The sequence below is a fragment of the Streptomyces sp. NPDC093795 genome, from assembly GCF_044764665.1.
Classification (GTDB): domain Bacteria; phylum Actinomycetota; class Actinomycetes; order Streptomycetales; family Streptomycetaceae; genus Streptomyces.
In genome coordinates, this window is record NZ_JBIWIO010000002.1 from 397,193 (window position 1) to 831,109 (window position 433,917).

Annotated in this window: 380 protein-coding genes, 6 tRNA genes, 1 other RNA gene, 9 pseudogenes and 1 riboswitch (1 of these 397 running past the window's edge); of the genes and pseudogenes, 212 read left to right on the top strand and 184 right to left on the bottom strand. The window is 72.1% G+C overall.

The annotated features are described in order from the left end of the window. The 16 genes from ndk to galE all read left to right on the top strand — a co-directional run. On the top strand, nt 1-379 hold the 3' portion of the coding sequence (ndk, locus tag ACIRB7_RS06815) for a nucleoside-diphosphate kinase (protein WP_351209965.1). It extends 35 nt beyond the left edge of the window; 379 of the gene's 414 nt are visible here — the last part of the coding sequence; the start codon falls outside the window, past its left edge; its stop codon occupies nt 377-379. 222 nt (nt 380-601) lie between these two features. Next, the gene (locus ACIRB7_RS06820) at nt 602-1,621 is read left to right on the top strand and encodes a rod shape-determining protein (RefSeq protein ID WP_403593366.1); all 1,020 of its coding nucleotides are present in this window, start codon (nt 602-604) and stop codon (nt 1,619-1,621) included. A 54-nt stretch (nt 1,622-1,675) separates the two neighbouring features. Then, nucleotides 1,676-2,746, top strand: a complete 1,071-nt coding sequence (gene mreC, locus ACIRB7_RS06825; RefSeq protein ID WP_403593370.1) for a rod shape-determining protein MreC — start codon at nt 1,676-1,678, stop codon at nt 2,744-2,746. Then, complete coding sequence (mreD, locus tag ACIRB7_RS06830) at nt 2,743-3,411, top strand: rod shape-determining protein MreD (protein WP_403593373.1); 669 nt, start codon at nt 2,743-2,745, stop codon at nt 3,409-3,411. Before mreC ends, mreD begins: the two co-directional genes overlap by 4 nt. Before the next feature lie 19 nt (nt 3,412-3,430). After that, nucleotides 3,431-5,620, top strand: a complete 2,190-nt coding sequence (gene mrdA, locus ACIRB7_RS06835) for a penicillin-binding protein 2 (protein ID WP_403593376.1) — start codon at nt 3,431-3,433, stop codon at nt 5,618-5,620. Nucleotides 5,621-5,623: 3 nt separating this feature from the next. Then, the gene (gene rodA, locus ACIRB7_RS06840) at nt 5,624-6,823 is read left to right on the top strand and encodes a rod shape-determining protein RodA (protein ID WP_403593379.1); all 1,200 of its coding nucleotides are present in this window, start codon (nt 5,624-5,626) and stop codon (nt 6,821-6,823) included. Between the two features lie 19 nt (nt 6,824-6,842). Further along, nucleotides 6,843-8,357 (top strand): CHAD domain-containing protein, encoded by a 1,515-nt coding sequence (locus ACIRB7_RS06845; protein ID WP_403593382.1) that lies wholly within the window; start codon nt 6,843-6,845, stop codon nt 8,355-8,357. Nucleotides 8,358-8,409: 52 nt separating this feature from the next. After that, entirely contained in the window at nt 8,410-10,338 is a 1,929-nt protein-coding gene (locus ACIRB7_RS06850) for a TIGR03960 family B12-binding radical SAM protein (protein ID WP_403593385.1), read from the top strand. Nucleotides 10,339-10,414: 76 nt separating this feature from the next. Continuing rightward, nucleotides 10,415-11,848: a hypothetical protein gene (locus tag ACIRB7_RS06855; protein ID WP_403593388.1), complete on the top strand. Its 1,434-nt coding sequence runs from the start codon at nt 10,415-10,417 to the stop codon at nt 11,846-11,848. A gap of 122 nt (nt 11,849-11,970) precedes the next feature. Further along, nucleotides 11,971-12,762, top strand: coding sequence for a TIGR03936 family radical SAM-associated protein (locus tag ACIRB7_RS06860; RefSeq protein ID WP_403594376.1), 792 nt, complete (start codon nt 11,971-11,973; stop codon nt 12,760-12,762). A gap of 233 nt (nt 12,763-12,995) precedes the next feature. After that, complete coding sequence (locus ACIRB7_RS06865; protein ID WP_403593390.1) at nt 12,996-16,883, top strand: ribonuclease E/G; 3,888 nt, start codon at nt 12,996-12,998, stop codon at nt 16,881-16,883. Between the two features lie 245 nt (nt 16,884-17,128). After that, nucleotides 17,129-17,449 carry a 50S ribosomal protein L21 gene (gene rplU / locus ACIRB7_RS06870; protein ID WP_015033583.1) on the top strand — a complete coding sequence of 107 codons (321 nt, stop codon included), beginning with the start codon at nt 17,129-17,131 and terminating at the stop codon, nt 17,447-17,449. Nucleotides 17,450-17,462: 13 nt separating this feature from the next. Next, nucleotides 17,463-17,717: a 50S ribosomal protein L27 gene (gene rpmA / locus ACIRB7_RS06875; protein WP_030317577.1), complete on the top strand. Its 255-nt coding sequence runs from the start codon at nt 17,463-17,465 to the stop codon at nt 17,715-17,717. A gap of 107 nt (nt 17,718-17,824) precedes the next feature. After that, on the top strand, nt 17,825-19,264 hold the full coding sequence (obgE, locus tag ACIRB7_RS06880; RefSeq protein WP_403593393.1) for a GTPase ObgE: 1,440 nt from the start codon (nt 17,825-17,827) through the stop codon (nt 19,262-19,264). A gap of 276 nt (nt 19,265-19,540) precedes the next feature. Continuing rightward, on the top strand, nt 19,541-21,193 hold the full coding sequence (locus ACIRB7_RS06885; protein ID WP_403593396.1) for a glycosyltransferase family 2 protein: 1,653 nt from the start codon (nt 19,541-19,543) through the stop codon (nt 21,191-21,193). Nucleotides 21,194-21,209: 16 nt separating this feature from the next. Continuing rightward, nucleotides 21,210-22,196 (top strand): UDP-glucose 4-epimerase GalE, encoded by a 987-nt coding sequence (gene galE / locus ACIRB7_RS06890; protein WP_351209990.1) that lies wholly within the window; start codon nt 21,210-21,212, stop codon nt 22,194-22,196. Nucleotides 22,197-22,299: 103 nt separating this feature from the next. Here galE and ACIRB7_RS06895 read toward each other — a convergent pair whose 3' ends face one another. The 3 genes from ACIRB7_RS06895 to ACIRB7_RS06905 form a co-directional block, all read right to left on the bottom strand. Next, on the bottom strand, nt 22,300-23,406 hold the full coding sequence (locus tag ACIRB7_RS06895; protein WP_403594379.1) for a glycosyltransferase: 1,107 nt from the start codon (nt 23,404-23,406) through the stop codon (nt 22,300-22,302). A gap of 62 nt (nt 23,407-23,468) precedes the next feature. Next, on the bottom strand, nt 23,469-26,339 hold the full coding sequence (locus ACIRB7_RS06900) for a CDP-glycerol glycerophosphotransferase family protein (protein WP_403593399.1): 2,871 nt from the start codon (nt 26,337-26,339) through the stop codon (nt 23,469-23,471). A gap of 454 nt (nt 26,340-26,793) precedes the next feature. Further along, entirely contained in the window at nt 26,794-28,332 is a 1,539-nt protein-coding gene (locus ACIRB7_RS06905; protein WP_403593403.1) for a DUF6056 family protein, read from the bottom strand. A gap of 237 nt (nt 28,333-28,569) precedes the next feature. On the opposite strand from ACIRB7_RS06905, the gene ACIRB7_RS06910 reads away from it, so the two are divergent. From ACIRB7_RS06910 to ACIRB7_RS06940, 7 genes are all read left to right on the top strand, one after another. Beyond that, complete coding sequence (locus tag ACIRB7_RS06910) at nt 28,570-29,565, top strand: glycosyltransferase family 2 protein (protein WP_403593406.1); 996 nt, start codon at nt 28,570-28,572, stop codon at nt 29,563-29,565. After that, on the top strand, nt 29,565-30,047 hold the full coding sequence (locus ACIRB7_RS06915; RefSeq protein WP_403593409.1) for a GtrA family protein: 483 nt from the start codon (nt 29,565-29,567) through the stop codon (nt 30,045-30,047). The genes ACIRB7_RS06910 and ACIRB7_RS06915 overlap by 1 nt, the downstream gene beginning before the upstream one ends. Nucleotides 30,048-30,155: 108 nt before the next feature. Then, nucleotides 30,156-31,259 (top strand): glutamate 5-kinase, encoded by a 1,104-nt coding sequence (proB, locus tag ACIRB7_RS06920; RefSeq protein ID WP_403594382.1) that lies wholly within the window; start codon nt 30,156-30,158, stop codon nt 31,257-31,259. Between the two features lie 155 nt (nt 31,260-31,414). Next, nucleotides 31,415-31,936: a hypothetical protein gene (locus tag ACIRB7_RS06925; protein WP_403593412.1), complete on the top strand. Its 522-nt coding sequence runs from the start codon at nt 31,415-31,417 to the stop codon at nt 31,934-31,936. Between the two features lie 151 nt (nt 31,937-32,087). After that, complete coding sequence (locus ACIRB7_RS06930; RefSeq protein ID WP_403593415.1) at nt 32,088-33,371, top strand: glutamate-5-semialdehyde dehydrogenase; 1,284 nt, start codon at nt 32,088-32,090, stop codon at nt 33,369-33,371. Nucleotides 33,372-33,447: 76 nt separating this feature from the next. Continuing rightward, complete coding sequence (locus tag ACIRB7_RS06935; protein ID WP_403593417.1) at nt 33,448-34,008, top strand: hypothetical protein; 561 nt, start codon at nt 33,448-33,450, stop codon at nt 34,006-34,008. Nucleotides 34,009-34,163: 155 nt separating this feature from the next. Next, entirely contained in the window at nt 34,164-35,249 is a 1,086-nt protein-coding gene (locus ACIRB7_RS06940) for a hypothetical protein (RefSeq protein ID WP_403593420.1), read from the top strand. On the opposite strand, the gene ACIRB7_RS06945 is transcribed toward ACIRB7_RS06940, so the two are convergent. Then, entirely contained in the window at nt 35,234-36,370 is a 1,137-nt protein-coding gene (locus tag ACIRB7_RS06945) for a M48 family metallopeptidase (protein ID WP_403593423.1), read from the bottom strand. The genes ACIRB7_RS06940 and ACIRB7_RS06945 overlap by 16 nt on opposite strands. A gap of 231 nt (nt 36,371-36,601) precedes the next feature. On the opposite strand from ACIRB7_RS06945, the gene ACIRB7_RS06950 reads away from it, so the two are divergent. The 7 genes from ACIRB7_RS06950 to ACIRB7_RS06980 all read left to right on the top strand — a co-directional run bounded on the left by ACIRB7_RS06950 (nt 36,602) and on the right by ACIRB7_RS06980 (nt 41,081). Beyond that, the gene (locus tag ACIRB7_RS06950) at nt 36,602-36,763 is read left to right on the top strand and encodes a hypothetical protein (RefSeq protein WP_351210009.1); all 162 of its coding nucleotides are present in this window, start codon (nt 36,602-36,604) and stop codon (nt 36,761-36,763) included. A 51-nt stretch (nt 36,764-36,814) separates the two neighbouring features. Further along, on the top strand, nt 36,815-37,435 hold the full coding sequence (nadD, locus tag ACIRB7_RS06955; protein ID WP_403593426.1) for a nicotinate-nucleotide adenylyltransferase: 621 nt from the start codon (nt 36,815-36,817) through the stop codon (nt 37,433-37,435). Between the two features lie 19 nt (nt 37,436-37,454). Further along, on the top strand, nt 37,455-39,194 hold the full coding sequence (locus ACIRB7_RS06960; protein ID WP_403593429.1) for an LCP family protein: 1,740 nt from the start codon (nt 37,455-37,457) through the stop codon (nt 39,192-39,194). A gap of 83 nt (nt 39,195-39,277) precedes the next feature. Then, on the top strand, nt 39,278-39,745 hold the full coding sequence (rsfS, locus tag ACIRB7_RS06965; RefSeq protein WP_351210015.1) for a ribosome silencing factor: 468 nt from the start codon (nt 39,278-39,280) through the stop codon (nt 39,743-39,745). Then, entirely contained in the window at nt 39,742-40,395 is a 654-nt protein-coding gene (locus ACIRB7_RS06970) for a histidine phosphatase family protein (protein WP_351210422.1), read from the top strand. The genes rsfS and ACIRB7_RS06970 overlap by 4 nt, the downstream gene beginning before the upstream one ends. Before the next feature lie 104 nt (nt 40,396-40,499). Then, nucleotides 40,500-40,572: transfer RNA gene (locus ACIRB7_RS06975), tRNA-Ala, on the top strand. A gap of 275 nt (nt 40,573-40,847) precedes the next feature. Beyond that, the gene (locus ACIRB7_RS06980; protein WP_015033559.1) at nt 40,848-41,081 is read left to right on the top strand and encodes a hypothetical protein; all 234 of its coding nucleotides are present in this window, start codon (nt 40,848-40,850) and stop codon (nt 41,079-41,081) included. Here the strand turns inward: ACIRB7_RS06980 and ACIRB7_RS06985 are convergent. After that, a complete protein-coding gene (locus ACIRB7_RS06985) occupies nt 41,060-42,298 on the bottom strand; it encodes a glycosyltransferase 87 family protein (protein ID WP_403593433.1) in 1,239 nt (412 codons plus the stop codon). The genes ACIRB7_RS06980 and ACIRB7_RS06985 overlap by 22 nt on opposite strands. Nucleotides 42,299-42,422: 124 nt before the next feature. On the opposite strand from ACIRB7_RS06985, the gene ACIRB7_RS06990 reads away from it, so the two are divergent. The 7 genes and pseudogenes from ACIRB7_RS06990 to ACIRB7_RS07020 all read left to right on the top strand — a co-directional run. Then, nucleotides 42,423-42,495: transfer RNA gene (locus tag ACIRB7_RS06990), tRNA-Ala, on the top strand. Between the two features lie 253 nt (nt 42,496-42,748). Next, nucleotides 42,749-45,625 carry a leucine--tRNA ligase gene (gene leuS, locus ACIRB7_RS06995; protein ID WP_403593436.1) on the top strand — a complete coding sequence of 959 codons (2,877 nt, stop codon included), beginning with the start codon at nt 42,749-42,751 and terminating at the stop codon, nt 45,623-45,625. Nucleotides 45,626-45,763: 138 nt separating this feature from the next. Beyond that, nucleotides 45,764-46,519: a hypothetical protein gene (locus ACIRB7_RS07000; RefSeq protein ID WP_403593439.1), complete on the top strand. Its 756-nt coding sequence runs from the start codon at nt 45,764-45,766 to the stop codon at nt 46,517-46,519. Between the two features lie 49 nt (nt 46,520-46,568). After that, complete coding sequence (locus tag ACIRB7_RS07005; RefSeq protein WP_403593442.1) at nt 46,569-47,414, top strand: DegV family protein; 846 nt, start codon at nt 46,569-46,571, stop codon at nt 47,412-47,414. A gap of 108 nt (nt 47,415-47,522) precedes the next feature. Then, nucleotides 47,523-48,548, top strand: coding sequence for a helix-hairpin-helix domain-containing protein (locus tag ACIRB7_RS07010; protein ID WP_403593445.1), 1,026 nt, complete (start codon nt 47,523-47,525; stop codon nt 48,546-48,548). Further along, on the top strand, nt 48,545-51,040 hold the full coding sequence (locus ACIRB7_RS07015) for a ComEC/Rec2 family competence protein (protein ID WP_403593448.1): 2,496 nt from the start codon (nt 48,545-48,547) through the stop codon (nt 51,038-51,040). Before ACIRB7_RS07010 ends, ACIRB7_RS07015 begins: the two co-directional genes overlap by 4 nt. Before the next feature lie 12 nt (nt 51,041-51,052). After that, nucleotides 51,053-51,172 (top strand): annotated as a pseudogene (locus ACIRB7_RS07020) (helix-turn-helix domain-containing protein); the annotation flags it as partial. 129 nt (nt 51,173-51,301) lie between these two features. Here ACIRB7_RS07020 and ACIRB7_RS07025 read toward each other — a convergent pair. After that, the gene (locus ACIRB7_RS07025; protein ID WP_403594385.1) at nt 51,302-51,562 is read right to left on the bottom strand and encodes a hypothetical protein; all 261 of its coding nucleotides are present in this window, start codon (nt 51,560-51,562) and stop codon (nt 51,302-51,304) included. A gap of 33 nt (nt 51,563-51,595) precedes the next feature. Between ACIRB7_RS07025 and holA the strand changes: the two genes are divergently transcribed. Next, entirely contained in the window at nt 51,596-52,582 is a 987-nt protein-coding gene (gene holA / locus ACIRB7_RS07030) for a DNA polymerase III subunit delta (RefSeq protein ID WP_403594387.1), read from the top strand. Nucleotides 52,583-52,878: 296 nt separating this feature from the next. Here the strand turns inward: holA and rpsT are convergent, their stop codons facing one another. Continuing rightward, nucleotides 52,879-53,145, bottom strand: a complete 267-nt coding sequence (gene rpsT / locus ACIRB7_RS07035; protein WP_403593451.1) for a 30S ribosomal protein S20 — start codon at nt 53,143-53,145, stop codon at nt 52,879-52,881. 184 nt (nt 53,146-53,329) lie between these two features. On the opposite strand from rpsT, the gene lepA reads away from it, so the two are divergent. The 3 genes from lepA (at nt 53,330) to hemW (ending at nt 58,592) form a co-directional block, all read left to right on the top strand. Continuing rightward, on the top strand, nt 53,330-55,195 hold the full coding sequence (lepA, locus tag ACIRB7_RS07040) for a translation elongation factor 4 (RefSeq protein ID WP_351210038.1): 1,866 nt from the start codon (nt 53,330-53,332) through the stop codon (nt 55,193-55,195). A 216-nt stretch (nt 55,196-55,411) separates the two neighbouring features. Continuing rightward, on the top strand, nt 55,412-57,289 hold the full coding sequence (locus ACIRB7_RS07045) for an AMP-dependent synthetase/ligase (protein ID WP_403593455.1): 1,878 nt from the start codon (nt 55,412-55,414) through the stop codon (nt 57,287-57,289). A 61-nt stretch (nt 57,290-57,350) separates the two neighbouring features. After that, nucleotides 57,351-58,592: a radical SAM family heme chaperone HemW gene (hemW, locus tag ACIRB7_RS07050; protein WP_403593458.1), complete on the top strand. Its 1,242-nt coding sequence runs from the start codon at nt 57,351-57,353 to the stop codon at nt 58,590-58,592. 239 nt (nt 58,593-58,831) lie between these two features. On the opposite strand, the gene ACIRB7_RS07055 is transcribed toward hemW, so the two are convergent. Together ACIRB7_RS07055 and ACIRB7_RS07060 are read right to left on the bottom strand one after the other, a co-directional pair. Continuing rightward, nucleotides 58,832-59,632, bottom strand: coding sequence for a DUF3097 domain-containing protein (locus ACIRB7_RS07055; protein WP_403593461.1), 801 nt, complete (start codon nt 59,630-59,632; stop codon nt 58,832-58,834). Between the two features lie 10 nt (nt 59,633-59,642). Continuing rightward, nucleotides 59,643-60,371: an MBL fold metallo-hydrolase gene (locus ACIRB7_RS07060; RefSeq protein ID WP_403593464.1), complete on the bottom strand. Its 729-nt coding sequence runs from the start codon at nt 60,369-60,371 to the stop codon at nt 59,643-59,645. A 148-nt stretch (nt 60,372-60,519) separates the two neighbouring features. Here ACIRB7_RS07060 and hrcA point away from each other — a divergent pair, with 148 nt between their 5' ends. The 10 genes from hrcA (at nt 60,520) to ACIRB7_RS07110 (ending at nt 69,883) form a co-directional block, all read left to right on the top strand. Beyond that, the gene (hrcA, locus tag ACIRB7_RS07065; protein ID WP_351210048.1) at nt 60,520-61,539 is read left to right on the top strand and encodes a heat-inducible transcriptional repressor HrcA; all 1,020 of its coding nucleotides are present in this window, start codon (nt 60,520-60,522) and stop codon (nt 61,537-61,539) included. Then, nucleotides 61,540-62,679 (top strand): molecular chaperone DnaJ, encoded by a 1,140-nt coding sequence (gene dnaJ, locus ACIRB7_RS07070; RefSeq protein WP_351210050.1) that lies wholly within the window; start codon nt 61,540-61,542, stop codon nt 62,677-62,679. It begins immediately after the preceding gene. A 132-nt stretch (nt 62,680-62,811) separates the two neighbouring features. Continuing rightward, nucleotides 62,812-63,903, top strand: coding sequence for a nitronate monooxygenase (locus ACIRB7_RS07075; protein WP_403593467.1), 1,092 nt, complete (start codon nt 62,812-62,814; stop codon nt 63,901-63,903). Continuing rightward, nucleotides 63,900-64,643: a 16S rRNA (uracil(1498)-N(3))-methyltransferase gene (locus ACIRB7_RS07080; protein WP_403593470.1), complete on the top strand. Its 744-nt coding sequence runs from the start codon at nt 63,900-63,902 to the stop codon at nt 64,641-64,643. Before ACIRB7_RS07075 ends, ACIRB7_RS07080 begins: the two co-directional genes overlap by 4 nt. Before the next feature lie 77 nt (nt 64,644-64,720). After that, nucleotides 64,721-66,118 carry a tetratricopeptide repeat protein gene (locus ACIRB7_RS07085; protein WP_403593472.1) on the top strand — a complete coding sequence of 466 codons (1,398 nt, stop codon included), beginning with the start codon at nt 64,721-64,723 and terminating at the stop codon, nt 66,116-66,118. Next, entirely contained in the window at nt 66,115-67,236 is a 1,122-nt protein-coding gene (locus ACIRB7_RS07090; RefSeq protein WP_403593475.1) for a tetratricopeptide repeat protein, read from the top strand. Before ACIRB7_RS07085 ends, ACIRB7_RS07090 begins: the two co-directional genes overlap by 4 nt. Before the next feature lie 79 nt (nt 67,237-67,315). Then, nucleotides 67,316-67,675, top strand: a complete 360-nt coding sequence (locus ACIRB7_RS07095; protein WP_403593478.1) for a histidine triad nucleotide-binding protein — start codon at nt 67,316-67,318, stop codon at nt 67,673-67,675. 3 nt (nt 67,676-67,678) lie between these two features. Further along, complete coding sequence (locus ACIRB7_RS07100) at nt 67,679-68,584, top strand: ribonuclease Z (RefSeq protein ID WP_403593481.1); 906 nt, start codon at nt 67,679-67,681, stop codon at nt 68,582-68,584. Between the two features lie 2 nt (nt 68,585-68,586). Continuing rightward, the gene (locus ACIRB7_RS07105) at nt 68,587-69,594 is read left to right on the top strand and encodes an adenosine deaminase (RefSeq protein WP_403594389.1); all 1,008 of its coding nucleotides are present in this window, start codon (nt 68,587-68,589) and stop codon (nt 69,592-69,594) included. A 52-nt stretch (nt 69,595-69,646) separates the two neighbouring features. Next, a complete protein-coding gene (locus tag ACIRB7_RS07110) occupies nt 69,647-69,883 on the top strand; it encodes a hypothetical protein (protein ID WP_403593484.1) in 237 nt (78 codons plus the stop codon). A gap of 214 nt (nt 69,884-70,097) precedes the next feature. On the opposite strand, the gene ACIRB7_RS07115 is transcribed toward ACIRB7_RS07110, so the two are convergent. Next, on the bottom strand, nt 70,098-71,435 hold the full coding sequence (locus ACIRB7_RS07115; protein ID WP_403593487.1) for an MFS transporter: 1,338 nt from the start codon (nt 71,433-71,435) through the stop codon (nt 70,098-70,100). A 270-nt stretch (nt 71,436-71,705) separates the two neighbouring features. Between ACIRB7_RS07115 and ACIRB7_RS07120 the strand changes: the two genes are divergently transcribed. The 5 genes from ACIRB7_RS07120 (at nt 71,706) to ACIRB7_RS07140 (ending at nt 76,156) form a co-directional block, all read left to right on the top strand. Continuing rightward, a complete protein-coding gene (locus tag ACIRB7_RS07120; RefSeq protein ID WP_403593489.1) occupies nt 71,706-72,851 on the top strand; it encodes a carbohydrate kinase family protein in 1,146 nt (381 codons plus the stop codon). 106 nt (nt 72,852-72,957) lie between these two features. After that, nucleotides 72,958-73,986, top strand: a complete 1,029-nt coding sequence (locus tag ACIRB7_RS07125) for a PhoH family protein (RefSeq protein WP_403593492.1) — start codon at nt 72,958-72,960, stop codon at nt 73,984-73,986. A gap of 22 nt (nt 73,987-74,008) precedes the next feature. Next, nucleotides 74,009-74,506 carry an rRNA maturation RNase YbeY gene (gene ybeY / locus ACIRB7_RS07130; protein ID WP_351210070.1) on the top strand — a complete coding sequence of 166 codons (498 nt, stop codon included), beginning with the start codon at nt 74,009-74,011 and terminating at the stop codon, nt 74,504-74,506. A gap of 10 nt (nt 74,507-74,516) precedes the next feature. Continuing rightward, nucleotides 74,517-75,806: a hemolysin family protein gene (locus ACIRB7_RS07135; RefSeq protein ID WP_403594392.1), complete on the top strand. Its 1,290-nt coding sequence runs from the start codon at nt 74,517-74,519 to the stop codon at nt 75,804-75,806. Then, nucleotides 75,803-76,156, top strand: coding sequence for an MmcQ/YjbR family DNA-binding protein (locus ACIRB7_RS07140; RefSeq protein WP_403593495.1), 354 nt, complete (start codon nt 75,803-75,805; stop codon nt 76,154-76,156). Before ACIRB7_RS07135 ends, ACIRB7_RS07140 begins: the two co-directional genes overlap by 4 nt. 43 nt (nt 76,157-76,199) lie before the next feature. Here the strand turns inward: ACIRB7_RS07140 and ACIRB7_RS07145 are convergent, their stop codons facing one another. After that, complete coding sequence (locus ACIRB7_RS07145; RefSeq protein WP_403593498.1) at nt 76,200-77,603, bottom strand: MFS transporter; 1,404 nt, start codon at nt 77,601-77,603, stop codon at nt 76,200-76,202. A gap of 179 nt (nt 77,604-77,782) precedes the next feature. Between ACIRB7_RS07145 and ACIRB7_RS07150 the strand changes: the two genes are divergently transcribed. The 8 genes from ACIRB7_RS07150 (at nt 77,783) to ACIRB7_RS07185 (ending at nt 85,579) form a co-directional block, all read left to right on the top strand. Then, complete coding sequence (locus ACIRB7_RS07150) at nt 77,783-78,604, top strand: helix-turn-helix transcriptional regulator (protein WP_403594395.1); 822 nt, start codon at nt 77,783-77,785, stop codon at nt 78,602-78,604. A gap of 227 nt (nt 78,605-78,831) precedes the next feature. Beyond that, complete coding sequence (locus ACIRB7_RS07155) at nt 78,832-79,551, top strand: hypothetical protein (protein WP_403593501.1); 720 nt, start codon at nt 78,832-78,834, stop codon at nt 79,549-79,551. Nucleotides 79,552-79,579: 28 nt separating this feature from the next. Next, nucleotides 79,580-79,942 (top strand): cytidine deaminase, encoded by a 363-nt coding sequence (locus ACIRB7_RS07160; protein WP_403593504.1) that lies wholly within the window; start codon nt 79,580-79,582, stop codon nt 79,940-79,942. Between the two features lie 199 nt (nt 79,943-80,141). Beyond that, nucleotides 80,142-80,621 (top strand): hypothetical protein, encoded by a 480-nt coding sequence (locus ACIRB7_RS07165; RefSeq protein ID WP_403593507.1) that lies wholly within the window; start codon nt 80,142-80,144, stop codon nt 80,619-80,621. A gap of 190 nt (nt 80,622-80,811) precedes the next feature. Then, complete coding sequence (locus ACIRB7_RS07170) at nt 80,812-82,152, top strand: beta-xylosidase (protein WP_403593510.1); 1,341 nt, start codon at nt 80,812-80,814, stop codon at nt 82,150-82,152. 62 nt (nt 82,153-82,214) lie between these two features. Beyond that, nucleotides 82,215-83,174, top strand: a complete 960-nt coding sequence (locus tag ACIRB7_RS07175) for a WxL protein peptidoglycan domain-containing protein (protein WP_403593512.1) — start codon at nt 82,215-82,217, stop codon at nt 83,172-83,174. A 30-nt stretch (nt 83,175-83,204) separates the two neighbouring features. After that, nucleotides 83,205-84,155: a GTPase Era gene (gene era, locus ACIRB7_RS07180; protein WP_403593515.1), complete on the top strand. Its 951-nt coding sequence runs from the start codon at nt 83,205-83,207 to the stop codon at nt 84,153-84,155. A gap of 50 nt (nt 84,156-84,205) precedes the next feature. After that, a complete protein-coding gene (locus ACIRB7_RS07185) occupies nt 84,206-85,579 on the top strand; it encodes a TerD family protein (protein WP_403593518.1) in 1,374 nt (457 codons plus the stop codon). Nucleotides 85,580-85,589: 10 nt separating this feature from the next. On the opposite strand, the gene ACIRB7_RS07190 is transcribed toward ACIRB7_RS07185, so the two are convergent. Both ACIRB7_RS07190 and ACIRB7_RS07195 read right to left on the bottom strand, forming a co-directional pair. After that, nucleotides 85,590-85,883 (bottom strand): protealysin inhibitor emfourin, encoded by a 294-nt coding sequence (locus ACIRB7_RS07190; RefSeq protein WP_403593521.1) that lies wholly within the window; start codon nt 85,881-85,883, stop codon nt 85,590-85,592. A gap of 21 nt (nt 85,884-85,904) precedes the next feature. Next, entirely contained in the window at nt 85,905-86,957 is a 1,053-nt protein-coding gene (locus ACIRB7_RS07195; protein ID WP_403593524.1) for a M4 family metallopeptidase, read from the bottom strand. A 298-nt stretch (nt 86,958-87,255) separates the two neighbouring features. Between ACIRB7_RS07195 and leuA the strand changes: the two genes are divergently transcribed. The 3 genes from leuA (at nt 87,256) to ACIRB7_RS07210 (ending at nt 91,439) form a co-directional block, all read left to right on the top strand. Next, nucleotides 87,256-89,019, top strand: a complete 1,764-nt coding sequence (gene leuA / locus ACIRB7_RS07200; RefSeq protein ID WP_403593527.1) for a 2-isopropylmalate synthase — start codon at nt 87,256-87,258, stop codon at nt 89,017-89,019. Nucleotides 89,020-89,256: 237 nt separating this feature from the next. Continuing rightward, entirely contained in the window at nt 89,257-90,624 is a 1,368-nt protein-coding gene (locus ACIRB7_RS07205; RefSeq protein WP_403593530.1) for a choice-of-anchor A family protein, read from the top strand. 122 nt (nt 90,625-90,746) lie between these two features. Further along, nucleotides 90,747-91,439 (top strand): TerB family tellurite resistance protein, encoded by a 693-nt coding sequence (locus ACIRB7_RS07210; RefSeq protein ID WP_403593533.1) that lies wholly within the window; start codon nt 90,747-90,749, stop codon nt 91,437-91,439. Between the two features lie 10 nt (nt 91,440-91,449). Here the strand turns inward: ACIRB7_RS07210 and ACIRB7_RS07215 are convergent, their stop codons facing one another. From ACIRB7_RS07215 to ACIRB7_RS07240, 6 genes are all read right to left on the bottom strand, one after another. Then, nucleotides 91,450-92,820: an FAD-binding oxidoreductase gene (locus tag ACIRB7_RS07215; protein WP_403593536.1), complete on the bottom strand. Its 1,371-nt coding sequence runs from the start codon at nt 92,818-92,820 to the stop codon at nt 91,450-91,452. A 153-nt stretch (nt 92,821-92,973) separates the two neighbouring features. After that, nucleotides 92,974-94,746, bottom strand: a complete 1,773-nt coding sequence (locus tag ACIRB7_RS07220; protein WP_403593539.1) for a LuxR C-terminal-related transcriptional regulator — start codon at nt 94,744-94,746, stop codon at nt 92,974-92,976. A 94-nt stretch (nt 94,747-94,840) separates the two neighbouring features. Continuing rightward, the gene (locus ACIRB7_RS07225; RefSeq protein ID WP_403593542.1) at nt 94,841-96,211 is read right to left on the bottom strand and encodes an FAD-dependent oxidoreductase; all 1,371 of its coding nucleotides are present in this window, start codon (nt 96,209-96,211) and stop codon (nt 94,841-94,843) included. Nucleotides 96,212-96,348: 137 nt separating this feature from the next. After that, nucleotides 96,349-97,182, bottom strand: a complete 834-nt coding sequence (locus tag ACIRB7_RS07230) for a hypothetical protein (RefSeq protein WP_403593544.1) — start codon at nt 97,180-97,182, stop codon at nt 96,349-96,351. Between the two features lie 51 nt (nt 97,183-97,233). Beyond that, nucleotides 97,234-97,503 (bottom strand): DUF397 domain-containing protein, encoded by a 270-nt coding sequence (locus ACIRB7_RS07235; RefSeq protein ID WP_403593547.1) that lies wholly within the window; start codon nt 97,501-97,503, stop codon nt 97,234-97,236. Beyond that, entirely contained in the window at nt 97,485-98,318 is an 834-nt protein-coding gene (locus ACIRB7_RS07240) for a Scr1 family TA system antitoxin-like transcriptional regulator (protein ID WP_403593550.1), read from the bottom strand. The genes ACIRB7_RS07235 and ACIRB7_RS07240 overlap by 19 nt, the downstream gene beginning before the upstream one ends. 132 nt (nt 98,319-98,450) lie before the next feature. Between ACIRB7_RS07240 and ACIRB7_RS07245 the strand changes: the two genes are divergently transcribed. Together ACIRB7_RS07245 and ACIRB7_RS07250 are read left to right on the top strand one after the other, a co-directional pair. Further along, nucleotides 98,451-98,672, top strand: a complete 222-nt coding sequence (locus ACIRB7_RS07245) for a hypothetical protein (RefSeq protein ID WP_351210108.1) — start codon at nt 98,451-98,453, stop codon at nt 98,670-98,672. Then, nucleotides 98,669-98,884, top strand: coding sequence for a hypothetical protein (locus ACIRB7_RS07250; RefSeq protein WP_403593554.1), 216 nt, complete (start codon nt 98,669-98,671; stop codon nt 98,882-98,884). Before ACIRB7_RS07245 ends, ACIRB7_RS07250 begins: the two co-directional genes overlap by 4 nt. Before the next feature lie 15 nt (nt 98,885-98,899). On the opposite strand, the gene ACIRB7_RS07255 is transcribed toward ACIRB7_RS07250, so the two are convergent. Then, nucleotides 98,900-99,160 (bottom strand): hypothetical protein, encoded by a 261-nt coding sequence (locus ACIRB7_RS07255; RefSeq protein ID WP_403593557.1) that lies wholly within the window; start codon nt 99,158-99,160, stop codon nt 98,900-98,902. Continuing rightward, entirely contained in the window at nt 99,157-99,504 is a 348-nt protein-coding gene (locus tag ACIRB7_RS07260; protein ID WP_403593560.1) for a DUF6247 family protein, read from the bottom strand. Before ACIRB7_RS07260 ends, ACIRB7_RS07255 begins: the two co-directional genes overlap by 4 nt. 114 nt (nt 99,505-99,618) lie before the next feature. Between ACIRB7_RS07260 and recO the strand changes: the two genes are divergently transcribed. Genes recO through ACIRB7_RS07275 form a run of 3 tightly spaced genes read left to right on the top strand, consistent with a single transcriptional unit; the run spans nt 99,619 to nt 101,738 of the window. Beyond that, nucleotides 99,619-100,368, top strand: a complete 750-nt coding sequence (gene recO / locus ACIRB7_RS07265; RefSeq protein WP_351210112.1) for a DNA repair protein RecO — start codon at nt 99,619-99,621, stop codon at nt 100,366-100,368. A 13-nt stretch (nt 100,369-100,381) separates the two neighbouring features. Continuing rightward, a complete protein-coding gene (locus tag ACIRB7_RS07270) occupies nt 100,382-101,206 on the top strand; it encodes an isoprenyl transferase (RefSeq protein WP_403593563.1) in 825 nt (274 codons plus the stop codon). A 4-nt stretch (nt 101,207-101,210) separates the two neighbouring features. After that, entirely contained in the window at nt 101,211-101,738 is a 528-nt protein-coding gene (locus tag ACIRB7_RS07275) for a YcxB family protein (protein ID WP_403593566.1), read from the top strand. A 93-nt stretch (nt 101,739-101,831) separates the two neighbouring features. On the opposite strand, the gene ACIRB7_RS07280 is transcribed toward ACIRB7_RS07275, so the two are convergent. The 4 genes from ACIRB7_RS07280 to ACIRB7_RS07295 form a co-directional block, all read right to left on the bottom strand. Continuing rightward, nucleotides 101,832-102,242, bottom strand: coding sequence for a transcriptional repressor (locus tag ACIRB7_RS07280; RefSeq protein WP_351210118.1), 411 nt, complete (start codon nt 102,240-102,242; stop codon nt 101,832-101,834). An 81-nt stretch (nt 102,243-102,323) separates the two neighbouring features. After that, a complete protein-coding gene (locus ACIRB7_RS07285) occupies nt 102,324-103,217 on the bottom strand; it encodes a metal ABC transporter permease (protein ID WP_403593570.1) in 894 nt (297 codons plus the stop codon). 2 nt (nt 103,218-103,219) lie between these two features. Next, nucleotides 103,220-103,993 carry a metal ABC transporter ATP-binding protein gene (locus tag ACIRB7_RS07290; RefSeq protein WP_403593573.1) on the bottom strand — a complete coding sequence of 258 codons (774 nt, stop codon included), beginning with the start codon at nt 103,991-103,993 and terminating at the stop codon, nt 103,220-103,222. A gap of 26 nt (nt 103,994-104,019) precedes the next feature. After that, complete coding sequence (locus ACIRB7_RS07295; protein ID WP_403593576.1) at nt 104,020-105,039, bottom strand: metal ABC transporter substrate-binding protein; 1,020 nt, start codon at nt 105,037-105,039, stop codon at nt 104,020-104,022. Between the two features lie 200 nt (nt 105,040-105,239). On the opposite strand from ACIRB7_RS07295, the gene ACIRB7_RS07300 reads away from it, so the two are divergent. From ACIRB7_RS07300 to ACIRB7_RS07310, 3 genes are all read left to right on the top strand, one after another. Beyond that, nucleotides 105,240-106,622, top strand: coding sequence for a glycine--tRNA ligase (locus ACIRB7_RS07300; RefSeq protein ID WP_403593579.1), 1,383 nt, complete (start codon nt 105,240-105,242; stop codon nt 106,620-106,622). Between the two features lie 219 nt (nt 106,623-106,841). After that, the gene (locus ACIRB7_RS07305; RefSeq protein ID WP_403593582.1) at nt 106,842-107,066 is read left to right on the top strand and encodes a DUF6243 family protein; all 225 of its coding nucleotides are present in this window, start codon (nt 106,842-106,844) and stop codon (nt 107,064-107,066) included. 104 nt (nt 107,067-107,170) lie between these two features. Continuing rightward, on the top strand, nt 107,171-109,771 hold the full coding sequence (locus ACIRB7_RS07310) for an FG-GAP-like repeat-containing protein (RefSeq protein ID WP_403593585.1): 2,601 nt from the start codon (nt 107,171-107,173) through the stop codon (nt 109,769-109,771). 87 nt (nt 109,772-109,858) lie between these two features. On the opposite strand, the gene ACIRB7_RS07315 is transcribed toward ACIRB7_RS07310, so the two are convergent. Beyond that, the gene (locus ACIRB7_RS07315) at nt 109,859-111,271 is read right to left on the bottom strand and encodes an MFS transporter (RefSeq protein WP_403594398.1); all 1,413 of its coding nucleotides are present in this window, start codon (nt 111,269-111,271) and stop codon (nt 109,859-109,861) included. A 398-nt stretch (nt 111,272-111,669) separates the two neighbouring features. On the opposite strand from ACIRB7_RS07315, the gene ACIRB7_RS07320 reads away from it, so the two are divergent. From ACIRB7_RS07320 to ACIRB7_RS07335, 4 genes are all read left to right on the top strand, one after another. Next, nucleotides 111,670-112,605, top strand: coding sequence for a helix-turn-helix transcriptional regulator (locus tag ACIRB7_RS07320; protein WP_403594401.1), 936 nt, complete (start codon nt 111,670-111,672; stop codon nt 112,603-112,605). 42 nt (nt 112,606-112,647) lie between these two features. Further along, nucleotides 112,648-113,784: a tRNA dihydrouridine synthase DusB gene (gene dusB, locus ACIRB7_RS07325; RefSeq protein ID WP_403593588.1), complete on the top strand. Its 1,137-nt coding sequence runs from the start codon at nt 112,648-112,650 to the stop codon at nt 113,782-113,784. A 356-nt stretch (nt 113,785-114,140) separates the two neighbouring features. Continuing rightward, nucleotides 114,141-116,852 carry a pyruvate, phosphate dikinase gene (ppdK, locus tag ACIRB7_RS07330; protein WP_403593591.1) on the top strand — a complete coding sequence of 904 codons (2,712 nt, stop codon included), beginning with the start codon at nt 114,141-114,143 and terminating at the stop codon, nt 116,850-116,852. 566 nt (nt 116,853-117,418) lie between these two features. After that, nucleotides 117,419-118,441 (top strand): helix-turn-helix domain-containing protein, encoded by a 1,023-nt coding sequence (locus ACIRB7_RS07335; protein ID WP_403593594.1) that lies wholly within the window; start codon nt 117,419-117,421, stop codon nt 118,439-118,441. On the opposite strand, the gene ACIRB7_RS07340 is transcribed toward ACIRB7_RS07335, so the two are convergent. After that, complete coding sequence (locus tag ACIRB7_RS07340) at nt 118,411-119,568, bottom strand: alkaline phosphatase PhoX (protein WP_403593597.1); 1,158 nt, start codon at nt 119,566-119,568, stop codon at nt 118,411-118,413. The genes ACIRB7_RS07335 and ACIRB7_RS07340 overlap by 31 nt on opposite strands. Nucleotides 119,569-119,774: 206 nt before the next feature. Between ACIRB7_RS07340 and ACIRB7_RS07345 the strand changes: the two genes are divergently transcribed. Both ACIRB7_RS07345 and ACIRB7_RS07350 read left to right on the top strand, forming a co-directional pair. Continuing rightward, the gene (locus ACIRB7_RS07345) at nt 119,775-120,224 is read left to right on the top strand and encodes a group III truncated hemoglobin (protein WP_403593600.1); all 450 of its coding nucleotides are present in this window, start codon (nt 119,775-119,777) and stop codon (nt 120,222-120,224) included. Between the two features lie 118 nt (nt 120,225-120,342). Beyond that, the gene (locus ACIRB7_RS07350; protein WP_403593603.1) at nt 120,343-120,756 is read left to right on the top strand and encodes a VOC family protein; all 414 of its coding nucleotides are present in this window, start codon (nt 120,343-120,345) and stop codon (nt 120,754-120,756) included. Between the two features lie 69 nt (nt 120,757-120,825). Here ACIRB7_RS07350 and ACIRB7_RS07355 read toward each other — a convergent pair whose 3' ends face one another. From ACIRB7_RS07355 to ACIRB7_RS07380, 6 genes are all read right to left on the bottom strand, one after another. After that, nucleotides 120,826-121,587 carry an SDR family NAD(P)-dependent oxidoreductase gene (locus ACIRB7_RS07355; protein WP_403593606.1) on the bottom strand — a complete coding sequence of 254 codons (762 nt, stop codon included), beginning with the start codon at nt 121,585-121,587 and terminating at the stop codon, nt 120,826-120,828. Between the two features lie 38 nt (nt 121,588-121,625). Further along, nucleotides 121,626-123,041 (bottom strand): MFS transporter, encoded by a 1,416-nt coding sequence (locus ACIRB7_RS07360; protein ID WP_403593609.1) that lies wholly within the window; start codon nt 123,039-123,041, stop codon nt 121,626-121,628. Between the two features lie 90 nt (nt 123,042-123,131). Further along, nucleotides 123,132-123,719, bottom strand: a complete 588-nt coding sequence (locus tag ACIRB7_RS07365) for a TetR/AcrR family transcriptional regulator (RefSeq protein ID WP_403593611.1) — start codon at nt 123,717-123,719, stop codon at nt 123,132-123,134. A 51-nt stretch (nt 123,720-123,770) separates the two neighbouring features. Next, complete coding sequence (nirD, locus tag ACIRB7_RS07370) at nt 123,771-124,127, bottom strand: nitrite reductase small subunit NirD (RefSeq protein ID WP_403593614.1); 357 nt, start codon at nt 124,125-124,127, stop codon at nt 123,771-123,773. After that, nucleotides 124,124-126,688, bottom strand: coding sequence for a nitrite reductase large subunit NirB (gene nirB / locus ACIRB7_RS07375; protein WP_403593617.1), 2,565 nt, complete (start codon nt 126,686-126,688; stop codon nt 124,124-124,126). Before nirB ends, nirD begins: the two co-directional genes overlap by 4 nt. 1 nt (nt 126,689) lies before the next feature. Beyond that, nucleotides 126,690-127,913 (bottom strand): NAD(P)/FAD-dependent oxidoreductase, encoded by a 1,224-nt coding sequence (locus tag ACIRB7_RS07380; RefSeq protein ID WP_403593620.1) that lies wholly within the window; start codon nt 127,911-127,913, stop codon nt 126,690-126,692. A gap of 258 nt (nt 127,914-128,171) precedes the next feature. On the opposite strand from ACIRB7_RS07380, the gene ACIRB7_RS07385 reads away from it, so the two are divergent. Next, nucleotides 128,172-128,957 carry a sulfite exporter TauE/SafE family protein gene (locus tag ACIRB7_RS07385; RefSeq protein ID WP_403593623.1) on the top strand — a complete coding sequence of 262 codons (786 nt, stop codon included), beginning with the start codon at nt 128,172-128,174 and terminating at the stop codon, nt 128,955-128,957. 9 nt (nt 128,958-128,966) lie between these two features. Here the strand turns inward: ACIRB7_RS07385 and ACIRB7_RS07390 are convergent, their stop codons facing one another. The 5 genes from ACIRB7_RS07390 to ACIRB7_RS07410 all read right to left on the bottom strand — a co-directional run bounded on the left by ACIRB7_RS07390 (nt 128,967) and on the right by ACIRB7_RS07410 (nt 133,413). Further along, nucleotides 128,967-129,584: a class F sortase gene (locus ACIRB7_RS07390; RefSeq protein WP_403593625.1), complete on the bottom strand. Its 618-nt coding sequence runs from the start codon at nt 129,582-129,584 to the stop codon at nt 128,967-128,969. A gap of 167 nt (nt 129,585-129,751) precedes the next feature. Further along, nucleotides 129,752-130,258, bottom strand: coding sequence for a hypothetical protein (locus ACIRB7_RS07395; protein WP_403593628.1), 507 nt, complete (start codon nt 130,256-130,258; stop codon nt 129,752-129,754). Between the two features lie 226 nt (nt 130,259-130,484). Continuing rightward, nucleotides 130,485-130,895, bottom strand: a complete 411-nt coding sequence (locus ACIRB7_RS07400; protein ID WP_403593631.1) for a hypothetical protein — start codon at nt 130,893-130,895, stop codon at nt 130,485-130,487. Continuing rightward, nucleotides 130,888-132,588, bottom strand: a complete 1,701-nt coding sequence (locus ACIRB7_RS07405) for a right-handed parallel beta-helix repeat-containing protein (protein ID WP_403593633.1) — start codon at nt 132,586-132,588, stop codon at nt 130,888-130,890. Before ACIRB7_RS07405 ends, ACIRB7_RS07400 begins: the two co-directional genes overlap by 8 nt. 63 nt (nt 132,589-132,651) lie before the next feature. Then, on the bottom strand, nt 132,652-133,413 hold the full coding sequence (locus ACIRB7_RS07410; protein ID WP_403593636.1) for an aminotransferase class IV: 762 nt from the start codon (nt 133,411-133,413) through the stop codon (nt 132,652-132,654). A 91-nt stretch (nt 133,414-133,504) separates the two neighbouring features. Here ACIRB7_RS07410 and ACIRB7_RS07415 point away from each other — a divergent pair, with 91 nt between their 5' ends. From ACIRB7_RS07415 to ACIRB7_RS07435, 5 genes and pseudogenes are all read left to right on the top strand, one after another. Then, entirely contained in the window at nt 133,505-134,107 is a 603-nt protein-coding gene (locus ACIRB7_RS07415) for an NADPH-dependent FMN reductase (RefSeq protein ID WP_403593639.1), read from the top strand. A 12-nt stretch (nt 134,108-134,119) separates the two neighbouring features. Continuing rightward, nucleotides 134,120-135,853 carry an ABC transporter ATP-binding protein gene (locus ACIRB7_RS07420; RefSeq protein ID WP_403593641.1) on the top strand — a complete coding sequence of 578 codons (1,734 nt, stop codon included), beginning with the start codon at nt 134,120-134,122 and terminating at the stop codon, nt 135,851-135,853. Beyond that, complete coding sequence (locus ACIRB7_RS07425; RefSeq protein WP_403593643.1) at nt 135,850-137,775, top strand: ABC transporter ATP-binding protein; 1,926 nt, start codon at nt 135,850-135,852, stop codon at nt 137,773-137,775. The genes ACIRB7_RS07420 and ACIRB7_RS07425 overlap by 4 nt, the downstream gene beginning before the upstream one ends. Then, nucleotides 137,772-138,089 (top strand): annotated as a pseudogene (gene cutA / locus ACIRB7_RS07430) (divalent-cation tolerance protein CutA); the annotation flags it as partial. The gene ACIRB7_RS07425 and the pseudogene cutA, both read left to right, overlap by 4 nt. A gap of 45 nt (nt 138,090-138,134) precedes the next feature. Continuing rightward, nucleotides 138,135-138,491: pseudogene (locus ACIRB7_RS07435) on the top strand (gamma-glutamylcyclotransferase family protein); the annotation flags it as partial. On the opposite strand, the gene ACIRB7_RS07440 reads toward ACIRB7_RS07435, so the two are convergent. The 3 genes from ACIRB7_RS07440 to ACIRB7_RS07450 all read right to left on the bottom strand — a co-directional run bounded on the left by ACIRB7_RS07440 (nt 138,478) and on the right by ACIRB7_RS07450 (nt 142,248). Continuing rightward, a complete protein-coding gene (locus ACIRB7_RS07440) occupies nt 138,478-140,634 on the bottom strand; it encodes a molybdopterin oxidoreductase family protein (RefSeq protein WP_403593647.1) in 2,157 nt (718 codons plus the stop codon). The pseudogene ACIRB7_RS07435 and the gene ACIRB7_RS07440 overlap by 14 nt on opposite strands. Nucleotides 140,635-140,774: 140 nt before the next feature. Beyond that, entirely contained in the window at nt 140,775-141,464 is a 690-nt protein-coding gene (locus ACIRB7_RS07445) for a vancomycin high temperature exclusion protein (RefSeq protein WP_403593649.1), read from the bottom strand. A gap of 55 nt (nt 141,465-141,519) precedes the next feature. After that, a complete protein-coding gene (locus ACIRB7_RS07450) occupies nt 141,520-142,248 on the bottom strand; it encodes an aquaporin (protein ID WP_403593652.1) in 729 nt (242 codons plus the stop codon). Between the two features lie 75 nt (nt 142,249-142,323). Here ACIRB7_RS07450 and ACIRB7_RS07455 point away from each other — a divergent pair, with 75 nt between their 5' ends. The 6 genes and pseudogenes from ACIRB7_RS07455 to ACIRB7_RS07480 form a co-directional block, all read left to right on the top strand. Beyond that, a complete protein-coding gene (locus tag ACIRB7_RS07455; protein ID WP_403593655.1) occupies nt 142,324-143,025 on the top strand; it encodes a hypothetical protein in 702 nt (233 codons plus the stop codon). Between the two features lie 89 nt (nt 143,026-143,114). Next, nucleotides 143,115-144,059 carry a sirohydrochlorin chelatase gene (locus ACIRB7_RS07460; RefSeq protein WP_403593658.1) on the top strand — a complete coding sequence of 315 codons (945 nt, stop codon included), beginning with the start codon at nt 143,115-143,117 and terminating at the stop codon, nt 144,057-144,059. 35 nt (nt 144,060-144,094) lie between these two features. Next, nucleotides 144,095-145,426, top strand: a complete 1,332-nt coding sequence (locus ACIRB7_RS07465; protein WP_403593661.1) for a deoxyguanosinetriphosphate triphosphohydrolase — start codon at nt 144,095-144,097, stop codon at nt 145,424-145,426. A 119-nt stretch (nt 145,427-145,545) separates the two neighbouring features. Next, complete coding sequence (locus ACIRB7_RS07470) at nt 145,546-146,808, top strand: NAD(P)/FAD-dependent oxidoreductase (RefSeq protein ID WP_403593663.1); 1,263 nt, start codon at nt 145,546-145,548, stop codon at nt 146,806-146,808. Between the two features lie 47 nt (nt 146,809-146,855). Then, nucleotides 146,856-148,745 carry a DNA primase gene (dnaG, locus tag ACIRB7_RS07475; RefSeq protein ID WP_403593666.1) on the top strand — a complete coding sequence of 630 codons (1,890 nt, stop codon included), beginning with the start codon at nt 146,856-146,858 and terminating at the stop codon, nt 148,743-148,745. 150 nt (nt 148,746-148,895) lie between these two features. Then, nucleotides 148,896-149,879 (top strand): annotated as a pseudogene (locus tag ACIRB7_RS07480) (RNA polymerase sigma factor); the annotation flags it as partial. Here the strand turns inward: ACIRB7_RS07480 and ACIRB7_RS07485 are convergent. The 5 genes from ACIRB7_RS07485 to ACIRB7_RS07505 all read right to left on the bottom strand — a co-directional run bounded on the left by ACIRB7_RS07485 (nt 149,876) and on the right by ACIRB7_RS07505 (nt 156,750). After that, nucleotides 149,876-151,177, bottom strand: coding sequence for a TerD family protein (locus ACIRB7_RS07485; RefSeq protein WP_403593669.1), 1,302 nt, complete (start codon nt 151,175-151,177; stop codon nt 149,876-149,878). The pseudogene ACIRB7_RS07480 and the gene ACIRB7_RS07485 overlap by 4 nt on opposite strands. Before the next feature lie 34 nt (nt 151,178-151,211). Continuing rightward, entirely contained in the window at nt 151,212-153,143 is a 1,932-nt protein-coding gene (locus ACIRB7_RS07490) for an ABC transporter ATP-binding protein (RefSeq protein ID WP_403593672.1), read from the bottom strand. Continuing rightward, nucleotides 153,143-154,876 carry an ABC transporter ATP-binding protein gene (locus ACIRB7_RS07495; RefSeq protein WP_403593675.1) on the bottom strand — a complete coding sequence of 578 codons (1,734 nt, stop codon included), beginning with the start codon at nt 154,874-154,876 and terminating at the stop codon, nt 153,143-153,145. Before ACIRB7_RS07495 ends, ACIRB7_RS07490 begins: the two co-directional genes overlap by 1 nt. Before the next feature lie 92 nt (nt 154,877-154,968). Continuing rightward, nucleotides 154,969-156,408, bottom strand: a complete 1,440-nt coding sequence (locus tag ACIRB7_RS07500; RefSeq protein ID WP_403593678.1) for an FGGY family carbohydrate kinase — start codon at nt 156,406-156,408, stop codon at nt 154,969-154,971. Between the two features lie 30 nt (nt 156,409-156,438). Next, the gene (locus ACIRB7_RS07505; RefSeq protein ID WP_403593681.1) at nt 156,439-156,750 is read right to left on the bottom strand and encodes a YtxH domain-containing protein; all 312 of its coding nucleotides are present in this window, start codon (nt 156,748-156,750) and stop codon (nt 156,439-156,441) included. A 159-nt stretch (nt 156,751-156,909) separates the two neighbouring features. Here ACIRB7_RS07505 and ACIRB7_RS07510 point away from each other — a divergent pair. The 6 genes from ACIRB7_RS07510 to ACIRB7_RS07535 all read left to right on the top strand — a co-directional run bounded on the left by ACIRB7_RS07510 (nt 156,910) and on the right by ACIRB7_RS07535 (nt 159,933). Then, a tRNA-Asn gene (locus ACIRB7_RS07510) sits at nt 156,910-156,982 on the top strand. A gap of 5 nt (nt 156,983-156,987) precedes the next feature. Continuing rightward, nucleotides 156,988-157,060 (top strand) — tRNA-Asn (locus ACIRB7_RS07515). A 165-nt stretch (nt 157,061-157,225) separates the two neighbouring features. Continuing rightward, nucleotides 157,226-157,299, top strand: a tRNA-Ile gene (locus tag ACIRB7_RS07520). A gap of 112 nt (nt 157,300-157,411) precedes the next feature. After that, a complete protein-coding gene (locus tag ACIRB7_RS07525; protein ID WP_403593684.1) occupies nt 157,412-157,621 on the top strand; it encodes a type II toxin-antitoxin system VapB family antitoxin in 210 nt (69 codons plus the stop codon). Beyond that, nucleotides 157,618-157,968 (top strand): VapC toxin family PIN domain ribonuclease, encoded by a 351-nt coding sequence (locus ACIRB7_RS07530; protein ID WP_403593687.1) that lies wholly within the window; start codon nt 157,618-157,620, stop codon nt 157,966-157,968. Before ACIRB7_RS07525 ends, ACIRB7_RS07530 begins: the two co-directional genes overlap by 4 nt. Before the next feature lie 330 nt (nt 157,969-158,298). Beyond that, on the top strand, nt 158,299-159,933 hold the full coding sequence (locus ACIRB7_RS07535; RefSeq protein ID WP_403593690.1) for a phytoene desaturase family protein: 1,635 nt from the start codon (nt 158,299-158,301) through the stop codon (nt 159,931-159,933). Nucleotides 159,934-159,964: 31 nt separating this feature from the next. Here the strand turns inward: ACIRB7_RS07535 and ACIRB7_RS07540 are convergent, their stop codons facing one another. Genes ACIRB7_RS07540 through ACIRB7_RS07565 form a run of 6 tightly spaced genes read right to left on the bottom strand, consistent with a single transcriptional unit; the run spans nt 159,965 to nt 167,227 of the window. Then, nucleotides 159,965-160,951 carry a UbiA family prenyltransferase gene (locus ACIRB7_RS07540; RefSeq protein ID WP_403593693.1) on the bottom strand — a complete coding sequence of 329 codons (987 nt, stop codon included), beginning with the start codon at nt 160,949-160,951 and terminating at the stop codon, nt 159,965-159,967. Further along, nucleotides 160,948-161,829 carry a class I SAM-dependent methyltransferase gene (locus ACIRB7_RS07545; RefSeq protein WP_403593696.1) on the bottom strand — a complete coding sequence of 294 codons (882 nt, stop codon included), beginning with the start codon at nt 161,827-161,829 and terminating at the stop codon, nt 160,948-160,950. Before ACIRB7_RS07545 ends, ACIRB7_RS07540 begins: the two co-directional genes overlap by 4 nt. A 14-nt stretch (nt 161,830-161,843) precedes the next feature. Then, nucleotides 161,844-163,475, bottom strand: a complete 1,632-nt coding sequence (locus tag ACIRB7_RS07550) for an AMP-binding protein (protein ID WP_403593699.1) — start codon at nt 163,473-163,475, stop codon at nt 161,844-161,846. Continuing rightward, nucleotides 163,472-164,824, bottom strand: coding sequence for a protoporphyrinogen/coproporphyrinogen oxidase (locus tag ACIRB7_RS07555; protein ID WP_403593702.1), 1,353 nt, complete (start codon nt 164,822-164,824; stop codon nt 163,472-163,474). Before ACIRB7_RS07555 ends, ACIRB7_RS07550 begins: the two co-directional genes overlap by 4 nt. A 58-nt stretch (nt 164,825-164,882) precedes the next feature. Further along, complete coding sequence (locus ACIRB7_RS07560) at nt 164,883-166,148, bottom strand: DegT/DnrJ/EryC1/StrS family aminotransferase (RefSeq protein WP_403593709.1); 1,266 nt, start codon at nt 166,146-166,148, stop codon at nt 164,883-164,885. Next, nucleotides 166,145-167,227, bottom strand: a complete 1,083-nt coding sequence (locus ACIRB7_RS07565) for a DegT/DnrJ/EryC1/StrS family aminotransferase (protein WP_403593712.1) — start codon at nt 167,225-167,227, stop codon at nt 166,145-166,147. The genes ACIRB7_RS07560 and ACIRB7_RS07565 overlap by 4 nt, the downstream gene beginning before the upstream one ends. A 336-nt stretch (nt 167,228-167,563) precedes the next feature. On the opposite strand from ACIRB7_RS07565, the gene ACIRB7_RS07570 reads away from it, so the two are divergent. From ACIRB7_RS07570 to ACIRB7_RS07590, 5 genes are read left to right on the top strand one after another with little or no spacing between them, the layout of a single operon-like run. After that, entirely contained in the window at nt 167,564-168,595 is a 1,032-nt protein-coding gene (locus tag ACIRB7_RS07570) for a Gfo/Idh/MocA family protein (RefSeq protein WP_403593715.1), read from the top strand. Then, the gene (locus tag ACIRB7_RS07575) at nt 168,579-170,861 is read left to right on the top strand and encodes a M20/M25/M40 family metallo-hydrolase (RefSeq protein ID WP_403593718.1); all 2,283 of its coding nucleotides are present in this window, start codon (nt 168,579-168,581) and stop codon (nt 170,859-170,861) included. The genes ACIRB7_RS07570 and ACIRB7_RS07575 overlap by 17 nt, the downstream gene beginning before the upstream one ends. Beyond that, a complete protein-coding gene (locus ACIRB7_RS07580) occupies nt 170,858-172,006 on the top strand; it encodes an Ldh family oxidoreductase (RefSeq protein WP_403593721.1) in 1,149 nt (382 codons plus the stop codon). The genes ACIRB7_RS07575 and ACIRB7_RS07580 overlap by 4 nt, the downstream gene beginning before the upstream one ends. Nucleotides 172,007-172,056: 50 nt before the next feature. Further along, nucleotides 172,057-173,052, top strand: a complete 996-nt coding sequence (locus ACIRB7_RS07585) for a Gfo/Idh/MocA family protein (RefSeq protein ID WP_403593724.1) — start codon at nt 172,057-172,059, stop codon at nt 173,050-173,052. Next, the gene (locus ACIRB7_RS07590) at nt 173,049-173,501 is read left to right on the top strand and encodes a DUF6917 domain-containing protein (RefSeq protein ID WP_403593727.1); all 453 of its coding nucleotides are present in this window, start codon (nt 173,049-173,051) and stop codon (nt 173,499-173,501) included. The genes ACIRB7_RS07585 and ACIRB7_RS07590 overlap by 4 nt, the downstream gene beginning before the upstream one ends. A 76-nt stretch (nt 173,502-173,577) precedes the next feature. On the opposite strand, the gene ACIRB7_RS07595 is transcribed toward ACIRB7_RS07590, so the two are convergent. The 5 genes from ACIRB7_RS07595 to ACIRB7_RS07615 all read right to left on the bottom strand — a co-directional run bounded on the left by ACIRB7_RS07595 (nt 173,578) and on the right by ACIRB7_RS07615 (nt 179,502). Continuing rightward, on the bottom strand, nt 173,578-174,117 hold the full coding sequence (locus ACIRB7_RS07595; RefSeq protein ID WP_403593729.1) for an EF-hand domain-containing protein: 540 nt from the start codon (nt 174,115-174,117) through the stop codon (nt 173,578-173,580). A 114-nt stretch (nt 174,118-174,231) separates the two neighbouring features. Then, complete coding sequence (locus ACIRB7_RS07600; protein WP_403593732.1) at nt 174,232-175,488, bottom strand: nucleotide sugar dehydrogenase; 1,257 nt, start codon at nt 175,486-175,488, stop codon at nt 174,232-174,234. A gap of 42 nt (nt 175,489-175,530) precedes the next feature. After that, nucleotides 175,531-175,833 carry a hypothetical protein gene (locus ACIRB7_RS07605; RefSeq protein ID WP_403593735.1) on the bottom strand — a complete coding sequence of 101 codons (303 nt, stop codon included), beginning with the start codon at nt 175,831-175,833 and terminating at the stop codon, nt 175,531-175,533. Nucleotides 175,834-175,992: 159 nt separating this feature from the next. Next, the gene (locus ACIRB7_RS07610; RefSeq protein WP_403593738.1) at nt 175,993-177,663 is read right to left on the bottom strand and encodes a class I adenylate-forming enzyme family protein; all 1,671 of its coding nucleotides are present in this window, start codon (nt 177,661-177,663) and stop codon (nt 175,993-175,995) included. 75 nt (nt 177,664-177,738) lie between these two features. After that, nucleotides 177,739-179,502, bottom strand: a complete 1,764-nt coding sequence (locus ACIRB7_RS07615) for a CoA transferase (protein WP_403593741.1) — start codon at nt 179,500-179,502, stop codon at nt 177,739-177,741. A gap of 344 nt (nt 179,503-179,846) precedes the next feature. Between ACIRB7_RS07615 and ACIRB7_RS07620 the strand changes: the two genes are divergently transcribed. Further along, a complete protein-coding gene (locus ACIRB7_RS07620) occupies nt 179,847-180,638 on the top strand; it encodes a DUF4239 domain-containing protein (protein ID WP_403593744.1) in 792 nt (263 codons plus the stop codon). Between the two features lie 254 nt (nt 180,639-180,892). On the opposite strand, the gene ACIRB7_RS07625 is transcribed toward ACIRB7_RS07620, so the two are convergent. Beyond that, nucleotides 180,893-181,072 (bottom strand): hypothetical protein, encoded by a 180-nt coding sequence (locus tag ACIRB7_RS07625; RefSeq protein ID WP_403593747.1) that lies wholly within the window; start codon nt 181,070-181,072, stop codon nt 180,893-180,895. Between the two features lie 92 nt (nt 181,073-181,164). On the opposite strand from ACIRB7_RS07625, the pseudogene ACIRB7_RS07630 reads away from it, so the two are divergent. From ACIRB7_RS07630 to ACIRB7_RS07645, 4 genes and pseudogenes are all read left to right on the top strand, one after another. Beyond that, nucleotides 181,165-181,832, top strand: a pseudogene (locus tag ACIRB7_RS07630) (RHS repeat-associated core domain-containing protein); the annotation flags it as partial. Between the two features lie 14 nt (nt 181,833-181,846). Beyond that, the gene (locus tag ACIRB7_RS07635; RefSeq protein ID WP_403593750.1) at nt 181,847-182,602 is read left to right on the top strand and encodes a DNA/RNA non-specific endonuclease; all 756 of its coding nucleotides are present in this window, start codon (nt 181,847-181,849) and stop codon (nt 182,600-182,602) included. Nucleotides 182,603-182,693: 91 nt separating this feature from the next. Further along, entirely contained in the window at nt 182,694-183,200 is a 507-nt protein-coding gene (locus tag ACIRB7_RS07640) for a hypothetical protein (RefSeq protein WP_403593753.1), read from the top strand. A 309-nt stretch (nt 183,201-183,509) separates the two neighbouring features. Then, nucleotides 183,510-184,064: a Uma2 family endonuclease gene (locus ACIRB7_RS07645; protein ID WP_403593756.1), complete on the top strand. Its 555-nt coding sequence runs from the start codon at nt 183,510-183,512 to the stop codon at nt 184,062-184,064. Between the two features lie 412 nt (nt 184,065-184,476). On the opposite strand, the gene ACIRB7_RS07650 is transcribed toward ACIRB7_RS07645, so the two are convergent. The 5 genes from ACIRB7_RS07650 to ACIRB7_RS07670 all read right to left on the bottom strand — a co-directional run bounded on the left by ACIRB7_RS07650 (nt 184,477) and on the right by ACIRB7_RS07670 (nt 191,092). Further along, nucleotides 184,477-185,403 carry a hypothetical protein gene (locus ACIRB7_RS07650; protein WP_403593759.1) on the bottom strand — a complete coding sequence of 309 codons (927 nt, stop codon included), beginning with the start codon at nt 185,401-185,403 and terminating at the stop codon, nt 184,477-184,479. Between the two features lie 23 nt (nt 185,404-185,426). Continuing rightward, the gene (locus tag ACIRB7_RS07655) at nt 185,427-186,266 is read right to left on the bottom strand and encodes a hypothetical protein (RefSeq protein ID WP_403593762.1); all 840 of its coding nucleotides are present in this window, start codon (nt 186,264-186,266) and stop codon (nt 185,427-185,429) included. Nucleotides 186,267-186,403: 137 nt separating this feature from the next. After that, a complete protein-coding gene (gene xdhC / locus ACIRB7_RS07660) occupies nt 186,404-187,213 on the bottom strand; it encodes a xanthine dehydrogenase accessory protein XdhC (protein WP_403593765.1) in 810 nt (269 codons plus the stop codon). Nucleotide 187,214: 1 nt separating this feature from the next. Continuing rightward, nucleotides 187,215-189,632, bottom strand: coding sequence for a xanthine dehydrogenase molybdopterin binding subunit (gene xdhB / locus ACIRB7_RS07665; protein ID WP_403593768.1), 2,418 nt, complete (start codon nt 189,630-189,632; stop codon nt 187,215-187,217). After that, nucleotides 189,632-191,092 carry a xanthine dehydrogenase small subunit gene (locus tag ACIRB7_RS07670; protein WP_403593771.1) on the bottom strand — a complete coding sequence of 487 codons (1,461 nt, stop codon included), beginning with the start codon at nt 191,090-191,092 and terminating at the stop codon, nt 189,632-189,634. Before ACIRB7_RS07670 ends, xdhB begins: the two co-directional genes overlap by 1 nt. A 671-nt stretch (nt 191,093-191,763) precedes the next feature. On the opposite strand from ACIRB7_RS07670, the gene ACIRB7_RS07675 reads away from it, so the two are divergent. From ACIRB7_RS07675 to ACIRB7_RS07685, 3 genes are read left to right on the top strand one after another with little or no spacing between them, the layout of a single operon-like run. Further along, on the top strand, nt 191,764-193,056 hold the full coding sequence (locus ACIRB7_RS07675; protein WP_403594404.1) for a uracil-xanthine permease family protein: 1,293 nt from the start codon (nt 191,764-191,766) through the stop codon (nt 193,054-193,056). Further along, on the top strand, nt 193,053-194,471 hold the full coding sequence (locus ACIRB7_RS07680) for an amidohydrolase family protein (protein WP_403593774.1): 1,419 nt from the start codon (nt 193,053-193,055) through the stop codon (nt 194,469-194,471). The genes ACIRB7_RS07675 and ACIRB7_RS07680 overlap by 4 nt, the downstream gene beginning before the upstream one ends. Next, nucleotides 194,468-195,178: a sulfite exporter TauE/SafE family protein gene (locus ACIRB7_RS07685; RefSeq protein ID WP_403593776.1), complete on the top strand. Its 711-nt coding sequence runs from the start codon at nt 194,468-194,470 to the stop codon at nt 195,176-195,178. Before ACIRB7_RS07680 ends, ACIRB7_RS07685 begins: the two co-directional genes overlap by 4 nt. Here ACIRB7_RS07685 and ACIRB7_RS07690 read toward each other — a convergent pair. The 3 genes from ACIRB7_RS07690 to ACIRB7_RS07700 form a co-directional block, all read right to left on the bottom strand. Beyond that, nucleotides 195,162-196,205, bottom strand: coding sequence for a substrate-binding domain-containing protein (locus tag ACIRB7_RS07690; RefSeq protein ID WP_403593779.1), 1,044 nt, complete (start codon nt 196,203-196,205; stop codon nt 195,162-195,164). The genes ACIRB7_RS07685 and ACIRB7_RS07690 overlap by 17 nt on opposite strands. A gap of 161 nt (nt 196,206-196,366) precedes the next feature. After that, complete coding sequence (locus ACIRB7_RS07695) at nt 196,367-198,424, bottom strand: phosphocholine-specific phospholipase C (RefSeq protein WP_403593781.1); 2,058 nt, start codon at nt 198,422-198,424, stop codon at nt 196,367-196,369. Nucleotides 198,425-198,711: 287 nt separating this feature from the next. Further along, nucleotides 198,712-199,128 (bottom strand): organic hydroperoxide resistance protein, encoded by a 417-nt coding sequence (locus ACIRB7_RS07700; protein ID WP_403593784.1) that lies wholly within the window; start codon nt 199,126-199,128, stop codon nt 198,712-198,714. Between the two features lie 126 nt (nt 199,129-199,254). Here ACIRB7_RS07700 and ACIRB7_RS07705 point away from each other — a divergent pair, with 126 nt between their 5' ends. Continuing rightward, a complete protein-coding gene (locus ACIRB7_RS07705) occupies nt 199,255-199,737 on the top strand; it encodes a MarR family winged helix-turn-helix transcriptional regulator (protein ID WP_403593787.1) in 483 nt (160 codons plus the stop codon). Nucleotides 199,738-199,858: 121 nt separating this feature from the next. On the opposite strand, the gene ACIRB7_RS07710 is transcribed toward ACIRB7_RS07705, so the two are convergent. From ACIRB7_RS07710 to ACIRB7_RS07720, 3 genes are all read right to left on the bottom strand, one after another. After that, entirely contained in the window at nt 199,859-201,370 is a 1,512-nt protein-coding gene (locus ACIRB7_RS07710; RefSeq protein ID WP_403593790.1) for an MFS transporter, read from the bottom strand. Next, on the bottom strand, nt 201,367-202,071 hold the full coding sequence (locus ACIRB7_RS07715; RefSeq protein ID WP_403593793.1) for an NAD(P)H oxidoreductase: 705 nt from the start codon (nt 202,069-202,071) through the stop codon (nt 201,367-201,369). The genes ACIRB7_RS07710 and ACIRB7_RS07715 overlap by 4 nt, the downstream gene beginning before the upstream one ends. Nucleotides 202,072-202,178: 107 nt before the next feature. Beyond that, nucleotides 202,179-202,946, bottom strand: coding sequence for an SDR family oxidoreductase (locus tag ACIRB7_RS07720; protein WP_403593795.1), 768 nt, complete (start codon nt 202,944-202,946; stop codon nt 202,179-202,181). 288 nt (nt 202,947-203,234) lie between these two features. Between ACIRB7_RS07720 and ACIRB7_RS07725 the strand changes: the two genes are divergently transcribed. The 4 genes from ACIRB7_RS07725 (at nt 203,235) to ACIRB7_RS07740 (ending at nt 212,634) form a co-directional block, all read left to right on the top strand. Continuing rightward, nucleotides 203,235-206,708 (top strand): BTAD domain-containing putative transcriptional regulator, encoded by a 3,474-nt coding sequence (locus tag ACIRB7_RS07725; protein ID WP_403593798.1) that lies wholly within the window; start codon nt 203,235-203,237, stop codon nt 206,706-206,708. A gap of 336 nt (nt 206,709-207,044) precedes the next feature. Then, nucleotides 207,045-207,497, top strand: a complete 453-nt coding sequence (locus ACIRB7_RS07730) for a GNAT family N-acetyltransferase (protein ID WP_403593801.1) — start codon at nt 207,045-207,047, stop codon at nt 207,495-207,497. A gap of 92 nt (nt 207,498-207,589) precedes the next feature. Continuing rightward, a complete protein-coding gene (locus tag ACIRB7_RS07735) occupies nt 207,590-208,786 on the top strand; it encodes an MFS transporter (protein WP_403594407.1) in 1,197 nt (398 codons plus the stop codon). A 155-nt stretch (nt 208,787-208,941) separates the two neighbouring features. Continuing rightward, nucleotides 208,942-212,634, top strand: a complete 3,693-nt coding sequence (locus ACIRB7_RS07740) for a S8 family serine peptidase (protein ID WP_403593804.1) — start codon at nt 208,942-208,944, stop codon at nt 212,632-212,634. 108 nt (nt 212,635-212,742) lie between these two features. On the opposite strand, the gene ACIRB7_RS07745 is transcribed toward ACIRB7_RS07740, so the two are convergent. The 4 genes from ACIRB7_RS07745 to ACIRB7_RS07760 all read right to left on the bottom strand — a co-directional run bounded on the left by ACIRB7_RS07745 (nt 212,743) and on the right by ACIRB7_RS07760 (nt 218,300). Next, nucleotides 212,743-214,191, bottom strand: coding sequence for an acyl-CoA synthetase (locus tag ACIRB7_RS07745; protein ID WP_403593807.1), 1,449 nt, complete (start codon nt 214,189-214,191; stop codon nt 212,743-212,745). Nucleotides 214,192-214,246: 55 nt separating this feature from the next. Further along, entirely contained in the window at nt 214,247-215,431 is a 1,185-nt protein-coding gene (locus tag ACIRB7_RS07750; protein WP_403594410.1) for an MFS transporter, read from the bottom strand. Between the two features lie 180 nt (nt 215,432-215,611). Further along, nucleotides 215,612-217,168 carry a GAF domain-containing protein gene (locus ACIRB7_RS07755; RefSeq protein ID WP_403593810.1) on the bottom strand — a complete coding sequence of 519 codons (1,557 nt, stop codon included), beginning with the start codon at nt 217,166-217,168 and terminating at the stop codon, nt 215,612-215,614. Between the two features lie 67 nt (nt 217,169-217,235). Beyond that, nucleotides 217,236-218,300 carry a rod shape-determining protein gene (locus ACIRB7_RS07760; protein WP_403593813.1) on the bottom strand — a complete coding sequence of 355 codons (1,065 nt, stop codon included), beginning with the start codon at nt 218,298-218,300 and terminating at the stop codon, nt 217,236-217,238. Between the two features lie 246 nt (nt 218,301-218,546). Here ACIRB7_RS07760 and ACIRB7_RS07765 point away from each other — a divergent pair, with 246 nt between their 5' ends. Further along, nucleotides 218,547-219,590: a hypothetical protein gene (locus ACIRB7_RS07765; protein WP_403593816.1), complete on the top strand. Its 1,044-nt coding sequence runs from the start codon at nt 218,547-218,549 to the stop codon at nt 219,588-219,590. Nucleotides 219,591-219,636: 46 nt separating this feature from the next. Here the strand turns inward: ACIRB7_RS07765 and ACIRB7_RS07770 are convergent, their stop codons facing one another. Then, a complete protein-coding gene (locus ACIRB7_RS07770; RefSeq protein ID WP_403593819.1) occupies nt 219,637-220,071 on the bottom strand; it encodes a MarR family winged helix-turn-helix transcriptional regulator in 435 nt (144 codons plus the stop codon). A 105-nt stretch (nt 220,072-220,176) separates the two neighbouring features. Here ACIRB7_RS07770 and ACIRB7_RS07775 point away from each other — a divergent pair, with 105 nt between their 5' ends. The 4 genes from ACIRB7_RS07775 to ACIRB7_RS07790 all read left to right on the top strand — a co-directional run bounded on the left by ACIRB7_RS07775 (nt 220,177) and on the right by ACIRB7_RS07790 (nt 223,502). After that, nucleotides 220,177-221,196, top strand: a complete 1,020-nt coding sequence (locus ACIRB7_RS07775) for an NADP-dependent oxidoreductase (RefSeq protein WP_403593822.1) — start codon at nt 220,177-220,179, stop codon at nt 221,194-221,196. Between the two features lie 64 nt (nt 221,197-221,260). Continuing rightward, nucleotides 221,261-221,683, top strand: a complete 423-nt coding sequence (locus tag ACIRB7_RS07780) for an organic hydroperoxide resistance protein (protein WP_403593824.1) — start codon at nt 221,261-221,263, stop codon at nt 221,681-221,683. A 146-nt stretch (nt 221,684-221,829) separates the two neighbouring features. Next, complete coding sequence (locus ACIRB7_RS07785; RefSeq protein ID WP_403593827.1) at nt 221,830-222,669, top strand: EI24 domain-containing protein; 840 nt, start codon at nt 221,830-221,832, stop codon at nt 222,667-222,669. A 14-nt stretch (nt 222,670-222,683) separates the two neighbouring features. Then, nucleotides 222,684-223,502: a pectate lyase gene (locus ACIRB7_RS07790; protein WP_403593830.1), complete on the top strand. Its 819-nt coding sequence runs from the start codon at nt 222,684-222,686 to the stop codon at nt 223,500-223,502. Here the strand turns inward: ACIRB7_RS07790 and ACIRB7_RS07795 are convergent. Further along, on the bottom strand, nt 223,493-224,218 hold the full coding sequence (locus ACIRB7_RS07795; RefSeq protein ID WP_403593833.1) for a carbon-nitrogen hydrolase family protein: 726 nt from the start codon (nt 224,216-224,218) through the stop codon (nt 223,493-223,495). The genes ACIRB7_RS07790 and ACIRB7_RS07795 overlap by 10 nt on opposite strands. Nucleotides 224,219-224,250: 32 nt before the next feature. Continuing rightward, the gene (locus ACIRB7_RS07800; protein ID WP_403593836.1) at nt 224,251-224,826 is read right to left on the bottom strand and encodes a TetR/AcrR family transcriptional regulator; all 576 of its coding nucleotides are present in this window, start codon (nt 224,824-224,826) and stop codon (nt 224,251-224,253) included. A gap of 146 nt (nt 224,827-224,972) precedes the next feature. Here ACIRB7_RS07800 and ACIRB7_RS07805 point away from each other — a divergent pair, with 146 nt between their 5' ends. Next, nucleotides 224,973-227,423: a glycoside hydrolase family 3 protein gene (locus tag ACIRB7_RS07805; RefSeq protein ID WP_403593838.1), complete on the top strand. Its 2,451-nt coding sequence runs from the start codon at nt 224,973-224,975 to the stop codon at nt 227,421-227,423. 60 nt (nt 227,424-227,483) lie between these two features. Here the strand turns inward: ACIRB7_RS07805 and ACIRB7_RS07810 are convergent, their stop codons facing one another. After that, on the bottom strand, nt 227,484-228,407 hold the full coding sequence (locus ACIRB7_RS07810; RefSeq protein WP_403593841.1) for an SGNH/GDSL hydrolase family protein: 924 nt from the start codon (nt 228,405-228,407) through the stop codon (nt 227,484-227,486). Between the two features lie 259 nt (nt 228,408-228,666). Between ACIRB7_RS07810 and ACIRB7_RS07815 the strand changes: the two genes are divergently transcribed. Both ACIRB7_RS07815 and ACIRB7_RS07820 read left to right on the top strand, forming a co-directional pair. After that, on the top strand, nt 228,667-229,161 hold the full coding sequence (locus tag ACIRB7_RS07815) for a DUF3145 domain-containing protein (RefSeq protein WP_015033415.1): 495 nt from the start codon (nt 228,667-228,669) through the stop codon (nt 229,159-229,161). Between the two features lie 67 nt (nt 229,162-229,228). Continuing rightward, nucleotides 229,229-231,040 carry a PQQ-binding-like beta-propeller repeat protein gene (locus ACIRB7_RS07820; RefSeq protein WP_403593844.1) on the top strand — a complete coding sequence of 604 codons (1,812 nt, stop codon included), beginning with the start codon at nt 229,229-229,231 and terminating at the stop codon, nt 231,038-231,040. A 79-nt stretch (nt 231,041-231,119) separates the two neighbouring features. Here the strand turns inward: ACIRB7_RS07820 and fabF are convergent, their stop codons facing one another. The 5 genes from fabF to ACIRB7_RS07845 all read right to left on the bottom strand — a co-directional run bounded on the left by fabF (nt 231,120) and on the right by ACIRB7_RS07845 (nt 236,044). Beyond that, on the bottom strand, nt 231,120-232,382 hold the full coding sequence (gene fabF / locus ACIRB7_RS07825; protein WP_351210269.1) for a beta-ketoacyl-ACP synthase II: 1,263 nt from the start codon (nt 232,380-232,382) through the stop codon (nt 231,120-231,122). Between the two features lie 79 nt (nt 232,383-232,461). Next, nucleotides 232,462-232,728, bottom strand: coding sequence for an acyl carrier protein (locus ACIRB7_RS07830; RefSeq protein ID WP_351210271.1), 267 nt, complete (start codon nt 232,726-232,728; stop codon nt 232,462-232,464). Nucleotides 232,729-232,805: 77 nt separating this feature from the next. Next, entirely contained in the window at nt 232,806-233,837 is a 1,032-nt protein-coding gene (locus ACIRB7_RS07835) for a ketoacyl-ACP synthase III (protein ID WP_403593848.1), read from the bottom strand. Between the two features lie 18 nt (nt 233,838-233,855). Then, on the bottom strand, nt 233,856-234,773 hold the full coding sequence (locus ACIRB7_RS07840) for an ACP S-malonyltransferase (RefSeq protein ID WP_403593850.1): 918 nt from the start codon (nt 234,771-234,773) through the stop codon (nt 233,856-233,858). Between the two features lie 89 nt (nt 234,774-234,862). Beyond that, nucleotides 234,863-236,044: a PucR family transcriptional regulator gene (locus ACIRB7_RS07845; protein WP_403593853.1), complete on the bottom strand. Its 1,182-nt coding sequence runs from the start codon at nt 236,042-236,044 to the stop codon at nt 234,863-234,865. A gap of 82 nt (nt 236,045-236,126) precedes the next feature. Between ACIRB7_RS07845 and ACIRB7_RS07850 the strand changes: the two genes are divergently transcribed. Further along, nucleotides 236,127-236,786, top strand: coding sequence for a pirin family protein (locus ACIRB7_RS07850; RefSeq protein WP_403593855.1), 660 nt, complete (start codon nt 236,127-236,129; stop codon nt 236,784-236,786). Nucleotides 236,787-236,886: 100 nt separating this feature from the next. On the opposite strand, the gene ACIRB7_RS07855 is transcribed toward ACIRB7_RS07850, so the two are convergent. Continuing rightward, entirely contained in the window at nt 236,887-238,071 is a 1,185-nt protein-coding gene (locus ACIRB7_RS07855) for an Ig-like domain-containing protein (protein ID WP_403593857.1), read from the bottom strand. A 210-nt stretch (nt 238,072-238,281) separates the two neighbouring features. Here ACIRB7_RS07855 and ACIRB7_RS07860 point away from each other — a divergent pair, with 210 nt between their 5' ends. The 5 genes from ACIRB7_RS07860 (at nt 238,282) to ACIRB7_RS07880 (ending at nt 243,999) form a co-directional block, all read left to right on the top strand. After that, a complete protein-coding gene (locus ACIRB7_RS07860) occupies nt 238,282-239,457 on the top strand; it encodes a lipid II:glycine glycyltransferase FemX (protein ID WP_403593860.1) in 1,176 nt (391 codons plus the stop codon). Next, the gene (gene murJ, locus ACIRB7_RS07865) at nt 239,454-241,085 is read left to right on the top strand and encodes a murein biosynthesis integral membrane protein MurJ (protein ID WP_403593862.1); all 1,632 of its coding nucleotides are present in this window, start codon (nt 239,454-239,456) and stop codon (nt 241,083-241,085) included. Before ACIRB7_RS07860 ends, murJ begins: the two co-directional genes overlap by 4 nt. A 78-nt stretch (nt 241,086-241,163) precedes the next feature. Then, a complete protein-coding gene (locus ACIRB7_RS07870) occupies nt 241,164-241,850 on the top strand; it encodes a response regulator transcription factor (protein ID WP_351210287.1) in 687 nt (228 codons plus the stop codon). Between the two features lie 8 nt (nt 241,851-241,858). After that, a complete protein-coding gene (locus ACIRB7_RS07875; RefSeq protein ID WP_403593865.1) occupies nt 241,859-243,391 on the top strand; it encodes an ATP-binding protein in 1,533 nt (510 codons plus the stop codon). Further along, nucleotides 243,388-243,999, top strand: a complete 612-nt coding sequence (locus ACIRB7_RS07880; RefSeq protein ID WP_403593868.1) for a hypothetical protein — start codon at nt 243,388-243,390, stop codon at nt 243,997-243,999. Before ACIRB7_RS07875 ends, ACIRB7_RS07880 begins: the two co-directional genes overlap by 4 nt. A 70-nt stretch (nt 244,000-244,069) precedes the next feature. On the opposite strand, the gene ACIRB7_RS07885 is transcribed toward ACIRB7_RS07880, so the two are convergent. Continuing rightward, nucleotides 244,070-244,900, bottom strand: coding sequence for a serine hydrolase domain-containing protein (locus ACIRB7_RS07885; RefSeq protein ID WP_403593870.1), 831 nt, complete (start codon nt 244,898-244,900; stop codon nt 244,070-244,072). A 61-nt stretch (nt 244,901-244,961) separates the two neighbouring features. Here ACIRB7_RS07885 and ACIRB7_RS07890 point away from each other — a divergent pair, with 61 nt between their 5' ends. Together ACIRB7_RS07890 and ACIRB7_RS07895 are read left to right on the top strand one after the other, a co-directional pair. Then, on the top strand, nt 244,962-245,369 hold the full coding sequence (locus ACIRB7_RS07890; protein ID WP_403594413.1) for a MerR family transcriptional regulator: 408 nt from the start codon (nt 244,962-244,964) through the stop codon (nt 245,367-245,369). Next, nucleotides 245,366-246,391 (top strand): aldo/keto reductase, encoded by a 1,026-nt coding sequence (locus ACIRB7_RS07895; RefSeq protein WP_403593872.1) that lies wholly within the window; start codon nt 245,366-245,368, stop codon nt 246,389-246,391. The genes ACIRB7_RS07890 and ACIRB7_RS07895 overlap by 4 nt, the downstream gene beginning before the upstream one ends. A 74-nt stretch (nt 246,392-246,465) precedes the next feature. Here ACIRB7_RS07895 and ACIRB7_RS07900 read toward each other — a convergent pair whose 3' ends face one another. The 7 genes from ACIRB7_RS07900 to ACIRB7_RS07930 form a co-directional block, all read right to left on the bottom strand. Continuing rightward, nucleotides 246,466-247,665 carry an acyltransferase gene (locus ACIRB7_RS07900; protein ID WP_403593875.1) on the bottom strand — a complete coding sequence of 400 codons (1,200 nt, stop codon included), beginning with the start codon at nt 247,663-247,665 and terminating at the stop codon, nt 246,466-246,468. Then, the gene (locus ACIRB7_RS07905; RefSeq protein WP_403593877.1) at nt 247,662-248,642 is read right to left on the bottom strand and encodes an alpha/beta hydrolase; all 981 of its coding nucleotides are present in this window, start codon (nt 248,640-248,642) and stop codon (nt 247,662-247,664) included. The genes ACIRB7_RS07900 and ACIRB7_RS07905 overlap by 4 nt, the downstream gene beginning before the upstream one ends. Nucleotides 248,643-248,920: 278 nt before the next feature. Continuing rightward, nucleotides 248,921-249,601 (bottom strand): response regulator, encoded by a 681-nt coding sequence (locus tag ACIRB7_RS07910; protein WP_403593878.1) that lies wholly within the window; start codon nt 249,599-249,601, stop codon nt 248,921-248,923. Then, on the bottom strand, nt 249,598-250,962 hold the full coding sequence (locus tag ACIRB7_RS07915; RefSeq protein WP_403593880.1) for a sensor histidine kinase: 1,365 nt from the start codon (nt 250,960-250,962) through the stop codon (nt 249,598-249,600). The genes ACIRB7_RS07910 and ACIRB7_RS07915 overlap by 4 nt, the downstream gene beginning before the upstream one ends. A gap of 99 nt (nt 250,963-251,061) precedes the next feature. Then, nucleotides 251,062-251,979, bottom strand: coding sequence for a DUF4429 domain-containing protein (locus tag ACIRB7_RS07920; protein ID WP_403593883.1), 918 nt, complete (start codon nt 251,977-251,979; stop codon nt 251,062-251,064). 74 nt (nt 251,980-252,053) lie between these two features. Beyond that, the gene (locus ACIRB7_RS07925) at nt 252,054-253,268 is read right to left on the bottom strand and encodes an alpha/beta hydrolase (RefSeq protein ID WP_403593885.1); all 1,215 of its coding nucleotides are present in this window, start codon (nt 253,266-253,268) and stop codon (nt 252,054-252,056) included. A gap of 46 nt (nt 253,269-253,314) precedes the next feature. After that, nucleotides 253,315-253,974: a TetR/AcrR family transcriptional regulator gene (locus ACIRB7_RS07930; RefSeq protein WP_403593887.1), complete on the bottom strand. Its 660-nt coding sequence runs from the start codon at nt 253,972-253,974 to the stop codon at nt 253,315-253,317. A 117-nt stretch (nt 253,975-254,091) separates the two neighbouring features. Here ACIRB7_RS07930 and ACIRB7_RS07935 point away from each other — a divergent pair, with 117 nt between their 5' ends. Continuing rightward, a complete protein-coding gene (locus tag ACIRB7_RS07935) occupies nt 254,092-255,714 on the top strand; it encodes an MFS transporter (protein ID WP_403593890.1) in 1,623 nt (540 codons plus the stop codon). A gap of 173 nt (nt 255,715-255,887) precedes the next feature. Beyond that, nucleotides 255,888-256,274 carry a peptidase inhibitor family I36 protein gene (locus tag ACIRB7_RS07940; RefSeq protein WP_403593893.1) on the top strand — a complete coding sequence of 129 codons (387 nt, stop codon included), beginning with the start codon at nt 255,888-255,890 and terminating at the stop codon, nt 256,272-256,274. On the opposite strand, the gene ACIRB7_RS07945 is transcribed toward ACIRB7_RS07940, so the two are convergent. Both ACIRB7_RS07945 and aceE read right to left on the bottom strand, forming a co-directional pair. Continuing rightward, complete coding sequence (locus ACIRB7_RS07945; RefSeq protein WP_403593896.1) at nt 256,255-257,124, bottom strand: potassium channel family protein; 870 nt, start codon at nt 257,122-257,124, stop codon at nt 256,255-256,257. The genes ACIRB7_RS07940 and ACIRB7_RS07945 overlap by 20 nt on opposite strands. 89 nt (nt 257,125-257,213) lie before the next feature. Beyond that, the gene (gene aceE, locus ACIRB7_RS07950) at nt 257,214-259,946 is read right to left on the bottom strand and encodes a pyruvate dehydrogenase (acetyl-transferring), homodimeric type (protein WP_403593899.1); all 2,733 of its coding nucleotides are present in this window, start codon (nt 259,944-259,946) and stop codon (nt 257,214-257,216) included. A 428-nt stretch (nt 259,947-260,374) separates the two neighbouring features. On the opposite strand from aceE, the gene ACIRB7_RS07955 reads away from it, so the two are divergent. The 6 genes from ACIRB7_RS07955 (at nt 260,375) to ACIRB7_RS07980 (ending at nt 264,805) form a co-directional block, all read left to right on the top strand. Further along, nucleotides 260,375-260,797 (top strand): DUF3052 domain-containing protein, encoded by a 423-nt coding sequence (locus ACIRB7_RS07955; protein WP_403593902.1) that lies wholly within the window; start codon nt 260,375-260,377, stop codon nt 260,795-260,797. A gap of 117 nt (nt 260,798-260,914) precedes the next feature. Beyond that, a complete protein-coding gene (locus tag ACIRB7_RS07960; RefSeq protein WP_351210320.1) occupies nt 260,915-261,373 on the top strand; it encodes a peroxiredoxin in 459 nt (152 codons plus the stop codon). Between the two features lie 182 nt (nt 261,374-261,555). Continuing rightward, on the top strand, nt 261,556-262,131 hold the full coding sequence (locus tag ACIRB7_RS07965) for a TerD family protein (protein ID WP_351210322.1): 576 nt from the start codon (nt 261,556-261,558) through the stop codon (nt 262,129-262,131). 82 nt (nt 262,132-262,213) lie between these two features. Next, nucleotides 262,214-262,789 carry a TerD family protein gene (locus ACIRB7_RS07970; protein WP_403593906.1) on the top strand — a complete coding sequence of 192 codons (576 nt, stop codon included), beginning with the start codon at nt 262,214-262,216 and terminating at the stop codon, nt 262,787-262,789. A gap of 29 nt (nt 262,790-262,818) precedes the next feature. Then, on the top strand, nt 262,819-263,964 hold the full coding sequence (locus ACIRB7_RS07975; protein ID WP_403593909.1) for a DUF475 domain-containing protein: 1,146 nt from the start codon (nt 262,819-262,821) through the stop codon (nt 263,962-263,964). Nucleotides 263,965-264,067: 103 nt separating this feature from the next. Further along, nucleotides 264,068-264,805 carry a Tellurium resistance gene (locus ACIRB7_RS07980; RefSeq protein ID WP_403593912.1) on the top strand — a complete coding sequence of 246 codons (738 nt, stop codon included), beginning with the start codon at nt 264,068-264,070 and terminating at the stop codon, nt 264,803-264,805. 15 nt (nt 264,806-264,820) lie between these two features. Here ACIRB7_RS07980 and ACIRB7_RS07985 read toward each other — a convergent pair whose 3' ends face one another. Beyond that, on the bottom strand, nt 264,821-265,732 hold the full coding sequence (locus ACIRB7_RS07985) for a TerD family protein (RefSeq protein ID WP_403593914.1): 912 nt from the start codon (nt 265,730-265,732) through the stop codon (nt 264,821-264,823). 185 nt (nt 265,733-265,917) lie between these two features. On the opposite strand from ACIRB7_RS07985, the gene ACIRB7_RS07990 reads away from it, so the two are divergent. Genes ACIRB7_RS07990 through ACIRB7_RS08000 form a run of 3 tightly spaced genes read left to right on the top strand, consistent with a single transcriptional unit; the run spans nt 265,918 to nt 270,608 of the window. After that, nucleotides 265,918-267,102: an HpcH/HpaI aldolase/citrate lyase family protein gene (locus ACIRB7_RS07990; protein ID WP_403593918.1), complete on the top strand. Its 1,185-nt coding sequence runs from the start codon at nt 265,918-265,920 to the stop codon at nt 267,100-267,102. Nucleotides 267,103-267,120: 18 nt separating this feature from the next. After that, entirely contained in the window at nt 267,121-269,802 is a 2,682-nt protein-coding gene (locus tag ACIRB7_RS07995) for a phosphoribosyltransferase (RefSeq protein ID WP_403593920.1), read from the top strand. Then, nucleotides 269,799-270,608: an HAD family hydrolase gene (locus tag ACIRB7_RS08000; RefSeq protein WP_403593923.1), complete on the top strand. Its 810-nt coding sequence runs from the start codon at nt 269,799-269,801 to the stop codon at nt 270,606-270,608. Before ACIRB7_RS07995 ends, ACIRB7_RS08000 begins: the two co-directional genes overlap by 4 nt. Nucleotides 270,609-270,625: 17 nt before the next feature. Here the strand turns inward: ACIRB7_RS08000 and ACIRB7_RS08005 are convergent, their stop codons facing one another. Together ACIRB7_RS08005 and ACIRB7_RS08010 are read right to left on the bottom strand one after the other, a co-directional pair. Further along, nucleotides 270,626-270,841, bottom strand: a complete 216-nt coding sequence (locus ACIRB7_RS08005) for a zinc ribbon domain-containing protein (RefSeq protein WP_403593926.1) — start codon at nt 270,839-270,841, stop codon at nt 270,626-270,628. Nucleotides 270,842-270,918: 77 nt separating this feature from the next. Beyond that, on the bottom strand, nt 270,919-272,256 hold the full coding sequence (locus ACIRB7_RS08010; protein WP_403593929.1) for a hypothetical protein: 1,338 nt from the start codon (nt 272,254-272,256) through the stop codon (nt 270,919-270,921). Nucleotides 272,257-272,615: 359 nt separating this feature from the next. Between ACIRB7_RS08010 and ACIRB7_RS08015 the strand changes: the two genes are divergently transcribed. The 5 genes and pseudogenes from ACIRB7_RS08015 (at nt 272,616) to ACIRB7_RS08035 (ending at nt 277,530) form a co-directional block, all read left to right on the top strand. Next, nucleotides 272,616-272,690: transfer RNA gene (locus tag ACIRB7_RS08015), tRNA-Val, on the top strand. Between the two features lie 773 nt (nt 272,691-273,463). Further along, nucleotides 273,464-274,885 carry an RNA-binding domain-containing protein gene (locus ACIRB7_RS08020; RefSeq protein ID WP_403593932.1) on the top strand — a complete coding sequence of 474 codons (1,422 nt, stop codon included), beginning with the start codon at nt 273,464-273,466 and terminating at the stop codon, nt 274,883-274,885. 20 nt (nt 274,886-274,905) lie between these two features. After that, nucleotides 274,906-275,523: pseudogene (locus ACIRB7_RS08025) on the top strand (UTRA domain-containing protein). A 147-nt stretch (nt 275,524-275,670) separates the two neighbouring features. Continuing rightward, nucleotides 275,671-276,480, top strand: a complete 810-nt coding sequence (locus ACIRB7_RS08030; protein WP_403593935.1) for a restriction endonuclease — start codon at nt 275,671-275,673, stop codon at nt 276,478-276,480. A gap of 450 nt (nt 276,481-276,930) precedes the next feature. Further along, the gene (locus ACIRB7_RS08035) at nt 276,931-277,530 is read left to right on the top strand and encodes a DUF4231 domain-containing protein (protein ID WP_403593937.1); all 600 of its coding nucleotides are present in this window, start codon (nt 276,931-276,933) and stop codon (nt 277,528-277,530) included. A 57-nt stretch (nt 277,531-277,587) separates the two neighbouring features. Here ACIRB7_RS08035 and ACIRB7_RS08040 read toward each other — a convergent pair whose 3' ends face one another. After that, nucleotides 277,588-278,037, bottom strand: coding sequence for a lamin tail domain-containing protein (locus ACIRB7_RS08040; RefSeq protein WP_403593940.1), 450 nt, complete (start codon nt 278,035-278,037; stop codon nt 277,588-277,590). A 125-nt stretch (nt 278,038-278,162) separates the two neighbouring features. Between ACIRB7_RS08040 and ACIRB7_RS08045 the strand changes: the two genes are divergently transcribed. Further along, on the top strand, nt 278,163-278,969 hold the full coding sequence (locus ACIRB7_RS08045) for an MBL fold metallo-hydrolase (RefSeq protein ID WP_403593943.1): 807 nt from the start codon (nt 278,163-278,165) through the stop codon (nt 278,967-278,969). Here ACIRB7_RS08045 and ACIRB7_RS08050 read toward each other — a convergent pair. Continuing rightward, a complete protein-coding gene (locus ACIRB7_RS08050; protein WP_403593946.1) occupies nt 278,911-279,669 on the bottom strand; it encodes a GntR family transcriptional regulator in 759 nt (252 codons plus the stop codon). The two genes, ACIRB7_RS08045 and ACIRB7_RS08050, sit on opposite strands and share 59 nt — an antisense overlap. Nucleotides 279,670-279,858: 189 nt before the next feature. Between ACIRB7_RS08050 and ACIRB7_RS08055 the strand changes: the two genes are divergently transcribed. Further along, nucleotides 279,859-280,083, top strand: coding sequence for a hypothetical protein (locus ACIRB7_RS08055; protein WP_403593949.1), 225 nt, complete (start codon nt 279,859-279,861; stop codon nt 280,081-280,083). Between the two features lie 144 nt (nt 280,084-280,227). Continuing rightward, on the top strand, nt 280,228-280,488 hold the full coding sequence (locus tag ACIRB7_RS08060; protein ID WP_403593952.1) for a DUF2277 domain-containing protein: 261 nt from the start codon (nt 280,228-280,230) through the stop codon (nt 280,486-280,488). On the opposite strand, the gene ACIRB7_RS08065 is transcribed toward ACIRB7_RS08060, so the two are convergent. The 5 genes from ACIRB7_RS08065 to ACIRB7_RS08085 form a co-directional block, all read right to left on the bottom strand. Continuing rightward, complete coding sequence (locus ACIRB7_RS08065) at nt 280,448-281,077, bottom strand: DedA family protein (protein ID WP_403593955.1); 630 nt, start codon at nt 281,075-281,077, stop codon at nt 280,448-280,450. The two genes, ACIRB7_RS08060 and ACIRB7_RS08065, sit on opposite strands and share 41 nt — an antisense overlap. Nucleotides 281,078-281,187: 110 nt before the next feature. After that, the gene (locus ACIRB7_RS08070) at nt 281,188-281,688 is read right to left on the bottom strand and encodes a DoxX family protein (protein ID WP_403593957.1); all 501 of its coding nucleotides are present in this window, start codon (nt 281,686-281,688) and stop codon (nt 281,188-281,190) included. Between the two features lie 156 nt (nt 281,689-281,844). Then, nucleotides 281,845-282,489 carry an HNH endonuclease family protein gene (locus ACIRB7_RS08075; protein WP_403594415.1) on the bottom strand — a complete coding sequence of 215 codons (645 nt, stop codon included), beginning with the start codon at nt 282,487-282,489 and terminating at the stop codon, nt 281,845-281,847. A gap of 306 nt (nt 282,490-282,795) precedes the next feature. Further along, a complete protein-coding gene (locus tag ACIRB7_RS08080) occupies nt 282,796-283,464 on the bottom strand; it encodes an HAD-IA family hydrolase (protein ID WP_403593960.1) in 669 nt (222 codons plus the stop codon). 255 nt (nt 283,465-283,719) lie between these two features. Beyond that, nucleotides 283,720-284,694 (bottom strand): peptidoglycan-binding protein, encoded by a 975-nt coding sequence (locus tag ACIRB7_RS08085; RefSeq protein WP_403593962.1) that lies wholly within the window; start codon nt 284,692-284,694, stop codon nt 283,720-283,722. A 294-nt stretch (nt 284,695-284,988) separates the two neighbouring features. Here ACIRB7_RS08085 and ACIRB7_RS08090 point away from each other — a divergent pair, with 294 nt between their 5' ends. Next, on the top strand, nt 284,989-287,058 hold the full coding sequence (locus ACIRB7_RS08090; protein WP_403593966.1) for a DHA2 family efflux MFS transporter permease subunit: 2,070 nt from the start codon (nt 284,989-284,991) through the stop codon (nt 287,056-287,058). A gap of 61 nt (nt 287,059-287,119) precedes the next feature. Here ACIRB7_RS08090 and ACIRB7_RS08095 read toward each other — a convergent pair whose 3' ends face one another. The 3 genes from ACIRB7_RS08095 to ACIRB7_RS08105 form a co-directional block, all read right to left on the bottom strand. Next, on the bottom strand, nt 287,120-287,605 hold the full coding sequence (locus tag ACIRB7_RS08095) for a GNAT family N-acetyltransferase (protein WP_403593969.1): 486 nt from the start codon (nt 287,603-287,605) through the stop codon (nt 287,120-287,122). Between the two features lie 29 nt (nt 287,606-287,634). Then, a complete protein-coding gene (locus ACIRB7_RS08100) occupies nt 287,635-287,964 on the bottom strand; it encodes an antibiotic biosynthesis monooxygenase family protein (RefSeq protein WP_403593972.1) in 330 nt (109 codons plus the stop codon). A 133-nt stretch (nt 287,965-288,097) separates the two neighbouring features. Further along, nucleotides 288,098-288,838, bottom strand: a complete 741-nt coding sequence (locus ACIRB7_RS08105; protein ID WP_403593975.1) for a class I SAM-dependent DNA methyltransferase — start codon at nt 288,836-288,838, stop codon at nt 288,098-288,100. Between the two features lie 152 nt (nt 288,839-288,990). Between ACIRB7_RS08105 and ACIRB7_RS08110 the strand changes: the two genes are divergently transcribed. After that, nucleotides 288,991-290,154: a serpin family protein gene (locus ACIRB7_RS08110; protein WP_403593978.1), complete on the top strand. Its 1,164-nt coding sequence runs from the start codon at nt 288,991-288,993 to the stop codon at nt 290,152-290,154. Nucleotides 290,155-290,198: 44 nt separating this feature from the next. Here the strand turns inward: ACIRB7_RS08110 and ACIRB7_RS08115 are convergent, their stop codons facing one another. The 3 genes from ACIRB7_RS08115 to ACIRB7_RS08125 all read right to left on the bottom strand — a co-directional run bounded on the left by ACIRB7_RS08115 (nt 290,199) and on the right by ACIRB7_RS08125 (nt 293,343). Continuing rightward, nucleotides 290,199-290,867, bottom strand: a complete 669-nt coding sequence (locus ACIRB7_RS08115; RefSeq protein WP_403593981.1) for an O-methyltransferase — start codon at nt 290,865-290,867, stop codon at nt 290,199-290,201. Then, the gene (locus tag ACIRB7_RS08120; RefSeq protein WP_403593983.1) at nt 290,864-291,964 is read right to left on the bottom strand and encodes a DUF2330 domain-containing protein; all 1,101 of its coding nucleotides are present in this window, start codon (nt 291,962-291,964) and stop codon (nt 290,864-290,866) included. The genes ACIRB7_RS08115 and ACIRB7_RS08120 overlap by 4 nt, the downstream gene beginning before the upstream one ends. A 119-nt stretch (nt 291,965-292,083) precedes the next feature. Continuing rightward, nucleotides 292,084-293,343 (bottom strand): cytochrome P450, encoded by a 1,260-nt coding sequence (locus ACIRB7_RS08125; RefSeq protein WP_403593986.1) that lies wholly within the window; start codon nt 293,341-293,343, stop codon nt 292,084-292,086. 227 nt (nt 293,344-293,570) lie between these two features. Between ACIRB7_RS08125 and ACIRB7_RS08130 the strand changes: the two genes are divergently transcribed. After that, nucleotides 293,571-294,749 carry a steroid 3-ketoacyl-CoA thiolase gene (locus tag ACIRB7_RS08130; RefSeq protein WP_403593989.1) on the top strand — a complete coding sequence of 393 codons (1,179 nt, stop codon included), beginning with the start codon at nt 293,571-293,573 and terminating at the stop codon, nt 294,747-294,749. 152 nt (nt 294,750-294,901) lie between these two features. Here the strand turns inward: ACIRB7_RS08130 and ACIRB7_RS08135 are convergent, their stop codons facing one another. From ACIRB7_RS08135 to ACIRB7_RS08165, 7 genes are all read right to left on the bottom strand, one after another. Continuing rightward, on the bottom strand, nt 294,902-295,303 hold the full coding sequence (locus ACIRB7_RS08135; RefSeq protein ID WP_403593992.1) for a transglycosylase SLT domain-containing protein: 402 nt from the start codon (nt 295,301-295,303) through the stop codon (nt 294,902-294,904). A gap of 287 nt (nt 295,304-295,590) precedes the next feature. After that, the gene (locus ACIRB7_RS08140) at nt 295,591-296,454 is read right to left on the bottom strand and encodes an ECF transporter S component (RefSeq protein WP_403593994.1); all 864 of its coding nucleotides are present in this window, start codon (nt 296,452-296,454) and stop codon (nt 295,591-295,593) included. Next, nucleotides 296,451-298,256, bottom strand: coding sequence for an ABC transporter ATP-binding protein (locus tag ACIRB7_RS08145; protein WP_403593997.1), 1,806 nt, complete (start codon nt 298,254-298,256; stop codon nt 296,451-296,453). Before ACIRB7_RS08145 ends, ACIRB7_RS08140 begins: the two co-directional genes overlap by 4 nt. Then, entirely contained in the window at nt 298,253-299,464 is a 1,212-nt protein-coding gene (locus ACIRB7_RS08150) for an energy-coupling factor transporter transmembrane component T (protein ID WP_403594000.1), read from the bottom strand. The genes ACIRB7_RS08145 and ACIRB7_RS08150 overlap by 4 nt, the downstream gene beginning before the upstream one ends. Before the next feature lie 101 nt (nt 299,465-299,565). Then, entirely contained in the window at nt 299,566-300,252 is a 687-nt protein-coding gene (locus tag ACIRB7_RS08155) for an SCO2322 family protein (protein ID WP_403594003.1), read from the bottom strand. Next, nucleotides 300,249-301,517 (bottom strand): prenyltransferase/squalene oxidase repeat-containing protein, encoded by a 1,269-nt coding sequence (locus ACIRB7_RS08160; RefSeq protein WP_403594006.1) that lies wholly within the window; start codon nt 301,515-301,517, stop codon nt 300,249-300,251. The genes ACIRB7_RS08155 and ACIRB7_RS08160 overlap by 4 nt, the downstream gene beginning before the upstream one ends. A gap of 76 nt (nt 301,518-301,593) precedes the next feature. Further along, a riboswitch (cobalamin riboswitch) is annotated at nt 301,594-301,724 on the bottom strand. Nucleotides 301,725-301,814: 90 nt separating this feature from the next. After that, nucleotides 301,815-302,864 (bottom strand): MBL fold metallo-hydrolase, encoded by a 1,050-nt coding sequence (locus ACIRB7_RS08165; RefSeq protein WP_403594009.1) that lies wholly within the window; start codon nt 302,862-302,864, stop codon nt 301,815-301,817. A gap of 117 nt (nt 302,865-302,981) precedes the next feature. Here ACIRB7_RS08165 and ACIRB7_RS08170 point away from each other — a divergent pair, with 117 nt between their 5' ends. The 4 genes from ACIRB7_RS08170 to ACIRB7_RS08185 all read left to right on the top strand — a co-directional run bounded on the left by ACIRB7_RS08170 (nt 302,982) and on the right by ACIRB7_RS08185 (nt 305,992). Further along, nucleotides 302,982-304,442, top strand: a complete 1,461-nt coding sequence (locus ACIRB7_RS08170) for an aldehyde dehydrogenase (protein ID WP_403594012.1) — start codon at nt 302,982-302,984, stop codon at nt 304,440-304,442. Further along, the gene (locus ACIRB7_RS08175) at nt 304,442-304,675 is read left to right on the top strand and encodes a ferredoxin (RefSeq protein WP_403594015.1); all 234 of its coding nucleotides are present in this window, start codon (nt 304,442-304,444) and stop codon (nt 304,673-304,675) included. The genes ACIRB7_RS08170 and ACIRB7_RS08175 overlap by 1 nt, the downstream gene beginning before the upstream one ends. A 144-nt stretch (nt 304,676-304,819) precedes the next feature. Then, the gene (locus ACIRB7_RS08180) at nt 304,820-305,329 is read left to right on the top strand and encodes a hypothetical protein (protein WP_403594018.1); all 510 of its coding nucleotides are present in this window, start codon (nt 304,820-304,822) and stop codon (nt 305,327-305,329) included. Between the two features lie 117 nt (nt 305,330-305,446). Further along, nucleotides 305,447-305,992, top strand: a complete 546-nt coding sequence (locus ACIRB7_RS08185; RefSeq protein ID WP_403594020.1) for a hypothetical protein — start codon at nt 305,447-305,449, stop codon at nt 305,990-305,992. Nucleotides 305,993-306,058: 66 nt separating this feature from the next. On the opposite strand, the gene ACIRB7_RS08190 is transcribed toward ACIRB7_RS08185, so the two are convergent. Next, a complete protein-coding gene (locus ACIRB7_RS08190) occupies nt 306,059-306,688 on the bottom strand; it encodes a TetR family transcriptional regulator (protein WP_403594023.1) in 630 nt (209 codons plus the stop codon). Between the two features lie 273 nt (nt 306,689-306,961). On the opposite strand from ACIRB7_RS08190, the gene ACIRB7_RS08195 reads away from it, so the two are divergent. From ACIRB7_RS08195 to ACIRB7_RS08205, 3 genes are all read left to right on the top strand, one after another. Next, the gene (locus ACIRB7_RS08195; protein ID WP_403594026.1) at nt 306,962-308,281 is read left to right on the top strand and encodes a glycosyltransferase family 4 protein; all 1,320 of its coding nucleotides are present in this window, start codon (nt 306,962-306,964) and stop codon (nt 308,279-308,281) included. Nucleotides 308,282-308,438: 157 nt separating this feature from the next. After that, the gene (locus ACIRB7_RS08200) at nt 308,439-309,173 is read left to right on the top strand and encodes a class I SAM-dependent methyltransferase (protein ID WP_403594029.1); all 735 of its coding nucleotides are present in this window, start codon (nt 308,439-308,441) and stop codon (nt 309,171-309,173) included. Then, nucleotides 309,170-310,246 carry a prenyltransferase gene (locus ACIRB7_RS08205; RefSeq protein WP_403594032.1) on the top strand — a complete coding sequence of 359 codons (1,077 nt, stop codon included), beginning with the start codon at nt 309,170-309,172 and terminating at the stop codon, nt 310,244-310,246. The genes ACIRB7_RS08200 and ACIRB7_RS08205 overlap by 4 nt, the downstream gene beginning before the upstream one ends. A 21-nt stretch (nt 310,247-310,267) precedes the next feature. Here the strand turns inward: ACIRB7_RS08205 and ACIRB7_RS08210 are convergent, their stop codons facing one another. After that, the gene (locus ACIRB7_RS08210) at nt 310,268-310,561 is read right to left on the bottom strand and encodes a hypothetical protein (protein ID WP_403594035.1); all 294 of its coding nucleotides are present in this window, start codon (nt 310,559-310,561) and stop codon (nt 310,268-310,270) included. Between the two features lie 129 nt (nt 310,562-310,690). Here ACIRB7_RS08210 and ACIRB7_RS08215 point away from each other — a divergent pair, with 129 nt between their 5' ends. Beyond that, entirely contained in the window at nt 310,691-311,257 is a 567-nt protein-coding gene (locus ACIRB7_RS08215; protein ID WP_403594418.1) for a hypothetical protein, read from the top strand. A 2-nt stretch (nt 311,258-311,259) separates the two neighbouring features. Here the strand turns inward: ACIRB7_RS08215 and ACIRB7_RS08220 are convergent, their stop codons facing one another. The 3 genes from ACIRB7_RS08220 to ACIRB7_RS08230 all read right to left on the bottom strand — a co-directional run bounded on the left by ACIRB7_RS08220 (nt 311,260) and on the right by ACIRB7_RS08230 (nt 314,232). Further along, nucleotides 311,260-312,270, bottom strand: a complete 1,011-nt coding sequence (locus tag ACIRB7_RS08220; RefSeq protein WP_403594038.1) for an LLM class F420-dependent oxidoreductase — start codon at nt 312,268-312,270, stop codon at nt 311,260-311,262. A 113-nt stretch (nt 312,271-312,383) separates the two neighbouring features. After that, complete coding sequence (locus ACIRB7_RS08225) at nt 312,384-313,247, bottom strand: hypothetical protein (protein ID WP_403594041.1); 864 nt, start codon at nt 313,245-313,247, stop codon at nt 312,384-312,386. A gap of 115 nt (nt 313,248-313,362) precedes the next feature. Beyond that, entirely contained in the window at nt 313,363-314,232 is an 870-nt protein-coding gene (locus ACIRB7_RS08230; protein ID WP_403594044.1) for an N-acetylmuramoyl-L-alanine amidase, read from the bottom strand. A gap of 488 nt (nt 314,233-314,720) precedes the next feature. On the opposite strand from ACIRB7_RS08230, the gene ACIRB7_RS08235 reads away from it, so the two are divergent. Continuing rightward, on the top strand, nt 314,721-316,784 hold the full coding sequence (locus ACIRB7_RS08235) for a hypothetical protein (protein WP_403594046.1): 2,064 nt from the start codon (nt 314,721-314,723) through the stop codon (nt 316,782-316,784). A gap of 39 nt (nt 316,785-316,823) precedes the next feature. On the opposite strand, the gene ACIRB7_RS08240 is transcribed toward ACIRB7_RS08235, so the two are convergent. Next, complete coding sequence (locus tag ACIRB7_RS08240; protein ID WP_403594049.1) at nt 316,824-317,453, bottom strand: class I SAM-dependent methyltransferase; 630 nt, start codon at nt 317,451-317,453, stop codon at nt 316,824-316,826. Nucleotides 317,454-317,499: 46 nt separating this feature from the next. Next, nucleotides 317,500-317,907 (bottom strand): ATP-binding protein, encoded by a 408-nt coding sequence (locus tag ACIRB7_RS08245; RefSeq protein WP_403594051.1) that lies wholly within the window; start codon nt 317,905-317,907, stop codon nt 317,500-317,502. 84 nt (nt 317,908-317,991) lie between these two features. Here ACIRB7_RS08245 and ACIRB7_RS08250 point away from each other — a divergent pair, with 84 nt between their 5' ends. Further along, nucleotides 317,992-318,831: a Scr1 family TA system antitoxin-like transcriptional regulator gene (locus ACIRB7_RS08250; RefSeq protein WP_403594055.1), complete on the top strand. Its 840-nt coding sequence runs from the start codon at nt 317,992-317,994 to the stop codon at nt 318,829-318,831. Continuing rightward, entirely contained in the window at nt 318,800-319,072 is a 273-nt protein-coding gene (locus tag ACIRB7_RS08255; RefSeq protein WP_403594058.1) for a DUF397 domain-containing protein, read from the top strand. Before ACIRB7_RS08250 ends, ACIRB7_RS08255 begins: the two co-directional genes overlap by 32 nt. Before the next feature lie 21 nt (nt 319,073-319,093). On the opposite strand, the gene ACIRB7_RS08260 is transcribed toward ACIRB7_RS08255, so the two are convergent. Both ACIRB7_RS08260 and ACIRB7_RS08265 read right to left on the bottom strand, forming a co-directional pair. Next, complete coding sequence (locus ACIRB7_RS08260) at nt 319,094-319,876, bottom strand: hypothetical protein (RefSeq protein ID WP_403594060.1); 783 nt, start codon at nt 319,874-319,876, stop codon at nt 319,094-319,096. 76 nt (nt 319,877-319,952) lie between these two features. Beyond that, nucleotides 319,953-320,354 (bottom strand): DUF4259 domain-containing protein, encoded by a 402-nt coding sequence (locus ACIRB7_RS08265; RefSeq protein WP_403594421.1) that lies wholly within the window; start codon nt 320,352-320,354, stop codon nt 319,953-319,955. 115 nt (nt 320,355-320,469) lie between these two features. Here ACIRB7_RS08265 and ACIRB7_RS08270 point away from each other — a divergent pair, with 115 nt between their 5' ends. The 5 genes from ACIRB7_RS08270 to ACIRB7_RS08290 all read left to right on the top strand — a co-directional run bounded on the left by ACIRB7_RS08270 (nt 320,470) and on the right by ACIRB7_RS08290 (nt 327,234). Next, nucleotides 320,470-320,775: a hypothetical protein gene (locus ACIRB7_RS08270; protein WP_403594063.1), complete on the top strand. Its 306-nt coding sequence runs from the start codon at nt 320,470-320,472 to the stop codon at nt 320,773-320,775. Nucleotides 320,776-320,929: 154 nt separating this feature from the next. Beyond that, the gene (locus tag ACIRB7_RS08275; RefSeq protein ID WP_403594065.1) at nt 320,930-323,092 is read left to right on the top strand and encodes an acyl-CoA dehydrogenase; all 2,163 of its coding nucleotides are present in this window, start codon (nt 320,930-320,932) and stop codon (nt 323,090-323,092) included. Nucleotides 323,093-323,103: 11 nt separating this feature from the next. After that, nucleotides 323,104-324,297 (top strand): lipid-transfer protein, encoded by a 1,194-nt coding sequence (locus ACIRB7_RS08280; RefSeq protein ID WP_403594424.1) that lies wholly within the window; start codon nt 323,104-323,106, stop codon nt 324,295-324,297. 148 nt (nt 324,298-324,445) lie between these two features. Further along, on the top strand, nt 324,446-325,930 hold the full coding sequence (locus ACIRB7_RS08285; protein WP_403594068.1) for an MFS transporter: 1,485 nt from the start codon (nt 324,446-324,448) through the stop codon (nt 325,928-325,930). A 14-nt stretch (nt 325,931-325,944) separates the two neighbouring features. After that, complete coding sequence (locus tag ACIRB7_RS08290) at nt 325,945-327,234, top strand: phosphatidylserine/phosphatidylglycerophosphate/cardiolipin synthase family protein (RefSeq protein WP_403594071.1); 1,290 nt, start codon at nt 325,945-325,947, stop codon at nt 327,232-327,234. Nucleotides 327,235-327,326: 92 nt separating this feature from the next. Here ACIRB7_RS08290 and ACIRB7_RS08295 read toward each other — a convergent pair. Both ACIRB7_RS08295 and ACIRB7_RS08300 read right to left on the bottom strand, forming a co-directional pair. Continuing rightward, nucleotides 327,327-327,722: pseudogene (locus ACIRB7_RS08295) on the bottom strand (response regulator); the annotation flags it as partial. A gap of 212 nt (nt 327,723-327,934) precedes the next feature. Next, complete coding sequence (locus ACIRB7_RS08300) at nt 327,935-328,129, bottom strand: hypothetical protein (protein WP_403594074.1); 195 nt, start codon at nt 328,127-328,129, stop codon at nt 327,935-327,937. Here ACIRB7_RS08300 and ACIRB7_RS08305 point away from each other — a divergent pair. From ACIRB7_RS08305 to ACIRB7_RS08315, 3 genes are read left to right on the top strand one after another with little or no spacing between them, the layout of a single operon-like run. Then, nucleotides 328,122-328,994, top strand: a complete 873-nt coding sequence (locus ACIRB7_RS08305; protein ID WP_403594076.1) for a MaoC/PaaZ C-terminal domain-containing protein — start codon at nt 328,122-328,124, stop codon at nt 328,992-328,994. The two genes, ACIRB7_RS08300 and ACIRB7_RS08305, sit on opposite strands and share 8 nt — an antisense overlap. 38 nt (nt 328,995-329,032) lie before the next feature. Then, entirely contained in the window at nt 329,033-330,109 is a 1,077-nt protein-coding gene (locus ACIRB7_RS08310) for a Zn-dependent alcohol dehydrogenase (RefSeq protein ID WP_403594079.1), read from the top strand. A gap of 50 nt (nt 330,110-330,159) precedes the next feature. Beyond that, on the top strand, nt 330,160-331,101 hold the full coding sequence (locus tag ACIRB7_RS08315; RefSeq protein WP_403594082.1) for a 3-oxoacyl-ACP reductase: 942 nt from the start codon (nt 330,160-330,162) through the stop codon (nt 331,099-331,101). 121 nt (nt 331,102-331,222) lie between these two features. Here the strand turns inward: ACIRB7_RS08315 and ACIRB7_RS08320 are convergent, their stop codons facing one another. After that, nucleotides 331,223-331,351 carry a hypothetical protein gene (locus ACIRB7_RS08320; RefSeq protein WP_351220124.1) on the bottom strand — a complete coding sequence of 43 codons (129 nt, stop codon included), beginning with the start codon at nt 331,349-331,351 and terminating at the stop codon, nt 331,223-331,225. Nucleotides 331,352-331,399: 48 nt separating this feature from the next. Then, nucleotides 331,400-332,554: a hypothetical protein gene (locus tag ACIRB7_RS08325; RefSeq protein WP_403594085.1), complete on the bottom strand. Its 1,155-nt coding sequence runs from the start codon at nt 332,552-332,554 to the stop codon at nt 331,400-331,402. Between the two features lie 227 nt (nt 332,555-332,781). Between ACIRB7_RS08325 and ACIRB7_RS08330 the strand changes: the two genes are divergently transcribed. The 5 genes from ACIRB7_RS08330 (at nt 332,782) to ACIRB7_RS08350 (ending at nt 338,001) form a co-directional block, all read left to right on the top strand. Then, entirely contained in the window at nt 332,782-333,831 is a 1,050-nt protein-coding gene (locus ACIRB7_RS08330; protein ID WP_403594087.1) for an ABC transporter substrate-binding protein, read from the top strand. Nucleotides 333,832-334,061: 230 nt separating this feature from the next. Then, nucleotides 334,062-334,880 carry a Nif3-like dinuclear metal center hexameric protein gene (locus ACIRB7_RS08335; protein ID WP_403594090.1) on the top strand — a complete coding sequence of 273 codons (819 nt, stop codon included), beginning with the start codon at nt 334,062-334,064 and terminating at the stop codon, nt 334,878-334,880. After that, nucleotides 334,877-335,620 carry a zinc ribbon domain-containing protein gene (locus ACIRB7_RS08340; protein WP_403594427.1) on the top strand — a complete coding sequence of 248 codons (744 nt, stop codon included), beginning with the start codon at nt 334,877-334,879 and terminating at the stop codon, nt 335,618-335,620. Before ACIRB7_RS08335 ends, ACIRB7_RS08340 begins: the two co-directional genes overlap by 4 nt. Continuing rightward, nucleotides 335,620-337,098 carry a bifunctional RNase H/acid phosphatase gene (locus ACIRB7_RS08345; protein WP_403594093.1) on the top strand — a complete coding sequence of 493 codons (1,479 nt, stop codon included), beginning with the start codon at nt 335,620-335,622 and terminating at the stop codon, nt 337,096-337,098. Before ACIRB7_RS08340 ends, ACIRB7_RS08345 begins: the two co-directional genes overlap by 1 nt. An 87-nt stretch (nt 337,099-337,185) precedes the next feature. Further along, nucleotides 337,186-338,001: a GNAT family N-acetyltransferase gene (locus ACIRB7_RS08350; protein ID WP_403594096.1), complete on the top strand. Its 816-nt coding sequence runs from the start codon at nt 337,186-337,188 to the stop codon at nt 337,999-338,001. On the opposite strand, the gene eda is transcribed toward ACIRB7_RS08350, so the two are convergent. Both eda and yaaA read right to left on the bottom strand, forming a co-directional pair. Next, nucleotides 337,973-338,659, bottom strand: coding sequence for a bifunctional 4-hydroxy-2-oxoglutarate aldolase/2-dehydro-3-deoxy-phosphogluconate aldolase (eda, locus tag ACIRB7_RS08355; protein ID WP_403594430.1), 687 nt, complete (start codon nt 338,657-338,659; stop codon nt 337,973-337,975). The genes ACIRB7_RS08350 and eda overlap by 29 nt on opposite strands. A gap of 65 nt (nt 338,660-338,724) precedes the next feature. Further along, nucleotides 338,725-339,492: a peroxide stress protein YaaA gene (yaaA, locus tag ACIRB7_RS08360; protein ID WP_403594099.1), complete on the bottom strand. Its 768-nt coding sequence runs from the start codon at nt 339,490-339,492 to the stop codon at nt 338,725-338,727. Between the two features lie 396 nt (nt 339,493-339,888). Between yaaA and ACIRB7_RS08365 the strand changes: the two genes are divergently transcribed. Next, complete coding sequence (locus tag ACIRB7_RS08365; RefSeq protein WP_403594102.1) at nt 339,889-341,448, top strand: RNB domain-containing ribonuclease; 1,560 nt, start codon at nt 339,889-339,891, stop codon at nt 341,446-341,448. On the opposite strand, the gene ACIRB7_RS08370 is transcribed toward ACIRB7_RS08365, so the two are convergent. Both ACIRB7_RS08370 and ACIRB7_RS08375 read right to left on the bottom strand, forming a co-directional pair. Then, nucleotides 341,393-342,286 (bottom strand): hypothetical protein, encoded by an 894-nt coding sequence (locus ACIRB7_RS08370; RefSeq protein WP_403594105.1) that lies wholly within the window; start codon nt 342,284-342,286, stop codon nt 341,393-341,395. The two genes, ACIRB7_RS08365 and ACIRB7_RS08370, sit on opposite strands and share 56 nt — an antisense overlap. Then, nucleotides 342,283-343,044 carry a MerR family transcriptional regulator gene (locus ACIRB7_RS08375; protein ID WP_403594108.1) on the bottom strand — a complete coding sequence of 254 codons (762 nt, stop codon included), beginning with the start codon at nt 343,042-343,044 and terminating at the stop codon, nt 342,283-342,285. Before ACIRB7_RS08375 ends, ACIRB7_RS08370 begins: the two co-directional genes overlap by 4 nt. A gap of 129 nt (nt 343,045-343,173) precedes the next feature. On the opposite strand from ACIRB7_RS08375, the gene rnpB reads away from it, so the two are divergent. Beyond that, nucleotides 343,174-343,572: RNase P RNA component class A (rnpB, locus tag ACIRB7_RS08380), an RNA gene on the top strand. A 64-nt stretch (nt 343,573-343,636) separates the two neighbouring features. On the opposite strand, the gene ACIRB7_RS08385 is transcribed toward rnpB, so the two are convergent. Next, nucleotides 343,637-344,152 carry a DUF1203 domain-containing protein gene (locus ACIRB7_RS08385; RefSeq protein WP_403594111.1) on the bottom strand — a complete coding sequence of 172 codons (516 nt, stop codon included), beginning with the start codon at nt 344,150-344,152 and terminating at the stop codon, nt 343,637-343,639. A 289-nt stretch (nt 344,153-344,441) separates the two neighbouring features. On the opposite strand from ACIRB7_RS08385, the gene ACIRB7_RS08390 reads away from it, so the two are divergent. Continuing rightward, complete coding sequence (locus ACIRB7_RS08390; RefSeq protein WP_403594114.1) at nt 344,442-344,903, top strand: VOC family protein; 462 nt, start codon at nt 344,442-344,444, stop codon at nt 344,901-344,903. Between the two features lie 54 nt (nt 344,904-344,957). Here ACIRB7_RS08390 and ACIRB7_RS08395 read toward each other — a convergent pair whose 3' ends face one another. Beyond that, a complete protein-coding gene (locus ACIRB7_RS08395) occupies nt 344,958-346,145 on the bottom strand; it encodes a serine hydrolase domain-containing protein (protein ID WP_403594117.1) in 1,188 nt (395 codons plus the stop codon). A gap of 154 nt (nt 346,146-346,299) precedes the next feature. Here ACIRB7_RS08395 and ACIRB7_RS08400 point away from each other — a divergent pair, with 154 nt between their 5' ends. Both ACIRB7_RS08400 and ACIRB7_RS08405 read left to right on the top strand, forming a co-directional pair. Further along, entirely contained in the window at nt 346,300-347,640 is a 1,341-nt protein-coding gene (locus ACIRB7_RS08400) for a sensor histidine kinase (RefSeq protein WP_403594120.1), read from the top strand. After that, nucleotides 347,637-348,320 carry a response regulator gene (locus ACIRB7_RS08405; RefSeq protein ID WP_403594123.1) on the top strand — a complete coding sequence of 228 codons (684 nt, stop codon included), beginning with the start codon at nt 347,637-347,639 and terminating at the stop codon, nt 348,318-348,320. Before ACIRB7_RS08400 ends, ACIRB7_RS08405 begins: the two co-directional genes overlap by 4 nt. Before the next feature lie 88 nt (nt 348,321-348,408). Here ACIRB7_RS08405 and ACIRB7_RS08410 read toward each other — a convergent pair whose 3' ends face one another. Continuing rightward, nucleotides 348,409-348,849, bottom strand: a complete 441-nt coding sequence (locus tag ACIRB7_RS08410; protein ID WP_403594126.1) for a hypothetical protein — start codon at nt 348,847-348,849, stop codon at nt 348,409-348,411. A 172-nt stretch (nt 348,850-349,021) separates the two neighbouring features. On the opposite strand from ACIRB7_RS08410, the gene ACIRB7_RS08415 reads away from it, so the two are divergent. Further along, nucleotides 349,022-349,345 (top strand): nuclear transport factor 2 family protein, encoded by a 324-nt coding sequence (locus tag ACIRB7_RS08415; RefSeq protein ID WP_403594128.1) that lies wholly within the window; start codon nt 349,022-349,024, stop codon nt 349,343-349,345. A 35-nt stretch (nt 349,346-349,380) separates the two neighbouring features. Here ACIRB7_RS08415 and ACIRB7_RS08420 read toward each other — a convergent pair whose 3' ends face one another. After that, on the bottom strand, nt 349,381-350,157 hold the full coding sequence (locus ACIRB7_RS08420) for an SDR family oxidoreductase (RefSeq protein ID WP_403594131.1): 777 nt from the start codon (nt 350,155-350,157) through the stop codon (nt 349,381-349,383). Between the two features lie 102 nt (nt 350,158-350,259). Here ACIRB7_RS08420 and ACIRB7_RS08425 point away from each other — a divergent pair, with 102 nt between their 5' ends. Beyond that, on the top strand, nt 350,260-351,891 hold the full coding sequence (locus ACIRB7_RS08425; protein WP_403594134.1) for an alkaline phosphatase D family protein: 1,632 nt from the start codon (nt 350,260-350,262) through the stop codon (nt 351,889-351,891). Here the strand turns inward: ACIRB7_RS08425 and ACIRB7_RS08430 are convergent. After that, nucleotides 351,878-352,879: a Gfo/Idh/MocA family protein gene (locus ACIRB7_RS08430; protein WP_403594137.1), complete on the bottom strand. Its 1,002-nt coding sequence runs from the start codon at nt 352,877-352,879 to the stop codon at nt 351,878-351,880. The two genes, ACIRB7_RS08425 and ACIRB7_RS08430, sit on opposite strands and share 14 nt — an antisense overlap. A 122-nt stretch (nt 352,880-353,001) precedes the next feature. Here ACIRB7_RS08430 and ACIRB7_RS08435 point away from each other — a divergent pair, with 122 nt between their 5' ends. Then, a complete protein-coding gene (locus tag ACIRB7_RS08435; RefSeq protein ID WP_403594139.1) occupies nt 353,002-354,255 on the top strand; it encodes a Bcr/CflA family multidrug efflux MFS transporter in 1,254 nt (417 codons plus the stop codon). Between the two features lie 95 nt (nt 354,256-354,350). Further along, entirely contained in the window at nt 354,351-355,334 is a 984-nt protein-coding gene (locus ACIRB7_RS08440) for a small ribosomal subunit Rsm22 family protein (protein WP_403594142.1), read from the top strand. On the opposite strand, the gene ddaH is transcribed toward ACIRB7_RS08440, so the two are convergent. After that, nucleotides 355,331-356,161 (bottom strand): dimethylargininase, encoded by an 831-nt coding sequence (gene ddaH, locus ACIRB7_RS08445; RefSeq protein ID WP_403594145.1) that lies wholly within the window; start codon nt 356,159-356,161, stop codon nt 355,331-355,333. The two genes, ACIRB7_RS08440 and ddaH, sit on opposite strands and share 4 nt — an antisense overlap. 284 nt (nt 356,162-356,445) lie before the next feature. Between ddaH and ACIRB7_RS08450 the strand changes: the two genes are divergently transcribed. Both ACIRB7_RS08450 and ACIRB7_RS08455 read left to right on the top strand, forming a co-directional pair. Then, nucleotides 356,446-357,066, top strand: coding sequence for a TetR/AcrR family transcriptional regulator (locus ACIRB7_RS08450; protein ID WP_403594148.1), 621 nt, complete (start codon nt 356,446-356,448; stop codon nt 357,064-357,066). Nucleotides 357,067-357,169: 103 nt separating this feature from the next. Next, a complete protein-coding gene (locus ACIRB7_RS08455; RefSeq protein ID WP_403594151.1) occupies nt 357,170-357,949 on the top strand; it encodes a bifunctional DNA primase/polymerase in 780 nt (259 codons plus the stop codon). Nucleotides 357,950-358,022: 73 nt separating this feature from the next. Here the strand turns inward: ACIRB7_RS08455 and ACIRB7_RS08460 are convergent, their stop codons facing one another. From ACIRB7_RS08460 to ACIRB7_RS08490, 7 genes and pseudogenes are all read right to left on the bottom strand, one after another. Beyond that, nucleotides 358,023-359,057 (bottom strand): hypothetical protein, encoded by a 1,035-nt coding sequence (locus tag ACIRB7_RS08460; RefSeq protein ID WP_403594154.1) that lies wholly within the window; start codon nt 359,055-359,057, stop codon nt 358,023-358,025. Further along, nucleotides 359,017-359,895, bottom strand: a complete 879-nt coding sequence (gene efeU / locus ACIRB7_RS08465; protein ID WP_403594157.1) for an iron uptake transporter permease EfeU — start codon at nt 359,893-359,895, stop codon at nt 359,017-359,019. Before efeU ends, ACIRB7_RS08460 begins: the two co-directional genes overlap by 41 nt. An 18-nt stretch (nt 359,896-359,913) precedes the next feature. Further along, entirely contained in the window at nt 359,914-361,182 is a 1,269-nt protein-coding gene (gene efeB / locus ACIRB7_RS08470) for an iron uptake transporter deferrochelatase/peroxidase subunit (RefSeq protein ID WP_403594160.1), read from the bottom strand. 24 nt (nt 361,183-361,206) lie between these two features. After that, nucleotides 361,207-362,361: an iron uptake system protein EfeO gene (gene efeO / locus ACIRB7_RS08475; protein WP_403594163.1), complete on the bottom strand. Its 1,155-nt coding sequence runs from the start codon at nt 362,359-362,361 to the stop codon at nt 361,207-361,209. Nucleotides 362,362-362,528: 167 nt separating this feature from the next. Then, nucleotides 362,529-363,434 carry a heme ABC transporter ATP-binding protein gene (locus ACIRB7_RS08480; protein WP_403594165.1) on the bottom strand — a complete coding sequence of 302 codons (906 nt, stop codon included), beginning with the start codon at nt 363,432-363,434 and terminating at the stop codon, nt 362,529-362,531. Then, nucleotides 363,431-364,448, bottom strand: a pseudogene (locus tag ACIRB7_RS08485) (FecCD family ABC transporter permease); the annotation flags it as partial. The gene ACIRB7_RS08480 and the pseudogene ACIRB7_RS08485, both read right to left, overlap by 4 nt. Nucleotides 364,449-364,550: 102 nt before the next feature. Next, nucleotides 364,551-365,582: a hemin ABC transporter substrate-binding protein gene (locus ACIRB7_RS08490; protein ID WP_403594168.1), complete on the bottom strand. Its 1,032-nt coding sequence runs from the start codon at nt 365,580-365,582 to the stop codon at nt 364,551-364,553. Nucleotides 365,583-365,675: 93 nt separating this feature from the next. Here ACIRB7_RS08490 and ACIRB7_RS08495 point away from each other — a divergent pair, with 93 nt between their 5' ends. From ACIRB7_RS08495 to ACIRB7_RS08505, 3 genes are all read left to right on the top strand, one after another. Next, a complete protein-coding gene (locus tag ACIRB7_RS08495; RefSeq protein WP_403594171.1) occupies nt 365,676-367,130 on the top strand; it encodes an HtaA domain-containing protein in 1,455 nt (484 codons plus the stop codon). A gap of 201 nt (nt 367,131-367,331) precedes the next feature. Then, nucleotides 367,332-368,792, top strand: a complete 1,461-nt coding sequence (locus tag ACIRB7_RS08500; protein ID WP_403594433.1) for an HtaA domain-containing protein — start codon at nt 367,332-367,334, stop codon at nt 368,790-368,792. An 83-nt stretch (nt 368,793-368,875) separates the two neighbouring features. Further along, the gene (locus ACIRB7_RS08505) at nt 368,876-369,544 is read left to right on the top strand and encodes a PhzF family phenazine biosynthesis protein (RefSeq protein WP_403594173.1); all 669 of its coding nucleotides are present in this window, start codon (nt 368,876-368,878) and stop codon (nt 369,542-369,544) included. Nucleotides 369,545-369,569: 25 nt separating this feature from the next. Here ACIRB7_RS08505 and ACIRB7_RS08510 read toward each other — a convergent pair whose 3' ends face one another. The 4 genes from ACIRB7_RS08510 to map all read right to left on the bottom strand — a co-directional run bounded on the left by ACIRB7_RS08510 (nt 369,570) and on the right by map (nt 378,659). Beyond that, nucleotides 369,570-370,346: a DUF4253 domain-containing protein gene (locus ACIRB7_RS08510; RefSeq protein ID WP_403594176.1), complete on the bottom strand. Its 777-nt coding sequence runs from the start codon at nt 370,344-370,346 to the stop codon at nt 369,570-369,572. Between the two features lie 28 nt (nt 370,347-370,374). Beyond that, nucleotides 370,375-376,578 (bottom strand): RHS repeat-associated core domain-containing protein, encoded by a 6,204-nt coding sequence (locus ACIRB7_RS08515; protein WP_403594179.1) that lies wholly within the window; start codon nt 376,576-376,578, stop codon nt 370,375-370,377. A gap of 458 nt (nt 376,579-377,036) precedes the next feature. Next, complete coding sequence (locus ACIRB7_RS08520) at nt 377,037-377,687, bottom strand: heme oxygenase (biliverdin-producing) (RefSeq protein WP_403594182.1); 651 nt, start codon at nt 377,685-377,687, stop codon at nt 377,037-377,039. A gap of 114 nt (nt 377,688-377,801) precedes the next feature. Further along, a complete protein-coding gene (gene map, locus ACIRB7_RS08525; protein ID WP_403594185.1) occupies nt 377,802-378,659 on the bottom strand; it encodes a type I methionyl aminopeptidase in 858 nt (285 codons plus the stop codon). A 61-nt stretch (nt 378,660-378,720) separates the two neighbouring features. Between map and ACIRB7_RS08530 the strand changes: the two genes are divergently transcribed. Continuing rightward, on the top strand, nt 378,721-378,951 hold the full coding sequence (locus tag ACIRB7_RS08530) for a hypothetical protein (protein WP_403594188.1): 231 nt from the start codon (nt 378,721-378,723) through the stop codon (nt 378,949-378,951). A 31-nt stretch (nt 378,952-378,982) separates the two neighbouring features. Here the strand turns inward: ACIRB7_RS08530 and ACIRB7_RS08535 are convergent, their stop codons facing one another. Both ACIRB7_RS08535 and ACIRB7_RS08540 read right to left on the bottom strand, forming a co-directional pair. Next, a complete protein-coding gene (locus tag ACIRB7_RS08535) occupies nt 378,983-380,329 on the bottom strand; it encodes an MFS transporter (protein ID WP_403594190.1) in 1,347 nt (448 codons plus the stop codon). Between the two features lie 75 nt (nt 380,330-380,404). Then, nucleotides 380,405-381,007, bottom strand: coding sequence for a hypothetical protein (locus ACIRB7_RS08540; protein WP_403594193.1), 603 nt, complete (start codon nt 381,005-381,007; stop codon nt 380,405-380,407). Between the two features lie 103 nt (nt 381,008-381,110). On the opposite strand from ACIRB7_RS08540, the gene npdG reads away from it, so the two are divergent. Both npdG and ACIRB7_RS08550 read left to right on the top strand, forming a co-directional pair. Continuing rightward, on the top strand, nt 381,111-381,851 hold the full coding sequence (gene npdG, locus ACIRB7_RS08545; RefSeq protein WP_403594196.1) for an NADPH-dependent F420 reductase: 741 nt from the start codon (nt 381,111-381,113) through the stop codon (nt 381,849-381,851). 92 nt (nt 381,852-381,943) lie between these two features. Further along, nucleotides 381,944-382,183 (top strand): hypothetical protein, encoded by a 240-nt coding sequence (locus ACIRB7_RS08550; RefSeq protein ID WP_351220089.1) that lies wholly within the window; start codon nt 381,944-381,946, stop codon nt 382,181-382,183. Here the strand turns inward: ACIRB7_RS08550 and ACIRB7_RS08555 are convergent. Further along, nucleotides 382,180-382,974 (bottom strand): site-2 protease family protein, encoded by a 795-nt coding sequence (locus tag ACIRB7_RS08555; protein ID WP_403594199.1) that lies wholly within the window; start codon nt 382,972-382,974, stop codon nt 382,180-382,182. The two genes, ACIRB7_RS08550 and ACIRB7_RS08555, sit on opposite strands and share 4 nt — an antisense overlap. Before the next feature lie 212 nt (nt 382,975-383,186). Between ACIRB7_RS08555 and ACIRB7_RS08560 the strand changes: the two genes are divergently transcribed. After that, nucleotides 383,187-386,654, top strand: coding sequence for an AfsR/SARP family transcriptional regulator (locus ACIRB7_RS08560; protein ID WP_403594202.1), 3,468 nt, complete (start codon nt 383,187-383,189; stop codon nt 386,652-386,654). Between the two features lie 27 nt (nt 386,655-386,681). Here ACIRB7_RS08560 and ACIRB7_RS08565 read toward each other — a convergent pair whose 3' ends face one another. The 3 genes from ACIRB7_RS08565 to panB all read right to left on the bottom strand — a co-directional run bounded on the left by ACIRB7_RS08565 (nt 386,682) and on the right by panB (nt 389,536). After that, nucleotides 386,682-387,542 (bottom strand): ABC transporter permease, encoded by an 861-nt coding sequence (locus tag ACIRB7_RS08565; RefSeq protein ID WP_403594205.1) that lies wholly within the window; start codon nt 387,540-387,542, stop codon nt 386,682-386,684. After that, entirely contained in the window at nt 387,539-388,540 is a 1,002-nt protein-coding gene (locus ACIRB7_RS08570; RefSeq protein WP_403594208.1) for an ATP-binding cassette domain-containing protein, read from the bottom strand. The genes ACIRB7_RS08565 and ACIRB7_RS08570 overlap by 4 nt, the downstream gene beginning before the upstream one ends. Nucleotides 388,541-388,672: 132 nt before the next feature. Then, nucleotides 388,673-389,536: a 3-methyl-2-oxobutanoate hydroxymethyltransferase gene (gene panB / locus ACIRB7_RS08575; protein ID WP_403594211.1), complete on the bottom strand. Its 864-nt coding sequence runs from the start codon at nt 389,534-389,536 to the stop codon at nt 388,673-388,675. A gap of 283 nt (nt 389,537-389,819) precedes the next feature. On the opposite strand from panB, the gene ACIRB7_RS08580 reads away from it, so the two are divergent. Together ACIRB7_RS08580 and ACIRB7_RS08585 are read left to right on the top strand one after the other, a co-directional pair. After that, nucleotides 389,820-390,857 (top strand): endonuclease/exonuclease/phosphatase family protein, encoded by a 1,038-nt coding sequence (locus tag ACIRB7_RS08580; protein WP_403594214.1) that lies wholly within the window; start codon nt 389,820-389,822, stop codon nt 390,855-390,857. Between the two features lie 142 nt (nt 390,858-390,999). Beyond that, nucleotides 391,000-392,256 carry an MFS transporter gene (locus ACIRB7_RS08585; RefSeq protein ID WP_403594216.1) on the top strand — a complete coding sequence of 419 codons (1,257 nt, stop codon included), beginning with the start codon at nt 391,000-391,002 and terminating at the stop codon, nt 392,254-392,256. Here ACIRB7_RS08585 and ACIRB7_RS08590 read toward each other — a convergent pair. Next, nucleotides 392,219-393,982 carry an NAD+ synthase gene (locus ACIRB7_RS08590; protein WP_403594219.1) on the bottom strand — a complete coding sequence of 588 codons (1,764 nt, stop codon included), beginning with the start codon at nt 393,980-393,982 and terminating at the stop codon, nt 392,219-392,221. The genes ACIRB7_RS08585 and ACIRB7_RS08590 overlap by 38 nt on opposite strands. A gap of 345 nt (nt 393,983-394,327) precedes the next feature. Here ACIRB7_RS08590 and ACIRB7_RS08595 point away from each other — a divergent pair, with 345 nt between their 5' ends. After that, nucleotides 394,328-395,119, top strand: coding sequence for a DUF998 domain-containing protein (locus tag ACIRB7_RS08595; protein ID WP_403594222.1), 792 nt, complete (start codon nt 394,328-394,330; stop codon nt 395,117-395,119). Next, the gene (locus tag ACIRB7_RS08600) at nt 395,116-395,916 is read left to right on the top strand and encodes an alpha/beta fold hydrolase (protein WP_403594225.1); all 801 of its coding nucleotides are present in this window, start codon (nt 395,116-395,118) and stop codon (nt 395,914-395,916) included. Before ACIRB7_RS08595 ends, ACIRB7_RS08600 begins: the two co-directional genes overlap by 4 nt. Nucleotides 395,917-395,955: 39 nt before the next feature. On the opposite strand, the gene ACIRB7_RS08605 is transcribed toward ACIRB7_RS08600, so the two are convergent. From ACIRB7_RS08605 to ACIRB7_RS08620, 4 genes are all read right to left on the bottom strand, one after another. After that, nucleotides 395,956-396,375 (bottom strand): CBS domain-containing protein, encoded by a 420-nt coding sequence (locus ACIRB7_RS08605; protein WP_403594227.1) that lies wholly within the window; start codon nt 396,373-396,375, stop codon nt 395,956-395,958. 126 nt (nt 396,376-396,501) lie between these two features. Then, nucleotides 396,502-397,179, bottom strand: a complete 678-nt coding sequence (locus ACIRB7_RS08610) for a DUF305 domain-containing protein (RefSeq protein ID WP_403594229.1) — start codon at nt 397,177-397,179, stop codon at nt 396,502-396,504. Then, the gene (locus ACIRB7_RS08615; RefSeq protein WP_403594232.1) at nt 397,176-397,823 is read right to left on the bottom strand and encodes a DUF3105 domain-containing protein; all 648 of its coding nucleotides are present in this window, start codon (nt 397,821-397,823) and stop codon (nt 397,176-397,178) included. Before ACIRB7_RS08615 ends, ACIRB7_RS08610 begins: the two co-directional genes overlap by 4 nt. A 73-nt stretch (nt 397,824-397,896) precedes the next feature. Then, entirely contained in the window at nt 397,897-398,295 is a 399-nt protein-coding gene (locus ACIRB7_RS08620) for a hypothetical protein (RefSeq protein ID WP_403594235.1), read from the bottom strand. Between the two features lie 291 nt (nt 398,296-398,586). Here ACIRB7_RS08620 and ACIRB7_RS08625 point away from each other — a divergent pair, with 291 nt between their 5' ends. Next, nucleotides 398,587-399,948 carry a glutamine synthetase family protein gene (locus ACIRB7_RS08625; protein ID WP_093876415.1) on the top strand — a complete coding sequence of 454 codons (1,362 nt, stop codon included), beginning with the start codon at nt 398,587-398,589 and terminating at the stop codon, nt 399,946-399,948. Nucleotides 399,949-400,023: 75 nt separating this feature from the next. Here ACIRB7_RS08625 and ACIRB7_RS08630 read toward each other — a convergent pair whose 3' ends face one another. The 15 genes from ACIRB7_RS08630 to ACIRB7_RS08700 form a co-directional block, all read right to left on the bottom strand. Continuing rightward, nucleotides 400,024-401,289: a tyrosine-type recombinase/integrase gene (locus ACIRB7_RS08630; RefSeq protein ID WP_403594238.1), complete on the bottom strand. Its 1,266-nt coding sequence runs from the start codon at nt 401,287-401,289 to the stop codon at nt 400,024-400,026. Nucleotides 401,290-401,373: 84 nt separating this feature from the next. Beyond that, nucleotides 401,374-401,598 (bottom strand): helix-turn-helix domain-containing protein, encoded by a 225-nt coding sequence (locus ACIRB7_RS08635; RefSeq protein ID WP_403594240.1) that lies wholly within the window; start codon nt 401,596-401,598, stop codon nt 401,374-401,376. A 298-nt stretch (nt 401,599-401,896) separates the two neighbouring features. Next, the gene (locus ACIRB7_RS08640) at nt 401,897-403,438 is read right to left on the bottom strand and encodes a YfjI family protein (protein ID WP_403594243.1); all 1,542 of its coding nucleotides are present in this window, start codon (nt 403,436-403,438) and stop codon (nt 401,897-401,899) included. Next, nucleotides 403,435-403,608, bottom strand: a complete 174-nt coding sequence (locus ACIRB7_RS08645; protein ID WP_403594246.1) for a hypothetical protein — start codon at nt 403,606-403,608, stop codon at nt 403,435-403,437. The genes ACIRB7_RS08640 and ACIRB7_RS08645 overlap by 4 nt, the downstream gene beginning before the upstream one ends. Nucleotides 403,609-403,772: 164 nt before the next feature. After that, the gene (locus ACIRB7_RS08650) at nt 403,773-404,699 is read right to left on the bottom strand and encodes a bifunctional DNA primase/polymerase (RefSeq protein WP_403594249.1); all 927 of its coding nucleotides are present in this window, start codon (nt 404,697-404,699) and stop codon (nt 403,773-403,775) included. Nucleotides 404,700-404,784: 85 nt separating this feature from the next. Further along, nucleotides 404,785-405,252 (bottom strand): hypothetical protein, encoded by a 468-nt coding sequence (locus tag ACIRB7_RS08655; protein ID WP_403594252.1) that lies wholly within the window; start codon nt 405,250-405,252, stop codon nt 404,785-404,787. Between the two features lie 10 nt (nt 405,253-405,262). Beyond that, the gene (locus ACIRB7_RS08660; RefSeq protein ID WP_403594255.1) at nt 405,263-405,451 is read right to left on the bottom strand and encodes a hypothetical protein; all 189 of its coding nucleotides are present in this window, start codon (nt 405,449-405,451) and stop codon (nt 405,263-405,265) included. 35 nt (nt 405,452-405,486) lie between these two features. Continuing rightward, a complete protein-coding gene (locus tag ACIRB7_RS08665) occupies nt 405,487-405,753 on the bottom strand; it encodes an RRQRL motif-containing zinc-binding protein (protein WP_403594435.1) in 267 nt (88 codons plus the stop codon). A gap of 35 nt (nt 405,754-405,788) precedes the next feature. Continuing rightward, nucleotides 405,789-406,382, bottom strand: coding sequence for a hypothetical protein (locus ACIRB7_RS08670; protein WP_403594258.1), 594 nt, complete (start codon nt 406,380-406,382; stop codon nt 405,789-405,791). Between the two features lie 227 nt (nt 406,383-406,609). Further along, nucleotides 406,610-408,937, bottom strand: a complete 2,328-nt coding sequence (locus ACIRB7_RS08675) for an FtsK/SpoIIIE domain-containing protein (protein ID WP_403594261.1) — start codon at nt 408,935-408,937, stop codon at nt 406,610-406,612. An 82-nt stretch (nt 408,938-409,019) separates the two neighbouring features. Continuing rightward, the gene (locus ACIRB7_RS08680) at nt 409,020-409,343 is read right to left on the bottom strand and encodes a hypothetical protein (RefSeq protein WP_403594264.1); all 324 of its coding nucleotides are present in this window, start codon (nt 409,341-409,343) and stop codon (nt 409,020-409,022) included. 31 nt (nt 409,344-409,374) lie between these two features. Then, nucleotides 409,375-410,571, bottom strand: a complete 1,197-nt coding sequence (locus ACIRB7_RS08685) for a hypothetical protein (protein WP_403594267.1) — start codon at nt 410,569-410,571, stop codon at nt 409,375-409,377. After that, nucleotides 410,568-410,807, bottom strand: a complete 240-nt coding sequence (locus ACIRB7_RS08690; protein WP_403594270.1) for a hypothetical protein — start codon at nt 410,805-410,807, stop codon at nt 410,568-410,570. Before ACIRB7_RS08690 ends, ACIRB7_RS08685 begins: the two co-directional genes overlap by 4 nt. After that, nucleotides 410,804-410,992 carry a hypothetical protein gene (locus tag ACIRB7_RS08695; RefSeq protein ID WP_403594273.1) on the bottom strand — a complete coding sequence of 63 codons (189 nt, stop codon included), beginning with the start codon at nt 410,990-410,992 and terminating at the stop codon, nt 410,804-410,806. Before ACIRB7_RS08695 ends, ACIRB7_RS08690 begins: the two co-directional genes overlap by 4 nt. Further along, entirely contained in the window at nt 410,989-411,258 is a 270-nt protein-coding gene (locus ACIRB7_RS08700; RefSeq protein WP_403594276.1) for a hypothetical protein, read from the bottom strand. The genes ACIRB7_RS08695 and ACIRB7_RS08700 overlap by 4 nt, the downstream gene beginning before the upstream one ends. Nucleotides 411,259-411,864: 606 nt before the next feature. On the opposite strand from ACIRB7_RS08700, the gene ACIRB7_RS08705 reads away from it, so the two are divergent. Further along, nucleotides 411,865-412,998, top strand: a complete 1,134-nt coding sequence (locus tag ACIRB7_RS08705) for an XRE family transcriptional regulator (protein ID WP_403594278.1) — start codon at nt 411,865-411,867, stop codon at nt 412,996-412,998. Here the strand turns inward: ACIRB7_RS08705 and ACIRB7_RS08710 are convergent. Together ACIRB7_RS08710 and ACIRB7_RS08715 are read right to left on the bottom strand one after the other, a co-directional pair. Beyond that, nucleotides 412,982-413,758 carry an NUDIX domain-containing protein gene (locus ACIRB7_RS08710; RefSeq protein WP_403594281.1) on the bottom strand — a complete coding sequence of 259 codons (777 nt, stop codon included), beginning with the start codon at nt 413,756-413,758 and terminating at the stop codon, nt 412,982-412,984. The two genes, ACIRB7_RS08705 and ACIRB7_RS08710, sit on opposite strands and share 17 nt — an antisense overlap. Nucleotides 413,759-413,816: 58 nt before the next feature. Continuing rightward, nucleotides 413,817-415,052 carry a DUF5677 domain-containing protein gene (locus tag ACIRB7_RS08715; protein ID WP_403594283.1) on the bottom strand — a complete coding sequence of 412 codons (1,236 nt, stop codon included), beginning with the start codon at nt 415,050-415,052 and terminating at the stop codon, nt 413,817-413,819. Between the two features lie 235 nt (nt 415,053-415,287). On the opposite strand from ACIRB7_RS08715, the pseudogene ACIRB7_RS08720 reads away from it, so the two are divergent. Together ACIRB7_RS08720 and ACIRB7_RS08725 are read left to right on the top strand one after the other, a co-directional pair. Further along, nucleotides 415,288-415,374, top strand: a pseudogene (locus tag ACIRB7_RS08720) (glutamine synthetase); the annotation flags it as partial. Nucleotides 415,375-415,653: 279 nt separating this feature from the next. Continuing rightward, on the top strand, nt 415,654-416,148 hold the full coding sequence (locus ACIRB7_RS08725; RefSeq protein ID WP_403594285.1) for a GNAT family N-acetyltransferase: 495 nt from the start codon (nt 415,654-415,656) through the stop codon (nt 416,146-416,148). A 64-nt stretch (nt 416,149-416,212) separates the two neighbouring features. On the opposite strand, the gene ACIRB7_RS08730 is transcribed toward ACIRB7_RS08725, so the two are convergent. From ACIRB7_RS08730 to ACIRB7_RS08740, 3 genes are read right to left on the bottom strand one after another with little or no spacing between them, the layout of a single operon-like run. Then, on the bottom strand, nt 416,213-416,644 hold the full coding sequence (locus ACIRB7_RS08730) for a VOC family protein (protein WP_403594288.1): 432 nt from the start codon (nt 416,642-416,644) through the stop codon (nt 416,213-416,215). 11 nt (nt 416,645-416,655) lie between these two features. Beyond that, nucleotides 416,656-417,156, bottom strand: coding sequence for a pyridoxamine 5'-phosphate oxidase family protein (locus ACIRB7_RS08735; RefSeq protein WP_403594291.1), 501 nt, complete (start codon nt 417,154-417,156; stop codon nt 416,656-416,658). Nucleotides 417,157-417,216: 60 nt separating this feature from the next. Beyond that, nucleotides 417,217-419,337, bottom strand: coding sequence for a PIG-L family deacetylase (locus ACIRB7_RS08740; protein WP_403594294.1), 2,121 nt, complete (start codon nt 419,335-419,337; stop codon nt 417,217-417,219). A gap of 291 nt (nt 419,338-419,628) precedes the next feature. Between ACIRB7_RS08740 and ACIRB7_RS08745 the strand changes: the two genes are divergently transcribed. Continuing rightward, the gene (locus ACIRB7_RS08745; RefSeq protein ID WP_403594297.1) at nt 419,629-422,616 is read left to right on the top strand and encodes a bifunctional [glutamine synthetase] adenylyltransferase/[glutamine synthetase]-adenylyl-L-tyrosine phosphorylase; all 2,988 of its coding nucleotides are present in this window, start codon (nt 419,629-419,631) and stop codon (nt 422,614-422,616) included. A 37-nt stretch (nt 422,617-422,653) separates the two neighbouring features. On the opposite strand, the gene ACIRB7_RS08750 is transcribed toward ACIRB7_RS08745, so the two are convergent. Then, nucleotides 422,654-423,355 carry a TetR/AcrR family transcriptional regulator gene (locus tag ACIRB7_RS08750; protein WP_403594300.1) on the bottom strand — a complete coding sequence of 234 codons (702 nt, stop codon included), beginning with the start codon at nt 423,353-423,355 and terminating at the stop codon, nt 422,654-422,656. Between the two features lie 99 nt (nt 423,356-423,454). Between ACIRB7_RS08750 and ACIRB7_RS08755 the strand changes: the two genes are divergently transcribed. Continuing rightward, complete coding sequence (locus ACIRB7_RS08755; protein ID WP_403594303.1) at nt 423,455-425,047, top strand: APC family permease; 1,593 nt, start codon at nt 423,455-423,457, stop codon at nt 425,045-425,047. Then, entirely contained in the window at nt 424,954-426,525 is a 1,572-nt protein-coding gene (locus tag ACIRB7_RS08760; RefSeq protein WP_403594306.1) for an amidohydrolase, read from the top strand. Before ACIRB7_RS08755 ends, ACIRB7_RS08760 begins: the two co-directional genes overlap by 94 nt. Here ACIRB7_RS08760 and ACIRB7_RS08765 read toward each other — a convergent pair. Together ACIRB7_RS08765 and ACIRB7_RS08770 are read right to left on the bottom strand one after the other, a co-directional pair. Then, nucleotides 426,509-427,423, bottom strand: coding sequence for a phosphatase PAP2 family protein (locus ACIRB7_RS08765; protein ID WP_403594309.1), 915 nt, complete (start codon nt 427,421-427,423; stop codon nt 426,509-426,511). The genes ACIRB7_RS08760 and ACIRB7_RS08765 overlap by 17 nt on opposite strands. A 74-nt stretch (nt 427,424-427,497) precedes the next feature. Continuing rightward, nucleotides 427,498-428,520, bottom strand: coding sequence for a LacI family DNA-binding transcriptional regulator (locus ACIRB7_RS08770; RefSeq protein ID WP_403594312.1), 1,023 nt, complete (start codon nt 428,518-428,520; stop codon nt 427,498-427,500). 348 nt (nt 428,521-428,868) lie between these two features. On the opposite strand from ACIRB7_RS08770, the gene ACIRB7_RS08775 reads away from it, so the two are divergent. The 4 genes from ACIRB7_RS08775 (at nt 428,869) to ACIRB7_RS08790 (ending at nt 433,773) form a co-directional block, all read left to right on the top strand. Next, a complete protein-coding gene (locus tag ACIRB7_RS08775; RefSeq protein ID WP_403594315.1) occupies nt 428,869-430,143 on the top strand; it encodes an extracellular solute-binding protein in 1,275 nt (424 codons plus the stop codon). A 20-nt stretch (nt 430,144-430,163) separates the two neighbouring features. Further along, nucleotides 430,164-431,177, top strand: a complete 1,014-nt coding sequence (locus ACIRB7_RS08780) for a carbohydrate ABC transporter permease (protein WP_403594318.1) — start codon at nt 430,164-430,166, stop codon at nt 431,175-431,177. Beyond that, nucleotides 431,171-432,043, top strand: a complete 873-nt coding sequence (locus ACIRB7_RS08785) for a sugar ABC transporter permease (RefSeq protein ID WP_403594437.1) — start codon at nt 431,171-431,173, stop codon at nt 432,041-432,043. The genes ACIRB7_RS08780 and ACIRB7_RS08785 overlap by 7 nt, the downstream gene beginning before the upstream one ends. A 62-nt stretch (nt 432,044-432,105) precedes the next feature. After that, the gene (locus ACIRB7_RS08790; RefSeq protein ID WP_403594321.1) at nt 432,106-433,773 is read left to right on the top strand and encodes a glycoside hydrolase family 13 protein; all 1,668 of its coding nucleotides are present in this window, start codon (nt 432,106-432,108) and stop codon (nt 433,771-433,773) included. Nucleotides 433,774-433,917 lie beyond the last annotated feature (144 nt).

Below are 433,917 nucleotides of genomic sequence, written 5' to 3' on the forward strand. Positions count from 1 at the left end.
CGCCGTCCGCCGTGGCCTGGTCGGCGAGATCATCGGCCGTATCGAGCGCAAGGCCGGCTGGACGCTGGCGGCCCTGGAGCTCCGGGAGCTGGACCAGGACACCCTGGAGCAGCACTACGGCGAGCACAAGGGCAAGCCCTTCTACGAGCCGCTGATGGGCTTCATGTCCTCCGGCCCCGTCGTCGCGCTCGTCGTCGAGGGCGAGCGGGTCATCGAGGGTGTCCGCCAGCTGGCCGGCCCGACCGACCCGATCGCCGCCGCTCCTGGCTCCATTCGGGGCGACTTCGGCACGATCGTCCGGGAGAACCTGATCCACGCCTCCGACTCGGAGGAGTCCGCGCTCCGCGAGCTCAAGATCTTCTTCCCGGGTCTCGCCTGAACCGTTTGCTGACCCGGCGTCAGCCGAACGTAGGACCCTGTGGGGCGACCGAAGGAATTTCGGTCGCCCCCAGGCATATGAACGCCGATCGCGGGAACGGATCGCCGCGTCCTGCCGTCACCTGTACAGAGGTGGACCACCGCGCGGTATCCGGGCGGGCGGCACTACGATGGAAAACTCCACGCCGCACCACCCTCAGCCATGGGAATCAAGGGGAACTCTATGTCGTTCATCGGCCGTGACATGGCTGTCGACCTCGGGACCGCCAACACGCTGGTGTACGTGAGGGGTCGAGGCATCGTTCTGAACGAGCCGTCCGTCGTCGCCATCAACACCAACACCGGCGGCATCCTCGCGGTCGGCGCGGAGGCGAAGAAGATGATCGGCCGGACCCCCGGCAACATCGTCGCCGTCCGGCCTCTGAAGGACGGCGTCATCGCCGACTTCGAGATCACCGAGCGGATGCTCCGCTACTTCATTCTCAAGATCCACAAGCGTCGCTACCTGGCCCGCCCGCGCGTCGTCGTCTGCGTCCCCTCCGGCATCACCGGGGTCGAGCGCCGCGCCGTCATCGAGGCCTCCACGCAGGCCGGCGCCCGCCAGGTGCACATCATCGAGGAGCCCATGGCGGCGGCCATCGGCTCGGGCCTCCCCGTCCACGAGGCCACCGGCAACATGGTCGTCGACATCGGCGGCGGCACCACCGAGGTCGCCGTCATCTCCCTCGGAGGAATCGTCACGGCACAGTCCATCCGCGTCGCCGGCGACGAGCTGGACAACGCGATCATCCAGCACATCAAGAAGGAGTACTCGCTCCTCCTCGGTGAGCGCACCGCCGAGCAGATCAAGATCACCATCGGTTCCGCGTACGACCTCGACAAGGACGAGCACACCGAGATCCGCGGCCGCGACCTCGTCTCCGGCCTCCCCAAGACCGTCGTCATCTCCGCCGCCGAGGTCCGCAAGGCCATCGAGGAGCCGGTCAACGCGATCGTCGACGCGGTGAAGACCACCCTCGACAAGTGCCCGCCGGAGCTCTCCGGTGACGTCATGGACCGCGGCATCGTTCTCACGGGTGGCGGCGCCCTGCTGCGCGGCCTCGACGAGCGCCTCCGCCGTGAGACCGGCATGCCGATCCACATCGCGGAGGACCCGCTGGACTCGGTGGCGCTCGGCGCCGGCAAGTGCGTGGAGGAGTTCGAGGCCCTGCAGCAGGTCCTGGACTCCCAGCCGCGCCGCTAGCACCACCCGTACAGCCGAACAACCGAACCACGAGGAAAGGCACGGCCGCCGCACGTGAGGGACACACGAGAGAGCCGGCTGCTCCTGGTGCTGCTGATCGCCATCGCGTTCGCACTGATCACGGTGGACATCCGCGGCGGTCAGGAGTCACCCGTCGACGGTGCCCGGCAGGCCGCAGCGGCGGTCTTCGGGCCGGTCGAGAACGGTGTGGCGGCCGCGGTCGATCCCGTGGGCAACGCCATAGGCGCGGTCCGGGACTCCGGCGAGCGCCACACCCGGATCGCCGCCCTGGAGAAGGAGAACGCCGAGCTCAAGGCCGAGCTCGGCAGCGACGACCGCAACCGCAGCCGGCTGCGCGAGCTCGACTCCATCCTCAAGACCGCCGGCGCCGGACAGTACGGCATCAAGGGCGCCCAGGTCGTCGCCATAGGAGCGGCCCAGGGCTTCTCCTGGACGGTCACCATCGACATCGGCGCGCGGGACGGCGTCAAGCGGGACATGACCGTCCTCAACGGCGCGGGACTCGTCGGCCGCGTGACCACCGTCGGCCCGTCGACCTCCACGGTCCTCCTCGCCAACGACCCCGACTTCACCGTCGGCACCCGGATGGAGAAGACCGACGAACTCGGCTTCGCCACCGGCCAGGGCGACCAGCCGCTGCTCGTCCAGCTCCTCAACGGCAAGGCCAAGGTGAAGCCGGGCGACCGGCTCGTCACCTTCGGCTCCAGCGGCGACAAGCCCTTCGTGCCCGGCGTGCCGGTCGGCGAGATCGTCCGTGTCGACCCGGCGGGCGGCGGCCTGACCCGTAACGTCTACGTCCGCCCGTACGTCGGCTTCACCAAGCTCGACATCGTCGGCGTCGTCGTCCAGGCACCCGCCTCCGACCCGCGCGACATGGTCCTGCCGCAGAAGCCCAAGCCGGCGCCGACCGTCACGGTCACGGCCACGCCGCCGCCCGCGGTCGGGCAGCAGGCCGCCGACGGACAGCAGCCGAACGCCGACCAGCAGAACCAGCAGGACCAGGGTCAGAAACCGGACCAGGGCCAGAACCAGCAGGACCAGGACCAGCAAGGTCAGAACCAGGGTCAGAACCAGGGCCAGGACCAGGGGGACGCGACACCGTGAAGTTCAACCGCATCCTCCTCTCCGCGACGCTGATCGTCGTCGCCCTCGTCGTCCAGGTCTCCGTCCTCGCCCGCCTCCAGCTCCCCGGCGCCGTCCCCGACCTGGTCCTCCTCACCGTCGTCGCCCTCGCCCTCGTCTACGGACACGTCAGCGGCGCCCTCATCGGCTTCAGCGCGGGGCTCCTCGCCGACCTCGCCCCGCCCGCCGACCACGCCGCCGGGCGCTACGCCCTCGTGCTCTGCGTCGTCGGCTACCTCGTCGGCCTGGCCCGCCCGGAGAACGGCCGGCTGACCTCCGCGACCGGCCCCATGGCCGTCGTCGCCGTGGCGGCCGTCGGCTCCACCCTCCTGTACGCGGGCGTCGGCGCCCTCGTCGGAGACACCGCGGCCCGCCATGTCGGCCTGGGCTCCCTGCTCTTCACGGCGGCCGTGTACGACCTGCTCCTCGCGCCGTTCACGGTGCCGCTCATCATGGCGCTGGCCCGACGCGCGGAGAACGACCCGCTCGCCGACGCCGGCGGGGGCAACGGCACCGACGTCGCCACCGGCTGGCTATCCTCCGGCACCGGCCTGAGCATCGGCACCCAGCGCGGCGGCCTGCGCGTCAAGGCCGCGAAGAGCCGTGCCTCACGGGCCGGACGCATCAAGGGAGTCAAGCGACTGTGACCGAGGGGGCACCGGCGGTATGAGCAACATCCCCGAGACTGGGCGGACCCCCCGGGTCCAGATCCGGCTCGTCGTCATCCAGATCCTCGTCTTCTCGCTGCTGCTGACCCTGGGGGGCCGGCTCTGGTACCTCCAGATCCGCCAGGGCAAGGAGTACACGGACGAGGCGAAGAACAACCACGTCCAGCAGGTCGTGCAGCCCGCCGTCCGCGGCGCCATCCTGGACGCCCGCGGCGTGCCGCTCGCCGACAACGAGACCCGGCTCGTGGTCTCCGCGTCCCGCACCGAGATGATGAAGATGAAGGACCGGGGCAAGGCCGTCCTCACCCGGCTCGCCGGCGTCCTCGAGATGAAGCCCGAAGACGTCATCAACAAGATCCGGCTCTGCGACTCCGAGACCCCCAAGCCCTGCTGGAACGGTTCGCCCTACCAGCCGATCCCGGTCACCGACGAGGCCACCACCCAGCAGGCGCTGACGATCCGTGAGAGCTCCGAGGACTTCCCCGGCATCACCGCCGAGCCCACCGCCGTCCGCCGTTACCCCGCGCCCGCCAAGGCCCGCACGTCGCAGGTGCTCGGCTATCTCTCGCCCGTCACCGACGGGGAGATCGAGAAGGCCAAGGACACCGACTCGCCGTTCCTCCGCTCCGACCAGGTCGGCCGCTCCGGCATCGAGCGGACGTACGACAAGGAGCTGCGTGGCAAGGCGGGCGTGACCCGCTACGAGGTCGACAAGCTCGGCCGCGTCATGGGCCAGACGAAGTCCGACCCGGGAGTGGCCGGCTCCACCCTCGTCACCAGCATCGACGCCCGGGTCCAGTCCGTCGCCGAGTACGAGCTCAACGCGGCGATGAAACTCGTCCGCGGCGAGACCGACAAGATCACCGGCCGCAAGTACGAGGCCGACGCCGGCGCCGTCGTCGTCATGGAGACCAAGACCGGCCGCGTCGTCGCGATGGCCTCCCAGCCCGACTACGACCCCAACGCCTGGGTCGGCGGCATCTCCGCCACGGACTACGCCGCGATGACCAGCAAGGGCTCCAACTACCCGCTGCTCAACCGGGCCATCCAGGGCCAGGCCCCCGCCGGCTCCATCTTCAAGGTCGTGTCGGCGAGCGCCGCCGTACGAGCCGGCTACGACTTCAACGACACGTACAACTGCAGCAGCTCGTACAGCCTCGGCAGCCGCAGCTTCGCCAACTTCGAGTCCAAGGGCCACGGCCCCATCACCCTCGGCGAAGCCCTCAAGTTCTCCTGCAACACCGTCTTCTACGCCCTCGGCCACAAGGAGTGGCAGCGCGACGGCGGGATCAAGCCCAACAAGAACGCCCACGACTGGTTCTACACGACCGCCCGCGACTTCGGATTCGGCTCCGAGACCGGCATCGACCTGCCCAACGAGGTCACCGGCCGGATCCCCGACCGCAAGTGGAAGCAGAACTTCTGGGAGGCCAACAAGGACTCCTGGTGCAAGCAGGGCAAGAAGGGCGGCAGCTACGTCGAGCAGATCGCGTACGAGAGCTGCCTCGAAGGCAACCAGCTGAAGGCGTACGACAGCATCAACTTCGCCATCGGTCAGGGTGACGTCCTCGTCACCCCCATCCAGATGGCCACCGCCTACTCCGCCATCAGCAACGGCGGCACCCTCTACGACCCCACCGTCGGCAAGGCCGTGATCAGCCCCGACGGCAAGTCGATCCGGGAGATCAAGCCCACCGCCCACGGCAAGCTGCCCGTCAGCGCCCAGACCGTCCGCGACCTCGACAAGGGCCTGCGCTCCGTCGTCGAACCCGGCGGCACCGCCGCCTGGCGCTTCGGCGCCTGGCCCCAGGACAAGATCCCGATGCGCGCCAAGACCGGAACCGCCCAGGTCTACGGCAAGCAGACCACCTCCTGGCTGGCGACCTACACCGACGACTTCACCATCGTCATGACGATCTCCCAGGGCGGCACCGGCTCCGGAGCCTCGGGACCCGCCGTACGCAACATCTACGACGCCCTCTACGGCCTCGACGACGCGGGCAACCAGGACCTCAAGCGGGCCCTGCTGCCGAAGCCGCAGAAAACCCTGCCCAAGGTCAACGCCGACGGCACCATCGACGCCCCCGACATCAAGCCGTACGACCCCAAGTCGCAGCTGGTCGACCCCGCCGCGAACGGCGGCGCGACGCCCCCGCTCGCGGGCCCGCCGCCCGTCTGGAGGGACTGACCGATGGCGATCCGCAAGCGCTTCTTCGTCTCCCGGTACGCCCCCGACCGCGGCCCCGTCGGGCGCCTCACCGCCCGGGACTCGGTGCTGCGCAGGCTCGACTGGCCGATGCTCCTCTCGGCGCTCACGCTCTCCCTCGTCGGCGCCCTGCTCGTCTGGTCCGCCACCCGGGGCCGCACCGAGCTCAACCAGGGCGACCCGTACTACTTCCTCTTCCGCCACCTGCTCAACACCGGCATCGGTCTCGTCCTGATGATCGGCACGATCTGGCTCGGCCACCGCACCCTGCGCGGCGCGGTCCCCGTCCTCTACGGTCTCTCGGTCCTGCTGATCCTCGCCGTCCTCACCCCGCTCGGCGCCACCATCAACGGCGCCCACGCGTGGATCGTGATCGGCGGCGGCTTCTCGCTCCAGCCCAGCGAGTTCGTCAAGATCACGATCATCCTGATCATGGCGATGCTCCTCGCGTCGAAGGTCGACGCCGGCGACCAGCTCCACCCCGACCACGGCACCGTCGCCAAGGCCCTCGTCCTGGCCGCCCTGCCCATGGGCATCGTCATGCTGATGCCCGACCTCGGCTCCGTCATGGTCATGGCCGTCATCGTGCTCGGAGTGCTGCTCGCCTCCGGCGCCTCGAACCGCTGGGTCCTCGGCCTGATCGGCGCCGGCGTCGGCGGCGCCGTCCTCGTCACCGCCCTCGGCATGCTCGACGAGTACCAGCTCAACCGCTTCGCCGCCTTCGCCAACCCCGAACTCGACCCCGCCGGCGTCGGCTACAACACCAACCAGGCACGCATCGCGATCGGCTCCGGCGGCCTCTACGGCGCCGGCCTCTTCAAGGGCCACCAGACCACCGGCCAGTTCGTGCCCGAGCAGCAGACCGACTTCATCTTCACCGTCGCGGGCGAGGAACTCGGCTTCGTCGGCGCCGGACTCATCCTCGTCCTCCTCGGCGTCGTCCTCTGGCGCGCCTGCCGCATCGCCCGCGAGACCACCGAGCTCTACGGCACGGTCGTCGCCGCCGGCATCATCGCCTGGTTCGCCTTCCAGTCCTTCGAGAACATCGGCATGACCCTCGGCATCATGCCGGTCGCGGGCCTGCCCCTGCCCTTCGTCTCGTACGGCGGCTCGTCGATGTTCGCGGTGTGGGTGGCGATCGGACTCCTCCAGTCGATCAAGGCACAGCGCCCCATGACGGCGTGACGGCCGCTAGATTCGAGGTATGGCCGAGACGAAACGCGAGATCGAGCGGAAGTACGAAGCCACGGGAGAGACTCCGGTACCGGACCTGACACGGGTCTCCGGAGTCTCCGCGGTCGTGGACCGGGGCGTCATGGAACTCGACGCCGTCTACTACGACACCCCCGACCTGCGGCTCGCCGCCGACGCGCTCACCCTCCGCCGCCGCACCGGGGGCGACGACGCCGGGTGGCACATCAAGTTCCCCGTCACCTCAGGCATCCGCGACGAGATCAGGGCCCCGCTGGCCGACACCCTGCCGGGTGAGCTGGCGGGGCTGCTGCGTTCCCGGGTCCGCGGCGACGAGGTGGTCCCCGTCGTCCGGCTCCGCTCCGCGCGGGACGTCCGCCACCTCCTCACCGAGGACGGCACCCTCCTCGCCGAACTGTCCGTGGACACCGTCCACGCCGAACGGCTGTCGGGCGGCGCGGAGACCACCTGGACCGAGATCGAGGTGGAACTCGCCGACCACACCGACCCGGCCGTCCTCGACGCCGTCGAGAAACGCCTCAGGAAAGCCGGCATCCGCCCCTCCACGGCCTCGTCCAAACTGGCCAGGGCCCTGACCGAGACCGGCGCGGAAGCCAAGCCGGCGGCCACCCCCGGGAAACCCGGCACCGCCGGAGCCGCCGTCCTCACCTACGTACGCGAACAGGTCGACGCCATCGTCGCCCACGACCCGGCCGTACGACGCGAGCTGCCCGACGCCGTCCACCAGCTGAGGGTCGCCTGCCGCCGGCTGCGCAGCACCTTCAAGACACACCGGCGCGTCCTCGACCGCAGCGTCACCGACGCCCTCGGCGAGGAACTGAAATGGCTCGCCGGAGAGCTCGGCGTCGCCCGCGACCAGGAAGTCCTCGACAAACGGCTCCGCGCCCACGTCGCAGACCTGCCCGAGGCCCTCGTCCTCGGCCCGGTCAAGGCCCGGCTGCGCCGCCGGGACGCCGCTCGCGGCAGCCACGCCCGGCGCCAGGCCCTCGCCGCCCTCGACTCCCCCCGCTACCTCGCCCTCCTCGAGGGCCTCGACGCGCTCCTCACCGACCCGCCCCTCCGCAAGGCCGCCCGCCGCGACGCCCCGAAGGTCCTCGCCCGCGCCGTCCGCAAGGACCACGACCGCCTCGCAGGCCGCGTCGAGCACGCCCTCTCCCTCGAACCCGGCCACGAGCGCGACCTCGCCCTCCACGAGGCCCGCAAGGCCGCCAAACGCGCCCGGTACGCGTGCGACGCGGCCCGCCCCACCCTCGGAAAACCCGCCAAGCGCCTGGCGAAACGAGTGAAGGCCGTCCAGTCCGTGCTCGGCGAGCACCAGGACGCCGTCGTCGCCCGCACGGCCCTGCGCGAACTCGGACTCCAGGCCCACGGCGTCGGCGAATCGGCCTTCACCTGGGGCCTTCTGTACGGACGCGAGGAAGCCGCCGCGGCGGCGGCCGAGCGGGAACTCCCCGAGGTCTGGGCCGGCGCCTCGGCCCCCGCACTCGGGGCGGCTCTGACCCGCTGAGCACCGGGGTACGCTTGAGAGTCGCCCCCCTGCCAGCTCACGAAGGTTCGAGATGTCTGCTGCCGAGTCTGTCTTCCCGCAGCTCGAAGCTCTGCTCCCGCACGTGCAGAAGCCGATTCAGTACGTCGGTGGAGAGCTGAACTCCACGGTCAAGCCGTGGGAGTCCGCCGACGTCCGCTGGGCGCTGATGTACCCGGACGCGTACGAGGTCGGCCTGCCCAACCAGGGCGTCATGATCCTGTACGAGGTGCTGAACGAGCGGGAGGGCGTCCTCGCCGAGCGCACCTACAGCGTCTGGCCGGACCTCGAAGAGCTGATGCGCGAGCACGACGTGCCCCAGTTCACCGTCGACTCGCACCGCCCCGTCGGCGCCTTCGACGTCTTCGGCCTGAGCTTCTCCACCGAGCTCGGCTACACGAACATGCTCACCGCCCTCGACCTCGCCGGCATCCCGCTGGAGGCGAAGGACCGGACCGTCGACCACCCCATCGTGCTCGCCGGCGGCCACGCGGCCTTCAACCCCGAGCCGATCGCGGACTTCATCGACGCGGCGGTCATCGGCGACGGCGAGCAGGCCGTCCTCGACATGACCGAGATCATCCGGGCCTGGAAGGCCGAGGGCCGACCGGGCGGCCGCGAGGAGGTCCTCTTCCGCCTCGCGAAGACCGGGAACGTCTACATCCCGCGCTTCTACGACGTCGAGTACCTCCCGGACGGCCGCATCGGCCGTGTCGTACCCAACAGGTCCGGCGTGCCGTGGCGCGTCTCGAAGCACACCGTCATGGACCTCGACGAGTGGCCGTACCCCAAGCAGCCCCTCGTGCCGCTCGCGGAGACCGTCCACGAGCGCATGTCCGTCGAGATCTTCCGCGGCTGCACCCGCGGCTGCCGCTTCTGCCAGGCCGGCATGATCACGCGCCCCGTGCGGGAGCGAAGCATCACCGGCATCGGCGAGATGGTCGAGAAGGGTCTCAAGGCGACGGGCTTCGAGGAGGTCGGCCTCCTCTCCCTCTCCTCCGCGGACCACACCGAGATCGGTGAGATCGCGAAGGGCCTCGCCGACCGCTACACGGAGGACAAGGTAGGCCTGTCCCTGCCCTCGACCCGCGTCGACGCGTTCAACGTCGACCTGGCGAACGAGCTCACGCGGAACGGCCGCCGCTCCGGCCTCACCTTCGCCCCCGAGGGCGGCTCCGAGCGCATGCGCAAGGTCATCAACAAGATGGTCTCGGAGGAGGACCTCATCCGGACCGTCTCCACCGCGTACGGCAACGGCTGGCGCCAGGTGAAGCTGTACTTCATGTGCGGCCTGCCGACGGAGACCGACGAGGACGTCCTCCAGATCGCGGACATGGCGATGAACGTGATCGCCGAGGGCCGCAAGGTCTCAGGCCAGAACGACATCCGCTGCACCGTCTCCATCGGCGGCTTCGTCCCCAAGCCGCACACCCCGTTCCAGTGGGCCCCGCAGCTCTCCGCCGAGGAGACCGACGAGCGCCTGCGGAAGCTCCGCGACAAGATCCGCGGCGACAAGAAGTACGGCCGCTCCATCGGCTTCCGCTACCACGACGGCAAGCCCGGCATCGTCGAGGGCCTCCTCTCCCGCGGCGACCGCCGCCTCGGCGCGGTCATCCGCGCGGTGTACGAGGACGGCGGCCGCTTCGACGGCTGGCGCGAGCACTTCTCGTACGACCGCTGGATGGCCTGCGCCGAGAAGACGCTGCCGTCCGTGGGCGTCGACGTCGCCTGGTACACCACCCGCGAGCGCACCTACGAGGAGGTCCTGCCCTGGGACCACCTGGACTCGGGCCTCGACAAGGACTGGCTCTGGGAGGACTGGCAGGACTCGCTCGACGAGACCGAGGTCGAGGACTGCCGCTGGACCCCGTGCTTCGACTGCGGCGTCTGCCCCGCGATGCAGACCGAGATCCAGGTCGGCCCGACGGGCAAGAAGCTGCTCCCGCTCACGGTCGTGAAGTAGGCCCGTTCGGGTAACACTCCGGCGACGGCCCGGCGCGAGGGGAAACCCTCGGCCGGGCCGTCGCGTCATTTCCGGCATGAGCATGGAGAACCCGCCGCCGCCCGCGCTGATCCGCATCCCGGTCCGGATCGTGGTGCTGGTCGTCGTCCTCCCGGTCCGCATGGTCTGGGACGTCCTCACGTCGACGGCCCGCCTCCTCGACCGCACGGTCCTCCGGCCGGCGGGCCGGGGCCTCGCACGGGTGTTCACCGGCGTGGGGTGGGCCGTTGCGTGGCTCTTCCACCACACGGCGGCCCGTCCGGCACGGTGGCTGTACGGGGCGGTGCTCGCCCCGGCCGCCCGGGGGCTCGCGGCCGGGGTCCGCTTCCTGGGGAACGCGCTGTTCGTGTGGCCGTGGGTCGGGCTCTGGCGGTACGTGGTCGTGCCCGGCTGCCGGTACGGGATCGCCGTACCGGCCCGCTGGCTCCACCGCACGGTCCTGCGGCCGGCCGGCCACGGTGTCGTCCGCGCCCTCACGGCGGTGGGGGAGGGGCTCGGGTGGTTCCTGCCCCGGCTCGGGCGGGGCGTGGCGGCGGTCGCGGTGTGGCTCGGCAAGGCCGTGTTCGTGTGGCCGTGGGTGGGGCTCTGGCGGTACGTGGTCGTGCCCGGCTGCCGGTACGGGATCGCCGTACCCGCCGTCTGGCTGTACCGGCGGGTCCTCGACCCGCTCGGTAGCGGGCTGGTGTTCCTGGTGGAGAAGCTGGTTCTCGTACCCGTCGCCGCGCTCTTCCGGTACGTCCTGGTGCCCCTGTTCCGGTACGGCGTGGTCGTGCCCGTCCTCTGGTTCGACCGGTACGTGCTGACGCCGGTCGGCGAGGGTCTCGGGTGGTTCCTCCCCCGGCTCGGGCGGGGCGTGGCGGCGGTCGCGGTGTGGCTCGGCAAGGCCGTTTTCGTGTGGCCGTGGGTGGGGCTCTGGCGGTACGTGCTGGTGCCGGTCGTCGTGTACGGGCTCGTCCGGCCGCTCGGTTGGCTCTGGAACCGGGTCCTCGTCCCCGTCGGGCGGGAGGTCCGGGACGCGTTCGTCCTCTGCTGGCGCGCCGCCGGATTCGTGTCCCGTGCCGTCGGCCGGGCCCTCGCATGGCTCGCCCGGTTCCTCGTGGTCCGGCCTGTCGTGTGGGTCTGGGTCTCCGTCGTCCGGCCGGCCGGGCGGTGGGTCCGCGACACCGTCCGGTCGGCTGCGCGGTTGGTACGCGACAGCGTCCGGTCGGCGGGGCGGTGGGTGCGCGACCGTGTCTGGGCCCCGGCCCGCAGGGTCGCCGTCGAGACCGGGCGGGCGGCCAAGGACGCCCTCGCCGCCGCCCGCGCCGCCGTCCGTCAGGCCCGCCGGGACACCTGGCGCGCCCTGGGCGGTGCGGCACGGACGGACCGGCCCGGGGAACCGAAGGTGGCTCGGGCGCGTACTCTGGGTAGTACAACGAACGTTCCCGGCGCGGCGCCCGCCCCCGAGATCTCCCCGCGAAAGCGGGGGTGAACCGGGCGGGACCCCCAGGGCGACCCGTACATCTCGTGGACGGCGCCACCCGCGTCGCCCCGCACCGAGGAGAAGAACCACTGGGCAAGCGACAGCCCGAAGGCCCGCCGCCCGCACCGGCGGTGCAGCGCATCCGACTGCGCTACACCAAGCGCGGCCGCCTCCGGTTCACCAGCCACCGTGACTTCCAGCGCGCTTTCGAGCGTGCCCTGCGCCGTGCCGAGGTGCCCATGGCGTACTCGGCCGGCTTCACCCCGCACCCCAAGGTGTCGTACGCCAACGCCGCCCCGACGGGAACGGGCTCCGAGGCCGAGTACCTGGAGATCGCCCTCACCGAGACGCGCGACCCGGAGACCCTGCGGGTCCTGCTCGACGACTCCCTCCCGGCCGGCCTCGACATCACCGACGCCGTCGAGGCCCGGACCTCGGGCCTCGCCGACCGGCTCACCGCCTCCGTGTGGGAGCTGCGCCTCGAAGGCGTCACCGTCGAGGACGCCCAGAAGGCCACCGACGCGTTTCTCGCGGCCGAGACCGTGGAAGTACAGCGCAAGACCAAGAACGGCGTCCGCACCTTCGACGCGCGTTCCGCGGTCACCGAGCTGACGGCGACCCGCCCCCCGGGTGATCCCCAGGGTGATAGGCCGCTGGACAGCGCCTGTGCGATACTGCGGCTGGTTGTTCGGCACGTGACACCTGCCGTGCGACCCGACGACGTCCTGTCCGGTCTCCGAGCTGTGGCCGACCTGGCGCCGCCGGTCCCCGCTGCGGTGACCAGGCTGGCGCAGGGGCTCTTCGACGAGGAGTCCGGCACGGTGACCGACCCGCTCGCGCCCGACCGCGAGGCAGTCACGGCCGCATCAACCACGGCCGCCGCGACCGCCTCTGCGACGGCGCCGGGTGCGGGCATCGCGTAGGGAGCGGTCGTCGTAGCGCAGCCCTGGTACTCGGGAGCCACCTGGGTCGGGCCGCGCACTGACCAGAAGACTTTCGCCAGGCCGTCCGCACAGGGCGTACGGAACCGGCGAGCCAGACATAGAGCTCCCGTGCGGCGACCGCGCCCCGGACGACGGCACCGCGCCACAGGCGCGACCGTGCCGCCGGACCGGAACCAGGCGCGGCGCCCGGGAGCGTGACGGGAGAACCCCGCATGCTCGAGTCCAACGAAGACACCACCGCCCCCGGTGACAAGCTGCCGCCGCGCCGCAGGCGCCGCGCCGCTTCCCGCCCCGCCGGTCCGCCGGTGACGGACGTGACCACCGAGACCCCGGCGACCGCCGAGGCGCTGGCCGCCGGGGAGGCCGCCCCGGCCACCGACGCCGAGGCCGCACCCGCGCCGCGGACCCGCCGCCGCGCCACCCGCAAGGCCACCGCGCCCGCCGCGGAGACCCCGGAGCCGGTCGTCGAGACCGCCGCGGCCGAGCCCGCCGCCGAGGTCGCCGAAGAGGCCGCCCCTGCCCGCCCGCGCCGCCGTGCCACACGCAAGGCCACGTCGCCGGTGACCTCCCCGGCCGCCGCCGAGAGCCCCGCGGAGACCGCGGGGACCCCGGAGCCCGCCCAGGCCGAGGCCGAGGCCGTCGCGGAGGAGGCCCCCGAGGCCGCTCCGCCGGCGCGCACCCGCCGTCGGGCCACCCGTAAGGCCACCGCCCCGGCCGGCGCCCCTGCCGCCGAGGAGACCGTGGCCGCCGCCCCCGCGGCCGAGCCTGTCGCGGAGGCCGCCGAGGTCGCGGAGGAGGCCGCCGCGCCCGCCCCGCGTACCCGCCGCCGTGCCACCCGTAAGGTCACCTCGCCCGAGGCCGCCACCGAGACCGCCGGCACCGGCGAGACCGCCGAGATCGCCGCCGGCGAGTCGCTTCCCCCGGCCGCCGTCGCGCAGATCGCCGCCGACGAGGCCGAGGTCACCGCCGCCGAGACCGCCGCCACCCGCGGCCGCGGCCGCCGTCGCGCGTCCTCCCCGCAGTTCACCGCCGAGCCGGCCCCGGCCCGCGAGCCGCGCCGCGCCGCGCGTCCCTCCGTCGCCGTCTTCCAGGCCCCGGTCTTCACCGAGCCGATGTTCCAGACCCCGGAGACCGCCGCCGCGGCCGCCGCCGCCGGCGTGGTGGAGCCGGAGGACGAGGAGCTGATCGAGGCCGACGAGCCGACCGAGGCCGAGGAGACCGTCGAGGCCGAGGTCGTGGAGGCCCCCGAGCCCGCCGAGCGCCCCGAGACCGGCTCCCGCCGTCGCCGTCGCCGCCGTGGCGAGCCCGTCGCCGTCGAGCCCGTCCCCGCCACCGTCGCCGACGAGCCCGAGGTCGAGGCCGTGGCCGACGAGGTCGACGAGGCCGAGGAGGCCGACGACACGGACGAGTACGAGGACCGCCCGTCCCGCCGTCGCCGCCGTGGTGGCCGTCGCCGCCGTCGCGGAGAGCTCACCGAGGTCGAGGAGGCCGAGGAGGGCGAGGAGCCGCGCTCCGACGACTCCGAGGACTCCGAGGAGGAGCAGGACGAGGAGCACGACGAGGCCGACGGCTTCGCCGGCGGTTCCAGCAGCTCCCGTCGTCGCCGTCGTCGCCGCCGTCGCAGCGGTGACGCCTCCGCCGACGTCGAGGGCGCCGACGAGGAAGGCGTCCGTACGGTCGTCAAGGTCCGCGAGCCCCGCCCGGCCCGCGAGAAGGCCGAGCCCGGCACCGGCGTCGACGAGGTCCAGTCCATCAAGGGCTCGACCCGCCTCGAGGCCAAGAAGCAGCGCCGCCGCGAAGGCCGCGAGCAGGGCCGCCGCCGCGTCCCGATCATCACCGAGGCCGAGTTCCTCGCCCGCCGCGAGGCCGTCGAGCGCGTCATGGTCGTCCGCCAGAACGGCGAGCGCACCCAGATCGGCGTCCTGGAAGACAACGTGCTCGTCGAGCACTACGTCAACAAGGAGCAGGCCACCTCGTACGTCGGCAACGTCTACCTGGGCAAGGTCCAGAACGTGCTGCCGTCCATGGAGGCCGCCTTCGTCGACATCGGCAAGGGCCGCAACGCCGTCCTGTACGCCGGTGAGGTCAACTTCGAGGCGCTCGGCATGGGCAACGGCCCGCGCCGCATCGAGACCGCCCTCAAGTCCGGCCAGTCGGTCCTCGTGCAGGTCACGAAGGACCCGATCGGCCACAAGGGCGCCCGTCTGACCAGCCAGGTCTCGCTGCCCGGCCGCTACCTCGTGTACGTGCCCGAGGGCTCGATGACCGGCATCAGCCGCAAGCTCCCGGACACCGAGCGCGCCCGCCTCAAGACCATCCTCAAGAAGATCGTCCCCGAGGACGCGGGCGTCATCGTGCGCACCGCCGCCGAGGGCGCGAGCGAGGACGAGCTGCGCCGTGACGTCGAGCGGCTGCAGGCGCAGTGGGAGGACATCCAGAAGAAGGCGAAGAGCGGCAACGCGCCGACGCTGCTCTACGGCGAGCCGGACATGACCGTCCGGGTCGTCCGCGACATCTTCAACGAGGACTTCTCCAAGGTCATCGTCAGCGGTGACGAGGCGTGGGAGACCATCCACGGGTACGTCCACCACGTCGCCCCCGACCTGACCGACCGCCTGTCCCGGTGGACCAGCGAGGTCGACGTCTTCGCGACGTACCGGATCGACGAGCAGCTCATGAAGGCGCTCGACCGCAAGGTCTGGCTGCCGAGCGGCGGCTCGCTGGTGATCGACAAGACCGAGGCGATGATCGTCGTCGACGTCAACACCGGCAAGTTCACCGGCCAGGGCGGCAACCTCGAAGAGACCGTGACGAGGAACAACCTCGAAGCGGCCGAGGAGATCGTGCGTCAGCTGCGGCTGCGCGACCTCGGCGGCATCGTCGTCATCGACTTCATCGACATGGTCCTGGAGTCCAACCGCGACCTGGTGCTCCGTCGCCTCCTGGAGTGCCTGGGCCGGGACCGGACCAAGCACCAGGTGGCCGAGGTCACCTCGCTGGGCCTGGTCCAGATGACCCGCAAGCGGGTCGGCCAGGGCCTCCTGGAGTCCTTCTCCGAGACCTGCGTCCACTGCAACGGCCGCGGTGTCATCGTGCACATGGAGCAGCCGACCACCGCCGGTGGCGGTGGCGGCGGCAAGCGTTCGAAGAAGCGCGGCCGCGGCGGCGCCGAGCACGTCCACGAGCACGAGCACGCCGAGGTGCCCGAGACCGACGTCGAGACCCTGGTCGAGACCGAGGCCGAGGTCGCTGCCGAGCTGGCCGCTCCCGTGGCCCTGCCCGAGCCGATCGCCCCCGACGAGGAGCTGTACGGCTCCATCGCCGAGGCCGAGGCCGCCGCCACGCGCGGTCGTGGCCGCCGTCGCGCCACCCGCAGGGTGTCCGCGCCGGTCGCCGCCCGGCCGGTCGTGGAGACCGAGACGGTCGAGTACGAGGCGAGGCCGGAGCGGGCAGCGGCGCCGGAACCCGTCGTGGAGCCGGTCGCCGAGGCTGTCGTCGAGCCCGTCGCCGAGCCGGTGGTCGAGGAGACCGCCCCGGCGCCGCGCGGCCGTCGCCGTGCCACGCGCCGGGCGACCTCCCCGGTCGTCTCGACCACGGAGCCGGCCGCCGAGCCGACCGCTGTCGAGCCGGCCGCCGCCGAGCCCGTGGTGGCCGAGCCGGTCGCCGAGGCCGCCCCGGAGCCGGTCGTGGAGCAGGTCAGCGAGCCCGTCGCCGAGCCGGTCGTCGAGCCCGTCGTCGAGGAGGCCCCCGTGGCCGCCCCGCCGCGTGCCCGCCGCCGGGTGGTCCGTAAGGCCACCGCCCCCGCCGGTTCGCCCTCGGGCGCCGAGGAGGCCGCCGTCGTCGTGGTGACCACGACTCCGGCCGAGGCCCCCGAAGCCACCGAGGCCGCCGCTGACGCGTCCGCCGAGGCCGAGGCCGAGCCCGCCCCCGTCAAGAAGACGGCGGCGCGCAAGACCGCGGCGAAGAAGACCACGGCCAAGAAGGTCGCCACCAAGAAGACGGCGGCGACCAAGAAGACCGCGGCGACCAAGAAGACGACCGCCAAGAAGGCCCCGGCGAAGAAGGCGGCGGAGAAGACCGCCGCGCCTTCCCAGGACTGACCGGCGGGTACGGGCCGCCTCCGTGAGACGGGGGCGGCCCGTACCGCCCGGGCGAATTTGACCCTCGAAGGCCGCCGCCCGTAACCTAGACCGTCGGCGTGTCTATAGACGCGCCGCGCCTCTGAGCAACTCCCTCCCGCTCGTCGGGAGAGGCCGCTCGTCCGATTCCGGAACGCCGCGGGCCCTCGGGTCCGTGTGAGCGGCTGGCTTCAGAGGTTTCGATCCCGAGTGAGAGAGAGATCCGCGTGTACGCCATCGTGCGCAGCGGTGGTCGCCAGCACAAGGTTGCTGTCGGCGACATCGTTGAGGTTGACAAGATTTCCACTGCCAAGGTTGGCGACACGGTCGAGCTCTCGACCCTGCTCGTTGTCGACGGCGACGCCGTGACCAGCGACCCGTGGGTCCTGGCCGGCATCAAGGTCACGGCCGAGGTCGTGGACCACCACAAGGGCGCCAAGATCGACATCCTGCGCTACAAGAACAAGACCGGCTACCGCCGTCGCCAGGGTCACCGCCAGCAGTACACGGCGATCAAGGTCACCGGTATCCCCGCGGCTGCGAAGTAAGAGGGACTGAGACATGGCACACAAGAAGGGCGCATCGTCCACCCGGAACGGGCGCGACTCGAATGCCCAGCGGCTCGGCGTGAAGCGCTTCGGCGGTCAGGTCGTCAACGCGGGTGAGATCCTGATCCGCCAGCGTGGCACCCACTTCCACCCGGGCTCCGGCGTCGGCCGTGGCGGCGACGACACGCTGTTCGCCCTGCAGGCCGGTTCGGTGCAGTTCGGCACCCACCGTGGCCGCAAGGTCGTGAACATCGTTCCGGTCGCCTGATCGGATCTTTGCGGAGGCGGACCTCACTTCCCGTACGGGAAGCGGGTCCGCCTTTCGCGTGTTACTAGATAGACATTCCACCCAGAAGTAACTGGAGGCACAGAACCATGACCACCTTCGTGGACCGCGTCGAGCTGCATGTCGCCGCGGGTAACGGGGGCCACGGCTGCGCCTCCGTTCACCGGGAGAAGTTCAAGCCGCTCGGCGGCCCCGACGGCGGCAACGGCGGCCGCGGCGGCGATGTGACCCTGGTCGTCGACCAGGCGGTCACCACGCTCCTCGAGTACCACCACTCGCCCCACCGCAAGGCGACCAACGGTCAGCCCGGCGCCGGTGACAACCGCTCCGGCAAGGACGGCCAGGACCTGGTCCTGACCGTGCCCGACGGCACCGTCGTCCTCGACAAGCAGGGCAACGTGCTCGCCGACCTGGTCGGCCAGGGCACCACCTTCGTCGCGGGCCAGGGCGGCCGCGGCGGCCTCGGCAACGCGGCGCTGTCCTCCGCGCGCCGCAAGGCCCCCGGCTTCGCGCTCCTCGGCGAGCCCGGCGAGGCGCGGGACATCGTCCTCGAGCTGAAGACCGTCGCCGACGTGGCGCTCGTCGGCTACCCGAGCGCCGGCAAGTCCTCGCTCATCTCGGTGCTCTCGGCCGCCAAGCCGAAGATCGCGGACTACCCCTTCACCACGCTCGTCCCGAACCTGGGCGTCGTCACGGCCGGCTCGACCGTCTACACGATCGCCGACGTGCCGGGCCTGATCCCGGGCGCCAGCCAGGGCCGCGGCCTGGGCCTGGAGTTCCTGCGCCACGTGGAGCGCTGCTCGGTCCTCGTGCACGTCCTGGACACGGCGACCCTCGAATCCGACCGTGACCCGGTGACCGACCTCGACATCATCGAGGAGGAGCTCCGGCAGTACGGCGGCCTGGAGGACCGGCCCCGCGTCGTCGTGCTCAACAAGGTCGACATCCCGGACGGCCAGGACCTCGCGGACATGATCCGCCCGGACCTGGAGGAGCGCGGCTACCAGGTGTTCGAGGTCTCCGCCGTGGCCCGTCTCGGCCTCAAGGAGCTCTCCTTCGCGCTCGCCGGCATCGTCGCCGAGGCGCGCGCGGCCAAGCCGCAGGAGGAGGCGACCCGTATCGTCATCCGCCCGAAGGCCGTCGACGACGCGGGCTTCACGGTCACGTACGACGAGGCCGAGGAGGTGTACCGGGTGCGCGGCGAGAAGCCGGAGCGCTGGGTCCGCCAGACCGACTTCAGCAACGACGAGGCCGTGGGCTACCTGGCCGACCGCCTCAACCGCCTCGGCGTCGAGGACCGGCTGATGAAGGCCGGCGCCCGCGCGGGCGACGGCGTCGCGATCGGCGCCCTGGAGAACGCGGTCGTCTTCGACTGGGAGCCGTCGATGATGGCCGGCGCCGAGATGCTCGGCCGCCGCGGTGAGGACCACCGCCTGGAGGCCCCGCGTCCGGCGGCCCAGCGCCGCCGCGACCGCGACGCGGAGCGGGACGACCCGCAGCGCGAGTTCGACGAGTTCGACCCGTTCTAGCGGAGCCGGGGCGGCGCGCCGGTCCGACGGACGGAGTCCGGCGCAGCCGTCCGAAGCCGGTGAGGCCCCTCGGGGCCGAGCCGTGCGAGGGCGGCCGGTAGCGGGTTCTGCCCACCGCCTGGAGGCCCCGCGTCCGGCGGCCCAGCGCCGCCGCGACCGCGACGCGGAGCGGGACGACCCGCAGCGCGAGTTCGACGAGTTCGACCCGTTCTAGCGGAGCCGGGGCGCCTCGGTCCGGCCGGCGGTCGGGGCGGGGCGCTCCCGTAGGATCCTGGTGTGAGTACCGCCCCCACGACCGAGACCGCAGGCAGGCTCAGCGTCGTCGTCATCGCCTACAACGACGAGGCGCTGGTCGGTGAGGCCATCAGGTCGGCGCTCGACCAGGGCCCCGTGGTCGCCGAGGTCGTGGCGGTCGACGACTGTTCCGGTGACGGTACGGCGCGGGTGCTCGACGAGCTGGCCGCCCTGCACCCCCGGCTGCGGGTGGTGCGCCGCACGGAGAACAGCGGGGGCTGCGGTACCCCGCGCAACGACGGCATCCGCGCCGCCACCGCCCCGTACGTCATGTTCCTGGACAGTGACGACGTCCTGCCCGCCGGCGCCGCCGAGGCCCTGGTCGCCGCCGCGGAGCGGCACCGCGCACCGGTGGCCGTCGGCGTGTGCGTACGGCGTGAACTCCCCGAGGGCAGGGACGTCCGCTGGCAGCCCGAGCTCTACCGGGAGCCGACCGTCCTGGAGACGCCCGACGAGCTGCGCCCCCTCGTCCACGACACCCTCTGCGTCAACAAGGTGTACGACCGCGCCTTCCTCGAAGAGCACGGCATCCGCTTTCCCGACGGCCGTTTCGTCTACGAGGACTTCCTCTTCACCGCCCGGGTGTACGCCGCCGCCCCCCGCGTCGCCGTGATCCCCGACACCGTCTACGTCTGGCACGTCCGCCGGGCCGCCGCCCAGTTGTCGATCTCCCTCGACCGACAGGGCGTCTCCAACTGGCAGGACCGGATCGCCGCCCACCGCGCGGCCGTCGCGACCTTCGCCGAGGCGGGCCGCGAGGAACTCGCCGCCGCCTGCCGCACCAAGTTCCTCGAACACGACCTGCGGATGTACGCCAGGGACCTGCGGCTGCGCGACGCCGCCCACCGGGCCGCGTGGTGGGCGGCCACCCGCGAGCACCTGGCCGGCTTCCAGGAGCCGGAGATCGCCGCCGCCGCCGCACCCGCCCGCTGGACGGCCCGTTTCCTGCTGGCCGCGAACGAGCCGCGTGACCTGCTCCGGCTGTCCCGGCTGTGCGCGAACCCGGCCCGGCTGCTCCCGCCGTACGCCGGCACACCCGCCGCGGCCGTCTGGGCCGAGGACCTGCCGGAGGCCCGCCTCGACGGCATGGACCGGTCGCCGCTCGACGAACTGCCGCTCGTCGTGGACGCCGTCTCGCACGCCGCCGGCGGCTTCCTGCACTTCACGGTGCGGGACCTGTACGGACGGCTCGCCGAGGCCGGCCCCCGCACCGCCGAACTCGCGTTCCTGCCGCGCGGCGACGCCGAGCCCGCCCGTACCGAACGGGTCGAGCTGCGCGCCGGGCCAGGAGCGGACGGAGCAGAGGGGGCGGAGGGCCGCTGGACCGCCCGCGTCCCGGTCCGGTTCACCGGACTGGCCGACGAGGGGCGCCGCCGCGGCCGTCAGGGCGTCCAGCTGTGGGACATCACCGTCACGGTGACCTGTGCGAATGGTGAGTCGTACACCACCTCGCTCCGCCCACGGGACGGTTCCCCGCGGCGTTCGGTGCTTCCGAGCACCCGGTACGGTGTACTCCTTGTGCAGGAGTACGACACGGCGAACGGGTCGCTGGCGGTACGGATCGCCCCGGGTGCCCGCGACGGGCTCCGCGCGGTCGGAGCCCGGCTCCGTCGGCTTGTCCGCAGTTCTCAGTGAAAGGCTTTGGGGCGCTATGACTTATCTGATCACCGGCGGTGCCGGATACATCGGCTCACACGTGGTCCGCGCCATGACGCAGGCGGGCGAGCGGGTCGTCGTCCTCGACGACCTGTCCACGGGGTACGAGGAGCGGGTGCCCGAAGGCGTCCCCCTGGTGGTCGGCTCCACCCTCGACCGCGAGGTCCTGGACCGGACGATCGCCGAGCACGGTGTGACGGGCGTCGTCCACCTCGCGGCCAAGAAGCAGGTCGGCGAGTCCGTCGAACTGCCGCTGCACTACTACCGCGAGAACATCATCGGCCTCACCGTCCTCCTCGAGGCGGTCGCCGCCGCGGGCGTGCGCAACTTCCTCTTCTCCTCCTCGGCCGCCGTCTACGGCATGCCGGACGTCGCCCTCGTCACCGAGGAGACCCCCTGCCTGCCGCTGAGCCCGTACGGCGAGACCAAGCTCGCCGGTGAGTGGCTGGTCCGTGCCGCGGGCGCCGCCCACGGCATCTCCACCGCCTGCCTGCGCTACTTCAACGTGGCCGGCGCGGCGACCCCCGAGCTCGCCGACACAGGCGTCTTCAACCTGGTCCCGATGGTCTTCGAGCGCCTCGACGCGGGGGAGTCCCCGCGCGTCTTCGGCGACGACTACGACACCCCCGACGGCACCTGCATCCGCGACTACATCCACGTCGAGGACCTGGCCGACGCCCACCTCGTCGCGGCGCGCAAGCTCGCGGAGTGGGCCGAGGCGGGCGAGCCGCGCGACCTGACCGTCAACATCGGCCGCGGTGAGGGCGTCTCCGTCACCGAGATGGTCGCGCTGATCAACGAGATCACCGGCCACACGGCCGAGCCTCTCGTCACCCCGCGCCGCGCCGGCGACCCCGCCCGGGTCGTCGCCTCCGCCGACCGCATCGCCACCGAGCTGGGCTGGAAGGCCCGCTACGACGTGCGCGACATGATCGGTTCGGCCTGGGCCGGCTGGGTCGCCCGCCGCGGCGCCACCGTCTGACCCGAAACGGGCGTACAGGAACGGGCGTACGAGAACGGGCCGGGGAGATGTCTCCCCGGCCCGTTCTCGTAGGCAGGTGCGGCAGGTGCTGCGGTGCGGACCGTCAGCGCTCCAGGAAGGTGAACAGCGCTTCCCAGCGGTCGGTGATCTCGTCGGCCGAGTACCGCTTCACGTTCTCGAACGCGGCGTCACCCATCCGGTCGCGCAGCTCCTTGTCGGAGATCAGCGTGCTGATGTGCGCCCCGAGTTCCATCGCGTTGCCGAGCCGCGCGAGCAGCCCGTCCTCGCCGTCCCTGATGATCTCCCGGACGCCGGGAGCGCAGTCGAACGCGGCACAGGGCACGCCCGCCGCCATCGCCTCCAGGAGGGTGATGGGGAAGCCCTCGGCGCGGGACGCCTGCGCGAACACGGAGCCCTCGGAGAGCGCCCCGAGCACGTCGTTGGTACGGCCCATCCACTCCACGGACCCGTCGAGGCCCAGAGCGGTGGTCCGCTGCCGAAGGGGCTGCTCCTCGTCGCCGGCGCCGTAGATCCGCAGCTTCCAGTCGGGGTGACGGGAGGCGACCTCGGCCCAGCTGTCGAGCAGCATGTCGACGCCCTTCTCGTGCGAGAGACGGCCGATCGAGACGACGACCTTCTCGCTGCGCGGCGCCGGGGCCGAGGGCATGAACGGCAGGGCGTTCGGCATGTGGCCGACGTTGTCCATGCCGGCGCGGATCCACTGGTCCGCGTCGCCGGGCGTGAGGACGAGGAGCCGGTCGACGTCCTTGTAGAAACGCTTCACACGGGCGAGCCGGGAGGACCCGGCGCTGGCCGCGTACGACTCGTGGCTCATGCCGATCAGCACGTGGCCCTTGGTGTCGGCGAGGGAGACCCACTCCATCGCCCACACCTGGGTCACGATCACGACCGCGCCGGGCCTGGCGGCGGCGAAGAGCGCCGTCATCCGGTCCGCGCGCTCCCGCATCCCGGCGGCACGGGCGGCGTTGCGCCGCCGCTCCGCCGCGTTGAGCTTGCCCTTGAGACCGCGCAGCGGCTTCGCCTGCGGCGGGTGCGCGTCGTACAGCGTGGTGGTGTCGTACGGCAGCGGGTCCGGGAACTCGTGCTGCCGGCCGGCCGGGGCGGGAGTGATGCCGATGACGTGGACCTTGTGGCCACGGTCGGTGAACTCCCGGGCCATCTGGTGCGTCCAGGTGGTCACACCGCCCATCTCGTCCACGCTGTTGGAGACGATGAAGATGTCGCGGCCGCCGGACACGAGGGTCTGGTTGGTCACTTCCCGCTCCTGGTGAAGAACTTGGCGACGATCTGACGGGCCGCGTCGCCCCGGTCGTACTCGCTGAACTCGGCGTTGAACCGCTGACGGGCCGCCGCGTACTTGGTGTCGGCCTCGTCCTTGAAGTTGGCGATCACTCCGAAGAGCTCCTCCTCCGTGGCCACGACCGGGCCCGGCGCGCGCTCCTTCAGGTCGAAGTACGTGCCCCGGTTCTCCTTGGCGTACTCGTCGTAGTCGTACGTGAAGAAGATCATCGGACGGTCGAGCAGCCCGTAGTCGAACATCACGGACGAGTAGTCGGTGATCAGCCCGTCCGCGAGGGCGAGGATCGGGGTGATGTCGTGGTGACGCGAGACGTCGACGACCCGACCCGCGACCGACGGCGGCAGGCTCACGCTGTTCAGGTAGTGCGTCCTGATCAGCAGGGTGTGGGTGTCGCCGAAGCGCTCGGCGAACTCCTCGATGTCGAACGGGGCCTGGAAGGCTCGCACCTTGCCGCCCGGGGCGGCCCGGAAGGTCGGCGCGTACAGCAGCACCTTCTTCTCCGGGTCGATGCCCAGCTCGGCCGCGAGCGGACCGCGCTCCCTGACACCGGTCTCGGTCTCCTGGCGGCGCGCCTCGGCGAGATCGTCGTTGCGCGGGTAGCCGACGGGCAGCAGCACCTCGTCGCGGAGCCGGAAGCCCTTCGCGAGGGTGCGCCGGTCGTGCTCGCCCCGGATCAGGAAGTGGTCGAAGCGGTCCAGGGACTTCTGGAAGGAGGCCTGGGCGGCGAGCCCGCGTGCCTTGGTGTTGGGCTCGTCGAAGCCCATCCGCTTGAGGGCGGTGCCGTGCCAGGTCTGGATGTACGTGGTGCCCGGGCGCTTGGTGAGGCGCAGCGGGAATCCCTGGTTGTCGATCCAGAACTCGGCCTGGGCGAGCGCCCGCAGGTACTGCCAGCTCCAGCGCTGCACGAGCGTGGCGTCCTCGGGGAAGCCGGTCGGCTTCGCGCCCGCGTAGGACCACACGGCGTCGAAGGGAACGCCCTGACGGCGCATCTCCTCGTAGATCGCCTTGGGGCTGTCGCTGTACTGCTTGCCGAGGTGGCTCTCGAAGACCACGAGACCCTTGCGGATCGGCAGCTTGCTGTAGAAGTCGTGGTAGACCCGCAGCTTCGTCTCGCCCGAGTTCAGGTCCTTCTTCGCCTTGAGCAGGCGGCGCAGGCTCGTCTTCGCCAGCTGGGCGGTCCGCCCGTGCATGGCGCCCTCGATCATCGAGGAGGTGTGCACGGCCGCCTTGCCCTCGGCGGAGAGCACGTAGGAGAGGTTCCCCTTCTTCGTGATCTCGGGGACGAAGCGGTCGGAGACCAGCGTCGTCAGCCGCGGGCGGATCTTCAGGGCGCGGGCCTTTTCCAGGGAGGTGGCGCCGACGGAGACCCGGGTGCGCAGCTGCTGGCCGTCGACCATGAGGATCAGGCGGACGTCCCAGACGGCGTCGATGATGCCGAGCGGGCGGACGGTCCGGGCGATGTCCGCCGTGCCCTCCCACTCGATCCACTGGCCGGAGTGTCGGACCGACGTCACCGGGATGTGGGCGGTCTTGCCACCGACGCTGCGGCGGGCCGAGAACTCGAGGACGGCGCTGATGTCGGCGTCCGGGGCGATCCGCCCCAGCGGGTTGACCACGCGGCCGGCGAGCTTGACGACACCGTCGGTGCTCTCGTACGACGTCAGCTTGTTGCCGAGGGCGAGCGACCTGAGCGGGCGGGTGTGGAAGCCGCGCGGGGTGACGTCGAGGATCTGACGGCCCTGCTCGGTGTCCAGGTGCCGGTCGCACCAGTAGATCTGGCCGTCGACCTCGGCGAGCGGGGAGGTGAGGCGGCCCGGGTTGGTGAGCGCCTCGGTGGCCGGGAGCAGGTTGTCCCAGTCCTCCTTGCTCAGCAGGTAGGCGCAGATGGCGTGCAGGGGCTGCACTTCCTCGTACGCCTGCGGGGCGATCTCGTCGAGGTAGCCGTTGGCCAGCTCGGCGAACTCGCGCCGGTAGTCCTCGTCGAGCAGCGCCAGGTCACGGAAGTGGAGGACCAGGTCGTGCTTGAGGAACTTGATGTCCTTGCGGTACTTGAGCTCGTCGTAGCCCTTGCTTTCCAGCAGGGCGTCCACGCGGCGGTGGATCTCCATGCGGTGCACGAAGTTGGCGATCTCGTGGCGCCGGTTGCTGATCGACTTGGCGGCGGCGCTCTCCTGCACGTTCCAGTAGTAGACCGTGTTCGGGATGAGCGTGATCCGGCGCGCGGCGACGTAGGCCTGGGCCGAGAAGAGCAGGTCCTCGTAGTGGATGCCGACCGGGAACTCGAGCCCGGACTCCAGGAGGAACTCGCGGCGGTAGCACTTGTTCGTCGACAAGGTGTCGAAGGTCAGCAGGTCCGGCAGCTCGGTGATCGACTCGATCGTCCGGGTCTTGGAGTACAGCCAGGGGTACCAGGTGGTCTTCTTCTGGTTGCGGCTGTCCAGGTGCACGCGGACGCAGAGGCCGGCGACGATGTCGGAGCCGGTGCTCTCCGCGGCGTCCAGCATGTTGCGGCAGGCGTTGCGCTCGAGCACGTCGTCGCTGTCGAGGAACATGACGTAGTCGCCGGCGCACTGCTGGATGCCGTAGTTGCGGGGCGCACCGCAGCCGCCGCTGTTCTGCGGCAGCTGGAAGGCCCTGACCCGGTCAGGATGTGCGGCGGCGAGCGCCTGGGCGACCTCGAAGGTGCTGTCCTTGCTGCAGTCGTCGACGATCACCACTTCGACGCCGTGCAGAGTCTGATCCAGTACCGACTGAACGGCCGTCGGGAGACGCTCTGCGTCGTTGTAGGCGATGACGACCACGGAGACGTCAGGCACTTGCACCTCGATCCACTTGTCATTCCTCCAGGCACATCCAAGCTACCTGGTGTTTCCCGTCCGGTTCGTCGTGCCTTCCGACGATACGGCGCGTGCCGTGACCCGATCGTGACGCAGCGAACCGTACCCGTGAGGGCAACCATCCGGGCGTGTCGGGAGTCGCCCGTACGGGCGTTTCCAGTTCGACGACTTCCGCGCAGGTCACACGTGCCCGGACGGTGCTCCGAGCTCCTCGCACGGCCGACCGCACGGAGTGATGGGAAACACACCCCTTTCCAGGTTCCGCGGGGCGGAAACAGGGAAGGGGGCGTCGCCGAGGCGGGCGGCGGACGCGACTGCCGGGGGGCGGTCGGGTCCGACCGTATCGCGCGCGGTCGGCCGGGTGGTGAGCCGGGCGGGTCGGCAGGGCGGGACGGCCGGGCAGTCGGCCTGGCGGCCTGCCGGGCGGTCCGCCGGGCGGTCAGGGGCGGCGGATCCGTTCCACTCCGTAGTACCGGGACGCGCACTGCGCCACCCAGTCCCGCGCGTACACCCGCGTGAAGAAGGGTTCCGCGAGCGAGGCGATGGGCAGGGGGCGGTACGTCACCTCCGTGGCGCCCTTCGCGACCTCCGCGCGGATCCGGGCGTTCTGAAGGTCCCAGGCGATGCTGCGGTGGACCGTCTGTCCGGTCAGCGTGTACACCGGCTGCACCAGCGCGGTCACGCTGCCCAGGGCGAGCGCGCCCGCCGCGACCAGCGTGGCGGCGCGGGCGGCGGGGCGGCCCGGGGCCCGGAGCAGCCGCCCGAGCCGGTGGCCGGCCCAGGCGCCGTACGCGCAGAGGAGGAGCAGCAGCGGGACGAGGAAGTTCGTCCAGGTCCGGCCGTACGTCCAGCCGGCCGGTCCGTAACCGCTGCGCAGTCCGTAGGTGACGCCGAGGCTCGCCACGGCGATCAGCGGCACCGGCAGGAGCGCCACGATCCACGACACCCGACGCGGGCGGTCCGCTCCGGCGGCGGTGTCGCGGTCGTCGGACGGCCCGGCGAAGGCGATGCCCAGGCCCAGGAGGACGCCGACGGCGACGACTCCCAGGTACGCCCACTGATCGATGATCGTCTGCCAGATGCGCCACCAGTCGTGGAACGTTTCCCCCAGCTCCGCGAGCGTCAGCGGCTTCTCGGGGTTCCGGGAGCGCCGCCACCGTGCCCCGGGGGAGGTGTAGAGGAGCGCGAGGCCCCCGGCGAGCCCGACACAGGCCGCGGCGCACCAGGTGGTGACGTACCAGTCTTTCGCCCGGCCGAGGCGGGGGAGGCAGACGAGTCCGGCGGCGACCGCGAAGATCCCGGCCACCATGGTGAACGGTTCGCTGAGCATGCCGATCGCCAGCCCGGTCAGGAGCGCCATGGCCACGGCGGCGTTCCGGGCCCACGGGCGCCGGGAGCGGGCCGCGGCGACGGCGCCGAGCACGGCCGCCAGGCCGATCAGGCTCGGCAGGGTGTGGGAGATCGTGGCCGGGGCCCAGAGCAGCACCTGGTACGAGCGTGTGCCCGCGAAGAACAGGAGTGCCTCGAAGAGCGCCACGGCGGCAACGAGGAGCACAGCGGGGGGCCGGGGGCGGCCCAGGGCGCGCAGCGCGGCGCGGGCGAGGAAGAAGAGGACGACGCCGAACGCCACCACCAGGAAGGCGGGCATCAGCTTCGCCCCCCGCATGCCGTCGACGTAGATGAGTCCGGTGAGGAAGGCGTTGGTGACGCGGCCGTTCTGGGTGGTGTAGAAGTCCGCGCTGATCCCCAGGACGCCCATGTCCCGGGCCTTCCAGAGGGCGCACCAGTCGTCGGACGTGGGGCGGACGTAGAGGCCGAGGAACGCGCCGACCGCGAGCAGTGCCCCCGATCCGACCGCGACGACGAGCGAGATCCCGCTCAGCGCCCGGGAGAATCCCTCCCCGTCGGGGGCGTCGCTCTCCGCTTCGTCCTCCGTCACCGGTACCTTGCCGCGCTCTGTAATGGTGGTCCTGCTCACGGGTGGTAACTCCTGCTGGTTCGGGTGCGCCTCGGTAGGTGACAAATAGGTGAAATGCCACACAGATCCAAGATCTTTCCCGCATGCCTTATTGTGTGGACGACATGCCGACAGGCGCGGCCGCGTGGGGCACGCCGAACGGCCGTCACCACCTTTTGCCACCTTGCGCCACTTGGAGAAAAGTCCGGTGGCGGCCCCTCAGAGCGTGCTTACCCATTCCTCTGGAGTGACCGTTCCATGACCAAACTTTCCGTCGTCGTCCCCTGCTTCAACGAGGAAGACGTCGTCGAGTTCTTCGACGCACGGATGCGTCAGGTGCTCGACACCCTCTCGGTCGACTACGAGATCTGTTACGTGGACGACGGCAGCTCCGACGGCACGCTGGGCAAGCTCCGCGAGATCGCCGCCCAGCACCCGAACCGCACGCAGTACGCCTCCTTCAGCCGGAACTTCGGCAAGGAGGCGGCCATGCTCGCGGGCCTGCGCAAGTCCGTGGGCGACGCCGTGGTGATCATGGACGCCGACCTCCAGCACCCGCCGGAGCTGCTCGGACGCATGCTCGACCTCCACCACCAGGGCCACGACCAGGTGATAGCGCGACGCACGCGCGAAGGGGACAAGAAGCTCCGCAGCGCTCTGAGCCGCACCTACTACAAGGCCGTCAACCGCTGGGTGGACGTGGAGCTCACCGACGGCGTCGGAGACTTCCGTCTGCTCTCCCGCCCCGCCGTCGACGCCCTGCTCTCGCTGCCCGAGTACAACCGCTTCTCCAAGGGGCTCTTCTCCTGGATCGGCTTCGACACCGTCACCTTCGACTACCAGAACGCCGCACGCGAAGGCGGTGAGACGAAGTGGAAGTTCAGCTCCCTGGTCAACTACGGCATGGACGGGCTGATCTCCTTCAACAACCGCCCGCTGCGCATCGCCCTCTGGGGCGGCATGATGCTGACCGGCCTCGCCGCCGTGTACGCGATCTGGGTGACCGTCACCGCCTTCACCCAGGGCGTCACCGCTCCCGGTTACGTCACCCTGGTCGCGATCATCGTGGGCCTCGGCGGCGTGCAGATGACGATGCTCGGGCTGATCGGCGAGTACATCGGCCGCATCTACTACGAGACCAAGCGCCGTCCGCACTTCCTCGTGAAGGAGACCCACCGCTCCTTCGACCGCCCGGCCGCCGACCGCGCCACCGCCGAGCGCATCGGCGTGGCCGCCTCCGAGCGGGAGCACTGATGGGCGGGGAGGACGGCCTCGACCAAGGGACGCGCGGGCGGCGGGCGCGACTCGCGCAGATCTTCCGCTTCGCGCTGGTCGGCGGGGTCAACACCGGCACGTTCTTCGGGTGTTACCTGCTCCTCCACCCGTGGATGCCGTACTTCGCCGCGTACTCCCTCGCCTTCCTCCTCAGCATGATCGGCTCCTTCTTCCTCAACACCTACTTCACCTACCGGACCCGGCCGACCTGGAAGAAGTTCGCCCTCTTCCCCCTCACCAACGTCACCAACTACCTGGTGCAGAGCGTCGGTCTGTACGCGCTCGTCACCTGGGCACACATGGACGACAGGATCGCGCCACTCGTCGCGGCCGTCGTCGCCATCCCGTTCACCTACCTGATCTCGCAGCGGATCCTGGTCCCCCGGAACGCCGGGCAGGATACCGCCGCCTCCGGTCCAGGGAGCGAAACGGACGAGCGGCAGCCGTCCAGGCTCGCGTAGATTGCCTCGCAGCCGCGGCGGGGAGCACGCGGCGCGCGGGACAGCCGAGTGAGGACGACACAGGTGACGACGCAGGTGACGGGACGTACGGACGTGGCGAGGCAGTACGTGACGGAGGCCCGCAGGATCGTCGTCAAGGTCGGCTCCTCCTCGCTCACCACAGCCTCCGGGGGCCTCGACGCCGACCGCGTCGACGCCCTCGTCGACGTGCTCGCCAAGGTCCGCAGCGGCGGCGAGAAGGAGATCGTCCTCGTCTCGTCCGGTGCCATCGCCGCCGGCCTCGCCCCGCTCGGCCTCACCCGCCGGCCCAAGGACCTCGCCCGTCAGCAGGCCGCCGCCAGCGTCGGCCAGGGCCTCCTCGTCGCCCGCTACACCGCCTCCTTCGCCCGCTACGGCGTCCGCGTCGGCCAGGTCCTCCTCACTACCGACGACACCAGCCGTCGCGCCCACTACCGCAACGCGTACCGGACCCTCGACCAGCTCCTCGCCATGGGCGCGCTGCCCGTCGTCAACGAGAACGACACCGTCGCCACGGACGAGATCCGCTTCGGCGACAACGACCGGCTCGCCGCCCTCGTCGCCCATCTCGTCCGCGCCGACCTGCTCGTCCTGCTCTCCGACGTCGACGGTCTCTACGACGGGGACCCGGCCAAGCCCGGCACGTCGAGGATCGCCGAGGTCACAGGACCGGAGTCCATCGCCCACGTGGAGATCGGCTCGGCCGGCAAGGCGGGCGTCGGCACCGGCGGCATGGTCACCAAGGTCGAGGCCGCCCGCATCGCCGCCGCCGCGGGCATCCCCGTCGTCCTCACCTCCGCGAGCCGCGCCGCCGACGCCCTCAGCGGCCGTGACACCGGCACGTACTTCCACCGCACCGGCCGCCGCTCCGCCGACCGGCTCCTCTGGCTCGCCCACGCCTCCACCCCGCAGGGCTCCCTGACCCTGGACGACGGGGCCGTACGAGCCGTCGTCGAGGGCAAGAAGTCCCTGCTCGCGGCCGGAGTCGCGGGAATCGAGGGCGACTTCGTGGCCGGTGACCCCGTCGAGCTCCGCGACACCGCGGGCCGGGCCGTCGCCCGTGGACTCGTCAACTTCGACGCCAAGGAGATGCCCCGGATGCTCGGGCGCTCCACCCACGAGCTCGCCAAGGACCTCGGGCCCGAGTACGAGCGCGAGGTCGTCCACCGGGACGACCTGGTCGTCATCCGCTGACCCTCGCGCCCCTCCCGAAACGGCTGAAAGTGCGGCCATCCGGAAGGGACGTTCCCCAAAACCGCCCCACGTGCCGCCTCGGGCTGGTCAACTTTGTCTCGGGGGTAAGAGCAGGGCGGGGTACAGCACCACACGCATCACACAGGAGGCCGCCGGTGAGACGAGCGCGCCCAGGGGCACTGCCCCGAGGGACTGCCGAACGCGCCCTGACCAGTGTCGAGGCCGGAGCCGACTTCGACGAGGCACGGGACAGGTCCACGGACAGGAAGACCGAGACCACCATCGAGGCACGGGAGGTTCGCGAGGCGCGTGAGGTACGCGCCAGGGAACAGCCCGTGTCCAAACTCTGGCACATCACCCTCAGCGTTTCGGGTGTGGAGTCGCCGCTGAAGGAGGTGCGACGCGGGCTCGAACAGCTGGCCCACGACCACCCCTTCCTGCTGACCAGCCGGTACGCCAACGACCACGCGGAGATCCGGTACTGGGAGGAGGCTCGCGACCTGCACGACGCCGCGGCCGTCGCCCTGCGCCTGTGGGGCGAGCACCGGCAGACCGCCAAACTGCCGCCGTGGGAGATCGTCGGCCTGGAGGTCATCGACCGCGAGACCTACCACCAGCGGATCGCGGAGGGCTACGGCCCGCCTCCCGCAGCCCCGGTCGGCGTCCACCCGTACTGAGCGGCGTGGACGCGTCCCCGGCGCGCGTACGTCTCGTGACCGCGGGCGTACGTCCCGGTGGCACCGGGCGGGCGTCTCGTGGGCGGGGACGTACGTCTCGGAGTGCGGGATACGTGAGGGATGTCCGCAGGGGTGCCAGTACCCTGCGGACATGACCTCGCTCACGCCCCTCGACAACCTCTCCCCGGTCACCCGGGCCGCCTACCGGGCCCGTGGCGCCGCCGCCGAAATCGCGCCACTCCCGCGCGCGGCCAAGGACGACGCCCTGCTGGCGATCGCGGACGCCCTCGAAGTCCGCACCGCCGAGATCGTCGAGGCCAACGCCGAGGACATCGCCAAGGCCCGCGAAGCCGGGACCAGCGAGGCGATCATCGACCGGCTCACCCTCACCCCGGAGCGCGTCCGGGCCATCGCCGCCGACGTCCGTGACGTGGCCGCGCTGCCCGACCCCGTCGGCGAGGTCGTCCGCGGCTCCACCCTCCCCAACGGCATCGACCTGCGCCAGGTCCGCGTGCCCCTGGGCGTCGTCGGCATCATCTACGAGGCCCGCCCCAACGTCACCGTCGACGCCGCCGCCCTCTGCCTCAAGTCCGGCAACGCCGTCCTGCTCCGCGGCTCGTCCTCCGCCTACGCCTCCAACACCGCCCTCGTGAAGGTCCTGCGGGACGCCGTCGGCGGCGCCGGACTGCCCGCGGACGCCATCCAGCTCGTCCCCGGCGAGTCCCGCGAATCGGTCCGCGAGCTGATGCGCGCCCGCGGCCTCGTCGACGTCCTCATCCCGCGCGGCGGCGCCTCCCTGATCCGTACGGTCGTCGAGGAGTCCACCGTCCCGGTCATCGAGACCGGCACCGGCAACTGCCACGTCTACGTCGACGCGCAGACCGACCTCGACATGGCCGTCGACATCCTGCTCAACTCCAAGGCCCACCGGGTCAGCGTCTGCAACGCGGCCGAGACCCTCCTCGTCCACCAGGACATCGCCCACGCCTTCCTGCCCAGGGCCCTCGACGCCCTCGCGGAGGCCGGCGTCACCGTCCACGCCGACGAGCGGGTCCTCGCCCTCGCCGAGGGCTCCAAGGCCACCGTCGTACCGGCCACGCCCGAGGACTGGGAGACCGAGTACCTCTCGTACGACATCGCCGCCGCCGTCGTCGACTCCCTCGACAAGGCCGTCGAGCACATCCGCACGTGGTCCTCCGGCCACACCGAGGCGATCGTCACCACCTCGCAGGCCGCGGCCCGCCGCTTCACCCAGCTGGTCGACTCCACCACGGTCGCCGTGAACGCCTCCACCCGGTTCACGGACGGCGGCGAGTTCGGCTTCGGCGCGGAGATCGGCATCTCCACCCAGAAACTGCACGCCCGGGGCCCCATGGGCCTTCCGGAGCTGACCTCGACCAAGTACATCGTCACCGGTGACGGTCACGTGCGGTAACCCCTCCTTCCGGTACGGGCGGGGAGGGTTCGCACTCTCCCTGCCCAAAACCACCTTCCGGGTCTACTCTGAATCCGTGCCGGACGACATGGGGGGCAGGCCGTTCCAGGACGGCGGGGACCCTGAGGACTCTGTCGATCGCGGAGGCGCTGACGAGGTCTACGCCGACGTGGTGTTCGACGAGGACTTCGTACGGGCCGCGACCGTGCACGAGCCGACCGCGGTCGAGCGGCTCCTCGCCGCGGCCCAGGCCCGTGCCGAGGCCGAGGCGGCCCGCGCCCGCGCCGGTGGCGGCCCTGCCGACGACGACCCCTACGACGGCCTCCACGACCCCACCGGCCACACCTACGAGCCCGACGACGTCGGCGACGACGCCAGCCCCTACGGCCGCCACGGCGGCGCCCTGCGTCCCTACCGGGGCAGCGCCCGCTGGCACCGTCCCGTCGCCTGGCTCCTCGCCCTCCTCATGGGGATCGGCATGGTCGCCCTGGCGTTCAGCGCCGTCTACCGGGGCGCGGCCGCCAACCGCCAGGACCAGATCCCTCCGCCGGCCACCACAGGCGTCGACACGCCCAAGCCGAACCCCGCCCCACCCGCGGCCCACGCCCCCGCGGCCCGGTCGGCGTCCCCCGGCTAGCGTCGGCGTCCCCCAGATGGCGCCGACGTCCCCCGAGAGGCCGAACAGGCCGGTTCGGCCCTGCTCGCCCCGCACCCGGGCCCACGGCGGAATTCTTCGGAACTTGTCGTGTACCTGGGCGTTTACCGAAGCCCCCGCCGACCTACCCTGAAGGTATGGCAGGGCGTGGCGACCCGCCTGAGGGGACGCCCCAGGGGTTCCCCGGCGGTGGTGAGGACGAGTACCGATCCGTCGTCTTCGACGAGGCGTTCGTCCGCGCTGCCCACCTCCAGGAGTACTCCGCCCAGGAGCGGATGGGCGAGCACGCCCTGGCCGTCCGCAGCCGCGCCTCCCGAGAGGGCCGGAGCGGCTCCCACCAGGCGATCCTGCTGGTCCTGCTGATCCTCCTCGCCTTCGGTACCGCCATCTATCTGGGCGTCCGCAACCCGTACCTTCCCCCCGTCGACCAGCGGGCAGAGCCACTGCGGACCACCGTGGTCCCGCTCGCCCCCCAGGGCCCCGTCGCGGGCGGCGTCCCCGCCCGGCTCTTCGACCACAGCCCCGCCGCCGAGTTCCGCATCGGTGCCGGAGGCATCAACCTGCCCGTCACCGGACGCACCACCCACTTCGCCGAGAGCCAGGTCGTCACCGCCCTCAGCATCGCCAAGGACTACCTGGTGGCCTCCTCCTTGGAGCCCGACGTCCTGTCCGGGGCGACCGTGCGGCCGGCCCGGCTGCTGCTCGACCCGGACCAGCTGGACCAGTTCGACCGCAGTGTCGAGTCACCGGCCGACGACGGCCGGCACGCCCTCGCCGGCTGGCTCGTCCGCTTCGACCCGCGACAGGTGGCCCTCGCGGACCCCGCCGTCCGCGTCCAGGGCACCCTCCGCTTCGAGGAGACGGGCCCCGACACCCTGGACGTCACCGCGGACCACACGTACACCTACGCCCTGCGCCCGGCCGTCCAGGGCGTGGGGCCGGTCGCCGGGGCGTCCCTCTTCACGGTCCACCGCGAGCTGCACTTCCGCTTCGACCGCGAGGACCTGCGAATGCACCGGGCCGAGCTGGTGACCAGCACCGTCGAGGCGGGCCCGCAGGCCTGCGGCGCGGACACCACCGGCGCCCTGAAGCCGATCCTGGCGGGAGGGCGGGCCCCCGAGGCCGGTGGCGGCCCGGCGGTCACCGACCCGTACGCCACGGGCAGGCCGGCCGCCCCCTCGCTGTGCGGAGCGCTGGCGCCGGACGCTCAGCCCTTGCTCTGACCGTCCCCGGAACCGCTGCCCGGGCCACCCTCGCCGCCCTTGTCGTCCCCGGCCGCCGCTCCGCCGTCGCCCGACTGCTTCGGCCCCTGGCCGCCGCTGAACCGGTTGCGCAGCCGCCCGCCCAGGTCGCCCGCCAGGTCACCGGCGCCTCCGGCTATGTCGCCGACCAGCTTCATCAGCGGATCCGTGCTGGTCCGCACGGTGTCGGCGTAGTGCCCCGCCGACTCGCGGAAGGAGTCCGTGACCGAGGTGTCCTTGTCCTCCGAGCGCTTGGGGTAGTGACCGTCCATGATCCGCTGGAAGTCGCGGCTCTCGGACCACTTCTTCAGCTCCGCCGCCCGGACGGTGGTGAACGGGTGCGTCCGCGGCAGCACGTTGAGGATCTTCAGGACCGAGTCCCGCAGGTCCCCGGCCTTCTCGTACTCGTCGGCCTGGGCGAGGAACGCGTCCACGTTCATCTCGTGGAGGTGGTTGCCGCCGGCGATCTTCATCAGACCCCGCATCGAGGCCTGCACGTCCTGCCCGACGAGGAGCCCGGCCCGGTCGGCGGAGAGCTCCGACTTGCGGAACCACTCGCGCAGCGCCGTCACGATGGCCATGATCGCCACGTTCCCCAGCGGGATCCAGGCGATCTTCAGCGCGAGGCCGGTGAGGAAGAGCAGCACCGTGCGGTACACGGAATGCCCGGAGAGGGCGTGCCCGACCTCATGGCCGACGACGGCCCGCATCTCCTCCTCGTCGAGAAGCTCCACCAGACCGGTGGTGACGACGATGATCGGCTCGTCCAGGCCGATACACATGGCGTTGGGCTTCGGGTCCTGCGTCACGTACATCGGCGGGACCTTCTCCAGGTCCAGGATGTAACAGGCGTCCCGCAGCATGTCGTTGAGATGGCTGAACTGCGCGTCGCTCACCCGGACGGAGTCCGAGAGGAAGAGGAGCCGCAGGCTGCGCTCGGGCAGTAGTCCGCTGAGTGTCTTGAAGACCGTGTCGAAACCGCTGAGCTTGCGCAGTGCCACCAGCGCCGAGCGGTCGGCGGGATGCTCGTAGGCCCGCGAGGAGATGCCGGGGAACCGCTTGCGCTGCCTGCTCGGCACGTTCCCCTGGTCGTTCTCGGTCATGGATGCCCCCTGTTCGTACGAGTCGGTGCTCGTCCCCCTGACGAAGTCCAGCCTAGGTGCTGGTGCCACCGCGCGCCGGGGCCTGTGGATAACTCGGGCACGGGACCTCGACTCGGACCGCGACACGGACCTCGACGCCAACGCCTGAGTCGGCGTGAGCGCGTCGGCACGGCCCGCATACGATGTGCGCGAAGTCTCCGCTCCCATCCCCGATCGATAGGTCTGCCGAAGATGAGCCTCCACAGCACCGCCGCCAACCTCGTCTCTCTCGCCGAGGGCGCCGAGCACGGCGGCAACCACGAAAGCCTCAGCCCCTACCTCACCGGCATCGGCGCCTTCGGGGCCCTGATGCTGCTGCTGTGGATCACCACCCGCTTCAACCGCGACCGCTGAACCGACGACCCTGATCAGGCGTCCGCTGCCGTGCCAGTAGGCTCTGCACGCATGGGAGAGCAGGAAATGCCTACTGGCGGGCGCGGGAAGCGCCGACTCGGCGTGATGGGTGGAACCTTCGACCCGATCCACCACGGACACCTGGTGGCGGCCAGCGAGGTCGCCGCCCTCTTCCACCTGGACGAGGTGGTGTTCGTACCGACCGGGCAGCCGTGGCAGAAGAGCGACCGGGCCGTGTCGGCGCCCGAGGACCGCTATCTGATGACGGTCATCGCGACGGCGTCCAACCCGCAGTTCTCGGTCAGCCGTATCGACATCGACCGCGGCGGCGCGACCTACACCATCGACACCCTGCGGGACCTGAGTTCCCTCAACACCGACTCGGACCTGTTCTTCATCACCGGGGCCGACGCGCTGTCGCAGATCCTCACCTGGCGCGATGCCGAGGAGCTCTTCTCGCTCGCGCACTTCATCGGCGTCACCCGGCCGGGCCACGACCTCACCGACGACGGACTGCCCAAGGGCGGGGTCTCGCTCGTCGAGGTTCCCGCGCTCGCCATCTCCTCCACCGACTGCCGGGCGAGGGTCGCGCAGGGGGATCCCGTCTGGTATCTGGTGCCTGACGGCGTGGTGCGCTACATCGACAAGCGCCAGCTGTACCGCGGCGTGTGAGCTTCGGGGAGGGGCACCGGTGAACGATCAGCAGCATCCGTACGACCCGTACTATCCGCAGCCGCAGATCATCGGCTACGACGAGTACGGGCAGCCGGTGTACCAGCAGCCGCAGGCGCCCCAGCAGTCGCAGGGGCAGCACTACGACCCGTATGGCGGCCAACAGCACCAGGCACAGCAGCAACAGCAGCCTCAGCAGGGGTACGGCTACGACCCCTACGCCCAGCAGCAGGCGCCCCCGCAGCAACAGCAGCAACACCAGCCGCAGGAACCGCAGTACGACCCCTACGGGCAGCAGGGCTACGCCTACCCCTCGTACGACACGGGGCAGCAGTGGGCCGCCCAGGCCGAGCCCGCTCCCGCCCCCAGCCCCGCGACGCAGACCGCACCGGTCGCCCCCGCGGCTCCGGCGCCCGTCGCGGCCCCGGCCGGTGTGCCCGGGCAGCGCCCCGCCTCCGAGCGGTCCACCCCGGCCCGGCCGGCCGGGGACGACGACCGGGAGTACCGCACCGAGCAGTTCTCGTTCATCGAGGAGCCGGACGAGGACTCCGAGGACGTCATCGACTGGCTGAAGTTCACCGAGAGCCGTACGGAGCGCCGCGAGGAGGCCCGACGGCGCGGCCGCAACCGGATCGTCGCGCTCGTCGTCGTGCTCGTTCTCGCGGTCGCGGGAGGCGTCGGCTACCTCTGGTCCGCCGGCCTGCTCCCCGGCTCGTCCGAGGGGGAGCAGAAGGGGAACACGGCGACCGGTCCGCAGAAGCGCGACACGATCGTCCTCCACCTCCACGACCTCAAGAACGGCGGCACCTCCACCGCCCTCCTCGTGAACAACGCGACCACCCGCCAGGGCACCACGGTCCTGCTCCCCAACTCCGTCGTCGTCGCCGACGAGGAGGGCTCCGTGACCACCCTCGGCAAGTCGGTCGAGGACGACGGGGCCGGCGGGACCCGGGAGGCCATCGGCAATCTCCTCGGTACCCGGATCACCGGCACCTGGCGTCTGGACACCCCGTACCTGGAGAACCTCGTCGAGACCGTCAGCGGCATCGAGACGGACACCGACACGGACGTGCCCGACGCCAAGAAGGGCGCCGAGCCGCTGGTCAGGAAGGGCGAGAAGCAGACCCTGAACGGCCGCGCCGCCGTCGCGTACGCCACCTACCGGGCGCCCGGCGAGGCCGAGGCCAAGCAGCTCCAGCGCTTCGGACAGGTCGTGTACGGCGTGCTGCGGAAGATCTCCTCCGATCCCGAGGCCGCCACGGTCACCATCCAGACCCTCCAGCAGATCCTCGACCCCTCGCTCCCGGAGAAGGACCTGGCCGCCTCCCTGGCCAGGCTCGCCGAGCACGCCAAGATCGGCGACCACAAGACGGCCCTGCTGCCGGTCGGCGAGGCCGGCGCGCTGACCGAGGAAGCCGGCGGGAGTGTGGTGAAGGACATCCTCGGCGGCAAGGTCACCGCCCCCGAGGCGGGCGACGTGCCCCGGGTCTCGGTAAGGGACGGTTCCGGGAAGAACGCGACCGAGACCGCCAGGATCGTCCTGATCAACGGCGGCTACGCCTTCGTGGGCGGCGCCGAGGCGCCCGTCCGGGAGACGTCGCAGGTCCTGTACGGCGACGACGCCCAGAAGGCGACGGCGGCCGAGGTGGCCAAGACGCTCGGTCTGCCGGCCGGCGCGGTCACCAAGGGCGAGCCCTCGAACGCCGCCGCGGTCACCGTGGTCCTGGGCCAGGACTACAAGCCTCAGGGGCCCCGGTAACAGCGCTCCGGAAAACGTTGGCGGGGCCGTCGGCGGTCCGTGAGACCCTGGAGGGGTACTGGACCGCCGACGAAAGCTTGCATGTGACCGCCACGGATCGCTCCATCGAACTCGTCAACGCCGCCGCTCAGGCGGCAGCCGACCGGCTCGCGCACGACATCATCGCGTACGACGTCAGTGATGTGCTGTCGATCACCGACGCCTTCCTGCTCGCCTCCGCGCCCAACGACCGCCAGGTCAAGTCGATCGTCGACGAGATCGAAGAGCGCCTGAACAAGGACCTCGGCGCCAAGCCGGTCCGCCGCGAGGGCGACCGCGACGCCCGCTGGATCCTCCTGGACTACGTCGACATCGTCGTCCACGTCCAGCACAGCGAGGAGCGGGTCTTCTACGCCCTGGAGCGGCTCTGGAAGGACTGCCCCGAGCTGCCGCTCCCCGAGGACGCGCAGAAGACGCGCGGCAAGGGCGCCGAGCACGCCGAGCTGACCGGTGTCGACCTCAACGACCACGCCGCCGGGCTCCCCGACGAAGTGGACGGTGAGCTGCGCTGAGCGCCACCAAAGGCGGCAGAGGCCGCCGCATCGTCCTCTGGCGCCACGGCCAGACCTCCTGGAACCTGGAGCGCCGCTTCCAGGGCTCGACCGACATCGAGCTGACGGAGACCGGCGTCGCCCAGGCGCGCCGGGCCGCCCGGCTGCTCGCCGCGCTGAAGCCGGACGCCATCGTCGCCTCCGATCTGAAGCGGGCGGCGGCCACCGCCGCCGAGCTGGCCGTGCTCACCGGGCACGCCGTCGCCCACGACTCCGCGCTGCGCGAGACGTACGCGGGGGAGTGGCAGGGGCTGACCCACGACGAGATCGTGGCGCGGTACGGCGAGCAGTACGCCGCCTGGAAGCGCGGCGAGCCCGTGCGCCGGGGCGGTGGCGAGCTGGAGACCGAGGTGGCCGACCGGGCCGCCCCGGTGGTGCTGGGGCACGCCGACAAGCTCCCCGATGACGGCACCCTCGTCGTCGTGAGCCACGGCGGCACGATCCGCACCACCATCGGCCGCCTCCTGGAGCTGGAGTCCCAGCACTGGGAGAGCCTGGGTGGCCTCTCGAACTGCTGCTGGTCGGTCCTCGGCGAGGGCGCCCGCGGCTGGCGTCTGATGGAGCACAACGCGGGCACGCTGCCCGAGCCGGTCCTCGGCGACGACGACTGAGCCCCACGGCCGGCCTGCCGGGCCCGGATTTCACTTTCCGGCAGGTCACAGGCTAGAGTTCTTCTTGTTCGCAGCGCGGAGCGCGAAGAACACGAAGAACACGAGGGGCTATAGCTCAGTTGGTAGAGCGCCTGCATGGCATGCAGGAGGTCAGGAGTTCAATTCTCCTTAGCTCCACAATCACCGGATCCCGTCCCCAGTAGGGGGCGGGATTTGTCGTTCCGTCACCTCGTACGGGGGTGCGGACCACCCTCACCCCCGCCGTCGCCGCGATCATCGACGCGGCCGCAGGGCCGCCACGCCGAGCACGCCGACCCTCTTGCGGGGCCATGGCAGAATCGGACGGCCGGAGGGGGACGAGGAATCCGGACGGGAGGGTGGCCCTAGTGCTCGGCGACAACTGCGGGGTGTCCTATGGGTGCACGGCCTGCGGCCACAGCTGGAGCTGACTGATGGGTGCACACAGGCGGAAGTGCGACTGGTGCGGCAGCGGTACGCCCATCGTGCGTGACATGGACCCCGTCAACCCAGGGTTCCAGTACTGGTGCGAGGAGTGCGCGCGGGCGCTGATCATAAAAGGCGACCCCATCGAGACGTACCGCGAGCTGGAGGGGGAGCCGATCTACGGCCGGCTCCTCGACGAGCACTGCACCCTCAAGCGGTTCTACTCCTTCGCCACGGCCTGAGGGGCCTGACTGGCCTGACGCCGCAGCACCAGCGCGTACCCCACGAGCAGCGCCGTCGCCGTCAGCGGATAGATCGCGGACAGCACCATCTGACCCGCGTTCTGGTCCAGCTCCGGCCGGCCCGGGTCGTGCGGAACCCACCACAGCGCGAACGAGGCGAAGGCCAGGGCCACCGCCCCCGTCACCGGCCACGCGCGCGTGGCGCGGTCCGCGAGCAGGATCAGCAGGGGAACGCACCAGACCCAGTGGTGGGACCAGGAGATCGGGCTGATCATCAGCGCCGTGAACGCGCAGACGACCACCGCCACCGCCTTGTCACCACGCAGCGCGGCCCGCACCGCGAGCACCATCGCCGCACCGCCGAGGAGCGCCGCGGCCACCGCCCACCACATGCCCGGGTCGTCGGTGTGCATCAGCCGGGCCAGGACCCCGCGGATCGACTGGTTGGCGGTCTCCTCCGCGAAGCCGACCCGGCCCGTCTCGAACAGGGTCTCCGTCCAGAACCGCTTCGAGTCCGCCGGCAGCACCAGCACCACGGCCAGCGTCGTCCCCAGGAAAACGCCCGTCGCCGTCGCCGCCGTGCGCAGCCACGTGTTCCAGGCCCGGTCCCGGCGCCACAGGAGCAGCCCCGCGACGAGCAGCAGTACGACGAAGAGACCCGGTGTGAGTTTTACCGCGGTCGCCAGGCCGATGCCGAGGCCCGCCCAGCGGCTGCCCCGCGCGCGCGTGAGGTCCCAGAGGACCGCCACCGCTATGAGCAGGTTGATCTGCCCGTACCGCAGGGTCGTCCATACCGGCTCGCACCAGACCACGACCGCGGCGACCCACAAGGTCGTACGCCACAGGGCCGTACGGGACAGCGACGGGCGGACCAGCTGGAGCGACAGCTGGACCAGGGCGACCACGAGGAGCAGGTTCCCCGCCGTCGAGAGCGTCCGCATCAGCGGCACGCTCACCAGGGTCAGCGGGACGAACAGCAGGGCCGCGAAGGGCGGGTAGGTCATACCGAGGTTCGCCGAGGTGGCGCGCATCGCGTACAGGTCGCCGCCGGCCCGGACCGTCTCGCCCTCGGCCCGGTAGACCATCACGTCGAGCATGTTCACGTGGGCGAGGCGTTGCGCCACCCAGAAGGCCGCGAACGAGAGCAGGCAGATCGCCGCGGCGGTGGCGAGGGGCCAGGGCCGGGCGCGGGTTTTCGAGAGCACGGAGACGGACACAGTCGGCGACCCTACCGGGCAGGTCAGAAGGCCCCGAAGAATCGATTTGGAGATCTGCCGGGCGGCCGGTTAATGTTCTGTCTGTCGCCGCGAGGGAAACCGAAACGGAGACGGGAACAAGCAAGGGGCTATAGCTCAGTTGGTAGAGCGCCTGCATGGCATGCAGGAGGTCAGGAGTTCAATTCTCCTTAGCTCCACAGAAGAGAAGCGGGTCACCCGGATTGGGTGGCCCGCTTCTTCGTATCCCACTACGGGGCACGCCGTGCCCTGCTGTACCCTGGCGCCATGCGTGCCGTACGCCTTCTGCTTACCGAGCCGCGCTGATCAGTCCCGACGGATGACAGACATCCTGTCGGAGTCGGCGCGGCGTCCCCTCCTGTGCGAGGGGTTTTTTCATTTCACGGCAGTCCGTGGCAGTGGGCAGAGACGATCGATGGAGCTTCAAGGACCATGACCGAGATCAATACGGCCGCCGAGACGGCGGCCCCGCATCGCTACACGGCGGCCATGGCCGCCGACATCGAGGCACGCTGGCAGGACTTCTGGGACGCCGAGGGCACCTACGAGGCCCCGAACCCCAACGGTGACCTGGCGGGCGACCCCGCGGTCGCCGCCCGGCCCAAGAAGTTCATCATGGACATGTTCCCGTACCCCTCGGGTGCGGGCCTGCACGTCGGCCACCCGCTCGGCTACATCGCCACGGACGTCTTCGCCCGCCACGCGCGCATGACCGGCCACAACGTGCTGCACACCCTGGGCTTCGACGCCTTCGGCCTGCCGGCCGAGCAGTACGCCGTGCAGACGGGCACGCACCCGCGTGTGTCCACCGAGGCCAACATGGAGAACATGAAGGTCCAGCTGCGCCGGCTGGGTCTGGGTCACGACAAGCGCCGGTCGTTCGCCACGATCGACCCGGAGTACTACAAGTGGACCCAGTGGATCTTCCTGCAGATCTTCAACTCCTGGTACGACGAACAGGCCCAGAAGGCCCGTCCGATCGCCGAGCTGATCGCGCAGTTCGAGAACGGCACCCGTGAGGTTCCGGGCACCACGCGCGCGTGGAGCGAGCTGAGCGCCGCCGAGCGCTCCGACGTCCTGGGCGAGTACCGCCTGGCGTACGCCTCCGACGCGCCCGTCAACTGGTGCCCCGGCCTGGGCACGGTCCTGGCCAACGAGGAGGTCACCGCCGACGGACGCTCCGAGCGCGGCAACTTCCCCGTCTTCAAGTCCAAGCTGCGCCAGTGGAACATGCGGATCACCGCCTACGCGGACCGTCTGATCGACGACCTGGACGCGCTGGACTGGCCCGAGGCCATCAAGCTGCAGCAGCGGAACTGGATCGGCCGCTCCGAAGGCGCCCGCGTCGACTTCCGGGTCGGCGACACCGGTGCGATCACCGTCTTCACCACCCGCCAGGACACCCTGTTCGGCGCCACCTACATGGTCCTGGCGCCCGAGCACGACCTGGTCGAGCAGATCGTCCCGGCGACCTGGCCCGAGGGCACCCACGACGTGTGGACCGGCGGCCACGCCACCCCGTCCGAGGCCGTCGACGCCTACCGCAAGCAGGCGGCCTCCAAGTCCGACGTCGAGCGGCAGGCCGACGCCAAGGAGAAGACCGGCGTCTTCACCGGCGCGTACGCGACCAACCCGGTCAGCGGCGAGCAGGTCCCCGTCTTCATCGCCGACTACGTCCTCATGGGCTACGGCACCGGCGCCATCATGGCCGTCCCCGCGCACGACAGCCGCGACTTCGCCTTCGCGCGCGCCTTCGAGCTGCCGATGCGCTGCGTCGTGGAACCGAGCGACGACCGCGGTACCGACCCGTCCACGTGGGACGAGGCCTTTTCCTCGTACGAGGCCGCGCTGGTCAACTCCGCGAACGACGAGATCTCCCTGGACGGCCTCGGCGTCGTCGACGCCAAGGCGAAGATCACCGCCTGGCTGGCCGACCGCGGCATCGGCGAGGGCACCGTCAACTTCCGGCTGCGCGACTGGCTGTTCAGCCGCCAGCGGTACTGGGGCGAGCCCTTCCCGATCGTCTACGACGAGGACGGCGTCGCCCACTCGCTGCCCGAGTCCATGCTGCCGCTGGAGCTGCCGGAGGTCGAGGACTACTCGCCGCGCACCTTCGACCCCGAGGACGCGGACACCCAGCCGGAGACCCCGCTGTCCCGCAACGAGGACTGGGTGAACGTCACCCTGGACCTCGGCGACGGCGCCGGCCCGCGCCGCTACCGCCGCGAGACCAACACCATGCCCAACTGGGCCGGTTCCTGCTGGTACGAGCTGCGCTACCTCGACCCGCACAACGCCGAGAAGCTGGTCGACCCGGCCGTCGAGCAGTACTGGATGGGTCCCCGCGAGGGCATGCCGACCGGTGGCGTCGACCTGTACGTCGGCGGCGCCGAGCACGCCGTGCTGCACCTGCTGTACGCGCGCTTCTGGTCCAAGATGCTGTTCGACCTGGGGCACATCTCCTCGGCCGAGCCGTTCCACAAGCTGTACAACCAGGGCATGATCCAGGCCTTCGTCTACCGGGACGCGCGCGGGATCGCCGTGCCGGCGGCCGAGGTCGAGGAGCGCGACGGCGGCTTCTGGTACCAGGGCGAGAAGGTCAGCCGCGTCCTGGGCAAGATGGGCAAGTCCCTCAAGAATGCCGTGACGCCCGACGAGATCTGCGCCGAGTTCGGCGCCGATACCCTGCGCCTCTACGAGATGGCGATGGGCCCGCTGGACGTGTCGCGTCCCTGGGACACGCGCGCGGTGGTCGGCCAGTACCGGCTGCTGCAGCGGCTCTGGCGCAACATCGTCGACGAGTCGACCGGTGAGGTCACCGTGGTCGACACCGCGGCCGACGAGGACACGCTGCGTGCCCTGCACAAGGCGATCGACGGTGTCTCGCAGGACATGGCGGCCATGCGCTTCAACACCGCCATCGCCAAGGTCACCGAGCTGAACAACCACCTGACCAAGTCCGGTGGCGCGCTCTCCCGGTCGGTCGCCGAGCAGCTGGTGCTGCTGGTCGCCCCGCTGGCGCCGCACATCGCCGAGGAGCTGTGGCGCAGGCTGGGCCACACCGACTCGGTCGTCCACCAGGGCTTCCCGGTCGCCGACCCGGCGTACGTCGTCGACGAGACCGTGACCTGCGTCGTGCAGATCAAGGGCAAGGTCAAGGCCCGCCTGGAGGTCTCGCCTTCGATCACGGACGCCGAGCTGGAGACCCTGGCGCTCGGCGACCCGCACGTGGTGGCGGCGCTGGGCGGCGCGGAGATCCGCAAGGTGATCGTGCGGGCACCGAAGCTGGTCAACATCGTCGCCGGCTAGCGGCACATCGGCCGGCGACACATAGGGGTTTCCCCTACGGGCAGGTTGGGGGTTCCGATGGAACCCTCGGCCTGCCCGCTCCGTTTACCTTGGAGGAACCACATCCGTGGGGACTCGACGGACGCCGGAGGGGCGCACATGGAAGCCGCGATTATCACGATCATGGCGCTGCTCTTCTTGTCGTTCGTGGCGTTGGGGGTCTTCGTCACCGTGAAGGCGGTCAAGGCCACCAAGCGGGGGGTCGACCGCACCTTGAACCAGGCCCGGCGCACGGTCGAGGACACCACGCTGCGGGCCAAGAGCTTCGGCCAGGCCGGGGTGGCCGGCGAGCTGGCCAGACTGCGCCTTTCGCTGCGCACCTCGATGCGGGCCACCCAGGAGGCGCTGCAGGCCGGTGTCGGCGAGGACGCCTCCCTGAGGGAGTCGCTCGACCTGTTCCACCGGCTCAGCGGGCACGGGCTCGAACTGGACGAGGATCTCAAGCGCCTTGAGCGGGAGCCCGACCGGGCGTACGTCTCCGGGCAGCTCCCCGATCTCACCGCGCGGACCGAGCGGATCACGAGCTCCGCCGACGCCCTGCGCCGTGCCGCGCGGGACCGGGCCCTGAAGTTCGCCGAGGACGACCTGTCGGCGCTCAGCGCCCAGATCGACGTCGAGGCGGGTGCGCTGCGCCACTGGACCGGCCCGGAGACCCCGCAGGGGCCGGTACGGGAAGACACTCCCGGAGTCGCGCCCGGCGCGGGAGAGGCCTGGGGGCGCCCTGCCGGGGCGTCCGGGCAGTCGGAGCAGGCAAGCCCGGGGGCAGGTGGGGAGACGCCCGCGATCACGCCGCCCGATCCGCGAAGGACCGCCTACCCCTGGGAGAAGTCGGCCCGCCCGGAGACCACCACCTGACGGGGGGCCGGGCTGCCGTGCGGCGGCTTCGGCGGGTAACCTCCCGCTCATGTCCCGGCATGTCGCGATCGTCACCGATTCCACGGCCTACCTGCCACGCCAGGCGAGGGAGCGGCACGCCATCACCACGGTCCCGCTGACCGTCGTCATCGGCGACCGCGCCCTTGAGGAAGGCACCGAGATCTCGGCCAGGGCCCTCGTCGAGGCCCTCCAGAAGAAGCGGTCCGTCACCACCTCACGGCCGAGCCCCGAGATCTTCGCCGAGGCCTACCGCGCGGCCGCCGAGGCCGGGGCGCGGGGTGTCGTCTCGCTCCATCTGTCCGCCGAGGTCTCCGGGACGTACGACGCGGCCGTACTCGCCGCGAAGGACGCCCCTGTGCCCGTGCGGGTCGTGGACACCCGCATGATGGGCATGGCCCTGGGCTTCTGCGTGCTGGCCGCGGCGCAGGTCGCGGAGGCGGGCGGCTCGCTGGACGAGGCGGTCGCGGCTGCCGAGAAACGCGCGGAGGGAACCTCCGCCTACTTCTACGTCGACACCCTGGACCACCTGCGACGCGGGGGGCGTATCGGGGCGGCTCAGGCGCTGCTCGGCTCCGCGTTCGCGGTGAAACCGCTCCTCGAACTCGGCGGCGGGCGCATCGAACTGCGGGAGAAGGTGCGGACGGCCTCGAAGGCCATCGCACGGCTTGAGGAGATCGCCGTGGAGCGCGCCGGTTCCGGCGCTGTCGACATCGCCGTCCACCACCTCTCCGCACCCGAACGGGCCGCGGCTCTCGCCGAGCGGCTGGAGGAGCGGGTACCGGCCATGGTGGATCTCCACGTCAGCGAGGTGGGCGCGGTCATCGGCGCGCACACGGGGCCCGGGCTGCTCGCGGTCGTCGTCTCGCCGCGCTGAGCCGGCCCGTCCCCCGTAAGGGTGACGGAGTTTTCCACAGGGTGCCCGCCATCCACGGAACGTGAGTGAGCTCCGCACGGGACCGCGGTGATCCCTACCGTCAGCCGCATGACTCTTCGTACACGTATCGCATCGACCACCCCCGACGTCCTGGGCGCGGCGGGCGCTCCGTCCAGCGGACCCGGCAGGGCGCGGGGTTCCGACGGGCGGAGCCGCACCGGGGCGCGTGGCGCGCCCTCGGGGCGGGCCAGGAGGCGGACGCGGATCAGGAGGGCCGCCGCGGCCCCCGAGGCCGTCGTACGGCGTCGGGGGGACGCCCTGTTCCCGCGCTCGGCGCCGGAGGTTCTGGGGGCGGGGGAGGTCCCTGAGGCGCCGGAGGTTCCTGGTGCGCGGGAGGTCCCCGAGGCGCCGGAGCGTGGTTCCCCGGGCGGGGTGCGGGAGCGGCTGGCGGCGGCGCTGCGTGAACGGACCCCGGTGTGGGTGCAGACGCGGTGCGGGCTCGAACCGAGGGCGCTGGCCGCGCTGACGGTGATCCTGATCGTGGCGGCGGGGCTCGCGGGCGGCTACTTCTGGGCGGGGCGGCCGGAGCCGGTGCGTGCGCCCGAGCTCGTCCGCGCCGCCCCCGTGGCGGCGGCGCCCGCCACGCGAGCCGGGCCCGGCCCTGGTGCGGGATCGGCGGGCGGCGCGCGGGTGATCGTCGACGTCGGCGGCAAGGTGCGCAGGCCCGGGGTGCTGACCCTGCCCGCCGGTTCGCGGGTGGCGGACGCCCTGCGTGCCGCGGGCGGGGCGAAGCCCGACGCCGATCTCACGGGGATCAACCGGGCCCGTGTCCTGTTCGACGGTGAGCAGGTTCTCGTCGGCCTTCCGGGGGTGCCGGCCGGTGGTTCCGGCTCCGGCTCCGGGCCGGCGGGCGGAGCGGGCGGCGGCGGTGGTGGGCCTGGGGCGCCGTTGAGCCTCAACACGGCCACGGTGGAGCAGCTCGACACCCTTCCGGGTGTCGGCCCGGTCCTCGCCCGGCACATCGTCGACCACCGCGCGGAGCACGGCGGCTTCCGGTCGGTCGGGGAGTTGCGTGAGGTCAACGGCATCGGCGAGCGCAGGTTCGCCGACCTCGAACCGCTGGTCCGGCCATGAGCCGCGGCGAGACGACGGCCGAGGAGCGGGGGACCCCGGAACGCCTGTGGGAGGAGGGGCCCATGGACCTCCGGCTCGTTCCGCTCGCGGTGGCGGCCTGGGTGGCGGCGGCTTGTGCGGTGGGTGTTACCGGTTGGTGGACGGTGGCCGGTGTCACGGTCTGTCTGGTGGGAGCCGCCGTCCTGTTGACGCCGGCTTCGGCCCGGTGGTTCGGCGGCCCAGGTCGCACGCGGGGGGTGTCCGGCTGGCGGTTGCGGGTGACGGCCTGCGCGGGGGTCCTGCTGTGTGCGGCGGCGGGGGCCACCTCTGCGGGGCTGCACGCGGCGGACCTGCGGCGGGGTCCCGTGCCGGCCCTGGCACGGGAGTACGCGCGGGCGCAGTTGGAGGTGACGGTGACGTCCGACCCCCGGCTCACCCGGCCGCGCGTGCGGGGCAGTGAGACGGTTCCGGTCTCCGTCGTCCTGGACGGCGAGGTGACCCTGGCCGAGAGGCGGGACGGCACGGTCCACCGGACGCGGGCGCCGGTCCTGCTGATCGTGCCGCCGGGGGAGGGGCGGGAGGAGTGGCTGCGGCTCCTGCCCTCCACCCGGCTGAGGGTCGGCGCGCGGCTCGCGCCGCCGGCGCGCTCCGGCGAACCCTTCGCGGCGGTGCTCAAGGTCGACAGGGCAGGGCCGCCCCGCGTCATCGGTCCTCCGAGCGCGCTCCAGCGGACTGCGGGGGAGCTCCGTGCCGGGCTGCGGCGGGCGACCGAGGGGCTCGAACCGGACGCGCGGGCCCTGCTGCCCGGCCTGGTGGTCGGGGACACCTCCCGGATCGGGCCCGAGCTGCGGGACGCCTTCGAGGCCACCGATCTCACCCACCTCCTCGCCGTCTCAGGGAGCAACCTGTCGATCGTCCTGCTCCTGCTCGTCGGCCGGCCGGGGAGGGCGCATCAGGTGGAGCGGGGTGGACTCGCGCCCCGGTTGGGGATGTCGCTGCGGGCCACCGCCCTGGCCGGAGGAGCGCTGACGCTCGCCTTCGTGGTCGTCTGCCGGCCCGACCCGAGCGTGCTGCGTGCCGCTGCCTGCGGGCTGATCGTGCTCCTCGCGATCGGTACCGGGCGCCGTAGATCGCTCATCCCCGCCCTGGCCGCCGCCGTCCTCCTCCTGGTGCTCTACGACCCCTGGCTCGCGCGGAGTTACGGGTTCCTGCTGTCGGTCCTCGCCACCGGGGCCCTGCTCACGGTCGCCCCGCGGTGGAGCGAGGCGCTGCGGCGGCGCCGGGTGCCGGGCGGGCTGGCGGAGGCGCTGGCCGCCTCCCTGGCGGCGCAGGCGGTGTGCGCTCCCGTCGTGGTGGTGTTCGCCGCCCGGGTGAGTCTGGTGGCGATTCCGGCGAACCTGTTCGCCGAGCTCGCGGTGGCGCCCGCGACGGTGTTCGGCTTCGCCGCGCTCGCCCTTGCGGCGGTCTGGGCGCCGGCCGCGGAGGGCCTGGCGTGGGTGGCGGGGTGGCCGGCGGGATGGATCGCGTGGGTGGCCCGTACCGGCGCGGCCCTGCCGGGGGCGGAGTTGTCCTGGCCCGGCGGGTGGTGGGGCGGTCTGGCCCTCGCGCTGCTCACCGCTCTGGTGGTGCTCGGGGTGCGCAAGTTGCCGCACCGGGGACCTGTCGGCGTGCTCGTCGCCGTCGTGCTCCTGCTCGTGGTGACGCGACCGGTGCCGCTTGCCCGGTGGGTCACCGGGTGGCCGCCGCCGGGCTGGGTGTTCGCGATGTGCCAGGTGGGGCAGGGCGATGCGACGGTGCTCGCGGCGGGCGGGGACGCGGCCGTCGTGGTGGACGCGGGCCCCGACCCCGTAGCCGTGGACCGGTGCCTGCGTGAACTGGGGGTGCGGCGGGTGCCGTTGCTGGTGTTGACCCATTTCCATGCCGACCATGTGGCGGGACTGCCGGGGGCGTTGCGGGGGCGGTCGGTGGGGGCGATCCAGACGACGGGTCTTGAAGAGCCGCCCGCCCAGGCCCGGTTCGTACGGCGGACGGCGGCGGCCGCGCGGGTGCCGCTGATCCGGGCGGAGCCCGGGGAGGTGCGGAGGGCCGGAGCGCTGGAATGGCGGGTGCTCTGGCCGGAGGCGGAAGGAGGAGAGAGTTCCGCCGGGCCGAACGACGCCAGTGTCACGCTGCTCGTCCGGGCCGACGGAGGGGTGACCGTGCTGCTGCTCGGCGATCTGGAACCGCCGGCCCAGCGGGCCTTGCTGCGGGCCCATCCGGGGCTCGGTCCTGTGGACGTGCTCAAGGTGGCCCACCATGGATCGGCCCACCAGGACCCGGGGCTGATACGGGCCGTGCGGCCGCGGCTCGCGCTGGTGTCCACGGGGAGCGACAACCCTTATGGACACCCCTCGCCCCGGACCGTGGAGTCGTTGCGGGCCGGAGGGGCGCGGGTGCTGCGGACCGATCGGGACGGGGCGATCGCGGTGGCGGGGGCGGGGCGCGGGCTGGTGGCCGTACCGGGAGGAGGGTGAGGGCGAGAGCGGATGTCCCTGGTGGGCCTGCTGCGCAGCAGCGGACCGTTCACCGCCACCCGCGCTGCCGAGCTGACCGGGGAGTCCGTGGCCAGCTGCTCCTACCACCTGCGGATACTTGCCAAGTACGGGCTGGTGGAGGAGGCGCCGGGCGGCCGGGGGCGGGAGAAGCCCTCTGCTGCCCTCGCCGCCGCCGCGCATGCGGGAACTGCCTACGCGGGAAGGGGAGTCGGCGCCCGTCGGGTAGGCCGGTCGGCGGCGTTACTCCGCTTCCAGCCAGCCGTCGTACTCGGCGGCGAGGCCGTCCAGCGCCGCCGGGTCCAGGCGGCCCTCCGGGTCCTCGACGACCACCAGCCACTGGGCGTCCTCGGCGTCGTCCTCGCCGGCCAGGGCGTCCCGTACGAGCTGCGGTTCCTCGGCCACGCCGAAACGGTCGGGGAGCTCTCCGGCGATCTCCTCGGCGGCGTCGCGGTCGGGAAGTACGAGTACGTGTCGTTCGCTCACCCCGCCATTCTCGGGCATCGCTGTCAGTGGCCCGTGGGATGCTGGATCGCGATGGCCACCAGAAAGACTTCCCCCGACGACCTCCTCGGCCCCGTGACGCTCGCCGTGGGGCAGGAGGACCTGCTCCTCGACCGCGTCGTCCAGGAGGTGGTGGCGGCCGCCCGCGCCGCCGACGCCGACACGGACGTGCGCGACCTCACGTCCGACCAGCTCCAGCCCGGCTCGCTGGCGGAGCTCACCAGCCCCTCGCTCTTCGCCGAGCGCAAGGTGCTGGTCGTGCGGAACGCCCAGGACCTCTCCGCCGACACGATCAAGGACGTCAAGGCCTACCTCGACGACCCGATCGAGGACATCTCGCTCGTCCTGCTCCACGCGGGCGGCGCCAAGGGCAAGGGGCTGCTCGACGCCGCGCGCAAGGCGGGGGCGCGGGAGGTGGCCTGTCCGAAGACCACGAAGCCGGCGGAGCGGCTGACGTTCGTACGGCAGGAGTTCCGCGCCCTCGGCCGCGCGGCCACGCCGGAGGCCTGTCAGGCGCTCGTCGACTCGATCGGCAGCGATCTGCGGGAGCTCGCGTCCGCGGTCGCGCAGCTCACGTCCGACGTCGACGGGACGATCGACGAGGCGGTCGTCGGGCGGTACTACACGGGCCGCGCCGAGGCCTCGTCCTTCAACATCGCGGACCGCGCGGTCGAGGGGCGGGCGGCGGAGGCCCTGGAGGCGCTGCGCTGGTCGCTCTCGACCGGGGTCGCGCCGGTACTCGTCACCAGCGCGCTCGCGCAGGGCGTACGGGCGATCGGCAAGCTGTCGTCGGCGCGGGGCGGCCGGCCCGCCGACCTGGCGCGGGAGCTGGGCATGCCGCCCTGGAAGATCGACCGGGTGCGGCAGCAGATGCGGGGCTGGACCCCGGACGGCGTGGCGCTGGCGCTGCGCGCGATCGCGGAGGCGGACGCGGGGGTGAAGGGCGGCGGGGACGACCCGGAGTACGCCCTGGAGAAGGCGGTGGTCGCGGTGGCGCGGGCGGCGCGGTTGCGGCGGTAGGGGGCGGATTGCCGGGGCGGCGGGCGCGGGGCGCGGCGGCTGGTGCCGGTCCGGTGCCGGTTGCGCGTGCGGTGCGGGTGCGGCGTGCGGGGGCGGTGTGATTCCGCGCCGGTGCTTTTTCGGGGGGTATGGCGAAGGCCCCGTAGCTCCTGGGGAAGGAGCTACGGGGCCTTCGTCGTACAAGCTGGGTGGGCTCGCACCCGCGTGGCGAACGCGTCCGCGTGCGAGTCCTGGGTGGCCGGGCGGGAGCGGGAGAGAGGGCCCGCTGGGTCCCGTACGGCCGGTTACATCAGAGCTCAGCCCTGGAGAGCGGCAACCTTGATGGCCAGCGCCGACTTCTTGTTGGCGGCGGCGTTCTTGTGGATGACACCCTTCGAGACAGCCTTGTCGAGCGCGCGGGAGGCGTCGCGAGAAGCCACGGTGGCCTTCTCGACGTCACCCGCGGCGACGGCCTCGCGGGCCTTGCGGATCGCGGTCTTGAGCGAGGACTTGACGGCCTTGTTACGCAGGCGCGCCTTCTCGTTCGTCTTGTTCCGCTTGATCTGGGACTTGATGTTCGCCACGAAAAGAGCCTTTACAGGTTCGATGTTCCTTCTGGATGCGTCTCGCAGGCTGAGAGGGCGCACGAGACACAGCTGTCCACACTATCAGCCACTCTCGTGCCCGCCCAAACCGGGCGCAGGGCGACGGGCATGGGACCATGGAGCCTACGTATCGATCCGACATCGCCCCGAGACGAGACCCTGCGTGCCCGCGACTCCTCCCCACGTGCCCGAGCCGAGCCGTACCGCCCCGGCTCTGATCCGCAACTTCTGCATCATCGCGCACATCGACCACGGCAAGTCCACGCTCGCCGACCGGATGCTCCAGCTGACCGGTGTGGTCGACCAGCGGCAGATGCGCGCCCAGTACCTCGACCGCATGGACATCGAGCGGGAGCGGGGCATCACGATCAAGTCCCAGGCGGTCCGGCTGCCGTGGGCGCCGACCGAGGGGCCGGGTCAGGGCGACACGCACATCCTGAACATGATCGACACCCCCGGGCACGTCGACTTCACCTATGAGGTGTCCCGGTCGCTCGCCGCCTGCGAGGGCACGATCCTGCTGGTCGACGCGGCGCAGGGCATCGAGGCGCAGACGCTGGCCAACCTGTACCTGGCGATGGAGAACGACCTCACCATCGTTCCCGTACTGAACAAGATCGACCTGCCCGCCGCCCAGCCGGAGAAGTTCTCCGAGGAGCTCGCCAACCTCATCGGCTGCCAGCCCGAGGACGTCCTCAAGGTCTCCGCGAAGACCGGCATGGGCGTCGAGGCGCTGCTCGACCGCGTCGTCCGGGACGTTCCGGCGCCGGTCGGTGTCGCCGACGCCCCCGCCCGCGCGATGATCTTCGACTCCGTGTACGACTCGTACCGGGGTGTGGTGACGTACGTACGAGTCATCGACGGCCAGCTCAACAAGCGCGAGCGCATCAAGATGATGTCGACCGGCGCGACCCACGAGCTCCTGGAGATCGGCGTCTCGTCCCCGGAGATGACGCCGTCGGACGGTCTCGGCGTCGGCGAGGTCGGCTACCTCATCACCGGTGTGAAGGACGTCCGCCAGTCCAAGGTCGGTGACACGATCACCTCCCTGCACAAGGGCGCCACCGAGGCGCTCGGCGGCTACAAGGACCCGAAGCCGATGGTGTTCTCGGGCCTCTACCCGCTGGACGGCTCGGAGTACCCGGACCTCCGCGAGGCCCTCGACAAGCTCCAGCTCAACGACGCCGCCCTCGTCTACGAGCCGGAGACCTCCGCCGCGCTCGGCTTCGGCTTCCGCGTCGGATTCCTGGGGCTTCTCCACCTTGACGTGATCCGCGAGCGGCTCGAGCGCGAGTTCGGGCTCGATCTCATCGCCACCGCGCCCAACGTGGTCTACCGCGTGGTCATGGAGGACGGCAGCGAGCACACCGTCACCAACCCGAGCGAGTTCCCCGAGGGCAAGATCGACGACGTGTACGAGCCCGTCGTACGCGCCACGATCCTCGCCCCCAGCGAGTTCATCGGCGCGATCATGGAGCTGTGCCAGACCCGCCGCGGCACGCTGATCGGCATGGACTACCTCTCCGAGGACCGGGTCGAGATCCGCTACACCCTGCCCCTCGCGGAGATCGTCTTCGACTTCTTCGACCAGCTCAAGTCCAAGACGCGCGGTTACGCCTCCCTGGACTACGAGCCCACCGGCGAGCAGGCCTCCAGCCTGGTCAAGGTCGACATCCTGCTGCACGGCGACAAGGTCGACGCGTTCTCCGCCGTCACCCACAAGGACGCCGCGTACGCCTACGGTGTGCGGCTCGTCGCGAAGCTGCGCGAGCTCATCCCGCGGCAGGCCTTCGAGGTGCCGATCCAGGCCGCGATCGGCTCCCGGGTCATCGCCCGCGAGACCATCCGCGCCATCCGCAAGGACGTCCTCGCCAAGTGCTACGGCGGTGACATCTCCCGTAAGCGGAAGCTGCTGGAGAAGCAGAAGGAAGGCAAGAAGCGCATGAAGATGGTCGGTTCGGTGGAGGTGCCGCAGGAGGCCTTCATCGCCGTCCTGTCGAGCGACGAGTCCTCCGGCAAGAAGAAGTAGGGAAGAAGCAGGCGGGCCGGAGTAGCTGCCCTGTGCAATGAAACGGGTCCACGCGTCACGCGCGCGTGGGCCCGTTCGTTATTGAAGCGACGTGAAGCGACGCCCTGTAGCCCCTTACGCGCCGGACCTCGGCGCTTTACTCTGATCCCGGCTCGAAGGTTACTCGCCAGTTAGTTACGAACCACCAGCAGGCACCGCCGCCGCCCGGAGGACGTCGTGAGCGACACACAGACCCAGATCGAGAACCGGCCGCCCTCCGTGGCGACCCTCTTCCTTGACCGCGTCGAGCGGACCCCGGACGCGGAGGCCTACCGCTACCCGGTCCCCGCCGCCTCCGGCGCCGGCCCGGACGACTGGAAGTCGCTCAGCTGGGGCCAGGCCGCCGAGCGCGTCTACGCGATCGCCGCCGGCCTCGTCGACCTCGGCGTGCAGTCCGAGGAGCGGGTCGCCCTCGCCTCCTCCACCCGCGTCGAGTGGGTCCTCGCCGACCTCGGCGTGATGTGCGCCGGCGCCGCGACCACCACGGTCTACCCGCAGACCAACGCCGAGGAGTCGGCGTTCATCCTCTCCGACTCCGAGTCGAAGGTCCTCATCGCCGAGGACGCGGCCCAGCTCGCCAAGGCCGTGGAGCGCCGCGCCGACCTGCCGAACCTCCACCACGTGGTCGTCATCGACGCCACGGGAGTGGAGAGCGACGGCGAGTGGGTCCTCTCCCTCGCCGAGCTCGAGGCGCGCGGCCGGGCCTACCTGGAGAAGCACCCCGAGGCCGTCAAGGAGCGGGTCGCGGCGATCACCCCCACCCAGCTCGCGACCCTCATCTACACCTCCGGCACCACGGGCCGCCCCAAGGGCGTCCGCCTCCCGCACGACAACTGGTCGTACATGGCCAAGGCCATCGCCGCCACCGGCCTCGTCACCCAGGACGACGTCCAGTACCTGTGGCTGCCCCTCGCGCACGTCTTCGGCAAGGTCCTCACCTCCGGCCAGATCGAGGTCGGACACGTCACCGCCCTCGACGGCCGCGTCGACAAGATCATCGAGAACCTGCCGGTGGTCCAGCCGACCTACATGGCCGCAGTGCCCCGCATCTTCGAGAAGGTCTACAACGGCGTCGCCGCCAAGGCCCGCGCCGCCGGCGGAGCCAAGTACAAGATCTTCCAGTGGGCGGCCGGCGTCGCCCGCGAGTACGCCAAGGCCAGCCAGGACAACTTCCGTCGCACGGGCACCGCCTCCGTGCCCTTCGGCCTCACCGCCAAGCACAAGGTCGCCGACGCGCTCGTCTACAGCAAGATCCGCGAAGCCTTCGGCGGCAACCTGCGCGCCTGCGTCTCGGGCTCCGCCGCGCTCGCCCCCGAGATCGGCTACTTCTTCGCCGGCGCCGGCATCCACATCCTGGAGGGCTACGGCCTCACGGAGACCTCCGCCGCCTCCTTCGTCAACCCGGGCGAGGCCTACCGCACCGGCACCGTCGGCAAGCCGCTCCCCGGCACCGAGGTCCGGATCGCCGACGACGGCGAGATCCTGCTGCGCGGCCCCGGCATCATGGAGGGCTACCACGGCCTGCCCGAGAAGACGGTCGAGGTCCTGGAGTCCGACGGCTGGTTCCACACCGGTGACATCGGCGAGCTGTCCGCCGACGGCTACCTCCGGATCACCGACCGCAAGAAGGACCTGATCAAGACGTCCGGCGGCAAGTACATCGCGCCGGCCGAGGTCGAGGGCCAGTTCAAGGCCGTCTGCCCGTTCGTCTCCAACATCCTGGTCCACGGCGCCGACCGGAACTTCTGCACCGCCCTGATCGCCCTCGACGAGCCCGCCCTCATCGGCTGGGCCGCCGAGCACGACCTCGCGGGCAAGTCGTACGCCGAGGTCGTCGCCGCCCCGCAGACCGTGGCGATGATCCAGGGCTACGTCGACCGCCTCAACGAAGGCCTCCAGCGCTGGCAGACGATCAAGAAGTTCCGGCTGCTGCCCCGGGACCTCGACATCGAGCACGGCGAGCTGACGCCGTCGCTGAAGCTGAAGCGACCGGTGGTGGAGCGCGAGTACAAGCACCTCATCGAGGAGATGTACTCGGGGTCGCGGGAGTCCTGACCCCCGACCCTGTGGAGAGGTTGTCCACAGGCCGGACGCGTACCTCGGGCAGTACGGGACAATGGGGCTCATGCCTTCCGTACTGCCCGATGGTGAATCCGTGCCCGAGACCGGGGCGCTGCCCGCGCACGCCCTGGAAGGGGCGGCCGAGCGGCCCCTCGGGTTCTATCTGCACGTGCCGTACTGCGCCACGCGCTGCGGCTACTGCGACTTCAACACCTACACGGCCAGTGAGCTGCGGGGGACCGGGGGCGTGCTCGCCTCCCGGGACAACTACGCCGAGCAGGTCGCCGAGGAGATCCGGCTCGCCCGGAAGGTGCTCGGGGACGACCCCCGGCCCGTGCGGACCGTCTTCGTCGGCGGGGGTACGCCGACGCTGCTCGCCGCCGGTGATCTCGTACGGATGCTGGCGGCCGTACGCGACGAGTTCGGGCTCGCGGACGACGCCGAGGTGACGACCGAGGCGAATCCGGAGTCCGTGAACCCGGCGTACCTGGAGGAGCTGCGGGCCGGGGGCTTCAACCGGATCTCCTTCGGCATGCAGAGCGCCAAGCAGCACGTCCTCAAGATCCTCGACCGCACGCACACGCCCGGGCGCCCCGAGGCGTGCGTCGCCGAGGCGCGGGCCGCCGGGTTCGAGCACGTGAACCTGGACCTGATCTACGGGACGCCCGGGGAGTCCGACGACGACTGGCGGGCCTCGCTCGACGCGGTGATCGGCGCCGGGCCGGACCACGTCAGCGCGTACGCCCTGATCGTCGAGGAGGGGACGCAGCTCGCCCGCCGGATCCGGCGCGGCGAGGTGCCGATGACCGACGACGACGTGCACGCCGACCGGTACCTGATCGCGGACTCCGTGCTCGCCGAGGCCGGGTTCGACTGGTACGAGGTGTCCAACTGGGCCACCTCGGAGGCCGGGCGCTGCCTCCACAACGAGCTGTACTGGCGCGGGGCGGACTGGTGGGGGGCCGGTCCCGGGGCGCACAGCCATGTGGGGGGCGTGCGGTGGTGGAACGTGAAGCATCCCGGTGCGTATGCGGCGGCGCTTGCCGGGGGGCGGTCGCCGGGGGCGGGGCGGGAGCTGTTGTCGGACGAGGATCGGCGGGTGGAGCGGGTGCTGCTGGAGTTGCGGCTTCGGGAGGGTGTCGAGTTGTCGCTGCTGCGGCCGGCTGGGCTTGCTGCGGCTGAGCGGGCGCTGGCGGACGAGCTGCTGGAGGCTGAGCCGTACGCTCGCGGGCGGGCCGTGCTGACGCTGCGGGGGCGGTTGCTCGCCGATGCGGTGGTGCGGGATCTGGTGGACTGAGGTTCGGGCGCGGGGGGCGAGGCGCCGCTCAGGGCGCCGTTCCGTTGTGCCCACCCGTTCCGCCCCAGCGGAACGATTGCCCACAACGGGGTGGGTGGGCGCGGGGCGGTTGCTCACAACGGGGTGGGTGGGGGCAAAGGCGGGGCGGTTGCCCGCAACGGGGTGGGTGGGTGCAAGGTGGGGCGGTTGCCCGCAACGGGGTGGGTGGGTGCAAGGTGGGGCGATGCCCACCGCGGGGCCTACGGGGCTGTTACGAAGTCGATCAGTTCTTCTACTCGGCCCAGGAGTTGCGGTTCCAGGTCCTTGTAGGTCGTGACTCTCGACAGGATGTGCTGCCAGGCCGCCCCCGTGTTCTCCGGCCAGCCCAGGGCGTGGCACACGCCCGTCTTCCAGTCCTGGCCCCTCGGGACCCGTGGCCAGGCCGGGATGCCCAGGGACGACGGCTTCACCGCTTCCCAGACGTCGATGTACGGGTGGCCCACGACCAGCACGTCGGGCGAGGTCACCTGGGCGGCGATCCTCGACTCCTTCGAGCCCGGGACCAGGTGGTCCACCAGGACCCCCAGACGCGCGTCCGGCGCCGGGGCGAACTCCGCCACGATCGCCGGCAGGTCGTCGACACCCTCCAGATACTCCACGACGACCCCCTCGATCCGCAGGTCGTCGCCCCAGACCCGCTCCACGAGCTCGGCGTCGTGGCGGCCCTCCACGTAGATCCGGCCCGCTCGCGCCACCCGCGCGCGTGCGCCCGGGACCGCCACCGAGCCCGACGCCGTGCGGGTCGGGCGGGCGGGGGCCGCGGACGGGCGGACCAGGGTCACCACCCGGCCCTCCAGGAGGAAGCCGCGCGGGTCCAGCGGGAACACCCGGTGCTTGCCGAAGCGGTCCTCCAGGGTCACCGTGCCCGCCTCGCAGCGGATCACCGCCCCGCAGAAACCCGTCGTGACCTCCTCGACGACCAGATCACGGTCGGCCGGGACCTCCGGGACGGGTGCCGAGCGCTTCCAGGCGGGCGTGAGATCGGGGTCGTAGCTGCGCATTCGGGCGACGTTATGCGACGGAGAAGCGCGTTGCCAGTTCCTCCCGTTGGAGTCGTACGAACGTGGCGTCCACCACCGCCCCGTGCCCCGGTACGTACACCGCGTCCTCGCCGCCGAGCCGCAGCAGCCGGTCCAGGGCGTCCGGCCAGCGGGAGGGGATCGCGTCCGGGCCCGCCTGCGGCTCGCCCGACTCCTCGACCAGGTCGCCGCAGAAGACCACCTCAGGACCGCCCGGCACCAGGAGCACCAGGTCGTGGCCCGTGTGGCCGGGGCCGACGTTCGCCAGGAGGACCTGCCGGCCGCCCAGATCGAGCGTCCACTCGCCGGAGACCACGTGCCGCGGCGCCACCAGGACGTCCGCGGCCTCCGCGGCCGCTGCCGCGTCGAGCCCGTGCCGTACCGCGTCCCCGCGCAGCTCCTCCCGAGCCCGCGCCCCGCCGAGCAGCGCGTCCGAGCCGACCGCGCCGAAGACCTCCGCGCCCGCGAAGGCCGCCGTGCCCAGCACATGGTCGAAATGAGGGTGGCTCAGTGCGATGTGCGTCACTCTCCGGCCGCCCGTCAGCCCCGCGATCTGAGTCCGCAGCTCGGCGCCCTCCGCGAGCGAGGAGCCCGTGTCGTACAGCAGCACCGCCCGTTCGCCCAGTACCAGTCCGACCGTGGCGTCCCAGCCGGGCAGCCGTCGCCGGCCCACCCCGTCCGCGAGCCGCTCCCATCCGTACGCTTCCCAATCCACGTCCATACAGCGACGCTAGCCGGTGGGGGCGCCGCCTCCTTGCCAGGAGCGTCGTCGGCCGCCGTACACTGGCCGGGGGATCGCTGGCACTCGGGCAGGGTGAGTGCCAAAAGCGGAGCAACCGGAACGACGTCGACAGCTGGAGGTGCGCACGATGCTCAGCGAACGCAGACTCGAGGTCCTGCGCGCCATCGTCCAGGACTACGTCGGGACGGAGGAGCCCGTCGGCTCCAAGGCGCTCACCGAGCGCCACAAGCTCGGCGTCTCGCCCGCCACCGTGCGCAACGACATGGCCGTGCTCGAGGAGGAGGGCTTCATCGCCCAGCCTCACACCAGCGCCGGCCGCATCCCGACCGACAAGGGCTACCGGCTCTTCGTCGACCGGCTCGCCGGCGTCAAGCCGCTGTCGACGCCCGAGCGCCGGGCCATCCACAACTTCCTCGACGGCGCGGTGGACCTGGACGACGTCGTCGGCCGCACGGTGCGGCTGCTCGCGCAGCTGACCCGCCAGGTCGCCGTCGTCCAGTACCCCTCGCTGACCCGTTCGACCGTCCGGCACGTGGAGCTGCTCGCGCTGGCTCCCGCCCGCCTGATGCTGGTGCTCATCACCGACACCGGCCGCGTCGAGCAGCGGGTCATCGACTGCCCCGCGCCCTTCGGCGAGACCTCCCTCGCCGATCTGCGGGCCCGGCTCAACAGCCGGGTCGTCGGCCGGCGGTTCGCCGACGTGCCGCAGCTGGTGCAGGACCTCCCCGAGTCCTTCGAGGAGACCGAGGACCGCGCCACGGTCACCACCGTGCTCGCGACCCTCCTCGAATCCCTGGTCGAGGAGCACGAGGAGCGGCTGATGATCGGCGGCACCGCCAATCTCACCCGCTTCGGCCCCGACTTCCCCCTGATGATCAGGCCTGTCCTTGAAGCCCTGGAGGAGCAGGTCGTCCTCCTCAAGCTGCTCGGCGAGGCCAAGGAATCGGGCATGACCGTACGCATCGGGCACGAGAACGCCCACGAGGGGCTGAGCTCCACGTCCGTCGTCTCGGTCGGCTACGGTTCGGGCGGCGAGGCAGTCGCCAAACTCGGCGTGGTCGGACCGACCCGCATGGACTACCCCGGAACGATGGGAGCGGTACGCGCAGTGGCACGTTACGTCGGACAGATCCTGGCGGAGTCGTAAGTGGCCACGGACTACTACGCCGTACTCGGCGTGCGCCGCGACGCTTCCCAGGACGAGATCAAGAAGGCATTCCGGAGGCTCGCCCGCGAGCTGCACCCGGACGTCAATCCCGATCCGAAGACGCAGGAACGCTTCAAGGAGATCAACGCCGCCTACGAGGTCCTCTCGGACCCGCAGAAGAAGCAGGTCTACGACCTGGGCGGCGACCCGCTCTCGGCCTCCGGCGGAGGCGGCGCGGGCGGATTCGGGGCCGGTGGCTTCGGCAACTTCTCCGACATCATGGACGCCTTCTTCGGCACGGCCTCGCAGCGCGGCCCGCGCTCGCGGACCCGCCGTGGCCAGGACGCCATGATCCGGCTGGAGATCGACCTCAACGAGGCGGCCTTCGGCACGACCAAGGACATCCAGGTCGACACGGCGGTCGTCTGTACGACCTGCTCGGGCGAGGGTGCCGCGCCCGGCACCTCCGCGCAGACCTGTGACATGTGCCGCGGCCGTGGCGAGGTCTCCCAGGTCACCCGGTCGTTCCTCGGCCAGGTCATGACCTCCCGCCCCTGCCCGCAGTGTCAGGGCTTCGGCACGGTCGTCCCGACGCCGTGCCCGGAGTGCGCCGGCGACGGGCGCGTGCGCTCGCGCCGGACGCTGACGGTCAAGATCCCGGCCGGTGTCGACAACGGCACCCGGATCCAGCTCGCGGGCGAGGGCGAGGTCGGCCCCGGCGGCGGCCCCGCCGGCGATCTGTACGTCGAGATCCACGAGACCCCGCACGACACCTTCCAACGGCGCGGCGACGACCTGCACTGCACGGTCACCCTCCCGATGACGGCGGCCGCGCTCGGTACCAAGGTGCAGCTGCAGACCCTCGACGGACTCGAGGAGATCGATGTCCGTCCGGGCACCCAGTCCGGCCAGTCGATCCCGCTGCACGGCCGTGGCATCACCCACCTGCGCGGCAACGGCCGGGGCGACCTGATCGTGCACGTCGAGGTGCAGACCCCCGGCAAGCTCGACGCCGAGCAGGAACGGCTCCTGCGCGAACTGGCCAAGCTGCGCGGCGAGGAACGGCCCACCGGCCAGTTCCAGCCGGGGCAGCAGGGTCTGTTCTCGCGCTTGAAGGATGCGTTCAACGGGCGGACCTGATCCGACCCGGAAACGGAGAGTAGGGGGCGGGGCGGCGTCGAGCCGTCCCGCCCTTTCCGTACCTGACGTACGAATCTTCCGTACCTGACGTACGAATTCGGCGCGGCAGCAGGGGCATGGCACGATGCCCATATGTCCACCACCGCACTGAACGATCTCTCTCGGCATCCGATCGTGCAGGCCCCCATGGCGGGTGGCGCCTCCTGTCCCGAGCTGGTCGGAGCCGTCTGCGAGGCCGGGGCGCTCGGCTTCCTGGCCGGCGGGTACAAGACGGCCGGAGGGCTGTACCAGGAGATCAAGCAGGTACGCGGGCTCACCGCACGCCCCTTCGGCGTCAACCTCTTCCTGCCCCGGAGCGGACCGTCCGCCGACCCCGCCGCCGTCGAGGTCTACCGTCACCAGCTCGCCGGCGAGGCCACCTGGTACGACACCCCGCTCGGCGAGGCCGACGACTGCCGCGACGACGGCTACGACGCCAAACTGGCCATCCTCCTGGAGGACCCGGTCCGCGTCGTCTCCTTCACCTTCGGCTGCCCCGCGCCCGAGACGCTCGCCGCCTTCGCCCGCGCCGGTACGTTCACGATCGTCACCGTCACCTCCGCCGACGAGGCCCACGCCGCCCAGCGGGCCGGCGCCGACGCCGTCTGCGTCCAGGGCGCCGAGGCCGGCGGGCACCAGGGCACGTACCGCGACGACCCGGCCGACGAGGGCGCCCAGGGCACCGGCCTGCTCGCCCTCCTCACCCGGATCCGCGAGAGCGTCGCCCTGCCGATCGTCGCCACCGGCGGGATCATGCGCGGCGCCCAGATCGCCGCCGTCCTCGCCGCGGGAGCCGACGCCGCCCAGCTCGGCACCGCCTTCCTCTGCTGCCCCGAGTCCGGCGCCCACCCGCTGCACAAGCGGGCCCTGACCGACCCGCTGTTCACCCGCACCGCCTTCACCCGGGCCTTCACCGGGCGCCCGGCCCGCGGCCTCGTCAACCGCTTCATGCGCGAACACGGGCCGTACGCCCCCTCCGCCTACCCGGAGATCCACCACCTCACCGCCCCGATCCGCAAGGCCGCCGCCACCGCGGGCGACGCCCAGGGCATGGCCCTGTGGGCCGGCCAGGGCCACCGGCTCGCCCGCGAACTCCCCGCCGGGCAGCTGGTCGAGGTGCTGGCCGCCGAACTCGACACCGCCCTCTCCGACCTCTCCGGGTCCGCCCACAGGAGCGCCTCATGACCGCACCCGTCTTCGTCGTCGACACCGTGCCCGGTACCGGCACCTTCGTCCTCGAAGGGTCCGAGGGGCGGCACGCCGTCTCCGTGAAGCGGCTCCAGGGCGGGGAGGACGTCGTCCTCACCGACGGCCGGGGCCGCTGGGCCGACTGCGTGGTGCTCACGGCCGAGGGCAAGGACCGGCTGACCGTCCAGGTGTCCACCGACCACGAGGACCCCGAGGAGCAGCCCCGGATCACCGTGGTCCAGGCCCTCCCCAAGGGCGACCGGGGTGAACTCGCCGTCGAGACCATGACGGAGACCGGGGTGGACGCCGTCGTGCCCTGGGCCGCCTCCCGCTGCATCACCCAGTGGAAGGGCGACCGGGGCCTCAAGGCGCTCGCCAAGTGGCGGTCCACCGCGCGCGAGGCCGGCAAGCAGTCGCGCCGCACCCGGTTCCCCGAGGTCGCCGACCTGATGTCGACCAAGCAGGTCGCCGCGCTCCTCGCGGGCGCCGACTTCGCGGCCGTCCTGCACGAGGACCGCGACCATCCGAGCGGCGCGCTCGCCACCGCCGAACTCCCCGAGAAGGGCTCGATCGTGCTGATCGTCGGCCCCGAGGGCGGGGTCTCGCCGCAGGAGCTCGCGGCGTTCGAGGAGGCCGGCGCGAAGCCGTACCGGCTGGGCCGCAGCGTGCTGCGCACATCCACGGCCGGCACGGCGGCGACGGCGCTCGTCCTGGGGCGGACGGGGCGCTGGAGCTAGGGCGCGGTGTCTCGTCCGGGTTGTGTACGGCGGAACCCGGTGGACGGCCGCCGCCGGGCGGTCCTTAGGCTGACCGCATGGCCGACGAGTCCCCCCTGATCCGCAGTCTGCGCGCCGCCGTGGCAGCCGCCCCCGGTGACGTACCCCTGCGTCTTCACTTCGCCGAACTCCTCCTCGCCGAGGGCCGGAACGACGAGGCCGTCACGGAAGCGGCGGTCGCGCTCCAGCACGCGCCGGGGGACGCGGAGGCGCGTGCCCTGATGATGCGGGCGATGGGCGTGCCGCCCGTCGCCGAGCCCGTAGAGCAGCCCGTAGCCGGGCCCGTCGACGAGCCCATCGAGAAGCCGGTCGACCCGCCCGTCGCCAAGCCCATCGAGAAGCCCGTCTACAAGCCCGTCGAGAAGCCTGCCGACAAGCCGGTTGCCGGCACCTCCGACGAGCCGGACGCCGGGGCCTCCGAGGAGCCCGTCGACCGGCCCTCCTTCGACTGGGACGCCGCCGAGCAGCAGGTCCAGGACCTCGTCGGGCCCCGTTTCCTGGAGGCCCCGCTGGCCGCCGAGGGCGACGGTGTCGCCGGGGACGCCGCCGCCTGGGACGTCGACGCCCCCGGTGCCGTACGCCTCGCCGACGTCGGCGGCATGGAAGAGGTCAAGGACCGGCTCGAAGCCGCGTTCCTCGCGCCCATGCGCAACCCCGAACTGCGCCGCCTCTACGGCAAGTCGCTCCGCGGCGGACTGCTCCTCTACGGGCCGCCCGGCTGCGGCAAGACCTTCATCGCGCGGGCCGTCGCGGGCGAACTCGGCGCCAACTTCCTCACCGTCTCGCTCTCCGACGTCCTCGACATGTGGATCGGCGCCTCCGAGAAGAACATCCACGACATCTTCGAGACCGCCCGCCGCCAGGCCCCCTGCGTCGTCTTCCTCGACGAGCTGGACGCCCTCGGGGCCAAGCGCTCCCGCACGGCCCACAGCGGCCTGCGCAACGTCGTCAACCAGCTGCTCACCGAGCTCGACGGCATCGCGAGCGGCGCCGGCAACGAGGGTGTCTTCGTGCTCGCCGCCACCAACGTGCCCTGGGACGTGGACATCGCGCTCCGCCGCCCCGGCCGCCTCGACCGCACCCTCCTCGTGCTGCCGCCGGACGCCACCGCCCGCGACGCGATCCTCCGCTACCACCTGCGCGAGCGCCCCATCGAGGCCGTCGACCTCGGCAAGCTGGTCAAGGCCACCGAGGACTTCTCGGGCGCCGACCTCGCCCATGTCTGCGAGACGGCCGCCGAGGCCGCGCTCCTCGACTCCGCCCGCAGCGGCTCCGTACGCCTGATCTCCACCAAGGACCTGCTCGGCGCGGCCAAGCAGATCAAGCCGTCCACGGAGCCGTGGTTCGCCGCCGCCAGGAACGTCGCCATGTTCGCCAACGAGGGCGGCCTGTACGACGACCTCCTCGCCCACCTCAAGCGGAAGCGCAAGCTGTGACCGCGCCACCCACGCCGCCGACGCCGGCCACCCCGACCGCTCTCCTGCGGGCCGACGCCCTGTACGACGCCGGGCGGTACGCGCAGGCAGGCGAGCTCGTCGCCCAGCATCTGGCGACCGAACCGGAGGACGCGGAGGCGCTCGTCCTGCTCGCCCGCTGCCACGACCGGGCCGGCGACCACCCGGCCGCCCTGGACGCGGTGGACCGGGCCCTGAGCGCCGAACCCGAGCTGCTCATGGCCTGGCTGATGCGCGTACAGATCCTGCTGAGCCTGCGGCGGTTCCAGGACGCCGAGACCGCCGCCCGGTACTCCGTCCGGCTCGGCCCGCAGTTCTGGGGCACCCACTACGCCCTCGGCACCGCCCTCGCCCAGTTCGGGGAGCACGCGCCCACGCCCGCGCGTGCCGTCGAGGCGTACGAGGCGGCGCGGGCCGCCGTCAGCCTCGCCCCCGAGGAGGACGGCGCCCACTTCCTGGTCGGCCTCACCGCCCAGCGCCGGGGTGACCACGCCACCGCGCAGCGGGCGTACGAGACGGCGCTGCGGCTCAACCCCCAGAGCAGCGAGGCCCACAACAACCTGTCGCTGCTGCGGCTGCGCCGCCGCTGGTTCCGGCGCGGGGCCTGGACGCAGGCCGCCGAGGGCTTCGTCGCCTCCGCCGCGCTCGACCTGGAGGACCGCAAGGCCCGCTACAACCTGGAGGCCATGGCCTGGAACACCGTCGCGGGATCCCGCTGGGTGGCCCTCGTCGGCTTCATCGCCTCCACCTTCGGCTCCGCCCCGGTCCGCTCCGGAGCCACCGGCGCCGAGGCCCTCGTCCCCTTCGCGATCGGCGCGGCCGTGCTCCTCGGCGCCTGGGGCGGCTGGGCGCTGTGGATGAGCCGCCGGGTGCCGCCCCGGCTGCGCCGGCCGATGTTCCTCGTGGCGCGCTCCTGCCGGCCGGTGATCGCGATGGCCACGGCCGTGGGGCTGCTCGGTCTCTACTCGCTGGTGACGATGGCCCTGTGGTCGTTCGACGCGGGCGTGGTCGGCGGGCTCGGGACCCCGCTGTTCTGGGCCGTGATCATCACGTACTGGGTGAGCCGCTCCGCCCTGAACCGGCGCGCCCCCAAGGACTGACGGCCTGGGGCGCGGGGATGTCGGAGGCGACGGATAGCATGCGCGTGGAGTGACCGACGAGGCGAGGAGGCCCAGGGCCATGGCCGGAGAGCCGCAGAGCGACTGCCTGTTCTGCAAGATCGTGGCGGGCGAGGTGCCCGCGACGATCGTGCGCGAGACGGAGACGACCGTCGCGTTCCGCGACATCAACCCGCAGGCGCCCACCCACGTCCTCGTGATCCCGCGCCTCCACTACCCGGACGCCGCGTCGCTCGCCGTCGGCGCCCCGACCGTCGCCGCCGACGTGCTGCGAGAGGCCGGAGAGATCGCCGCGCAGGAGAAGACCGCCGACAGCGGCTACCGCATCGTGCTCAACACGGGCGCGGGCGCCGGCCAAACCGTCTTCCACGCCCACGCGCACGTGCTCGGCAACCGCGGCCTCAACTGGCCCCCCGGATAACCCGTGTCCGTACGCGAACTGGTCGTCCTCGGGACCGCGAGCCAGGTCCCGACCCGGCACCGCAACCACAACGGCTATCTGCTCCGCTGGGACGGGCAGGGCATCCTCTTCGACCCCGGTGAGGGCACCCAGCGCCAGATGCTGCGGGCCGGGGTCGCCGCGCACGACCTCCACCGGATCTGCGTGACGCACTTCCACGGCGACCACTCGCTCGGCCTGGCCGGGGTGATCCAGCGGATCAACCTCGACCAGGTCCCGCACCCGGTCACCGCGCACTACCCGGCGAGCGGGCAGCGGTTCTTCGAGCGCCTGCGGTACGCGACGGCCTACCGCGAGACCGTGAAGCTGACCGAGTCGCCCGTCGCCGCCGACGGGCCGCTCGCCGTCACCGAGGCGTACACTCTCGACGCGTACCGGCTCTCCCACCCCGTCGAGTCGTACGGCTACCGGCTCACCGAGCCCGACGGGCGCCGCATACTCCCCGGGAAGCTGGCCGCGCACGGCATCAAGGGCCCCGACGTGGGCCGGATCCAGCGTGACGGCGTCCTGGACGGCGTGACCCTCGACGAGGTCAGCGAGATCCGGCGCGGGCAGCGCTTCGCCTTCGTCATGGACACCCGGCTCTGCGACGGTGTGCACGCCCTCGCCGAGGGCGCCGACATGCTCGTCATCGAGTCGACCTTCCTCGACGAGGACGTCCGTCTCGCCACCGACCACGGCCATCTGACGGCCGGACAGGCCGCGTCGGTCGCCCGTGACGCGGGCGTACGGCACCTCGTCCTCACCCACTTCTCGCAGCGCTACTCCGACCCGGCAGAGTTCGAGCGGCAGGCGCGGGCGGCCGGGTTCGACGGCGAACTGAGCATTGCCCAGGACCTCATGAGGGTCCCCGTACCGAAACGAACGTGAACATGCCCTTCCCCACCGGCCTTCCCAAGGCCGAACTGCACCTCCACATCGAAGGCACCCTCGAACCCGAGCTGGCCTTCGCGCTCGCCGCACGGAACGGCGTCACCCTGCCGTACGCGGACACCGAGGACCTACGCCGGGCGTACCGCTTCGACGACCTCCAGTCCTTCCTCGACCTCTACTACGGCCTGATGGCCGTGCTGCGCACCGCCGAGGACTTCACCGAACTCACCGACGCCTATCTGGAGCGGGCCGCGGCCCAGGGCGTCCGGCACGCCGAGATCTTCTTCGACCCGCAGGCGCACACCGCCCGAGGAGTCCCGATCGGCACCGTCATCGAAGGCCTCGGCGCCTCCCTCGAACGCTCCGAGGAGCGGTACGGGATCTCCACCCGGCTCATCATGTGCTTCCTGCGCGACGAGTCGGCGGAGTCGGCCCTCGCGACCCTGGAGGCCGCGAAGCCGTACCTGGACCGGATCACCGGTGTCGGCCTGGACTCGGCGGAGGTCGGCCACCCGCCGGCGAAGTTCCGCGCGGTGTACGAGGAGGCCGCCCGGCTCGGGCTGCGGCGCGTCGCCCACGCGGGCGAGGAGGGCCCGGCCGCGTACGTCCGCGAGGCCCTGGACGTCCTCGGGGTGGAGCGGATCGACCACGGTCTGCGCTGCATGGAGGACCCGGAGCTCGTCTCCCGGCTGGCCCGCGAGCGGGTGCCGCTCACGCTCTGCCCCCTGTCGAACGTCCGGCTCCGCGTCATCGACACCCTCGCCGACCACCCACTCCGCACGATGATGGAGGCGGGCCTGCTGGTGACGGTGAACTCCGACGACCCGGCGTACTTCGGCGGCTACGCGGGCGACAACTTCGACGGCGTGCGGGAGGCGCTCGGGCTCACGCCGGAGCAGCTCCGCGAGCTTGCCCGCAACTCCTTCGCGGCCTCCTTCCTGGAGGACGACGAGCCGCGCAGGGCGCGGTACCTCGCCGAGGTGGAGGCGTACGAGTTCGGGTCCTGAAGGAGTCGCCGGGAGTCGCCGGGAGTCCACTATCCCGAGCCGGCGGGCCACTGTGGACGAGCGGCTCCGGAAGGCGGGCCAGGACCCGGCCGCGGTCCACGCCGTCGCCGGTGTCGAGCTGGAGCTGTCGCGGAAGGACGCCGGGTGCCAGGCGGGGGCGGGCCTCGCCACCGCCGTCGCCGCGGCGCAGGCCGACGCCGAGAAGACGCTGGGCGCCGGGTACGAGGACGAGCTCGCCGCGCTGCGGACCCTGCGGCGCGACGCGCTCGCGACGGCGGAGCGCGGCTGACGCCGGACCCAGGCCCAGGCCCGCTCGCGACGGCGGAGCGCGGCTGACGCCGGACCCAGGCCCAGGCCCTGGCCCGCTCGCGACGGCCGAGCGGGCTGACGCCGGTCCCAGGCCGTGCCCGGCTCGCGACGGGCGGAACCGGGCTGACGCCGGTCCCAGGCCCTGGCCCGCTCGCGGCGGCGAGGGCTGAGGCGGTGCCGGACCCGCCCCGCCCCTACCCCCGGTCGCTCGGCCTCGCCAGGCGGAAGGCTGATTTCGCGAGGCGGCGGCGGCCCGCCGCGTTCGGGACCGTGATCGGGGTGACCTCCTGTTCCGGCGCGCCCATCTGGGGGACGAGCGCCGGGGTCGCCGACGCCGTGCCCGCCAGGACCGCCGCCGGTGCGCCGCCGCGGCGGCGGACCGAGCCCGGCACCAGGGGGCGGCCCGAGGCGTGGCGGGCCACCGCCGTCATCGGGACCGCGACCACGAGGAGCAGGGCGCACAGGACGACGCCCATGCCCGTGTAGCCGGCGCCCTCCGACAGCAGGCTCCCGGTCACCGGGCCGCAGGCCACGCCCAGGGAGGACGCCGAGCCGACCAGGACGGCCCAGCGGCCGCGCGGGTCGAGCGAGGCGGCCAGGCCCAGGAGGTACGACAGGACCACCGGGTAGAGGGCGTTCCACAGGATCTCGCCGGTCGCGAAGGAGGCCAGGCCGCCGGCCGCCGAGCTGAGCAGGACGCAGCCCGCGATGAGGACCGTGCCCGCGCCGATCGGCACCGCCCGGCCCAGGCGCGAGCCGAGCGCCCCCGCAGCCGTGACCCCGGCGAGCCCCGCGCCCAGCGCCGCCGCGAAGACCGCGCCGACGGTGACCTCGGAGAGACCGGCCTGGGTGAGCCCGATGCGGCCGCTCACGCCCCACAGCGCGTTCTGCGCGAGGGACCAGCACAGGATGCCGGCGGCGAGGACGAGCCCGGCCCGGCGGTGGGGGAGGGGACCCGAGACCGTCGGGGCCTCCCGCACCGCGCGCGTGGCACCCGGCAGGCGGCGCGTCAGGGGCCACACCAGGGCCGCCGCGCAGGCGATCGCGAGCAGCGGCGGCGCGTGTCCGGCGGCCAGGTGCGGAAGGGTCAGGTACAGCGCGCCCGCGGTGGCCGAGACCGTGAGCAGGCCGAGGGTGGAGGCCCGGTGCGGGTCCCGCTGCCCGGCGATCCCGGCGGCGGCCACCGCCGTGGCCGTACCCGAGCCGACGCCGCCCAGGACGCAGCCCGCGACCACCAGGGGCACGGCGCCGGTCGCGGCGGCGGAGCCGTACCCGACCGCCATCGCGAGCAGGCCCGCGCGGGCCGCCAAGCGCGGCCCGATCCGCTCCCCGCGCGCGGCGAGCGTGAAGCCGGCGGACGAGGAGCCGAGCAGCAGCACGGAGCCGACCAGGCCCGCCTGCGCGGGGGTCAGGCCGAGGCCGGCGGAGAGCCGGCCGACGACGGTCGGCAGCAGGTACGGGGCGAGGTAACCGGCCGTGAAGAGGGCGACGAGGGCGACGAGAGCCCCCGGGACGCGCGGGCGCGACGACATGGGCGTTCCAGGAACTGAACAGGGAAATGAGACGCGCGCCCGGTGATCCACGGGTCGCGGCACCATGTGTATCAAGCATCGGAGTGGGCGGAGAAGGCGGTATCCCCCGATTCGGTCTGTGATATGGGTCACGATCGGTTTGGGGTCGGTGCGACGGGGCAACGCGCGATGGGCGTGTCGCGTCACCCCCGTCTCCCCACCCCCATCGGGCACACTGTCCAGATCGGCACCACGGTGCCGATCCGCCGCACCACGACCGGGGAGTCCGCCGTGACCACAGCAAGGGGAGACCAGCCGCAACACGACGCCGGGGTCGACCCGTTGGTGTGTCTGCGCGAGCCCACCGACCCCGCCTGCGACGTCTTCCTGACCGGCACCGTCTTCCTCGACATCATCTTCACCGGCCTCGACAGCGCACCCGTCCGCGGCACCGAGTCCTGGGCCCGCGGCATGGGATCGAGCCCCGGCGGCGTCGCCAACATGGCCACCGCCCTCGCCCGCCTCGGCCTGCGCACCTCGCTCGCCGCCGCCTTCGGCGACGACCACTACGGCGAGTACTGCTGGGACGCCCTGGAGCAGGGCGAGGGCATCGACCTGTCCCTCTCCCGCACCGTCCCCGGCTGGCACTCCCCGGTCACCGTCTCCATGGCCTACGAGGGCGAGCGCACGATGGTCTCCCACGGCCACGAGGCTCCCCCCGACGCCGACGCCGACGCCGACGCCGACGCCGCCGGCACCCTGCCCGCCTACCCGCCCCACGCACGCGCGGCCGTCGCCTCCCTGGTCCCCGGCCGCGGCGAGGAGTGGGTCGCCCGGGCCGCCCGCGACGGCGCCAAGGTCTTCGCGGACGTCGGCTGGGACGACACCGGCCGCTGGGACCTGGCCGGCCTCACCGACCTGGAACACTGCGAGGCCTTCCTGCCCAACGCCACGGAGGCGATGCGCTACACCCGCACCGACTGCCCCCGGGCCGCCGCCCGCGCCCTCGCCGACAAGGTCCGTTACGCCGTCGTCACCCTCGGTTCCGAAGGCGCCTACGCCGTCGACGGCGGCACCGGCGAGACCGCCGAGGTGCCCGCCATCCAGGTCTCCGCCCTCGACCCGACCGGCGCGGGGGACGTCTTCGTCGCCGGCTTCGTCACCGGCACCCTCGCCGACTGGCCCCTCGCCGACCGCCTCGCCTTCGCCGGCCTCACCGCCGCCCTCTCCGTCCAGGAGTTCGGCGGCTCCCTCTCCGCCCCCACCTGGGACGAGATCGCCGCCTGGTGGCAGCGGGCGCAGGGCCACGCCATGCAGGACCCCGAGGCCCTGCGCGCCCGCTACGCCTTCCTGGAGCGGCTCCTGCCGGCCCCCGCCCGCCCCTGGCCGCTGCGCCGCGCGGTGCCCACGATCGGCTTCCGCGCGGTCGCCCCGTAAACCGCTACGGCCTTGTCGGACCGGAGTCGTAGGCTTGGTAGCCCAGAGGCCGTCGAGTGGCGACAGCCCTGCAACGGGAGGTGTGTGCAGGCCACAGTGCCGGCCCATGACTCAGACACCCACATCCCCCAACGGCGCGCCCGGCGAAGCCCGCGCCCACTTCACCGTCCCCGCCAAGCACCCGATGGTGACCATCCTCGGATCCGGTGACTCGCTGCTCCGCGTGATCGAGCGGTCGTTCCCCCGGGCCGACATCCACGTCCGGGGCAATCAGGTCAGCGCGGTCGGCGACGCGGCGGAAGTCGCTCTGATCCAGCGCCTGTTCGACGAGATGATGCTGGTGCTCCGCACCGGACAGCCGATGACGGAGGACGCGGTGGAACGCTCGATCGCCATGCTCAGGGCGAGCGGGAACGGATCGGCGGAGGGCGGCGAGGAGACCCCCGCCGAGGTCCTCACGCAGAACATCCTGTCCAACCGGGGCCGCACGATCCGCCCCAAGACGCTCAACCAGAAGCGGTACGTCGACGCGATCGACAAGCACACGATCGTCTTCGGCATCGGCCCCGCCGGTACGGGCAAGACCTACCTCGCCATGGCCAAGGCGGTCCAGGCCCTGCAGTCCAAGCAGGTCACCCGGATCATCCTGACCCGCCCGGCCGTCGAGGCCGGCGAGCGCCTCGGCTTCCTGCCCGGCACGCTCTACGAGAAGATCGACCCGTACCTGCGCCCGCTCTACGACGCCCTGCACGACATGCTCGACCCGGACTCGATCCCCAAGCTGATGGCCGCGGGCACGATCGAGGTCGCGCCACTGGCGTACATGCGTGGTCGCACGCTCAATGACGCGTTCATCATCCTCGACGAGGCGCAGAACACGAACCCCGAGCAGATGAAGATGTTCCTCACCCGCCTCGGCTTCGACTCGAAGATCGTCATCACCGGTGACGTCACCCAGGTCGACCTGCCGAACGGGACGAAGAGCGGTCTGCGACAGGTCCGCGACATCCTGGACGGGGTCCAGGACGTCCACTTCTCGACGCTCACGTCGCAGGATGTCGTCCGGCACAAGCTCGTCGGCCGTATCGTCGACGCGTACGAGCAGTACGACAGCCGCAACGGGCTGCGACATTAGACGAGAGAAGTACAAGAGCACCATGTCGATCGACGTCAACAACGAGTCCGGTACCGAGGTCGACGAGCAGGCGATCCTCGACATCGCCCGCTACGCGCTCGCGCGCATGCGCATCCACCCGCTCTCCGAGCTCTCGGTGATCGTCGTGGACGCGGAGGCGATGGAGCAGCTCCACATCCAGTGGATGGACCTGCCGGGGCCGACGGACGTCATGTCCTTCCCGATGGACGAGCTGCGTCCGCCGGTCAAGGACGACGACGAGCCCCCGCAGGGGCTCCTCGGTGACATCGTGCTCTGCCCCGAGGTGGCCACCCAGCAGGGCAAGGACGCGCCGACGGAGCACTCCATGGACGAGGAGCTCCAGCTCCTCACCGTCCACGGCGTGCTGCACCTCCTCGGGTACGACCACGAGGAGCCCGACGAGAAGGCCGAGATGTTCGGCCTCCAGGCGGCGATCGTCGACGGCTGGCGCGAGGAGAAAGGCCTGACCGGCCCTTCTCCCGCGCCGACCGTCTCCTGACCCCGTGGACATGTCGCTGATCCTCGGCGCCGTGGCCCTGGTCGTCGTGGCCTGGCTCGCCGCCTGCGCCGAGGCCGGTCTGGCCCGTGTCACCAGCTTCCGCGCCGCCGAGGCCGTACGGTCCGGGCGGCGCGGGGCGGGGAAGCTGGCCCAGATCGCCTCCGACCCGACCCGCTATCTCAACGTGGCGCTGCTCGTGCGCGTCGCGTGCGAGATGGCGGCCGGCGTCCTCGTCACGTACGCCTGCCTCGAAGCCTTCCCTGAGACCTGGGAGGCGCTGCTCATCGCCATCGCCGTCATGGTCCTCGTCTCGTACGTGGCCGTCGGCGTCTCCCCGCGTACGATCGGCCGCCAGCACCCGCTGAACACCGCGACGGCCGCCGCGTACGTCCTGCTTCCGCTGGCCCGGATCATGGGGCCGATCCCGCAGCTGCTCATCCTCATCGGCAACGCGCTGACCCCCGGCAAGGGCTTCCGGAAGGGCCCCTTCGCCTCCGAGGCGGAGCTGCGGGCCATGGTGGACCTCGCCGAGCAGGAGTCGCTGATCGAGGACGACGAGCGCCGGATGGTGCACTCCGTCTTCGAGCTGGGCGACACGCTCGTACGGGAGGTGATGGTGCCCCGTACCGATCTGGTCTCCATCGAGCGGTTCAAGACGATCCGTCAGGCCCTCACGCTCGCGCTGCGCTCCGGCTTCTCCCGGATCCCGGTCACCGGCGAGAACGAGGACGACGTCGTCGGCGTCGTGTACCTGAAGGACCTGGTCCGCAGGACGCACATCAACCGGGACGCCGAGGGTGACCTGGTGGCGACGGCGATGCGGTCCGCCACCTTCGTGCCCGACACCAAGAACGCCGGCGACCTGCTGCGCGAGATGCAGCAGGAGCGCAACCACGTCGCCGTCGTCATCGACGAGTACGGCGGCACGGCCGGGATCGTCACCATCGAGGACATCCTGGAGGAGATCGTCGGCGAGATCACCGACGAGTACGACCGTGAGCTGCCGCCGGTCCAGGACCTCGGCGAGGACCGTCACCGGGTCACCGCCCGCCTCGACATCGGGGACCTGGGCGAGCTGTACGGGTTCGGCCCCGACGAGTTCGACGACGAGGACGTGGAGACCGTCGGCGGGCTGCTCGCGAAGGCGCTCGGCAGGGTGCCGATCGCGGGCGCGAAGGCGGTGGTGAAGCTGCCGGACGGGCGGTCGCTGCGGCTGACGGCCGAGTCCCCGGCCGGCCGGCGGAACAAGATCGTCACCGTCCTCGTGGAGCCGCTGGAACCGGAGGAGAGGACGGGATGACCCCCGACGAGCTGCGCGCCTTCTGCCTCGGCTTCAACGACGCGTCGGAGGAGTTCCCGTTCGGCCCGGAGACCTCCGTCTTCAAGGTCGCCGGGAAGCTGTTCGCGCTGTCGGCGCTCGATTCCGAGCCGCTGCGGGTCAACCTCAAGTGCGACCCGGACGAGGCGGTACGCCTCCGCGAGGAGCACCCGGCGATCGCGCCCGGCTATCACATGAGCAAGCGGCACTGGAACACGGTGACCGTCGCGGAGCTCCCGGACCGGATGGTCCGGGAGCTCGTCGAGGACTCGTACGACCTGGTGGTCGCGGGTCTGCCGAAGGCCGTACGGCTCCGCCTCGACAGGCCCTGATCCAGGAGCGTCGCGGTGGGGGCCGGGGTCGCCGGCGCGGGGCTCAGGAGCGTCGCCGCAGGCCGAGGCCGACGACGAGCGCCGTGCCGAGCACGATCGCCGCGTCCAGGGCAAGGACCGTGCGGACACCGCCGAACAGATCCCCGCCCGTGGTCGCGAGCACCCCGAGCAGCGGGATGCCGACGGTGAGGCCGACCTGCTGGGTGGTGGTCACGAGGCCGGTCGCCAGGCCCTGCTCCCCGTCGGGGACACCCGAGGTGACGGTCAGTCCGTACGAGATGATCGCGCCGAGGTGGCACATGGAGGCCAGCGAGACCAGCACGGTCGCCAGGACCGCGCCCGACTCCGTGCCCACGCCGAGCAGCCCGACCGTGAGCAGGCCCTGTCCGGCGAGCGAGCCGACGAGCGTGCGGCGGGCACCGATCCGGCCGATCACCTTCGGCGCGAACATGCCCGCGAGGACCGACGCCGCACCCTGTACACCGAAGACGAGGCCGGTCGCGGAGGCCGACAGGTCCAGGGTCTCCTGGAGGTACAGGGTGAGGACGAAGACGACCGTCGACATCATCGAGAAGGTGATCAGACCGCCCAGGTTGCCGAAGGCGACCGTGGGGCGCCGCAGCATCGGCAGCGAGACCAGCGGAGCCGCGTGCCGGGACTCGACCCGCACGAACACCGCGAGCAGCAGGACGCCCGCCACCAGGGTGACCAGCACGTCGGTGCCGCCGAAGCCGCGCTCGGCCGCCGTCGACAGGGCGTAGATCAGGGCGAGCAGGCCACCGGTGACGGTCACCGCGCCGGGCACGTCGAGCCGGGGCCGCTCCGGGGTGCGGGACTCGGGGAGCAGGCCCGGGGCGAGCGGCAGCACGATCACGCTGAAGAGGGCGAGCAGGCCCATGGTCGAGCGCCAGCCGAGGGCGTCGGTCATGACGCCGCCGAGGACCATGCCGACGGTGAAGCCGAGCGAGAGCAGCGTGCCGGAGATGCCGAGGGCCCGGTCGCGCAGCGGTCCCTCGGGGAACGTGGTGGTCAGCAGGGACATGCCGGTGGGCACGATCGCGGCGGCGGCGACGCCCTGGAGGGCGCGTGCGGTGAGGAAGGCGGCCGGGTTCCAGGCGAAGGTGGCGAGCAGCGAGGCCGCGCCGAAGAGGGCGAGCCCGGCGAGGAACAGCTTCTTGCGTCCGTAGAGGTCGCCGACGCGTCCGAAGAGGAGCAGGAAGCCGCCGGAGGGCAGCGCGAAGGCGGTGACGGCCCACTGGAGGGCGGACCGGCCGAGGCCGAGGTCGGCGCCGAGGACGGGCAGGGCCACGTTCAGTACGGAGAAGTCGAGCGCGACCATGAACTGGGCGGCGCACAGCACGAAGAGGATGAGCCGGGTGCGGCCGGTGAGGGCCGGGGGAGCGGCCGGGGCGGCGGTGTCGGAGGGATGCGGGGTGAGGGTTGCCATGGCCCCACCCTCGGCGTGCGGGAACAAGGCTGGGGAGCGGGAACTTATCCTGTTGGTCGCACCACCAGTCATCCGCCGGACATCCACCGGGCATCCAGGGGGAGGAAGCACACGTGGTCACCGCTCTCGAGAGCACCACGGCGAAGCAGCACCGACTCGGCGAGCTGCGTGAGTTCCTGATGAGCCGTCGGGCCCGGGTGAGCCCGGCCGAGGTGGGGCTCCCCGACGGGGGCGCGCGGCGCCGCACGCCGGGGCTTCGCCGGGAGGAGGTCGCGGTCCTCGCGGGTGTCGGGGTCTCCTGGTACCAGTGGCTGGAGCAGGGCCGGGACATCACGGTCTCGCCGCAGGTGCTCGACTCGGTGGCGCGGGTGCTGCGGCTGAGCCCGGCGGAGCGGCGCCATCTGTACGTCCTGGCGGCGCTGAACCCGCCGGCCCTCGAGGCGGCTCCGGAGGACCGGGACATGTGCGACGGGCTGCGGCGCCTGATCGACGCGTGGATGCCGTTCCCCGCGCACATCATGGACGTGTACTGGAACACGGTCCTGTACAACGACGCGGCGGCGATCGTGCTCGGGATGCGGCCCGAGATCTCGCAGAACTGCCTGGTGGACTTCTTCACCGACCCGCTGTACCGCTCGCGGATGGGGCACTGGGAGGAGCTGGCGCCGAAGGTCGTCGCGCAGTTCCGTTCGGCGTGCTCGGAGTGCCCGGACGACGAGGGGTTCCGGGTGGTGGTCGAGGAGGCCAAGGAGGCGAGCCCGGAGTTCGCGGAGCTGTGGGAGCGGCGGGACATCCTGCCCGGCGGCCAGAACCGCAAGGAGATGGAGCATCCGCTGGTCGGCACGCTGGTCGTCGAGGCGACGCAGCTGAGGGTCCCGGCCCGCCCGGACCTGGTGATCGTGATGCACACGCCGCTGCCGGAGGCGGACACGGCGGAGAAGCTGGCGTGGCTGGTGTCTCCCGAGGGGCGGCGCGGGGCGATGTACCCGGTCGCGGGCTGATCCGGAGGCCAACGCCGACGGCCAGACCGAAGCGTGGGCTGATCCCGAGACCGAGACCGAGGCCGAGGCCGAGGCCGAGGCGCGGGCTGATCCCCAGGCCGACGCCCGGCGTGGACCGCCCCGCCGGTGTGTCAGAGGTGCCGTATATCCTCCGAGCCGCCGGTCCCGCCCTGTGGGCGGACGTCCGGCTCTCCGCTCACTTCACACCCTCAAGAGGCTTCTTCACCATGCGTACTCGCTTCACCCGCGGCCTGGCCGCCGCCCTCGCCGTCTCCGCGCTCTCGCTGACCGCCGCGTGCGGCGGCGGTTCCGACGACAAGGCCGACGGCGCCGCGAAGGGCGGCAAGGGCACCGAGAAGACCTCCGCCGCGCCGGCCCCCACTCCGCTGACCGCCGCCCAGATGAAGGCCGGCGTGCTCGAGCTCAAGGACCTGCCCGCGGGCTGGAAGGCGAGCAAGGCCGAGCCGGACACCACCACCTACAAGGCCGACACCGCGGCCTGCAAGCCGATCGCGTCCCTCATGGAGGACAAGGTCGCCGGGGCCACCATCGGCGGCACCGTGGACTTCGAGCGCGGCAACTCCGAGTCGCTGCTGAGCCACCAGGTCATGACCTTCCCGGGCACCGGCGCCGCCGACTACGCCACCGCCATCGGCACCGCCCTGGGCACCTGCACCGGCTTCACCGCCGAGATGGAGGGCATGAAGATGAAGATCACGCTGCAGAAGCTCACGGCCCCGCAGGGCACCGAGCAGGCGCACGCCTTCCGGATCAAGATGAACATCGCGGACCTCGGCATGGACGTCGAGTCGAACATGCTCGTCGCCGCCCAGGGCACCGGCCTCACCCGCCTTGCCCACGTCCCGGCCGACGCCACCGGCCACAAGGACTTCGACGGCTTCGCCAAGCTCGCCGTCGAGAAGTTCGCCAAGGGCGCCAAGGCCTGACCCGGTGCCCCGGCCTATGCTCGGGGGCATGACACTCAGCAGCGAGCACGGCGACCTCGGCGCCGAGGACCTCAAGATCATCACCTTGGCGCGGAGCGCCCGCGCCCGTAACGGTGTGCCCGAGGGCGCGGCCGTACGGGACGAGACCGGCCGCACCTACGTGGCCGGGACCGTGGAGCTGGAGTCGCTCAAGCTGAGCGCGCTGCGGACCGCGGTCGCGATGGCGGTGGCCAGCGGCGCCCAGTCCCTGGAGGCGGCGGCCGTCGTGTCGAACGCCGAGGCCGCCACGGACGAGGACCGGGCGGCGGTACGGGACCTCGGCGGGCCGAAGACCCCGGTGCTGCTCGCCGGTCCCGACGGGCAGCTGCGGGCGGCCGTCACCGCGGGCTGAGCCGCGTACGCGTGAGGAGGGCCCGGCGCCACGGCGCCGGGCCCTTGCGCGTTTGTGAAGGATCACCGCAACTTCTCTTGCCTTCCCCAGCGGTCTGCGTCTCAATGAACAGCGGTTCGCCCGACGGACCGTCAGATCTCCGCGTTCACGCAGTGTCCGCACCCCCTGCGTTCGTCATCGGAAGGGGTACGAACTCGCCATGAGAAGCAGAAGCACCTTGGGGACCGTCGCGGTCCTCGCCGGAGGCCTCGCCGCCTCCGGACTCGCCTTCGCGCCGACGGCCGCCGCCGTCTCGCCCGGATCGGCCACGGCGACGTACGACTGCGGCAGTTGGGGTGGCGGTACGGCCACCCTCGCCGCCACGCAGAGCGGCACGGCCGCGACCATCACCGTCACCTCGGCCGTCACGACGCCGATCGCGGTCGGCGCGAACCAGATCAGCGCCACGCTGACGATGGCCAAGGCCGGCGGCGGCACCCGGGTCTTCACCGGCAAGAAGAACCCGGCGCTCGGTGCCGGGCAGTCCGTCGTCATCGGCCCCCTGAGCGGGGCCGTGGCCTCGGGCGACAGCCTCAACTCGTACTTCGCGGGTGTCGCCCTCAAGATGGTGATCTTCGGGGTCACGGTGAACTGCGACGCGGTGACCTCCCAGTCGCCGGGCCCGTTCGTCTTCAGCTGAGCCCTGTCCCACCCCGGACCGGTGTCGCCCTCGGCGGCACCGGTCTCCGTCGTGACCTGCGAAAACGCCATCCGTGCACCGATCTTGACAGTATCTGATGGGTCATCAGTCGATGGCTCTCGTCGGCATTGACTTATCGAAGCCCGGAGCCGTCAATGGCGCCCACCCATCCCTCAGAGGGGGCACATTCATGGCACTCACCCGATCCCGGGCGGCGGCCCGAAGACGGCGCTGGACCGCCGTACTCGGCGCCACCGCCCTCGCGGTCGCCGGCGGCGGCGCGCTCGCCGCCCCGGCCGGCGCGACCAGCACCTCCGTGGAGGTGCAGTTCCCCACGCGCTGCGTCCCGCCGCCGATCGCCGGCATCCCGCCCATCGAGGGCACCACGACCGCCAGGATCGCGGTCGACAAGAGCAGCCCCAAGGTCGGCGACACCGTGACCGTCACCTACACGATCACCAAGCCCGCCGCGTCCAACCCCGTCGACCTCGCGCTCCCGGCCGACATCATGACGCCCAGCGGCAAGGTCGTCCTCGGCGGCGCCCAGACCGGCGCGATCAGCGTCACGGGCCCCAAGAAGAACCCGCCGGTCCCCGGCAAGGGCTCCTTCCCGGCCTTCTCCATGACCGGCACCTTCAAGGTCACCCAGGCCGGATCGATCACCCTCTCGCCCGGCGACTACAACATCCACACCAGCTACCTCATGGAGCTCGACACCCCCTGTACGGTGCTCAACCCGCCCGCCCCGGTCTCCGAGACGGTCGTCGCGAGCCCCGTGACCAGCCCCAACACCCGAGCGCTCCAGCTCGACACCACCTCAGGCGCCCCCGGCGTCCGGGTGACCGTCAACGGCTCGAAGTTCAGCCCGCTCACCGAGGTCACCGTCGCCGGCCGCGCCGGAGCGGCCGAGACCGCCGACCGCATGACCGTCACCACGGACAGCGAGGGCTCGTTCGCCGCGCGCCTCAAGGTCAACGACAAGGCGACCACCGGGATCGTGGCGTACGAGGGGACCGCCTGGAACGCCGACAAGGGCGCCGGGCCCGCCGCGTACACCGTCGTCGACGACACCCCGCAGCCACCGGACAGCCAGAAGATCACCGCGGCCGTCACGGCGGGCGAACTGTCCATGACCCAGGCCGGGGACGCCGTCCAGCTGTCCTCCGTCGACTTCGGCCAGGGCGGCGCCGCCACCGGCGACCTCCACACGGTGACCGTCAAGGACTTCCGCGGCGGCCCCGCGGGCTGGTCCCTCACCGGCAAGGTCACCGACTTCACCGGCCCCGGCGGCTCCATCGGCGCCGGGAACCTCAGCTGGACCCCTGCCTGCACCGCCAAGGAAGGCAGCCCCAGCACCTGCGCGGCCGGTTCGCCAGGACCGGTCGGCAGCGGCGGCGCGACCCTCGCCTCCACCCCGAACGGCACCCTCACGGGCGGCGAGTTCACCGTCGGCGCCGGGCTCTCCCTCGACGTCCCGGCGTTCACCGCGCCCGGCTCGTACGCGGGCGTCCTGACGCTCACCCTGTCCTGACCACCCGGCGGGCCGGGCGCGCACCCGCCCTGCCCGCTCCGCACCCCGGGGGTTTCCGACTCGTGCGCACGCTGTACGTCCTCGTCCTGAGCGCCCTCCTCGTGCTCCTCGGCCTCGCGCCGGGCGCGCGGGCCGCCGAGAACGGCGAGTGGGCCGTCTACCCGGCCGCCGCCCAGTCGGGCGGCCGCCCCTACTTCTTCCTCTCCGCCGACCCCGGCAGCACCCTCACCGACCGGGTCACCGTCACCAACAAGACGGCCGCCCCGCTCACCTTCCGGCTCTACGGCGCCGACGCCTACAACACCGACCGCGACGGCGGTTTCGCCGTCCGCACCCAGGGCGAGAAGCAGACCGGCGCCGGCGCCTGGATCAGGCCCGGGAAGACCCGCGTCACCGTCCCGGCCCGCTCCGCCGTCACCGTCCCGTACACCCTGACCGTCCCCGCCGACGCCGACCCCGGCGACCATCCCGGGGCCCTCGTCGCCCTCGACGAGCGGATCAGCCCCGGCGCGAAGGGTTCCGTGGCCGTCGGCGTCCAGCGCGCCGTCGCCGCCCGCCTCTACCTGCGGGTCAACGGGCCGACCGTGCCCGCCCTCGGCGTCGAGGACGTCACCCTCGACCAGGACCGGCCGGTGGTCCCCGGCACCCGTGCGAGCAGCGCCGTCGTCTCGTACACCCTGCACAACCGGGGCAACGTCACCCTCAACCCCAAGGTCGCCCTCCGCGCCGAAGGCCTCTTCGGCCGCACCCTCCTCGCCCGCGACCTCGCGCAGGTCCCGTCCGAGCTGCTGCCCCGCCAGAAGATCCGGCTCACCGAGCGATGGACCGGCTCCCCACAGTTCGACTGGGGCGACATCACCCTCACCGCCACCGCCGAGGACGTGCGCGAGACCGGCGCGGTGTCCTTCCTCGCGCTGCCCTGGTTCGCCGCCGCGATCCTCCTCGCCGGAGGCGCGGCAGGCCTCTCCGGCCTGTGGATACGGCGGCGCCGGACGGCCCGTACGGCCCCGGATCCGCACTGAGGTACGTGGGACGGGCGCTCATCGGGGACAATGGCCCCCATGAGCGCTCGCAACCAAGAAACCGAAGCCGTCCACCGGGCCGGCTTCGCCTGCTTCGTCGGCCGCCCCAACGCGGGCAAGTCCACCCTCACGAACGCTCTGGTCGGCCAGAAGGTGGCCATCACCTCGAACCGGCCGCAGACCACCCGGCACACCGTCCGTGGCATCGTGCACCGGCCCGAGGCCCAGCTGATCCTGGTGGACACCCCCGGCCTCCACAAGCCGCGCACCCTCCTCGGTGAGCGGCTCAACGACGTCGTGCGTTCCACCTGGGCCGAGGTCGACGTCATCGGCTTCTGCCTGCCCGCCGACCAGAAGCTCGGCCCCGGCGACCGGTTCATCGCCAAGGAACTCGCCGGGATCAAGAAGACCCCCAAGGTCGCGATCATCACCAAGACCGACCTGGTCGACTCCAAGACGCTCGCCGAACAGCTCATCGCGGTCGACCAGCTCGGCAAGGAGCTGGGCTTCGAGTGGGCGCAGATCGTCCCGGTCTCGGCCGTCGGCGACAAGCAGGTCCAGCTCGTCGCCGACCTCCTGATCCCGATGCTGCCGGAGTCCCCGCCGCTCTACCCGGAGGGCGACCTCACGGACGAGCCGGAGCAGGTCATGGTCGCGGAACTGATCCGCGAGGCCGCGCTCGAAGGCGTACGGGACGAGCTGCCGCACTCGATCGCGGTGGTCGTCGAGGAGATGATCCCGCGCGAGAACCGCCCGGCGGACCGGCCGCTGCTCGACATCCACGCCAACGTGTACATCGAGCGCCCCAGCCAGAAGGGCATCATCATCGGCCCCAAGGGCAGCCGCCTCAAGGAGGTCGGCATGAAGTCCCGCAAGCACATCGAGGCCCTGCTCGGCACGCCGGTCTTCCTCGACCTCCACGTAAAGGTCGCGAAGGACTGGCAGCGCGACCCGAAGCAGCTGCGGAAGCTGGGGTTCTAGCGGACGTCGGCGCCGTCGACATCCCCCCGTGGGCGTGCCAGCATGACGCGGTGACGCAGATCATCAAGGGGGGAAACCTGCCGGTCCCCGGGCAGGCGTGGCGGATCGAGGTCGTTCGGCGGGCGGCCGGCGCGGGGGTGCCGGAGGTGACGGCCTCCGCGCTGCTCCTGGACGGCGCCGGTGCGGCCGCCGGGCATCCGGTCCTCGAACGGGCCGCCATCGAGGGAGACCGGGTCGTGGACCGGCTGGACCTCGACACCGCCTTGGTCGCCCCGGACGTCCAGCGGATCGTGCTCGTCGCCGCCGGGCAGGACGGCACGCTCGGGCAGGTGCCCGGACTGTCCGTCCGCACGCTGAGCGCCGCGACGGGCGAACAGCTCGCCCTGTACGAGATCGACGACGCCACCACCGAGACGGCGCTCGTCCTCGGCGAGTACTACCGGCGCGACGGCGGCTGGAAGTTCCGCGCGGTGGGCGAGGGGTACGACTCCGGGCTCGCGGGCCTCGCGGAGGACCTCGGCATCGAGGTGCCGGCCCCGGCCCCGGCCCCTGCGCCGGCCGGGCCCGTCCCGCTGGAGGCTGTGGGCAAGTCCTCGGGACCGGAATCCGGTACGGAGAGCGAAGGCGCGTCGCGGACCTCCGCCCTGGGAAAGAACCCGGATCCGGCGTCGGCGAAGTCCCGGACCTCCCCTTCCACCGGCCCCCGGACCCCGTCCCGCGGCGCCGGCGCGATCCCGGTCACCCCCTCGCCCGCCCCGTCGCCCGAGGTGGCCGCGGCAGCCGGGATCCTCGGCGGGGAGTTCGACGACATCGTGTACAGCGGCAGGGGCGGCGCCAAGTTCGCCATGGACACGACCCCGCCGCCCGGCTACGTCCTGGTCGACGTCGCCCGGACGGGCAAGGGGGGCATCTTCTGGTTGGACTCCATCGACTGGAACGGCAAGGAGGCCGTCCACCTCAGCAGAACTCACCCGCCCCACCGGTTCGAGCGGCGGGTGATGTGGTGCGACAACCTGTACCCCCTGCGCTTCCGCCTCGACTGCGGCAGCGACGAGGAGTGGACGATCGTGATCCGGCCACTGAGCGCGGCGCGCGCGCTCGGCGAGGGGGCCACCGGGCGGGGCGCCGACGTGCTGCTCCACACGGGGCCCGCCGGCGAGCTGGTCTCCCGGATGCGCTCGACGACGTCGAGCGGGTGGCTGCGGGTCGAGGGCCACAAGCCCCGGCGCCCGGGCGCCCCCGCGCCGTACCCGCAGCTGCTCGCGAGCGAGTTGGGCCGGCGGCCGAAGGACGTACGGGAACTGCCCGAGGGGCCGCTCGTCGTGGCGGTCGTCACGGGCGAGGACGACTGGTCGCTCGAGGTCGGGCCCGCCCGGCCTCCGGAGGAGAAGAAGTCCGGGTTCTGGAGCCGGCTGCGGCGCTGACCGCCCCGCCCTACGCGCCCTCCTTGAGGACCCTCTTGATGAGGGTCCTCTGCGCGTCCGTGAGGCGGGGGTCGCCGCAGTGGACCGTCCGGCCGTCGACCGTGATCTCGTACGAGAAGCCGTCCGGCACGCCCCGGCTCTCCTCGCCGCCCTCTTCGCCGCCGCCCGCCGCCTCCTCGTCGCCGTCGAGGACCGCCACCGCCAGGGTGTGCCACTCGCCGGCGTCCGGCCGGCCGGAGGTGTCCACCTCCGCCGACCGCTCGATGCCCGCGAAACCGCCCGTGCGCCGCACTCGAATCCGCATGGGCCCCTGTCTACCAGCCGGTCAGTCGGTGGGCACCCCCACCGCCGCCCAGGCCTTCAGGACGGCCTGGATCTCCTCCCCGTCGCCGTACCGCGCCTTCGCCGCCGCGACCGTCGCCGCCGCGAACTCGGAGAAGCGGGCCTCGGGGGTGAGCGTGCCGCCGGTCATCACGTCGTACCAGATCCGGCCCGCCCGCTCCCAGGCGTTCCCGCCGAGCTCGGTCGCGGCCAGGTAGAAGGCGTGGTTGGGGATGCCGGAGTTGATGTGCACCCCGCCGTTGTCGCGGCCGGTGCGGACGTAGTCGTCCATGTGGGCGGGCTGCGGGTCCTTGCCGAGGACGTCGTCGTCGTACGCGGTCCCCGGGGCCTTCATGGAGCGCAGCGCCGTCCCCTCCACGTTCGGGTGGAAGAGGCCCTCGCCGATGAGCCAGTCGGCCTGCTCGGCGCTCTGCCCGAGCGTGTACTGCTTGACCAGCGAGCCGAAGACGTCGGACACGGACTCGTTGAGCGCGCCGGACTGGCTGAAGTACTCCAGGTTCGCCGAGTGCTGGGTGAAGCCGTGGGCCAGCTCGTGGCCGATGACGTCCACGGGCAGGGTGAAGTCGAGGAAGATCTCGTCGTCGCCGTCGCCGAACACCATCTGCTCGCCGTTCCAGAAGGCGTTGCCGTAGTTCTCGTCGTAGTGGACGGAGGCGTGCAGCGGCAGCCCCGCGCCGTCGATCGAGTCGTGCCCGAAGGCGTTCAGGAAGAGGTCGAAGGTGGCGCCCAGACCCGCGTACGCCCGGTTGACGGTCGCGTCCCCCGTCGCCTCCTCGCCCTCGGCGCGGACCCGCTCGCCCGGCAGGTCCGTCCCGTGCCGGCAGTCGTAGACGGTGCGGTGCGGCCGGCCGGCCTCGGCGGGGGCGAGCGTGGGCGTGGCGCCGGGCAGCGGCAGCACCCGGAACGTACGGGCCGAGGCGTCCGCGATGAGGGTGCGGCGGGCGGCGGCGGCGACGGCCGGGTTCGAGGAGTGGGCGAGGTGCTCCAGGAGGTGCGGGGGGACGATCGAGCAGAAGACAGGCGCATGCGAGGTCATGCCCGCAATGTGGCACTGCGTGAGGCCGCTGTCACGGGATGCGACGAGGATTGGCGAAATGGAGTGATGCGTCACTGATCAGCCTTGACGCGCGACCCGTCCCGCATACTGGAACAGGACGTCCGTCTGTGACGTCCCTGAGCTAGGCTGCGGCACATCATGCGTTTCGGGCTGCTTCTCCTTAGCTGCCGCGGCGAGGGCCTGTAGTCGTAGGCCGACCCCCTCCCCGCGGGACCTGGTGTTGCGTTCGACAGTCGGCCGTCCCTCCCTCTCGCAGGATTTCGAGGAGCCCAACGCAATGAGCCAGTCCCCCTTCGTCGGCCGCCCCACGCCCGTCACCAACGCCACGCAGCTGCAGAAGCCGTCCGGGATGCCGATCCACAAGTACGGCCGCTACGAGGCCGTCGAGATCCCCGACCGCACCTGGCCCGAGCAGCGGATCACCAAGGCCCCCCGCTGGCTGTCCACCGACCTGCGCGACGGCAACCAGGCCCTGATCGACCCGATGTCCCCGGCCCGCAAGCGCGAGATGTTCGACCTGCTGGTCCGCATGGGCTACAAGGAGATCGAGGTCGGCTTCCCGTCCTCCGGCGAGACCGACTTCAACTTCGTGCGCTCCATCATCGAAGAGGGCGCGATCCCGGACGACGTCACCATCTCCGTACTGACCCAGGCCCGCGAGGACCTGATCGAGCGGACCGTGGAGTCCCTGGTCGGCGCCAAGCGCGCCACCGTCCACCTGTACAACGCGACCGCGCCCACCTTCCGCCGGGTCGTCTTCCGCGGCTCGAAGGAGCAGATCAAGCAGATCGCCGTGGACGGCACGCGCCTGGTCATGGAGTACGCGGAGAAGCTGCTGGACGAGCGCACCACCTTCGGCTACCAGTACAGCCCCGAGATCTTCACCGACACCGAGCTGGACTTCGCCCTGGAGGTCTGCGAGGCGGTCTGTGACGTCTGGCAGCCGGGCCCGGGCCGCGAGATCATCCTCAACCTGCCCGCCACCGTGGAGCGTTCGACGCCGTCCACGCACGCGGACCGGTTCGAGTGGATGTCCCGGAACCTGACCCGCCGCGAGCACGTCTGCCTGTCCGTCCACCCGCACAACGACCGCGGCACGGCCGTCGCGGCGGCCGAGCTGGCCATCATGGCCGGCGCCGACCGCATCGAGGGCTGCCTGTTCGGGCAGGGCGAGCGCACCGGCAACGTCGACCTGGTGACCCTGGGCATGAACCTGTTCAGCCAGGGCGTCGACCCGCAGATCGACTTCTCGCAGATCGACGAGATCCGCCGGACGTCCGAGTACTGCAACCAGATGGAGGTCCACCCGCGCCACCCCTACGCGGGCGACCTGGTCTACACCGCCTTCTCCGGCTCCCACCAGGACGCCATCAAGAAGGGCTTCGACGCGATGGAGGCCGACGCGGCCGCCAAGGGCGTCACCGTCGACGACATCGAGTGGGCCGTCCCGTACCTGCCCATCGACCCGAAGGACGTCGGCCGCTCCTACGAGGCCGTCATCCGGGTCAACTCGCAGTCCGGCAAGGGCGGCATCGCGTACGTCCTGAAGAACGACCACAAGCTGGACCTGCCCCGCCGGATGCAGATCGAGTTCTCGAAGATCATCCAGCAGAAGACGGACAACGAGGGCGGCGAGGTCACGCCGGCCGCGATCTGGGCCGTCTTCCAGGACGAGTACCTGCCCAACCCGGACAACGCCTGGGGACGCATCCAGCTGCGCTCCGGCCAGACCACCTCCGACACGGACGGCACGGACACGCTGACCGTCGAGGCGGTCGTGGACGGCGCCGACACCGTCCTGTCCGGCTCCGGCAACGGCCCGATCTCCGCCTTCTTCGCCGCGCTCCAGGGGATCGGCGTGGACGCCCGCCTGTTGGACTACCAGGAGCACACGATGAGCGAGGGCGCCTCCGCGCAGGCCGCCTCGTACATCGAGTGCGCCATCGACGGTCAGGTCCTGTGGGGCATCGGCATCGACGCCAACACGACCCGCGCCTCCCTGAAGGCGGTCATCTCGGCGGTCAACCGCTCCGCCCGCTGACGCGCACGACGACCTCTGCCCCGTACCTCGTCGAGAGGTGCGGGGCAGAGGTGCGTGTGAGCCGCGTCACGGTTTCAGGCTCGCTTAAGGAAGATCGTCACGGCATGTCGGAATCGGCGTCATATCAGGTGAGTTGACGGCACATCGGGGAATGGCGGAAGGTCGGCCCGTCCCTTCGGACACGCCCCCCACGCCCCCCACGCGCCCCCTTCGCACCTCCCTGACCTGGAGTTCCGCATGCGCACGACCGCTGCCGTGGCCACTGTTCTCGCGGTGACCGGCGCCGCCCTCGCCTGGGCCCCCGCCGCGTCCGCCACCACCACGGAGTGCGTGACGCAGCCGCTCGGCACGGCCGGTCTGTACGCCGAGTTCGTCGAGAAGGACTCCACCCGCCACTCGGACTCCGAGGGCGCGGTCGCCGTCGGCGGCGACGCCCGCTTCGGCGACCCGAAGCAGCCCTCCGGTTTCTCCGTCGGCCACAAGCTCACCGGCGCCGACCTCGCGAAGCTGCCCGGCGGCCACAGCCTCGTCGTCGGCGGCACCCTGTACGCGAACCAGGTCGTCCTCGACCACGGCAGCGGCGTCGCCGGCAAGGTCGTCGACCTCTCCACGCCCGGCCAGGGCTTCGGCGTCGACGGCGGCAAGGTGAAGGAGGGCGCCTCCCCGGCCTCGCCGGTCGACTTCGCGAAGGAGTTCACGCGGCTGCGCGCGCTGTCCACGGGCTGGGCGGGCATCGAGCCGAACGGTACGGTCGCCGGCTCCGGCGACGGCCTCTTCCTCACCGGCGGGGACCCGAAGCTCAACGTCTTCGCCGTGAACGCCGCCGACCTGGAGAAGGCCCGCGCGATCACCCTGAAGGTCCCGGTGGGCTCCTCGACCCTGGTGAACGTCCTCGGCGCCTCGTACGACATGAACAAGTCCGCCACCTACGGCGTCTACTACCAGGGCGCGGACGGTACGGCCCCCGTCATCGACGACTACGCCCTGGCGAGCGACGGCTTCCGGCAGATCCGCTCCCAGCTGCTCTGGAACTTCCCGCAGGCCGAGAGCGTGAAGAAGAACTACACCTCCTGGCCCGGCACCATCCTCGCCCCGAACGCCGCCGTCGAGATGGGCGGCAAGAACATCGGCCCCGGCCACGTCAACGGCTCCGTCATCGCCGAGAGCCTGGACACCGTCCCCGGCGCCGAGACCCACCGGATGAACTTCTCCGGCTGCCTCCCGAAGGAGACGAAGCCGGGGCCGGTCGTCACCCCGGAGACCCCGGCGCCGATCGAGACGCCCGTCCCCACCCCGCCGGCGACCCCCTCGGCCACCCCGGAGACCACCCCCGGCGAGGGCGGCTCCACGCCGACGGCCCCGACGACGTCGGCCGCGCCCACGGCGCCGCAGGAGTCCGCGTCCCCCTCCACCCCCGCCGGCCCCGGCGAGACCACCACCGCCCCGGCCGCGACGTCGACCGCGGCCCCGTCCGCCACCCCGGAGGGTGATCTCGCGACGACCGGTTCGGCCATCGGACCCGGCACGATCGGTGCCGCCGTGGCCGCCGTCCTCGTCGGTGGAGGCTTCCTGGCCTTCGCAAAGCGTCGTCGCCGCGCCTCCTGAGCGGTGACGTGTCTCGGCCAAGTCCGCGGCGAAGTCGTGACGGGGTGCTGACGCCACATCAAGGATGTGGCTAACATCACGCCAACGCCGGCAGTGCAGCCGGGCCGGTTGAGGAGGTGCGTATGCGTTCTGCCCGGAATTCACGTGGTGGGAAAGTGGGCATCTGCGGAATCCGCACCTCCTGGAACACGGTCGGAGACGGCGAGTTCTTCTGCGAGGAGTGCGGCGGCGACCGGAACTACCGGCGGCGCACCGGCCGCCGCAGGTTCGCCGTCCTGGGCGTCCCGGTCCTGCCCCGGGGCTGTACGGGCCCCGTCGTCGAGTGCGCGGCCTGTCACACGCACTTCGGTACGGAGGTGCTCGACCACCCGACGACGAGCCGCTTCTCCGCGATGCTGCGGGACGGCGTGCACACCGTCGCCCTGGCCGTGCTCGCGGCCGGCGGCACGGACTCCCGCGAGGTCCTCGACCGGGCCGTGAGCGCCGTCCGGTCCGCCGGCTTCGCCGAGTGCACGGCCGTCCAGCTGGTCGACCTCGTCGAGGCCCTGGAGGCCGACACCGGACGCTTCATGCCCGAGGTGAACCCCGAGGGGACGCTCCTCGCGATCGAGCTCCACGAGGCCCTGGAGCCGCTCACCCCGCACCTGGCGGTCGCCGGGCGGGAGTCGATCCTGGTCCAGGCCGCCCGGATCGCCCTCGCAGACGGGGCCTACAGCCCGGCCGAGCGGGAGGTCCTGGGGACCGTCGGGAACGCGCTCGCGCTGGCTCCCGACGACACCCTCCGGCTGCTCGCCTCGGCGAGGACGGTGCCGTAACTCCTCTCGGTCACGGCGCGATGTTCTGGTTGAGCCGGAACACGTTGTCCGGGTCGTACCGGCGCTTCACGTCCCGCAGCCGGTCCCAGTTCTGCCGGTAGTTGACCCGCACCCGGTCCTGGTCGTCGGTGTCCATGAAGTTGACGTACCCGCCCTCCTGGGTGTGCGGGCGCAGGGCCGTGTCGTAGGCACGGGTCCAGGCGATGTTCCGCTCCGAGCCCGCCGCGTCGGTCCAGCTGCCGCCGAAGGAGTGCGAGAAGCGGGCGTCCCGGTAGGCGAACGCGGTCTCCTCAGGGCCCACCCGGTGGCAGGCGCCGTCGATCGGGAAGATCGCCGTGTCCGTCTCCAGGGACGGCATCGTGGCGCCGTACTCCATGTGCGCCGCGATCGCGCCGTCCGAGAGCTCGCGGCTGAAGTTGCCCTTCCAGTAGTGGAAGAGCCCCGGCGGCAGTTGCTCGTCGAAGAGGGTGTTGATCGCCGGGTACGGCATCCGCTCCATGAACCGGCCGATCACGGGCCCGAGTCCGTCCAGGAGCGTGAGGACCTTCTCGTCCCCCGCCTCCGAGCCGCTGAAGCAGGTGAACGCGGCGCAGATCGGACGGCCGTGCCAGCGCTCCGGCAGGAACGGTTCCTCGGGGCCGAGCGCCACCACCAGGAGCGAGTTCAGCTCCTCGGGCGCCGCCGCGATCATCTCCTGCCAGGCGCGGGCCACGCCCCCGTCCAGCGGGTAGCAGCTCAGGCCGCCGAAGATGTCCGCGACGGGGTGCACCCGGAACGCGAGCGAGGTCGCGATCCCGAAGTTGCCGCCGCCGCCCCGCAGAGCCCAGAACAGGTCCGGATGCCGCTCGGCGTCACAGGACACCAGCGTGCCCTCGGCGGTCACCACGTCGGCCCCGACCAGGTTGTCGCAGCTCAGACCGTAGCGGCGGGAGAGGTGGCCCATGCCGCCGCCGAGCGTGAGGCCGCCGACGCCGGTCGTGGAGACCACGCCGCCGGTGGTGGCGAGCCCGAAGCCATGGGTGGCGTGGTTGAAGTCGCCCCAGGTGGCGCCGCCGTCGGCCCGCGCGATACGGGCCTCCGGGTCGACCCGGACACCCCGCATCCGGGACAGGTCGACGACGAGACCGTCGTCGACGGTGCCGAAACCGGCCACGGAGTGGGAGCCGCCGCGCACGGCGAGCGGCAGGGCGTACTCCCGGGCGTAGAGCACCGCCGCGATCACGTCGGCGGAGTCCACGGCATGGACGACGACGGCGGGGCGGCGGTCGTGCAGGGCGTTGTAGACCCGGCGGGACACGTCGTACGACGGGTCGCCACGGGTCACGACGGTGCCGCGCACGGCACCGCGGAGCGTGTCCAGGGGATCGGTGATGGTGGTCATGGTTCCGGTCTAGCCCCGGGCCCCAGGGCTGGGCATCGCCCAAATCGCCCATGTCCGGCGACGGCCCCGCATGGGCCGTTCACACCAGGTCGAGCACCACGCCGATCGCCAGGCCGATCGCCAGGTCGAGCACCAAGCCGATCGCCAGGCCGTTCACACCAGCCCGTGCGCGTACGCGTAGGCCGTGGCCGCGGCGCGGGAGCCGACGCCCAGTTTGGCGAAGATGTTGTTCAGGTGACGGGCGACCGTGTGCTCGCTGATCACCAGGGCGCGGGCGATGTCCTTGTTCGTCCCGCCCGAGGCGACGAGCCGCAGCACCTCCGCCTCCCGCGCGGTCAGCCCGCCCGGCAGCCGCCGCCGCGCCCCGGCGGAGAGCAGCGCCGCCGCGCGCCGGGCGTCAGGGACCGCCCCGAGGCGCTCGAACACGGCCCGCGCGGTGCCCAGTTCGAGCCGGGCGGTCTCCTCGTCGCCCGCCGCACGCCCGGCGGCCGCGAGCAGCATCCGTACCTGCGCGGCCTCGTACGGCACCCGGAGCTCCAGCCACCCGGCGAGCGCCCGCCGCAGCAGGCGGGGCGCGTCGCCGCTCCTCCGCGCCAGGGCCACCGAGCCGAGCGCCGTGTCGGCCAGGGCCCGAAGCAGCGGTACGTCCCCGGCCAGGGCGTCGAGCTCCGCCGCCGAGTCCGCCGCCCCCGGTACGTCACGGACCGCGAGGGCCACCTCGGCGCGGGCGGCGAGCAGCCGGGCCCGGCCCAGGAGGTCGTGCTGGGGGTCGCTGCGGCAGGCCAGGGCCAGGTCGATGCCCGCGACCGCCGCGGCGGCCCGGCCCTGCGCGAGGCGAAGGAGGGCGAGGCCCGGCTGCGGGATCCGGCCGAGCTCGTGGGCGTGCCCGTACGACACGGCGGCGGCGTCGAGGCGGCCCTGGCGCCGCTGGACGTCACCGGCGGCGTAGTAGGCGGCGGCGGCCGACTCCAGGCAGTCCACCGGTACCTCCCGGCAGGCCTGCCGGGCCTCCGCCTCCGCGAGCGCCCAGACCCCGAGGAGGTCGAGGACCTCGACCCGGTGGGCCCGGCAGACACCCCGGAACGGGTTCTCGCCGGACGGCACGGCCATGGGGAGCCGCCCGGGACCGGAGACCGGAGGGGCGTCCGCCGGTTCCGTACGGGCTTCGGGGCCGTCCGTCGGCGGGTGGACCGGCCAGGGCGGGGCGCACCACTCCATCGCCGCGTTCGTCCACTCCACCGCCCGGCCGAAGTCGGCCGCCTCCATGCACTGGGTCAGGGCCAGGCAGTACAGCCAGCCCGTGAACATGCCGCTCAGCTCGCCCGCCGACACCGCGCACATCGCGTCGTCGAGGAGCGCGACGGCCTCGGCCCTGCGGCCGGCGCCGAGGAGGACGCGGGACTCGGCCTGGCGGCTGAGGGCGAGGAGGTCGGGGCTCCCGGAGCCGAGGGCGAGGCCGGTCATCCGGTGGGCGGCGGCGAGGGCGGCCTCGTGGTCGCCGTGGGCCTGGGCCTCCTCGGCGTCGCTCCAGGCCAGGAAGCACTGCTCGGGGCAGTCCGGCAGGTCCTCCAGGTGGTGCCGGGCCCGGTGGAGCCAGCCGGCGGCCGCCGCGGGCCGCCCGAGGCCCAGGTACTCGTAGTGCAGCCACCACGAGGCGAGCCCGGCGCCCCGGTGGTCGTCGGCCGCGAGATAGGCGGCGTGCGCCCTGAGCCGGGCGGTGACGGACTCGTCGACGTGCCCCGACCACCAGGCGGCGTCGGCGAGGACGGAGAGGTCGTCGGCGGTCAGTCCGCGCGAGGGGTGCAGGTCGTGGGCGTGGAGCAGCGCGTACGCCTCGGCCCAGGACTCACGGGCGGCGGCGTCCCTGGCGCGCTCCAGGACATCGGCCTCTGCGGTGTGACGGGTGTGGATCGTGGGTGCGGACATGGCTCTCGCCTCTTCCCGGTCCTTTCAGGGTAGGACGGGGAAGAGGCGAGGGCCCGCCCGCGAGGCCGGCCCGCGAGGGCCTGCCGCGCAGGTCCTACTCGATCGCGCCGCTCGCGCGCAGCATGTCCTCGCGCTCGACGATCTTCACGCGCTCGCGGCCCTGCGGCTCGCCGAGCGCCTTCTCGGCGGCGTCCAGGGCGTACCAGCCCTCCCACGTCGTGTACGTGAGGCCCTTGCCCTCCAGGAAGGACACGACCGCGTCCTCCTCCGGGGCGTCGGGGGTGAGCAGGCGCCCGTGGGCGAAGTCGTCCAGGAGGTTCTTCACGGTCTCGTTGGCGTCGCCCTTGGTGTGGCCGATGAGGCCGACGGGGCCCCGCCGGATCCAGCCGGTGACGTAGGTGGAGGCCATGTGCTCGCCGGTCTCCTCGACCACCCGGCCGCCCTCGTCCGGCACGGTGCCGCTGGCGGTGTCCCAGGGGAGCTTGGGCAGCTCGTCGGAGAGGTAGCCGACCGCGCGGTAGACGGCCTGGACGTCCCAGTCCGTGGTCGCGCCGGTGCCCTTGACGTTCCCGGTGCCGTCCAGCTCGGTGCGCTCGGTGCGCAGGCCGACGACCCGGCCGTCCTCGCCGAGTATCTCGACGGGCGACTCGAAGAAGTGCAGGAAGAGCTTGTGCGGGCGGTCGCCGACGTCGCGGATCGCCCAGTTCTCCAGGGTCTTGGCGACCATGTCGGTCTGCTTGTTCTTGCGCCGCTCGGCGATCGAGCCCTCGTCGTAGTCGATGTCCTCGGGGTTGACGATGACCTCGATGGTGGGGGAGTGGTCCAGCTCGCGCAGCTCCATCGGGCTGAACTTGGCCTGGGCCGGGCCGCGGCGCCCGAAGACGTGGATCTCCAGGGCCTTGTTGGCCTTGAGGCCCTCGTACACGTTGGCCGGGATCTCGGTCGGCAGCAGCTCGTCGCCGGTCTTGGCGAGGATGCGGGCGATGTCGAGGGCCACGTTGCCGACGCCGAGGACGGCGACCTTCTCCGCTTCGAGCGGCCAGGTGCGCGGGACGTCCGGGTGGCCGTCGTACCAGGAGGCGAAGTCGGCGGCGCCGTACGAACCGTCGAGCTCGACGCCCTGGATGTCCAGCGGGCGGTCGGCCATGGCGCCGGTCGAGAAGACCACCGCGTCGTAGAAGGCGCGCAGGTCGTCGAGGTGCACGTCGGTGCCGTAGTCGATGTTGCCGAAGAGGCGGACCTGCGGCTTGTCGAGGACCTGGTGGAGGGCGGTGATGATGCCCTTGATGCGCGGGTGGTCGGGGGCGACGCCGTAGCGGATGAGGCCGAAGGGGGCGGGCATCCGCTCGAAGAGGTCGATGGACACACCCGGCTCGGCGGCGGCCTCGGACTTCAGCAGCGCATCGGCGGCGTAGATTCCGGCGGGGCCGGCGCCGACGATCGCGACCCGGAGGGGGCGGGGCATGACGGGGTTCCCTTCGCAAGCGACGTGGCGACGAAGCCGCCGACACTTAGGTCACCCTAAATAATCGCGGGAGCGGAGTGGTACCCGCCCCCGGTCTATGAGCTCATAAGGTGGACTTATGAGTTCCATAAGCAGGACTAGGCGGGCTCGGAAAGGCCGAGCGTGCCCTCGAAGGCCGAGACGGTCATCGCGATCATGCCGCCGTAGGACACGAGCCCGCCGAAGGCGAAGAACAGCCCCAGGGCCAGCTCCCCGCGCCGCAGGAGCGCCGCCCTGGGCAGGACCATGTTCCCCGGGTCGCGCGGGTCGTAGCAGACCTTGACGGCCATGCCGCCCGCCCAGGTGGACACCTGCCGGATCAGGCCCGCCGGGTCCACGTACAGGTACATCCCCGGCCTGTCCGGCACCTCCGCGGCGAAGGTCGTGATGCCGTGCCGCATCAGGCGCCACTCGCGGTACCAGTTGGACAGCGCGACGACGCTGACGACGGTGGACCCCGCCGCGGCGAAGCCCATGGGGAGGAAGAGCACGATCCCGACCGCCTCTCCGGCGACGGCGATGAGCACGCACAGGAGCACGACCAGGGCGGTGGTGCCGGCCGACCACCACTTGATCAGCCGCGTCTTCCGCTCCCGCCGGTCGAGGGTCCGGGTCCGCGCCTCGACGAGCGTGGAGCCGTCGGCCGCCGTGTCCCGGCCGGGCGTCCCGTCCAGGGCGGCGTTCACGGTCGCCGCGAACATCGTCGCCCCCGCCTCGCTCGCCCCGTCGATCCGGTGCACCGCCGGTACGTTCCCGGCCGGAGCGGTCAGCTCCACGGAAACGGCCCGCCCCTCGGCGCGGACCTGTCCGATCGCGGCCAGCGGGATCCGTACGTCCTCGTGGGGGCGACGGAGATACAGCGCGTCGCCCTCGAACTCGAGGGAGGTCTTCCTGCTGCCCTGGACGACGGGTGTGGACGGGGTGATCGACATGGGCGTGATCGTAGAGCCGGGGCCGACGCCCCTACCAGCCCTTCAAGGTCGTCATCCAGCGATACCGGCGACGAACGCGGACCAGGCGGCGGCCGGGACGATCAGGGCGGGGCCGGTGGGGTTCTTGCTGTCCCGGACGGGGACGACACCGGGCACGTCGTCGAGGACTTCGACGCAGTCGCCGCCGTCGCCGTTGCTGTAACTGCTCTTGCGCCAGGCGGCGCCCGCGAAGTCGTACGAGACCTCGACGCAGTCGCCGCCCGACGCGTTGCTGTAGGAGCTCTTGAACCAGTGGGCGTTGTTCAGGTCGTACGTGCGCATCGTCTGAAGTCCTCCGCCGCCGACTCGATCAGTGCGAGGGACGCCTCCGGCGACAGCGTGGCGACCCTGAGCAGATCGTAGGCGCGCTGTGCCTGCTTCACCACTGCCGGATCGTCGAGGAGAGTCCCTGAAAACGCCGTCTCCGCATAGGCCGTTGGCGGCTGGTCATCGAACTCCATGAGCTTGAGCGAGCCGGTCATGTACGCGTGCGCGCCGACCGAACGAGGTAGGACAGTCACCAGCACCACTCGCTCTGCGGCCAGCTTGACGATGTGCTCCAGCGTCGCCGCCATCACCGTCGGGCCCCCGACAGGGGTGAGCACCGCGTTCTCGTGGAGAACGACCCAATACTCGGGCCTTGTAGTGCCCCTGAGGATCGCCGCCCTTGCGACCCGTGCGGTGACCTTCTCCTCGATGAACTCCTCCGTGGCGAAGGGATGTGTCGCCATCGTCACCGCCCGCGCGTACTCCGGTGTCTGCATCAGCCCCGGCACCACCGTCGGGGCGAACTCGCAGATCTTCGTCGCCACCGCCTCCAGCTCCGCGACCTCGCTGAAATAGGAGGCGTACGGCGACTTGTCGATGAGCCGGCGCCAGGTGCGTTCGAAAATACCGCCGGTTTGTAAGATTTCGTCGATTCTCTGCGCCACGTCCAGCTGCGGCTTTCGAATTCCCTGCTCGAACAGTCCGATGTATCCGCCGGACACGAACACCCGTGCGCCCAGCTCGCTCTGTGAGAGCCCCGCCGCCTCCCGTTTCTCCTTCAGGAGCTCGCCGAAGAACACCCACGCGTCCTGCTGCCTGCTTTTGGCCATGGATTAACTCCCCAACCCTACGCCGCAGTTGTTGGGCCTGCGCGTCTGCCGATTCTACGGATCTGGGCCCACCCTGGTGAGGCGAAGCAGGAAATGGATTCAGAAAGGCATACGTTGGTGAAGGAAGACACCATGAAGACGACCACGGGGACGATCGAAGCCGCACAAGAGGCAGTGACGGAATTGCGTGAGGCACTCGCGAGGGCGGGAATCAGGCTTCCCTCGCTCGGGATCGACGTCGTCACCCTCGCCGCCGATCCCCCGAGGCCGCTCGTCGAACTGGGATGCTGCACGGCGGAAACGGCACGGCTGATCGCCGCCGCCCTTTCGCCGCGGGAGGAGGGCCGGTCATGACACTGCCCATCGGGTCGTACGTCGTGGAGATCCGCACCGGACGGGTCGGGAGAGTGATGGGGCACGAGGGGCCCTACGTCCAGATCCGCCCGCTCGGTGGCGGGCGGGAGTGGGACGTGGAGCCCGAGGACGTACGGGAGGCGACCTCGTCCGAGCGGCTGAGCGCCGCCACGGCGCACGTCAACGCCCGGAGCCGGGGCGAGGTGCCCTGACTCCCCGGGAGGGGCTCAGCCGTACCAGGTGATGTTGCAGATGTAGACGCACTCGTGGCGCGGGACGGCCAGGAAGCTGATGAAACCGCGACCGGCGAGGATGTCGAACTCTCGTAGGCCGCCCTCGCGGTCGAGTGGACGCCCGACCTTGGTGGCTTCGTGGCCGAGCGCGGCGCGCTCGGTGGCCAATCGCTCCACCTCTGCCACCACACCGACGGGCAGGCCGGAAGTGATGTACTCGGCGCTCGGGTTGTAGTCCCAGGACCAGTCGCTCACAGGCCGGCCTCGGACTCCGCCCGCTGCCGGATGCGACGGATCTCGACGATCGCGTCCGTCGGGTCCACGTCCCCGGCGTCCACGATCTGCTCCAGCTCCCGCAGCCGGGCCGCTCGCTCCGGGTGCCGTTCGATCGCCACGAACACCGCCCACGAGTGGACGAAGGCCCGCAGCGGCGCGAGGCTCTGGGTCTGCTGGGCGTTGGTCGTCGCCTCGAAGAGATGCTGGGTGAGCGCCGGGACCCGGCTGGGTGCGATCTTCGCCACGGCGGCTCGGAGAGCGTCGGGGGTGGCTTCGGGGAGCGGGATCAGTGGGCCGTGGGGGCCGTCGGGCTGCGCGCTCACGGGTGCCTCCGTTGCGCGTGGGCGGATGCTCGTACGGTACCGGTTTTGCCGCGGGCCGGCCGGGTGACCCAAGGGGTCGGCCACGATGCTCTTTCCGTACGGGAGAATGGGCCCATGAGTCTGTTCCGCGACGACGGCATCGTGCTGCGCACCCAGAAGCTGGGTGAAGCGGACCGCATCATCACCCTCCTCACGCGCGGTCACGGACGCGTACGCGCTGTCGCGCGCGGGGTGCGGCGGACGAAGTCGAAGTTCGGCGCGCGGCTCGAACCGTTCTCGCACGTGGACGTGCAGTTCTTCGCCCGGGGGAGCGAGCTGGTCGGGCGCGGCCTGCCGCTCTGCACGCAGAGCGAGACCATCGCCCCGTACGGCGGCGGGATCGTCACCGACTACGCCCGCTACACCGCCGGCACCGCCATGCTGGAGACGGCCGAACGGTTCACCGACCACGAGGGCGAGCCCGCCGTACAGCAGTATCTGCTGCTCGTGGGCGGCCTGCGGACCCTCGCCCGAGGCGAGCACGCCCCCCATCTGATCCTCGACGCCTTCCTCCTCCGCTCCCTCGCGGTGAACGGCTACGCGCCCAGCTTCGACGACTGCGCGAAATGCGGGATCCACGGGCCCAACCGGTTCTTCTCGGTCGGGGCGGGCGGGGTCATCTGCGGCGACTGCCGGGTCCCCGGAAGCGTCGTACCCTCTGCGGAGGCCATCGGCCTGCTCAGCGCGCTGCTCACCGGCGACTGGGCGACGGCGGACGCGTGCGAGCCGCGTCACGTCAGGGAGGGCAGCGGACTCGTGTCCGCCTATCTCCACTGGCACCTGGAGCGCGGCCTGCGCTCGCTGCGGTACGTAGAGAAGAACTAGGAGAGACCACGCCATGGCCATCGCACGACTCCTCGGGCGCCAGCGTCGGGAGTACACGACTCCCGAGCCCCACCCGTCCGGTGCCCGCCCGCCGAAGCTCCAGCCCGAGTTCGTCCCGGAGCACGTCGCGATCGTCATGGACGGCAACGGCCGCTGGGCCAAGGAGCGCGGCCTGCCCCGCACCGAGGGGCACAAGGTCGGCGCCGAGCAGGTGCTCGACGTGCTCCAGGGCGCGATCGAGATGGGCGTGGGGTCGATCTCGCTGTACGCCTTCTCCACCGAGAACTGGAAGCGCTCGCCCGAGGAGGTGCGCTTCCTGATGAACTTCAACCGCGACTTCATCCGCAAGTCCCGCGACCAGCTCGACGCGCTCGGCGTGCGCGTGCGCTGGGTCGGCCGGATGCCCAAGCTGTGGAAGTCGGTGGCCAAGGAGCTCCAGGTCGCGCAGGAGCAGACCAAGGACAACACGAAGCTCACGCTCTACTTCTGCATGAACTACGGCGGTCGGGCCGAGCTCACGGACGCGGCGCAGGCGCTGGCGGAGGACGTGAAGGCGGGCCGGCTCGACCCGGCGAAGATCACCGAGAAGACCATCCAGAAGTACCTCTACTACCCGGACATGCCGGACGTGGACCTCTTCCTGCGGCCCAGCGGCGAGCAGCGCACCTCCAACTACCTGATCTGGCAGAGCGCGTACGCCGAGATGGTCTTCCAGGACGTGCTGTGGCCGGACTTCGACCGGCGTGACCTGTGGCGCGCCTGCGTCGAGTACGCCGAGCGCGACCGGCGCTTCGGCGGCGTCGACCCGGCCGACCTGGCCGTCCTCGACAAGGGCTGAGCCGGTGGCGGCGGGGGAGAAGGTGGAGCTCGTCTACTCGGCCGAGTTCGCCGACGTGAACGAAGCGGTACGGGTACGGATGCGGGCCGTCGTCTGGTGGCGGCTGCTGCGGTGGGCGGCCTGGGCGGCCGGAGCGCTCACCCTTCTGGGCGCGGGAGTCGCGCTGTTCCTGCCGAGGGATCCGGACTGGGCGGCGGCCGTCAAACTGGTCGCCCTCGGTGCGGTGGCCGTGGGCTGCGCGGAGTCGCTGCCCCGGGTGACGGCGTACAGCCTCTTCCGGCTGATCGGCTCCCAGGGGGAGGCGCGGGCGGTCGTGGACGAGGACGGCGGGCGGTGGACGTCACGGGACACCGACACGACGATCCGGTGGGCGCTGCTGTCCCGGTACGCGGAGACGCCCCGGCTCTTCGTCCTCTTCACGGACCGCACGTCCGGCACCGGCCTCGCGTACCTGCCCAAGCGGGGCCTCGCGGAGCCGGGTGACGCGGACCGGCTGCGGGCGATCCTGGACCGGAACACCAGCAAGGTCTGAGGCGTACGAGAGGGCCCGCACCGGAATCGTCCGGTGCGGGCCCTCTCATACGCCAGCTCGTATGTCAGGTCGTACGTCGAGTCGTACGTCGGGTCACTTCTCGGCGCACTCCGCGCACGTGCCGAAGATCTCCACCGTGTGCGCCACGTTCACGAAGCCGTGCTCCGAGGCGACCGCCTCGGCCCACTGCTCCACCATCGGGCCCTCCACCTCGACGGCCTTGCCGCAGAGGCGGCAGACCAGGTGGTGGTGGTGGTCGCCGGTCGAGCAGCGGCGGTACACCGTCTCGCCGTCGCTGGTGCGCAGCGCGTCGACCTCGCCCGCGTCCGCGAGGGACTGGAGCGTGCGGTAGACGGTGGTGAGGCCGACCGAGTCGCCGCGGTGCTTCAGCATGTCGTGCAGCTCCTGGGCGCTGCGGAACTCGTCCACCTCGTTCAGCGCCGCCGACACGGCGGCCCGCTGCTTGGTCGAGCGCCCTCGTACGGGGGGTCCTGCCGTCACCACGGGGGCCTCCTAGAATGCTTGTCTGCCCCCGCCATTCTGCCAGTCCCCCGTGTCACTCCTCGCTGACCGGATCCGAGCGGATCAGATCTTCACGTCGTCCGTCGGCCGCCGGGTCGCCGGAAGCGGTGCGTCGCAGCTCTCCGCGCCGGCCTCGGCCGCCCGCGCCCGCCGCCTCGCGAGCGGTGTGGCCAGGAGGGTCAGGAGGACGAAGACCCCGATCGCGTACAGCACGATCGTCGCGCCGGGCGGCACGTCCTGGTAGTACGAGGTGACCGTGCCGGCCAGGGTGACCGTGACCCCGGTCGCCACCGCGAGGACGAAGGTCGCACGGAAGGACTTCGACAGCTGCTGGGCCGCCGCCACCGGCACCACCATGAGCGCGCTGACCAGCAGCAGGCCGACGACCCGCATGGCGACCGTGACGGTCACCGCGGCCGTGACGGCGATCAGCAGGTTCAGGGCGCGCACCGGGAGGCCGGTGACCCGGGCGAACTCCTCGTCCTGGCTGACGGCGAAGAGCTGGCGGCGCAGGCCGACCGTGACGAGGACCACGAAGGCGGCAAGGACGCCGATCGCGGTGATGTCCTCGGTCGAGACGGTGGAGAGCGAGCCGAAGAGGTACGAGCTGAGGTTGGCGTTGGAGCCGGTCGGCGAGAGGTTGATCAGCAGGACGCCGCCGGCCATGCCGCCGTAGAAGAGCAGCGCGAGCGCCAGGTCGCCGCGGGTCTTCCCGTACGCCCGGATCAGTTCCATCGCGACCGAGCCGACGACGGCGACGAGGGTCGCCATCCAGACGGGGCTGGAGTTCAGCAGGAAGCCGAGGCCGACGCCGGTCATGGCGACATGGCCGATGCCGTCGCCCATCAGCGCCTGGCGGCGCTGGACGAGGTAGATGCCGACGGCGGGGGCGGTGATGCCGACGAGCACGGCCGCGAGGAGCGCGCGCTGCATGAAGGCGAGCTGGAGGATGTCCATGATCAGGTCAGCAATCCGGTGCGGATCGGCTCATCGGCCGCGTGGGGGTGGACGTGGTCGTGGCCGGGCAGCGCGTGCTGGCCGACGGCCTTCGGCGGCGGGCCGTCGTGGACGACACAGCCGTCGCGGAGGACGACCGCGCGGTCGATCAGCGGCTCCAGCGGGCCCAGCTCGTGCAGGACGAGGAGGACCGAGGTGCCGCCGGCGACCTGCTCGCGCAGGGTCGACGCCAGGATCTCCTGGCTCGCGAGGTCGACGCCGGCCATCGGCTCGTCCATGATCAGGAGTTCCGGTTCGGAGGCGAGCGCGCGGGCGATCAGGACCCGCTGGTGCTGGCCGCCGGAGAGGGCGGACACGGAGTCCTTGGCGCGGTCGGCGAGGCCCACGAGGTCGATGGCCCGCTCGACGGCGGCCTTGTCGGCCCTGGTCAGCCAGCCGAACCTGCGGCGGGAGAGCCGGCCGGAGGAGACGACCTCGCGGATGGTGGCGGGGACGCCGCTCGCGGCGGTCGTGCGCTGCGGCACGTAGCCGACCCGGGCCCAGTCGCGGAAGCGCCTGCGCTCCGTGCCGAACAGCTCGATCGTGCCGCCGGTCAGCGGCACCTGGCCGATGACGGCGCGGACCGCGGTGGACTTGCCGGAGCCGTTGGCGCCGAGCAGCGCGACGACCTCACCGCGGCGGACGGTGAGGTCGACGCCGCGGAGGACGGGCCGGGCGCCGAGGGCCGCGGTGGCTCCGCGGACGGAGATGACGGGTTCCGCTTCCGGGGCTGCCATGGCTCGTACCTCCTGTGGTGCGGTGATCACTTGGCGCCGAGGGCCTTCTGCAGCGCGGCGAGGTTGGACCGCATGACCTCGATGTAGTCATCGCCCTTGGAGGCGTCCGTGATTCCCTCGAGGGGGTCGAGCACGTCGGTCTTCAGGCCGGCGTCGGAGGCCAGGGTCTTGGCGGTCTTGTCGCTCGCGAGGGTCTCGAAGAAGACGGTGGAGACCTTGTCCTGCTTCGCGATGTCCTGGAGTTCCTTGATCCGGGCGGGGCTCGGCTCGGACTCGGGGTCGACGCCGGAGATGCCCTCCTGGTCCAGGCCGTACCGCTCGGCGAGGTAGCCGAAGGCGGAGTGGGTGGTGATGAAGGTCTTCGTCGCGGTGTTCTTCAGACCGCTCTCGAAGGCCGTGTCCAGGTCGCCGAGCTTCTTCACCAGGGCGTCGGTGTTCTTCTTGTAGTCGGCGGCGTGGTCCGGGTCCGCCTTCTCCAGGGCGCTGCCGACACCCTTGGCGACCTCGGCGTACTTCACGGGGTCGAGCCAGATGTGCGGGTCGGCGCCGGCCTCGGAGCCGTGGTCGTGGCCCTCTTCCCCGGCGGCGTGGTCCCCGGTGGTGGGCGCCTCGCCCTCGTGTCCCTCGCCCTCGTGCGCGTGGCCCTCGTGGCCGGCTCCGGTGCTGTGGGTCTCGAGCTTCGTGAGGGTGGCGGCGTCGACGGTGTTCTTGACGCCGGCCTGGGAGATCGCCTTGTCGACGGCGGGCTGGATGCCCTTGAGGTAGAGGACGACGTCGGCCTCGCCGAGCTCGCCGATCTGCTTCGGCTTGAGCTCCAGGTCGTGGGGTTCGACGCCGGGCTTGGTGAGCGTGTTGACGGCGACGTGGCCGCCGCCTATCTGCTCGGCCAGGTACTGCATGGGGTAGAAGGACGCCACCACGTCCAGCTTGCCGCCGCTTCCCCCGTCGGCGGCGTCGGAGGTCCCGGCGCAGGCGGAGAGGGAGACGAGGCCGAGCGCGACGGCTCCGGCGAGGGCGGTGCTGGGTATGAGGCGACGTACGTTCATGACACTCATTTTCAACAAAACTGGAAACGATTGTCAATTGTCGTACGTGTGGCCCCGCCCACCCGGCCCTCGCGCGGTCCCCGCGCGCGGTCCCTCGCGGGCCCGGGCGCGATCCCCTCTCCGAACCGATTTGATACGGGGGGTGCGGGCGCCGGTAACCTGTGGCATTCGCACTTCGTCGTCGTAATGAAGAGAGCACCGTGGCCGCCGACAAGATCGACACCATCGTCAGCCTGAGCAAGCGCCGTGGCTTCGTCTACCCGTGCAGTGAGATCTACGGCGGCCAGAAGGCCGCCTGGGACTACGGACCGCTGGGTGTCGAACTCAAGGAGAACATCAAGCGCCAGTGGTGGCGTTACATGGTCACCGCGCGTGAGGACGTCGTCGGCATCGACTCGTCGGTCATCCTGGCCACCGAGGTCTGGGCGGCCTCCGGTCACGTCGCCACCTTCACCGACCCGCTGACCGAGTGCACCTCCTGCCACAAGCGTTACCGCGCGGACCACCTGGAGGAGGCGTACGAGGAGAAGCACAACCGCCTCCCCGAGAACGGCCTCGCCGACCTCAACTGCCCCAACTGCGGCAACAAGGGCACCTTCACCGAGCCCAAGAACTTCTCCGGCCTGCTCTCCACCCACCTCGGCCCGACCCAGGACAGCGGCTCCGTCGCCTACCTGCGTCCCGAGACCGCCCAGGGCATCTTCACCAACTTCGCCCAGGTGAAGACCACCGCGCGCAAGAAGCCGCCGTTCGGCATCGGGCAGATGGGCAAGTCCTTCCGGAACGAGATCACTCCGGGCAACTTCATCTTCCGCACCCGCGAGTTCGAGCAGATGGAGATGGAGTTCTTCGTCAAGCCGGGCGAGGACGAGCAGTGGCAGGAGTACTGGATGGAGCAGCGCTGGAACTGGTACACGGGCCTGGGTCTCCGTGAGGAGAACATGCGCTGGTTCGAGCACCCGAAGGAGAAGCTCTCCCACTACTCGAAGCGCACCGCCGACATCGAGTACCGCTTCTCGTTCGGCGGCAGCGAGTGGGGCGAGCTCGAGGGCGTCGCCAACCGCACGGACTACGACCTGAACGCCCACGCCCAGGCTTCCGGCGCCAACCTGTCCTACCTGGACCAGGAGTCCGGCGAGACGTACACGCCGTACGTCATCGAGCCGGCGGCCGGTGTCGGCCGTGCCATGCTCGCCTTCCTCCTCGACGCGTACACCGAGGACGAGGCCCCCAACGCCAAGGGCGTCATGGAGAAGCGCGTCGTGCTGCGCCTCGACCACCGCCTGGCCCCGGTCAAGGCCGCGGTCCTGCCGCTCTCCCGCAACCCGCAGCTCTCCCCGAAGGCCAAGGGCCTCGCCGCGGACCTGCGCCAGAACTGGAACATCGAGTTCGACGACGCCGGCGCCATCGGCCGCCGCTACCGTCGCCAGGACGAGATCGGCACCCCGTACTGCGTCACCGTCGACTTCGACACCCTCGACGACAACGCGGTGACCGTCCGCGAGCGCGACACCATGAAGCAGGAGCGCGTCTCCCTCGACCAGATCCAGGGCTACCTGGGCAGCCGCCTGCTGGGCTGCTGAGTCTGCTCGTACGTACGGCGAAGCCCCCGGTTCCGGAACGCGGAACCGGGGGCTTTCCCGTACGGGTCGGGCCCGCAGCGCCCCCGGAAAATCACGTGCCGGGGGCGGGGCGCCGGGGTAGCGTGCCCGGCATGTACGCGTTCTCCCAGATCTACGAGTGAGCACCGGCCCCGGCTGATCGAGCTCCACCACCGCCCACCTCACTGACGGGAGAACCCCATGGCCAAACGCAACAACCTCCTCGGCGTCGGCGGACAGCGCAAGAAGCTGTCCCGCGCCGACCAGCACGGCGCCGCCCAGGGCGGCAGCGCCGCCCGCCGCACCGCCGACGAGCAGAAGCAGGAGCTCCTGAGGAAGATGCGCGAACGCGCCCAGGGAGCGGAGAGCACCGAGAGCACTGGGAGTGCCGAGAGCGCCGTGACCGGCGAGGCTGGTCAGCAGTAGCCGTCACCGCACGACGGAGGGCCCGGGGTGTTCGCCACCCCGGGCCCTTCTCGCGATCGAGAGGAAGCACGCTCGTGCCGTACAGGAGACCTGGTTACGGGTGGGTGAGAGCAGGTGCGTCCGCTCTCGTCCTCGCGCTGGCCACCGCAGGACCGGCCGGTGGCGCCGCCCATGCCGAGGCCACCGGGGCCACCGAGGCCACCGGGGAAGTCGTCCTCGGATCCTTCGAGGACGCCTTCAACAACACGGCCGTCACCCGGGGCGACCCGCCGTCCGCGGCCGACTTCGACGGGGCGGGCGGCAGCTACTCCGGCGCCCGGCTCAGCGCCGCCGGCTGGAACCCGGGCGCGCGGATCACCGTCAACGGCACGGTCCACACCTGGCCCGCCGCGACCCCGGACGGGGACAACGCGAAGGCCGAGGGACAGACCTTCCCCCTGTCCGGCAAGGGCGACGCCCTCGGCTTCCTGGCCGCCGCCGAGCACGGGCCCGCGGAGGGGGACGGCACGGTCACCTACACCGACGGCACCACGTCGACGTACCACCTCGGCGTGAAGGACTGGATCTGGAACGCCGCCGACCAGTCGGCGCCCGCGGTGACCGTGACCGACAGGTTCTTCAGCTCGGGCCGACCGGACAGGACGGGGGGCAAGAACGTCTACGCGGTCACCGTCCCCCTCGACCGCGACAGGACCGTCAGGACCGTCACGCTGCCGACGGCCCCGAACCTGCACGTCTTCTCCGTCGCCGTACGGGACACGACCACCGCGTCCCCGGGCACGACCTGGACCGGAAGCTGGGGCGCGGCCCTCGCGCCGCCGGAAGCGCTCACCACGGTGCCCGTCTGGAACAACCAGACCCTGCGCATGGTCGTCCACCCGCACAAGAGCGGTACGAGCACCCGGCTCCGCTTCGCGAACACCTTCGGTTATCAGCCCGTCACCTTCGGCCGCGTCACCATCGCCGCCCGCTCGGCGAAGACGGGCGCGGCGACCGGAGCCGTACACGAGGTGGCGTTCACCGGGAGCCGGACCCTCCCGGCGGGAGGCGAGCTGGTCAGCGACAAGGTCGAACTCCCCGTGACCGCCGGCCATGACCTTCTGGTCAGCGTCCACCTTCCGGGCGAGGTCAGGGGCGCCCCCGTGCACTCCTACGCCCTGGCTCCGACCTACGTGGGAACGGGCGACCTCACGCGTCAGGCCACCGCGGCCGGATTCGCGACCGGCCCTCACCGGTGGACTCTGCTCAACGGGGTCGACGTGGAGACCGCGGGCTCGCCGGGGACCGTCGTCGCCCTCGGTGACTCCCAGACCGACGGCGCCCACACCACCGCGGACATGAACCAGCGCTGGCCCGACGCGTTCGCCAGGATCCTGAACCACGACCCGGCCGCGCCGGGCATCCTGAACATGGGCCTGAACAGCAACCGGGTCCTCACCGACCACGGCAGTCCGGTCACCGTCGAGCCCGGTCAGACACGGAACCTCCTCGACATCGCGGGCCCGAGCGCCCTGAACCGCCTGGACCGCGATGTGTTCGCCCAGCCCGGCGTCCGCCGGGTGGTGCTCTACGAGGGCGTCAACGACATCAGGACCGGGGGCGCGAGCGCACCCGAGCTCATCGCGGGCATCGACAAGCTCGTGGCGAGCGTCCGGGCTCGTGGCATCGAGATCACCGTGGCGACCATCCCCCCGTTCGGATGCCCCGCCGCCACGGAGGACACCGCCCCCTGCGCCGCGAGCCTCCCGCTCGAACAGGTCCGGCGGAGCGTCAACGCCCACATCCGGACCCTGGACGACCACGTCGACTTCGACCGTGCCACCCGGGACGACGTACCGACCCGGCTCGACCCCGCGTACAAGTCGGCCGTGGACGACCTGCACTTCAACGCCGCCGGCACCGAGCGCCTCGCCGAGACGCTCGCCGCGGCCGTCACCGGAACGTCCAGGCACCTCTCGCAGACCGCGGCCGCCGATGTCGACGGCGACGGACTGACCGACTTCCTCGCCCGTGACGCCACCTCGTCGACGCTGAGGCTCTGGTACGGCCGGGGCGACGGCTCGTTCGACCGCTCGCTGCACGTCACCGACGACTGGAACCACACCCAGACCGTCGCGGCCGACTTCGACGGCGACGGCAGGTCCGACATCCTGGCCAGGACGCCACCGATCTCCGAGGGGTCGACCGCGCCCGAGCTGTGGATGTGGCCCGGCGCGGGGAACGGCCACTTCGGACCCCGCGAACGCGTCACGCTGGGCTGGAACTACGACGAGGTGGCGGTCGCCGACTTCGACCGCGACGGCGAAACGGACATCATCGCCGCCGAGGAAGGCACCCGCCGGCTCAGGATCTGGGCGGGCACGGGCCCCACCACCGCCGACTTCGAGCGCCCGCGGGAGGTCATGGGCGGCTGGACGTACTCCCAGACCGTCGCCGGGGACTTCGACGGGGACGGCGGGGCCGACATCATGGCGACGGACGCCGGCAAGGTCCTCACGATGTGGGTCCGTAACCCCGACGGTTCCTTCCAGCCGAAGAAGCCCGTCACCCAGGGCTGGACCCTCACCGAGACCGCCGTCGGGGACTTCACCGAGGACGGCAGGGCCGACATCATCGCCCGGGACGCCAACGGCACCCTGAAGATCTGGACCGGCCGGGGCGGCACCGGCTTCGACGCCCCCAGGCTCGCGCCGGTGCGCTGGTAGCGGGGCCGGACCGACGTACCGGGGGCGCGGGCGGGGCCCGTCGCCACGCTCGCGCCCCCGGTGGCGGTCAGGGGCGGTCAGTGGCGGTCACCCCACCGTCCTCGGCAGGCGCAGCGACAGCGCCGCCGTGAGCAGGATCAGCGCGAGCTGGACCAGGAGCGTCACCGTCAGGGCCGTGCCGGAGCCCGCCGGGGCGGAGGCCGCCAGACTCAGGAAGAGCGAGCCGAGCGTGGCCACGCCCAGGGCCAGGGCCGACTGCTGGGCCGTCACCATGACGCCGCTGCCCACCCCCGCCCGCTCCGGCGGGACCTCCGAGAGCACCACCCGGAAGAGGACCGGCAGCTGAAGGCCCTGCCCCAGGCCCGCGACCGCCATGCCGGGCAGCAGGAGCCAGACCGAGAGATCAGGCCAGGCACGCCAGACCGTGACGGCGAGCAGCCCGATGCCGAGGGCCTGGACCAGGCCGCCCGCCGCCACCACACGCGTGCCCCAGCGCCGTACGAGCCGGGGACCCGCGAGCGAGGCCGCGAAGAACGCCACCGCCATCGGGGCGAGCGCCAGGCCCGAGACCACCGCGCTCAGCCCCAGGCCCTGCTGGAGCGCCACCGCGATCACGAACACGAAACCGCCGAAGCCCATCGCGAGCGGCAGGATCAGGACCAGCCCGCGCCGCAGCGACACCAGATCGAGCAGGCTCGGCGGGACCAGGGGCGTACGCCCCGCGCGGTCCGCCCGCAGCTCCACCCGCCAGAACGCCCACACCGCGAACGGGAACACGGCCAGGGCGAGCCACGTCCACAGCGGCCACCCGGCCGCCCTGCCCTCCGTCAGCGGGACGAGCAGCGCGAGCAGCGCGAGACCGAGCAGCAGGGTGCCCGGCACGTCCACAGGGGCGGGCCGTTCGGACCGGGTCTCCGGGACGGTACGGAGGGCGAGGACCAGGCCCGCCACCGCCACCGGCACGTTCACCAGGAACACCGACCGCCAGCCGGAGCCCGCGAGATCGGCGGTGACCAGCACCCCGCCCAGGATCTGGCCCACCATCATCGAGAGCCCGACGGTCGCCCCGTACAGGCTGAGCGCCTTCGCCCGCCGCGGGCCCGACGTCGAGGAGTGGATGGTGGCGAGGACCTGCGGCAGCATCAGCGCCGCCGCGGCGCCCTGCGCCACCCGGGCCGCGACCAGCGTCCAGGCGTCCGGCGCGAGGCCGCAGGCGAGGGAGGTCAGGCCGAAGGCCGCCATGCCGGCGAGGAAGAGCCGCCGCCGGCCGGCGAGGTCGCCGAGCCGCCCGCCGAGGACGAGCAGCACGGCGTACGACAGGCCGTACCCGGCGACCACGAGTTCGAGCAGGGCCGGGCCCGCGGCGAGGTCGTGGTCGATGGACGGCAGGGCGACGTTGACGACGGAGAAGTCGATCAGGGGCAGCGAGGCGCCGAGCAGGACGGTGAACAGCCCGAGCGGGCCGAGGGCGGGGGCGGCGGCGGGGGAGGCGGGGGAGATGGGGCCAGTGGAACCGGTGGGGGAGGCGGGGTCAGCAGGGTCGGCGGGGCTGGTGGGGAAGGCGGGGCCGGTGGGGAAGGCGGGGCCGGTGGGGGAGGCGGCGCCGGTGGGGCCAGAGGGGGACGCGGGGGCAGAGGGGGACGCGGGGCCGGAGGGGGACGCGGGGCCGGAGGGGGACGCGGGGCCGGAGGGAGAGCCTGGACGGGAGGGAGAGCCGGGAGAGGCGGTGCCGGGTGCTGCGGTGGTCGGGGCGCCGGGCCGGGGCGAAGCGGAGGTCGGAGTCACGGGTCCGACGATCCGCCCCCGCTCAGCCTGGTACCAGAGCCTCTTTATCCTGGTACAACCACTACCTGGCACAGGGCCGCCCGCCCCCGCACCCTGGGAGCGTGACGACAGCGATGACCGCCGAACCCGAGACGCGGCGACACGAGCTCGCCGCCTTCCTGCGCAGCCGCCGCGAGCGCATCACCCCCGAGCAGGTCGGCCTGCCCCGGGGGCGCCGCCGCCGCACCCCCGGCCTGCGCCGCGAGGAGGTCGCCCACCTCTCCGCCGTCGGCGTCACCTGGTACACCTGGCTCGAACAGGCCCGGGACATCCAGGTCTCCCCCCAGGTCCTCGACGCCGTCGCCGACGCGCTGCTCCTCGACCCGACCGAGCGCAGTCACCTCTTCTCCCTCGCCGGGCAGTCCGACCCGCACCCCGGCGCGCCCTGCCCGGCCGTCACCCCCGCGCTGCGGGCGCTCCTGGAGCAGCTGGAGCCCCTCCCCGCCGCCGTCCAGAACAGCCGCTTCGACTTCCTCGCCCACAACCGGACCTTCGGGCGGCTCTTCTGCGACCTGGACGCCCTGCCCCGCGAGGACCGCAACTCCCTCTGGCTGGCCTTCACCAACGAGGACTTCCGGGCCGCCGCCACCGATCTGCCGGAGCTGCTCCCGCTGCTCGCGGGGAAGCTCCGCGCCTCCATGGCCGAGCACCTGGCCGAGCCCGCCTGGAAGGCGCTCGTACGGCGGCTCGAAGAGGCCTCGCCGGAGTTCCGGGATATCTGGGCCAGGCACGACGTGGTCGCCCCGGGCGGCCGCACCAAAATCGTCCGCAACGCGCGCGTGGGTCTGCTCAGGTTCGAGCACACCAACCTCTGGCTCGGCCCGACCGCCGGGCCGCACCTCGTCACCTACGTCCCCGTGGACGAGGAGACCCGGGCCGGCGTCGCCAGGCTCCTCGACCTCGTGGTCCGCGAGGACGCCGTGGACCACGAGGGCGCCGTGGACCGCGAGGACGTCGTGGTCCCCGCACAGGCGGGCCCGACGACTGTGAGCTCCGCCATGCGCGGATAGTACGGCTAACTAAAGACCTCCGGAGTACGCGACAATGGGCCCATGACCGCGTTCACCCCTCTCGCCATCGGCCCGCACATCGTGCAGCCGCCGGTGGTGCTCGCCCCCATGGCCGGCATCACCAACGCCCCCTTCCGTACCCTCTGCCGCGAGTACTCCGGCGGCAAGGGGCTGTTCGTGAGCGAGATGATCACGACGCGCGCCCTGGTCGAGCGCAACGAGAAGACGATGCAGCTCATCCGGTTCGACGAGACCGAGAAGCCGCGCTCGATCCAGCTCTACGGGGTGGACCCCGTGACCGTCGGCAAGGCCGTGCGGATGATCGTCGACGAGGACCTCGCCGACCACATCGACCTGAACTTCGGCTGCCCGGTCCCCAAGGTCACGCGGAAGGGCGGCGGCTCGGCCCTGCCCTACAAGCGGCCGCTGCTGCGGGCGATCCTGAACGAGGCCGTGACCAACGCGGGCGACCTGCCGGTCACGATGAAGATGCGCAAGGGCATCGACGACGACCACATCACGTACCTGGACGCGGGACGGATCGCGGTCGAGGAGGGCGTCACGGCGATCGCCCTGCACGGCAGGACCGCCGCCCAGCACTACGGAGGCACGGCCGACTGGGACGCGATCGCGCGCCTCAAGGAGCACGTGCCCGAGATCCCGGTGCTCGGCAACGGTGACATCTGGTCGGCCGACGACGCCCTGCGGATGATGCGGGAGACGGGCTGCGACGGCGTGGTCGTCGGGCGCGGCTGTCTGGGCCGCCCCTGGCTCTTCGGGGATCTGGTGGCGGGCTTCGAGGGCACCGGTTCCTATGCCCAGCCCGGTCTCCGGGAGGTCGCGGACGCGATGGTGCGGCACGCGCGGCTCCTTGGTGAATGGCTGGGCGACGAGGCCCGTGGTGTCATCGACTTCCGCAAGCATGTGGCCTGGTACCTGAAGGGCTTCGCGGTGGGCTCCGAGATGCGCAAGAAGCTGGCCATCACCTCGTCCCTGGACGAGCTGCGCGCTCAGTTGAGCGAGCTGGACCTGGATCAGTCGTGGCCGGTGGGTGCCGACGGCCCTCGGGGTCGTACGTCCGGAAACAACCGGGTTGTCCTGCCGGACGGCTGGTTGAAGGACCCCTACGACTGCGCGGGAGTGGGCGAGGACGCCGAGCTGGACACGTCCGGCGGCTGAGATTCGGCCTCCTCTGAGGAGTGATCCTCGCCACCCTTGAGGGGGTGGGTGCTCAAACGAGCAGGTTACGAGCGGCTGCACTGCCTGAAAGGGTGGCACTGGGTGCCACCCTTTCTGTGTTCAAGACTTGAACGCAAGTGCTCGGATGCGCGCTCACGTGAGCGTGTTGCCCCTGCTTTCGGTCATGCCGCCTTCGGGCCGTGAAAGCGGAAGCTACTTCTCGGTTACTTTCGAAGTGCTGGCGGACGGGTGGTTACGGCCACGTGACCGCTAGGCGTACCTCCCCAGAAGCCTTCGATCTGGGTATGTTCCTCGCCGTCAGGGCAGCCAACCGAGTCATCGAGGAGTCGGGACCCGTGTCGGAAAACAATGATCAGAAGTTCGTGTACGACTTCACCGAGGGCAACAGGGACCTGAAGGACCTGCTCGGTGGCAAGGGCGCGAACCTGGCCGAGATGACCAACCTCGGTCTGCCGGTCCCCCCCGGGTTCACGATCACCACCGAGGCGTGCAAGGTCTACCTCGAGAGCGGCTCGGAGCCCGTGGCGCTCCGCGACGAGGTGTCCGCCCACCTCGACGCTCTCGAGAAGAAGATGGGCAAGAAGCTCGGCCAGGCCGACGACCCGCTGCTCGTCTCCGTGCGCTCGGGCGCCAAGTTCTCCATGCCGGGCATGATGGACACGGTCCTCAACATCGGTCTCTCCGACGAGTCCGTCGCCGGCCTCGCCCGCCAGGCCGACAACGAGCGCTTCGCCTGGGACTCGTACCGCAGGCTCATCCAGATGTTCGGCAAGACCGTCCTCGGCGTCGACGGCGAGCTGTTCGAGGACGCCCTCGACGAGGTCAAGGTCGCGAAGAAGGTCGCCAGCGACACCGACCTCGACGCCGCCGACCTCAAGAAGGTCGTCAAGCAGTTCAAGAAGATCGTGAAGGCCGAGACCGGCCGCGACTTCCCCCAGGACCCGCGTGAGCAGATGGACCTCGCCATCGAGGCCGTCTTCAACTCCTGGAACACCGACCGCGCGAAGCTGTACCGCCGCCAGGAGCGCATCCCGGGCGACCTCGGCACCGCCGTCAACGTCTGCTCGATGGTCTTCGGCAACCTCGGCCCGGACTCCGGCACCGGTGTCGCCTTCACCCGCGACCCGGCCTCGGGCCACCAGGGCGTCTACGGCGACTACCTGCAGAACGCGCAGGGCGAGGACGTCGTCGCCGGCATCCGCAACACCGTGCCGCTGGCCGACCTCGAGTCGATCGACAAGACGTCGTACGACCAGCTGATGCACATCATGGAGACGCTGGAGACCCACTACAAGGATCTCTGCGACATCGAGTTCACCATCGAGCGCGGCCAGCTCTGGATGCTCCAGACCCGTGTCGGCAAGCGCACCGCCGGTGCCGCCTTCCGCATCGCCACCCAGCTCGTGGACCAGGGCCTGATCGACGAGGCCGAGGCGCTCCAGCGGGTCAACGGCGCGCAGCTCGCCCAGCTGATGTTCCCCAAGTTCGACGAGGACGCGAAGGCCGAGCAGATCGGGCGCGGCATCGCCGCCTCCCCGGGCGCCGCCGTCGGCAAGGCCGTCTTCGACTCGTACACCGCCGTCAAGTGGTCCCGGTCCGGCGAGAAGGTCATCCTGATCCGCCGTGAGACCAACCCGGACGACCTGGACGGCATGATCGCGGCCGAGGGCATCCTCACCTCCCGCGGCGGCAAGACCTCGCACGCGGCCGTCGTCGCCCGCGGCATGGGCAAGACCTGTGTCTGCGGCGCCGAGGAGCTGGAGGTCGACACCAAGCGGCGCCGGATGACCACGGCCGACGGCCAGGTCGTCGAGGAGGGTGACGTCGTCTCCGTCGACGGCTCCACCGGCAAGGTCTACCTCGGTGAGGTACCCGTCGTACCGTCCCCGGTCGTCGAGTACTTCGAGGGCCGGATGCACGCCGGCGCCGACGACGCCGACGAGCTCGTCGCCGCCGTCCACCGGATCATGGCCTACGCAGACCGCGTCCGCCGTCTCCGGGTCCGCGCCAACGCCGACAACGCCGAGGACGCCAACCGCGCCCGCCGCTTCGGCGCCCAGGGCATCGGCCTCTGCCGCACCGAGCACATGTTCCTCGGCGAGCGTCGCCAGTACGTCGAGCGGCTGATCCTCGCGGACACCGACGCCGAGCGCGACCAGGCCCTGGAAGCCCTGCTGCCGCTCCAGCAGACGGACTTCGTCGAGCTCTTCGAGGCCATGGACGGGCTGCCCGTCACGGTCCGGCTGCTCGACCCGCCGCTGCACGAGTTCCTGCCCGACATCACCGAGCTCTCGGTGCGCGTCGCCCTCGCGGAGTCCCGCAAGGAGCCGCACGAGAACGACCTGCGCCTGCTCCAGGCCGTGCACCGGCTGCACGAGCAGAACCCGATGCTGGGTCTGCGCGGTGTCCGTCTCGGCCTGGTCATCCCCGGCCTGTTCACCATGCAGGTGCGGGCGATCGCGGAGGCCGCGGCGCAGCGCATCGACGCCAAGGGCGACCCGCGCGTCGAGATCATGATCCCGCTCGTCGGCACCGTCCAGGAGCTGGAGATCGTCCGCGAGGAGGCCGAGACGGTCATCGCGGAGGTCCAGGCGCGGACCGGGGTGGAGCTCAAGCTGGCGCTCGGCACCATGATCGAGCTGCCTCGCGCGGCCGTGACCGCCGGTCAGATCGCGGAGGCCGCCGAGTTCTTCTCCTTCGGTACCAACGACCTGACGCAGACGGTGTGGGGATTCTCCCGCGACGACGTGGAGGCCTCGTTCTTCACCGCGTACCTGGAGAAGGGCATCTTCGGCGTCAGCCCCTTCGAGACCATCGACAAGGACGGTGTCGGCGCGCTCGTGCGCAGCGCCGTCCAGGCCGGCCGGGCCACCCGCCCCGACATCAAGCTCGGTGTCTGCGGCGAGCACGGCGGTGACCCGGAGTCGGTGCACTTCTTCCACGAGGTGGGCCTCGACTACGTCTCCTGCTCGCCCTTCCGGATCCCGGTGGCGCGTCTGGAGGCCGGCCGCGCGGCGGCCGAGTCCAAGGGCAGCGACAGCCGCTGAGTCCTGCTGAACGGGGGGTCAGGAGCGGCGGTCGGGCCCTCCTGAACCCCCGTTCAGCAGCGGGAATCCACGGAACCACTCCGGTACGGCCGGGGGCGCCGTCGGTCACCTCACCACCCTCACCGGCGGGCGGCGGCTCCGGAATCACGGCGACGGGACGGACACCTTTGTGCGGAGGTGTCCGTCCCGTCGTTTGTTTGTTGAGCGAATGTGGGCAGTTGTTCAATTGCCCCTGATTGAATTATTGGCCATTAAACTTTCGGTTTCTCCGGCAAAGAACGGAGCGGGCGCGACCCCCGGATCCCCACCCGGAGGCCGCGCCCTTTACCGATGCCGGGCAGGTGAGCCGCAACCCTCGCCGACCGCCGCCGGACGCGCAAAGCCCCCCACGGTCTTCATCACGTCACCTCGGTCCTGAAGGTTTCCTGCCCGACCCGCACAGCTTTTCGTTTCGGCCCCGATTGCCGCGATGCTTTTCAACTGTGGCTGAAACACCCTGGTAACGTGCTGTGATGCTGTGCATACTCGTCGTCGGGGGTGGTTGCGAGTGCACAGGTGGGGACGTCATGCTGCGGATTCATTTCACCGGAAACGACCTGGCGGGGGTGCGGACGGCAGCCCGTCCGGATGTTCTGTGGGAAACAATTCTGAGTTTTCACCGTTTAAGGGACCGGCGCGGCTCCGTGGTCTTCGGAGAATGGCGCTCCGAAACGCGGACGCGGCTCGGTGGTGAGACCCGGCTGCTCGCCGCGCTCGTCCCGAGCCGCGGCTATTTCCCCGACTTCCTGACGCCCGCGGAGGGCGTCCACGGGCTCGACGAGGGCCTCCAGGCGATCCGCGCGACCGGCTCCGGCAGGCTGCGCGCCGAGCTCTCGCTGCTCGCCGCGGACCGGTCGGGCGGCCGCACCGTACCCCACTCGCTCCGTGCCCTCGCCGACGGCGGCGCGGAGCCCTTCGACCGGCTCGTGGGGGCCCTGCGGAGCTATCACCGGGCGGCCGTCGAGCCGTACTGGCCGCACATCCGCGCCCGGGTCGAGGCGGACCGGGCCCGCCGCGGCCGGGCGCTGCTCGACGGCGGCGCGGACGAACTCCTCGCCTCCCTGCCGCCGATGCTGCGCTGGCGCGCGCCCGTCCTGGAGGCCGACTACCCGGTCGACCGGGACGTCCACCTCGACGGGCGGGGGCTGCTGCTCCAGCCCTCGTACTTCTGCCGGGGGACGCCGGTCGTGCTGCGCGACCCGGCGCTGCCGCCGGTCCTCGTCTACCCCGTCACCCACGGCGAGGCGCCGACGGTCCGGGCGCCCGGGGGCTCCTCGCTCGCCAAGCTGGTCGGCCAGACCCGCTCGGCGGTCCTGCACGCCATCGGCGACGGCGGTACGACGAGCGAGCTGGCCCGGAGGGCCGGGGTGTCGCTCGCCTCGGCCAGCCAGCACGCGGGCGTCCTGCGCGAGGCCGGGCTGATCGCGACCCTGCGCCACGGCAACGCGGTCCTGCACACGCTCACGCCGTTGGGCGCCGCCCTGCTAGGCGGCGCCCAACGGACGGTGGACCTGCGGTGTTACGCGCGGAACGGGCCCGTCACCTCGTAGGTGATGCCGCCCGAGGAGCTGCCGCTCGTGCCCCGCTGGCTGGAGAAGTACAGCCGCCTGCCGTCGGGGGAGAAGGCGGGGCCGCAGATCTCGGAGGAGGACTGGCCGGAGATCCGCAGGAACGGCGCGACGACGTCGTCCGGGGTGATCACGCAGATCTCCATGTTGCCGCCGTCCTCGGAGACGAACAGGTCGCCGGAGGTGGTGCCGGTGACGTTGTCGACACCGGTGAGCGGGGCGCCGCCGCCGGAGACGAGCGAGTCGTCGTAGGCCAGCTCGTAGGTGCCGGCGGCGAGGTTGACCTGCCAGACCCGGTTGTCGCCCTTGGTGGTGAACCAGACGGTGTCGTTGGCGTAGTAGCAGCCCTCGCCGCCGCTGAAGCGCTTGGCGCCGGAGACCTGGTTACGGGTGGTGGTCGGGGAGCCGTCCGGGTCCGGCACGTTCTGCCAGGTGAACGTGCCGGAGGTGGCCGTGCCGGCCTTGAGGACCTGGAGGGTGCCGGAGGAGAGGTTGCCCCAGGTGGTCGGGAGGAACCGGTAGAAGCAGCCGTCCGTCTCGTCCTCGGTCAGGTAGATCGCCTTGCGGACCGGGTCGGCCGCGGCGGCCTCGTGCTTGAACCGGCCCATCGCGTCACGGCGGTAGCTGGTGCCGCCCCACGGGTTCGACTCGTAGACGTAGCCGAGGGAGACCTCCTCGCAGGACAGCCAGGTGTTCCACGGGGTGGCGCCGCCCGCGCAGTTCTGCCGGGTGTTGGAGAGGATGCGGTACGCGCCGGTGATGGCGCCCGCCGAGTTGAACTTCACCGCGCTCGCGCCGCCGCCCGGGTTGATCTCCGAGTTGGACACGTAGATCCAGCCCGTGCCGTCGACGAAACAGGCGCCGCCGTCGGGGGCGTTGTGCCAGGTGTACGAGGTGCCGGCCACGGTCTGGCCGGACCGGGCGATCACCCGGCTGGTGAACCCGGCGGGCAGCAGGATGCCGTTCGAGTCCGCCGCACCGAGCGCCCCGTAGGGGCCCGCGCCCGGCTGGGCGGGGGCGGCGAACGCCGCGCCGTGCCACAGGCTGCCGCCGAAGGCGGCGGCCGACGAGCCGATGACCGCTCCACGCAGGAAACTGCGTCGCTCCACGTCTCACTCCTGAGAAGGGTGGTGAACCGCCCCGCCGCACCGGTCGGCGGCAGGGTCGCGCTTCCGGAACCTAGGAGTACGGAGTTGACTGTGCATCAACAAGCGGTGAAGCGGAAGCGGCGGGCGGCGGGCAAAGACGACGGTCCGCTCCCGGGGAGGACCTTCGGCACTTGGGGGAGGCGGGCCCGGCGGGGACACTGGGGGGCATGCGCGCCACCCGGGACATCAGCGACCGCGACGACCTCGACGTCACTCTGCGCCGCTTCTACACGGCGGCCTTCGCCGACCCGCTCATCGGGCCCTTCTTCACCGAGATCGCCGGCACCGACCTGGAGGTCCACCTGCCGCGGATCACCGACTTCTGGGAGCGCGCCCTCTTCCGTACCGCCGACTACGGGCGCGACGCCTTCGCCCCGCACGCCGCCCTCCACTCCGCCCGGCCGCTCACCGCCGCCCACTTCGGCCGCTGGGTCCAGCTCTGGCACGCCACCGTCGACGGCCTCCACGCCGGGCCCCGGGCCGAGCGGGCCAAGGAGCAGGGCGAGCGGATCGCCCTCGCCCTGCTGCGGCGCCTGGCCGGGCCCGGGGCGGAGACCGGCGGCGGGAGCGGGGGATTCGTCCCCTTGGCGGCACTGGAGCTGCGCTCGGTGGCCTGAGCGAGGAAATCCTCGAAGAATCCTCGGGAGAGCGATGAGTTCCGGGCGGGACGTCCGTCCTACCTCTGACAGCGCCGGAACGCACCGAGCGGGCCGGACCGAAGGAAGAGAGCACGCCATGGCCCCGCAGATGATCTTCGTGAACCTGCCCGTGAAGGACCTCGACGCCAGCAGGGCCTTCTTCGAGAAGCTCGGCTACTCCGCCAACCCGCAGTTCAGCGACGAGACCGCCGCGTGCATCGTCATCAGCGACACGATCTGCGCGATGCTCCTCACCGAGGAGAAGTTCGCCTCCTTCACGGCCCCCGGCAAGGAGATCTCCGACGCGACCAGGACCACCGAGGTCCTGCTCACCCTGAGCACCGAGAGCCGCGAGAAGTGCGACGAACTGGCGGACGCCGCCCTCGCCGCCGGCGCCACCCCGGCGAAGGAGCCGATGGACCTCGGCTTCATGTACGGCCGCTCCTTCACCGACCTGGACGGCCACCACTGGGAGCTGTTCTGGATGGACCCGGCGGCCACCCAGGGCTGAGCCCCACGAGCCCCACGAGCCTCACGAGCAGCCCTACGAGCCCTACGAGCCCCACGAGCCTCACGGACGTCAGGCGGAGACGCCGCCGTCGATCACCAGGTCGGTGCCGACGGCGGAGCCCGCCGCGTCCGACGCGAGGTAGAGCACCGCGGCCGCCACCTCGGCGGCGGACGAGATACGCCCCAGAGGCGACTGCTCCTTCATCCGGACCTCCCGCTCGGCCTCGGTCTCGCCGGGCAGCAGCGACATCGTCGACTCCGCCGCACCCGGGCTGACCGCGTTGATACGGACCCCGTCGGCGATGTGGTCCAGGGCCGCGGCCCGAGTCATCGCCGAGACGGCCGCCTTCGAGACCTGGTAGCCGAAGACGCCGGGGATGCGGACGTGCGGGCCCAGGTTCGAGGAGATGTTCACGATGGCCCCGCCGCCGTGCGCCCGCATGTGCGCGATCTCGGCCTGGAGGGCGTGCAGCACCCCCGTGACGTTGATGTCGAGCAGCGTCCGCCAGTCGTCCAGGGGGAAGTCCGCGGCGCTGTGCCCGCCCCGGAAGACCCCCGCGTTGTTGACGGCCACGTCGAGACCGCCGAAGACCTCGACCGTACGCCGGACCAGCTCCCGGGTGGACTCGGCCCCGGCCACGTCGGCGGTGACGGCCGCGGCGGTGCCCCCGGCGGCCTCGATCAGGGCGACCGTCGCGTCGAGCGGCTCGGCGGTGCGGCCGGCGACGACGACCTTCGCGCCCTCGGCGGCGAAGGCGAGCGCGATGGCCCGGCCGAGACCGGAACCGGCCCCGGTGACGAGGACGACACGGTCGGTGAAGCGTGCGGACATGGTGCGACTCCCTTGAGGAACGTGGAGGGGTGAGGTGGTCACTTGGAGCGGAGAACGGCGGCGGCCAGAGCGGCGAAGAGGGTGGCGGCGGCCGCCACCGACACCGCGTCGCCGCCCAGGGTGAGCAGCGCGGCGAAGACCACGGTCGGCCCGAGTTCCATCGCCGTGTTCAGGACACCGCCCGCGAGCCCCGCCCGGTGCGCCGGGACGCCGTCGGTGGCCAGGACGGCGGCGCCCGCGAAGGACAGGGCGCCGCCGGCCGGAAGGAGGAGCAGCCCCGGCAGCAGCCCGTACGCGTACGGGACGGAGGCGTCGAAGCCCGTCGCGGCGAGGAGCCCGAGGCCCAGCGCCGCCGCGCCGAGCCCGGCCGCGGTCACCCGGCCGGGGCCGTACCGCCCGATCAGCGGGCCCGCGAGGCGTCCCGAGCCGAGCAGGACGGCCGCGAAGGGCACGAAGGCGGCGGAGGTGAGCAGTTCGTCCCAGCCGCGCCGCTCCTGGAAGGAGAGGGAGAGCAGGACGAAGACCGTGGCCGTGCCGGCCGCCGTGAGGCCGATCGCCGCGAGGCCCAGGACCCGGCGGCCGTCGCGCAGGAAGTCCGGGGGAAGCAGCGGGTCGGCGGTCCGCCGCTCCAGGGCCCCGAAGGCGACGAGCAGGGCGAGCCCGGCGACGAGGGGGAGCAGGACCGGGGCGGAGCCCCAGGGGTGGGCGTCGGTGAGGACGAGCCCGTAGCTGGCGAGCGTGATGCCCGCGGTGGCGAGCAGGGCGCCCGGCAGGTCGAGTGACCGGCCCCGGCCCGGCGGCGTCGCGGGCAGCAGCCTGGGCGCGAGGAGGAGGGCGGCGAGGGTCACCGCGACCGGGACGGCGAAGGTGCCGCGCCAGGAGGTGGCGGCCGCGATAGCTCCGGAGAGCAGGTTCCCCGCGGTCGCGCCGAGCACGGAGAGACCGCCCCAGGTGGCCATCGCCCTGCCGTACGCGGCCGGTTCGGGGAGCAGGGACCGGAGCACGGCCATCGCGGCCGGGGCGACGAGCGCCGCGCCCACGCCCTGGCCGAACCGGGCGGCGAGCAGCGACTCGTACCCCGGGGTGAGCGGGGCGAGGGCGGAGGCGACGCCGAAGACCAGGAGGCCGGTGGTGAGGATCCGGCGCCCGCCGTAGCGGTCGGCGAGTCGCCCGCCGAGGAGGAGCAGCCCGGCGAAGGTCAGCCCGTAGGCGGCGCTCAGCAGGATCAACTCGGCGCGTTCGAGCCGGAATTCGGCGCCGATGCGGGGGAGGGGGACGGCGAGGGAGGCGAGCGTGAAGATCAGTGTCATCTGCACACCGCCGAGCAGGGCGAAGCCGTACCGGGGCGATGCGATCGTCGCGGCGCGCCGGTGGCTCCTGGTGGCCCGCGCCGGGCCCGTGTGCGGCCCTTCCCGCACCGGCGCGGTCGTCGCGTCAGCCTTTGTGGCGGCCATTCCGTCTCCCCCTTGAACTTGACCGTACGTTCCAATATGAAGCCCGAAGAGAGGGCGCCCCATGGGCGCCCGTTCCTCGGTCCAGCAGGCTCAGTGGTCCAGCAGGCTCAGTGCCTGTTCCGCCGCGTCCCGGACCCTCGCCGGGTCGCTCGACGCCTTGCCGACCACGCGGATGCCCTGGAGCAGCACCAGGAGCATCCGGGCCAGGGCCCGCGGATCCCGACCGGCCGGGAGCTCGCCCCCGGCGCGGGCCCGGGTGAGCGCCGCGTACAGGAGCGTCTCGACCTGCTCCCAGCTGAGCTCGACCCGGCGCGCCACCACCGGGTCGTGCGGCCCGAGTTCGGCCGCCGAGTTGGTGACGAAGCAGCCGTTCAGGCGCTCCCCCTCCGTCGTCGCCTCGGCCGCGAAGCGGCGGACGAGCGTCCGGACGGCCGGCAGGGCGGGCCCCGGCACGGACAGCTCCTCGACGAGCCGCGGGTCGCGGGTCTCCAGGTAGCGGTCCATGGCCTTCAGGTACAGCTCGTGCTTGTTCCCGAAGGTCGCGTAGAGGCTGGCCCGGCCGATGCCGAGGTGCTCCACGAGGTCCGACATCGCAGTCGCCTCGTAGCCGCGCGCCCAGAACAGCTCAAGGGCGGCCTGGAGCGCGGCGTCCGGATCGAATTCCTTGGTCCTGGCCACAGGAGGACCGTACGACTATCTGGAACGATCGGTCAAGCAATCTCGGTCAACTCACGTGGTCCGGACGGGATACACCGCCACCGCGACCTCGTCGTCGTCCAGGCACTGCCCCGTCTCCAGGTCGAACCGCTGCTTCAGGAGCGGCGAGGCCACGAACGGGCGTCCGTCCGCCGAGCCGACGAGCCCCCGGGACAGCACCTGCGCCCCGGAGAACGGGTCACGGTTGTCGATCGCGTAAAGGCGTCCCGACCGGTCCCGGAAGACCGCCACCTGCCGGCCGTCCGGCAGCAGCGCCGCCACACCCCGGCCGGGGGTCAGCCGGGACTCCTCGCAGACCGTCACCCATGCGTCGGGGGCGGGGGAGACTTCGAGCGTCGTGGTGGTGAGGGAGGTGAGAGTCGTCGTCATCGGGAGGAAGCCCCTTCCAGCGTGCTGTTCGTCCTGCCGAGCGTCAGGATCGTGAGGTCCGGCTTGATCTGGTCGCGCTCCGGCACGAACCGGACCGACGGGTCCGGCGCGTCCGGCGCGTTCACGAAGGAGACGAAGCGCCGCAGCCGCTCCGGGTCGTCCAGGGTCTGCGCCCACTCGTCCTGGTAGTCGTCGACGTGCGCCGCCATCAGGGCCTCCAGTTCGTCGCAGAGCCCGAGCGAGTCGCGCACCACCACGTCCTTGAGGTGGTCGAGCCCGCCCTCCAGGCGCTCCAGCCACGTCGACGTCCGCTCAAGACGGTCCGCCGTCCGGATGTAGAACATCAGGAACCGGTCGATCAGGCGCACCAGTTCGGCGTCCGACAGGTCCTGCGCGAGCAGGTCCGCGTGGCGCGGGGTCGCGCCGCCGTTCCCGCCGACGTACAGGTTCCAGCCGTTGGCCGTCGCGATGATCCCGAAGTCCTTCGACTGCGCCTCGGCGCACTCGCGGGCGCAGCCCGAGACCGCCGACTTGAGCTTGTGCGGGGCGCGCAGACCCCGGTAGCGCAGCTCCAGCTGGATCGCCATCTTCACCGAGTCCTGGACGCCGTACCGGCACCAGGTCTGCCCGACGCAGGACTTCACCGTGCGCAGCGACTTGCCGTACGCGTGCCCCGACTCGAAGCCCGCGTCCACGAGCCGGGTCCAGATCGCCGGGAGCTGGTCCACCCGGGCGCCGAAGAGGTCGATCCGCTGGCCGCCCGTGATCTTCGTGTAGAGGCCGTAGTCGCGGGCCACCTCGCCGATCACGATCAGCTTGTCCGGGGTGATCTCGCCGCCGGGGATGCGCGGCACGACCGAGTAGGAGCCGTTGCGCTGCATGTTGGCGAGGAAGTGGTCGTTGGTGTCCTGGAGGGAGGCCTGCTCGCCGTCGAGGATGTAGCCGCCGATGCCGAGTGTCGGGGCGAGGCTCGCGATGATCGAGCCGACGGTCGGCTTGCAGACCTCGCAGCCCTCGCCGCCCTTGGCCCCGTCCCGTCCGTGCGAGTCGAGCAGCGCCGCGAACGAGGTGATCCGCAGGGTGCGGGCGATCTCGTACAGCTCGCTCCGGGTGTACGAGAAGCAGCCGCAGAGGCCCTTGTCCTTGGCCGCCGGCAGCAGCTTCTCGATGGTCTTCACGCAACTGCCGCAGCCCGTACCGGCCTTGGTGCACTTCTTCACCTCGGCGAGCGATTCGCACTGGCCGATCGCGTGCTTCGTCACGTTGTGGCAGGAGCAGATCACCGCGTCGTCCGGCAGCGCCGAGGGACCGAGCGCGACCGGCGCGCCGACCCCCGCCGGGAGCACCAGCTGCTCGGGGGAGACGGGCGGCACGGTGCCGGTCAGCGGCCGGAGCAGCCCGTACTGCTCGGCGTCACCGACGAGGACACCGCCGAGCAGCACCCCGTCACCGGAGATCACCAGCTTCTTGTAGACACCCGAGCGGGAGTCCGAGTACACGACGTCGAGGCAGCCCTCGGCCGTGCCGTGCGCGTCACCGAAGGAGGCCACGTCCACACCGAGCAGCTTCAGCTTCGTCGACAGGTCGGCGCCGGTGAAGCTGGTCCCGACCTCGTCCGCCAGGGTCGCGGCCACCGTCAGCGCCATCTCGTAGCCCGGCGCCACCAGGCCGTACACCCGGCCGTCCGAGGCCAGCGCGCACTCGCCGATCGCGAACACCGCCGGGTCGGAGGTACGGCACAGCTCGTCGACCGCGATGCCGCCGCGCTCCCCGACGGTGAGGCCGCAGTCGCGGGCCAGCTGGTCCCGGGGGCGTACACCCGCCGAGAACACCACCATGTCCGTCGCCAGCTCGGAGCCGTCCGACAGCTTCATGCCCGTCACGGCGCCGTCCGCCGTCACGACCTCCTGCGTGCCGATCCCGGTGTGGACGGTCAGGCCCATCCGCTCGATCGTGCGGAGCAGCGCCGCGCCGCCGCCCTCGTCGACCTGCACCGGCATCAGACGCGGCGCGAACTCCACGACGTGGGTGTCGAGCCCGAGGCCCTTCAGCGCGCCCGCCGCCTCCAGGCCGAGCAGACCGCCGCCGACGACCGCGCCGGTCGTCGCCGTCTTCGCGTACTCCTCGATCGCGAGCAGGTCCTCTATCGTCCGGTACACGAAACAGCCGCGGGCGTCCTTGCCGGGGACCGGCGGCACGAACGGGAACGAGCCGGTGGCCAGGACGAGCGAGTCGTACGCGAAGACCCGGCCGGAGCGGGCGGTGACCGTACGGGCCTCCCGGTCCACCGACTCCGCCGCGTCACCGACGTACAGCTCGATGCCGTGCTTCTCCATGAAGCCGGCCTCGACCATCGACAGGTCGTCGGGCGTCTTGCCGGAGAAGTACGAGGTCAGCTGGACGCGGTCGTAGGCGGGGCGCGGCTCCTCGCAGAGGACCACGATCCTGGCCCGCTCGGTGACGCCACGCTCGGCGAGCGACTCCAGGAAGCGCTGCCCGACCATTCCGTGGCCGACCAGGACGATCGTGGGGGTGTGTGCGGCCGTCATGTCAGCGCTCATGTCAGGAGCCTCCGTCGTGGGTGAGCAGGTGGAGCAGGGGGGCGTCGGGGAGGGCCTCGTCGCCCTCCCACGCCTGGGCGAGCGAGCCGACCGCGGCCAGGTCGCCGAGGAGGACGCCCCCGACGAGCCGGTCCCCGCGGACGACGACCTTCCGGTACGCGCTGCGCGTGGCGTCGGTGAGCTGGACGACGTCGTCGCCCGGCTGAGGGGTGGCCTCGCCGAACGCGGCGAGGTCGAGGGGGTGGGCACCACCGAGGGTGAGACGGGTGAGGGCGCGGGTGCCGGTGTACGGGGATCCCGGGGCGTCGGCGCCGCTCAGGGCGCCGTCCGTGGCCGTTTCGGCCGAGAGCAGGGTCGCCAAGTGGTCTGCCTGTTCCAGGGCCGGGCCCGCCAGGCCGTAGACACGGCCCTCGTGCTCCGCGCAGTCGCCGACCGCGTGGATGTACGGATCCGAGGTCCGCAGCTCGTCGTCGACCATGACCCCCCGACCGACGTCAAGGCCCGCCTCGCGGGCGAGGGCGACACGCGGCCGCACCCCGCAGGCCAGCACCACGACCTGCGCGTCGAGGACGAAGCCGTCGGCCAGTTCGACCGCCGTCACCGCCCCGTCCCGCTGCCGCAGCCCGCTCACCCGGCACTCGGTGTGCACCTCGACCCCGAGCGCCTCCATGTGCTCGCGCAGCAGCTCCGAGGCGTACGCGTCGAGTTGGCGTTCCATCAGGCGCTCGCCCTGCTGCGTGAGGACCACCTCCGCGCCGAGGGCCGCGAGAGCCCGCGCCGCCGAGACCCCGAGGAGCCCGCCGCCGATGACCACCGCCCGCACCCCGGGCCGGACCCGGTCGCGCAGCGCCAGGCAGTCGTCGAGCGTACGGAAGGCGTGGACGCCCTCCGGCAGCTCCGCCCCGCGCAGTCCGCGCAGCGGCGGCAGCACCGGGTTGGAGCCCGTGGCCAGGACCAGCCGGTCGTAGCCGACGAGCGAGCCGTCCGCGCACTCCACCGTCCGCGCCGCCCGGTCGATCCGCACCGCCCGCACCCCGAGCCGTACCGGCTCCCGGGTCTCGGGCAGGGCGATCACCTCGGGGGCGTACCGCCCGGCGAGGACGTCGGCGAGCAGCACCCTGTTGTAGGGGGCGTGCGGCTCCTCGCCGAGGAGGGTGACGGGCAGGCGCTGGGCGAGCCGGGCGCCCGCCGTTCCGCCCCCGACCACCACGATCCGTGTACTCATACAGGGAAGCGTGCGCGGCCGGTGTTACCCGACGGCATCCCGACTGTTTCCCGTACGGAACGCTGATCTCCGCCCCCGGCCCGGCGCGCTGTGAGGCCCGGGCGGGATCAACCCGCCGTGAGCCTCGGCTCACGCCCGTCTGCAAGGACCCGGGCGGCGGGCCGGAGCTGCGGATTTCCGTATACGCAACCTCAGAGGTAGCTCAACGATCAGGCGATCGACGGACGGGCCAACGATCATCTCCCTAGGCTCACGGACATGCCCGAGATCACGCTGACCACCGTTGTCCTGCTCTGCATAGCCGCCCTCGTGGCGGGCTGGATCGACGCCGTGGTCGGCGGTGGCGGGCTGCTCCTGATACCCGCCCTGCTGCTCGGCCTCCCCAACGTCCCCGCCGCCCACGTCCTCGGCACCAACAAGGCCGTCGCGATCGTCGGCACCACCGGGGCCGCCGTCACCTATGTCCGCAAGGCGCCCGTACAGGTCTGGACGGCGGTACGCATCGGGCTCGCGGCCCTCGCGGGCTCCATGGGCGGCGCCTTCTTCGCGGCCGGGATCAGCAGCGACGTCCTGCGCCCGGTCATCATGGTGGTGCTGCTCGCGGTGGCGGCCTTCGTCGTGCTGCGGCCGTCGTTCGGCGCGAAGCCCGCGGGGGAGGAGCGGGCGCCGCTGACCCGGGCCCGGATCGTGACCGCCATCGTCGTGGTCGGCGGCGGCCTCGGTCTCTACGACGGCCTGTTCGGGCCGGGCACCGGCACCTTCCTGGTCCTCGCCCTGACCGCCGTGCTCCACCTCGACCTGGTGACGGCCTCCGCCACCGCCAAGATCGTCAACGTCTGCACCAACGCCGGCGCGCTCGCCATGTTCGCCTACCAGGGCAGCGTCTACTGGCAGCTGGCGGCCGTCATGGCGCTCTTCAACCTCACGGGGGGCATGGTCGGGGCGCGGATGGCGCTGAGCAAGGGCGCCGAGTTCGTGCGCGGGGTGCTGCTCGTCGTGGTGCTCTCGCTGGTCGCGAAGCTCGCCTTCGACCAGTGGGCGTGACCGGCCCGGCTACTTCACCCCGATGAGGTGGCCGAAGGCGACCACGTTCCCCTGGTAGCCGTTCTTCTTCGAGAAGCCGCCGCCGCAGGTGATCACCCGGATCTCCGCGCGGCCCGTCTCGTCGTACACCTTCCGGTCCGGGAAGTCCTTGTTCTCGTACACCTCGACCGCGTCGACCGTGAACACGGCGGTCCTGCCGTCCTGCCGGTCCACCTCGATCCGGTGGCCCTTCTTCAGCGCGCCGAGCGTGTAGAACACGGCGGGCCCCTCGGCGTTGTCGACGTGACCCGCGACGATCGCCGTGCCCTTGGCGCCGGGCGGCGTGCCGTCCGCGTACCAGCCGGCCATGTTCCGGTTCCCGGCCGGCGGTACGTCGAGCGAACCGTCCCGGGCCAGACCGAGCCGCATCATCGGGGTGTCCACATCGGTCTCGGGGATGCGCAGCCGGACCGGGGCCGAGGGCGGCAGTGGATCGGCGGCCGCGTCGGTGTGCACGCTCGGCCCGGCGGCGAAGGCCTGCGCGGCCGACGGTACGGGCGGGGTGACGTGCTCCGAGCCGTTCTGGACGAGCCAGAGACCGGCGCAGGCGGCCACGGCTATGCCCCAGCCCTTGCTCCTGTTGCTCACGGGGTTCCCTCGGTCGGTGCGTGGCGGGGGCGGGGTCGTCGGGGGCGGCGGACGCCCCCGGCCGGGTCGGTACGTGGCGGGGCGGCCGCCCCTGGTGGGCGGGATGTGGCCCTGCCCCCGCCGGGCCGGTTACGGGCGCGCGGCGGGGGCAGGACAGGCGGGTGGTCTCAGTGCCCCTGCGCGCCGCTCGCCCGGCGGCGCAGAAGCCAGACCCCGCCCACGGCAGCCGCGGCCAGCACCGCCGCGCCCGCCGTGACCTGGGCGGTGTCGGGGCCCACGCTGCCCCCGACACCGGTCTGGACGTGGCCGCTGGGACGCCGGTGCTTGACCGTCAGGTCACCCCGGGCCGTCTTCCCGTTGTCGCAGGCCACACTGATGCCGTAGGTGCCGGGCTTGGCGTGCTCCGGCACGGTGAACTGTCCGACCACGACCTCTTTGTGCGTGCTCGAACTGAGGTGGAACTCGCCCGCGCCGAGCGAGTTCGCGTCCCCGACGCCGCGGCCGTGCTTGCCGCAGGCGAGGGTGTTGACGGTGATGGTGGTGCCGGGGGAGGCCTCGGAGGGGTAGACCTCGAGCGTCTCGGAGTTCCCGGCGAACGCCGCGGGGGCGGCCAGGGCTCCGAGGGCGGCGACCGCCAGCGCGGTACCGGTGAACAGGCGGACAGTGGTGCGCATGGGGGCCTCCGGGGCGCGCGAGCGGTCGAGCGGTGCGGTCCTCCCGGGAGGGACTTCCCGGAACGGCCTTCTGTGACCGAGATAAGAGCCGCCGCGCGCGCCGCGCCTCCTGATGAGGCATCAGGATTGGGCCGTCCGATACGGTATGTCGCCTGGATTTCGAAGGTTTACGCAGGTCAGAGCGGGTTACGTGGCGTCAGGTGACACCCCGTGCCGAACGGGTGACCTATCCGGTCCCGGTCAGGCCGCCGATCGCCGCCAGGGCCCATTCCTGCGCCCCCATCGTCGTACCGGCCGCGACGCCCGTCGCCACCGGGGCGAGCGCGCCCCTCAGGGTGGCGAGCGCCCGGCGTACCCTGCCCTCCTCGACGGGCTCCGGCCGGGTGATCTCCGCGAGGACCTCCTCGGCGGCCGCGGCGGCGTCCTCGCGGTCCTGCTCGGGGAGGCCCGCCTGGGGCAGCTGCCGGAGGAGTTCGTTCACCCGCTCGGCGAGCGCCTCGTACCCCGGCGCGACCGCGGTGTTGCTCTGCTGGTTCTGGGTGACCGTCTCGTTGTTCCAGGCGAACTGGGAGTGCGAGACGGAGCCGTGGAAGACGGGGCCGTCGCCGGGGGGCTGCGGGTTCCGCTGATCACTCATGTGCCGGACCGTCCTCTGTCGTCTGGTGCTGGTTGACGTTCTTGTTGTTCCAGGTGAACTGGCTGTTGTGGACCGGGCCGTGGATCACGGGGCCCGTGTAGTTGTTGATGATCGTCGGCGCCGGCTCGGCCGGGCGGATCTGTACGACCGGAAGCGACGTGCGCAGCGAGACGAGCTCGACGCGGCCGTTGTGCCGTACGGCGGGCCCCTCCGTCCCGTTCACCGCGCAGTCCACCAGACGGCCCCCGCCCTCGTCGGTGAAGACGGCGCCGGCGCTCGCGCAGTCGGTGAACTCGCTGTGCGCGACGTCCGCGTAGCCGGAGTCGCTCGCGGAGACACCGGCCCCCTCCGACGCCTTCACGGTGAGGTTCCGCACGGAGAGCTTCCCCTGGCCGCCGACGGCGGCTCCGCAGACGCTCACGGCCGTGACCTCGCAGCCGCGCACGAGCAGCTGCGCCTCCTCGCCCGCGAAGAAGCCCACCGCCCCGCGCTCCGCCGTCACGCCTTCGAGCGTGACCCTGGACCGGCCGAGCGCGGTCACCGCGGTCTCGAAGTCGCGGAACACGACATCGGTGAGGCCGGCCGAGGTGCCACCGTCCCCCTTGGTGTCCAGGCCCAGCGTGCAGCGGTCCACCCGGACCTGCTCGAACAGGCCCTCCGCTCCGTCCCGGACCCGCAGCGCCGAGTTCGTCAGATCCTCGATGCCGATCCGGGAGAAGTGACCTCCGGCCCCCTCGGTGACGGCGATGCCGACGTTGCCTCGGGAGATACGGCAGTCGTGGACCTCCGGCGTGCCGCCGGTGGTCACGAACACCGAGATATTGCGTGCGCCGAGGACCTGACAGTCCTCGAACCGCCCCCTCGCCGTGGTCTGGACGTTGATCCCCGTGTCGCGGCAGTCGGTGAGGACGCAGCCGCGCACCACCGGGTCGGCGCCGCTCGCCGCGGCGATCCCGTGCCGCGCGCCGGTGATCCGTGTGGTGTCGACGGAGCCCCGGGACTGCTCGATGAACATGATCCCCTCCCCGTGGACGGAGGTGATCGCGCAGTCCGCGACGGTGAGCCGCGCCCGGGTGTCCGCCATGAGGGCCGCCTGCCCGGTGTCGGTCAGCTCGCAGCCGACGACCTCCGCCTGAGCGTCGCTGACCCGCAGGCCGTGGATCCGGCTGCCCTCGATCCTGCTGCCCCGGACCGTGACCCGGGCGCCCTCGATCACGGCGATCGCGTTGTCCGCCGCGTCGGTGAAACGGCACCGCTCGACGAGCCCCACGCCCCCCGTGAAGAGCGTCCGGCCGTGGGCGACCACGCTGTCCCGCAGGGTGACGGAGGTGCGCGGCGAGGCGTGCACCCCGACGCCGCCGTGCGCCCAGACCTCCGTGCGGTCGAGCGTGAGTGTTCCCGCGTGGCAGCCGACGACGACGGACTCACGGCCGACGAGGGTGAGTCCTTGGATCCTGACCGATCCGGCCGCGGTCAGGACGGGGCCGCGGGGCGGTCCGACGACGACGGAGCCGGCGCCCTCGGCCGCGACCAGCTCCACGTCACCCCTGACGTCGAGGAACTCCTCGTACCGGCCGGGCGCGATCTCGATCAGCGCCGCCCGGCCCCGCGCGGCGGCCGCGCGGAGCGCCGACGCGATGTCGGGGTGGGCGCGACGACCGCCGCGCGGCGAGACCACGTATCTCGCGACCATGTCCGATGTCTCTCCCCGTACCGTCGTGACAGTGGCCCGTACGGCTCCGAACCCCGTACCGCTCTACAGCGCTTCCGGCTCCACCGAGTCGTACGCCGAGTACACCCGTCCCATCAGCTCCTCGTCCACCGCGAACGTCACCTCGTCGATCGCCGTCACCGGCGCGATGGACCGGGAGTTGGTCACGAGCGCGGCCCGGTAGCCGGACAGGCCGGCCAGGGTGACCGGGCGCCGGACCGACTCCAGGCGGGTCTCCAGGAGGGCCATGGTGATCCCCTCCAGACAGGGCGCCGACGGCCAGACCAGCGAAGTACCGTCCCAGAAGGCGATGTTGGTGACGGCGCCCTCGGCGATCTCGCCGTACGGGGAGATCAGCGCGGCCTCGTCCCAGCCGGCCCGCACGGCCGCCTCGCGGTGGTAGCTCTGGCCGAAGCCGCCCAGGTGCTTGATGTGCGGCGCGGGCCGCCAGTACTCGACGGTCGTCAGCCGCTGCGGGGCCCCGGGGCCGTCCGGGGCCGGTGGCGCGACGGTCACCGCGACGCGGACGCCCGGGTAGACGTACACCCGCACCGAGGCGTCCCGCACCCCGGCCGCCTCCAGGGCGCCACCGATCAGCTCCCGGATCCGCTTCCCGTCCAGTTCCCGGCCGAAGAGCTCACGGGTGGAGCGGTCCAGGCGGGCGAGGTGCAGGTCGAGGCCCTTCACGCGCCCGTCCCGTACCTGCATCGCCGTGAAGTGGCCGAAGCCGGTCATGAGGGCGGCGATCAGCGCCGGGTCGGTGGCGGGGACGCCGTCGATCTCGATGTGCCGGGGCTGAGTCGTCATGCCCTCACCGTACGTCCGGGGAAAGGGCCTTGGAGGCCCCGCCGGAACACCGCTTGACCTCAACAAAGGTTGAGGTACCACGATCATCCCCATGGACCTCACGAACTCCACGCGGACCCGTCCCCTCTCCCTCGCCCTCGTCGTCGCCAGCGACCGCGACGGCCGCTTCGCCCCCGTCATCACCGACTGGTTCCGCTCCCGCCTCGCCGGGCGCGAGGACTTCACCGTCTCCGTCGTCGACCTCGCCGAGGTCGACCTCCCCACCTCCCTCTCCTACGATCCGTCCCCGGCCGTCAGAGCCGAACTCGCCAAGGTCACACCGGTGTTGGAGGCCGCGGACGCCTTCGTCGTCATCACCCCCGAGTACAACCACTCCTTCCCCGCCTCCCTCAAGAACCTGATCGACCGGCACTACACCGAATGGCAGGCCAAGCCCGTCGGCTTCGTCTCCTACGGCGGCCTGTCCGGCGGCCTGCGGGCCGTCGAGCAGCTCCGCCAGGTCTACGCCGAGATGCACGCCGTCACCGTCCGCGAGACCGTCTCCTTCCACAACGCCCACGGGCAGTTCGACGAGAACGGACAGCACAAGGACCCCGCCGGCGCCGACATGGCGGCCCAGGCACTCCTCGACCAGATCGGCTGGTGGGGTCGCGCCCTCAAGGACGCCAAGTCGGCCACCCCGTACGGCAAGTGAGGGCCTGTCGCCATGCTGATGCGTCTCCTCGTCCCCCGCCTCAGGCCCTACCGGGCCCTCCTCGTCCTCCTCGTCGCCCTCCAGCTCGTCCAGACCCTGGCCTCCCTCGCCCTGCCCACCCTCAACGCCGGCGTCATCGACCAGGGCGTCCTGCGCGGGGACACCGGCCGTGTCCTCGGCGGCGGCGCCGCGATGATCGCCGTCACCCTCCTCCAGGCGGCGGCCGCGGCCGCCGCCACCTACACCGGCGCCCGGATCGCCATGGGCGTCGCCCGTGACCTGCGCTCCGAGGTCTTCCGCCGGGTCCAGGACTTCTCCGCACGGGAGCGGGGCCGCTTCGGCGCCGCCTCCCTCATCACCCGTACCACCAACGACGTCCAGCAGGTCCAGACGTTCGCCGTCCTCGTCCTGACCATGCTGGTCGCCGCGCCGCTCCTCTGCTTCGGCGGCATCGCCATGGCCCTGCGCCAGGACGTGCCCCTCGCCCTGGTCCTGCTCCTCTTCGTGCCGGTGATGGCCGGGGCCGTCGGCGCCGTCGTCCTGCGCATGCGGCCCCTGTTCCGCGGCATGCAGGAGCGCATCGACGGCGCCAACCGGGTACTGCGCGAGCAGATCACCGGTGTCCGGGTGGTCCGCGCCTTCGTCCGCGACCGGCACGAGCGGGAACGGTTCGCCGCAGCCAACGACGAACTCCTCTCCGTCGGCCTCCGGGCCGGCCGGCTCCAGGCGCTCATGTTCCCCACGGTCCTCATCGTCTGGCAGCTGACGACCGTCGCCCTCGTGTACGTCGGCGCCCACCGCATCGACGCCGGCGCCCTCCAGCCGGGCGGGCTCTTCGCCTTCCTCGGCTACCTCCTCCAGACCTCGATGTCCGTGATGATGGTCCTCTTCCTGCTCATGCACATGCCCCGGGCCGAGGCGGGCGCGGAGCGCGTCGGCGAGATCCTGGCGACCGAGTCCAGCGTGGTGCCGCCGACCGACCCGGTGCGCACGCTCGACCGGCGGGGACATCTGGAGGTCAAGGGCGCCGACTTCCGCTACCCCGGCGCCGAGGAGTCCGTCCTCAAGGACGTGGGACTCGTCGCCCGGCCCGGTGAGACCACCGCGATCATCGGCTCCACCGGCAGCGGCAAGTCCACCCTCCTCGGACTCGTGCCCCGGCTCTTCGACGCCACCGGCGGCGAGGTCCTCGTCGACGGCGTCGACGTCCGCAGACTCGACCCCGAGCTGATGGCGAAGACCGTCGGACTCGTCCCCCAGAAGCCGTACCTCTTCTCCGGGACCGTCGCCACCAACCTCCGATACGGCAAGCCCGACGCGACCGACGAGGAACTCTGGCACGCCCTCGAAGTCGCCCAGGCCGCCGACTTCGTACGCAACCTCGACGACGGGCTCGACGCGCCCGTCTCCCAGGGCGGCACCAACTTCTCCGGCGGCCAGCGCCAGCGGCTCGCCATCGCCCGGGTCCTCGTCGCCCGCCCCCGCCTCTACCTCTTCGACGACTCCTTCTCCGCCCTCGACCCCCGCACGGACGCCCGGCTCCGCGCCGCCCTGCGGGAGGAGACGGCCGACTCGACCGTCGTCATCGTCGCCCAGCGAGTCTCCACCATCCGGGACGCCGACCGGATCGTCGTCCTCGACCGGGGCCGCAGCGTCGGCACCGGCACCCACACGTCCCTCATGGGGGACAACGCCACCTACCGGGAGATCGTCCTCTCCCAGCTCACCGAGGAGGAAGCCGCATGAGCACCGCCACGGCGAGCCACACGGAGGAACCACCCACCGACCCGGCCCGCACCACCTCCACCACTCCTGCGCGCACCACCCCCACCGCCCCCGCCCGCACCGGCCCCGCCACCCCCCAGCGCGGCCCCGGCCTCCCCACCCCCGCCCTCGAACGCTCCCTCTCCTTCCGCTCCTCCGGCCTCCGCCTCCTCCGCACCCTCGCCCCCGACCGGGCCCGCCTCTTCGCCGTCCTCGCCGCCGGCGCCGCGGCCGTCTCCCTCTCCGTCCTCGGCCCGCTCCTCCTCGGCCGCGCCACCGACCTCGTCGTCACCGGCGCCACCGGCCCCGCCGGGGTCGACTTCGCGGCCGTCGGCCGGATCCTCGCCCTCTCCGTCGTGGTCGTCGCCGGCTCGTCCCTCCTCACCTGGGTCCAGCTGCGGATCGCCACCACCGTCGTCCAGCGGGCCGGACACCGGCTGCGGGAGCGGACCCAGCACAAGCTGGCGAAGCTGCCCCTGACCTACCTCGACAAGCAGCCGCGCGGCGAGGTCCTCTCCCGCACCACCAACGACATCGACAACATCGTCCAGACCCTCCAACAGGCCTTCAGCCAGATGACGCGCGCCCTGCTCTCCCTCATCGGCGTCCTCGCGATGATGTTCTGGATCTCCCCGCTGCTCGCGCTCGTCGCCCTCGCCACCGTGCCCGTCTCGGTCGCCGTCGCCGCCTTCGTCGGGCGGCGCGCCCAGCCGCAGTTCGTGAAGCAGTGGGCGGTCACCGGCCGGCTCGGCAGCCACGTCGAGGAGATGATCACCGGCCACACCGAGGTCGTCGCCTTCGGGCGCCGCGCCGAGGCCGTCCGCCGCTTCGACGAGCTGGGCGAGGAGCTGTACCGGGCGAGCTTCCGCGCCCAGTTCGTGTCCGGGTTCATCCAGCCCGCGCTGACCCTCGTCGGCAACCTGAACTACGTCGCCATCGCCGTGGTCGGCGGCCTCCGCGTGGCGAGCGGCACCCTCTCCGTCGGCGACGTGCAGGCCTTCATCCAGTACTCGTACGACTTCAACGGCCCCATCACCCAGGTCGCCGCCATGGCCAACCTCCTCCAGTCCGGGGTCGCCTCCGCCGAGCGGGTCTTCGACCTCCTCGACGCCGAGGAGGAGTCCCCGGAGCCGAAGGACCCGCAGCGCCCCGCCGAACTCCGCGGCCGGGTCTCCTTCGAGAAGGTCGCCTTCCGCTACGAGGACGGCAAGCCGCTCATCGAGGACCTGTCGCTCACCGTCGAGCCCGGCAGGACCGTCGCCATCGTCGGCCCCACCGGCGCCGGCAAGACGACCCTGGTCAACCTGCTCCTGCGGTTCCACGAGGTCACCGGCGGCCGGATCACCCTCGACGGCGTCGACACGGCCGCGATGACCCGGGAGGAACTGCGCTCCGGCACCGGCATGGTCCTCCAGGACACCTGGCTCTTCGGCGGCACCATCGCCGACAACATCGCCTACGGGGTGCCCGGCGAGGTCTCCAGGGAGCGGATCGTGGAGGCGGCGCGGGCCGCGCACGCCGACCGGTTCGTCCGGACCCTGCCCGCCGGGTACGACACGGTCCTCGACGAGGACGGCGGCGGCCTCAGCGTCGGCGAGAAGCAGCTGATCACCCTCGCCCGCGCCTTCCTGTCCGACCCGGTGATCCTCGTCCTCGACGAGGCCACCAGCTCCGTCGACACCCGCACCGAGCTCCTCGTGCAGCAGGCGATGTCCTCCCTGCGCGCCGGACGGACCAGCTTCGTCGTCGCCCACCGGCTCTCCACGATCCGGGACGCCGACACGATCCTGGTCATGGAGAGCGGCTCGATCGCCGAACAGGGCACCCACGAGGAGCTGCTCGCCGCCGACGGGGCGTACGCCCGACTGCACGCGGCCCAGTTCGCCCTTACGGTGGAGACGTGATCGTCACCGTCACCACCACCACCGACGCGCGCGCCAAGGCCGATGCCCTGGCGCGCGGCGCCGTCGAGGCCCGGCTCGCCGCCTGCGCGCAGATCGTCGGGCCCGTCACCTCCGTCTACCATTGGCGGGGCGCGATCGAGACCGCCGAGGAGTGGCAGGTGGTGCTCAAGACCACCGAGGCCCGCTACCCGGCCCTCGAGGCGCACCTCCTCGCCGCCCACGACTACGGGACGCCCGAGATCCTCGCCACCCGGGTCAACCGGGTCAGCGAGGACTACGCCCGCTGGGTCGAACGGGAGACCGCCGCGGCCGCGATGATCGAGACCCCGGCGCCCGACGAGCGGCCGTTCTTCGTGTACGGGACGCTGCGCCCGGGCGCGTACAACCACGACCGGTTCCTCGCCGGCCGGATCGGTACCGAGGCGGACGCCGTGCTGCACGGCGCGGTCCTGTACGACGGGCCGGGCTATCCGTACGTCGTCCCCGCGGACGGGGGCCGGGTCGTCGGCACCCTGCTCACGCCCGCGCCCGGCGCCTACGGCGAACTGTTCGGCCTGCTCGACCGCCTGGAGCTGCCCGTCGGGTACGAGCGGGTGGCGATGGACGTCGTACGGGTACGGGACGGGACGCGGGTGTCCGCCTGGGTGTTCCTGGCGGCGCCGGACGCGCCCCTCGGCCCGGTCATCGAGAGCGGCGACTGGTTCAACCGGCCGTAGCCGCCGCGGTCTCAGCGGGCTCGGTGTTCGCCGCGTTCTCAGCGGTCTCCGCGCGTTCCAGACGCACCGCGCACACCTTGAACTCCGGCATCCGGGAGACCGGGTCGAGCGCCGGGTTCACCAGTGTGTTGGCCCGGCCCTCACCCGCCCAGTGGAACGGCATGAAGACGGTGTCGGGCCGGATGGCCGTGGTGATCCGGGCCGGGGCGACGGCCCGCCCGCGCCGCGAGACCACCGCGAGCCGCTCGCCCTCGGAGACGCCGAGCCGCTCGGCGAGCCGGGGGTGGAGCTCCACGAAGGGGCCGGGCGCCGCCGCGTTCAGCTCGGGGACCCGCCGGGTCTGCGCGCCCGACTGGTACTGGGACACGACCCGGCCGGTGGTGAGGACGACCGGGTACTCGGCGTCCGTCTCCTCGGCCGCCGCCCGGTGCACCACCGGCACGAACCGGGCCCGCCCGTCGGGGGTCGCGAACCGGTCGAGGAAGAGCCGAGGGGTGCCCGCGTGGTCGGTCTCGCCCGTGCCGGTCTCCGGGCAGGGCCAGAAGACGCCCTGCTCCTCCTCGATCCGGCGGTAGCTGATGCCCGAGTAGTCGGCGGGGCCGCCGGCCGAGGCGCGCCGCAGCTCGTCGAAGACCTCCTCGGGCTCGGCGGAGAAACCCTTCTCCCAGCCGAGGAGCCCGGCCAGCGCGTGCAGCACCTCCAGGTCGCTGCGTACCCCGGCGGGCGGGGTGAGGGCGCGACGGCGGAGCAGGACCCGCCCCTCCAGGTTGGTCATGGTGCCGGTCTCCTCCGCCCACTGGGTGACGGGCAGGACGACGTCGGCGAGCGCGGCGGTCTCGGAGAGCACGACGTCGGCGACGGCGAGGAAGTCGAGCGACCGCAGCCGCCCCTCGATGTGTGCGGCGCGCGGCGCGGAGACCACCGGGTTGGATCCCATGAGGAGCAGCGCCTTCACGTCGCCGCCGAGCGCGTCGAGGAGTTCGTACGCGCTCCGCCCGGGACCGGGCAGCGACTCGGGCGGCACGCCCCACACGCCGGCCACGTGCGCGCGTGCGGCGGGGTCGTCGAGCTTGCGGTAGCCGGGCAGCTGGTCGGCCTTCTGGCCGTGCTCGCGGCCGCCCTGGCCGTTGCCCTGGCCGGTGAGGCAGCCGTAGCCGCTCAGCGGCCGGCCCGCCTTGCCCGTGGCCAGGCAGAGGTTGATCCAGGCGCCGACGGTGTCGGTGCCCTTGGACTGCTGCTCGGGTCCGCGCGCGGTGAGGACCATGCCGGTGGGCGCGTCGGAGAACATCGCGACGGCCTCCCGGAGCTGCGGCAGCGACACGCCGGTGATCCGCTCGACCTGCTCGGGCCAGTGGGACATGGCCCCGGCGCGGGCGGCCTCCCAGCCGGTGGTGCGCGTGGCGACGAACTCCTCGTCGACGCGCCCCTCGGCCACCACGAGGTGCAGCATGCCGAGGGCGAGCGCGAGGTCGGTGCCGGGGCGCGGTGCGAGGTGCAGGTCGGCCTGTTCGGCGGTCCGGGTGCGGCGCGGGTCGATGACGATCAGCTTGCCGCCGTTCTCCTTCAGCTCCGTGAGGTAGCGAAGGGCGGGCGGCATGGTCTCGGCGAGGTTGGAGCCGACGAGGATCACGCATCCCGTCTTCGGGATGTCCTCCAGGGGGAAGGGCAGCCCCCGGTCGAGTCCGAAGGCCCTGCCGTGCGCGGCGGCGGCCGACGACATGCAGAAGCGGCCGTTGTAGTCGATCTGCGAGGTGCCGAGGACGAGCCGGGCGAACTTCCCGAGGGTGTACGCCTTCTCGTTGGTGAGACCGCCGCCGCCGAAGACCCCCACGGCGTCGGAGCCGTGGTCGGCGCGGGTCCGGCGCAGCCCGTCGGCGACGGCGGCGAGTGCCTCCTCCCAGGACGCGGGTGCCAGGGCCCCCGTGTCAGGGCATCGGACCAGGGGCTCGGTGAGCCGGACCCGGGAGGAGAGTACGGAGGGGGCGGTGCGGCCCTTGCCGCAGAGCGCGCCCCGGTTGACGGGGAAGTCGGTCCGGTCGACCACCTCGGCGGGCAGCTCCGGGGTGCCGGTGGGGCGGAGCGACATGCCGCACTGCAGGGCGCAGTAGGGGCAGTGGGTGGGAACGGCGGTGACCTCGGACATGCGGCAAGCGTGCGTCAGGCGTGTTACGCGGGGCGGCGCCGCGTATTACGGGCGCGGTGCTCTCCGCTCAGCTCACGGCCGGTCGGAAGGTGAGGCCGGACGTGGCGGTCACCCGGGTCCGGGCGGGGCCGGAGCGTCGGTCACCCCTGGTCCCGGGGCGAGGCCAGCGCCTCGGTGACGCCCTGCTCCTCCGGTCCGAGGAAGTGCGGGTCGGGGCGCAGACCGGCGTCGAGGGCGGCCTTGCCCGCCGCGAACAGCTCCCGGGTGGTGCCGTAGTACCAGGTGCGGTCGTGGGGTTCGGGGACCCCGACGCCGTACGCGTCGACGCCCGCGCGCCCGCACAGCGCGACGGCCCGCTTGATGTGGAAGTTCTGGGTGACGAGCACGGCCCGGTCGACCCCGAAGACCTTCCGGGCCCGGACGCAGGAGTCCCAGGTGTCGAAACCCGCGTAGTCGCTGACGATCCGGCCCTCGGGCACCCCGCGGGCGGTGAGGTACGCGCGCATGGCGCTGGGTTCGTCGTACGCGGTCCTGCTGTTGTCGCCGGTGACGAGGAGGACCCGGACCTTGCCCGTCCGGTACAGCTCGGCGGCCGTGTCGAGCCGGTGCGCGAGGTACGGGGTGGGCTGCCCGTTCCACAGTCCGGCGCCGAAGACGACGGCGACGTCCCGGGCGGGCACGTCGGCGGTGGTACGGAGCTTCCCGGCGGCGGCGGTGTGCATCCAGGTGACGGGGGTGAGCGCGAGGACGGCGCCCAGCATCACGGCCTGGACGGTACGGCGGCGGGCCCGGGTGGTGCGGGGGACCGACCGGGTGAGCCATGCCGGCATGCGGGAACCTCCGTGGGTGGCGGGTCGGGTGGCGGTGTGTCACCCGACCTGGTCGTCACCCCGTCCGACGCGGTTCGGCGGGATTCGGTTCGCCGGCGCCCCGGTCTGTTCCGTACAACACACCGGCCAGGACCATGCCGAGCAGCATGCCGAGCAGCTGGGCGGCGGCGAAGGCGGGCACCGAGGCGGGGGCGATCCCGGTGAAGGAGTCGGAGAAGGCGCGGCCGACGGTCGCGGCCGGGTTGGCGAAGGAGCCGGAGGAGGTGAACCAGATCGCGGCGGCGATGTAGCCGGCGACGGCGACCGGGGCGAGCGCCGGGCGGCCGATGTGGCGCAGGCCCTGGACGACGAGGACGAGCCCGGCGGTGGCGACGGCCTCGCCGAGCAGCAGGTGCGGCGCCGCCCGCGACTCGGTGGCCCAGGTGCCGGGCGCCCGCCCGAACATCGCCTCGGCGAGCAGGGCCCCCGCGACGGCCCCGGCGAGCTGGGCGCCGATGTAGGCGAGGGCCTCACGCCCTCCGCGCTCGAGGCGCGGGCGCCGGGACCACCACTCCGTCAGCGTCACGACGGGGTTGAAGTGGGCCCCGGAGAGCGGCCCGATGAGGGCGATGAGCAGCCCGAGGCCGAGGGCGGAGGCGGTGGCGTTGGCGAGCAGCCGGACGCCGATGTCCTGGCTCAGGGAGTCGGCGCGGATGCCGGAGCCGACGATCACGGCGACGAGGGCGCCGGTCCCGATGAACTCGGCGGCGACGCGCCGGGGGAGTGCGGGCGGGGACATTCTCATAGTGGAAAAGATATTCCGTGATTCGGAAGGAAAAAAGAGGGGAGGGGAAGCTGGGAGGACCCGTACGATCCGCGCATGATCATCGATGCCGTCCTCGCGGACGCGGTCCGCAACAACGCCGAGTGGTGCCAGGCCATGTGCGCCGCCCACGGGCACCCCGGCACCTTCGGTCCCCGCGCCTGGACCAGCGCCCGCCGCACCCCGCTCTACTACCCGGACGCGGTGACGCTCACCGAGGACGCCGACACGAAGGACGTCCTGACCGGCATCGACCGGACCACCCCCGGCGCCTCCGTCAAGGACAGCCACGCCCGCCTCGACCTCGCGGCCGAGGGCTTCCGGCTCCTCTTCGAGGCGCGGTGGATCCACCGGCCCGCCGACCTGCCCCGCCCCCCGGCCCCGGCCGGCTGGCGCCCCGTCCGCACCCCGGAGGAGCTTGCCGCCTGGGCCCTCGCATGGAGCGACGGAGACGCCGACGAGGCGGCGCTCTTCCGCCCCGAACTCCTCGCCGACCGGGCGACGACGATCGTCGGGGGATACGCGGCCGACGGCCGGGTCCTCGGCGGCGCCGTCCTGAGCGAGGCCGCCGGGGTCACCGGCGTCTCCAACCTCTTCACCACCGGCGACGAGGACCCCTCCCATGCCTGGGCGGCCACCCTCGCCGCCGTGCCCGACGGCCGCCCCGTCGTCGGCTACGAGACGGGCGACGCCCTCACCGCCGCCTGCGCGGCGGGCTTCGGGGAACTGGGCCCCCTCCGGGTCTGGCTCGACGCCTGACACCGCCGCCGGGGTCGCGGTGAGGCCACGGAAAACAGTCGTGACCCCCGCGCAACGGGCAGGCAACGTGCGCGCGGCAGGATCGGCGCATGACGGAGCCGGACAGCACGTTCGACAGCGCCGCCGAACTGCTCGGAAGGATCACCGAGCAGCTCGGGACCCAGCTCGGCCACGTGCGTCCGTACGGCCGTCACCCCCGGAAGTACGAGGAGGAGGTACGCCCACCCATGAACACCCCCGCCCTCGTCACCCCGCCCGCCACCGGCCCGGACGTCGCCCTGCCCGCGCCCGACGGCCCCGCCCCCACCCTCGTCGCCGTCGGTCACGGCAGCCGGGACCCCCGCGCCCGCGCCACCCTGGAGCGGCTGCTCGACCGCGTCCGTGAGCTGCGCCCCGGGCTCGACGTGCGGCTCGCCCACATCGAGCTGAACGCCCCGCTCCTCGACGCCACCCTCGCCGGGCTCGCCGCCGAAGGCCGGGACGCCGTACTCGTACCCCTGCTGTTCGCCCCCGGCCACCACGTCACCCACGACCTGCCCGCCGCCGTCGCCGCCGAGCCCACCCTCCGCGCCCGCGTCGCCGAGCCCCTCGGCGCGCACCCGCTGCTCGTCGAGGCCCTCGCCGACCGCCTCGCCCAGGCCGGCTGGGCCCCCGAGGACGGCACCTCCCCCAGTACCGGCGTCGTCCTCGCCTCCGCCGGATCCCGCGACCCCCGCTCGGGCGCCGAGATCCGCCGTATCGCCACCCTCCTCAGCGAGCGGCTCGGCGGCGCCCCCGTCGTCAGCGCCTACGCCTCCGCCGCCGCGCCCACCGTCCCCGAGGCCGTCCGCCACCTCGCCGCCCGGGGCCGCCACCGGGTCGCCGTCGCCTCCTGCTTCACCGCCCCCGGCCTCTTCGCCACCCGCGCCACCGCCGACGCCCCCTGGATAGCCGCCGCCCCCCTCGGCGCCCACCCGGCCCTCGCCCGGCTCGTCCTCCACCGCTACGACCGGGTCCGCACGACCCTCCCCATGAGGGAACTCGCCGCCGTCTGAGTCCTTCTGTCGGCCCCTCCGGTTACCGTCGAGGGATGGAAGGCATCGAAGGCAACGACGGCATCAGCGACCTCACCGACACCCCCGGCTACGACTCCGCCGCGACCGAGCGCTGGGCCGCCGAGCCCGACAAACGCCCCGGACGCACCGCCTTCCAGCGCGACCGCGCCCGCGTGCTGCACTCCGCCGCGCTCCGCAGGCTCGCCGGCAAGACCCAGGTCGTCACCCCCGGCACCCGCGGCCACGCCTGGGACGCCAGCCCCCGCACCCGGCTCACCCACTCCCTGGAGTGCGCCCAGGTCGGCCGCGAGCTCGGCGCCGCCCTCGGCTGCGACCCCGACCTCGTCGAGGCCGCCTGCCTCTCCCACGACATGGGCCACCCGCCGTTCGGGCACAACGGCGAGCAGGCGCTCAACGACGTCGCCAAGGACTGCGGCGGCTTCGAGGGGAACGCCCAGTCGCTCCGCCTCCTCACCCGCATCGAACCCAAGCGATTCGTGAAGTCCACGGACAAGGACGGCGACGGCGAGCTCGTCAGCGTCGGACTCAACCTCACCCGGGCCACCCTCGACGCCGCCACCAAGTACCCCTGGGCGCGCGGCGACCACCCCGAGGACCCCGGCTCGTCCAAGTTCGGCGCCTACGAGGACGACCTGCCGGTCTTCGCCTGGATCCGGCAGGGCGCCCCCGCCGACCGCAAGTGCTTCGAGGCCCAGGTCATGGACTGGTCCGACGACGTGGCCTACTCGGTGCACGACTTCGAGGACGGCCTGCACGCCGGGCACATCGACCCCAACCTCCTGCTCGCCGAGCCCGAGCGCGCCGACATCTTCTCGGTCGCCGTCGGCCGCTACGTACCCGAGGACACCGACCCGCAGGAGCTCGCCGACGCCCTCGACCGGCTCGTCGACCAGGAGTGGTGGCCGCACGGCTACGACGGCTCGGCCGTCGCGCAGTCCCGCCTCAAGGACGCCACCAGCCAGCTCATCGGCCGCTTCTGCCTCGCCGCGGAGGGCGCCACACGCCAGGCGTACGGATCGGGCCGCCTCACCCGCTACGGCGCCGAGCTCGTCGTCCCCCGCGAGGCCCGCAACGAATGCGCCGTCCTCAAGGCCGTCGCCGACCGGTACGTGATGCAGCGCCCCCAGCAGGAGGCCCTCCGCGCCGACCAGCGCGTCGTCGTCGCCGAACTCGCCGAGGCCCTCGTCGCCCGCGCCCCCGACGGCCTCGAACCGCAGTTCCGGTCCCTGTTCGACGCCGCACGCGACGACCGGGCCCGCAAGCGCGTCATCGTCGACCAGATCGCCTCCCTCACCGACGCCTCCGCCCGCGCCCTCCACGCCCACCTCCGCCCCCACCACGCCTGAGGGCCCTCTTCCGCCGTACCCCTCCGTGCGGGACGCTCGCATGCACCCCCCGGGGCGGTACGGCCGGACGAACGCCCGGGGGCGTAGGTTGGAATCGGTCGCAACGAGGAGGAAACGACGTGGTCGACGCGGATCAGACCTTTGTCATCGTCGGAGGGGGCCTGGCCGGAGCCAAGGCGGCGGAGACACTCCGCTCCGAGGGATTCAACGGCCGGGTGATCCTCATCGGCGACGAGCGCGACCACCCCTACGAGCGCCCACCCCTCTCCAAGGGCTACCTCACGGGCGCCAAGGAACGCGACGGCGCCTTCGTCCATGACCCCGCCTGGTACGCGGCGAACGACATCGAGCTCCACCTCGGGCAGCCCGTCACCACCGTCGACCGCGAGAACCGCACCGTCCGCCTCGGCGACAACACCGTCATCCGCTACGACAAGCTGCTCCTCGCCACCGGCTCCGAGCCGCGCCGCCTCGACGTCCCCGGCACCGAACTCGCCGGCGTCCACCACCTGCGCCGGCTCGCCCACGCCGACCGGCTCCGCCAGGTCCTCGCCGGCCTCGGCCGGGACAACGGCCACCTGGTGATCGCGGGCGCCGGCTGGATCGGCCTCGAAGTCGCCGCCGCCGCCCGCGGCTACGGCGCCGAGGTCACCGTCGTCGAATCCGACCCCACCCCGCTCCACCGGGTCCTCGGCCCCGAGCTCGGCCAGCTCTTCGCCGACCTCCACACCGACCACGGCGTCCGCTTCCACTTCGGCGCCCGGCTCACCGAGATCGTCGGCCAGGACGGCATGGTCCTCGCCGTCCGCACAGACGACGGCGAGGAGCACCCGGCGCACGCCGTGCTCGCCGCGATCGGCGCCGCCCCCCGCACCGCCCTCGCCGAGAACTCCGGGCTCGCCCTCGTCGACCGCGCCGACGGAGGCGGCGTCGCCGTCGACGAGTCGCTGCGCACCTCCGACCCCGACATCTACGCCGCCGGGGACGTGGCCGCCGCCCACCACCCGCTGCTCCACACCCGGCTCCGCGTCGAGCACTGGGCCAACGCCCTCAACGGCGGACCGGCCGCCGCCCGCGCCATGCTCGGGCAGCTCGTCTCCTACGACCGCGTCCCCTACTTCTTCTCCGACCAGTACGACCTGGGCATGGAGTACTCCGGCTGGGCGCCCCCGGGCACGTACGACCAGGTCGTGGTCCGCGGCGACACCGGCAAGCGCGAGTTCATCGCCTTCTGGCTCAAGGACGGCCGCGTCCTCGCCGGGATGAACGTGAACGTGTGGGACGTCACAGACCCGATCCAGCGGCTCATCCGCTCCCGGGCGGCCGTGCACCCCGACGCCCTCGCCGATCCCTCCGTACCCCTGGAGACCCTGATCCCGTAGGGCCCGACACCGCAGGGGACCCCCTCGCACCCCCGTACACTTCAGGCGTGGCAGGCAGGATCAACGATGACGACGTGAAGGCGGTCCGGGACGCGGTCCCGATCGACGCCGTCGTGTCCGAATACCTCCAGCTCCGCAACGCGGGCGGCGGCAACCTCAAGGGCCTCTGCCCCTTCCACGACGAGAAGTCGCCCTCCTTCCAGGTCAGCCCCAGCAAGGGACTCTTCCACTGCTTCGGCTGCCAGGAGGGCGGCGACACCATCGCCTTCGTGATGAAGATCGACCACCTCTCCTTCTCGGAGACGGTCGAGCGCCTCGCCGCCAAGGCGGGCATCACCCTGCGGTACGAGGAAGGCGGCTACAACCCCGGCCACCAGCGCGGCGAACGCATCCGCCTGGTCGAGGCGCACAAGGCCGCCGCCCAGTTCTACATCGAGCAACTCGACTCGCCCGAGGCCGAGATCGGCCGGAAGTTCCTCGCCGAGCGCGGCTTCGACCAGGCCGCCGCCGCCCACTTCGGCGTCGGCTACTCCCCGGCCGGCTGGGACCACCTCACCCGCTATCTGCGCGGCAAGGGCTTCTCCGACAAGGAACTGACCCTCTCCGGCCTCTCCCAGGACGGCCGCCGCGGCCCCATCGACCGCTTCCGCGGCCGCCTCATGTGGCCGATCAGGGACGTCGGCGGCGAGATCGTCGGCTTCGGCGCCCGCAAGCTCCGCGACGACGACAACGGGCCCAAGTACCTCAACACCCCCGAGACCCCGATCTACAAGAAGTCCCAGGTGCTCTACGGCATCGACCTGGCCAAGAAGGACATCGCCAAGGTCAGCCGGGCCGTCGTCGTCGAGGGCTACACCGACGTCATGGCCTGCCACCTCGCCGGGGTCACCACCGCCATCGCCACCTGCGGCACCGCCTTCGGCGGCGACCACATCAAGATCCTCCGCCGTCTCCTCATGGACAACGGCTCGGCCCGCGTCATCTTCACCTTCGACGGCGACGCCGCAGGCCAGAAGGCCGCCCTGCGCGCCTTCGAGGACGACCAGAAGTTCGCCGCCGAGACGTACATCGCCATCGCCCCCGACGGCATGGACCCGTGCGATCTGCGCCTTGCGAAGGGTGACGAGGCGGTCAAGGAGCTGGCTCAGCCCCGCACCCCGCTGTTCGAGTTCGCCCTCCGCCAGATCGTGAAGCGGTACGACCTGGAGACCCCGGCCGGCCGGGCCGCCGCCCTCGACGAGGCCGCCCCCGTCGTCGCCCGCATCAAGAACATCGGCGCCCAGCACGAGGTCGCCGTGCAGCTCGCCGGCATGCTCGGCATCCTCGACACCCAGTTCGTCGTCAAGCGGGTCGCCCAGCTCGCCCGCTGGGCCCGCGACCGCGGCGGCAAGGGCCCCGCGCAGCAGAACCCCCAGCGCGGTTACGACACCCCCGCCCCGGCCACGACCCCCTCGGGGCCCGCGTTGAACCTGCGCAGCCCCGCCCACCGCACCGAGCGCGAACTCCTCAAGCTCGCCCTCCAGCGGCCCGAACTCGTCTCCCCGGCCTTCGACGCCTACGGGGCCGACGAGTTCACCGCCCCGCCGTACGCGGCCGTCCGCCAGTGCGTCCAGGACGCGGGCGGCGCCACCGGAGCCCCCTCCGACTACCTCGCCACCGTCCGCGAGGCCGCGCCCAACGACACCGTCCGCGCCCTCGTCACCGAACTCGCCGTCGAGACGATCTTCGCCAAGACCGTCGACGAGGCCTACGCCGGCGACCAGCTCGTCACCGTCCGGCTCCGCGCCGTCGACCGCCGCATCCGCGACGTCCAGGGCACCCTCGCCCGGCTCGGCGCGAACGGCGACCCGGAGCAGCTCGCGGCCGTCCAGAACGAACTGTGGGTCCTCACCCAGTACGGGCAGTCCCTGAGGAACAACGGCGCCGCCGCGCTCTGACGTACGTTCCGTCACGCCCCGGTCTCAAAAAGTCACCGCACGCCCCTCGTGGCCGCGATGTGTCGTACCCCACACTGGGGGACGGTGTCGTTCCGTCCCGCCTGGAGGTCGCCCGTCGTGCAGACCGAGACCCGGACCGTGTCGCAGGAGCCGTCCCCCGGCGAACCGGACGAGCCACCGGAGGCCCCGCCCAAGGGGCGCCGCTCCGACCCCGGCGGGAACGGGCCCTCCTCCGACCTCTTCCGCCAGTACCTCCGCGAGATCGGCCGCATCCCGCTGCTCACCGCCGAGGAGGAGGTCGACCTCGCCCGCCGCGTCGAGGCCGGGCTCTTCGCCGAGGAGAAACTCGCCGGCACCCCGGACCTGGACTCCCGGCTCGCGGGCGACCTGGACCGGCTCGTCGTCCTCGGCCGCATCGCCAAGCGCAAGCTGATCGAGGCCAACCTCCGCCTCGTCGTCTCCGTCGCCAAACGGTACGTGGGCCGCGGCCTCACCATGCTCGACCTCGTCCAGGAGGGGAACCTCGGCCTCATCCGGGCCGTCGAGAAGTTCGACTACGCGCGCGGCTACAAGTTCTCCACGTACGCCACCTGGTGGATCCGCCAGGCGATGTCCCGGGCCCTCGCCGACCAGGCCCGGACCATCCGCGTCCCCGTACACGTCGTCGAACTCATCAACCGGGTCATCCGCGTCCAGCGCCGCATGCTCCAGGAACGCGGCTGCGAACCCACCGCCGAAGAGGTCGCCGCCCAGCTCGACCTGGCCCCCGAGAGGGTCGGCGAGGTCCTCCGCCTCGCCCAGGAACCGGTCTCCCTCCACGCCCCCGTCGGCGAGGAGGACGACGTCGCCCTGGGCGACCTCATCGAGGACGGCGACGCCGCCTCACCCGTCGAGTCCGCGGCCTTCCTCCTCCTGCGCCGCCACCTGGAGGACGTCCTCTCGACCCTCGGCGAACGCGAACGCAAGGTCGTCCAGCTCCGCTACGGCCTCGACGACGGCAGACCCCGCACGCTGGAGGAAATAGGACGCATCTTCGGCGTGACCCGCGAACGCATCCGCCAGATCGAGTCCAAGACCCTCTCCAAACTGCGGGACCACGCCTACGCGGACCAGCTGCGCGGCTATCTGGACTAGAAGCCCAGCTCGCGGACGGTGAGGGACCAGGGGCCCTCGGCCGTCAGGAGTAGCAGCGCGGGGCCCTCCGGGATCGGGACGGTCTGCAGGATCTGGCCGCTCGTGTTCAGGGCCAGCGTGCGCCCCACGTGGGTCAGTTCCACCTGGCCGGTGACCTCGTGGACCCACAGGGAGACGCAGCCGCCACCGCCCGGGGAGCCCTTGAAGTCCACCCGGAGGTCGGCCGCTCCGCCCATGTAGAGCAGGGCCTCCTCGCCGTACCCCAGCAGCGTCCCCTCCAGCCTGCGGGCCGCGGCGACGGGCTTCACCCGCGCGACCCAGTCGTTGTCGCCTTCGAGCCGCAGGCGCAGCGGCCGGTCCTCGGGGGCCGGGGTGACCGTGCTGCCCCGGTAGTCCGGGATGGTGGTGCTGAAGAGGGAGATCCCGTCCTTGTTCCGCTTGTCGAGCGGGACGACGGCGAAATACCCGCCGCCCTGGTGCGCGACCTCGACGAGGACGGGACCGGCGGGGACGCGGGCGTCCGTGGTGATGACGTCGCTGCCGGTTCCTGTCACGACGAACGGCTCGAAGACCGGGCCGAACTCCCAGCCCTCCAGGAGCCGGTACTCCCGCTCGGCCGGCGGGAAGACCGACGGGTCCGGTGCGACCGGTTCACCCACGGCGCCCGCCCCGCCCCGCGTTGCCTGAGGGCCTCCTGGGGTGGGCGGGGCGTGCATCGGTACCTTCACCACACCGGTCAGCGGGACGGGACCGTTGGCAGGAGCCGCGGCCGGGGGAGTGGCCGCCGCTTCCGCGACCGGCTTCTCCATCGCGCCGGGGAACGCCTTCTTCATCGGAGCCGCGACCGGCTCCTCCTCGGCGACCTCGACCCCGTACGCCGTGACGAGCTCCGCCAGCCCGGAGGCGTACCCCTTTCCGATCCCGGTGAACTTCCAGCCGCCCGACTCGCGGAAGAACTCACCGAACACGACGGCGTTCGCGTCGTCCGGATGCGCTATCAGCCATGCGACGACCACCGCCCTGTCCGGGGCCATCGCCGCCAGCGAGCCGGTGATCGCCGGACCGGCGATCACGATGCGCTCGACCTCCGCCTCCACCTCGTGCAGCGCGAGGACCAGCGACCCGTTCTTGTGCCGCACCGCGCCGGAAGGATGTACGGGCTGCCCCGCGAAGACCATGTCCGCGTCTCCGCGGACCCGGCCGTCCGCGCCGAGCAGCAGCGCCGCTATGTCCGCGTTTCCGATGCCGACCAACAGGGTGACCGAAGGCACCCAGGAACTCTCGCTTCTGTGACCCATGCCGCACATCATGCGGCACGGGTCACACGCGAGGTCAGTCGACCTCGGCCACGGCCTGCGCGAACTGCGCCGCGTACAGCCGGGCATACGCTCCGCCCGACGCCAACAGCTCCTCGTGCGTGCCCTGTTCGACGATCGAACCGTTCTCCATCACCAGGATCACGTCCGCGTCCCGGATCGTGGAGAGCCGGTGCGCGATCACGAACGACGTACGCCCGTGGGCCAGTCGGGCCATCGCCTTCTGGATCAGGACCTCGGTGCGGGTGTCGACCGAGCTGGTGGCCTCGTCGAGGACGAGGATCACCGGGTCGGACAGGAACGCCCGCGCGATGGTGATCAGCTGCTTCTCGCCCGCGCTGACCCCCGCCCCGTCGTCGTCGATGACCGTGTCGTACCCCTCGGGCAGGGTGCGGACGAACCGGTCGGCGTGCGCGGCCCGCGCCGCCTCCTCGATCTCCGCCCGGGTCACCTCGCGGGTCGCGCCGTACGCGATGTTCTCCGCGATGGTGCCGCCGAACAGCCAGGTGTCCTGGAGGACCATGCCGATCCCGGCCCGCAGGTCCTCCCGGGACATCTTCGCGATGTCCGCCCCGTCCAGGGTGATCCGGCCGCCCGTCACCTCGTAGAACCGCATGAGCAGGTTCACCAGGGTCGTCTTGCCGGCGCCGGTGGGGCCGACGATCGCGACCGTCTGGCCCGGCTCCACCGAGAGCGACAGGTCCTCGATGAGCGGCTTCTCCGTCTCGTAACGGAAGGAGACGCCCTCCAGGGCCACCTTGCCCTTGAGGTCCGCGGGGGTCTCGCTCTCGCTCTTCGGGGCGTCCGGCTCCTGCTCCCCGGCGTCGAGCAGCTCGAAGATCCGCTCGGCCGACGCCACGCCCGACTGCACCAGGTTCGCCATCGACGCGACCTGCGTCAGCGGCATGGAGAACTGCCGGGAGTACTGGATGAAGGCCTGCACGTCACCGATGGACAGCGTGCCGCTGGCCACCCGCAGACCGCCGACCACGGCCACCAGGACGTAGTTGATGTTCGAGATGAAGAACATCACCGGCTGCATCACACCGCTGTTGAACTGCGCCTTGAACCCGGCCTCGTAGAGGGCGTCGTTCTGCTCGCGGAAGTCCGCGGCGGACTCCGCCTGCCGTCCGAAGACCTTCACCAGGGTGTGCCCGCTGTACATCTCCTCCACGTGCGCGTTGAGCGCGCCCGTGGACTTCCACTGCTGGACGAAGTGCGGCTGCGAGCGCTTGCCGATCCTGGCCGCGACGAAGACCGAGACCGGCACCGTCACGAGCGCCACCAGGGCGAGCAGCGGCGAGATCCAGAACATCATCGCCAGCACGCCGACGATCGTGAGCAGTGAGTTGATCAGCTGCCCCATGGACTGCTGGAGCGTCTGCGAGATGTTGTCGATGTCGTTGGTCGCCCGGGACAGCACCTCGCCGCGCTTCGCCTTGTCGAAGTACGACAGGGGAAGCCGCGCCAGCTTCGTCTGGACGTCCTCCCGCATCCGGTAGACCGTCCGGTTGATCACCTTGATCGACATGCGGGTGGAGACCAGCATCAGCAGGCCCGCCGCCACGTAGATGCCGAGGACCATGAGCAGCACCTCGCCGACGGCGGAGAAGTCGATCCCACGCCCCGGCGTGAAGTCGACCCCGGTCAGCATGTCCGCCATGCCGGAGTCGCCCGCGGCGCGCAGTCGCGCGATCGCCTCCGCCTTCGTCCCGCCCTCGATCTGGTTCCCGATCACGCCCGCGAAGACGAGGTCGGTCGCCTTGCCGAGGATCTTCGGGCCGACCACGGAGGCCGCCACCGACAGCACACCGGCGATCAGCATCACCCAGAGCGCGCCACGCTCGGGCGCCAGCTGCTTGAGCAGCCGCTTCCCCGAGCCCTTGAAGTCCATCGACCGCTGGTCGGGGCCGCCACCGGCCATCATGCGTCCGCCAGGACCGGCCATCAGGCTGCCTCCGCCTCGGTGAGCTGGGAGAGGACGATCTCCCGGTACGTCTCGTTGTCCGCCATCAGCTCCCGGTGCCGTCCGGTGCCGACGACCCGGCCCTCGTCGAGGACGACGATCCGGTCGGCGTCCCGGATGGTGGAGACCCGCTGGGCGACGATCACGACGGTCGAGTCCGCCGTCTCCCGGGCCAGCGCGGCCCGGAGCAGGGCGTCCGTCTCGTAGTCGAGCGCGGAGAACGAGTCGTCGAAGAGATAGATCTCCGGCCGCTGCACCAGCGTCCGCGCGATGGCGAGCCGCTGCCGCTGCCCGCCGGAGACATTGGTGCCGCCCTGTGCGATGGGGGCGTTGAGCCCGGCCTCCAGCTTCCGTACGAAGTCGGCGGCCTGGGCGACTTCGAGGGCGTGCCAGAGTTCCTCGTCGGTGGCGTCGGGCTTGCCGTATCGGAGGTTGGTGGCGACGGTCCCGGAGAAGAGGTACGGCTTCTGGGGGACGAGTCCGACGGTCTTCGCCATCAGCTCCGGATCGAGCTTCCGTACGTCGACGCCGTCGACGAGGACCTCGCCGCCGGTGGCGTCGAAGAGCCGGGGCACGAGTCCGAGGAGGGTGGACTTGCCGCTGCCGGTGGAGCCGATGATCGCGGTGGTCTCACCGGGCCGGGCGACGAGCCCCACGTTCCTGAGGACGGACTCCTCCGCACCCGGATACCGGAAGTCGGCGCCCTTGACCTCCAGATGTCCCCGCCGGTCGAGCGTGCGCACCGGGTCGGTCGGCGGCACCACGCTGGACTCGGTCGCCAGGACCTCCTGGACGCGCTCCGCGCAGACCTCGGCCCGCGGCACCATCATGAACATGAAGGTGGCCATCATGACCGCCATCACGATCTGCATCAGATAGGCGAGGAACGCGGTCAGCGCACCGATCTGCATCCCGCCGCTGTCGATGCGGTGCGCGCCGAACCAGACGACGGCCACGCTGGAGATGTTCACGACCGTCATCACCACCGGGAACATCAGCGCCATCAGCCGGCCGGTCGCCATCGACACGTCGGTCAGCTCGGCGTTCGCCCCACGGAACCGCTCCTCCTCGTACGAGTCCTTCACGAACGCCCGGATCACCCGGTTGCCGGTGATCTGCTCGCGCAGCACCCGGTTCACCGTGTCGAGCCGCTCCTGCATCGTCCGGAAGAGCGGCCGCATCCTCCGCACGATCAGCGAGACGGAGATCCCGAGGATCGGCACCACGGCGAGCAGCACACCCGAGAGCGGCACGTCCTGGCCGAGGGCCATCACGATGCCGCCGACACACATGATGGGCGCGGAGACCATCAGGGTGAACGCCATCAGGACCAGCATCTGGATCTGCTGCACGTCATTGGTCGTACGGGTGATCAGCGAGGGCGCGCCGAAGTGCCCCAGCTCCCGCGCGGAGAAGGACTGCACCCGGTCGAAGACCGCGCCGCGCACGTCCCGGCCCAGGGCCGACGCCGTCCGGGCACCGTAGAACACGGCGCCGATGTTGCAGACGACCTGGACGACGGAGATGCCGACCATCAGGGCGCCGAACTGCAGGATGTATCCGGTGTCCCCCTCGACGACACCGTTGTCGATGATGTCCGCGTTCAGGGTCGGCAGGTAGAGGCTCGCGCAGGTCTGGAGGAACTGCAGCAGCACGAGCAGCGCGATGGGTTTTCGATAGGGCCTGAGATGGGTTCGGAGAAGTCTTATGAGCACGGCTCCTACTATCGCCCCAGCCCCCGGGACCTGACGACTAGGTTTGAGGGGCGTGGCGAGCTCCGGCAAGGACTTCCGCGAGGGCCGGGGACCTACGAGGCGAACGATCCCGGGTGGATCTGCTCCCGCGTCGCCACGTACTGCTGCCGCACCGCCCGGCCCGCCGACAGGTCCTCGCCCGGCTCCAGGATCTGCGCCACGGCGCCCTGCCAGGCCGGGGGAGTGGAGGGGGACAGCGTGCCCCGGGCCACCCCGAGGGCCCAGGCGGCCTGCCGGGCCGCACCGAGCGCCGCGTAATCGGCCGGCTGGGGGACGACGACCTGCGCGCCGAACAGCGCGGGGGCGAGCGCCTGCGCGGCCGGAAGCGCGGCCGCCGCGCCGAGCAGGAAGACCCGCCGTACCTCGACGCCCCGGCCGCGCAGCACGTCCATGGCGTCGGTGAGCGCGCAGAGCATTCCCTCGAACGCGGCCCGCGCCAGGTGCTCGGGCTTCATCGACTCGCGCCGCAGCCCGCTGAGCGTGCCCGCGGAGTGCGGCAGGCTCGGGGTCCGCTCGCCCTCCAGATAGGGCAGCAGGACGAGCCCGGAGGCACCGGGCGTCGACTTCAGCGCGAGCGCCGACAACTCCTCCAGCGATTCCACGCCCAGCATCTCGGCGGTGCCGCGCAGGGCCCGTACCGCGTTGGAGGTGTGGACGACGGGCAGGTGCATGCCGGTGGCGTCGGCGAAGGAGGTGATCATGCCGCTGGGGTCGGCGAGCGCCTCGTGGTGGACGGCCATCACGGAACCGGAGGCGCCGAGCGAGACCACGGCGTCGCCGGGGCCGAGGCCGAGGCCGAGCGCGGCGGCCATCGTCTCGCCCGTACCGGCGGAGATGAGCAGCCCCTCGGGCGTGGTGCCGGCCGCCTCGGCGGGCCCGAGGACCTCGGGCAGCACGGCCTGGTGGCCGAGGGCCAGCTCGACGAGGTCGGGGCGGTACGCGCCGGTGCGGGCCGACCAGTAGCCGGTGGCGGAGGCGGCGCCGCGGTCGGTGGTGCGCCGGGCCGGGCGGCCGAGGAGCTGCCAGACCAGCCAGTCGTGCGGCTGGAGGACCATCGAGATCCGCCGGGCGTGCTCGGGCTCGGTACGGGCCAGCCAGCGCAGCTTGGCGACGGGCTGCCCGGCGCCGGGCACGGAGCCGACGGCCTCGGCCCAGGCCTGGCGCCCGCCGAGCGACTCCACGAGATCGGCGGCGGCCACCTGCGCCCGCTTGTCGTTGCGGACGAGCGCGGGCCGCACCAGGCCGCCCTGCGCGTCGAGCGGTACGAGCCCGTGCTGCTGCGCGGACACGCCGATGGCCTGCACGCCCTCCAGGAGGCCGCCGGTCGCGGCCTCCCCGAGGGAGAGCAGCCAGGTCTGCGGGTCGACGTCGACGGCCTTGGGTTCGCCCGGATGAGGGGCGTATCCCTGCCGCAGTACGGCACCCGTGTCCGTGTCACAGACGACGATGCGTGTGAACTCAGCTGAGCTGTCGAGTCCGGCGACTATCCCCATGACACTTGATTCTGCCGCACGCGGGGCGGTTCAGGTGTTACTGGTGCCCCACTCGTCCTCCTCGACCTTCCCGTTTCCCATGCTCCGCTCGCGCAGCGCGTGGACCCGGTCGGTCACGGAGGACGGCAGTCGGTCGCCCACCTTGTCCCCGACCACGTGCATGGCCTTCCCCGCGACCTGCCGCCCGGTCTGGGCGGCGGACTCGGCGGCGTTGCGCACGGCCGGATTCTGGGCGACCCGCTTGGTGGACTTCCTCAACTGCTCGTAGCGCTCGCGACCCGCACGCGTGCCGACCACGTAACCGAGGGCGAGTCCCATGACGAACGTCAGCTTGTATCGCATGGCCATCACCTTCCCTGGAGAGCTTCACTGATGCATCGCTGGTGCCCACGGCGATACCGATTGGCGGAGCACCCCCCTGCTTGCGCTAATGTATGTGTCGCAGCGAGCAACCGCCCGCCCGGAGCATCCGGAGTGGGTACGTTCGGTGCAACGCAGCAATCCCCTGTAGCTCAATTGGCAGAGCAGCCGGCTGTTAACCGGCAGGTTACTGGTTCGAGTCCAGTCGGGGGAGCGCGATCCCCTGTAGCTCAATTGGCAGAGCATTCGGCTGTTAACCGGAGGGTTGCTGGTTCGAGTCCAGCCGGGGGAGCGGAACGGAAGAGGACCCTTCGGGGTCCTCTTTCGCGTCTCCGGGAACCATGCGGAGCGCGCCGCGGTCTTCATGGTCAGCAGAGCCGATCTTCCGGAGCAGGAGATCGTATGAGCGGCTATGCTGCGGCAGACGGCGCGCACACATGTACGCGCCTCACCGATCGGGGCGGTAGCTCAGCCGGTTAGAGCAGCGGACTCATAATCCGTCGGCCGTGGGTTCGAGTCCCACCCGCCCCACGGTCAGCCCGTGCCCGCAGGAAGGTTTTGCCTGCGGGGGCGGGCTTTTTCGTACCTCACGGTGCACCCGTGCCGACCTGGCCTTTCGTAGCGACACGCCGACATCACCCGGATGGCTCACGTGCTGGCCGAGGCGATGCGGCTGATGGGCGTCTCGACGAAGAAGGAGACCGTCAACGGGGCGCTGCGGGACTACATGGCGCGCGTCAAGCGGCTGGAGGCCGCCGAGAAGCTGGCCGCGCGGGGTGAGCGGGGCGAGTTCGAGGCTGCGGCTGCGGCGCATGCCGCTGCCAAGCGTGCCCGGCGGGCAGCCTTCGAGTGATCACGTACCTCCTCGACACGTCCGCCCTGTGGCACCTCTTTCGTAAGCCGGGGGCGTTGCGGCCCTGGGAAGGGCACATCGCCGCCGGCGTGTTCCACATCTGCGAGCCCACGAGGGTGGAGTTCCTCTACTCGGCCATGAGCCCGGCCCACCGTGACGAGCTGGCCGAAGAGCTGGATGACCTCTGCCGCACCCAGCGCGGACAGCGCCGCCCCGCCGGAGCCATCGATCTCCTGGTGCGCGCGACAGTGGTCCATCACGGCCACACAGTGCTCCACGGGGACAACGACTTCGCCACGGTGGCGGCAGTCCTCAAGGGAGTGCCGCAGCGAGACGTACGCGCCTGACGCTTCGCCGGAGTGGATCAGGCGCAGGCCGATGCCGCGCTCCGCTTCGCGGAAGTGGACCAGCCCTCGGAAGTGCTGCTGCATGGTGGCCGGACACGGGTGAGGGCCCGGCATCGAAAGCCGCCCGATCGGATGATCCGGGCCCGCACAGGGGCGTCAACTCCCTTTCAGCTCCTTCCAGGTGACGGCTGACGGGAGGCCGTAACCCCGGCTCCGGCGGGGCGTTCCACCGGGTGTCGCCTTCCTGTCACCCCTTTGGAGCAGCGCCTTGAGCATCCTCGCCACCAGGGCAGCGGCCCCGGGCACCGTTTCCGAAACCGGAGACGCTCGGTGACGCGCGGTGTGCTGGTGGGACGGCCGCTGGCGAGGGGCCGGGTCGCGGACGCGTACGACGCGGTGGTGATCGGGTCCGGGGCCGGCGGGCTGACGACGGCGGTCTGCCTGGCCCGGCAGGGACGTCGGGTGGCGGTGTTCGAGCAGCATTACACGGCAGGCGGCTACACCCACGCCTACCGGCGGCACGGCTGGGAGTGGGACGTCGGCATCCACTACGTCGGCCAGCTGGCGCAGCGCGAGCCGGTCCGGGTGGTGTCGGACTACCTGACCGGCGGCGCTCTGCAATGGGCCTCGCTCGGAGACCCGTACGACGAGTACCGGCTGGCGGGCGAGGTACACCGGGCGCCTGTCGGCTTCACCGCCTACCGGGCCGGTCTGATCGCGCGTTTCCCCAACGAACGGGCAGGGATCGAGGCACTGTTCCGGCTGGTCGGGCGGTGCCGGGCGACGCTTCCCGTGCTCGCGCTGGGACGCCTGTCGGGCCCGGTGGTACGGCGGCTGGCCCGCCTGCTGCGGGCGGCGGCCGTCCCGGCCGAGGCGCTGCGGCCGGCCCGGGAAGTGGTGGCGGGGCTGGTTCGGGACGAGCGGCTGCGGCAGGCGGTGCTCACCCCGAGCGCGCTGCTGCTGGCCGACTCCACCACCAAGCTGCCGTTCTTCCTCCTCGCTGTGCTGTTCGAGCACTTCCGCACCGGTGCCTGGTACCCGGTGGGCGGCAGCGCCGCCATCGCCCGCGCGATGCTCGCCCCGATCCGTACCGCCGGCGGAGAGGTCTTCGTACGGGCGCCGGTCGCCCGGATCGAGCTGGACGGGGCGCGGGCGACGGGTGTGACGCTGGCGGACGGCACCCGTGTGCGCGCCCCGGTAGTGGTCAGCGCGGCGGGCGCCCACCACACCTACCGCACTCTGCTGCCCCGCCCACCTGTCGGCGGCACCGACCGCCTGGAGGGCATGCGGCGTGGATTCCCGTTCGTGATCCTCTTCGTCGGCCTCGACGGCGACCCGGAGGAACTGGGACTGCCGCGGCACAACCTGATGGTCACCGACGGCGACTGCGACGCCTTCTTCGACGGCACCGGCGGACGCACCAGTGGCCACTTCCTCTCCTTCTCCTGTGCCAAGGACCCGACCTGGACCGCACGGCACCCCGGCCGGTCGACCGGCGAGATCCTCACCTACGTCCACCCGGACCTGTTCAAGCCCTTCCACGGCTCGCGTTGGCGCCATCGGGACCCGGCCTACCTCGCTCTGAAAGCCGAGCTCACCGCACAGCTCCTCGACCAGCTCCACCGCCAACTGCCTCGTACCAAGGGTCGAGTGGCCTATCACGAACTCGGCACCCCTCTGACAGCCGAGCACTTCACCGGCTGGCCCGGCGGCAGCCTCTACGGGCTCGCCAAAGACACTGCCGCCTTCGGCGACGGCCGCCACCCCGGCCTCGCGGACTGGCTGCGCCCGCGCACCGGGGTCAAGGGTCTCTACCTCTCGGGCCAGGACTGCCTGGCGGGCGGCTTCCTCGGCGCGCTCACCGGCGGCCTCCTCGCGGCGCACGAAGCCCTCGACCCGGTCAGCCGCACCCGCCTGTGGACAGGACTCCTCAAACACGGCATCCGACCGCCCAAGCCCCAGTAGCAGCCACACCACCTACCTCTCCGCCCTCGTCTCACCCCGTGACCGCCGCCAGCAGGTTGCCCGCGATCATCAGGACGACACCGAGCCGGTGCACGGCGAAGCCGGTGCGACGGGCCCGCATGATGTCACCGCTGCGGAAGCCGAGCAGGTACTGCCGCAGCCGCAGCAGTGAGGCGGGCAGCATCAGCAGCACGAACCACCAGGGAGCGATGCCCACCGCGCTCGCGGCGGCGATCGTCAAGAACTCGGTCAGGGAAAGGCAGCCGATGAACCGGGCGTTGCCGCGTTCCGAGACCAGAGCGGCGACGGTGGGGCGGCCCACCGAGCGGTCGCCGTCGACGTCGTTGGTGTTGGAGTAGACCCCGAACATCAGCGGGCCGAACCCGAAGAGGACGGCCTGGACCAGGAGGAACCCGGTGGCCCGGCCGGTGACCATGCCGTAGGGCAGGATGACGAGGGCGAAGCCCAGGGCGACGAGGTAGATCTCCTGGAAGCCGTGGTAGCTGAGCTTGACGCCGTAGGAGTACTGGAGGGTCACCACCCACAGGACGGCGAGCCCGATCGCGGTCCAGGCAGGGCGGTGCGGGGCGAGGGATGCGGTCACCCCGAACAGGAGGGCCGCCAGGACGGCGCCGGCCCAGGCGAAGCGCAGGGCTTCGGGCACGGTCAGCGCGCCGGCGACCAGTGGCTTGCGCTTCACGTTCCGCAGCGGGTGGTCGGGGCCGTAGTTGGTGATGTCGCTGCCGTCGCGGAAGCCCGTGACGTCGTCGAAGGCGGTCATCGCCATGAGCAGGAAGACCTGCCCGACGAGGAACACGCCGAAGACCGCGGCCGTGCGGCCGGTGAGCGTGCCGAGGGGCAGCAGGACGGCGGACAGGGCGATGAAGGTGCCCAGGTAGTAGTCGTAGACGTCCAGCTTGCCGAGCCGTGCGTAGGTCTTGAGTCTTCCGTCGGCGCGAGGCGTCTGTGCGGGTCGCCCGGTGGGCGCGGTGGTCGTCGTGAGCGTGGAGTCGGTCATGTCGCCTCGGGGCTTGGGATGGTGTCTCGGGTGGTGCCGCGCGGCACGGCTGGTGTGTCGGCGGTGGGGATACGGAGAGGGCGGCGGCCCTGCACGGAGTAGAGGACGCCCGTCGCGGCGGCGAACTCCGGGGCACGCATCATCGAGCCGAGTCGGTCCAGTTCCGCAGGGGTGAAGCCGCTGTCGAGGAGCCGGGGCGCGAGGTGGGCGAGGTGGTGGAGCTGGAGGCCGAGCGCGGGCGTTCCGGGGGCACGCAGCAGGACGTGCGGTCGGATGCGGAGGCCGGTCAGGCCTGCCTCGCGCAGTGCGGCCGCCGCTCGGCGGCCCCAGGTGGGATCGCCGCCGCCCGCGCGCATCAGCGCTGCCTTGGCCGTGGTGAACCGCTCGTACAGGCCGGCGTCTTCGGGAGAGGGTGCGAGGAGACACGGCTCGTGCCCGGCGTCGAACTCGTCGACCTGGAGGAGCCCGCCGGGTACGAGCGCGCCGACCAGCCGCCGTAGGACCGCCTGCCGTTCGGGCAGGTGCTGGAGGACCAGACGGGCGACGACGACGTCGTACGCGCTCCGGGGCAGCGGGTCCGTGGTGACGTCGTGGGTGAGGACGGTCAGTCCGGGCTCCGGCGCGATCCGGCCCGGCTTGATGTCGGTGGCGGTGACGGTGCCGCCGGGAGAGACAAGCCGGAGCAGGCCGCGCGAGACGCTGCCCGCGCCGGCCCCGATCTCCAGGCAGTTCATGCCGGGGGCCACGCCTGCCTCCTGGAGGTGACCGAGCGTCAGCGGATCGAGCGCCCCTTCGAGGGAGGCGTGGTGGTGGGCGCTGTGCGGGCTGTCGTTGTCGAAGGCGTAGCCACGGGGGCCGGTGGTGGCCGGACGCGGCACGGGTGGGTTCCCGGTCATGTCCAGCGGCCGGTGCCGCAGGTCTCCGTGCTGCCCGTCAGCCGTTCGAGAAGGGCCGCGCGCCGGACCTTCCCTGTGCCGGTGCGCGGGACCTCGTCCCAGCCGACCACGACGGGTTCGGCGAGCGCCGGGAGGCCATCCGAGGCCCGCTTCCAGCTCGCGGGGTCCAGCGTGCCGTCCTCCGTGACCACGACGGGCAGCGGGTCGGTGCCGGTCCGGGCGAGGACGACGCATTCCAGGGCCTCGGACAGCCGGTCCTCCAGCATGTCCTCGGCCTGCAGGCAGCTGAACCCGGGGAGGTGATCGACCTCCCGGTCGAGAAGCCGGACGCTTCCGTCACGGGCGATCGTCGCGATGTCTCCGGTGTTCCACCAGGAGCCGTGCCGCTTGGCCGTCCAGCGCTCCCGCTCACCCACGTAGTCAGGGGCGAGCGCCCGGGTGCGGCACAGGATCAGGCCGGGGGAGCCGGCGGGCACCGGGCGGAAGGTGATCGGGTCGACGGCCTTCAGCCGGGTCTTCAGGGGGACGGGACGGCCGAGGTCCCGCACGGTGGTCGCGGCGCCGTCGGCGGCCCTGGCGACGGAGCGGCGGGTGTGGAAGGCGAAGGTCAGCGGGCCGGTCTCGCTCTGGCCCCAACCCTGCATCCACACCGGTCGGCGCCGTGAACTGGCCTGGAGGTAGGACCGGATGACCGGGGGGTGCACGGCGTCGTAGGTGCTGATGTAGGTCCGTACGTCCCGGAACGGGCTGTCCAGGCGCCGGGTCAGCGGGCGCAGCCGCACGTACCGGGACGGCAGCGCCTCGACGACGGTGGGCGGATGGGCGCGCAGCAGCAGGTCGGCCGTCTCGGGCCGCCCACCGGAGTCGACGGAGATGTGCCGGGGCGCGCGGGTGGGAGCGACGGCCGTCCAGCAGATGGTACGGCCGTGGGCGTAGGAGCTGGAGTTGAAGAGGATGTCGTCGCGGCGCAGGCCGATGCGCGGCACCGGCAGGGTTTCGAACCGGGCGAGGTGGTGGACCAGGGTGCGGGTGGTGTGGGAGACCAGCTTCGGTACGCCGGTGGTGCCGCTGGTGTGGACGACGACCAGGGGGGCGTGGTCGTCGCGGGGGTGCGGTCCGGGGTCGGGGTGGCCGCTCAGATCGTCGAGGTGCACGGTGCCGCGCGGGAGATCGCCGCTGGAGCCGAGGACGAGGGTGGTGCGGGCCGTTCCTACGAGGTCCACCGTCGGGTCGCGGCCGAGCACGTCGAGGTCGGTGACCAGGACGCGGGGCGCGCAGCGGTCCAGGAGGACGCGCAGGGCCCCGGGCGCGAGGTGGTCGGAGAGCTTCACGGGGACGGCGCCGGTACGGATGGCGGCACAGGCGATCAGGTCGTAGTCCCAGTGGTTCGCCTTGACGATCGCGACGCGTTCGCCGGGACCGGCCCCGGCGGCGGCGAGCGCGCCTGCGGTCTCCCGCACCAGCAGGGCGAGTTCCGGGACGGTCCACTCGGTGACGCCCGCGACGCCGGTGACGCCCGTGCCGGACGGCGCCGGGGTCAGGTCGAAGGGGCGGTCGAGGTGGAAGCGGGTGGGGGTGCCGGCGTCGGCGAGGTCGTCGAAGAGGACGCCCAGGTCGTGGGGGGTCATGCGGCGGTCTCCTGCCGGACGGTGCGGCCCCGGCGCGGGGCGAGGTGGGCGAGGACGCGGGCGGCGGCGAGCGCGCCCGAGCGGGCGGCGCCCTCGCTGGAGGGACGGGCGGCGACCCAGTCCCCGGCGTACTCGACGGCGCGCGCCGGGCGGCGCAGGAACGGGGCGCGCAGCGCGAGGGCGCGGGGGGTGATCTCGGGCATGGCCTGTGGCCAGTGGTGGACGTAGGTGGCGGTGAGGGCCGCACCGAGCCCGGGTACGTAGCGCTCGGCGGCGGCTGCGAGCCGGCGGGCGGCCTCCTCCTCGCCGGCCTCGACGAGTTCGGGGATGCGGCGCGGGGAGGCGAGCAGGCTGACCAGGCCACGGCCGGTGGGGGCACGGTCGGGGCACTTCAGGTGGTCCACGATGACGCAGGACAGCAGCGGTTCCTCGCACTCGGGGGTGAGCAGCGCGTAGGCGCCGCCGCGCGGGGTGAGCGGCCGGTCGAGCGCGCAACTGACCTTGAACATGGGCCGGTAGGTGGAGGCTGCCGGGTATCCGGTGGCAGCCGGGTCGGCGCCTCCGGTGAGCTGCAGCGCGACCGGAGCGGGCACGGCGAGGACTACCGCGCGGGCGGTGAGGACGGCGCCGCCGACGGTGAGCCGGGCGTGGCCGCCGTGGTCGGTGACCTCCTCGACCCGGTGGCCGTAGCGGGTCTGGAGTCCTGCTGCCAGGCGGGTCGCGAGCAGGTCCATGCCGCCCCGGTAGGTGCGCCACGCGGAGACCGGTCCGACCGCGAGGAGCAGGCCGACCAGGGGTGCCGCGGCGCTGCGTTCGGAGTCCCAGCCGAAGAAGGCGGCCGACAGCGGCTGGAGCAGGTGGTCGTGGAGGTCGGGGTGGTAGCGGCGCGAGGCGGCGGCGACGGTGTCGGTGCCGAGCGGGGTGTCCTCGGGGTGGTCATGGTCGAGGGCGGCGCGGTGGCGTCCGCTCCAGCTGAGGAACCGGGCCAGTGACGGCCGGGCGGCGGGCACGAGTCCGGCGCCGGTGAGCACGGCGCGGGGTTCGCCGACGCCGTTGTGGGGCCGTCCGTCGCGCCAGACGGCCATGGGACGGCCGATGCGGGGCACGTCGTCGGGGGTGAGACCGGCCCGGCGTACCAGCTGCCAGGTGGCGCGGTAGCCCTGGGCGGAGATCTGTTCGGCCCCGGTGTCGATGAGGTAGCCGTCGCGGCGGAGGCTGCGCATCCGGCCGCCGGGGGCGTCGGCGGCCTCGAAGACGCACACCTCGTGGCCGTTGCGGCGCAGCTCGTGGGCGGCGGCGAGCCCTGCGAGTCCGGAGCCGACGACGGCGATGTCGAGATCAGGGTTCATGCGGAGGTACTCCGTGCGGGGCTGGGGACGGTGGCACGGCCCGTCCGGGGCGGTGCGGTCACCGGCGGGTACGCAGGGCGTGGGCACGGACGGCGTCGGTGATGTGCTCGACCTGGGCGTCGGTGAGCCGGTGGTGGACGGGCAGGGACAGGTGCCGGCGGGCGGCCTCCCGGGCGTGCGGCCAGTCGGGGCCGGGCCGGCCGGCGGCGACGGGGGCGAAGGCGGCCTGGTCGGGCAGGGCCTTCGGGTAGTAGACGTGGGTGTCGACCCCCTCGGCGGACAGGTGGTCCCGCAGGGCGTCCCGGTCGTCGGCGAGCAGGGTGTAGACGTAGTAGCAGCGGCCGTCGGTGCCCGGCGGCGGGGTGGTGATGCCGGGCAGGCCGGTGAGGTGTTCGGTGTAGTGGGCGGCGATCCGGGCCCGGCGGTCCAGGCGGGTGGTGAGGCCGGACAGCCGGTGCAGCTGGAAGGCGGCCTGGATCTCGTCGAAGCGGCTGTTGATGCCGATGGTGTGGTGCAGGCCGCGCCGGACGCCGTCCTGGCCGTGGTTGCGGAGCATCCGGACCCGGCGGCCGGTGTCCTCGTCCCGTGTGACGACGGCGCCGCCCTCGCCGGGCATCCCGAAGGACTTGACCTGGACGAAGGAGTACAGTCCGGCGTCCCCCCACAGTCCGGCGGGCGTGCCGTCGAGGACGGCGCCCTGGGCCACTGCGGAGTCCTCGACCAGGCGCAGTCCTCCGGCGGCGGCCAGGGCGGCGAAGCGGGGCATGTCCGCCATGACGGAGAACATGTGGGCCGGCATCAGCGCCTTGGTCCGCGGGGTGACCCGGGCCTGCGCGTCGGCGGGGTCGAGGGTGAGCGTACGGGGGTCGATGTCACCGAAGACGGGGACTGCGCCGGTGTGCAGGACGGCGGCGGCGAGCGGGGCGCAGCCGAAAGCGGGGACCACGACCTCGTCCCCGGGGCCGATGCCGAGAACGGTGAGGATGAGGTGGAGGCCGGAGGTGCCGCTGGAGCAGGCGACCACGTCGGCGGCGCCGAGCCGGTCGCGCAGGGCGTCCTCGAGACGGCGGGTGTGGTCGCCCAGGATGAACTTCTGGTCCGCGCCGGTACCGATCTCGTGGAGGAGCCGCAGGAAGGTCTCACGGTCCTCGTGGAAGAGGTCGGACGGGAAGAAGGGCACACGGTCACCGGCGACGGCCGCGGGGCCCTCACCGGGAGCAGGGACCGTACCGGGGGCAGGGACCGTACCGGGGGCAGGGGTGGTACGCGTACCGGATGCGGAACCCGTACCAGGGGCCGCGCCTCGGTCGCCGGCGGTGGTCATGCGGGGACCTTCTTGGTGTGGAAGGCGCGGACGGCCGCGCAGACGCGGGCCACCTCGGCCTCGGTGAGATCGGCGTACAGCGGGAGGGCCAGAGCGCGGCGGGAGGCGGCCTCGGCGACGGGGAAGTCGCCGGGCCGGTGGCCGAGCTCCTCGAAGCAGGGCTGGAGGTGCAGGGGCAGGGGGTAGTACGTCTCGGTGCCGATGCCCTGGTCCTGGAGGTGCGCGGCTAGTTCGTCGCGCCGGTCGGTTTCGATCAGGTAGACGTAGAAGACCTCGTCGGGGGCGCCCGTGATCGCGGGCAGCCTGGTGATGCCGGGCGATCCCCGCAGCCCCTCGTCGTAACGGCGGGCCAGGACGGCCCGGTGGCGAATGTCCTCGTCGAGGACCGCCAGTTTGGCGAGCAGGACGGCTGCCTGGAGGTCGTCCATCTTGCTGTTGTGGCCGACGTGCAGCGTCTCGTTGGAGATGCCGGGGAAGTGGGCGAGGGTGCGTCCCGTCCGGCCGTGGTGCCGCAGCGCGGCCACGTGGTCGGCGAGGTCCGCGTCGTCGGTGAGGACGGCCCCGGCGTCGCCGAGCGCGCCGAGTGTCTTGCTCGGGAAGAACGACAGCACCCCGCCGAGTCCGTGCAGACCGGCGTGGACGCCGTTCTGCCGCATGCCGATGCCCTCGGCACTGTCCTCCAGCAGTAACAGCCCCTGGTCGGCGGCGAACGCGGAGAGCGCCGCCATGTCCGCCATCCGGGAGAAGAGGTGCACCGGCAGCACGAACCGGGCGCCGTCGGCCGCCTCGGCCGCGATCCCGCCGGGGTGCATGGCGTACGTGTCCGGGTCGATGTCGGTGAAGACGGGCCGCCCGCCGGCCAGGACGACGGAACTGGCGGTGGCGACGAAGGAGTACGCGGGGACCAGGACCCGGTCCCCGGGGCGCAGCCCGCACGCCTTGAGGAGCAGTACCAGGGCGTCGGTCCCGCTGTTCACCCCGATCACGTGGCGGGCCCCGGTGTAGTGCGCGAGGGCCTTTTCCAGACAGCCGACCTGGCGGGAATGCGAGAACTTGCCGTCGGCGAAAATCTCGTCCACTCCGGCCCGGAGATCCGGCCAGATCTTTTCGAACGTCTTCGCCTGGGAGAAAAAGGGAATGCTGGATGGCGTCACGCGGAAACAATTCTTCTCGGCCGGCGGCACGCCGACATCAACTGGGGCCAGGACAGCGGCCCGAGAGAGGTGACGGGTGGGTCGTGGCCCGTCCACGGGAAGGCTGCCCGGCGAACGTAACAGCAGGAAGAATGAAGTCGCGAATCCCCAAAGAAAATTCATACTTTTCGGTGATGGTGTCTCTGATTTCCTTGACCGGTGTCGCGTGGTGCGGCGAGATTTTTGCCGCACCCTGCCCGAATCAGCGGATGGAATAATCGTATGAGACAGCCCCTGATCGTCGGACTGGGCCGCTCCGGAGCCGGGTTGCACCTGCGGGCCCTGCGCACCGTCCGTGACCGGTCGCCGGACCTGTGGCGGGGGCCGGTGGTCGCCGTCGACCCCCGGCCGGGGGAGCGTGCTCCGGTGCCGGACGGGGTCACCGTGACGACGTCGCTGGAACGGGCGCGGGCGCTGCTGCCCCCCGACCGTGCCGTCGTCCACGTCTGCACCCCGCCCGCCACCCGGCTCGCCGTCCTCGCCGAGCTGTGCGCCGCGGGCTACCGCGACCTGATCGTGGAGAAGCCACTGGCCGCCGACGCCGGGGAACAGGCCGCCGTGACGGAACTGCGCGCCCGCCACGGGCTGCGCCTCGCGGTGGTGGCGCACTGGCCCGCCTCCGCCCTGGCCGACCGCCTGCGCGAGCAGATCCGCTCGGGTGGGCTGGGGCGGCTGCTGCGCATCGACGTCACCCAGCACAAGCCGCGCTTCACCCGCTCGCTGCGCACCGACGACGGTCACCCCACGGCGTTCGACGTGGAGATGCCGCACTCCCTCGGCCTGGTCCTGTCGCTCGCGGGCCCGGCCGAGACGACAGGCGCCCGGCTGACCGACCTGCGGATCGGGGGGACCGTACGTCCCGGCCTGGGCTCCGCGCTGCTGGAACTGCGGCACGCGAACGGGGTACGGACCCGTATCGTCTCCGACCTCACCGCGCCCGTACGAGAGCGCAGGGCCGTCCTCGTCTTCGAACACGGTACCGCCGTCGGCCACTTCGCACCGAGCGACGCCGACGATCACGTCCAGCTCGACATCGACGGGCGGCGCGAGGTGTTCCGCGACGACGCGCTGACCGCGTTCCTGCACCGGACCTACTCCCGGTTCTGCACCGTTCCGGCCGAGGACCCCTCCTGGGCGGCGGACTTCGCCCTGCACGCCGACGTGGTCCGGCTCCTGGACGAGGCCAAGCAGCGATGCGCGGACGACAACGCCCGCGCGCGGTACGAGGAGGCGTCCCGTGTCGGAGTCCGTTGACCTGACCGGCCGGATCACCGGCATCGGCGACGAGGCCGCCGCCGGCCTGGCAGGGCAGATCGCCGTCGCCCGGGAACTGGGCTGGTCCGCCCTGGAGTTGCGCACCCTGGACGGCACTGCGCTGGCCGACCTGTCCGCACCGGCCGTGCGGGACGCCGCCGGGCTGCTGCATGCGGCGGGCCTCGGCGTGGTCTGCCTCGACTCCCGGATCGGCAATTGGGCCCGCCCCGTCACCGGCCCCTTCTCCGTCGACCTGGAGGAGCTGGAGCGGCTCGCCGAACACGGCAGGGTACTGGGCTGCCGCAGCCTGCGCGTCATGTCGTGGACCGGCGACGGGCTGCCCGAGGACGAGTGGGCGGCTTCGGCGATCGACCGGATGCGCCGCCTGGCCCGCCTCGCGGAGCGGCTCGGCGTCGAACTGCTCCACGAGAACTGCACGGGCTGGGCCGGATCCGACGCCTCCCGGACGCTCCGGATGCTGGCCGAGGTGGAGAGTCCGGCGCTGCGCGTCCTGTTCGACACCGGAAACGGGGTGCCGTACGGGTACGACGGCCACGCGCTCCTCGAACGGCTGCTGCCGTACGTCGCCCACGTCCACGTCAAGGACGCGCTGCCCGGCGACCGGCCGGGCGAGGCCGTCTACACCCTGCCAGGCGAGGGCGTCGCCCGGGTCGCCGACTGCGTACGACTCCTTGAGGAGCACGGCTACCGGGGCGCCTACTCCCTCGAACCCCATCTCGCGGTGGTCCCGCACGCGGGGCTGCGGGGCGAGGGTACCGACACGGCCGGCCCGTTCGTCCGGGCGGCCCGCCGTCTGGCCACCCTGCCCGTCCCGCACCCGCCCGCCCCGGCCGACACCGGCCCCGGCCTGCCCACCCCCGCCCCGGCTGCTCCTTCCCTCCCCGCCCCCGCTGCCTCCCGGGTTCCCCCGTCGGCGCGGCCGCCCGTCGTCGACACCGGGCTGCTGCTGCACCTGCTGCACACGCCCACCGCGGGTCCCCTGGAGACCGGTCCCGACACGCCCCACCTGCTGACGGCCGCCCTGCGCGCCTACGCGACGGCGGCGGCACGGCTCGGGTTCAAGACGGTCTCCCTCGCCGCCCCGGCCCCCGCGACGGTGCTGCGCGACGACACTCCGCTGCCCGTACGGCGCGCTCTCGCCTCCGACCCGTCGTTCCTGGAACGCCAGCCGAGCCTGGTGCTGCGGCTGGGACCCGCGCTGCCCCGGGAGCGCACGGTGATGTTCAACGTGCACCTGGACACCGTCGCCGGCGGCGAACCCCCCACGTACGACGGCGCCCGGTTCACCGGCCGCGGAGCCGTGGACGCGAAGGGCCCGGCGGTGGCCCTGCTCGCGGGTGTCGCGGCCGCCGCCGCGACCTGCCCGGCGATCGGCCGGGACGTCGCGGTGCTGGTACAGGCGGTGGCGGGTGAGGAGGGCGGGGCGCTTGGCACCTTCGGCACCCGGCCGCTCGTGGAGGCGGGGTACGTGGGCCGGCTCAACGTGTTCTGCGAGCCGACGGGACTGCGCCACCTGCCCCGCGCGACCGCCGCCGCCACCGCCCGCGTCACGGTCGACGGCGAGGACGCCGTCGACGACCGGCCCGGGGCCGGGCACAACGCCACCGTCCTGCTGGGCTTCCTCGCCCAGCACTTCGCCGCGGCCCTCGGCCCGGCCGCCTCCGGCGGGCCTTCGTCCACGGTCTGCGTGGCGGGGCTGCACACCGGCACGCTGCACAACAAGGTGCACGGCACCGGCGGCCTGCTGCTCAACCTGGCGTACGCCACCGCCACGGCCGGTGCCGCCGCCGAGCGCGCTTTCGTCCGGGCTCTCGACGAAGGGCTGCGGGAGTTCACCGCCCGCTTCTCCGACAGCCCCCTCTTCGCGCGTACCGCGTCCGACGCGGCCCGGATCACCCGGCTGGAGTGGGAGAAGCGCGGTCTGCCCGCGCTCGGGCCCCAGCCGGCGTGGGGCGAGGAGCTGCTGGCCCGGGCGGGCATCGTCCGGTGGCCGGACGACGAGCCGGGGTTCACCTGTGACGCGATCTGGCTGGAAGGCGCGGCGGACACCTTCACCACGGTGTTCGGACCAGGCTCGCTGGACGCCAACCGGGCCCACGCGGCGGGCGAGTTCGTCGATCTGGCCGACCTGGAGGCGTTCGCGGCCCGTATCGCCGCACTGTTGACCGCCTTCGCCGATGACGTCCGGCAGGGCGCGGTGGACCGCGCCGTACCGGTACCTACCGAGAGAGCAGGAACCGCATGACGTCCACACTGTCCGACGGCGCCGCACCCCCGAACGCCGGCCCGGCGCCCGGCGACGGGAGGGAGGTGACGGTCCCGTACGAGGTGCTGCTCGACGAGACCACCACCTGTTTCGTCCGGCTCGGGGTCCCCGAGGACCGGGCCCGGCTCGCCGCCGAGGCGCTCTGCTACGGCGACCTGACCGGCATGGACTCGCACGGCGTGTTCAACCTCAGCCGGCTCTACCGGCCGCTGCTGGAGTCCGGCGGCGCCGACCCGGCCGCCGAACCGCGCGTCCTGCGTGACCTGGGCGCCTGTGTGGTCCTGGACCACCGGCGGGCGCTGGGTCTTTGGGCCGCGTCGGAGGCGATGGACCTCGCGGTGGAGCGCGCGGCCCGCTGTGGCATCGGGCTCGTGTCGGTGCGGGGCGCCACCCACTTCGGCTGCGCGGGCGTCCACGCGCGGCGGGCCGCCGACCACGGCATGGTCGGGGTGGTGGCCTCCAACTGCGGCGGCCAGCGCATCGCCCGCCCGCCGCTCGGCGCCGCCGCCCTGCTGGGGACCAATCCTCTGAGCGTGGCGGCGCCGGCACTGGAGGGGCGCCCCTTCGTCCTGGACATGAGCACCACCGTCGTGCCCACCGGCAGGGTCCGTACGGCGGCCCGCGACGGGCGGGAGGCGCCCGAGGGCTGGCTCACCGACGACGCCGGGCGCCCGGTGCGGGACGCGGCCGCCTACGACCGGGGCGAAGCCTGGCTGGGTTGGCTCGGCGGCACCCCGGCGACCGGGGCCTTCAAGGGGTTCGGGCTGGGGCTCGCGGTGGAACTGCTGGCCGCCGTGCTGCCCGGAGCGGCCACCGGTCCCGCCCCGGCGGCGCTGGAGGGGGACGGCAGGCCGGGCGGCAGCGACGACGACATCGGTTTCCTCGTCCTGGCGATCGCCCCCGGCGCGCTGCGTGACGGCTTCGAAGAGGACGCCCGGGAGATGTTCGGCACGGTACTGGACTGTCCTCCGCTGCCGGGCCAGGGGCCGGTCCGCTACCCGGGCCACCCGGAGGCCGAGCGCGCCGAGGAGCGGCGCGCGTCGGGCGTCCCGCTGTCCGTCGCGCTCCACACCGAGCTGACCGCCCTCGGCCTCCGGCTCCCGATCGCCCCGGAGAACCGATGACACCGACCACAGGAGACGACTTGCCGCCGCCCGTCGAAGGCACCACCCCCTTGTCTTCGTCCCCCCGCCGTCTGGGCATCGCCGGGCTCGGTGTCATCTCGCGCTACTACCTGGCCGCCGCCGAGCGTCTGCCCGGGTGGGAGGTGGCCGCGGTCTGTGACCTGCGTGAGGAGGCGCTCGCCCCGCACCGGGGCCGGGTCGCCTGCCACACCGACCACCGGGAGATGCTCGCCGGCCGGCCGCTGGACGCCCTGGTCGTGGCCGTGCCCAACCACGCGCACGCCGAAGTGTGCGCGGACGCGCTGCGGGCCGGTGTCCCGGTGTGCGTCGAGAAGCCGCTCGCGCTGGACCCGGCGGACGGACGACGGCTGGCCGAGCTGTCACGGGAGTACGGCGTCCCGCTGTTCACGGCGTTCCACCGCCGCTACAACGACCGGGTCCTCGGGCTGCTGCGCCGACTGCCCCCGCCGGACTCGCCGGTGCGGGTGGAGTCCGTGCGGGTGCGGTACCTGGAGCGGATCGAGGAGCACATCGGCGCGGACACCTGGTACCTGGACCCGGCCCGCTGCGGCGGCGGCTGCGTCGCGGACAACGGGCCCAACGCCTTCGACCTGGTCCGGCTGTTGCTGGGCGAGACCCCTTCGCAGGTCGTCGCCGTGGACGTGACCCGGGACGCGGCCGGCACCGACCGGCAGGCCGTGGTCGAGCTGGCCGGACCGGGCGGGCGGGGACGGGTGGAGCTGGACTGGTCCTACCCGGGAGAGGTCAAGGACGTCCTGGTACGGCTCGACGACGGCACCGAGCTGTCCGCGGACATGCTGGACGGCCGCCCCGGTTTCAAGGAGTCGCTGTGGCACGAGTACGAGGGCGTTCTGCGGGATCTCGCCCGGCTGCGCGACCTGCCTGACCCCTCCAGGGCCGTCGAGGGCGGCCTGGCCGCGCTGGAGCTGGTCGCCGCCGTCTACGCCGCGGAGGCCGCGACCGGCCTCCCGGTGCCCCGCGCCCCGCGGGAACCGCACCTCACACCCCGACCGGAGTCACGATGACCGCCTGCCCCGCCCTGCCCGCCCTCCCGCCATCCCTGGACGCCGACCGGCACGAGAACGGCGCGAAGCGCGCGGTGCGCGGGACCTTGGTCAAGGTGCTGCTGCACGAGCGTACGGACCGGGGCATGGCCCTGGAGCCGTTCGCGGCCCGTTGTGTCCGCCAGGGCGAAGTGCACGAACTGGTCACGACCGACCGGTGGACGGACGTGCCGGGCTCCCGGGTGGACAGGGTCGGCTTCCTCGGCTTCGTCGAGCTGGAGCTCGGCGGTGTCCTCGACCGGGGGGACACGGTGCTGATCGGAGGGGAGCCGGTGGGCAGCGTGCTCGGCTTCGACGGCTGTCACCTGCCCAACCACTACAACATCGTGATCCACGCGCCCAGGCTGCTCACCGGCCGGTCCCTGGCACTGGCGCCGGAGACCCCGGTGGTCTTCGTACCGGCCGACTAGAGGTGCGCCCACGCAGACGGCCGGCCGGCGTCCCCGAAGGGATGCCGGCCGGCCGCTCTCAGCTCAGACGACGGACTCAGCCGAGGAGCTCGACATCGAGCTCACCGAGGTGGAACCGGCGCACGGCGGTGAGCAGCTCGTCCTCGGACAGCGTGCCGCTGCCGTCGGTGTCGATCTGCCGGAAGGCGTCGCGGGCCTCGTCCTTGCTCAGGCCGAGCGCCTGGAGCCAGGTGGCGAACTCGCCCTCGTCGATGACGCCGTCGCCGTTCTTGTCGGCCAGGGCCACAATGCCCTTGGTGACCGGGCCGAGGACCGGGTTGAAGGAGGCGGCGCCGCCCTGGACGACCTCACCGGCGGCCTGGAGGAACTGCGCGCGGTCGATCTGGCCCTGCGGCGCGACGCCCGCCCTCTTGGCGAGGTTCTGGAACATGGCGATGAAGCCGTCGCGCAGCTGGATGCCCTTCGCCGACTCGGGCTTCTCGCCGAAGGCACGGGCGATGTTGGCGGCCTCGGTGACGAAGTCCGAGGGCTCCAGCACGCCGTCTCCGTTCACGTCCCACTTGTCGAAACGCTTCGACAGGCGCTCCTGGGCGACGTTGCCGACTGCCATGGTCATGAGATCTCCTTGTTTTCTACGGTGCCGTTCCGGACGGGTGTCCGTACGGCCGGTCCCACGGTCCGGGCCAGGGATGCCGGCCCGGACCGGAGGTCTGCGGGGCGTGGCGCGGCGTCAGAGCCGCACCACGCGTCGGCCCTCCGCCGTTCCCCGGGTGTCCAGTACGGGACAGGCGGCGGCGTCCCAGTCGGCCGACCGGTACTCGGAGTGCTCCTGGAGCAGCACCACCAGGTCGCTGCCCGTCAGGGCCTGCTCCCGTGAGGGCTGCCGGGGCACCGGGACGCCGTCCACCTCGAAGCGTTCGACGTAGGGGTCGTGATAGGCGAGCCGCGTCCCGAGGGCACTCAGCGCGCGGGCCACTGCGTAGGCGGGCGACTCCCTGGTGTCGGAGATGTCGGCCTTGTAGGCGACGCCGAGCAGAGTCACCCGGGCCCGCGCGGGGTCCTTGCCCGCCGCGACGAGCAGGGCGCGGGCCCGTCCGGCGACGTGCTCCGGCATCGCGTCGAGGACGGTGCGGGCGGCGCCCAGGGTATGGAAGGTGAAGCCCTGCTCGGCGGCGCGGGTCATCAGGTAACGGGGGTCGACCGGGACGCAGTGGCCGCCCACGCCGGGGCCCGGCCGGAATCCGGAGAACCCGAAGGGCTTGGTCTCCGCGCAACGCAGCGCGTCCCAGATGTCGATGCCGACCCGGTCGCAGTAGACGGCGGCCTCGTCCACCAGGGCGATGTTGACGTACCGGTAGGCGTTCTCCAGCAGTTTGGCCATCTCCGCCTCCCGTGTCCCGGCGGCGACGACGACCTCGTCGACGAGACGCTCGTAGAAGGCGGTGGCGTGTTTGACGCAGAGCTCGGTGCAGCCGCTGACGACCTTCGGTGTGGTGCGCAGGGTGTAGTGGAGGTTGCCGGGGTCGATGCGCTCGGGGGAGTACGACAGGTGGAAGTCCTCGCCGACGCGTAATCCGTGCGCTTCGAGGAGGGGTCGGACGATCTCCTCCGTGGTGCCCGGGTGGCTGGTGGACTCGACGCAGACCAGCATTCCCGGTTCCAGGTGGCGGGCCACGGTCGAGACTGCCGAGGTCAGCGGTTCCAGGTCCGGTGCGCCGGCCGGGGTGAGTCCGGTCGGCACGCAGATGACGACGGTGTGGGCACCCGCGAGGATGCCGGGGTCGGTGCTGGCGCGGAAGCCCGCGGCGCGCATCGCCCCGATGTCCTCGGCGTGGATGTCCTCGATGTGGGAGTTCCCCTGGTTCAGTCCCTCGACGACGTCGGCGCCGATGTCGTAGCCGACGGTCGCCAGACCCGCCTCGCAGGCCCGGCGGGCCAGCGGGAGGCCGACGTAACCGAGCCCGACCACGGCGACTTCTGTGGACATGTGTCCCCCCATGTTTCCGGTGCGTCCCCTCGAGATGGGTCGTCAGGCGCTGAAGCTGCCGCTGCCGGGCGCCACGTGGGCGCCATGGCCGGGAGCGACCTCGAGGGACGGCCCGAGACAGAACGGGTCGCCGTAGATGCGCACCGGCCCGTCCGTGGCGTTGGTCAGCACGTGCGCCGCGCCCGGCAGTTTGTGGCAGCCGCTCGGGTTCTCGTACACGGCCAGGGGCTGTACCTCCGTCTGGAAGACGGTGACGGTCCCGTCGGCCGCGGAAGCGGGGGTCTGGAGGAGACCCAGCACCGCGCTTGCGGAGGCGAGGACGAGGATGACGCGGGAACATCGCACGCGAGTTGCTCCATTGGTTGCCGGACCACCGAGGGTCGCTGCCGCGAAGGAAGTTGAATCAAAAATTCCGTTTACAGTTCCAGAATTGCATGCAATTCAGCGCTCAAGCGCTATATATCCGCTACTTCCCCTGTACGAGTGAAATGTTCTGCCTCGGGTTCACGTTTGGACCGTCGCGCCGGGCGGGGTTCCGGCGCCCAGGGCGTCCACGGCCCAGCCGGTGACGGTGCGACGGCAGACCTTCCCGGTGGGCCGCAGCGGCAGCCGGTCCAGTACCAGCAGGTATTCGGGGAACTTCCGCCGCTCCAGCCCCCGGGCTTCGAGGTGAGCGGTCACGGTGCCCAGGACCGGCGCGGGCGCCCCCGGAACCGGCCGTACGCACGCGCACAGCCGCTCCCCGAACTCCTCGTCCGGCACCGGGACGCACACCGCCTCGGCGATCCGGGGATCGGTGCCCATCTCGTGCTCCACCTCGGCCGGGCTGATGGTGTAACCGCCCCTGATCACCACGTTCTTGAGCCGACCGAGGACCCGCAGCCGTCCCGCCTCGTCGAGCGCCCCGAGGTCGCCGGTGCGGACCCAGCCGGTGGCGGTGCGGTAGCGGGTGTCCAGTTCGGGCGCGCCCACGTAGCACAGCGGGGTCATGGGCCCCTTGGCCTGGATCTCCCCGGGCTCCCCGGTGGCCGCCGGAGAGCCGTCCGGCCGGACGATCCGGATGACGGTCACGGCGGGGTCGGGGGTGCCGGCGATGTCTCCGGCGGGGGCGGCGGTGTGGCAGTTGACCCCGTCCGACGAGCCGTACACGGTGACGACCGGCACGCCGAAGCGTTCCCGGCAGGCGGTCGCGGTGGAGGCGGGCAGCGCGGCGCCGCTGGAGACGAGGGCCCGCAGGCAGGAGGTGTCCTCCCCCGGGAGGCGCGGCAGGTCCGCCATCCGCCGCAGCATGGTCGGCACCGCGAACACGTGGGTGGGCCGGTGCTCGACGACCGCCCGGAGCGCGTCGGCGGCGTCGAATCGCCGGCGCACGACCAGGGTCCCCCCGAGCGCGGCGAGTGTGGCCGGGACGCCCAGAGAGCCGTACGAGGAGGCCAGCGGGACGAGAACGAGGAATCGGAGCGGTCCGGCCGGGAGGCCGGCGATGGCCCGCAGGTAAGCGGCCCGGCCCCCGGCCATGGCCTGGTGGCTGTAGGCGACCATCTTCGGCTCGGCCTCGGAACCGGAGGACACGAGGAGCCGTGCGGGGGCCGTGGCCTCGGCCGGGGGGTCGGCCGGCCGGAACGTCCCGCCGGGTGTGACACGGTCCAGCCGCCGCACCCCGGTGGCCGCGCCCGGGGAGATCGTGAACATCGCTCGCAACCAAGGCAGTTCGGCTGCCGCTTCGAGGTCCTCGGCTTCGCTGAGGACGGCTCCGCCCGCCCTGGACCGGGCCAGGAGCGTACGGGTGTCGCGGACCCCTCCGCCGAGCGGGTAGGGAAGCGCGACCGCGCCGAGGGCGTAGACCGCCAGTTCCGCCGCCACCGCGAGGCGCCCGTTGGGCAGCCGGAGCGCGATCACGTCCCGGGCGCCGAGCCCCGCCTCCGCGAACAGGGCCGCTACGCGCAGCACCTCCGCGTACAGCTCCCCGTAGGAGAGGGTGCCCCGCTCGTCCACCACCGCCTCGCGGCCCGGGGAGGCCAGGGCGTGCCTTCGGAAGAGAGTGAAGAGGTCGGCGTCGGGGCACAGGCCCTGGGCCTCCCACGCCCTGCGGTCGGCGGGTGGGACCCGGTCGGGCAGGTCCAGGCCGTTCCGGGAGCGCCAGAGGGCCTCCTGCGCGGTATGGGTCGCGGTCATGGGGTCCTGCCTTCTCGGTCGGGACGAGCGAGCCGTTCGTAGGGTTGGTTCACCCGGGGGTACTGCGCGTGTTCTTCATCGGGAGGTCTCCTCCGTGAACGTCCAGGGCGTGGCGGGGCGGGCGTACGGGAGGTGCTCGTCCGGCGGCAGGACGGCCCGGGCGAAGGCAGGGTCCGTGGCGAGGCCGGCCAGGTCGGTGCGGACGGCCACGGACGGCAGTCCGGCCGCCCGCAGTTCGGCCAGCCACGCGTCCGTCCCACGGCTCCTCAGCCGTTCCCTCACCGAATCGGCGCCTGCGGCGCCGACGGTCCGGGCGACCTCCTGCGGCCGGGCTCGCGCCTCGGCCCCCAGGTACAGCAGTCCGTCCCCTGTGGGCAGCGGATGGTCCAGCGGGGACAGTCCGACCCGCCGGTCCGGGCGGGGGATCAGCGCGGCCGCGGACAGCAGCGACGACGTGACGCGACAGCCCTGGTGCGTCCGCTCGCGGGCGAGGAGACCGGCGAGTACCGCCTGCGCCAGGACCAGTCCGCCCAGGACGTCGGTGACGGTCATCAGAGAGGGGGCAGGGGCCTCCCCCGCGGGGCGCAGAGCGGCGGCGAGGCCCCCGTGGACCTGGGCCAGGTAGTCGGTGCCGATCGGCGGAACGGCGCCGAGGGCGGTGCCGAAGCCGGAGGCGGAGGCGTACACCAGGCGGGGGTTGAGGGTGTGCAGCGCGTCGGCGTCCAGCAGGAGGGCACGCTCCTTGCCGGGGGCCCAGTTGTGCAGGAAGACATCGGCGCGGGAGACCAGTTCGCCGACGGTGTCCCGCCCCTGGCGGGTGGTGAGATCGGCCTCGACGACGGGCTTGTCGTGGTTGAGCGCGGAGAACCGGACCGAGCAGCCCCCGGCAACCGGGGGCAGGGCGCGCTGGGGGTCGCCGCCGGGTGGTTCGACGCGAACGACCTCGGCGCCGAGCAGTCGCAGGACGTGTCCGGCCATGGGGCCCTGGACGCGGCGTGCCGATTCGACGACCCGTACGCCGGCCAACGGCAGCGCGCCCCCGCAGGGCGAGGTCGTGGGCGGGGGTCGGCGGGGAGGGTGGGCGAGAAGGGCGGGTTCGACGGTCCAGGGGACAAGACCGGGCGACGCCGTCGTCTCCCCGACCTCGACGACCGACACGCCGTGCGCGGCGCCCGCCTGCCGTACGGCCTGCAACGAGTGGGCCAGAACGGCCGCGCGGAGCTCCGGGGGCAGAGGACAGACCGCTGTCCCGAAGCGGGTCTGGAAGGGCAGCCAGCCGCGTCCCGCCGTCCGGGGCGACACGCCTAATCGGCGCCAGAACCCGGCCCAGGCCGTGGGGTCGAGTGTCTCGATCTCGACGCGCGCGGCGTCGGCGGTGACGAGGGTGGCGAGCCCCGTACCGCTTCCTGGGAGCGGCAGTTCGTCGTCAGCGGCGGTGGCGGCGGCGAGATACTGGGTCACCGTCAGGAGCGCCCCTTGGGCGAGGGAGGTACCGGCCCGCAGCGGTGGGCGGCCGTGGGCGCGGGCGAGCAGGGCCGCCGTGGCACCCTGGGCGGCGAGCACGCCGGTCACGGTGGAGACGTAGTCCGCGACGAGCGGCGCGGGGGCGCCGGTGGCCCGGCCGTGCACCTGCATGACACCGCACGCGGCCTGCACCGCGCGCTCGTCGCCCGCGTCGATGCCGACCGGCCCGGCGCCGCCGACGACCCACCGGGGCCGGTCGGTCGCGCCGCCGGGCAGGACGCCGAGCGTGCGGCCGATCAACTCCTCGGCCACCGTGCGGGCGGTACGGGCGGTCCCGGACACCGTCCGGGTCCCGGTCTCCTCGGACAGGCTCACGTGCGCCGCCCGCCTTTCCCGACTCGTCGCATCGCGCCCTCTCTCCACCGAAACGATCTTTCCTCCGGAAGGAACGGGAGAGGGCGGCCGGAGGCACGGCGCCGTCGCCACTCCACCCCTAATGACCAGGGCTCGCAAGGCTGTCCGACGGAACGCCGACGGGGCGGCCTCTGTGTGGCACACGGCCGGGCCGATCCTGACTTCGGTACGACTACTGCGGCATGGCGGCCGCCGCGTCGCTCAGCGCGACCTTGTCGTCAAAGAGGGGAGCCGGCAGGGGACTTCCTCGCCTCTCGGTCACGCAGCGTGTTAAGTCGGGTACGGAGGGTCGCTACTCTTTGTGCATGTCGCTATGGCTGCTCAATCACTTCAGCACCTTCACTCTGGCCGTGGCCACCGTGGGCGGGACCGTCGCTCTTGCCGTGGCCGGCAGTGTGCTGCTCCGCCGCAGGTACCCGTCGCTGGCGCAAGGTGAGCACAACGACATGGTCGGGGTGACGCTGGGCATGTTCGGCGCCATCTACGGGATCATCCTCGCCTTCGTCATCGTCACCCTGTGGACCCAGCTGGACGCCACGCAGACCATCGTCGCGAGCGAGGCCACCAGCACCGCGCTCATCGCCCGCGATGCCGCCGCCTTCCCGCCCACGGTCCGCACCGACCTCGATGCCGCCCTCAGCGGCTATGTCCACGCCGTCGTCGAGGATCAGTGGCCCCGGATGCGCGCCGGGCGGCCGAGCTACGGGGCCACCGAGGGGCACCTCCGGGCCGCGTTCGAGGTGCTCCAGACGTACAACCCGAAGACCCCGCGCGAAGAGGTCTTCTACGAAGAAGCCGTCAGCCACCTCAACGACGTCGCGTCCCAGCGTCGCGCCCGGCTCACCATGGCCCAGCAGCAACTCCCGCCACTGTTGCAGGCGTTGGCCTTTGGCGGTGCACTCGTTCTCATCCCGCTCACCTTCCTCTACGGCATGCGCAAGCTGCGCATCCAGCTCCTCTTCGTCGCCTCCGTCGCTGCCCTCGTCGGCTTCAGCCTGCTCCTGGTCTTCGTCCTCGACCGCCCTTTCGCGGGCGACCTCAGCGTCAGCCCGGCGCCGTACCGAGAGGGAGCACTCGCGCGGTACTGGAGCCCATGAGCCGCCCGGGCCGAGGCGCGATCGAGCCCGTCCGCTCCCCAGCGGCTCATCCACTCCGGATCCTCCCCAGGGCACCGAAGAGCCCCCAGGCAAGTGATCGACGGGGGCTTGCACCGCGTATGGACCGGCGTTCAGTGGCGTGCCCTGCCGGAGCGGTTCGGACGAGAGCGATCGGCTGAGTCGTGCCGTGCGACGCCAGGCGGCCGGGACCCTGTGAGGGGCCCGGCCGCGCTTGTCCGTGGTGGTCGTGCTCGTCAGTTTCCGGTGGCGTACGGGGAACTGCCCGCGGTCGTACGGATCGCCGGGAGCGCGGAGTACAGGGTCGCGCCGGGGCAGAGCGTGGCGTAGCCGTCGCGGTGTCCGGAGACGGTGTTCAGAGTGGCGGGCTGGCCCTTCGCCCACACGCCGGTGTCGGCGGCGGCGGTGAGTGTCACCTTCGCCTCCGGGTCGACGCCGTGCAGCCCGAGCTTCCAGGCGGCGAGGTCGGCGATGGCCTGCTGGGCCGCGGCCGTCGGCGTGCCGCGGTGGCCGGGTCATCGAACGATCGGTGTACGACGGCTTCGACCATGTCGTCGAGTCCCAGAAGATGGACGACGCGGGCTCGCTGAAGTCCACCACGTACACCTTCGACCCGCTCGACCGCACGGCGTCCAAGACGGCCGACGGCAAGACCACCGACTTCACCTACCTCGGCCTGTCGTCCGAGGTGCTCAGTGAAGAAGTCGTCGGTGAGCTGGCGAAGTCGTACCAGTACAGCCCGTGGGGCGAGCGTCTTTCCCAGTCAAGCACAACACCGACGGCACCAGCGAGGACGGCTACTACGGCTACAACTCGCACACCGACGTCGAGACGCTGACCGACAAGGACGGCAACTCCAAGGCCACCTACGGCTACACCGCCTACGGGTCGAACGACGAATCCGAGTTCACCGGTATCGACAAGCCCGACACCGGCGACCCGACCAAGGAGACCTGCAACCCCTACCGCTACAACTCGAAGCGGTGGGACTCCCACGCCGGTACCTACGACATGGGCTTCCGGGACTACAACCCCGGTCTCAACCGGTTCACCAGCCGGGACATGTACAACGGTGCCCTCGCGGACATGGGGCTCGGTTCCGATCCGTACACCGGAAACCGTTACGCCTTCACCGGCGGAAACCCCACGAGCTTCGTCGAGCTGGACGGCCATGTATTCGGCTGTGACTGGTGCGGCGACGCCCTCGACACGATCGGGGACGTCGCCACCGGCGCGGTGAAGAAGGCGGGGGGGGGGGCTGGAAGACCGTCGCCGACACCTTCCTCACGGGTATCGGCTGGTACAACGAGACGGCCCCCAACGGGTACGAGTCCGAGTACACGGGCAACCGCAGCAAGGGACGGCTCGTCGAGCCCGACGGGCGGTGGGACTGGGTCGGGGGAGACACGCTTTTCCCGTTCCAGCAGAACTACCGCGAAGACGACGAAAGCGTGGTCTTCTATCAGGCTCTCGACAAGCACGACCGGGCACAGGGGGCGAGGGCCTGCCTCAACTCCGGTGACTTCAGCTGGGAGAGTGGAGAGGACAAGGTCGTCAAGGGAAATCCCGACTCCATGATCAATGGAACTCAGGTCCCGCGGCCCATGCGGAACTTTCCCGAGACCGTGACCCCTGGTTTCAAGCCCGGTCAGGACATGAACCGCGGTCACCTGTTGGGAAACCAGCTGGGTGGTAGCGGCACCGAGATGCGGAATCTCGTCAGCTTGTACGCCAGGCCCAATCAGAAGGTGATGGCGGCGTACGAGAACCAGGTTGCCGGCATGGTGGCCAAGGGGCAGACGGTCTACTACGAGGTGACCGCCAACTACACGGGGAAGAACGCCGTTCCCGACAGCCTGACCATCAAGTGGGTGAACCTGGGCACAGGAGAAATGCCACGCGATCCCATCACGATCTGGAACACACCGACGGAGCTCAAGCCGTAGGTCGGTAAGCTGGATCACCGGAGGTGCAGGCGGACATCGATCCTGATGTCCGCCTGCACCCTGCCTTTCTGGGAAAGGTCTTTACATGTGGGTGCAGCGTATACTCGAATTCACCGGCTGGGAGCCGTCGGCGCACTCCGTCGACTGGGCGGCGGTAGAGGAGGAGCTTCGCATTCCTCTGCCGGTGGACTTCAAGCAACTGTGTGAAGGTTTCGGCGGGGGAACCTTCTGTGACTCCGTCGCTTTTTACGGCAGGACGGAGGGGTCTCATTTCAATTTTCTCCTGCCGTGGCAAGCGCCCCTTCCCCTTCCTGTGGAAAGCGGTCAGTGCCAGGAGTACACGCCGGGCGGAAAGGGGCACATCAAATGGGCCTCGACAGAATGGGGCACTGAATACTGCTGGCTTGTCGACGCGCAGCAGCCCGGTGCATACCCTGTCCTCGCGCGGGGCGAAGCCGGCGAGTGGTGCGAATACGACATGTCGACGTCGGAATTTCTCTACAGAGTCCTGGCGGACAAGGATTTCCAACCGTTCGGCATCGCCCGGTACGGCCTCGATCCGACGTTCCAGCCGGGCCCCGCGGCTCACGGCGGCTGACGGGAGCAAGGAGGGTGTCGACGCAGCAGCAAAGCGCGGGCCGCGGACTGAGAATCGCCGCATGGGTGCTGGTTCCTCTGGGGCTGGCCCTGGTGCTGGGTGGTCGTCGACCCGGGAGGTCGTCGACTCTGGCGCATTCGAGGCCATAGAGGGCCCGTCCCACGTTGGGCGCGCGCGGCTCCGCCCCGCCTGTCTGCGTCAAAGAACCGGACGTCATCGTCGAGCTCCGCTGGTACCCGCAGGACGCCTGGGCTCGTCGCTGACGCGCGTGGCGACCGTATTCTGGGAGGCGATGGGAAGGAGCCGCTGATGAGCGTCGACGCGATCATGCACACCGAGTTCCCCGAGGGGTACACGGTCTTCTTCGGTGCCGACGGGAAGGTGATCATGACCCCGCAGAGCCTGGAGCACTCCACCACGATCAAGTCGTTGCAGTACGACACGATCGTGTCGCTCGGGCGCCATGCGAAGACCATCTCGGACGTCTATCTCGACTTCCCGGCGGACGAGAACTCCGCTCCCGATCTCGCGATCCTGCGTGAGGACTCCCAGCGGGTGGGCAAGCGCTACAGCTTCGAGGACGTCCTGCTGATCGCGGAGGTGGTGTCCGTCTCCTCGGCCCGCAAGGACTACGACGACTGCACCGCCAAGTACGGCCGCTACGGCATCCCCGTCTACCTGGTGGTGGATCCGTACGTGGCGGAGGTCGTCGTCCACACCCAGCCCACCGGAACCGGCTACATCGCGGCGCACACGCACAAGTACGGCACCGGCAAGCTCCCCATCGATTTGGCCGACGGCCGCACCTTCACCCTCGACCTCGACGAGCTGCCCCGGCCCGAACCGGAGACCGGCACGCGCTGACGAACACGCCGCTGGTGGTTGGGGGCGAGTCGGCGTTCTCAGCGGCAGATGGATTACGTAGCGTCACCACCCGCCGAGGACACCTGGCGGGTGTAGGGACGGCCTACGGCAGGCTCACAGGGGGGATGACGGCCGCCGGCGGGCAGGGCCACAGCGGTGCAGCGAGCGCTGCACGGTCCTCGATCGAGGGGGATCGAGGGGGACGCAGCCGGATGGAGTCGGATGGATATGTCCGACCCTTCGGCATCGTCGCAGGTGAGGCGTGTCACTGAAATGGGTTCGAGTCCCACCCGCCCCACCACAGCCCGTGGCCGCAGGAAGGTTTCTCCTCCTCCACGGGCTTCTTGCACCCACGGCGCACCCGTCGTGACGCGCATCGCGGCAGCGACACGCCCGGAGTCACCCGCACGCCTCAGTCCGCGCGGAAGGCGACGCGGACGGCGTTGCCCGCCGGGATCACGAGCACGCTGCCGCCCGTCTCGGACCAGTTCTCGGGGATGAGGAACATCCGGCCGTTCACCTCCGCGAGGAGGCGCAGGCCCTCGTACCGGTACCGGAACCGCTGCGGGTGGTCGGCGACGGGCAGGACGGTCTCGCGTGCCTGCCGGGGCGGGAAGTGGAGCCGCTCCGCCGTGTCGACGGTCACCGCCGGGCGCAGCCACAGATTGCGCGCCAGATACCGGGCGTCGTCGTCGCCGTACCGCTTCGCGTACGCGTGGACCGCCCAGAAGGACGACAGGCCGACCAGTGCGGCGACGAGCGCGAGCGCCAGCCGCTCGCGCGCCACCGGGTAGTCGGCGCCGCTCAGCTTGAAGAACAGGGCCCTGCCGTACACGACCAGCACCAGCCCGCTTCCGAGCAGCAGGGGGGTGTCCATCGCCCCGGCGCCCCACACGCCGAGCCCGCCGAGCATGCCGAGAGTGAAGAGGGCCAGCCCGCAGACCGAGAGCAGGTACGGCGCGAACCGGACGCCGGGCGGCAGGCGGCCGCTCCTGGCTCCCAGCGCGCGTGCCGCGTAGTAGACCAGGACGGCGACCAGCGCGGCGGTGAGCGCGGTGCCGGCGGGTACGAAGAGGGGGCCCGCGCTGCGCAGCGCGTAGTCCTGGGTGGAGAACCCGAGGGTCGCCGCGTCGACACGGAAGTGCGCGTAGAGGGCGTTGGTGTAGGCGAAGCCGAAGTACAGCAGGAGGGCGCCGATGAAGGTGGTCGGGGCGAGCAGCGTGGCGAGCGTGAGGGCCCAGTTGCTCCAGGGGTGCCCGTCGCTGTCGGAATCCCCCTCGGTCGTGAGGGGCCCGTCGGCCGTGGGGCCCCCGTGGTTCCTCCGGTTCCCTCCGGCCATACGGTCCCCTTCGCCCGGGCGGCTCAGCCGAGCCCGCCGGACTCGCCGGTGCCCCCGTCGGTGGTTTCCCCGGTGGTCTCGCCGGTGGTTTCCCCGGTGGTCTCTCCCGTGGTCTCGCCGGTGGTTTCCCCGGTCGTCTCGCCCGTCGTTTCGCCCGTGGTCTCGCCGGTCGTTTCGCCGGTGGTCTCGCCCGTGGTCGTCTCCCCGGTCGTCTCGCCCGTGGTCGTCTCCCCGGTCACTTCGCCGGTGGTCTCGCCGGGGGTCTCGCTGGAGGGGGTCAGTTGAACGGAGAGCGTGTCCTTGTCCTCGCCCCTGAACCCGCCCTCGTCCCGCAGGGTCACGCAGATGACGCGCGGCGTGTTGGAGGTGACGTCTCCCTGTTCCTGGGGGAAATCGAAGTCCACCCTGAAGTCCTTCCCCTCCGTCTTCGGCGGGACGGTGACGGTCCGGCTCGTCGGGTCCATGGGTTGGGGGTTCCCGTCCGGCGAGCAGTCCACGACCGCGACCGTGCCCACGTAGGGTTCGGACGACGGATTCTCCACGAACTTCGCGTAGTTCTCCGGAAAGAAACCATCGAAGTGGTCGGAGAGCCGGCCCGCGCGTCTGAAGCTTCCGCTGTCCTTCTCCTGCCTCCGCCGCTCCTGCGCGTCCGCGTCCTGGTCGCCTCCCCCCGTCGTCCCGGCGGTCGCCGTGGCGTCGGTGGTGTTGGTCGCGTCCGAGACGACGCCGGCCTCGGGGGTCCGGTCCTCCCCCTCCGACCCGGAGGAGCAGCCGGTCAGCGGGGCGGCCCCGGTGCAGAGGAGAGCGAGCGCGAGGAGCGCGCCCCTGGTCCTGCTCCGACGACGAGTCGTCCGGCCGCGCATGGAGCCTCCCGATCCGGGGCTGTCGGAACGGACTGCATCCGTCCCGTGTCCCGGCAGCCTAAAACGGTGTCATATCGGGTGAAACCGCCGTTCGGGTAGCTGTCCTGGGTGGGGGTCGCTCGATCGCCGCGCTCTCTTCAGTCCTCCTCGCTCTCGAAAGTACGCAGCAGGTCGGCCGCGACGCTCACGGCGATCGTCGCGGGTTCCTTGCCCGTGATGTCGGCCAGCCCGATCGGGGTCTTGATCCGGTCGACGGCGGCCCCGTCGTGACCACCCTCCAGGAGGAGGCGCTTGCGGAACCGCCCCCACTTGGCCGCCGACCCGATCAGCCCGATGGAGCCGAGGTGGGGCGTCCGCAGGGCGGCGTCGCACAGAGCGGCGTCCTCGGCGTGGTCATGGGTCATGATCAGGACGTGGGTACCGCGCGGCAGCTCCTCGAGGACCTCCTCGGGCAGCAGCGGTGTGTGGTGAACCCGTACCCCCGCCACCGCGTCCGAGAGGACGGCGAGCCGCTCCTCGGCGAGGACGTCCGAGCGGCTGTCGACCAGATGGAGGTCGAGGTCCTGACGGGCCAGGATGCGCGCCAGTTCGAGACCGACGTGTCCGACGCCGAAGATCGCCACTGCCCGTACCACCGGAAGCGGTTCGAGCAGTACCGAGACCGTGCCGCCGCAGCACTGGACGCCGTGCCGGTTGCTCACCTTGTCGTTCAGGGCGAAATCGATCAGCTCCGGTTCGGGCGTGGACGCGACGATCATCTCCCGGGCCCGGTCGATGGCGACCGCCTCGACGTTGCCGCCGCCGATCGAGCCCCACGTCTCGGTCCGTCCCACGACCAGTTTCGCGCCGGCGTCGCGAGGGGCGTGGCCGCGCACGGTCGCGACGGTCACCAGCACGCCGGCCTCCCGGCGTGCCCGCAGCCGTGCGACCGCTCCGACCCAGGTCATGTCAGGCACCGACCGGCGCTTCTGCACCGGTGCGCATGCCCGCCCCGGCGACGAACCCTTCGCGAGCGTGACCGTTCGAGGAAGGATCGGCCCGGCGAGCCGCCTGGATCGCCCAGTACACCGCTTCCGCTGTGGCGGGCGAGGCGAGTTCCACGCTGACACCGGCGGGCCCGAACGCCGCGGCGGCCTGCCGCAGCGCCTCGCGTACCGAGAACGCCAGCATCAGCGGAGGCTCACCCACCGCCTTGGACCCGTAGACCGCGCCTTCCTCGGTGGCGTTCTCGAGGAGCCGGACGTGGAACTCCTCGGGCATCTCCGAGAAGCTCGGCAGTTTGTACGTACTCGCCGCCTGGGTCAGCAGCCGGCCGCGGTGCGGCCCGTCACCGGTGTCCCAGCGCAGGTCCTCGAGCGTCAGCCAGCCCGCGCCCTGCACGAAGCCGCCCTCGACCTGACCGATGTCGATCAGCGGGGAGAGGCTGTCACCGACGTCATGCACGATGTCGACCCGCCGGACGCGGTACGCGCCCGTGAAGCCGTCCACCTCCACCTCGGCCGCGGCGGCGCCGTAGGAGAAGTACTTGAACGGCGAGCCCTGGAAGGCCTTGGCGTCCCAGTGCAGACCCTCGGTCCGGTAGAAGCCGGCCGCCGACAACTGCACCCGCTGGAAGTACGCGGTGCGCACCAGATCGTCCCAGGCCAGCTCCTCGTCGCCGCCCAGTGCGCGCGCGACGCCCTCGACGACGCGCACGTCCGACGCGTTCACACCCAGCTGCGTCGCGGCCACCCGCAGCAGCCGTTCGCGCAACTGCTCGCAGGCGTTCTTCACCGCCGCGCCGTTGAGGTCGGCCCCGGCACTGGCGGCGGTGGCGGAGGTGTTGGGCACCTTGTCGGTACGTGTCGGGGCGAGGCGCACCTTGTGCAGCGGGATGCCCAGGGTGGTCGCGGCCACCTGCAACATCTTGGTGTGCAGGCCCTGGCCCATCTCGGTGCCGCCGTGGTTGATCAGGACCGAGCCGTCCTTGTAGATCAGCACAAGCGCGCCGCCCTGGTTGAAGGCGGTGAGGTTGAACGAGATGCCGAACTTGATCCCGGTGAGCGCGAGGCCACGCTTGGTGTGCGGGTGCGCGGCGTTGAACGCCGCGATCTCGCGCTGCCGGTCGGCGAGGCCGCCGTCGGCCTTGACCTGCTGCCAGACGGTGGAGATCCGTTCGGGGTGCGTGACCGGCTGCCCGTACGGCGTGGTCTGGCCCTGCCCCGGCCGGTAGAAGTTGCGCTCGCGCAGCTCCGTCGGGTCCAGGCCGAGCAGCGGCGCGCACCTGCCCATGATGTCCTCGATCACCAGCATGCCCTGCGGTCCGCCGAAACCGCGGAAGGCGGTGTTGGAGACCTTGTTCGTCCTGGCGATGCGGCCGGCGACGCGGGCGTTGGGGATCCAGTACGTGTTGTCGATGTGGCACAGCGCACGGGCGACCACCGGCTCGGACAGGTCCAGGCTCCAGCCGCCGTCGGCGGTCAGGGTGGCGTCCAGGGCCTGGATGCGGCCGTCGGCGTCGAAACCGATCTTCCACTCGGCGTGGAACCCGTGCCGCTTGCCGGACATGGTCAGGTCCTGGGTCCTGTTGAGCCGTACCCGGACCGGCCGGCCGGTCAGCCTGGCGCCGAGCGCGGCGACGGCCGCGAAACCGTGCGGCTGCATCTCCTTGCCGCCGAAGCCGCCACCCATCCGCAGGCACTGAACGGTCACCTCGTGACTGTGCAGACCCAGCACGTGGGCGACGATCTCCTGCGTCTCCGAAGGATGCTGGGTACTGCTCTGGACGAACATCTGCCCGTTCTCGTCGACGAGGGCCAGCGCCGAGTGCGTCTCGAGATAGAAGTGCTCCTGATCGGAGAACTGGAACTCGCCCGTGAACACGTGCGCGGAGTCGGCGAAGCCGGCATCGACGTCTCCGGTCCGCATCACGGGCCGGGCACCGTGGAAGCTTTCCGCCGCGATCGCGTCCCGCAGCGCGATCACGGAGGGCAGCTCGTCGAGTTCCACCTCGACGGCCGCCGCACCGAGCCGCGCCGCCTCCACGGTCTCGCCGAGCACCCAGGCGACCGCGTGGCCGTAAAACATGACCGTGTCGGGGAAGAGGGGTTCGTCGTGCTTCATCCCGGCGTCGTTGACACCGGGCACGTCGGCGCCGGTCAGCACGCGGACCACACCGGGGACGGCGAGCGCGGGCCCGGTGTCCAGCCTGGTGATCCTTCCGTGCGCCTTCATGACCTGGACCGGGTAGGCGTGCAGCACGTCCTTGGTGCGATGGACCAGGTCGTCGGTGTAGAGCGCGGTGCCCGTGACGTGCAGGTGGGCACTCTCGTGCGGCATCGAGACGCCGACGACGGGCTTCTCGGGGCGCTGGGACAGCTGGCTCATCAGGAGACCGCCTCGGTGGTTCGCGCGTACAGCTTCAGCAGGCTCTGGCCCAGCATCGCGGAGCGGTAGGCGGCGCTGGCGCGGTGATCGTCCATCGGCGTGCCCTCCGCCCGCAGTACCGGCGCCGCGGCCTCGACGGTTTCCGCCGTCCACGGCCTGCCCTCCAGGGCCGCCTCGGTGGAGAGGGCACGGATCGGGGTGGCGGCCACACCGCCCAGGCCGATGCGGGCCTTCCGGACGATCCCGTCCTCGACGTCGAGCGCGAAGGCGACCGCCACGCTGGAGATGTCGTCGAAGCGCCGCTTGGCGATCTTGTGGAAGGCCGTGACCGGCGACAGCGGCAGGGGGACGCGTACCGCGCGGATCAGCTCGCCGGGGCGGCGCACGCTCTGCCGGTAGCCGGTGAAGTAGTCGGAGAGGGGGACCTCGCGCTCGCCGTCGGCGTCGGCGAGCACCACCGACGCGTCGAGGGCGAGCAGCGCCGGCGGGCTGTCACCGATGGGGGAACCGGTCCCCAGATTGCCGCCGAGCGTCGCGCTGTTGCGGATGAGCCGTGACGCGAACAGCGGGAACAGCTCGGCGAGGAGCGGGACCCGGCCGTCGAGGCGGCGTTCGATCTCGGTGAGCGTCAGCGCCGCCCCGATCTCGACGGAGTCGGATCCGACGCGCAGCTCCCGCAGTTCGGGCAGCCGGTCGACGGCGATCACGCAATCCGCCCGGCGGGAGCGGATGTTCACCTCCACGCCCCAGTCGGTGGAGCCGGCGACCACCACCGCCTCGGGCCGCTCACGCAGCACCCGCAGTGTCTCGGCCAGGGTGCTCCTGCGCAGGAACACGCTTCCGTCCTGGGAGTACGCGGTGGCCGCCGGTTCGGGCGGGGACAGCTCGCGACGCCGCGCGAGGGGATCGTCCGCAGTGGGCGTACCGACGGCGAACGCGGCATCGCGAATGGGGCGGTAACCGGTGCAGCGGCACAGGTTTCCACTCAGCGCGTGCAGATCGAACCCGTTCGGACCGTGCTCGGGGTCGGTGCTGTCGGCCGGTTCCTGGTGCGCGCAGCGGCCGGGCCGGTAGTACTCGGCGGCCATGCTGCAGACGAATCCCGGTGTGCAGTAACCGCATTGGGAGCCGCCGCGGACGGCCATCTCCTCCTGTACCGGGTGGAGCGTGCCCGGCGTACCGGCTGCGCCGGCGGTGGCGAGCCCCTCGGAGGTGACGATCTCCTGACTGTCGAGCGCGGCGACCGGGACCAGGCAGGCGTTGACCGCCACCCAGTCCGTGGGCTTGTCCGTCCCGGGTCGGGCCACGAGGACCGAACAGGCGCCGCACTCGCCCTCGGCACAGCCCTCCTTCGTACCGGTGAGGCCACGCTCGCGCAGGAAGTCGAGGGCCGTGGTGTGAGGCGCGGCCGGAGCGATCGGTGCTTCGTTCCCGTTGACCGTGATGCGCGCCGCTGTCACGACAGACCCTCGTTTCGGTGCGCGATCCGTCGATTCATCATCTTCGTCACTTTCGGACAGCTCTCTTCGTCGAGGCGCGCCACGTGCGAGGAACGGGCGCAGAGCGGCACGCCACAGCGGGGCGCCGCGAGAGGGGGAGGGGGAACCGGAGTACCGGGAAAGCCGGAATGTGGCCACGGAGGGGCACAGGAGAAGGGGGCGCGTTCAGCAGCCGTGCGCGATGCGCCCCGGAACCCAGGCGGTGCACTCGGCGAGGCGACCAAGATCGGAGTGGGTGGACATCGACTGGTCGCCTCCTTTCGAGAGCCATGGGTCGGGCGTCTACGGCAAGTTAGTGGCTGCCGTCGGGGAGGTCAAGAGCCGCCTGACGCCCTCGGGCGGGGCGCCCCGCGGCCCTTGACGACGTTGCGGGGTCTCTCCATACTGACGGCCAAATCGATTTGGCCAAATCGATTTGGCCCTCCGTCCGGGGCCGGATCGCGGCTGATGTCCGAGCATGCCTCACGCCCGAATGGAGCTCGAACGTGTCCAGTCACCGCCAGCCCGCCCCCGGCACGGACCAACCACCGACGCCGGAGCCCACCCCGCCCCCCGCCGCTCACGACGAAGCCCGGCACCCCGTCGGCCACCCCGTCGCCCACCCCGTCGACGAGTCACGCCCGCTCGGGCGGATCATCCTCTTCGGGGTCCAGCACGTCCTCGTCATGGCCGCCACCCCCATCTCGGCGATCTTCCTGATGAGCGCCACCCTCCGCCTCGACCCCGGCCTGACGGTCAATCTGCTCTCCGCGGCGTTCGTGCTCTCCGGCGTCGGGTCGCTGATCCAGTCGCTCGGGCCGTGGAAGTTCGGTCCCCGGCTGCCGTTCGTGATGCTGCCCGGCGGCGCGCCGCTCATCCTGTTCATCGCCATCGCCGAGCAGCACGGCCTGCGCACCGCCACCGGCGCGGTCATCCTCACCGCGGCCTTCTACTTCGTCGTCCTGCCGGTCTTCTCACGGCTGCTCAGGTTCTTCCCCGCCCTGGTCATCGGCACCATGATCGTCATCGTCGGGGTCAACCTGGTGAAGGTCGGCGCGGTCCTCGTCACCGGCCGGCCCGGCGAGCCCGGGTTCGCGGACACGACGAACCTGGCGCTCGGCATGGCGACGATCGGGTTCACCGTCGTCTTCTACCTGCTGTTCACCGGAATCCTGCGGCAGCTCGCCGTGATGCTCGGCCTGGTCGCCGGCACCGTGCTCGCCGCGTTCCTCGGCCGCTTCGCCCTCGACGGCGGCGCCGAGGGCGGTCTGGTCAGCCTGCCGCAGCTGATGCCCTTCGGCTCACCCCAGTTCAGCCTGATCGCCGCGCTGCCGCTGATGCTCTACAGCCTCGCCTCCATGGCGGAGGCCACCGGCCAGACGGTCATCAACGCCGAGGCCGTCGGCAAGGAGATCGACCCGCGCACCGACGTCCCCAAGACCGTCCGCGGTGATGCGCTGACCTCGCTCTTCGGCGGGTTCTTCGGACTGCCGCTGATGGTGACCAGCGGCGAGAACATCGGCATCGTCCGGGTCACCGGCGTCCGCAGCCGCTTCGTCACCGCCGCCGCCGGTGTGGTCCTCATCGTCATCGGATTCCTCGCCCCGGTGACCCACGCGATCAGCGTCGTCCCGTCCGCCGTGGTCGGCGGCACGGCCATGGTCGTCTTCGCGGTGATCACCGTGCTCGGCGTGCAGATGCTCGGCCGCTCCGACCTCGACAAGCACACCAGCACGTTCATCTGCGCCGTCGCCCTGGCGCTCGGCCTGCTGCCGATCCTCATCCCCGGCGTGTACGCCGGCTTCCCGCCGAACGCCCGCATCCTCCTCGAAAGCGGCGTCGCCGTCGGCGCGTTCGTCGCCGCCGTCCTCAACATCCTGTTCCACCACGTCCGGCCGCGCGTCGCCGCCCGGCTGACCCCCATCCGCACGGAAAGCGACCGATGAACCAGCTCACCCGCGAGCCCCTCGAATCCCCCGGCCCGCTCCTCCTCGTACCCGACGCCGTGCTGCTGCCGGAAGGACCCGCCGACGGATACGCGGTGGTCGTCGCCGACGGCTCCTTCCGCGCCGTCGGACCCGCCGAGGAACTGGCGCGTACGCATCCGCGGCTCGACGCCGTACGGCTGCCCGGCCAACTCCTGATGCCCGGCTTCGTCGACGCCCACCACCATCTGACCCAGAGCTTCGGCTCCGCCCTCGCCTTCGGGGAACCGTCGGAGATATTCCGCAGGGTCTGGGTCCCGCTGGAAGGAGCGCTTGACGAGGAATCGGCCTATGTCGCGGCCAAACTGGCGGCGTTGGAGGCCCTGCGCGGCGGCTTCACCACCGTCACCGACGCCGGTACGCGCGCCGCCGTGGACGTCGACGTCGTCGCGTCGGCCGCTCGCGACGCCGGAATCCGCTGCGTACTCGGCCTCGTCTGCAACGACGCCGAGAGCGACACCCCCGGTGACGCCGACGAGACGACGCGCGCCACCGCCGTCCTCGAAAGCGCCGAGAAGCACCTCGCCCGGTACGACGGCGACCCCCTGGTGCACCCCTCGCTCGCCGTCTCCATCCCCGAAGCGGCCACCTCCACGACGCTCCACCGCACCGCACGTCTCGCCGCTGAAGCCGGGGCGATCGTCCAGATCCACGTCAACGAACACCTGGCCGGTGTCGAGCGCTCCCTCGTACGGCACGGACTGCGCCCGCTCGAGTACCTGCACCGGATCGGCGCGCTCGGCCCCCAACTGCTCGCCGCCCACGCCACCCTGCTCACCCCCCGCGAACTGACCCTGCTCGCCGACACCGGGACCGCCGTCAGCTACAACCCGGTGGCCAGCGCCTGGAAGGGAAACGCCGTCGCACCGGCCACCGCCATGGCCGAGCGCGGCATCCGCTTCGGGCTCGGCACCGACGGCACCCGCGGCGACGGATTCCGGCTCGCGGACGCGGCCGAGTTCGCCCAGCGGATCGCCTACGGTCTCGCCACCGGCGACTCGTCGTGCGGCGCCGGCTGGACCTGGCTCGAACACGCCACCGCCGGCGGCGCCGACGCGGTCGGCCTCGGCGCGCGCACCGGCACCGTCGCCGAAGGACGGGCCGCGGACTTCCTCCTCGTCGACCTCACCGCCCCCGAGACCGCGCTCTCCTGGGACGTGCCGTGGGAGCTGGTGCGCCGGGGCAACCGCGACCAGATCACCGCCGTGTTCGTCGCCGGACAGCTGCGTCTGTGGCGCGGCCGCCCCACCGGCTGGGACGGCCCCGCGCTCGTGCGGCAGGCGGCCGAACTGGCCCGTGCCGCAGTCGAGAAGGCGCCCATCACCCGCGTACACCCCACGTCCACGGCGGCACGGCGGCGGAGCACCGCCCTGTGAGTACGGAAGCACTCGCCGTCCTCGCCGTCACGGTGGCCGTCGCCGCGTTCGTCCAGGGCAGCAGCGGTCTCGGCTTCGCCCTGATCGTCGCGCCCGTGGCCGGGATCCTCGACCCCGGTCTGCTCCCGGTGTTCGTCCTCGCGGCCATGATCCCGCTCAACCTGTACGTAGCCTGGCGCGAACGCGCCTCGATCGACCTGCGCGGCGCGGGCTGGATCACCGCGGCGCGGCTGGCCGCCACACCCGCCGGGCTCGCGCTGCTCTGGCTGATACCGGATCGCAGCATCGGCCTGTTCGTGGGCATCGCGACGGTGTTGGCCGCCGTCGTGAGCCTCGCCGCACCCGCCTTCGCGCCCGGCCGGGCGGCCTACCTCGGCGCGGGCGTGGTGACCGGCCTCACGGAGACCGCGACCGGCGTCGGCGGCCCCCCGCTCGCACTCGTCTACCAGCACCGGCCGCCCGCGGAGCTGCGTTCGACCGTGGCGGCCTGCTTCCTCGTCGGGGAAGTGGCGTCGCTCGGGCTGCTGTTCGCGACGGGGGAGGGCGAGCCAGGAGACCTGGGGCTCGCGGCGGCGCTGCTGCCGGTGATCGCCGTCGGCGCGTGGCTGAGCCGACTGGTGCACCACCGGCTCGACGCGCGCAGGATGCGGCTGTGCGTACTCGTCTTCGCCCTGGTCTCCGGGCTCGTGCTCATGCTCGGGCTGTGACCCGGAGCGACGACGCCCGCGCGATGACCTGCGGCTCGGGCACCGTCACCACCGTGGTGGCGGCGCTCTCGCCGCGCAGCCGGCCGATCAGCAGCTCCACCGCGTCGGCCGCCGCCCGGTCCAGGTGGAGGTCCACGGCGGTCAGCGGCGGCTCGCAGGTCCGCGCACGCAGCCCGTCGTACCGGGTGACGACCATGACGTCGCCCGGTACGGACCGTCCGCTGTCCCGGATCGCCCGCACCGCGCCCACCGCGAACGCGTCCACCAGCGCGCAGACCGCGTCGGTCCCGGGGTGCTCGGCGAGCAGGGCGGCACAGCGTTCGTACCCGGCCTGCTCGCCGCCCGCCTCGGGGGCGCTCGCCACGACGGGCGCCCAGCCGTACCGCTCGGCGACCCGCTCGTAGGCGGCGAGCGCGTCGACCGACGAGTGACGGGAACCGGATCCGACGATCAGCGCGGGCCGCTCGGCACCCTGCTCGCGCAGATGAGCGAGGAGCAACTCCGCGACGAGACCGCCGCGCAGATCGACGTACGGCGACGTGTCGTCCGGCGACACCGGCCGGCCGAGCGAGACGTAGGGCAGGCCCCGCTCCCTCAACTGCGCCGCCGCCGCGTCGTCCACGTCCGGCTCGACGACGATGGCCCCGTCGATGTCGACGGAGTACAGCGCGGACCCCGACTGCACGGGCGGGACGAGCACCAGTGCGTAGTCGTGCAGCAGGGCGCTCTCCGCGGCCGCGGCGGCGATCTCCATGTAGAACCCGAGCCTCGACGGCCCGCCGGCCACCGCGAACGGCATCGAGGAGGCGAGCGCGATGGCCTTCGCCTCCCCCCGGCGCAGCCGCTGGGCCCGCAGGTTGGGCCGGTATCCGAGCTCGGCGGCGACCTGCCTGATGCGCTCCCTGGTCCGCGGATCGACCTTGCCGATCCCGTTGAGGGCGTGGGACACCGTCGTACGCGACACCCCGGCGACGCGCGCGACGTCCGCGATCGTCGGTGGCCGCGATCCGGGACCGGATGTTCGCATCGACGGGCGCTCCTTGCTGGCTGAGGACGGGGCACCCATCTTCGCCTACCGGCCTCCAGGGCCGGCGTCCGTGCGGCCGTACCGGTCGATCAGGCCCCGGATCCGGCGCCCCCTGGCCGCGGCCGGTTCCCCGCGCCGGCGGCGAGCCAGGGGGCGTGCGGTCAGTACGTGAGGATGCCCGGGTCCGAGACGCCTGCGGTGCCGGTCTCCACGTGGCCCGCCAGGCGGCGGAGGAAGTCCGGGGAGGTGGTGGTCGTGAGCGTCACGTCGTACCAGCGGCCGGAGGCGGAGAGGTTCACCGTGTGGGTGACCGTCGCTCCCTTCGGGACCGACACCGTCTGGGGGGTGCCCGCGTATGCGTTGGTCACCGTCAGGGTGACGTCGGCAGCCGTGGCGTTGGTGAGCGTGAGGTCCAGGTTGCCCGTGGTGGCGTTGTGGCGGGCCTTGATCTCCGGGACCGGTGTCTTGCCCGGGGAGCGGAAGCGGCGGAGGAAGCCGTTGGGGCCGTGGACCGTGAGGTCGGTGAGGTCCTTGGAGTACTTCGTGTTCCAGGTGTCCGTGAGGGACTTGTTGGCTTCGGTCGTGTACGTCCACGGCGCGTCCGTGCGGTTCGCCGACGTCACGTAGAACTGGGCGCCCGCCGACGGGCCGCCGCTGAAGGTGAGGCGGTAGGTGCCCGCCGTGGTGTCCGCCGCGCCGTCCACGTACGGGGCGTACTTCAGCGGGCGGGTGCGCTTGCCGCCCGGTTCCTGCCGGGGCATCGTGCCGACGGCCGGGGCGGTGGCCAGGAAGTCGGGGTGGCGGGCGCGGTCCGGCGGGTAGTAGCCGTCGGTCGGCGGGAGCGGCGCGGCCTGGGTGTCCGTACGCGTGAAGTCGAAGGCGGACGTCAGGTCGCCGCAGACCGCCCGGCGCCACGGCGAGATCTGCGGCTCGTGGACGCCGAAGCGGCGCTCCATGAAGCGGATGACCGAGGTGTGGTCGAAGGTCTCGGAGCAGGCGTAGCCGCCCTTCGACCAGGGCGAGACGACGATCATCGGGACGCGCGGGCCGAGGCCGTAGGGGCCGGCCACGTACCCCGTCTTCCCCGGGAAGTGGTCCAGGGCGGTCGGGGTCGTGGAGAGACCCTGCGCCGCCGAGGCCGGGACGTACGGCGGGACGACGTGGTCGAAGAAGCCGTCGTTCTCGTCGTACGTGATGAACAGGGCCGTACGGGCCCACACGTCCGGGTTCGACGTCAGCGCGTCCAGGACCTGCGCGATGTACCAGGCGCCGTAGTTCGACGGCCAGTTGGAGTGCTCCGAGAAGGCCTCGGGGGCCGCGATCCAGGAGACCTTCGGCAGTCGGCCGGCCTGGACGTCGGCCCGGAGGTCGGCGAGGTAGCTGTCGCCCTTCGACGCGTCCGTGCCCGTGCGCGCCTTGTCGTACAGCGGGTTGCCGGGCTGGGCGTTCCGGTAGGTGTTGAAGTAGAGGAGGGAGTTGTCGCCGTAGTTGCCCCGGTAGGCGTCGTTGATCCAGCCCCAGTGGCCGGCGGCGTTCAGGCCGTCGCCGATGTCCTGGTAGACCCGCCAGGAGATCCCGGCCGCTTCGAGGCGTTCCGGGTACGTCTTCCAGCCGTATCCCGCCTCGGCGTTGTTGAGGACCGGGCCGCCGCCCGTGCCGTCGTTGCCCGTGTGGCCGGTCCACATGTAGTAGCGGTTCGGGTCGGTCGAGCCGATGAACGAGCAGTGGTACGCGTCGCAGACCGTGAAGGCGTCGGCGAGCGCGTAGTGGAAGGGGATGTCCTCGCGGGTGAGGTACGCCATGGTGGCCGGGGTCTTCGCCGGTATCCACTGGTCGTACTTGCCCTTGTTGAAGGCCTTCTGGCCGCCCGCCCAGTCGTGGTTCAGGCCCTGGAGGAACTCCATGCCGAGGTCGTCGCTCGGCGGCCGGAAGGGCAGGGTGACCTTTCCGCTGTTCGCCTGGTTCCAGACCGACTTGCCGCTGGGGAGGGTGACCGGACGCGGGTCGCCGAAGCCCCGTACGCCCTTCATCGCCCCGAAGTAGTGGTCGAAGGAACGATTCTCCTGCATGAGGACGACAATGTGCTCGATGTCCTGGATCGTGCCGGTGGCGCCTTGCGCCGGGATGGCGGCGGCGCGCGCGATGCTCTCGGAGAGCATCGCGAACGCGGCGGTTCCGCCGGCGAGTTGAAGGAACCGGCGGCGGTCGAGGTCGGCCATGGGGGGTTCTCCTCCGGTGAGTACGGGCACGGGTGCGGGTGCGGGTGCGGGTGCGGCGCGGGTGCAGTGCGCGTGCGGTGCGGTGCGTGTGCGTTGCAGTGCTGTGCGCGTGCGACTGCCGGGTACCTCCCCGCGGGCGCCCCAAGGACAGCGCCCGCGGGTCACCGCCCGGCAGCCGTCCCATGGCTGCCCGCGGTACGGCGGACGAACCCCCCGTGCCGCTGTGTGAAAGCCCCGGTGCGCACGGGGCGCACCGGGGCTTTCACACAGGAGGAGGACGACTGTGCCTACTCGACGACGAGCTCGACCTCGATGTTGCCCCGCGTCGCCTTCGAGTACGGGCAGAACGCGTGGGTCTTCTTCAGGAGGACGGCGCCCGCCTCGCCCTGGAGGTGGTCCGGGAACTCGGCGCGCATGACGACCGCAAGGCCGAAGCCGCCGTCCGCGGGGTCCTTGCCGATGGAGACCTCGGCCGTGATCGAGGCGTCGGTGATGTCGATCTTCTCCTGGCGGGCGACCACGCCCATCGCGCTGGCGAAGCAGGCCGCGTACCCGGCGGCGAAGAGCTGCTCGGGGTTGGTGCCCTGGCCGTTGCCGCCGAGGGCCTGGGGGTGGGCGAGGGGGAGGTCGATGTGGCCGTCGGAGCTGACGGCGCGGCCCTCGCGGCCGTTGGCGGTGGCGACTGCGGTGTAGATCGCGTCCATGGTTCTTCCGTTCCTGTCCTCGGGGTGCCGGGTGCTGCCGTACTGCTGCTGCCCTCCATTAGTAGCGCACTATTCAGTTGTGCACAACTCAATCGCGTGTGAGCTGTCCTCGCGTATCCTGGGCGCATGGAGACGCTCGACACGGTCCCGGACGAGGAGTTCCTCCGGCTCGACCACCAGATCTGCTTCTCGCTGCACGCGGCGACCCGTGCCTTCAACGGCGTCTACCGCGATGCCCTCAAGGAGCTGGGGCTCACCTACCCCCAGTACCTCGTCATGCTCGTCCTCTGGGAACACGGCGAGCTGCCCGTCAAGGGCATCGGCGAACGACTCCGGCTCGACTCCGGCACCCTGTCTCCGCTGCTCAAGCGCCTGGAGGCGGCCGGATACGTCGAGCGGCGCCGCAGCCCCGAGGACGAGCGGTCCGTCACCGTACGGCCCACCGCCGACGGGGCCGCGCTGAAGGCGAAGGCCCGCGCCGTACCGCGCCGGATCGCCGTCGCCACCGGCCTCGACCTGGAGGAGATCCGCGAGCTGCGGGAGCGGCTCGACGCGCTGGCCGTCCGGCTCGACGGCGTCGACCCGGACGCCCTCGCGTCCTGCGGCTAGGGCGGCCACCAGGGCCTGGGGGATCAGGCCCGTCCGGACAGCGCGCGGCCCCGGCCGGAGTCTTCCGGTCGGGGCCGAGATCGCGAGGATGGCGGGCGGGTGGGTCCGGCGGGCGGGTTCCTCAGGTGCGGGGGACCTTGCGGAGCAGGGTGAGCACCACCGCCGCCGTCACCAGGGCGAAGACCGCGCTCAGCGCCGACGCCGAGTGCAGGGCCGTCGTGAACGCCTCCCGGGCCTGCTCCCGCAGCCCCTCGTCCGGCAGGGCGAGCGCCGCGCCCACGCTCTCGTGGGCCGCGGCCGGCGCGTCCGCCGGGACACCGCCCCGGTAGACGGCCACCGCCACGCTCCCGGTGACCGCGATGCCCAGGGCGAGCCCCAGGTCGTACGCCGTCTGGCCGGTCGCCGCCGCCGCGCCCGCCTTCTCGGGCGGGGCGGAGCCGACCGCGAGCGCCGTGCCGAGGACGCTGATCGGCGCCGCACCGAACGTGATCACCGCGAGCCCCAGGGCGATCACCGTCACCCCTTCGGACAGCGCGATCACCGCGTACCCGGCGAGCGAGCCGGCGAGCCCGCCGGCGAGTACGTACGCCGGGCGCGTCCGGCGCGCCACGAACGGGGTCAGCTGCGAACCCGCGATCAGACCCGCCGCCCCCGGCAGCAGCCACAGCCCCGCGTCGGGCGGCGACAGCCCCGCCACCGCCTGGAGGTACTGCGGGACCAGGTACTCGACGCCGTTGAGCGCGGTCATCCCCAGGAGCAGGGTGAGCAGCGCGCCCGTGAAGGCCCGGTTCCGGAAGAGCCGCAGGTCGAGGAGGGGGGATTCCAGCCGGTTCTGACGGCGGACGAAGAGGGTCGTGAAGGCCGCGCCCAGGGCGAAGGCGAGCGCCGCCCCGGCCGTCGGGCCGTCCGCGGCCAGCGGCTTCACGCCGTACACCAGCGGCAGGATCGCGAGGAGGAAGAGCAGCACGCTCGCCGGGTCGAGCCGGCCGGGCTTCGGGGCCCGGTACTCGGGGAGCAGCAGCGGCGCCGTGACCAGGGCGATCAGCATGACCGGCAGGCCCATCAGGAAGACCGAGCCCCACCACCAGGAGGCGAGCAGCACCCCGCCGATCACCGGTCCGACCGCGAGCCCCACCGAGAGGGCGGTCACCCACATCGCGATGGCCGTGGCTCGCTGCCGGGCATCCGCGAACATGTGGCTGATCAGGGCGAGCGTCGAGGGCAGGACCGCCGCCCCGGCGATGCCGAGGAGGGCGCGGGCCGCGATCAGCGTCCCGGCGTTCGGGGCGTACGCGGCGAGGAGCGAGGCGAGCAGGAAGCCGGCCGAACCGGCCATCAGGAGCCGGCGGCGGCCGAGCCGGTCCCCGAGCGTGCCCATGATCACGAGGGTGGCGGCGGTGAGGAAGCCGTAGATGTCGGTGATCCAGAGCAACTGGGCGCCGCTGGGCCGCAGGTCCGCCGAGAGGTACGGGGTGGCCAGCCACAGCACACCCAGGTCGGCGGTCATCAGGGTGACGGGCAGGAGGAGGACGGCGAGGCCGAGCCACTGGCGGGCCCCGGCCCGGGGCGGCGCCGATGCGGGCGCCGCACCCGGTTCCGGCGTCGCGGTGTTCTCCGCGAGGGTCGTGGTCATCGGGCCGGCTCCTCGTTCAGGGTGTTCGGGGCGGGGCTCGCGGTGGTGTCGGGTGTGGTCGTGGCGGTGTCGGGCTTGGTCGTGGTGGTGCCTTCGGCGGTGAGCAGTTCCTCCGTCACCGCCCGCTCGGCCTCGTCGAGCAGTTCGGTGACCCGGCCCGCACGCAACTCCGCCGGGGTGCCGGAGAGTTCGGTGCCGTGCAGGACGCGGAGCCTGGCGTCGGGGAGTCCGCAGAACGTGGAGATGCCGGTCACCAACATCAGACCGAGGGCGTCGGTCATGCCGAGCTGCTCGATCTCCTCCGGAGTGCCGCCCATCAGGGCCAGCCAGAGCAGCCGCTTCCCGGCCAGCCGGGGGCGGCTCCGGCCGTAGGCGAAGCCGTAGTTCCACACCCGGTCGATCCAGCCCTTGAGGATGGCCGGCGGGGTGAACCACCAGACCGGGAAGACGACCACGATGTCGTCGGCGGCCAGCACGCGGTCCATGTGGGCCTGGACCACGGGGGAGTAGACCTTCTCGCGGTTCTCCCAGTCCGGCTCGTCCTCCGGGCGGAGCGCCGGGTCGAACCCCTCGGCGTACAGGTCGAGTACGTCGACGGTGCCGCCCTCCTTCGTGAGCCGGGCGTGCACGCGCTCGGCGACCTGGGCGGTGAGGGAGTCGGTACGGGGGTGGGCGAGGACGAGGAGCGTATGGGGTGCCATGACCTGGGGTTCCTTCGGACGGGGGAGGAGCAGGGTGGGTTCGTGCGGGGGACGGGGCGGGCCCGGGGTGGTCGGGGGCCCGCCCGTGGGCGTCCTGCACGGGGCGGTCAGAGCCCGAGGCCGGAGCCGCCGCTCGCGTCGATGTTCTGGCCGGTGACCCAGCGGGCGTCGTCGGAGGCGAGGAAGGCGACGACATCGGCCACGTCCCCCGGCTGTCCCACCCGGTTGAAGGCGGAGAAGCCGACGGCGTGCGCCTTGGCGGCCGCGTCGGCCATCCACGGGTGGATGTCGGTCTCGATGGTGCCCGGCGAGACCGCGTTGACCGTGATGCCCCGGGAGCCGAGGGTCTTGGCGAGGGTCAGGGTCAGCACCTCGACGGCGCCCTTGGACGCGGCGTACGAGGTCATGCCCGGGAAGGCGACCTTGGTGACCCCGGAGGAGATGTTGAGGATCCGACCGCCGTCGCGGAGCCGGTCGAGGCCCTTCTGGATGATGAAGAACGGCGCCTTGGCGTTGACCGCGAACACCCGGTCGTAGGCGGCCTCGTCGACCTCGTGGATCAGGCCGGGACCGGCGATCCCGGCGTTGTTGACCAGGATGTCGAGACCGTGATCGCCCTCGGTCGCCGCGTCGAAGGCGGCCCAGAGCGCGTCGGCGTCCCCCGGGACACCCAGCTCGGTACGGAGGGCGAAGGCGGAGCCGCCGGCCGCCTCGATCGCGTCGACCGTCTCCTTCGCGGCGGTCTCGTTGGAGGCGTAGTGGACGCCGACGCGGGCGCCGTCGGCGGCGAGGCGGAGGGCGATCGCCCGGCCGATGCCGCGACTGCCGCCGGTGACGAGGGCGGTCTTGCCGGCGAGGGGCTCGGTGCTGCTCATGTCCTGCTCCCTGGTGTTCTTCGTGTGTCGCTTCCTGCTGACAGGGATGACTCTGGCGGCCGGGTGTTCGGGGACGGCTCGGGTTCTGTTCGGGCGGGGGTCGGGCGGGGGTCGGGCTTGGCTCGGGTTGGGAACGGGCCGGGTTCGGGCCGGGTTCGGGCCGGGGTTCGGGCCGGGGTCGGGCCGGGGTCGGGCCGGGTTCGCGTGTGGAACGGGCCTGTTCGGACCGGCTCGGACCGGCTCGGGGCGGCTCGGGGCGGGTGACCGGAGCCGCGTTACGGTGGCCGTATGCGATTCGCGGTGCTGGGGGAGACGGCCGTACGGACCGAGGACGGCACGCCCGTCCGGGTCCCCGAGCTGAAGGTGCGGGCCCTGCTCGCCGCGCTTCTCGTCGACGCGGGACGGCCGGTCGCCGCGTACCGTCTCGTCGACTGCCTCTGGGGCGACGAACCGCCCGGCAACCCGCTCCGCGCCCTCCAGGCCAAGGTCTCCCAGCTGCGCCGCGCCCTGGAGGAGGCCGAGCCCGGCGGACGCGAACTCGTCGTCACCCGGGCGCCCGGCTACCTCCTCGACGTACCCGAAGGGGCCCTGGACGCCCACCGGTTCGCGCGGCTCGCCGCACAGGCCCGGGACGCCGCCGACCCGCGGGCCAGGGCGGAGCTGCTCGGTGAGGCGCTCGGACTGTGGCGGGGCCCGGCCTTCGCCGACTTCGCGGAGGAGCCGTTCGTACGGGGCGCGGCGGACCGCCTGGAGGAGGAGCGGCTCGCCGTACGCGAGACCCTCGCGGAGGCGCGGCTCGAAGCCGGGGAACACGGCGTGCTGGTGGGGGAGTTGGCGGAGCTGGTCGCCCGGCATCCGCTGCGGGAGCGCCTGCGGGGCGTACAGTTGCGCGCCCTGTACCGGGCGGGGCGGCAGAGCGAGGCGCTGGCGGGTTACGAGGAGCTGCGCACCCTTCTCGCCGACGAACTGGGGGTCGACCCCAGCCCCGAACTGGCCGCGCTCCACACGGCGATGCTCCGCCAGGACCCGGCCCTCTCGGCGCCCGGACCCACCCTCCCGGAGCCCCGGCCGGCGGCGGCGGCCGTCGGCCCCGTGCGGGGCAATCTGACCGCGCCGCTCACCGGGATCGTCGGCCGGGACGCGGCCGTCGCGGAGGTACGGGGGCTGCTCACCGAGCGGCGGCTCGTCACCCTCACCGGGCCCGGCGGCGTCGGGAAGACCCGGCTGGCCGTGGAGGCGGCCGGGCAAATGAGGGAGGAGTTCGCGGACGGGGTGTGGCTCGTCGAGTTCGCCGGCGCGCGCGGGGAACTCGCCGAGGTCGTCGCGGCCGCGCTCGAACTCCGCGACGACGGTGTGTGGGGGTTGCGGCCGGAGGGTGAGCGGCCGCTCACGACGGCGGAACGGCTCGCCGAGGTCCTGCGCGGGAGACGGACCCTGCTCGTCCTCGACAACTGCGAACACGTCGTCGACGAGGCCGCGTCCCTCGCCGAACTGCTGTTGCGCACCGCGCCGGGGCTCGTCGTCCTGACGACCAGTCAGGAGCCCCTCGCACTGGCGGGCGAGACGCTCTGGGCGGTGGAGCCGCTCGACGGAGCGGGGGCGATCGAGCTGTTCACGGCGCGGGCGGCGGCGTCCGCACCCGGGTTCGGGTCCGGCGCAGCGCTCGACCCCGCCGCCCAGGAGGCGGTCCGGGCCATCTGCCGCCGCCTCGACGGCATCCCCCTCGCCCTGGAACTGGCCGCGACCCGCGTCCGCGCCCTCGGCGTGCACGGTCTCCTGGAACGGCTCGACGACCGCTTCCGGCTGCTCGACGCGGGCCTGCGCGGCGCGCCCGCCCGGCAGCAGACCCTGCGCGCGGTCATCGACTGGAGCTGGGACCTCCTCGGCGAACCCGAACGGACGGTGCTGCGCCGCCTGGCGATCCACGCGGAGGGCTGCTCACTGCGAGCGGCGGAGGAGGTCTGCGCGGAACCGGACGGGGCCGGATACGGCGGGGCTGGGGTGGGCGTAACCGTCCCGAGTGGGGTGGGAGCGGGCGGGGCAGCCCCGGGTGCGGCCGGAGTGGGCGCGGCAGGCCCGGGTGCGGCCGAAGTGGGCGCGGCAGCCCCGCATGTGGCCGGACTCGGCGTGGCCGACCCAGGCGCGGTCGGATCTGGCGTGACTGCCCCAGCCGTGGCCCGCGCCGACGTGCTCGGGCTGCTCGTGCGGCTCGTGGACCGGTCGCTCGTCGTGGCCGTCGAAGGGCCGGACGGGCCCCGCTACCGGCTCCTTGAGTCCGTCGCCGCCTACAGCCTCGACCGGCTGCGGGACGCGGGCGAGGCCGAGGCCGTACGCACCCGCCACCTCGCCCACTACCTCCGCCTCGCCGAGGACGCCGGGCCCGCACTGCGCGGCCCTGACCAGCGCCGCGCCCTCGCCCGCCTCGACGCGGAGACCCCGAACCTGCGGGCCGCCCTGGACCGCGCGCTCGCCGCCCCCGCCACCGGGCGGAGCGCCGAGGTGGCACTCCGCCTCGTCGACGCGCTCGCCTGGTACTGGATCATGCGCGGCCGCCTCGGCGAGGCGCTCCGCTCGGCGACGGCGGCGCTTCGGCCGATCCCGGAGGAGGCCGCGGCGCCCGAACTCGTCGCGCTGCGCGCCCGCGTGGAGGTCTGGCGTACGGGCCTCACGATCATGGGCGGCGACGGAACGGACCGGCGACGCCGGATCGCCGAGGCCCTCACGGCGTACGACGGGGCGACGGGCGAGCCCGGGGACGCGCCCGGCAGCCCCTGGGCCCGCTGGTTCCTCGCCCACGCGCTCTGCGGGACCGGCAGCCAGAGCGAGGGCGGTGACCTCACCCGGCAGGCCCTCGACGGCTTCCGGGCCCACGGGGACCGCTGGGGCGAGGCGGCGGCCCTCGCGGACCGCTCGGTGCAGCGGCTGCTCGCCGGTGACGTGGCGGGCGCGGAGGAGCACGCGGCACGGTCGGACGCGCTGTTCGAGGAGCTGGGGGACGCGTGCTGCCGGCTGTGGGCGGTGTACCCGCTGGCGACGGTCGCGGAGATCCGCGGGGAGTACGAGCGGGCCGACCGGCTCAAGCGGGCGGGTCTGGCGGCGGCGGAGGGCTTCGGCCTGACGACCGAGGTGCCCGACCTGCTGGCCGGGATCGGGCGTACGGCCCTGCTCAGGGGCGATCTCGCCGAGGCGCGGGCGTACCACGCGGCGGCGCGGGAGCGGGCCGCCGAGGTCGGGTTCCGCGCCGGTGAGATCAACGCGGTCCTCGGGCTCGGCCTGGGCGCCCGGCGCGAGGGCCTCTTCGAGGAGGCCGAGCGGCACATGCGGGAGGTCCTCGACTGGCACCGTGCGGTCGGCCTCGACAGCGCCAACGCGCTGATCCTGGCCGAGCTGGGCTTCTCGGCGCTCGCGCGCGGCGATGTGGCGGAGGCGCTGAGGCTCCAGGAGGAGGGGTACGAGACCGCGTCGGCCTCGGGTGACCCCCGGGCCCTCGCGCTCGCCCTGGAGGGCCTGGCCTCGGCGCACGCCCCGGCCGGGCGGGCCAGGGAGGCGGCGGTCCTCCTGGGCGCGGCGACCGCGCTGCGCGCCTCGACGGGCGCGCCGCTGGCCGCGGCGGAACGCGCGGACGTCGACCGCACGGAGGAGGCGGCCCGTACGGCCCTGGGCGCCCCGGCCTACACGACGGCCTTCACCTACGGGACGAACCTGCCCCCCGAGTCGGCGACAAGGGAGGCGGCCACCCTACGAGCGACGGTCTCGCCCTGAAGGTCGGCGCCTCGCCTTGCGGCGCCCTGCCTGGCGGCGGTAGCCCCCGCCTTGCGGCGCCCTGCCTGGCGGCGGTAGCCCCCGCCTTGCGGCGCCTTGCCTTGCGGCGCCTTGCCTTGCGGTGCCTTGCCTTGCGGTGCCTTGCCTTGCGGCGCCTTGCCTTGCGGCGCCTTGCCTTGCGGCGCCTTGCCTTGCGGCGCCCCGCCTTGCGGCGGTACGTCCCGCCTGCCGGCCCCCCCCAGCCCGGCAACGCCGCCCACCACCCGACGGCAGCGCCGCCCCGCCTCCCCCCAAACCGTAAGGACCACAAGTCCACCCCGCCCCTATACTCTCCCCATGCCCGACGACGACATCACCATCCGGCGTGCCACCGCCGACGACTCCAAGCGGCTCACCCGGCTTGTGCGGGCCTCCAAGGCCTATCGGGGGGACTATGCCGCCATGGTCGCCGGATACCAGGTCGGCGGTTCGTACATCGAGCACCACCTCGTCTTCGTCGCCGTCGACGCGAGCGACCGCGTCCTCGGGTTCTACGCGCTCCTCGTCGACGCGGCCGAACTCGACCTCGCCTTCGTCGCCGACAGCGCCCAGGGCCTCGGCATCGGGCGGCTGCTCATGCGGCACATGACCGGGCAGGCCAGGGACGCCGGGCTCCACGCCGTGCGGGTCGTCTCGCATCCGCCGGCCGAGGAGTTCTACCTGCGGACCGGCGCCGTCCGCACCGGCACCGTGCCGCCCACCGCCCACATCCACTGGGACCGCCCCGAACTGCGGTACGACGTCGCGTGACCACCACCCAGAAAGGCCGCGAAGGCCGCGAAGGCCGCGAGGACCGCGAACAGCAGCGAGGCCGCCACAGGCTCTTCGCCGACCTCACCCCCCTGCGGACCTCCGCGCACTACCGCCGCCTCTGGTTCGGCAGCACCGTGTCCTGGGTCGGGCAGGGCATGACGACCCTCGCCGTCTCCCTCCAGGTGTACGACATCACCCGCTCGCCCTTCTCCGTCGGGCTCGTCGGGCTCTTCTCCCTCGTCCCGCTCGTCGTCTTCGGTCTGTACGGCGGCGCCATCGCCGACACCGTCGACCGCCGCAAGCTCGGCCTCCACAGCGCCTGCGGCTCCGCCGTCCTGTCGGTCGCGCTCGCCGCCGCCGCGTTCGCCGGCTTCCACCGCGTCTGGTTCCTGTACGGGATCGTCGCCCTCCAAGCCGTGTGCGCCGCGCTCAACTCGCCCGCCCGCTCCTCGATGATCCCCCGGCTCCTGCCGCCCGAGCAGCTGCGCGCCGCGAACGCGCTCAACTCGATGGTCACGACGTTCGGCATGCTCGTCGGCCCGAGCCTCGGCGGCCTGATCGTCGGATTCGCCGGCTTCCAGACCGCGTACCTGATCGACGCCCTCGCCTTCTCCGCGAGTCTCTACGCCATGTGGCGCCTCCCGTCGATGCTCCCGGACCGGACCGGCGGCAAGAGGGCCTCGGTCCTCGACGGGCTGCGGTTCCTCGCCACCCGCCCCAACCTGCGTATGACCTTCTTCTCCGACTTCTGCGCGATGATCCTCGCCCACCCCCGGGCGCTGTTCCCGGCCGTCGCCGTCCTCTGGTACGGCGGTGACGCGAAGACCGCCGGACTCCTGGTGGCGGCCCCCGCGTTCGGCGCGCTCCTCGGCGGGGTGCTCTCCGGCTGGCAGGGCCGTATCCGCCACCACGGGCAGGCGATCCTCATCGCGGTCGCCTGCTGGGGCACCGCCATCGCCGTCTTCGGACTGACCCGGAACCTGTGGCTCGGGCTGCTCCTGCTCGCCCTCGCGGGCTACTCCGACACCGTCTCGATGATCTTCCGGAACACGATGATGCAGGTCGCCGCCCCGGACGAGATGCGCGGCCGGCTCCAGGGCGTCTTCATCGTCGTCGTCGCGGGCGGGCCCCGGCTCGGGGACTTCCTCGCGGGCTCGGTCGCCGACCTGACCTCACCTGCCGTCGCCATCACGGGCGGCGGCATCGCCTGCGTCCTCGCGGTCGGCGCCCTCGCCCTCCACGGGCGCGGTTTCCGCCGGTACGACGCGCTCGACCCGACTCCGTGAGCGATTCGCCCCGAACGGCACGACCTGACCTGGCGGTTGACCGCCACGGCACATAACCGCCAGGAGCAACCGGAGTCAACTCCCGCCCCCAGGGCCAAGACTCCTCGCGGCACCCGGAAACACCCCCGACCCCGGGTCCGCGAGGAGTTCGAACGATGACGTCGAGGTCCACACCCTTCGACAGAGGGAGGGCCGCGCTGCTCGCCGCGGGCGTCTCCCTCGTGATGCTCTCGGCCGGGCAGACCGCCGCCGCCGGGACCACCACCCTCTCCGCCGTACCGGACACCTTCAAGAGCACGGCGACGAGCGCCACCGTCACCCTCGTCACGGGCGACCGCGTGACCCTCACCGGCCTCGGCGGCGGGCAGCAGACCGTCACCGTCGACCGGGCCGAGGGCGCCACCGGCGCCGTACGCAGCCAGATCGTCGACGGCCGGGTCACCGTCGTCCCCGACGAGGCCCGCCCCTACCTCGCCTCCGGCGCGCTCGACCCGCGCCTCTTCGACGTCACCGGCCTCGTCGAGCAGGGCGTCACCGGCGAACTCCCGCTGATCGTCACGTACGGCTCCCGAAACGCGAGGGCCGCCGCCCCCGCCCCGCGCGGCGCCGAGACCGTCCGCCCGCTGCCCAGCATCGGCGGCGCCGCCGTCACCGCCACCGACCCCGCCGCCTTCTGGCGTGGCTTCACCGGGAAGACCCCGAACGCCCGCGCCGCCACCCCCGTCAAGGTCTGGCTCGACGGCCGGGTCGAGGCCGCCATGGCCGACTCCAACGCCCAGATCGGCACCCCGAAGGCCTGGGAGGCCGGCCTCACCGGCAAGGGCGTCAAGGTCGCCGTCCTCGACACCGGCGCCGACCTCGGACACCCCGACCTCGCGGGCCGGGTCGCCGAGTCGAAGTCCTTCATCGAGGGCCAGGAGGTCGCCGACCGCGACGGCCACGGCACGCACGTCGCCTCCACCGTCGGCGGCAGCGGCGCGGGCTCCGACGGCAAGGAGAAGGGCGTCGCCCCCGGCGCCACCCTCGCCGTCGGCAAGGTGCTCAGCGACGAGGGCTCCGGCACCGAGTCGCAGATCATCGCCGGCATGGAATGGGCCGCCAAGGACATCGACGCGAAGATCGTCTCGATGAGCCTCGGCTCGCGCGAACCGAGCGACGGCACCGACCCGATGGCCCAGGCCGTCAACACCCTGTCCGCCGAGACCGGCGCCCTCTTCGTCATCGCCGCCGGCAACTCCGGCGCCCCCGGCTCCATCGGCTCGCCCGGCGCCGCCGACTCCGCGCTCACCGTCGGCGCCGTCGACTCCGCCGACGAGGCCGCGTACTTCACCAGCCAGGGCCCCCGCTACGGCGACCAGGCCCTCAAGCCCGACCTGTCGGCCCCCGGCGTCGGCATCCTCGCGGCCCGCTCCCAGCTCGCCGAGGGCAGCGGCCTCTACACCTCCATGAGCGGTACGTCGATGGCGACCCCGCACATCGCCGGTGTCGCCGCCCTGCTCGCCGAGAAGCACCCCGACTGGACCGGCGCCCGGCTCAAGGACGCGCTGATGTCCTCGTCGAAGACGCTCGACGCCTCGCCGTACGCGCTCGGCGCCGGACGGGTCGACGTGGCCGCCGCGATCTCCGCGGACATCACCGCGACCGGCTCCGCCGACCTCGGCTTCGTCGCCTGGCCCTACGAGTCGAACAAGCCGGTCGCCAAGACCGTCACATACACCAACTCCTCAGACACCGCAGTCGAGTTGAACCTGACCGTGGAGGGCATACCGGCCGGGGTCGCCGCCCTCGCCGACACCACCCTCACCGTCCCCGCCCACGGCTCCGCGAGCACCACCGTCACCGGCGACGGCTCCAAGGCGCCCGTCGGCCAGTCCTCCGGCCGTATCACCGCGACCGCCGGCGGCGCGCCCGTCGCGCACACCGCGCTCGGCCTGGTGAAGGAGGAGGAGCGCTACACCCTCACGGTCCACGTCAAGGACCGCGACGGCGCCCCCACCCCCGCCCACCTCGGCGTGCAGAAGCTCGCGAAGAACGAGGACCCGTTCCCGGCCACGGTCGGCGAGACCGGCACCCTCGAACTGCGCCTCAAGCCCGGCACGTACACCGTCGACACCTTCCTCGACGTGCGCGGCTCCCACGGCGAGGACTCCCTCGGCCTCGGCTTCCTCACCGAGCCGGAGATCACCCTCGACCGCGACCGCGAGATCACCCTCGACGGGCGGCAACTGCGCGAGATCCGCGCCGAGGTCGAGAAGCGCACCGAGACCCGGCAGCTCCTCATGGAGTTCGACCGGGACGCGAACGGCGCCTCCTACGGCGGAGCCGTCCAGGTCCCGCCGATGTACGACTCGATCTTCGCGGCGCCCACCCGTGAGCCCGCCACCGGCACCTTCGAGTACCGGACCGTCTGGCGCCTCGGCAAGCCGATGCTGGAGACGACCGTCGACGGCCGCCTGCTCTCCGGCGCCACCCCGCAGGCCGGTGCCACCCTCCTGGAGGGCCGCCACCGCCTCGGCCTCGTCGACGCGGGCACCGGCACCCCCGCCGAGTACACGGGGAAGAACGCCACCGGCAAGGCCGTCCTCGTCCGGCTGACCGACGGCGCCGACCCGACGGAACTCGCCCAGACCGCCCAGGACGCGGGCGCCAAGGCCCTGTTCGTCACCGACGACCGGCCGGGCCGCCTCATGAAGTGGTTCGGCACCGCCGACTACGAGGACCGGCCGCTCGCCGTCGCCACCGTGAACACCGCCGACGCCCGGCGCCTCGCGGCCGGCGCGGCGCGAGGCCTGCGCGTCGACCTGACCGGCACCCGCTTCACCCCGTTCACGTACGACCTCTCCGAGGGCCACCCCGGCGCCATCGGCAAGGACCTCGTCTTCCGTCCCGACGAGGACGAACTCGCCACCATCCGCTCCACCTTCCACGCGCCCACCAAGCGCGAGGAACTGGGCGGCGAGTTCCGCTACTCGATCACCGACACCTTCCCCATCGGCTTCGGCTTCAAGGAGTGGATCTCCTTCCCGACCGAGCGCACCGAGTACGTCTCCACCGGCACCGGCCAGCGCTGGCACGAGTCCGTCGACCTCGGCGACTCCCTGGAGCAGCGGTCCGGCACCCCGTCCTACCGGGGCGGCAGCCGGGTGAACCTCGACTGGTTCGGCCCCGTCTGGCACCCGTGGCTGGGCACCGGCCTCGGCTGGGGCCAGCAGCGCACCGGGAACGACCTGCGCTTCAACACCCCGGGCTGGGGCGACTCCGGCACCGACCACACCGGCTTCGGCAACGTGTGGAACGACGGCTCGATGACCCAGTTCACCGAGGTGTACGTCGACGGCGTCCGCGTCGACCGGAAGATGAGCTCCGGCGCCTACGCCTGGGACGCCCCGGCGGCGGAGGCCACGTACAAGGTCGTCACCGAGACCGCGCTCGACCAGGACCGCTGGCGGCTCGGGACCAAGGGCCGCAGCGAGTGGACCTTCCGCTCCGCCGAGACCCCGTCCGACCGGATCACGTACCTGCCGATGCTCAACCTCGGCTTCGACGTGGACACCGACCTGCACGGTGACGTCCGCGCCGGGGGCAGACTGCCCGTCGGGATCTTCGCCGAGTACGTCGAGGGCGCGACCGGCACCGGCACCATCGGCGGCGGCAGCCTGGAGGTCTCCTACGACGAGGGCGCGACCTGGACGAAGGTCGCCCTCAAGAAGGCGCGGCACGGCGCCGCCTGGGACGGCGAGCTGCGGATCCCGTCCGGGGCGGACTCCGTCTCGCTGCGGGCCGGCGCGAGCGACGACCGGGGCGGCTCCGTGAAGCAGGAGCTGATCCGCGCGGTCGGCGTGAAGTAGGCGGCGTGATCCGCGCCGTCGGCGTGAAGCAGTCGGCGTGAAGTAGAGGCACGCAGCCGAGAGGCACGAGGCCGGGCACCCTCCTCCGGGGGAGGGCGCCCGGCCTCTTCAGGCCGGCTGTCGCAGCGCCTTCTTCAGAACCTTGCCCATGTCGTTACGGGGGAGCGCGTCGAGAAAGCGCACCACCCGGGGCCGCTTGTGCGGTGCGAGCAGCCGCGCCACGTGGTCGGCGAGCTCCGCCGCCGGCGGGGGCGACATTGCGTCCGCCGGCACCACCCAGGCCACGATCCGCTCGCCCAGATCGGGGTCGGGCTCGCCGGTGACGGCCGCCTCGCGCACCCCGGGGTGGTCGAGGAGGGCGTTCTCTATCTCACCCGCCCCGATCTTGTAACCGCCGCTCTTGATCAGGTCGGTGGCCTTGCGGCCCACCAGGCGTATCGTTCCGCCGGGCTCACGGACCGCCACGTCGCCGGTGCGGAACCAGTCGCCGTCGAAGGCCCCAGCCGTCGCCTCCGGCCGGTTCAGATAGCCGGAGAACAGGTTCGGGCCGCGCACCTGCACCTCACCGACGGTCTCCCCGTCGCACTCCTCCCGTACGGAACCGTCCTCGTCCACGAGCCGCAGCTCCACCCCCGCGAGCGGCACCCCGACGGTCCCCGGCTGCGGCCCGGCGCCCGGCCGCACGCTGGTGTTCATGAGCGTCTCCGTCATCCCGTACCGCTCCACGACCGTCCGGCCCGTCGCCGCCGCGATCCGCTCGTGGTCGTGGACCGGCAGCGCCGCCGACCCCGACACGAGGAGCCGCGCCCCCGTCATCGCCGCGACGAGCGCCGAATCGTGGGCGAGCGCGTCCGCGAGCCGGTGGTACATGGTCGGTACGCCGAACAGCATGGTGCCGCCCCCGGCACCCAGCTCCCGTGCCACGCCCTCCACCGAGAACCCGCCCAGGTGCCGGACCTCGCCGCCCCGCCGCAGCGGCCCCAGGATCCCGAGGATCAGCCCGTGGACGTGGAACAGCGGCAGCGCGTGCACGAGGACGTCGTCGGCCGTCCAGGACCAGGCATCGGCGAGCGCGTCGAGGGAGGAGGCGATCGCCCGGTGGGAGAGCAGGACGCCCTTCGGGGGGCCGGTGGTGCCGGAGGTGTAGACGATGAGGGCGGGGGATTCGGGATCGGCCGGTCCACCGGGCGCCGGGTCGCCGCTCGCGGTGAGCTCCACGTCGATCCGGGGGAGGCGCGCGAGTCCGGGCGGCGGCTCGTCGCCGGGCGCCGTGAGGACCGCGTCGGGCGCGCTGTCACCGAGGATGTGCGCCAGTTCCCGCTCGCCGGTGCGCGGGTTGAGCGGTACGGCGGGCACGCCCGCGAGCAGGGCGCCGACGACGGCGACGGCCGTGTGGGCGGTGGGGGTCGCCCAGACGGCGACCCGGCTCGCGCCTCCGATCCGGGCTGCCAGGGCCCCGGCGGCCCGCGCCAGTTCGCCGTACGTGAGGCGGTCCGCGCCGCAGCGCAGGGCGGGCCGGTCGGACGGGGCCGCAAGGGCCGGGAAGAGCGCACTCACCGGTCGTACTCCTCGGGTCGGGGTCGAGGGCTGCCGGAGGCATTCTGCCCGGCGGTCAGGGTCTTCCGGCCGTGACCCTGGTCGCCTCCGGCGCCTGCTCCCCGCCGTCGGGCCGGATCCCGCGCATCCGCCCGTACGCGTACACACACCCCGCGAGCGCCAGGTCGGACAGGAGCATGAAGCCGATCGAGTACGAGTCCTTGGCGCTGTAGATCGCGCCCATCACCAGCGGCGGGAGGAAGCCGCCGAGTCCGCCCATCGCGCCGACGATGCCGGTCACGCTGCCGACCTTGGCCTGCGGGGTCACCTGGGAGACCAGGGCGAAGACGGAGCCGCTCGCCGTGCCGAGCCCGGCCGCCATGACGAGGAGGGCGATCGTGCCGCCCGGGTTCAGCGGCGGGTCGAAGGCCTGGACGATGGCGAAGAGGGCAGCCGTGCCGAGTGCGGCGGCCGTGACGAGCGCCGGGTGGAACCGGTCCGACAGCCAGCCGCCGATCGGCCGGAAGACGACGGTGACCAGGGCGAACCCGGCGGCCTTGGTGCCCGCGTCCGTCGGGTCCAGCTCGTACCAGGTCTTCAGATACGTCGGCAGGTAGACACCGAACGCGACGATTCCGCCGAACCCGATCGCGTACAGCGCGGACAGCTCCCACGTCACCCGCAGCCGCGCCGCCGAGCCCAGCCGGGTCGTGAGGGATGCGGTGGGCACCGGGCGGTCGGGCCGGTCGGTGATGAGGAAGAAGGCGAGCACCGCGAACGCGGCGAGCGCGAGCGCCACCACGAGGAACGGCAGGTTCTCGCCGTGCTTCGCGATCCGGGGCGTGAAGTAGCCGGAGAGCGCCACACCGCCCATGCCCATGCCGAACACCCCGAGCGCCAGGCCGCGCTTGGCGGGCGGGAACCAGGAGTTGACCAGCGGGATGCCGATCGCGAACGTGGTGCCGCCCAGGCCCAGGAGGAAGCCGACGACCAGCAGCAGACCGTAGTTGTCCTTGACCACCATCAACAGCAGCACCGGGACGATCGTCAGCGCCGAGACCAGGGGGAACATCACTTTCGCCCCGTACCGGTCCGTGAGCGCGCCCGCCGGGACGCGGCCGATCGAGCCGACGAGCACGGGCACCGCCACGAGGAGCGACTGCTGGAACGAGCTGAGGGCGAGCCGGTCTCCGTACCAGCTCGCGAGCGGCGCGATCAGGTTCCACGCCCAGAAGGTGAGCGTGAAGCCGATGGTGGCCATCGCCAGGTTGCGGTAGGCGGCCGCTGTCGGCGGCGTCGTCTCGGTGGTCACGACTCCAGTGAAGATCGCCGCGAGGGCCGCGGCGCGCCGGACTGCTCCGTACGGGGGTTCTACGGCCAGGCGACCCCGGCGAGCCCGCCACGGCCGGCCCACTACGGTCCGGCGTCGGGCGGCGGGCCCCTACGGCCAGGCCACCGTCGTCGGTGGCGTGCCGTCGTCCGTGACCCGCAGCCGGGCGCCCCCCTCGTCCCCGGCCGACACCTCGACCGTGATCGCGCCGATCCCGGACCGCCGGTGCGCCGCCGCGAGCGCCCCGCGCAGCGTGGCGAGGAGCCGCCCCGCCGTCTCCTCGTCCACGAGCGTGTCGACCGCGCCGGCGAAGTGCACGGACGGCTGGAAACCGAGCAGGACCGCGGCCCCGCCGGTCTCCCGCAGCACCTTCCCCCGGAAGGAGGTCGGCGCGTCGGCGGGCGGCTGCTGGAGCGCGAAGATGGTCGTACGGACCTCCTGGATCGTCGAGTCCAGCTCGTCCACGGCCCGTTCGAGCAGCGCGTTCTCGTCGGAGGAGCCGCCCGCCCGCCGCCGGGTGGACTCCAGCATCATCTCCGTGGCGAACAGCCGCTGGACGACCAGGTCGTGCAGGTCCCGTGCGATCCGGTCCCGGTCCTCGTACACCGCGAGCCGCTCCCGGTCGTGCCGCGCGTCCGCGAGGACGAGGGCGAGCGCCGCCTGCGAGGCGAACTGCGAGGCGAGCAGCCGGTCCACCGCGGTGTACGACGGGCCGCCGCGCCGCCGGGGGAGGGCGAGGGTGCCGATGAGCTTCCCGCCGCTCTGCAGCGGCAGCATCATCGAGGGGCCGAAACGGGACCGGACATGGGTGGTCATCCGCGGGTCGGTCGCCGAGTCCTCGACGAACACGGGCTCCCCGCCGAGCAGCTGCACCAGGACGGGGGAGCCGGGCGCGATCGCGGTGCCGACCAGGTCGCCCGGGTCGTCCGTGGTCGACGCGGCGACGATCTCCATCCCGCCCTCCGTGGTGGGCTGGAGGACCACCCCGGCCGAGGCGCCGGCGAGGATACGGGCCCGCTCGGCGACGGTCATCAGGGCGTTCTCGGCGGACGCGCCGGTGAGCAGGGCCGTGGTCACCGCCGCCGCGCCCTCGATCCAGCGCTCCCGCTGGCGCGCGGTCTCGTAGAGACGGGCGTTGCCGATGGCGATCCCGGCCTGCGAGGCGAGGACGCGGAGCAGGGTGAGGTCCTCCTCGGCGAAGGGGCCCCCGCGTTTCTCGGTGAGGTACAGATTGCCGAAGACCTCGGTGTGGACCCGGATGGGGACGCCGAGGAGGGTGCGCATCGAGGGGTGCCCCGCGGGCATGCCGGAGGAGCGCGGGTCGGCCGTCAGGTCGTCGAGCCGCAGCGGATGCGGGTCCTGGTCCAGGACGCCGAGCAGCCCGGTGTGGCCGTCGGGGAGACGGCCGATCCGCTGCCGCTCCTCGTCCGTCATGCCGGAGGTGAAGAGCTCGGTGAGGCGGCGGCGCTCGGGGTCGACGACCCCGAGCGCGCCGTACCGGGCCCCGGTCAGCTCGGTCGCGGAGTCCACGATGTGCTGGAGGGTGGTGCGGAGTTCGAGGTCGGTGCCGACGCTGAGGACCGCTTCGAGCAGCATGGGCAGCCGGGGCGTGTCGACGCCCGCGTCCTCACCCGCGTCCTCGTCCGTGTCCTCATCCATGATCGTCATGGTCTCATTGTCGTACGAATCATGTGATTTCGTCGGCTTGTGTCCCGCACGGGCGTACCGCTGCGGCTCAGTTCTCCACGTCGGCGAGCGGGTCACGCTCCGTCAGCGGGTCGAGGATCATCGGCTGGACCTTGCCCTCCAGCATCGCGCCGAGACCCAGGACGGCGCAGATGTCGGGGCGTTCGGCGATGTGTACCGGCATCCCGGTCGCCGCGCGCAGCATCTGGTCGAGCCCCGGGAGCAGCGCGCTGCCGCCCACCATCATGATCCCGCGGTCCGCGAGGTCGGCCACCAGATCCGGCGGGCATTCCCGCAGCACCTTCCCGATCCCGTCGAGGACCGCCGTCAGGGGGGTGTGGATCGCCTCCCGTACGGCGGCGGTGTCGACGGTCACCGAGCGGGCCAGGCCCGTGGCGACGTCCCGGCCGTGGATCTCGGTCCAGGCCGGACCGTGGGGCGTCAGGCCGTTGCCGCTGAGGGCCAGTTGCAGCGGGCGCACCGACTGGCTCGGCAGCATCAGCTCGTGGTGGTGGCGCAGGTGCTGGATGACGGCGTGGTCGATGGCGTCGCCGCCGACCGGCATCCGCTCCGCCGTGACGATCGCGCCGAGCGAGAGCACGGCGACCTGCGTGGTCGCCGCACCGCACACCATGATCATCGTGGCGGTGGGCTGCTCGACCGGCAGACCGCAGCCGACGGCCGCCGCGATCAGCGTGTCGACCAGCTCGACCCGGCGCGCGCCGAGACCGACGAGGGTCTCCACGGCGGCGCGCTGCGCGAGGGGGTCGCTGTCGTGCGGGGTGCAGGCGGCGGCGCGCAGCCGGGGCTTGCGGCGCAGCTGACGGCGCAGCTTCTCGCCGAGGAGATGACGGAGCATCCGCTGCGCCATCTCGATGTCGACGACCGTGCCGCCCGAGACGGGTCTGACGACCCGGATGTAGTCGGGGGTGCGGCCGGTCATCTTCTCGGCCAGCGCGCCGACGGCGATCAGCGCTCCGGTACGGGTGTTGACGGCGGCGACGCTCGGCTCGTCGACGACGAGTCCGGCGCCCTTGACGAAGACCCGGGTGCGGGCGGCACCCAGGTCGACGGCGACATGGCAACGACGCAGCTGCTCAAGGCTGACGGTCACGGGCGGATCCTCCGGAGTGCGGTGCTGGCACGGGCGAGGTGTTTCGCGGTCCTGTTGGAATCGTCGGGCCGTCCGGGGCGCGGCGCGCGCTGGGCTGCGCCGCCCGGGGCCCGGCCCGGCGGGGGGACCGGGTCGTACCGAAGCGGGAGAATCGCGACGCACCGCCGCCGACCTGCGGCTTCCTCACAGGATCCTCACTTCCGCGCCTACCTGAGGCCGCACCGGGCCGCATAGCCTGCGGGGCCCATGGACTACTGCCACGCGTGCCGGCGGCATCTCAACGGGGCCCTCGCCTGTGCCGGGTGCGGGACTCCCGTCGAGGAACTGCGGTACGAGACCCCCCACATACCCGTCCAGCAGGCTCCGCCGGTGGAGCCGTACACGTCGGCGCAGCCGTATCAGCCGGGGCAGCCGTATCAGCCGGTGGAGCCGCATCAGTCGGTGCAGCCGGTGCAGCCGCTTGAGCCCGTGCAGCCGGTGCGGTCGGGCGAGCCCGCCGGTGCCGGCGAGCATGTCTACGAACTCGACGTCGTCGAGCCGCCGCCCCGCGCGGGTGGCCGCCGCGCCGCCCGGGGCCGCTCCGCCTCCGCCGAGCAGGGCCACCGCGCCGCCGGTGGCCGTTCCGCCGCGCGCGGGAACAGGCGGGCGCGCAGCCGCCGGGGCCGTACGGTCCTGGTCGGGACGCTGGGTCTGGTGCTCGCCGCCGGCTCGCTGACCCTGGCGCGCATGGCCCTGGAGGAGCCGGAGCCGCTGGGCGCCGCCACGGTCGTCGAGGAGCAGGAGGTCCCCGAGGTCACGACCTCCCCCGAACCCGTCGAGAGCGCCGTCCTCCCGGACGGCTCGGGCCCGTCCCCGGTCTCGGAGACGTCGACGCGCCCCCGCCAGGTGAGCGCGGAATCGGGCACGGGGGAGGGTGCGGGCACGGTCGGAGGCTCGGGTTCCGGCTCCGGATCGGGCTCCGGCGGAGGCTCGGGTTCGGGCTCCGGATCCGGCACGGGATCAGGATCGGGTACGGGCGCGGGTACGGGTTCCGGATCCGGTACGGGGGACGGGGGCGAGGGCGCCCCCGGGGAGTCACCGGTGCCGACCTCGTCGTCGGCGCCCACCGACCCGGAGTCCCCGCCCGCCGGCCCCACCGCGACGGCGTCCGCCACGGAGGGTGACGCGACCCCGCCTCCCACGGCGACGACCGGCGGCCCCGCCCCGGTGACCACCGGCCCGACGCCGACCGTCACCCCCACGCCGAAGCCGACGCCGACCTGCACCTATTTCCTCTTCTGGTGCGTCTAGGGGCGGCCCGGGGTGCAGGGCTCTACGGCAGGCCCTACGGCAGGCCCTACGGGGTGTCCTCGCCCAGCATCCGCTTCAGCAGGTCCCGCAGCAGGGTGCGCTCGACCTCGGTCAGCTCGCCGAGGGGTTCGCGGGCGAAGTCGAGGGACTCGCGCAGCCGACGGGCCGTGTCGCGGCCCTGCTCCGTGGGGACGGCCAGCTTCACACGGCGGTCGGCCGGGTCGGGGCGCCGCTCGACCAGGCCCCGGGCCTCCAGGCGGTCCACTATCCCGGTGATGTTGGACGGCTCGCACTTCAGCTTCTGGGCGATGCGGCGCATCGGCAGCGGGTCGAGCGAGAGCAGGCCGAGGACCCGGGCCTGGGCGCCGGTCAGCGAGTGCTGCGCGGCGGCCTGCTCGTACTCCTCGTAGTAGCGCGCCACGACCGAGCCGATCAGCTCGACGACTTCGACGGTCAGCGGGTCCGTGCGTGAGGGGGCCATGGGGCACATCCTACCCAGATACTTGACAACATGAAATATCGAGGTGCATGGTTGTTTCAGGTAGTGAACCTTTTGTGATCTCAAGCTTTACTGGAGGCCGTGCTCATGTCCGTTCTTCCCGCGTCCAGCCGTGAGTGGCACCTCGTCGCCCGTCCGCACGGCTGGCCCGCCCCCACGGACTTCGCCCTGCGCGAGACCCCGGTCGCCGAGCCCGCCGAGGGCCGCGTCCTCGTGCGCAACCTGCACTTCTCGGTCGACCCGTACATGCGCGGCCGGATGAACGACGTGAAGTCGTACGTCCCGCCGTTCAAGCTCGACCACCCCATGGACGGCGGCGCGGTCGGCGAGGTCATCGCGTCGAACGCCGAGGGATTCGCCGTCGGCGACCACGTCCTGCACGGCCTCGGCTGGCGTGAGTACGCCGACGTCCCGGCCCAGCACGCGACCAAGGTCGACCCGGACCTCGCCCCCCTCTCCGCCTACCTCGGCGTGCTCGGCATGACCGGCCTCACGGCCTACGCCGGCCTCTTCGACGTCGCCTCCTTCAAGGAGGGCGACGCGGTCTTCGTCTCCGGCGCCGCCGGGGCCGTCGGCAGCCAGGTCGGCCAGATGGCGCGGCTCAAGGGCGCCTCCCGGGTCATCGGCTCCGCCGGATCCGACGAGAAGGTCAAGTGGCTCGTCGAGGAGCTCGGCTTCGACGCCGCCTTCAACTACAAGGACGGCCCGGTCAAGGACCAGCTCCGCGAGGCCGCCCCGGACGGCATCGACGTCTACTTCGACAACGTCGGAGGGGACCACCTCGAAGCCGCGATCTCCTCGCTCAACGTGCACGGCCGCGCCACCATCTGCGGCATGATCGCCCAGTACAACGACACCGAGCCGGTCCCCGGCCCGCGCAACATGGCGATGATCATCGGCAAGCGGCTGCGCCTCCAGGGTGTCCTCGTCGGCGATCACTACGGCCTGCAGCAGCAGTTCGTCCAGGAGGTCGGCGGCTGGCTCGGCTCCGGCGAGCTGAAGCACCGCGAGACCTTCGTCGACGGCATCGAGAACGGCGTGGAGGCGTTCCTCGGACTGCTCCGCGGCGACAACACCGGAAAGATGATCGTCTCGGTGACCCGTTAGGCTTCCCTCAGCCGTCGCGATCGTGGGCGCGAGTCGCGGCGAACCCATGAAGGAAGTACCTCGCATGTCGATCCAGCACTCCGACGTCGTCTACACCGCTGTCGCCACCGCCGAGAACGGGCGTGACGGCCGCGTCGCCACCGACGACGGCCAGCTCGACGTCGTCGTCAACCCGCCGAAGGCCATGGGCGGCTCCGGCGCGGGCACCAACCCCGAGCAGCTCTTCGCGGCGGGCTACAGCGCCTGCTTCCAGGGCGCCCTCGGTGTCGTCGCCCGCAACGAGAAGGCCGACATCTCCGGCTCGACGGTCACCGCCGAGGTCGGCATCGGCAAGAACGACGACGGCTTCGGCATCATCGTGAAGATCTCGGCCACCATTCCGAACGTGGACGTCGAGACCGCCAAGAGCCTGCTCGAGAAGGCCCACCAGGTCTGCCCGTACTCCAAGGCGACCCGCGGCAACATCACGGTCGAGCTCACCGTCTGAGTCCGGCCCCGCAGGACCGCACGAGGACCGCACGAGGACCGCACCCCCACCGGGGGTGCGGTCCTCGCCGCATACCGTGGCACGGACGCCGGACGCCAGTCGGACGCCGGACCGCTGACCTGCCCGGCACCGATAAAGTGAGCCCCATGCGCGATCTCGGGGTGGGTTTCGGTTACCTGGTTCAGGGCCAGAAGTGGGTGGGCCGGCACGGACGGTGGTTCGGATTCGGCCTTTTGCCCGGACTCGTGACCCTCGTGCTCTACACGGGCGCGCTCATCGGCCTCGGCTACGGCGCCGACGACCTGGCCGCCTGGGCGACCCCGTTCGCCGACGACTGGTCCTCGCCCTGGCTCGGCGCCCTCCGAGGCACCCTGACCGCTCTGGTCTTCGTCTTCGGGCTCTTCCTCTCGGTCATCACCTTCACCGCCGTCACCCTGCTCGTCGGCCAGCCGTTCTACGAGTCCCTCTCGGAGGCGGTCGACCGCAGCGAGGGCGGCGAGGCGCCCGAGTCGGGGCTGCCGCTCTGGCGCGAGCTGTGGATCTCGGCCCGTGACAGCCTGCGGGTCCTGCTGCGGGTCGCCTTCTACGGCATCCTGCTCTTCGCCTGCGGTTTCATCCCGGTGATCGGCCAGACCGTCGTCCCCGTCATCGGCTTCTGCGTCTCCGGCTTCTTCCTCACCCAGGAGCTGACGTCCGTCGCGCTCCAGCGCCGGGGCGTCGAGTTCAAGGAGCGCCTCGGGCTGCTGCGCGGGCGCCGGGCGGCCGTCCTGGGCTTCGGCGTACCCCTGACGCTCTCCTTCCTCGTGCCCTTCCTGGCGGTCTTCCTGATGCCGGGAGCCGTCGCGGGCGCCACCCTGATGGCCCGGGACCTGCGGGGCGAGACGGCCGGCGACGACCGGGCCGTCAGCCTCCGGAAAAACGATCAAGAGCGCGGCAACCTTCCTTCCTCCGGTGGCGACCAGGGGGTGCACCACCTCCCCCACTGAAGGAAGAAGCACCCATGACGTCACACAAGCGGAAGACGGGCCGCCGGCGCGCGGTCATCGGCGGCCTGAGCGCCCTCGGCATCACCGGGGCGGCCGTCATCACCGCGACTCTGCTCGCCCCGGCGGGCGCCGCGAGCGCGGTGGCCGCCTGGCCGCAGGCGAAGGGCAGCAAGCCGGTCCCCGCGAGCATCGAGGTCTCCGGCACCTACGACGGCAAGCTCGCGCGCCACTACGGCACCGGTGAGCTCGGCTCCGACGGCCAGGACGAGAGCCAGAAGCCCGTCTTCGTCCTCAAGGACGGCGCCGTCCTCAAGAACGTGATCATCGGTTCTCCGGCCGCCGACGGCGTCCACTGCCTCGGCAGCTGCACCCTGCAGAACGTCTGGTGGGAGAACGTCGGCGAAGATGCCGCCACCTTCAAGGGCACCTCGGCGTCCTCCGTGTACGCGGTCCACGGCGGCGGCGCGAAGAGCGCGTCCGACAAGGTCTTCCAGTTCAACGGCGCGGGCAAGCTGGTCGTGAACAAGTTCCAGGTCTCCGACTTCGGAAAGCTGGTCCGCTCCTGCGGCAACTGCAAGAAGCAGTACCCGCGCACGATCCTGATCAACGACGTCGACATCACCGCACCCGGCACGTCGATCGTCGGCGTCAACGCCAACTACGGCGACACCGCCTCCCTGCGGAACGTCCGCATCCACGGCGACACCAAGAAGAAGATCAAGCCGTGCACCCGCTTCACCGGCAACAACACCGGCAAGGAGCCCAAGGAGATCGGCTCCGGCCCCGACGGCACCACCTGCCGCTACTCGGCCGGAGACCTCTCCTACGACTGACCGACCTCGGCGAGCACGAAGCCTGCCCCGTCGGCGTCCGTGCCCGCGTCCGCGGTCCGCTCGCCGTCGGGGCCCCAGGCCCCGGCCCTGCCCGCGCCGACCCCGTCCTCGTTGGGCCCCAGGACGTTGCCGAGGACCACGTGAAGGCCGAAGTCCCGGGCCCGTACCGGGTACACCTTCTCGAACGAGTCGTTGTCGGCGGAGAGCACCGAACTCGCCAGGTAGACCGTGCAGCCGTCGGCGGCGGCACGCTCGGCCAGCTCCGGGAAGCGGTTGTCGTAGCAGGTGGCGAGCGCGAACCGGAGCCCGTCGAGCGTGAACCGTCCGTCGACGGTGCCCGGTTCGAAGACCTCCTCCTCGATCCCGTACAGGTACCGCTTGTCGTAGCGGGCGAGGAGCGAGCCGTCCGGGCCGATCACCAGGGTGGTGAGCCCCGGGCGCGAACCCGCGGTCCGCACCGGGCCGTTGACGACGGCCACCGCCGACACCGCGCGGCAGGCCTCCCGTACGGGTTCGAGGCGGGGGTCGTCCTCGGTGAGTACGAGCCCCGGGGTGTCCCTGATCAGGGACGGCTCGTACCCGCTGAGGCAGAGCTCGGCGAAGACGACCACACGGGCGCCCTCGGCCCCGGCGGCCCGGACCAGACCGGCGACCGTACGGACGTTGGCGTCGATGTCCCCGGCGACCGGGGCGAACTGGGTGGCTGCGACGATCATGACGCCATCATCCCGCCCACCCCCCGGAGCTCCTAGCCCGGCTCCTCGCCCCCGTGGAGGAGGCGCAGGAAGTCACGGAAGGCGGCCGGCATGTCCACCGCCGCCGGGTCCAGGAGCCACTGGTACTGGAGCCCGTCCATCACCGCCGTGAGCAGGGGCGCCGCCCGCTCCGGGGTGAGTCCGCCCGGCAGCCGCTCGCCGAACTCCAGGCGCAGCACCTGCGCCATGTTGCCCCGCACCAGCGCGTACCGCTCGGTGAAGAAGGCGCGCGCCGGGTGCTCGTCCGTGACGCTCTCGCCGAGCAGCGCGGAGAAGGTCTGCACGACTCCCGGCCGCATCGCGTTGTACTCGACGAGGGACTCCAGGAGGTCGAGCCGCCAGCCCTCACGGTCCCGGCCGCCGCTCGTGTCCCAGCGGTCGCGCTCCTCCAGGACGGCGACGAGCAGCGCCTCCTTCGTCGGGAAGTAGTGCAGGAGTCCCTGCTGCGTCAGCCCGACCCGTTCGGCGACGGAGCCGAGGGTGGCGCCCCGGTAGCCGCGCTCGGCGATCACTTCGAGGGTGGCGCGGAGGATGTCCGTCCGCCGTTCCTCGCTCCTGGCCCGCACCATCGCCGTGGCCCCCTTTCCGAGTTTCCGAGAGGACCGTACCCCTTCCGCGAAAATAACAAGACGATTACGTTACCTACCACTCTACAGGGTTGGGGTGCACGATGGCCGCATCGGGGTCATCAGTACGTCAACGAGGAGGTACGGCCATGACGGAGACCGGCACGGACACGGCACGCGAGGACAGGGCACGCGAAGAGGTCGTCGACGCGGCGCTCGCCAAGCTCGACCTGGACACCAAGACCCGGCTGCTCGGCGGCCAGGACATGTGGTCCCTGCCCGCCCTGCCCGAGATCGGCCTGAAGTCCCTGGTCATGTCCGACGGACCCATCGGCGTCCGCGGGGTCCGCTGGACCGCCGACGACCCGTCCGTCGCCCTGCCGTCCCCGACCGCGCTCGCCGCCGCCTGGGACCCCGCGCTCGCCCGCCGCGCCGGCCGGCTCCTGGCCCAGGAGGCCCGCCGCAAGGGCGTCCACGTCCTGCTCGCCCCCACCGTCAACCTGCACCGCACCCCGCTGGGCGGACGGCACTTCGAGGCCTACAGCGAGGACCCCCTGCTCACCGGCGCCATCGGCACCGGCTACGTCCAGGGCGTCCAGGACGGCGGCGTCGGCACCACCGTCAAGCACTTCGTCGCCAACGACGCCGAGACCGACCGCTTCACCGTCGACAACAGGATCGACCCCCGCCCGCTCCGCGAGCTCTACCTCGCCCCCTTCGAGGCCATCGTCAAGAACGCCCACCCCTGGGGCATCATGACCGCCTACAACCGGGTCAACGGCGTGACGATGACCGAGCACACCCGCCTGGTGAACGGCGTCCTGCGCGGCGAATGGGGCTTCGACGGCTTCAACGTCTCCGACTGGATGGCCGCCCGCTCCACCACCGGCGACATCGAGGGCGGCCTCGACGTCGCCATGCCCGGCCCCGTCACCGTCTACGGCGAGGCCCTCGCCGCCGCCGTCCGCGCCGGGGAGGTCGAGGAGTCCGCCGTCGACGCGGCCGTACGCAACGTCCTGCGGCTCGCTGCCCGCGTCGGCGCCCTCGAAGGCGCCCCGCCGGTCGTCGCCGAGCCCCCCGCCGCGATCGACGGTGACGCCCTCGCCCGCGAGATCGCCCGCCGCGGCTTCGTCCTCGTACGGAACGAGGACGGCGCCCTCCCCATGAAGCGGGGGACCGTCGCCCTCTCCGGCGCCGCCGCCCGCGACGCCCGCGTCCTCGGCGGCGGCTCGGCCCAGGTCTTCCCCGAGCACGTCGTCTCCCCGCTCGACGGGCTCACCGCCGCCCTCCCGGAAGGCGCCCTGACCTACACCGTCGGCGCCGACACCAGCGACGAACTCACCCCCGCAGACCAGGGGTTCACCCTCCGCGCCCGCTGCCGCGACACCGACGGCCGGCTCCTCGGCGAGGGCTCCCTGCCCAACGGGCAGGTCCAGTGGATCGGCGACGACCTGCCCGCCGGCGTCACCCACGAGGCCCTCGCCTCCATCGAGGTCGTCGGCACCTTCACCCCGCGCGAGACGGGCACCCACTCCTTCGGCACCCGAGGCCTCGGCGCGTACACCCTCACCGTCGCCGGCGAGACCGTCTTCGACGGCGTCCAGGCGATGGGCCCCGAGACCGACCCCTTCGAGGCCTTCTTCGGCTCCCCGGTCGAGCGCGCCCAGGTCGCGCTCACCGCCGGCGAGACCGTCGAGGTGTCCCTGCTCCACACCCTGGACAAGGAGTTCGCGGCCCCGCTGCCCGCCGTCATGTTCTCCTTCGTCCACCTCGGTCCGCGCCGGGACCCCGACGAACTGATCCGCGAGGCCGTCGAAGCCGCCCGCACCGCCGACACCGCCGTCGTGGTCGTCGCCACCACCGAACGCGTCGAGTCCGAGGGCTTCGACCGCACGGACCTCGCCCTCCCCGGACGCCAGGACGAGCTCGTACGGGCCGTGGCCGCCGTCAACCCGAACACCGTGGTCGTCGTCAACGCCGGCTCCCCGGTCGAGCTGCCCTGGCGCGAGGACGTCGCCGCGATCCTGCTCGGCTGGTTCCCCGGCCAGGAGGGGGGTGCCGCCCTCGCCGACGTCCTCACCGGCGCCGAGGAGCCCGGCGGCCGGCTCCCCACCACCTGGCCCGTCGCCCTCGCCGACGTCCCCGTCACCGACGTCACCCCCGTCGAGGGCGAACTCGCCTACAGCGAGGGCCTCTTCATCGGCTACCGCGCCTGGGACCGGCTCCAGGAAGCCCCCGCGTACGCCTTCGGCCACGGCCTCGGCTACACCACCTGGTCGTACGACTCCCTCGTCGCGAAGCCGGACACGGTCACCGTGCGCCTCACCAACACCGGCGACCGGCCCGGCCGCGAGGTCGTCCAGATCTACCTGGCCCCGCACACCCACGGCCCCGACCGCCCCGACCGCTGGCTGGCCGGCTTCGGATGCGTCGAGGCCGGCCCGGGCGAGACCGTCGAGACGGAGATCGCGCTGCCCCGCCGCGCCTTCGAGATCTGGGACGAGGAGAAGAACGACTGGACCCTCGTGTCCGGGGCATACGAGATACGGGCCGCCCACTCCCTCGCCGACACCCGCCTGACCGCGACCCTGGAGGTCTGACCTCCGGGGGAGCCCCGCGAACGGCCCCGGGGCGGCACCTGACAACCGCCCCGGGGCCCCTCACTCCTTCGTGATCCGCCGGTACGCGAGCTCCGCGAGCCGCGCCTGCCCGTCCTTGCTCGGATGGAACCAGTCCCACGGGCTCAACTGCCCGCCGTCGAAGCGGAAACCGAAGACCGCCCCGCCGTCGTACCGGCAGCGCGCGTCCTTCGCGCAGACGTCCCTCAGGACCGCGTTGTACGCGACCACCCGCTCCTGGACCGTCGACCGCCGCCGCTCGGCCGCCGGACCCAGGTCCGTCGCGTCCGCCAGCATCGAGCCGCAGAGCCCCAGCTTCCACACCTCGAGCCCCTCCGGGATCAGCCGCCCCGTCGACCACAGGTGCTTGAGGTCGGGCACGCTCGCCACGTACACCTGCGCCTTCGGGGCGCCCTTCCGCAGCCGGGCGAGCGCCGCCTCGAAGAAGACGCGGAAATCGGCGACCGGGGTCATCAGGTCCGGGGTGGGCCGGCAGGCGTCGTTCGCGCCCATCATCACCGTCACAAGCTCGGGCTTCTCGGCCGCCGCCGCGGCCATCTGCTCCGGCAGCTCCGCCATCCGCGCACCCGTCCGCGCCAGGTTCCAGCTGCGGGTGGCCACCTCCGCCGGGCCGAGGAGGCGCAGCGCCAGGCTGTTCACCGTGGCGTCGGTGCCGGTCGCCCAGGACACCTCGGGACAGTCCGCGAGGACCTCACAGGCGTCGAAGGCCCGGGTGACGGAGTCGCCGACGGCGGCGACGGAGGCGGGGGAGACGTCCCACGCGGGTTCCCGCTCCGGCGCGGGCTTCGGTGTCGGGCGCGTCGTGGCGGCTCCGGTCGCGGGCGTGGTCGTGGGCGCCGGCTCTTCCGAGGTACAGCCGGTCAGCGCTCCCGCGCACAGCAGAGCGGCCGTCGCGGCGGCGACAGTGGTGGAGACAGTCGTACGGAATCGGCGTCGGCCGTGCATCCCCGGCCCCTCCTTCGGCGTCCTGGCGAGTGAAAGCTTCGTGTTCACCCCGCCCCGGACCGACCGTACGTCACACCGATGACGGTGCGGCACGGTAGCTTTTCCCCCGTCGAACCAGAGGCACCTTTGCCTACCGGCTCCGGTAAATTACATCACGTCACATGCTGTCCCCTTTTTGAGGGTTTGCGATGTTTTGATCCTGATGATGTTTACTGAGGCCGCTGGGAAAGGCGAACCTCGTCCCACACTGGAGGTCCCGGTGACGACACGTGGAGTCCTGTACGTTCACTCCGCCCCGCGCGCGCTGTGCCCGCACGTCGAATGGGCGGTCGCGGGTGTCCTCGGTGCGAGGGTCCAGCTCGACTGGATCCGCCAGCCGGCGTCCCCCGGCACCTGGAGAGCCGAGTTCTCCTGGCAGGGGCGCACCGGCACGGCCTCCGAGCTCGCCTCCGCGCTGCGCGGCTGGCAGATGCTCCGCTTCGAGGTCACCGCGGAGCCCTGCCCCACGGCCGAGGGCGAGCGCTACAGCGCCACCCCCGACCTGGGCATCTTCCACGCCGTCACCGGCATGCACGGCGACATCCTGATCCCCGAGGACCGGCTGCGGGCCGCCCTCGCGCGCTCCGCGCAGGGCGAGACCCAGCTGGAGGCCGAGATCGCCAAGCTCCTCGGAAAGCCCTGGGACGACGAGCTGGAGCCCTTCCGGTACGCGGGCGAGGGCGCGCCCGTCCGCTGGCTCCACCAGGTCGTCTGACGGGGCTTCACCAGCGCGCTGTAGATTCCGTCCCGGGCGGGCAGGGGGCACGCCGGGCGGGAGCGAAGTGACACGTGACGGCATACCGGGCGCCGCGTTCGGCGCGGCGGCGGCCTTCCTGGGGGCGGGCGTCGTCGGCGGAGCCTGGCCGACGGGCTGGGCGGCGCTGGCGTGCGCGCTGCTCCTCACGGCGGCGGGGACGACACTCCGCGCGACCCGCCGGAACCGTACGGCCACGGCGACGGCTTCCGCCCCGGCCGCGGACGCGAACGCGAACTCGGCCTTGACCACGGCCACGGTCGCGGCGACCGAGCGGCCGGCGGAACCGGCGGACGCAGTTCCGGGTACGCCCCCGGCCTCGGCGGGCGGCCCGCGCCTGGCCAAGATCGCCGACGCGCCCGGCGGCCCGGTCCCGACGGGGCGCGGCTCCGGCACGGGCTCCAGGTCCGGGCCGGGCCCCGGCTCCGGCTCCAGGTCCGGGCCGGGATCCGGTTCCGGCTCCGGGCCGGGTTCCGGCTCCGGCCCCGGCTCCAGGTCCGGGCCGGGCTCCGCTTCCGGCTCCGGGGCGGGATCCGGCCCCGGCCTCTCCTCCGGCTCCGGCACCGGCCCCGCCCCCGGCGGCCGGTCCTCGCTCGTCGTCGCCGCGGTCGTCTGGGTTCTCGCTCTGCTCGCCGGCGGCATCTGGGCGTTCGCGGCCGGGGACGACGGCGCCGGTGATACGGCCAAGAGCCCCGCGACCGCGGCACCCACCGCTTCCCGGACCCCCGACCAGGCCGACGTGGCCTGGTCCGTCCCCGCCGTCGGCCAGAAGCACGACAGGGGCGTCGGCGCCTGGCCGCTCGGCGCCACCCTCGCCCAGGGACGCCTCGACGGGCTCTTCGCCTACGACTCCGCCGACGGCGACGTCCGCTGGAGCGTGCCCGCGCCGGCCCGCGAGGGCCTCTGCGCCATGTCCCCCGCCGTCGGACAGGGCGTGGGCCTGATCGCCCACGGCCGACACGACAAACCCTGCGCGACCCTCCTCGCCGTCCGCGCGGCCGACGGCAAGGTCCTGTGGAAGCGGAGCCTCGGCGGCCGGGGCCTGACCGAGGGCGCCCTCGCCGTGGGCGGCGGCACCGCCGTGACCGCGGAGGACCGCACCGTACGCGCACGCTCCAGCGAGACCGGAGAGCAGCGCTGGGAGCGGCCCCTCGGCAAGGGCTGTGAGATCCGGGCCCTCGACGCCGACGCCGACCGCACCCTCCTCGTCGAACAGTGCGGCAAGCCCGCCCGGTTGCTCGCCCTGGACACCCGTACCGGCGCACAGCGGTGGACCCGGGACCTGCCCGTCGAATCGGGGGCGGCGGCGTCCGTGGTCTCCGTCTCCCCGGCCGTCATCGCCGTCGACGAGGCGGACGCCCGCGGCACCCAGGCCTTCCTCGGCTTCGACGACAAGGGCGCGCCGACCACGACCGTGCCGCTCACCGGGCCCGAGGGCATGCTCTCCGCCGCCGGGGAGGTCGGCGACGGCCGGCCCACCAGGCCGCTCGTACGGGACGGGCTCCTCGTCACGCTCGCCGAGCGCGAGCTCGTACCCGACAAGGTCGTCGCCTTCTCCCTGAAGGACGGCCGCAAGGCGTGGGAGTACCGCTCCGAGAACCAGACGTCGGACGTCGCACTGGAGCCGGGCGGCCGCATCGCCGTCCTGGAGGGCCACGGGGCGGGCGAGATCGTCCTCCTCGACGGCGCCACGGGCAAGGTCACGACGAAGCTGGAGGGCGGAGCGGCCCAGGGGGCCGAGATCTCCATCCACCCCGAACTGCTCCCCGTCACCGGCGGCCGCGTCGTCGTCAACCACATCTACCTGGGCACGGAACCGGCGGCCTACGCCCTGCGCTGACCCACACCAGCCCGGCCCGCACGAAAGGCCCACCCCCGTGCAGGGGGTGGGCCTTTCGTCAGGTCACGCGCGGTGTCGGTCAGACCGTACGGAACGCCAGGACCACGTTGTGACCGCCGAAACCGAACGAGTTGTTGATCGCGGCGATCGTGCCCTGCGGGAGTTCGCGGGGCTCGTCGCGGACGATGTCCGCGTCGACCGCCTCGTCCAGCTCGTCGATGTTGATCGTCGGCGGGGCCAGACGGTGGTGCAGCGCCAGGACCGTCGCGACGGTCTCGATGCCGCCCGCGCCACCGAGGAGGTGACCGGTCATCGACTTCGTCGCGGAGATCGCGACGTGGTCGAGGTCGTCGCCGAGGACCTTCCGCAGCGCCTTGATCTCGGCGACGTCACCCTGCGGCGTCGACGTGGCGTGCGCGTTGAGGTGGACGACCTCCGACGGCTTGAGGTCCGTCGCGTCGAGCAGGTTCTGCATCGCGGCGGCGATGCCCCGGCCGGTCGGCTCGGGCTGCGCGATGTGGTGGCTGTCGGCCGACAGGCCCTGGCCGAGTACCTCGCAGTAGACACGCGCGCCGCGCGCCTTCGCGTGCTCCTCGGACTCCAGGATCACGACGCCCGCGCCCTCGCCGAGCACGAAGCCGTCACGACCGGTGTCGTAGGGACGCGAGGCCTTGGTCGGCTCGTCGTTGTTCTTGGACATCGCCATCATGTTGGCGAAGGCGGCGATCGGCAGCGGGTGGATCGCCGCCTCGGTACCGCCGGCGACGACCACGTCGGCACGGCCGGTGCGGATCATCTCGACGGCGTAACCGATCGCCTCGGCACCCGACGCGCACGCCGAGACCGGGGTGTGGACGCCCGCTCGGGCGTTCACCTCGAGGCCGACGTTGGCGGAGGGGCTGTTCGGCATGAGCATGGGCACGGTGTGCGGGGACACGCGGCGGACGCCCTTGTCCTTCAGCACGTCGTACTGGTCGAGGAGCGTGGTGACACCGCCGATGCCGGAGGCGATGACGGAGCCGAGCCGCTCGGGAACGATCGTTTCGTCTTCGCCGGCCGGGGCGGTGTAGCCCGCGTCGGCCCAGGCCTCGCGGGCCGCGATCACGGCGAACTGCGCCGAGCGGTCCAGCTTGCGGGCGAGCGGGCGGGGAAGGACGTCACCGGGGTCGACGGCGGCCGTCGCGGCGATCTGGACGGGCAGTTCGGCGAAGCGCTCGCCCTCCAGGGGCCTGACGCCGGAGCGCCCCGCGAGAAGACCTTCCCAGGTCGACGCGGAGTCGCCACCCAGCGGTGTGGTTGCGCCGATACCGGTGACGACCACGGTGCGATTGGTCGAGCTCACAGGAATTCGTTCTCCATGTGTGTGATGGTCGGAATACGGCGCCACCGCCGGGTGGCGGACCGAGTCAGCAGGGGCCGGGTCAGCCCTTCGAGATGCCGCCGTCCTGGTGCTTCAGGATGTAGTCGGCAGCGTCGCCGACCGTCTTGAGGTTCTTGACGTCCTCGTCCGGGATCTTGACGTCGAAGCGCTCTTCGGCGGCGACGACGACCTCGACCATGGACAGCGAGTCGACGTCCAGGTCGTCGGTGAAGGACTTGTCCAGCTGGACGTCCTCGACCGGGATGCCGGCGATCTCGTTGACGATCTCGGCGAGGCCCTTGACGATCTCGTCCTGGGTGTGAGCCATAGTGGCGCTCCTTCTTGCGGTTACTTCGGTAAGGGGGGCTTCCGGATGCTCCGGGGCTTCCGGAGATTCCGGTGTGCCTAGGGGAGGGTAACGACCGTCGCGGCGTAGACGAGACCCGCCCCGAAGCCGATGACGAGCGCGGTGTCGCCGCTCTTCGCCTTCCCGGTCGCCAGGAGCCGCTCCATCGCGAGCGGGATCGAGGCGGCCGAGGTGTTGCCGGTGGTCTCCACGTCACGGGCGACCGTGACGTGCTCCGGCAGCTTCAGCGTCTTCACCATCGAGTCGATGATCCGCATGTTGGCCTGGTGCGGGATGAAGACGTCCAGGTCGTCCGCCGAGATACCGGCGGCGTCCAGGGCCTGCTGGGCGACCTTCGCCATCTCGAAGACGGCCCAGCGGAAGACCGCCTGGCCCTCCTGCGTGATGGCGGGGAACTTGATCTCGCCCTGCTCGTTGAGCGGCAGCTTCGAGACGTCGCCGATGTGGAACTCGTTCCACGGGACGGTCTGCTTGATCGTCTCGGACTTGTCGCCCTCGGAGCCCCAGACGGTGGGGCCGATGTGCGGCTCGTCGGAGGGGCCGACGACCACGGCGCCGGCGCCGTCACCGAACAGGAAGGCCGTCGCGCGGTCCTCCAGGTCCGTCAGGTCGCTGAGCCGCTCGACGCCGATGACGAGGACGTACTCCGCGGAACCCTCGACGATCATGCCCTTGGCGAGGGTCAGGCCGTAGCCGAAGCCCGCGCAGCCGGCGGAGATGTCGAACGCGGCCGGCTTCCCGGCGCCGATCTTGTCGGCGATCTCGGTGGCGACGGCCGGGGTCTGCTTGAAGTGCGAGACCGTGGAGACGATCACGGCGCCGATCTGCTCGGGGGTGATCCCCGCGTCGGCGATGGCCTTGCCCGAGGCCTCCACCGACATGGCGGCGACGGTCTCCTCGGGAGAGGCCCAGTGGCGGGTGGCGATACCGGAGCGCGAGCGGATCCACTCGTCGGACGAGTCGATCGTCTCGAGGATCACCTCGTTCGGCACGACCCGGACGGGGCGGTAGCCGCCCACACCGAGGATCCGTGCGTACGGGGCGCCCTTGCTGGGCTTGATCTTCGACATGCTTCTCGACACTCCTTGTCAGACGGCCGCGTGCTCAGCGATGAGCGTACGGGCCGCGTCGAGGTCGTCAGGAGTCTTGAGGGCGACCGTGGCGACGCCCTTCAGGGCCCGCTTGGCGATGCCGGTGAGGGTGCCGCCGGGGCACACCTCGATCATCGCGGTCGCGCCCAGCTCCTGGAACGTCTCCATGCACAGGTCCCAGCGGACCGGGTTGGCGACCTGGCCGACCAGGCGGGCCACGACCTCGGCGCCGTCGGTGACGACCTGCCCGTCCTTGTTGGAGACGTAGCGGGTGGTCGGAGCGGCCGGGGACAGCGCCTTCGCCGCCTCCTCCAGCTTCGCCACGGCCGGGGCCATGTGGTGGGTGTGGAAGGCGCCGGCGACCTTCAGCGCGACGACCCGGCGGACACCCTCGGGCTTGTCGGCCTCCAGAGCGGCCAGCTGCTCCAGGGTGCCGGCGGCCACGATCTGGCCGGCGCCGTTCACGTTGGCCGGGGTCAGGCCGAGCTTCTCCAGGTGCGGGACGGTCACCTCGGGCTCACCGCCGAGCAGCGCCGACATACCGGTCGGCGTGATCGCCGCGGCCTCGGCCATGGCGAGCCCACGGGTCCGTACGAGACGCAGCGCGGCGGTGTCGTCGAGCACACCGGCGAACGCGGCGGCGGTGAACTCACCGACGCTGTGACCGGCGACGACGCCGGGCGACACCTCGCCGAGCGCGGCGGCGGACAGCAGGCCGGCGGCGACGAGGAGAGGCTGTGCCACGGCGGTGTCACGGATCTCGTCCGCGTCCGCCTTCGTGCCGTAGTGGGCGAGGTCGAGCCCGATGGCGTCGGACCAGGCCGCGATGCGGTCGGCGGCACCGGGGAGTTCGAGCCAGGGGGTCAGGAAGCCGGGCGTCTGAGCGCCTTGGCCGGGAGCGACGAGTACGAGCACCCTCACACTCTCTCTTGGGGACGGCTCCGAGCACCCGTGGGGACAGGGACGAAGAACCGTCGGGGTAATTGTTGGTGTTCGACAAAAGTCTAGGACTGCGGATCTCCGTCGGCCAAGCGTCCCAGGATGAGAGCGATCCGCAGTGTGAACGCGGAGCGGACATCGGAGGGTGACCAGCCGGTGACGTCGGTCACACGTCGAAGCCGGTAGCGCACGGTGTTCGGGTGGACGAAGAGCATCCGGGCCGCGCCTTCCAGGCTACTGGCCTGCTCCAGATAGACACTGAGAGTTTCGAGGAGCGCCGAGCCCGCTTCCTCCAGCGGTCTGTAGATCTCCTCCACCAGCTGCTCGCGCGCCGAAGGGTCGGAGGCGATGGCGCGCTCCGGCAGCAGATCGTCCGCGAGGACCGGCCGGGGGGCGTCCTGCCAGGCCGTGCACGCCTTGAGGCCGGCCGCCGCCGCCTGGGCGGAGCGGGTCGCGGCGAGCAAATCGGGGACGACGGGGCCCGCGACGACCGGGCCCGCCGCGTACGGGCCGATCAGGGCCTTCGCCACGGCCAGCGGGTTGTCGTTGCCGCCCGCGATGACGACCAGACGGTTGCCGAGCACGCCGGTGAGGACCTGGAGCTTGGCGTGCCGGGCGGCCCGGCGGATCGCCTCCACCGTCAGCTCGCTGTCACCGTCGGGGGCGGTGCCGAGGATCACGCACACATGGTCAGGGGAGTTCCAGCCGAGCGCCGCCGCGCGGGAGACGGCGCCCTCGTCGGCCTCGCCGGAGAGGACCGCGTTCACCACGAGCGATTCGAGACGCGCGTCCCAGGCGCCCCGGGCCTCGGCGGCCTGCGCGTACACCTGGGCCGTCGCGAACGCGATCTCCCGGGCGTAGACGAGCAGCGCCTCACGGAGCACCGACTCGTCGCCGGGGGCGGCGACCTCCTCGATCGCCGACTCCATGACCTCGATCGTGGTGCGCACCATCTCCACGGTCTGGCGCAGGGTGATCGCCCGGGTCAGCTCGCGGGGCGCCGTGCCGAAGACGTCCGTCGAGATCGCCTGCGGGGTCTCCGGGTGCCGGAACCACTCGGTGAACGCGGCGATACCGGCCTGGGCGACCAGACCGATCCACGACCGGTTCTCGGGCGGCATCGCCCGGTACCACGGAAGCGTCTCGTCCATGCGGGCGATGGCACCGGCGGCGAGCCGCCCGGCGGACTGTTCGAGGCGCTTCAGGGTCGCGGTGTGCGGGTGAGGGCGGTTCGTGGGTTCTGGCACGGGGACAAGACTGCCTTATCGGGACGCCGGCGTGCGGGGTCGGGGCGGGTTCGCCTCCGCGGGCGGCACTACCGTGGGGCCCGTGACACGTATCCAGCGCGCTGCCGAGCGGTACCCCGGGGGCGACCCCGCGGCCGGGATCGAGACCCGGCACGCCCTGTCCTTCGGGCCGCACTACGACCCCGACAACCTGCGCTTCGGCGCCCTCCTCGCCTGCAACGAGGAACGGCTCGCGCCCGGCGCCGGTTTCGACGAGCATCCCCACAGCCACACCGAGATCGTGACCTGGGTCGTCGAGGGCGAACTCACCCACCACGACACGGCCGGCCACACCACGGTCGTCCGCCCCGGCGACCTCCAGCGGCTCAGTTCGGCCGGCGGCGTCCGACATGTCGAACGCAACGACGCCGCCGTACCGCTGGTCTTCGTACAGATGTGGCTGGCACCGCTGTCACCGGGAGGGGAGCCGTCGTACGAGGTGGTGCGGGGGCTCGACGGGCACGCCACGTACGCCCTGCCGGAGGCGGGAGCCGTACTGCACGTGCACCACCTGAAGGCGGGCGACGACACCCCCGTACCGACCGCCGACTTCGTGTACGTCCACGTCGTACGCGGCACTGTACGGCTGGACAACGAGGACCTGGGCCCTGGCGACGCGGCCCGCCTGACAGCCACGGAGAGCCAGAACCTGACGGCAAAGACAGCCGCGGAACTCCTCGTATGGGAGATGCGCGCGCGATAGACACGGCGCCCTCCCCCGTGTGCCCACCCGTCCCGCAGGGCGGGACGGGTGGGCACACGGGACGGCGCCCTGGCGGGCGCCTCCGCCCTCGGCCCCGACCTCAGCGCACCGCGCTCTTACGCTGCCACTCCGCCCAGCTGACGTTCCACGCCCCATAGCCGTTGCCCTCCGCAACAACCCCCTTCGTATCGCGCCCGGTGATCTCGAACGGATCCCCCACATTCACCGACGCGTAGAACGCCGCCGCATCCCCGTCACTCATCCCGATACACCCGGAACTCTTGTTGGCCTTCCCGAAATACGCCGCGTTCCAGGGCGCCGCATGCGCGTACATCCCCGACCACGTCAGCCGCATCGAATAGTCGACGTCCTTGTCGTACGCGTCGCCGAGGCCCACCGTCTCCGAGTTCATGTTGATGGTGCCCTCCTTCGCCATCAGGACGGCCGTGCCCCGCCAGGACCGCTTGTCGCCGCCCGGGGTGCCGCCGGAGACCGGGATCGTTCGGACGGTGCGGCCGTCCCGGTGCACGGTCAGCCGATGCCGGTCCAGGTCGACCTTGACGATCTGCGCGGCGCCGATCGTGAAGCCGGTGCGGTAGTCCCGTACGAACCAGCCGCCGCCGCCCGAGTCCGTACCGTTCAGGTCCGCTTCCAGGGTGACCTTCGTGCCGGGCTTCCAGTACTGCCGGGGCCGCCAGTCGGCCCTGTCCCGGCCCGAGTGGTCCTTGACCCAGCCCCAGGAACCCTCGGTGGCGTTCGACGTGGTGACCTTCAACTGCCGTTCCACGTCCGCCTTCCGCGTCACCGGCAGGTCGAAGACGACCGACAGCGGATGCCCGATGCCCACCGTGGTGTTCTTGCCGGGCGCCAGGGTCAGCTTGTTGACCCGCTCCGGTTCGGGGGTGGTGAAGGACGACCGGGTCGTCGACTGCTTGCCGTCGGCGGTACGGGAGGTCACCTCCACCGTGTACGAGGAACCGGGCGCCGCCTTGCGGTCCGAGACCCAGCGGCTGCCGCCCGCGGCCGTACGGCCGTTGAGGGCCCCGCCGTCCGCGTCGACCACCTTCACCCCGGCGATCGTGCCGCCCGACGCGGTCACCGTCACCGGCCGGCCGGCCGCCGGGTCCACGACCGTGACCTTCGCCGGCGGAGCCTGCGAGGTCCCCGCCGGGCCCTCGTCCCGCGCGGGCCCGCTCGCCGCCTGCGCCGAGCAGGCCGTGAGGGAGACGCTCAGCGCCACGGCCACGAGAACGGGACGGGGGGTGCGTATGTGCGTGCGCGGCACGGAAGACCTCCGCAGGGGTGAGGAGTGCGAGTGGGATGTTCCGGACTGTAAGTCGGCGGCGGCCCCCGATGGCCGCCCGGAGCCCCATGTGACGAGCCCTGCGACGGAACGGTCATGGTCCGGTCACATTGACCGCGCGCTTCCGTCGAAATCGGCTGTGAGCCTGCTGTGCGCCCCACCACCGAGGGGCGGAACAAGGAGGCTCCCGTTGTGTCAGCGCTGCTCGTGACGGCCGCACCCACCGACCACCGCTCCCTGCGGCTCGGCCCCGTGACACCCGAGGCCTACCGCGCCTTCCTCGCCACCCGCACCGGAGCCGACGGGGCCAGCTTCCTCCAAGTCCCCTCCTGGGCGCAGGTGAAGGACGGCTGGAGCCATCAACTCGTCGGCTGGGGACCCGGGTCCGGTGAACTGACCGGCGTCGCCCTGGTGCTGCTCCGGCCCTTCCCCGGCACCCGCAAGTACTTCGCCTACCTGCCCGAAGGGCCCGTCGCCGACTGGGCCGACCCCGACGTCGACGGCTGGCTCGACCCGCTGCTCGGGCATCTGCGCGCCTCGGGCGCCTTCGCCGTCCGCATCGGGCCGGGACCCGCCCACCGGCGGTGGAACGCCGCCACCGTCAAGGCGGGCACCGGCCCCCGCCGCCGTCTCGCCGACGTCCTCGCCGACGAGGTCGACCCGCTCGGCACCGTCGTCGCCGAACGCCTGCGGGCCCGCGGCTGGCGCCGCTGCGGCGGCGAGTCCGAGGACGGCGCCGACGCCCAGCCCCGGCACGTCTTCCAGGTACCGCTCACCGGGCGCACCCCCGACGACCTGTGGAGCGGCCTCAACCAGGAATGGCGGCGCAACGTCCGCAAGGCCCGGAAGTCCGGCGTCGAGATCACCGTCGGATCGGCCGCCGACCTGCCCGAGTTCTACCGGCTGCTCCGCATCACCGAGGAGCGCGACGGCTTCCGGCTCGGCCGCTCCCTCGCGTACTACGAGCGCCAGTACGCCGTCCTCAACGCCGAACAGCCCGGCCGCATGAGGCTCTACCTCGCCCGCCACGAGGGCGAGATCCTCGCCGCCCACACCATGGTCACCGTCGGGGGCCGCGTCTGGTACCAGACCGGCGCGTCCGCCGACCACCGCCGCGAGGTCCGCCCCTCCAACGCCCTCCAGTGGCGCATGCTCCTCGACGCGCAGGCCCTCGGCGCCGCCGTCTACGACCTGCGCGGGGTACCCTCCACCCTCGATCCTGACGACCGCGCCCACGGCCTCCTCCGCTGGAAGCTCGGGACGGGCGGGCAGGTCGTCGAGACGCTGGGGGAGTGGGAGACACCGATGCGAGGCACGACCAACCACGCGCTGTACCGCGCCTTCCAGGCGTACCTGGCCCGCCGATGACGGCCACGGCAGCCGCGCTCACCACCGAACGTCCCGAGCCGAAGGCCGCGCCGTCCGCGCTCCGCAGCGGTGCGCTGATGGCCGCGGGGTCGCTCGTCTCCCGCGCCACCGGCTTCGTCCGCGCCGCCGTCGTGGCGGCGGCGCTCGGCGCGGGTTACGTCGCCGACGGTTACGCGGTCGGCAACTCCGTCCCCACCATCGTCTACACGCTGCTGCTCGGCGGCGCCCTCAACGCCGTGTTCGTCCCCGAACTGGTCAAGGCCGCCAAGGAACACGCCGACGGCGGCGTCGCCTACACGGACCGGCTCCTGACCCTCTGCGCGCTGGCCCTCACCGTGATCACGGCCGGCGCGGTCCTCGCCTCGCCCCAGATCGTCGACACGTACACCGACTACACGGGCGAGCGACGGGAGATGACGGTCGCCTTCGCGCGCGCGTGCCTCCCACAGATCTTCTTCCTCGGGCTCTTCACCCTCCTCGGGCAGGTCCTCAACGCCCGCGGCCGGTTCGGCGCGATGATGTGGACCCCCGTCCTCAACAACGTGGTCGTCGTCGCCGTCTTCGGCCTCTTCCTCGTGGTGAGCGACGGCGGCACCCTCACCCCCGGTGAGACCGCGCTCCTCGGCTGGGGCACCACCGCCGGCATCGCGCTCCAGGCCCTCGCCCTCGTGCCCTCGCTGCGCGCCGCCGGCTTCCGCTGGCGGCCCCGCTTCGACTGGCGCGGCAGCGGCCTCGCGGAGCCGCTGCGCTCGGCGGGCTGGCTGGTGCTGCTCGTCCTCACCAACCAGGGGGCGTACTGGGTGACGACCCTGCTCGCGACCTCGGCGGGCTCCGCCCCCGGCGTCGACGGCGGCTCGGGTCTCGCCGCGTACAACAACGCCTACCTCCTGTGGACGGTCCCGCACGGCATCATCACCGTCTCCCTCGTCACCGCGCTGCTGCCCCGGATGAGCGGCGCGGCCGCCGACGGCGACCTGGTGGGGGTCCGGCGGGACGTCTCGTACGCGCTGCGGACCAGCGCGGCGGCGGTCGTCCCCGCGGCCTGCGCGCTGCTCGCGCTCGCCGTACCGCTGATGACGGTGGTCTTCCGGTACGGGGCGACCAGCGCCGGCGACATCCGGGCGATGTCCTGGATCCTGATGGCCTTCGCTCCCGGCCTGGTCGCCCTCTCCGGTCAGTACGTGTGCACCCGGGCCTTCTACGCCCTGCGGGACACCCGCACACCGTTCCTGCTGAACCTGGTGATCGCCGCCCTGAACGCGTCCCTGTCGATCGCCGCGTACCACTACCTGCCCACGCGGTGGGCGGTCGCGGGCATGGCGGCGGGGTATTCCGTGGCCCTGTGGGCCGGCTGGGGAGTCACGGCGTACGTGCTGCGGCGCCGACTGGGCGGAACGTCGGCCGGGGGCGCAGTCCCGGCCCTCGCGCGGCTCCTCGTCGCGGCCGTGCCCGCCGCGGGATACGGGCTCCTCGTCACCGACCTCACAGGCCCTGCGGGCGCGGTCCCGGCGGGTCTTGCGGGGGCACTGACGGTCCTGGTCACCTTCACGACCCTGGCCCGCCCCCTCCGCCTGACGGAACTCCAGTCCCTCCTGACCAAGGCCACGACCCGCCTCGGCCGCCGGTAACGGCGCCCCCACGCCCCGCGGGACGCATGCCCGTAGGCACCGGTCAGCTCCACCCCTCCACCTTGGGATACTCCACACATGCCCCGCGTGCTCCTGATAGAAGACGACCCCTCCGTCCGCGAAGGCGTCGAGCTCGGCCTCCGTCGACGCGGTCACGAGGTGCGCACCGCGCCCACCGGGGAAGCCGGACTCGACGCGCTCGGCGAGTTCCGGCCGGATCTGCTGCTGCTCGACCTGATGCTGCCCGGAATGAACGGCGTCCAGGTCTGCCGCCGCGTCCGCGAGAGCAGCCAGCTGCCGATCATCATGCTGACCGCCCGCGGGGACGACTTCGACGTCGTCATCGGCCTGGAGGCCGGCGCCGACGACTACATCGTCAAGCCCGCCCGTACCGAGGTCATCGAGGCCCGCATACGGGCCGTGCTCCGGCGCATCGAGGAGCCCACCGGCCCCCGGTCGGCCGTCGAGTTCCACGGGGAGCTGGCCATCGACCGCGCCGGTCTCACCGTCGCGAAGGCGGGCGAGCGCATCGCCCTCGCCCCCTCCGAGCTGAAGCTGCTGCTGCACCTGACGGCCGCGCCCGAGCAGGTCTTCAGCCGTCAGCAGCTCCTCGAACACGTCTGGGAGCACAGCTACCACGGCGACGCCCGACTGGTCGACGCCTGCGTCCGGCGCCTGCGGAACAAGATCGAGGACACCCCGGGCGAGCCCCGCTACATCCAGACCCTGCGCGGCTTCGGCTACCGCTTCGGACCGCTGCTGTGAAGGCCTGCGTGAGCGCGGACCCGGACACCGCGACAGGGACCGCGACCGGGACCGCGACCGACACGGAGGCGGAGCCACCCGCCCCCCGACGCAAGCCCCGCGCCCCCCGCCTCCGCCCCCACCCCTTCGGCCTCCGCACCCGCCTCGTCCTGGCGTTCCTGCTCGTCGCCGCCGTCGGCTGCGGCACCACCGCCGCCCTCACCTACCGGGCCGCCCGCAACGCCATCCTGGAGCAGACCCAGGACACCGCCGTCTCGGCCTTCCGCGAGCAGGTCGACAACCTCAACATCACCCTGCCCGTCGAACCGGACCAGCTGCGGTCCTCACTCCTCCACATCGCCCGCCAGGGCAAGCCCCGCGCCTGGCGCGTCTACGCCGAGTACGGCACCCTCCGTATCTCCTCCACCGACCGCCCCACCTCCTCCGTCATCACCCCGGAGCTGCGTGACCGCGCCACCGACCAGACCACCCCGCACGGCAGCTTCCAGCGGGTCGTCAAGGGCGGCACCCCGTACCTCACCATCGCCGTGCCCGCCGTCTTCCACGCCCGTTCGGCCGCGGGCCCGCCCCAGCGCACCGGCCTCGTCGTCTACGCGGTCATGGAGCTCGCCGAGGAGGAGGCGAACATCGAGGCCATGGTCACCGCCGCCCGCGACGGCGCACTCCCCGCCCTCGCCATCGCCCTGATCCCCGCGCTCATCGCCGCGCGCGGAGTGCTCCGCCCCGTGCGGGAGCTGCGCCACGCGGCCCACAGCATGGGGCGCGGCCGTCTCGACACCCGTATCCACGCCAAGGGCAGCGACGAACTCGCCGACCTCGCCCGGACGTTCAACGAGTCCGCCGCCGAGCTGGAACGTTCCGTCGCGGAACTCCGCAACGCCGAGGCCCGCGCCCGCCGCTTCGCCTCCGACGTCTCGCACGAACTCCGCACCCCGCTCGCCGGGATGCTCGCCGTCACCGAGGTCCTCGACGAGGACGCGGGGACCCTCGACAGCGACACCGCCCGCGCGGTCCGGCTGATCAGCGCGGAGACCGGGAAGCTCGCCGTGCTCGTCGAGGACCTCATGGAGATCTCCCGGTTCGACGCGCGGGCCGCCGAACTCCACACGGACGAGGTCGACGCCGCCGACTGCGTCCGCAAGACCCTCCAGCACCGGTACTGGACCGATCCGCACCAGGTCGTCCCGTGTCTCACCGAGGGGATCAGGGCCCGGCTCGACCCGCGCCGCTTCGACGTCGTCGTCGCCAACCTCGTCGGCAACGCGCTGCGGCACGGCGGCGCGCCGGTGGCGGTCCGGCTGTACGCGGAGGGGGACGAGCTGGTGACGGAGGTCGCCGACCGGGGCCCCGGCATCCACCCGGACGTCCTGCCGCACGTCTTCGACCGCTTCTACAAGGCGGACAAGGCCCGGACGCGCTCGGCCGGCAGCGGCCTGGGCCTGGCGATCACGCTGGAGAACGTACGACTGCACGGCGGCACCGTCACCGCCGCCAACCACCCCGAGGGCGGCGCGGTCTTCACCGTACGGATGCCGCTGTGAGGCGCCGGCCGGCCTGCGCGGCCCTGGCCGCCGGCCTGCTGGCGCTCGCCGGCTGCGGCATACAGAAGAGCGACGTCGTCGAGGCGGGCGGGGCCGCGACCGTCGTCATCGCGCCGATCCCCGAGGAGCGGATGGTGCTCTTCTTCCTCGGCCCCGACGGCCTGCCGATGCCGGTGGTCCGTGAGGGCGGGCCCACCGGACCCGAACCCACCCCCACCCCGGGCGCCGAGGCGGACACCCGGGTTCCCCACGACGAATTCGGTCCGGGGTACGAGGCATCCGCCGGTGACCTGGGGGTACGGGGGCTCCTCACCGACAAGATCCTCGCCGCCCTCGTCTCGGGGCCCAGGCCCACCGAGGCCGACGTCGGCATCACCACCGCCCTGCCGGAGAGCGACCGGATGCCGCACGTCGAGACGCTCGGGGCCACACCGGAGGGGAGCCTGCTGATCCGGCTGCGGGCCCCCTTCCCCGTCACGGGGCTTTCGGAGGCGGCCGTCCGCCAGCTGGTGTGCACGGCCGCCTACGCGGTGCACCCGGCCGGCCTGGCCGAGGTGTCCGTCAGCGGTCAGGACGGCCTGCTGCCGACCGCCCGCTGCGACGGCTGAGCCCGGAACTACGTACGGGCGAGGCGTGCCGCCGCCCAGTGCCCCGCGCCACGCAGGCCGCCCGTACCGCTCAGTGCGCCCGGAGCTCCGCCAGCACCGCGTCCGTGAACGGCGGCCAGGCCTCGATCGCCCAGGGCCCGAAGGGCCGGTCGGTGAGCGCCACGCAGGCCGCCCGCGCGTCCGGGTCGATCCACAGGAACGTGCCGGACTGACCGAAGTGACCGAAGGTGCGCGGCGAGGACGTGGCGCCCGTCCAGTGCGGGGACTTGCCGTCGCGGATCTCGAAGCCGAGACCCCAGTCGTTCGGCCGCTGGTGCCCGTAACCGGGCAGGATCCCGGTCAGGCCGGGGTGCGTGACGCTCATCGCGTCCAGGACCGTGCGCGGATCGAGCAGTCGCGGCGCCTGCACCTCGGCGGCGAACCGCACCAGGTCGTCGACGGTCGACACGCCGTCCTTGGCGGGCGATCCCTCCAGGGACGTGGAGGTCATGCCGAGCGGCTCCAGGACGGCCTGGCGCAGGTACTCGGCGAAGGGGATGTCGGTCGCCTTGGCGACATGGTCGCCGAGCGCCTCGAAGCCGGTGTTCGAGTAGATCCGGCGGGTGCCGGGCGCGGCCATGACCCGGCTCTCGTCGAAGGCGAGCCCCGAGGTGTGGGCGAGGAGATGGCGGACCGTCGAGCCCTCGGGCCCGGCCGGCTCGTCGAGGTCGATCGCCCCCTCCTCGTACGCGACGAGGACGGCGTACGCCGCGAGCGGCTTGGTGACCGAGGCGAGCGGGAACCGCCGCCCGGTCGGCCCGTGGGACCCGGCCAGGGTGCCGTCCGCGCGGACGACGGCGGCCGCCGCGGTGGGGACGGGCCAGTTCTCGATCGACGCCAGGCTCGGCACGCTGCTCTGCATGCGGCCGAGCCTACTTGCTTGGAGTGCACTCCAACGTTTTAGCGTGGGGGTCATGAGCGTGATGGCGAGCACGGCGACGAGTACGAACGGCAGCAAGACGCACTACACCATCAGCGAGGTCGCCGCCCTGACCGGCCTCTCGGCGCACACCCTGCGCTGGTACGAGCGGATCGGCCTGATGCCGCACGTCGACCGCTCGCACACGGGCCAGCGCCGCTTCACCGAAGGGGACCTGGGCTGGCTGGGTTTCGTCGGCAAACTGCGGCTGACCGGGATGCCGGTCGCCGACATGGTCCGGTACGCCGAGCTGGTCCGCGAGGGCGACCACACCCGCGACGCGCGCCGGGAACTCCTGGAGACCACCAGACGTGACGTGCTCTCCCGGATCACCGAGCTCCACGACACGCTCGCCGTGCTCGACATCAAGATCAGTCATTACGGGACCGCATGCGGAGGCACATCTTCATGACCAGCGCGACCACCATCGACACCGTACGTCTCGGCGGCCAGGACGGACCCGAGATCGGCGTCCAGGGCTTCGGCGCCATGGGCATCAGCGAGTTCTACGGCGACACCGACGAGGCCGCCGCCCGTGACACCCTCGACGCCGCCCTCGAGGCAGGCGTCACCCTGATCGACACCGCCGACATCTACGGAAGCGGCACCAACGAGGAGTTCCTCGCCCCCTTCCTCGCCGCCCACCGCGACGAGGTCGTCCTCGCGACCAAGTTCGCCATCGAGCGGCGCGCCGACGACCCGGCGTACCGGGGCATCCGCAACGACCCCGCGTACATCAGGAAGGCCGCGGAGGACAGCCTGCGCCGACTCGGCATCGAGACCATCGACCTCTACTACATGCACCGCCGCGACCCGGAGGTCCCGTTCGCCGAGTCCGTCGGCGCGATGGCCGAACTGGTGAAGGAGGGCAAGGTCCGCCACCTCGGCCTCAGCGAGGTCACAGGGCCCGAACTGCGCGAGGCCCACGCCGTGCACCCGATCGCCGCCCTCCAGTCGGAGTGGTCGCTCTTCTCCCGGGACGTGGAGCGCAGCGCCGTCGGGGCCGCCGCCGAACTCGGGGTCACCTTCGTGCCGTACTCGCCGCTCGGCCGGGGCTTTCTGACCGGGACGTTCGCGGACGCCGCCAAGGACCTGTCGGGCGGCGACTTCCGCCGGCACCAGCCCCGGTTCACCGGCGAGAACGCGGAGCGCAACGCCGCCCTGCTCGACCCGGTCCGCAGGATCGCCGCCGCGCACGGGGCGACGCCGGCGCAGATCGCCCTCGCCTGGGTGCAGCAGCGGGCCTCCGTCCACGGCCTGACGGTCGTCCCGATCCCGGGCACCCGCAAGCGCGCCCGCCTGGAGCAGAACGCGGCCGCCACCCGTATCACCCTCTCCCCGTCCGAGCTGGCCGAACTGGAGCCGATCGCGGGCCTGGTGGCGGGCGACCGCTACCCGGACATGCGGTCCACGTCCGCGGCGCGCGAGGTCTGACGGGCGGGGCGGCGCGACGACGGCGACGACGACGTCCCGCCACGCAGCCCCACGAGCCCCACAAGCCCTGTGAGTCACGCAAGCCCCAGGGCGAACGCCGCGAACCCCGCCGCGAGCACTCCCGCGAGGGTGCGGCGGGCCGGTCCGGTGCTCGTCCAGGGGGACTCGAAGCCCCGGGCGTACCGGCCGATGAGGACGAGCAGTCCGGCGAAGACCGGCATCCACGCCAGCCGGGCGACGATCCAGCCGACCGAGTCCGGCGCGCCGACCAGGCCCGGGACCTCCCCGAGGTACGAGGAGGCGGGGATCGCGGCGGTGAGCATCGCGGTCTGGTGCCAGCACAGGATCGTCATCGCGGACAGGTTGACCACCACGACCGGGGCCCACACCGCGGGCCGCTTCAGGAGTCCGCCGATCCGGTCCCGGAGCAGGATCGCCGCACCGCTCTGCGCGGCGGCGAGGGCGAGGACGAGCAGCGACGGCGGGTGCGAGTTGGTGCGGGCCTCGCCGGGGACGCCGACCATCGACGCCGGGTAGCCGAAGACGAGCAGGAGGGCGGCGAACAGCGCGGCCCCGCCGACGAGCAGCCCCCACGCGTGCCGCCGGGTGACCCGGCCCTCGCCCCAGGAGACGCCGAGCTGATACGCGAAGAGCCAGCCGGGCAGGATGTTCAGGAGGCTCAGCCAGGACGGCACGGCGTCGGCGTACGGCCCGTACCGCAGGAGGTCGACGACGGCGACCGAGCCGAGCAGCGGGGCCGCGGCCCACACCCCGAGGCGGCGGGCCGCCCGTATGCACAGCGGCGTGAGCGCGGTGACGGCCGCGTACACCCCGACGAACCAGAGCGGCTGGATCACCAGCGTGGACGCCGTCCGCAGGGTGTCCACGGGCACCCCGACGCCGAAGTGCAGCAGCGGCAGGAGCGCGGCCCACACGGCGGTGACCCCGAGGACGGGACGGCCGAGGCGGGCGAGGCGGCCCTTCAGCCACTCACCCGTGGAGCCCTTCCGCCGCCGGTACGACAGGACGGAGGCGTAGCCGCCGACGAGGAAGAAGATGCCCAGCATCTGGAGGACCCAGCTGACGGGGGCGAGCCCGGCGAAGGCGCCCAGCGGGCTCGCGTTGTGGATCGCGCCGTCGGCGGAGAGCGTGAACCCGCCGAGCAGCCAGTGACCGGTGGGCACGGCGAGCAGGGCGAGGGCGCGGAGCCCGTCGATCGCCCGGTCGCGGTGGACGGGGGTGGAGGACTCGATCCTCTCGACGAGCCTGTTCATCGGACGTCCCCCGCGGCGATCGCGGCGAACGTACGGAGCGAGGCGGTGCCGGCTGCGAAGTAGCCACCGTGGCCGGCGGCGTCCTCGGCCGGGACCCGGCGAGCGCCGAAGGCCGGGTCGGCCGGGTCGGCGCCGTGACCGAGGCCCGCGAACTCGACGTGGGGGACCCGGTCGATCCAGTCGGTGGGATCCTTCGCGGCCCAGACGCGGGCGGAGGTGCCGAGCTCGCCGACGTTCTCGGCGCGCATCCCGGGGGAGCCGAACACGACCAGGTCCTTGGCCTTCAGCTCGCGGGCGGCGAGGCCGCAGACCACGGAGCCGTAGCTGTGGCAGAACAGGGACGGCTCGGCCGCCCCGACGGCCGCGAGCCCGTCGACGAAGCGGGTGAGCCGGTCCGCCCCGGCCTCGGCCAGCCGGCCGGTGGCCGCGTCGAGGCCGACACCGACGGGGGTCGTGTACCCGGCCCAGGCGACGACCGCGGTACGGCCGCCGGTCGCCCGGCGCAGGGCGGTCGCCATGTCCGCGAGCGGCCGTACGTGCTCCGCGTCGATGTCGGAGCCGGGCACGACCACCGCCACGTGCTCGGCCCGCGCGAGGTCCCCGTACACCAGGGCGACCTGACCCCGGCCGCGCGGATCGTGCGCCAGGACCCGCGCCCCACCGAACTGCCCTCGCGTGGAGCGGGCGTTGACGGCGTACCGCAGCTCCAGAGGCACCCCGTCGAGGTTCCCGACGACGGCGGGGTGGGTGCGGGCCAGTTCTTCCTGTTGTACGGGGTCGAGTCCCGCGAAGAACCGCGCGATCCCGTCCGGGCTCGTCCGCTCGGGGTCCGGCAGCCCCGCGGCCCGCCACCCGGCAGTCCCGACCGGCCCGCCGGTGACGGCCTCCTGGGCGTTCCCGGACGCCCAGCCGGCCGTCCCGGCGATCACGGTGGCCACCAGGGCCACGGTGGTCAGGGTCCTCGCAAAGCGGCGCATGGGCTCGCCCTCCCTCTCCGGTTCTCGCTCGTTCGTCGGCGAGAGGAAAGTAGGAAGACGACGGGTGACGGCACGTCACACCGGGGGGCCAACCCTCGGTTGATACCCGGGTAGGGGGTGGAGGAGCAGGCAACACCAGGGTGGGGGTGGGGATTTCCCCCGGGGGGGTGGCGGGGGTGTGCGGCGGGCCGGGACCGGCCGCACCAGGGATCAGGACTGGCCCGGGGTCAGGACTGGTCCGGGATCAGGACTGGCCCGGGGTCAGGACTGGCCCGGGGTCAGGGCTGGCCCGGCGTCACAAGCCCCGACTCGTACGCGAAGACCACCGCCTGCGCCCGGTCGCGCAGGTCCAGCTTGGCGAGGACCCGCCCGATGTGGGTCTTCACCGTCTGTTCGGCGAGGACCAGGTGGTCCGCGATCTCCTGGTTCGACAGGCCCCGGGCGATCAGCTCCAGGACCTCCGTCTCGCGCGGGGTGAGCCCGTTCAGCCGCAGCGCCGTGGTGTCCCGGCGCGGCGCGGGCCGGGACGCGGCGAAGTCGGCGATGAGCCGTCGCGTCACGGACGGGGCGAGCAGGGCCTCGCCCGCCGCCACCACCCGTACCGCCGCGATCAGATCGGCCGGCGGCGCGTCCTTCAGGAGAAAACCGGAAGCACCCGCGCGTAGCGCCTCGTACACGTAGTCGTCCACGTCGAAGGTGGTCAGCATCAGCACCTTCGGCAGGTGCGTGACACCCATCGGCGGGTGCAGGATCTCCCGGGCGGCGGCGAGTCCGTCCAGCTCCGGCATCCGTACGTCCATCAGCACGACGTCCGGGTGTGTCGACCGTGCCACGTCCACGCCCTGCCGCCCGTCGGGGGCCTCGCCCACCACGTCGATGTCGGGCTGGGCGGCGAGCAGTGCGGCGAATCCGGCCCGCACCATGGCCTGGTCGTCGACGATGATCACGCGGATGGTCACTCGGGGTCCTTGGCTGTGGCGGTGGAGGGCGACGTCGCCGCGAGGAGCGGGTCCGGTGTCAGAGGCATCCGCGCGGCGACCCGGAAGCCGCCGTCCGGCAGCGGCCCGGTGTCGAGCGAGCCGCCCGTCAACCGTACGCGCTCCCGCATGCCGACGAGCCCGTGCCCGGTACCGGACGCGCCCCGCTCGACCGAGGAACCCGGCTCGGTGGAAGGCCCGTTGACAACGAGGACCGTCAGCCAGCCCCCCTCCGCCCGCACCGAGACCCGCGTGGACGCGCCCGGCGCGTGCCGGACGACGTTGGCCAGGGCCTCCTGCACGATCCGGTACGCGGACAGGTCCACCGCCTGCGGTACGTCCCCGAGGTCGGCGGCGAGCCGCAGCTCGGCCGGCACCCCGGCCCGTACCGTCGCCTCCACCAGCTGCTGGACCCGGTCGAGGCCCGGCTGCGGGGCCCGCTCGCCCTCACTGCCGTCGCTGCGCAGCACGGACAGGAGCCGGCGCATCTCGGCCAGCGACTCGCGCGCGCTCGCCGCGATCGAGGTGAACTCCTCGCGGGCCGCGTCCGGGAGCTCCGGGATGCGGTACGGGGCCGAGTCGGCCTGCACGGTGATCACGGACATGTGGTGGGCCACCACGTCGTGCAGCTCGCGCGCGATCCTGGCCCGCTCCTCCAGGAGGGTGCGGCGGGCCCGCTCGGCCTCGCTGATGGTCTCCTGCTCCACCAGGCGCCGCTGGGCGTCGCCACGCGCGCGTACCGCCGAGGTGAGGAGCAGCAGGACGCCGCTGAGGACGAGCAGCAGGGTGTGGACGCTGGTGTACCCGGCCGGCCGGATCGCCTCCAGGGCGTATCCGGCCGCGCCCGTCGCGAGCCAGACCCCGAACAGGGCCCGGCGGGACTCGCGGAGGCCGAGCGCGATCATCAGCGCGCAGTAGCCGACGACGGCCGGCGGGGTCCAGGGCCAGAGGTGGGCGCGGGGACCGTCCGCGGCGAGCAGGACGAACGCGCCGATCACGGAGGCGGCGAAGACGATCCACCAGGCCTGGAGGGGGCGGGCGACGGCGAGCAGCAGCGGCGCGGTCTGGGCGGTGCCGATGGCCCCGGCGAGCGCGCCGTTGACGCCGTAGTCCCCGGTGAGGAGGTGGACCGTGGTGGGGAGCAGGGAGGCGACGAGGGCGACGGCGACGGCGTACGGCAGCAGCCGCACCCAGCGGGAGGAGGCGTCGGAGAGGAGCGGCGCCCCTGGTGTGGCGGGGGTGGTGAGCGCGGTCCCGAGCCCCTGGAAGAACTCGCGTGTCCGGGCGCTGAGCTGCCTGAGGTGCTGAGAGGGAGGCGGGTCGTGCCGCGGTTCGGTAGTCATGGCCCGCCCAGGGTAGGCAGGGCACCCGGCCCCCGACGTCATACCGGGGACCGGGCTCCGGCCTGATACCCGGGTATGACCCCGGCGCCCACCGGCGGGCTACAGCTCCGCCAGGAGTTCCGCCTTCTTCGCCGAGAACTCCTCGTCCGTCACCAGTCCCGCCTGGTGCAGTTCACCCAGGTGGCGAATCCTTTCAGCGACCGCCCCGGGGGCGGCCACGCGGGCCGGGACGCGGTCGGTGGTCCGGATCGCCGCGAGGACCGCCGCCGCGAAGGGGAGCGACAGGTGCACCGGCCCGTAGCCGAGGCCGAAGACGACGGAGGCGGGGTCCCGGTCCGGCTGCGACGCCCGGGGTTCGCCGCCCCGGGGCAGCAGCCGCAGGTGCCCGTCGAGGACGTCGGGCGAGCGCCACTCGACCCCGCAGAGGTCCCGTACCTGGAAGGTCTGGTCGCCCGCCTTCCACTTCTCGGAGGACGCCCCCGTCCAGGACCAGCGGAACGCGACCTCCCCGTGCCCGTCGAAGCTCGCCTTCCCGTCGTACGCCTTGAAGGACTGCGGGCCCGCAGGGGGCGCCACCAGGAAACGCTCGGCGGGCGTCACATCGGAGGCGGGCGTCCCTGCGTCGTCCGGGGCATCGGGGGCCTCCGGGGTGGCGGGGGCGCCCCAGGCGCTCGGGGCACGCCGCGCGAGCGCCGCCCGCAGCTCGTCCCGGTAGTACTCGGCGAGCGTCTCCCGGTCCGCCGGCAGCACCAGACGGTACGGATCGCAGTGCTCCGCGAGCTGCCCCGCGGCCGCCTCCATCAGGGGATCGGCGCCCGGCCTCGGGACGGCGTGCAGCACGACCGTGCCCCGCTTGCCGGGCATGAGCGTCACGGACGCCAAGGCCTCGTGCGGTACGCGTCGTTCGCGCAGGACGCTGAAGAGCCTCGGCGTGCGGTTCCCCCGGTCGAAGCGGATGACGAGGGCGTCGCTCTCGAACTCCCAGGTGGCTTGATTTCCGGCCAGCACATCACCCATACGCCACATCGTATGCGGCACGTGCCCGCGCGTCGCCCCTGCGAAAGGTCCTGAAATTACGTAATCTACGCGCGTCAGCGCCCTTCCGCACCGGATATTCCGTCGTGGCAAGCGCCGTCGGCACGTGCGCACACCAGGCTCCGGTAGGAGCCGACGCCTATCGCGGCGAAGTTGCCGAGGCTCTCGGTTCCCGGCTCGAAATAGCCGCTGTGGCCGACCGCCCCCCGCGCCGAGAGAAGCCGGGCGCCGAACTCCGGGGCCACCGGGTCGGCGCCGTGCCCGATGCCGCCGACCTCCATGTGCGGCACGTCCGCGATCCAGTCGTCGGCGTCCCGCATCGCCCACACGCGCGCGTGGGTGGCGAGTTCGGCCGCCCGGCCCACCCGCATCCCGGGGCTTCCGGCCACGGCCAGGTCCGTCACCCGGTCGGGGAGCCGGGGGGCGGCGACCCCGCAGAGCACGGAGCCGTAGCTGTGGCAGAACAGCACCACGCGCGCGTCCCCGGGCAGCGCCCGGGTCAGCTGCACGAGCCGTACGGCGCCCGCCTCGGCGAGCCGGCCGGTCATCGCGTCGACGCCGACCCCGGCGGGCGCGGTGTAGTCGGCCCAGGCGATCACCGCGGTACGGGTGCCGGGCGCCGACCGCCGCTCGGCGGCGTGGAGCGCCTCGGCCATGCCGGCGGGAGCCCCGTACCGGCCGTGGGACTTCTGGAAGGTGAGGAGGTTGGTGTCGACGCCGGGCACGATCACGGAGACCCGCAGGGCCCGCTCCAGGTCCCCGAGGACCTCGGCCGTCCGCCCCGTACCGGTCGGGTCGAAGGCGAGGATCTGACGGCCGGGCCGCATCAGCGAGGTGAAGCGGTCGGACCTGCGCCGCGCCTCGTGCCGTCCCTCGGCGGACAGCCGGGTGTCGCCGACCCGGTCCCGCTCGACGGCGAGCGCATGACCGAGGGTGACGCGGTTGGCGCGGTAGCGGAGGGCGACCGGGGCGCCGTCGAGGTTGCCGACGACGAGCGGGTGCCGGTCGGCGAGCCGGACCGCGCGCGCGTGGCCGAGTCCGGCGAAGAACGCGGCGACGGTACGGGAGGGGGCGCCGGGACCCGGCAGCGGGCGGTGGTCGATCCGGTCCCGCGCCCAGGCGGCGAGCGCGGCATCGTGCGACGGGCCGGGCTCGGGGCGGTGCCGGATCGTGGTCCACCCGGTGATCGCGAGGAGCACGAACACGACGGCGAGCGCGAGGAGGGCGCGCACGACGGTCAGGGTGGGCGAGGCGGCTTCGGCTGAGGTCACGGGCCGCCACCCTACGGGGCGGGAGTGAACGCTCGCGGATCCGGTTCTACGGAGCGCCGCCCTGTCCCGCGTTCCCCCGGTCCCGCCAGCTGGGGGCGAGGGCCGGGCCGAGGTGGTCGAGGTACCTCTCGGTGAGGTCGCGGATGGCCTCCAGGCTCTGGTCCGTACCCCGGCCCCACAGCTGGGCCGTCACGCGCATCACGCCGCTGAACGCCGCCACCGCGATCCGGGGGCGCGGGTCCTCGTCCACGTCGAGGCCCTCGCGGACGGCGATGATCCCGGCGATGGTCTCCTCCATCTCGGTGGAGCGGCGCAGATGGACGGCGAGCAGCGCGGGGGTCGACTCGATCATCTGGAAGCTGCGCAGATACAGCTCGACCGGCACGACCTCGGTGATGGCGTCGCCGATGGTGTCCCAGGCGCAGAGCACCGCGTTCCGCATCGCGTCGAAGGGGCCTTCGGCCGGCGGACGCTGTCGGAGTGCCTCGACGAAACGCTCCTCCACCATGTGCTGGACGGCGAAGGCGACCTCCTCCTTGGAGGAGAAGTACCGGAAGAAGGTGCGCTGGGAGACCTCGACGGCGTCGACGATCTCGTCGACGGTGGTCCGCTCGTACCCCTGGGCGGTGAAGAGTTCGAGGGCCACCCGGGTCAGCTCGTCGCGCGTGCGTTGCTTCTTCCGCTCGCGCAGGCCGGGCAGGGTCACGTCAGGGTCCTTTTTTCAGGCATTTCGTCCGGCTCAGCGTACCTGTGAGCTACGTGACAGTTACCGGCGTGTGAATCGCTTTGTCAATTGTCAGTGACTGTCATTAGCCTCGTTCGCATGACTAGTCAGACCACCGTGGAAAAGACCCCGCAGGGACAGGGGGGCGTCCGGGAACCCGCACCGGCCCCGACGAAGGGACTGCGTGGCCATCCATGGTTGACCCTCATCGGCGTTGCCGTGGGCGTCATGATGGTCGCGCTCGACGGCACGATCGTCGCCATCGCCAACCCCGCCATCAAGGACGACCTCGGCGCCTCCCTCGCCCAGGTCCAGTGGATCACCAACGGCTACCTGCTCGCACTGGCCGTCGCCCTGATCACCGCGGGCAAGCTCGGTGACCGCTTCGGTCACCGGCAGACCTTCCTCATAGGCATCGCCGGCTTCGCCCTGGCCTCCGGCGCGATCGGCCTCTCCGACAGCATCGGGGCCGTGATCGCCTTCCGCGTCCTCCAGGGCCTCTTCGGCGCCCTGCTGATGCCGGCCGCGCTCGGCCTGCTGCGCGCCACCTTCCCCGCCGAGAAGCTGAACATGGCCATCGGCATCTGGGGCATGGTCATCGGCGCCTCCACGGCAGGCGGCCCGATCGTCGGCGGCCTGCTCGTCGAGCACGTCAGCTGGCAGTCCGTCTTCTTCATCAACGTGCCGGTCGGCGTCGTCGCGCTCGTCCTCGGCCTGGTCATCCTCAAGGACCACCGCGCCCAGAACGCGCCGCGCTCCTTCGACGTCGTCGGCATCCTGCTGCTCTCCGGGGCCATGGCCTCCCTCGTCTGGGGCCTCATCAAGGCCGGCGAGTCCTGGGGCTGGACCGGCGGCAAGACCTGGGGCTGCCTGCTCGGCGCGGTGCTCCTCTTCGTGCTCTTCGCCATCTGGGAGACCAAGGTCAAGGAGCCGCTGATCCCGCTGGCCATGTTCCGCTCCGTGCCGCTCTCGGCCGGTGTGGTGCTCATGGTCCTCATGGCCTTCGCCTTCATGGGCGGCCTGTTCTTCGTGACCTTCTACCTCCAGGGCGTGAAGGGGCTCAGCCCGGTCGACAGCGGTCTGCGCCTGCTGCCGCTGACGGCGATGATGATCGTCTCCTCGCCGCTGGCGGGTGCCCTGATCACCAAGTTCGGCCCGCGCGTCCCGCTGGTCGGCGGCATGGTCTGCACGGCCGTCGCGATGTTCGGCATGATCACGCTCTCGTCCGGTACCGGCACGTTCGCCATGTCCCTCTGGTTCGCCCTGCTCGGCCTCGGGCTCGCCCCGGTCATGGTCGGCGCCACCGAGGTCATCGTCGGCAACGCGCCGCTCGAACTCTCCGGCGTGGCCGGCGGTCTGCAGCAGGCCGCGATGCAGGTCGGCGGCGCGCTCGGTACGGCCGTGCTCGGCGCCGTCATGTCCTCCAAGGTCGCAGGCGCCTTCGAGGACAACTGGAAGGAGGCCGGCATCCCGGCCCCGGTGAACCCGAAGCTCGAGCAGGCCGCCGAGTTCGGCATGGCCCCGCCGGAGCTGGCGCAGGCGCCGGGGATGACCCCCGACGTCCTCCAGCAGATCACCGGCGTCATCCACGACACCTTCCTCGACGGCATGGGCCTGGCCTTCACCGTCGCCGGAGTCGTCGCCGTCGTCGCGGCCCTCGTCGCCACGCTCACCAAGCGCGGCGAGAACGCGGAGGCGGGCGGCATGGGCGGTCACATCTGACGTCCGGCCCGGGCGAGGTCCGTCAGGGGCCGCCAGGGGCTGCCAGGGGCCGTCAGGGTTCCCGTAGGGGGCCGTCACCCGTTCGCGTGAACGGGGGCGGCCCCCCTTCCGTTGTCCGTGGACCTCCGTCATTCTCGTGATTACAGAGAGTGACGAAACGGGGGTTCATCAGTATGTATACGAAGACCGCTCTCGCCATCGCGGCCGTCCTGACCGCCTTCCTCGCGGCCCTGCCGGCCACCCCGGCGGCGGCTGTGGCGGTGCCGACCGGGACCGTTCTCGGGGCCTGCGGGCCCGGCAGGCTCTGCCTCTGGTCCAAGCCCGACTTCCGGGGCCGGGCGCAGACGCACGAGCTGGCCACGACCGACATCGAGAGCTGTGTCGCCCTGCCACCGGGCAGCTCGGCACAGTCCCTCGCCAACCGGACCGGCCGACCGGTCACCACGTACCAGTCGGCGGAGTGTGCGGAGGAGGGCGAGTTCGAGACCTATCCGGGGCGCGGGACGTGGGTACCGCAGACGCCCTACGAGGTCAGAGCGTTCAAACTCTGGGAGCGGTAGGCGCGGGGACGTCCGGGGCGGTCGTCCCGTCGGGCGCGGACACCGTCACCGGAGCGGGCGCCGACACGGGCGCCGACACGGGCGCCGACACGGGCACGGGTTCGGTCACCGGCACGGGTTCGGTCAACGGCGCCTGGGCCGAGAGGCGGGACACCTCGGCGCGCAGTTCGCGGACCTCCCGGGTCAGCGTCTCCAGGAGCTCGGTCTGCCGGCGCTCCGCCGCGTCGTCCCGCTCGAAGCGGGAGATGAACCAGGCCGCGATGTTGGCGGTGACGACACCGAGCAGGGCGATGCCCGAGAGCATCAGACCCACCGCGAGCACCCGGCCGAGACCCGTCGTCGGGGCGTGGTCGCCGTAGCCGACGGTGGTCATCGTGGTGAACGACCACCAGACCGCGTCCCCGAGCGTCTTGATGTTGCCGTCAGGGGCGTCCCGCTCGACGTGCAGCACGGCCAGCGAGCCGAACATCATCAGCCCGACGACCGCGCCCGCCACATAGGTGGTGAGCGTTATCTGCGGGGCCATCCGGGCCCGCCGGCCCACGAGGAGGAGCGTGGACACGACCCGCAGCAGCCGCAGCGGCTGCACCAGCGGCAGCAGGACCGCGAGCAGATCCAGGGGGTGGGAGCGGACGAAGGCCCAGCGGGCCGGGGCGAGCACGAACCGGACCAGGTAGTCGACGGCGAAGACCGCCCAGACCGCCCACTCGACCTGGGTGCACAGCCGGTGCACCCAGGGGGCGGCGCCGGGAGCCACGATCGGCACGGCGTACGCGACGCCGAACGCCACGGCGAGCACGAGCAGCGGCGCCTGTGTGCGTTCTTCCCAGCGATCCTTCATGCCCTTCATGCGGGGAATCGTAGAGAACGCCGAGGGGCGGCGGGACCAGGGTCCCACCGCCCCTCAGCAGGAGCTCCGTGCTACGGGTGCCGTGTCGATCAGGCGTCGCCGCCCGCGGGGCCCGGGTCCGCGGCCGCCACGTCGAGCAGCTGGTACCGGTCCACGGCCTGCTTCAGGACCGACCGCTCGACCTTGCCCTCCCGGGCGAGCTCGGTGAGCACCGCGAGCACGATCGAGGGGGCGTCGATGTGGAAGTAGCGACGGGCCGCGCCGCGCGTGTCCGCGAAGCCGAAGCCGTCCGCGCCCAGCGAGCCGTACGTGCCCGGCACCCAGCGGGAGATCTGGTCCGGCACCGCCTTCATCCAGTCCGAGACCGCCACGAACGGGCCCTCGGAGCCCTGGAGCTTGCGTGTCACGTACGGGACGCGCTGCTCCTCGTCCGGGTGGAGCAGGTTGTGCTCCTCGACGGCCACGGCCTCGCGGCGCAGCTCGGTCCAGGAGGTCGCGGACCAGACGTCGGCCCGTACGTTCCACTCCTCGGCGAGGATCCGCTGAGCCTCGACCGCCCACGGCACGGCGACACCGGAGGCCATGATCTGCGCCGGGATCGTGCCCGCGTCGGCCGGCCGGAAGCGGTGGATGCCCTGGAGGATGCCCTCCACGTCCACGTCCTCGGGCTCGGCCGGGTGCTGGATCGGCTCGTTGTAGACGGTCAGGTAGTAGAAGACGTCCTCGGCATCGGGGCCGTACATGCGGCGCAGACCGTCCTTGACGATGTGCGCGATCTCGAAGCCGAACGCCGGGTCGTAGGCGATACAGGCCGGGTTGGTCGAGGCGAGCAGGTGCGAGTGGCCGTCGGCGTGCTGGAGGCCCTCGCCGGTCAGCGTGGTCCGGCCGGCGGTGGCGCCGAGCACGAAACCGCGCGCCAGCTGGTCGGCCATCTGCCAGAACTGGTCGCCGGTCCGCTGGAAACCGAACATCGAGTAGAAGACGTAGACCGGGATGAGGGGTTCGCCATGGGTGGCGTACGCGGAACCGGCGGCGATCAGCGAGGCGGTGCAGCCTGCCTCGGAGATGCCGTCGTGCAGCATCTGGCCGGTCGGCGACTCCTTGTAGGCGAGGAGGAGTTCGCGGTCCACCGCCTCGTACTGCTGGCCGAGCGGGTTGTAGATCTTGGCGCTCGGGAAGAAGGCGTCCATACCGAAGGTGCGGTACTCGTCGGGGGCGATCAGCACGAAGCGCTTGCCGATCTCCTTGTCCCGCATGAGGTCCTTCAGGATGCGGACGAAGGCCATCGTGGTGGCGATCGACTGCTGCCCGGAGCCCTTTCTTGCGGCCGCGTAGGTCTTGTCCTCGGGGAGGGCCAGCGGCTTCGCCCGCACGACGCGGGTCGGGACGTACCCGCCGAGCGCGCTGCGGCGGTCGTGCATGTACTGGATCTCCTCGGAGTCCCGCCCCGGGTGGTAGTACGGCGGCAGGCCGTCCTCCAACTGCCGGTCGGTCACCGGGATGTGCAGCCGGTCGCGGAAGCGCTTGAGGTCGTCGACCGTCAGCTTCTTCATCTGATGGGTCGCGTTGCGGCCCTCGAAGTTCGGGCCGAGCGTCCAGCCCTTGACGGTCTGCGCGAGGATCACCGTCGGCTGGCCCGTGTGGGCCTTCGCCGCCGCGTAGGCCGCGTAGATCTTCTTGTGGTCGTGACCGCCGCGGCCCAGGTGCAGGATCTGCTGGTCCGACATGCCCTCGACCATCGCCCGCAGCCGGTGGTCGTCGCCGAAGAAGTGGTCCCGGATGTAGCCGCCGGTCTCCGTGGCGTACGTCTGGAACTGACCGTCCGGAGTGGTGTTGAACTTGTTGACCAGGATGCCGTCGCGGTCCTGCGCGAGCAGCGGGTCCCAGGAGCGGTCCCAGATCAGCTTGATGACGTTCCAGCCGTTGCCCCGGAAGATCGACTCCAGCTCCTGGATGATCTTGCCGTTGCCGCGCACCGGGCCGTCGAGCCGCTGGAGGTTGCAGTTGACGACGAACGTCAGGTTGTCCAGGCCCTCACGGGCGGCGATGGAGAGCTGGCCGACCGACTCGACCTCGTCCATCTCGCCGTCACCGAGGAACGCCCAGACGTGCGACTTGGAGGTGTCGGCGATCCCGCGCGCCTCCATGTAGCGGTTCATCCGGGCCTGGTAGATCGCGCCGAGCGGGCCGAGGCCCATCGACACGGTCGGGAACTCCCAGAAGTCCGGCATCAGCCGCGGGTGCGGGTACGACGACAGGCCGTTCGGGGACTTCGACTTCTCCTGGCGGAACCCGTCGAGCTGGGTGTCGTTCAGCCGGTCCAGGAGGTACGCGCGGGCGTAGATACCGGGGGAGGCGTGCCCCTGGAAGAAGATCTGGTCGCCGCCGTCGCCCTCGTCCTTGCCGCGGAAGAAGTGGTTGAAGCCGACGTCGTACAGCGAGGCCGAGGACGCGAAGGTCGCGATGTGACCGCCGACGCCGATGCCGGGACGCTGGGCGCGCGACACCATCACGGCCGCGTTCCACCGGGTGGCGTTGAGGACCTTGCGCTCGATCTCCTCGTTGCCGGGGAAGAAGGGCTCGTCCTTGGTGGCGATCGTGTTGACGTAGTCCGAGCTGCGCATCTCGGGCACGGCCACGCGCTTCTCGCGGGCCCGTTCGATGAGGCGGAGCATGAGGTAGCGGGCCCGCTCACGGCCCCGCTCGTCGACGGCCGCGTCGAGGGAGTCGAGCCATTCCTGGGTCTCTTCCGGGTCGAAATCCGGGACCTGGCTGGGAAGGCCGCCAATGATGATCGGGTTGCGATCGGATCCGGGAGCCACGCTCTTCCTTCGCTGTCGGTGGTGCCCACGGGGCCACGGAGTGGTCGGGATGTCCATCGTGTACCCCGCCGACGCCAGACGTCACATTTACCGAGAGGTAACCCCCAGGGGGTGTCTCGGAGGGCTGTCCATGGGTCTGGGTGCGCTCAAATCGCAACCTTACGCCCAACTCGCGCATGCGTTTCGTCCGGGCGTTCGGCAGACTGAAACCGCAGAAGTTCGTAAACCGGGATGAACCATGTGTGCCTGATCACGGAGCGGGGACCTACGATGCCGGAAGTTGCGGCGAGACGGCCCCAAACGTCACCGTTTCGGCGGTCTCCACGGCCGGGCACTTGCGCGATCCACCCCGGCACGTGTGGACTACGGCCAGCACCGCGCGCCCACGCGCGGCCACAAGCATTTACCGAATGAGCAGGAGGCAAGCCGTGAGCGCGACCGCGGACCACGCGGAGGAGCGGACCAACCCGGCCGGCAGGCTGGGGTTCGAGCCCGGACAGGTGGTCCAGGAGATCGGCTACGACGAAGACGTCGACCAGGATCTCCGTGAAGGCATCGAGTCCATCATCGGGGCCGAGCTCGTGGACGAGGAGTACGACGACGTCGCCGACGCCGTCGTGCTGTGGTTCCGCGACGAGGACGGCGATCTCACCGACGCCCTGGTGGACGCCATCGGTCTTCTGGAGGACGGCGGCACCATCTGGCTGCTGACGCCGAAGACCGGCCGCGACGGCTACATCGAGCCGAGCGACATCAACGATGCCGCGCAGACAGCGGGTCTCTCCCAGACCAAGAGCATCAGCGTCGCCAAGGACTGGGCGGGCACCCGCCTGACGGCCCCCAAGCGCTGATCATCCCTACGACAAGCCCCCGCCCGGTACGCCGGCGGGGGCTTTCGTGCAGGGGCCGTAAGGTGGGGTTCACCGATACGGCCCAAGGGCAGGGCCCGGCGAAGGGATGCGTACGCGATGGCGATCGAGGTCGGCACCAGGGCTCCGGATTTCGAGCTCAAGGACAACCACGGACGCACCGTGAAGCTGTCCGACTTCCGCGGCGAGAAGAACGTGGTGCTGCTGTTCTACCCCTTCGCCTTCACCGGCGTCTGCGCCGGTGAGCTCGGCGAGCTGCGCGACAACCTCCCGACCTTCGTCAACGACGACACCCAGCTCCTCGCCGTCTCCAACGACTCCATCCACACCCTGCGCGTCTTCGCCGAGCAGGAGTCCCTGGAGTACCCGCTGCTCTCCGACTTCTGGAAGCACGGCGAGGCCTCCCGCGCGTACGGCGTCTTCGACGAGGAGAAGGGCTGCGCGGTGCGCGGCACCTTCATCATCGACAAGGAGGGCGTCGTCCGCTGGACCGTCGTCAACGCCCTGCCGGACGCCCGCGACCTCGGCGAGTACGTCAAGGCGCTCGACGCCATCTGAGCGCCCGCCGGCCGACATCCCCGCCCTCCGCCGCCCCACATCTCCGCATTCGACGGCGACATCTCCGATTCGCGGGGCGAATCGACTGTTTCGACCGGGAACCCGTCACTAGGATCCAGTCGTTGATCCGAATGCCAACGCACGACCGGGGGCGCTGCCCCTGAAAACCTATGGAGGGACTCGTGGGAGTCAGCCTCAGCAAGGGCGGCAACGTCTCGCTGACCAAGGAGGCCCCTGGCCTCACCGCCGTGACCGTCGGTCTGGGCTGGGACGTCCGGACCACCACCGGTACGGACTTCGACCTCGACGCCAGCGCCATCCTGGTGACCGAGGAGGGCAAGGTCCGTAACGAGCAGGACTTCGTCTTCTTCAACAACCTGAAGAGTGGCGACGGCTCCGTCGAGCACACCGGCGACAACACGACCGGTGAGGGCGAGGGTGACGACGAGCAGGTCAAGGTCAGCCTGGCCACCGTGCCGGCCGAAGTCGCCAAGATCGTCTTCCCGGTCTCGATCTACGACGCCGAGAACCGCCAGCAGTCCTTCGGCCAGGTGCGCAACGCGTTCATCCGCGTCGTGAACCAGACCGGCGGCGCCGAGATCGCCCGGTACGACCTCTCCGAGGACGCCTCGACCGAGACCGCCATGGTCTTCGGCGAGCTGTACCGCCACGGTGCCGAGTGGAAGTTCCGCGCTGTCGGCCAGGGCTACGCCTCGGGCCTGCGCGGTATCGCGCAGGACTTCGGCGTCAACGTCTGAGCCGAACCGTTCGAACCGTCCGGCGCCGCACCTCTCGTGCGGCGCCGGACGTGCCTCATCACCACCGGGGAGGAACCGAATCATGGGCGTCACGCTCGCCAAGGGAGGCAATGTCTCCCTCTCCAAGGCCGCACCCAACCTGACCAAGGTCCTCGTGGGGCTCGGCTGGGACGCGCGCTCCACCACCGGAGCCCCCTTCGACCTCGACGCCAGCGCCCTGCTGTGCCAGGCCGGGCGGGTCCTCGGGGACGAGTACTTCGTCTTCTACAACCAGCTCCGCAGCCCCGAGGGCTCCGTCGAGCACACCGGGGACAACCTCACCGGCGAGGGTGACGGGGACGACGAGTCCCTCATCGTGGACCTCTCGATGGTGCCGGCCCACTGCGACAAGATCGTCTTCCCGGTGTCGATCCATGACGCCGACAACCGCGGCCAGAGCTTCGGCCAGGTGAGCAACGCGTTCATCCGGGTGGTGAACCAGCTGGACGGGCAGGAACTCGCCCGGTACGACCTCTCCGAGGACGCTTCCACGGAGACCGCGATGATCTTCGGCGAGCTCTACCGGTACAACGGCGAATGGAAGTTCCGTGCGGTCGGTCAGGGGTACGCGTCCGGGCTTCGGGGCATCGCTCTAGACTTCGGGGTCAACGTTTCGTAAAGCCAAGCAGTTTCACGATGGGGTAGAGAGTGGTTCTGAAAACCTTCGGCTGGTCGTTCGCCATCACGGCGCTCGGCCTGGCCTTCGCCGCTTGGCAGTGGGGGTGGGAGGCGTTCGGGATCGTACTGATCCTGTCGATCCTCGAGATCTCGCTGTCCTTCGACAACGCGGTTGTCAACGCCGGAATCCTGAAGAAGATGAACGCCTTCTGGCAGAAGATCTTCCTCACCATCGGCATCCTGATCGCGGTATTCGGTATGCGGCTGGTCTTCCCCGTCGCGATCGTCGCCATCAGCGCCAAGGTCGGCCCGATCGAGGCCATCGAACTGGCGATGGACAATCCCGAGCGGTACGAGGCCCTGGTCACGGACGCCCACCCGGCGATCGCCGCCTTCGGTGGAATGTTCCTCCTGATGATCTTCCTCGACTTCATTTTCGAGGACCGTGACATCAAGTGGCTCGGCTGGCTGGAGCGCCCGCTGGCCAAGCTCGGCAAGGTCGACATGCTGTCGGTCTGCGTCGCGCTCATCGCCCTGCTCGTCACGGCGATGACCTTCGCGACCCACGCGCACACCAGCACCGGCGTCGCGGACAAGTCCGCGACCGTGCTGCTCTCCGGCGTCGCCGGCCTGATCACGTACCTGATCGTCGGCGGTCTCTCCGGCTTCTTCGAGAACAAGCTGGAGGAAGAGGAGGAGCGCGAGCACGAGGAGGAGGAGAAGGCCAAGGCCCAGGGCAAGCCGGTCTCCGCGGTCGGCCTCGCCGGCAAGGCCGCGTTCTTCCTCTTCCTGTACCTGGAAGTGCTCGACGCCTCGTTCTCCTTCGACGGTGTCATCGGTGCCTTCGCCATCACCAACCACATCTTCTGGATGGCGCTCGGCCTCGGCATCGGCGCCATGTACGTCCGTTCGCTCACGGTCTACCTGGTCCGTGAGGGCACCCTGGACGACTACGTCTACCTGGAGCACGGCGCGCACTACGCGATCGGCGCGCTCGCCGTCATCCTGCTCATCACCATCCAGCACGAGATCAGCGAGCTCATCACCGGTTCCATCGGCGTGATCCTGATCGCGCTCTCCTTCTGGTCCTCCGTCCGCCGCAACAAGGCGCTCGCGGCGGCCGAGGGCGGGTCCGGTCCCTCGGGGGACAAGACCGAGGTGTCGTCCGGGGTGTGACACCCCCGACGATGAGGAACGCTTCACTGCGGGGCGGCCGGTGCACCCGGCCGCCCCGCAGGCATGTGCGCGGTGACGACGACCAGTGGGGGGTGAAGGCGGCATGGCCTTCTGGGACAACCTGTTTACGGGGAGGACGGCGCAGTTCGACTCGGGCGGCTCCGCGTCCCATTCGATCGACCTGACGAAACGGCGCCCGTCCGTCTCGCTCACCAAGCAGGGCGCCGCCACCGGCAACCTGCGGGTGAACCTCTCCTGGCGGATGCGGACCTCCGACATCGAGGGCCGCTCGCGCCAGAGCGGACGGCTCCTGCGCAACCCCTCCAAGCTCTTCAAGCCCGAGGTCGTCCAGGCCCACACCCAGGGCATGGTCAACGTCGACCTGGACCTGGGCTGCCTCTACGAGCTCACCGACGGCAGCAAGGGCGTGGTGCAGCCGCTCGGCGGCTTCTTCGGCGACCTGAACACCGCCCCGTACGTGAAGCTCAGCGGCGACGACCGCTTCGGCGGGTCCTCAGGGGAGACGATCTTCGTCAACCTGGACCAGAAGGCCGAGATCAAGCGCCTGCTGTTCTTCGTGTACATCTACGACCAGACGCCGGCCTTCGACCGTACGCACGCCAAGATCACGCTCTATCCGAGCAACGGCCCCCGGATCGAGATCGAGCTCGACGAGCGCGCCCCGCAGGCCCGCTCCTGCGCGGTCTTCTCCGTGGACAACAGCAAGGGCGAACTCACGGTCCGCCGCGAGGTGCGCTTCGTCTACGGCTTCCAGGCCGAACTGGACCGGCTGTACGGCTGGGGTCTCCAGTGGGGCCGCGGCTACAAGACGAAGGCCTGACCCTTGGCCGCGTGCTTACGACCGGACGAACTGGGGGCCCATCGGCGGCATCCGGAACTCCGGCGACGGGTTCTGCTCGGGGGCGGTCACCGGCTGCGGGTAGCCGTAGGCGGGGCCCGGGGCGTTCACCGGCGGCTGCGGGTAGCCGTAGGCGGGCGCCCGGTCGGGCACGGGCGGCGGCATCGTCGGCTGCGGGGGTACGGGGGCGTGGACGAGCGTCAGGTCGAGGTCGGGGGAGCCGGGGGAGCCGACGGCGGCCGTGGCGCCCTCCTGCGCCTCGTGGGGCCCCTCCGGGCCGTCCTGCCGTCCCTGGCGGCCCTCGGGCCCTTCCAGGCCCTCCTGCCCCCCGGGGTGGCCCTGCCCGTCCTGGCCGTCCTCCGCGTCCTCGTCGACCGAGATGCCGAAGTCGGTGGCGAGACCGACGAGGCCGGTCGGATAGCCCTGCCCCACCGCGCGGAACTTCCAGCCGTCCCCGCGCCGGTACAGCTCGCCGCAGATGATCGCCGTCTCCTCGCCCGTCTCCGCCGTCACGGAGAACAGGGCGAGCGGCTCGCGGTCGGGGCCGGGTGTCGCGTCGTACACCAGGATCCGCAGGTCGGAGACGGACCGGAAGGTGCCGCCGTCGGAGGAGGCCGCGATCACGACCCGGTCGACCGAGGCGTCGAGCGCGCCCAGATCGGCCTCCACGGTGTCCGTCAGGCCCTTGGAGTCCCGCTTCTTCGGCAGCCGCCGCACCAGCCCCGAGGGGTGGCGCGGCTGGTTGTAGAAGACGAAGTCCTCGTCGGACCGCACGCGGCCGCCGGGCCCGAGCAGCAGGGCCGAGGCATCCACGTCGGGGACCTCGGGGCCCGGGGTCCAGCGGAGCACGGCCCGTACGGCCACGGTGTCGAGAGGGACGTTGGAGCCCTTCAGCATCGCGTGCGTCATGACCGTAATCCTGCCCTCCCGGCCGACCCGCGGACAACGCGGGGGCGGTACCGATACCGGGACGGGGGGACGGATGCTGACGAGTTACCTGGATTTCATGCGCAAAGGGAACTGTGGACACCCGCACCTACGTACTATTACCGGCCACATGTCATCAGGTCCAGAAAGGCAGACGGGGGACTTATATGCGTCATTTCGGGCACATCCCGTCCATGACACGGGCTGCGCTGTTCCACCGCGAGCCGTCCGCCTTCACGGCCGACTCGCCCGCCCGCACGCTCGCCGTGGCCCTGGGCGCCACGCTCTACAGCCCCGCCACCCGGCCGCGGCTCGCCGACGACGTGCGCAAGCAGGCAGCCCGTGGAGTGGTCTCCATGGTGCTCTGCCTGGAGGACTCCATCAGCGACGCCGACGTCGAAGCAGGCGAGGACAACCTCGTCCGCCAGTTCGCCGACCTCGCCCGCACCCCCGTGACGGACGCCGACACCGCCACGGACGTGCCCCTGCTCTTCATCCGGGTCCGCGAACCGCACCAGATCACCGACCTCGTCACCCGACTGGGCGAAACGGTCCGCCTGCTGTCCGGATTCGTGCTGCCCAAGTTCACCGAGGCCCGCGGCCGCGACTTCCTCGAAGCGCTCACCCAGGCCGAGCGGACCAGCGGCCGGCGCCTCTTCGCCATGCCCGTCCTGGAGTCCCCCGAGCTCCTCCACCTGGAGACCCGGGCCGAGACCCTCGCCGGCATCGCCGCGATCACCGACAAGTACCGCGACCGCGTCCTCGCCCTCCGCCTCGGCGTCACCGACTTCTGCTCCGCCTACGGGCTGCGCCGCTCGCCCGACATGACCGCCTACGACGTCAAGATCGTCGCCCATGTCATCTCCGACGTCGTCAACGTCTTCGGCCGCTCCGACGGCACCGGCTTCACCGTCACCGGCCCCGTCTGGGAGTACTTCCGGCCCGGTGAGCGCATGTTCAAGCCCCAGCTGCGCCGCAGCCCCTTCCTGGAGGGCAGCGCCGAGGACCTGCGCACGGCCCTCATCGAGCACGACCTCGACGGCCTGCTGCGCGAGATCGAACTCGACCGCGCCAACGGACTGCTCGGCAAGACCTGCATCCACCCCAGCCATGTGGTGCCGGTGCACGCGCTCTCCGTGGTCAGCCACGAGGAGTGGAGCGACGCCCAGGACATCCTGCGGCCCGAACTGGGCGGCGGCGGAGTGCTCCGCTCCGCCTACACGAACAAGATGAACGAAGTGAAGCCGCATCGCGCGTGGGCCGAACGGACCCTGCTGCGCGCCGAACTGTTCGGCGTCGCCAAGGAGGACGTCGGCTTCGTGGATCTGCTCACCGCCGGACTTGCCGGCTGACGAAGGGACGTCGACGACGTGGTGTGGACCGGAACGTGGGTCGCGGAGCGACTGGGCGTCGAACTGATCGGCGACGAGGAGCTACCGGCCCTGTTGGGCCTCGCACTGCGTCGCAACCCCAAGCGGGCGCATCTGCTGGTCTCCAGCGTGCTCGGCAAGCACGTGCCCCAGCGGCCGTCCGTGGTGTACGGCTCCGGCCTCGACCTCGGCCGGCGCGTCCGCGCGCTCCTCGGCGACGAGGAGGCCGCGCGGTCCGTCGTCCTCGGGTACGCGGAGACGGCCACCGCCCTCGGCCACGCCGTCGCCGACGGCCTCGGCCTCGCCCCGTACCTCCACTCCACCCGGCGACCGGTGGCCGGCGTCGCCCGCGCGGGCGGCTTCGAGGAGTCGCACTCGCACGCCACCTCGCACCTGCTGCTGCCCGAGGACCCGAAGCTGCTCGCGGGCGACGGGCCGCTGGTCCTCGTCGACGACGAGTTCTCCACCGGCAACACGGTCCTCAACACGGTCCGCGCCCTCCACGAGCGCTACCCGCGCGACCGGTACGTCGTCGTCGCCCTCGTCGACATGCGCTCCGCCTCCGACCTGGGCCGCCTGGACGCCTTCGCGGCGGAGATAGGCGCCCGCGTCGACCTGATCTCCGGCGCCGCGGGAACGGTTCGCCTCCCGGAGGGCGTACTGGAAAAGGGCCAGGCCCTGGTGACGGAACACGAGAGCCCGTACGAGCCGACACCCGCCCCGCCTGCCTCCTCCGCCCGCCCGGCCCCCGTACGGATCACGCTCGGCTGGCCCGACGGCATACCCGACGGCGGACGCCACGGCTTCACACCGGAACACCGAGCCGCCCTGGAGACGGCCCTGCCGACCATGGCGGACAGGATCGCGGAGGCACTGCGCACCCCGGCGGCACCCGCCGGTAATCCGGCGCCCGCTGCCAATCCGGCGCCCGCCGCGGCCCCGGCGGCACCCGCCGCCAACCAGGCCGCCACCCCGGCGCCCCTCGCCGTCGACCCGGCGCCCCCCGCCGCCCCGGCGGCACCCGCCACGCCGGGCGCGCCCCCAGCCCTCCCGGAAGCGTCCACCGAGGCACTCCCCACCCCCGCCCAGCCGCCCGCAGGGCCCCGCGTGCTCGTGCTCGGGTTCGAGGAGCTGATGTACGCGCCGCTCCGGCTCGGCACCGCCCTGGAGGACGCCGGACACGACGTCCGGTACTCCACCACCACCCGCTCGCCCGTCCTCGCCGTCGACGACCCCGGCTACGCGATACGCACCCGGCTCGTCTTCCCCGCCCACGACGCCCCCGCCGACGGACCCGGCGAGCGCTACGCCTACAACGTGGTCGGCGCCGGCTTCGACGCCGTCGTCGTCGTCGTCGACTCCACCGCCGACACCCCAGCCCTGCACGCCCCTGACGGCCTCCTCGCCCAGCTCGCCGCGCACATCCCGCGCGTGGTGCTGGCCGTCGTCCCCTCGTACGCGCCGTACACCCCCCAGCTCTCCGACCTCTCCGACCCCGAAGCTCCCGAAAGGAGCTCCATGCTGCCCGAGCCCCTCCGCGGCCCCGCCTTCTCCTCGTACGCGCCCGAGGAGGTCGGCTGGCTGCTCCAGGACCTCTCGGACGTCGAGCTGGAGGCGCCCACCGAGGAACGCGAGGAAGCCATCCAGAGCGGCGGCGCGCACTACGCCGAGTCGCTCCCCGTCGAGTACCAGCCCAGCGCCCGCTACCAGGAGCTCTTCCACAGCGCCCTGGAGAGCTCCGCCGCCCGGATCGCCCACGCCGTCGGCACCGTCACCGAGACCGTCCTCGCCGAGCGGCCCGGCCGCAGCCCCGTCCTCGTCTCGCTCGCGCGGGCCGGCACCCCCGTCGGTGTCCTCATGCGCCGCTGGGCGGCCGCCCGCCACGGCCTCGACCTGCCCCACTACGCCGTGTCCATCGTGCGCGGCCGCGGCATCGACGCCAACGCGCTGCGCTGGCTCGCCGCCCACCACGACCCGGCCGACGTCGTGTTCGTCGACGGCTGGACCGGCAAGGGCGCTATCACCCGCGAACTCGCCGAGGCGATCAGGGTGTTCGAGCAGAAGGAGGGAGTGGCGGGCTTCGACCCGGAGATCGCGGTCCTCGCCGATCCCGGCTCCTGTGTCCGTACCTACGGCACCCGCGAGGACTTCCTCATCCCCTCCGCGTGCCTCAACTCCACGGTCTCCGGCCTGATATCGCGCACGGTCCTCCGCGCCGACCTCGTCGGCCCCGACGACTTCCACGGCGGCAAGTTCTACCGCGAACTGGCCGGCGCCGACGTCTCGAACGACTTCCTCGACGCCGTCGCCGCCCACTTCGACGAGGTCGCCGACACCGTCGACACCGACGTCAAGGAACTCCTGGCCACCGACCGCACGCCCACCTGGGAGGGCTGGGCCGCCGTGGAGCGGATCAGCGAGGAGTACGGCATCCACGACGTCAACCTGGTCAAGCCGGGCGTCGGCGAGACCACCCGTGTCCTGCTCCGCCGCGTCCCCTGGAAGATCCTCGCCAAGCGGGGCGCCGACGCCGACCTCGCGCACGTCCGCCTGCTCGCGGAGCAGCGCGGGGTCCCGGTCGAGGAGGTCGACGAACTTCCGTACAGCTGCGTGGGTCTGATACACCCTCACTACACCAAGGGTGCGACAGGCGCCGACGGCAAGGCGGTGGTGTCCCAGTGAGTACGACCCTGGTCGCGAGCGACCTCGACCGCACCCTCATCTACTCGTCCGCGGCGCTCGCCCTCGGCATGCCCGACGCCGAGGCACCCCGGCTGCTCTGCGTCGAGGTCCACGAGGCGAGACCGCTCTCCTACATGACCGAGGACGCGGCCGACCTCCTCGCCCGGCTGTCCGACGAAGCCGTCTTCGTCCCGACGACGACGCGGACGCGGAAGCAGTACCAGCGCATCCAACTCCCCGGCGCCGCACCGAAGTACGCGATCTGCGCCAACGGCGGGCACATCCTCGTCGACGGCGTCACCGACCAGGACTGGCACGAATCCGTCCTGCGCCGGCTCGCCGACGAGTGCGCGCCGCTGTCCGAGATCCGCGCCTACCTGACGGCCACCACGGACCTGTCCTGGGTACGCAAGCACCGCGTCGCCGAGGACCTGTTCGCCTACCTCGTCGTCGAGCGGGAACGGCTCCCCGCGGACTGGCTGGGGCGCTTCGGCGCCTGGGCGGGGGAGCGCGGCTGGACGGTCTCGCTCCAGGGCCGCAAGGTGTACGCCGTACCGAAGCCGCTCACCAAGGGCGCGGCCGTCCGCGAGGTCGCCCGCCGCACCGGCGCCACGCTCACCCTGGCCGCCGGCGACTCCCTCCTCGACGCCGACCTGCTGCTCGCCGCGGACAGGGCCTGGCGCCCTGGCCACGGCGAACTGGCCGACAGCGACTGGACGGCCCCCCACCTCGACGTCCTCGTGGAACGCGGGGTCGCGGCGGGGGAGGAGATCCTGCGCCGCTTCCGGGCGGCCGCCGCCGTGTAACCGTCGTCTCCGGTGGGTCAGCCGCAGCAGCCCCCACCGCAGCAGCCGCCCCCGCCGCCGCCGCTCGGCGCGGGGGCGGAGCCGGCGGAACCGCCGACGGCCACGGCCGAGAGCAGCTTCACGGTGTCGTCGTGCCCGGCGGGGCAGGAGGCGGGATCGGAGGACTCGGCCATGGGACGGCTGAGCTCGAAGGTGTCGCCGCAGGTGCGGCAGCGGAATTCGTAACGAGGCATGGGACCAGGCTAGGGCCTGCGCCCGGCGGTGGGCAGGGGGGCCGCTCACGGGCCAAGGGCAGCCGCCCCGCCCCGGCTCAGTGACCGGCGCCCCGCTCCTCCCGGATCTGCCCGACGACGTGCGCGGCCGTGGCCCGTACGCCCTCCAGTTCGGTGAGGAAGTGCCAGTAGTCCGGGTGGCGGCCCTCCAGGGTGTCGACCGCGCGGTCGAGCCGGGCGACGGCCTCATCGAGGGGCCGGGCGTGACGGGGCTCGGGGGTGCTGCGCCCGTCCATCGCGAGCCGCTGGGCGTCCCGTACGGCGAACCGGGTGCGGTCGATCTCCGCCTTCGGGTCCTTCGCGACGGCGTTCAGACGGCGCAGCCGGTCTCCGGCGGCGGAGACGGCCTCGTCGGTGGCGTCGAGGAGCGCGCGGACGGTCGAGAGCATCGACGTGGCGTCGGGCCAGCGCTGCTCGGCCCGCGCCTTCCCCGCCTCGGCGAGCCGCTCCTCGGCCTGCCGGAGCGTGTCGGCGGCCTGCTCCGGCACGTGCTGGAGGTCCTGCCAGCAGGACGCGGTGAAACGCCGCCGCAGCTCCGAGAGGACCGGCTCGACGCCCCCGGTGCGGGTGGTGAGCGCTTCGGTGCGGGTACGGAGGGACACGAGGCGCCGGTCGATCTCGGCGGCCCGCTCGGGCAGGCGCTCCGCCTCGGCCCGTACGGCTTCGGCGTCACGCAGGACCCGGTCGGCGCGCTGGAGGGTCTCGGGGACGCCGTGCCGGCCCGCGCCCTCGTTGAGCCGGGTCAGCTCGGGCCCGAGCTGGGCGAGCCGCAGCGCGAGGTCGTCGGCGCGCAGCCCGCTCTCCCGTACGGCGTCGAGGGCGCCGCTCGCGCCGCGCAGCGCCTGCCGGGCGCGCTCGACGGCGGGGGCGAGGCGGGCGAGCTGTGTCTCGGCACGGTCGAGGAGCGGCCCGAGGCCCTGCTCGTACCGGTCGAGCTCGCCCTTCACCCGGTCCAGTTCGTCCTTGGCGCGGGTCAGTTCGGCGCGGGCCCGGCCGGCGGTCGCCGCGTCGAGCTCGTCGCGGTCGAGGTCGTGGGCGTCGACGGCGCCGATGTAGGTGAGGCTGACCTCGTCGATACGGCGCCCGAGGGCTTCGAAGCCCTCGACGGCGCGGCGCGCCTCGGGGGAGCTGTCGACGGCGGTGATGGTCTCGACGGAGATCCGCAGTCCGCGCTGGGCGGTGTCGAGCTCGTAGAAGGCCGAGGCGGCGGCGTCCTTGGCGGCCTGGGCCTCGGCCCGCTGCCCCTCCCCCCGCCCACCGAACCAGCGACGGGTCCCCCCACCGGCGAAGGCGTGCGGCAGCAGGGCACCGAGCAGCAGGGGCAGCGCGAGAGCGAGCCGCAGCCCGGAGACCGAGCCTCCGGCCGGCCGGACCATCGTCCCGGCCCCGCGGGGCCGGGACCCCGTACGTGTCTCTCCCCGGCTCGGCGCGTCACGACGCCGAACGCCGCTTGCCCCCCTCGCGTCGCTCGCCGCCACGTACCTCTCCCGTGCTGTGTCCGCCGTGCCCGGTCTGGTTCATTCTCCCACCCGGTAGGGACGCGCACACGGGCCGGTCAGTTCGCCGAGCGGAAGGCGACGTCGCCGTAGTCGCCGCGGGCAAAAGCGGAGAGTCCCCCAAAGCCACGCCCCCCGTCACGCCCCGTCACGACCGAGCCACTCTCCGCCCCCGCCGCCGACCGGGTATCCGTTTGCAGGACCCACCGGTGCGCCATGTAGGCTGTTGCCTCTTCCACGGGTGCGTAGCTCAGGGGTAGAGCGCTGCTCTTACAAAGCAGATGTCGGCGGTTCGAAACCGTCCGCGCCCACCAGCAGGTAGCAAGACAAAGGCCCAGGTCACCGGTACTGAACCGGGAACCTGGGCCTTGTTCGTTCCCCAGCCGGGGAAGCGGCGGAGGGGCGTCGGGCCAGTTACGCAAGAGGACGGCGGCGGCGTCGCCGGGCTCGCCCGGCCGGAGCTTCCTGATCTGCTCGTCGACGTGAGCGGCGATGGCGTGGTCACGACGGCTCCCGGATGCGCAGATCAGGTGCTCCTTGGACGACCTGTTCCAATGCATCGTCTTGAACGCCAAGGCCCACGCGGTATGGCAGTACTAGTGCGGTAAGACCTTGTTTACTTCATCAAGGCACCCGCCGTGCACGGCGCGGCCCGTCGCCCGGGCCTGCGCTCCTGTCTGCGCCCCGCTCCAGCCCGGGCGCCGTCCGCAGGCCTGGCAGCTTGGGTTGATGGGTGACGAACCCACGATGCGGCGGAGGCGGTACGCGAGTGCGGGTCAGGACGATGCCTCGGGTGGGGGCGCTCAGGCTCCGGGATGGAGGGGGCCCGTTCGCGGGTGCCGGCCGGTGGGATGTGGCGGTGGGGGCTCCATCCCGTCTGCCGTCGACCCAGGCAGAGCCGAGCAGACACGGCGTGTGGGCCGACGGCAGACTTGGGAGCGAGGTGTCCGTTTGCCGCATAGGGCGGCTGGATACCTCTTGGCCCAGCACCTGAGCCACCGCTCTTTTCATAATTCCCGATGCCAAGGACCCTCAACCGGCTAGAATTGGCGGCTCAGCTTTGTTCGGACCGACCCCTGGAGCGCGGGTGGAAGAGCGTCAGATTTCCCTGGCGGAAGCAAAGGAAATCATCGCCAAACAGGAATCCCATTTCTGGGATTTCAAAAGCGCTTTGAGTGACGGAAAGAAAATCCAGGAGATCTCCTCCTCTCTGGCCAACTCGGAGGGCGGCGAGTTTATCGTAGGGATCGAAGACGAAAAGCGCGCAACCGGAATCGACAGGTGGCGAGGCCTGGAAAACATCGAAGCCGCGAACTTCATTCACCAGAACCTGGTGAATGAAGTCAGCCCTCCTATTCCGTACGACATGGAATATCTGTGGATCTCCGAAGAGCCTGAACGCGGAGTCTGCTGCCTCGTAACCGTCCAGAAGAGCTCTGACGTGCACAAGACATCCAAAGGAGACGTGTATCAACGGAGGGGTGCGCAGACGCTCAAACTGACGGGGCATAGGATCGCGGACCTCGCCCTTTCGAAGGGGGCGAGATCGTACGAGGACCAGCTTCTGGACGACTATGAAATCGAGGAACTCAAGGACGAAAGAGAGCTGGAGGAATTCCTCTCTACGTATAGTCCCGCAACGACACCCGAGAAGTACCTGACGCGACAAAGGCTGGTTTCAAAAAAGAACGGAAAAGCCACAGTCGCTGCGGCGATCCTTTACGCAGAAGAGCCTGCAGCGGTTGTCCCCAAGCGCTGCTCTGTCAAGATTGCCCGATATGAGAGCAAAGAGAGTGTCCCGGACAGAAAGTATTTGAAGGGCACTCCCCTTTCCATCGACGGCCCTGCGCGCGTACTCATCGAGAAGACCTTGGATGCCGTAGCCGAGATCATCGAGGCGGTCCCGATCTTGGGCACGGACGGCCAGATGGCTCCCGTCAAGTATCCACCAGAGGCACTCAAGGAGATCATCGTAAACGCTGTAATCCACAGGGACTACAACGTGTCCGACGATATCCTCATCTCGATCTTCGACAACAGGGTAGAGGTTAGGAGCCCTGGGCGACTCCCCGGTCATATGACCACCGAAAATATCCTGACCGACAGATTCGCCCGAAACCCCAGCATCGTTCGACTGCTCAACAAGTACCCCGACCCTCCGAATAAAGATATCGGAGAAGGGCTGGACACGGTCATGAGCGCCATGAAGGCAGCGAAGCTAAAGGCTCCACAGTTCGTCGTCGAGGACAACGCGTTCGTGGTGGTTCTGGCACACACACCCCTTGCGCGCCCCGAGGAGCTGATCCTCGAGTATCTCCGCAACAATGAGGAGATTTCAAATAAGATCGCCCGATCGCTCACTGGCATCGCCTCAGAGAACCGAGTCAAGCAAGTCTTCTATAAGCTCAAGAATGCCGATATGATCGAGCCCGTTCCTGGCCGGATCCGCTCCCAATATGCATGGCGCCTAACCGAAAAGGGGAAGGGCCTACGGGGTTCTTTCGAGTAGGCAGCGCCAGCCTTCGACGAGTGACGTCAGGGCAGCCTCAAGTAAATCCTCAGGGTGCGCTGGAGGGGCGGGCCGGGTCCGGGACCTACGTGGCCGAGCCCCGGCGGCGGGTGCGGATGGTTCGGTCTGCGGCGCGGGAGCAGCCTGACGGATCGCTGTTCCGGGCGGACATGAAGGCCGTGGGGCGGAGTGGCGGCTGGGAGAGCTGGACCGACGCGAAGGTGGCCGCGTCGGCGGAGATCGCTGCGTGCCTCGGGATCGGTGAGGGTGAGCTGTGAGTCCGGACCGTGTACGAGTTTCTCGCCGACAGACGGCCCGTGCAGTTGTCGACGAGCTGGGAACCGTACGACCTCAGCGGCGGGATCCTCGTTGTCCTCCCCGAGGGCGGGTCTCACGCCGCGGCCGGCGCCGTGAACCGGATGGCCCAGATCGGCGTTACCGTCAGCCATGCCGTGGAGCAGCCCGAGCCACGGTGGGCTACTGCCGAGGAGGCATTACTGCTCAACATCCAGAAGGCCGCACTCGTCACTCATTTCCGCCGGACGTACTACAGCGACGAAGGGCGCCCCGTGGAGACGGCGGACATCGTCGTCCCTGCCGCACTCTGCGAGATCGTCTACGAGATTCCCATCAGGTGACAGCTGCCTAAGTTCGCCAGGAAGGGCTGGATGCTTAGGAGAGAACGAGATTTCCTCAAAGCCTGATGCAAATTAGGCTGGATTGCACAGCTCGGCAGACCTGCCTGGCCGAGATCCGAATACGACTGCGCCTCAAGGAGGCTGACGTTGGCCGTCAATAGGCCCGAATGGCAGCAGTATCAACATGAAGTTGCAGCAACGCTTTCTCAGCTCGGCTTTACGGTCCAGGTCGAGGAGAGAGTCACAGGCGCGAGGGGTGAACACGATGTCGATGTAACCGCACGGATGGCATCGGCAGGTGTCACCCGGTTGTGGGTAATCGAATGCAAGAGGTGGAATCGAGCCGTACCGAAAGAGTGCATCCTCACGTTCTCTGCAATTGTCGCCGATGTGGGAGCGGACCGTGGGCTTGTTTTTGCTGAGAGTGGATTTCAGGCTGGGGCGATTCAGGTTGCGAGAAATGCAAACCTAACGCTAACCAGCCTCGCTGACTTTCGCGAGAGTGTAGAACGTGAGATAGCGGTCATTCGAGTGCGGGGGCTGCAAGAGCGCATTACTGCGCTTGAGGACGAGTTTCAATCTGTCTGGGACTTGGATCAAGAGGAGCGGGACAGGCGAATCGCCCAGTACGTTGGACCACCTTCAGCCTTTGGCCTGTCAGGGCATAGCGCGGTTATGGCTCCTGTCCTTGCGCGCCTGTCTCAGATGAAAGAAGCGTTGAATTTCGCAAGTTTCGACCGCTGGCCCGTTGCTTATTGGCCACTGGATAGCGAGCTGTCGATCGACGTGAAAGCCTGGGAAGGTCTGCTATTTGTTATTGAAGAGACAGTTGTAACGTGTGAGCGTATCCGTGATCAAATGATGTCGCCGCGAAAGAATATTAGGGACTGGAGGGAGCTGCAGTCGCAGGAAATGACCGATCTCTTGAATGCAATTCGCCAAACTGCAGACGGGTAGAAGAGTGTGACGCTCCACGGTTGGGCTGACCGGTCTGCGAAGGTAGTTGCGAGCGCGACAGGTTGGCGTTCTCGCGATTGTGTAAGTTTCCGTCGGCGCACGTTGTGCTGCGCTATGGGGAGCCTGCCGACGATGTCGTGAGCGAGCGGGGTGAACTCTGAGCGTCGCGTGCCAGATACGTGCCAGATTGAGCGGTCAACCACGGTCACCGGAGGATCGCTGCGGCATCCACGGCTTGTGACAGCTGTCGTAGCGCGCAGAGGGGGTGAGCTGCGGTGACGGATCAGAGCTGCGGGTGCCAGGCTTACAAAGCAGATGTCGGCGGTTCGAAACCGTCCGCGCCCACCAGTACGAAGGCCCCTCGTCGATCATGGCGGGGGGCCTTCGGTGTGCTCGGGTGAGTGCTCTGGTTCGGTTGACGGGGGGTTGGTGGGGCGGTGTACTCCCCGTATGGATGAGGTGGGGGACGCGCCCGAAGCCGGGGTGCGCGGTGGTGAGATGACGCCGCAGCGGTACATCGAGACGCGGCTCTCGCAGTACCAGGAGTGGTACGACGCCAAGGCGACCCGGATGAAGGCGATGCATCTGCGGATGCGGACCGTGTCCGTCGTCGGTGCGGCGCTCGTGCCGGTGTTCGTGAATCTGGATCTGGCCTTCGCGCGGGTCACGGCCACGGTGCTCAGTGTGGTCGTCGTCGCGGCGGTGTCGCTGGAGAGCGTCTACCGGTACCGGGAGCAGTGGAAGAACTACCGGTCGACCGAGCAGCTTCTCGGGCACGAGCGGGTCTACTTCGAGGCCAAGGTGGGGCCGTATCACCAGCTGTCGAAGCGGGACGCGTTCTCGACGCTGGTCGCCCGGGTCGAGAAGGCCATCGCCAACGAGAACTCCGCGACCCTGAACGTGATGACGCTCGGCGGGCAGGTCGGCGCCGATGTGCAGCAGCAGCCGCAGGGGATACCTTCGCCGCGGGTGTCACCGGAGTCGAGCCCGAGTCCGAGTCCGGGTGTGAGTCCCAGCTCGAGTCCGAGTGCCGGGCCGAGTCCGAACTAGCGCGAGTGGGCCCCGGGGTTCTCCCGGAGCCCGTCGTGTGTCACCTGTGGTGCGGGGTCAGCACCAGGTGTAGTCGACCCGCGTCGAGTTGTACGAGCAGACGTCGACCCGCGTGCCGTTCGACTTCTTCAGGGTCGCCGTGTCGCGGTCGTTGTTCCAGACGTACGCGCCGCGGTTCTGGTAGACGTTCGCGGCGGTGTTCGTGCCGCGGCCCGTGCGGACCGTCACGATCTGGCCCTTGCCGAGGACGTAGTTGCCGAAGGTGTACTTGTGGTTCGCCACGTCCGTGAGCGTCCAGCCGCGGAGGTTGACCGCCGCGCCGGTCGTGTTGCGTATCTGCACGTACTCGGCGTTCAGGCTCGTGTTCGAGCGGTAGTCCGCGCCGGGGCTGTCGTAGTAGATCTTGTACAGGTGCACAGAGCCGGCGGCCTGCGCCTGCGTGGGCAGCAGCAGGATGCCGGAGGCGGCGGCCGCGGTCACGGCCGCGAACGTGCGTGCGCGAAGCATGAATGTCCCTCAGTTTCTGCCGGGCGCCCGCCGATGGGGCCCGACGAGCACACAGAATATGCACGCCCTTCACCTCGTCCGCACAGAAACCGATGAGTTGGCGGAGGCTTGTTTAGGATTGTCTTATGTTCGACGAGTCCCTGCGTCTCACCGTCCTCGGCTCCGCCACGCCCTTCGCCCGTCCCGGCAACGCCTGTTCGGGCCTGCTCGTCGAGGGCGGCGGGGTCCGTGTCTGGGTCGACGCCGGGAGCGGGACCCTCGCCGAGCTCCAGCGGTACGTCGCTCTCGGTGACGTCGACGCCGTGTGGATCTCCCATCTGCACGCCGACCATTCCGCCGACCTCCTCACCGCCTTCTACGCGCTGCTGTACGCGGACCTGGAGGTGTCGCTGCCGGTTCCCCTGTTCGGCCCTGCCGGAATCGCCGACCGGCTCGCCGGGTTCCTCACCAACGGCCCCGACCGCAGCCCCGTGGAGCGGGCGTTCGCCGTGGAGGAGTTGCACGACGGGCATGTCGTACGGATCGGGGGGCTCACGCTGCGGTCCCGGTCCGTCACCCACGGGCCGCCGTCCTTCGCGCTGCGTGTGGAGGACGGGGCCGGGCGCTCGCTCGCCTACTCCGGCGACTGTGAACCCTGCCCCTCGCTCGTCGAACTGGCCCGTGACTGCGACCTGTTCGTGTGCGAGGCGGACGGTGAGGGACCCGGCCATCACTCCGCCGAGCAGGCCGGCCGGAGCGCGGCCCTGGCCGGCGCACGCGGCCTCGTCGTGACCCACGTCGGGTCGGGCCTGCGGCCGGAGGGCGCCGTCGCGCGGGCTGCGTCGGAGTTCCCCGGGGAGGTCGCCCACGCCGATCCGGGGCGCCGGTTCGAGGTCACGCGTCGAAGTCGTACTCCAGGACGTACGACGACGAGTCCAGCGTCATCTCGTTGAGTTCCACGGCCGTCCCCCGCTCCGTGAACGCCGTCCGCCCGATGAGGACCACCGGCGTCCCGAACTCCAGGACCAGCCGGTCCGCCTCGTCCGCCGACGGCATCCGGCAGCGGATCTCCTCACGGAACCGCACCGGCCGGTGGCCCAGCTCGGTGAGCCGCGCGTAGGTCCCGCCCGGCCCCGTGTCCGCCTCGGTGATCGGGGTACCCCGGACCAGTTCGGCGGAGAGGTACGAGACGGAGAGCAGCACCGGCTTGCCGTCCAGGACGAAGCGGCGGCTGCGCACGCAGACGGGCGCGCCCGCCGTCAGGCCCAGCGCCCCCGCGACCCGCGCGCCGGCCGCCGTCTCGCCCACCTCGACCTGGTCGACGACCAGGTCCCGGTCCTCCACGTCCGCCGACCAGACCGAACGCCCGTTGCCCCACTGCTCGCCGGACAGCCGGGGGATGCCCCGGCGGCGCAGCGGCCGGAAGACGCGGACGAAGACCCCGGCGCCCTTGCGGGCCTCGGCGAGACCCTCGCCGCGCAGCACCGAGAGGGCCTGCCGCGCGGTCATCCGGGCCACCGCGTACGTCGTCATGAGGTCGTTCTCGCCCGGGAGCCGGTCGCCGGGCGCGAACGCGCCCGAGTGGATCGCCGTTCTCAACTCATCAGCGATGCGCTGGTACTTGGGGCGGCGAGCGCTGTCCTGGTCAGTCACGGGTGGACCACTCCCTTCATCTGCGGGACACCCTACGGCGCACCCCGAGGCGAGGGTGCACACGTGTACGCCGCCCCGCCCGGTCGATCCATCCATCGGGGGACATCTCTAGAGATACGTTGACAGGGCGGGGGCGCGGGGCTTCTCTGGGTGTCCCCATGCTTCAGGTGACCGGGACGGAGGGGACACGTGCAGCCACTGCCCGAGGTCGGTGACCTCGTCCGCGACACCGCCACCGGGCGCGTCGGTTTCTATGTGGAGAGCGTCTCCGGGCGCTTTCTGATCCGGCCCGTCCACGACGGCGGCGAGTGGGAGGCCGAGCCCGCCGACGTGCAGCTCGCCACGCCCCTGCGCGAGCTGCGGGCCCGCGCCGCCGAGATCAACGCGCGTAGCCGACGGGGGCTCGGGGCCTGAGACGGCGGGGGAGGGCGGGTGACGGCCTGGGGAAGGCGGAGAGACGGCCGGGGGAGGCCGGGTGACGGCTGGGGGAGAGCGGGGAGACGGCCGGGGATGCGGCCGTTCCGGGCCGTTGTCAGTGGCGCGCGCCACACTGGAGGCATGTGCCGCAGCATCAAGACTCTCCGACCGCCCGCGCTGCCCGAGGAGGCGACCGAGGACGACATCCGCGCCGCCGCCCTGCAGTACGTCCGCAAGGTCTCCGGGTTCCGCGCCCCCGCCGCCCACAACCGCGAGGTCTTCGAGCGGGCCGTGGACGAGATCGCCGACGCGACCGCGAGACTCCTCGACGACCTGGAGGTGCGCGGGGCGCACCCCGGCGTCAGGCGGCAGGAGCGGGAGCCACAGCCGGACGCCGTATGAGATAGGCGGCGAGACCGCCCGCCAGGAAGAGCGCGAGGGTCGACACCCCCGCGCTGAACCAGGTCGCGCCCAGCCACTGACCGCCGAGCCAGCCGAGCCCCACGCTGTACGAGGCCCAGGTCACGCCCGCGAGCGCCGACCACGGTAGGAACTCCTCCACCCGTCGCTTCGCCGCGCCCGCGCCGAGCGAGACCACGGACCGGCCTGCCGGGGCGAAGCGCGCGAGGACCACGAGCAGGCCGCCGCCCCGCGCCAGCGCGGTGCCGAGACGTTCCTGCGCCACGGACAGGCGCCTCGACCGGGCGATCGCCCGGTCGAGCCTGGCGCCGCCCCGCCGCGCGAGCCGGTACGCCAGGAAGTCGCCGAGGACCGAGGCCGTGGCCGCGCAGAGGAGCAGGGGGAGCAGTGACGGTACGTCGGGGGTGGCCGCGGTGGCCGTCGCCGCCGCCGTCGCGGCGGTGATCACCAGGAAGCCGCTCGGCAGCACGGGCAGGAAGACGTCGAGCAGGATCGACGTCGCCACCACCGGGTAGATCCATGGGCCGGCGGTGAGCGACCGCAGCGATCCCAGGCTGTCGAGCAGATTCACAGGGCCAGAGCCTACGCGGGGGCGACACGCCGCCTGCCGGGTGGGTGCCGGGTGCGGCGATCACAGCCCGTACGGCGAGGGCAGCCCCTTGCAGCCCGTACGGCGAGGGCTCAGGCCGCGACCTGTGACGCGCCCTGCTCCTCGCGGTACCCGCCCGTCTTGCGCGGCGTCGTGCCCGCGCCGCCCCGGCTCCCGAAGAGCCGGTCGAGGGCCAGCGCGCCCGGGCCCGTGAACACGAGCAGGGCGAAGGACCAGCAGAACAGGGCGGGGGTCTCGCCGCCGTTCTGCAGCGGGAAGAGGGACTCTGGCTGGTGGACCACGAAGTACGCGTACGCCATCGAGCCCGAGGCGAGGAAGGCGGCGCTGCGGGTGCCCAGGCCCGCCAGGACCAGGCCGCCGGCGACGAGCTGGATCACGGCCGCGTACCAGCCCGGCCAGGTGCCGGCCGGGACGGTGCTGCCGCCGAGGACGCCGAAGAGCGAGGCGGCGCCGTGGCAGGCGAAGAGCAGGCCGACGACGATGCGGAAGAGGCCGAGCGCGTACGGCTGGGCCTCGTTCAGACGGCCGGCGAGGCTGCTCGTGCGCCTTTCGGCGGTCGGGTTGGCGTTCATGGGGGGACTCCTTCGGCCTGTGGGGACGGAAACCGATGGCCGTAGGTTAGGCACCCCTCACTAGTACTTGCAAGTTCAACATTCGGCCGCCGGGGAGTGTGTGGCGAGGCTCACTCCCCGGCGACCATTGCTGACGGACCCTCAGGATCCTTGCGGTCAGCAGCCGTTGAGTACCGACTGGAGGGCGCTCTTCTCGGCCGAGTCGATGCTGAGGTTCCAGTGGTACTTCACGTGCACCCAGGCGCGGGCGTAGGTGCAGCGGTAGGCGGTCCTGGAGGGCAGCCACTCCGCCGGGTCGAGGTCGCCCTTCGACTGGTTGACGTTGTCCGTCACGGCTATGAGCTGCGGGCGGGTCAGGTCGTTCGCGAAGGCCTGGCGCTGCGAGGTGGTCCAGGAGCTGGCTCCCGAGCGCCAAGCCTCGGAGAGGGCGACGACGTGGTCGATGTCGAGGTCGGAGGCGACGGTCCAGGTGGCGCCGTCGTACTCGGAGTACCAGCTCCCGCTGACGGAGGCGCAGCTCGAGTCCGTGACGACGTTCACGCCGTCGCGCTTGAGGACGGTCTCACGGGTGTTGCAGGTGCCGGACTGGGTGATCCAGTGCGGGAACAGATCCCGGCTGTAGCCGGTGGAGGAACCTTCCGCCTTCACGGTGAGGGAGGCCAGGTAGGTGCGCGCCGTGGCGGCGCTGACGGGAGTGGGCATCGCGGCCTGGGCCGCCGGGGCGGTGGCGAGGAGGCCGGTGACGGTGAGGGTGGCGGAGGCGGCGAGAACGGCGAGTCGACGCGCGTAGATCATGCCGATGGGCATGTGAACTCCCTTGAGATGGGGGACCTTGGCCGGTGGCCGTCCCCGCTGGGTGCCGGGCGGTGGCCCGGTCATCGTGGCGGCGCCAGGTTTCGGTGGGGGGTGCGCCAGGTAACAGAGTGGCGACATGGACACGTCACATCAAGGGGTATGACGTGTCCTGATGGAGCGCCAGGTTCCGCCCGGCGCTCCGAGGTTCGTGGACGACGGGCGAGGTTCGTGTACGACGAGACCCCGGGCCCTTCCCGGGTCCGGGGTCTCGTCGTCTGTGAAGTGGGGCTCTGTCCCCCTGGCGGTGAGGTCCTACGGGAGGACCGTCAGGAGGATCGAGCCGTCGGCGGCGGGCTCGACCCGCAGCCGCGTGAGGTCGGCGACATGCACGTCCGGCGCGAAGGCCGCCGCCCGCGGGCCCACGCCCACGATCCGCATGCCCGCCGCGCGGCCCGCCTGGATGCCGGCCTCGGAGTCCTCGAAGACGACGCAGTCCGCCGGGTCGAAGCCGAGCTCGGCCGCGCCCTTGAGGAAGCCCTCGGGGTCCGGCTTGCTGGCCCCGACGCACTCGGCGGTGACCCGGGTCTCCGGCATCGGCAGCGCCGCGGCGCCCATCCGTGCCTGCGCGAGGGCCTCGTCCGCCGAGGTCACCAGGGCGTGCGGAAGCGTCGCGAGCGCGGCCATGAAGGCGGGGGCGCCGGGGACGGGCACGACGCCGTCGAGGTCGGCGGTCTCCTCGACGAGCATGACCCGGTTGTCGGCGTAGTTCTCCTCCATGGGCCGGTCCGGGAGGAGAACGGCCATCGTCGCGTACCCCTGGCGGCCGTGGACCACCCGGAGCACGGCGTCCGTGTCGAGGCCCTGCCGTTCCGCCCAGCGCCGCCAGCAGCGCTCGACGACGGCGTCCGAGTTGACCAGGGTGCCGTCCATGTCGAGGAGGAGGGCGCGGGCGGTGAGCGTTGCCGGGGTGGTGGCAGCCATCGGGTCTCCAGAGGGGGTGGCGCGGAGAACGAAGCGGTCCCGCCCACCGGTCAGGGTTTCGCGGGCGGGGCCACTTTGTTCTTCTACGATACAAAACCGAGGGCGGTCTTGGCCAGCCGGTCCGCACAGTCGGTATGCACAGCTGCCTGCCTGCCTGCCTGCCTGCCTGCCTGCCTGCCTGCCTACCCGCCCGCCCGGCCACCCGCCCGCCCGCCCGGCCGGCCGGGCCGGTCCGCAGGCCGGGGTCCCGGGGCCTCAGGACCCGGAGGTCTCACCCTCCAGGGCGCGGCGCGTGTCCGGGCCGTACACGCCCTCCGGATCACTCCGGATGTACTTCCAGTCCTGATATTCGGCCACCGCCTCCCGGACGTCGTCGTCGTACTTCCCGTCGATCCGGCCGCGGTAGGCGTATACGGCGGACAGCCGCCGCTGGAGCTCGCGCACCTCGGGCCCGGTGGAGCCGACGCTCAGGGTCGCCTCCTCTTCGTCGCCGTCCTCAGGCGAGGCCGCCGGGGGTGCCGTCGTGACCGGAGCCGTCGTCGGCGATGCGGTCGTCGGCGCCGCCGAGGGTGACGCCGCCGGGGGCGCCGCGGCGCCCGCCGTACTCGCCGCGGCGCTGGGCGACGCGGTGGTGCGGCTCGCGGAGGGGGTGGGCGTCGGCGACGCGGACGTCCGGCGCGGGGTGGGGGAGGACGAGGTGGGCTCCGGGCTCGCGGACGAGGAGGACGGGGACGGCTCCTCGGACACGGCGATGTTCAGCGACGCGCTCGTGGTCACCTCGGGCACGGCCGCCCGGTCCTCGACCTCGCTCCCGCCGAGCACGGCCGCCGCCAGGGCCGCCGTGCCCGCCACGGCGACGGCGGCCACCGCCGCGACCACCATGCCCCGCCTGCGCCCCCGTCCCCCCTCCTGAGCGAGCGGCGGCGGTACGTCACCGACGCCGCGCAGCAGCAGCGGCATGGTCTCGGAGGGGTCGCCGGCGGGGTGGTGGCCGCCGGTGTGCGGCTCACCCGGGAACGACTCCGCGCCGTACGCCCCCGGGCCGGGCGCGGTGTCGGCGCCCTCGACCGGCCGGATCGCCGCCAACCGGGCGGTCGGCGGATCGTCGTCCCCGTAGGCCGAGCCGTCCCCGTACGACGAGCCGCTCCTGTACGACGAGCCGTCCCCGTACGACGAAATCCCGCCCCCCGATGAGTCCCCCGATGAGTCCCCCGGCGAATCCAGCGTCACGTACGGCCTGATCCGTAGCGGATCGAAATCCTCGGCCGCCGCGACCTCCGCCCGGGCGCAGGCGCAGCCAGGTCTGTGTACACCGCATTCAGGACAGATGTGTCCGGTCATGATGGGTCCCCTCCCCGAGACAACTGCGAGCGATTATGCAGCCCGCCCCCTCCCCGTGGGCGAACAGCCGTGCCCTTCCGCAGGCCATAACCGGACATTCGGACCAGGATGGAGAGGCCGCCCCATGGGCCGTCCGGCGGGACGCCCGACGAGCCGCCCGACGAGCCGCCCGAGGAGACGCCCATGGCCCAGGAAACAAGCCCCTCCCAGCTCGGCGGCGCCCCCGCGCCGGGGCAGGGGCAGAGCCACCGCACCATCCTCGTCGCGATCGGCGCCCTGCTGCTCGGCATGCTGCTCGCCGCACTCGACCAGACCATCGTCTCGACCGCGCTGCCGACCATCGTCAGCGAACTCGGCGGCATGGAACACCTCTCCTGGGTGGTCACCGCCTACATGCTGGCGTCCACGGCCGCGACCCCCCTCTGGGGCAAGCTCGGCGACCAGTACGGGCGCAAGAAGCTCTTCCAGGCGGCCATCGTCCTCTTCCTCATCGGCTCCGCCCTCTGCGGCATCGCCCAGAACATGCCGCAGCTCATCGCGTTCCGCGCGGTCCAGGGCCTCGGCGGCGGCGGCCTCATGGTCCTCTCGATGGCGATCGTCGGCGACCTCGTGTCCCCCCGGGAACGCGGCAAGTACCAGGGCCTGTTCGGTGCCGTCTTCGGCGCCACCAGCGTCCTCGGCCCGCTGCTCGGCGGCCTCTTCACCGAGCACCTCTCCTGGCGCTGGGTCTTCTACATCAACCTGCCGATCGGCATCGTCGCCCTCTTCGTGATCGCCGCCGTGCTGCACATCCCGGTGCGCTCCACCCGCCGCACCATCGACTACCTCGGCACCTTCCTCATCGCCTCCGTCGCCACCTGCCTGGTCCTCGTGGCCTCACTCGGCGGCACCACCTGGGCGTGGGGATCGGCGCAGATCATCGGCCTCGCCGTACTCGGAGCCGTACTCCTCGTCTGGTTCGTCCGGGTCGAACGACGGGCGGCCGAACCCGTCCTCCCGCTCAAACTCTTCAGGATCCGGACCTTCAGCCTCGTCTCGGTCATCAGCTTCGTCATCGGCTTCGCGATGTTCGGCGCCATGACCTATCTGCCGACGTTCCTCCAGGTCGTCCAGGGCGTCACCCCGACCATGTCCGGCGTCCACATGCTGCCCATGGTCGCCGGCATGCTGATCACCTCGACCGCCTCCGGCCAGATCGTCTCCCGCACGGGCCGCTGGAAGGTCTTCCCGATCACCGGCACCGCCCTCACCGCCCTCGGACTGCTCCTGCTCAACGAGCTCACGGAGACCAGCTCCACCTGGGAGATGAGCGTCTACTTCTTCGTCTTCGGCGCCGGACTCGGCCTCGTCATGCAGGTCCTCGTCCTCGTCGTCCAGAACGCCGTCTCGTACGAGGACCTCGGCGTCGCCACCTCAGGAGCCACCTTCTTCCGCTCCATCGGAGCCTCCTTCGGCGTCGCCGTCTTCGGCACGATCTTCACCAACCGGCTCACCCACAAGCTCGACGACGTGTTCGCCGGAGCCGCCGCCTCCGGCCAGGACCTGCCGCCCGGCATCGGCCCCGAGCAGGTGGCCGCCGACCCGCGCACCCTCAACGGGCTGCCGGCCGAGCTGCGCCCCTCCGTCCTCCACGCGTACGCCACCTCCATCACCGACGTCTTCCTGTACGCGGCGCCCGTCGTCCTCGTCGCCTTCGTCGTCGCCTGGTTCCTCAAGGAGGACAAGCTGCGGGCATCGGTCACCGCGCCCGACACCAGCCAGACGCTCGCCTCCAACCCCGTAGAACGCTCCTCGTACGACGAGTGCGCCCGCGCCCTCTCCGTCCTCGGCTCCCGCGAGGGACGCAAGGCGATCTACGAGAAGATCACCGCCCGTGCCGGGCTCGACCTGCTGCCCGCCGCGAGCTGGCTGCTGCTCCGGGTCCGCCGCCACGGCACCGTGGAACCCGCCCGGCTCGCCGAGACCGTGCCCGTACCGCTGCGGGCGATCACGGAGGCGTCCCGGCAGGTGGAGGAGCGCCGTCTGGTCACCAGGGAGGGGCTGCAGCTGATCCTCACCGAGGAGGGCGTACGGGCGGCGACGAAGCTGGCCAAGGCGCGGGAGGAGTCCCTCGCCGAACTCCTCGGCGACTGGTGGGGACCGGACCGGCCCACCGACCTCGTGCAACTGGTGGAGGAGCTGACGGCGGAGCTCTGCGGCTCGGACGGGGAACGCCCGCACAACCCGGACCCGCCCCGCGACCACCACGCCTGACGAACGCCGGCGGACTCGCCCCGCGTCGCCTCGCACGCGGGCCGGCGCGGGAACGGGGTGGTCAGAGCTCCTTGCCGTACCAGATGTCCATGTACGGCCCGGAGCAGTACGCGGGTATCTCCGCGTACCCGTGCCGTGTGTACAGGGCGCGCGCCTCGACGAGATCCAGGCGGGTGTTGAGGACCATCCGGCGCGCGCCGAGGCCCCGTGCCGCGTCCTCCAACGCGCCGATCAGGACCCCGGCCCCGCCCAGGCCACGGAAGGCGTGGCGCAGGAAGACCCGGGTCAGCTCGGCGCGCTCCTCGTCGAGCACCAGCACTCCGCCGCAGCCGGCCGCCTTGCCCTCGTACCGCGCGACCAGGAACTGCCCGGTCGGCGGGGTCAGCAGCTCGACCCCGTCGTTCGTGAGCCCCTCATCGATCTCCGCCCCGGTCGCGGGACGCTTCCAGTACCGGCTGGCGACGTCGTCGTAGTAGTCGCGGCGCAGCGAGGTCGCATCCGGGGTGTCGACGCGCTCGGGGGAGAAAGTCCAGGTCATGCGCGCCATTGTGCGGCGCGCGTGACCTGGGACGCAGCTCAGTTCTTCGGGGACGCCTGCTGCACGACCTCGAAGGACCACAGCGTCGACCCGGACGCGGCGGGCTTCGGCCGCTCGCCCCCACCCTCGCCACCGCCCTTGTGCGCGGCCTGCATGGAGCCGCTCATCCAGGCCTGGAAGTCCTCCTCGCTGCGCCACCGGGTGTACACCAGGTACTGGTCGGTGCCCTCGACGGGCCGCAGGAGCTCGAACCACTCGAAACCGTCGGACCCCTCGACGGCCCCGGCCCGGGAGGCGAATCGCTGCTCGAGCACTTCACGCTGCTCGGCGGGAACGGTCAGGACGTTGATCTTTACGATGCTGGGCACACGACACCTCTCCGGAAGCACAGGCCTGGCGCTGCACCGAGCCTTGATCATGCGCCTGCAGTCTCCTACATCCACCCGTCGGGGCGGTGTCAGGACCGGACCGGGACCGAGAACTCTCGACCGGTGGCCGACCTCAGGCCGGCTTGCGCCACACGGAGATGTGCTTCGCGGAGTCCTGGGCGAACGGAGACCCGTCCCAGTCCGCGACGCGACGCTCCAGCTCGAGCCCGGCGAGCCGTGCCATCAGGTCGAGCTCCGCGGGCCAGGCGTACCGGTGCCGGGAGTTCCCACGGCGGTAGCGGCCGTCGTCGCCGTCGCGGGTGAAGTGGTGCGAGACAAGAATCTGCTCGACCAGGTCGAAGGTGTCGAAGCCGAGATGCCGCTCGGAGACATCGAACGGCACCGCGACCTGGCCGGGCGGCAGGAACCGCAGTGGCGGCACACCCAGCTCGATGACGAATCGGCCGCCGGGCTCCAGATGCCGTGCGGCGTTGCGGAAGCACTCGACCTGCTCGTCCTGCGTGAGCAGATTCGTGATGGTGTTGTAGACGAGATAGACCAGGGTGAACTCACCGGGAACGACGGTGGTGGCCATGTCCCCGATGACGACAGGGAGCGTGCTCTCGTCGACCTTGCGCCGCAGCACCGCAGCCATGTGCTCGGACAGCTCGATGCCCACGACCGGCACGCCGCGTTCCCGGAGCGGGACTCCCACGCGTCCGGTTCCGATGGCGAATTCCAGTGCGCGGCCGTCTCCGGCGAGCTCGGCGAGGAAGTCGAGAGTCGGTCCGAGAACGGCGGCCGAGGACAGTTCGGTCTCCTCGGCGTCGTAGCGGTCGGCGGTCGCACGGGTCCACAGTTCACTACTCGTCACGGACGGTCACTTTGCCGGGTGTCGAGGGGCGCTGTCGACGCATTTTCTTCCCGGCCGCCGGACCAGGAGGCTGCCGGGCCGGGAATCCCCGCGTATCCGGGCAGGGGAGCGGTCAAGATGCTCATGAAGGCACCCAGGACAGGAGGCAGAGCATGGTCGGCTTTGAGTGGGCAGCCGGGGCCGACCCGGTACGGACCCTCGCCGCTCGCTGGCTGCCACGGCTCGGAAGCGGGGACTTCGTCGTCTCGCCCGTCGGGTTGTGGCTGGCGCTCGGGGCCGTCGCCTCGGGGGCTCGGGGAGAGACCGCCGACGAGTTGCGGGAGTTGCTCGGGGTCGAGGGGGAGGCGGCCGGGGAGGCTGTGACCGGGGTCGGGCGGTGGCTCGGGGGGGCCGGTGGGGTCGCGGTGGGAACCGGGGTGTGGAGCACGGCGCCGGTCCGGGAGGCGTTTCGGCGGGGGCTGCCCGACGTGACGTTCGGGCTGCTGCCCGGGGCGGTCTGGTCCGCGCTGCCCGACGAGGTCCTCGGGGCGACGGACGACATGTCCCTCGGGGACGTCCCCGACGCCCAGGAGGAGCTCGACGCCTGGGTGCGGGCCGCCACCGGCGGGCGGATCGCGCGGTTGCCGCTCGAACTCGACGGGTCCGAGGACCTGGTCCTGCTCAACGCCCTCGCCCTGAAGGCCTCCTGGCTGACCGCCTTCCCCGGGCACCTCACCCGCGACGAGCCGTTCACCGACGGGGACGGCGTCACCCGGCCCGTACCGACCATGCGGCAGCGGATCCCGGCCGGGTGGGTCTGGTACGTGGACGGGGTCACCGTCGTGGAGTTGCCCTGTGCGGGGGAGGAGGACGGGGGCGTGCGCGTGCGGTTCGTGCTCGGCGACCCGGGCGCCGGGCCCGGCGACGTGGTGCCCGCCGCCTGGGCCGGGCCCCGTGCGCGGCAGCCGCTCGCCGCCGACTCGGCCGACCTCGCCCTGCCGCGCTTCACCCTCCGTACGAAGACCGACGCGAACGAGCAGCTGGCCGCGCTCGGCGTCACCCGGGCGCTGCGGCCCGGGGCCGACTTCTCGGGGCTGTCCCCGGCCGACCTGTACATCGCCAAGGTCGTGCAGGAGGCGGTCGTCGAGGTCGCCGAGGAGGGGGTCGAGGCGGCTGCCGTCACCCAGGTCACCATGACCCGCAGCGCCGCCCGGCCGCGCCGTGAGGTGGTGGAGCGGATCGCCTTCGACCGGCCCTTCGGGGTGGTCGTCCTCGCCGGCACCGGGGAAGTGCCGCTGTTCGTGGGCTGGCGGGCGAGCGGGCGGCCGGTCGGCTGACGAACTGGCGGGGCGGCTGGCGACGTGGCCGGGTGTGCGGCCCGTCAGCTGACGACGCGGGCCAGCAGCAGGCCGTCGTAGCCCTTCGTGCCGACCGTCTGCAACGCGGTCGCGTCCAGGCGGGGTTCGCGGGCGACGAGCTCGAACAGTTCGCGGGTGCCGGTGATCGCCGGGTCGTCCGGGTCCGGGGCGGTGATCTTCCCGCCGCGCACCACGTTGTCGACGATGATCACGGTGCCGGGCCGGGAGAGCTTCAGGGCCCACTCCACATAGCGCGGGTTATTGACCTTGTCGGCGTCGATGAAGACCAGGTCGAACGGGCCCGCGCCCTCCGCCTCAAGGCCCGGCAGGCTGTCCAGGGCCGCGCCCGTGCGGACCTCGACGATCTTGTCCAGGCCTGCGCGGGCGATGTTGGCGCGGGCGACCTCCGCGTGGGCGGGGTCGTACTCCAGGGTGATCAGGCGCCCGTCGGCGGGCAGGGCGCGGGCCAGCCAGATCGTGCTGTAGCCGCCGAGGGTGCCGATCTCCAGGATGTTCCGGGCGCCCTGCATCCCGGCGAGCAGGTGGAGCAGCTTGCCCTGGTTGGGGGCGACGGCGATCTCGGGCAGCCCGGCCGCCGTGGAGTCGGCGAGCGTGGCCGTGAGGGTGTCGTCGGCGGGGGCGATCGTCTCGGCGAAGTACTGGTCGACTCGCGTCCACTGAGGGTTCGTCATACGGGCGAACGTACACCGGTGTCGATCGCCGGGCGGCGCCTTGCCACCCGTACGGCCAGCAGCGCCGTGACCGCCACGAGCAGCAGACCGCCGCCCACCGTCAGGAGCCACACGGGGATGCCGCCGCCGACGGTGAGCAGCCGGTCGGTGTACTCGACCCGGCGGTACGGGGTGTCGGCGACGGTCCGCAGATGGTGGTCGTCGTCGATCAGGGCCGGGTTCGGGAACTCCTGCTCCAGGGCCGTCAGATGGACCGGCCGCTCCCCGGCCAGTCCGGCCACGGCGCCCTCGGGTCGCTCGATCCGGCCGGCGAAGGTCACCTCGGGGCGGTCGCCGCCGATGGGGGAGCGGGGCTCCATCCGGTGGTCGGCCAGGATGTAGAGCCCGAGCGTCTGGGCGTTCGCCGCGAGGCGGGAGAGCCGCATGGGGTAGACGAGTTCGGGCGACGCGAAGGTGATGCGCAGCGGCGTCAGCTCGCCCTGGAGGACGGCGTCCTTCTCCTGGGGCGCGAGGCGGACGGCGACGTACTCCCACTTCCGGTCCACGTACGGCTGGAGGGCGCCGGTCAGCCGGTCGGGCAGCTCGAAGCCGTTGGCCCGCAGCCAGTCGCCGAGGGCCTCGGGGTCGGTGGCGGTCAGCCGGGCGACGTCGAAGGGGCCGAGCCGCTCACGGCCGACGACGCCGACGCCGGCGCCCTTGCCCGGCGGCGGGGCTCCGGCCCCGTCGCCGTGGTCGAGGTCGAACGGCCAGTCGCTCCCGCGCGGCCAGAAGTAGAAGCGGTCGCGCTCCTCGGGCTCGGTGAGCCGTTCGAGCGCGTCGAAGAGCTCCGGGTCGCCGAGGGTCACGCCGGCTCGGCTCGGCACCGGCATGATCCAGGCGGCGTTCCGGGCGTTGCCGTGGACGGCGAAGCGCATGACGACGGTCTCGGTGCGGCCGTCCCAGCGGACGGCCGACTCCTCCCGGTCGACGCCGATGCGCTCGGACCTGGACGGGATCATGGCGCCGCAGCCGCAGGCGTACGCCGGTGCGACGAGCGAGCCGAGCTGGAGCGCGAGCAGCGCGACGATGGTGGTCAGAATTCTGTGGGTCCCCCGCATGGGGGGTGGGACGTGCCCGGTGCGGATCCGGTTCCATCGGTACGGTTCCGTCGGTACGGGGTCGGTGGGGCGGGGGGCCGGAGGGGACCCGCCCCCTCCGGTACGGCGGACGCCCCGGCTCAGGCCGTTCGGACCCGGAGTTCCTTGACGCCGTTCAGCCACGCGGCCCGCAGCCTGCGGGGTTCGCCGGCGAGGGTGAGGTCGGGCAGGGCGTCCGCGACCGCGTTGAAGATCAGCTCGATCTCCTTGATCGCGAGGGACTTGCCGAGGCAGAAGTGGGGCCCCCCGCCGCCGAAGCCGAGGTGCGGGTTGGGGTCGCGGCTGATGTCGAAGCGCTCGGGGTCGGTGAAGACCTCGGGGTCGTTGTTGGCGGAGGAGTAGAAGAGGCCGACCCGGTCGCCCTTGGCGATCTTCTGCCCACCGAGTTCGGTGTCCTGGGTCGCGGTCCGCTGGAAGGAGACCACGGGGGTCGCCCAGCGCACGATCTCCTCGGCGGTGGTCGCCGGCCGCTCCCGCTTGAAGCGCTCCCACTCGCCGGGGTGGGTGAGGAAGGCGTGCATGCCGTGGCTGATGGCGTTGCGGGTGGTCTCGTTGCCGGCGACGGCGAGCAGCAGGACGAAGAAGCCGAACTCGTCGGAGGAGAGGTTGCCCTGGCCCTCGGCGGCGACGAGTTGGCTGACGATGTCGGCGGCGGGGCACTGCTTGCGGGCGGCGGCCATGTTCATCGAGTAGCCGATGAGTTCCATGGCGGCCTCGGCGCCGATCTCCTCGGTGATGGCGTACTCGGGGTCGTCGTACGCCACCATCTTGTTCGACCAGTCGAAGATCCTGGAGCGGTCCTCCTGGGGGACGCCGATGAGTTCGGCGATGGCCTGGAGGGGGAGTTCGACGGCGACCTCGGTGACGAAGTCGAAGGTGCCGTCGGCGTCCGCGCCGCGCTTCGCCTCCTCGACGATGGCACGGGCACGGTCGCGCAGGGCGGTCTCCAGATTGCGGATCGCGCGGGGGGTGAAGCCGCGCTGGACGATCTGGCGGACGCGGGTGTGCTCGGGCGGGTCCATGTTGAGCATGATCAGCTTCTGGACCTCGATCTGGTCCCGGGTGATGTGCTCGTTGAAGCGGATGACGGCCGTGTTCTCGTTCGAGGAGAACAGTTCGGGGTGGGTGGAGACGTACTTGACGTCCGCGTGGCGCGTGACGGCCCAGTACCCGTCGTCCTCGAATCCCGTGACGCCGGGCGGCTGGGGGCACCACCACACGGGTGCGGTCTGCCGCAGCCGGGCGAACTCCGGGAAGGGGATGCGGTCGCGGAGCAGATCGGGGTCGGTGGCGTCGAACCCTTCGGGGAGAAGCCCTTCGGGAAGATGGGGGCAGGGCATCGGCAACACACTCCACATCTGATGGGCCGTCAGGAGTTGTCGGTGAAGTTAGTAACGAGTTCTACAAGTGGCAAGGGTCGGAACGGGAACTGTTGCGTCCCGGACCCTTGCGTACCGGCGGTAGCAGTCATAAGACTGCACAGAGAACTAGAACGCGTACTAGTTCCCCGTGACGCCGACCGACGGGCTGCCGGGACGCCCCGTCCGGTCGAGGAGAGGACGAGCCCATGGCCGCGGAACCCGTCATCGTCGAAGCCGTACGCACCCCCATCGGCAAGCGCGGAGGCGCGCTCGCCAACCTCCATCCCGCCTACCTCCTGGGCGAGACCTACCGCGAACTCCTCGGCCGCACCGGCATCCACGCCGACTGCGTCGAACAGATCGTCGGCGGTACGGTCACCCACGCCGGCGAACAGTCCATGAACCCGGCGCGCACCGCCTGGCTCACCATGGGCCTCCCCTACGAGACGGCCGCCACCACCGTCGACTGTCAGTGCGGCTCCTCGCAGCAGGCGAGCCACATGGTCGCCAACATGATCGCGGCCGGCGTCATCGACATCGGGATCAGCTGCGGCGTCGAGGCCATGTCCCGCGTGCCGCTCGGCTCCGGCTCCAAGCACGGGCCCGGCAAGCCCTTCCCCGACGAGTGGAACGTCGACCTCCCCAACCAGTTCGAGGCCGCCGAACGCATCGCCCGCCACCGCGGCCTCACCCGCGAACGCGTCGACGCCCTCGGCCTCCTCTCCCAGGAGCGCGCCGCGCACGCCTGGGCCGAGGAACGCTTCAAGCGCGAGACCTTCGCCGTCCAGGTGCCCACCACCGAGGAGGAGCAGGCCGCAGGGCAGGGCATGTGGCGGCTCGTCGACCGGGACGAGGGGCTGCGCGACACCACCATGGAGGGCCTCGCCCGGCTCAAGCCGGTCATGCCGACCGCCGTCCACACCGCCGGGAACTCCTCCCAGATCTCCGACGGCGCCGCCGCGCTGATGTGGGCCTCCAAGCGCATGGCCCGCGCCCTCAAGCTCCGTCCCCGCGCCCGGATCGTCGCCCAGGCCCTCGTCGGCGCCGACCCGCACTTCCACCTCGACGGGCCGATCGACGCCACGCGCGCGGTGCTCGGCAAGGCGGGGATGTCGCTCAGGGACATCGACCTCGTCGAGATCAACGAGGCCTTCGCCTCGGTGGTACTGAGCTGGGCGCAGGTCTTCGAACGGGATCTGGACGGCCTGGAGAAGGTCAACGTCAACGGCGGCGCCATCGCCCTCGGTCACCCCGTCGGCGCGACCGGGGCGCGCCTGATCGCGACCGCCCTGCACGAGCTGGAGCGGGCGGACAAGGAGTTCGCGCTCATCACGATGTGCGCGGGCGGGGCGGTGGCGACCGGGACGATCATTCAGCGGTTGTAACCGGGGCGATCATTCGGCGGTTGTAGGGGAGAAGCGTTGGCCTTCGCCGACGCCTCGCAGACGTCTTCGCCGGGCCCGGAAACGCCGCAGGCCCCGCCCTCCCTGTGCGGGAGGCGGGGCGTTGCGAGAGCGCGGTTTCTCGGCGGTGACTCTTAGTACCAGCCGTTGGCCTGCCAGAACGCCCAGGCGGCGTTCGGGGAGCCGTAGCGCTCGTTCATGTAGTCGAGACCCCACTTGATCTGGGTGGCGGGGTTGGTCTTCCAGTCGGAACCGGCCGAGGACATCTTCGAGGCCGGCAGGGCCTGGACCAGGCCGTAGGCGCCGCTGGAGGAGTTGGTCGCCTTGTGGTTCCAGTGCGACTCGTGCTCGACGATCTTGCTGAAGGACGCGTACTGCGAAGCCGGGACGATGTCACGGGCAAGCTCCTGCGGGCTGGCGGCGGAAGCCGAACCCGTCGTGCCGAGCACCGCACCCGACGCGCCGAGCAGCACGGCTGCGGTGGCGGCGAAGGACTTCTTGCGGGCAGAGACACGAGTGGTGAGCGAGCGGATCAAGGTTTCGACCTAACGTCGGGGACAAGGGTGTGCGTCAGGCGATTTCGGCAAGCCGGAACCAGAGCCCGGGGAACCCGGGAACTGGGGGGAACCGGCCGTCCGAGGCGCTGTGGTGAGCACCGGCTGCCTGGCGACGTCCTCCAGAGAAGCAGGGCGGGAACGGCGATGCAACGACCCCGTGTACGAGGAAGGTTCGGACCCGGGAGGAAGGTCCCGAGGGGTGCGTCTGCGGGGTTTCCGCAGGTCATGCCCCACGATGGGCGGTTTGGGTGGATACCGCCCGGCTACTATTCCGGCTCGTACGTGACGTAGGTCCTGTGGGGCGCCTCACCCGTGGAGGGCCTCTCCGGACCCCCGAATGTGACCTGGGCCTCGAAGTTCGCCCGCCGCGTGGCCCGCCGCAGCGCCTTCAGGAGCGTGCCGCCGATGGTGAGGGTGAGGACGACGGTCAGGACGGCGCGGCCCAGGTCCCAGCCGAGGGAGGTCGCCAGCACATAGGCGAGGAAACGGACCAGGTTCTCGTGGAGCGGCGCGCCCGGCTGGAACGAGATCCCACTGCTCAGGCCCTGGAGCAGCACCCAGCCCTGCAGATTCATGATCGTCCCGTACGCGAACGCCGCCACGAACCCGTAACCGGAGAGCATCAGCAGCTCACCCCTGCCCCGGAGCCGGCCCGGCCCCGGCAGCAGACCGGCACCCATCGTGAACCAGCCCATCGACAGCATCTGGAACGGCATCCACGGCCCCACCCCGCCCGTGAGCAGCGCCGACGCGAACATCGTCACCGAGCCGAGGACGAAGCCGAAGCCCGGCCCGAGCACCCGCCCGCTCAGCACCATCAGGAAGAACATCGGCTCCAGGCCGGCCGTCCCCGCCCCCAGCGGGCGCAGGGCCGCGCCGACAGCGGCGAGCACCCCCAGCATCGCCACCGCCTTCGCGTCCATCCCGCAGTCGGCGATCGTCGCCACGACCACGGCGACGAGCAGCGGCAGCATCACCGCGAACAGCCACGGCGCGTCCCCGGCGTGCGAGGTGACGGCGGAGCCGGCCTCGGCGAAGAGGGGCCAGCAGAAGGCGACGAGTCCGATGAAGGAGACCAGGACCAGCGCCGTCACGGAGCGTGGTCCCAGCCTGACGGGACGGGTACTCACAGCGCCCCCTCCACCTGCTCGACCGTGAGCCACGGCTGCGGGGCGAGGATCTTCGCCACCTGCGGCGAGAACGCGGGCGAGGAGACGACGACCTCGGCCGTCGGACCGTCCGCCACCACCTCGCCGTCCGCGATGATCACCACCCGGTGCGCAAGCTCGGCCGCCAGCTCCACGTCGTGCGTGGCCAGCACGATCGCGTGCCCGTCCGCCGCCAGGGTGCGGAGATGGGCGACCAGGCGGGCCTTCGCCGCGTAGTCCAGACCGCGCGTCGGCTCGTCGAGCAGCAGCAGGGGCGGGCGGCCGGCCAGGACGACGGCCAGCGCGAGCGCCAGCCGCTGCCCCTCGGACAGGTCCCGGGGATGCGTCCCGTCCGCCACCCCCGGCAGCAGCTCCGACACCAGCGCCCGGCAGGTCCCCGGCGCCGCGCCCGCGTCCGCGTCGGCCGCCGCGCACTCGGCGGCGACGGTGTCCGCGTACAGCAGATCCCTCGGCTCCTGCGGGACCAGGCCGACCTGGCGGATCAGCTCGCGGGGGTCGGTGTCGTGCGGGGCCCGGCCCGCGACTCGGACGGTGCCGGAGGTCGGGGCGATCATCCCCACGAGGGTGGAGAGGAGGGTGGACTTTCCGGCGCCGTTGCGGCCCATGAGGGCGACGGTCTCGCCCGCCTGGACGTGGAGGTCCAGCTTGCGGAGGGCCTCTACGCGGCCGCGGCGGACGGCGAGGCCTTCGGTGAGGACGAGGGGGGTGGTGGGGGTGGGGTGGGTGGATGGGGTGCGGCGCCGTCGGAAGAGGGAGATTCCCCCACCCCTCCCCCTACGCCCGAGGGCGTGGGGGGACCCCCACTTCCCGAAACCAGGGGCTCCGCCCCCGGACCCCCGCGCCTCGAACGCCGGCGGGGCTGGATTTTCCAGCCCGTCCGGCGTTTGAGGACCGGGGTCTGGGGCGGAGCCCCAGTTTCGGGAAGGGGCGGGGTGGGGGAGAAGCCCCGCAGGGACCCGCTCCTCCAGCCGCGCCTTCAATCCGTCCGCCCTCCTCCGGGCATCCCGCACCGTCAACGGCAACGGATCCCAGCCCGCCAGCCGTCCGAGCCCCACCACCGGCGGGTGCACCGGCGACACCGCCATGATCTCGGCGGGGGAGCCCATCACGCCCTCCGGCAGCAGCAGCACCTGGTCCGCGTACTGCACCACCCGTTCAAGGCGGTGCTCCGCGAGGAGGACCGTCGTGCCCAGGTCGTGCACCAGGCGCTGGAGGACCGCGAGGATGTCCTCCGCCGCCGACGGGTCGAGCGCGGAGGTCGGCTCGTCGAGGACGAGGACCTTGGGGTGCGGGGTGAGGACGGAGCCGATCGCGACCCGCTGGCGCTGACCGCCGGAGAGCGTGGCGATGGGGCGGTCGCGGAGTTCGGCGAGGCCGAGGAGGTCGAGGGTCTCCTCGACGCGGCGCCGCATGACGGCCGGCGCGAGGCCGAGCGATTCCATCCCGTACGCCAGTTCGTCCTCGACCGTGTCGGTGACGAAGTGCGCGGACGGGTCCTGGCCGACCGTGCCCACCAGGTCCGCGAGCTCGCGCGGCGGATGGGTGCGGGTGTCGCGGCCGTCGACGGTGACCCGACCCGTCAGGGTGCCGCCCGTGAAGTGGGGGACGAGCCCGGAGACCGCGCCGAGAAGAGTCGACTTGCCGACGCCCGACGGGCCGACGAGCAGCACCAGCTCTCCCTCGGGGATCGTGAGGTCCACACCCCGCAGGGTCGGCTCGGCGTCCTCCTCGTAGGTCACCGAGACGTTCTCGAAGCGGATCACGCGTTCTCCTTGGGAACGGGGGGAACGGGGGAAACGGGAGCAACAGGGGGAACGGGGGCCACGAACGCGGGCAGCAGCCCCACAAGGACCGACGCGGCAGGCCAGAGCGGGAGCTCCGGCGCCTCCAGGGGCACCACCCCCGGGTGCAGCGCCTCCGGCGCGTACGCGTTCGCCCAGATCATCAGGGCGGCGACCGCCACGCCCGAACCGGCGACCAGCCAGGCCCGGAGGCCCCAGCGGTCCGGCCGGTAGCGGGTGCGGACGGTCCGGCGCCCGCCGAGCCGCAGCCCGGCCATGGCCGCGAGCAGCCCGGCGCCGACCAGCGGCAGCCCGTACCCCGCGCCCTCCGCCGCGAGCAGCCCGTACGAACCGGCGCAGATCCCGAGCAGCCCGCCCAGGGTCAGTACGTTCGTGGTGCGCCGCACGGAGGCCGGGACCCGCGCCGTCCGCCCGTACCCGCGCGCGTCCATCGAGGCCGCGACGGCGATCGACCGCTCGAGCGCTCCCTCCAGGACCGGCAGGCCGGTCTGGAGGACCGCCCGCACACCACCGGCGGGGCGGCCGCGCAGCCGGCGGGCGGTACGCAGCCGGACCACGTCGGCGACCATGTTCGGCGCGAAGGTCATCGCCACGACGACGGCCACCCCGGCCTCGTACAGCGCTCCCGGCAGCGACTTCAGCAGCCGCGCCGGGTTGGCGAGCGCGTTCGCCGCGCCCACGCAGATCAGCAGGGTCGCCAGTTTGGCCCCGTCGTACACCGCGAACACCAGCTGTTCGGCCGTCACCCGCCCCCCGATCCGGATCCCCTGCGCCCAGTCGGGCAGTGGCACCTCGGGCAGCGTGAACAGGACGTGCGTGCCCGGGATCGGGGAGCCGAGCAGCAGGGAGAACACGACCCGCAGGGCGACGACGAACAGACCGAGCTTCACGAACGCGCCGTACGAGCGGGCCCACGGCGCGTCCGTACGGCGGGCCGCCACGACGTAACCCGCGACCCCGACGAGCAGACCGAGCAGCAGGGGGTTGGTGGTACGGGAGGCGGCGACGGCCAGGCCGAGCGCCCACAGCCACCACGCGCCCGCGTGCAGGGCGTTGGCCCGGCTCGCCTCGGGGGCCGCGAACACACTGAGGCCTCGGCCCGCGCTCGTACGGGCCGAGCTCGTACGGTTCGCGCTCGTACGGGCCGAGCTCGTACGGTTCGCGCTCATACGGGCTGCGCTCGTACGGTTCGCGCTCATACGGGCTGCGCTCGTACGGTTCGCGCTCACACCGGCCGCGCTCGTACCGTTCGCGCTCAGGCGGGCCGCACTCATGCGCGGCGGCGGGCCTTCCAGATCGCCGCCCCGCCCAGGGCCAGGACGCCCGCCCCGCCCGCGAGGACGCCGAAGGACGGACCGCCGCCGCTTCCCTCTTCCCGGGCGCTGGGGGTCGTCGACGCCGTCGCGGGGGCAGGCGCGGGGGCGTTCTCCGCGACCTGTTCGCCGCAGCCCCGCGCCGGGTAGCCTGCGATCCCGCACAGCATGGCCGCGCTGTCGTACCGCAGCGGCTTCGCCACCGTGGCGAGCGCCTCCGCGCCCGTCGCGTCCTCGCGGACCTGCGCGCAGCCGACCTCGACCGTCTTCTCGGGCGGGGTCTCGCCGGGCGGCGCGTCCGCCGCGCCGCCGAAGTCGACGACGACCGCGACCCGCTTGGTGCCGGCCTTCTTCTCCACGCCTCCGCAGATCCCGGCGAAGTCGGGGGCGGCGGAGGGCAGGGAGGTGTCGCCCGTGCCGTTGCTGACCGCGAAGCGGAAGCCGATCGCGTCACCGTCGGCGGGGCGCGCGGTCGCGGGCCCCTGCGTGGCGTACGCCCACGGCTTGCCGCCGTCGCTCTCCCAGAACGACCAGTAGCGGTAGCCGGCCGCCTGCGCCGGAGCCGCCGCGATCACGGTCAGGGTGAGCAGCGCGCCGGCCGCGGCGCCCGCGGCCCGCGCGGTCACCCCACTGACGGCTCTCACTTCTTGCGGCCGCTCACGAGGAAGCCGATGCCGACGCCGACGACCGTGCCGATGCCGATGATCCACCACACGTCGAAACCGCGGCCCTCGTCGTCACTCGTCGTGGACGAGGCCGAGGTGTCGGGGGACTTGGGCGCAGGACCGGTGGCGTTGAGCTGCTCCACCAGGTCCACCGCGCCGAACTCGCGCGGGTCGGTCTCCGTCGCCCGGGCGGCCAGGATCAGCTGCGCGTACGCGGCCGGTCCGCTCTCCTTCGCCCAGGCGGCGGAGTTCTTCTCCAGCCAGTCGAGGGCGGGCTTCGCCTCCTTCGCGGCGCCGGACGCGGCGAGCGCGACGACGGCGTCGGCGGTGTTGCCGAAGTCGGGCTGCTCGGCCGTGTCGGCGGCGCCGGGCATCGGCGGCAGGGCGAGGTGACCGGTCTTCGCGACGGCCTTCGCCAGGTAGGAGGCGCCGTTGAGCGCGGCCCGCTCGACCGTCGGCTTCGACAGGTCGGTGCAGACCGGCGGCTGCGCCGGGGACGCCTTGGTGGCGACGATGCTCTTGCCGAGCCCGGCGAGGGTCGCGGCGGCGGTGGCGTCGGCGTTCGCGAGCAGCTTGCCGGTCTTGTCCGGCTGGTACGCGAAGGCGCCCGCGCCGGCCTTGTCCGAGCAGGGCACCGCGAAGGAGAGGAGCGCGTCGTAGGGCGTACGGCCCTCGGCGGAGGTGAACGAGCCGGGCCGCACACCCGTCGCGGCGAGCGCGCCGACGACGATGGAGGTGGAGTTGGCGTCGCTGGGGCCACCGACGCCGTACCCCCAGCCGCCGTCCTTGTTCTGCACGGTACGCAGCCAGTCGGCGCCGGCCTTCACGGCCGTGTCGATCTTCGCCGGGTCGGTGGCCTGGCGGCGGACGGCGCGGAGCGCCTGCACGGCGACGGCGGTGGCGTTGGTGTCCCGCATCGTCTGCGCGTCGCAGGCCTTCGTGACGTCCGCGCGGTACGAGCCGAAGGAACCGTCCGCGCACTGCTGGCCGAGGAGCCAGTCCACGGCCTGGTCGGCGGGCTGGTAGCCGGTGGCGCGCTGGGCGAGGAAGGCGAGCGACTGGCGCCAGACGCCGTCGTACGTCGGGTCCTTCTTGCCGTACAGACCGGGCGGGATCGCGACGGCCGAGGCGGAGGGGGAAGGTGCGGCGGGAGCGGCGGGTGCGGCCATGGCCACCCCGGCTGCTCCTGAGCCGAGCAGGACGGCGGCGGCGAGCGCGGCGGCGCCGCGGCGGACGGTGTTCATGGGGCCCTCTCCTGCGGCCGGGCACCGGCACGCCACAGGGGCACCAGGCTCCGGCTCCGTATTCCTCGACGGTGCCGGCGGTCACGTCCCGGGCGGGGCATTCCGACTCGCCGCCTCCTGGGAGACGGCTTACGGTTGCGGGGTCAGTGCCGGATTCGCACCGGCTTCCCCCCTTACGGGCATGATGACGACGTGCCCTCACTCTACCGGCCCGTACGGCCCGGGCCCCGGGGGGTGCGAGGCGGCTCACACCCGCGCGGGGACGGGCTCCGGGGTGATCTTGGAAGGCCTGAGACCTCACACGGCCACGTACTCCACCGGGTCCGTGCCCGCCACCGGCTCCGCGCGGCCCAGCTTCACCAGGCGGCGCACGTGGGCCTCGGCCTCGCTGACGGCGATGTTCCGCGACCCGTAGGGGATGTCCCGCCAGGGGCGGTTCCACTCCATCCGCTCGGCGAGCTGCCAGGGGGTGAGCGGGGTGGCGAGCAGCCCGAGGAGCCCGGTGAGCCGGTCCTCGTGGTGGTCGAGGAGTTCGCGGACCCGGCCGGCGGCGTCGGTGAAGGCGTGCTGATGGGCGGGGAGGACTTCGGCGACGCCGAGTCGCCCGACGCGTTCGAGGGAGTCGAGGTAGTCACCGAGGGGGTCGGTGACCGTCCCGTCGTCGGGGTCCTCGTAGAGGCCGATGTGCGGGGAGATCCCGGGCAGCAGATGGTCGCCGGAGAAGAGGCGGCCGTGCCCGGGGAGCCGGGACGGGTGCTCCTCCTCCAGGTGGAGGCAGACGTGGCCGGGGGTGTGGCCAGGCGTCCAGATCGCGCGCAGCCGGCGCCCGGCCAGGTCGAGCAGCTCGCCGGGGACGATCTCGCGGTCGGGGATCGCGGAGCACAGACCGGGCAGGGTGTCCATGCGCCCGGAGGCCCTTGCGGCCCGCAGCGGGGCGATGTGGTCCTCGGGGGCGCCGACGGTGGCGAGCTTCCGGGAGAGGTAGTCGAGCCAGGTGCCGGGTTCGGACTCGCGGGTGCGGCGGACGACGGCGGTGTCGGCGGCGTGCATGGCGATCCAGGCCCCGGACTCCTCGCGGACCCGGCCGGAGAGCCCGTGGTGGTCGGGGTGGTGGTGGGTGATGACGACCCCGTGGACGTCGCCGACGGACAGGCCCAACTCGCCCAACCCTGCCACCAGTTCGGCCCAGGAGACGGGATCGTCCCAGCCGGTGTCGACGAGGACGGGGCCGCGGTCCGTGTCGAGGACGTGGACGAGGGTGTGGCCGAGCGGGTTGTCGGGGATGGGCACCCGGAGCGACCAGACGCCCCCGCCGTGCTCGGTGACCTGGTTCGCGGGTTCCCGCATGGATCCTCATCTCTCCACGGTGGTACGGAGCATGCTCGACCGTTGCCCATCATAACTAGAACTGGTATCAGTTCTGAGACATCGTCAGGGAAATCCTCTCCTCAGAAGGCGGCCGTCATGACCGAGCTTGTGGAGCACGGAAAGCTGTTCATCGGCGGGGAGTTGACCGACCCGCTCGGCGAGGAGGTCATCGAGGTCATCTCCCCGCACACCGAGGAGGTCATCGGGCGGGTCCCGCACGCCTCCACCGCCGATGTCGACCGGGCCGTGGCCGCCGCCCGCCGGGCCTTCGACGAAGGGCCCTGGCCCCGGATGACCGTCGAGGAGCGGATCGCGGTCGTCGGCCGCATCAAGGACGCGATCGCCGTCCGCCACGAGGAGATCGCCCGCTCCATCAGCGCCCAGAACGGCTCCCCGTACTCCTGGTCCGTCCTCGCCCAGGCGCTCGGCGCGATGATGGTCTGGGACACGGCGATCACCGTGGCCCGCGACTTCGTGTTCGAGGAGCGGCGCGGCGGCGTCCTCGGGCCGCTGCTCGTCCGCCGCGAGCCGGTCGGCGTGGTCGCGGCCGTCGTCCCGTGGAACGTGCCGCAGTTCACCGCCGCCGCCAAGCTGGGGCCCGCGCTGCTCGCCGGCTGCACGGTGGTCCTCAAGCCCTCGCCCGAGTCGCCCCTCGACTCGTACATCCTCGCCGACATCGCCACCGAGGCCGGGCTGCCCGAGGGCGTGCTCAGCATCCTGCCCGCCGACCGCGAGGTCAGCGAGTACCTCGTCGCCCACCCCGGCGTCGACAAGGTCTCCTTCACCGGCTCGGTCGCGGCCGGCAAGCGGGTCATGGAGGTCGCCTCCCGCAACCTCACCCGCGTCACCCTCGAACTCGGCGGGAAGTCGGCCGCCGTGATCCTGCCCGACGCGGACCCGGCGACGGCCGTCGCCGGGATCGTCCCGGCCGCCTGGATGAACAACGGCCAGGCCTGCGTGGCCCAGACCCGGATCCTCGCCCCCCGCTCCCGGTACGAGGAGATCGCCGAGGCCCTCGCGGCGGCGGCCGGCTCCCTCGTCGTCGGCGACCCGCTCGACCCGGCCACCCAGGTCGGCCCGCTCGTCGCCAGGCGCCAGCAGCAGCGCTCCCTCGACTACATCGGCATCGGCCAGCAGGAGGGCGCCAAGGTCCTCGCGGGCGGCGGACGCCCGACGGGGCTCGACCGCGGCTGGTACGTCGAGCCGACCCTCTTCGGCGGCGTCGACAACTCCATGCGGATCGCCCGCGAGGAGATCTTCGGCCCGGTCATCTGCCTCCTGCCGTACGGGGACGAGGCCGAGGCCCTCAGGATCGCGAACGACTCCGACTTCGGGCTCAGCGGCAGCGTCTGGACCGCGGACGTCGAGCACGGCATCGACTTCGCGCGGGGGGTGCGCACCGGCACCTTCAACGTCAACACCTTCAGCCTCGACATGCTCGGCCCCTTCGGCGGCTACAAGAACTCGGGCCTGGGGCGGGAGTTCGGCCCCGAGGGCTTCGGCGAGTACCTGGAGCACAAGATGATCCACCTCCCGGCCGGATACGGCGACGTGTGATGGGGGACCGCTGGCACGTGGAGGTCGACCGGGGCGTCTGCATCGGCTCCGGCATGTGCGTCGTCCACGCCCCGGACGGCTTCCGCCTCGACACGGCCCGCCAGTCCCACCCCCGCGCACCGGAGTCCGACGCGGGCGAACGCCTGCTCGCGGCGGCGGAGGGCTGCCCGGTGGAGGCGATCCTGATCACGCTCGCGGACGGGGGAGAGCCGGTGTTCCCGCCGGAGGAGTAGCGCCCCCGCTCGCGCCCCGCGACGGGACCGCCCGTGACCTGCGCTTACCTCGTGTGTGACACTCCCTCGGCACAGCAGGCACACAGGGAGTGGGACGTCATGCGGGGTCGGGGTCGGGGTACACGGTGGGCGGCGGTCGCGGGCGTGGCAGCGGTGGCGCTCCTCGGGGCGGGATGCGGCGCGGGCGCGGAGGCGAAGGCCTTCGGCCGTGAGGCGGCGCAGGCCGAGATCGTCGCCGCCGTCGAGGGGTCGGGGCTGCCGGAGTCCGACCTCCCCGGCCCCGGCGGGCCGACCGCCACGCCCAGTCCCACGCCGTCCACGGAACAGGAACGGCTGGCGGAGCGCGTGGCCGCCTGCTCGGCCGGCTGGCAGTACATCGGCCCCGTGGTCGACGGCTCGCGCGGCGACTTCGACAAGGCGGTCGGCACCCTCGCGGGGGAGCGGTGGAGCCAGTCGCAGCGCCAGGTGGAGAAGCTGGACGACGAGGGCGGCACCATGGTCGCGGTCACGCTGAAGAAGCAGGGCTGGACGCTGTACGCCCGTCACCACAGCGCGTCGCAGGGACTGAGCCTGGAGATGATCTCCTTCCAGGCCTCGGAGGACTCGTGCATGAAGCAGTTCACCGAGAAGGAGAGGGAGTCCCTGGCGGGGTAGGACGGCGATCGGTCCTGACGTGAGGTGCCGTTGCGCGCCCCTGTCGTTCCCACGTGCAAAACTGGCCCCTTGTCAACGGGGGCAAGAGGCCGTCGTACGTGCGTATTTGGGAGAACTGTGCGCAAGGCGAAGTGGGTGGCCGCGGCCGCCGGTGTGGTGCTGCTGGTCGCTGGTTGCGGTAGCGAGGGCGGTTCCGAGAAGGGCGGCTCCTCCTCGGCCGGCTCGACCGCCACCGGCGGTTCGGGCAGTTCGGGCGGTGCGGGTGGTTCGAGCGACGAGAAGGTCGACGCGGCCTCCGTCACCAAGGAGCTCACCGACGCGGCGACGGGGGCCGGCTTCACGCAGGACGCCTCGGGCGAGCAGATTCCGGCCGAGCTCAAGAACTGCATGGTCAGCTGGACGGCCGACGCCGAGAAGGCCGCTGACCCGAAGAAGTCCTACGACGGCACGGTCGCGACCCTGACCGGCGGCGGCTGGAAGGAGAGCCGGAGCAACGAGATGAACGGCTCGGTCATCAAGTCCCTGGCGAAGGGCAGCTGGCAGCTCCAGGCCAGCAACCACTCGCAGGGCCCGGTGAAGATGGTGATGTTCGTCGCCGCCGACAACAGTCCCGAGTGCGCGGCGGCCATCGCCGCCGACAACGCGAAGACCAAGCAGCCCTGATCCGTGGCCGCCGCCCGCGCCCGCGCCTCGCCGTACGGACCGGGGCGCGGGGGCGGGCGGCGGCCCTCAGTGCGCCGGCGTGGCCGGGGGTGCCGTCAGGTCGATCAGCCGGCAGACCGTCTCGATGTCGATCTTCACCTGTGCGATCGAGGCACGCCCTGACAGCCAGGTGATCAGCGCCGAGTGCCAGGTGTGCTCGATGACCCGGACCGCCGACAGCTGCGAGGGCGTCGGATGCTCCGCCCCCATCGCGTCCAGGATGATCGCCGTCGTCAGCCGCGAGACCGTATCCACCTCGGGGCTCACCCCGCGGTCCGCGAACGTCAGTGCGCGCACCATCGCGTCGGCGAGCTGCGGCTCGCGCTGGAGCGCGCGGAACGCCCGCATCAGCGTCTCCGCGACCCGCTCCGCCGGGTCGGTGCCGGCGGGCGGCCGCTTCCGCAGCGTGGCGTGCATGTGCTGGAGCTGGTCCTGCATCGTCGCGACCAGCAGGTGGATCTTGGACGGGAAGTAGCGGTACAGCGTCCCCAGGGCCACCCCGGCCGCCTCGGCGACCTCCCGCATCTGCACGGCGTCGAAGCCGCCCCGCGCCGCGAGCTGGGCGCTGGCGTTCAGGATGCGGCGGCGGCGCGCCTCCTGGCGCTCCGTGAGGGGCGGCGACGCGGGTCTGTGGTCCGCTCTGTCGTCTGCGGTCATGAGGTCCCGTTCCGTGCGGTGGGGAGCGTCAGTATGGCGGCGCGGGCGTCGTGGTGCGAATCACCTGTTCCGGATCTCACCACGGAGCTACCTGCCGGTAGATTCTGTCCTCCCTGACTCCTCCGCGACTCCTCCTCGACGTCCTCCGCCGAGGGTCGAGAAGGCCGGGAAGAGCAGGCGAACGATCAGGCGACCGTTCAAGTCTGTAACTTGTTCTAGATTAGCGCGAGCGGTTACGCTCGCGCGAAACGCACGCTCGAAGGGGGTCGCCGCATGACCGCTGAGGCCATAGAGGCAGGCCCCCGGCAGGGCGTCACCGCGGCCGGTGACGTTCCGTTGCGGATCGCGCTCCTCACGTACAAGGGCAACCCGTTCTGCGGCGGCCAGGGCGTCTACGTCCGGCACCTCTCCCGCGAACTCGCCCGTCTCGGCCACACCGTCGAGGTCTTCGGCTCCCAGCCGTACCCCACGCTCGACGAGGGCGTCCCGCTCACCGAGATCGCCAGCCTCGACCTCTACCGCTCGCCGGACCCCTTCCGGACCCCGAAGCGCGGGGAGTACCGGGACTGGATCGACGCCCTGGAAGTCGCCACCATGTGGACCGGCGGCTTCCCCGAGCCGCTCACCTTCTCGCTCCGGGCCCGGCGCACGCTCGCCGCCCGCCGCGGCGACTTCGACGTCGTCCACGACAACCAGACCCTCGGGTACGGGCTCCTCGGCGGCCCGCAGGCGATCGGCGCCCCGCTCGTCACCACGATCCACCACCCCATCACCGTCGACCGGCAGCTGGAACTCGACGCCGCCGCCGACTGGAAGCGCCGCGCCTCCGTCCGCCGCTGGTACGCCTTCACCGGCATGCAGAAGAAGGTCGCCCGCCGCCTGCCGTCCGTCCTCACCGTCTCCGGCACCTCGCGCCAGGAGATCGTCGACCACCTCGGCGTACGCGAGGACCGCATCGACGTCGTCCACATCGGCGCCGACACCGACCTGTGGTCCCCGGACCCGTCCGTCGCCGAGGTCCCCGGCCGGATCGTCACCACGTCCAGCGCCGACGTCCCCCTCAAGGGCCTCATCCACCTCGTCGAGGCGCTCGCCAAGCTCCGCACCGAGAACCCGGACGCGCACCTCGTCGTCGTCGGCAAGCGCGCCGAGGACGGGCCGGTCGCCCAGGCCATCGAGCGGTACGGGCTCGACGGGGCCGTCGAGTTCGTGAAGGGCATCAGCGACGCCGAGCTCGTCGAGCTGGTCCGTTCCGCCCAGGTCTCCTGCGTGCCTTCGCTGTACGAGGGGTTCTCGCTGCCCGCGGCGGAGGCGATGGCCACGGGTACGGCGCTCGTCGCGACGACGGGTGGCGCGATTCCGGAGGTCGCCGGGGCCGACGGCGAGACGTGCCTTGCTGTGCCGCCGGGGGATGCCGGGGCGCTGGCGGCGGCGCTCGGGCGGGTGCTGGGGGACGCCGAGCTCCGGGGCCGTCTCGGTGCGGCGGGGCGCGCGCGGGTGCTGTCCCGGTTCACGTGGGCGCGGGCGGCGCAGGGCACGGCCGAGCTGTACCGCGAGGCGATCGCTCGCCAAGGTGCCGGAGCGCGCCGGTGACACATCGCCGTGTGTGCCGGGTGCGGCCCGGTGGTGGGGTTGTGCCCACCCGTTCCGCCCTGCGGAACGCCTGCCCACAACCTGGCGGCAGTGCCTGCCCACAACCAGGCGGCGTCTGCCCTCCCTCACCCTTCCACCCCGAAAGCAGGACGACCCCGTGCTGACCGTCGACTTCACCCGCTTCCCGCTCGCCCCCGGCGACCGTGTGCTCGATCTGGGCTGTGGGGCGGGCCGGCACGCCTTCGAGTGTTACCGGCGGGGCGCGCAGGTCGTGGCCCTCGACCAGAACGCCGAGGAGATCCGCGAGGTCGCGAAGTGGTTCGCGGCGATGAAGGAGGCCGGGGAGGCCCCGGCGGGCGCGACCGCCACCGCGATGGAGGGCGACGCGCTCAACCTGCCGTTCCCCGACGCGTCCTTCGACGTCGTCATCATCTCCGAGGTCATGGAGCACATCCCGGACGACAAGGGCGTCCTCGCCGAGATGGTCCGCGTCCTCAAGCCGGGCGGCCGCATCGCGATCACCGTGCCCCGCTACGGCCCCGAGAAGATCTGCTGGACGCTCTCCGACGCGTACCACGAGGTCGAGGGCGGCCACATCCGCATCTACAAGGCCGACGAACTCCTCGCCAAGATCCGGCAGGCCGGCCTCAAGCCGTACGGCACCCACCACGCGCACGCGCTGCACTCGCCGTACTGGTGGCTCAAGTGCGCCTTCGGCGTCGACAACGACAAGGCGCTGCCGGTCCGCGCGTACCACAAGCTCCTGGTCTGGGACATCATGAAGAAGCCCGCCCTGACCCGGGTCGCCGAGCAGCTGCTCAACCCGGTCGTCGGCAAGAGCTTCGTGGCGTACGCGACCAAGCCCCACCTCCCGAAGGCCGACGCCAAGTGACCTCTCCCGAGCGGATCGCGGAGCACCTCCTCCTGCCCGGGGTCCTCACCGCCGAGCAGGCCGCCGAGACCGTCGCCGGGATACTCGCCGTGCAGCGCGAGGACGGCGCCATACCGTGGTTCCGGGGCCATCACCTCGACCCGTGGGACCACACCGAGGCCGCCATGGCCCTGGACGCGGCCGGCGAGCACGCCGCCGCCGCCCGTGCCTACGAGTGGCTCGCCCGGCACCAGAACAGCGACGGCTCCTGGTACGCGGCCTACCACGACGGCGACCCGGCCGACGTCACCGACCGCGGCCGTGAGTCCAACTTCGTCGCGTACATCGCGGTCGGCGTCTGGCACCACCACCTGTCCACCGGCGACGACGCCTTCCTCGACCGGATGTGGCCCACCGTCTACGCGGCCGTCGAGTTCGTCCTCGCGCTCCAGCAGCCGGGCGGCCAGATCGGCTGGAAGCGCGAGACCGACGGCACACCCGTCGACGACGCGCTCCTGACCGGCAGTTCGTCGATCTACCAGGCGCTCCGCTGCGCCCTCGCCATCGCCGAGGCCCGTGAGGAGCCGCAGCCCGACTGGGAGCTGGCGGCCGGGGCGCTCGGCCACGCGATCCGCCGGCACCCCGAGCGTTTCCTCGACAAGTCCCGCTACTCGATGGACTGGTACTACCCGGTCCTCGGCGGCGCGCTCACGGGCCCCGAGGCGCAGGCCCGTATAGACGCCGACTGGGACGCGTTCGTCGTCCCCGAGCTCGGTGTGCGCTGCGTCCTGCCCAACCCGTGGGTCACGGGCGGCGAGAGCTGCGAACTCGCCCTCGCCCTGTGGGTGATGGGGGAGTCCGACCGGGCCCTCACCGTCCTCCAGTCCATCCAGCATCTGCGCGCCGAGAACGGCATGTACTGGACGGGTTACGTCTTCGAGGGCGACCGGGCCGTGTGGCCCGAGGAGCTCACCGCCTGGACGGCCGGCTCGCTGCTCCTCGCCGTGGCGGCGCTGGGCGGCGACGAGGCGACCGGGGCGGTGTTCGGGGGCGAACGACTGCCGAGGGGCCTCGAACCGGACTGCTGCGGGTGAACCCGAGGGCCGTGACGGCCCTCAGTGGCGGCGCAGCAGGCGCCCCGCCACCGTGTGCCCGATGACGAGGTACACGACGGCGGCGAGGCCGTAGCCCGCGACGACCCGCGCCCAGGCCTCGTCGAAGGTGAACAGGTCGTGCGACCAGCCCGCCAGCCAGCGGGCGGCGTCCTGGACGAAGTCCACCAGGCCGTTGCCCCGGTTGGCGCCCAGCAGGTACATGAGGATCCAGAGGCCGATGATGGCGGCCATGACATCGGCGACGACGCTGATGACTCTCGCCGCTTGCGTGGTGTTGCTCCGTCCGGAAGTCATACCCCTCGCGTTACCGCGCGTCGCCCTTCGAAACCCGTACGGAGTCGCCTGGGTGGCGGCCGTGCGGGCCCGGGGTGAGGCTGGCGCCATCGCCCCCAGGGAGGTCCTGTCGTGCCCGTCGCGTCCGTCATGCCCACCGTGCCCGTCGTACCCAGAAGTGTCTCGCGTGGAGTCGTGGCGCTGCTGCTGTCGTGCGCTCTGCTCCTCACCACCGCCGCCTGTGGTGGCGGCGACGACGCGCAGAGCGTGAGCGGGGCCGCGACTCCGTCGAGTACGAGCACCTTCGAGCAGCAGAAGCTCGCCAAGACGCGGTTCGTGGCCAACGCCGGGCTCGCCGCGGGTGCCACGTACCAGTGGATCGTGAAGCCGTACCGGGCGGGCAAGTTCAAGAAGGGCGCGGACGGGCGGACCTTCGCCCTGGTGAAGGCGGGCCTCGCGGGCGCGTTCACGTACAACAGGCTGAAGGCGGCGGTGAACAACGCCAAGGGCGACCCGCTGCTCTCGAAGGCGGTCGCGCCGCTCTCGGCGGGGATCGACTCGCTCAAGGACCTCGGCACGAAGCTGCGCAAGGGCGAGGCGGGCGACGCGGACGTCGGCGCCTTCGAGAACATCATCAACAGCGTCAAGGACGCGGGGAAGAGCGCGGGCGCCGAGGTCGTCGACAAGGTGCCCAGTACGTCCCAACTGGGCGGGTGACGCTAGGAGTTCAGCTCCGCGAGGAGTCCGAGCGTGGCGGGGTCCGGTGAGGTGACGAGCAGGTCCGTCACCGGGCCCCGCCGCCATTTCTCCAGGCGTCCGGCGATCCGCTCCCGGGGGCCGACGAGGGAGATCTCGTCCGCGAAGGCGTCCGGGACGGCGAGCACCGCCTCCTCCCGCCGCCCCGCCGCGAACAGCTCCTGGACGCGTCCGGCCTCCTTCTCGTACCCCATCCGTCCCATCAGGTCGGCGTGGAAGTTGCGGGTCGCGTGCCCCATGCCGCCGATGTAGAAGCCCAGCATCGCCTTGACCGGCAGCAGTCCGGCCGCCACGTCCTCGCAGAGCTGGGCGCGGACCATGGGCGCGACGAGGAATCCTTCGGGGAGCGGGTCCGGCAGGGCGTACACCTCGGCCCAGCGGTCAGGCGGCCAGTACAGCGGCAGCCAGCCGTCCGCGATGGCGAGGGTCTGCGCGATGTTCTTCGGTCCCTCGGCGCCGAGCAGGACGGGGACGTCGGGGCGGAGCGGATGGGTGATCGGCTTGAGCGCCTTGCCGAGGCCGGTGCCGTCCGTCCCGGTGTACGGGTGGGAGTGGTGCCGTCCTTCGAGCCGGACCGGGCCCTCGCGGCGCAGCACCTGGCGGACCACGTCCACGTACTCGCGGGTCGCGGTCAGCGGCGAGCGGGGGAAGGGGCGCCCGTACCAGCCCTCGACGACCTGCGGCCCCGACAGGCCGAGTCCGAGCATCACGCGCCCGCCGGAGAGGTGGTCGAGGGTGAGCGCGTGCATCGCGGTGGTTGTGGGGGCGCGGGCGGCCATCTGCGCGACGGCGGTGCCGAGCTTGATACGGGTGGTGTGGGCGGCGATCCAGGTCAGCGCGGTGAAGGCGTCGGAGCCCCAGGCCTCGGCCGTCCACACGGAGTCGTAGCCGAGCCGTTCGGCCTCGCGGGCGAGGTCGAGATGGGCGGGGGAGGGGCCGCGGCCCCAGTAGCCGAGGGCGAGTCCCAGTCGCATGCCCGCATCCTTTCTGACGGTACGTCAGCTCACGCGATGCGGGGGACTGTACGGCAACGGCCCCCCGCCCGGAAGGGATTCCGGACGAGGGGCCGTGTGTGCGTACGGCGAGATCAGCCGCGCTGGATGCCCGTCGTGTCCTGGAGGACACCGCGACGGCCGTCCTGCGTCTGCGCCACCAGGGCGGGACCGCGCTGCTCGACCGCGAGGTACCAGGTACCCGGCGCCAGTTCGGCGATCGGCGCCTGGGAGCCGTCCTCCGCGTACAGCTGGCGGGCGACCGGGACGGCGAACCAGAACGGCGCGAAGTCCGAGGCCGGCTGCGCCTGAGCTGCCGGAGCCTGGGCCTGCGGCTCGGGCTGGTGCGAGGCCTGCGGCTGCGGGGTGCCGGCCTGCGCGCCGAACGGCTGGCCCGCGCCCTGCGAGGGGTCCTGCGGCCCGCCGTACGGCTGCTGCTGCGCGCCGGGGTAGCCGTAGCCGCCGGGGACGCCCTGCGGGCCGGGGTGGCCGGGCTGCATGCCGTACGGCTGCGGGGTCTGCGGCTTGGGGGCGCCGACGAGCGGGGCCTTGAGGGCGGGGACCAGCGGTCCGGCCACGGCGGCACCGGCCGCGACCAGGGCGGCGATCAGGCCGAGGATCAGGCCCGCGCCGGCGTTGTTCGCCTCGAAGATCCACATGAGCAGGGTCCAGGCGGACGCGATGGTGAACGCCGTGCCGACCTGGCCCAGCTCGAGGCCGGCCACCTTGCGCTGCTGCGGCAGGCCGCGGGAGAGGACGACGAGCGCGACGCCGACGATGCCGAGGAAGAAGGCACCCCAGCCGAGGGGCGACGCCTCCCACGAGTTCGGGAGGTCGACCGCGTCGCAGATCGAGTCGGGGCCGTCGCAGCTGGCGTAGCCGAGGAACGAGGCGATGAACAGCACCACCGCTGCACCGATCAGCACGCCATCGCCTCGGGTGAGGGAGCGGATATTCACGTAAGAAGTCCTTCGTCGGGTCGTCGGTCGTCGCGTCGGGGTGGCACTTCGGGGGCCAGGCACGGGGCGGCCCCATCGTACGGAGCGTACGGAGGGAATCTATCGCCCGCGGGTTCTACCCCTTGAGGTAGGTGGCGATGCCGTCCGCGATCCCCTGGGCCGCCTTCTGTCGCCACTGCGCGGACGTGAGCAGCTGTGCGTCCTTCGGATCACGCATATTGCCGCATTCGACGAAGACCTTGGGGACGGTTGAGAGATTGAGTCCGCCGAGATCGTCACGGACGTCCAACCCCGTACCGGAGCCCAGGTAGTTGGAGGCTGCCGTTCCGGTGGCGTGGGCGAACCGGTCGGCGATCCGCTCGCCCAGCTCGCGGGAGGGGCCGACGATCCCAGCCGTGTCGGCGGAGCCCTCGCGCACGTGTGCGGGCAGGATCACATGGAAACCGCGGTGTCCGGCGGCGGAGCCGTCCGCGTGGACGGAGACGACGGCGTCGGCGCGGGCCTCGTTGCCGATCCGGGCGCGCTCGTCGATGCACGGCCCGAAGGGGCGGTCGGCGTCATGGGTGAGGACCACGGTGGCGCCGCGTGCGGCGAGGAGGTCCCGCAGCCGGTGGGAGACGTCGAGGGTGAAGGACGCCTCGGTGTAGCCGGCGTTCGTGGAGGTGCCGGTGGTGTCGCACTCCTTGCGGTGCGTCCCGATGTCCACCTTCTTGTTGATCTCCGTGGAGTGACGGAAGTTACCGGGATTGTGGCCGGGGTCGATCACGACGGTCCGCCCGGCGAGTGAAGCGGCCGCCGGCTGCGGGGAGGAGGAGAGGGGCGGCGGGGAGGGCGTCGCACTGCTCGGCCGGGCCTCCGGGGACGACTTCCCGGTGGGGGGCGAGGCCTGGGAGGCTCCGCACCCGGCGAGCGCGGCGCAGCAGCCCGTGGCGGCGAGGGCGAGGGCGAGGGTACGGCAGACGGTGTTCCGGTGGTCGTACGGCACCCCGCGACTTTAGGCCCTGTCCGGGGCGAAATGCGGGAGGGGTACGTCGCAGGTTGGTCACCGGCCGACCGGAACGGTGGACGCGTGTGCGTGAACCGTGAAGGGTAGGTGGGAAGGGCGACGGTGGGGTGTCACCGCGCATGGACCCACGAGGGGGAACCGTGGTGGGGGAAGAACCGAACGACGCACGTCCGGAACCGAGAGACGCACGCCCGGAGTCGGGTGACGCGCTCCTGAAGTCGGGTGGTGCGCGCCCGGAGCCGAGTGACGCACGACCCGAGCCGAGTGACGCGCGCCCGGAACCGAACGACAGACCTGTGGGCGAGGCTTCGGGTGCCGCCGGCGCCGCCGCGGCCTCCGAGGCGCCGTGGGCCGCACCGGCTTCGGCGACGCCGCCGACGCCGCCGACGCCACCGGTGGCTCCGGCCGCGCCGGTGGCTCCGGCGGCCGTGGCCGCACCACCGGCTCCGGCTGCTCCGGTCGCGCCGGTGGCTCCTGCGGTCGCGGCCGCACCTCCGGCCCCGGCGGCGCCCGTGGCGCCTCAGGCCCCTCCGGCCCCCGCGGTCTCGGAGGCCCCTCAGGCCCCTCCGGCGCCCGCCGCCCCGGCCGCCCCGCCCGGCGGGGCGCACACGCTGGCCTTCGGCCAGCCGCCCGCCGCGCCGCCCCCGGCGGCCTCCGCCCCGCCCGGCGGGGCGCCCACGCTCGCCTTCGGCCAGCCGCCCGCCGCGCCGCCCGCCGCGCCGCCCGCGGCGACCGCCCCCACCCCGCCCCCCGCGGCGGCTTCCGTCCCGCCCCCGGCGGCCTCCGCCCCGCACGGCGAGGCCCCCGCCCCGGCCGGCCCCGCGCCCCACTGGCCCGGAGCCGCAGCCGCAGCCGATAGCGGAGCCGGAGCCGAAACCGGAGCCGGCGCCGTACCGCCGCCCACCGCCCCGCCCACCGCCCCTCCCGGCTACGGCCCCCCGCCGGGCCCTCCCGGCTACGGCCCTCCGGGTTACGGCCCGCCCGGCTACGGCCCGCCCCCCGGATACGGCGGCGCCGAGCCGCCCACGCCGCCGCCCGCCGACTCCAACCCCGCCCAGGCCGCCATGATCGGCCTGCTCAACCTCTCCTGCCTGGGCCTCGGTTACGTCCTCCTGCGCAACTGGATCGGCGCCGCCCTCTGCTGGATCGCCACCGCCGCCCTCCTCTTCATCGCGCTCCCCGCCGACGTCGACGGTGTGCCCCTCGGGCTCCTCGCCGGCTACGGCGTCTTCCTGCTCGCCGTCGCCGCCGACGGCGCCAGGCGCGGACTGCGCGCGAACCTCCGGATCGGCACCGCCTTCCGCCGCCTCGCGCTGCCGCTCGCCCTCGTGCTGCTCGCCGTACCCGCGGGCGGTTCGCTCGCGTACGGCGCGGCCCGCGACGAGGCGAAGGAGCAGGCCCTGCTCGAACAGCTCGCCGCCGCCGACACGTTCGTGAAGGCCGCCGAAGGAATCGCCTTCGACAAGGCCGAGCCGATCTTCCGCAAGGGACTCGTCATCTACCAGGACCTCGGCACGAAGCACGCGGGCTCGCGGGCGGGGAAGCTCGTCCCCGCGCGGCTCGACACGTACTACGAGACGGTCTCCGCCCCATACAAGGACAAGAAGTACTGCGCGGCCGTCCCGGCGCTCAAGCACCTCCGGGGACTCCCCGCCACCTTCGACAAGGGTCTCCTGGGCTCCCGACCCGCCAAGACCGACGAGCCGCTCGCCGAGTCGCTCTACGAGTGCGGCACGGCGGCGCTCGGCGTACAGGCCGCCGACCCGCCCGCCAGCGAGAGCCTCAACGAGCTCCTCGACACCTTCCCGAAGTCCGCCCAGGCCACCCGTGTCGAGCCGGCCGCACGGGCGGCCGTCAAGGCCCGGACGGGCGCGCTCGGCGGGGCGGAGCCCTGCGACGCGACCACCGAGCTGCGCGCCCTGCACTCCTCCCTCGACAACATGACGGACCCGTCTTTCGAGGCCGTGGCGAAGGAGGCCGCCGCCGGGGTCCAGAGGGGCGACTTCGCCTGCGGGACCGACTACTTCAGGGACAAGGAGTTCACCACCGCGGCCAAGGCCATGTCGGACTACGCCACGACGTACCCGAGCAGCCCGCAGGCCGCGCACGCCCGCTCCATCGCCATCGCCGCCGAGATCGCAGAGGAGGAGCCCGAGGCCGGCAGGAAGCTGCCTTCGGCCGACGTCCCCGGCGGCGCCCGGATGGTGATGGTGGTGAGCAACGACGGCCCCGGTGAGGTCGAGCTGCTCTACACGGGCCCGACGACCGGCAAGGTCACGATCGACGCGTGCAAGACCTGCACGAAGTACCGGACTCCGATCCTCACCATCTCGCCGAAGATCAAGGCCTGCACGGGCCCCGCGTCGAAGTACCCGAAGACGACCCTGCTGCTGCCCGCAGGCAACTACCACTTCCTCCAGAAGCGGGCCACGACCGGCGCGTCCACGGCCGGTGACACCAAGTCGAGCAAGACGAAGATCGAACCCGGCTACAGCTACACCAACTGCCTGTACGTGACCTCGCTGTACTGACCTGGCTGGACAGGCCTGGCTGTACCGGCCTCCGCGTGCTCAGCGGCGGCGCAGCACCCGCAGCGAGTCGGTGACGGAGACCTCGTCGAAGTCGCCCGACTCGAGCGCGCGGAGGTAGATCCGGTACGGCGCCTGGCCGCCGTCCTCCGGATTCGGGAAGACGTCGTGGATGACGAGCAGGCCCCCGGGGGCGACCTTGGGGGCCCAGCCCTCGTAGTCGTTGGTGGCGTGCTCGTCGGTGTGGCCGCCGTCGATGAACACGAGCCCGAGCTGCCCGGCCCACACCTTCGCCACCTGCGGCGACCGCCCGACGACGGCGACCACATGCTCCTCGAGGCCCGCCTTGCGCAGGGTCCGCCGGAAGGTGGGAAGGGTGTCCATGACCCCCACCTCGGGGTCGACCACGCTCGCGTCGTGGTACTCCCACCCCGGCTGCTGCTCCTCGCTGCCCCGGTGGTGGTCCACGGTCACCGCGACCGTCCCCGCCTGCCGGGCCACGTCCGCGAGCAGGATCGTGGAGCGCCCGCAGTACGTGCCGACCTCGAGCAGCGGCAGCCCGAGCTTCGCGGCCCCGGCAGCCGCCTCGTACAGCGCGAGCCCCTCCCCGACGGGCATGAACCCCTTCGCGGCCTCGAAGGCGGCAAGGATCTCGGGCGCGGGCACGGACATGGTGACTCCTACTGGCGGGTACGCGGGTGCGAGCGCCCATCGTGCCCTACGTGTCGCACTCGAACCACACCGTCTTCCCCTCGGCCGTCTCCGTCACCCCCCACCGGTCCGTCACGGCCTCCACGAGAGCGAGCCCCCGGCCGCTCTCCGCCAGCGGATCGGCGAGCTTCGCGATCACCGTCCCGGGGACGCCGTCCGCGACCTCGATCCGCAGCCCGTACGGCTCCCGCAGGATCAGCACGGAACACCGCCGGCCGGGCACGTGCCGGACGACGTTGGCGACCAGCTCGGTGAGCGCGAGCGTGGAGGAATCGGTCAGGCGGTCGAGTTCCCAACGCGTGAGGAGCATGCGCAGGATGCGACGCATGTGACCGGCGGAGTGCTCACCCACGGTGAACCCCATCCGGTAGCTGGCGTCAAGTTCCGCGGGATAGAGGTCGGTTGCGTGATTCATGCCACCAGAATGGGGCCGGATCGTTACGCTCGGCTACGAACTGAACGCAACGCCTCACCGCGTGAGCTTGGGGGTGACCTCGCATTGGTCAACATCCGCAGCCTGGATCCCAGCGCCTCGCCGCTGGACTACTACGGATCAGAACTCCGCCGTTTGAGGGAGGAGGCGAACCTCAGTCAGGCGGAGTTGGGTTCACTCCTCTACTGCACGGCCTCTCTGATCGGTCAGATAGAGACGGCCAAGAAGGTCCCGACGCGCAAGTTCTCGGAGCAGGTCGACCTGGCGCTGCTGACGGGTGGCGTGTTCGCGCGGTTGATCGGGATGGTGCTGAAGAGCCAGCTACCGACGTGGTTCCAGCCCTACGCGGACATGGAAGCGAAGGCGACGTACATCTCGACGTACCAGGCGCAGCTGGTCTACGGACTGCTCCAGACACCCGAATACGCCCGGGCGGTGCTGAGCGTCGAGAACCCGGGGCGGCTGGAGGAGCTGGTGGCGGCTCGGATGGAACGCCAGCGCATCCTGGAGCGGGAGCATCCGCCGGTGGTGTGCGTCGTGCTCGACGAGGCGGTGTTGTACCGGCAGATCGGCGGCGCCGAGGTCATGCGAAACCAACTCGCCCACTTGTTGAGCTTCCTGGATCATCCGTGGATCCAGGTGCAGGTGCTTCCCTTCGAGGTGGGGCAGCACGCGGCGATGATGGGTTCGTTCAACCTCCTGCGCTTCGACGACGACCCGGACCTCTTCTATGCGCCGGTCTATGGCGGGGGGCATATGACCGCCAATCCGCAAGTGATCAGGGAGCGGTCCGTCGGCTACGCTCGGCTGCAAGCCGCAGCCCTCTCCCGAGAGGACTCGGCGGCGCTGATCGAACGCGTGATGAGGGAGCGGTATGGGCACCAACCAGGACCTGCGGTGGCGTAAGTCGTCCTACAGCGGCTCCGACGGCGGCGACTGCATCGAGTGCGCCCCCCTCGGCGCCGCCGCCTGGCGCAAGTCCTCGTACAGCGGCGACACCGGCGGGCAGTGCATCGAGGTCGCCGACCTCACCGCCCACATCGCCGTCCGCGACTCCAAGAACCCCGAAGGCCCCGCCTTCCGTGCCACCCCCGCCGCCTTCACGGCCTTCGTGAGCGCCGCCGTCGAGGGGCGTATCGGCCGCTGATGGCGGGCGGTGCTCGGCGGATCAGTCGCGGTCGAGCCGCGGCAGCGACGCACAGAGGCGCACGGGCAGTTCCGGCAGGACTTTGTGGATGCCCGCGCAACCCGCATCGCCGTTCATGGTGACCGGCCGCCAGCCCGAGGTCTCGGCCCGGTAGAACCAGCGCTGGGAGATACGCGAGGAGCAGCCGGCGTCGGCGTCACCGCACACCGGCCCCATCCGGGTCGACAGGTCAAGGACCAGCCACGTGTCGTCGCAGCCGCGTTCCTCCCAGCTCGTGTGCTGGGGGATGTCCGTGTCGTTGACCGCCTGCTCGTACGAGGACGAGGTGCAACGAGGGGGCGTGGGGTCGCAGCCGTTCTCACCGCACTTCCTCAGGGCGGGCGGGGTGGCACCGGCGGGGGTGTACACGTCCCGGCTGTTCACCATGACCCTGGGAGAACTCAGGGGCTCGCGCAGCTTCACCGTCGCTTCGACCCGCTGCGTCCCGGTGCAGCCGGAGTCCCGGTCCCCGGCAGGGGACTCGTACGTGACCCTCACGTAGACCGTGCCGTGTTCGACGGTCTCGAGTTCACCGCGCAGGCCGCGCACGCAGTCGCGTGCGCCCGCGGGCACTTCGGCGCCGACCACCAGAGACCGGCCGCCGTCGGCGGTACGAACACCGTCGATGCGGATCGGAGCGGAGAGCGTCCAGGCTGTGGCCGCGCCTGGGGCCTCCTCCGTGGTCTCGACGGTCTCGGAACCGCAGCCGGCGAGGACCACCAGAACCGCACCGAGCACGACCATCCGTACGCCCCGCTGCCACATGCCACGCCCCCCGTTCGCCATGGATCGCCTGCGGCGTCATCTGCCTGAGGCGACTCGGAACCTCATTCTGAAAGGATCAGTAGAGCAGGACCGCCCTCAGCTTCCGTATCCCCGCCTTCCACTCCTCGCCGTCCGACTCCTCCCACAGTTCGAGAAGCTCGGACGGCTCGGTGAGGACGCGGTCCAGGGCCTCGACGGCCGCCGGGCGAAGCTCCGGCGGAAGCGCGGGCAGCGGCTCCTTCGGGCCGTACGAGGTGGTGACCGGCTCGCCACCCGGGCACTGCGCCGCGACCAGGGCGGCTGACGCGATCGCCTCCACGGCCACGTCCGAGTCCAGGTACTCGCCGCCGGTCCCGGTCACCTCACGGAACGTGGCACGCAGCACCTCAGCCTTCTTCTCCATCGGGGCCTCGTCCACCCTGTACGAGAAGTCGGCGGCGGTGTCGTTGTCGAAGGGGCCGATGTCCCAGGTGCCCATGGCGTGCTCACTTTCTCCGTCGTCCACGTCCATGAAGATCCTGGCAGGCACCACTGACACCCGCCCGGCCCCGCACGTGGCAGACGCTGTCGGTGGCGGGCGGTAGCCTGCCGGCATGTCGGTCAACATCAATCTCCACTTCACCGTCTCGCAGCTCACGGACATGGCACAGGCCGACGCGGTCGCCGCATCGATCGGCGAGCTGCTGCGCGACGAGGGCATCGAGAACCAGATCAGCTACGGCACGGCCTGCGACGACGGTGTCCACTACGTGTCGGGCGAGACGCAGTTCCCGCTCAGCATCACCCGCTTCGGCCACTGGCAGCCGGAGTTCGAGAGCTCGTTCGCGTTCGCCGTGGCCGAGGCCGCCCCGGCGGCGAAGGGTGTCATCGAGTGGGGTTACCCCGACGAGGAGCGCTGAACGACCAGCGCGGGGCGGGCGGAGTCACGCGTCTCCGCGGAGAACCCGCTCGCGCACTTGCTCCACGGCGCGACCGGCGCCCAGATGCTTGGCCGCCGCACTCGATCCGCATCTGACCTTCCGTCAGAATGAAACGTGTTCTAGTCTGCGCGCCATGGGCATCGCCATCACGCACGAACAGCGGGAGCTCGCGCGATCCGTCCGCGGTCTGCTCGCCCGCGCCGTCCCCCCGGAGGACGTACGCAAGGAGCTCGACGCCCCCGAACCCGCCACCGGACGGCCCGGATACTGGGACGCCTTCGCCGCGCAGGGGCTCCTGGGGCCGCACCTCCCCGAGGAGTACGGGGGAGGCGGCGGCGACCTCGGGGACCTCGCCGTCGTCGTGGAGGAGGCGGCCCGCGCGCTGCTCCCCGGGCCGTACCTCCCCTCCGTCCTCGCCGCCGAACTCCTCCACCGCTCCGGGCAGCGGGAGTCGGCCGCCTCGATCGCGCGCGGGGAGCGCATCGCGGCCGTCGCCCTCGGCGGTACGGGCAGCCTCACCGCCGTCCGTACCGACGACGGGTACCTCCTCGACGGCACCGCGCCCCCCGTCCTCGGCGGCGCCCAGGCCGACCTGGTGATCCTTCGGGCCGTCACACCCGACGGCTCCGTCCGGCTCGCCGTCGACGCCGCCGGCCTCGCCGTACGGCCCCACACCAGCGCCGACCCCACCCGGCCCACCGCCGAGGTCACCGCACGCGCCCTCCACGTCCCCGCCGCACGCGAACTCGCCCTCGACACCGACCTCGTCCACGAGCTCGCCGCCGTCCTCCTCGCCGCCGACGCCTGCGGCACCGCCGCCCGCGCCGTCGAGACCGCCGCCGAACACGCCCGTACCCGCGAGCAGTTCGGACGGCCCATCGGACAGTTCCAGGGCGTCAAACACCTCTGCGCCGACATGCTCGTCCGGCTCGAACAGGCCCGCGCCCTCACCTGGGACGCCGCCCGCTCCACCCATGACCCCGCCCGCCCCCTCACCGCCGCGCTCGCCGCCGCCACCGCCCTCGACACCGCGTACACCTGCGCCAAGGACTGCATCCAGATCCTCGGCGGCACCGGCTTCACCTGGGAGCACGACGCCCACCTGCTGCTCCGCCGCGCCCTCGTCGCCCGCCAGCTCCTCGGCTCCGGCGACCACCACCGCCTCGCCGCCCTCCGGCACGCCGCCGCGGGCGTCCGGCGCGGCCTCCGCCTCGACCTGCCGCCCGAGGCCGACCCGTACCGCGCCGCCGCCCGCGAGGCCCTCGCCCCCGCCGTCGGACTCGACCCGGCCGCCGCCCGGCGCGCCCTCGCCCCCACCGGCTACGCGGCCCCGCACCTCCCGGAGCCGTACGGACTCGGCGCGGGCCCCCTCCAGCAACTGGCCGTCCAACGGGAGCTGGACGAGGCCGGGATCACCGTCTCCGGGCTCGGCATCGCCACCTGGGTCGTCCCCTCCCTCCTCGCCCACGGCACCCCCGCCCAGCAGGCCGAACACCTCGCCCCGACCCTGCGCGGCGAACGCCTCTGGTGCCAGCTCTTCTCCGAACCCGGCGCCGGCTCCGACCTCGCGTCCCTCCGCACCCGCGCCGAACGCACCGAGGACGGGCGCTGGCGGATCAACGGCCAGAAGGTGTGGACGAGCGCCGCCCAGTGGGCCCACCACGGCATCCTGCTCGCCCGTACCGACCCCGCCGCCCCCAAGCACCAGGGGCTCACCTACTTCCTCGTCGACATGCGGAACACCCCCGGCATCGACGTACGGCCGCTCAAGGAGATCACCGGCGACTCCCTGTTCAACGAGGTCTGGTTCGACGACGCGATCCTCCCGGCCGACGCCGTCGTCGGCGAGGTGGACGACGGCTGGCGCGTCGCCCGCAACACCCTCGGCAACGAACGCGTCCACATGGCCGACCAGGTCGTCTTTGACAGCGGTCTCGAAGCCCTCATCGAGCGGGCGGACGGCGCCGACGACTCCGTACGCGTACGGATCGGGGTCCTCCTCGCCGAGGCCCACGCGCTCGCGTGCATCGGCCTGCGCACCACCCTGCTCCAGGTGTCCGGCCTCGAACCGGGCGCGGGCGCCAGCGTCCGCAAGCTCGTCCAGACGCTCCACCAGCAGAAACTCGCCGAACTCAGCCTCGAACTCCTCGGCCCCGAAGGCGCCGTGCGCGAAGGCCCCGGCGAACGGGCCGTCCACGGACTGCTCATGTCCCGCTGCCTCACCATCGCGGGCGGCACCACCCAGGTACAGCTCAATGTCGTCGCCGAGCGCCTGCTCGGCCTCCCGAGGGACTGAGAGGGCACGTGATGAAGGCGTACGTCGTCGGCGTCGGAATGACGAGGTTCGAGAAGCCCGAGACCCGGGACTGGCAGTACTGGGACATGGTCCGCGAGGCCGGCACCGCCGCCCTCACCGACGCGGGCGTCCCCTACGCGCGCGTGGAGCAGGCCGCCGTCGGCTACTGCTTCCAGGCCTCCACCGCCGGACAGCGCGCCGCGTACGAACTCGGCCTCACCGGCATCCCCGTCTACAACCTCAACAACAACTGCGCCACCGGCGCGACCGCCCTCATGGTCGCCCGCCAGTTCGTGGAGGGCGGCCTCGCCGACTGTGTCCTCGCCCTCGGCTTCGAGAAGATGAGCCGGGGCTCGCTCGGCGGCGGAGCGGGCGGGGCCGGTGACTTCGCGACCTCACCCGTCGCCCGCCACTACGGGATCATGGCCGCCGTCCACGGCTTCGAGGCCTCCCCGCCCACCGCCCAGATCTTCGGCAACGCCGCCCGCGAGCACATGGAGCGGTACGGGACGACCGAGGTGCAGCTCGCGGCCGTCGGCGCCAAGAACCACCAGCACTCGGCGAACAACCCGTACGCCCAGTTCCAGGACGTCTACACCGTCGACGAGATCCTCGCCGCGAAGACCGTCCACCGGCCGCTCACCAAGCTCCAGTGCTCGCCCACCTCCGACGGCGCGGCGGCGGCCCTCGTCGTCTCCGAACGCTTCGTCGAGGAACACGGGCTGCGGGGGCGGGCGGTCGAGATCGCCGGGCAGTCGATGACCACCGACACCGAGGAGTCCTTCGCCTCCGGCTCCTGCATCGACGCCGTCGGCCGACCCATGTCCCGGGCCGCCGCCCGGCAGGCGTACGAGCGTTCCGGACTCGGCATCGAGGACGTCGACGTCATCGAGCTCCACGACTGCTTCTCCATCAACGAACTCCTCACGTACGAGGCGCTCGGCATGTGCGAGGAGGGCGCCTCCGGCAAACTCGTCGAGTCCGGGGCGACGACGTACGGCGGACGGTGGGTCGTGAACCCCTCGGGCGGCCTCATCTCCAAGGGCCACCCGCTGGGCGCGACCGGCCTCGCGCAGACCGCCGAGCTGGTGTGGCAACTGCGGGGCGAGGCGGGGGCGCGGCAGGTGACGGGGGCGCGGGTCGGGCTCGCGCACAACATCGGCTTGGGAGGGGCGGCGGTGGTGACGCTGCTGCGGAGGGCGTAGCGGCTGGGGTCCGAGCCTCGGCGGCTGGGGCCTGAGTGGCTGGGGCGCGAGCCGCAGCCGCTTGCGCCCGGGCCGTAGCCGCTCGGGCCCCAGCCGTAGGACTCTCGGTGTATGTACGGGGCGAGAGCGGTCTGCGACCATCACATCCATGCCGCAGAACGACCCCCTCCGCAAGGCCCCCGCGCCCTCCGCCCCACCCCTCCCTTCCCCGCCCGCCCCGGCCCGCCCCTGGCTGGTCGTCCTCGCGGCCTGCGCGGGGCAGTTCCTCGTCGTCCTCGACGTCTCCGTCATGAACGTGGCCCTGCCGTCGCTCAAGGCCGACCTGGGGCTCTCCACCCTGGAACTCCAGTGGGTGCTCAACGCCTACTCGATCGCCTTCGCCGGCTTCATGCTGCTCGGCGGGCGGGCCGCCGACCTCTACGGGCGCAAGGCGATGTTCCTGCTCGGGCTCGGGCTGTTCACCGCGGCATCCGCCGTCGGCGGCATAGCCCCCGAGGGCCAGTACCTGATCGGCGCCCGCGCCGCGCAGGGCCTCGGCGCCGCCCTCCTCGCACCGGCCACCCTCACCCTGATCACGGGCGCCGTCCCGGCCGGCGCCGCCCGTACCCGGGCCATCGGGACCTGGACGGCGGTCGGCGCGGCCGGCGGCGCGGCGGGCGGTTTCGTCGGCGGCCTCCTCGTCGACCTGCTCTCCTGGCGCTGGGTCCTCCTCATCAACGTCCCCATCGGCGTCCTGGTCCTCGCCGCGGGCGTCCTGTGGCTGCGTGAGAGCCGCACCGCCGCCGGCCGCCGCCTCGACCTCCCGGGCGCCGTCCTCGTCACGGCGGGCCTCGCCGCCCTCGCGTACGGCATCGTGCAGACCGAGATGGCGGGCTGGACCGCCCCCGACACGCTGCTGCCGCTGCTCGGCGGCCTCGCCCTCCTCGCCGTCTTCGTCGTCGTGGAGTCCCGCACCGGGGAACCCCTGGTGCCGCTGGGCATCTTCCGCAACCGGGCCGTGTCGGCGGCCAACGCGGCGATCCTGCTGTGCGGTTCGAGCTCGTTCGCCATGTGGTTCTTCATGACGGTGTACGCCCAGAGCGTCCTCGGCTACACCCCGCTCCAGGCCGGTCTCGCCCTCATCCCCAGCTCCATCAGCGTGCTCCTCGGCTCCAAGTTCGCCCCCCATCTGATGCCGGTGGTCGGCGCCAGGAACCTCGCCGTCATCGGCGCGCTCCTCGCCGCCGCGGGCTTCGCCTGGCAGTCGACGCTGACCGCCGACGGCACCTTCCTCGGCACGATCCTGGGCCCCGGCGTCCTCATGATGGCCGGGATCGGCCTCGCCACCACCCCGCTCGCGACCCTCGCCACCTCCAGCGCCTCGCCGGGCGACGCGGGCCTGGTCTCCGGCCTCGTCAACACCTCCCGCACGATGGGCGGCGCGCTCGGCCTGGCGACGCTCACGACCGTCGCGGCGGCCGTCGCGGCGACGGCCCCCGCGGTCCCCTACTCCTCCTACGGTCTCGCACCGGACTTCTCCTACCTCGTCCCCGGCTACGCGATGGCCTTCCGGGTCTCGGCCTGCGTCCTCGTGGCGTCGGCCGCGCTGATGCTGCTCTGGCTGCCCAAGGAGCCGGCCCGACGCGGGGCGTAGGTGAGAATGCCCCCATGATGATCAAGAGCAGGTTCAGGACGGCCGTGACCGCGCTCGCCGTCGGCGCCACCCTGACGGTCGCGCCCTCGGCGTCGGCGGAACCGGTCGTGGCCGTGACCACCGGCGCGATATTCAACGACCCGACGAGCACCGACAAGGCCGCCACGGGACGCATCCTCTTCCACCTGACGGGTCTCGTCGACGGCGCCGAGGCGGGGTCGTCCATCCGGATCTCCCTGTACCTGTTCCACTCGCAGTACATGGCCGAGCGACTGGTCGCCGCCCACAAGCGGGGCGTCTCCGTCCAGGTGGTCCTCGACGCCGACAGCACCTCCGGCGCCGCCACCTACCTCGCGACGGAGCTGGCGAAGCCCGGCAGCGCGCCGTCCTGGGTGCGTACCTGCAAGACGTCGGAGGCCTGCCTCGCCCTGGACCCGGGCACCACGGCCGCGGACCCCGACGGCTGGTACACCAACGTCAACCACAACAAGTTCTTCCTGTTCTCCCGTACCAAGGGCAAGGGCGACACCCCCGTCGACAACGTCGTCGTGCAGTCCTCGGGCAACCTCACCGGGCAGGACACCGACGCCTGGTGGAACGACGCCCTGACGGTGGTGGGCAACACGGAACTGTTCGCCGCGTACACCCGGTACTTCGACGACCAGGCGGCGGCGGCCGTCGGGGAGCGGCCGCAGGTCGCGGACTACGCCCACGACACCCAGGCCGGCAAGGCCAAGGTCTACTTCTTCCCCCGGTCGAGCACCGACGTGGTCGTGAACATCCTGAAGACGGTCGCCCCGGCCGGCACCGCGAACCCCTGCGGCGGCAACTCCCCGGGCTTCGGCACCACCGACGGCCGTACGAAGATCCGCATCGCCCAGGGCCACATCACCCGCACCGAGGTGGCCCGCCAGCTGTGGGAACTCGCCGAGAAGGGCTGCCACGTCGAGATCGTGTACCGCTCGCTGGAGAACTGGGACGAGGCGACCGGCAAGCCCCAGTCGGAGGTGTCCTCCTGGCTGACGAGGCCGACGTCGGGGAAGGGCCGCGTCATCCTGCACAAGCTCGACAACGACGGCCGCGGTGGCTCCGACACCCACACCAAGTACCTGCTGGTCGAGGGCACGTACCTCAACGGAGTCGACAAGAAGATCGTCTTCACCGGCAGCCACACGTACACGGGGATGGCGCTCACGGTCAACGACGAGACGCTGCTCAAGTACGAGGACACGGCCGTCTTCGCCCAGTACGCGACGAACTTCGAGGCCCAGCGCGCGGCCTCCCTCGCGGAACGCGAGCTGTAGGGGTACGCGGCTCCCGCCGCCGCCGCCGCCCGGCCCGCGCCGCCTCCGCTCCGTACGGTCGCGGGCCGTCAGCCCTCCTCCTCCCCGGTGTCCGCCGCCGCGAGCACCGGGTCGATCACCGTCTCCCCGCGCAGCACCTGCCGGACCGCCTCGGCCAGCTCCTCCACCGGCCCGTCCTTGACCAGGAACCCGGCCGCCCCCGCCTCCCTCGCCCGCCGCAGATATCCCGGCCGCCCGGAGGTCGCCAGAACCAGCACCCGGCAGTCCGGCACCTCGTCCCGCAGCTCCCCGGCGGCGTCGAACGCCGACCGTCCGGGCAGCCCGGCGTCGAGCAACGCCACATCGGGCCGGGCGACGAGCGCCGCGTCCACCACCTCGTCGCCCCGCCCGACCTGCGCGACGACCTCGAAGTCGTGCTCCATCCCGAGCAGCATCGCCAACGCGCCCCGTGCCGTCCCCTGGTCCTCGGCGAGCAGGATCCTGATCATTCCGTGGGCTCCCCGTCGTGCGGGCCGGGGCCGCCACGGGGCTCCGCGGCGACCCGGACCGCCCCGGGGGCGGTCCCGGGAACCAGCGTGCCGCCTGCGGCCGCGAACCGCGCGCGCAGGACACGCCGACACCGTTTCTGACGTAACGTCAGGAGGGTTCACAACCGCGATGGGCTCGGCTATACATGGGGACCACCGACCTAGAACGCGTTCTAGAACGGCCGCGTACGGGACGGTCCCCGCACGGCCTCGGTGCGGCCGACGGTGCGGACGGCCGTGCCGAGGTCTTCCCCGACCGGAGTCCCGGAGTCCCGGAGCCCCGGAGTCCCGGGGTCCCGGGGTCCCGAGGTCTTCCCCGCCGCGAGGAGCAGCAGCCCGATCACGAGGAGCAGCAGCCCGATGCCCATCGACCCCGCCAAGGCCGTCGCCGCCGAACCCCGCAGTGCCGAGATCTCCTGGGACCACAAGGACGTCCAGCTCTACCACCTGGGACTGGGGGCGGGTTCGTTCCAGGGCAAGGCCAGTCCCGCCACCGACCCCGACGAGCTCCGCTACACCCTGGAGTCCCGGCTCCACGTCCTGCCCAGCTTCGCCACCGTCGCGGGCGCCGGCATGGGCGTCGTCGGCGGGCTCTCCGCCCCCGGCATCGACATCGACCTCGCCGCCGTCCTCCACGGCGGCCAGTCGATCACGCTCCACCGCCCCGTCCCCGTCGCCGGCCGGGCCGTCTCCACCTCCCGCGTCGCCGCCGTGTACGACAAGGGCAAGGCCGCCGTCCTCGTCCTGCGCTCCGAGGCCGCCGACGCGGACGGCCCGCTCTGGACCAGCGACGCCCAGATCTTCGTACGCGGCGAGGGCGGCTGGGGCGGCGACCGGGGGCCCTCCGAGCGCCTCGCCCTCCCCGACCGCGCGCCCGACGTCACCGCCGAACGCCCGGTCCGCGAGGAACAGGCCCTGCTCTACCGGCTCTCCGGGGACTGGAACCCGCTCCACGCCGACCCCGAGTTCGCCAAGCTCGCCGGCTTCGACAAGCCGATCCTGCACGGCCTCTGCTCGTACGGCATGACCCTCAAGGCGGTGGTGGACACGGTGCTCGGCGGAGACGTCACCCGGGTCCACGCGTACCGCACCCGCTTCGCCGGCGTCGTCTTCCCCGGCGAGACCCTGCGCATCCGGATGTGGGCCGGTGACGGCCGCGTCCAGGTGACGGTGACGGCCGTGGAGCGCGACGACGCCCCCGTACTCGCCGACACCCTCGTCGAACACTCCTGACACTTCCGTACTGCCGTACTCCTGAGGGGAGCCGCACCATGCGCGCAGCCGTACTGCACGAGATCGGCCAGGACAAACTCGAAGTCCTCGACGACGTCGAGGCGGTGGGCTTCGGCCCCGGCAAGGTACGGATCCGGGTCAGGGCCACCGGCCTCTGCCACTCCGACATCTCCGCCATGAACGGCGTCCTCCCGCAGCCCGCCCCCTTCATCCCCGGCCACGAGGGCGCCGGCGAGATCCTCGACGTCGGCGACGGCGTCACCGGACTCGACCAGGGCCAGCGCGTCCTGCTCTGCTGGCTGCCCGCCTGCGGCAACTGCCCCGCCTGCAAGCGCGGCCAGACACAGCTGTGCCTGGCCGGCTTCATGAACGCCGGCACGCCCAACTTCAAGCGCCCCGGCGGCGACCTCTTCGGCTTCGCCGGCACCGGCACCTTCACCGAGGAGGTCGTCGTCGACGCCGGCTGCGCCGTCCCGATCCCCGACGACGTGCCCTTCGAGATCGCCGCCCTCATCGGCTGCGGCGTCACCACCGGCCTCGGCGCCGCCATCAACACGGCCAAGGTGGAAGCCGGTTCGTCGGTCGCCGTCATCGGCTGCGGGGGCGTCGGGATCTCCGCGATCCAGGGCGCCAGACTCCAGGGCGCCGCCCAGATCATCGCCGTCGACCCCGTCGAGTCGCGACGCGAGGCCGCACTCCGCTTCGGCGCCACCGAGGCCGTCGCCCCGGACGCCCTCGCCGACGCCAAGCAGCGGATCACCGGCGGGGAGGGCTTCGACTACGTCTTCGAGGTCGTCGGCAAGTCCGCCACCGCCCGCACCGCGTACGAGACGACCCGGCGCGGCGGCACCCTCTGCGTCGTCGGCGCGGGCGCCCTCGACGACTACCTCAAGATCAGCATGTTCGAGCTGTTCTTCGACGAGAAGCGGATCCTGCCGTCCATGTACGGCGGCGGGGACGTGCTCCGCTCGTACGAGAGGGCCATCGCGCTCTGGCGGGCGGGCCGCATCGACCTGGAGTCGCTCATCACCCACCGGGTGCCGCTCGCGGGCATCAACGAGGCCCTGGAGCAGATGCGTACGGGCGCCGCCCTCCGCACCTGCATCGAGATCTGAGACTTCCGAGATCCGAGGCTCGAACTCCGAGATCTGAGAGGACCCGACCCATGGCACTCCCTCTTGAGGGGCTGAGCGCGATCGTCACCGGCGCCGGGCGCGGTCTCGGCCGCGCCGAGGCCCTGGAACTCGCCCGGCTCGGCGCCGCCGTCGTCGTCAACGACTACGGACAGCCCGGCCGCGACGGCTCCGGCGCGGCCTCCGCCGGGCCCGCCGACGAGGTCGCGGCAGAGATCCGCGCGGCGGGCGGCCGCGCGGTCGCGCACCTCGGCGACGTCTCCGACTTCGAGACCGCCCGGGCCCTGGTCGACCTGGCCGTCGCCGAGTTCGGCAAACTGGACGTCCTGGTCAACAACGCGGGCATCCTGCGCGACCGGATGGTCTTCTCGATGAGCGAGGACGAGTGGGACTCGGTCGTACGGGTCCACCTCAAGGGCCACTTCAACACCACCCACTTCGCCGCCGTGCACTGGCGGGGCCGGGCCAAGGCAGGGGAGACCGGCGTCTACGGCCGGATCGTCAACACCTCGTCCGAGGCCTTCCTCGCCGGTTCGGCCGGTCAGCCCAACTACGCGGCGGCCAAGGGCGGCATCGTGGGCCTGACCACCTCGACGGCCCTCGCGCTCGCCCGGTACGGGGTGACCGCCAACGCGATCTGCCCGCGGGCCAGGACACGGATGACGGAGGACGTGTTCGCCGGCTTCGGCGAGCCGGGGGAGGGCGAGCTCGACCCGCTGTCCCCGGACCACGTGGCGCCGCTCGTCGGCTATCTCGCCTCCCCGGCCGCCTCCGTGGTCAACGGCCAACTGCTCGTCGTTCACGGCGGGATGGTGGCGGTCGTGGACCGGCCGCGGGTGTCGGCCAAGTTCGACACGGCCAAGGAGGCGTTCACGTACGAGGAGCTGGACGGCCTGCTCACCCCGCACTACGCCGCCCGCCCGGCGGGCGAGACCTTCGCGGCGGCGGAGGTGCTGGCCCTGAAGAAGGGCTGAGGGCGGCGGGGGGAAACCGAGGACCGGCCGTCGGGAGACGGTCAGCGGTGGGGAGGACGAAGGGCCCCGGGGGAGACCCCGGGGCCCTTCGTCTCACCGGCCTACGCGCAGGACGGCTCGGTCACTGCGCGTCGGGCTCGCGGCGGTGGCGGCCGTGCGGGGAGGACGCGGAGTCCTCCGTCGGCGCGGCCTCACCGCGGTGCTTGCCGGAACCGTTCGGCTCCTGCCCGTGCGTGCTGTTTTCCGACATGGTCGAACTCACCCCGTTGACATCGGTCTTGCTGTGCAGCCCGAGAGTCTAACCAGCGGGTTTACGGTCGGTGAGAGGTGCCTGCTGAAGCGGCACCGGACGGCACACCCGGGGCTCCTCGACGACCGCCGCCGCGACCGTGACCGGCACCGGCTCCGGCGGCGCCTCCAGGTCCGCGAGCCCGCAGGGCGCCCCGGGTGTCACGTACGGCAGCCGCAGTACGCCCCCGGCCGTCCACAGCCCCGCACCCGCCAGCCAGCCCATGGGCGCGGCCACATGGCCCATCCGCCGCGCCGAGGGCTGCCAGGTCCCGACCCAGCTCCCGCCCGCCGCGTCGATCCGCAGCGCCACCGCGCAGCTCTCCGGCATCAGCACCTGACCCGGCTGCACGGCGAACGGCGTCACCGCCGCGTCGTCGAGCCGCAGGCACTCCGGGAACCGCACCGGAAGCAGACTCCCGAGCACACCCCAGCCGAGCCGTTCGTGCCCCGGCGACGGCGCGTCGGAGCGGATCAGGAGCAGCCCGCTGTCCGGGTCCGCGAGGAGCAGCCGGTCGTGACTGTCCTCGGTGATCTGGAGCAGCGGCGTCACCTCCCCGCCCCGCTCCAGGTCGACGGCGACGGTCTTCACCGGCCCGTCGCCGAGCCGCCGGTCGAGCGCGAGCATCCGGCCCGTACGGTCGAGCCACACCCCGCCCGTGCAGCGGCCCTTGACCTCCGCCACCTGCTCCGGGCCGAAGGCGCCGCCCGCGACCAGCCACAGCGTGGTCGTGTCGGGGCCGACGCACATCGCGTACGCGCAGATGCCGTCCGGCGAGGGCGGGAGCAGCACCAGGCGCTCGGAGCCCCGGGCCTCCACGGAGCCGAGCGGGAGCTCGCCGGTGGCCGGCCCGGTGGGGTAGAGCAGCGAGAACGTGGTCCGCCGCCCGTCCACGCGGCGGGCGACGAGGACCCGGCCGTCCGCGAGGGGCCCCAGCTGCGTGCCCGGCTCCTCCGGCTGGTCGAGGGGGAGCGGCACGGCGTACGGCTCCGGGCCGTCGAGGGTCCACCGCTCCACGTACAAGGCGTCCCCGGCGCCCGCGAGCCTCGCCGCGTACGCGCCGTTCGCCGTGATCGTGAACCCCGTCGGCCAGGCGCCGCCGCCGCCGTCCTGCTTCCCGGCGTCGTCGTCCTCGGCCGTCGTTTCGATGGCACACGCTGTCATCGACTCGTCACCTCCGGCCACGAAGCTAGTTTTCGCACTTCCAGCCGAACAACACGAGCAGGGTCACTTCACACATAAGGGTGGTCGTGCGGCGATTCCGCTGAGGGGTGGGGGGCGGGTGTGCTGGAGTTGCCGGTGGTGAGTAAGGTAAGGCGAACCTAAACGGAGCCTGCGGCTCCGGACAGGCGCGCCCGTATCCCCGCCAGGACCCGTACAGGAGCCTTCTCATGTCCCTCCGCCGTCGCGGCACCGCCGCCGTCGTCGCCCTCGCCGCCTCGCTCTCGCTCGCGGCCTGCGGAGGAGGCGACGGAGGATCCGACGCCTCCGCGAAGGAGGACACGGGCAAGAAGAAGGACGTCGCCACCGGCGGCAAGGACTTCGGCGACGCGGCGGCCAAGACGGCGGCCATGGGCACGGACGCGAAGGCGGGCCAGTTCCCCCGCACCCTGACCCACGCCCTCGGCAAGACCGAGCTGAAGTCCGCGCCCAAGCGGGTCGTCGTCCTCGACGTCGGCGAGCTCGACAACGTCGTCTCCCTCGGCATCCAGCCCGTCGGCTACGCCCCCGCCGAGGGCGACGACGGCATCCCCGCCTACCTCAAGAAGGACGCCGGCGCCCCGAAGTCCGTCGGCACCATCAACAACCTCAACCTGGAGGCCATCGCCAACCTCCAGCCCGACCTGATCCTCGGCAGCCAGCTGCGCGCCGCCGACAAGTACGACGAACTGTCGAAGATCGCGCCGACCGTGTTCTCCATCCGCCCGGGCTTCACCTGGAAGGAGAACTACCTCCTCAACGCCGCCGCGCTCGACAAGACGGCCGAGGCGAAGGAGAAGCTCGGCGCGTACGAGACCAAGGCGAAGCAGCTGGGTACTGATATTGGCGCGGCCAGCGGCCCGAACAAGCCGACGATCTCCATGGTCCGCTACCTCCCCGGCAAGATCCGCCTCTACGCCAAGGCGTCCTTCATCGGCACCATCCTCGAGGACACCGGCCTGCCGCGGCCCAAGAACCAGCAGATCAACGACCTCGCGGCCGAGATCAGCCCGGAGAAGATCGACGAGGCCGACGCCGACTGGATCTTCACCGGCGTGTACGGCGACGCCAAGGCCACCAAGAAGGACACCGCCCAGGCCAACCCGCTCTGGAAGAACCTCAAGGCCGTCAAGGCCGGCCAGGCGAAGGACGTCCCGGACGAGACCTGGTACCTCGGCCTCGGCGTGACGGCCGCGAACAGCGTCCTCGACGACCTGCGCGCGGACCTCCTCAAGAAGTAGCGGCGACGCAGCGCTGGGGGCCGGGCGCCGCGGCGCCCGGCCGGCGGGCTGGGCAGCGGGCGGGACACCGGGCCGCACACCGGCCTGGACGTCGGCCTGGACACCGGGCCGGGCAGCGGGCGGGATACCCGGGCCGCACATCGGCCTGGACGTCGGCCCGCACCCCGGCCCGTACCCCGCCCGGACACCGGGCCGGACAGTGGGGCACGCAGGACAGGTAGCCTTTCCTCGTGCCCCGTCTGTCTGAAGTCATCGCCGCGCTCGACGCCCTCTGGCCACCCGAGCGGGCCGAGTCGTGGGACGCCGTCGGCACCGTCTGCGGCGACCCCGACGCCCAGATCACCCGCGTGCTCTTCGCCGTCGACCCCGTCCAGGAGATCGCCGACGAGGCGATCGCCCTCGGCGCCGACCTGATCGTCACCCACCACCCGCTCTATCTGCGCGGTACGACGACGGTCGCGGCCGGCCACTTCAAGGGCCGTGTCGTGCACGGTCTCATCAAGCACGACATCGCCCTCCACGTCGCGCACACCAACGCCGACACCGCGGACCCCGGCGTCTCCGACGCCCTCGCCGGCGCCCTCGACCTGCGGGTCACCGGCCCCCTCGTACCCGAGAACAACCTCGGCCGGATCTGCGAACTCGACCACCCCGAGACACTCGCCGAGTTCGCCGCGCGCGCCGCGAAGCGACTGCCCGCCACCGCGCAGGGCATCCGGGTGGCGGGCGACCCCGACATGACCGTGCGCCGCGTCGCCGTCAGCGGCGGCTCCGGCGACAGCCTCTTCGACGCCGTACGGGCCGCCGGCGTGGACGCCTTCCTCACCGCCGACCTGCGCCACCACCCCGTCTCCGAGGCCACCCAGCACTCACCGCTCGGCCTCGTCGACGCCGCCCACTGGGCCACCGAATGGCCCTGGTGCCAGCAGGCCGCCACCCAGCTCGACGAGATCTCCGACCGCCACGGCTGGGACCTCCGCGTCCACGTCTCGAAGACGGTCACCGACCCCTGGTCCTTCCACCACACCTCCCCTGGAGCCCCCAACTGAACGCCGCGCCCGCCGACCAGATCCGCCTCCTCGACGTCCAGTCGCTGGACGTCCGCCTCCAGCAGCTCGCCCACAAGCGCCAGTCGCTGCCCGAGCACGCCGAGATCGAGTCGCTGACCAAGGACCTCACCCAGCTGCGCGACCTGCTCGTCGCCGCGCAGACCGAGGAGAGCGACTGCGGCCGTGAGCAGACCAAGGCCGAGCAGGACGTCGACCAGGTCCGCCAGCGGGCCGCGCGCGACCAGCAGCGCCTCGACTCCGGTGCCGTGTCCTCCCCGAAGGACCTGGAGAACCTCCAGCGCGAGATCGTCTCCCTCGCCAAGCGCCAGGGCGACCTGGAGGAGATCGTCCTGGAGGTCATGGAGCGCCGCGAGTCGGTGCAGGAGCGCCTCGCCGAGCTGACCGAGCGGGTCTCCGCCGTCCAGGCCAAGACCGACGACGCCACCGCCCGGCGCGACGCCGCCGAGAGCGAGTTCGACGCCGAGGCCGCCTCCGTGGAGAAGGAGCGCGAGCTCATCGCGGGCTCCGTCCCCGCCGACCTCCTCAAGCTGTACGAGAAGCTGCGCGAGCAGCAGGGCGGCGTGGGCGCGGCCCGGCTGTACCAGCGCAAGTGCGAGGGCTGCCACATCGAGCTCAACATCACCGAGGTCAACGAGATCCGCGCCGCCGCCCGTGACGCGGTCGTACGCTGCGAGAACTGCCGCCGCATCCTCGTCCGCACCTCGGAGTCCGGCCTGTAATGTCCGCCCTTCCGTCTTCGCGAGAGCTGATCGTCGAGGCCGACGGGGGCTCCCGGGGCAACCCGGGTCCCGCCGGCTACGGGGCGGTCGTCCTGGACCCCGCCACGGGCGAGACGCTCGCGGAGGCGGCCGAGTACATCGGCGTGGCGACGAACAACGTCGCCGAGTACAAGGGCCTGGTGGCGGGCCTCAAGGTGGCCAGGGAACTCTTCCCCGACGCCACCGTCCACGTCCGCATGGACTCCAAGCTGGTCGTCGAGCAGATGTCCGGCCGCTGGAAGATCAAGCACCCGGACATGAAGCCGCTCGCCGCCGAGGCGGGCCGGGTCTTCCCGGCGGGCCAGGTCCGCTACGAGTGGATCCCGCGCGAGCGCAACAAGCACGCGGACCGGCTCGCGAACGAGGCGATGGACGCGGGCAAGCGGGGCCGCCAGTGGGAGCCGTCGGCCTCGACGGCCGCCCTGGACACCTCCGCCGCCCGCAACGCCGCCGCCCCGCCGCCCTCGGGCCCGCCCGGAGACGCGACGGCGGGCGCGGCCCGCGCGAGGGCGGCGCTCGGGTCACGGCAGGGCGGAGGGGACGCCTCCGCGTCCGTGACCGCATCCGGGACCGCGCCTGCGCCCGGGACCGCGCCCGCCTCCGCAGCGATCGCTACCGCCCCGGCCGGACCGGCAGACGACTTCACCCCCGCGCCCGCGCAGGCCGCTACTGCCTCCGCCTCCACCGCCGTCGAGGCGGCCGGTGACTTCGAGGTCGAGGCCGCCGTGATGCGGCCCGCGTCCGCCCTGCCGGCGCAGCCGCAGGCCGCCGCTGCCGCCCCCCGTCAGGGCTGGACGGGCGGGCCCGACCTGGGGGCACCCGCCACGTTCGTGCTGCTGCGGCACGGCGAGACCGCGCTCACGCCCGAGAAGCGGTTCTCGGGGAGCGGGGGCACCGACCCCGAGCTCTCGGCGGCCGGGCTGCGGCAGGCCCAGGCCGTCGCCGACGCGCTCGCCGCGCGCGGCACCATCCAGGAGATCATCAGCTCGCCGCTCACCCGCTGCCGGCAGACCGCCGCCGCCGTCGCCGCCCGCCTCGGGCTCGACGTGCGGATCGAACAGGGGCTGCGCGAGACCGACTTCGGCGCCTGGGAGGGGCTGACCTTCGGCGAGGTCCGCGAGCGCCACCCGGAGGACCTCGACGCCTGGCTCGCCTCCCCGAAGGCCGCGCCGACCGGCGGCGGCGAGAGCTTCGCGACCGTCGCCCGCCGTGTCGCCGCCACCCGGGACCGGCTGACCGCCGCCCACGCGGGCCGGACCGTGCTCCTCGTCACCCACGTCACGCCGATCAAGACCCTGGTCCGGCTCGCGCTCGGCGCCCCGCCGGAGTCGCTGTTCCGGATGGAGCTGTCGGCCGCGTCGATCTCCGCCGTGGCCTACTACGCGGACGGCAACGCCTCCGTACGACTCCTCAACGACACCTCGCACCTGAGGACCTGAGGACCTGAGGACCTGGCGAGGACCTGACCAGGACCGGGGTCGGCAAAGGGGTGGCGCGGTGCCGTCCCCCCGTACCACCATCCCGTCATGACCTGGCACTTCACCGAGGACGCCACCGCGTTCCGTACCGCCGCGGCGGAGCACCTCGCCGCCGAGCCCGCCCGTAACACCGCCGTACTGACCCTCATGGACCAGGCGGACCGGCTCGGCTGGTGGGCCGAGCCCGACGGACGCGTCACCGGCGTGTTCGCGGAGTCGCCGCCCCGCGTGCCCTCCTTCGGGGCGATGACCGTCGACGCGGCCCGCGCCCTCGCCTTCCCGGCGGGCGCGGAGCCGACGGAGCTGCGCGGCGAGACGGCCGCGGTCGAGGCGTACGCGGAGGCCTCGGGCCGCCCCTGGACGCCCACCGTCCGGATGCGGCTCTTCCGGCTCGGCGAGCTGACCCCGCCGGACCCCGCCCCCGAGGGCCGGGCCCGCGTCGCGGACGGGGTGGACATACCGCTCGTCGCCGCCTGGGCGCGCGGTTTCGCCCGGGACATCGGGGAGGACCCCGAGCAGGACTTCACGGGCCCGGTCACGGAGCGGATCTCGGAAGGCCGGCTGTGGCTCTGGGAGACCCCCGACGGCCGCCCGGTCTCGATGGCCGCGGTCTCCCGCACGATCGAGGGCCAGGCCCGGGTCCACCTCGTCTACACGCCGCCCGCCGACCGCGGCAGGGGCCACGCGGCGGGCGTCACCGCCGCCGTCAGCCGGGCCGCCCTGGACGCGGGCACCGGCCAGGTCCTGCTCTTCACGGACCTGGCCAACCCCACGAGCAACGCCCTGTACCAGCGCCTCGGCTACCGCCCGGTGACCGACCACCTGGGCGTGGAGTTCAGCGAACCGGCATCGGCGGCTCGCTGACGGACGCCCGCAGCCCCGGCCCCAGCCCCGCCGCCTCGCGCGCCAGCGTCTCCACCCGCGCCCAGTCGCCGGTGGCGAGGGCGTCGGGCGGCAGCATCCACGTACCGCCGACGCAGCCGACGTTCGGCAGGGACAGATACGCGGGGGCGGAGGCGAGGGAGACGCCACCGGTCGGGCAGAAACGGGCCTGGGGGAGCGGCCCCGCGAGCGACTTCAGGTACGGGACGCCGCCCGCCGCCTCGGCCGGGAAGAACTTCATGGCGTCCACGCCCTGTTCGAGCAGCGCCACGACCTCCGAGGCCGTCGAGACGCCCGGCAGGAACGGCACGCCCGACTCCCGCATCGCGCCGAGCAGCCGCTCGGTCCACCCGGGGCTGACGAGGAACCGGGCACCGGCGCCGACCGCGTCCGCGACCCCGGCCGCCGAGACGACCGTCCCCGCGCCGACGACCGCGTCCGGCACCTCGGCCGCGATCGCGCGGACGGCGTCGAGCGCGGCCGGGGTACGCAGGGTGACCTCGATCAGCGGCAGCCCACCGGCCACGAGGGCGCGCGCCAGGGGTACGGCGTCGGCGGCGTCGTCGATCACGACCACGGGGATGACGGGGACGGGCCCGGTGCCTGTGGGGGCGGGGGTCAGATCGAAGACGCTGGTCATCATGAGCGCCATCCTGCCGGGGGTGCGTACCCTCTGCAACGAACGTTGCAGAGGGTGCAACGGCGTCAGTGGATCTCGTCCACCAGCACGTCGAGCGCGCCCGCCTTCCCGCCCTCCTCCACCACGTACCCCAGGTCCCGCAGCGCCACCACCAGCTCCTCCGGCGACCGCGGAGCCGCGCCCGCCTCCAGGAGGCTCCGGACGATCCGCCCCTTCGTCGCCTTGTTGAAGTGGGAGACCACCTTCCGGGTCGGCGCGTGCAGCACCCGTACCGACGCCGTCCGCGCCGCCACCTCCCCCTTCGGCTTCCACGCCGACGCGTACGCCGACGACCGCAGGTCCAGGACCAGACCGTCCCCGGCCGCCTCGGGAAGTACGGACGCCATCGCGCCGCGCCAGTGCGCGCCGAGCGCGCCGAGCCCCGGCAGCTTGACCCCCATCGAGCAGCGGTACGACGGAATCCGGTCCGTCACCCGCACCGCGCCCCACAGCCCCGAGAACACGAGCAGCGACCGGCCCGCCCGCTTCCCGGCCGCCGCGTCCAGGGTCGCCAGACCCAGTGCGTCGTACAGGACGCCCGTGTAGATCTCGCCGGCCGGCCGCGCGCCCGCCGTCCGCAGCTCCACGTTCTTCGCGACCTCACCCCGCAGGCCCTCGCTCAGACCGAGGACCTCACGCGCCTTCTCCTCGTCGGCCGCGCACAGCTCGACCAGCTCGTCAAGGACCGCCGCCCGCGCCTCGGCGAGCCCCGGCAGGGACAGCGACTCCGGCTTGAGCGGCGCCCCGCGCCCCGAGGAGGCCTTGCCCTCGGAGGGCGGCAACAGCACGAGCACGGTGGTTCTCCTTCGTACGTACGGACCGGGGGTGCGGCCCCGGCAGCCCAGCCTACAAAGCGCGGGGCGGGTTCCCCGCCCGTGCCGCCCGCCGGGGAGCGGGGCCCCGCACGTGCCGCCCGCCGCGAGGCGGGTTCCCGGCCCGTGCCGCCCGCCGGGGGCGGGGTCCGCCTTGCTCGCCGTACGTCCTGTCAAGGTGTGGTGCCAGTCCGCCGCGCCCCTTCGAGCTCGCCAAGGTCCCAGCCCGCCGCGTCCCTCCGGGCCAGCCAAGATGCTGGCCCGCCGCGCCCCCGGGGTCGGCCAAGATGCCGCCCCCGCGCCCGTTTTCGCCCCCCTTGCCCCGCTCTACCACCGCCCCGACATGCCCCGCGCAGATCCCCGCCCTAGGCTCGGTCCATGCCCCGCCGCCACATTCACGTGACCGGCGCAGCCGAGGCTCCGCTGCGGGCCGCCCTGCGCGCACTCCGTACCGAGCTCGCGATCCCCGAGGACTTCCCGCCCGCCGTCCTCGCCGAGGCCGAGGCCGCCGCGAAGGCCCCCCGGCTTCCCGCGCACGACGCCACCGACCTGCCGTTCTTCACCGTCGACCCGCCCACCTCCACCGACCTCGACCAGGCCATGCACCTGGCCCGCAGGGCCGACGGCGGCTACCGCGTCCACTACGCCGTCGCCGACGTCGCCGCCTTCGTCACGCCGGGCTCCGCCCTCGACGCCGAGGCCCACCGGCGCGTCCTCACCCTCTACTTCCCCGACGGCAGGATCCCCCTCCACCCCGCCGTCCTCTCCGAGGGTGCCGCCAGCCTCCTCCCCGGCGAGCCCCGCCCCGCCCTGCTGTGGCGGATCGACCTCGACGCCGAAGGGCGCCGCGTCGCCACCGACGTCCGCCGCGCCCTCGTCCGCAGCCGCGCCAAACTGGACTACGCGGGCGTGCAGCGGCAGATCGACGCCGGCACGGCGGAGGAACCGCTGGCCCTCCTCCGTGAGATCGGCCGACTCCGCGAGGCCCTCGAAGTCGAACGCGGCGGGATCTCCCTCAACGTCCCCGAGCAGGAGATCGTCGAGCAGGACCCGCGCGGCCAACGCGCCTCGGACGACCCGCACGTCCCACCCGACCCCCACAACCCTCACCCCCCAACCGACCCCCGTGACCCCCACGCCCGCCACGTCCCGCCCGACCCCCACAACCGCACCTACTCCCTCGCCTACCGCGCACCGCTCCCCGCCGACGGCTGGAACGCCCAGATCTCCCTCCTCACGGGCATGGCCGCGGCCGACCTCATGACCGCCGCCGGCACCGGCATCCTGCGCACCCTCCCCACCGCCCCCGACGGCGCCGTCGCCCGCCTCCGCCGCTCCGCGCAGGCCCTCGGCGTCGACTGGCCCCACCACGTCTCGTACGCGGAGGTCGTCCGCGCCGCCGACCCCACGAACCCGCGCCACGCCGCCTTCCTCCAGGAATGCACCACCCTGCTGCGCGGCGCCGGGTACACCGTCTTCACCGACGGCCACGTCCCCGCCCCCGCCGTGCACGCCGCCGTCGCCGACGAGTACACCCACTGCACCGCGCCGCTGCGGCGGCTCGTCGACCGTTACGCGGGCGAGCTGTGCGTGGCGGCGGTCGCGGGCGACGAACCGCCCGAGTGGGTACGGGCCGCCCTGCCCGCCCTCCCCGACGAGATGGCCGCCGGCTCGCGCCGCGCCAACGCCGTCGAGCGCGAGAGCGTCGACATCGTCGAGGCGGCCCTGCTGAGGGAGCGGGTCGGTGAGGTCTTCGACGCGTACGTGATCGACGTGAAGGAGCGTGAGCCGTCCGTGGGCACCGTCCACCTGGACGACCCGGCGGTCGTCGCCCGGATCGCGGGCGGCGGGGCGGGGCTGCCGCTGGGGGAGTGGCTGCGGGTCAGACTGACGGAGGCGGACCCGGGGACGGCGAAGGTGCTGTTCGCACCCGCGTGAGCTGCCTGTGCAGGGCGCGCGGGTCGTCCGCGTGCATCCGGAAGACGCGTACGGGCCGATGGCCGCCGAGCAGCCGGGACACGTCCACGGGCTCGGTCAGCTCGATCGTGACGGAGGTCTGGGAGCCGACGGCGAGGTTCAGTTCGCCGTCGGTCTTCTCGTGCGTGAAACGCAGCTCGTGGCGGACGGTGGTGATCCGGTCGAGCGGGACGCGCACGTCGACGTGTGCGGCCTGCCGCAGCCGCAGGACGTCCCCGGTGAGGGTGTGCGGGCGGGTCACGGAGGCGGCGTGCAGCCCGAGGACGAAGAGCACGGTGTACACGTCCAGGACGAGGACGACGGCGTGGGCGAGGGGCCGGCCGGCGAGCAGGTATGACATGCCGACCGTCTCGACCAGGCACACGAACGCGAAGCCGTACATCAGCGCCGCCTGGTCACGCGCGTGCGGGAACACCGCGTCCGCGCCGTCCACCCCCTGCGGCCGCCGGGCCACCCACCGCACCAGACTGGCCATGATCCGCAGCTCGTGGCCCATGATCCGCAGCACGGGGACGGGCACGAGTTCGGCCACGGCGGCCCGCCGGGAGAGCCCGCGGCGGCGCAGCCGGAGATAGGCGAGACCTTCGGCGAGCAGGAGCACGACGGCGAGGAGCTCGGCGACGGCCCACACGGGCCCGGGTATCCGGACGCCGCCGACGAGCAGGACGGCGAGGACGACCTCGGCGGGGAGGGCGACGTAGGCGAGGAGACGGAGGAGGCGGAGGGGCCGGGTGCGGCGGATGGGGGTCCGGTCCACCCCCGCGGGGCGGCCACCGTCGATGCCCGTGGTCGTCGTCATCGGCTCTGCTCCCGTCGTTCTCCGACCAGGCGGATCGCCAGGCGGACGGCCGCGGACTGGGCCGGGGCGAGGTCCGCGAAGAAGGTGTCGGCGAGGGAGGCGTCGGGGGAACCGGCGCCAGGGCCTGGGATCTCGCCCCCCAGCTCGTCGGGCAGACAGTCGGCGAGCACCTGGGCGGCCTCCGTGACCCGGGGGTCGTCCGGCGCCGCCCCGGCGAGCGCGTCGAGGAGCGGGTACAGCACCGGCGCGTGCTCCGCCGTGTCCCGCATCAGGCCCATCAGCCGGGCCCGCTCCTCCTCCGGCACGACGACGTCGAGCAGCGCCAGGATCTCCCGGTCCTTCGCCGCCATGGGGGACTCGGGCAGCTCGCCGAGACCCGCGAGGAGTGCGGCGAGCTCCGGCGACACGGGCCCGTCGGCGGGCAGCCGCCCGGCCCGCGCCTCGGCCAGGAGCGGGGCGAGGCGCTCCCGGCGTACCCGGATCACCGCCTCCTGACGCGCCAGGTCCTCCGCCAGCTCCTCGAGCACCTCCACGAGCCCCCGCCCCTCGTCGTCCGCGAGCACGTCCCGCACCTCGTCGAGCCCGAGGCCCAGCTCGGTGAGCCGCCGGATCCGGGCGAGCAGGACGGCGTCCCGGACGCCGTACTCCCGATACCCGTTGGCCAGCCGCACGGGCTCGGGCAGCAGCCCCGACTGGTGGTAGTGCCGCACGGCCCGCGGGGTGACCCCGACCAGGGCGGCGATCTCGCCGATACGCATGCGCCCCAGTAGAAACCCTGACGCTGCGACAAGGTCAAGCGACGCTCAGGGGGCCGTTGCTCTCCAGGGCAGCCTTCCTCCGAGGCCGGCTCGCCCCGATTCGGCGGGTAGCATGGTCGGCACGGCAGACGAGCCGGGCGGGCGGCCGCGTGGAGATCCTCGGATCTTCCCGAGGAACGTCCGGGCTCCACAGAGCAGGGTGGTGGCTAACGGCCACCCGGGGTGACCCGCGGGACAGTGCCACAGAAAACAGACCGCCGGGGACCTCGGTCCTCGGTAAGGGTGAAACGGTGGTGTAAGAGACCACCAGCGCCTGAGGTGACTCAGGCGGCTAGGTAAACCCCACTCGGAGCAAGGTCAAGAGGGGACACCCCGGTGTCCCTGCGCGGATGTTCGAGGGCTGCTCGCCCGAGTCCGCGGGTAGACCGCACGAGGCCGGCGGCAACGCCGGCCCTAGATGGATGGCCGTCGCCCCGACGACCGCGAGGTCCCGGGGCACAGAACCCGGCGTACAGCCCGACTCGTCTGTCGGCCCGCGTGAGGGAAGGGCCCCTGACCAGGTTTTCACCTGGTCAGGGGCCTTCTTTCGTTGTCAGGGGCGCCTGACCTCGAAGTGGAAGCAGCCGTACTCGACCGCGCGGACGTGTACCACGGCCACCGTGGGGTCGGTGAAGGCGTCCGTGAGGGCCTGGTTCAGGGCCTCGTCGGGGGTCTCCGGGAGTTCCAGGAGGCGGCCTCCGGCGATGCGGCCCGCCGAGTCGTAGCGGCGGAGGGTGCGGAGCGCGCCGGAGCGGGTGAAGGGGTACGTCTCCGAGGGGGCGGGGCCGCCGCAGTCCTCGGCGTGGATGAAGACGGGGCCCTGCTCGTCGTACGCACCCGGTTCCGCCCCCGTCTCGGCTGCCCAGCGCCGCAGCGGCGCGTACGAGACGAGCGCGATCCGCTCGCCGGGCGCGGAGGGGCGCAGGCAGCAGCGGAGCGGGTCGCCGGCGTCGGTGGTGGTCGCGGTGTACGGCACGCAGGCGCGTCCGGCGTCGTCGGCGACGCGCAGCTCCGCGAGGGCAGAGGGAGAGATGGGGAGGGGTGTGTGGGTGGTCGTGTGGGTGCTCATGCCGTCAGGGTTACGTGGGGGGTGCCCGTATCGCTGGCGTTATTCGGACAGGGCGCTGGGGGCGCGGCCGTAGGCCCAGGGGGCGGGCCGGAGTTGCGTACGGCCTGGGGTCACGGGTCTCGGAGCCACCGGCCCGGCGCGGGCAGCCGCCTCACACCCGTTCGGCTCTGCTCATGTCATCACTCCGGCAGAGACGGCCGGCGCGGCGGAGATGCGGACCGTTTCTGACCGCATGGGGTGTCAGGGTGGGTTCAAGGACGCGTCACCCCGCTACGAACGGAGCAGTCCCATGAGCCGCCGGTTCCAGGTCACCTTCGACGCCCACGACCCCCGGGCCCTGTCGTCCTTCTGGCGCGACGCGCTCCGCTATGTCCACCCCGGCCCGCCCGGGGTCGACCTGCCCGAGGGAGCCGACCCGCTCGCCGCGTGGGACGACTTCCTCGCGCGGATCGGCGTACCGGAGGAGCAGCGCAACACGCGGTCCGCCATCGAGGACCCCGAGGGGACCGGTCCGCGCGTGTTCTTCCAGCAGGTGCCCGAGGACAAGGTCGCCAAGAACCGTGTACACCTCGACGTCCGCGCGGCCCCCGGCCTTGAGGGAGAGGAGCGGATGGCCGCGCTGGAAGCCGAGTGCGAGCGGCTTCTCGCGCTGGGAGCGAAGCGGCTGCGCCGCTTCGAGCCCGAGCCCCCCATGAGCACCGGCTTCATCGTCATGGCCGACCCCGAGGGCAATGAGTTCTGCCTGGACTGAGGCCTAGGTCGGTTGTCGCCGCTGATGGCGGCTTTCGCTGGTGCTTTCGTCGCCTCAGCGGCAGAACGCCTTGTCCACTACCTTCTCCACGCTCCTCGTGCCCGCGATGTCCGCCGGAATGCTCGTCACCGCGATGTTCGCGGCGCGGCCGTCGTCGGTCGCGCCGCCCCGGGTCTCGTAGCCCACGATGTCGCCGCCGTGGCCCCAGTAGACGCCGCCGCAGGACAGCTTCCTGCTCATGAGCCCGAGGCCGTAGTGGGCGCCGGTGTCCGCGACCGGGACGGTGGTGCGCATCTGGGCGAGCTGGGCGGCCGGGAGGAGTTCGCCGTCCAGGAGCGCGGTGAAGAAACGGTTGACGTCGGAGTTGGTGGAGATCATCTGGCCCGCCGCCCAGGCCGCCGACGGGTCGATCTCCGTGTAGTCGAGCGGCTGTCCGCCCTCCGTCATCCAGCGGTAGCCCTTCGGGTGGGGCTCCCTGATGGTCTTGTCACCGGGGGCGGGGAAGTAGGTGTGGCGCAGCCCGATGCGCTGGACGACGCGCCGGTCGATCTCCTCGGCCAGGGGGCGGCCGGTGACCTTCTGCACGATCAGACCGGCCACGATGTAGTTCGTGTTGCTGTACGACCACTTCTTCCCCGGCGCGAACACGGCCGGGTACGAGAGGGCGATGTCCACGAGGTCGCGGGGTTCGAAGTACCGGTGCGCCAGCTCGTCGTCGCCGACGTGCTCCCCGTACTCGGGCAGTCCGCTGGTGTGCTGGAGGAGCTGACGGACGGTGATGCGGCGCCCGTCGATGCCCTTCCCGCGCCCCTTCCCCCGTACGAGGCCCGGGAGGTAGGTGTCGACCGGGGCGTCGAGGGCGACCTTTCCCTCGCCGACCAGTTGCAGGACGACCACCGCGGTGAACGTCTTCGTGTTGCTGCCGATCCGCACCTGGCCGTCCGTCGGCACCTTCGCACCGGTGGCGAGGTCGCCGACGCCCGCGGTGTACGTACGGGTGCGGCCGTCGCGGTCCTGGACGGTCGCCAGGGCGGCGGGCTGGCCGTCCCGTACCAGCGCGTCCAGGCCCTGCTGCACGGTGTCCGGCCGCGCGGCGGCGGACGCCGCCGGCGGTGTCAGGGCGCCCGTCGTCATGACGGCGACGACCATCGCGGCGGCGGCCATGAGGGCCCCGCGCCGTCGGCCGGAGGGGGCGGGGGTGGGGGCGGCGGCGGGGGCGGCGTGGCTGGTCTGAGTGCGCATGAGTCAGCTCCGTGGGAGTCTCGGGGTACCCGTCGACCGGGCAGGCCACGATCATGGATTCCGGGGCTCCGGCGCGCATCGCGGGAAAGCGGGAGAAAGTACTCCCCCGATCGGGGGAGGCCCCGCGTGAGCCGCCCGTCCATACTGGCTGATCATGATCAAGGGACTTCGGCCGCTGCTGCGCCGCTCCACGTACTCGGGTGCGCTGTTCGCCTACGGCGCCGTTCTGGCGAGCCTTCCCCTGCTGTCCTTCGCGCTGCTGCCGGCGCTGGCCTGGCGGTCCGCTCCCGAGGGCGTGCAGGTTGTCGTGGTGTTGGTCGTCTGGGCCGCGCTGATCGGCTTCGTCGGTCTCGCCCGCACCACCCGGCGGGTGCTCGTCGTGTCCGCCCGTCGGCTGCTGAGCGTGGCGTTGCCCGACCCCGTCGCCGGTCCCGTCGCCGATCCCGATCCCGTCGCCGTACGGACGGCCGCGCGTGCGCCCGACGCCGGGCCGGGCCCCGCCGCGCGTGGCCCCGCCGCGCCACCCCCCGCCGCCCCCTCCCGGCGCGACCGCTGGCGGACCCCCCTCTGGCTGCTGCTGCACGTGGCGCTCGGCTGGACGGGCGCCCTGGCCAGCGGTGTGCTGCTCTTCGCGGCCCTGACCCTCCCCGGGGGCTGGCTCGACGCCGAGTTGGGCCTGAGCCTGTTCGGCCGGTCGGTCCGGGTCGACGGCGGCTGGCAGAGCTGGGTGGCCGCCCTCGGCTGTCTGCTCCTCGCCGCCGCCGTGTGCGCGGTGGTGACGAAGGCCCTGCGGTGGTCGGCGCCCCGGCTGCTTGGGCCGTCCGCGGCCGAGCGGCTCGCGCTGGCGGCCGAGCGGGAACTGCGGCTCGCCGAACGCAACCGGCTGGCCCACGAGTTGCACGACTCGATCGGGCACACACTCACGACGACCACCATCCAGGCCGCGGTGGCGGGCGAGGTGCTCTCCGCCGACCCGGTGGCGGCGCGGGCCGCCCTGCGCAGCATCGAGGAGTCGGCGCGGGCCGCGCTGGAGGACCTGGACTACGTGCTCGGCGTCCTGCGCGAACGGGAGGCCGAGACGGCGCCGACCCGTACCCTGGCCGACCTGCCCGAGCTGCTCGACCGGTTGCGGCACGCCGGCGCGGTCGTGGAGCCGGAGCTCTCGGGGGACCTGGCGCGGGTGCGCGGGACGCTGTCCCGGGCCGCGTACCGGATCCTCCAGGAAGGGCTGACGAACGCGATGCGGCACGGAGCGGACGGCCCGATCCAGGTCCGCGTGGCCGTCGCGCCGGACAGCCTGGAGCTCGGTGTGGTCAACCCGACCGGGGACGCGACCCGTACGCGCGGGGGACCGGGAGCCTTCCCCACGTCCGGGCACGGACTGCCCGGACTCGCCGAACGCGTACGGCTCCTGCACGGGGAGATCGACGCCGGGCCGGACGGGCCCGGGCACTGGCGCCTTGCGGTACGGCTCCCCGTACGGGTGTCGCCGTGACCGGCCCCGAAGCGGCCGCGGCCGCCCCCGTCACCCTCCTCGTCGCGGACGACGACGAGGTGACCCGCAGCGGCCTGCGCACGCTCCTCTCGGCCCAACCGGGGCTCGCGGTGATCGGCGAGGCCGCCGACGGCGTCGAGGCGGTCGAACAGGCGCGGCTGCTGCGGCCGGACGTCGTCCTGATGGATGTACGGATGCCTCGCCGCAACGGGATCGAGGCCACCCGGCACCTGCTCGCCGGGGACGCCGAACCGCCGAAGGTCGTGGTGATCACCACCTTCGAGAACGACGACTACGTGACGGCCGCGCTCAGCGCCGGGGCCAGCGGCTTCGTACTCAAGCGGCTTCCGGTCCCGCGGATCGCGGAGGCGGTGCGGGTGGTCGCGGCGGGCGAGGCGATCCTCTTCCCCGCGGCCCTGCGCCGGATGGTCGCCGCCCGCCCGCTGGACTCCGCCGAGGCCCTGCCGAGGGCCGCGCTGACCGGGCGGGAGGAGGAGGTCCTGCGGCTGATGGCCACCGGCCTGTCCAACCCGGAGATGGCGGAATCGCTCACGGTGAGCCTGGAGACGGTGAAGACGCACGTCGGGAACGTGCTGACCAAGCTCGGCGCCCAGAACCGGACCCATGCGGTGGTGATCGCGTACGAGTCCGGTCTGGTGGTGCCGGGGGTCGCCGGCTGAGGCTGCACCGTGCCTCACCCGGGGGTCGCCGGCTGAGCCGGCACCGCGCCCCGCCCCGGGGTGCCGGGTGGGGCGCGGTCTCATGACGTCAGTCCAGGACCTCGATCGTCCACTGGGGGTCGCGGTCGTCCGTACGGACGAAGACGCGCTTGGGGAGCGTGGACCGGTCCTCGAACAGGTCGCGGCCGAGGGCCAGGCCGTTCTGGTCGATCGCGTACGTGCCGTCCCGCAGGTCGGCCAGTGACGTGATCGTCGTGGCGCCGTCGCCGTCGACGCGCTGGAGACGCCAGAGGGAGGCGGGGGAGTCGTCGGCGCGGACGGCGACCGGGGCGCGCTCGGTGCCCTCCGACGCGACGGTCTCCTCCGTGCCCTTGGCGGTGAGACGGAAGCCGTCGGCCTCGTGGGTGACCAGCCACTCCGGCGCCCGGGCCCGGTCGGGCTCGGCGAGGAAGCCGACCAGGGCTCCGTCCTCGACCCCGACCGGGGCCCCCTTCACGTACAGCTTGACGACCTTGCCGTCGTTCGGCATCGATCCTCCTGGGTTGGATGCGGGAGTTACCCGGACCATGCCCCGGACGGCCCTCTTCCGGGCCAGTGAACACGCAGGTCATAGGCTGGGTGGAGCTGAGAAGTCGTCAGGGAGGTGACAGTTCCGCGCGCCCGGGCGGGGGTCCGCGCCGGCCCGGTGTACGGGTGGGGGCATGACGATTCCCCTGCATCAGCTCACCGACCCCGCCGTGCGTGCCTTCGTCACGGCCCTCAACGCCAACGACGAGGAGGCCTTCCGGGAGGCGCTCACACCCGGGGCGACCATGTCCGACGACGGGTCCGACCGTGACCTGGCCGCGTGGACGGAGAAGGAGGTCTTCTCCTCGCGCGGGCACATGGAGATCGAGTCGGAGAAGGGCGACGGGCGCGACCTCGTCGCCCGTTTCCGCAACGACACCTGGGGCGAGATGCGGACCCGCTGGCGCTTCACGGTCGAGGGCGGGAAGATCGCCCGCTTCGAGACCGGTCAGGCGTAGGGGGTGTTCATGGGGGTGGTGGGCCGTCGCGCCCGTCACCCCCTGCCGATGTACGGCATCCCCGTCGCCATCACCGTCGCGAACTGGACGTTCGCCTCCAGCGGCAGCGACGCCATGTGCACCACCGTCGCCGCCACGTCCGCCGCGTCCATCACCGGTTCCGCCGCCAGTTGGCCGTTGGCCTGGAGGATGCCGGTCTGCATGCGGGCCGTCATCTCGGTCGCCGCGTTGCCGATGTCGAGCTGGCCGCAGGCGATCCGGTACGGGCGGCCGTCGAGCGACAGGGACTTCGTCAGGCCCGTCATCGCGTGCTTCGTCGCCGTGTACGCGATCGAGTGCGGGCGCGGTACGTGGGCGGAGATCGAGCCGTTGTTGATGATCCGGCCGCCCTGCGGGTCCTGTTCCCTCATGGTCCGGAAGGCGGCCTGGGCGCAGAGGAACGCGCCCGTCAGGTTGACGTCGACGACCGACCGCCAGGTGGCCGGGTCCAGGTCCTCGACGGGGACGCCGCCGCCCGCGAACGTACCGGCGTTGTTGAAGAGCAGGTCGACGCGGCCGTAGCGGTCCCGTGCCGCCGCGAAGAGGGCCGCGACCTGCTCGGCCGAGGTGACGTCCGTCGGGACGCACAGCGTCTCCGCGGAGCCCGCGGCCGCGGCCGTCTCCTCCAGGGCCCCGGCCCTGCGCCCCGCCAGGGCCACCGACCAGCCGGCCGCCGCGAGGGCCAGTGCCACGCTCCGGCCGATGCCCGATCCCGCTCCCGTCACCACTGCGATGTTCATGGGCGCGCAGCGTACGCGAGACGCGTGCCCCATGAACTCATCGTTCCGACACGTGGATGTTCTGTACCCGACAACGTGAGGTCGTCGGGCCCCCCTCGAATGACGGACGGACAGCATCCGTCTGGGGAGGGGCACATGCATCACATATCGGGCCACAGCGAGGAACTTCGCGCCGCGGCGCGGCACTTCGGGCGCCGGCGGTTCCTCACCGTCACCGGCGCCGCCGCCGCGCTCGCCTTCGCCACCCAGCTGCCGACGGCCGGTGCCGCGGCGGCCGCCGAGCTCGACGGCCGGCGTGTCACCGAGGACCCGTTCACCCTGGGGGTGGCCTCCGGCGACCCCCAGCCCGGGTCCGTACTGCTCTGGACGCGGCTCGCGCCCCGCCCCTTCGAGCCGGGCGGCGGACTGCCGGCCGAGCGGGTCTCGGTCCACTGGGAGCTCGCCCGTGACGAGCGCTTCACCCGGACCGTGCGACGCGGCCGGGCCACCGCGCACCCGGAGTTCAGCCACACCGTCCACGTCGAGGTGGACCACCTCGACGCCGACCGGGCGTTCTTCTACCGCTTCCGCGTCGGCGACTGGATCAGCCCGGTCGGGCGCACCCGCACCGCGCCCGCCCCCTGGGCCAGCAACTCCGCGCTCAAGCTCGCCGCCGTCTCCTGTCAGGCGTACCACGACGGCTACTTCACGGCCTACCGCCACCTCGCGGAGGAGGACGTCGACGTCGTCTTCCACCTCGGCGACTACCTGTACGAGTACGCCGTGAACGCCACCGGCGGCGCCCGCGCCTACACCGACCGCACCCTCCCGGCCGTCTTCGCGCGCGAGACGATCACCCTGGAGGACTACCGGCTGCGCTACGGCCTCTACAAGTCGGACCCCGACCTGCGGGCCGCCCACGCCGCCCACCCCTTCGTCGTCACCTGGGACGACCACGAGACCGAGAACAACTACGCGGGCGGCACCCCCGAGAACGGCGTCCCGCCGGAGGAGTTCCTGCTCCGCCGCGCCGCCGCCTACCGCGCCTACTGGGAGCACCAGCCGCTGCGCGCGCCCCAGCGGCCCGAGGGCCCCGACATGCGGCTCTACCGGCGGCTGCGCTTCGGGAGCCTCGCCCAGTTCGACATCCTCGACACCCGCCAGTACCGCTCCGACCAGGCGTACGGGGACGGCTGGCAGGTCCCGGGGCCGGAGTCCGAGAACCCGGCGCGGACGATGACGGGCGCCGCCCAGGAGCGGTGGCTGCTCGACGGCTGGGGGGCCTCCCGCGCCCGCTGGAACGTCCTGCCGCAGCAGGTCGTGTTCGCCGAGCGCCGGGACCGCCCCACCGCCGACTTCAAGGTGTCCATGGACTCCTGGGACGGCTACGCGGCCTCCCGGCGGCGTCTCCTCGCGGGCGCGGAGGCCGCCGGGGTCGAGAACCTGATGGTGCTCACCGGCGACATCCACGTCGGGTACGGCCTCGACATCAAGGCCGACTTCCGCGACCCGGCCTCCCGGACCGTCGGCACCGAGATCGTCGCCACCTCGATCAGCAGCGGCAAGGACGGCGCCGACCGGCCCGCCAACTACGACAAGCTCACGCAGGCCAACCCGCACCTGAGGTTCTTCAACGGGCGGCGCGGTTACGTGACGGTCGCGCTCGGCGCCGAGGCCGCCCGGGCCGACTTCCGTACGGTGCCGTACGTGACGACCCCGGGCGCCCCCGTCACCACGGCCGCCTCCTTCGTCACGGAGGCGGGCGACCCGGGTCTCACACCGGCGTGACCAGCGCCTCCTGCGGATAGCGGACGCCGACGCGGTCCCGTACCGCGTCGAGCGTCCGCATCACCGCGAGCGAGCCGTCGAGAGGGACGAGCGGGGACTCGGTCGTGCCCGCGCGCAGGCAGCGCATGACCTCGGCGGCCTCGTGCCGCAGCGAGTGCGGATCGTCGTCGTTGACGAACTCCTCCGGGTCCCGGCCGTCGCGGTGCAGCGTGAACCGCTCGGCGAAGAAGAAGCCGCGCGGCAGGTCGATCCGGCCGAGCGTGCCCGTCACGGACGCGGTCAGCGGGGTGTCCGCGACGAGCGAGCAGGAGAGCAGCGCCGACGCGCCCGTGTCCCAGCCGAGCAGCATGCCGGTGTTGAGGTCGACGCCCTCCGGCGAGAGCAGCGCGTGCGCCTGGACGGTGTCCGGCTCGCCCAGGAACAGCTGCGCGAACGACACCGGGTACACGCCCAGGTCGAGCAGTGCCCCGCCGCCCACCGCCGGGTCCCGCAGCCGGTGGTCCGCGGCGAACGGGCCCGCGAGCCCGAAGTCCGCCTGTACGGTCCTGATCTCACCGATCGCCCCGCCGCGGACCAGCTCCACGAGCCGCCGGATCAGCGGGTTGCAGTACATCCACATGGCCTCCATGAGGAAGAGACCACGGTCCCGGGCGAGAGTGACCAACTCCTCGGCCTCGCGGGCGTTCAGTGTGAGAGCCTTCTCGCAGAGGACCGCCTTGCCCGCCTCCAGAGCGCGGCCGGCCGCCTCCCGGTGGGCGTGGTGCGGAGTCGCCACGTACACCACGTCGACGTCCTCGTCGGCGAAGAGGCCGTCCCATCCGCCGTACGCCCGCGGGATCCCGAACCGGTCGGCGAAGGCCTTCGCCGACGCCTCCGTCCGGGAGGCCACGGCGACGACCTCCGCGCCGTCGAGCGTCAGCAGGTCCGTCGTGAACCGTTCCGCTATGCCGCCCGTCGCCAGGATTCCCCAGCGCACCTTCTCGCTCATGTTCCCCACCCATTCCAGAGAGGTCTCGACCATGCCGGTCGAGCTGAGAGCATAGGCAAGGATTCAACGAAATGGAGCGGTTGATGCCGAAGAGCGGCCAGAAAGCAACAGAAGAAAACATAATGCAAACCGCTCCGGTCGAGGCCGCCCGGCGGACCGGGCTGCTCGTCACCCTCGTCCTGGGCGGCCTCACCGCTCTGCCGCCGCTCTCCATGGACATGTACCTCCCGGCCCTGCCCGAGGTCACCGGCGCGCTGAACGCCCCCGCCGCCACCGTCCAGCTCACCCTCACCGCCTGCCTCGCGGGCATGGCCCTCGGTCAGCTCGTCGTCGGCCCCATGAGCGACAAGTGGGGCCGCCGCCGCCCGCTGCTCATCGGCATGGTCGTGTACGTGCTCGCCACCGCGGTCTGCGCGCTCGCGCCCACCGCCGAACTCCTCATCGGCTTCCGGCTGCTCCAGGGCCTCGCGGGCGCCGCCGGCATCGTCATCGCCCGCGCCGTCGTCCGCGACCTCTACGACGGCGTGGAGATGGCCCGGTTCTTCTCCACCCTGATGCTGATCTCCGGCGTCGCCCCGATCATCGCGCCCCTCATCGGCGGCCAGATCCTGCGCCTCACCGACTGGCGGGGCGTCTTCCACGTCCTCACCGTGATCGGCTTCCTCCTCACCCTCGTCGTCTGGCGCTTCCTCGACGAGACGCTGCCCGCCGAGCGGCGGCACGAGGGCGGGGTCGGCCAGGCCCTGCGCACCATGAAGGGCCTCCTCGCCGACCGGGTCTTCACCGGCTACATGCTGACCGGCGGCCTCGCCTTCGCGGCCCTCTTCGCGTACATCTCGGCCTCGCCGTTCGTCGTCCAGGAGATCTACGGGGCCTCGCCGCAGACCTTCAGCCTGCTCTTCGGGCTCAACTCGATCGGGCTCGTCGCCGTCGGCCAGATCAACGGCAAGCTGCTCGTCGGCCGCGTCAGCCTCGACAAGGCGCTCGGCTGGGGCCTCGGGACCATCCTGCTCGCCTCGCTCGCGCTGCTCCTCATGACCAGCGGCGTCTTCGGCGAGGTCGGGCTCGTGCCGGTGGCCGCGGGACTGTTCGTCCTCATGTCCGCGATGGGCCTCGCCATGCCGAACACCAACGCCCAGGCCCTGATGCGCACCCCGCACGCCGCCGGATCGGCCTCCGCGCTCCTCGGCACCACGTCGTTCCTCGTCGGCGCGGTCGCCTCGCCGCTCGTCGGCATCGCGGGCGAACACACCGCCGTCCCGATGGCGGTCGTCCAGCTCACGTGCGCCGTCCTCGCCGTCGCCTGCTTCCTCGGCCTGTGCCGCCCGTGGCGGGCCGCGCCGGGAGCGGCGGGCACGCAGGACCCGGCCGCCTAGGGCCCGGCCGGGGAGCTGGTGGGGCCCGGGGCGGCTGCCCAGGGCCGGTCCGGGAGCTGGTGGGGCTCAGGAGGACGGCCGCCTAAACTGTCTCGGTGAACGCCTCCGCCCCCTCCGCCGACTCCCTGCGCGCCGCCCTCGCCGGGCTCCTCGACGGGCTGCCGCCCTCCCAGGCCGCCCGGTCCGTCGAGCGGCTGATCGTCAACTACCGGGGCACCACCCCGACGGACGCCCCCGTGCTGCGCGACCGCTCCGACGTCGCCGCGTACGCCGCCTACCGCATGCCGGCGACCTACGAGGCCGTACGGGGCGCCCTCGACGCCCTGCGCGAGGCCGCGCCCGACTGGGAGCCGCGTACCCACACGGACGTCGGCGGCGGTACGGGCGCGGCGAGCTGGGCCGTCGCCGAGGCCTGGGAGGACCGGCCGCCCCGCACCACCGTCCTCGACTGGGCCGAGCCCGCCCTCGCGCTCGGCCGCGAGCTCGCCGCCGGGACCCTGGACGCCGAGTGGCGCACGGCCAGGATCGGGGGCGCGCTGCGGCTCGCGGACACGGACCTCGTCACCGTCTCGTACGTCCTCAAGGAGCTGACCGAGAACGACCGGGCGGCGCTCGTGACCGAGGCGGCGCGGGCGGCGCGGACGGTGGTGATCGTCGAGCCCGGCACCCCCGACGGCTACGAGCGGATCATCGCGGCCCGCACCCTGCTGATCGACGCCGGCTTCACCGTCGCCGCGCCCTGCCCGCACAGCGGGGCCTGCCCGATCGAGCCGGGCACGGACTGGTGCCACTTCTCGGCGCGGGTCAGCCGCTCCTCGCTGCACCGGCAGGTGAAGGGCGGCTCGCTGCCGTACGAGGACGAGAAGTACAGCTACGTGGCGGCCACCAGGGACCCGGCGATCCCGACGGTCTCCCGAGTCACCCGCAGGCCCCAGATCCGCAAGGGCCTGGTCCTCCTCGAACTGTGCGGCCCCGAGGGACTCGCCCGCGAGACGGTCACCAAGCGCCACGGGCCCCTGTACAAGCAGGCCCGCGACGCCGAGTGGGGCGACTCCTGGCCGCCGGAGGGCACCGACTAGGGCCGCAGTTCCTGGGTGCAGCACTTCACGCTGCCGCCGCCCTTGAGGAGTTCGCCCAGGTCCATGCCGATCGGTTCGAAGCCGCGTCGGCGCAGCGGGTCGTAGAGGCCCACCGCGGCCTGCGGCAGCAGGACGTGGCGGCCGTCGCTCACCGCGTTCAGGCCGAGGGCCGCCGCGTCCTCCTCCGTCGCGATCAGGGCGTCCGGGAAGAGCCGGGCGAGGACCGCGCGGCTGCCGGGCGAGAAGGCGCCCGGGTAGTACATGACCTCGTCTCGGGCGTCGTCCAGGACGCACAGCGCGGTGTCCAGGTGGTAGTAGCGCGGGTCCACCAGTTCGAGGCCGATCACCGGGCGGCCGAAGAACTCCTGCGCCTCGTCGTGGGAGAGCGGGCTGGAGCGGAAGCCCCGCCCGGCGAGGATCCAGGAGGCGGTGACGGCGAAGTCGCCCTCGCCCTCGTTCACGTGCTCCGGGGCCCGTACGTCCTCGTCCGCCCAACCGTTTCCGCGGAACCAGGCCAGGTGCGCGTCGGCCTCGGCCGCGCGCTCCGCGTGGGCGAACTTCGCGCCGAGGACCCGGCCCTCGACGACGGTGGCGCCGTTCGCCGCGAAGACCATGTCCGGCAGCGCCGGGTCGGGGGCGAGGAGCTCGACGGTGTGGCCGAGCGCGCGGTAGCGGTCGCGCAGGTCCTCCCACTGGGCGAGGGCGAGCGGCAGGTCGACCGGTTTCGTGGGGTCCATCCAGGGGTTGATGGAGTACGTCACCGTGAAGTGCGTGGGTGGGCACATCAGATAACGGCGGGGCGAGGACGAGCGCGGAGTGGGGCGCAATGAGGGCTCCTCACGGACGGGTGGGCGGAAGAACCGCGGCACGGTGGACCCCATGGTCCGCCTTCGGCGCCCCGCACGCTGTGGACCGTTCGGGTGGTTCGGTGCCCACGGAGCGGGCCACCGGGCGGGAGCCCGCCACGGAGCGGGCCCCTGGCGGGGGACCTACGGAGTCGGCCCCCGGGGCGCGGGGCCCCCGGAGCGGGCCCCCGGCGGGAGCCCCCCGGAGCGGGCCCCGGTCCCCCTCAAGCGAGACGTGACGTCTCGCGGGCTGTTAGATTGGCCCCATGCCCGAGCCCAAGGCCCCCGACGCCTCCCGCCGCAGCGAACGCTCCCGCCGCGCCATCTTCGACGCCGCCCTCGCCCTCGTCACCGAGACCGGCTACGCGAAGACCACCATCGAGGGCATCGCAGCCCGCGCCGGCGTCGGCAAGCAGACCATCTACCGCTGGTGGCCCTCCAAGGCGGCCGTCCTCCTCGACGCCTTCCTCGACCTCCAGACCCGGGCCGCCGAGACCGCGGGCGGCGACGCCGACAGCGGGATCCCCGACACCGGCGACCTCGCCGCCGACCTCAAGCACGTCCTGCGCGCCACCGTCGACGAGCTGAACGACCCCACCGTCGACGGACCCACCCGCGCCCTCGCCGCCGAGGGCGTCGTCGACCCCGAGCTCGGCGCCCGCTTCACCGCGGCGCTCCTCGAACCCCAGCTCCAGCACTACGTCCGCCGCATCGAGGCCGCCCAGGCCGCCGGCGACGTCGACCCGGACGTCGACCCCCGCACCGCCCTCGAACTCCTGATCGGACCCCTCCACCACCGGTGGATCCACCGCACCCTGCCCCTCACCCACGCCTACGCCGACACCCTCGTCGACCTCGCGCTTCGCGGCCTCGCGCCGAGGATCTGAGGCCCGGAGGGGCACCCCGGTTCCGCACTCCGGTCACCCGAGGCGCAGGATGGTGGGACCATGGGCAGAGCCGAACGGGCGAGCATGAGGTGTGAGGGGATAGATGGGCGACGGCATCGGCCGCTACCGCGGCACGGAGAGCAAACTCGCACAGTGGCTGCGCAGGCGCCCGAAACGCACCGCGGCCGACGACGAGAACGACCGCGAGAAGCTGCTCCTGGCCGCCGCCGCAGCCGGGCTGCCCCTGGCCCCCGCCGCGTACCCCGTCGGCTACAGCTGTTCCTGTGAGCGGATCGGCTGCCCCACCCCCGCCCGGCACCCCGTCTCCTTCGCCTGGCAGACCCAGTCGACCACCGACCGCGCCCAGATCGAGCGCTGGGCCCGGAACGCGCCCGAGGCGAACTTCATCACCGCCACCGGCATGGTCCACGACGTCCTCGACGTACCGATGGCCGCCGGCCGCGCCGCCCTCGACCGTCTCCTCGCCGAGGGCGTGGAGGTCGGGCCGGTCGCCGAGTCCGCCGACGCCGACACCCCCGGCGGGCGGATGCTCTTCTTCACCGCCACCCGCGGCACCCCCGAGGACGAGGACGAGTGGTGGCCGTGTGAGCTCGACTGCCACCCCGAGACCATGGACGAGCACCCGGGGCTCCGCTGGCACTGCCGCGGCAGCTACGTCCTCGTACCGCCCGCCCGGCTCCCCGGGGACGAGAGCGCCCACCCGGTCGTCGCCTGGCTCCGCGGCCCCGAGCACCCCCTGCCCGACCCGCTGAACCTCCTGGAGACCCTCCAGGACGCCTGCGCGCGCCACGCGGCGGAGCGCCAGGCGGACGGGGACGGGGAGCACCCGGCCCACGAGATCGCCTGGCCCCTGACCCGCTGACGGGCTGACCCGCCGGCCGGTGAGGGCGGCCGGGTGACCCGCTGACGCGCTGGTCGGTCGACCGACGGAGGCTCTACGAGCCCTGTGCGCCCACCACGCCCTGGAGTCGGCCCGTGATCGTGACGCCGTCGCGGGCCGTGCCCGCCGGCCCCACCAGGGCCACCTGGTTCGACACCCACTCCTTGGTGACCGTGTTCTTGACCTGGCCGGTCAGCAGCGCCTTGACGCCCGCGTCGACCTTGGGCCGGTAGCCCGGCGCCGCCGTCTGCCGCTCGAAGAACCGGGTGGCGAAGAAGACGAACGCGCCGCCGTCCTTCGTCCGCAGCCCCAGCGGCGCGAAGTCGCCCTGGTTGGCGGTCCGGTCGAGGTACTGGGTGGCGAGCCCCGGCTTCTTGGCCGTCTTCAGCCGCTGCTTCCGCCACTGGGAGGTGTGCGACCCCGCCGCGAACGGCCCCGCCTCCCCGTCCTTCAGATACGAGACGTACCGCTCGCCGAGCTTCTCCGGCGCGACCGCGAGGGCTCCGGTGTCCGCGGCGACCGGCACCGCGTACCCGTCCTCCTCGGCGAACTCCGGCACCGCGGACGGGCTGAGGATCACCAGATGCGCGACCTCCCACAGCTGCTGCGGCCCGTTGCGTACGAAGACGAGGAGCCAGCGCTGGTCACCGGGGCCGGAGTCGGTGTCCCGGTTGGGGTCGGCGTCCGCGAGGAACCAGCGCGGCCAGCCCGCCTTCCGGGGCAGCACGAACCGCGCGTCCGTCAGTTCCAGGGGCCGGTGGTTCGCGTTGCCCCCGGGGGTGACGACCGCGCGCGCCCGCAGGCTCGCCTGGTTTATCTCCCCGAACGGTCCGGTGACCCGGCCCGCGTCCAGGGCCGGATCGTAGGTCTTGTCGGCCCGGTTGTAGGCGTTCGTGAAGTCCGCGAGGGCCTGCGCCGCCTCGGACTTCGTTGCCGGCGGCATCAGGGCGAGCTCCCCGTGCACCGTCACACAGCCGCTCGCCGCCAGCGCCAGGACGGTCGTCGCCGCCGTGGCCGCGAGCAGCCTCGCCGGCCGTGCCGACAGCCGCTCAAGCGGTCTCGGCGCTCGCCTCAGCCTCAGCCTTCTCATCGGTCGCCTTCTGCCTCTTCACCCGCACGGACGGACCCGACCCTATCGGGGCCAGGAACAGCGCGAGCGTCGGGACCAGATACAGCGCCCACACCGTGACCTGAAGCACCGTCGGGTCCGGCTGGAAGTTGAACACGCCCTTGAGGAGCGTGCCGTACCAGCTGTCCGGCGGGATCGTCGCCGAGACGTCGAAGGCCTTGTTCGCGAGGCCGTCGAGGAAGCGGGCCTCCTGGAGGTCGTGCACGCCGTACGCGAGGACGCCCGCCGCCACCACGACCAGCATCCCGCCGGTCCAGGTGAAGAACTTCGCCAGGTTGATCCTCAGGGCGCCCCGGTAGAACAGCCAGCCGAGGAGGACCGCCGTGAGGAGACCGAGCAGGACCCCGGTCAGCGGCGCGTACGTGCCGTCGGAGGACGCCCGTACCGACGCCCACACGAACAGCGCCGTCTCCAGGCCCTCCCGGCCCACCGCGAGGAAGGCGGTGGCGACGAGCGCGCCCGTCCCCACCTGGAGAGCCGCGTCCAGCCTGTCGTGCAGCTCGTCCTTCAGGTGCCGGGCCGTGCGCCGCATCCAGAAGACCATCCAGGTCACCAGGACCACCGCGACGATCGACAGCGAACCGCCCAGCAGCTCCTGCGCCTCGAAGGTCAGCTCCTGGGAGCCGAACTCGAGACCGGCGCCGAAGGCCAGGGCGACGCCGACGGCCACGCCGATGCCGATCCAGACCGGCTTCAGGGCGTCCCGCCGATCGGTCTTCACCAGGTACGCGATGAGGATGCAGACGACCAGACTGGCTTCGAGGCCCTCGCGCAGGCCGATCAGATAGTTACCGAACACGTCGGTTCTCCTCCTCGATCACGAGAACAGCGCCCTGCCCCACCAGTCGTCCTTGTCCCGGACGCCCGGCGGGATCGCGAACAGCGCCGAACCCACGTGCTGGATGTACTCGTTGAGGGCGTCGGCGCGGCCGAGCGAGGTCTGCACCGGGATGAAGCCGGTCCGGACGTCCTTCTGGTACGCCAGGAAGAACAGGCCCGCCTCAAGGCGCCCGAGGCCGTCCGTGCCGTCGGTGAAGGAGTACCCGCGCCGCAGGAGCGTCGCCCCGCCGTTGGTGTCGGGGTGGGCGAGCCGGACGTGCGAGTCCGGCTTCATCGCCTTCAGGAACGGCTCGTCGTGCTCCCTGGCCTTGCCGACGGGGGCGCCCTCGCGCTTGTCGCGGCCGAAGATGTCCTCCTGCTCGGCGAGCGACGTACGGTCCCAGGTCTCGATGTTCATCCGGATGCGGCGGGCGACGAGGTACGAGCCGCCGTCCATCCAGGCCGCGCCGCCCTCGGCGTCCCCGCCGGAGACCCACACGTGCTCGGCGAGCCGCTCGGTCTCGGTGCCCGCGATGTTGCGGGTGCCGTCCTTGAAGCCGAAGAGGTTGCGCGGGGTCTGGGCGTCGGGGGTCGTCGACGACGTCTTGCCGAAGCCCAGCTGCGACCAGCGCACCGCGACCGTGCCGAAGCCGATCCGCGCCAGGTTCCGGATGGCGTGCACGGCGACCTGCGGGTCGTCCGCGCAGGCCTGGACGCACAGGTCTCCGCCGCTGCGCGCCGGATCCAGGTTGTCGCCCGGGAACTTGGGCAGCTCCACCAAGGCCCCGGGACGCTTGTCCGTCAGCCCGAAACGCCCGTCGAAGAGTGTGGGGCCGAAGCCGATCGTGAGGGTGAGACGGGACGGCTTGAGGCCAAGCGCCTCGCCGGTGTCGTCGGGCGGCGCCTCCGGCAGTCCGCCGTACGCGCCCCCGCCGACCTCGGCGCCGGCCGTCATCCGCTCGGCTGCCCGTGTCCACTCCTTGAGGAGCTGGATCAGCTCGGCGCGGTCCTCGGTCGTCACGTCGAAGGCGGCGAAGTGCAGCCGGTCCTGGACGGCGGTGGCGATACCGGCCTGGTGCGGACCGTGGAACGGCACGGCCGCGCGGCTGTCGCCGACCGGCACCGGGGTGTCCCCGTCCCGGGCGACCAGGGCCGCGCCGCCGGCCGCCGCGGCACCGAGCGCGAGCCCGGCACCGCCCCAGCCGATGACCGTACGGCGGGAGGGCACGGCGGCGGTGGCCGACGGCTCCCGTATCTCCTCGGACATGCCCGTCCTCCGTTGTCGCCGCTGCTACTTGACGACGGCGGCGGCGAGCTTGGACAGCGGCTCGGCCAGCGCGTTGACGCCGTCCGACAGCTCCTTGCGCTCGGGGTCGCCGACCTTGTCGTACGAGGTGAAGACGTAGCTGTTCTTGTCCGTGCGGTAGGTGTCGAGCAGCGTGTTCAGGGCGGCGAACTGCTTGTCCAGTTCGGCGACGAGCTTCGGGTCGTTCTTCGAGGCGACCGGCTTCAGCAGGTCGAAGGACTTCTGCGCGCCCTCGACGTTCGCCTTGAAGTCGACGAGGTCGGTGTGCGAGTAGCGCTCCTCCTCGCCGGTGACCTTGCCGGTCGCGACCTCGTCCAGGAGTTCCTTGGCGCCGTTGGCCATGGAGGTCGGGGTGATCTCGGCCTTGCCGACCCGCTTCGCCCAGTCCGCGAGGTCCTTGTCCAGGGTGTCGGCGAGTGTCTTCTCGGCGGCGCCGATCTTCTTGTCCTTCCACAGCGCCTTCTCCAGGCGGTGCCAGCCGGTCCAGTCCGTGGCCGGGTCCTGGCCGGCCTCCAGACCGTCCTCGCGGACGTCGACCTTGGGGTCGATGTCGCCGAAGGACTCGGCGACCGGCTCGGTGCGCTCCCAGCCGACGCGGGACTCGGCGTACGCCTTCTTCGCGGCCTCGATGTCACCTGCGCGGACGGCGTCGGTGAAGACCTTCGCCTTGGGGAGGGTCGTGTCGGCCTGCGTCTGGACGTACTGGCGGTACGCGGCGACGGCGGCGTCCATCTCGGGGGAGCGCTTCGGGCCGGCGGCGGCGCCGGTGACCTCGACCTGCTGCCGTATGCCCTCGCCGGTCATGCCGGGCTTGCAGACGATCGCGTAGGCACCGGCCTTGATCTCGGCGGTGACGGTGGCCCTGGTGCTGGGGCCGATGTTCTCGCGCTCGGTGACGATCCGGTCGTCCGGGTAGAGCACGTAGACCTCGGTGACCTTGGAGCCGCGGTTCTCGACGTTCAGCTTCACGTGGCCGGCCGGGAACTGCTTCTTCGACACCTCGCAGGAGTCGTCCTTGGCGACGACGGTGATCGCGCCGTCCGCCCCCTCGGCGTCGCTCTTCTCGGTGCAGCCCGTGACGGCGGTCAGAGCGGCCGCGGTCGCGGCGGCGGTGACGACGGAGAGGCGGACGGCGCGCATGAGGACTCCAGGAACGGCGACGGGAACAGGGGCAACGCGGCTGAGGCGGACCTAACTTAACCGAGGCTTACCTCAGCCATACCCGCCCGTCCAGTGATCCGGCTCTCACATCCGGCGGACCGGACACAGCCGGGTCACGGGGACTCCACGGGGCTCTCATCACCTGGTCAAGGACCGGTCAAGGAGGGGGATTCGTCCCGAATCCGTCCTCGTACGGGTACGACGAGGGGGACCCCGGTCCGTGGATGCGGGAACACCTCCACCGGCTGCCGGTACACCCGGCCGAGCAGCTCCGCCCCGAGGACCTCCGCGGGCGGCCCGGCCACCGCGACCCGGCCGTCGTGCAGCACCCCGACCCGGTCCGCGTGGGCCGCCGCGAGCCCCAGGTCGTGCAGCACCACCACCACGGCGTCCCCGGCGGCCGCGCGCTCCCGGCAGACCCGCAGGACCAGTTCCTGGTGGCGCAGGTCCAGGGCCGCCGTCGGCTCGTCGAGCAGCAGCAGGCCGGTCCGCTGGGCGAGGACCCGGGCCAGCGCGACCCTGGCCCGCTCGCCGCCCGAGAGGCCGGAGAACGGGCGGGCGGCGAAGGCCCCGACCTCGGTGGCCGCCATCGCCTCCGCGACGGCCGCCTCGTCCTCGTCCTCCCGCTCGGTGCCCGCCCAGGGCGCCCGGCCCATCCGTACCACCTCGGCGACGGGGAACGGGAAGGACAGCGCGGCGTCCTGCGGCAGCACCGCCCGCCGCAGGGCGAGTTCACCGGGCGCCCAGTCGTCCGCCGGCCGTCCCCCGATCCGTACCTCCCCCGCGCTCGGGGCGAGATCGGCGGCGAGCGCGGCGAGCAGCGTCGACTTCCCGGCCCCGTTGGGCCCCACCAGGGCGAGGACCTCCCCGGCCCGCACCTCGATCCCGACCCCGTCGAGCACCACCCGGCGCCCCCGCGCGACCCGGACCCCGACGGCCTCGGCGACCACCTCGCCGAACGCGGCGGGGGAGGGCAGCGCGCGCGTGCGACGCCGGTTCGGGAGCGCCGGGAGCCGTCCTCGGAACAGTCCTCGCAGCCGTACGGATGTCATGCCCAGCCACCTTGCCTGCGACGGGTCCTGCGCAGCAGCCAGAAGAAGAACGGGCTGCCGAGGAGGGCGGTGAGGACGCCCAGGGGGAGTTCGGCCGGGGCCGCGACCGTACGGGCCGCGAGGTCGCCGGCAGTGAGGACCACCGCGCCGCCAAGCGCGCTGCCCGGCACCAGGAAGCGGTGGCCGGGGCCGTTCGCCATCCGCAGCAGATGCGGCACGAGCAGCCCGACGAACGTGATGATCCCGGCCACCGCGACCGCCGCCGCCGTGAGCAGCGCCACCACCAGGATCAGCGCGGTCCGCAACCGCTCCACGTCCACGCCCAGATGGCGCGCGGGCCGCTCGCCGAGCGCGAGCAGGTCGAGCCGGCGGGCGTAGCGGGGGGGCGACGGCGAGGCCGACGAGCGCGCACGGCAGCACGGCGAGGACCTTGGTCCAGGTGGCCTGGGCGAGCGAACCGAGCTGCCAGAAGGTGATCTGCGTGACCTGCGCGTTGTCGGCGAAGAAGAGGAAGAGCCCGATGAGCGCGCCCGCGAAGGCGTTCACCGCGATCCCGGTGAGGATCAGCGTCACCACCTCCGTACGGCCGCCCGAGCGGGACATCGCGTACACGAGGAGCACGGTCGCGAGCCCGGCGACGAAGGCGCAGAAGGACACCGTCCAGTTGCCGAGGAAGGTGAGGCCGAGCACGATCGCGCCGACCGCGCCGACGGCGGCGCCCGCCGAGATGCCGATGACGCCCGGCTCGGCGAGCGGGTTGCCGAACACGCCCTGCATCAGGGCGCCCGCGCAGCCGAGCGAGGCGCCGACGAGGACGGCGAGGACGACCCGGGGGAGCCGGATGTTCCACAGGACGCTCTCGGCGGTGCGGTCGAGCGCGTGGCCGCCGAGCCCGGTCCGGTGCAGGCCGGAGGCGAGGACGTCACCGAGCGGGATCTCGTACGCCCCGATTCCGGCGGAGAGCAGGGCGAGCAGGAGCAGGACGCCGAGCAGACCGAGGGTGAGGAGGGGAGCGGCGGTACGGGGCCGGGGGGGCGGCTTCGGCGTCGCCGCGTGCGTCGCTCATGCCGGGAACGGCCGTCGGCCCGCTCTCCGGTGGGGCCTTCCGGAGCGCCGTCACGCGCCCTCCTCCCCGTACAACTGGCCGACCAGGGACGTCAGTACCTGGTCGGTGCGCGGGCCGTAGTTGAGGAGGACGCCGTCGTCGACGGTCACGACCCGGCGGTCGGCGCCCGCCGGGGTCTCGGCGACGCCCGGGACCTTCACCAGGCCGTCGATCCCGCCGACCGAGGCGAGTCCCTTGCTCATGACGAGGATCGCGTCGGGCGCTGCCTTCGCCAGGGCCTCGCTGGTGATCGGGGTGAAGTCCTCGGTGAGTCCCGACTCCTTGCCCGCGTCGACCGCTCCGGCCGCTTCGAGCAGGGAGCTCGCGCCGGACTCGGCCCCGCCGAGCAGATAGACGGCGGCCGAGCCCCGGACGTACAGGAACGCCACCCGCGGTTTCTCCTCGCGCGCCGGGATCCCCTTCCGTACGGCGTCGATCCGCTCCTCGGTGCGCTTTCCGAGCGCGCTGCCGGCGTCCGGTACGCCGAGGGCGGCGGCGACGGCGTCGATGCGGGTGCCGACGTCGGCGAGTGCCCCGGCGGGTTCCACGACGACGAGCGGGACGCCCGCGTCCCGGATCTGGGCGACGGCCTCGGCGGGTCCCGTGGTGCTCTCGGCGAGGACGAGGGTCGGCCGGAGGGAGAGCACGCCCTCGGCGGAGACGTCGTGGGCTCGGGTCACCACCGGTAGGTCCGCGGCCTGTTCGAAGGTGGCGGTGATGTCGCGGGCGACGACGCGCTCGCCGAGACCGAGGGTGAAGACGATCTCGCTGAGGGAGCCGCTGAGCGGCACGATCCGTTCGGCGGAGGTGACGGTGACCGTGCGTCCGTCGGCGGAGGGGACGGTGACGGGCAGTCGGGGCGCGGCCGAGGCGGCGAGCGGCTCGACCCGGTCGGGGGCGGCGGATTGGGCGGCGCCGCCCGGACTCGTCACACTGCTGCCGCCGCTCCCCTCCCCGCTGCCGCTGCCGCTGCCGCAGCCGGTCGCCGTGAGGGCGAGGGCGAGCACTGCTGTCAGCGCTCCCGCGAGGCGAGTTCTGCGCACCGGACACCGTCCTGTCGTTCGTTCTCTTGCTGTGTTCAGCTCGATGCAGTTTAGGTTAGCCTTACCTAACTAGCTAGCCCTCGGAGGGGTTCCATGCCGCTGTCCAGACCCGCCCGCGCGCTCGCCGTGACCCTGTTCGCGGCCCTGTTCGCGGCCCTCGTCCCGGCCGGCGCCGCCCACGCGGAGAGCCGTACAGTGCAGGGCGGACGGCTCGACTGGGGCATCAAGTCCTCCTTCCAGAGCTACGTCACCGGGCCCATCGCGCAAGGGAGTTACGGCCTCACCGGCGGAGCCGCCACCGTCGGCGGCGGCCAGTTCCGCTTCCACTCCGCGCAGGGCTCGTACGACCCCGCGAGCGGCGCCTTCGAAGCGGCCTTCGGCGGCGGCGTCCGGTTCACCGGCCACCGCAAGGCGGATGGTACGAACGAGCTGGACCTCACCGTCAGCAGCCCCCGGATCCGCGTCCAGGGTGGACACGGCACCCTCTACGCCGACATGGCGAGCAGGTCCAAGGGCTCCGGGCGGGTGACCGTGACCTCCCGGGTGCCACTCGCCACCCTGGACCTCGGCTCCCTCGACATGCGCGGCGCGGGCAGCCCCCTCTCGCTCTCCGGCGTGCCCGCCACCCTCACCGCACAGGGCGCCACCGCCTTCGCCGGCTACTACCCGGCAGGCACCCCGCTCGACCCCGTCAGCCTCACGGTCGACGTCCTGGCGCCGAAGAGAACCATCACCGCGACCGCCCGGCCGACCGCACAGCCCCCCACGGGCTCGTCGCCCACGGCGCGTCACTCCGGGGAGCGCTCGCGCACCTTGAGGGCCGCCACCGTCGACTGGGGCGTCCGCCGCACCTTCCGCGAGTACGTCAGCGGGGCCGTCTCCCAAGGGAAGTGGACCCTCGCCGGGGGCGCCCAGGACGGCGGCGCGCTCTTCCGCTTCCCGGGCGGCACGGGCACGTACGACCCGGGGAGCGGGACCCTCGACGCCCTCTTCGCGGGCAGCGTCCGCTTCACCGGCGCCCACCTCGACCTCACGCTCGACCGGGTCACCGTGAAGGTGAGCGGCGGCACCGGGACCCTCGGCGCCGACGTCACCAGCGCGGGGACGACCACGAAGGCCGTCCCGCTCGTCACCTTCACGGCCCGGGACCTCACCCCGAGGAACGGCCTGGCTGTCGTCACCGAGGCCCCCGCCACCCTCACCGAAGGCGGCGCCAAGGCCTTCGGCGGGATGTACCGGGCCGGGACCACGATGGACCCGGTGTCCCTGGCCGTCGCCGTGGAGACCGGAGTCCGGCTGCCCGCGCTGCCGGACCTTGGCAGCGAGGCCACGGCGTCCGCTGCCGCGACCGGGAAGGCCGCCCCGCCCGCTTCTTCCGCCCCGCCAGCCTCTTCCGCCCCGCCCGCTTCTTCCGCCCGGCCCGCCGCCGCGGCCTCCGACTCCTCCACCGGCACGTATCTCGCGATCGGCGCGGGCGTGCTCGTCGTCGCCGCGCTCGCGGTCCTCACCGCCGTACGCCGTCGCCGTACCACCACCCCCACGCACTGAACGACTTTCCGGCCCCCCGCGTCCCACCTAGGAGAACCCCGTCATGGCCACCCCCTTGCGCCGTTCCGTCACCCTGGCCGCCGCCGTCGCCACGGCGGCCGCCCTCGGCACGGGCGCCGTCGCCCTCGCCCTGCCCGCCGCCCGACGACGCTGAGCGACGGCACGCTCGACTGGGGCATCAAGGAGACCTTCCGTTCGTACCTGGCCAAGCCCTTCGCCCAGGGGAGGACCACGGTCGAGGGCGGCGCCACACAGGCCGCGGACCACGGGGTCTTCACCTTCGTCGACGGCACCGGCACCTACGACACGACCACCCACGCCACCGCCAACTCCTTCAAGGGAGGCGTCCACTTCGAGGCCCACAGGGGCGCGCTCGACATCCGTATCTCGGACGTCCGGCTGTCGACGCGGGGCACGGCCGCGCCGACCGGCGAGATCACCGCCGACGTCGTCACCAAGGAGAAGGACGGTTCCGTCAGCACCCGCCAGGACATCGCCTTCGCCGCGCTCGACATGACCGGCGTCCGGCCGGCCCAGGGGGCGGGCGGCGCCATGGTGTTCAAGGACATACCGGCGAAACTGACGAAGGACGGCGCGGCGGCGTTCGCGGGCTTCTACAAGGAGGGTGACGCGCTCGACGCGGCCACGCTCACGGTGAAGGCGGGCAGCAGGCCGACCACGGCGCCCCCGACGACGACCCCGCCTCCCACGACCCCGCCTCCGACGACCCAGGCCCCGACCACGACGGCCCCCACGACGACCGCGCCGACCACCTCCGCGCCGACCACGACCGCGCCCACCACCACCGCCCCCACGACCTCCGCGCCCACGACAGCCCCCTCCGCTGTCCTCGACGGCAGGCTGAGCTGGGGCGTGAAGCAGAGCTGGCAGAGGTACGTCGGTGACAACTGCGGCGGCACGGTCACCCCCTCCGGCGGCGCGAAGAAGAACGGCTCGTCGTACGACTTCGCCTTCGTCAAGGCCGACCTCGACGCCGACGCCCGCAAGGTGGAGGCCGGCTTCACCGGCGAACTCGCCTTCGTCTGCGCCGCGCACGGCATCGACTGGAGCATCGGCGACGTCAAGGTGCGGGCGACGGGCGCCACCGGCACGCTGACCGCCGACGTCACCACCGCGACCAGCGCCCGGAACGACGTGGCCTTCGCCGACCTGGACCTCTCGAAGGCCGACTGGACGGCGCACGAGGGGGTCGTCACCCTCGCGAACGTCCCGGCGAAGCTGACGGAGGCCGGCTCCGCCACCTTCGCCTCCCCGGGCGGCCAGGGCGGCTACGACCCCGGCACCCTCATGGACCCGGTGACCGTCACCCTCGCGGCCGGCGAGGGCGCCTCGCTGCCCGCGGCGGCCTCCGGTGACTCGTCCACGACGGGCGGCTCCGGCACCACCGGCTCCGGTACGGCCGGCGGTTCGTCCACCACGGGCGGCGCCGGAACCGCCGGCGGCGCGGGCACGGTAGGCGGTGCGGGCACGATCGGTGGCTCCGCCACGACCGGCGGGTCCGGTTCGGTCGGCGGCTCCGCCTCCCTCGCCGCGACCGGCTCGGGCGCCCCGACCGGTCTCCTGCTCGGCGCCTCCGGCCTGCTCGCCGCCGCGGGCGCCGGTGTCGTCATCGCCGTGCGCCGCCGCGCCATGGAGTCCTGAGCCTCCCTCCCCGAGGGGCGGGGCCGTACCCGATCGGCGGGTGCGGCCCTGCCGCCAGGTCGCGGAATGGTTCAATTTCCGCCATGAACACGACCGCCACTGACATCGACGTCCTCCGGGTCTTCTGCGCGGGCGACGGCCGGTACGGCAACGCGCTCGGAGTCGTACGGGACGCCCGTACCCACCCCGACGAGTCCTCCCGGCAGGCGCTCGCCAAGGAACTCGGCTTCAGCGAGACGGTGTTCGTGGACGACCCGGAGCGCGGCATCGTCGACATCTACACCCCGGGCCTGCGGCTGCCGTTCGCCGGGCACCCGCTCGTCGGCGCCGCCTGGCTGCTCGACCTGGAGGTCGTCCACCCGCCCGCAGGCGAGGTGTGGGTGCGCGGCGACGGCGAGTTCACCTGGATCGAGGCGCGCGCCGAGTGGGCGCCGCCGCGGACCCTCCGCCAGTACGGCTCCGCGGCGGAGGTGCACGCTCTGGAGATCCCCGAACCCGGGGAGTGGATCTACGCCTGGGCCTGGGAGGAGGAGGCCGCGGGCCGGATCAGGGCGCGGGCGTTCCCGGGGCGCGGCGACGGCATCGACGAGGACGAGGCGACCGGCGCGGCGGCGCTGCTGCTCACGGCGGAACTCGGCCGGGCCCTGAACATCACGCAGGGCCGGGGTTCGCAGCTGCTCACCGCCCCCGGCCCTGACGGCATCGTGGAGTTGGGCGGAAGGGTCCGCCTGGAGGGAACGCTCACGCGCTGACCGGCTGGTGCCGGACGTGCTGATGTCAGTCCCAGAGGAACGTCCATGTCCCGGAACGGGTCCAGCGGTTCGCCCAGGAAGCGGTGTCGTTGCCGTCCGGGCAGTACGCGTACTGCTCGATCGCGGTTTCAGCCACTGCCAGTGGTTCCTGCGGCGGTGAGGCCACATCGAGCGCCAGCACCCGGTCGGCCACGTACATGAGTTCGGCTCCGAACCGGTCGTGCCAGGTGTGGAGGAAGGCCGCGTGGTCCGAGTCGAACATCGGTCGGCCTTCCGGCCCGTGGGACCAGGCGGGCGCGTACGGATACCCGGGCAGGATCCCCGGGACGGCCCAGCCGTCCCGGGTTTCCACCAGGCACAGCCAGCCCGGTCGGAAGTCGGTGACGCGAGCGGTCTCGGCCACGGGGGAGATCTGCTCGGCGAGCAGTTCCGCGTCGAAGTCCGCCCGCCACTCTTCCTCTCCCGCCTCGTCCTCCGCGTAGGACAGGCAGTCCTCAAGGGCCGCCGCCGTGATCTCGGCGACGATCTCGCGGGGTGCCGTCACGGCCCGGTCGTCGAAGACGTCCGGCTCGGCGGGTTCCCCCGCCACCAGCTCTGCGGGGGACAGCGGGGAGAGCAGCGGGTGGAACCCCGTGCTCTCCCGCGCCGCCAACAGCTCCCGCCACACGGACTCGGCACCGCTCTCGGTGATCCTGCGGCCCAGGACACGGGCTCCGGAACGCGAGCGGGCCTCTTCCACGCCCTCCCGAGGGGCGGTGAATCCGGCCGTTCGGAGGATTTCGATGATGTGGTCTGTGTCCATGGGGCGGGTCTCTGTCTTCCAGCTGGTGCTAGCGGAGGTTCTCGGTGATGTCGAAGTCGTCACCGATGATGCGGATACTGGTGAGGCCGACGGGCTTCTGGGTCGAAACCCGCACCGAGTTGATCGCGGATCTCGCCATTTCCTCGTCGTGGTCACGAAGGCGGACGATCACGGCGTCAGCACCCTGCTTCCAGCCGCTCTGGATCTCCTTGGCAATGGAGTTGCGCGCGTTCTTGCCCTGCGGCGAAAGGTCCTTGAACTCGGTACGGATCCCGTCGACCCAGGCGTCGAACGACCCGGCCGCGCCGGGTGCCCAGCGCGACTTGCTGCGGCCCTCGCCCCGGGCGACCACGTTGTGGCCCTCCTTGGCGAGTTTCCACGCGACTTCGAACTCCTTGTCCGAGAACTTGAGAGGGACGTCCTTGTTCTTGAGGTTGGGCTGACTCTCGTCGGCAAAGATCCAGGACTCGTCGATCCGGCTCAGGACCTCCTTGACGTGGTCGTCCCATCCGTCTGTCAGCTCGTAGCCGAAGAACTCGATGCCGTTCTCCTGGGTGTAGCTGTTCCACTTGCAGCCTATTCTCTCCCGGCCCGCGCCCCGGCAGCCCAACTCCATCGCGTCGCGGTACTTGTCCAGGACCTCGCCGTACTCGTGCTTCTCCAGCACCCAGATCTCGAAGAAGCGCTTCTCACGCTGCTTGTGCGCGAGCTTCTTGTTGGTTCGGGCCTTCCGGTCCGCCTGGTCCTCGGTGGCGTGGGTGAGCGTCTTCTCGTACGGATCGTCCGTGAAGTCCTGACCACCGACGTCCCAGCCGGTCGTGGTGCTGAACCGGCACGTCACCCCGAATTCGACACACTCGGCCGGCTTGCGGCCGCTCGGGTCCGACAGGTTGACGGGGTTGTTGTTGGAGTAGGTGTATCCGTGGGTCTGCTGCGGGTCCGCCAGGTCCATGACGGGGTCGACGGAGACGAAGCGGCCGATGGCCGGGTCGTACTCGCGGGCGCCGAGGTGGGTCAGGCCGGTGTCGGCGTCCTTGGTGCCGCCGACGAAGCCCTTGTCACCGCGCCAGGCGGCTGGCTGGGCGCCGCGGGTCTCGCCGAAGATGCCCGTCTTGCGCCGGACCACCGTCTGGACGGCGTCGCCGGTGACCTGGGTGGAGCCGGTGCCGTGGTGGTCGTTGAAGACGAACGTCAGCTTGCCGCCGGAGCGCATGGCGACGACCTGGCCGCCCACGTTGTAGTAGCGGGTGCCGGTGACCGTGCCGGTCGCCTTGTCGAGCTTGAGCTCGTTGCCGCCGGGCAGGTAGAGCGTGGTGCCGGTCGAGTCCGTGCGCAGGAGCCGGGCGCCCTCGGCGTCGTAGACGTAGCTGCTGGTCTTGGTGCCCTGGACGACCGTCGCGAGGCGGCCCTCGTCGTTCCACGTGAGGGTCTGCTGGGCGGCGGCGCCGATCTTGCGGGTCGCGGTGTTGCCCGAGGCGTCGTAGGTGAAGGTCTCCTCGTGGGGGTCGGTGCCGGTCTGGGTGACCTTGGGCAGGTTGTGCTTGCCGGCGGCCGGGGCCGCGTAGGTGCGCAGGGTGTCCGCGGTCGGGCCGGAGGCCGTCTTGTGGTCGGTCTCGGTCTTGCGGTTGCCGACGGCGTCGTAGGTGTACGACGTCCAGTAGGCGTCGGGGCCGCCCACGACCGAGGTCGAGGGCGCCGCGGCGCAGGTCTCACCGGTGTTGGTCCAGGCCTCGGTGACCCGGCGCAGGGCGTCCGTCTGGAAGCACTGGGTGTCGGTGGTGCGTGCGGCGTCCTGGCCGAAGGCCGAGGCGATGGAGGTGATGGCGCCGGAGGGGGCGTAGGAGTACTTGACGTCCTCGACGCGCTGCGGTGCCACCTCCCGGTCCAGGTAGGAGCGGGTGATCTGGCCGGTGTGCTCGTCGAACTGCTTCGAGGCCCAGAGGTGCTGGCCGAAGGCCCCGTACTCCTGCTTGATGTTGCGGCCGTAGTGGTCGTACGTGTTCGCGGAGATGATCGGGTCGGTGCCGGCACCGACGGTGTTCAGCAGTCCGGCGCCCGCCGTGTAGGTGTTGGCCAGCTTCTCCGAGGGCAGCCCACCGGCGGCGGGCTGCATCACCCACATCACCTGGCCGGTGTTGGCGTTGTAGGAGTTCGTCCACTTGTACGTGCCCGCCAGCGCCGTCTGGCCCGTGACGGACGGGATGGTCACCTGCTGGAGGACCGGCTGGTAGAAGGCGTTGTACGACGTGGTGGCCGACTCGTACGCCTGGCCGTTCACCCAGCGGACCGACTTGGCGGGCCGGCCCTTGCCGTTGGTGGCCGTGTCGTAGGCCCACTCGGCGAGGAGGGTCGTGCCCTTCTTGAGGGCGGTCGGGCGACCGAGCTCGTCGTACGTGGTGTTCAGGGTGATCAGACGGCCGTCGGTGATGGTCGTCACCTGGTCGCCCTGGTCGTAGGTGTACTTCGAGGTGCCCTTGTCCGGGTCGTCGAGCTGGCTCAGCCGCCCCCGGACGTCGTAGGTGTACGTCCACGTCGAACCCGACGGGTCGGCTGTCGTGGCGACGCGGCCACGCTTGTCGTAGGTGTACGAGGAGGTCTGCCCGGCCGACAGGTCCGCGGCCGTGTACTGCTTGTGCGTGACGGTGCGTCCGAGGGCGTCGACCTCGGTCGTCGTGGCGGTGCCGCCTCGGGGCGGGACCACGGTGGTGGTGTCACCCGTGTACGAGGTGGTGGTGCGCGTGGTCTCGTCGCCGAACCGCTTCGAGATCACGGCGGTGACCCGGCCCGTGCCGTCGTACTCGGTGTCCGTGGAAGCCGGGTAGTTCAGCGCCTCACCCGTGGCCAGTAGCGGCTCCGCGGCGCCGGTCGCGAAGAACCGGCCGGAGGAACGCCAGGCAAACCCGCGCGTGTCGTAGTAGGTCTCCGTCATCAGCCGTCCGGCGCCGTCGGGCGACGGCTCCTGCGTCTGCCGGGGCCGCAGCAGGCCGTCCGAGAAGGCGTAGGCCGTCCGGTAGGTGGAGTCGTGGCCGAGGGTCTTCGTGGCCGTGATGACGGGGCCGTCCTTGCGGACCGTGTACTCGAACGCGTGATTCGGGGAGTCCGGGTAGGTCGCGGCCGAACGGGTCGGCAGCCAGACCCCGGTCACCCGGCCGAGGGCGTCGTACGCGGTGGACGTCACCCTGTTGTTGGCGTCGGTGACCTGCGTGGGCTGACCTCGCAGCGGGTCCATCACCGAGGTTTCGGTGTGGCCCTTGGGGTTGGTGATGGTCACCGTGGTCGCCAGGCCGCCCGAGGCGGGCACGTAGGCGGTCCGGGTCACCTTCCCGTAGGCGTCGGCGGCGGCGGTCTGCCGGCCGTGGACGTCGTAGCAGAGCTGCAGACCGTCCGTTCCGCAGATGCTCGGGACACTGCTGACGACGTCGTAGCCGTCGCCCTTGCCGTTGATCCTGTCCGTCTTCGTGATCAGGCCGGTACCCGGCAGGGTGCCGAGGGTTCCGCCGTCGTAATAGGTCCGGACGTCGTTGATGATGTCGCCGGGCCGGGAGACGGTCGCCCCACAGAGGACGGCGACGGTCTCGACCCGGCTGACCCGGTCCAGGATGCCGCTCCCGGTGTTCCGGGCGTAGCTCTTGGTGGTGCACTGTTCGTCGCCGGGGTTGGCCTTGTCACCGGTGAACGACTCGGTGGCGATCATGCCGTAGCCGTCGAAGGTGCGCGTCAGCTCGGTGGTACGGGTGCCGCCCGTGACGGTCGTCCGGGCGGTCTCGCTCTCGACGCCCGTCTTGTACGACACCAGCGCCGGCAGACCGGCCCGGACGCGGGTGGCCACCGCGGCAGAGCGCCACGGGGTGTACGAGGTCGACGTCACCAGCTTCGACGTGTCGTCGCCGTTGTACGTCAGGTTCTCGCGGGCCATGCCCGCGAACTCGGGGCGGTCGGTGACCCCGACGCCCCGGGAGTCCTTGACCGTCGCGCCGTCGATACCGCGGAAGTAACGGGCCTCGGTCAGGGTGCGGGGGTCGTCGGCCGCGCCTGTACGGGTCTGGACGCGTTCGTATCCGCGGGATACGGAGTAGGTCCGGTCCTCGGGCTTCGTGAACTCGCTGTCGCTCTTGGCCCAGGCGGCCCCGTCGAGATAGGAGTACGTGGTGACCTTGTCAGGGGACTCGGCCAGGTTGTCGCCCTCGACGACCTGCGTGACCACGTAGCTGTTGAACCAGTCCAGCTCGGCCGTCTCACCTTCGAAGGCCCACTTCACCGGATAGCACCGGGTGGTGTTCGTGCCGTCCGCCGGAGGCAGTGCCGTGGGGCTGCAGCCCTGGGGGGAGTAGTAGACCCCGGTCGTGCCACCGGTCTCCGTGGTGACCTGCGACATGCGCAGCCGGATGAACGGTGCGAGCCCGTCGCCGGTCTTGTCGACGCGGTTGGCCAGCTGCTCGCCCGCGAAGGTGACGGCCGGAAGCGTGAGGGTGTCGCCCGCCTTGCCGGTGTGCTGGATGGACTTCAGCCACATCGGGGTGGAGATGCCGTCACCCGAGGGCGGGAAGTTCTGGTCCAGGGTCCAGCTGTCGACCTCCTTGTGACCGGTGGCGGTGAGCACCTTGGTGGTGATGCCGGTCAGGCGCTTGCGGGTCCAGAAGCTCGGCGAGAACTGGCTCTTGCACTCGGTCACCCCGTCCTTGCAGTACAGGTCGTAGGGGGTGTCGGGCCAGTTCTTGGCGTTGGTCTCGTCGAAGGTGCCGCAGGTGGTGAGGCACCGCTCGGCGACGGAGAACTGGACCTGGCCCATGGGCTTGCCGGTGTAGACGGCGTCGTCGCGCAGGCCGTAATCGATGTGGTCCAGCCAGCCGCCCCGGATGTAGGGGGTGACGGTGGCCTTGCCGTCCTGTGAGACGTTGCGACCGTAGTTGTTGGCCTCGGTGTTCCAGTAGTAGGCCATCGCCGCGCCGTGCGGGTCGACCACGTAGTCGAGCTGCCAGCGCCACGCCTGCTTGCACCAGGCGTCGGCGAACGTGGCGTCGTAGCAGGGCTCGCCCGAGTGGTTGCCGAAGACCGGGACCGTCCAGGCGGAGTTGGTGACCGGGCTGTCGTCTCCGGGATTGACGTTGCCGCTGTCGGTCCAGCCGGGCAGCTGGTTCAGGCCGAAGAAGTACTGGGTCCCGTCGGTGCCGGTGACCTTCCAGTGCTCGCCCTTGCCGTCGTCGCCGTCCGTGCCCCCGTCACCGTTGACGGCGCCGGTCAGTTTCTCGACCTTCTCGCCGCTGTCGGAGGCGGGGTGCCAGCCCTTGCCCGACTCGTATACCAGTTCGGTGCTCTTGCCGCCGAGATTCAGTGTGGCGTTGTCGTTGAACCAGCACAGGTCGCCCACCTTGGTGGTGTTCGTCCCGCCGGTCTTGTCGTCCTCACACGACTTGTACTTGCGCTCGATGAAGCCCGGTTCCCAGGACCAGCCGTCACCTATCCACGAGGGCTGGGTGTTGGAGGCCGCGGTCAGGCCGTCCACCGCCTGTGAGCTGTAGCCGAGAGAGATCGAGGGCTGTGGGCCGCCCGGCACCTGAGGCACCTGGATCGGGTAGGACCAGTTGAAGGATCCGGTGGAGCCGCCGGCGCTCCAGCTGCCCGACGGCTGCAAGGACGTGGCCTTGAAGTCGCCGGTGGGACCTCCGGCCTCGGCGGTCGCCGCGAGGACCATCGCGGTGGAGCCCAGAGCGGTCCGGGTGGAGAGCTTTCCGCCCTGGACGTCGTTGTCGGTCTCCAGGGGCTTCTGGGTGCGGCACACCGGACGGTCCGGGGTGGTCAGCGCACAGGCCGGAAGCTGGACCAGTCGCAGTCGTCCTGCCCAGTCGCCACCGTACGCGTGACGGAAGGAGTCGTAGTCCACCTCGACCGTGGCCGGAGTGCGGGGAGCCGCCGCCCCTTCGAGGCGCTGGACCGAGAGGACCAGGCCGTCGACCCCGGCCCTGAGGGCCGCCTGTCTGTCGGTGACGGAGACTTCGACTTCGCTGTCCGCGGCCGGTGCCGCATGGGCGCCGGCCGTCTTCGGACGCGCCGCCGGCTCCGGGAACACGGACACCGGCAGTTCGCCCGCCCGACCGCCCCGGCCTGAGGGGACCCGGACGGTGTCCGCCGCGGGCCACGCGGACTTCGGCTTCACCGTGCGCGAGGCGGCGTCGGGCCGTACGGTGCCCCCCACCCGCATGCCGGACACCGGAACGGCCTTCGGCTGCTTCAACTCCGGTAGCCGCAAACGGCTTTCGCCCCCCGCCGCCACTGCTGCGGTCGGCAGCACACCAGCGAATATCGCGGTGGCCAATGCCAACGAAAGCCCTCTCTTGCGCGTTCGCTCGCTAAAGCGTCTCACGCCCCACCCCTCATGAATCAGCGAAAAAAATTCAGGCGCAGGTTAACAGTTGCTCGATGTGATTCCCGGTGGCTCGGATCGAGCAAATGTGGCCGAATGGGAGCCGATCGTGATCTTGACGAAAAAGCAGGGTATGAGGGTTCAGGTCGACATAAGACCGCAGGTGGGGGGGGTGTTTCAGGAGTGAGGGCATGCCCCTGGGTTTCTGTCCATCGGATTATGGGTGCGAGGGGAGGGGATTCGCGCGCGTGATTCCGGGCGGGGCGCGTGCACACGCGAAAAGGGCAGCGGAAGGCTGCCCTTTTCGGTGTGCGGCGGTGGCTCTCGGCTCAGGCGCTCAGTGGGAACTCGCCCCCCAGCTGATGGAAGACCGCGCTGTTGAAGGCGAAGGCGCGCTTGCACTCGTCGACGATCCGCTGCTTCTCCAGGTCGTCGGCGTTCACCCCGTCGAGCAGCTCCCGGTACGCCCGCTTGAACGCGGCCGGGTTGGCGATCTCCTCGAAGACGTAGAAGCGGACACCGTCGCCCTTGCGCGAGAAGCCCCAGGTGCGCTCCGCCTTGTCGCGGATGATCTGACCGCCCGACAGATCGCCCAGGTAGCGCGTGTAGTGATGGGCCACGTACCCCGCGGGCCAGTCGCGGGCGCACTCCGCGACCCGCTCGGCGTACGCGACGGTGGCGGGCAGCGGGGAGGCCTCGACGCGCCAGCCGGGGCCGCGCAGATGGGCGAGGTCCTGCTCCAGGGCGACCGTGCGGAACAGCTCGGGCTGTATGAACGGCCCGGCGACCGGGTCGGCGCGCAGCGCCTCCGCGCCCTCCTCCAGGGCCCGGTACACGAACCAGAGCTGCTCCGTGTAGCGCGCGTAGGCGTCGACGCCCAGGCGCCCGCCCAGGAGGTCGCCCATGAAGGACGAGGTCTCCGCCTCGGTGTGCTGCTCGTGCGAGGCCGTGCGGATGAGCGTCGAGAAGGGCGTGTCCAAGGTAGGCCTCCGGGACCGATGGGACGGGAACCAGTGACGATCCTGCCAAGTTAGGCATACCTAAGTCAACTGGTTCCCGACGTCCTGTCGGTAAGACGGTACCCATCCTGGGGGTCAGGGCAACGTGAGGATTTCGGCCCCGTTCTCGGTCACGACGAGCGTGTGCTCGAACTGCGCGGTCCGCTTCCGGTCCTTGGTGACGACCGTCCAGCCGTCGTCCCACATGTCGTAGTCGTGCGTTCCGAGCGTCAGCATCGGCTCGATGGTGAAGGTCATGCCGGTCTTGATCTCGGTGGTGTGGTGGGGCGAGTCGTAGTGCGGGACGATCAGACCCGAGTGGAAGGACGAGTTGATTCCGTGCCCGGTGAAGTCACGGACGACGCCGTAGCCGAAGCGCTTGGCGTACGACTCGATGACCCGCCCGATGATGTTGATCTGACGGCCCGGCTTCACCGCCTTGATGGCCCGGTTCAGGGACTCCCGGGTCCGCTCCACGAGCAGCCGCGACTCCTCGTCGACGTCACCGCAGAGGTAGGTGGCGTTGTTGTCGCCGTGGACGCCGTCGATGTACGCCGTGACGTCCAGGTTCACGATGTCGCCGTCCTGGAGGACGGTGGAGTCAGGGATGCCGTGGCAGATGACCTCGTTGACCGAGGCGCACAGCGACTTCGGGAACCCGCGGTAGCCGAGGGTGGAGGGGTAGGCGCCGTGGTCGCACATGAACTCGTGCGCGACCCGGTCGAGCTCGTCGGTGGTGACGCCGGGGGCGATGTGCTTGGCGGCCTCCTCCATCGCCTGAGCGGCGATGCGGCCGGCGATCCGCATGCGTTCGACGGTGTCGGAATCCTGCACCTCGGGCCCGGTGTACGGGGCCGGGGCGGGCTTCCCGACGTACTCGGGGCGGCGGATGGAGCCCGGGACGGAACGATGGGGGGAGAGCTCCCCCGGTACGAGAAGCGACTGGCCAGACATGACAGCGAGTCTAACGACCGGGTCTGGGGCAGCATGGTCCCAGAGGAAGGAGCCGACGACGATGGCCCTGTTCAAGAAGCGCACGGTGGGCAAACCGGGCGAGTGGTACTACTGCCTGGAGCACAAGAAGGTCGAAGAGGGCCCCGAGTGCCCCGCGAAGAACCGCTTCGGCCCGTACACCAGCCGCGAGGAGGCCAACCGCGCCATGGAGACCGCTCGCGAGCGGAACCAGGAGTGGGAGACCGACCCGCGATGGCACGACCAAGGCCGGACGCAGGAGCCGCCGGACTAGGGCGCGGCCGTCGGATCATGGCCGGGATCGTTCAGACGGTCCCGGCCGTGGTCCGCCCGTCCGGATCCCGCCCGTCCGATTCCCGCCCGTCCGATTCCCGCCCGGCCTCCTGCTGGGCCTTGCGTCGCAGCGAGTCCTCGTCGGTCTCGGAGTCGTACGTGAGGAGCTTCGGCAGCGCCAGGCAGAGCAGCCCCACCGAGGCGACACAGGCCACGCCGCCCGTCCAGACCGCCGACCGGGTGCCGGTCCAGCCGGCCATCACGCCCGCGCGGACCTGGCCCAGCTGCGGGCCGACGCTGTAGGAGAGCACCTCGATGCCGGCGAGCCGCCCGCGCAGCTCCTCGGGGATCGTCTGGTTCCAGATCGTGGCGCGGCCGAGCCCGCTCAGCATGTCGCCCGCGCCCGCGAAGGCCAGGCAGAGCAGCACCAGCCAGACGTTCCCGAACCACCCCGCCGCCGCGATGGCGAGACCCCAGCCGGCCGCGCCCCCGACCACGAGCAGCCCGTGCCGCCGCACCTTCGACGTCCAGCCGCTGGTCAGCCCGAGCACCAGGGAGCCGACCGAGCCCGCCGCGTACATCAGGCCCAGCGACCAGTCCGCGTCCAGCTCGTCCGCGAGGAACGGGAAGATCGTGTTCGGGAAGGCGAAGAACATCGCCGCGAGGTCGATCGCGTACGTGCCGAGCAGCACCGGCCGCGACCAGGCGTACCGCGCGCCCTCCGCGATGCCCCGCAGCGAGGGCTTCTCCGCGTCGTGCGCGGCCGGCGCCGGGGAGAGCCGGCGGCACAGCAGCGCCGAGACCGCGAAACCGGCGATCGTCACCCCGTACGCGGGCGCGTGACCCGCGTACGCCACGACCAGACCCGCGAGGGCCGGGCCCGCGATCGAGCCCATCTGCCAGCGCAGTGAGTTCAGCGCGGCCGCAGCGGTCTGCTGCTCGTGCGGCACGATCCGGGCGAGCAGCGAGTCCAGGGCCGGACGCTGGAGCCCCGCGAGCGCCGCGGCGCCGGCCGCGACCACGTACAGCGGCCAGAGCGTCGGCTCCGGCAGCAGTGCGTTGACCAGCAGGATCAGGGCGAGGACCCCGAGGCCCGCCTCGGTCGCGAGGATCACCTTCCGCCGGTCGACGGCGTCGGCGAGCGCCCCGCCGTACAGGCCGAACACCACGAGCGGCACCAGCTCGACCGCGCCCATCGCACCGACCGCGAGCGGCGAACCCGTCAGCTCCTTGATCTGCAACGGCAGGGCGATCATCGCCATCGCGCTGCTGAAGTAGGTGACGAGCCCCTGGATCCACAGCAGCCGGAAGTCGGAGGACGAGCGCCACGGCGCCAGATCGGGGAACAGCGCGGAGATCTTCGCGAGGGGGGAGGACACGAGGGGCCATGCTCCGACGGGTCAGTGCCGGGGGCAACCGAATTTGTGGGGCGCGTGGGCCCGCTGCCCTACCCTCTACCAGCGCGGCGGTGGCGGGGCCGTCAGGCGGTCGGCGAGGTCGGCGAGACGGTCCCGGAGCCGGCGGTTCCCGCGCGGGGACGGCAGGCTGTTCTCCCCGGCCGCCGCGCTCACCAGGTGCTGCACCGTGTCCAGGTCCACCTCCGCCCCCTCCGCCACCGTGAGCGTCTCGTGCGCGAGCCCCCGCACCTCCTCGTCGCCCCCGTCGAGCGAGAGCACCGTCGCCCCCGCCCGCCGGGCGTCGTGCACCCGCTGGAGCAGCTGCGCGTCCGGCCGCCCCGGCGCCACCATCAGCAGCGTCGCCCCGCGCCCCGCCGCCTCGAGGCGGCCGAGGCCCACCGCCAGATGCGCCGGATCGCCCGGCCGCACCCGGTGCCGTACCAGGGTCGGCGCCAGCTCCGGCAGCCCCGACCAGGCGGACTCGTCGACCAGGTGCGCCGCCAGGTGCCAGGGCTCGTACTCCTCCGTGCCCACCAGGAGCAGTCCGTCCCGGTGCCGGACCACCGAGGACCGGAGCGCGCCCGCGAACCGGCGGGCCGCCGTCGGCCACTCCGTCCCGGCGAGCACTTCCCGCAGCAACGCGACCCGTACGGCATCCATGAGCCCGCATCATGCACCAGCCCGTGGCCCGCGCGCGGGCGGTCGTGACGGATCCACCCGTACGGGAGTCCCGGCGCCGCGACCGCTCGGTAATGTCGGGGCCATGACTTCCCCCAGCGACTCCACCGACTCCACCGCCGCACCCGCCACCCCCGCCGCGTCGAAGCCCGCGGCCAAGGACCCGTGGGACCTTCCCGACGTCTCCGGCCTCGTCGTCGGCGTCCTCGGCGGCACCGGCGAGCAGGGCCGCGGCCTCGCCTACCGGCTCGCCAAGGCCGGCCAGAAGGTGATCATCGGCTCCCGCGCCGCCGACCGCGCGCGCGACGTCGCCGCGGAGATCGGCCACGGCGTCGAGGGCGCCGACAACGCCGAGTGCGCCCGCCGCAGCGACATCGTGATCGTCGCCGTGCCGTGGGACGCTCACGCCAAGACCCTGGAGTCCCTCCGCGAGGAACTCGCCGGCAAGCTCGTCGTGGACTGCGTCAACCCGCTGGGCTTCGACAAGAAGGGCGCCTACGCCCTCAAGCCCGAGGAGGGCTCCGCCGCCGAGCAGGCCGCCGCGCTGCTCCCTGACTCCCGGGTCGCCGCCGCCTTCCACCACCTCTCCGCCGTCCTCCTCCAGGACACCTCCCTGGAGGAGATCGACACGGACGTGATGGTCCTCGGCGAGGAGCGCGCCGACGTCGAGCTCGTGCAGGCCCTCGCCGGCCGCATCCCCGGCATGCGGGGCGTCTTCGCCGGCCGGCTGCGCAACGCCCACCAGGTCGAGTCGCTCGTCGCCAACCTGATCTCGGTCAACCGCCGCTACAAGGCCCACGCCGGGCTCCGCGTCACCGACATCTGAGCCGACCCCGGCCGGACGTACCCGGCCGGACGCACCCGCCGGACGCGCCCGGCCTGCCGCACGGCAGAGCCGGGGACCGGACGCTTCCGGGCATGGGGGACACTGGACGGGCACCAGCAGCCGTACCCGGACAGGAGCCGACCCCCATGCCCCGCCTCGCCCTCTACGCCCTCGCGGTCTGCGCACTGGCCGTCACCGCGGCCGTCGTCTCCTTCGTCGAGGGCAGCTTCCTCGGCATCGTCTGGGTCCTGCTCGCCGGCCTCTCCTCCAACATGGCCTGGTACTACCTCCGCCGCGCGAAGGTCGAGAAGGCCGCCGCCGCCCAGGGCTAGACCTGGCAGAACTCCGGCGTGTCCTGCCAGAACCGGAACAGCTGCGAACCGCAGTAGCGGAAGGCGTCCGGCACCCCGAGCGACCGCATCAGCGCGTCGATCGCGTCGAAGAAGGCCCCGTTGATCGCGGGCACGAACAGCAGCGCGATCACGATGAAGAAGCCGTACGGCGCGTACGGCTCGATCTGCCGCTTCACCTTGTACGACAGCCAGGGCTCCACGACCCCGTACCCGTCGAGCCCCGGCACCGGCAGGAAGTTCAGGAGCGCGGCCGTCACCTGGAGGAACGCCAGGAACGCCAGCGCGAACCGGAACGTGGGCGGCACGCCGTCCAGCGCGTCCAGCCAGAACGGGGCCGTGCAGACCAGCGCGAACAGCACGTTCGCCAGCGGGCCCGCCGCCGAGACCAGACTGTGCTTCCAGCGGCCCTTGATCCGGCCCTGCTCGATGAAGACCGCGCCGCCCGGCAGACCGATCCCGCCCATGATCACGAAGAGGACCGGCAGCACGATGCTCAGGACGGCATGGGTGTACGCGAGCGGGTTCAGGGTCAGATAGCCCTTCGCGCCGACCGTGATGTCCCCGCCGTGCAGGGCGGTGCGGGCGTGCGCGTACTCGTGGAGGCAGAGCGACACCACCCACGCCGAGGTCACGAAGAGGAAGACCGCCAGGCCGGGCGAGGCGGCGAAGTCCGTCCACACCGCCCAGCCGGTGACGGCCATGACGGCGAGGATCGCCAGGAAGACGGGGCTGATCCGCCGTTCGTGGCGCCGGGTGGTGGCCGTGGTCATCGCGGGAGCTCCCAGGGGACGGGGACAAGGACGTGGACGGAGGGGCGGCGGATGTGTCAGACGTGTCCGACGTGTCCGACGTGTCCGGCGGACGAGTCCGACCTGTTCGGCAGACGTGTCCGAGTGGGTCTTGCCGGTCCCGATGTGCGGGAAACGTACCGGAGGACGGGGCGAGTTCCGGAGTCCGGGGCCTTCTCACGGAGAATGGGCCCGTGCGCTACTCCGTCCTCGGACCCACCCTCGCCCACACGCCCGACGGCGCCGACGTGCCCGTCGGCGGCCCGCGGGTCCGTGCGCTGCTGACCGTCCTCGCCCTCCGGGCCGGCCGGACCGTGCCCGTGCCCGACCTGGTCGACGAGGTCTGGCACGGCGACCAGCCGCCCGCCGACGCCGTCGCCGCGCTCCAGGCCCTCGTCGGACGGCTCCGCAAGGCCGTCGGCCGGGACCGGGTGATCTCCGCCGAGGGCGGCTACCGGCTCGACGCCGAGCCCGGGGACGTGGACGCCCGCCGCTTCGAGCGCCTCGCCGCCGAGGGCGCGGCCGCGCTCGGCGCCGGAGACCCGGCACGGGCCGCCGCCCTCCTCGACGAGGCCCTCGGGCTCTGGCGCGGCCCCGCCCTCGCCGATCTGCCGGACCGGGACGCCGAGGCCGCCCGTTGGGAGGCCCGGCGCCTCGACGCCCGGCGGGCCAGGCTCGACGCGGCCCTCGCGCTCGGTGGGGCGTCCACGGCGCTCCCCGAACTGACCGCCCTCTGCGCGGCCCACCCCCTCGACGAGCCCCTCCAGGCCCTGCGGATCCGCGCCCTGCGGGACACCGGGCGCGCGGCCGAGGCCCTCGCCGCGTACGAGACGGTCCGCCGTGCCTTCGCCAACCGCCTCGGCACGGACCCCTCACCGGCCCTGCGGGCCCTGCACGCGGAGCTGCTGTCCCCGGCGCCCGCGACGAAGGGACCCGCGCTCGCGCCGAAGCCGGCGTCCGGGTCGGCCCCCGAGCGGGCGCAGCCCGGACCGGCGTCCGGGGCCGCTCCCGCTGCTGCTGCCCAGCCGGTGCCGATCCCGGGCAACCTGCGGGCCCGGCTCACCAGCTTCGTCGGCCGCGACAAGGAGATCGCCGCCCTCCAGGAGGACCTGCGGACGGCCCGGCTCGTCACCCTCCTCGGGCCCGGGGGAGCGGGCAAGACCCGGCTCTCGCAGGAGGCCGCCGAGCGCGGGGCCGAGGCCTGGCCGGACGGGGTCTGGGTCGCCGAGCTCGCCCCCGTCACGGACCCGGAGGCCGTCCCCGAGGCCGTGCTCGCCGCCGTCGGCGCCCGCGAGACCGTCCTGCGCGGCGCCGGGGCCGAGGAGTTGCGGGCCGGCACCGACCCGCTCGACCGGCTCGTCGAGCACTGCGCGGGGCGCTGGATGCTGCTGCTCCTCGACAACTGCGAGCACCTCGTGGCCGCCGCCGCCGAACTCGCCGAGACCCTCCTCGCCCGCTGTCCGGGCCTTCGGGTCCTGGCGACGAGCCGGGAGCCGCTGGGGGTGCCGGGGGAGGTGGTGCGGCCGGTGGGCCCGCTGCTCACGGCGACGGCCCTGCGACTGCTCGGCGAGCGCGGCGCGGCGGTCCGGCCCGGGTTCCGCGTCGAGGAGGACCCGGAGGCGGCGGCCGAGATCGTACGCCGCCTGGACGGGCTGCCCCTGGCGATCGAGCTGGCGGCGGCGAGGCTGCGGATGCTGACCCTGCGCCAGATCGCGGAGCGGCTCGACGACCGCTTCCGGCTGCTGACGTCGGGCGCGCGGACGGTACTGCCCCGCCAGCAGACCCTCCGCGCGGTCGTCGACTGGTCCTGGGACCTCCTCGACGACGCCGAACGCGCCGTCCTGCGCCGCCTCTCGGTATTCACCGGCGGCACCGCCCTGGAGGCGGCGGAAGCGGTCTGCGCCGACCCGGCGGGGGCGGGGGCGGGATCGGGAGCCGGAGCAGCCGCCGTTGCCGGAGCAGCCGCCGTCGCCGGAGCGGGCGCCGTCGCCCGGGCGGGCACCGCCCCCGGCGACGTCCTCGACCTGCTCGGCTCCCTCGTCGACAAGTCGCTCGTCGTGGCCGTGCCCGGTGAGGGCGGGATGCGGTACCGGCTGCTCGAGACCGTCGCCGAGTACGCGGGGGAGCGGCTCGACAAGGCCGGGGAGCGGGCCGTGGTCGAGCGGCGTCATCTCGCGTACTACCGGGAACTGGCCCGCCGCACCGATCCCGAGCTGCGCGGATCGAAGCAGGTCGCCGCCCTCGCCCGGTTCGGGACCGAGTACGGCAATCTCCGCACCGCCCTGCGCCGGGCCGTCGACGCCCGTGACGAGGACGAGGCGCTCGTCCTCGTCCACTCCCTGCTCTGGTACTGGCAGATGCTCGACCTGCGTGCCGACGCCCTGCACTGGGCCCGGGCCGCCGCCGCCCTCGGACCCGACCCGTTCGGGCCGGCCGCCGCCCCCGTCGTACCCCTGCACGAGCCGTGCACGGCCGCCCCGCCGCCGCTCGAAGAGGAGCAGCGCTGGGAGGCGAGGCGCGGGGTGCGTCTCGTCGAACTGATCAACATGAACCACGAGACCAGTCGCTGGACCAGCCCCCAGGGCATGCGGCGGCTCCGCGAGATGACCGCAGGCTACGACCCCGGCCTGCCCCAGACCTGCCGGCTGCCCGGCTCCTACGCCTTCTTCGCGGTCCTCCTCATCGGGGAGGCCGGCCGGCTCCAGGAGCTCCTCGACACGACCGTCGAGGCCTGCCGCCGGTACGGCTACGACTGGGACCTCGCCAACGCCCTCCAGCTGCGCGCCAACATGCTCGCCAACCGGGGCGACCTGGCCGGGGTGGCGATCCGTGACGCCGACGAGAGCCTGGAGATCTTCCGCCGGCTCGGGGACGCCTGGGGCGCGGCCGAGGCGCTCTCCTCCCGCGCGGAGGCCCGGGAACGGCGGCTCGAGTTCGAGGAGTCGGCCGCCGACTACGCCGCCGCCATCGGCTACGCCGAACAGATCGGCGCCCAGGCGCAGATGGCGCTCCTGCGGGCCCGGTACGCCGGCACGCTCGTCGAGACCGGACGGCTCGCGGAGGGCGAGGCGATCCTGCGCGAGATCCTGGACGGCGCCCACGGCCGGAGCCCCGAACCCCAGCTCGGCACCCGCATGTTCCTCGGCATGGCGCTCGGCCGCAGCGGACGCACCGCCGAGGCCCGCGAGCACTTCCTCGCGCTGCGGCGGGACTTCGACTCCGAGACGCTCTCCCTCTTCGAGGGCTTCACCCTCGGCATCCTCGGCTGGCTGGACGACCTGGACGGCCGCTACGCCTCCGCGCTCGCCCTCGCCACGGAGGCGTACGAGCGCTCCCTGGGCTCGCTGTCGATGACGGTCGCCCCGCAGATGCCCGCGGTCCACGCGGTCACCGCCGCCTGGGCACTCGCCGGGCTCGGCGGCCCGCAGGCGCGGACCGGCGCGGTGTTGCTCGGCGCCAGGGACGGACTGCTCCCGCCGGGTCACCTGTCGCCGCCGATGGAGCGGGAGAACCTGGAGCGGGCCACCGAACTGACCCGTTCCGTCCTCGGCGAGGACGCGTTCGCGGCGGCGTACGCCGAAGGCGACGGTCTCTCCTTGGAAGAGACCGCCGCCCTGCTCGGCCGCGCCGCCGACGCGATCAGTGAGCGCGCCGAGTCCTGACCCTCGTCCCGGTACCCCGTACCGGACTCAGGTCTTGTTGCGGAACTTCGTCACCGCGAGCGGCGCCGTGACGACCGTGATGGCGAGGGCCCAGCCGAGGGTCATCCACACGGAGTCGGCGACCGGGCCGCCGTTGATCAGGTTCCGAGCGGCGTCGGCGAGGTTCGACAGCGGGTTGTAGTCGGTGAAGGCCTTCAGCCAGCCCGGCATCGACGTCGGCGGGGCGAAGATCGACGAGCCGAACTGCAGCGGCATCAGGACGAGCATGGCCATGCCCTGGACCGCCTGTGCGGTCTTCAGGGTGAGACCGAGCAGGATGAAGATCCACATCAGCGACGCTCCGAAGACCATCGACAGGCCGATGGCGGCGAGGAGGTGGAAGACCGAGGTGTGGATCTCCATGCCGAGCAGGAAGCCCATGCCGAGCAGGATCGCGGTGGCGATCAGCATCCGGCCGACCTCGACGACGATCTTCGCGATCAGGACGGAGGACCGGGCGATCGGCATCGTCCGGAATCGGTCCATGACCCCCTTCTTGAAGTCGTCGTTGATGCCCACGCCGACGGCCATCGCGATGTTCATGCCCATCATCGCCATCAGGCCCGGGGTCACGTAGTTGACGTAGGCCTCGTTGTTGCCCTTGCCGGCGATGGCGCCGCCGAAGACGTACACGAACAGCAGGATGAAGATGATCGGCATCAGGACGGCGTCGAACATCGACTCCGGGTCCTGCTTGATCTGGAGCGCGTTGCGCCGGGCCAGGGCGCCGATGTGGCGCAGATTGCCCCGGAGGCCGATCCGGCCCTCGTCGACGGGCGCGCGCCGCGCCGAGGCCGCATCCGGACCGGGGGCGCCGACGGGGGACTTGGTGACCGTGGTCGTGCTCATGCGGCGACCTCCTCGTTGATCGCGTCGGACAGGTCGGAATCGGCGGTCTTCTGGCCGGTGATCGCCAGGAACACCTCGTCCAGGCTGGGCAGATGGGTGCCGATGTGGGCCAGGCCGAAACCGCGCGCCCCCAGCAGGGCCACGACGGCCGTCAGCTGCTGGTCGGTGAGGATCGGCACGTACAGCGCGCCGTCGTCGGGCACGACCGTCGCGCCGGCGACACCGTCGAGCCCCGTCTCACGGAGCGCGGCGGCCATCGCCGACAGCTGCCCCGGGTCCACCGGGCGGACCTTCAGGGTCCGGCCGCCGACCTTGGCCTTCAGCTCGTCGACCCCGCCCTTGGCGATGACCTTGCCCCGGTCGATGACGGTCAGCTCGCTCGCGAGCTGCTCCGCCTCCTCCATGTACTGGGTGGTGAGGAGGACGGTGACGCCCTCGGAGACCATCCGCTGGACCTCGTCCCACACCTCGTTGCGGGTGCGGGGGTCGAGACCGGTGGTCGGCTCGTCCAGGTAGAGGACGGCCGGCTGCCCGATCATCGAGGCGGCGAGGTCGAGACGGCGCCGCATGCCGCCGGAGTAGGTCATCGCGGGCCGCTTGGCGGCGTCCGTGAGGGAGAACCGCTCCAGCATCTCGTCGGCCCGGCGGCGGGCGTCGGCACGGGAGAGATCGAGCAGCCGCCCGATCATGTACAGGTTCTCCCAGCCGGACAGCTTCTCGTCGACCGAGGCGTACTGCCCGGTGAGCCCTATGGTGCGGCGCAGCTGGCGGGGGTGCTTCACCACGTCGTACCCGGCGACGACGGCGGTCCCGGAGTCCGGGACGAGAAGGGTGGACAGGCAGCGGACGAGGGTGGTCTTCCCGGCGCCGTTGGGGCCGAGCACCCCGAGGACCGTGCCCTCCCGTACGTCGAGGTCGACCCCGTCGAGGGCCTTGGTGGCGCCGAAGTGCTTCACGAGGCCCCGGACCTCGACGGCGTTGGTGTGTGATCGCGTCATGACCACCACTAGACCAGGTGCCACCGACAATCCCCCTACAGACGACCGACAGCCCGCCGATGGGGGATGTCGGCGGGCTGTCGGCCTCATGGTGGAACCGCGGTGGACCAGGGCGTACCGGCGGATCAGGGCCTAGTGGAAGGTGTGCTCCTCGGCGGGGAACGCCCCGCCGCCGACGTCCTCCGCGAAGGCGCGCGCGGCGTCGCCGAGCGTCTCGCGGAGGTTGGCGTACTGCTTGGTGAAGCGCGGGACCTTGCCGCCGGTCAGACCGGCCATGTCGGTCCAGACGAGGACCTGCGCGTCGGTGCCGGCGCCCGCCCCGATGCCGATGGTCGGGATGTGCAGCGAGCGGGTGACCTCGGCGGCCAGCTCGGCCGGTACGAGCTCCAGGACGACCGCGAACGCGCCCGCGTCCTGCGCCGCCTTCGCGTCGCGGAGCAGCTTGTGCGCGGCCTCGTCGGAGCGGCCCTGCACCCGGTAGCCCATGGTGTTCACGGACTGCGGGGTCAGACCCAGGTGGGACATGACGGGGATGCCGGCCTGGACGAGCAGCTCGGTCTGCGGCAGCGAGCGCTCGCCGCCCTCCAGCTTGATCGCGCCGACACCCGCGTCCTTGACCAGCCGGGTGGCGTTGCGCAGGGCCTGGACGGGCCCCTCCTGGTACGAGCCGAACGGCAGGTCGCCGACGACGAGGGCGCGCTTCGTGCCCCGGACGACGGCGGCGGACAGCAGCGTCATCTCGTCCATCGTGACGGGCACGGTGGTCTCGTAGCCGAGGTGACAGTTGCCCATGGAGTCGCCGACGAGGATCACCGGGATGCCGGCCTCGTCGAAGACGGAGGCGGTCATCGCGTCGTAGGCGGTGAGCATGGGCCACTTCTCGCCGCGGGTCTTGGCGGCGGCGATGTCGTGGACGGTGATGCGGCGTGTGCCCTTGCCGCCGTACAGCGCCTTGCTGCTGTCGGCGGTCGGCTTCTGGGCAGCCTGAAGCGTCATCGTGAAGCTCCTTTGTCATCTCGAGGCGCCCTGACGGCGTCCCCGGACCACATCCATGGTGGCACTTCGCCGGGCGGAGGGGGAAGTGGGCCGCAGTGGCGCTGTTCACACCGGCGCGTCGAATGTGCGCGTTCTGTCACAGCCCGCCCGCAGGCGCCACCCGCAGGAACCCGCCACGCCGCCGGTGTCGTCCTTCGGGGCGTACGGCGGACCCGTCATCCCCTAGTGTCGACGTCGGGTCACGGAGCAAGACGGCACGGCAGCAAGGCAGTGAGGACAGACGATGGCGCGGGTGGACATGACGGAGACCGAGCAGGGCGGCCGGGGGAACGAAAGCTCCGGCTCACGCTTCCGGACCACCCTCGACCGCCTCCGCCACGACCGCGGGATCTGGCGCCGCGGCATCCTGCTCGCCCTGTGCGCGGTGGCCCTCACCCTGCTGATGGTCCTCCACGCCGACATCCCCAACCGGATCGGCAACCTGGGCAGCCTGACCGAGACGTTCCTGCCCTGGATCGGCCTCTTCGTGCCCCTCCTTCTCGTCCTCGCCCTGCTGCGGCGCTCCGCCACCGCGCTGATCGCCCTGCTGCTGCCGGCCGTGGTGTGGCTCAACCTCTTCGGCGGGCTCGTCGCCGACAAGTCCGCCGCGGGCGGTGACCTGACCGTCGCCACCCACAACGTGAACGCCGACAACCCGGACCCCGAGGGAACGGCCCGGCTGCTCGCCGCGTCCGGCGCCGACGTGCTGGCCCTGGAGGAACTGAAGGGCGACGTGGTCCCGGCGTACGAGCGCGGTCTGGCGGAGACGTACCCGTACCACTCCGTCCAGGGCACGGTGGGCCTGTGGAGCAAGCTGCCGCTGCGCGCCGCGCAGCCCGTCGACATCCGGATGGGCTGGACCCGGGCGATGCGGGCCACCGTCGTCACCCCGCAGGGCGAGGTGGCCGTGTACGTCGCCCACCTGCCGTCCGTACGGGTCAAGCTGAACGCCGGCTTCACCGCCAACCAGCGTGACGTCAGCGCCAACGCCCTCGGCGAGGCCATCTCCGACGACCCGCACAAGCGGCTCGTCCTCCTCGGCGACCTCAACGGCACCATGAACGACCGGGCGCTCAACGCCGTCACCTCGCAGCTCCGCTCCACCCAGGGCGCGGCGGGCGACGGCTTCGGCTTCAGCTGGCCGGCCTCGTTCCCGATGGCCCGGATCGACCAGATCATGGTCAAGGGCATCGAGCCGATGTCGTCCTGGGCCCTCCCGGAGACGAAGAGCGACCACCTCCCGGTCGCCGCCCGCGTGAAGCTCGACACCACGGCGTCGTAGCGCACGCGGCTTCGGCCCGCTCGCGGCTTCGTGGCGCACGCGGGCCGAAACCTCCCCTTCATCCCCCGGAAGTCGCGGGGAAGAAAACACCTGAGAGTCTTTGTTCCGACGAAGAACTAACTTCCGGAAAGGCTCTCCCCCCATGCCCCTGGCCCTGCTGGCCCTGGCTGTCTCCGCCTTCGGCATAGGCACCACCGAATTCGTCATGATGGGCCTGCTCCCGCAGGTCGCCGACGACCTCGGCACCTCCGTCCCCACCGCCGGGTACCTCGTCTCGGCGTACGCGATCGGCGTCGTCCTCGGCGCGCCGCTGCTCACCGCCCTCGGCTCCCGCGTCCCGCGCAAGCGGATGCTGCTCCTCCTGATGGCCCTGTTCACGGTCGGCAACCTCGCCTCCGCGTTCGCCCCCGACTTCGGCTGGCTGGTCGCGGGACGGGTCCTCGCAGGGCTCCCGCACGGGGCGTTCTTCGGCCTCGGCGCGGTCGTCGCCGCACGGCTCGTGCGCGAGGACCGGCAGGCGCGGGCGGTGGCCACCATGTTCCTCGGCCTCACCGTCGCCAACATCCTCGGCGTACCGGCCGCGACCCTGCTCGGGCAGCACCTCGGCTGGCGGGCCACCTTCCTCGTCGTCTCCGTCATCGGCCTGGTCGCCATCGCCGCGCTCGCCCGTCTCGTGCCGTACGTCCCCGTGGACGGGCGGCAGGGCCTGGGCCGCGAGGTGCGTGCCCTCGGCCGTCCGCAGGTGCTGCTGGGGCTCCTCACCGCCGTCTTCGGGTTCGCGGGCGTGTTCGCCGTCTACTCGTACCTGGCCTCGATGACCACCGAGGTGATGGGCTTCGGCGACTCCACCGTGACGATCGTCCTCGCCCTCTTCGGCCTCGGCATGACCGGTGGGGCGCTCGCCGCGGGGCCGCTGACCGACCGGGCGCTGCGCCCGACGCTGTACGGCTCGCTCGCCGCCCTCGTCCTGGCCCTGGTCGCCTTCCGCTTCACCGTCCACGTGCCCTGGCTGGCCCTGGTCACGGTCGTGGTGCTCGGCGCGGTCGGCTTCATGACGACCACCCCGCTCCAGATGCTGGTCATGAACAAGGCCAAGGACGCGCCCACGCTCGCCTCCGCCTCCAACCACTCCGCCTTCAACCTGGCCAACGCGGGCGGCGCCTGGGCGGGCGGGGCCGCCGTCGCCGCCGGCTGGGGCTGGACCTCGCCGGCGCTCGTCGGCGCGGGACTCACGGTGGTGGGCCTCGCGGTCGCCGTCGTGGCGGGCCTGCTCGACCGCCGTACGCCGGAGGGGACCTCCCGCGTCGTCGCGGGAAGCCCCCTCAAGGCGGCCGGGGCGGCCGGGGCATCCGGGGCGGAGGTCAGCCCGTCGTCGGCGTCTCCCGCCAGCGGTTCGTGATCGGCAGGCGGCGGTCCTTGCCGAAGCCCTTCGCCGAGATCTTGGTGCCCGGCGGGTACTGGCGCCGCTTGTACTCCGCCGTGTCCACCATCCGCAGCGTCCGCGTCACGAGCTCCTCGTCGAACCCGGCGGCCACGATCGCGTCCCTGCCCTGGTCCTGGTCCACGTACAGGGAGAGGATCGCGTCCAGGACGTCGTAGTCCGGCAGCGAGTCCGTGTCGACCTGGCCAGGGCGCAGCTCCGCGCTGGGCGGCTTGGTGATCGAGCTCTCCGGGATCGGCGGGGTCTGGCCGCGCTCCTCGGCCGCCCGGTTCCGCCAGCGCGCGAGCCGGAACACGGTCGACTTGTACACGTCCTTGATGGGCCCGTACGCGCCGACGGAGTCGCCGTACAGCGTCGAATAGCCCACCGCCAGCTCGGACTTGTTGCCCGGAGCGAGGACGATGTGGCCCTCCTGGTTGGAGATCGCCATCAGCGTCGTGCCCCGCAGCCGCGACTGGAGGTTCTCCTCCGCGAGGCCGGTGAGACCGAGCGAGCCCATGTACGCGTCGAACATCGGCTCGATCGACACGGTGCGGAAGTTGAGCCCGGTGCGGCGGGCGAGCTCGTCCGCGTCGCCGCGCGAGTGCTCGGAGGAGTACTTCGAGGGCATCGACACCCCGTACACGTTCGCCGCGCCGAGCGCGTCGCAGGCGATGGCCGCGACGAGCGCCGAGTCGATGCCACCGGAGAGACCGACGAGCACCGAGCGGAAACCGTTCTTCGCGACATACGCCCGCACCCCGATCACCAGCGCGGAGTACACCTCCTCGTCGTCGTCGAGCCGGTGCGCGTACCCGCCCGTCAGCTCCGGCTCGTACGCGGGCAGCGGCTTGTCGGAGAGCACCACGCGGTCGATCCGCAGCCCGTCGTCGACCACACCCTCGGGGGCGTCGGCGTCGGCCGCCGGAAGGTCGAGATCCAGGATCACGCTGCCCTCCACGAACTGCGGGGCCCGCGCGATCACCTCGCCGTCCGCGTCCACGACGATCGAGTCCCCGTCGAAGACCAGCTCGTCCTGACCGCCCGTCATCGCCAGGTAGGCCGTGACGCAGCCCGCCTCCCGGGCCCGCGCGCTGACCAGTTCGAGCCGGGTGTCGTCCTTGTCCCGCTCGTACGGCGAGGCGTTGACCGACAGGAGCAGCCCGGCCGCCGCGCTGCGCGCCGCAGGCACCCGGCCGCCGTCCTGCCACAGGTCCTCGCAGATCGCCAGGGCCACATCGACGCCGTGGACCCGGACGACCGGCAGGGTGTCGCCCGGCACGAAGTAGCGGTACTCGTCGAAGACGCCGTAGTTGGGGAGATGGTGCTTGGCGAAGCGCAGCACGACCTCACCGCGGTGCAGCACGGCGGCGGCGTTCTCGGGGGAACCGGCGGGCCTGCCGAGCCTCGGCACGGCCTGCTCGGAGCGGTCCAGGTAGCCGACGACGACCGGCAGCTCCCCGAAGCCCTCGTCCGCGAGCCGGCGGGCGAGACCGCGCAGGGCCGCCCGGGACGCCTCGACGAAGGACGAGCGCAGCGCGAGGTCCTCGACGGGGTATCCGGTCAGCGCCATCTCGGGGAACGCGACGAGATGCGCGCCCTGCCCGGCGGCGTGCCGGGTCCAGTGCACGATCGCCTCGGCGTTCCCGGCGATGTCTCCGACGGTCGAGTCGATCTGATTGAGGGCGAGGCGTAGTTGAGGCACCCGCCCAGTGTAATCGTCAGACCGACGCTATGTCCTGGGATACGCGACCTGAGTCCTGGATCCCGGTCCGGGGGTCCCGGATCCCGACGCGGGAAGTCTCGGGCCCCGACGCGCGGAGTCTCAGGCCCCCGACCCGCCGAGTCGCGGATCTCGACACGCGGGGCGCCCCGGCCCCCGGCCTGCGGGCCGCCCCGACATGCAGGGCGGTCGCGCCCCGCTGATCATGTCCCCATGACGACCCCGCCCGCATCCGTCGCCTGCCGCCGCCTCCCCTGTACCGCGCGCCCCGCCGGATCCACCCCGACCACCGGCAACCCTCCTGCACGCCGTAACGTCTGACCCACTATGCCCCGAACGGTGACGCGAGCCCCGGCCGTCCTGCTGGCCCTCGGCGCGGTCGCGTACACCGCCTGGGTGCTCGAACTCGTCCTCGGGACAGGGCTCGACCCGGTCCGGGCATACGTCTCCGAACTCGCGGCGGCCGACCAGCCGTTCGGCGGCCTGTTCCGGGCGACGGACCTCGCGGCGGGGCTGCTCGTCCTGGCGGGGGCTGTCACCGGCCTGACGGTGACGCGCCGGCACGGGGACGCGCGCCGGGCGGGCGGTGCCCGCCCCCGGGAACCCTGGACCGTCGTCGGCTGGATCGCGCTCGCCGTCTTCGGCGCGGCCACCGCCGTCGACTCGCGCCTGCCGCTCAGCTGCGCCCCGACCGACGACCCCGCCTGCGCGGCGCGGGAGGCCGCCGGACTCGTGCCCGCCACCCATACGGCCCACGCCGTCAGTTCCGGCCTCGCCATGACCGGAGCCCTCGCCGCCCTGATCGCCCTGACCGTGGCCGCCCGCCGCCACGGCCGGTGGCGGCCCCTCGCCCGTACCGGCCCGGTCCTCTTCGCCCTGGAGCTGGCCGCCACCGTCTGGACCCTGGCCGCCGTCGCCGCCATCGAGGCCGGGAAGGGCACCTGGGCGCTCGGCGCGGGCCAGCGGTCGCAGGTACTCCTGGTGGCGGTGTGGCTCGCGGTCCTCGCGTACTCCCTGGCCACCGACCCGCCCACCGACCCGCTCACCGGCCCGCCCACCGGCCCGCCCACCGACCTGCCCACCGACCCGGCTGCCACCGAGGAGACGGAGAAGCGATGACCTTCGTACGGATCGGGGGAGTGGCCCACCACGTCACCGTCGAGGGCTCGGGGCCCGTCTGCGTCCTGAGCGCGGGACTCGCCCTGAGCTGGTTCGACTGGGACCCGGTCGTCCCGCTCCTCGCCCCGCACCGTACGGTCGTCCGCTTCGACCGCCCCGGACACGGCCTCTCCGCCCCCGCCGCCGTCCCGCCCACCGCCGCGGGCGAGGCCGACCGGATCGCCGGCGTCCTCGACGCGCTCGGGCTCCCCGACCCCGTCACCGTCGTCGGGCACTCCCTCGCCGGGTTCCACGCGGAGGCCTTCGCCCGGCTCCACCCGGCCAGGACCGCCGCACTCGTCCTCGTCGACTCCTCGGTGGAGGAGCGCCCCCGGCCCGGCCGTACGACCGCCGCTTCCCGGGCCCTCGGCACCGCTCTCTGCGCCGCCGGGGTGCCGGCCGCCCTCGGCCCGTTGGTCCGCCGCGCGGCCGTACGCCACGACCGGGCCCCCGCCGACCTCGTCCGCCGCGTCTACCGCACCTCACGCGTGCTGCGCGGCGCCCTCCTGGAGAACGCCCACTACGGAGCCGTCGCCGCCGAACTCCTCGCCCTGCGCGACCGCCACCCGCTCCCGCCGGGCCTCCCCGTCACCGTGCTCGCCGCCCCCGACGGCTCCGCCCGCTGGGAACGGCGCCAACGCGCCCTGGCCCGGCGGCTCGGCGCCCACTACGAGGCGGCCGTGCCGTCGGGCCATCTGGTCATGCGCGACCGCCCGGACGCGGTGGCCCGGGCGGTCCTGAGCCCCGGGCGGTCCTGAGCCCTGGGCCGTCCTGAGCCCCGGGCGTCCCCGTCCCGGTCAGGAAGCGGCGTAGACGCTCGTACAGAACGCCTTGATCTGCTCGTCCGACAGGTGCTGCGCCAGATCGGCCTCGCTGATCATGCCGACGAGCCGCTTGCCCTCGATGACGGGGAGGCGCCGGATCTGATGGCTCTGCATCTCCTCCAGGACGGCGCCGACGTCCGCGCCCGCCTCGACCCAGCGCGGGGTGCCCTTCGCCATCTCGCCGCAGGTGATCCTGGCCGGGTCGTGGCCCATGGCCACACAGCCGATCACGATGTCACGGTCCGTGAGGATGCCGCAGAGCCGCTCGTTCTCGTCGGCGATGGGCAGCGCGCCCACGTTCAGGTCGCGCATCATCTGCGCGGCGCGGTCGAGCGTCTCGTGGGCCGGGATCCAGCGGGCCCCGGGGTGCATGATGTCCTTCGCCGTGGTCATGGGGTGGGTACCTTTCGTCGAACGCGGTCACCGTTACGTCCCCGAGCAGACCCATTCTCGGCGCACGGCAGGGCCCCCGCGACCGCAACGGGTCACGAGGGCCTGTCCGAACCTCCGCTCAGCCGCTCAGGCGGTGACGCCACGCTTCCCGAGCATGTCCGCCATCAGCAGGATCTCGGACTCCTGCGCGTCGACCATGCCCTGCGCGAGGTCGCGCTCGACGTCCACCGAGCACCTCTGGACACAGCCCTCGGCCATGTGGACCCCGCCCTTGTGGTGCGCGGTCATGAGCTTCAGGTACAGGATCTCGGCCTCACGGCCACTGGCCTTCCGCAGCTGGTCCAGCTGCGCGCCGGTCGCCATGCCGGGCATGAGGGCACCGTCGAGCGGACCGGTGTCGCCGGAGCCGCCCATGCCCATCCAGGTCATCGGCTCGACGCCGGACTCGACCTTGGGCAGCTCCCACAGGTCGAGCCAGCCGAGCATCATGCCCCGCTGGTTGGCCTGGGTGTTGGCGATGTCGTACGCGAGGCGGCGTACCTCCTCGTCCTGGGTGCGGTCCCGGACGATGAACGACATCTCGACGGCCTGCTGGTGGTGGACGGACATGTCCCGGGCGAAGCCGGCGTCCGCAGAGGCGGTGGAGGGCGTACGCGGCGCCTCCTCACGCTCGGCGGAGGCGACGGTCACGGCGCCGCCGGCGAACAGCAGGGCGAGCGCGACGGCGGTGATCGCCGCCCACTGCGTCCGGTTCGGCCGCCGGGCCGGGGGAGGCGTCGTCAGGTCGTCCTCGTCCCCGCTCACTGGTCGAGCCCGCCGGTGCAGGCCGCGCCGGGCTCGGGGGTCTGCTTGCCCTGGACGTACTTCGTGAAGAAGGCGTCGATCCGGGGGTCGGAGGCGTTGTCCACGGTCACCTGCTTGCCCCAGGCGGACAGCATGATGGCGCCGGCCTGGTCGTCGACCGGGCTCATCAGCGTGTACTGCGTCTTGCCGACCTTGGCTTCCAGCTTCTTCACGTCGTCGGCGGCGGCCTGCTTGCTGTACGTCACCCAGACGGCGCCGTGCTCGAGCGAGTGCACGGCGTTCACCTCGGGGATGGCCTTCTTGTAGACCACGCCGTCGCAGTTCATCCAGACCGGGTTGTGGTCGCCGCCGACCGGCGGCTTCATGTCGTACTTCACGGCCGTCTCGACGTGGTTGCGGCCGAGCTTGGCGGCGTCCCAGGACTTCTCGGCGGTGATGGGGGCCTTCGCGGCGGCCTCCTTCTTGTCCTGCTCGTCGGACTTCTTCATCAGCACGAAGGTGCCGAAGCCGACGAGGCCGAGGACGACGACCCCGGAGACGCCGATGGTGACGAGACGGTTGCGGCGCTCACGGGCCTGCTCGGCGCGGCGCATCTCCTCTATTCGGGCGCGGCGGTCGGCGTTGGCGGAGCGGTTGGCGGCCATGGTGGTGTCGTCCTTCTTCAGGGGTGGGGTGGAGTTCGGGGGTGGACGTGCGGGGGCGGGACGCCCGCCGCCGCTACGTCCGGAGAACTTGAAGGACGTGCAGGTCCGGCGCGCGCGGCTGGGCGCCGGAGCGGCGCGCAGGACCGTCACCGGACGGCGGGTCGAGACGCGGCGGCCCGCCCGCCGTGTGCAGCGGCGGGTCGAGCGGGGGCGCGCTGAGCACCGCGGGGGAGAGGGACGGGAAGAGGGAGCAGCCGCCGCGGTCGTACGGGCAGACGTACTCGCGCACGGCCGGACCGGAATTGCTCGCGGCGGCAGCGCTCCCGGCAGTGCCGCCTCCGGCGAGGGTCACCGCCCGCGTGCCCGGCTGCGCACCGGCCTTGGCCTCGGCCTCGTGATGCCCGTCGGGCTCGGCGCCCAGACAGAAGAAGAGCGCGGCGAGGAGCGTCGCCACGGCACTCACCAGTGCCATGGGACGCGCGTGCCGGGACGGGCGTACGAGCCGTGGGGCCCCCATGGGCGCAGATCGTAGTGTGCGCGGGGCCTCCGTGGGCCGAACGGGGTACCACTCGGTACCGACGGGGAGGGACCCGCCGGGGGAACGGACACCGGATCCGGCCGTTGCCGCGTTACCTGAGTCACACCAGGGCAGGCAGTATGGGTGTGCAACGTGCGCGAAACCATGTGGTGGGATGCTCAGGTGCCCCCCGATGTGCCGAGGCGGTGGGAGCAGGCGGCCTGACCAGCGAGGATGGGTGTGGAAATGGACAAGCAGCAGGAATTTGTGCTCCGTACGCTCGAGGAGCGCGACATCCGCTTCGTACGTCTGTGGTTCACCGACGTGCTCGGCTTCCTCAAGTCGGTGGCCGTGGCGCCCGCCGAACTGGAGCAGGCCTTCGACGAGGGCATCGGGTTCGACGGCTCCGCGATCGAGGGCTTCGCCCGCGTCTACGAATCGGACATGATCGCCAAGCCGGACCCGGGAACCTTCCAGATCCTGCCGTGGCGCGCCGAGGCCCCGGGCACGGCGCGGATGTTCTGCGACATCCTGATGCCGGACGGCTCGCCGTCCTTCGCGGACCCGCGGTACGTCCTGAAGCGGGCCCTGGCCAAGACCTCGGACCTGGGCTTCACCTTCTACACGCACCCCGAGATCGAGTTCTTCCTGCTGAAGGACAAGCCGCTCGACGGCACCCGGCCGACTCCGGCCGACAACTCGGGCTACTTCGACCACACCCCGCAGAACGTGGGCATGGACTTCCGCCGGCAGGCGATCACCATGCTCGAATCGATGGGCATCTCAGTGGAGTTCAGCCACCACGAGGGCGCCCCGGGCCAGCAGGAGATCGACCTCCGTTACGCGGACGCGCTCTCCACGGCCGACAACATCATGACGTTCCGCCTGGTGATGAAGCAGGTCGCGCTGGAGCAGGGCGTCCAGGCGACCTTCATGCCGAAGCCGTTCTCGGACTACCCGGGCTCGGGCATGCACACCCACCTGTCGCTCTTCGAGGGCGACCGGAACGCGTTCTACGAGTCGGGCGCCGAGTACCAGCTCTCGAAGGTCGGCCGCTCCTTCATCGCGGGCCTCCTGAAGCACGCGGGCGAGATCTCGGCCGTCACCAACCAGTGGGTCAACTCGTACAAGCGCATCTGGGGCGGCTCCTCCCGCACGGCAGGCTCGGGCGGCGAGGCCCCCTCGTACATCTGCTGGGGCCACAACAACCGCTCCGCCCTCATCCGCGTCCCCATGTACAAGCCGGGCAAGACGGGCTCCTCCCGCGTCGAGGTCCGCTCCATCGACTCGGGCGCCAACCCCTACCTGACGTACGCGGTCCTCCTCGCGGCCGGCCTCAAGGGCATCGAGGAGGGCTACGAACTCCCGGCCGGCGCCGACGACGACGTCTGGGCCCTCTCGGACTCGGAGCGCCGCGCGATGGGCATCGAACCCCTCCCGCAGAACCTGGGCGAGGCGATCGCCCTGATGGAGAAGAGCGAACTGGTCGCGGAGACCCTCGGCGAGCACGTCTTCGACTTCTTCCTCCGCAACAAGAAGCAGGAGTGGGAGGAGTACCGCTCCGAGGTCACCGCCTTCGAACTGCGCAAGAACCTGCCGGTCTTGTAGCCGCAGGTCACGCCGGGTAGAGTCCCGAATCAGCACTCAGGGCCGACGTTCGCAAACCGTCGGCCCTGAGTCATTTCACTCGCCCTGGGCCGTCCCTGGGCCGTCAGGCGTCGAACCGGGCCCCTCGTAGAGCCCGTCCACGGCCCGGCGGGCCCGTCCGTCGCTGCTCGGCATCAGGTGCGTGTAGACGCGGAGCGTGAACCCGGGGTCGCCGTGACCGAGGTACGAGCTGAGCGCCTTGATGTTCTCCCCGGCGTCGAGGAGCACGGACGCGTAGAAGTGCCGCAGCGCGTGCATTCCGTGCTCGCGGGCTGCCTGGTGTCGCTCGCCCTCCTTGGGCTCCGGAATGACGCCGGCCTGGACGAGGGCGAGCTTCCACACGCGAGTGTTGAAGTCGGTCCGCCGCACGGCGCCGCCGCCCGTAAGCGAGAAGAACAGCCGCTTGGTGATGAGCGGCCCGTCCGGCTTCAGCCACGGCAGGGAGACGTCGGCGGGCGGGAATTCCTCAGCGTGCTCGCGGAGGACGCGGGCGACGTGGCGGGGGAGCGGGACGTCCCGCTCCTTTCCGCGCTTGGGCGGGCCGAACACGAGATGCCCGTTCACGACCTTCACCTGATTCGCGACGTGCAGCCATCCAGTGTCGAACCTGACGTGCTCCTCGCCCAGGCCGAAGATCTCGCCCTGGCGGAGACCACAGCCGCCGCCGATGTCGACCATCGCCTGATAGCGCTTCGGGAGCGCCGAGCGAACGGCGAACACTCGGTTCGCCGTCCACGGCCTCACCCGCGGTTCGGCTGGCGCTGGCGCCCGGACCGAACGGGACTTGCACGGGTTCTTGGCGAGCAGCTCGTCGTCCACGGCCGCAGCGAGCACGGCCGAGACGCTGGCGAAGATGACCCGGCGGTACGAAGAGACGGGCAGGGGCTTCGCCAGTGCCGCGAGCCACTCGCGGATGTGCTCGGGACGGAACGAGTCGATCGGCCGCGTCCCGAGGTACGGGAACGCGTGCAGCCGGAGGTGGACGCCCACCGTCGTACGCGTCGTCGGGTCCGTGGTCTGGGAGGCGAGCCACTTCTCGCCGTACTGCCGGAACGTGATCCGCCCGGCGGTGGGGTCGACGTACTGCCCCCGGGACATGTCGGCCTCGGTGGTGGAGAGCCACTTCTCCGCGAGCCGCTTCTGCTTGTCGGGGAAGCTCTTGGACTTCTCGGTGCCGTCGGGGCCGATGTAGCGGGCCCGGTAACGCATGCCGATGCCGTAGCGGTCGGTCCTGACCCGGCGCTCCTTGCCCTCGGCGTCGGTCTCGGTCTTGTACCAGCGGTCCTGGACGTGGCCGGCCATGGGTGGCTGTAGTTCCTTTCGGTGCACGAGAGAGGCCCGTGCCGCCCCCGACGGGGGGCAGCACGGGCCAGTGAGGGAGACGGGTCAGGCGGCGGCGTCGAGCTCGCTCTGCTCAGCGACCCACGCCTGGACGGCGACGGGGTCGTAGCGGACGTGGCGACCGACACGGAACCCGGGCGGGCCGGTGCGCTGCTTCCGCCAGTGGTAGACGGTCTCCAGGGGGACCTCGAAGAGGGCGGCGATGTCGTCCGGGGTGAGGTACCGGGCGGGGAGGTCGGTGACGGGCTGGGGCGTCTTGGCGGTGGCCATCGGGCTCCTTCAGCTCGGTCCGGGGTGCCAGAACCCCGGAAAGTGCTGACAGAACTGACAGAACCTCGCCATGTGGCCTTTGACCTGCGGGTTTGGTCGTTTCCAGCGTCGTGACAAAACCTCAAAAAACTCTGACAGAACCTCCGGGCGGGGGTTCTGTCAGCGCGGCGTCGTTGGGAGGGTCGAGGTTTTGTCAGAGTTTTCGGAGGTTTTGTCAGAGCTCCGAAAATGGTTGTTTCCGCAGGTCAGGGGGTAGGTCGGGAGGTTCTGTCAGTTCTGTCAGCGGGTTGGGGGGTTTTCAGGCGCCGGGGGTGGTGCGGGGGTGGGTCTCGTAGCGGGGGGAGGGCGGCCGGCCGCCGCGTCCGGTGCGGGGCGGCGGGGGCTGCTGGCGGACCCAGCCGTGTTCCTCCAGGAGGGCGAGCGCGGGGTCGAGGTCGCTCATGGCGGGGAAGTCGCCGCGGGCGAGGCCTCGGAACAGCTCGCGCTTGGTGAAGGTGGCGGTGCGGGTCTCGCGCAGGTGGGTCAGGAGGGTGTGGGCGGTCTCCTGGGCGGGGTCGGCGCCCATGGCGTCGAACACGTCGAGGGCGTGGGCGGTGAAATAGTCCCCGAGCCGGGTGGCGGCGGCCATCGTCTCGGCGGCGATCGGCCGCGTCCACGCGTCGGCCGGGTGGGCGGCGAGGTGGAGGAGCCCGGCGATCCGAGCTACGGCTCCGTCCCGCTTGCTGGACCACTTGATGATGGGGCGCAGTGAACCGCCCTTGTCCTGGCGGGACTCGGTGACGCGCTGGTAGGCGAGGAGGACGGCGTCGGCCTCGGGCGTGAGGGTGAGCTCGGCGGGCTCGGTCCAGGCCGCGAGGGTCAGGGCGAGGTGCCCGAGCTTCTGGGCGTAGGCGGCGGCCGTATCGGCGGACAGGAGAGCCGGGGTGAGGTTGCGGCGGCCGACGAGGGACTCGGGCTTGGAGTAGAGGAACCGGGCGAGCAGGCCCCGGCCGTCGGCGCCCTTGATCTGCCCGATGGAGTCGAGGACTTCCGGCTGCACGGCCAGCCCCATGGTGATGGCGGGGCGCTCGATGTGCTGGGCGTCGCGGCCCATGCGGTTGACCCGGACCATGTCGCCGGCGTGTCCCTTGAGGAAGATCCCCATGTTCGGGGCGCCGGAGTACCGTCCGGCGATGATCTCGAAGATCTCGCCCTCGGGAGACAGGATGCCGATGCGGCCGTCCTGCTGGGCGAGAGTGGTGGTCAGGCTCTCGGCGGTGATGTCGTCGGCGACGAGCTGCGGCTCGGCGGGGATAACGGCCTGGTCGGCCGCCTGGGAGAGCGAGACAGCCTCGGCGGTCAGCTCGGCCCGTTTGTCGGCCTCGGCGTTCGCGGCCTTCGCCGCGGCCTTCTCAGCGGCGACCTTCGTCATCCGCGCGGATGCGGCAGCCTCGGCCCGCTGCGGGGCGGTCAGCTCGACGAGGGCCTTCTCGGCCGCCAGGAGCGGCTGCGTCATGAGAGAGAACACGGCGCTCTTGCGGTTGCCGGGCGGCAGCGCGACGGCGGTGTAGAGGTTGACCGGCTCGCGCCACTGGCCCCGGACGTGGACGATGACCCGTCCGCCGGCGGCCGTGCCGAGGACGGCGAGGGCAAGACATCCGGCGAGGTCGACGGGGGTCTGAGACTCCTCGGCGACCTCGGCGGCCATCGCGCCGAGCCAGTCGGGCAGCGCGTCCACGGGAAAGACGGGAAGCTGACCGCGCGGGTTGAGCGGTACCGGCTCGTCCCAGACGGGCCCGGCGACGTCCTCGGCTGTCATCGCGTCGAATCCGGCCCACAGCTCGGAGTCGTGCGGACTCATGCGGCTTCCTTCCCTCGGGTGAGCAGCGGGCACTGGTTGCGGTGTCGGGTGTGGTCGTCGGTGAGCCGGGCGATCTGCTGATGGCCGAACGCCTTCAGGTCCCGGCCACAGGAGCACCACGAGTGCGCGGTGGGCACCGCGTTCCGGCCGGGCGCGCCGATGTGGAGCATCGCGAGGACCCTCGGCCCGTCGGCCGGGTGCGGGTCAGAACCAGAAGGGACGCCTTCGGCGACGGCCTTTCGGGCGCCCACGGCCCGCCGTGCTACCGGCTGCTCGGCGACGGCCGGCCGGGGGGTCGTCGCACGGCATTCCAAGGGGGAGGGATTCTGGGGGCTCATGCCGCCTCCCGAGACCGGGCCTTGCGGAGGGAGCTGTCCAGGGCGCTGCGGATCGTGGCGCGGCACTCGGCCGCGGTGAGTCCCCGCGATTCCCCCGCCCCTTGGAATGCCTCCTCCACCACGTGCCGGTCGAGGTCGCCCCACGCGACGAAGCGCCCCACGAGGAACGCGGACCGGTTGAGCGTGTTGTTGGCTTGCTTCGCCGGTGCGGCCTGGACGTTGCGGCACTCCCGCTCCAGCGCCGCACGGGCCGCGCGACTGCCACTGACCGCCGGTGCAGCCAGAATCCCTCCACGGGACCGTGAGGGCTCCTGGCGGGCCGTGAGGGACTCCAGGAGCCAGCCGGGCAGAGGAAGGACGGGAGCGTCGTCCAGGACCGCGTACGCCCCGCTAGGGGTGACGCTGCCGGGCGCGACGACGTACCCACCCCAGGCGCGCGTGTCCACCAACTGCCCAAGCAGCCCTGCAGAGTTGCCGAGCCGGACGCTGTCCGGGGCGGCGAAGTAGAGGTGCTCGCCACCGGACGCGGTGCCTGCTCGGAAGGTCACCGGCAGCGGCTGGCCGGCGCGCTCGCACAGGGCCGCGAACACCTCCGCGCCGCTGGGTCCGGCGGCACCCTCCTTGGGCACGTCGAGGTCGACGACGACGAGCCCCGACGGGCCAGTGGCCAGACCGATGTTGAACGGGCCCTGCCCCCACGCGCGGACGATCCGCTCGCGGTCGGTGGTGGCCCGGTCCTCCCACTTCACGTGGTCTCCCGAGCATGCCCCGGTGCGGGGGCAGCGGTTCTCGCCGTGCAGGGCGGGCCGCTTCGTACCAGGGCGGAGCGGGAAGACGTGCCAGCCGCGTTCGGCGGCCTGGAGGGCGGTGGCCAGTGTGGGCGGGGGGCCGCCTGCTCGCCGGATGGGGATCGGATGGGTCATGCTGGGTGTCTCCAGTTCTGTGAGATGTGCTGGTAGACGAGGGCGGCCCCGGACTTTGGCGAGACGGGGGCCGCCCTCGGCGTAGCTACTGGTCGGTGGTGTGGCGGGCGTACTGCTGGCGGACGTAGTGGCGCGGGTCGCAGATCACGGCCGCGCTGTCGCGTTCCATGAGCCGCCGGGCGGTCCGGTCGGCGTCCTCGGTGGCGTCACTGATGGGCGGGGCCTTGTCGTCGCCGAGGGCGATGCGGTCGAGGAGGGCGGCCTTGCGGAGCCAGAACTCGCGGCTCGTCTCGGTGCCGAACGGCCGGTCGGCGGCGGTGCGGGCGACCCAGCCGATCTCGCTGATGATGCTCGGGGCGGTGGCGTAGGCCTGCTCCGGCGTCGGCCACTCCTGCGTGACGGCGGGGCGGTGGTCGGCGGACAGGTAGACGCGGGTGCGGTCGCCGTCGCGGGTGGCCACGCGGTGGGCGGACCAGGTGGTGAAGGTGCTGCCGAGGGTGTCGATGACGCGGTCGGTGTCGTCGGGGTCGCAGATGACGCGAATCTCGAACACGTTGGGCTCCTCAGAGGGTGGACAGGGCGTCGATGACGCTGTGGGCGAGCTGATTGATGGGGGTGGCGGCGCCGGTGGAGGCGAGGAAGAAGCCGAACCCGGCGGCGACGAGCGCGGAGCCGTAGCCGAGGTTTCCGGCGCGGAGGAGGAAGTACAGGACGAGTCCGAAGAGGGCGACGAGCGAGACGGTTATGGCCATGCGGGGCCTCCCTGGTGGCCGGGGGGTGGGGTGGGTCAGGCGGTGGCGCAGTCGGGGCAGGTGCCGAGCGAGGTGGGGATGCAGTAGCCGCGGTCGAGGCGGCAGGCGGGGCAAGTGCGGCGGGCGCGCATCATCGCCTCGTGTGAGCGCCAGCGTCCCGGCGTCATCGGCCTTACCGGCCGGGCGCGTTGGGTGTCGTAGAGGTAGGCGTAGCGCCAGCCGTGGCGCCAGTAGCGGATCTGGGCGACCGGGTCGTGGCCGCCGGGACGGAGACCGGCGGCGCGGAGCTGGCGGCGGGTCATGAGCCCGGCCGGGGCGAGGTTCTTGCGGTAGGTCGTCACCGGTCCTCCTGCCGGGCGTTCGCAGCGGCGGTGCGGACGAGGGCGAGGACTTCGGTGCGGGTGCGGCCGGTGGCGTCGTTCCATCGGTGGTAGGGCTCGCTGATCCCCCGTGCGGCGAGGACGGCCTGGAGGCGATGGCCGGCGGCCCGCGCGGTGGTCTCGTCGCCGTAGCCGAGGCGGAACAGCACGGCCTGGGCGCCGAGGATGCAGCGGCGGCCCGACGTCGAGCGCAGCGCGCCGCGGTGCCATCCGTAGCGCTCGATGACCAGAGCGATGAGCTCCAGGTGCTCGGCGACGCTGATCTGCCGTCCGCCGCCGTGGAGCTGCCGGAGCAGCGGGAAGTTGAGCACCCAGTCGGGCAGGATCCGCAGCGCGCGGGCCGGGACCGCGAGGACCGGCGCGGCCGCCGCCGGGGGCGGGTTGCCGAGGGCTTCGGCGATGAGTTCGGCGGTGGTCTTGGTGACGAGCGGGTGGGCGGTCGTGCGGACGCGGGCGGTGAGGTACTGCTCGATCTCGCGGACCAGCAGCGCCGCCTCGTTGGCGAGTTCGGGGGCCGGAATGGTGGGGGCGGTGAGGGTCGGGACGGTCACGATGCCTGACTCCTTATGTACCGGTTTGGGCTAGGACGAAGACCCGGATACAGCCCGGACGGCTCCGCATCTGCGCAGGTAGAGCGGCGGACGACCCGGACGGATCCGGGCCCGACCCGGACGCGGATGTTCGGGTTGGGCCCTCCGGCGTCCGGGTCCAGACCCGGTCCGCCAGCGGGTATTCCGGGTCAATCCGGGCACATGCCCGGGCGGCGGCCGGGTTGGAATCAGGCGGTGAGCCCGAATCGTCCGGTGGCGGCGGCCTCGACGCGGGCGCGCGGGTAGCCGGTGACGCGGGTCTTCTTCTCGCCCCACGGCCGCTTGGCCTTCTCCTCGTCCGTGCGCACGATCAGGGCGCCGAGCTTCTCGGCGGTGACCAAGTGGCCGGCCGCCTTGAGCTTGTCGACGAGGAGCTGGCCGGGCAGCCACTCGGCCGGGGCGTCCTCGGTGGCGTGGGCGGTGAAGATGTCGAGGACGGCCGCGAGGAGCAGCGCGTCGTCGTCGCCCTGGGCGCGCAGCTGGTCGACGAGCGGGACCGGCCCGTGGGGCAGGGTTCCGGCCGTGCGCCGCCACTCGGTCGCGCGGGCGAGGAGCTGCTCGACCTGCTCGTCGGTGTAGTAGTCGGCGCGGACCATGGTGGGGTTGGTGCCCTCGGCCCACAGCAGGCCGGCGCCCCGCATCTCGGACTGGATCGTCTTGGCCGAGTAGCCGGAGGCGGCGGCGCCCTTGCCCAGGATCGTGTCGGAGGCCTCGGGGGTGGTGCAGCGCAGGGCCCACCGGATGGACAGCAGGTCCCGAAGGCTGGTGTCGACGACGTCGGAGCCGGGCTTCTGGGTCGCACAGAAGGTGATGATCCCGGCCGCCCGGCCCCGGGAGACGAGGTTGCGGAGGAGCTTGGTGATCTTTTTTCCGTACTCCTCGTCGGTGGTGTAGAACATGAGCTCGTCGACCCAGATGAGCTTCTGCCGCAGCTCGGGGTACTTGGCCGCGAGTTCCTCGGTGACCTTCCGCTTGCCCAGCTTCTTCAGCAGCGCGTAGCGGCGCTTCATGTCCTCGACCTGCTCCTTCAGCAGCTCGTAGAAGGCCTCGGGGTCGGCGTCGCCCTCGAAGCACTCGCAGAGGTGCTCGAACGGCTCCAGGTCGCCGCCGCCCTTGCCGTCCGCGAGGACGAGGATGACGCGCGGGTCGAGCGCGGCCGCGAGCAGGATCGTGTTGCCGGACGCCGACTTGCCCGCGCCGGGCTCGCCGCCGATCAGGCCGGAGCGCTCCACGACGCTGATGGAGATGGGCAGTCCGCGCACGTCGGGGCCGATCGAGATCGGTCCCCAGAAGTTCGCGGCCGCCTCCAGGGCGAGCAGCGGGCCGGGCTTGGCCTTGTCGGTGAACGGCAGGTCGCGCGCGACGTAGAGCTCGATGCGCCCGGAGCGTCCCCGCTTGGCGATGGACACCTGCGCTTCCTCCACGCCGAACGCGGCGGCCAGTTCATCGGTGGCGCGGATCGCGCGCTTGGCCGGGATGCCGGGTGGCAGGTCGAGGATGGCCGTCCAGGCGCCGCGGGTGTCGAGCATCGGCATCTGCACGACCCGCAGCGACTCCTCGGAGCCGATGACCTTCGCCGCGCGGAACGCCTGGTCGAGCATCGGGGCGGTCATCCGGTCGCCGTCCCCGAGCGAGCGCCACTCGGTCGACCAGTCGGCGTCCTCGTCGTACGGGGTGCGGCCGACAAACACGCCACCGGCGAACGTCGAGAGCAGGCCGGCGGCCAGACCCAGGCCGCCGCCCATGGCGTAGCCGGTGCCGATTGCGGTGAGCGGCGGGCCGTAGACGACGCCCGCGCGGAGGTTGCGGGCGCGGTTGCGGTCCTTCTTCGCCTTCTTGTGCAGCAGGACGGCTTCCTCGGCGGCCTTGGTCGCGCGCTCGGCCGCCTTCATCGCCAGCTCCTTCTTCGTCCCGAGGATGCGGGGGGTGAAGCGGGCGTGGCGGGCGGCGAGCCGGGCCTCGCGGGTCAGGACGTGTGCGGTGTGTGAGGCGGACTGGACCCGCACGCCCTCGAAGCCGACGACCCATTCGTGCGAGCGCCGCACGCCGCGGCCGAACTGGCGGACGTGACCCTTCTGGGTGGGCTGGCGGCGGACCCAGCGGCGGAAGTCCCGGCGCCGGGCCCGGGCGAAGACTCCCGCCCACGCGGCCCAGCCCTCGGCCGAGTGCATCCACGCGGGGATCAGCGGGCGGTCGTCGAAGTCGTCCAGGTCGACCTTCTCCACCTTCCCCGGGACCGGGGCGGGGGTGGTGGTCTTGCCCAGGATGACGCGGGCGGTGTCGAGGACGACCGTGCGGTCGTCCGGGCCGACGGGCGCCGGCGCTGTGGTCGGCATGGGCGGGACGACGATGGGGGCGGGGCCGCTGTCGTCGGGCATGTCCGACCACAAGTCGCCGGCCGGGATCGAGGGCGGGGTGGGGATGGTGGGGCGGAGGAAGGTGACGGTCGCGATCGTCGGCTCGACGGGCGGGGTCGGGGTGGCGGGGGCGTGCGGTTCGGCATGGTTGTCGGTCATGCTTGCGGTGCCTCCTGGTGAGGTAGCGGGGCCCGGCCGGTGCTGCCAGGCGAGGGCCGGGCCCCGCGTACTGGGGTGTGGGTCAGGAGCAGAGGTGGGGGCCCGCCACGTGGCGGGCGCCGGCGGCGTCGATGAGCCAGACCTCGGGGGCGGTCTCGAAGCGGACGCGGTAGCCGCGGGTCGTGGTCCGCTCGATGCCCCGCCGGTCGCGCAGCGCGCGGCCGATGGCGTCCTGGGGCGAGCGGGCACCCTCGACGAGGACGGTGCGGATGCCGGACGGGGCGACCGGCCAGGTGACCGTGTGCGCGGGGACCGCGCGGGTGACGGTCGGGTCGGCCTTGTCGGCGGCGGCGACGTTCTCGGTGACGAACTGCGGGTCGCGCGGCTTGCGGCTGAACAGACCCATGACGGGCCCTCCCTCGAATCGGTGGGGTGGGTCAGGCGACGTGCAGGCGGCGCTGTTCGATGACGCGGTCACGGAGCTTGAGGGCGTCCTCGCGGCGGATCTGGAGCTTCTTCGCGAGGCCGGTTGCGGAGATCTGCTTGCCCTCGGCGACGAGGTCGGCGGCGGCCGTCAGGGCGTCCGGCAGAAGCGCGTCCAGCTCCTCGTCGGACCGTCCCCGTGGCCCGTTCTCGCGAGGCTTCTCGGCGGGCGTTTCATCCGTGTTCGACCCAATTCCCGCTTGGGATCCGGGCACCTGGGTCAGCTCGATGAAGGGGTTGAGGCGGGCGGCCTTGAAGCCGGTCTCCAGCAGCTCGTCGCGGACGTTGTCCCCGAGCTCGAACGCCGCGCCGAGAGACAGCACAGCGTTGGTCGCGGTGGCGTAGAGCTCGGCCGACAGACCGGGCTCGGCGCCGGTGTGGATCCGCCACGCGGCGGCGAACGCCGACTCGTCGTCGAGGACGCCGTACGGCAGGGCGGTCTGGAGCTTGACCGCCTGCTGCACGATCTCCGGGTGGTGCTTGCGGCGTGCGGAGAGGTGAGCACGGCGGGCCTTATCGGCCTGCTTCTGCTCCTTGGTCTTGCCGTGGGAGCCGTGGGTCTTCAGGTCCCAGATGTAGATCGCGAACAGCGAGGATGCGCCGAGGACGAACGCGACCCACGGGTGTTCGCCGTACTGCTCCCAGCCGTGCCAGAAGTTCACCGCAGCCGCCACGGTGGCAACGGCCCAGGTGCCGATCCGGTACTTCCGGGGTTCACGGCCCGCGTCCTCGGCCTGCTTGCCCATGAACGTGATGGCCCAGGCACCGCCTTCGAGCATCGCGGCGAGCAGGCCGGCCATCGGCGCCGCCACGGTCGCGCCGGTGAGTGCGCCGATCTGGGAGAGGATCGCGGGCACGATCGAGGCGACCATCACGAAGCCGACGAAGAGGGTCGCCGGATTCGCCTTCAGCCACCGCACCGCCTTGGCGCGCTTCGCGGCGGCGGCCGCCTTCTTCGCCTGCTGCTCGGCAGCCTTCGCCTTCTTCTCGGCCTGCTCCTGGCGGCGCTTGGCCTCGGAGTCCTTGCGCTTCTCCTCGGCTCGGGCGGCCTCGCGCTGCTGGGCGGCTTCGAGCTCCAGGCGCCGGTCCTCGCGGTCCTGGGCGCGCTCGGCGGCCTTGTCGGCGCGGCGGTCTTCGCGGTACGTGTTCATCGGGTACCTCCGGCGGGGGTCGCGATCCCGTACAGGACGTCGGCGAGCTCCTGGCGGAGCTTCGGGGAGACCCGGTCCAGCCGGAACCGGCGGGCGAACGCCTCGTCGAGTCCGGCGACCGCGCGGGCGATCGTTTCGGTGATCAGGCTCAGGAGCGCTACCGTCCCGGCCAGCAGGCCGAGCGCGAGCTCCAGGACCGTCAGCACGAACAGCACGGTCTGGGCAAGGCTCTTCACCGCTCCTCACCCGCCTCGACGAACTCCTCGTACCGGTCGGCGCGGAGCAGGAGGCGGTCGACGCCGATCACGCCGAGGGCGGCGATGGCCCCGACGTAGGTGAGGTCCTGGACGCCGATGATCTGGCCCCAGATCTCGACGGCGACGCACAAGATCAGCAGGAGGTGGTAGGCGAGGGTGTTCACGCGACACCCCGCTCGAAGCCGAGGCCGAAGCTGCGGGGGAAGGCCAGGACCCGGGCGCCGAGCAGGCCCCGGTAGTACTCGACGTCCTCGGCGTCCACGTCGGTGGCGGCCTCGGCCTCCAGGACGCTGACGATGTCGCGCAGCGCGTCCTGGCCGGCGGCGGAGTCGAACTCCAGCGGCTCGACCGGGTCGGCTCCGAAGCCGAGCGCGGCCTCGATCAGCTCGGTCCGCGTAACGATCCGCTGACCAGCAACGATCACGTTCATGGGTCGTACTTCCTCTCAGGGTGGGACGGCCCGAACCGAGGCCCCGGGTCTAGCCACCCGGGGCCTCTCGCCGTCAGAACCAGGAATCTCCGGCTCCCCTCGACCCCGCCCGTACGAGACGGGCGGAGGAGGCAACCGGCCGCAGCGAGGGCTGCGGAAGTCGTGGGTACTGCGTCGGACCTCCGACTCGCGTGGTGCCACTGACTCCGGGGAGGTCCGGCTCCCGGAGCGCGTTGCGGCGTCAATGTCGGCCACGCGGTTCTTTAGAGCCGACTGCGTGTCCCCCTACGGGGTGTGGGGCCCGGTTGTGACGCGGGCCCGGTCTCGGTCGGCTGGTCTCCACTCGCCGCCGGCCAGAGCTGTCGCGGCCGTCGTGCTGCGGTGGATCACGCTGTTGAGTTGGGACGCACCGAACCCGAACCTTGCGGTCCATCTGGTGCGCACCAACAGATTGGCATCTGGTGCGCACCAGATGCAACCCCTCCTTCGGTTTGCGTGTCGGTGTGCGACTCCAGAGAACGGCCCAAGTCGGGTGCTTCGGTAGCCAACTGGGGTTAACCTCAGGGGTGTTAACCAGCTCTCACCTGGGGCTTTACGGGAGGCCGCGTGGCTACGGGGTTAAAGGCAGTCAGGACCGCGCGAGGGTGGTCGCAGGACCGACTGATCTACGAGATGCGACGGTTCGCGGAGCAACGGCTGCTCGACATCGCCTCGGCGGCGAGTCTTAAGACCTACATCTCAGAGTGGGAAAATGGCCGGCGCAGCATCACGGACCGGTACGCCGCGATCCTCCGGCCGCTCCTGGGCATCACGGACGACGAACTACGCGGCACGGCCGACGTACAGGAGTCGCAGGCAGACGGTTACGCGGACTTGCTGAGCCGGATCGATGCGGCGGGCAGCCTGAGTGAATCCATGGTCCCGTCGTTCCTGGCCCAGACGGAGCTACTCCGCACAATGGACCGTCAGATGGGCGCCACCGGCTTGGTCGACCAGATGAACGGCCACCTAACGGCCATGGAAGAGGCGCTCACCTTCGCCGTACTGCCGGGGATGAGGAAGCCCATCGCGACCGCGCTCGCGGGAGCGTCCACCCTTGCTGCATGGCAGGCGCTGGACGCCGGCGCCGTGGACAGGGCATGGCGGAGGTACGAGCTCGCAAAGAAGGCCGCGCAGGATGCCGAGTCCCCGCTCTACCTTGCGCACGCCATGGGGGAGCAGGCGTACGTACTCGCGGATGCCGGCCGACCTCAGCTCGCAATCGAGCTGGTGCGCGACGCGCAGCGCGTCCAGCCTGAGCGTCAGTCGCCACGGCTTCGAGCTTGGCTTGCGGCCGCCGAGGCCGAGCTGTGCGCCGCGGCCGGGGAGGGAAGACAGTCGGAGGCGCAGGTGGCGCTTGAACGAGCGGCATCCCTGCTACCCGACGACGGGGAGGTGCGTGATGCCGACATGCTGAGCATCTTTCTCAACACGGATCATCTGGCGAGGTGGCGTGGGAACGTCCTCGCCAAGCTCGGAGACGCCTCGGCGATGGATGAGCTGTACGCCTCCTTGGACAGCGCGGACGCGTCCTTCGTGCGCGCGAGATCCGGGTTGCACTGCGATCTCACGCAGGCGCATCTGGCCCGGGGAGAGCTGGACGACGCCCGGTCACACCTGCAAAAGGCCCGGTTGCTGGCGAACCGCACGGGGTCCGTGCGGTATCGCCGTCGCGTGGAGCTGCTTACCGGTCGCCTCTAGTACGGGACGCCAGGATGTGAAGGAGGGCCACGAGCGTGCCCGATCCCATCAGCTTGCCCTCGGACATGAGCTTGGGGATGTCGTCGAGGGGAATCCACGCGACCTCGCCGGCCTCCTCAGCGTCCGTGGGCTCACCGACCTTCTCGGCCCCTCGGGCCACGAAGATTTCGTGCGGTGAGTCGACCATGCCGATCATCGGCTGGTAGCTGACGACGTGCTGCACGGGGCCTGGGCGCCAACCGGTTTCTTCCTCGGTTTCACGCGCGGCCGTGGCCGCGGCGTCCTCGCCTTCGTCGACGATGCCCCCGGGCAGCTCCCACCCCCATTGCTCTGGCACGAAGCGGTATCGCCACAGCATGAGCACGCGGTCCTGGTCGTCGACTACCGCGGTTACTGCCACACGGAAGAGCCGCACCACGTGATGCTCAAATCGCTTGACGCCGGGAGGCTCCACGTCGACCAGTTCGAGGTTGACCCAGCGGTTCTCATAGACGGGGCGGGAACCGTGGATCTTCCATGGGTCCCGCTCTGCCGGAGTCGGGACGCCATTACTGCCGAGGACGCGGTACGAGCTGCGGTCTTGGGCCCTAATGAAGTGCTCGCTCACTAGACGTGCGAGTGCCTGGCGTAGTGCGGTACGGCCGATGTCAAGCTCGACGCTCAGCGTTCGCTCGGACGGCAGCTTGTCGCCAGGGCCGTACCGTCCCGACTCGATCCAGGACAGGATCGTCTCGTAGACCCTCTGAGTCTTGGGTCCCATTCTTGGCGCACACTCCCCGCTCGTTGGTGTTGATTGCCAGATTATCGGCGCGTCCTGCTCAAACCTTAGGCGTATTGGCCTTCGGTGAGCGTTGCGCTCCGGGTGCAGCCCTAGGTGCTCCATCAAGCCAGTCAGCCATCGGGGTCTCTCGCTCCATTAGGACCGCACTGGCCTTGAACCATTTGCTTCCCGGGGAGGGCACTAGCGTTACGCCTGCCACGCTACACGTAATAGGCCTTCCGTCCTGATTTGCAACGTCGCTCAGGTTTATTTCGGCTACGTATTCACTAAACTTCTCTTCCCAATATTCGTGTTCCGCTGGCTTCAGTGCTCGCTTCATTATGTTGAGGACTGGTTCGAGGTAGAACCAACGGATGCGCCCATTCGGGTACAGCGCCATTATGGCGATCGGGGGTGGAGGGGGAGTGGCAGGCCATAGATCTCGGTCAATGGCGTGAAGTGACCTCCTGTAGGTAGGCCAGAAGGCGATGAGATGATCGAGTGAAATAATTAGCGAGGTGGTGTCAATTAGGTCATTCTTTCCCACTTCGCTCACAAAGTGGCGAAAGAATCTGAGTCCTTCGAGATATGCGAATATTGCAAGATCGAGCGACGGGCCGATTCGGTGTACGGTAAACCCCTGGATGAGCGAATGTGTGCCGAGTATGCCACCACTGCTTCCGTGGGTAACTTGGGAGAGTAGTTTGTAAGTGTCGTAGTGGTGCTCGTACCCGTGTGCACGTGCTCTATCTCTAAGGTTGCGTTCCGACCAATCTGCATGGAATCGAGAGCCGAAGCTGGCTATCGATTGAGCGGCAGAGATGGAATTGTCTCTCTGGAGCTTCTTGATTCTGTTCTTCTCTCTCTTTAGTTCAAGCCCTTTCAGTTGCGAGGTTCCGTGGGAAATCCTGGCCAAAGTGATCGCGGTTATCGATCGGTGGGCAATGTAGCGTTGCTGGGCGATGTCTGATGTCGTGACCTCGCAGTAGTTGATTAGGTGTTCGTAGAGAGATCTGCAAGCGTGAGCAGCATCTCTTCCGTTGCCTGATACAAGCGAGTCGATCAGTGAATCGAAGTCGTTTAGTGCATGATTTCCTATCGTGCCTGCTGCCTGGTTTTCGATTCCCGTAAAAAAGGCGCGCTGCAGGAGGACTACCTCTTCGATTGTTGTGTCGAGCATTTCGTAGAGGTCGGGCATTGAGTCCTTGATTGCGTTCCGTACCTCCTCCTTTTGGGCAACCCCGTAGCGCTGGGAAGGTGGCCCTGTGAAGTCGACTCCCTGGTATCTGTGCACGATCCCCTCCCGTCTTCCGCGCCGCCTCCGACGCCGTCCCGGCACAGAGTCTGGCACCTATGCGCTCAGAAGCGGAGGTGGGCAGGATTAGCTGACGGTTCGTAAGTTGCTGGGCCGTCGCTGGGCCGTGCGACGCTCGCCAAGGCGCACTGAGAGCCACCGACAACCACCGTCGATGAGGCCACCTCGGCTGGTCCCTCGACCAGCCGAGGTGATCAGGGGTGTTGCTCGCCACTTCCTCCGCAACAAGAAGCAGGAGTGGGAGGAGTACCGCTCCGAGGTCACCGCCTTCGAGCTGCGGAAGAACCTGCCGGTGCTGTAACCCCCGGGTCAGTAGCAGGGTGCGCCTGCGGCCGTTTCCCGTCTGTCCCGGGGACTGTCAGACGTCGGTGGCACACTGCGCCGCATGAACAACTGGGTCTGGGACGCCGTACCCCGGTGGCACGCGGATGCCGCAGCAGGCCGACGTCTCCGTTCCGGCGGGCCGGTGGCGGGTCGGCGCGTGTCAGTCGAGTGGCGGGGCAGCCTCGGTCGGAGTGGTGCGGCTCCTGGCCGAGGGAAATACGTTGCCCGGCAGCGGTGGGCCGTTCAGACTGCCCCGGTGAAGATCGCTTCCGCCGCCACCGCGCGGCTTCTGTTGCATCCGTTGAGCGTGGACGAGGCCGAGCGGGTCGTCGCCCGGGAGCCCGGGGCCGGTGACCGGTGGGCCGAGGGGTATCCGCAGGACGGGGACGTCCGTGGGGTCACCGGGTTTCTGCGGGGGGTCGCCGAGCGCGGCGATCCGGGGGTGTTCCGGGCGTACGAGATACGGCTCCCGGAGAGTGGGGTCGTCGTCGGCGGGATCGGGTTCCACGGGCCGCCGGACGACCTCGGGGTCGTGACCGTCGGGTACGGGGTCGTGCCGGGGGAGCGGGGCAAGGGGTACGCCTCCGAGGCACTGCGGGCCCTCGTCGAGATCGCCCGGGTCGCCGGCGCCGCCGGGGTGAAGGGCGACGCCGACCTGGACAACCCGGCCTCGCACAAGGTCATGGAGGCCGCCGGGATGCCGTGCGTGGCGGAGGACGAGACGCTCCGCCACTTCTATCTCGGGTTCTGAGCCACCTGGGCTGCTAGCCGTCGGCCGCCGCCCCCGTCGCCCGCTCCCGGCCCGCCGCCCGGCCTCAGCGCTCCGACAGTTCCGACGGGGCCTCCTGGACGACCCAGCCGTTGCCGTCCGGGTCGTCGAAGGCCATGAACGAGTTCCAGGTGTCGCCCTTGCCGTCCTCCCAGCCCGTCGCGCCGACGTGCTGGACCGGGGTGACGTCGACGCCCCGCTCGACCAGTTCCCTGCGCGCGGCCTCGATGTCCGTGACGCAGATCTGGAGGCCCTGGAGGGTGCCCGGCGCCATCTCCTTCGTGCCCGGCATCGGCGGCATCCCGCTCAGCAGCGCGATCGAACAGCGGGAGCCCGGCGGGGTCGCCTGGACGATGCGCACGCCCGGCGCCACCTCGTCGTCCAGGTCGATCTTGAAGCCGCACTTGTCGCCGTAGAACTCCTTCGCCCGGTCGATGTCGGTGACGGGTACGGGGATGACTTCCAGGGTCCAGTTCATGGGGGTTCTCCTCAGAAACGCCAGCGGGTCTGACCGAAGGGGTCGCCCTTGGCGAAGCCGAAGACCGTGCGGGGCGCGACCGCGAACACCAGGGCCGTACCACCGTCGCCCACGAACGCTCCCTCACGCACCTCGAACCGCCAATCCGGCCCGTACTTCTCCACGTACGCCTCCGCGAGCCCCGCGAGCCGGCCCTCGTCCGTCACCCGGACAGCCTCGCCCTCGACCACCAGGTCGAAGCCCTCGCCGAGCGTCGGCGTGCCCGTCGTGAGGACCACCGACGGGTTGTCCGCCAGGTTGCGGGCCTTGCGCTCGTCGGGGCCGGTGCAGAAGTGGAGCGCGCCCTCCGACCACACCGCGATCAGCGGGGTGACGTGGGGGCGGCCGTCCGGGCGTACGGTCGTCAGCCAGAAGACCTCGGCCGCCGCGAGCCGGGCGGCGGCGTCGGGCCAGGACGCCGGGGCCGCCTTCGGGTCGCTGAATCGGGGATCGAGGGAAGTCCGCGGGTTCATCGCCGTTCCTTTCGCCGTACCGGTACGCCTCTCAGTACGGACCGGCCGGCGCCTCGGAACTCATCGGCCCGCGGGCGTCCAGTGCAGCCTGCCGTCCAGGCCGATAGCCGCCACCCCGTCCGTCCCCGCGTCCGGCGCCCCCGAGAACAGGAACCGCTCCAGCCTCCACACCGGCCGCGCCCCCGCCCTGCCGTGCGGCGCCGTCGCCAGGAAACCGGTCCGCGACCGGACCGCGAGCAGGCCGTCGCCGCCGCTCACCGGGCCGAAGCCGGCGACTCCGGCGCCCGCCAGCTCGGTGATCGGGGAGACCGGGCCCGTCCCCGAGAAGTCGGCGCTCCGCAGGTCGCCGGAGGCCGGCTTGCGGAACCAGAGCCGTACGCCGTCGCCGTCCGGCGCCGCGCTCGCGCTCAGCGCCAGCGTCGTCGGTGGAAGCCCGGTCGGCGCCGGCCCGGTGAACGGTCCGCCGGGACGCCGCTGCGCCCAGGTCAGGACCGTGCTCGGGGTGCTCGCGAAGACGTAGCCGCGCCCGGCCCCGTCCGTCGCCGAGACGGGGTCGCCGTACACGTCCACGCCGCCGAGCGTCCGCCACGGGCCCCAGTCGCCGTCCGGGCGCTGCTCACGGGCCGTCAGACGGTGGCCGCTGTCCCGCAGGACGACGGTCGCACGCCCGTCGGCGGCGACGGTCACGGCTGGCGCGCTGATGTCGGAGGTGCCCCCGGCGTCGTCCCGCTCGGGCGTGCCGAGCGAGGTCCACGGGCCGAAGTCGCCGCCCGGCGCCCCCTGCGCGGCGGTCACCACCTCGCGGTGGTAGCCGGCGGGGCCGCCCGCGAGCACCGTCCGGGTGCCGAAGACGGCGATACGCCCGTCGGGCAGCGTCACGGAGGTGATGCCGCTGTCCAGGCCGCCGCCGGGCAGCAGTGTCGGGCCGTGCCAGGGGGTGCCGGTCGCCGGCTTCCGCCAGGCGGCGAGCTGTCCGTCGAGTACGGAGAAGGCGTGGAGCTCGCCGTCCGGGCCCCGCTGCACCCAGGAGGTGGAGGTGCCCCGGGCGTACCGGATGGTCTGGGTCCAGCCCCGTCCGGCGGGCCGCGCCGCCACCTTCAGGTCACCGCAGCCGGCGGCGGTCCCGCAGTCGTTGACGCCGTCCAGCCACGCGTACGTCTTCAGGGTCTTCAGCTTCGCGCCCGCGGTCTCGGGGTCGAGGGTGTGCGGCAGGACGCTGGTGGGGTAGCCGAGGTAGTTCTGCACGCCGACGTGCGGATGCCCGGGGACGTCCGCGTAGCGGGCGAGCGCGGCCTGGGTGAACCTCGCCCCGTACAGGTGGTCCTGGTGGTCCCTGAGCTTCCCGCTCGCCGGGTCCTTGCCGGGGCTCGGGTCCTGCATCCGTACGAACGTCGGCCGGAAGCGGTCGAGCAGCCCCGCGATCGTGGCGACGACCTGGTCCTTCGTGTACGTGAAGTCGGCGCCGACCGGGGTGCCGGAGGAGCGCTGGGACTCCAGGGTGGTGATCCGGCCGTTCCAGAGGCCGTTGAGGCTGTGCGGGCGGTCGCCGGTGGTCGAACCGGCCTCGCGTATCTGTAGCCACACCAACTTGACCTGCGGCTGCGCGCGCAGCGTGTCCATCTCCGCCGTCGCGCCGCCGGCCGTGGGTATCGCGACCCGCTCCCAGGGGCTGGTGCGGCTGCCGGTCGCCATCTCGGCGTACGCGGCGCGGATGCCGTTCTGCCGGGCCTCGGCGTAGTCCGCCTTGTCGGCGTCGGCCCCGGCGGCCTCGTGCGGGCGGGCGTTGACACCGTCCGACTCGCCGGCCGTGAGGTAGACCGAGGTCAGGGGATGGCCGGAGCGTATGGACTGGGATATGTCCGGGTTCATGAAGAACAGGTCGTCGTCCGGGTGCGCCACGACCTGCACCACGGAGGTCGGCTCCTTTGCGGACCGTACGGGCTCCGCCCGCGCCCCGACCACGTGGGCGGGGGGCGGTGTCTTCGGCGCCCTCGGCTTCGGGTGCGCGGCCCGCAGGGCGGTCGCCGCCGGCTTCGGGTCCGCCGCGTGAGCCGTCGGCGCCGGTGCTCCCGTCACCGAGAGCACTCCGGCGAAGGTGCCCCCCAGCAGGACGGCCGTCACCGTCGTGGAGACGGTCACGCGGCGGGAGGGGAGGAGACGGCGGCGGGGGCGGACGGGCATGTTCGGCGGCGCGCTTTCGACAGGGGGGAGCGGAGGGAGGCGGTGAGCGGAGGGGTCCGGCAGGGAGGCGGACAGGCGGACGGGGGTCCGCACCCGGTGGGGGGACCTTCGAGAAGCAAGACGGACTTTCAAGAAATACGGTTCATCCGGCTCGAAAAGCGATCAATGTGCGAGAGATCACGTGTGATCCGCTGCGAACCGAAGGCCTCGACGCCCCCGCCCACCACTCCGGATAGGCTCGATCCGCCCGGGCCCGACCCCTGGGCGGACCTGCTCGGAGGGAGCGGCGGAATGACGGTGCCCGGACGTAGAAGCAGCACCTTCTCACGTCTGCTGCGGCACGGATTCACCGACCCCTCCGGCGCCGAGCGGCTCCTGGACGTGCCCGAGCTGTCCGCCCTGCGCGGCGACTCCGTCCTCCTCGACGCCCTCGGCGCCACCGCCGACCCCGATCTCGCCCTGCGCGGCCTGGTACGCCTGGTCGAGGCGCAGCCCGAGACCGAGCGGCAGACCTTCACGACCACGCTGCTCTCGGCGAAGCCGTTCCGGGACCGGCTCCTCGGGGTGCTCGGCGCGTCCGAGGCGCTCGCCGACCACCTGGCCCGTCACCCGCGCGACTGGGAGTCCCTCGTCACGTACGAGGCCGTGGACCTGCACCCGGGGGTCGAGGAGTTCGAGCGGGGGCTCGCCGGCGCCGTCGACGCGGTCTCGCTGCGGGTCGCCTACCGCCGCTGCCTCCTCGCCATCGCGGCCCGTGACGTGTGCGGCACCATCGACGTCGCCGAGACCGCCGCCGAGCTCGCGGACCTGGCGACGGCGACCCTGCGGGCCGCGCTCACCATCGCCCGGACGGCCGATCCCGCCGACGCCGCCATGTGTCGGCTCGCGGTGATCGCGATGGGGAAGTGCGGCGGTCATGAGCTGAACTACGTCTCGGACGTGGACGTGATCTTCGTGGGGGAGCCCGTCGAGGGCGCCGACGAGGGGAAGGCCATGCAGGCCGCGGCCCGGCTGGCCTCGCACCTGATGCGGATCTGCTCGGAGACCACCGTCGAGGGCACCATCTGGCCGGTCGACGCCAACCTGCGCCCCGAGGGCCGCAACGGCCCCCTCGTCCGTACCCTCTCCTCCCATCTCGCCTACTACCAGCGCTGGGCGAAGACCTGGGAGTTCCAGGCACTGCTCAAGGCGCGCGCCGTCGCGGGCGACCCGGAGCTCGGCGCCCAGTACATCGAGGCCGTCTCCCCGCTCGTCTGGCAGGCCACCGAGCGGGAGAACTTCGTCCCCGACGTGCAGAAGATGCGCCGCCGGGTCGTCGACAACATCCCCGCCGCCCAGGTCGACCGCGAGCTGAAGCTCGGCCCCGGCGGGCTCCGGGACGTCGAGTTCGCCGTCCAGCTCCTCCAGCTCGTGCACGGCCGCAGCGACGCGGGACTGCGCAGCGGCACCACCCTCGACGCGCTCGCCGCGCTCGCCGCCGGCGGCTACGTCGGCCGGGCCGACGCGTCCCAGCTCGACGAGGCGTACCGCTTCCTGCGGGCCATGGAGCACCGCATCCAGCTGTACCGGCTGCGCCGCACCCACCTCGTCCCCGAGGACGAGGCCGACCTGCGCCGCCTCGGCCGCTCGCTCGGCCTGCGCACCGACCCGGTCGCCGACCTGAACAAGGAGTGGAAGCGGCACGCGGCCGTCGTCCGCCGCCTGCACGAGAAGATCTTCTACCGGCCGCTGCTCGACGCGGTGGCCCAGCTCGCCCCCGGCGAGATCCGGCTCAGCCCGAAGGCGGCCGGACAGCGGCTCGAAGCCCTGGGGTACGAGGACCCCGCCGCCGCCCTGCGGCACCTGGAGGCGCTGGCCTCCGGGGTCAGCCGGAAGGCCGCGATCCAGCGGACGCTGCTTCCGGTGCTGCTCGGCTGGTTCGCGGACTCGGCCGACCCGGACGCCGGCCTGCTCGGCTTCCGCAAGGTGTCGGACGCCCTCGGCAAGACCCCCTGGTACCTGCGGCTGCTCCGGGACGAGGGCGCCGCGGCCGAGAACCTCGCCCGGGTGCTCTCCGCCGGGCGGCTCGCCCCCGACCTGCTGCTCCGCGCCCCCGAGGCGGTCGCGCTCCTCGGCGACCCGGAGGGGCTGAAGCCGCGCGGCCGTGACCATCTGGAGCAGGAGGTCCTGGCGGCGGTGGGCCGCGCGAGCGACGCCGAACAGGCCGTGGCCGCGGCCCGCGGGGTGCGGCGCAGGGAGCTGTTCCGTACCACCGCGGCCGACCTCATCGGCTCGTACGGCACCGAGGACAGCCCCCGCGAGCCCGATCCGGGGTCGCTGGTCGACCGGGTCGGGGAGTCCGTCACCGACCTCAACGCGGTGACGATCGCGGGCGCCCTGCGGGCGGCCGTGCGCGCCGAGTGGGGCGAGGAGCTGCCGACCCGGTTCGCGGTCATCGGCATGGGCCGCTTCGGAGGGCACGAGCTGGGGTACGGCTCCGACGCCGACGTCCTGTTCGTGCACGAGCCGCGTGAGGGCGTCGACGAGCAGGAGGCCGCGCGGGCCGCGAACCGGGTGGTCACGGAGATGCGCCGACTCCTCCAACTTCCCACCGCCGACCCGCCGTTGCTGATCGACGCCGACCTCAGGCCGGAGGGCAAGAGCGGGCCCATGGTCCGCACCCTGAAGTCGTACGCGGCCTACTACCACCGCTGGTCGCTCGTCTGGGAGAGTCAGGCGCTGCTGCGCGCCGAACCCATGGCGGGCGACCGGGAGTTGGCGGAGCGGTTCATCGAGCTCGTCGACCCGCTGCGCTATCCGGCCGAGGGCCTCGGTGAGGACGCGATCCGCGAGATCCGCCGCCTCAAGGCCCGGATGGAGTCCGAGCGGCTGCCGCGCGGCGCCGACCCGACGCTCCACGCGAAGCTGGGGCGCGGCGGCCTGAGCGACGTCGAGTGGACGGTCCAGCTGTTCCAGATGCGGCACGGCTGGGCGGAGCCGGGGCTGCGGACCCCCCGTACCCGCGAGGCGCTCCGGGCGGCGCACGCGGCCGGACTGATCCCGACGGAGGAGGCGCAGACCCTGGACGAGGCATGGGTCCTGGCCACCCGTGTCCGCAACGCGGTCATGCTGGTACGCGGCCGGCCCGGCGACACCTTCCCCTCCGACCCGCGCGAACTCGCGGCGGTGGGGCGCTACCTGGGGTACGGGCCGGGGCACGTCGGCGAGATGGTCGACGACTACCGGCGGATCACCCGCCGGGCCAGGGCGGTCGTCGAGGAGCTGTTCTACGGGGCGTGAGCCCGGTGGCCCGGCCGCTGCGGACCGTGGCCCGCGCCTACGCCCCGTCCGGCAGGCCCCGACCGTCCGGCAGACCCGGACCGTCCGGCAGGCCCCGACCGTCCGGCAGGCCCCGACCGTCCGGCAGTCCCCGGCCGTCCGGCAGTCCCCGGATGTGTGCCAGGTAGCCGGCCAGGGCCAGTTCGAAGGCGGTGTCGGTGCGGCCGCCCTCGGGGAAGGCGGCCAGGGCGCGCGCGAGGCGCGGGGTGGCCGTGTCGTCGGCCAGCTCCCACATCGCCTCCGGGGCGGCCATGTCGAGGGCCGAGCCCAGGACCAGGTTCTCCAGGGCGATGATCACCGGCATGACGTCCGGGAGGGCGAAGCCCGCGTCGAGGAGGAGGGCGACCGCCTGCTCGTACTGATCGAGGACCCTCGGGGCGCGCACCGGTGAGCCGGTGAGCAGCGGGATCGCCTTCGGATGGGCGGCGAAGGCGGCCCGGTAGGAGCGCGCCCAGGCGGCGAAGGCCGCGTCCCAGGGCTGCCCGTCGAGCGTGCCGCCGTCGATGGCGGAGCAGACCCGCTCCCGCAGCAGCTCCACGATGCCGTCCCTGCCGTCCACATGGTGGTACACCGACGCCGTCTGCACCCCGAGCCGTCGCGCGATCTGCGGGACGCTGAAGTCGCCCTGCTCGTCGACGAGTTCGAGCGCCGTGGTGGTGATGCGCGCCCGGTCGAGGAGGGGCTTGTGCGGCCGGCCCATGGACGTTCTCCCGCTGTTCAGGTCTTCCCCAGTCGTTGGACATGAGGCTACATTGCGCCAACCGAAAGCCTTTAGGTTTACGAGAAGGGCTTCTCCCGCATGTCCTCCAGCGCCTCCGACAAGCCGCCCGGTCTGCGCACCGGCACCCTCACGACCGCCGACATCACCTTCTTCGTCGTGTCCGCGGCCGCACCGCTGACCGTGATGGCCGGCGTCGCCCCCATCGCCCTCGTCCTCGGCGGCATCGGCGCCCCGGCCGGCTACCTCATCGCCGGCATCACCCTGGCGATCTTCGCCATCGGCTTCACCACCATGAGCCGTCACGTCCGCAGCGGCGGCGCCTTCTACGCGTACATCGCCCAAGGGCTCGGCAAACCGCTCGGCATCGCCGCCGCCCTGGTCGCCATGGTCGGCTACAACGGCATGGAGATCGGCGTCTACGGACTCCTCGGCTCCGCCACCGCCGACACCGCCCACGCCCTGTGGGGCGTCGACCTGCCCTGGCTCCCGATCGCCCTCGCCGGCCTGCTGCTCATCTGGTACGGCGGCTACCGCTCCATCGACTTCGGCGCCAAGCTCCTCGGCATCCTGCTCGTCGCGGAGACCGGGATACTCGTCCTCCTCGCCGGCGGCGTGCTCCTCGACGGCGGCGCCGACGGGCTCTCCCTCGCCTCGTTCGCCCCCGGCAACGTCCTCGTACCCGGCACGGCGGCCGTACTGGCCTTCGCCTTCTCGGCCTTCACCGGCTTCGAGTCCACCGTGATCTACCGCCGCGAGGCCCGCGACCCCGCCCGCACCATCCCCCGCGCCACCTACATCGCGGTCGGCTTCCTCGGCCTCTTCTACGCCTTCGTCGTCTGGACCGTGATCCAGGCCTTCGGCGACGACCGGGTCGTCGCCGCCGCCGCGGGCGACCCCGGCGGACTGTTCTTCGCCGCCATCACCACCTACGTGGGGCCCTGGGCCGCCGACCTGATGCACGTCTTCATCGTGACCAGCATCATCGCCTCGCTGCTCGCCTTCCACAACGCGATCAACCGCTACGGCCTCGCCCTCGCCGAGGAGGGCGTCCTGCCCGCCGCCCTCGGCCGGATCCACCCCCGCCACCGCTCCCCGTACGTCGCCGGCGTCGCGCAGACCGTGCTCGGCGCGGGCGTCGTCCTCGGCTTCGCGGCCGCCGGCGCCGACCCGTACACCCAGCTGCTGCTCTGGGTGAACACCCCCGGGATGCTCGGGCTCATGGCGCTGATGCTGCTCGCCGCCCTCGCCGTCGTGCGCTACTTCCGGCGCGTCCCGCACCAGGAGGGCGCCCTGCGCACCCTCGTCGCCCCCGTCACCGCCGCCGCCCTGCTCGCCGTGGCGATCTGGCTGGTCGCCTCCAAGGTCGCGCTCTTCACCGGCGCGTCCCCGACCGTCAACGCGGTCCTCGTCGCCGTCGTCCCCACAATCCTCGCCCTCGGGCTCCTCCTCGCGTACCGGCTGCGCCGCACGCGCCCCGAGGTCTACGCCCGCTTCGCCGAGGAACCGGCCACCGAGCAGCCCACCGACCCGCACGCCGACCCGCACGCCGCCCCGCACACCGAAGGAGCCGACCCCTCGTGTCCGCAGCCCCCGACCTCGTCCTCGTCAACGCCCGCGTCCGCGACCCCGAGCTCACCGGGCACACCGCTGTCGCCGTCCGCGACGGACTGATCACCGCCCTCGGGGGCGACACCGAGGCCCGCGCCTGGGCCGGAGCGGGCACCGAGACCGTCGACCTCGCCGGAGCCACCCTCACCCCCGGCCTCACCGACGCCCACAGCCACCCCGTATGGGGTCTCGAGATGTTCACCGGCACCGACCTCTCCGGCGTCAGGGACCTCGAAGGACTGCGCGCCGCCCTCCGCGGCGCCGAGCGCCGGAGCGGCTGGATCCTCGGCTTCGGCCTCGACCACAACGTCTTCGGCGGCCGCCCCCTCCACCACGACCTCGTCGAGGACGTCCTCGACGGCGCCCCCGCCCACCTCCGCCTCTACGACGGACACTCCGTCCTCGCCAGCGCGAGCGCGCTCAAGGCCGCCGGCATCGAAGGCCCCCGCGCCTTCGCCCAGCACTCCGAGATCGTCTGCGACGCCGGAGGCCGCCCCACCGGCCATCTCGTCGAACACGCCGCCATGGACCTGATGACCCCGGTCCTGCCCGCCCAGCCGTACGCCGAGCGCCGCACCCGGCTCGTCGACCTGCTCACCGCCATGGCCGCCACCGGCCTCACCTCCGCCCACGTCATGGACCTCGGCGGACACGACGTCCCCGGCCTGCTCACCGCCCTGGAGGAGGACGGCGACCTGCCGCTACGCCTTCGCCTCGCCCCCTGGTGCATGCCCGGCGCCACCGAGGAGGAGCTGGACGCGTTCGTACGGCTCCAGGAGCGGGCCGGACGGCTCTGGGCGGTCGGCGGCGTCAAGTTCTTCATGGACGGCACCGTCGAGGGCGGCACCGCCTGGTTGGAGCACGCCGACTGCCACGGCCGCGGCACCGACGCCTTCTGGCCCGACCCGGCCGCGTACTCCGCCGCCGTACGCCACCTCCACCGCGCCGGGGTCGGCACCGCCACCCACGCCATCGGCGACGCCGCCGTACGGCACGTCCTCGACACCGTCGAAACCCTGGGCGGGGGCGGCCCACGGCACCGGATCGAGCACATCGAGACCGTCCCCGACGACCAGCTCGGCCGCTTCGCCGCGCTCGGCGTCGTCGCCTCGATGCAGCCCCCGCACACCGCGTACACCCGCGCCGACCACACCGACGAGTGGTCGAAGCGGCTCGGCGAGGAGCGGGCCGCCCGCGCCTGGCGCTGCCGCGACCTGCGGGACGCCGGGGCGCACCTCGCGCTCGGCTCCGACTGGCCCATCGCCCACTACGACGCCCGGCAGGTCCTCGCCACCGCGCGGGCCCCGCGCGGCGCCGCATCGGCCCGGCACGGACTCACCGGCCTGATGGCCCTGGAGGGCATGACCACGCACGCGGCGGTCGCCGCGGGGGAGGAGAGGGTCGCGGGCCGGATCGCCCCGGGCTACCGGGCCGACCTCACCGCCTTCGCCGTGGACCCGGTGGAGGCCCCGGCGGACGAGACCGCGGAGGCCCCGGTCCGGCTCACCGTCGCCGGCGGGCGCGTCACGTACCGGAGCTGACCCGTCGCCGCTCGGCGTCGACCGCCTCGTGGTCCGCCCCTTCCGTGGGGGGCGGGCCGCCGGCGGCGACCGGCGCCGCCGTCCGCACCTGCTTGGACAGCCGGTGCGGCCAGGCGCCGTACAGGCCGAAGGCGACGAGGAACCCGAAGCCGAGGCAGATCATGCCGCCGACCGCGTCCAGCCAGAAGTGGTTGGCGGTCGCGACGATCACGACGAGCGTGGCCGCCGGGTAGAGCAGGCCCAGGATCTTCGCCCAGGGCGCCTTCGCCACGAAGAAGAGGGTGAGACCGCACCAGAGCGACCAGCCGATGTGCATCGACGGCATCGCCGCGTACTGGTTCGACATGTGCTTGAGGTCGCCCGAAGCCATCGAGCCCCAGGTGTGGTGCACCAGGACCGTGTCGACGAAGTCCATGTTCTCCATCAGCCGGGGCGGCGCGAGCGGGTACAGGTAGTAACCGACCAGGGCCACGGCGGTGGTGGCGAACAGAACGGTACGGAACGCGGCGTAACGGCCCGGCTGCCATCGGTAAAGCCATACGAGCACACCGATGGTGACGATGAAGTGCAGCGTCGCGTAGTAGTAGTTCATCGACACGATCAGCCATGTCACCGAGTTCACGGCATGGTTGACGGCGTGCTCGAAGGCGAGGCCGAGGGACTCCTCGGTCCGCCAGATCCAGTCGGCGTTCCTGAGCGCCTGGGCCTTCTGCTCCGGGACCGCGTTGCGGATGAGCGAGTACGTCCAGTAACTCACCGCGATCAGCAGCAGCTCGAACCAGATGCGGGGGCGCCGGGGCGTGCGCGTACGCAGCCACGCCCACCTGTCGTCGGCCACGGTGGGTGACGACGACGGGGTCGTCCGGTCGTCCAAACTCTTCACGGTCGTTTCACCCATAGGCAGAGAGTGTGCCAGATTCCGTCCCCCGACCGATCATCCCTCCGACGGGTTCTCGGCGCACCCGCTCCCCCTCAGGGACGAGGGGGAGCGGAGGCGGTTGAACCGCGTACGACCAGCTCGGGCATGAACACGAACTCGGAGTGCGGGGCGGGGGTGCCGCCCACCTCTTCGAGGAGCGCGCGGACCGCGGCCTGCCCCATCGCCTGGACGGGCTGCCGGATGGTGGTCAGCGGCGGATCGGTGAACGCTATGAGGGGCGAGTCGTCGAAACCGACGACGGAGACGTCCCGGGGGACGTCGAGCCCCTGCTGGCGTGCGGCCCGGATCGCGCCGAGCGCCATCATGTCGCTGGCGCAGACGACCGCCGTGCAGCCCCGGGAGATCAGCGCCCCTGCCGCGGCCTGGCCGCCCTCCAGGGTGTACAGGGAGTGCTGGATCAGCTCCTCGGACTCCTCGGGGCCGAGGCCGAGGCGCTCCGCCATGCCCTGCTGGAAGCCCTCTATCTTGCGGAGCACCGGCACGAACCGCTTCGGTCCGACGGCGAGCCCGATCCGGGTGTGCCCGAGCGCGGCCAGGTGCGTCACCGCGAGCCGCATCGCCGCCCGGTCGTCGGGGGAGACGAAGGGCGCCTGGACCTTGGGCGAGAAGCCGTTGAGGAGGACGTACGGGACGCCCTTGCCGCGCAGCTGGTCGTAGCGCGTCATGTCGGCGGTGGTGTCGGCGTGGAGTCCGGAGACGAAGATGATGCCGGCGACGCCGCGCTCCACCAGCATGTCCGTGAGCTCGTCCTCGGTGGACCCGCCGGGGGTCTGCGTCGCGAGGACCGGCGTGTAGCCCTGCCGGGTCAGGGCCTGCCCGATGACCTGCGCGAGCGCGGGGAAGATCGGGTTGTCCAGTTCGGGGGTGATGAGGCCGACGAGCCCCGCGCTGCGCTGGCGCAGTCGTACGGGCCGCTCGTAGCCGAGCACGTCGAGCGCGGCAAGGACGGACTCGCGGGTGGCCGTGGCCACGCCCGGCTTGCCGTTGAGCACGCGGCTGACTGTGGCCTCACTGACCCCCGCCTGGGCTGCGATGTCGGAGAGCCGCGCGGTCATGAGGATGGACTGTACCGGTCACGCGGCGTATTGCCCACCGGTCGGGTGATGCAAGCCACCTCGCAAGGTCTTGCAGGATTTGCGGGGCGCGCGGAGAGCAGGAAGGGCGTGTGTATGGGACTGCGAGCCCCCTGAGAGGCCTGTCTCAGCTGCTGTCAAGCGATCCGATGGCAACCTTAGGGACACGCGGATGTAACGATCGCCGGGCCTTGCAGAAAGTTCTCGCAAGGTCTTTCGGCTCGTTTTCATCCCTGTTACGTTCCTGGCAACCCGGAGCGCCGCGAGGGAGCGGTCGCATGAGGAAGGTTCCAGCCCCTCGTCCCCCCGGGATCAGTTGAAGGAGTTCACATGCGGCGTGGCATAGCGGCCACCGCGCTGGTCGCGGCCCTGGGCGTGACCCTGGCGGCGTGCGGGAGTGACAGCGGTTCCAACGGCGGCTCGACGGGCTCGGGTGAGCTCTCCGGCACCGTGACCTGGTGGGACACCTCGACGGTCGGCTCCGAGGACAAGGTCTTCAAGAAGGTCGCCGAGGACTTCAAGAAGAAGCACCCCAAGGTCACCGTCAAGTACGTGAACGTGCCGTTCGGCGAGGCGCAGAACAAGTTCAAGAACGCCGCGCAGTCCGGCTCCGGCGCGCCCGACGTCATCCGCTCCGAGGTCGCCTGGACCCCCGAGTTCGCGGACCTCGGCTACCTGGCCCCGCTCGACGGCACCCCGGCCCTCAAGGACGCGGACGACTTCCTGGAGCAGGCCGCCGCCTCCACCAAGTACAACGGCAAGACGTACGCGGTGCCGCAGGTCATCGACTCCATGGGCATCTTCTACAACAAGAAGATCTTCAAGGAGGCCGGCGTCGAGGTCCCCAAGACCATCGCCGAGCTGAAGACCGTCTCCGCCAAGATCAAGGAGAAGACCGGCAAGACCGGTCTCTACCTGCGCGGCGACGACCCGTACTGGTTCCTCTCCTTCCTGTACGGCGAGGGCGGCAACCTCGTCGACGCCGAGAAGAAGACGATCACCATCGACAACCCCGCCGGCGTGAAGGCCCTCGCCACGGTGAAGGACCTGGTCGACTCCAAGGCGGCGATCACCGACGCCACCAACGGCTGGGACAACATGCAGGCGTCCTTCAAGGACGGCAAGGTCGCGATGATGATCAACGGCCCGTGGGCCGTCGCCGACACCTACGCCGGCAAGGAGTTCACGGACAAGGCCAACCTGGGCATCGCCCCGGTCCCGGCCGGCTCCGCCAACCAGGGCGCCCCGCAGGGCGGTCACAACCTCGCCGTCTACGCGGGCTCCAAGAACCTCGACGCGTCCTACGCCTTCGCCGAGTACATGACCTCGGTCGAGACCCAGACGACGATCGCGAAGGAGCTCAGCCTCCTCCCGACCCGCGAGTCCGTCTTCATCAAGCCGGACGTCGCCACCAACGAGATGATCGGCTTCTTCAAGCCCGTCGTCGAGAAGGCGGTCGAGCGCCCCTGGATCCCCGAGGGCGGCAGCCTCTTCGAGCCGGTCAAGGTCGAGTACACCAAGGTGCTCACCGGCCAGACCAGCCCGGACGCCGGCGCCAAGGCGATCGGCGACTCCTACCGCAAGCTCCTGAAGGACTGGAAGTAAGAAGGAAGGCAGGCCGACTGATGGCTGTGGACACTCCCAGCCAGTCGGTGGCGAAGGCCGCGGGTGACACCGTCACCCGCGGCCGGAGCCGCGGTACTGGTGACAACGGCGGCGCCGCGCGTCGATCCCTCTCCACCCACTGGTACGCCTGGGCCATGGTCGCCCCGGTGATCGTCGTCCTCGGCGTGATCATCGGATACCCGCTGGTCCGCGGCATCTACCTGTCGTTCACCGATGCCAACGAGCGCAACGTCGCCCGCAGCATCGGCGTCAACGAGATCCCGGCCACCTACGAGTTCGTCGGCCTGGACAACTACGTCGACGCGGTCACCGGAAGCCAGTTCCTCGCCACCCTGGGGTGGACGGTCCTGTGGACCGTCTCCTGCGTGGCCGTCACCTTCGCCCTCGGCCTGGCCCTCGCCAACATCCTGAACCGCAGGATCGCCGGCCGCTCCCTCTACCGGATGCTGCTGATCCTGCCGTGGGCGGTGCCCGGCTTCGTCTCCGTCTTCGCCTGGCGCTTCCTGTACGACGAGCGCCGCGGCATGCTCAACCAGATCCTCACGGGCGGCGGCATCGACGGCATCCCGTGGCTGAACGACCCGACCTGGGCCAAGTTCTCGGTCATCCTCGTCAACGTCTGGCTCGGCATCCCGTTCATGATGGTCGCCCTCCTCGGCGGGCTCCAGTCCATCCCCGGCGAGCTGTACGAGGCCGCCGAGATGGACGGCGCCAACGCCTGGCAGCGCTTCCGGCACATCACCATGCCGGGCCTGCGGTCCGTCAGCACCACGGTGATCCTGCTGTCGACCATCTGGACCTTCAACATGTTCCCGGTGATCTTCCTGCTCACCCGGGGCGGGCCCGGCGAGGCCACCCAGATCCTCGTCACCCAGGCGTACAAGTTCTCCTTCGAGATCAGCCCGCGCGACTTCGCCCAGTCGTCCACGTGGGGCGTCCTGATCCTGATCCTCCTGATGGTCTTCGCCGCGTTCTACCGGCGCGTCCTCCGCAAGCAGGGAGAAGTCTGGTGACCACCACGACCCCCACCCCCCAGGCCGTGAACACCCCGGTCCGCGGCCGCCGTTCACCGCTCGCCTCGGTCGCGCTGCACACCACGCTCATCGTGGCGTCCGTGATCGCCGTCTTCCCGGTCCTCTGGGTCCTGCTGACCTCCCTGAAGCCGGCGAAGTACGCGACCACCACGGACTTCTTCAAAGAGACGACCCTCGAGAACTTCACGAACCTGCTGAACGACACCCCGTTCCTCACCTGGTTCGCCAACTCGCTGCTCGTCGCCGGCCTCACCACCGTCGTCGGCGTCTTCATCTCCGCCACCACGGGCTACGCCGTGAGCCGCTTCCGCTTTCCCGGCAAGCGCGGCCTGATGTGGACGCTGCTCATCACCCAGATGTTCCCGGTCGCCGTCCTCATCGTGCCGATCTACAACATCATGGCGTCGATGGGCCTGCTCAACCAGCCGGTCGGCCTCGTCATCACGTACCTGACGATCGCCGTCCCGTTCTGCGCGTGGATGATGAAGGGCTTCTTCGACACCATCCCGCGCGAGATCGACGAGTCCGGCTACGTCGACGGCCTCACCCCGTTCGGCACGTTCTGGCGGCTGATCCTGCCGCTCGCCAAGCCGGGCATCGCCGTCACCGCCTTCTACTCCTTCATCACCGCCTGGGGCGAGGTCGCCTACGCCTCCGCCTTCATGGTCGGCGACGAGAACCTCACCCTGGCCGGCGGACTGCAGAAGTTCGTCAACCAGTACGGCGCCCAGTGGGGCCCGATGGCCGCGGCCTCCGTGCTCATCGCCATCCCCGCCGCCCTGGTGTTCCTCTTCGCCCAGCGGCACCTGGTCACCGGCATGTCCGCCGGTGCCGTCAAGGGCTGACGGCCCTGAGCGCCCCTCCTGTACGCACCCCTGTACGCATCTCCTTACCTCCCAGGGAAGACATGACCCAGCATCTCGCCACCCCGGCCGACGCCCCGACCACCGGCACGCTCACGGGCTGGTGGAGAGACGCCGTGATCTACCAGGTCTACCCGCGCAGCTTCGCCGACGGCAACGGCGACGGCATGGGCGACCTGGAGGGCATCCGGAGTCGGCTGCCGTACCTCAAGGAACTCGGCGTCGACGCCGTCTGGCTCTCCCCGTTCTACGCCTCGCCGCAGGCCGACGCCGGTTACGACGTCGCCGACTACCGGGCCATCGACCCCATGTTCGGCTCGCTCCTCGACGCCGACGCGCTGATCCGCGAGGCCCACGGACTGGGCCTGCGCATCATCGTCGACCTGGTCCCCAACCACTCCTCCGACCAGCACGAGTGGTTCCAGCGCGCGCTGCGCGAGGGCCCCGGGTCGCCGCTGCGCGAGCGCTACCACTTCCGCCCCGGCAAGGGATCGAGCGGCGAACTGCCGCCCAACGACTGGGAGTCCATCTTCGGCGGCCCGGCCTGGACCCGCACCGAGGACCCGGACGGCACCCCCGGCGACTGGTACCTGCACCTGTTCGCCCCGGAGCAGCCCGACTTCAACTGGGAGCACCCGGCCGTACGGGACGAGTTCCGGTCGATCCTCCGCTTCTGGCTCGACATGGGCGTCGACGGCTTCCGCGTCGACGTCGCCCACGGCCTCGTCAAGGCCGAGGGCCTGCCCGACCTCGGCGCCCACGACCAGCTGAAGCTGCTCGGCAACGACGTCATGCCCTTCTTCGACCAGGACGGCGTCCACGAGGTCTACCGCTCCTGGCGGCAGGTCCTCTCCGAGTACGACGGTGAGCGCGTCCTCGTCGCCGAGGCCTGGACCCCGACCGTCGCGCGCACCGCGAACTACGTGCGCCCCGACGAGATGCACCAGGCCTTCAACTTCCAGTACCTGGGCACCCACTGGGACGCCGCCGAACTGCGTACCGTCATCGACGAGTCCCTTGAGGCGATGCGCCCGGTCGGCGCCCCCACCACCTGGGTCCTCTCCAACCACGACGTCACCCGGCACGCCACCCGCTTCGCCAACCCGGCGGGCCTCGGCACCCAGCTGCGGACCCCCGGCGACCGTGAACTCGGCCTGCGCCGGGCGCGTGCCGCGACCCTGCTGATGCTGGCGCTGCCCGGCTCGGCGTACGTCTACCAGGGCGAGGAGCTCGGCCTGCCGGACGTCACCGATCTGCCCGACGAGGTGCGCCAGGACCCGTCGTTCTGGCGGGCCAGCGGCCAGGACGGCTTCCGCGACGGCTGCCGGGTCCCGATCCCGTGGTCCGTCGAGGGCTCCTCGTACGGCTTCGGCGGCGGCGGCTCCTGGCTGCCGCAGCCCGCGACCTGGGGCGCCCTGAGCGTCGAGGCGCAGACCGGTGACCCCGGCTCCACCCTGGAGCTGTACCGCAGCGCGCTCGCCGTGCGCCGCGAGCGCCCCGAACTCGGTGCGGGCGAAGGCGTCGAGTGGCTGGAGGCACCCGAGGGTGTGCTCTCCTTCCGCCGCGACGGATTCGTCTGCACCGCCAACACCACCGGCCGGGCCATCTCCGTCCCGCTGCCCGGCCGGTATCTCCTCTCCAACGAGGACGTCAAGATCGTCGACGATGAGGCACTCGTGCCCGCCGACACCACCGTCTGGTGGGCGGTGTGACGATCCCCCTGCCGCGGGGGGGCGGGGCCGGCGCCCCCCCCCCCGGGGGGCCCAAGCGGGCCCCTCCGGCCGCAGCGAGGGCCCCCGCAGCCCGGGGCGCAAACGGACCGCGGGGGTGGGCGGGGCGCCCCGGCGCCAAGTGGG

Coding starts and splice junctions, on each gene's coding strand:
- ACIRB7_RS06820 (WP_403593366.1), top strand. CDS start 602: ATGTCGTTCATCGGCCGTGACATGGCTGTCGACCTCGGGACCGCCAAC.
- mrdA (WP_403593376.1), top strand. CDS start 3,431: ATGAGCAACATCCCCGAGACTGGGCGGACCCCCCGGGTCCAGATCCGG.
- rodA (WP_403593379.1), top strand. CDS start 5,624: ATGGCGATCCGCAAGCGCTTCTTCGTCTCCCGGTACGCCCCCGACCGC.
- ACIRB7_RS06845 (WP_403593382.1), top strand. CDS start 6,843: ATGGCCGAGACGAAACGCGAGATCGAGCGGAAGTACGAAGCCACGGGA.
- ACIRB7_RS06850 (WP_403593385.1), top strand. CDS start 8,410: ATGTCTGCTGCCGAGTCTGTCTTCCCGCAGCTCGAAGCTCTGCTCCCG.
- ACIRB7_RS06855 (WP_403593388.1), top strand. CDS start 10,415: ATGAGCATGGAGAACCCGCCGCCGCCCGCGCTGATCCGCATCCCGGTC.
- ACIRB7_RS06865 (WP_403593390.1), top strand. CDS start 12,996: ATGCTCGAGTCCAACGAAGACACCACCGCCCCCGGTGACAAGCTGCCG.
- rpmA (WP_030317577.1), top strand. CDS start 17,463: ATGGCACACAAGAAGGGCGCATCGTCCACCCGGAACGGGCGCGACTCG.
- obgE (WP_403593393.1), top strand. CDS start 17,825: ATGACCACCTTCGTGGACCGCGTCGAGCTGCATGTCGCCGCGGGTAAC.
- galE (WP_351209990.1), top strand. CDS start 21,210: ATGACTTATCTGATCACCGGCGGTGCCGGATACATCGGCTCACACGTG.
- ACIRB7_RS06895 (WP_403594379.1), bottom strand. CDS start 23,406: ATGGGCGGTGTGACCACCTGGACGCACCAGATGGCCCGGGAGTTCACC.
- ACIRB7_RS06910 (WP_403593406.1), top strand. CDS start 28,570: ATGACCAAACTTTCCGTCGTCGTCCCCTGCTTCAACGAGGAAGACGTC.
- ACIRB7_RS06915 (WP_403593409.1), top strand. CDS start 29,565: ATGGGCGGGGAGGACGGCCTCGACCAAGGGACGCGCGGGCGGCGGGCG.
- ACIRB7_RS06930 (WP_403593415.1), top strand. CDS start 32,088: ATGACCTCGCTCACGCCCCTCGACAACCTCTCCCCGGTCACCCGGGCC.
- ACIRB7_RS06940 (WP_403593420.1), top strand. CDS start 34,164: ATGGCAGGGCGTGGCGACCCGCCTGAGGGGACGCCCCAGGGGTTCCCC.
- ACIRB7_RS06945 (WP_403593423.1), bottom strand. CDS start 36,370: ATGACCGAGAACGACCAGGGGAACGTGCCGAGCAGGCAGCGCAAGCGG.
- ACIRB7_RS06950 (WP_351210009.1), top strand. CDS start 36,602: ATGAGCCTCCACAGCACCGCCGCCAACCTCGTCTCTCTCGCCGAGGGC.
- nadD (WP_403593426.1), top strand. CDS start 36,815: ATGGGAGAGCAGGAAATGCCTACTGGCGGGCGCGGGAAGCGCCGACTC.
- ACIRB7_RS06980 (WP_015033559.1), top strand. CDS start 40,848: ATGGGTGCACACAGGCGGAAGTGCGACTGGTGCGGCAGCGGTACGCCC.
- leuS (WP_403593436.1), top strand. CDS start 42,749: ATGACCGAGATCAATACGGCCGCCGAGACGGCGGCCCCGCATCGCTAC.
- ACIRB7_RS07000 (WP_403593439.1), top strand. CDS start 45,764: ATGGAAGCCGCGATTATCACGATCATGGCGCTGCTCTTCTTGTCGTTC.
- ACIRB7_RS07005 (WP_403593442.1), top strand. CDS start 46,569: ATGTCCCGGCATGTCGCGATCGTCACCGATTCCACGGCCTACCTGCCA.
- ACIRB7_RS07010 (WP_403593445.1), top strand. CDS start 47,523: ATGACTCTTCGTACACGTATCGCATCGACCACCCCCGACGTCCTGGGC.
- ACIRB7_RS07015 (WP_403593448.1), top strand. CDS start 48,545: ATGAGCCGCGGCGAGACGACGGCCGAGGAGCGGGGGACCCCGGAACGC.
- ACIRB7_RS07025 (WP_403594385.1), bottom strand. CDS start 51,562: ATGCCCGAGAATGGCGGGGTGAGCGAACGACACGTACTCGTACTTCCC.
- holA (WP_403594387.1), top strand. CDS start 51,596: ATGGCCACCAGAAAGACTTCCCCCGACGACCTCCTCGGCCCCGTGACG.
- hemW (WP_403593458.1), top strand. CDS start 57,351: ATGGGGCTCATGCCTTCCGTACTGCCCGATGGTGAATCCGTGCCCGAG.
- ACIRB7_RS07055 (WP_403593461.1), bottom strand. CDS start 59,632: ATGCGCAGCTACGACCCCGATCTCACGCCCGCCTGGAAGCGCTCGGCA.
- ACIRB7_RS07060 (WP_403593464.1), bottom strand. CDS start 60,371: ATGGACGTGGATTGGGAAGCGTACGGATGGGAGCGGCTCGCGGACGGG.
- hrcA (WP_351210048.1), top strand. CDS start 60,520: ATGCTCAGCGAACGCAGACTCGAGGTCCTGCGCGCCATCGTCCAGGAC.
- ACIRB7_RS07075 (WP_403593467.1), top strand. CDS start 62,812: ATGTCCACCACCGCACTGAACGATCTCTCTCGGCATCCGATCGTGCAG.
- ACIRB7_RS07080 (WP_403593470.1), top strand. CDS start 63,900: ATGACCGCACCCGTCTTCGTCGTCGACACCGTGCCCGGTACCGGCACC.
- ACIRB7_RS07085 (WP_403593472.1), top strand. CDS start 64,721: ATGGCCGACGAGTCCCCCCTGATCCGCAGTCTGCGCGCCGCCGTGGCA.
- ACIRB7_RS07095 (WP_403593478.1), top strand. CDS start 67,316: ATGGCCGGAGAGCCGCAGAGCGACTGCCTGTTCTGCAAGATCGTGGCG.
- ACIRB7_RS07105 (WP_403594389.1), top strand. CDS start 68,587: ATGCCCTTCCCCACCGGCCTTCCCAAGGCCGAACTGCACCTCCACATC.
- ACIRB7_RS07115 (WP_403593487.1), bottom strand. CDS start 71,435: ATGTCGTCGCGCCCGCGCGTCCCGGGGGCTCTCGTCGCCCTCGTCGCC.
- ACIRB7_RS07125 (WP_403593492.1), top strand. CDS start 72,958: ATGACTCAGACACCCACATCCCCCAACGGCGCGCCCGGCGAAGCCCGC.
- ybeY (WP_351210070.1), top strand. CDS start 74,009: ATGTCGATCGACGTCAACAACGAGTCCGGTACCGAGGTCGACGAGCAG.
- ACIRB7_RS07135 (WP_403594392.1), top strand. CDS start 74,517: ATGTCGCTGATCCTCGGCGCCGTGGCCCTGGTCGTCGTGGCCTGGCTC.
- ACIRB7_RS07140 (WP_403593495.1), top strand. CDS start 75,803: ATGACCCCCGACGAGCTGCGCGCCTTCTGCCTCGGCTTCAACGACGCG.
- ACIRB7_RS07145 (WP_403593498.1), bottom strand. CDS start 77,603: ATGGCAACCCTCACCCCGCATCCCTCCGACACCGCCGCCCCGGCCGCT.
- ACIRB7_RS07150 (WP_403594395.1), top strand. CDS start 77,783: ATGAGCCGTCGGGCCCGGGTGAGCCCGGCCGAGGTGGGGCTCCCCGAC.
- ACIRB7_RS07155 (WP_403593501.1), top strand. CDS start 78,832: ATGCGTACTCGCTTCACCCGCGGCCTGGCCGCCGCCCTCGCCGTCTCC.
- ACIRB7_RS07160 (WP_403593504.1), top strand. CDS start 79,580: ATGACACTCAGCAGCGAGCACGGCGACCTCGGCGCCGAGGACCTCAAG.
- ACIRB7_RS07165 (WP_403593507.1), top strand. CDS start 80,142: ATGAGAAGCAGAAGCACCTTGGGGACCGTCGCGGTCCTCGCCGGAGGC.
- ACIRB7_RS07170 (WP_403593510.1), top strand. CDS start 80,812: ATGGCACTCACCCGATCCCGGGCGGCGGCCCGAAGACGGCGCTGGACC.
- era (WP_403593515.1), top strand. CDS start 83,205: ATGGCCCCCATGAGCGCTCGCAACCAAGAAACCGAAGCCGTCCACCGG.
- ACIRB7_RS07190 (WP_403593521.1), bottom strand. CDS start 85,883: ATGCGGATTCGAGTGCGGCGCACGGGCGGTTTCGCGGGCATCGAGCGG.
- ACIRB7_RS07195 (WP_403593524.1), bottom strand. CDS start 86,957: ATGACCTCGCATGCGCCTGTCTTCTGCTCGATCGTCCCCCCGCACCTC.
- leuA (WP_403593527.1), top strand. CDS start 87,256: ATGAGCCAGTCCCCCTTCGTCGGCCGCCCCACGCCCGTCACCAACGCC.
- ACIRB7_RS07205 (WP_403593530.1), top strand. CDS start 89,257: ATGCGCACGACCGCTGCCGTGGCCACTGTTCTCGCGGTGACCGGCGCC.
- ACIRB7_RS07210 (WP_403593533.1), top strand. CDS start 90,747: ATGCGTTCTGCCCGGAATTCACGTGGTGGGAAAGTGGGCATCTGCGGA.
- ACIRB7_RS07215 (WP_403593536.1), bottom strand. CDS start 92,820: ATGACCACCATCACCGATCCCCTGGACACGCTCCGCGGTGCCGTGCGC.
- ACIRB7_RS07220 (WP_403593539.1), bottom strand. CDS start 94,746: ATGTCCGCACCCACGATCCACACCCGTCACACCGCAGAGGCCGATGTC.
- ACIRB7_RS07225 (WP_403593542.1), bottom strand. CDS start 96,211: ATGCCCCGCCCCCTCCGGGTCGCGATCGTCGGCGCCGGCCCCGCCGGA.
- ACIRB7_RS07230 (WP_403593544.1), bottom strand. CDS start 97,182: ATGTCGATCACCCCGTCCACACCCGTCGTCCAGGGCAGCAGGAAGACC.
- ACIRB7_RS07235 (WP_403593547.1), bottom strand. CDS start 97,503: ATGCGCACGTACGACCTGAACAACGCCCACTGGTTCAAGAGCTCCTAC.
- ACIRB7_RS07240 (WP_403593550.1), bottom strand. CDS start 98,318: ATGGCCAAAAGCAGGCAGCAGGACGCGTGGGTGTTCTTCGGCGAGCTC.
- ACIRB7_RS07245 (WP_351210108.1), top strand. CDS start 98,451: ATGAAGACGACCACGGGGACGATCGAAGCCGCACAAGAGGCAGTGACG.
- ACIRB7_RS07250 (WP_403593554.1), top strand. CDS start 98,669: ATGACACTGCCCATCGGGTCGTACGTCGTGGAGATCCGCACCGGACGG.
- recO (WP_351210112.1), top strand. CDS start 99,619: ATGAGTCTGTTCCGCGACGACGGCATCGTGCTGCGCACCCAGAAGCTG.
- ACIRB7_RS07270 (WP_403593563.1), top strand. CDS start 100,382: ATGGCCATCGCACGACTCCTCGGGCGCCAGCGTCGGGAGTACACGACT.
- ACIRB7_RS07285 (WP_403593570.1), bottom strand. CDS start 103,217: ATGGACATCCTCCAGCTCGCCTTCATGCAGCGCGCGCTCCTCGCGGCC.
- ACIRB7_RS07290 (WP_403593573.1), bottom strand. CDS start 103,993: ATGGCAGCCCCGGAAGCGGAACCCGTCATCTCCGTCCGCGGAGCCACC.
- ACIRB7_RS07295 (WP_403593576.1), bottom strand. CDS start 105,039: ATGAACGTACGTCGCCTCATACCCAGCACCGCCCTCGCCGGAGCCGTC.
- ACIRB7_RS07305 (WP_403593582.1), top strand. CDS start 106,842: ATGGCCAAACGCAACAACCTCCTCGGCGTCGGCGGACAGCGCAAGAAG.
- ACIRB7_RS07320 (WP_403594401.1), top strand. CDS start 111,670: ATGACCGCCGAACCCGAGACGCGGCGACACGAGCTCGCCGCCTTCCTG.
- dusB (WP_403593588.1), top strand. CDS start 112,648: ATGACCGCGTTCACCCCTCTCGCCATCGGCCCGCACATCGTGCAGCCG.
- ACIRB7_RS07335 (WP_403593594.1), top strand. CDS start 117,419: ATGCTGCGGATTCATTTCACCGGAAACGACCTGGCGGGGGTGCGGACG.
- ACIRB7_RS07345 (WP_403593600.1), top strand. CDS start 119,775: ATGCGCGCCACCCGGGACATCAGCGACCGCGACGACCTCGACGTCACT.
- ACIRB7_RS07350 (WP_403593603.1), top strand. CDS start 120,343: ATGGCCCCGCAGATGATCTTCGTGAACCTGCCCGTGAAGGACCTCGAC.
- ACIRB7_RS07355 (WP_403593606.1), bottom strand. CDS start 121,587: ATGTCCGCACGCTTCACCGACCGTGTCGTCCTCGTCACCGGGGCCGGT.
- ACIRB7_RS07360 (WP_403593609.1), bottom strand. CDS start 123,041: ATGGCCGCCACAAAGGCTGACGCGACGACCGCGCCGGTGCGGGAAGGG.
- nirD (WP_403593614.1), bottom strand. CDS start 124,127: ATGACGACGACTCTCACCTCCCTCACCACCACGACGCTCGAAGTCTCC.
- nirB (WP_403593617.1), bottom strand. CDS start 126,688: ATGAGCGCTGACATGACGGCCGCACACACCCCCACGATCGTCCTGGTC.
- ACIRB7_RS07380 (WP_403593620.1), bottom strand. CDS start 127,913: ATGAGTACACGGATCGTGGTGGTCGGGGGCGGAACGGCGGGCGCCCGG.
- ACIRB7_RS07385 (WP_403593623.1), top strand. CDS start 128,172: ATGCCCGAGATCACGCTGACCACCGTTGTCCTGCTCTGCATAGCCGCC.
- ACIRB7_RS07395 (WP_403593628.1), bottom strand. CDS start 130,258: ATGCGCACCACTGTCCGCCTGTTCACCGGTACCGCGCTGGCGGTCGCC.
- ACIRB7_RS07400 (WP_403593631.1), bottom strand. CDS start 130,895: ATGAGTGATCAGCGGAACCCGCAGCCCCCCGGCGACGGCCCCGTCTTC.
- ACIRB7_RS07405 (WP_403593633.1), bottom strand. CDS start 132,588: ATGGTCGCGAGATACGTGGTCTCGCCGCGCGGCGGTCGTCGCGCCCAC.
- ACIRB7_RS07410 (WP_403593636.1), bottom strand. CDS start 133,413: ATGACGACTCAGCCCCGGCACATCGAGATCGACGGCGTCCCCGCCACC.
- ACIRB7_RS07415 (WP_403593639.1), top strand. CDS start 133,505: ATGGACCTCACGAACTCCACGCGGACCCGTCCCCTCTCCCTCGCCCTC.
- ACIRB7_RS07420 (WP_403593641.1), top strand. CDS start 134,120: ATGCTGATGCGTCTCCTCGTCCCCCGCCTCAGGCCCTACCGGGCCCTC.
- ACIRB7_RS07425 (WP_403593643.1), top strand. CDS start 135,850: ATGAGCACCGCCACGGCGAGCCACACGGAGGAACCACCCACCGACCCG.
- ACIRB7_RS07440 (WP_403593647.1), bottom strand. CDS start 140,634: ATGTCCGAGGTCACCGCCGTTCCCACCCACTGCCCCTACTGCGCCCTG.
- ACIRB7_RS07445 (WP_403593649.1), bottom strand. CDS start 141,464: ATGCCGGCATGGCTCACCCGGTCGGTCCCCCGCACCACCCGGGCCCGC.
- ACIRB7_RS07450 (WP_403593652.1), bottom strand. CDS start 142,248: ATGAGAATGTCCCCGCCCGCACTCCCCCGGCGCGTCGCCGCCGAGTTC.
- ACIRB7_RS07455 (WP_403593655.1), top strand. CDS start 142,324: ATGATCATCGATGCCGTCCTCGCGGACGCGGTCCGCAACAACGCCGAG.
- ACIRB7_RS07460 (WP_403593658.1), top strand. CDS start 143,115: ATGACGGAGCCGGACAGCACGTTCGACAGCGCCGCCGAACTGCTCGGA.
- ACIRB7_RS07465 (WP_403593661.1), top strand. CDS start 144,095: ATGGAAGGCATCGAAGGCAACGACGGCATCAGCGACCTCACCGACACC.
- ACIRB7_RS07485 (WP_403593669.1), bottom strand. CDS start 151,177: ATGGGTCACAGAAGCGAGAGTTCCTGGGTGCCTTCGGTCACCCTGTTG.
- ACIRB7_RS07490 (WP_403593672.1), bottom strand. CDS start 153,143: ATGGCCGGTCCTGGCGGACGCATGATGGCCGGTGGCGGCCCCGACCAG.
- ACIRB7_RS07500 (WP_403593678.1), bottom strand. CDS start 156,408: ATGGGGATAGTCGCCGGACTCGACAGCTCAGCTGAGTTCACACGCATC.
- ACIRB7_RS07505 (WP_403593681.1), bottom strand. CDS start 156,750: ATGCGATACAAGCTGACGTTCGTCATGGGACTCGCCCTCGGTTACGTG.
- ACIRB7_RS07525 (WP_403593684.1), top strand. CDS start 157,412: ATGGCTCACGTGCTGGCCGAGGCGATGCGGCTGATGGGCGTCTCGACG.
- ACIRB7_RS07540 (WP_403593693.1), bottom strand. CDS start 160,951: ATGACCGACTCCACGCTCACGACGACCACCGCGCCCACCGGGCGACCC.
- ACIRB7_RS07550 (WP_403593699.1), bottom strand. CDS start 163,475: ATGACCCCCCACGACCTGGGCGTCCTCTTCGACGACCTCGCCGACGCC.
- ACIRB7_RS07555 (WP_403593702.1), bottom strand. CDS start 164,824: ATGAACCCTGATCTCGACATCGCCGTCGTCGGCTCCGGACTCGCAGGG.
- ACIRB7_RS07560 (WP_403593709.1), bottom strand. CDS start 166,148: ATGACCACCGCCGGCGACCGAGGCGCGGCCCCTGGTACGGGTTCCGCA.
- ACIRB7_RS07570 (WP_403593715.1), top strand. CDS start 167,564: ATGAGACAGCCCCTGATCGTCGGACTGGGCCGCTCCGGAGCCGGGTTG.
- ACIRB7_RS07580 (WP_403593721.1), top strand. CDS start 170,858: ATGACGTCCACACTGTCCGACGGCGCCGCACCCCCGAACGCCGGCCCG.
- ACIRB7_RS07590 (WP_403593727.1), top strand. CDS start 173,049: ATGACCGCCTGCCCCGCCCTGCCCGCCCTCCCGCCATCCCTGGACGCC.
- ACIRB7_RS07595 (WP_403593729.1), bottom strand. CDS start 174,117: ATGACCATGGCAGTCGGCAACGTCGCCCAGGAGCGCCTGTCGAAGCGT.
- ACIRB7_RS07600 (WP_403593732.1), bottom strand. CDS start 175,488: ATGTCCACAGAAGTCGCCGTGGTCGGGCTCGGTTACGTCGGCCTCCCG.
- ACIRB7_RS07610 (WP_403593738.1), bottom strand. CDS start 177,663: ATGACCGCGACCCATACCGCGCAGGAGGCCCTCTGGCGCTCCCGGAAC.
- ACIRB7_RS07620 (WP_403593744.1), top strand. CDS start 179,847: ATGTCGCTATGGCTGCTCAATCACTTCAGCACCTTCACTCTGGCCGTG.
- ACIRB7_RS07645 (WP_403593756.1), top strand. CDS start 183,510: ATGAGCGTCGACGCGATCATGCACACCGAGTTCCCCGAGGGGTACACG.
- ACIRB7_RS07650 (WP_403593759.1), bottom strand. CDS start 185,403: ATGGCCGGAGGGAACCGGAGGAACCACGGGGGCCCCACGGCCGACGGG.
- ACIRB7_RS07655 (WP_403593762.1), bottom strand. CDS start 186,266: ATGCGCGGCCGGACGACTCGTCGTCGGAGCAGGACCAGGGGCGCGCTC.
- xdhC (WP_403593765.1), bottom strand. CDS start 187,213: ATGACCTGGGTCGGAGCGGTCGCACGGCTGCGGGCACGCCGGGAGGCC.
- xdhB (WP_403593768.1), bottom strand. CDS start 189,632: ATGAGCCAGCTGTCCCAGCGCCCCGAGAAGCCCGTCGTCGGCGTCTCG.
- ACIRB7_RS07680 (WP_403593774.1), top strand. CDS start 193,053: ATGAACCAGCTCACCCGCGAGCCCCTCGAATCCCCCGGCCCGCTCCTC.
- ACIRB7_RS07690 (WP_403593779.1), bottom strand. CDS start 196,205: ATGCGAACATCCGGTCCCGGATCGCGGCCACCGACGATCGCGGACGTC.
- ACIRB7_RS07695 (WP_403593781.1), bottom strand. CDS start 198,424: ATGGCCGACCTCGACCGCCGCCGGTTCCTTCAACTCGCCGGCGGAACC.
- ACIRB7_RS07700 (WP_403593784.1), bottom strand. CDS start 199,128: ATGGACGCGATCTACACCGCAGTCGCCACCGCCAACGGCCGCGAGGGC.
- ACIRB7_RS07705 (WP_403593787.1), top strand. CDS start 199,255: ATGGAGACGCTCGACACGGTCCCGGACGAGGAGTTCCTCCGGCTCGAC.
- ACIRB7_RS07710 (WP_403593790.1), bottom strand. CDS start 201,370: ATGACCACGACCCTCGCGGAGAACACCGCGACGCCGGAACCGGGTGCG.
- ACIRB7_RS07715 (WP_403593793.1), bottom strand. CDS start 202,071: ATGGCACCCCATACGCTCCTCGTCCTCGCCCACCCCCGTACCGACTCC.
- ACIRB7_RS07720 (WP_403593795.1), bottom strand. CDS start 202,946: ATGAGCAGCACCGAGCCCCTCGCCGGCAAGACCGCCCTCGTCACCGGC.
- ACIRB7_RS07725 (WP_403593798.1), top strand. CDS start 203,235: ATGCGATTCGCGGTGCTGGGGGAGACGGCCGTACGGACCGAGGACGGC.
- ACIRB7_RS07730 (WP_403593801.1), top strand. CDS start 207,045: ATGCCCGACGACGACATCACCATCCGGCGTGCCACCGCCGACGACTCC.
- ACIRB7_RS07740 (WP_403593804.1), top strand. CDS start 208,942: ATGACGTCGAGGTCCACACCCTTCGACAGAGGGAGGGCCGCGCTGCTC.
- ACIRB7_RS07750 (WP_403594410.1), bottom strand. CDS start 215,431: ATGGCCACCATCGGCTTCACGCTCACCTTCTGGGCGTGGAACCTGATC.
- ACIRB7_RS07755 (WP_403593810.1), bottom strand. CDS start 217,168: ATGACGATCATGGATGAGGACACGGACGAGGACGCGGGTGAGGACGCG.
- ACIRB7_RS07765 (WP_403593816.1), top strand. CDS start 218,547: ATGGACTACTGCCACGCGTGCCGGCGGCATCTCAACGGGGCCCTCGCC.
- ACIRB7_RS07770 (WP_403593819.1), bottom strand. CDS start 220,071: ATGGCCCCCTCACGCACGGACCCGCTGACCGTCGAAGTCGTCGAGCTG.
- ACIRB7_RS07775 (WP_403593822.1), top strand. CDS start 220,177: ATGTCCGTTCTTCCCGCGTCCAGCCGTGAGTGGCACCTCGTCGCCCGT.
- ACIRB7_RS07780 (WP_403593824.1), top strand. CDS start 221,261: ATGTCGATCCAGCACTCCGACGTCGTCTACACCGCTGTCGCCACCGCC.
- ACIRB7_RS07785 (WP_403593827.1), top strand. CDS start 221,830: ATGCGCGATCTCGGGGTGGGTTTCGGTTACCTGGTTCAGGGCCAGAAG.
- ACIRB7_RS07790 (WP_403593830.1), top strand. CDS start 222,684: ATGACGTCACACAAGCGGAAGACGGGCCGCCGGCGCGCGGTCATCGGC.
- ACIRB7_RS07795 (WP_403593833.1), bottom strand. CDS start 224,218: ATGATCGTCGCAGCCACCCAGTTCGCCCCGGTCGCCGGGGACATCGAC.
- ACIRB7_RS07800 (WP_403593836.1), bottom strand. CDS start 224,826: ATGGTGCGGGCCAGGAGCGAGGAACGGCGGACGGACATCCTCCGCGCC.
- ACIRB7_RS07805 (WP_403593838.1), top strand. CDS start 224,973: ATGACGGAGACCGGCACGGACACGGCACGCGAGGACAGGGCACGCGAA.
- ACIRB7_RS07810 (WP_403593841.1), bottom strand. CDS start 228,407: ATGCACGGCCGACGCCGATTCCGTACGACTGTCTCCACCACTGTCGCC.
- ACIRB7_RS07830 (WP_351210271.1), bottom strand. CDS start 232,728: ATGGCTCACACCCAGGACGAGATCGTCAAGGGCCTCGCCGAGATCGTC.
- ACIRB7_RS07835 (WP_403593848.1), bottom strand. CDS start 233,837: ATGTCGAAGATCAAGCCCAGCAAGGGCGCCCCGTACGCACGGATCCTC.
- murJ (WP_403593862.1), top strand. CDS start 239,454: ATGACGGCCACGGCAGCCGCGCTCACCACCGAACGTCCCGAGCCGAAG.
- ACIRB7_RS07870 (WP_351210287.1), top strand. CDS start 241,164: ATGCCCCGCGTGCTCCTGATAGAAGACGACCCCTCCGTCCGCGAAGGC.
- ACIRB7_RS07885 (WP_403593870.1), bottom strand. CDS start 244,900: ATGCAGAGCAGCGTGCCGAGCCTGGCGTCGATCGAGAACTGGCCCGTC.
- ACIRB7_RS07890 (WP_403594413.1), top strand. CDS start 244,962: ATGGCGAGCACGGCGACGAGTACGAACGGCAGCAAGACGCACTACACC.
- ACIRB7_RS07895 (WP_403593872.1), top strand. CDS start 245,366: ATGACCAGCGCGACCACCATCGACACCGTACGTCTCGGCGGCCAGGAC.
- ACIRB7_RS07900 (WP_403593875.1), bottom strand. CDS start 247,665: ATGAACAGGCTCGTCGAGAGGATCGAGTCCTCCACCCCCGTCCACCGC.
- ACIRB7_RS07905 (WP_403593877.1), bottom strand. CDS start 248,642: ATGCGCCGCTTTGCGAGGACCCTGACCACCGTGGCCCTGGTGGCCACC.
- ACIRB7_RS07915 (WP_403593880.1), bottom strand. CDS start 250,962: ATGACTACCGAACCGCGGCACGACCCGCCTCCCTCTCAGCACCTCAGG.
- ACIRB7_RS07920 (WP_403593883.1), bottom strand. CDS start 251,979: ATGGGTGATGTGCTGGCCGGAAATCAAGCCACCTGGGAGTTCGAGAGC.
- ACIRB7_RS07935 (WP_403593890.1), top strand. CDS start 254,092: ATGACTAGTCAGACCACCGTGGAAAAGACCCCGCAGGGACAGGGGGGC.
- ACIRB7_RS07940 (WP_403593893.1), top strand. CDS start 255,888: ATGTATACGAAGACCGCTCTCGCCATCGCGGCCGTCCTGACCGCCTTC.
- ACIRB7_RS07945 (WP_403593896.1), bottom strand. CDS start 257,124: ATGAAGGGCATGAAGGATCGCTGGGAAGAACGCACACAGGCGCCGCTG.
- ACIRB7_RS07960 (WP_351210320.1), top strand. CDS start 260,915: ATGGCGATCGAGGTCGGCACCAGGGCTCCGGATTTCGAGCTCAAGGAC.
- ACIRB7_RS07970 (WP_403593906.1), top strand. CDS start 262,214: ATGGGCGTCACGCTCGCCAAGGGAGGCAATGTCTCCCTCTCCAAGGCC.
- ACIRB7_RS07980 (WP_403593912.1), top strand. CDS start 264,068: ATGGCCTTCTGGGACAACCTGTTTACGGGGAGGACGGCGCAGTTCGAC.
- ACIRB7_RS07985 (WP_403593914.1), bottom strand. CDS start 265,732: ATGACGCACGCGATGCTGAAGGGCTCCAACGTCCCTCTCGACACCGTG.
- ACIRB7_RS07990 (WP_403593918.1), top strand. CDS start 265,918: ATGCGTCATTTCGGGCACATCCCGTCCATGACACGGGCTGCGCTGTTC.
- ACIRB7_RS08005 (WP_403593926.1), bottom strand. CDS start 270,841: ATGCCTCGTTACGAATTCCGCTGCCGCACCTGCGGCGACACCTTCGAG.
- ACIRB7_RS08010 (WP_403593929.1), bottom strand. CDS start 272,256: ATGGTCCGGCCGGCCGGAGGCTCGGTCTCCGGGCTGCGGCTCGCTCTC.
- ACIRB7_RS08035 (WP_403593937.1), top strand. CDS start 276,931: ATGGATGAGGTGGGGGACGCGCCCGAAGCCGGGGTGCGCGGTGGTGAG.
- ACIRB7_RS08040 (WP_403593940.1), bottom strand. CDS start 278,037: ATGCTTCGCGCACGCACGTTCGCGGCCGTGACCGCGGCCGCCGCCTCC.
- ACIRB7_RS08045 (WP_403593943.1), top strand. CDS start 278,163: ATGTTCGACGAGTCCCTGCGTCTCACCGTCCTCGGCTCCGCCACGCCC.
- ACIRB7_RS08060 (WP_403593952.1), top strand. CDS start 280,228: ATGTGCCGCAGCATCAAGACTCTCCGACCGCCCGCGCTGCCCGAGGAG.
- ACIRB7_RS08070 (WP_403593957.1), bottom strand. CDS start 281,688: ATGAACGCCAACCCGACCGCCGAAAGGCGCACGAGCAGCCTCGCCGGC.
- ACIRB7_RS08080 (WP_403593960.1), bottom strand. CDS start 283,464: ATGGCTGCCACCACCCCGGCAACGCTCACCGCCCGCGCCCTCCTCCTC.
- ACIRB7_RS08090 (WP_403593966.1), top strand. CDS start 284,989: ATGGCCCAGGAAACAAGCCCCTCCCAGCTCGGCGGCGCCCCCGCGCCG.
- ACIRB7_RS08095 (WP_403593969.1), bottom strand. CDS start 287,605: ATGGCGCGCATGACCTGGACTTTCTCCCCCGAGCGCGTCGACACCCCG.
- ACIRB7_RS08110 (WP_403593978.1), top strand. CDS start 288,991: ATGGTCGGCTTTGAGTGGGCAGCCGGGGCCGACCCGGTACGGACCCTC.
- ACIRB7_RS08115 (WP_403593981.1), bottom strand. CDS start 290,867: ATGACGAACCCTCAGTGGACGCGAGTCGACCAGTACTTCGCCGAGACG.
- ACIRB7_RS08120 (WP_403593983.1), bottom strand. CDS start 291,964: ATGCGGGGGACCCACAGAATTCTGACCACCATCGTCGCGCTGCTCGCG.
- ACIRB7_RS08125 (WP_403593986.1), bottom strand. CDS start 293,343: ATGCCCTGCCCCCATCTTCCCGAAGGGCTTCTCCCCGAAGGGTTCGAC.
- ACIRB7_RS08130 (WP_403593989.1), top strand. CDS start 293,571: ATGGCCGCGGAACCCGTCATCGTCGAAGCCGTACGCACCCCCATCGGC.
- ACIRB7_RS08150 (WP_403594000.1), bottom strand. CDS start 299,464: ATGAGCGCGAACCGTACGAGCTCGGCCCGTACGAGCGCGAACCGTACG.
- ACIRB7_RS08160 (WP_403594006.1), bottom strand. CDS start 301,517: ATGAACACCGTCCGCCGCGGCGCCGCCGCGCTCGCCGCCGCCGTCCTG.
- ACIRB7_RS08165 (WP_403594009.1), bottom strand. CDS start 302,864: ATGCGGGAACCCGCGAACCAGGTCACCGAGCACGGCGGGGGCGTCTGG.
- ACIRB7_RS08170 (WP_403594012.1), top strand. CDS start 302,982: ATGACCGAGCTTGTGGAGCACGGAAAGCTGTTCATCGGCGGGGAGTTG.
- ACIRB7_RS08175 (WP_403594015.1), top strand. CDS start 304,442: ATGGGGGACCGCTGGCACGTGGAGGTCGACCGGGGCGTCTGCATCGGC.
- ACIRB7_RS08190 (WP_403594023.1), bottom strand. CDS start 306,688: ATGACCGCAGACGACAGAGCGGACCACAGACCCGCGTCGCCGCCCCTC.
- ACIRB7_RS08195 (WP_403594026.1), top strand. CDS start 306,962: ATGACCGCTGAGGCCATAGAGGCAGGCCCCCGGCAGGGCGTCACCGCG.
- ACIRB7_RS08210 (WP_403594035.1), bottom strand. CDS start 310,561: ATGACTTCCGGACGGAGCAACACCACGCAAGCGGCGAGAGTCATCAGC.
- ACIRB7_RS08215 (WP_403594418.1), top strand. CDS start 310,691: ATGCCCACCGTGCCCGTCGTACCCAGAAGTGTCTCGCGTGGAGTCGTG.
- ACIRB7_RS08220 (WP_403594038.1), bottom strand. CDS start 312,270: ATGCGACTGGGACTCGCCCTCGGCTACTGGGGCCGCGGCCCCTCCCCC.
- ACIRB7_RS08240 (WP_403594049.1), bottom strand. CDS start 317,453: ATGTCCGTGCCCGCGCCCGAGATCCTTGCCGCCTTCGAGGCCGCGAAG.
- ACIRB7_RS08245 (WP_403594051.1), bottom strand. CDS start 317,907: ATGAATCACGCAACCGACCTCTATCCCGCGGAACTTGACGCCAGCTAC.
- ACIRB7_RS08255 (WP_403594058.1), top strand. CDS start 318,800: ATGGGCACCAACCAGGACCTGCGGTGGCGTAAGTCGTCCTACAGCGGC.
- ACIRB7_RS08260 (WP_403594060.1), bottom strand. CDS start 319,876: ATGTGGCAGCGGGGCGTACGGATGGTCGTGCTCGGTGCGGTTCTGGTG.
- ACIRB7_RS08265 (WP_403594421.1), bottom strand. CDS start 320,354: ATGGGCACCTGGGACATCGGCCCCTTCGACAACGACACCGCCGCCGAC.
- ACIRB7_RS08270 (WP_403594063.1), top strand. CDS start 320,470: ATGTCGGTCAACATCAATCTCCACTTCACCGTCTCGCAGCTCACGGAC.
- ACIRB7_RS08275 (WP_403594065.1), top strand. CDS start 320,930: ATGGGCATCGCCATCACGCACGAACAGCGGGAGCTCGCGCGATCCGTC.
- ACIRB7_RS08280 (WP_403594424.1), top strand. CDS start 323,104: ATGAAGGCGTACGTCGTCGGCGTCGGAATGACGAGGTTCGAGAAGCCC.
- ACIRB7_RS08285 (WP_403594068.1), top strand. CDS start 324,446: ATGCCGCAGAACGACCCCCTCCGCAAGGCCCCCGCGCCCTCCGCCCCA.
- ACIRB7_RS08290 (WP_403594071.1), top strand. CDS start 325,945: ATGATGATCAAGAGCAGGTTCAGGACGGCCGTGACCGCGCTCGCCGTC.
- ACIRB7_RS08305 (WP_403594076.1), top strand. CDS start 328,122: ATGCCCATCGACCCCGCCAAGGCCGTCGCCGCCGAACCCCGCAGTGCC.
- ACIRB7_RS08300 (WP_403594074.1), bottom strand. CDS start 328,129: ATGGGCATCGGGCTGCTGCTCCTCGTGATCGGGCTGCTGCTCCTCGCG.
- ACIRB7_RS08310 (WP_403594079.1), top strand. CDS start 329,033: ATGCGCGCAGCCGTACTGCACGAGATCGGCCAGGACAAACTCGAAGTC.
- ACIRB7_RS08315 (WP_403594082.1), top strand. CDS start 330,160: ATGGCACTCCCTCTTGAGGGGCTGAGCGCGATCGTCACCGGCGCCGGG.
- ACIRB7_RS08320 (WP_351220124.1), bottom strand. CDS start 331,351: ATGTCGGAAAACAGCACGCACGGGCAGGAGCCGAACGGTTCCGGCAAG.
- ACIRB7_RS08325 (WP_403594085.1), bottom strand. CDS start 332,554: ATGACAGCGTGTGCCATCGAAACGACGGCCGAGGACGACGACGCCGGG.
- ACIRB7_RS08330 (WP_403594087.1), top strand. CDS start 332,782: ATGTCCCTCCGCCGTCGCGGCACCGCCGCCGTCGTCGCCCTCGCCGCC.
- ACIRB7_RS08345 (WP_403594093.1), top strand. CDS start 335,620: ATGTCCGCCCTTCCGTCTTCGCGAGAGCTGATCGTCGAGGCCGACGGG.
- ACIRB7_RS08350 (WP_403594096.1), top strand. CDS start 337,186: ATGACCTGGCACTTCACCGAGGACGCCACCGCGTTCCGTACCGCCGCG.
- eda (WP_403594430.1), bottom strand. CDS start 338,659: ATGACCAGCGTCTTCGATCTGACCCCCGCCCCCACAGGCACCGGGCCC.
- ACIRB7_RS08365 (WP_403594102.1), top strand. CDS start 339,889: ATGCCCCGCCGCCACATTCACGTGACCGGCGCAGCCGAGGCTCCGCTG.
- ACIRB7_RS08370 (WP_403594105.1), bottom strand. CDS start 342,286: ATGACGACGACCACGGGCATCGACGGTGGCCGCCCCGCGGGGGTGGAC.
- ACIRB7_RS08375 (WP_403594108.1), bottom strand. CDS start 343,044: ATGCGTATCGGCGAGATCGCCGCCCTGGTCGGGGTCACCCCGCGGGCC.
- ACIRB7_RS08385 (WP_403594111.1), bottom strand. CDS start 344,152: ATGAGCACCCACACGACCACCCACACACCCCTCCCCATCTCTCCCTCT.
- ACIRB7_RS08390 (WP_403594114.1), top strand. CDS start 344,442: ATGAGCCGCCGGTTCCAGGTCACCTTCGACGCCCACGACCCCCGGGCC.
- ACIRB7_RS08395 (WP_403594117.1), bottom strand. CDS start 346,145: ATGCGCACTCAGACCAGCCACGCCGCCCCCGCCGCCGCCCCCACCCCC.
- ACIRB7_RS08400 (WP_403594120.1), top strand. CDS start 346,300: ATGATCAAGGGACTTCGGCCGCTGCTGCGCCGCTCCACGTACTCGGGT.
- ACIRB7_RS08410 (WP_403594126.1), bottom strand. CDS start 348,849: ATGCCGAACGACGGCAAGGTCGTCAAGCTGTACGTGAAGGGGGCCCCG.
- ACIRB7_RS08415 (WP_403594128.1), top strand. CDS start 349,022: ATGACGATTCCCCTGCATCAGCTCACCGACCCCGCCGTGCGTGCCTTC.
- ACIRB7_RS08420 (WP_403594131.1), bottom strand. CDS start 350,157: ATGGGGCACGCGTCTCGCGTACGCTGCGCGCCCATGAACATCGCAGTG.
- ACIRB7_RS08425 (WP_403594134.1), top strand. CDS start 350,260: ATGCATCACATATCGGGCCACAGCGAGGAACTTCGCGCCGCGGCGCGG.
- ACIRB7_RS08430 (WP_403594137.1), bottom strand. CDS start 352,879: ATGAGCGAGAAGGTGCGCTGGGGAATCCTGGCGACGGGCGGCATAGCG.
- ACIRB7_RS08435 (WP_403594139.1), top strand. CDS start 353,002: ATGCAAACCGCTCCGGTCGAGGCCGCCCGGCGGACCGGGCTGCTCGTC.
- ACIRB7_RS08450 (WP_403594148.1), top strand. CDS start 356,446: ATGCCCGAGCCCAAGGCCCCCGACGCCTCCCGCCGCAGCGAACGCTCC.
- ACIRB7_RS08455 (WP_403594151.1), top strand. CDS start 357,170: ATGGGCGACGGCATCGGCCGCTACCGCGGCACGGAGAGCAAACTCGCA.
- ACIRB7_RS08460 (WP_403594154.1), bottom strand. CDS start 359,057: ATGAGAAGGCTGAGGCTGAGGCGAGCGCCGAGACCGCTTGAGCGGCTG.
- efeB (WP_403594160.1), bottom strand. CDS start 361,182: ATGTCCGAGGAGATACGGGAGCCGTCGGCCACCGCCGCCGTGCCCTCC.
- efeO (WP_403594163.1), bottom strand. CDS start 362,361: ATGCGCGCCGTCCGCCTCTCCGTCGTCACCGCCGCCGCGACCGCGGCC.
- ACIRB7_RS08480 (WP_403594165.1), bottom strand. CDS start 363,434: ATGACATCCGTACGGCTGCGAGGACTGTTCCGAGGACGGCTCCCGGCG.
- ACIRB7_RS08495 (WP_403594171.1), top strand. CDS start 365,676: ATGCCGCTGTCCAGACCCGCCCGCGCGCTCGCCGTGACCCTGTTCGCG.
- ACIRB7_RS08505 (WP_403594173.1), top strand. CDS start 368,876: ATGAACACGACCGCCACTGACATCGACGTCCTCCGGGTCTTCTGCGCG.
- ACIRB7_RS08510 (WP_403594176.1), bottom strand. CDS start 370,346: ATGGACACAGACCACATCATCGAAATCCTCCGAACGGCCGGATTCACC.
- map (WP_403594185.1), bottom strand. CDS start 378,659: ATGTCTGGCCAGTCGCTTCTCGTACCGGGGGAGCTCTCCCCCCATCGT.
- ACIRB7_RS08530 (WP_403594188.1), top strand. CDS start 378,721: ATGGCCCTGTTCAAGAAGCGCACGGTGGGCAAACCGGGCGAGTGGTAC.
- ACIRB7_RS08540 (WP_403594193.1), bottom strand. CDS start 381,007: ATGGATGCCGTACGGGTCGCGTTGCTGCGGGAAGTGCTCGCCGGGACG.
- npdG (WP_403594196.1), top strand. CDS start 381,111: ATGACTTCCCCCAGCGACTCCACCGACTCCACCGCCGCACCCGCCACC.
- ACIRB7_RS08550 (WP_351220089.1), top strand. CDS start 381,944: ATGGGGGACACTGGACGGGCACCAGCAGCCGTACCCGGACAGGAGCCG.
- ACIRB7_RS08555 (WP_403594199.1), bottom strand. CDS start 382,974: ATGACCACGGCCACCACCCGGCGCCACGAACGGCGGATCAGCCCCGTC.
- ACIRB7_RS08565 (WP_403594205.1), bottom strand. CDS start 387,542: ATGAGCACGACCACGGTCACCAAGTCCCCCGTCGGCGCCCCCGGTCCG.
- ACIRB7_RS08570 (WP_403594208.1), bottom strand. CDS start 388,540: ATGACGCGATCACACACCAACGCCGTCGAGGTCCGGGGCCTCGTGAAG.
- panB (WP_403594211.1), bottom strand. CDS start 389,536: ATGACGCTTCAGGCTGCCCAGAAGCCGACCGCCGACAGCAGCAAGGCG.
- ACIRB7_RS08580 (WP_403594214.1), top strand. CDS start 389,820: ATGGCGCGGGTGGACATGACGGAGACCGAGCAGGGCGGCCGGGGGAAC.
- ACIRB7_RS08585 (WP_403594216.1), top strand. CDS start 391,000: ATGCCCCTGGCCCTGCTGGCCCTGGCTGTCTCCGCCTTCGGCATAGGC.
- ACIRB7_RS08595 (WP_403594222.1), top strand. CDS start 394,328: ATGCCCCGAACGGTGACGCGAGCCCCGGCCGTCCTGCTGGCCCTCGGC.
- ACIRB7_RS08600 (WP_403594225.1), top strand. CDS start 395,116: ATGACCTTCGTACGGATCGGGGGAGTGGCCCACCACGTCACCGTCGAG.
- ACIRB7_RS08605 (WP_403594227.1), bottom strand. CDS start 396,375: ATGACCACGGCGAAGGACATCATGCACCCCGGGGCCCGCTGGATCCCG.
- ACIRB7_RS08615 (WP_403594232.1), bottom strand. CDS start 397,823: ATGGCCGCCAACCGCTCCGCCAACGCCGACCGCCGCGCCCGAATAGAG.
- ACIRB7_RS08620 (WP_403594235.1), bottom strand. CDS start 398,295: ATGGCACTGGTGAGTGCCGTGGCGACGCTCCTCGCCGCGCTCTTCTTC.
- ACIRB7_RS08625 (WP_093876415.1), top strand. CDS start 398,587: ATGGACAAGCAGCAGGAATTTGTGCTCCGTACGCTCGAGGAGCGCGAC.
- ACIRB7_RS08630 (WP_403594238.1), bottom strand. CDS start 401,289: ATGGCCGGCCACGTCCAGGACCGCTGGTACAAGACCGAGACCGACGCC.
- ACIRB7_RS08635 (WP_403594240.1), bottom strand. CDS start 401,598: ATGGCCACCGCCAAGACGCCCCAGCCCGTCACCGACCTCCCCGCCCGG.
- ACIRB7_RS08640 (WP_403594243.1), bottom strand. CDS start 403,438: ATGAGTCCGCACGACTCCGAGCTGTGGGCCGGATTCGACGCGATGACA.
- ACIRB7_RS08645 (WP_403594246.1), bottom strand. CDS start 403,608: ATGCTCCACATCGGCGCGCCCGGCCGGAACGCGGTGCCCACCGCGCAC.
- ACIRB7_RS08650 (WP_403594249.1), bottom strand. CDS start 404,699: ATGACCCATCCGATCCCCATCCGGCGAGCAGGCGGCCCCCCGCCCACA.
- ACIRB7_RS08660 (WP_403594255.1), bottom strand. CDS start 405,451: ATGGCCATAACCGTCTCGCTCGTCGCCCTCTTCGGACTCGTCCTGTAC.
- ACIRB7_RS08665 (WP_403594435.1), bottom strand. CDS start 405,753: ATGACCCGCCGCCAGCTCCGCGCCGCCGGTCTCCGTCCCGGCGGCCAC.
- ACIRB7_RS08675 (WP_403594261.1), bottom strand. CDS start 408,937: ATGACCGACAACCATGCCGAACCGCACGCCCCCGCCACCCCGACCCCG.
- ACIRB7_RS08680 (WP_403594264.1), bottom strand. CDS start 409,343: ATGGGTCTGTTCAGCCGCAAGCCGCGCGACCCGCAGTTCGTCACCGAG.
- ACIRB7_RS08685 (WP_403594267.1), bottom strand. CDS start 410,571: ATGAACACGTACCGCGAAGACCGCCGCGCCGACAAGGCCGCCGAGCGC.
- ACIRB7_RS08700 (WP_403594276.1), bottom strand. CDS start 411,258: ATGAACGTGATCGTTGCTGGTCAGCGGATCGTTACGCGGACCGAGCTG.
- ACIRB7_RS08710 (WP_403594281.1), bottom strand. CDS start 413,758: ATGGGACCCAAGACTCAGAGGGTCTACGAGACGATCCTGTCCTGGATC.
- ACIRB7_RS08730 (WP_403594288.1), bottom strand. CDS start 416,644: ATGAACTGGACCCTGGAAGTCATCCCCGTACCCGTCACCGACATCGAC.
- ACIRB7_RS08735 (WP_403594291.1), bottom strand. CDS start 417,156: ATGAACCCGCGGACTTCCCTCGATCCCCGATTCAGCGACCCGAAGGCG.
- ACIRB7_RS08740 (WP_403594294.1), bottom strand. CDS start 419,337: ATGCCCGTCCGCCCCCGCCGCCGTCTCCTCCCCTCCCGCCGCGTGACC.
- ACIRB7_RS08745 (WP_403594297.1), top strand. CDS start 419,629: ATGACGGTGCCCGGACGTAGAAGCAGCACCTTCTCACGTCTGCTGCGG.
- ACIRB7_RS08750 (WP_403594300.1), bottom strand. CDS start 423,355: ATGGGCCGGCCGCACAAGCCCCTCCTCGACCGGGCGCGCATCACCACC.
- ACIRB7_RS08755 (WP_403594303.1), top strand. CDS start 423,455: ATGTCCTCCAGCGCCTCCGACAAGCCGCCCGGTCTGCGCACCGGCACC.
- ACIRB7_RS08765 (WP_403594309.1), bottom strand. CDS start 427,423: ATGGGTGAAACGACCGTGAAGAGTTTGGACGACCGGACGACCCCGTCG.
- ACIRB7_RS08770 (WP_403594312.1), bottom strand. CDS start 428,520: ATGACCGCGCGGCTCTCCGACATCGCAGCCCAGGCGGGGGTCAGTGAG.
- ACIRB7_RS08775 (WP_403594315.1), top strand. CDS start 428,869: ATGCGGCGTGGCATAGCGGCCACCGCGCTGGTCGCGGCCCTGGGCGTG.
- ACIRB7_RS08780 (WP_403594318.1), top strand. CDS start 430,164: ATGGCTGTGGACACTCCCAGCCAGTCGGTGGCGAAGGCCGCGGGTGAC.
- ACIRB7_RS08790 (WP_403594321.1), top strand. CDS start 432,106: ATGACCCAGCATCTCGCCACCCCGGCCGACGCCCCGACCACCGGCACG.